This is a genomic window from Hydrogenophaga sp. L76, from assembly GCF_057654755.1.
This window is the reverse complement of record NZ_CM172807.1, coordinates 2,919,410-3,361,018: the sequence shown is the minus strand read 5'-3', so window position 1 is coordinate 3,361,018 and position 441,609 is coordinate 2,919,410. Positions and strand designations below refer to the sequence as shown.

Below are 441,609 nucleotides of genomic sequence, written 5' to 3'. Positions count from 1 at the left end.
GTTCGACGAAATCGAGCCGGTCCTGGCCCCAGAAAATTTCGCCGTCGATGACGTAGCTTGGCGCACCGAACACCCCGGCGTCAATCGCCTGCGCCGTGTGTGCGGCGAACAGCGCTTTCACGCTGTCCTGCTGCGACTGCGCCAGGCGCTGCGGGTCCAGCCCACATTCGTCCAGCAGTTCGGCCAGCACGGTGGCATCGGCGATGTCGCGCTCCTGCGCCCACACCGCCCGGGCCACCGCGCCGGTCAGCCGCATCGCGGCGGCCTCGCCGTCCTGCCCGGCCACCGCCGTGATGAGCCAGCCCGCCGGGTCGCCCGCCACCGGAAAGCAGCGTGGCTGCGGGTTGAGCGGGATGCCGAGGGCCTCGCTGAAGCGGCGCAGCTCCACCAGCCGGTAGGCCTGGCGCTGGGGCGCCCGCTGCGGCAGAGGCAGACCACCCGACACGGGGAACACCTGGCCCAAGTCCACCGGCAGCACACGCACCTGGGCACCGGTGCGCTGCAGCAGTTCGGCAAAGCGATCATGACCGAGGTACATCCAGGGGCTTTGGGGGGCAAAGTAGTAGTCGACTGTGCGACGCATGGCGGTCTCCTGACGCTGTTGTAATGAAGGGCTGTGGAGCCGGTGTTGTATGCGATGCCAGCGATTTTTGCAGGAGACAGGTTATGGGACAGGAAGAAAGCACAAGGTATCCGAAGGTGTTGCTGGTAACGGGTGGCAGCCGCGGCATCGGCGCGGCCACCGCCCTGCTCGCCGCGCAGCAAGGCTGGACCGTGGCGGTGAACTACACCGCCAACTCGCTCGCGGCCGACGAGGTGGTGCGAGCGGTCCGCGCCGAGGGTGGCGCGGCGATCACGGTGCAGGCCGATGTGGCCGACGAGGCGCAAGTGCTGCGCATGTTCGAGCAGGTGGACACCCGGCTCGGGCGGCTCACCGGACTGGTGAACAACGCGGGCGTGGTGGACGTGACGGCGCGGGTGGATCAGATGAGCGTGGCGCGCTGGAAGCGCATGTTCGACATCAACGTGATCGGTTCGATGCTGTGCGCGCGCGAAGCGGTGAGGCGCATGAGCACGCGGCACGGCGGCGCGGGCGGGTCCATCGTCAACCTCTCCAGCGCCGCGTCGCGCCTGGGTTCGCCGGGGCAGTACGTGGACTACGCGGCGGCCAAGGGCGCCATCGACGCGTTCACCATCGGCCTGGCCAAGGAGATCGCTGCCGAAGGGGTACGGGTCAACGCGGTACGCCCGGGCCTGATCGAGACCAGCATCCACGCCTCGGGCGGATTGCCCAACCGCGTGAACGAGCTCAAGCACCAGGTGCCCATGCAGCGCGGCGGCACGGCACACGAGGTGGCCCAGGCCATCGTCTGGCTGCTGTCGGACGCCGCGAGTTACACCACCATGAGCCTGCTCGACGTATCCGGAGGACGCTGAATGACCGCGACGACACCCGAACAAAGCCCGCACATCAGGATCTGGTGGGAAGACCTGGAAATCGGCCAGGTGCGCGACCTGGGCAGCCTCTCGCCGACGAAGGAAGAAATCATCGCCTTCGCCAGCCAGTTCGACCCGCAGCCCTTTCACCTGAGCGAAGAAGGTGGCAAGGCCTCGGTGTTCGGGGGCCTGAGCGCCAGCGGCTGGCACACCTGCGCCATGGCCATGCGGCTGATGGTGACCAACTTCCTGCATGAAACGTCGAGCCTCGGTTCGCCCGGGCTGGAGAGCCTGAAGTGGACCAAGCCGGTCTACCCCGGCGACGTGCTGCGGCTGCAGCACACCATCACCGAAAAGCGCGCCATGAGCAAGCGGCCCGACGTGGGCCTGGTGCGCACGGTGTGGGAAATGTTCAACCAGCACGGCGACAAGGTGCTGCACATGGAGGGCTACGGCATGTTCCGGCGCCGCGAGCCTGGGACCTCAAACCCGGCATGAATGCCCCCTGAAATCCGCTGATGCAGCGCGGGCAGACCCTTCCTGCCCCACAATGCCGGCCATGGATTTCAAGCCCCTCATCACCCTGCTCGCCATCGTCAACCCGCTGGCGATCGTGCCCTTCTTCATCCACTACACACAGGGTTTCACCTCGGCGCAGCGCCGGCGCACCATCCTGATTTCGTCGGTGAGCGCGTTCGCGGTGATCGCCACCTGCGCCATCATCGGTCTGCAGATCCTGGAATTTTTCAGTATCTCTCTGGCGAGCTTCCAGGTGGGCGGTGGCATGCTGCTGCTGACTTCGGCGCTGTCCATGCTGAACGCACAACCGGCCGAGGCCAAGACCACGCAGGGCGAGGTGGACGACGCCTCGGCGCGCGCCTCCATCGCGGTGGTGCCGCTCACCATCCCGCTGCTCACCGGCCCGGCCACCATGTCCACGGTGGTGATCTACGCCGACCAGGCCAAGACCTTTTTCCAGCACGCGGCGCTGGTGGGCTACGGCGTGGTGATCGCGCTGGCCACCGCCGTGTGTTTTTCGCTCGCCAAACCCATCGCGCGCCTGATGGGTCAGACCGGCATCAACGTGATGACCCGGCTGATGGGCCTGATCCTGGCTGCGCTCGCGGTGGAGGTGATGGCCGCCGGGCTGACCAAACTGTTCCCTGCACTGGGCGCGTGATGCACCGGGCCGGTTGACGCGCCGCAGGGCCGCCCGGTCACAAGCCCCCCGCGATCGCCGGGTCAAGGCCCGCCACGAACATTCAGACCGGCAAGGCCAGATCGGCCCGCCCGCCCGGCATGGCCTGCGGCGCATCGCCTGCGTGCTGGACCAGGATGTCACAGGTGAGCCGGATATGGGCCTCCAGCGCCAGCGCGGCACGCGCTTCCTGGCGCGCGACGGCGGCGGTGTAGATGCGGGTGTGCTCGTCGTGCACGTCGCGCTCGATGGTCTGAGTCGCGCCCATCTGGATCGCCACGTGGCGGTAGCGCTCGCCGTGGCGGTAGAGGATGCCCAGCAGGTGTTTGCTCCAGGGTGAGCGGTGCGCCGAGATCAGGGCTTCGTGAAAGCGCTTGTTGGCCGCTTCCCAGCGCAGGGGCTCCAGACCGCCCGGCTGCTGTTCGGCTTCGGTCAGTGCCGCGAATGCCTGCGCCAGATCACTTTCCCAGCGCGCGTCGCCGAGCCGGATCGACTGGCTCAGGGCTTCGGTTTCCAGCATCACACGGGTGTCGGTCAGGTCTTTCAGGTCGCCCAGCGAGATCTCGGCCACGCGGTAGCCGCGCTGGCCTTCGACCGTGACCAGGGCGTCGGACACCAGCAGGGCCAGCGCTTCGCGCAGCGTGCCGGCGCCGACGGCGTAGCGGTCTTTCAGGTGCTCGACACGCAGGCGCTCGCCCGGCGCGAGGCGCCCCTGCACAATGTCCTGCCGGACCGCGAGGTACGCGCGCTCGGACAGGGTGCGCGGCGATTCGCTGGCCGGACGCAGCAGGTGGTCGGTGAAAGTCTGGTTGGGCAGCATGGGGTTCTTCCCGGTCACTTTGTTCAAGGCGTTTCTTCGTCGATCTGCTGGCGCTTGAGCCGGTAGGCCAGCTGGGGCCGGGTCAGGCCCAGCAGGCGCGCAGCGCCCGAGAGGTTGCCGCCGCTGCGCTCGACCGCCAGCGCCAGCACCCGGGCCTCCAGCTGTTCGAGCGACAGCCCGCTGCTCACAATGCGCTCGCAGAGTTCGTTCTCTCCCGCAGGCAAGACCCGGGCCAGCCGCCCTTGGGGATCCACCCCTTCCTGGCGCGCCCCGGGCTGGTTCGGGAACAGGTGCTCCAGTTCCACCGTGCCACCCTGAGCGGCGAGGATCACGCCACGCTCGACCAGGTTTTCCAGCTCGCGCACATTGCCCGGCCAGTCGTGCCGCATCAGGGCCTGCAGGGCCCGGTCGCCCAGACCGCTGAGGCGCTTGTTGTGCAGCGCCATGAACCGCGCCAGCAGGTGGCGCGCCAGCGGCTCGATGTCGGCGCTGCGTTCGCGCAGCGGCGGGATGCAGATCGGATAGACATTGAGGCGGTACAGCAGGTCGCGCCGGAACCGGCCTTGCGCCACCGCGGCCTCCAGGTCCACGTTGGTCGCGGTGACCATGCGCACATTGACCTTGCGCGTGGCCTCGGCCCCCAGCCGTTCGATCTCGCCTTCCTGCAACACGCGCAGCAGCTTGGCCTGCGCCGCAAGCGGCAGGTCGCCGACCTCGTCGAGGAACAGCGTGCCGCCCTCGGCGCGCTCGAAGCGCCCGGCGCGCGCCGCGTGCGCCCCGGTGTAGGCCCCCTTCTCCACCCCGAACAGCTCGGCCTCGATCAGCTCGGCGGGCAGCGCCGCGCAGTTCACCGCCACAAAGGGGCCCGTGGCGCGGTCGGAATGTTCGTGCAGGGCGCGCGCAAACCGCTCCTTGCCGACCCCGGTCTCGCCGGTCAGCAGCACCGTGACCTGGGTGCATGCGGCGCGCTGCATGAGATCGTGGGCGTGCTGGAACGCCGGTGAGGCGCCGATCAGCATGCCACCCGACGTCGCGGGCTCCAGCGAGGTCTTCAGCGCCTCCACCTGCTGGCTCAGCACGTCGAGCTTGTGCAGCAGCGAATCGTCTTCGAAATACGGCCGGTAGGCCTCGCCGTCGGGCCATTCGTCGATCGGCTTGCCGACGATGTGGCAGTGGTCGTCTCCGCAGGCACCGCACTGGATCTCCTTGAACAGGATCAGCTTGCCCATGAACGCGCTGGTGTAGCCGCTGGCGTAGCCCAGCAGGATCCAGCAAGCGGGCTCGTCCACCACGCCATAGGCCAGCCGGTGGGCGTGGGCCTCCCAGGAGTCGTCCCAGCGGAACTCGCCCTCGTACAGCCCGGTGGCCGCGTCCATCTTCAGATGCAGCGGCGTCACCCGCGCTGCGCCTTCCAGCATGTGCAGCTGCGGCCCCACCATGAACATCTCTTCCAGGCTGCGGTTGCCCCGGGTCTTGTGGGCGAAGCCGGCGTCGTGCGCGCCACTGGCGTAGCCCATGCGCGTGAGCAGGCGGCGGGTGTGTTCGGTGCCGACCGAGGTGATCAGGTCGCGGCGCAGCGCACTGAGCGCCGCGGTGTGCAACAACACCATGCGGCGTTCGCCCAGCCAGATCGCGCCGCTGTCGGGCTCAAAACGCAACAGCTTCCTCAGGTCGGCGTCCGGGGGGTAGTTCAGATGGGGTTCCACGGGGTCTCCTGTACATCGGGCTGTGTTCGCCAGAATTCTCGATATTTTGACCGCACACGGCCACCGGAGCAAGCCAGCCCAGGTTCCTGGCGGATTTCACCATTTCATCAAAAACCGCCCCGGGCCTCGACGATTTCGTGAAATTGTTTTGTGTTTCCAGGTGTTGAACGGTGCTTGACAGGCCTGATGGACCCCCAACACTCGGGAAAACCCGCCCGTTGGGAATTGGGGTTTTTAGGGGTTTTCCCTTAAATATCGAGATTTTTACCGGTTCGAGTCGATTCAGGCACACCCCGTGCAAGAGCAGCCGTGTCCAACCCGCCCGACCATGACCACTGCCACCACCCTCGAAACCCAGAACCTGCCCGTCGTGGATCTGCAGCGCCGCTACGTGCGCCTGCTGGAGCGCCGCGGCGATGGCCTGGTCAGCTTCGAGTTCTCGATCGGCTGGCCCGAGCTGGCGGTGGAACTGATGCTGCCCGCGGCGGCGTTCGACGAGTTCTGCACCAGGCACCAGGTGATCTGGCGCGAAGACTGAAGACCGGCGCACAGCCCCCACAACTCCAGGAGACAAGACCCGATGAACATCGATCTGCAGGCGCGCGAGATCACACCGCTGCGCAACACCTACGCCCACGTGGCGCAGCACATGGGCGGCGACAAGGTGGCCTCGCGCTACCAGGAAGCCACCTTCGGCGCCCAGCCGATGACGAACTTCCACTACCGCCCGACCTGGGACCCGGCCCACGAACTGTTCGACGCCGCGCGCAGCCGTGTGGTGCTGGCCGACTGGTACGTGCTCAAGGACCCGCGCCAGTTCTATTACGCCACCTGGACCATGACGCGGGCGCGCCAGCAGGACGCGGTGGAGTCCAGTTTCCAGTTCGTCGAATCGCGCGGCATGGTCGCCATGATCCCGGACGCGGTGCGCGAGAAGGCCCTGCGGGTGCTGCTGCCGTTGCGGCACGCGGCCTGGGGCGCCAACATGAACAACGCGTCCATCGCCGCCTACGGCTTTGGCACGGCCTTCACCGCACCCGCCATGTTCCACGCCATGGACAACCTGGGGGTGGCGCAGTACCTCACCCGCCTCGGCCTGGCGATGGCCGAGCCGGAGGCGCTGGACGCCGGCAAGCAGGCCTGGCTGGACGACCCGCACTGGCAGGGCCTGCGCCGCTACGTGGAAGACACGCTGGTGCTGCAGGACCCGTTCGAACTGTTCGTGGCGCAAAACCTGGCGCTCGACGGCCTGCTGTACCCGCTGGTCTACACCCACTTCGTGGACGACCACATCGCCCTTCAGGGTGGCACGGCGGTGGCCATGCTGACCAGCTTCATGCCCGAGTGGCACGACGAGACGGCACGCTGGGTCGACGCGCTGGTGAAGGTGGCCGCGGCCGAGTCCGACGCCAACCGCGCCCTGATCTCGCAGTGGGTGAGCGACTGGTCGGACCGCGCACAAGCCGCGCTGACACCGGTGGCCGACCTCGCGCTGGGTGCCCAGGGACCCGCCGCGCTGGGCGAGGTGATGGACCAGTTCAGGGCGCGCTGCAAAAAAGCCGGCCTCGCCCTCTGAATCCCGCCCACAAGGAAACCCCATGTCCAACGTATTCATCGCCTTTCAGCACAACGAAGAGTCCCGCCCGGTGATCGACGCCATCGTGGCAGACAACCCTGGCGCCCAGGTCGTGCACTCGCCAGGCCTGGTCAAGATCGACGCGCCCGACAGCCTGACGATCCGCCGCTCGACCATCGAGGAACAGACCGGCCGGCCCTACGACCTGCAGCAGATCCACATCAACCTGGTGACGCTCTCGGGCCACATCGACGAAGACGACGACCAGCTCACGCTCAGCTGGAAGCATTAACCCCCACAGAGGAGACAAACATGGACACCCGCGTCACCCGAAAAAAGCTCGGTCTGAAAGACCGCTACGCCGCCATGACCCGCGGCCTCGGCTGGGAAACCACCTACCAGCCGATGGACAAGGTCTTCCCGTACGACAAATACGAAGGCATCAAGATCCACGACTGGAACAAATGGGAAGACCCGTTCCGCCTGACCATGGATGCGTACTGGAAGTACCAGGGCGAGAAGGAGAAAAAGCTCTACGCCGTGATCGAGGCGTTCGCGCAGAACAACGGCCAGCTCGGCGTGAGCGATGCGCGCTACATCAACGCACTCAAGCTGTTCATCCAGGGCGTGACGCCGCTGGAGTACTACGCCCACCGCGGCTTCGCCCACGTGGGTCGCCAGTTCACCGGCGAGGGCGCGCGGGTCGCCGCGCAGATGCAGTCGGTGGACGAGCTGCGCCACTACCAGACCGAAACCCACGCCATCAGCCACTACAACAAGTACTTCAACGGCATGCACCATTCGAACCACTGGTTCGACCGCGTCTGGTACCTGTCGGTGCCGAAGTCCTTCTTCGAAGACGCCATCACCGGTGGGCCGTTCGAGTTCCTGGTGGCCGTGAGCTTCTCGTTCGAGTACGTGCTGACCAACCTGCTGTTCGTGCCCTTCATGAGCGGCGCGGCGCACAACGGCGACATGAGCACCGTCACCTTCGGCTTCAGTGCGCAGAGCGACGAGAGCCGCCACATGACGCTGGGCATCGAGTGCATCAAGTTCCTGCTGGAACAGGACCCGGCCAACGTGCCCATCGTGCAGGGCTGGATCGACAAATGGTTCTGGCGCGGCTACCGCCTGCTCACCCTGGTGGCCATGATGCAGGACTACATGCTGCCCAAACGCGTGATGAGCTGGAAGGAAGCCTGGGAGATGTACGCCGAAGAAAACGGCGGCGCCCTGTTCAAGGACCTGGCGCGCTACGGCATCCGCGAGCCCAAGGGCTGGAAGGACGCCTGCGAAGGCAAGGACCACATCAGCCACCAGGCCTGGAACACCTTCTACAACTACAACGCGGCCGCGCCCTTCCACACCTGGGTGCCCACCGAAGAAGAGATGAGCTGGCTGTCGGAGAAATACCCCGACACCTTCGACAAGCACTACCGCCCGCGGCTGGAGCACTACCGCGAGCAGCAGCAGGCCGGCAAGCGCTTCTACAACAAGACGCTGCCCATGCTGTGCACCACCTGCCAGATCCCGATGCTGTTCACCGAACCCGGAGACGCCAGCAAGATCTGCTACCGAGAGAGCGACTACTTCGGCAACAAGTACCACTTCTGCTCGGACCACTGCAAGAGCATCTTCGACCACGAACCCGAGAAATACGTGCAGAGCTGGCTGCCGGTGCACCAGATCTACCAGGGCCACTGTTTCAAGCCCGGCACCGACCCGACCGTGGAGGGCTTCGACCCGTTGATGGCGGTGCTCGATTACTACGAGCTGAACGTTGGCCGCGACAACTTCGACTTCGAAGGCTCGGAAGACCAGAAGAACTTCGCCGCCTGGCGGGGCGACCCACCCGCGACCGCCACGGCCGCCACCACCGAACCGGGAGCCGCGAAATGAGCGTCGTCGCCATCTCTGACTACAACTTCCCGGCCAAGGATGTGCGCGAGAACTTTCCCGCGCCCCTGCTCTATATCGGCTGGGAAGACCACCTGATGTTCTGCGCGCCGTTCTGCCTGCCGCTGCCACCCGACATGCCGTTCGGTGCCCTGCCCACCGCGGTGCTGCCCGGCATCTATGGCGAGCACCCGGATTTCGCAAGCATCGACTGGTCCAGCGTCGAGTGGCTCAAGTCGGGCCAGCCCTGGCAGCCCGATCCGGCGAAGTCGCTGGCCGACAACGGCCTGCAACACAAGGACGCGATCCGTTTCCGCACGCCCGGCCTCACCGGCATCAAGGGATCCTTCAGCTGAGCTGTCCATGAGCTACCAACTGACCATTGAACCCCTGGGCGCGACCATCGAGGTCGAGGAAGGCCAGACCGTGCTCGACGCGGCGCTGCGGCAGGGCATCTACCTGCCGCACGCCTGCGGGCACGGTCTGTGCGGGTCCTGCAAGGTGCAGGTGTGCGACGGCGAGGTGGACCACGGCGCGGCCAACCCGTTCGCGCTGATGGACTTCGAGCGCGACGAAGGCAAGACGCTGGCCTGTTGCTGCACGCTGCAGAGCGACACCACCATCGAGGCCGACATCGAGGAAGAGCCCGATGCGCGCGTGATCCCGGTGCGCGACTTCGCCGCCACCGTCAGCCGCATCGAAGACCTCACGCCCACGATCAAGGCGATCCACCTGCAGATCGATAAACCCATCGACTTTCAGGCGGGGCAGTACGTGCAGGTGGAGATCCCGGGCGTGGGCAGCCGCGCCTTCTCGATCGCCAATCACCCCGCCGATGTGAACGCCACGAAGAGCATCGAGCTGAACGTGCGCAGGCTGCCCGGCGGCGCCGGCACCACCTGGCTGCACGAGCAGCTGAAGACCGGCGACCGTCTGCGTGTGGCCGGCCCCTACGGCCGCTTCTTTGTGCGCGAATCGGCGCAACAGCCCATGCTGTTCATGGCCGGCGGCTCGGGCCTGTCGAGTCCGCGCTCGATGATCACGGACCTGCTCGCGCGCGGCTGCACGCTGCCGATCACCCTGGTCTACGGACAACGTTCGCGCGAGGAGCTGTACTACGACGCCGAGTTCCGCGCGCTCGCCGCGCAGCACGCCAACTTCACGTACGTGCCGGCGCTCTCGCACGAGCCCGAGGGCTCGGACTGGGACGGCCTGCGCGGCTTCGTGCACGAGGCGGCCAAGGTGCACTTCGGCGCCAACTTTGCGGGCCACAAGGCCTATCTCTGCGGACCGCCGCCCATGATCGAAGCCTGCATCACGACCCTGATGCAGGGTCGCCTGTTCGAGCGCGACATCTACACCGAGAAGTTCCTCTCGGCGGCCGATGCACAGGCCACGCGCAGCCCTCTCTTCCAGCGGGTGTGACGGCCATGTCCATCTTCGACACCCGCCCCAAGTTCGCCGTGAACGTCGCGCAGACCGACGAGACCTTCCCCTGCGCCGCCAACGAAAGCCTGCTCACCGGCATGTTGCGCCTGGGCCGCAAGGGCAACATGCAGGCCGCCACCTGGATGAGCCGCACCACGACGCCGCACGACATCGCTTTCGTGGGCGGTCCGCGCAGCGGCCTGCACCACATCGCGTTCTTCCTGGACTCGTGGCACGACGTGCTCAAGGCGGCGGACGTGATGGCCAAGAACAAGGTGCGCATCGACGTGGCGCCCACGCGCCACGGCATCACGCGCGGCGAGACCATCTACTTCTTCGACCCCAGCGGCAACCGCAACGAGACCTTTGCGGGCCTGGGCTACCTGGCGCAGCGTGATCGTCCGGTCACCACCTGGACCGAAGACATGCTGGGCAGCGGCATCTTCTATCACACGGGTGACCTGGTGGCTTCTTTTACCGAGGTGTACACCTGACCACCCCCCTGCGCCGCTGACGCGGCTTCCCCCCTCCGTGGCGCGCCTGCGGCGCTTCGAGGGGGGACGGCACCTGAGGCCCGGCGGAGCCGGTTCCTCGGTGCCACTCGGTTGAAGTCCCCTCACGCCAACAACTTTTCCTTTCATGTCACCCGCTCTCTCCGTTCCCTCTTCGGTGATCACCGCGTCTGCGGCTTCGCTGGCCTGTCAGGCCGCGATTGCGCACGCAGAAGCATTGGGCATACGCATCAACGTGGCCGTGACCGATGCCTCGGGCATCCTCACCGCCTTCTTGCGCATGCCCCATGCGTTTCTGCATTCGATCGACATCGCGATCGACAAGGCCTACACGGCCGCGAGCTTCGGCTTCCCGACCTCGAAGTGGGGCGGCGTCATCGGCGACGACGAGCTGCTGCGCATCGGTCTGAACCAGCGCCAGCGTCTGGTCTTGTTCGGCGGCGGCCTGCCCGTCGTCGAGCACGGCACGCGCATCGGTGGCATCGGGGTCTCCGGCGGATCGGCCGAGCAGGACGAAGCCTGCGCCCGCGCCGGCCTGAAGGCCCTGGGCCTGGATTGATTTTTCATCTCCCTCACGCAACATGAAACAGTTCCACAACTTCATCAACGGCGAATTTGTCGCCACGACCAAGACCTTCGAAAACCGCAACCCGGCCACCAACGCCGTGGTCGGCATGGTCCACGAAGCCGGTCAGGCCGAGGTCGACGCCGCTGTCGACGCCGCACACGCGGCGCTCAAGGGCGACTGGGGCCGCATGAGCGTGGTCAAGCGCACCGAGCTGCTGCACGCCGTGGCCGACGAGATCAACCGCCGCTTCGACGACTTCCTCGAAGCCGAACTGGCCGACACCGGCAAGCCCCGCTCGCTGGCCAGCCACATCGACATCCCGCGCGGCGCTGCCAACTTCAAGGTCTTCGCCGACATCGTGAAAAACGTGCCGACCGAGAGCTTCCAGATGACCACGCCCGACGGCGGCACCGCCGTGAGCTACGCCATCCGCTCACCGCTGGGCGTGGTCGGCGTGATCTGCCCCTGGAACCTGCCGCTGCTGCTGATGACCTGGAAAGTCGGCCCGGCGCTGGCCTGCGGCAACACCGTGATCGTCAAGCCCTCCGAAGAAACCCCCGCCACCGCCACCTTGCTGGGCGAGGTGATGAACGCGGTCGGCGTGCCCAAGGGCGTGTACCAGGTGCTGCACGGTTTCGGTCCCGGATCAGCGGGCGAATTCATCACCAGGCACCCGCGCGTCAACGGCATCACCTTCACCGGCGAGACCCGCACCGGCGAGGCCATCATGGCCGCCGCTGCCAAGGGCGTGCGCCCGGTGTCGTTTGAACTCGGCGGCAAGAACGCCGGCATCGTGTTCGCCGACGCCGACTTCGACAAAGCCGTCGCGGGCATCACGCGCAGCGCGTTCGAGAACTGTGGCCAGGTTTGCCTGGGCACCGAACGCGTGTACGTGCAGCGTCCGATCTTCGACCGGTTCGTGGCTGCGCTGAAGGAAAAGGCTGAAGCCCTGAGGGTCGGCGGTCCCGATACACCCGGTGTCGGTCTGGGTCCGCTGATCTCGGCCGAACACAAAGCCAAGGTGCTGGGCTACTACGCAAAAGCGAAGGACGAGGGCGCGACCGTGGTCACCGGCGGCGGTGTGCCGGCCATGAAGGGCGAGTTCGCCAACGGCCATTTCGTGCAACCCACCATCTGGACCGGCCTGCCCGAGAGCGCCAGCGTGATCCGTGAAGAGATTTTTGGCCCCTGCTGCCACATCGCCCCCTTCGACACCGAAGAGGAAGCGATTGCCCTGGCCAACGCCACCGACTACGGCCTGGCCACCACCGTGTGGACGCAGAACCTCGGCACCGCGCACCGGATGGCCGCCGCGATCGAGGTGGGGCTGTGCTGGATCAACAGCTGGTTCCTGCGCGACCTGCGCACCGCATTCGGCGGCGCCAAGGCGAGCGGCATCGGCCGCGAAGGCGGCGTGCACTCACTGGAGTTCTATACCGAACTCAGAAACGTCATGGTGAAACTGTGAACGCACCCCACAACCCCGAGATCGCCCGCAGCGTTCGCACGGGCGCGTTCAACAGCAACGTGCACGACCTGGGCAGCTCGAAGCCGGGCCAGCCGCCGGTGCTGTTCATCCACGGCTCCGGTCCCGGCGTCAGCGCCTGGGCCAACTGGCGCCTGGCGATGCCGGTGATTGCACGGGACCGCCGCGTGATCGCGCCCGACATGGTGGGCTTCGGCTACACCGACCGGCCTGCGGGCATCACCTACAACATGGACACCTGGGTGCAGCAGGCGCTGGATGTCATGGACGTTATGGGCGTCGAGCAGGCCGACGTGGTCGGCAACAGCTTTGGCGGTGCGCTCTCGCTGGCGCTGGCCATCCGCGCGCCGCAGCGCGTGCGCCGCCTGGTGCTCATGGGTTCGGTCGGCGTGCCGTTCCCGATCACGCCGGGGCTCGACGCCGTGTGGGGTTACGAGCCGTCGCTGGACACCATGAAGCGTCTGCTGGACATCTTTGCCCACAGCCGCGCGCTCGTCACCGACGAGCTGGCCCAGCTGCGCTACCAGGCCAGCATCCGCCCCGGTTTCCAGGAATCGTTCTCGGCCATGTTCCCGGCCCCGCGCCAGCGCTGGGTCGACGCCATGGCCAGCCCCGAGGCGGCCGTCCGCGCGCTGCCGCACGAGACCCTGATCGTGCACGGCCGCGAGGACCAGGTGATTCCCCTGCAGACCTCGCTCACGCTGAGCCAGTGGATACCCAACAGTCAGTTGCACGTGTTCGGCCACTGCGGCCACTGGACGCAGATCGAACACGCCGCGCGCTTCGCGCAGCTGGTCGCCAACTTCCTGCAAGAAGCCGACAACTCCTCTACCTGACCAAAAACCATGATCTCCATCGAAACCCTGGGCGATGAGCTCTACACCGCGTTGCGCGACCGCCAGGTCGTCGACCCGCTGTCCACCCGCTTCCCCGACATCACCATCGAGCAGGCCTACCGCATCCAGGAGCGCATGCTGCAGCGCCGCCTACAGGACGGCGAGCGGATCGTGGGCAAGAAGATCGGCGTGACCTCGGCCGCCGTGATGAACATGCTGGGCGTTCACCAGCCCGACTTCGGCTACCTGACCGACGCGATGATCGTCAACCAGGGCGAAGCCATCGACATCTCGACGCTGATCCAGCCCAAGGCCGAGGGCGAGATCGCCTTCCTCTTGAAGCGCGACCTGATGGGCCCGGGCGTGGGCGTGGCCGATGTGCTGGCCGCGACCGAGTGCGTGATGCCCTGCTTCGAGATCGTCGACTCGCGCATCCGCGACTGGAAGATCAAGATCACCGACACCGTGGCGGACAACGCGTCGTGCGGCGTGTTCGTGCTCGGCGACCGCGCCGTCAGCCCGCTCGCGCTGGACCTGCAGACCTGCGGCATGGTGCTGGAGAAAAACGGCGAGATCGTCGCCACCGGCGCCGGCGCCGCGGCCCTGGGCTCGCCGCTCAACGCGGTGGCCTGGCTGGCCAACACCATGGGCCGCCTGGGCATTGGCCTGAAGGCCGGCGACGTGATCCTCTCGGGCGCGCTGGCGGCCATGTTCCCGGCACAGAAGGGCGACTTCTTCCGCGTGTCGATTGGCGGCCTGGGCGAGTGCTCGGTGCGTTTCAACTGACCCCGCCCCCATCCGAACACACACCACCATGAAACTCGACAAAGCCACCATCGAAGCCCTGGCCGAACACCTGGAGAACTGCCAGCTGCAGGCCCGCGACACCACCAAGATCACCGACGACCACCCGGACATGGACTGGGATGACGCCTACGCGATCCAGGCCGCCCTGCTCGCGCGCAAGCAGGCGCGCGGCTTGCGCCTCGCGGGCCTGAAAGCCGGCCTCACCTCGTTCGCCAAGATGAAGCAGATGGGCGTGAGATCGCCCGTGTTCGGCTGGATGACCGAGGACTACGCCGTGCCCCACGGCGGCGAGGTGAAGACCAGCGAACTCATCCACCCCAAGGTCGAGCCCGAGATCGCCTTTGTTCTCAAGCGCGCGCTCAGGGGCCCGGGCTGCCACATGGGCACCGTGCTGGCCGCGACCGACTTCGTGCTGCCCGGCATCGAGGTGATCGACAGCCGCTACCGCGACTTCAAGTTCGACCTCAAGAGCGTGATCGCCGACAACACCTCGGCCGCGCGCTTCGTGGTCGGCGGCCAGCCCATGAAGGTCGACGGCCAGGACCTGCGCACCGTCGGCATCGTGATGGAGAAGAACGGCCAGCCCGTGGCCTTCGGCGCCGGCGCCGCCGTGCTGGGCCACCCAGCGACTGCCATCGCCATGCTCGCCAACCACCTGGGCGCGCGCGGCGAAGAGATACCCGCCGGCACCCTGATCCTGTCCGGCGGCATCACCGAAGCCGTGTCCGTCAACGCCGGTGATGCCGTGACCCTGAAGGTGCAGGGCATGGGCAGCACCGGCCTGCGCTTCATCTGAACCCCGAGGAGAACCCCATGCCATTTGCCCAGATTTACATGATCGAAGGCCGCACCGAAGACATGAAGCGTGCCGTGATCGAAAAGGTCAGCGCCGCGCTGGTCGAAGCCACCAGCGCGCCAAAGGAAACCGTCCGCGTCTGGATCACCGAAGTGCCCAAGACAAACTGGGGCATCGCAGGCGTCACCGCCAAAGACCTGGGACGGTGAGCCGGCCCCCGCGCCGCTTCGCGTCAACCCCCAAGGGGGCAACCCGGTGCGGCCCGGCTGAGCCGGTTCCGCCGGGTTCCCGGTGAAAGCATTGCGCTCCGACTGAATGAATCACTGAAATGAAAGCCTCTGAAATGACTCAAAGAAAAATCAAATGCGCCCTCATCGGCCCAGGCAACATCGGCACCGACCTGCTGGCCAAGCTGCAGCGCAGCCCGGTGCTGGAACCCGTCTGGATGGTGGGCATCGACCCGGCCTCGGACGGCCTCAAGCGCGCCAAAGAGATGGGCATCAAGACCACAGCCGATGGCGTGGACGGATTGATTCCGCACATGAAGGCCGACGGCGTGCAGATCGTGTTCGACGCGACCAGCGCCTATGTGCACGCCGAGAACTCGCGCAAGGTCAACGCGCAGGGCGCGATGATGATCGACCTCACGCCCGCGGCCATCGGCCCCTACTGCGTACCGCCGGTCAACCTCAAGCAGCATGTCGGCCTGCGCGAGATGAACGTGAACATGGTCACCTGCGGCGGCCAGGCCACGATCCCCATGGTCTACGCGGTGTCGCGAGTTCAACCCGTGGCCTACGGCGAGATCGTCGCCACCGTGTCGTCCAAGTCGGTCGGCCCGGGCACGCGCAAGAACATCGACGAATTCACCCGCACCACGGCCGGCGCGGTCGAGAAGGTCGGTGGCGCCAAGAAAGGCAAGGCCATCATCGTGATCAACCCGGCCGAGCCGCCGCTGATCATGCGCGACACGGTGCACTGCCTGACCGAAAGCAAGCCCGACGAGGCCGCGATCACGAAGTCGATCCACGACATGATCAGGGAAGTGCAGAAGTACGTGCCGGGCTACCAGCTGGTCAACGGCCCCGTCTTCGACGGCAACCGCGTCTCGGTCTTCATGGAGGTCGAGGGCCTGGGCGACTACCTGCCCAAGTACGCCGGCAACCTGGACATCATGACCGCCGCCGCCGCACGCACCGCCGAGATGTTTGCCGAAGAGATCCTGAAGGGCGAGCTGGTGCTTGAGCCCGTCCCCGCGTGAAGGAGAAGAAGACCATGAGCCAGAAAAAAATCACCCTGCACGACATGACCCTGCGCGACGGGATGCACCCCAAGCGCCACCTGATGACGCTCGACCAGATGAGAGCAATAGCCTGCGGACTGGACGCCGCCGGTGTGCCGCTGATCGAGGTGACCCACGGCGACGGCCTGGGCGGCTCCAGCGTCAACTACGGCTTCCCGGCCCACACCGACGAGGAGTACCTGGGCACCGTGATCCCGCTGATGAAGCAGGCCAAGGTCTCGGCGCTGCTGCTGCCCGGCATTGGCACCGTGGACCACCTGAAGATGGCGCACGGCCTGGGCGTGCACACCATCCGCGTGGCGACGCACTGCACCGAAGCCGACGTCAGCGAACAGCACATCACCTACGCCCGCAAGCTGGACATGGACGTGGTCGGCTTCCTGATGATGGCCCACATGAACAGCCCAGAGGGCCTGGTGAAACAGGCCAAGCTGATGGAGGGCTACGGCGCCAACTGCATTTACGTCACCGACTCGGCCGGCTATATGTTGCCGGGCGACGTGAAGGCGCGCCTGCAGGCGGTGCGCGACGCGCTCAAGCCCGAGACCGAGATGGGCTTCCACGGCCACCACAACCTGGCCATGGGCATCGCCAACTCGGTCGCCGCGATCGAATGCGGCGCCACCCGCATCGACGCCGCGGCCGCCGGCCTGGGTGCGGGCGCGGGCAACACGCCGATGGAGGTGCTGGTCGCCGTGCTCGACCGCATGGGCGTGAGCACCGGCGTGGACGTCTGGAAGATCCAGGACGTGGCCGAGGACCTGGTGGTGCCGATCATGGACTTCCCGATCCGCATCGACCGCGATGCACTCACGCTGGGCTACGCCGGTGTCTATGGCAGCTTCCTGCTGTTCGCCAAGCGCGCGAGTGTGAAGTACGGCATTCCGGCACGCGACATCCTGGTCGAGCTGGGCCGAAGGAAGATGGTCGGCGGCCAGGAAGACATGATCGAGGACACGGCCATGACCATGGCCCGCGAGCGCGGACTGCTGCACGCCGCCGCCTGAGCGGGCGGTATGCACGCTCGGTGCGCGAGCGGGCCGAAGGGAACGGAGGCGAACATGAACAGGACGCCCACGCCGGCACAGCATGCCGACACCCTCTGGTCTGCACGCCGGGCCGGGCGCACCCTCGATGCCGAGGAGACGCTCGGTCCGATCGACCTTGCAACGGCCTACAACATCCAGAAGGCGCTCGTCGCGCTGCGCATCGCGGCGGGCGAGCGTGTCATCGGGTGGAAGCTCGGCTACACCTCGGAAGTGATGCGCCGCCAGATGGGCGTGGACAGGCCCAACTTCGGGCCGCTGACGGACTGGATGCTGCTCGAATCCGGCGACACGGTGTCTGACCGGTTCGTGCAGCCTCGGGTCGAACCCGAGATCGGCTTTCGACTTGGAACGGCCATCGATGCCCGATCGGCCCCGGTGGACCGCTGGTCGGTGGCGGCAGCGGTATCCGAAGCCCTGGCGTGCCTGGAGATCGTGCACTCGACCTGGACCGGCTACCGCTTCACGCTCGAACAGAACACCGCCGACCATTCTTCGGCAGGCCAGGTGGTCGTGGGCCCACCGCTGGCCGTCTCCAGTTTCATGGACCTCGACACCGTCGCCGTCTGCCTGTCCGACGAGCGCGAAACGCTTGGCAAGGGCGTGGGCGCCGCGGCGGATGGCCATCCTCTCGATGCGGTGGCCCGCCTCGCCCACGAGCTGGCCGGCATCGACCGGCGGCTGGAGCCCGGCGACCTGGTGATCACCGGCGGCCTCACGGCCGCGTTTCCGCTGGCGCCTGGAGGTCGTCTGAAGGCCCGTTTCTCGGCAGGCGACGCGAAGTCGGTCGAAGTGGGTGTCAGCCGCGCTGGTGGAGCCTGATATTGTCCTGTCCCGCACCCATTCACATACCTCCCATGAGCCCCCTGTTCGCGGAATCCCCTCTGTACCAGGTCGAGTCGGTGGCGCTCCACCAGACGGACACGCCGCAGGCTCAGCGCGAAAAGCTCGCGCGCATTGTGCTGGACTCGATGTACCAGTTCGTCGGTTTGCTGGATGCCCAAGGGCACACACTGGAGATCAACCGCGCAGCGCTTGAAGGCGCGGGCGTGGACCTGGCCGACATCCGTGGCAAACCGTTCTGGGAGGCACGCTGGTTCCAGGTGTCGCGCGAAATCACCGAACTGGCGCGCGACTTCATTCGCCGCGCTCGGGGCGGCGAGTTCATCCGCTGCGACCTGGAGGTCTTTGGCCAGGCGGCGGGAGACGAAACCATTGTGGTGGACTTCTCGCTGCTGCCGGTGCGGGACGACGATGGGAACGTGGTGTTCCTTCTGGCCGAGGGCCGCAACATCACCGCGAAGAAGCGCGCCGAGGACGAGATCGCGCGCAAGAACGCCGAACTCGAAAGCCTGCTCGCCCGCATCCGCCAGCTGGACCAGCAGAAAACCGACTTCTTCGCCAACGTCAGCCACGAACTGCGCACACCACTGGCCCTGATCCTGGGTCCGGCCGAAGAGTTGCTGGGCTCGGGCAGCAACCTGTCGGACCCGCAGCGGCGCCAGCTCGGCGTGATACAGCGCAACGCCACCGCCTTGCTCAAACACGTCAACGACCTGCTGGATCTGGCCAAACTGGACGCCCGGCGCATGGACCTGCACTACACGCAGCTCGACCTGGCGGCGCTGGTGCGTGAACACGCAGAACAGTTTCATGCGGTGGCGCCGCAGCTGGACCTGAGCTACGTCATTGCCACCCCCAAGACGCTGCGCGCAACCCTTGACCAAGACAAGACCGAGCGCATCTTGCAGAACCTGCTGTCCAACGCCTTCAAGTTCACGCCACCCGGCGGGCGCGTCAGCTGTGCGCTCGAGAAGACCAGTCAGGGTCGCTGCCTGATCACGGTGCAGGACTCGGGGCCCGGCGTGCCACCCGAGATGCGACAGCTGATCTTCGAGCGCTTTCGCCAGGGGCAGACCGGCACCACCCGCAACTTCGGCGGCACCGGCCTGGGTCTGGCGATCGCCAAGGAATTCACCGACCTGCTGCACGGGACCATCACGGTCACGGCCGCCGCCGGGGGCGGATCGCTGTTCCAGGTTGAACTGCCGCAGGAGCCCCCGCCCGGCGAGGCCGCGCTGCACGGCGGGATCTCGCCCGCGCGCACGCTGAAGGCGCCGGCTCTCAACCCCGCGCTGGCCGAGCTCACCCCGCCCGAAGAAGCCCCCATGAATGGCCAGGCACCCACCGACGCGCCGCGCATCCTGGTGGTGGAGGACATCCCCGAGATGAGGCGTTTCATTTGCGATGCGCTGGGCACCGAGTTCAACGTGACCTCGGCGCCCGACGGCCAGGCCGCGCTCGAAGCCGCGCTGGCCTCGGCCCCCGACCTGCTGGTGACCGACCTGATGCTGCCGCGCATGGGCGGTGACCGTCTGGTGAATGCCTTGCACGCCATTCCCCGTCTGAAAGACCTGCCCGTGCTGGTGCTGTCCGCCAAGGACGATGCCGCACTGCGCGCGCGCCTGCTCGCCAGCGCCGCGCAGGACTATGTGACCAAACCGTTTTCGGCACAAGAGCTGCGCGCGCGCGTGCGCAACCTGACCACCATGAAGCTGGCGCGCGACGGCCTGCAGCGCGAGCTGCTCTCGCAAAGCAACGACCTGGCCGAGCTGACCCGCAGCCTGATCGAGAACCGGCGCGCGCTGCAGGCCTCCGAGCACCGCTGGTGGGCGATCTACGAGCATGCGCCGGTGGGCATCGCGCTGATCGGCGCTGACGGAGGCCTCAAGGCGGCCAACCCGGCGTTCCGAAACATGGTGGCCTACAGCGAAGAAGAGCTGCTGGCGCTCCATCTGCCGAGGCTCACGCCGGTGGAAGACCGCGCGGCCACGCAGCGCCGCATCGAAGGCCTGCTGGCCGGTGAGCTCGACACCCACCACGTGCAGCGGCGCTTCCAGCGCCAGGACGGCGCCCTGGTCTGTGCCATCACCAGCATGTCCCGGGTACCCGGCGCACCCGGTGGTGAACAGCTGCTGGTGCTGGTGGCCGCGGACATCACCGAGCAGCGGCACGCCGAGCAGTCGCTGGCTCGGGCGCGCGCCGAGCTGGCCCAAGTCGCGCGCGTCAGCACGCTGGGCGAGCTCACCGCCTCGATCGCGCACGAGGTCAACCAGCCCCTGGCCGCCATCGTGGCCAACGGCCACGCCAGCCTGCGCTGGCTCGAAGCGTCCCCGCCCGACGAGCCCGAGGCCAAGGCGGCGGTGGCGCGCATCATCCGAGACGCCAACCGCGCTGGCGACGTCATCACCCGCATCCGCGGCTTCGTGCAGCGCCATGAAACCCGGTACACGGTGCTCGACATCAACGACGCGATCCGCGACGTGCTCGATCTGGTGCGCAGCGAAGCCCAGGCGCGGCGCATCGAGATCGTGCATATGGAAACGGCCTCGATGCCCGAAGTGATGGCCGACCGCATCCAGCTGCAACAAGTGATCCTGAACCTGGTGATGAACGGCCTGGAGGCCATGACGCGCGACGGCGGCGGCCACCAAGGCACGCTGCAGATCACCACCCACCTGGAAGCCATGGGGGTACAGGTGGACGTGATCGACAGCGGCACCGGCATCGCCCCGTCGATCAAGGACAAGTTGCTCGACGCCTTCCAGACCACCAAGGCCGACGGCATGGGCATGGGACTGGCCATCAGCCGCTCCATCGTCGAATCGCACGGCGGCAACCTCTGGTACACACCCAACCCCGGGCCGGGCGTGACCTTCAGCTTCAGCCTCCCCGTTGCGTTACAGGAGAGTTCGTCGTGACCCCGCGCAATGCCCTGGTGCACGTGGTCGATGACGACCTGTCGATGCGCGAGGCGGTCAGCAGCCTGCTGCGCTCGTTCGGCTTGCGCGTGGAGACGTATGCCCTCGCCACCGACTTTCTGAACCACTATGTGCGCTCGAAGGACGAGCCCGAATGCCTGGTGCTCGATGTGCGCATGCCGGGTCTGAGCGGTCTGGAGCTGCAGCGCCAGCTGCAGCCGTTGCAGCACCAGTTGCCCATCGTCTTCATCACCGCGCACGGCGACATCCCCATGACCGTGCGCGCAATGAAGGCAGGTGCGATGGAATTCCTGCCCAAACCGTTTCGCGACCAGGACCTGCTTGACGCCATCGAGGCCTCGCTCGAGCGATCACGTGCTGCGCTGCGCGAGCGCGAAACCATCCAGGTGCTCAAGGACCGCTACGGTTCGCTGACACCGCGCGAACGCGAGGTTCTCACACTGCTCGCGCAAGGTCTGCGCAACAAGCAAACGGCCGACCGCATGGGCATCAGCGAGGTCACGGTGAAGGTGCACCGCCACAACCTCATGGAGAAGATGCAGGCCGGCTCGGTACCGATGCTGATCAGCATGCTGGAACAGTTGCGCCCGGCCATTGCCGAACATCCCCGGGCCGCAGATTGAGGGAATTCCCTAGGCGCCAAATAAACCAAAGTCCAATGGTGCAAGAGCGGTGTGCTCCCTACAGTTGTTGATGTGACAGCGGCCTTCTGTCCCGCAAGCGGACCGGCCCTGAAAGCACCCACTTCAACAACGACTGGAGACAAACCATGGCCTTGCTGGAACGCAGCGAGTGGTACGACATTGCGCGCGCCACCAACTGGACGCCGACCTACGTCAGCGAATCCGAACTTTTCCCCGACCTCATGACTGGCGCGCAAGGCGTGCCCATGGAACAGTGGGAGTCCTACGACGAGCCCTATAAAACCTCGTACCCCGAGTACGTGAAGATCCAGCGAGAGAAAGACGCGGGCGCGTATTCTGTGAAGGCTGCGCTCGAGCGCAGCCGCATGTTCGAAGAAGCCGACCCGGGCTGGCTGTCGATCCTCAAGTCGCACTACGGCGCGATCGCACTGGGCGAGTATGCCGCCATGAGCGCCGAGGCCCGTATGGCGCGTTTCGGGCGCGCCCCGGGCATGCGCAACATGGCCACCTTCGGCATGATGGACGAGAACCGCCACGCGCAAATCCAGCTTTATTTCCCACACAGCTATTGCGCCAAAGACCGGCAGTTCGACTGGGCGCACAAGGCGTACCACACCAACGAATGGGGCGCCATCGCCGCTCGCCACGCCTTCGACGATCTTTTCCTCTCGCGCAGCGCCACCGACATTGCGGTGATGCTGACCTTCGCATTCGAAACCGGCTTCACCAACATGCAGTTCCTGGGCCTGGCCGCCGACGCGGCCGAGGCGGGTGATTTCACCTTCTCCAGCCTGATCTCGAGCATCCAGACCGACGAGTCGCGCCACGCACAGATCGGCGGCCCGGCGCTCCAGATCCTGATCGCCAACGGCCGCAAGGAAGAGGCGCAGAAGCTGGTCGACGTGGCGATCGCGCGCGCCTGGCGGCTGTTCAGCCTGCTCACCGGCACCGCCATGGACTACGCCACGCCGCTGCACCACCGCAAGCAGTCGTTCAAGGAGTTCATGCGCGAGTGGATCGTGGGCCAGTTCGAGCGCTCGCTGCTCGACATGGGCCTGGACCTGCCCTGGTACTGGGACCAGATGATCAACGAGTTCGACTACCAGCACCACGCCTACCAGATGGGCATCTGGTTCTGGCGCCCCACGCTGTGGTGGAACGTGGCTGCCGGCGTCACGCCCGACTGCCGTGACTGGCTCGAAGAGAAATACCCGGGCTGGAACGACAGCTTCGGCCAGGCCTGGGACGTGATCATCGACAACCTGCTGGCTGGGCGCACCGAGCTCACTTACCCCGAGACCCTGCCCATCGTCTGCAACATGAGCCAGATCCCGATCTGCGCGATTCCCGGTAACAAGTGGAACGTGAAGGACTACCCGCTCGACTACAAGGGCCGCACCTACCACTTCAACTCCGAGATTGACCGCTGGGTGTTCCAGCAGGACCCGGTGCGCTACCGCGACCACCTCTCGCTGGTTGACCGCTTCCTGGCCGGCCACATCCAGCCGCCCAACCTCATGGGCGCGCTGCAGTACATGAATCTCGCCCCGGGCGAGATCGGCGACGACGCGCACCAGTACGCCTGGGTCGCGGCCTACCGCGACAAATGGGCCGAGAAGAAGGCCGCTTGAGTTCATCGAACAAGGACACCACCATGGCACTCTTTCCCGTGATCTCCAACTTTCAGTACGACTTCGTGCTGCAGCTCGTTCCGGTCGACACCGAGAACACCATGGACGAGGTGGCCGCGGCCGCCGCCCACCACTCGGTGGGCCGGCGCGTGGCACCTCGGCCCGACAAGGTGGTGCGCGTGCGCCGCCAGGGCAGCGACAGTTTCTACCCTCGCCAGGCCAAGCTCTGCGACACCGACATCAAACCGATGGAGGCGCTCGAGTTCATCTTCTGCGACAGCTGAAGGAGCGCTGCATGACATTCCAAAAAGTCTGCACGCTCGACGACGTCTGGGAAGGCGAGATGACCGAGGTCGAGATCGGTGAGCACGAGGTGTTGCTGGTCGGCGTGGAAGGCGGTGACGTGCGCGCCTTTCAAGCGGTCTGCCCTCACCAGGACATTCCCCTGTGCGAAGGCAGGTTCGACGGCAAGGTGCTGACCTGCCGTGCCCACCAGTGGACCTTCGACGCGCGCACCGGCCAGGGACTCAACCCCGGCGACTGCAAGCTCGCCAGCTACCCGGTGCGCATCGAAGGCAACGACGTGCTGGTCCAGGTCGAGGGCGTCACACCGCTATTCGCCCATTCTTGATCCTATGAAAGACACACCATGAGCGATACCACCACCGCCGAAGCCTACCGAAACAACCGCGTCGGCCCCGTGCTGCGCGCCAGCCCGCTGACCGCGGCCGTCATTGAGGCAGCCGAAGAAGACAACCCCGACAAGACCATCCGCGTCGACGACAAGGTGGCCTATGTGCGCATCGACTGCGAAGGCGAGCTGATCCTGCGCCGAGAGACCCTGGAACGTGCATTGGGCCGGCCGTTCCGCATGTCCGAACTCGAGGTCGAACTCGGCTCGTTTGCAGGCCGTATCGAGACCACCGAAGACCACGTGCGCTTCTATTTCAACAAGACGCTCTGACCGGAGATACCCCATGACCCAACCCGACGTGCTCAAGCCACTCAAGACCTGGAGCCACCTGGCCGGCCGCCGCCGCAAGCCCAGCGAATACGAGATCGTTTCCACCAATCTGCACTACTCCACCGACAACCCGGACGCGCCGTTTGAGCTCGACCCGAACTTCGCGATGGCGCTGTGGTTCAAGCAGCACCGCAACGCCTCGCCATTGAAGCATCCCGACTGGGATGCCTTCCGCGATCCGGATGAAATGGTCTACCGCACCTACAACCTGCAACAGGACGGCCAAGAGACCTATGTCCAGGGCCTGTTCGAGCAGTTCTCCGCGCGCGGCCACGACAGCATGCTCGATCCCACCTGGGCCGGCAGCCTGGCACGGCTCTATACCCCGACACGCTACCTGTTCCACACGCTGCAGATGGCCTCTGCCTACCTGTCGCAGATGGCTCCGGCCTCGACCATCTCAAACTGCGCGACGTACCAGGCGGCTGACTCGCTGCGCTGGCTCACCCACACCGCCTACCGCACGGCCGAGTTGGCCAAGAGCTTTCCGGGCATTGGCCTGGGCAGCGGTGAGCGTGCCTACTGGGAGAATGATCCTGCTTGGCAGGGCTGGCGCCAGCTGATCGAAAAAGCCCTGGTGGCCTGGGACTGGGCCGAGAGCTTCACCGCGTTCAGCCTGGTGATCCGCCCTGCAGTGGAAGAAGGCCTGTTGCGCACCCTGGGCGATGCCGGTCGGCACAACAGCGACACCTTGCTCGGCCTGCTGGTCGATGCCCAGCTGCTGGACGCACAGCGTCAGCGCCGCTGGGCCAGCACGCTCACCCGCATGGCGCTGGAGCAGCCCGGCAACCGCGAGGTGATCCAGCGATGGGTGCAGCAGTGGGAACCGCTGGCCGACGCCGCCATCGCCGCCTACTGCGCGGCCCTTCCTGACGCTGCGGGCGCCGCCGAGCGCGCGCGGCAGGCCACCCGCGACTTCCGCAGCGGGTTGGGCCTGTGAGCGAGGTGATCGCCGCCCTGCTCCCAGCCATCCGGATCGAAGTCGACAACGGCCCGGGGTTCACCGTCGGGCCGAACGATGACACCCTGCTCAGGGCCGCGCTGCGCGCGGGCCTGGCCTTCCCCTACGAATGCAGCGTGGGGGGCTGCGGTGCCTGTCGCTTCGAATTGCTGGAGGGCGTGGTGCACACGCTGTGGGAAGGCGCGCCCGGCCTGTCCGAGCGCGACCGAAAACGCGGCAAGCGCCTGGCCTGCCAGTCGCACCCCCAGGGCGATGCGCGCATCCGGGTTCGACTGGGCAGCGAGGCAGACAAGCCGACCGTGCTGCCGCAACGCATCACGGCCACGCTGACGGAACGGCGCGCCATCACCGACGACATGGTCGAGCTGCGCCTGAAGTTGGCCAACGCGCCGACCTTTCTCGCTGGTCAGTACGCCCTGCTCTATCCGCCGGGGGTCGCCGGGGCTCGCGCCTATTCCATGTCCCATCTGGACCAGGGTAACGGTGAGTGGCGCTTCATCGTTCGCCGCACGCCCAGCGGCCGCGGCAGCACCGTGATGTGCACCGAGCTGCCCTTGGGGGCGACGTTGGACATCGACGGACCCTACGGCCACGCCTGGCTACGGCCTTCACCCCGCGACGCTGTGTGCGTGGCCGGCGGGTCGGGCCTGGGGCCCATGTTGTCAATCGCTCGCGGTGTGCTGGCGGAGAACAGCACGAGAAGGGTGCACTTTTTTCTCGGTCTGCGCCAGGAGGCCGAGCTGGGCGCCGCGGCCGAACTGCAGACCCTGATCGGCGAGCGGTTGTCGGCCACGGTGGTGTTGTCCAGCCCGGGCAACCCGTCGGATTGGTCCGGCGCCACCGGTTTCGTGCACGCCGAGGTCGAGCGCCAGCTCGCGCCCGGACTCGGCACTTTCGACCACTACATGGCCGGCCCGCCACCCATGATCGATGCCATGCAGGACCTGCTGATGGTGCGCCACCAGGTGCCTTTCGAGCAGATCCGTTTTGACCGATACGTTTGATTTTCAGCAGGAGACAAACCATGAAGAAAACCCTGATTTCCCTGGCCGCTGGCACGCTGTGCCTCACTGTCGGACAAGCGAACGCCGCCGGTACCTCCCCCTGGACGGTGCGCCTGGGTCCGGCCCACGTCGCTTTCAGCACCAGGGCCGACGTGCAGGTCGGTGGCAGCTTGGTGCCGGGCGGCGATGCATCGGCCAGCAGCAGCACCACGCTGGGCCTTGAGGTTGCCTACGACATCTCGGACCGCCTGACCGCCCGCTTCCTGGCCGGCATTCCACCCGAGACCACGCTCAGCGGCAAAGGCGCTCTGGCCAGTGCCGGCCAGCTGGGCAAGGTGACCTATGCCCCGGCCGTGTTGTCGCTCACCTGGAAACTGTTGGAAGACGGACCGGTACGCCCCTATGTGGGCGCCGGCATCAACTACACCATCGTGACCCGGAACCGCGACGCCTTCATCACCGACCTGGACACTCGCAGCGCCTGGGGGTCGGTGCTGCAGCTCGGCGTGGAGCTCCCGATCGATCCGACCTGGTCGGTGTCGCTCGATGCCCGCAAGATCTTTCTGAAAACCAAGGCCACAGGCACACTGCCCGCCTTCGGTGGTGCCTCCACACGGGCCGATGTCCGGCTCAATCCGCTGGTGGTGTTCCTCTCGGTCGGTCGTCGGTTCTGAAGCGTGCCACCCGACCCGTTCGGGTGGCGGTTGGCTTGCAGCCAGCATGGGTTGACGTTCTCTGAGCGTTTGGTCACTCATGCTTCGAGCACCTTCTCAGGTTCACGATGAATGCTCCGATGAATGAGAGACTGCAAGCAATCGCAGCACTACCCAACATCGTTGGGTAGAAAATTTCCATGTTCAACCAAGTCACCCTGCGGCAGAGGTTCTTCTTCGCCCTTTTGACGGCAAGCATGGTGATCGTTTCCACCGGCATCAGCATCCGGCTTCTCAGCAAGGCCGCCCTGTTCCATCACCTGGAGCACGACCGCCTGGGCGTCATGATGCAGGCAACGAATGCCCTGACACTGATGTTTGAAGGCGGAAGATCCGTTGGCGAGGTTCCAAAGAAGGACTTTGTGATGATGTCCGCAAGGCCTGGCAACAATATCGATTGACTCTCTCGTCATACCCGAGAGGTATCGTTTGAACGCAAGCGTGTGCGCCTGCCACTGTGGTCGCTCTCTGTTGCCCCCGGCAGCAGAAGGCGCAAGCGCGCACACTCCTGAGAAGCGTCGCGCCAACTCGGCCGCGGCCTTGACCAGCAGGCTGGTGTCCAGCCCCACCGCCACAAACAGCGCCCCAGCGACGAGTTACTACTGGGTCAGGCTATGGCAGATGCTTGCTCAAGCCTGCTCCGCATCGTCCAGCGGGTCCCCCCGCATCGCCCTCGCAACCGCGCTTTCCACCGCATCCAGCACATGGGCCTGCACCCTGTCCGCATAGCGCTTTCGCCGGTTGTTGGACAGCGTGCCACCGTTCTGGAAGATGGTGACGATCAGCGTCGCCAGATCGCTGCCCCGCAGGTCGAAGCGGTCGTTGATGTGGCGTTTGACGCGGTCGAACAGGCCTAGGAACTCCACCTCCTGGCGCATGTGGGTGTCGAGTGACGCCTCGGCCATGGCCAGAGTGAAGGTCACCGCCTCGGTGAGGTCCATGTGGCGGAACCAGGTGTCCGCCTCGGGCACCCAGTCGTAGCTGTAATGCTCGTCGCCAGCCCAGGACACCTGACAGAGTTGCCGCGCGGGTTTGCTGAAGGCGGTCAGCGCTTGCAGGTAGTCGGCCTCGTGCTTCTTCATGGCCACCGAAATCGGCAGCAGAAACTGCGGCGGCAGGCGGCCCGACTGGCCCAGGCAGTGGTGGATGAGGTAGCGCGAGAGGCGCCCGTTGCCGTCCATGAAGGGGTGGATGAAGACGAAGGCGAACGACACCACGCCGGCGTGCACCAGCGGGTCCAGCGTGGCGGGTGGCTGGTTGGCCAGTCGCATCAGGCCTTCCATCAGTTCCACGGCCAGTTCGGGCTCGGGCGGCACATAGGTCACGCCCGCGGCGCCGGGCACGTCGCGTTGCAGCCGGTTTTGCTCGGTGCGGAACTGAACGGCCTTGTCGAAGGGGTTGGAGATGGCCGCATTCTGCAGCTCCACCAGCAGGTCCTCGGTCAGGGGGCGCGGTTCGTGTGCGCGCCTGAGCAGGGCTGCGAACAGGGTGGCCTTGTCGGCAGAGGGCGACTCGCCTTCGATGGCAAATGAGCCTTCGGTTTCGCTGAGGTAGGCCCAGTTGAGGGCCCGCTCCAGCATGGCCTGGCCTACAGACTGGGCAAACGCCTGAGCCTGGCCAAGGATGTCCTTGTCGATCAGGGCATTGAGCGCCGGGGTCTTGCGCACGACCGGGCAGAAATGCATGTCCCCCAGGCCGTTGAACACGATGCGCCAGCGGGCGTCGCGATGGGCGGGCCCCACGAAGTAGTCCGCCGGGTCGAACAGCGGCGCATAGGGCGCTGTCGAGCTGAAGTCGTCCAGCCCCTGCAGGCGCTGCTGGTGCAGGCGCTCCCACAGGTGCCCGAGCTTGCGGCCGTAGAGGCTGTTGGGCGTGGCCTGCACCCAGGCCACCAGCTCGGCGGGCGGGATGCGGCGCAGGGCGCTCAGGAGCAGGTCCAGCCGGACGCCTTCGTGCTTGAGGGCGAACAGGGCGTGGTGCAGCAGGCTGGCGTCGGGCGCCTGCCGCAGGGGCACCAGCAGGGCGCCGTCTTCCAGGCGCTCGATGCGGCTGACCGGCGCCAGACGCGCTCGCTGAGCGCCCAGGAAATCCGGGGTGCCCATGGTGTCCTGGATCCAGGCGTAGCCGACGTCGCTCATGTTGGTAGGAGAGTGGTGACAGCAAAAATCTTCAGATTTCTGAAATTATCTTCAGAAATAAAGGATTCGAAGATTTTTTCTTCAGATCCCGATCAGCAACCTGCTGCTACCCAACCATCAGAAGGCACACACCGGCCAGACAAAATCTTCAGGCGACCGACTTTTTCTTCAAAAATCGGGTTGTCGAAGACTTCTTCTTCAGATTCGACATCCCGTCGCCACTCAATACCCGCCCGACGGCGCAGCCGGCGCCTTTGACGCGCCCGCACTGAACCGCTGCACCAACCCGCTCGCCGCCTTCACCAGCAGCGTCGTGTCCACCCCCACCGCCACGAACAGCGCGCCCGCGTCGAGGTACTGCTGCGCCAGCGCCGGGTCGGTGGCGAGGATGCCGGCGGCCTTGCCGGCGGCGCGCACGGTGGCGATGCCGTCGAGGATGACTTTCTGCACCTCGGGGTGGCCGGGCTGGCCGCGGTGGCCCATGCTGGCCGAGAGGTCGGCCGGGCCGAAAAACACGCCGTCCACGCCCTCGGTCTCGGCGATGGCCTTGAGGTTGTTCACCGCGGTCACGGTCTCGGCCTGCACCAGCAGGCACATCTGGTGATTGGCCTGGTTCAGGTAGTCGTCCACCTGGTTCCAGCGCGAGGCGCGCGCGAGCGCCGCGCCCATGCCGCGGATGCCTTCGGGCGGGTAGCGCATGGCCTGGACCATGAGCGCGGCCTGTTCGGCGGTGTCGATCATCGGGATCAGCAGGGTCTGCGCGCCGATGTCGAGGTACTGCTTGACCAGCGCCACGTCGGCCTGAACCGCGCGCACGACGGCGTGGGTCTTGCCGTAGGGCGCGATGGCGCGCAGCTGGTCGAGGGCGGTGCGCGGGTCGTTGGGCGCGTGTTCGCCGTCGATCAGCAGCCAGTCGAAGCCGCAGCCGGCCAGGGCCTCGGCCACGTCGGGCGAGGCGAAGCCGACCCAGCAGCCGATCTGGGGTTGGCCGGCCTTGAGGGCGTCTCGGAAGGTGTTCTGGGGGATCTTCATGGTGTCTTCGTCGGTTCGGGGTAGAGGCCGCGCATCTGGCCCATCAATCTTGTGAGGCCCATGAGCGCGTCCATGTTGGGTGTGGGCTCAATCAGGTGCTGCCCGATCTCGCGCACCGCGCCCACCAGCGCGTCGAGCTCGATGGGTCGGCCGGCTTCCACGTCCTGCAGCATCGAGGTCTTGAACGAGCCGAGCTTGCGCGTGACGGCGTGGCGGTCTTCGGGTTGCTGGTCGATGGGGATGCCGATGCGCGCGCCGATGGCCTTGGCCTCCAGCATGATCGCGCTGACAAAACCACGCACCAGCGGGTCGTCCAGGATGCGGTCGCAGGGTGCGCCGGTGATGGCCGAGATGGGGTTGATCGTCATGTTGCCCCAGAGCTTGAACCAGATGTCGCGCTGGATGCGCTCGGAGACGGTGACGCCGAAGCCGGCCTGCGTGAGCAGCTCGCTCAGCGCCTGCACGCGCGGCGACACGCCGCCGGCCGGCTCGCCGATGATGAGCTGGTTGTTCTTGATGCGCTCGATGCGGCCGGGTGTGGGCGCGGCGGCGCTGGCGTGCACCACGCAGCCGATGACCTGCGACGTGGGGATCTGCGCGGCCGTCACGCCACCGGGGTCGACTGCGTTCAGGCGCAGACCCGCAGCTTCGCCGGGCAGGCCGTCGAAGAACCACCAGGGCACGCCGTTCATGGCGACCAGCACAGTGGTTTGTGGCCCCATGAGGGCGCGCACGGCGGGCGCGACGGCGGGCATCGCCGGGCCCTTGACCGAGACGATCACCAGGTCCTGCACGCCCAGGCTGGCCGGGTCGTCGCTGGCGTTGACCGCCAGGCGGTGTTCGGCGCCGTCGGCATCCACCCACACCAGGCCCTGCTCGCGCAGCGTGCGCAGGGTCTCGCCGCGTGCGACCGCTGAGAGATGAATCTGCCCGGCCGGCAGGCGCGAGCCCAGCCAGCCGGCGAACAGGCCGCCGATGGCGCCGACGCCGACCACCGCGACTTTCTGAAATTTGGTTGCGTTCATGCGCGATACCCCGGGTCGATGCGGTCGATCAGCCGCTGCATGGCGGCAAAGGAGTCCTCACCCGCGCCGAACTTCGGGTTGAAGTTGAGCGAGTCGCGCACGCAGGCCTGCAGCGCGGCTTCGGTGATGGGCTGCAATTCACCCAGCGGCTGCGAGGCCACCTGGATTTCACAGGCGCGTTGCACCAGCCACATCAGATTGAACGCCTGCGCCAGCGAACGGCCGATGACCACCGGGCCGTGGTTGCGCAACAGCAGCACCGGTTTGCCGCCCGAAGAAGCCAGAATGCGCGCGCCCTCGTCGCGGTGCACGGTGATGCCCTCGAACTCGTGGTAGGCGACCTGGCCCCAGAGCTGCGCGGCGTAGAAGTTGGTGAACGACAGGCCGTCTTTCAGGCAACACACCGCCATGGTCGGCGTGGTGTGCACGTGCATCACGCAGTGCGCGTCGGGCAGCGTGGCGTGGATCGCGCCGTGGAAGGTGAAGCCGGCCGGGTTGATCGGCCAGTCGCTGTGGCCGATGGTGTTGCCGTCGATGTCCACCTTCACCAGGTTGGACGCGGTGACCTCGGTGTAGTGCAGGCCGAAGGGGTTGATGAGGAAGTGATCGTCCGGACCCGGCACGCGCAGCGAGATGTGGTTGTAGATCAGCTCGGCCCAGCCGAGGTGGGCAAAGATGCGGTAACAAGCGGCGAGCTGCACGCGGGCGGCCCACTCGGCTTCGCTGAAACGGGCGGGTTTGAAAAAGGCGTCAGCCATGGGTGTCTCCTCGTACGTGGAATCAGATGAACTTGAAGTGCAGACAACCCAGCGGCCCGTAATCGGCCTCGAAGAGGTCGCCCGCTTTGGCCGCCACCGGGCGCGTGAAGCTGCCGGCCAGCACGATCTCGCCGGCCTGCAGCGTTTCGCCCCAGGGCGCCAGTTTGTTGGCCAGCCAGGCGATGCCGATGGCGGGGTCGCCCTGCACGCTGGCGGCCAGGCCGGTCTCTTCGACCGCGCCGTTCTGCCGCAGGACGGCGCCACACCAGGGGCGGTTGGTGGCGCGCGGGTCAGCGCGGAACGCCGGGTCGCCTGCACCGATCACGATGCCGGCGTTGGCCGCGTTGTCGCTGATGGTGTCGTAAACCTTGCGCATGACCTTGGTGTGGCGGTCGAACTGCTCGATGCGCGCGTCGATGATCTCGATGGCGGGGGTGATGTGGTCGGTGGCAGCGAGCACATCGTCCACCGTCACGTCCGGCCCGGTGAGTGGAGCCTTGAGCACAAAGGCCAGCTCCACCTCAACACGCGGCGCGATGAAGTGCTTGACCGGGATTTCCAGCACCTCGCCGGCCTGCGCGGTGTAGAGCATGTGATCGAGCAGGGTGCCGTAGTCGGGCTCGTCGATCTGGCTGCTGATCTGCATGGCGCGGCTGGTGAGGCCGATCTTGTGGCCGATGACCTGGCGTCCTTCGGCCTTCTGCAGATTCACCCAGGCACGGCCGATGCGGTAACCGTCTTCGACGGTCATGCCGGGGTGGCGTTTGGAGAAATGTTCGACCGGCGTTCGCGTCTGTTGCGACTGCTGCAGTTCGGCGGCGAGCTGGGCGATGAGTTCGGGGCTGAACATGGTGGGGTCAGGCTTTCTTGGGTGCAAAGAGCGGGTGCAGCGAACTGTTCTTGGCGTCGAAGACCTCGTGACCTTCGTCCACCTGCACGGTGATGCCGATGGGGCGTCTGGCGAGTTGCTCGGCGAAGCGTTCTTTGACGCAGGCGTTCAGTGCATCGCCCACGCGCTGGTGCACGACAGCGCTGCGGCCTTTGGCCATGCGCACGTTCATGTAGACGAAGGCGTAGTCGCCGCCGAGCCCGGCCGCGATGCCGGCCGTACCGCCATCGGAAACCGCACTGTGCGCGGCGGGGTAGGCGAACACGCGCGTGCCGCCGTGGGGGAAGACCTGCCGGTCCTGCTCGTCGCGCACACCGAGCATGGTGTCGCACAGGGCGCGGCACAGGCCGCTCATGTCAACGCCGCCTTCGGCCGCGGGCTTGTCGAGGTTGTGGGTGTAGAGGATGACGAGGTGGGGCATGTTCAGAGTCTCGTGCTGACCAGGCTGAAGCCGTCGGCGGCCGAGGCCTGCGCCTTGGGAATGGCTTTGCCCGTGACGGGGGTGACGGGAAACACGGCGTTGATCTGGCCGGTGCCGCTGGCACCGAAATACGGCGTGATGACCTCGGCCTTGCCGTCGTATTCGCTCCAGCCCAGCACGCCCATCATCATGGCGGTGTCGTGCATGAAGCCTTCGCCGTGCCCCTTGGCCGCGTACTCGGGCAGCATGCCGCAGAAGTTGGCCCACTCGCCGTTTTCCCACATCTGCACCACGCGGTGGTCCAGGGTTTCGAGGAAGGGGCTCCAGACCTTGAAGGCGAATTCGGGCGCGAGGCCGTTCTGCGCGAAGCGGTGGCTCAAGCTGCCGCTGGCGAGGAAGGCGACGGTGCCGTCGTAGTGGTCCTCCACCGCCTTGCGCATGGCCCAGCCCAGGCGTGCGCTGTCGTTGAGGTAGTGAACCGTGCACAGCGCCGAGACCGAGATGGCCTTGAAGTGCTGGTCGGCGTTCATGTAGCGCATGGGCACGAGGGTGCCGTATTCGGGGCCAAGCGTGGTGGCGTGGTGGGCCAGGGTTTCGACGCCATGCTCGTTGGCCACCTTGGCCAGCAGTTGCCCCAGTTCGGGGTTGCCGGGGATGGAAAACGGCATGTTGCTGATGAAGTGCGGCAGCTCGTTGCTGGTGTAGGTGCCCTCAAAATGCGGCGCGCAGTTGAGGTGGTAACTGGCGTTGACGAGCCAATGGGTGTCGAACACGACGATGGTGTCCACGCCGGCTTCGCGGCAGCGGCGGGCGATTTCGATGTGGCCGTCGATGGCGTCCTGCCGCGTGCCCTTGCGCGGGCCGTCGAGCTCGCTGAGGTACATGGAGGGGACGTGAGTGATCTTTCCTACGAGTGCTACTTTGCCCATGGGTTTTGTCTCCTGTCAGATGGTGGAAATTGCTTCGTTGGCCCCGTGGGCTGACCACGCCGGGCGCCCACCTCCGCTCATGTCCCCCGGTCTGCGCTGCGCGCAGCCCTCCTCCTTTACTTCGCTGCGGTAGGCACCCGGCGCGGCCAACCCACTGCATGGCTGGTCCGTCGCCCCATGAGTGCCAACACCTCGCGTCTGATCGATCGGGTGGGGTGTTCTGCGCAGCGAAGTCAAGGAGGAGGGCCGGGCAAAGCCCGGACCGGGGGACATGAGCGGAGCAGAGCGCCCCGGCCGTTCGATCCTGCCCACCCCTTTGAGCGAAACAGCGGAGAACACATCACACCCCCCAATGAGGAATGTGATGGGAACCGAGGGAGACCGCCACGTTCTTGGGCTCCAGGAACACCTCGTAACTCCAGGTGCCGCCCTCGCGCCCCGTGCCCGAAGCCTTGGTGCCACCGAAGGGTTGCCGCAGATCCCGCACATTCTGCGAATTCACGAAACACATGCCCGCCTCCACCGCCGCGGCCACGCGGTGTGCCTTGCCCAGGTTCTCGGTCCAGACGTAGCTGGAGAGACCGTAAGCAATGTCGTTCGCCAACTCGATGGCGTGAGCCTCGTCCCGGAACGGAATCAGGCAGGCCACCGGGCCGAAGATCTCTTCCTGGGCGATCTTCATGCGGTTGTCCACATCGGCAAACACCGTCGGCCACACGAAGTTACCGGCCCGCACATGCGTCGGCAGCTCGGCCGCATAACTCGGCCGATCCAGGCCGCCGCACAACATCGTCGCACCCTCCTTCGGCCCCAGCTCGATGTAGCTGCGCACCTTGGCCAGATGGCCCTGGCTGATCATCGGGCCGATGGTGGTTTTTTCGTCCTGCGGGTCGCCCACGACGATGCGTTTGGCGCGCTCGGCGAACTTCGCGGCGAAGTCGGCGTAGATGCTCTGCTGCACCAGGATGCGCGAGCCGGCGGTGCAGCGCTCGCCGTTGTTGCTGAAGATCATGAAGAGTGCGGCGTCGAGCGCGCGGTCCAGATCGGCGTCGTCGAAGACCACGAACGGGCTCTTGCCGCCCAGCTCCATGCTGAACTTCTTCAAGCCCGCGGTCTTGACGATGCGGTTGCCGGTCGCGGTGGAGCCGGTGAAGGAAATCGCACGCACGTCGGGGTGCGCGCACAGCGGTTCACCCGCCTCCTTGCCAAACCCGTGCACCACATTCAGCACGCCGGCCGGGATGCCGGCCTCCAGCGCCAGATCGCCCAGGCGCGCGGCGGTCATGGGCGACAGCTCGCTCATCTTCAGCACCGCCGTGTTACCGAACGCGAGGCACGGTGCGACCTTCCAGGTGGCGGTCATGAAGGGCACGTTCCACGGGCTGATCAGCGCGCACACGCCCACCGGGTGGAACAGGGTGTAGTTCAGGTGCGTGGGCGTGGGGTAGGTGTGGCCGTCAACCCGGGTGCACATCTCGGCGAAGTAGCTGAAGTTGTCCGCTGCGCGCGGGATCAGCTGCTTGCCGGTCTGTGCGATCACCTGGCCGGTGTCGCTGGTCTCGGTCTGCGCAATTTCCGGGACGTGCTTAGCGATCAGCTCGCCGAGTGCACGGATCTTCTTGGCGCGCTCGGTCGCCGGCAGGCCGGCCCACTTGGGGAAAGCGTCCTTGGCGGCCTGCACCGCCGCGTTGACTTCGGCCTCGGTGCCCGAGGCCACTTCGGCCAGCACGCCCTGCGTGGCGGGGTTGATCGTTTCGAAGTAGTCGCTGCCGGCGACGGTCTTGCCGTTGATGAGGTGATCGATGCGTTGGGTCATTGGGTGTCCTGTGCGGATTCAGCGCGGCGCGCCGGTGATGGTGTTCATGAGAGCACCGATGCCCTCGATCTCGGTGACGATCACGTCCCCCGGCTGGCAATCCACCACGCCGTCGGGCGTGCCGGTGAGGATCAGGTCGCCGGGCATCAGGGTCATGAAGCTGCTGAAGTATTCGATCAGCGTGGGCACATCGAAGATCATGTCTTTCGTGTTGCCCTGCTGCGTGAGCTGACCGTTCACGGTGGTCGTGAGCGCCAGGTTCATCGGGTCGGGCACGTCCGCCGCGTCCACCAGCCAAGGCCCGATGGGCGTGCAGGTGTCGCGGTTCTTGACCTTGAGGTTGGGGCGGTACCAGTTCTCCAGGTAGTCGCGGATCGCGTAATCGTTGGCCACGGTGTAGCCGGCCACGTACTGCAATGCATCGGCCTTCTTCACGCGCTTCGCAGGCTTGCCGATCACCACCGCGAGTTCACATTCGTAATGCATGAACTGCACGTTGTCGGGTCGCACGGTGAAGGCGCGGTGACCGATCAGCGAGGACTCGCCCTTGACGAAGGCCAGCGGTTCTTCGGGCGCCTTGAAATCGAGTTCCTTGGCGTGATCGGCGTAGTTCAGACCCAGCGCGAGCACGGTGCGCGCGCGGTCAACGGGCGCCAGCGGCGGCAACCAGACCACCTCGTCGAAAGTCACGCGGCGACCTTTGAAAGCGGGGGTGAGCAGTTCGAGCTGGCCATCGGCTTTGATGGCGTCGTGGACCGCGCCGGCCCAGGCGATACGGGCTCTTTTCATGTCTGTTCTCCGACGAAGGCGTTCACCAGCGGCTTGAAGCCGGTGGCCAGGATCTCCACAACGTCGCCGGCTTTGGCGCGCGGGCGGGTGCCGTCGGGCAGGCAATCGGTGCCCAGCATCAACACGTCGCCCGGCCGCAAGGTCTGGAAGGCGTTCACGTCGGCCCAGAGCGTGGCCGCATCGCGCACCAGATCGGCCAGCGCCACGGTCTGTCGGTGCACGCCATTGATGCGCAGATCGATCACCAGCCCAGCCAGGCCGTCGAGGCCCCCCAGCGCGTCCAGCGCCACGGCATCGCGCCCCACACCGAGGAAGCCGTCCACACAGCGGAACTTCACCGACGGGCGGAAGTAGCTCTCGTGCGGAATCGCCACGTTGTTGAACAGCACGGCGCTCGCGACGCGGCCGCCCTCGCCCGCAACCAGCCCGAGCGACGCGCTCACATCGACCTCGGCGACCTGGTGGGGCAGCGCGATGGCATGGCCCGAAGGGGTGAAGGTGTTGGCGGTCTTGATGTAGAGCACCGGCGCCTGCGGCGGCGCCTTGTACGGCGCCTCGTTCATGCGCGGCGCCCACAGCGCGTGTTCGCGCCGGAAGTTCAGCAGGGTGCCGTAGACCGTGCCCTGCGGCAGGTACGGCGGGGTCCAGGGGGTGTTCATGTCGGTTCCTTCATGCGGCGTCTTCTTCGGTCCAGCCCTCGCCGGCGGTGGCATCGGGCACTTCCAGCGCGATCACGCTGTCGAGCAGGGTGTAGAGCTGCGCCAGCCGCGCCTTACCCAGTTGCGATTCCATCCAGGCGTAGTGCGCCTCGATGGTCAACGACAGCGTGCGCACCAGCTTCAGTCCGGCTGGCGTGGCGCGCACCACCGTGCGGCGCGCGTCCTGCGGGCAGCGCGCGCGGCTGATGAGCCCGTCGCGTTCCATGCGCGTCAGCACACCGGTGAGGCTGGGGCCGAGCAACAGCGCTTCGCGTGCCACACGGCCGGTCTCCACGCCCGCCGGATCGGCCGCGTGTTCACCCAGCACACGCAACACGCGCCACTGCTGGTCCGACAGGCCGTGCTCGCGCAGGCTGGGCCGGGTGTGCTGCATCACGGCCTCGCGCGCTTCGAGCAGCAGGCGCGGCAGGTTGCGGTGGACAAAAGGGGTTTCGGTGCTCATTTATTTAATATGTTAAATGATTTCCCCAGCCTCAAACCGAGGGTTTTCCCGATGAAGCCCTTGGGCAGCACACGACCGGGCGGCGCAGGGGGACAATGCGCGCCATGAAAAACCTCCCTTCCCTGCTGGGCACCGAATGGCCCTTGATCCAGGCCCCCATGGCCGGCGTGCAGGGCGCGGCCCTGGCCATTGCCGTCAGCAACGCCGGCGGCCTGGGCTCATTGCCCGGCGCCATGCTCACGCCCGAGGCCCTGCAGCGCGAGCTGGCGGCCCTGAGCACTGGCACCCAACGTCCCTGGAACGTCAACTTTTTCTGCCACACACCACCCGAACCCGATGCGACCCGCGAGGCCAGCTGGCGCACGGCGCTCGCGCCCTTCTATGCCGAGGCCGGGCTGGACCTCGCTGCGGTGCCGGCCGGCGCCGGCCGCGTCCCGTTCAGTGCCGCAACGGCCGACCTGCTGGAACCCTTTCGCCCGCGGGTGGTGAGCTTCCACTTCGGCCTGCCGGCCCCCGAGCTGGTGGCCCGCGTGAAGAGCTGGGGCAGCGTGGTGCTGTCCAGCGCCACCACGGTGGACGAAGCGCGCTGGCTCGTGGCCCACGGCGCCGATGCGGTGATCGCCCAGGGGCTGGAGGCCGGTGGCCACCGGGGCATGTTCATGACGGATGACATCAGCACGCAAACCGGCACCTTCGCGCTGCTGCCGCAGATCGTGGCCGCCGTGGACGTGCCGGTGATCGCCGCTGGCGGCATCGCCGATGCAGCGGGCGTGACCGCGGCGATGGCGCTGGGTGCGGCGGGTGTGCAGGTGGGCACGGCTTACCTCTGCAGCGCTGAAGCCACCACCAGCGAGCTGCACCGCGCCGCGCTGCAGAGCGCCGCCGCGCGCCACACCGCGCTCACCAACGTGTTCACCGGCCGGCCGGCGCGTGGCATCGTCAACCGGGTGGTGCGCGAGCTCGGTCCCCTGAGCCCGGTTGCGCCCGCCTTCCCGCTCGCCACCGCCGCCATGGCGCCGTTGCGCGCTCACTTCGAGGCGCTGGGCCGTGGCGATTTTTCACCGCTGTGGTCGGGCCAGAACGCCAGCGGCTGCCGGTCGCTGTCGGCGGCCGACATCACCCATCAGCTCACCCGGGGCTTTGAATGTTTGTCGTGATCTTCCGCGCCCAGGCGCGCGCCCTCGATGCCGACTACAGCGCCATGGCCGCGCAGATGCGTGAACTCGCGCTGACGCGGTTCGGCTGCCTGGACTTCACCGCCGCCACCGAAGGCGACCAGGAAATCGCCGTGTCGTACTGGCCCGACGAAGACAGCATCCGCGCCTGGAAGCAGCACACCGATCACCTGGTGGCACAACAACTGGGTCGCGAGCGCTGGTACGCCGCGTATTCGGTGGAGATCGCCGAAGTGAAACGCCGTTACAGCCACCCGGCGACGTGAGTCGCCAGGGGCGGTTCAGAAATAGTCGTCGGGATCGCGGTCCGCACGCGCACGACCCGGTGTTTCGCGCTGCTGGTTGAGCCAGCGCTTGAGGCCGGCCGGTTCCTGCACCCGCTCCAGATCCTGCTCGGTCTGCGCCACGGCCGACTCCAGCGCCGCCACCTGGGCCAGCAGATGCTGTTTCAGCGTGTTCGGGTTGGCCACCTGGCCCGGCGGCAGGTCGAACTCACCCGCCAGGCGCTGCTGGCGCGCGGCGCGCTCGCGCTCCAGCCCGGCCACCTGCTGCTTGAGCAACAGGGTCAGCGCGGCCAGCTTGTCTTCGGCCAGGCGCGACACGGCGGCCGGGTCGGCCAGCTCGGCGCGCAGCTGGATCTGCATCAGCGTGACCAGGTCCTTGCGGCCGTAGGCGGCGTTGGCCTCGCTCATGAGCGCGGTCTTGCGCAGGCGCTCCTGAGCGTCGGTCTCGCGGTCCGGGTGCAGGGCGCTGGCGAGCTGGCGAAACAGCGTGCGCAGCTGTGTCTCGGCGTCGGCCTGCTGCACCTGGGCCTGGGTCTGTTCCGCGCCGGGTTTCTGCCGCGCCTTGCGCGCCTTCGTCTTCGCCTGGCGGCGCGCCTGTTCTTCGCCTTGCGACTCGCGCAGCCGCGCCATGCCGGCGCGCAACAGCTCTTCCATCGACGCGTCTTCACTGGCATCAGCCAGCGGTTCGCCCAGCACCTGTTCCAGCCGCTCGCGCAGGGCGTCGGCCGCGGCCTGCTTCTTCTGCGCCAGCGTCTGCGGGCTGTGCTGGTCGTGCAGCGCGGCCATGGCGCGGTCGCCCTCCTCGGCCAGGGTCTGCGCCAGCCGGCACAGGGCTGCGGTCGCCGTCTCCTGCTGCAATCGGCTCAGGGCCTTGCCCTGCAGGCACTCCGCCAGCCACAAGGCCAGTTCGCGCATGCGCTGGCGCTGGCGCTGCTGCAGCGGCGCGACCCAGCGATGCACCTCCACGCGGTGCGACTGGCCCAGCGCGTCCAGTTCGGAGAGCTGCGCCTTGAGCTTGTCGACGCGGGTCAGCTGCAGGTTGAAGGCCCGCGCGGCGGCCGTCAGCGGCTGTTCGCCGGGCGGCAGCGCGCGCAAGGCCGCGGCGGGCGGCGGGGAGGGATGGCGGGGGTCGGGCAAAAGCGGTCCAGTGGGTGCGGGCGGGGCCGGGGCCAGCCCGGCGGGACTCGACTATATTGCCTGCCACATGGCCAAAGAAAAAACCCAATACACCTGCAACGAATGCGGCGGCAGCAGCCCCAAGTGGCTGGGCAAGTGCCCGCACTGCAACGCCTGGAACACGCTGATCGAATCGGTGGCCGAATCCACCGCTCCGGCGAAGAACCGCTTCGCCTCACTGGCGAAGACGGCCGAGGTCACGACGCTGGCCGACATCGACGCCACCGACGTGCAGCGCACGCCCACCGGTCACGACGAACTGGACCGTGTGCTGGGCGGCGGCATCGTGGAGGGCGGCGTGGTGCTGATCGGCGGCGACCCGGGCATCGGCAAGTCCACCCTGCTGCTGCAGGCGCTGGATTCGCTGCAGCGATCCGGCCAGAAGACGCTCTACGTCACGGGTGAAGAAAGTGGCGCCCAGGTGGCGCTGCGTTCGCGCCGGCTCGGGCTGGACGGTTCGCAGGTCAGCGTGCTGGCCGAGATCCAGCTGGAGAAGATCCTCGCCACGCTGGACCATGTGAGGCCCGCCATCGCCGTGATCGACTCGATCCAGACGGTGTATTCCGAGCAGCTCACCAGCGCACCGGGCTCGGTGGCGCAGGTGCGCGAGTGCGCGGCCCATCTCACGCGTGCGGCCAAGGCCAGCGGCACGGCCATCGTGCTGGTGGGCCACGTGACCAAGGAAGGCGCGCTGGCCGGACCGCGTGTGCTGGAACACATGGTGGACACGGTGCTGTATTTCGAAGGCGACACCCATTCGAGCTTCCGCCTGATCCGCGCCATCAAGAACCGCTTTGGCGCGGTGAACGAGATCGGCGTGTTCGCGATGACCGAGCGTGGACTCAAGGGCGTGAGCAACCCGAGCGCAATCTTTCTTTCGCAACATTCCGAACCCGTGCCCGGCAGCTGCGTGATGGTGACGCTGGAAGGCACGCGGCCGATGCTGGTGGAAATCCAGGCGCTGGTGGACAGCGGCGGTCCGTCGCCACGGCGCCTCTCCGTGGGTCTGGACCGCGACCGCCTGGCCATGCTGCTGGCCGTGCTGCACCGCCACGCCGGCGTGGCCTGCATGGACCAGGACGTCTTCGTCAACGCCGTCGGCGGCGTTCGCATCAGCGAACCCGCCGCCGACCTGGCCGTGATGCTGGCCATCACCAGCAGCCTGCGCGGCAAGCCCCTGCCCAAGGGCTTCATTGCCTTTGGCGAGGTGGGCCTGGCCGGCGAGGTGCGGCCCGCGCCGCGCGGCCAGGATCGGCTGAAGGAGGCCGCCAAGCTGGGCTTCAGCGTGGCCGTGGTGCCCAAGGCCAACGCGCCGAAGAAAAACGACAAGGCCTTCGAGGGCCTGACCATCCACGCCGTGGAGCGCATTGAAGAGGCGATGGAACTCGCGCGCAGCCTGGCCTGACCTGACGCGGACAGATACGCAGTGTCCGCAGCCAGCCGACCGTCGCCAGCCGCGACAATCCGGGGCATGAACTTTCAAAGACTTGTTGTGCCCCTGGCCGGCGCTGTGCTGCTGTATCTGGCGTATCGAGGCTACGGCTGGCCCGGCGTGGTTGCCGTGTCGGGCGGCCTGCTCATGTGGCTGCTGCTGCACTTCACGCGACTGATGACGGTCATGAAACGGGCCGCGAACCGGCCGATCGGCTGGGTCGACAGCGCCGTCATGCTCAACGCAAAACTCAAGACCGGCGTGACGCTGATGCATGTGATCGCCATGACGCGCGCGCTCGGAGAGCGCCTGTCCGTCGAGGGCGAGGAACCCGAGGTGTTCCGCTGGACCGACGGCAGTGCCTCGTCGGTGACCGGCACATTCCAGCGCGGCCGGCTGCAGAGCTGGACCCTGGACCGCCTGGCGACCGACCAGGCCACGGACCCGGCGCCGTAAAATTGCCGGTTGGCAGGCCTGGCCCCGGGCCGCCCCCTCATTTCCAAAGGACGAATGCATGAGCCCCGTAGTTCCCTCGATGTCCGACCGCGATGGCAAGATCTGGATGGACGGCCAGATGGTCGACTGGCGCGACGCCAAGATCCACGTGCTGACCCACACCCTGCACTACGGCTGTGGCGCCTTTGAAGGCGTGCGCGCCTACAACACGGCCAACGGCACGGCGATCTTCCGCCTGGAAGAACACACCGAGCGCCTGTTCAACAGCGCCAAAATCCTGCGCATGAAACTGCCTTTCACCAGGGAAGAAGTGAATGAAGCCCAGAAGGCTGTGGTGCGCGAAAACAAGCTGGATAGCGCCTACATCCGCCCGCTCACCTGGATCGGCGACAAGAAACTGGGTGTCAGCCCCAAGGGCAACACCATCCACCTGATGGTGGCAGCCTGGTCCTGGGGTGCCTACCTGGGCGAAGAGGGCCTGCAGCGCGGCATCCGCGTCAAGACCAGCAGCTACACCCGCCACCACGTCAACATCACCATGACGCAGGCCAAGGCGGTGAGCAACTACACCAACTCCATCCTGGCCAACATGGAAGTGACCGACGAGGGCTACGACGAAGCCCTGCTGCTCGACAGCTCGGGCTTCGTGAGCGAAGGCGCGGGCGAGAACATCTTCGTGGTGAAGAACGGCGTGATCTACACGCCCGACCTCTCGGCCGGCGCGCTCAACGGCATCACGCGCAACACCGTGTTCCACATCGCCAAGGACCTGGGCCTGGAGATCGTGCAGAAGCGCATCACCCGCGACGAGGTCTACATCGCCGACGAGGCCTTCTTCACCGGCACCGCCGCCGAAGTGACCCCGATCCGCGAGCTGGATCGCATCGAGCTCGGCGCCGGCAGCCGCGGCCCGGTCACCGAAAAGATCCAGAGCGCGTTCTTTGACATCGTCAACGGCCGCAACGACAAGTACGCCCACTGGCTGGCCAGGGTTTGACCCCCCGCGCCGCCTGCGGCGTCACCCCCCAGGGGGCGGCACCAGCGGCCGGGCAAAGCCCGTTCCGCGGTGCCACTGGACAGATCCCTGGCATTCCCACCGAACTTGAAACACCCCATGAGCACGTCATCCACCATCGAACTGGCCGCCGCGGACCTGAACCACCAAGGCGGCATCTTCTGCCCCAGCCCCAAGGCCGACATGAAGCTCTGGAACAGCCACCCCAAGGTGTACCTGGATGTGGCCAAGACCGGCGAAGCGCGCTGCCCGTATTGCGGCTCCGTCTACCGGCTCGGCGCCAACGAGCAGTTGGCGCACCGGCACTGAATCCATGGCAAGGCCAGGCAGCGTCGAGCTTGTTGTCTCAACCTACAACAACCCCCACGCGCTGGATCTGGCCTTGTGTGCCCTGCGACACCAATCCATCGCCAACTTCAAGCTCTGCATTGCCGACGACGGCTCCGGGCAAGCCACCCGGGATCTGGTGAACGCATGGGCCGAGGCGTTTGGTCCGCGGCTTCGCCACATCTGGCACGCAGACCATGGCTTCCGGAAGAACCGCATCCTGAACAAAGCCATTGCCAGCTCGACAGCGGAATACCTGATCTTTCTGGATGGCGACTGCGTGCCTGGGCGGGTGTTTGTCGAACGCCACCTCACACTGAGCAAACCGGGTCGCTTCTGTACCGGCGGCGTGATTCGCCTGGATGCACCCACGAGCAACGCCGTCGCCAGGGACCAGATCGAATCCGGCGAAGTGTTCACGCCGCAGTGGCTGTCCGCACACCAGGCCCTGGACAGTCTCAGCAACCGGCTGAAAGCCGGGCTCTACCCGGCGTGGATGTCGGGTCTGGCCGAAAGCCTGACCCCGGTCAGCAAAACCTGGAACGGCGGCAACAGCTCCACCTGGCGCATCAACCTGATCAAGGTGAACGGCTTTGACGAGAACTTCGGCTACGGCGCCGAAGACATCGAACTCGGATTCCGTCTGAACAACGCCGGCATCCGGGGCCGACACCTGCGGTACACCGCGCCGGTGCTGCACCTGGAGCACGAACGGGACTATGCCGACCCGGCCGGCAAGGAAAAGAACAAGGAGACAGCCCTGCATTCGCGCAAGGCCGGCAAGACCCTCTCGGACCAGGGCATCGACCGCCTGTAGCCACCCAACTTCCTGACACCCCCTTTGCCAGACGGGTCAGACAGACAAAAAAAAGCCACCTTGCGGTGGCTTTGAAAGTCCTTGGAAGGACGTCGTTGGGAGACCAGTTTCAAACGCTTGGAACAACGTATGGAGTTTGCCGGATCTGCTTTTTCGAAATGTTGTGACAGCAACAGGGTTTATTGTGCGCTGCCACATGGGTTTCAAACATCCCCCATTTGGGGGAGCATCGGCCCGTTTTGTTGGAAAATCGCCCACCTTTTCGCCAAAAACACGGGCCATACGGTCCTCGATGGAGCCTTGGCGCATGAAAACCCGGCTGACGCTCACAGTGGCAGTTCAACCACGAAGCGCGCGCCGCCACCTGGACGGGATTCACAACGCACCAAACCCCGGTGGCGCTCGGCGATGGACTTGACGAGTGACAGCCCCAAACCCACGCCGCCTTCTTTCTCGCTGGCGCCTGGCAGGCGGTAGAACGGCTCGAAAATGCGCGCCTGCAACTCGGTCGGCACCCCTGGACCCCGGTCGTCCACCCACAAGACCGCCACACCGGAAGCACCCGTCGTCGACGCCCGGGATCCCGAGCCGGACCGCTGCGACAGCGTCAGGCGCACCTGCGGTTCCCCCGGATCGGCATCTGCGCCAGAGACCGGGCGGCCATAGCGCCGCGCATTTTCCAGCAGGTTGCGCAACAAGCGGCGCAAAAGCCTCGGATGGCCTTGCACCAGCAGCGACGACCCACCGGGCGCGATCTCCAGATCGGCACCGGTGCGGGCGCACTCCTCGGCCGCCAGGCCCACCAGATCAACTTCCTCTGTCGGCCCCAGGGTTGAAGCATCGTTGGCATCACGCGCCTCCAGCCGGCTGGCCAGCAGGATCTCGTCGATCAGCTGGTCCAACTCCTCGATGCTGCGCGCGATCTCGGCGCGCTGACTGGACCCGGCACGGTCATGCCCCAGCAGCTCCAGCCCCATGCGGATGCGCGCCAGCGGCGAACGCAACTCGTGCGAAGCGTTGGCCAGCAAGGCTTTGTGGGAGAGCAGCAAGGTCTGCACGCGCTCGGCCGCGGCGTTGAACCGCGCCGCCAGAAACGCCACTTCGTCCTGGCCCTGCACGGGCAGGCGCGTGCTCAGGTCGCCCTGACCCCAGCGCTCCACGCCTTTTTGCAGGATTTCCAGTCGTTTGGTCAGTCGGCGCACGATGGGGTACGCCCCCAGCGCCACCGCCAGCGCCACCAGCCCCAGCAGCCAGGCGAAACCAAAGGGCGACTGCAAGCCGAACAGGCTGCGCCGTGACGGCAAGCTGCCAGGCGGGCGGTTGGCACGCGGCAGCAGGACGTACAGCGTCTGGCCGTCCTTCATCTCCACCTGGAATTCCAGCCCCTGACCCGGTATGCGCACCGCCTTGGCGGGCGACCGCCCCATCTCCTCACCGGCCCCGTTGCGCAAGATGATCTCGCGCGCCACGCGGGCATCGCGCTCCTCGCGGTCCCGATCCAGCGCCATCTGCCAGAGCCAGCCCACCACCAGCGTCAGCACCGCCACGGCCGCCACCACAGCGAGCCAGATGCGCAGGTACAGCCGCTGGCCCCAGAGGCTTTTCATGAGCGCACCTCCGCGACACGGGCTGTGCATTCAGCGGGAACACCGTGGAACCGGCTTCGCCGGGCCGCCAGCGTTGTCCCCCTGGGGAGAAGCCGCAAAGCGGCGCAGGGGGGCATCATCTAGTCCTGCTGCTTGGCAAACACATAGCCCACGCCGCGCACCGTCAGGATGCGCTTGGGGTCTTTGCTGTCGACCTCGATGGCGGTGCGGATGCGACCGATGTGCACGTCGATGCTGCGGTCGAACGCTTCGAGCTCGCGGCCACGCACGGCCTCCATGATCTGGTCGCGCGTGAGCACGCGCCCGGCGCGCTCGGCCATCGCCACCAGCAGGTCGAACTGGTAGGACGTGAGTTCACACACCTGTCCCGCGACCTGCACCGTGCGCGCATCGCGGTCGATCTCCAGTGAGCCAAAGCGCAGCGCGGGTGCACTGCGCGTGGCGGATGCAGCGCTGCCCGGCTCCCCCCGGCGGCGCAGCACGGCGCGGATGCGCGCGAGCAGTTCGCGCGGCTCGAACGGTTTGGGCAGGTAGTCGTCGGCACCCAGTTCCAGCCCGATGATGCGGTCCATCGGATCGCCTTTGGCGGTGAGCATGAGCACGGGCACGCGCGCGTTCTCGTTGGGCAAGGCGCGGATGCGGCGACAGACCTCCAGCCCGTCCATGCCGGGCATCATCAGGTCCAGGATCACCAGCTCGGGCTGCAGCAACATCAGATGTTCAAGCCCTTGCTCGCCGTCGGGCGCGTGCGTGACCGCAAAGCCCGACTGGCCCAGGTAGTCGGTGACCATCTGGGCCAGCCGGGCATCGTCTTCGATCATCAGGAGGCGGGTAGGCGTCGGGGAGGTCATGGCATTCAGTGTAGCGGTCAGGATCCGGTTGTCAGCCATCTTCGCGCGCGCGGGTCAACCGCGTGCGCCGCTCGCGTAAAGTTCGGTAAATGGCCCCGCCCGAGAACCCCCTGCCCCTGCCTGCCCGGTCACTGGACGCCCTGCTGCAGCGCCTGGCGCACGAACGCCCCGAAGCCATCGCGCTGGGCGCTCGCGATCCCGGGTCACCCGCGGGCCCCGACATCCGCTATGCGGATCTGGCGTCGTGGGTGGTCGCCGTCGCCGGGCAGTTGCAGACGCAGCAAGGTGTGCAGGCCGGTGACCGGATTGCCTGGCTGGGACTGAACCACCCGCTGCAGATCGTGCTGCTGTTGGCGCTGGCGCGACTGGGCGCGCTGCTGGTGCCGCTGAACCACCGGCTCGCACCAGCCGAGTGGGCTGCCGTGCTGGCCGACTGCCAGCCCAGGCTGCTGGTCCACGATGCCCACTTCGCACCGGCCGCAGAAGCGCTGCCGGGTCCGGCACCGGCCGGCATGTGCCGCATCCCCTCCGGGCAACTGGCCCAGGTCCCCACCCGAGCCGGCGCACCGAGCGCGAACGATTCCGGGCCTGACGACGCACACGACCAACCGGTGCTGCTGGTCTACACCTCGGGCACCACGGGCGCCCCCAAAGCCGCGGTGCATACCCAGGGCAACCTGCTGGCCAACATGGCCATCGCCGCCGAGGTCCAGGGTCTGACGGCGAGCGACACCGTGCTCACCGTGCTACCACTCTTCCATGTCGGTGGCCTGTGCCTCCAGACGCTGCCGGCGCTGTCGGTCGGCGCGCGCGTGCTGCTCTATTCGCGCTTCGACGCCGCGGCCACGCTGGAGTGCATCGCGAATGAACGCCCCACCCTCACCCTCCAGGTGCCCGCCACGCTCAAGGCCCTGACCGAACACCCGCAGTGGACCGGCACCGACCTGTCCAGCCTGCGCGCGGTCTGGGCCGGCTCCAGCCTGCTGCCGCCCGCACCGCTGGCCGCGTTTCATGCGCGCGGCGTGCCGGTCTGCAACGTCTACGGCAGCACCGAAACCGGCCCGTTCTCGATCGCCCTGCCAGCCGAAAACGCCCAGGACCATGCCGGCTCCTGCGGCTGGCCGGCCCCCGGTGTCGAGGTGGTGCTGCGCGACCCCCTGGGCGCTGTGGTGGCGCCTGGCGAAGTGGGCGAGATCTGCCTGCGCGCGCCGAACGTGGTGCAGCGCTACTGGCCCGACCGCGCCGCCTGCGACGTCCAGGGCTTCTTCCACAGCGGCGACCTGGCGCAACAGGCGGCCGACGGCAGCTTCACCGTGGTCGGCCGGTCCAAGGACATGATCATTTCCGGCGGCGAGAACATCTACCCGGCCGAGATCGAAAACCTGCTGCTGCAGCACCCGCTGGTGGTCGAATGCAGCGTGATCGGCCAGGCCGACGCGCGCTGGGGCGAGGTGGCGGTCGCGGTGCTGGTGCTGCAGCCCGGTGCGCCGGTGGGCGACGGTTGGGCCGAGCCGTTCCAGCACTTTCTCGAAGGGCGCCTGGCGCGCTACAAATGGCCACGCCGCTGGCTGCGGGTGGACGCCCTGCCCAAGACCGCTCTGGGCAAGGTGCAGAAAGCGGCGCTCAAGGCGCTGCTGAACGCTCCGGCAGCGGAATGAGGCGCGTGGCGAGCCAGACCAGCAACAACACCGGCACACCGAGAAAAGCCGTCGCCGTGAAGAAGGTCGGGTAGTCGTAGGCGTCGACGAAGGCCCCCGAATAGCCCGCCAGCCACTTGGGCGCGAGCAGCATCATGGAGCTGAACAGCGCGTACTGCGTGGCCGAGTAGGTGACGTTGGTCAGGCTGGATAGGTAGGCGATGAACGCGGCCGAGGCCACGCCCGCACTCAGGTTGTCGGCCGAGATCACGGCGATCAGCGCCGTCACGTCGTGGCCATGACCGGCGAGCCAGGCGAACAGCAGGTTGCTCGCCGCCGACAGGATGGCGCCCAGCATCAGCACCCGCATCACACCCCAGCGCAGCGACAGCGCGCCGCCGATGAAGGCCCCCACCAGGGTCATGATCACGCCGTAGATCTTGGTCACCGCCGCCACCTCGTCCTTGGTGTAGCCCATGTCCACGTAAAACGGGTTGGCCATGATGCCCATCACCACATCACTGATGCGGTAGACGCCGATCAGCGCGAGGATCAGCAGGGCCTGCTTGCCGTAGCGCTGGAGGAAGTCGGCGAACGGCTCGACGAAAGCGCCCCGAAACCACTCGGCCGCATTGCGCGAGGGCGGCACGGCGAGCTGGACCGGTTCGCGCGAAAACAGCACCGTCACGACACCCACCAGCATGCTCGCGGCCATGACGAGGTAGGCCGTGGTCCAGGCCGCGTTCTGGTACAGCGACCCCGGCGCGGGCTTGGCGGCGTCAGCCACGGCCGCCAAGGCCTGCGCCACCGGTGCCACCTCGGCCCGCGCCGCCAGCCACAACACCCCCGCCCCCGCCCAGATCATCGCCAGCCGGTAGCCCGTCTGGTACGTGGCGGCGAGCACGCCCTGGTGCCGCGTGTCGGCGGACTCGATGCGGTACGCGTCCAGCGCGATGTCCTGCGTGGCCGAGGCAAACGCCACCGCCAGCGCGCACCACACCACCACGTTCAGCCCGGTGCGCGGGTCCGAGAGCGCCATGCCCACCAGCGCCGCCATGATCGCCCCTTGCGACAGCAGCAACCAGCTGCGCCGCCGCCCAAGCCAGCGCGTGAGCAGCGGGATCGGCAACCGGTCCACCAGCGGCGACCAGCACCACTTGAACCCGTAGGCCAGACCGACCCAGCTCAGGTAACCGATGGTCGTGCGGTCCAGCCCCGCCTCGCGCAGGCGAAAGCTCAGCGTGCCCAGCACCAGCAGCAACGGCAAGCCGGCCGAGAAACCGAGCGCGAACATGCGCAGGCTGGCGGGCTCCAGGTAGGCCCGCAGGGTCTCGCCCCAGGTGGGGCGGGCTGTGGCCTCGGTGGGCGAAGGCGTGACGGCGTTCTCGGTCATTGCAGCAGGTCGGTGCGCCCGGCGGGGGCTTTGCCTATTATTGACCCATGTGTTTTCTCTGCGACCTCAAGACGCCTTCCGCCCCTGCTCCGCAGCGCGGCCCCTGGCAGGCGCGCCGCGCCTTCGTGCTCGCGGGCGCGGCAGCGGCGGCCTGGCCCGCAGCGGCGCAGGTCGATGTGGGCAAAGCGTCCAGCCTGCGCAAGCTCGTGCCCGCCGACCAGATCGAACAGGCCGGCCGCCAGCAATTCGTGCAGACCGTGCAGGAAGCGAAGCAGCAAAACGCCCTGCTGCCCGCCAACCACCCGCAGACCCGGCGGCTGCACGCCATCGCCAAGCGCATCATTCCGCACACCGCCGCCTGGAACCCGCGCGCCAGGGACTGGCGCTGGGAGGTGATCCTGATCCACAGCGACCAGATCAACGCCTTCTGCCTGCCCGGCGGCAAGATCGCCTTCTACACCGGCATCCTGAGCCAGCTCAAGCTGAGCGACGACGAAGCCGCCATGATCATGGGCCACGAAATGGCCCATGCGCTGCGCGAACACGCACGGGAACGCCTGGCCAAAAGCAGCGCCACCAACCTCGGCCTGCGCCTGGGCGCCGAGCTGCTGGGCCTGGGCAACCTGGGCTCCGTCGCCGCCGACCTGAGCGCGCAACTGCTCACGCTCAAGTTCAGCCGCGAAGATGAGACCGAGGCCGATCTGGTGGGCCTGGAACTGGCCGCCCGCGGCGCGTTTCAGCCCCAGGCCAGCGTGAGCCTCTGGCAGAAGATGGCGGCGGCCAACAAGGGTGGCGGCCCGGCCTTCCTCTCGACCCACCCGAACGGACCGAACCGCATCCGGGAGCTGCAGGCGAACGTGCCCAAGGTGCAGGCGCTGTACGAGCGGGCGCGACGAGGTTAGTGCCGGTCCGGCGTCCCGGCCGCAACGGTCTGGTGCCGCGCAGCCGCCTCGCTCAGCGCGTAGGCGGGCAGTGCCAGCGCCAGCGGCAACAGGTAGTAGGTGGCGCGGTAGGCCAGCACCGTGGCGAGCACCTCGGCCACCGGCAGGCGCGAGCCGAGCGTGGCCACGAACACCGCTTCCAGCACACCCAGGCCCGCCGGCACGTGCGTCAGCACACCGGCCAGCGCCGCCAGCAGCAGGGCACCGAGCACGGTGGGATAGTCGATGCGGCCCCCGAACAGGCTCCAGACGGTGGCGCCGATCAGCAGCCAGCTCGCGCCACCCGCCACCAGCTGCAACACCGCCATGGGGACGCTGGCCAACGCCAGCGAGCGGCCACGCCAGGCCAGCCGACGCGGGCCCGTGAAGTGGCACAGCACCGGGTAGGCCAGCGCCGCCAGCACCATCGCCAGCCCGATGGCGCGCAGGGCCGGGTCCGGCAGCGCCCAGCCGGCGCTCAGGCGGGGCGGCGCCCACAGCAGCACCGCACCGCCCACCCACAAATAACCCAGCCAGTTGGTCGCCATGCTGTGCGCAATGATCTGCGCCACCGTGGACGCGGAGAGACCCCGGCGCGTGTACAGCCGCAGCCGCAGGGCGAAGCCGCCCACCAGCGCGCCGGCGTTGAGGTTGAAGGCGTAGCTGATGGCGGCGGTGCCGAGCGTTCGCAGCGTGGACAGCCGGTGGCCCGTGAGCCGGCGCCCGATCAGGTCGAAGCTGGCGTACAGGCCATGGCTGAGCAGCGCCAGGCCGGCCGCCGCCGCCAGCCGACCAGGCGGCATCTGCTGCAGCGCCTGCCAGACCGCGGGCCAGTCCACCGTGCGGGCCTGCCGCACCACCAGTGTGAGCACCAGCGCCGCCAGCGCCCAAGGAGCCACCCGCTTGAACCACGACCAGGTGGTGCGGGCCCAGGGCTTCATGCCGAGTCGGTCCGCATGGGAACCACCTGCGGCGCGCTCATGCCGGTGAGCCGGGCCCAGGTCGGGTAGCGGCGCAGGACGTGGAACACCACCAGACTGCGCAGCGCGATCCAGGCCGAGCGCAGCCGCCCTGGTGTCGGCAGCTGCACGCGCTGGCACCCGTGCCGCATCATTTGATCAAGACGCCCGCTCAGATGCCGGGCGAACGCGGCGTCGCGCACCACCACGTTGGCCTCCAGGTTCAGGCTGAGGCTGGTCGGGTCGAGGTTGCTCGATCCGACAGTGGCCCACAGGTCATCGACCACCGCCACCTTGGCGTGCAGCGGGCGCTCAAGATACTCGTAGACATTCACCCCGGCGCGCATCAGGTGGCCATACAGCAGCGCCGAGGCCTTCTGCACCCAGGGCTGGTCGGGCCAGCCCTGCAGGATCAGGTCGACCCGAACGCCGCGGCGCGCCGCGTGGCGCAGGTCGCGCAGGAACCGGTAGCCTGGAAAAAAATAGGCGTTGGCGATCAGCACGCGTTCGTGCGCGCTGCGCACCGCAACGCGGTAGTGGCGCTCGATGTCGGTGCGGTGCTCGCGGTTGTCGCGCGTGACGAAGGCGGCCACCGCGCCGTCGCCGACTTCCTCCAGCGCACCGCCCCAGGTGCGGATCGCGCGCCAGCGCTGCAGCCAGTCATGGCGCGCGGGTTGTGGCGTGTCCAGGTTGGCGCGGCAGAAGGCCTGGATCTGACCCACCAGCGGGCCCTCGACCTCGACCGCGTAATCCTGCTTGGCCAGCGGCCCGAACTCGGCCAGGTGGTCCAGCGAGTAGTTGATGCCGCCGACAAAGGCCCACCGGCCGTCCACCACCACCAGCTTGTGGTGCATGCGCCGCAGCATGTTGATGCGCGCGCCCAGCAGGCGCTGGGCCGGCTCGAAACTGCGCAGCCGCACGCCCGCATCGAGCAGCGGCTGCGTGAACGACGGCGGCAGGTCGGGCGAGCCCCAGCCATCAACCAGCACGTGCACCACGGCGCCGCGCCCCGCCGCGCGCAGCAGCGCCTGCTGCAGTTCGCGCCCGACCTTGTCGTCGAACAGGATGAAGGTTTCGAGCAGCACCTCGTGTTCGGCCGCGGCGATGGCTTCGAACACCCGCGGGAAATAGGCCTCGCCGTTCTCCAGCAGCGTGATGCGGTTGCCCGGCACCCAGTGCGAGTTCATGGCGCCTCCTGCAGATCGATGCCGGCGGCCAGCGGCGCGTGGTCGGACAGCCGGGACCAGGGCCGAAGCGGCAGCGGCAGCGGCGTGGCCGCGGCCACGCCGCGAACGTAGATGCGGTCGAGCCGCAGCAGCGGAAAGCCCGCCGGAAAGCTGCGCGCGTGCGCACCCAGGTGGTGGCGGAACACCTCGGTGAGCCCGCAGGGATTCAGGCTGGCGTCGGCGCGCGAACGCCAGTCGTTGAAGTCGCCGGCGACGATCAGCGGCGCGTCGGCCGGCACCTCACGTTGCACCGTGTCGCACAGGCGCTCCAGCTGGTGGTGCCGGTGCGACTCCCTCAGCCCCAGGTGCACACACATCACCTGCAGATCGGGCAGGCCGTCGGGCATGGCCAGCACGCAGTGCAGCAGGCCGCGCGGCTCGACGCCGGGCAGCGAGATGTCGTGGTTGGCACTGTGCAGCACCGGGAAGCGGGAGAGCACCGCGTTGCCGTGGTCCAGTCCCTCGGCCACCGCGTTGCGACCGTAGGCGTGGTCGGACCAGATCTGGTCGGCCAGGAACTCGTATTGCGCGCTCGCGGCCCCGGACCCGCCTTCGACCTCCTGCAGGAACACCAGGTCGCTGCCCACGGCGCGCACCGCCTCGCGCAGGCCGTGCAGCACGGAGCGGCGGTTGAAGGCGCTGTAGCCCTTGTGGATGTTGACGGTCAGCACGCGCAGGTACCGCGAAGCCGGGAGGATGCTCATGTTCTCGGGCACGGGTGAATGGGGGCGGCCCGGAAGGGCCGGGCCATGCTCCATCTTGGCCGGTCGGGCACCGCACGACTGTGCGTCATCGAACAGACGTTTTCAACCCCGAAGACCTTGCGGGCACCAGTGCCTGCGCCATGACATCCAACACCCCACGACCAAAGGGGCAAACACTGTACGTGCGGGCACGACGCGGCTAGCATCCGCCCGTCGGCGCCTGCCGACGCCCACCCGTAGGAGACAACCATGAAAACCCTGGTGACCGTGTCCGCCTTGCTGTGGTGTTCGGTGGCTTTTGCCAACAGCTGCCCCGCCGAAATGAAGGCGATCGACGCCAAGCTCGGCACCAACCCGAGCCTGTCCATGTCCGACATGGAGAAGGTGAAGTCCTTGCGTGCGGAAGGCGAAAAAATGCACAAGGAAGGCAAGCACGACGAGTCCATGAAGGCGCTCGGCGACGCCAAGAAACTGCTCGGCCTTTGAGCCCGTGACCGGGCGGGCGGCTCAGCCGCCCTTCACATACGGGTTGAAGCGCCGTTCCTCGCCCAACGTGCTTTCCGGGCCATGGCCCGGAATGAACACCGTCTCGTCGCCCATGGGCCAGAGACGCTCCTGGATGCTGCTGATCAGCTGCGCGTGATTGCCCTGCGGGAAATCGGTGCGCCCGATGCTGCCGGCGAACAGCACGTCGCCCACGAAAGCGCGCTGCGCTTCAGGCGAATGAAACACCACATGGCCCGGCGTGTGGCCGGGGCAGTGGCGCACGTTGAGCGTGCACTGGCCGATCTGCACCGTGTCGCCATCGGCCAGCCAGCGCGTGGGCGTGAAATGGCCCGCCGGCGGAAAACCGAACATGGCGCTCTGCTGGGGCAGGCCGTCGATCCAGAACTGGTCGCCCGGGTGCGGGCCGATGATCGGCAGATTCAGCTGGGCGGCGAGTTCGGCCGTGCCGCCGGCGTGGTCGATGTGGGCGTGGGTGAGCCAGATGGCCTTGAGCGTGACGCCCAGGCGCTTCACCTCGGCCAGCAGGCGCTCCAGGTCACCTCCCGGGTCGATGATGGCGGCGTCCAGGGTTTCATCGCACCAGACGATGGAACAGTTCTGGGCAAAAGCAGTGACGGGAACGGTGCGGTACTGGAACATGGGTCTCGGGGTCGGCTTTGAGGGACTGGCGGTACTGTACCAATCAGGTCGCGGAAAGACTGGCATCGCCAGGCAGCAGGGTGCCACCGGGCCACTGACCCTCGGTGCAGAGCCGCTGCACCAGCGCCACCACCAGGCTGGCCACGGCCTGGGACGCCGACGACAGCGGGATGTGGACCGATCCGCAGAGCACCAGGACCCGCTCCAGAGGCGGGTCAACCACTGGCGTCGCCACCAGCAGGCCGGTGTCGATCTCCTGCCGCAGCGGCATGACGGGCAACAGGGTGCGACCCAGCCCCGCCAGCAGCGTGGTGCGCAGGATGCTGATGGAGCTGATGTCGGCAAACACCTGGGGCGGCGCAAGGCCGGCCCGGGCCGCGGCCGCTTCGATGAGGGGGCGCACGCCGTGCGGACTCGCCGGCAGGATCAGGGGCATCGCCAGTGCCCGGGCCAGCGTGACCGTCGCGGCCGGGGTGGCGCCGGGCTCGGCGGGCTCGATCAGGCACAGCTGCTCGCTCAGCAGGCGCCGGCAGGTGAAACCGCCCAGGTGGCCATCATCGAACAGCACGGCCAGGTTGATCTGCCCGGTGCGCAGCTGCCGCGTGAGGTTGCCCGTGAGTTCCTCGGTCAGTTCGAGCTCGATCCGGGGGAGGCGCTGGTGGACTTCGCGCAGCAGGGGCAGCGCCAGCGCGTTGGAAGCGCTGTGCGGGATGCCGAACACCACCTTGCCACGCGGCTCGTCGTCGGTGTGGCGCGCGCTGTGCAGCGCCTCCTCGGCCTGCCGCAGGATCGAGACCGCGTGGGGGAAGAAGCGCTGCCCGGCATCGGTCAGCTCCACGCCGCGGCGGGAGCGGTGAAAGAGGCTGACACCCAGCTCGTCTTCGAGCTGGGCCACCTGGTGGCTGAGCGCCGACTGGGCCACAAACACCCGTTCGGCCGCCTTGGAAAAGCTGCCGCTGTCGGCGATGGCCACAAAGTAGCGCAATTGGCGGAGTTCCATGGAATGCAAGGAGTGAGGTTTCAGGACGGCATCCATTATCTCGATTCAAGATGGCAAGTCTCGAAATCGGTATTGGACAGATGATTCTGGCGCCACTCTAATGCGTTCACCAACTTTGCCGACCATCTCTTCCAGCCACCCGCCGGAAGACACCCGCCGACCAGGCACCCGATGCCGGCAAAAAGCACCTCTTACCGGAAGTGCGGGGCCTTTGGCTCCCTGGCACCGAGGTTCCGATCTCGGAGCTGGACGGTTCGACGAAGGCACTGACTTGAGTCGGTTGATCGCTTCGGGCAAACTGAAGACGCTGCTGGCAGCGCGAACCGGCGCAGCGGCAGAATCCACCCGGGGTGTCATCGCAGCGAAGGACAGCAGCGCTTCAGCCAGCTGCAAGCGGCGTGCTTGAGACCTAGGGTGCGCCAGCGCACAGACCCGCTTTTTCAGCTGAACCAAGCTGTGTCCCCGGGAGTCCTGCATGAAGTACAAAGACTATTACGCCGCCCTGGGCGTGCCGCGTGACGCGGACCTCGACGCCATCAAGAAGGCCTACCGCAAGCTCGCCCGCGAGCACCACCCGGACATGTCCAAGGCACCGGGGGCCGAGGCCCGCTTCAAGGAAGTGGCCGAGGCCTACGCGACGCTGAAGGACCCCGAAAAACGCGCCGCCTACGACGAGCTGGGCAGGCACCCTGCTGGTGAGCCGTTTTCGCCGCCGCCGCAATGGGGCCGCGACCACGCCACGAGCGGCTCGGCGTTTGACGAGATGGACCTCGAAGACCTGCTCGCCGCCATGGGCCGGGGTCGCCGCGGTCCGCGCCAGGGCCCGATGCCCCGGGACGGGCGCGATCTGGAAACCACCATTCGCATCAGCCTGGAAGACGCCCACCGCGGACGCACCGTGCACCTGAGCCTGGACGACGGTGGCCAGGAGCGCACGCTGGAAGTGAGCGTGCCGCCCGGCGTGCGCGATGGCCAGAAGCTGCGATTGCGCGGCAAAGGCGGCAAGGGCCAGAACGGCGGCACCGATGGCGACATCTACCTGCACATCACGCTGGCGCCGCACCGCATTTTCCGCACCGACCACCAGGACCTGTATTTCGACCTCGTGCTCACGCCCTGGGAAGCGGCGCTGGGCACGGAAGCCGAGGTGCCCACGCTGGACGGCCCGGTGACGCTGACCGTGCCGCCCGGCACGCGCTCGGGCCGCAAGCTGCGGCTGCGCGGGCGCGGCCTGGCGAACGGTCGCAGCGCCCCGGGCGACCTCTACGCCGTGGTGCTGATCGACGTGCCCGCCACCCTCACCGAGCGCGAACGCGAGCTGTTTGAAGCGCTCGCCAAAGACTCTTCATTCCATCCGCGCACCGCGCCAACAGGAGCCACTTCATGAACACCAACATGCAAGCCGTTGAATGGGTCTGGCTCGACGAGGTGCAGAGCGTCACGCTGCCCGAGCTGGCGCGGGTCTGTGGCATCAGCACCGCCGACGTGGACGAGCTGGTGGAATACGGCGCGCTGCAGCCGCTGCAGACCGGCCCGTCGGAAGCGGACCTGCGCATGTTCAGCGCCGACTGCGTCACGCGCATGCGCACCGTCAGCAAGCTGCGGCTGGACTTCGACCTCGACCTGTTTGCCGTGGCCCTGCTGCTGGACCACATCCAGCGCATCGAAACGCTGGAGCAGCAGGTGCGCTCGCTGCAGGCGCAGCTGCCCCAGCGGCACTGAGTCCGAGCATCTCAGAGCGTGAAGTCGTATTCGATCGTGAGCGGCGCGTGGTCGCTGAACTTCTCGGCCTTGTAGATCGCTTCGGTGCGCGCGTGTTCGGCCAACGCCGGCGTGGCCAGGTGGTAGTCGAGCCGCCACCCCACGTTGTTCGCGTAGGCCTGACCGCGGTTGCTCCACCATGTGTAGCAGGTGTCGGTGGTGTCGGGCTGCAGGCGGCGGTACACGTCGACCAGGCCGCCGTCGGTCAGCAGCTGGGTCATCCAGGCGCGCTCCTCGGGCAGGAAGCCGCTGTTCTTCTGGTTGCTGCGCCAGTTCTTCAGGTCGGCGTTATGGTGGGCGATGTTGACGTCACTGCAGATGATGAAGTCGCGCTGGCCCTTGAGCGCCATCAGGTGCGGGTAGAACACATCCAGAAAGCGGTATTTGGCTTCCTGCCGCTCGGGGCCTGAAGAGCCGCTGGGGCAGTAGACGCTGATGATGGAACGTTTCGCGGTGGGCGTGTCGAAACGCAGCTCCACGTAGCGGCCTTCGGCATCGAACTCGCCGCCGTCGAAACCCACCACCACGTCGCTGGGCTCATGGCGCGTGTAGACGGCGACGCCGGAATAGCCTTTCTTCTCGGCGAAGTGAAAATGGCCCTTGAGTCCGGCGAGAGCCTCGAAGCGCCCGCTGACGTCGGGCGCCTGCGCCTTGACTTCCTGCACACAAATACAATCGGGCGCATGCTTGGCGAGCCACGCTTCCAGCCCCTTGGTGCTGGCGGAGCGGATGCCGTTGAGGTTGAGGCTGGTCAGTTTGAACAAGGATTTCCCCATGGTGTTGGAAGCGGGCTCGGCGGCTGCCGGAACAAAAGACGGTGCGCTGGCACAGGACTTCGTGCAGTTCTGCGTGGACTCGGGCGTGCTGCGCTTTGGCGAGTTCAAGACCAAGGCGGGACGGCTCTCGCCATACTTTTTCAACGCTGGCCTGTTCGATGACGGCGCCAAGCTCGGTCGGCTCGCGCAATTCTATGCAAAAGCCCTGCTGGAAAGCGGCATCGAATTCGACATGATTTTCGGCCCCGCGTACAAGGGCATTCCGCTCGGTGCGGCGGTCGCCATCGAGTTGGCGCGCCTGGGGCGCAACGTGCCGTTTGCCTACAACCGCAAGGAAGCCAAGAACCACGGCGAAGGGGGTTCGCTGGTGGGTGCGCCGCTCCAGGGCCGGGTACTGATCGTCGATGACGTGATGTCGGCCGGCACCGCCGCCCGCGAATCCATCGCCCTGATCCAGGCCGCTGGCGCCACGCCCCATGCGGTGGCGATCGCGCTGGACCGCCAGGAGAAGGCCACCGAGGTCGGCGCCGACGGCGTGCAGCGTGACGTGGAGCACAGCGCGGTGCAATACGTGCGGAACCAGCTCGGCCTGCAGGTCTGTGCCATTGCGACCTTGGCCGATTTGCTGCAGTATCTGAGGCAGAACACTGGCGACGAACTTGCCAGCCACCGCGACCGGGTGCTGGCCTACCGCCAGCGTTACGGCGTAGCCTGAGGATCCACTTTGCCCGCTTTCCTTCGCCCGCCGCTCCCGCCAACGTCCATCGCATGGGGCGTGCTGCTGCTGGTGTCGACGGTGGCGCTGGCTCAGGGCAAAGGCATCTACACCTGCATTGACAGCAAAGGACGGCGCATCACATCGGACCGCCCGATCACCGAGTGCCTGGACCGGGAACAGCGCGAACTCACGGGCTCCGGGACGGTCAAGCGGGTCGTGCCACCGAGCTACACGGCCGAAGAACGCGCCAGGATCGACGCCCAGAAGAAGGCCGAAGAAGCCCTGCAGGCCCGAATTGCCGAAGAAAAGCGCCGGGATCGGGCGCTGCTGATCCGCTACCCGAACAAGCCCGTGCACGACAAGGAGCGCGCCGACGCGCTGGCCCAGATCGACGAAGTGATCAGCGCGGTCAACAAACGCGCACAGGCCCTGCTCGATCAGCGCAAGGACATCAGCGCCGAGCTGGAGTTCTACCAGAACGACGTGAGCAAAGCGCCGCTGTGGCTGCGCCGCAAGCTGGAAGACAACGAGCAGCAGGTCGCGGTCCAGCAACGCTTCGTGGTGGAACAGACCCAGGAAAAACAGCGCCTCAACGCGCGCTTCGACGAAGAGCTGGTGAAGCTGCGCCAGCTCTGGGGGCAGAAGTAGTCCCCCCTGCGCCGCTGCGCGGCTTCCCCCCGAGGGGGACAACGCCTTTGGCCCGGCGGAGCCGGTTCTTCGGCGTTTGCTGGGTGGGGCACGTGCTCCGGAGGTAGCCCGCAGCTGGTGCCCTTGTCTTTACTGAAGCTTTTGCTTGAGCAGGTCGTTGGCCTGCTGCGGGTTGGCCTTGCCCTTGCTGGCTTTCATGACCAGGCCCACCAGCGCGTTGAAAGCCTTGTCCTTGCCGGCGCGGAACTGCTCGACCATGGGGGCGTTGGCGGCCATCACCTCGTCGATGATTTTTTCCAGCGCGCCGGAGTCGTTCATCTGCTTGAGGCCCTTGGCTTCGATGACAGCATCCACATCGCTGCCCTCTCCGCTCCACAGCGCGTCCATCACCTGCTTGGCTGCGTTGTTCGACACCGTGCCGTCGGCGATGCGCTTCAGCAGCGCGGCCAGCGTCTCGGCACCAACGGGCACCTGGGCAATGTCTTTTTCTTCGTTGTTCAGGCGGCGCGAAACCTCGCCCATGATCCAGTTGCTGGCCATCTTGGCCTGGCCACTGGCCTTGGCGGCGGTCTCGAAGTAGGCGGCCATCGCCGGGCTCTGCGTGAGCGTGGTGGCGTCGTATTCGGGCAGGCCGTAGGTCTGCACCAGTCGCTCGGCCATCTGGCGCGGCAGTTCGGGCATGTTGGCCTTCACCTGCTCCACCCAGTCGCGCGCGATCACCAGCGGTGGCAGATCCGGATCGGGGAAGTAGCGGTAGTCGGCTGCGTCTTCCTTGGTGCGCATGGCGCGTGTCTCGCCCGTGTCGGGGTCGAACAGCACCGTGGCCTGCTGGATCGCGTGGCCGTCTTCGATCTGCTCGATCTGCCAGCGCACCTCGTAGTCGATCGCCTGCTGCATGAACTTGAACGAGTTCAGGTTCTTGATCTCGCGGCGCGTGCCCAGCTCGCCGCCGGGCTTGCGCACCGAGACGTTGGCATCGCAGCGGAACGAACCTTCCTGCATGTTGCCGTCGCAGATGCCGATCCACGTCACGGTCTTGTGCAGCTCTTTCGCGTAGGCCACGGCCTCGGCGCTGGAGCGCATGTCGGGCTCGGTCACGATCTCCAGCAGCGGCGTACCGGCGCGGTTCAGGTCGATGCCCGACTGTCCGACGAAATCCTCGTGCAGGCTCTTGCCCGCGTCTTCTTCCAGGTGCGCGCGCACCAGGCGGACCGTCTTCTTTTCATCGCCGAGGAAGAAGCTCACCTCGCCGCCCTGCACCACCGGGATCTCGAACTGGCTGATCTGGTAGCCCTTGGGCAGGTCGGGGTAGAAGTAGTTCTTGCGCGCGAACACGCTCTGCTCGGCGATGTGCGAGCCCAGCGCCAGACCGAGGCGGATGGCGTGTTCCACCGCACCGCGGTTCATCACCGGCAGCGTGCCCGGCAGGGCCAGGTCCACCGCGCAGGCCTGCGTGTTGGGCTCGGCGCCAAACGCCGTGGGCGCGCGGCTGAAGATCTTGGATTGGGTCGCAAGCTGGGCGTGGGTCTCGAAGCCGATCACGACTTCGTAACCTTGCACCAGCGGGGAAGCTTGTTTCTTGTCGCTCATGTTCAGTAGCCCTCCGGCGTTTTCAGGTGCCAGTCGGTGGCTTGCTGGAAGGCGTGCGCGGTCTGCAGCAGTTCGCCTTCCTTGAAATAGTTGCCCACCAGTTGCAGGCCCACCGGCATGTGGGCTGAACCGAAACCGGCCGGCACGCTCATGCCGGGCAGGCCGGCCAGCGAGGTGGACAGCGTGTAGATGTCGGCCAGGTAGTTGGCGACCGGGTCGTCGCTCTTCTCGCCGATCTTCCAGGCCACCGTGGGCGCCACCGGGCCTGCGATCACGTCGCACTGGGTGAAGGCACTCTGGAAGTCCTGCGCGATCAGGCGGCGGATCTGTTGTGCCTTGAGGTAGTAGGCGTCGTAGTAACCGTGGCTCAGCACATAGGTGCCGATCATGATGCGGCGCTGCACCTCGGGCCCGAAGCCTTCGCTGCGCGACTTCTTGTACATGTCGGCCAGGTCGTCGAACTGGGCGGCGCGGTGACCGAACTTCACGCCGTCGAAGCGGCTGAGGTTGGACGACGCTTCGGCCGGCGCGATGATGTAGTAGACCGGGATGGACAGCTCGGTGCGCGGCAGCGAGATGTCGACCAGCGTGGCGCCCAGCTTTTCATATTCGGACAACGCAGCGCGAACGGTAGCGATCACGTCCGGCGCGCAGCCTTCGCCGAAGAACTCTTTCGGCAGGCCAATGCGCAGGCCCTTGAGCGGTTGTGCGGCGCTGGCGCCTTCCCGCGGCGCCCCCAGCAGGCGCGTGTAATCCTCGGCCGGGTGGTCCAGGCTGGTGGAATCGCGGTCGATGTCGGGGCCGGCCATGGCGGTGAGCAGCGTGGCGCAGTCGGCGGCACTGCGCGCCATCGGACCGGCCTGGTCGAGGCTGGAGGCGAAGGCCACCATGCCGTAACGCGAGCAGCGGCCGTACGTGGGCTTGATGCCGGTGATGCCGGTGAAGCTGGCGGGCTGGCGGATCGAACCACCGGTGTCGGTGCCGGTGGCGGCGGGCACCAGGCGCGCAGCCACGGCGGCGGCCGAGCCGCCCGAGGAACCGCCGGGCACGCGGGCCGTGTCCCAGGGGTTGTGCACCGGCGCGTAGGCCGAGTTGTCGTTGCCCGAGCCCATGGCGAACTCGTCGCAGTTGAGCTTGCCCAGGGTCACGGCGCCGGCGGCGGCGAGCTGGCCCACCACGGTGGCGTCGAACGGGCTCTGGTAACCGGCCAGCATCTTGCTGCCGGCGGTGGTGGGGAAGCCCTGGGTGACGAAGATGTCCTTGTGCGCCAGCGGCACGCCGAGCAGCGGGCCGCGCTCGCCAGCGGCGATGCGGGCGTCGGCGGCCCTGGCCTGCGCCAGGGTCACGTCTTCATTGAAGGCGAGGTAGGCGCCCAGGCCGGCGTGCTGCTGTGCGCGCGCCAGCAGGTGCTGGGCGGCTTCGACGCTGGAGGTCTTCTTGTGGCGAATAGCGCCGGCCAGCTCGGCCACGCCCATCTCGTGAATCTGTTTCGAACTCATTCAATCACCTTGGGCACGAGGAACAGGCCGCGCTCGACGGCGGGCGCACTTTTCTGGTTGGCTTCGCGGTTGTTGGGTTCGCTGGCCACGTCCGGGCGCAGGCGCAGGCTCACGTGGTCGATCACGGCGGTGGGGTGGGCCAGCGGCTCAATGCCGGTGGTGTCGACCGCGTTCATCTGCTCGACGATGTCGAAGAAGCCGTTGAGCTGGCTGAGCATGCGCTCACTCTGCGGATCGGACAGCTCCAGGCGCGCCAGATTGGCGATGCGCCCGATGTCGGACAGGGTCAGGGACATGGCAGGACTCGGTTCCGGTGTAAGAAAAAAGAAACCACCGGATCGGCGCCAAAAGTGCGCTGAAACGGGGTGTAAATTGAAGATTTAGCCCCTTGATGGGCGAAGTTATGCACAGGGGATGCGGTATTATCCAAGGTTTAGCGGCAAATCCCGTGCTGAAACAGTTTTTGTCGCTGAATCAAAGACTTATAGCCCCCGACTGCCCCGTACAGACACCCGGCGATGGCCGCACGAAGCGGCGGCCATGCCCCACAGGATTTTTGCACCATGTTTGAAGCCTTCCGTCGGCAGTTTTCGACCGACCTCGCCATTGACCTTGGCACCGCCAACACCCTGATCTACGTACGAGGCAAAGGCATTGTTCTTGACGAACCCTCCGTGGTCTCGATCCGCCACGAAGGTGGCCCCCAGGGCAAGAAGACGATCCAGGCGGTGGGCAAGGAAGCCAAGGCCATGCTGGGCAAGGTGCCAGGCAACATCGAAGCCATCCGCCCGATGAAAGACGGCGTGATCGCCGACTTCACCGTGACCGAGCAGATGCTCAAGCAGTTCATCAAGATGGTGCATCCGCGCTCGATGTTCAAGCCGAGCCCGCGCATCATCATCTGCGTGCCTTGCGGCTCCACCCAGGTCGAGCGCCGCGCCATCCGCGAGTCGGCGCTGGGCGCCGGCGCTTCCGAGGTCTACCTGATCGAAGAACCCATGGCCGCGGCCATCGGCGCCGGCCTGCCGGTGTCTGACGCATCCGGTTCGATGGTGGTGGACATTGGCGGCGGCACCACGGAAGTGGGCGTCATCTCGCTCGGCGGCATGGTCTACAAGGGCAGCGTGCGCGTGGGCGGAGACCGCTTCGATGAGGCCATCATTGCCTATATCCGCCGCAACTACGGCATGCTGATCGGTGAGCCCACCGCCGAAGCGATCAAGAAGAACATCGGCTCGGCCTTCCCCGGCTCGGAAGTCAAGGAAATGGAAGTCAAGGGCCGCAACCTGAGTGAAGGCGTGCCGCGCAGCTTCACGATTTCCAGCAACGAGATCCTCGAGGCCCTGACCGATCCGCTGAACAACATCGTCACCGCCGTCAAGATGGCGCTGGAACACACGCCACCCGAACTGGGCGCCGACATCGCCGAGCGCGGCATGATGCTCACCGGCGGTGGCGCGTTGCTGCGCGACCTGGACCGTCTGCTGGCCGAAGAAACCGGCCTGCCGGTGCTGGTGGCCGAGGAGCCGCTGACCTGCGTGGTGCGCGGCTGCGGCATGGCCCTGGAGCGCATGGAACGCCTGGGCACCATCTTCACCAGCGAATAAGCCCCGCGCCGGTTTCCGGCCTGACCGCACCACCGCGAGCCTTTTCCGACATGCCACTGGGCACCCTGGACCGCACCCCGCCCCCCTTTTTCAAGCAGGGGCCTTCGGCCCTGTCCAAGCTCATGGTGTTCAGCGCCGTGGCCTTGTTCCTGATGGTGGCCGACCTGCGTTTTCGCATCACCGCGCCGGTGCGCGGCGCCGTGGCGACGGTGTTGTATCCCCTGCAGTGGCTGGTGTTGCAACCGGTCCAGGCGGTGGGCCAGGCGGGCGGCTATTTCACCAGTCTGCACCAGGCACAACAAAGTGAGGGCGCAGCGATGCAACGACTCGCCGCCCAGTCCGAGCGGGCCCTGCAGGTGGAGCAACTGGCGCTGGAGAACCAGCGCCTGCGCGAGCTTCTGGCCATGCGCGAACGCATCACCACCCCTTCCATGGGCGCCCAGGTGCTGTACGACGCGGCCGACCCCTACTCGCGCCGCATCGTCATCGATCGCGGCCAGACCCACGGCATCGCGCTCGGCTCGCCGGTGATTGACGACAGCGGCGTGCTCGGCCAGGTCACCCGCATCTATCCGCTGGTGTCCGAAGTCACCCTGCTGATCGACCGCGACCAGGCCATTCCCGTGCTCAATGTCCGCACCGGCGTGCGCAGCGTGGCTTTTGGACAGCCCGGCCCCGAAGGCGATGCGCTGGAGCTGCGCTACACCCTGGCCAACGTGGACATCACCCAGGGCGATCTGCTCACCACCAGCGGTGTGGATGGCGTCTACCCGCCCGGCCTGCCGGTGGCCCGGGTGAACGCCGTGGGCCAGCGCGCCGAGTCCGCCTTCAACCGCATCAGCTGCACGCCGCTGGCACGGGTGCACGGGGCGCTGCACGTGCTGGTGCTGGCGCCGGTGGGTGAACACCTGCCGCCTTCGCCCCTGCAGGACACCCCCCCGGCTGCGAAGCCCAGGATAGGGAGCACACGCCCATGATCATGCGCCCAGGCCAGCAACTGCTGCTGCCCGCCAACCCGGCCTTCATCTGGTTCAGCCTGATCGGCGCGCTGCTGCTCAACATGCTCATGAACACCGGCCTGTGGGGGCGTGCCGCCTGGGTGCCCGACCTGCTGGCGGTCACGCTGGTGTTCTGGAGCGTGCACCAGCCGCTGCGCATCGGCGTGGGCGTGGCCTTTGTGTTCGGCCTGACCATGGACGTTCAGCAAGGCGCCCTGCTCGGTCAGCACGCGCTGGCCTACACCGTGCTCGGCTTCCTGGCCGTCTCCATGCACCGGCGCCTGCTCTGGTTCGGTGTGCCCACCCAGGCGGTCCAGGTGCTGCCGCTGCTGATGGCCGCGCATCTGCTGGAACTGCTGGTGCGCATGGTGGCGGGTGGCGCGTTTCCGGGCTGGTCGTTTTTCCTCGCCCCGGTTCTGGAGGCGGCGCTGTGGCCGGTGGTCAGCGTGGCGTTGCTGGCGCCTCAGCGGCGGGCGCCCAATCCTGACGACAACAGACCCCTGTGAGCATGACCGAGCTGCGCAACGTCGAAGCCGACCTCGCCCGGTTCCGCACCCGCGTGCTGGCGGCCGGACTGGCGGTGCTGGTCGCCTTTGGTCTGCTGGCCGCGCGCATGGTCTACCTGCAGGTCATGCGCCATGACGACCTGCTTGCGCAAGCCGAGAGCAACCGCACCGCCGTGCTGCCGGTGGTGCCCAACCGGGGCCAGATCATCGACCGCCATGGGCGTGTGCTGGCCACCAACTACTCGGCCTACACGCTGGAGATCACGCCCTCCAAGGTGGATGACATCGATGCGACGATCGAAGAACTTGGCCAGCTGGTGGACATCCAGCCGCGGGACAAGCGGCGTTTCCGCAAGCTGCGTGAAGAGTCCCGCAGCTTCGACTCGCTGCCGATCCGCACCCGGCTGACCGATGATGAGGTGGCCCGCTTCACGGTGCAGCGCTACCGCTTTCCCGGCGTCGAGGTGCGCGCGCGGCTGCTGCGCAGCTACCCCCATGGCGAAGTCGCAAGCCACGTGGTCGGTTACATCGGCCGCATCAACCAGCGCGAAAAGGAGGCCATTGAAGAATGGCCCGACGAAGAGCAGGCCAACTACCGGGGCACCGAACACATCGGCAAGCTCGGCGCCGAACAGAGCTACGAACGCGAGCTGCATGGCATCACCGGCTTTGAACGCGTGGAGACTTCGGCCGGTGGCCGCGCCGTGCGTTCGCTGGCCCACACGCCGGCCACGCCGGGCAACACCGTGGTGCTGGCGATCGACATCCAGCTGCAGAAGCTGGTCGAAGACATGTTCGGCGAGCGCCGCGGCGCGCTGGTGGCCATCGACCCTCGCAATGGCGAGGTCCTGGCCTTCGTGAGCAAGCCCACCTTCGACCCCAACCTGTTCGTCGAAGGCATCGACACCGAGAACTGGAAGGCGCTCAACGAATCGCTGGAAAAACCCCTGCTCAACCGGGCGCTGCGCGGTACCTACCCGCCGGGTTCCACCTACAAACCCTTCATGGCGCTGGGTGCGCTGGAGACGGGTACCCGCAACGCCACCACCGTCATCAACGACCCCGGCTACTGGATGTTCGGCAACCACCGCTTCCGCAGCCACGGCGACGGCGGCCTGGGCGCTGTGGACATGCACCGCAGCATCGTCAAATCGAGCAACACCTACTACTACTCGCTGGCCAATGAGATGGGTGTGGACGCCATGCACGATTTCATGAAGCCCCTGGGCTTTGGCCAGATCACCGGCCTCGACCTCAAGGGCGAGGTGCGCGGCGTGCTGCCCAGCACGGCCTGGAAGCGCAGCAACTACAAGCGGCCCGAGCAGCAGCGCTGGTACGCGGGCGAAACCATCTCGCTGGGCATCGGCCAGGGCTACAACAACTTCACCATGCTGCAGCTCGCGCACGCCATGGCCACACTGGCCAATGGCGGTATCAGGCACACGCCGCACCTCACGCTCGCCACGGAAAACGTGTTGACCCGGCAGCGCAACCCCCTGGGGAGCAGCGCACCGGTCAACCTGGGCTACAAACGGGAGAACATCGACGTGATCCTGCGGGCCATGCAGAGTGTGACCACCGAGGGCACATCAACACGTGTGTTTGCCGGTGCCGGCTACGAGAGCGGCGGCAAGACCGGCACGGCGCAGGCCGTGACCATCGGCCAGAAAGACCGTTATGACGCCCGAAAACTCGAAGAACACCAGCGTGACCACGCGCTCTACATCGCGTTCGCGCCGGTGAAAGAGCCACGGGTGGCGCTGGCGGTGGTGGTGGAGAACGCGGGTTTTGGTGCCGCACACGCCGCGCCCATCGCGCGGCGTGTGTTCGACTACCTGCTGCTCGACCAGTACCCGAATCCGGAAGACCTCAAGGCGGTGCAACGGGGTCAAGCGGCCGCCCCGATCGGCACCCCGCTCAAGGCCAGCGGCATGCCCTGGCCCCCGGAAGCGCAGCTGACCTCGCCCGCCACGGCCCCGTAGAGGCCCTCTGGCCGGTGCAAGCGCAGCAACGGATCGACATCGACTTCCGGGGACGTGCCCGCCTGGACAGACTCACATCGCCCGCTGCTGCGGTTCGTGAACAGGCGTCTGCGTCCAACCCGGTTGCATCCCGCTGCGGGGTTCCAGGCTCGCCTGCTGATCAAGCGTCGCCAGCCTTGACAGCGAGTCGGCGGCTGGCGTGTTGGCCGCCTGCCGGGCGTCGAGCACGCCGTCTTTGAGCACGCCATGCTCGTGTTGGCCGAACCGGATCTGGCCGTTGTTCACCCGCAGCAGGTTGATGCCGCTCAGGCCGTGTTCCCGCGCGCAGCGGGCCAGCGAACAGACCGTGTTGTCCAGGCCCCGGTCCCAGGGCAGGTGGTGGGTAGCAGCGAGTTGGCGCACTTCGCGCTGGCTGTCGCTCAGCAACGCCTGGGAGACGCGTGAGAGCGCCGGGCCAGTGGCCTGGGGTTGGGTCACAGAGGCCAATGGCTGGGTGGCAGGTGCATCGGCTTCGCGCTCGCGCCGGGCGGGTTCACCGGGCGGCAATGGGCCTCGCAAGGCGTCCACGGCATCCAGTGCATTGCCCACGGGCCCTCGGCCGACGGCGGTGACCACGCCGCGCATGCCCTGCACATCGCGCCGGTATTCGCCGATGCGCGTGACGTTGTCCTGTGCACGCTGCACGGTGGCCGGGTCCTCCAGCACGGAGCGGTCGGGCCGGCCGTTGGCATCCACGCTGGCGAAGTGGTGCATCTTGTGGCTGTCGGCCATGGCGATGGCGGCGGCCGTGGTGGTGGGCGGTGTGAATCCGGTGGCCAGCTGGATGGGGCCGCGACCGCGCAGGGGGTCGCTCCAGTGGGTCTTGTTGTCGTAGCCATGGGCGTCCAGGGTCTGGATTTCCTGGGCTGTGGCGTGAACCTTGACCTGGCCGTAGTGGGCGCTGGCGGCGCTGACCAGGTCGCCCGCCATGACGTGGTTGGTGACCGAGTGGCCCCCGGCGGGGATGCGCAGGCCCAGGCTGGTGGCGCCGTAGGCGTTGAAGGTCTCTCCGCGCAGGTCGAAGTGGTGGGCCGTCACCTGCGCCAGCGTGCCGCCGAGGGAGTGGCCGGTGACGGTCACGGGGGGAACAACACCGCCCTCTCCAATTGCTTTTTCTTGTGCGAGTTGCAGCGCTTTGCGGGTCAGCGCGATTGCATCGGACGCTTGCAAGTTGGAGCGGTTGAGCACCATGCCGCCGTCGGCCAGCAGCCCGTCTTTCAAGGCCTCGCGGTCGAACTCGGTACCCCGGTGAGCGACGATGATCTCGTGGGTGTCCACCCGCTGGTAGATGGTGCCCTGGTAGCCGGTACGCGGGTTGTCGTGGTGCTCAAGAATCCTGTATTTGTGGCCACCTATCGTCTCGGGCTTCTCGTCACGGCGCGTCACCGCTCGGCTAGCGTACGAGTCCAACGCCAAGTCAGCGTAGTCTTGGCTACTCATATTCATGGCTGCACCTTTTTGGGCGTCAGCGTCATCGAGAAGAGTTTGTCGCGGGCCTCCGGCGCAAATTGCTCCCGCGTGTTGTTACCCCAAGTCTTGAATCCATCGACCTTGCTTTGCGGGTAGTAGCCTTTCCAGTAAAACAACTGCACTGGCTGCTCCGCCAACAGCTGTTCGGGAGACAGATCGGTGTCAAACAAGGTTTCTGCGGGTGATCCCGTCGCCATGACCCAAGGCCCCACGCTCGTCAGCGTCCAACGGCACACCCCATTGCCGTAATAGTCCTCATCCAGCATGGCATCGAGGTAGACCGTGGCCGCGAAACTGCCATCGGGTCGTTCCGCGAAGGGCAACTTTACGGTGTGTTCCGGCTCGCCCCGCACCCCGGCGAAGTCGTTGACAACGTAGTTGCAGCCCTTGGCCTGGTACAGCGCGCTCCAGCCCATTTTCTTGAACGGTCCCGGTGCGTCCTGGAGGGTCAGCACGAGCTCGTAACCCTGCCTGGGCGTGGGATTGAGGCGGTAGAGGTGCTGTTGCGCGGACTTGTCGTTCTTGCCGGCGCCGGGACTCGCTGGGACATCGGGTGTCATCGTGGGCTCCGTGGTGGGTTGGGGTTGGCAGCCCGTGGCCCACAGCGTCAGGCTCAGGCACAGGGCGAATGGCAGTCGGTGTTTGAACAACAAGGGACCTCTTTTGAGAACTTTTGGACTCAGTCTACCTGTGTTCAGGGGCGGCACCCGGGATGGCCTGCGTTGAACAACGTCGGTGTTCACGCAACCCTGGTCCCCCGTCATACCTTGGGGAGTGGCTTCCCATGCTCAATTAGCATAACTTATGACATTGGCTTTCATGGTGAGCGTCTTTATACTTAGGGTAAACCCTAGTCTGATACATCATGAAAACCCCCACCCCATCCCTCTGGTCCCGCGTGACCCGCACCATCCGCGACTTCTTCTTCCGCGCCACCGTCGGCACATCCGACACGCTGGAGACTTACCTCGGCACGGCAACCAGCCTCTCTCAGCTGGAAGACATGCAGCGCCGTTGGGACCAAGCCCATCTTGGGCACAACAGCTCTGGTGCTTACTGAGCGAGAAATGCCATGCTGAAATTCCTCAAATCCCTGTTCGACATCGAAACACCCCGGTTTACCACCGGGGCCCGCGTCAACCGTTTCAACAAAGGCAGCATCGACCGCCTTGATGGCCGCGTCGTGGCCCAGACCGATGAAGGCGTGCTGGTCGACTGGCCGCGCTACGGTTCGGGCTGGGAGCAGCCCCACAAGCTCTGCCAGCAGGTCTGAAGACCCCCCGGGCTGGGCCTATCGTGCCCAGGCGTCGTAGCCGGTCTTCAGGATCAGTGCGGTGACCACCACGATGAAGGCGCCGCGCACGAAGCCGCTGCCGTGCTTGAGCGCCAGCCGCGTGCCGAGCAGGCTGCCGACCACGTTGGCCACGGCCATCACCAGCGCGAAATGCCACCAGACGTGGCCCTTCCAGGCGAACAGCATCAGCGCCGCCAGGTTGGAGGTGGTGTTGAGCAGCTTGGCGCTGGCGCTGGCGTGCAGGAAGTCGTAACCCAGCCAGCGCACGAACAGGAACACGAAAAAGCTGCCGGTGCCCGGTCCGAAGAAGCCGTCGTAGAAGCCGATGGTGGCGCCCAGCGTGGCAGCCGCCATCGCCTCCTGGCGGCCCGTGAAGTGCGGCGTGTGATGCCGGCCCAGGTCCTTGCGGGCCAGGGTGTAGAGCAACACACCGAGCAGCACCAGCGGCAATCCGCGGCGCAGGAAGTCGGGCGAGATCATCGTCACCGTCCAGGCGCCCAGCATCGAACCCACGAAGCACACGGCCGCCGCCGGCAGCAGCGCGCGCCAGGGCATCTGCACCCGCTGCGCGTACTGGAGCGTGGCCACCCCCGTGCCCCAGATCGACGCGCCCTTGTTGACGCCGAACAGCGTGGCCGGGTGGGTGTTGGGAAACACGGCGAACAGCGCCGGGACGAGGATCAGCCCGCCGCCACCGACGATCGAATCGACAAAACCCGCGAACAGCGAAGCAACAGAGACCAGCAACAGTTCCATGCAAGGATTGTCACCGCGCTGAAAGATGGCTCCCCCTGCGCCGCTGCGCGGCGTCCCCCGAGGGGACCACGCCCTGGGACCGGCAGAGCCGGATCCTCGGCGTGTGCTGGGCTCAGGCACGCGGTGGACGGCTCCCCCCTGCGCCGCTGCGCGGCTTCCCCCCGAGGGGGACCACGCCCTGGGACCGGCAGAGCCGGATCCTCGGCGTGTGCTGGGTTCAGGCACGCGCTCCGGTGAATGGGGCGTGCTTCACTGCGCCTTGGGCAGCTCCAGCACGAACTCGGCCCCACCGCCCTCGGCGTTGCGCGCGCTCAGGCGCCCGCCGTGCTGCTCGACGATGCCGTAGCTGATCGACAGGCCCAGGCCTGTGCCCTTGCCCACCGGCTTGGTGGTGAAGAAGGGGTCGAAGATGCGCAGCAGGTGTTCGGGCGGAATGCCCGGCCCGTTGTCGCGCACGGTCACATGCACCTGCGCACCCTCGCAAGCCATCGACACCCGGACGCAGGGCGCCACCGCGCCGGCGCCGCCCACGGCATCGAACGCGTTCTGCAGCAGGTTCATCATCACCTGCTGCAACTGCCCCGCGCTGCCCATGACGGTGCAGGGCGCGCCGGCCTGCCAGCGCACGTCCACCGGCGTCGGTCGCCCCTTTTGCACCCAGTGGATCGCGCGATCGATCACCTCGACCAGGTTCACCGGCGTGCGCTCTTCCGGGTCCATGGCCGAAAACCGCTTGAGCCCGTGCACGATGTCGGCGGTGCGCTGCGCGCCTTCGAGCGTGCCCTCGATCAGTGAAGGCAGGTCTCCTAAAAGGTGCTCGATGCGCAGCTTCTGGCGCAGCGCCTGCAGCACCGGTTCGGGCTCGTGCGCGTGCAGCGCGGCCATGTAGGTCTGCAGCCGGTCGCAGTACTTGCGCAGCGCGTGCACGTTGCCGAGCACGAAGCTGATCGGGTTGTTAAGCTCGTGCGCCACGCCGGCCACCAGCTGGCCGAGCGAGGCCATCTTTTCCGAATGCAGCAGCTGCTGCTGGGTGCGCTTCAGGGCCTCGTGCGCGGCGCGCATCTCGTGGTACGCGCGCTTGAGCTCGGCCGTGGGACGGCCCACCCACACGGTGCCGACGCGCCGGCCGTTGGGGCCGATGCGCGGCGTGCAGTTCGCGTCCACCGGCACCGGCTGGCCCGAGCGGTCGAGCAGGTTGAGTTCGATGCCCTGGCCCGCGCGCGGTGCGTCGGACCGGTCCATCGCGGCGCGCGCGGCGTCCACGCTGGCGGCGTCGGCCAGCAGGTCGGCCAGGCTGCTGCCACGCAACTGTTCTTCGGGACGGCCCACCAGCTCGCACAGGGCCGCGTTGGCCTGCTCGATCAGACCGCGCTCGTCGCACACCACCAGCACGTCCGACATGGACGTGAGCACGCTGAAGATGAACTGCTGCGACTGTTCCAGCTCGGTGTTCTTCTTCTCCAGCTCGACCTCGTCGTCGATCAGCCGCGTGTAGACCTCGTCCATCTTCTGGATCACGTCCAGCCAGGTGGACTCGTCCACACCTTCCATGGGCGCGGTGGGCAAGGGGCTGGGGGAACGGGGCTTGCTCATGTCAATGGACCGTACAGACCATGCAGGGGTCGAAGGAACGCACGATGTGCTGGACAGAGACAGGGGTTTTTTCGCCTTCCCGCACCGGTGCGTCCACCAGCGCCTGCTCCAGCGCGCCGGGCGTTCCCTGCGCATCGCGTGGCGAGAAGTTCCAGCTGGTGGGCGCAACGATCTGGTAGTTGGCGATACGGCCGCGCCGCACCACCAGCCAGTGGCCCAGGCTGCCGCGCGCGGCCTCGCTCAGGCCCATGCCACTGCCCTCGTCGGGCAGCGTCGTCGGCACGCAGAAGGCTTCGGTCGGGCGGATCGCCTGCAGCCAGTCTTCCATCAGCGGCACCACGCGCGCGAGTTCGATCAGCCGCGCCAGCACACGCGTGTAGACCGTGCCGCCGTGGCGCGCCACCGCGTCGCGCACCAAGGGCATGCCGCTGGTCAGCTGGCGGGCGATGGCCCCCGTCTCGACCACTTCGCCACCCAGGCGCGGCGCCTTGTTCCAGGTGTAGGCGCCGGGCTTGTCGGGCTCGGGGCGGGTGATGCCGTGCAGCGGGTGCAGCGGCTCACGAGCGTGGGCCAGCCAGGCGTGGGTGGCGTCTTCGGTGATGGCGTGCGGGTTCAGCGCTTCGACCGCGCCGGTCTGCGCGCGCCACACACCACCGGGCAAGGCCCAGCCACCACCCGACTGTGCATAAGCGCCATAACTCAGGTAGCGGCCCGGACCGGGGCCCAGCGTGTCGAGCTGCAGGTCGCGCACGAGGGTGAGGAAGAAGCGCAGGTCGCCGCCCAGCGGGTCCTGCGCGTGCCAGTCCCAGAGCGCGGCTTCGTTCTCCAGCGCGGCCACGGCTTCGAGCGGCGCAGCGAACAGCTGGCGCTCCAGGAAGCTGCGGAACTCGCGCACTTTCGCCAGCAGGCGCACGCGCTCGGCCGCGTCGATGGCGCGGGTGGATCCCCCCGGTTCGACCGACTGCGTGTGCGGCCACTTGCCGCCCAGCGTGCCCAGCAACGTGAGCCAGCGCTGGCGCGCCGAAGTGGCCGCACGCACCTGCTCACCGTGGTCGGGCGCGAAGCGGCGTTGCGCTTCGGCATGCCAGGGGTGACCCGCGTAAACCGGACGGGCGAAGTCCGGCATGAAGAACAGGTAGAAATGCGTCAGGTGGTCGGCCAGGTTTTCAGTCGCCAGGATCAGGTTGGTGGCGTGTTGTCCGTTGGACGGCATGGTGATGCCGCCCAGGTCGGCCAGCGCGCGCGCCGAGGCGACCGACTGCGACACCGAGCAGATGCCACAGATGCGCGGCACATAGACCAGCGCGTCGTGCGGCACCTTGCCCTGCAGGATCTGCTCGAAGCCGCGGTACATGGTCGCGTTGACCTGGGCCGAGATCACGCGGCCGTCGGCGATGTCGAGCGAGACCTCCAAGTCACCTTCGACGCGGTTGAACGGACCCACAAGAAGCCTGCTCATGCGGTGCTCATTTCAAACGTGTCTTGCGAACAGCAGGCTTCACCACCAGGTGATCGGCGACCGCGTTGTTCTTCACCCGCTTGGGCGTGGCGCTCTTGGACAACGAGGCGAGTGCAACGAACCAGGCCTTGGGCATGTCGGTGGGCAGGCCGATGGGGATGCCAGCGAGCTTGGGCGTTTCGTGGAAGGGGTGGCCGGGCTCCTGGAAGCCCGGCTCGGTGCAGGCGATGCAGGCGTAGCCGCCGCGCGTGCAGCTGCCTTCGCCGTTCCAGGGGCGGATGTTGCAGTCGGCGTGCACCTGCGTGCCCTTGCAGCCCATGTGCTCCATCATGCAGCCGAGGTCGGACGGCTTCTCGGCGCTGGCCTTGAACTCGTAGTACTCGTTGCGTGTGCAGCCGTGGTGCACCAGCTGGTCGGCGTAAAAACGCGGCCGGTTCAGCGGGTCCAGGTCGTCGGCCGAGAAGCCGTCGGCGGCCAGCGCCATCAGCGTGTCGATCACCCAGCTCGGGTGCGTCGGGCAGCCCGCGATGTTGATCACCGGCAGGCCGCTGGTGCTGCGGAAGTCCGCGCCGAGCAGGCCGCCGATGCGGTCGTCCTCGTACTGCAGGCCGCAGGCGTCGGTGGGGTTGTCGCCGCCGGCGGTGATGCCGCCCCAGGCCGCGCAGCTGCCGACGGCCAGCACGTGTTTCGCTTTCGCTGCGAGCTCGCGCACCCAGTGGATCATGGGCAGGCCGGTGCCGGCCAGCATGTGGAAGCGCCCGCTGCCGTTCGGGCCGCGCAGCAGCGAGCCTTCGACGCACAGCGCGTCGAGCCGGGTGCCACCGTCCAGCACCGCGTGCAGCAGCGCGATCACCTCCTCGCCACTCGCCATCGACAGCGAGGGATGCCAGAGCAGGTTCACGCCACCATCGCGCAGGTGACCCTGAAAATCGGTGGTGTCGGCGCACAGCAGCGACATGCTGCAGCCGCCGCAACCGCCGCTTTGAAGCCAGAGCACATTCATGCGGGGATCTCCTCAGTCAGCCCAGCCCACGCGGTCGCCCAGGCCAGCGCCAAGGTGAGATCGGCCAGGGCCTGTTCGCCCGGCGCTTCACCGAGCTCGAAGCGCTGGGCGCGGATGGCGAGCAGCGTGCACGGCGGCGGCTCGGTGCGCTCCAGGTCGCGGTAGACCTGCAGCAGCGCCTCGGGCGCCAGCGCGTGGGTGGTGAAGCCGGCCACCGGTGCGGGCACCACCCTGCGCACCTCGAACGGTGTCTGCAGGCCGATGGCGGCGTCCACGAACAGCACACGTTCGCGGCCCACGAGGTCCAGCGCGTGTTCGACCTGCAACTGGAAGTCGGTCAGGCACTCCAGCCGGCCCGATGACTTCTGTGCCACCCCGGCCAGGCGCTCGACCAGCAGCGGGCCCAGCGCGTCGTCGCCCCGGCCCGGGTTGCCCCAGCCGAACACCAGCAAAGGCGCCACTCTGGAACTCACAACGCCGCCTCCGCCGAATGTGGCCGGGTGCCGCGCACGGTGTCGCCGCGGGACGAACGGTGCACGTGGTCGAGCACCTCGCCCCGCGCGTTGCGCAGCGTCACCGCCAGCGGCATCTGGCCCAGCGCGTGCGTGGCGCAGGACAGGCAGGGGTCGTAGGCGCGGATGGCGACCTCGATGTGGTTGAGCAGGGGTTCGGTGATGGTCTGGCCGTCGAGGTACTGCAGCGCGACCGAGCGCACCGCCTCGTTCATGGCCTGGTTGTTGTGCGTGGTCGAGACGATCAGGTTGCAGCTCGTGACCAGGTCGTCGTCCCCCACCTCGTACTCGTGAATCAGCGTGCCGCGCGGCGCTTCTATGATGCCGACGCCGCTGCGCTGGCGCTCACCGGTGGCGAGCAGCGGCCCGCCGAGGATGGCCGGGTCGTCCAGCAGATCGGCCACCACCTCCACGCCGTGCAGCAGCTCGATCATGCGCGCCCAGTGGGTGGCCAGCACCGCGTGCACCGGCCGGCCACCGTGCGCGGCCACGAAGGCCTGGCGCCGCGCTTCAGCGCGTGGCGTGGGAACGAAGTCGCAGTTCTGCACCCGCGCCAGCGGGCCGACGCGGTACCAGCCGGCGTCGGGTCCTAGCGTCAGGCGGTAGGGAAACTTCATGTAGGTCCAGGGCTTGACGCCCTCACCGATCAGCTCGCGGTAGCGCTGGTCTTCGAAGCCGTCGACCGCGATGCGACCGTCGGCCTCGCGCACGCGCAACGTGCCGTCGTAGAACGCCATCGCGCCGCCGGGACCGACCAGCGACATCATGGCCGCCTGGGTTTCGGCGAAGCCGACCAGATGCGTCGGCAAGCCGGTGTGCAGGCGCTGTGCCAGATCCACCGCCGCCTCGGCCCAGGCCAGCACCTCGGGCAGTTGCGCGCGCAGCACATCGCGCTCGGCCGCGTCCACCGCGCGGTTCATGCCACCGGGCACCGAGCCGGTGCCGTGCACCCGCTTGCCGGCGGTGATGCGGATCACCTCCTGGCCGAACTTGCGCAGCATCACGCCCTGGCGCGCGGCTTCGGGGTGCGCCATCGCCACGCCGACGATGTTGCGCTGCGCGACATCGGCATCAAAACCGAACAGCAGGTCGGGCGAGGACAGGTGGAAGAAGTGCAGCGCGTGGCTCTGCACGATCTGGCCGTGGTGCATCAGGCGGCGGATTTTGTCGGCCGCTTCGGGCACCGGCCAGCCGCCGATCACGCGGTCCAGCGCCTTGGTGGCAGCGAGGTGGTGCGAGACCGGGCAGATGCCGCACAGGCGCTGCACCATCACCGGCACTTCCCAGTAAGGCCGGCCGACGATGAACTGCTCGAAGCCGCGGAACTCGACGATGTGCAGGCGCACCTGCTGGATGCGGTTGTCCTCGCCGAGCAGCAGCGTGACCTTGCCGTGGCCTTCGACGCGCGAGACCGGATCGATCACGATGCGGCGCAGGCCCTGGGGCTCGGCAGCGGTTTCAAGCGGGCGGGTGGCTTCAGTCATAACGGATCAACCCCTTGTTCAGCTCAGGTTCGCGCCCGGCGATGATGTCCTGCAAAAACTGCCAGAAGGCATCGGCCGGCGGCGGGCAGCCGGGCAGCGCGTGGTCGATGCGCACCACCTCGTGGATGGGGTGCACCTTGTTGAGCGGCAGCGGAAGTTCGGGGTCGTTGGGAACCTCGCCGTAGACGGCCTGCAGCATGTCCCCGACATCGAGGTGGTTGCGCAAGGCGGGCAGGCCGCCGGTGATGGCGCAGGCGCCGACCGCCACGAGCACGCGGCAGTTGGCGCGGAAGGCGCGCAGCACCTCCACGTTTTCTGCGTTGCACAGGCCGCCCTCGACCAGGCCGATGTCACACGGCCCCACGGTCTTGATGTCGGTCAGCGGCGAGCGGTCGAACTGAATGTGTTCGATGAGCTCGAACAGGCGCTCGTCGATGTCGAGAAAGGACATGTGGCAGCCAAAGCAGCCGGCCAGCGAGACCGTGGCCACGCGCAGTTTGCGGGGGGCAGAGGTGTCCGTGTTCATCCGCGCGTCTCCTCATCGTCGAAGGTCCGCTGGCCGATGGGCACCGCAAACCCGACCCGCTTGGGCAGCAGCGCGCCGACCGGGCAGATGTGGGCCGCGCGGTCGTCCGCCGACAGCGCGCTGTCGCCCAGCCGGCCGCTGTCGCTGTTGATCAGCAGATGGGTGGCTATGCCGTGGCCGCCGATGGCGAAGACCTGTTTGCCGTCGAGTTCGTCGCTGGCGCGCACGCAGAGCTGGCACAGGATGCAGCGGTTGGGTTCGAACAGCACATCGGGGTGGCTGGCGTCGACCGGTCGTTCGGGGTTCAGGGTCTCGAAATGCAGATCGGTCATGCCGGCGCGCTCGGCCTGTTCCTGCAGCAGGCAGTTACCGCTCTTTTCGCAGCCGGGGCAGAAGTGATTGCCCTCGACGAAGAGCATCTGCAACAGGCGCAGCCGCTGCGCGCGCAGTTCGGCGGTGTGGCAGTCCACGGATTGCCCGGCGGCCGCGGCGGTGGTGCATGCTGCCACGGGCCTGCCGTCCACGTGCACCGTGCACACCCGGCAGGAGGCACTGGCCGAGACCTCGGGGTGCCAGCACAGGTGGGGCACGTCGTGCCCGGCGCGCTGCGCGGCCTGCAGGATGGTGTCGCCGGGTTGCAGTGGGACGGGCTGACCGTCGAACTGGAACACCGAAGGCGGGTCGTTGCGCGGTCCACTCATGGAAAGTCCTCCGTGTGCAGGTGGGCACCCGGGTCGGTGCGCCCCGTGACGCGCCGGGCGGCCGAAAGTTCGGCGTCGAGATCGAACTCGGGTTCGAACTGCGGCGTGGTCGTGCGCGATGTGTACACCTCTCCAAAGTGGGTCAGCGTGTCGCGCAGCGGGTTGCAGGCCGAGGCGCCGAGGCCGCAGTGCGTGCCGCTGTGCAGCAGCTCATCCAGCTCGTGCAGGCGTTCCAGGTCGAAGGCCGAACCGCGCCCGGCACCGCGTGCCTGGGCGAGCTTGTCCAGCCGCCGCACCACCAGCTCGGTGCCCACGCGGCAGGGCGTGCACAGGCCACAGCTTTCGTGCGCAAAGAAGCGGGCAAAGTGGCGCGCCACCTCGAACAGGTCGCGCGTGGCGTTGAAGACCATGAAGGCGCCGGCGCTGGGCACGTCGTCGAAAGCGATGCGCCGATCGAAGCCCGACGCGGGCACGCAGGTGCCCGAGGGACCACCCACCTGCACCGCCTGGGCGTCGCGGGCGCCGCAATCGGCCAGGATGCGCGCGATCGGCGTGCCCAGCGGGTATTCGTACAGGCCCGGGCGCTCGCAGTCGCCCGAGACCGAATGGATCTTGGTGCCGGTAGACGACGCGAGGCCGATGCCGGACCACCAGGCGCCACCGCGCCGCGCGATGTGCGCCACGGCCACGAAGGTCTCGACGTTGTTGACCACGGTCGGTCGCCCCAGGTAGCCGCGCTCCACCGGGAACGGCGGGCGGATGCGCGGCGAGCCGCGTTTCCCTTCCAGCGATTCGATCAGGGCCGACTCTTCGCCGCACACATAAGCCCCGGCGCCGAGATGGATGCCGATGTCGAAGTGAAACCCGGCCAGGCCAGTGGCGTTGGGCCCCAGCAGCCCGCTGGCGCGGCGGCGCTCCAGCGCGGCTTGCAGATGCGGCAGCAGGTAGCGGTATTCGCCGCGCAGGTAGAGCCAGCCCTGCTGCGCGCCGATGGCGCGCGCGGCGATGGTCATGCCATCGAACACCGCGTCGGCGTGGTCGCTGAGCAGCGCGCGGTCCTTGAAGGTGCCGGGCTCGCCTTCGTCGGCGTTGCAGACCACGCATCGCAGCGGCCCGCTGGCATCGCGACAGGCCTGCCACTTGCGCGCGGTCGGGAAGCCGGCACCGCCGCGGCCGCGCAGGCCGGCGCGGGCCAGTTCGTCGATCAGGGCCTGCGGCTCGCGCGCGATCACGGTAGACAAGGCGGGTGCGTCCACCGGAAGGCCGGTCAGCAGCGGCCCCGCGCGGTGCACCGTGTTGTCCACGCGGAACCAGTCGGCGGGCCAGTGGTCCACCGGCACTTCGGCCAGCATGAGCGCGGCGAGCGCATCGATGCGGTCGGCGTCGAGGCGGGTGATGACCTGGTGGTGGTTGACCAGCAGCGCCGGGCCCTGGTCGCACAGGCCGGTGCACGAGCATCGGTCCACGCTGAAGCGTCCGGCCGCATCGGGCTGGCCCGGCGCCACGCCCAGCCGCTCGCAGAGCCGGGCCAACAAGGCCTCGCTGCCGAGCAAACGGTCGGTGATGTTGTCGGAGAACAGCACCCGCAGGCGACCCACGGGGCGGGTGTGGAAAAAGCGGTAGAACGTGGCCACGCCTTCGACCTGGGCCAGCGGCAGGCGCAGCGCCTGGGCGATGTGTGACAACAAGTCGCGCGGCAGCCAGTGGGTCTTCGCCTGCGTTTCGCGCAGCACCTGCACCAGCGCGTGCGGGTCGTGGCCCCAGCGGGCCAGCGTCTCGTTGGCAAGCGTGTGGTGGTCGGGGTTCATGGCTTGTCCAGTCCAAAACGTTGCATCTTGCCGCGCAGACCCACGCGCGACAAACCCAGCTCCTGCGCCGCCCGGGTCTTGTTCCAGCGGTGGCGCAGCAGGGTTTCGCGCAGCAGCATGGCCTCGATCACGTCCAGCCGTTCGCCCAGCGTGCCGCTCTGCGGAATGGCCGCGGTGAGGTCGTTGGCCGAGCCTGAGGCGCGGCCCTGCAGCACGCGCGGTGAAAACGCGGCGGGTGGCAACTGCGCGCCATCGTGCAAGGCCATGGCCCGCGCGATCTCGTTGCGCAGTTCGCGGATGTTGCCGGGCCAGGGATAGGCGAGCAGACAGGCGAGCGTTTCGTCCGGCAAGCTGGCCCCCGGATGGCCGAGTTCGGCCGCCACGTCCAGCGCCAGCTGGTGCGCGATCGATGGAATGTCGGCCACGCGCTCGCGCAACGGCGGCACGGTGATGGTGATGCCGGCGATGCGGTAGTACAGGTCCTCGCGGAACAGGCCGTCGCGCACGCGCTGCTCCAGCTGGCGGTGGGTGGCCGCGATCACGCGCACGTCCACCGGAACCGGGCGCGCACCGCCCACGGGCCGCACCTCGCCCTCCTGCAACACACGCAGCAGCTTGACCTGAAAGGCCGGCGAGGTCTCGCCGATCTCGTCGAGAAAAACCGTGCCGCCATCCCCACGCTGGAACAGGCCCAGGTGGTCTTCAAACGCGCCGGTGAAGGCGCCGCGCTTGTGCCCGAAGAGTTCGGATTCGAGCAGGGTGTCGGGAATCGCCGCGCAGTTCTCCACCACGAACGGACCGCTGAGCCGGGGCGAGGCGTAGTGGATGGCACGCGCCAGCAGCTCCTTGCCGGTGCCCGACTCGCCGAGCACCAGCACCGGGATGTCGTAGCGCGCCACACGCCCGGCCATGGCACACACATGATCCAACGGGCTGCCCGGTGCGCGCACGATGCGGTCAAAGCCGAAGCTGCTGCGCGCCTGCGCCATCTGCGTGGCCGTGCGCTGGCGCAGCACGCGGTTGCTGGTGCGCAGTTCCAGGTCGAGCCGGCTGGTCTGGCGCTGCAGGGTCTGCGCCTCCACCGCGTTGCGCACCGAGTCGAGCAGATGGTCGGGCGCCCAGGGCTTGAGGATGTACTGGTAGATGCCGGCCTCGTTGATGCCGGCAATGATGTCTTCGGAATCGGTGTAACCCGAGATGACGATGCGCACGGTCTCGGGCCACTGCTCGCGCACTTCCTTCAGAAAGCTCACGCCGGTCATGCCCGGCATGCGCTGGTCGCAGAGGATCACGCTCACGGGTTGCCGTTCCAGCAGGCCGCGCGCTTCCTCGGCACTGCTCGCGGTGAAAACCGTGAAGTCTTCGTCGAGCGTGCGGCGCAGCGCATCCAGTGAACGCACCTCGTCATCGACCACGAGCACGGTGGGCAGGGCTTCGGGAAGGAGTGGAGGTGTCACAGCCGGTGCACCGCCAGGTGCCTCGGTGTCCAGGCGTGCGGCTGCTTGTGCACGAAGTGGTGGCGTGCCACGTGGTAGCTGGGATCGAAGCCGTAGAAGTTGCGGTGCATGCGCGCCAGTTCCTGTTCGCGGTAGTGGGCCAGCGGACGATGGGCCTCGTCCTGCTCGCGCCGGGTCTGTTTGGCTTCCAAAACTCCACTTTGATTGTAGGAGGCGGCCAGCGCCAGTGCGCGTTGCAGACAACGTTCTTCGAAGCCTTCGCGCGGCCCCTCATCGTTGTGGTCGATCAGGCCGATCTTCAGGGCCTCGGCGGCCAGCAGCGGCAGGCGCTGAGCCATCAGCGCCTTCGCGCCCGCCTCGCCCAGGCGGCGCGGCAACAGGTAGGTCCAGTACTCGGAGCCGTAGAGGTTGCCCATGTTCTTGTAGTGCGGGTTGAGCACCACGCCGCCGTGCGCCCAGACCTGATCGGCCGCCAGCGCGAGAAAGGCGCCACCCGCGCCCGCGTTGCCGCGCAGCACGCTGACCGTGAGCCGGTCGGTGGTCTGCAGCACACCGAGCGCCACGTCGTTCATGGCATTGATGTTGCGCCACGAGGCGTCGGCCGCGCTGTCGCCCGCGCGGTGGGCCGCGGCCTCGATGCTGTTGAGGTCGATGCCGTTGCTGAAGAAACCTTCGCCGCCCAGCAGGAGCAGCACCTGTGTGGGCCGCTCGTGCACCTGCAGCAGCGCGGCACGCAGGCGCTCGCAGCGCGCGGTGGACATGGCGCCGTTGTAGAAGTCGAAACTCAGGCAGCCCACGCGCGCGCCCTCGGGGCCGTGTTCGGTGTAGCGCAGTTCGCCCCACTCGTCGGGCGCGCGCTCCAGTGGCACCGGGCGCTGCGGCAGGCTGGCCGCTTCGCAGGCGAACAGCTCGGCCGCCACCTGCTTGAAACTGCCCTGCGCAGGCGGCGTGCCGGGCGGGTCGGCACGGCGGGCCTGGCCGATCCAGACGCCGCCATCCACCGTGCGGCGCAGCAGCGCGCCGTCGCGCACCGCCAGCAGATCGCCGGGAGCGGCTTGGGGAAATTCGGCCATGGTCGCCTCACTGGCAGGATGCGCATCGCCCAGGTAACAGGGCTGGCCCCAGAGCGCGTCGAGCACGCCGGGCTGACCGTCGCCGCTGCGGAGTTTGGCGTGCACGGTGGTGGTGCTGTCGGCGGCCCAATCGATCGCGCGTTCGTTCTGGCGCAAGAGTGGTTGCCAGCGCACCAGCGGCGCCCCGTCGATCCACGCCGGGGCTTCGCGCTCGCCACCAGCGAAGCGCTGCACGGCGGCCAGCGTGGCCTGCAGCGCGGCCTGGGTGACCTCACGCCGGTACAGGCTGCCCTTGGTGGCTTCGCGCAGGGGAAATGCCGCGTGCGCCCAGACCGGGCCGGCGTCGAAATCGCCGTTGGCCTGCAGCACCGTCACACCCCAGTGCGGCTCGCCACGCCAGACCGCCCAGTCCAGCGCCGATGGCCCCTGGTCGCCCGGGGGGCCGGGGTGCACCACGAGGCAGGTCACGCGCTGCCACACCGTGGCCGGAATGCGGCGCTTGAGAAACGGCGCCAGCACCAGGTCGGGCCGGAACAGCGCCACGGCCTCTTCGGTCACGCTGTCGGCGATGTCGAGCTCCACGCTCAGGATGTGGCCCGCCGCACGCAGCTCGGCGAAGAGCCGCTGGGTCAGGCTGTTGAAGCTGTGGCAAAGCAGGAGGATGCGCAACGGATTCATCGGGCGTGGTCAGGTGGCGGGGCGCAGCGCCTGCAGCTCGCGCGCGGCCTGCTTGCGCCCCAGGTAGATGGCGAGTTGGGACTCGATGCCGTCCAGCGCCGCATTGAACTCGGCCACGCTGCGCGCGCCCAGCAGGGCCTGCGCCACCAGGGGCGTGTCGGGCCCGAAATGGTTGCCCAGGTGGGCCATGGCCTGGCGGCGCAGCGCCTCGAGGCCCGGTCCGGCAGGCGCCTCGTGTGCGGACACGGAACCCGGGGAAGAGAAGGCCCGCTCGGCATCGTTCGCTGGTAGCGCCACAGGCGCAGCACGCGCCACCACCGGCTCGATCAACCCCAGCGCCAGCAACGTTTCCAGATGCCCTTGCAACTGCGGCAGACCACGCGCCGCCAGCGCGTTCACCGAATCGCTGCCATTGACCATGATCAGCACCGTGCGCGTGGCGGGCGACAGCCCCGCCTGGCGCCGGGCGATCTCGGCCTTGCCGCTCTCGGTCTTCCGAAACACCTGACTCGACATGCCGGTCTCCTCGTCTCTTGTGATGGGCTGACGAAAACAACGGTACAGACCCAAACACCTATCCGGAGCGCGTGCAGCGCCCCACCCAGGACACCGCCGGTCCGGCTTTGCCGGACGGCTGGTGTCGCCCCCTGGGGGGTGACGCCGAAGGCGGCGCGGGGGGGGTCAACAATGCCCTGGGGATCAACAAATCCTCGGCAGTTGTTCCCCACTCAACCAGTCCACCACCCGCCGCCCGCCGAAGCGCGTGGCCATCTGCACGAAGTGGTGCAGGTCCGCCGTCACTTCGCCGATGCGCGCGGCGTCAGCACCCAGCGGGTGCGCGCGCATCGCTGCGAGCACCGCGTCGGCGAACTCCGGGGCCACCACCGCGATCAGCTTGCCTTCGTTGGCCACATACAGCGGGTCCAGACCCAGCAGCTCGCAGGCCGCGTCCACCTGCGGTTTCACCGGAATGGCCGCCTCCTGCAGCAGCATGCCCACGCCCGACTGGCGCGCCACCTCGTTGAGCGTGGTGGCGAGGCCGCCGCGCGTGGGGTCGCGCAGCACGCGCACGGCGCCCGGGGCTGCGGCCAGCATCGCGGCCACCAGGGTGTGCAGCGCGGCGGTGTCGCTCTCGATGGTGGTCTCGAAGGCCAGCGATTCGCGCTTCGAGAGCACCGCCACGCCGTGGTCACCGATGCTGCCGGAGAGCAGCAGCACGTCGCCCGGGCGCGCGTTGCGCCCGCTGATCTGCACGCCCGACGGCAGCACGCCGACGCCGGTGGTGCTGATGAAAACACCGTCGCCCTTGCCCTGCTCCACCACCTTGGTATCGCCCGTGACCACGGGCACACCGGCCTCGCGCGACGCGGCGGCCATGCTCTTCACGATGCGCTGCAGGTCGATCAGCGGAAAGCCTTCTTCGATGATGAAGCTCGCGCTCAGGTACAGCGGCTTCGCGCCCGACATCGCCACGTCGTTCACCGTGCCGTGCACCGAGAGGCAGCCGATGTCGCCACCGGGGAAGAACAGCGGCGAGATCACATGGCCGTCGGTCGCCATCACGAGCCGACCCTGCGCGGGGTCGAACGAAGGCAGCGCCAGCACCGCGCCGTCGTCGCCCTGGCGCAGGAACTCGTTGTCGAAGGCCGCGAGGAACAGCTCCTCGATCAACTGCGCCGCGGCCTTGCCGCCCGCGCCGTGGCTCATGTCGATGCGGCCGTGTTTGATGTCGAGCGGCCGGATGTAGTTTTTCTTCACCGGCTTTGGCGCGGGCGCCTCGCCGCCGGCGGGTTGCTCGATGTCGGTTCTCATGGGGTGGCCTCTTCGATGGCGGTGGCGGCGACGATGGGGATGTCTCTGAAGCGTCCGTAGGTGTAGTGCGCTGCGCAGGCGCCTTCGCTCGACACCATGCAGGAGCCGACCGGGTTCTCGGGCGTGCAGACGGTGCCGAAGATCTTGCAGTCGGTCGGCTTCTTCACACCGCGCAAGATCGCGCCGCACTCGCAGGCCTTGTTGTCGGCCACGGGCGTGTAGCTCAGGTCGAAGCGGCGCTCGGCGTCGAAGGCGGCAAAGGTCTCGCGGATCTTGAGCGCGCTGTAGGGCACCTCGCCCAGGCCGCGCCACTCGAAGCTCGGCCGCAGCTCAAACACCTCGGACACCATGGCCTGCGCCTTGAGGTTGCCCTCGGGCGTGACGGCGCGGGTGAACTCGTTTTCCACGTGGGCGCGGCCTTCGTTGACCTGGCGCACCAGCATCAGGATCGCCTGCATCACGTCCAGCGGCTCGAAGCCCGCGATCACAACCGGCTTGCGGTATTCCTCGGCGAAGTGGTCGTAGGGCGCGGAGCCGATGACGATGCTCACGTGCGCCGGGCCGATGAAGCCGTCAATGGGCACCGTGCCGAGCTGGCGCACCTCGGGCGATTCGAGGATGTGGGTGATGGCCGAAGGCGTGAGCACGTGGCAGCACAACACGCTGAAGTTGGCCAGGCCCTCGCGCGCCGCGTCGCGGATGGCGAGCGCCGTGGGCGGCGTGGTGGTCTCGAAGCCGATGGCGAAGAACACCACCTCGCGCTGCGGGTTCGCGCGTGCGAGGGCCATGGCGTCGGCGGCCGAATAGACCATGCGGATGTCGCCGCCGCGCGCCTTGGCCTTGATCAGTGACAGGCTGTCCGACGCCGGCACACGCATGGTGTCGCCGTAGGTGCAGACGATGGCACCGCGCTCCAGCGCGAGGCGGATCGCCAGGTCGATGCGGCCGATGGGCAGCACGCAGACCGGGCAGCCCGGGCCGTGAATCATGCGCACGTTGGGCGGCAGCAGCTCCAGCACGCCGTAGCGGCTGATGGCGTGTGTGTGGCCGCCGCAGAACTCCATGAAGCTGTAGCTGCGATCCGGGTGCGCTTCGGCAGCGATGCGTGCGCCGATCTGGCGGGCGAGGTCGCCGTCGCGGAATTCGTCGATGTACTTCACGTAGCTGCTCCGGTAGCGGTTTCGAGGGACTGCGCCATCTCGGCGAACAGCGCCAGCGTGCGCTCGGCCTCTTCGGGGTCGATGACACCGATGGCGTGGCCCACGTGAACGATCACGTAGTCGCCCACCTGCACGTCGGCCACCAGGGCGATGGAGATTTCCTTGCGGATGCCGCCGAGGTTCACCACAGCCTGGTCGTTGGGGCGCAACTCCACCAGGAGCGCGGGAATGGCTAGACACATGGTTCGGTTTCCTTTGACGAAATGTTCTGCGGGGTCGCCGCCCATTGCTGCGCCGCGACCCAGGCCTGGCCGAGCGCGAGGCCGGCGTCGCCGCAGCCCTTGTCGAGTGGCCGGTGCACACGCAACGTTGCCGCCTGCAGGCGCGTGGTCACGCGCTCGCGCAGGATGCGGTTGAAGAAACAGCCGCCGCCGAGGCACACGTCGCGGCTGCCGCGTTCTTGGGCGGCCTGCGTGGCCCAGTCGGTCAGCGCGTCGGCCAGCGCGAGGTGGAAGCCCGCCGCAGCGGCGTCCACGCCATCGGCGCCGGTATCGAACAGCGCGGGCATGAGGCCGCGCAGGTCGAGGCGGTTCTGGGTATCGATGACCGCGCCGGGCAGCGGCGCGGTCTGGGGGTGTTGGGCGAGCCAGCGCTTGGCGGCGGCTTCGAGTGCGATGGCGGCTTGTGCCTCGTCGCTCTGGCGAACGCTCAAGCCCAGCGCGCCGGCGGCCGCGTCGAACCAGCGGCCGGTGCTGCTGGTGGCCGGGCAGTTCAGGCTTTTTGCCAGCATCTGCTGCACGCCCGCAGCCACGGCCTCACCGACCTGCGGCGCGAAGCGTGAATGGATCTGATCGCCCTGGCCGAGCGCGTGCAGTGCGCTCGCGGCCATGCGCCAGGGCTCGCGCGCGGCACGGTCGCCACCGGGCAAGGCGAGCGTCGTCAAGTGGCCCAGGCGCTGCCAGCGCGCGCCGTCCACCCAGAGCAATTCACCGCCCCAGGCTTGCCCGTCTGTACCCAGGCCCACGCCATCGAGCGCGAGGCCGATGACGGGGCCGTCGATATGGTGTTCGGCCACCACGGCCGCGATGTGCGCGTGGTGGTGCTGCACACCGATGACGGGCACACCGAGCGCGGCGGCGAGCTGCACCGCGAGCTGGGTGCTGAAGAAGTCGGGGTGCAGGTCGTGCGCCACGGCGGCGATGGGCGCGCCGTGTCCGGCCAGCAGGGCCTCCACCGAGGCTTCGAGCGCGGCGCAGGCTGCTGGATCGCTGAGGTCGCCGTGCACCACCGACCAGACCGGTGCGCCGTCCACCAGCAGGCAGGCGGCATTTTTCAGCCAGGCGCCGCAGGCGAGCACGGTGGGCAAAGGCGCGGTGTTCATGACGGGCAGCGGGTCAGAGCGCGGTGTCGGCGGAGAGGGCCGCGCGGGCCTGGGCCAACTCGGCTTCGAGCTGCTGCACACGTTGCCGCAAGACGGCTTCGGTGTCAGGCTCTGCGTGGTGGTGATGCCCGTGTCCCAGGGCGTGGTCCAGCCAGTGCAGCCACGCGTCCATACCTTCACCGGTGGTGGCCGAAAGCTGGATGATTTCAATCGCCGGGTTCACGCGCCGCGCGAGTTCGATGCAGCGCGCCACGTCGAACTTCACGTGCGGCAGCAGGTCGGTCTTGTTGAGGATCATGAGCTGCGAGGCCGCGAACATGTCGGGGTACTTGAGCGGCTTGTCTTCGCCCTCGGTGACCGAGAGGATGGCGACCTTGGCGGCTTCGCCCAGGTCCCACACGGCGGGGCAGACCAGGTTGCCCACGTTTTCGATGAACAGCAGGCTGTGCGCATCGTCATGGTGGTGGTGATCGTGCGAGTGTCCAGGCCCGTGATCGTGGTGGTCAAGGCTGTGCAGTTGCGCGAAGGCTTCGCTCACCATGGGCGCGTCGAGGTGGCAGCCCTTGCCGGTGTTGACCTGGATCGCGGGTGCTCCGGTGGCGCGGATGCGGTCGGCGTCGAAGCTGGTCTGCTGGTCGCCTTCGATCACGGCGACGTGCAGGCCGGGCGCGTGGCTCTTGAGGGCTTCGATGGTCGCGCACAGCAGCGTGGTCTTGCCCGAGCCGGGGCTCGACACGAGGTTGAGCGCGGTCACGCCGTGCGCCTCGAAGTGCGCGCGGTTCTGCTGCGCCACGCGGTTGTTGGCGCCGAGGATGTCGGTCTCCAGCTTGATGGCGCGCGCCTGGCTCATGCCGGGCACCGAGACGCGGGCTGCGCCGGCGCCGAAGTGCAGGTCGCCGTTGCCGGGGTTCACCTGCACCACGCCGGCTTCGCCCGCATGGGTTTGTACATGCCGGGCATGGGCCGGGCTGTTGTCACTGCATCCGCAAACGACACACATGTTGGTTCTCCTTTGTTGTGTTCACCGAAGCACCGTCCGAAACGAAGGGCAGTTGCCCAGTCGCACCACGGAACCGGCTTCGCCGGGCCGCAGGTGCGGTCCCCCTCCCGCCGCAGGCGAGAGAGGGGGAAGCCGCGAAGCGGCGCAGGGGGTGCTTCCTATCCATCATCACTGACTTGCATGTCAATCACACGCAATTCCATGCCGCCCGTGGGTTGTAGCTGGTAGCTGCCGCAACTCGGGCACGCATCGCCGCGCTGGGCGATGGCCACCGTCTGGGCGCAGCCCATGCACCAGGCCTGGCCGGGCGGTTCTTCGATCTCGATCAATGCACCGTCGAGCACGGTGCCGGGCGCGAGGCTCTCCAGCGCGAAACGCAGGGCCCGCACGTCCACGCCCGCGAGCTGGCCGGCTTCGAGCCGCAGCGACAGCAGGCGCGAAAAGCGTTCGCTCACAGCCGTGTCTTCGACCAGCTGCAACACGCCACCGGCGAGGCTGGCTTCATGCATGTTGCGACTCCTTCACGGTCGACACCCCGTGCGTCACGTCAAACGGCACGCAAGGATCGAAGGCGGCCATGAGCAGGCGCACACGGCGCTCCACAGTGGCGGCGGGCTCGGTGGCGTTCAACCCGGCGATGTGTTGGGCCACCACACCCTGCGGGTGGAAATTCCATTCGGTCGGCGCGAGCACGCGGCAGGCGGCCACGCGCGCCGGCGCATCGCCGGCCGGTTGATCGATCTCTACCTGGTGCACGAGCAGGCCACGCGCCATCTCCACCCAGGCCATGCCCTGGCGCGGCCCGGTGCGGAGCGAACCAAAGGACAACCAGCCAGCGCCGCTCTGGCCCGGTGCGTCGGGTTGGCACAGTCGGATCAGCTCGGCGATGCGGCTGCCCAACAGGGCCCAGGACGTGAGCGGCAAATCGGCTGACCGATCGTTCAAGCGCGTCCAGCTACCGGTGTGGGCGCTCGCGCCGTGCCACAACGGGTGCAGCGCGAAGCCGGGCTGGAGTGCCAACGCAGCGCACAGGATGCGTTGGCCATCGGCGTCCGCGTGGGCACGCAGTGCGGTGGCCGAGTCCAGTGGTGCAGCGCTGTCGGCCGCGCGCGCAGCGCGCAGCAACGACGGCAGCCAGCCACTGTGGCGACGGCTCCAGTCGTTTTGCCAATCGGCACCGCAGGCATTCCAGGCACGTTGCCAGGTGTGGGGCGGCATCTGCAGCAGCTCGTCTTGCAACCAGGTGAGGGTGGCGGGCCAGGGGTCGGCCGGCAGCGTGGCCGCCGGCAGCAGCAGCGGGCAGCGTTGCAACGCGGCGTGTGCGGCATCGGACCAGGCGGTGGCCGCAGGACCGGGCTCGGTGGCCAGCAGGCGTGGCCAGTCCAGGCCGATGCGACGGATGTGTTCCTGCGCGGTCTCGGTGCGCAGGCGTTGCGCCACCTGCTGCGGCGCGGGCAGCAGGCCGGGCGAAGCGGCTTCGATGGCGAGCTGCGAGCACAGGCGGTGCGCGTGGCTGCAGAGGTTGAACAGGCTGGCCATCAGGCCGGGCAAGGCGCTCACCGCCTGACCACGGGCCAGGCGCGGCGCCCAGTCCTGGCGGCTGCTCTGCAGGGCCAGCGGCAGCGGCGCGCCGGGCGCCACACGCAGGCTGCCGGCCAAGTGGGACAGCGCGGTGCTCATTGGGAAACCTCCACCCTTCGGGTTGCGGTGCGAACCCCCTTCGGAACGGCCGGGCGGGGGTTCATACAGCAGCTCCCGCATCTGGCCGGCGGGCCATGAAGAACGCGCGGCGCGCTGGCAACGGCTCGGCTGCGACAGGCGCCAGCTCGGGTGCTTCGGGTGCGGGGCGGACCAGCGCCAGCGACGCCAGTGCCGTCTCGCGCGCGAGGTCCTGGCCGGTGAAGCCGTTCATGGGAGAAAACAGCGCGCAGGTCTCGTGGTAGCCGATGGCGGGGTCGTGCGCACCGATGAAGTCAAACCGCTCGCTGCCGAAGTCGCGCACGGCCTTGCGCCCCACACGGTTGCCGTGGGGCAGGTTGACCAAGGGCAGGCGCAGCAGGCTCATGAACCAGGGGGTGATCAGCACGCCTTCGGCCACCGGCTCTGAGCCCTCTTCAGCACCACCCGCCCATTTAAAACCGACCGCCTCGACCGACAGCGCCGGGTTGAGCAAGGGGATGCCCACCATGCGTTCGTTCTGCACGCGCACGAAATGCGTGACCAGCGCAGACACGCGCTGGTCCAGCCATTCGGGGGTGGGCTGAGATGGTGCAGACATGGGCTCAGCTTTCTTCGGCCTGCAGCAGCAGAAATTGATCGGACTCGCAGTCGCAGTTCGGGCAGCGCCAGTGCGCGGGCAGGTCGGCGAACGGCGTGCCGGGGGCGATCTGCCACTGCGGGTCGCCGAGCGCCGGGTCGTAGACCCACCAGCAGATCTTGCATTCGAGGCGCGAGCCGGGGCGGAGCACCTCGCGGTTGCCCAAGTACGAGCCTTCAAAACCTTCGAAGTGGTCCACGCCGGCCATGGTCACGCCCCTTCCAGATAATTCATCACGTCGGCCAGGCGCTCGTGCGAATCGCGCAGGTCTTCGGGGGCGGCCATCGCCACCTCGGGCATGTCCACCACCTCGACCGTGTTGAGGATGACCTTGTCCATCGAGTTGTAGTACACCACGCGCCAGCAGTTCGGCAAGCGCGTGTTGGAGATGCGGCAGTTGCCGTAGCCGCGCGAGAGCATGAGCACGCGGCCGGTGCCGAGGTGGTGATCGAGAAAGCCGATGTCTTCGGGGGTGACCGGCAGCAGCGTGAGGTTGACCACGTGCGAGACCTGGCCGGGTTTCCATCCCGCCACCTGGTCGCGGATCTCTTCCACCAGCAGGGGGGCGTTCTGCACGTTGGGCGGCAGCGGCCCGGCCCAGTGCGGCATGGCGCCCTGCGGCCACACGTCGTCCACCGCGATGGCGCGCAGCAGCGCCGGTACCGGGCCGACCTCGATCACGTCGTCGATCAGCGTGCGCTCGCCCTCCACGGTGCGGAAGGTGATGAGGCGCCACACGCCCGCGAGCACCGATTCCTGGATGCGCACCTCCAGCGCGCCGTCCTCTTCGCGCACCAGGGCGCTGGCCTCGCCTTCGCCCAGGATCTGGTTGACCAGCCGCAGGTCGGCCGCGGGCAATGCGGTCAGCGACACCTGCCCGCCCGGGCCGCGTTCGGCCGTGCGGTCCAGCAGCGCCAGCACCTGGTCCAGCACCGCGCGCGCGGCGTCACGCCCGGCCAGCTCTTCGGGCTCGGGCAGCACCGGCGGGCGGTAGGTGTCCATGTCCTTGGGCATGGGCAGGTAGTCCAGCGACTGATCTTCGGACTGCGTGCCCGGGCCGAGGGCGACGAGCGGAATGGGGAAGTCTTTCATGGGGTGTCCTTCGGTGTAGGTCGGTTCAATGGCAGCCACTGTCAGTGGCCGCGCCGGTCTGGCTGACCACAGGGATGCCGATGGTGGGCGGGCGCGAAGGCGGCATCGTGAGCGCAGCGGCCACACCGCTCAGGTACACGTCCCAGTCCTGCATGCCGGCGATGGCGGTGACATACTGGCCGTCGCGGAAGAACAGCAGCGTGGGCCAGCGCTGCGAGCCGTAGCGGCGCGCCACCGCGTCCTCGTTGTCGCGCGGCACCACAGCGATCTGGAAGCGGTTGGGAAAACTCTTCATGAGCTCGGGCAGCACGGCCGCGACGTCCTGGCCTTCGGGGAAACGCACCGGGTCGCCCGCGAGCAGCACGACGCGGTCACCGCCGCCCGCGCTCCACGCGGCCACGGTGGTCTCTTCGACCCAGGCGGCGCCGAAGTCGCGCGCCAGGCGCATCACCAGCGGGGGGGCGGGGTTGGTGTCGGGCACGGGCAGCGCAAAGGCGCGACTGGGGGTTTCTGTGGCGGTGTTCATGGGGTCTCCTTGTCTGTTGAATATCAATGCTGGCCGGACAGCTGCTTCAGCTGCTCGGCGGTCATCCGGGAAGGCAATACAAAGCCCGCGTCGCCGCTGGCGTCGAAGCCCTGCATGGCGCCGAGCACGAGGTCGAGCGCGCTGTTGACCTCGGCAGCGCGGGTGGCGTCGATGCGTTCGCGCGCATCGCCCAGGAACACCAGCAACCAATCGCCCGGTTCCAGCGGACCGACCAGCGCCGTGGTCACGCGGCGGCGCTCGCCGCGGCCTTCGCACCAGGCGTGGCCGGGCTCGGTGGACGTGACCTGCATGGGCATGCCGATGCACATGGTTCAGCTCTCCACCGTCGTGGGGAAAAAGCGCTCGTCGCCTTCGCGGCACGCGGCTTCGGGCGCGGGGCGCTGCGTTTCGTAGGCAGCGAGCGCAAGTTCGTCCATGGTCACGGCCTCGCGTTCGCCCAGTGGCGTGCGGCGCGGAGCGGGCTCGCCGCCCCAGCGCGCGATTTCTTCCACGCCCAGGGCCAGCGCCTCTTCCATCGCGGCCTTCACGACCGGGCGCAGGCTGCCGCCGTAGTCTTCCAGCTCCTGCGGCTGGCAGCCGATCAGCAGCACGTTCGTCGGGTACTTGCCGGTGAGCTGCGCGAGCGACAGCACCTCCTGGAAACCGGTCTGGTGCAGGCTCATCTTCTTGGCGCCCATGAAGCGTGGCACGGCGTCGTCGCGCACCTGCTTCAGCGTGCCGGGCGCCAGGCCGTAGTCGATGGCGTCGAAGATCAGCAGCGCGTCGGCCGCCTGCACGTGCTGGATCAGGTACAGGCCCTGCGTGCCGCCGTCGATGAGCGACACGTGTTCGGCGAACTCGAAGCGGTGTTGCAGCGCTTCGATGCAGCGCACGCCGAAACCTTCGTCGGCCCAGAGCAGGTTGCCGATGCCGAGCACGACGATGGTCTGCGGCTGGGCGGGGGTGTCACCACCGGGGTGACAGGTGGATTCGGACGGATGGGCGCTCATGGTGGGTGGTCCCGAAAAACTCAGTGAGAGGCGGATGGGGTGACCGAACCGGAACAGAGGCGCTTCCAGGCGTGGAAGCTGTCCCAGGCGGCCTGGTGCGCGAGCCAGAAGCCGGCGTCGATTTGAAAGTAGCGCGCGCAGCGGATGGCGGTGTCGGGCGACATCGCCCGCTGGCCGTGCACCAGCTCGTGCAGCCGGCGGCGCGACAGCCCCAGCACCCGGGCCGCCTCGCTCTGGCTCAGCCCCAGCGGCGCCAGGCAGGTACGCGCCAGCAGCCGCCCCGGGTGCATGGGCGTGCGCACCGGCACGCCCCGCGGCGGGAGGGACCAGTTGGCGGCTCCCGGCTTCATGGCATCAGTCCTTGAAGGTTCTGCGACCGGAGATCATCGTGGACACGATGCTCTGCCGCCCCATGATGTCTTCGCGGATCGCGGCGTACACGTGCAGCACGATGAAGATGATCAGCGCCCACATGCCCATGCGGTGCCAGGTGTGCACGTCCTGGCTCTGGCCGAACAGCGGGATCACCCAGCCGAACAGCTGTTCCTGCCACGAACCCATCTGCGCGCCTTCGCCGTACAGCGCAAAGCCGGTGATCACCATGAAGAGCGAGAGCATCAGGAAGCCCGCGAACATGGCCAGTCGCGCCAGCGGGTTGTGGCCCACGTAGCGGCCCGGCCGCGGGATCAGGAAGGCGTACCACTTGAACATGGTGAGCACCTCTTGCCAGTAGGCCTTCTGGAAGATGGGCACCCAGAAGATTTCGCGCGCGTGGTGGTTGCCGACGATGGCCCAGTAGGCGCGGCCGATCAGGCCCACGGCCAGCAGGTAGCCCGCCGTGAAGTGCGCGAAGCGGATGTAGCCCATGAGGTAGTGGTCGCTGGCCTCGCCCGGCATGGTGGGCAAGGGCGCACCGATGAAATAGCCGGTGAGGGCCAGCACGGTGATGGACGCCGCGTTGATCCAGTGCCAGAGGCGCACGGGCGCTTCGTACACATAGACCGACTTGGTGCTCTGGCCGTGCGAGACGGCGCTCTCGTCGATGCCGGTGACATCGGCGAGTCGTTCGGGGGACGTGGTGGACATGGTGGCCTCCAGGAATCGGTTGCCGTTGATCGGGGTGGCCGTCAGGCCGCCAGCTGACCGAAGAGCACCAGGCCCGATGCGCCCAGCACCGCGCCCAGGCCACCCAGCGCCCAGCCGCTGCGCTCATTCAGCGCGCGGCGGATGCCCAGGCCGGCGAACACGCCGCCGATGTGCAGCGCGGCCGTGGTCAAGAGGAAGCCCGCTGCGTAACCCGCGAAGCCCGTGGCCGGCGTTTCAGCGCCGTGCGCCAGGCCGTGCAGCGAAGCCGCCGCGGCCACCAGCCCCAGGCCCAAGGCGGCCGGCATCGGCTGGCGGGCCAGCACCAGCATGGCGCCGAACAACACCACCGACAGCGCCACGCCCTGCTCCAGGAACGGCAGGCTCATGCCCGCTGCGCCCAGTGCGGCGCTCGCCACCAGCGCCAGCAGGAAGGTGGCCGGGCCTTGCCAGGCCTTGCCTTGCGGCAGGGCACTGACCGACCACACACCCACGGCCACCATGGTCAGCAGGTGGTCGAGACCGAAGGGGTGAACCAGCCCCTCAAACAGGCTGTGGGTGCCGTGGCCGGTGTGGGCCTGGGCTGCGCCGGCGAGACCGGCCATCAGGGCGGCCGCGCTCAGGCGGCGGATGTTTTTCGCTTGCATGTGTTTCTCCTCGTGTGGGTTGCGTGGGCTCAGCGCACTGTGACGCGGCTCATTTCCTGGCCGTCTTCGCTCATCACGTGTGTCGAGCAGGCCAGGCAGGGGTCGAAGCTGTGCAGCGTGCGCAGGATCTCCAGCGGCTGCTCGGGGTTGACCATGGGCGTGTTCATGAGCGAGGCCTCGAAGGCGCCGATCTGGCCCTTGGTGTCGCGCGGCGAACCGTTCCAGGTGGTGGGCACCACGCACTGGTAGTTCTCGATCTTGCCGTCCTTGATCTTGATCCAGTGGCCCAGCATGCCGCGCGGTGCGGCGACCGTGCCCACGCCCTTGGCCTCTTTCGGCCAGGTGGACGGGTCCCACTTGTCGGCGTTGACGGTGCTGGTGTCGCCGGCCTTGATGTTGCCGATGAGCTGCTTGAAGTCGTCCATCATCATCTCGGCGGCGTACTGGCTTTCCAGCGCGCGGGCCAGTGTGCGGCCGATGGTGGTGGGCAGCAGCTGCTTGAGCGAGAAGTTGGTTTCCGGCAGGCCCAGGGCCTTGGGGATGGCGCTGTTGATGGCGACGGCGGACGCGTCCACCTGCTCCTTCACGCGCTGGCAGTGCTTGTTGCCCTGCATCGCGTGGGCGTAGCCCAGGATGTAGCGCGACAGCGGGCCGACCTCGACCGCGTGGCCGCGCCAGCGCGGGCTCTTGATCCACGAGTACTTGGCGCTTTCGTCGAGGTTTTCGATCTTGGTGCGCGTGCCCTTGAAGTTGGGGCCTTCGGGGGCGTAGTTGGCTTCGGTGACGCCGTCCCAGGGGTGCAGGCCCTTGGTTTCGTCGCCGTACTTGTACCAGCTGTGGCTCACGAATTCCTGCACCTGCTCGGGGTCGCGCGGGTCGATGGCGTGGATCTTGTCCCAGTTGCCGTCGAGGATCACGCCGCCGGGCAGCTGGTGCGTGCTGTGGTCATAAGGCACCTTTTCATACGTGCCGTAGTCGGCCACGTTGGTGGCGCTGAGGCCGCCGCCGTAGAGCCAGCCGGCGTTCTTGTAGATGGTGCCGATGGCGAGCACGTCCGGGATGTAGACGTTGTTGTTGAAGTCGATCATTTCCTGGATGCGGGCCTGCACGAAGTTCAGCCGCTCCATGTTGATCGGGGCACCGGCGGCGCCGTTGCCGTCGAGGTTGATGGCGCAGGGCACGCCGCCCACCAAGTAGTTGGGGTGCGGGTTCTTGCCACCGAAGATGGTGTGCACCTTGACCCACTCTTTCTGCAGGTCCAGCGCCTCCAGGTAGTGCGTCACGGCCATCAGGTTGGCCTCGGGCGGCAGCACATAGGCCTTGCTGCCCCAGTAGCCGTTGGCGAACGGCCCGAGCTGGCCGCTTTCAACGAACTTCTTCAGTCGGTTCTGCACATCGCGGAAGTAACCGGGCGAGCTCATCGGGTGCGCGGGCGACACCATCTGCTGCAGATCGCTCGTCTTCTTCGGGTCGGCCTGCAGGCAGGACACGACGTCCACCCAGTCCAGCGCGTGCAGGTGGTAGAAGTGCACCGCGTGGTCGTGCACCTGCAGCGTCTTGGCCATCATCTCGCGGATCAGGTGGGCGTTCAGCGGGATCTGGATGCCCAGCGCGTCCTCCACCGCGCGCACCGAGGTGAGCGCGTGGCAGCCGGTGCAGACGCCGCAGATGCGTTCCACAAAGGCCCAGGCGTCGCGCGGATCGCGGCCTTTCAAAATCACTTCCAGACCGCGCCACATGGTGCCGGTGGAGACCGCGTTGCGGATGACGTTGTTACTGTCGAGGTTGACCTCGCAGCGCATGTGGCCCTCGATGCGCGTGACCGGGTCGACGACGATGCGCCGGCCGGTGTTGTCCATCTTGAAGCCCTGTGTTTCGTAAGCACCCATGGTGTTCTTCCTGTTTGTTCTGGATCAGCTGTTGGAAGGCGCGGCTTTTTTCTCGACGGCCTTGTCGCGCGAGCGCTTGGCCACCGAGATGGCGGCATGCGCCGCGACCGCGGCACCCACCACACCGGCCGCCGTGCCGCCGATCTCGTCCGCATTCGCTTCGATGCCGAAGGCGTGGATGTCGGTGAGGCGGTCGTAGAACGAGCCCTTGTCCCAGAAGCCGTCTTCACTGCAGCCGATGCAGCCGTGGCCGGCCTTGATCGGGAAGCTGGTGCCCTCGTTCCACATCACCGTGGAGCAGGCGTTGTAGGTGGTCGGGCCCTTGCAGCCGACCTTGTAGAGGCAGTAGCCCTTGCGCGCCGACTCGTCGTCCCAGGTCTCGACGAACTGGCCGGCGTCGAAGTGCGGGCGGCGGTAGCACTTGTCGTGGATGCGCTGGCTGTAGAACATCTTCGGGCGGCCCTGGCGGTCCAGCTCGGGGATCTTGTCGAAGGTCAGCATGTAGGTGATCACGCCCGTCATCACCTCGGGGATGGGCGGGCAGCCCGGCACCTTGATGATGGGCTTGTCGGTGATGACCTTGTGGATCGGCGTGGCCTGCGTCGGGTTCGGCTTGGCGGCCTGCACGCAGCCCCAGCTGGCACACGAACCCCAGGCGATGATGGCCTTGGCGTCCTTCGCCACGTGCTTGAGCTTCTCGATGAAGGGCTTGCCCGACTGGATGCAGAACATGCCGTCTTCGTTCAGCGGCGGGTTGCCCTCCACGGCCAGGATGTACTGGCCCTTGTACTTGGTCATGATCTCTTCGAGGATCGCTTCGGCCTGGTGGCCGGCGGCGGCCATCAGGGTGTCGTCGTAGTCCAGCGAGATCATGGAGAGCACCACGTCCTTGGCCAGCGGGTGCGCCGATCGGATGAACGATTCGGTGCAGCAGGTGCATTCCAGCCCGTGCAGCCAGAGCACCGGGGTGCGCGGCTTGGTTTCCATGGCGTGCGCGATCATCGGCACGAACGAGGGCGCCAGCCCGAGCGAGGTGGCGGTGAGCGAGCAGTACTTCAGAAAGCTGCGGCGCGAGATGCCCTTGCGGCGCATCACCTCGTAAAAGGTTTCCATCATGGTTGTGTCTCCGTGGGCTGGTGTGGGGCGGAACCGGGCCCCGCCAATGCAGGCAGGTGTGTAACCGTTCGCAATCGCCAGGCCACGATGGACCAACCAAGGGAAAACACCGACCAACGCGTTTAACGCATTGATTTGCATCGACTTTTTCCGACCCGTTTTGTCGATTCCAAAATCAAGTGCCGACGTGATGGACGGACAACTTCCATTCGTATCAACAAAACGAAAACAAAAAAGACACTCTCGGAAACTCACCCGCCACCCACGCAGGCAAAAAAAAGCCGACCCTTGCGGGGTCGGCTTGTGATCTCTGGCATCTCTTGGGGACGCTGAAGCAATATTTTCTGGTTGGACTGGGTTGTCTCCTCGGTCCCCCGCGGTCACCAGCGGCGTGCGCTGGGTGCGAGTGGTGCCTACTGTAATGCCTTGCACCAGCGCTGTGCATCCGGGGTTTCCCTTGCTCCCTTGCAGGGTGGCACAGGATGTGCTCAGTGCCGGGGGTCGTTGGAAAAGGTAACAAGATGCACCAAAACCGTAGATCCCCCGGATCCGTGGCGGCCGGGCTGGCCCTCGCCATCCCCTCGCTGACCTGTGCGCAGACCGCACCTGCCGTGGCCACCAGCCCCGCAACCGACGCAGCGGCCACGCTGCCCGGCCCGGCGCTCGCCGCCATCAGCACCATCAGCGGGGCCGACACCGCCTGGCTCATGGTGTCCACCGCGCTCGTGCTGCTCATGACGCTGCCCGGCATCGCCCTCTTTTATGGCGGCATGGTGCGCCGCCTCAACGTGATCAACACCATGGCCAGCGTGGTCGGCATCGCGGCGGTGGTCAGCGTGTTGTGGTTTGCGCTGGCGTATTCGCTGGCGTTCACGCCCGGCGACGGCGCGCTGGCGGGCTGGATCGGCGGCGTCGAGCGCATGGGCTTTGCCGGGCTCGATTACCTGGGCGCCACCGGCCAGGTGGCGGTGAGCCACATCGCGCCGCACGTGCCCGAGTCGGTGTTCGCCATGTTCCAGCTCACCTTTGCCATCACCACCTGCGCCCTCGTGGTGGGCGCGCTGGTGGAGCGCATGCACTTCGGCGCCCTGCTGCTGTTCGCCAGCCTGTGGCTGCTGCTGGTGTACGCGCCCGTGGCCCACTGGGTCTGGGAGCCGGGCGGCTGGCTGGCCCAGCTCGGTGCGCTGGACTTTGCCGGTGGCGCCGTGGTGCACATCAACGCCGGTGCGGCCGCGCTGGTCTGCGCCTACGCCCTCGGCCCGCGCCAGGGCTACGGCCGCGAACCCTTCATCCCCTTCAACCTGGGCCTGACCATGGCCGGCACCGGCCTGCTGTGGGTCGGCTGGTTCGGCTTCAACGCCGGCTCGGCGCTCGCCGCCGACGGGCGCGCCGGGCTGGCGCTGGCCGTGACCCACATCGCCGCCGCCGCGGGCGCGCTCTCGTGGATGGCCGCCGAATGGCTGGCGCGCAAACGCGCTTCGCTGCTGGGCCTGTGCTCCGGCGTGGTGGCCGGACTCGTGGCCATCACGCCGGCCGCGGGCTTCGTCACGCTGCGCAGCGCGCTGATCATCGGGCTGGTGGCGGGTGCGGTCTGCTACTGGGGTGCCACCGGCCTGAAACGCCGCCTGCGCGCCGACGATTCGCTCGACGTGTTCGGTGTGCACGGCGTGGGTGGCCTGGTGGGCGCGCTGCTCACCGGCCTGCTGGCCGATCCGGCCATCGCCGGGGTGGAGGGCAGCGTGCTGACGCAGCTGATCGCCTGCATGGCCGTGCTGACCTACAGCCTGGTCATGACTGGCGTCGTGCTGTGGATCACCTCGCGTGTGGCGCGCCTGCGCGTGCACGAGGTGGACGAACGCGCCGGGCTCGATCTGTCGCTGCACAACGAACAGCTCGGACACTGAGCGGCTGAGGCCGCCGTGAACCACCCGACCCGCATGCCTTCGCACCAGCCTGGGGAGTGACGCCATGACATCCACCGAAATCTTCGCCACCGCCGCCCATCTGCATGTGCTGCTGCGCCGCAAGACGGGGCGCGTGACCGACACCGAGTGGATGGCCACCAACGCCGACTACGCGCGCGCCATCGTGCGCTTCGCCCGCGAAAAGGCGGCCAGCGACGGGCTGGACGAGCTGCTGCCCTGGGCCGCCAAGCTGGAAACCGCGAGCACCGGCATGGGCGCGCTCGTGCGCAAGCCCCTGCTGCAGAGCGCCGCCGAAGCGCTGCGTGCCGCGCAGACGCCGCCGCCCCAAGCCAGCCGCCCCAGCGGTTTCGCCGACCTGGTGCCGGCGAGCGGGTTCCGCGAGTCGGCGCTGCCCTCGGGGTTTGACGGCGGCAAACGAACCGATGCCGACGGGCCGGACACGCCGCGCTACGTGGGTGGCATCCGCTAGTCTGGAGTCACATCCCGGCCGCGATCCAGCGCGCCGCCTTCTCCGCGATCATCAGCGTCGGGCTGTTGGTGTTGCCGCTGGTGATGGTGGGCATGACGCCCGCGTCCACCACGCGCAAGCCGGCCACGCCGCGCACGCGCAGGTGGCTGTCGACCACGGCCATGGGGTCATCGGCGCTCCCCATCTTCGTCGTGCCCACCGGGTGGAAGATGGTGCTGGCGATGTCGCCGGCCAGGCGCGCGAGCTCGTCGTCGGTCTGGTACTGCACGCCGGGCTTGAACTCTTCGGGTTGGTATTTCGCCATCGCCGGCTGGGCCACGATGTGCCGCGTCACGCGCAGGCTGTCGGCCGCGACCTGCCGGTCCTCGGCCGTCGAGAGGTAGTTGGGCGCGATGGCGGGCGCGTCTTCGCCGCGTGCGCTGCGGATGCGCACATGGCCACGGCTGCCGGGGTTGAGGTTGCAGACGCTCGCGGTGAAGGCCGGGAAGCTGTGCAGCGGCTCGCCAAAGGCGTCGAGGCTGAGCGGCTGCACGTGGTATTCAAGGTTGGCGTGCGGCTGCGCCGGGTCGCTCTTGGTGAAGGCGCCGAGCTGGCTGGGCGACATGCTCATGGGGCCGCTGCGCTTGAGCGCGTATTCGAGGCCGATGCTGGCCTTGCCCCAGAGCGAATTGGCCAGGGTGTTGAGCGTTTTGCCGCCCTGCACCTTGTAGACCGAGCGGATCTGCAAATGGTCTTGCAGGTTCTCGCCCACGCCGGGCAGCTCGTGTTTCACCTCGACACCCGCGGCCCGCAGCACCGGCGCCGGGCCGATGCCCGAGAGCTGCAGGATCTGCACCGAACCGATGCTGCCCGCGCTGAGCACCACCTCGCGCGTGGCACACACGCTCACACGCTGGCCACCGCGCTTCAGCTCGGCGCCGGTGCAGCGCAGCGCGCCAGCCGCGTCGCGCTCCAGCCGCAGGCGCTCCACCTGGGTTTCGGTCCAGACCGTGAGGTTGGGCCGGTGCATCACCGGGCGCAGAAACGCCTTGCTCGCGTTCCAGCGCCAGCCGGCTTTCTGGTTCACCTCGAAATAGCCCACGCCCTCGTTGTCGCCGGTGTTGAAGTCGTCCGTGGCCGGGATGCCGGCCTGCTGCGCGGCCTGGGCAAACGCGTCGAGCACGTCCCAGCGCAGGCGCTGCTTTTCGATGCGCCACTCGCCCGTGCTGCCCACCGCCTTGTTGCCGTGCAGCAGCGTGAAGGCGGGGTTGCTCAGGCTCTCGTTCGCCGCGTCGAGGCGGTAATGGTCTTCGTGCGCCCGGAAGTCGGGCAGGCTGTTCTGCCAGCGCCAGTCGGCGTCGCCGGTGAGCTGTGCCCACTGGTCGTAGTCGCGCGCCTGGCCGCGCATGTAGATCATGCCGTTGATGCTGGAGCAGCCGCCCAGGCCCTTGCCGCGCGGGTAGCGCAGTTGGCGGCCGTTGAGGCCCGGGTCGGGTTCGGTCTGGTAGAGCCAGTCGGTGCGCGGGTTGCCGATGCAATACAGGTAGCCCACCGGGATGTGGATCCAGTGGTAGTCGTCCTTGCGGCCGGCTTCGATCAGCAGCACACGGCGCGACGGGTCGGCCGAGAGCCGGTTGGCCAGCAGGCAGCCGGCCGTGCCGGCGCCGATGACGATGTGGTCAAACGTGGTGGTGTCGCTCATGGTGGGTTCACTCGGGTGGCAAGCTGTCGTCGGGCAGGCTGAAGTCGCCGCGGTGGTAGGCCGCCACCACCGCCTCGGCCTCAGTGAACCGGTGCGCGGGCACCAGCACGCGCACCTGGATCGCACCGGCCAGCAGCGTGTGCGCCTGCACCAGGTGGGCGTCGGCCACCACCGCGGGCACCCCGGCGGACTGCAGGCAGCCGCGCAGCAGGTAGGCCTCGGTCGGGCTGAAGAAGGTGGCCAGCGTCTGCCAGTCGCCTTCGGCCGGGTCGTAGGGGCTGTCGCCGTGCATGGTCAGGGGCGCCAGCGAAGGCGCCGGGTATTTGAAATGCTCATGGTCTGCTCCCAGGAATGGCGCGAGTTTGTGGAACGGCCGCGCAAAAGTCCAATGAAATCGCCCGCGGCTTGGTATAAGTTCGGCAAATAACGAACACCCCCATGCCCACGCCCGTATCCCCCAACGCCCCGCCCGGCCGGCTGCCCACGGTGGACCCGCAGACCCTGCGCGCCTTCGTCGCCGTGGCGCGCGAAGGCAATGTGTCGCGCGCCGCGTTGCGCCTGCACCTGAGCCAGCCCGCCGTGAGTCTGCAGCTGAAAACCCTGGCCGAGGCCACGGGGCTGGCGCTGTTCACCCGCACGCCCCAGGGCATGGCGCTCACGCACGACGGCGCGGCCCTGCTGCCCATGGCCGAGCGCGCGCTCGCCACCCTGGCCGACTTCGGCCAGGCCGCCGCCGCCCTGCACACCACGGTGCGCGGCACGCTGCGCATCGGCACCATCCTCGACCCCGAGTTCACCCGGCTCGGCGCGTTCCTGAAACAGCTCGTCGAGTCCAGCCCGCAGGTGGGCACCGAGCTGCGCCAGGGCATGAGCGGCGACGTGCTGGCGCAGATCGCGCGCGGCGAGCTCGACGTGGGCTTCTTCCTCAACCTGCCCGACGACCCGGTGGGCGCACCCTACCGGCTGCGCGCGCTGACCCGCTTCACCTACCGCGTGCTCGCGCCCGCCGGCTGGGGCCCGCAGGTGCGCGGCAAAGACTGGAAAGCCCTGGCCGCCCTGCCCTGGCTCGCCACGCCACCGGCCAGCGCCCACCACCGGCTGCAGCGCCGCGTGTTCGGCCCCGGTTCGCTCACCGGGCTGGAGCCCCGGCGCGTGGCCCTGGTGGACCAGGAAGCGTCCATGCTCGACCTGGTGAAAAGCGGCGTCGGCCTGAGCCTGGTGCGCGACGCCATCGCCATGCGCGAAGCCCAGGCCCGCGGCCTGGTGGTGGCCGACCAGGTGGCGCTGGAATGCGACCTGAGTTTTGTTTGTCTGGCCGAACGGGCGGGGGAGCCGGTGATAACGAGTGCCTGGGGGGCGCTGGAGGCGGTTTGGGGGTAAGGGGGTGTTCGTTTGACTTGTTTCGACCGAGGCTGTGTGAAAACTCCGCCTCAGCGCATTCGGACAGAAGTACGACCTCCCAGACCGATCCGAAAGCGCCGATCTCGATTTAGGGAAGGGGGTCGAGAACCCCTGAATTTCCGTTTTCAGCGTGTTTTCAGACAGCCTCGACCCGTTGCGGACATCGACACCTCAAAAGGGACGACCGGTATGCGGCGCTCACCGCCCCTTCGGGAATCCGTTTGGCTGAGGCTGAGACAAACCACTGACCGCAATTTGCCAGTGGAGGTGCACACGCGGATTCAACTTATAGATAAGGCTCGGCTTAAGACTTTTCAGGGTCGGATCAATAGTAGTCACCGCACCTGGTAAATATCATGCGGGACTATGCTCGAATGGGAGACAGGGTGGATAACCCCGAGCTTTCAGAAGGATCAGGGCTTCTAAGAATTGAACAAAGATTGAGACGCGAATGAGATACAATAGTTGCCATTTTACTAAAATGGAGCACATAGCATCAAACATCAAGCCGCCGGAGTAATAGTTTTTTCATGAAAATATCATCCCCGATTTTCTGTCGGAGCTGGTTCAATAGTTGGCTGCTTCAACGGGGCTCGGACAGGAGCAGCAGGAGCTGGGACAGGAGGAGCAGGGGTTGCCAAAGCTTCTGGAGAACCTGGTGTCAACTCAACAAATACGATTCCTGCCAAGACCTTATCCTCTTGCCAACTAATATCACCACACTTTAATTCGGAAGTCTGCCAGTTGTAATAAACATGGTCAAATATGCCGCGAGTTATAGCTTGAAATTTATACCAGTTAGTGTTAGAAATATAGATTCTTCGAATTTCCAGAGCTTGACTGATTGGCACCCCAGAAACAAAGGTCTTCTTTCCGCCGTTTTCCCTGTGCCGTCCGGTTAAACATATATCTTTTGCTTTCTCCGCAACCAGTTGAATGATCCGTTGATTACTTTCCGAAAACCCATTCGAATCACGGACCAGATTGGATGTGGAAAGACATCCGGTCAATGTGAACGCAATCCCAATTGACGAGCACAGCTTATAAAAGGAAAAAGACATTTTTACTCCAGGTTGGAACAGGTTTTCGAGAAGACTTCAGGACCAATCGTGTCAACGGTGAGTTGCACATTGAGGTACCGCTGTATGAGCAGTTTTTCGACCGGGCGACACTTCGCTTGCGCGTCTACAAGGACAAATTGAAGGTGCAGTTGTACTAAAGCAGATCCAACCAGGGGCGAACGGACGCATGTTCTGCTGACCCGGCACAGGAACTGGGCGCTCTGTGCCTAAAGCACGGAGGCAATGGTGTTGACATCTTTTTTAATCACCCAGCAACCAAGGATGACGACAGTCTAATACCAACCAAGGGAATGGGGATTTGCTAATCGGACGTATGACCTGAAGTGTCCGACACCTGTCCACCGCAAACTCGCAGCTCAGCCAGCCCACCTCCCCTACCGCACCGCCCCAAACCGCTGCTCCATCTCGCGCCGCATGGCCTTGCGCACCTCGGCCGCCGCGTGGCGGCGGCGCTCGTCGGGCGTGAAGGGGCGCAGGGGGGCCACGGGGGTGGGTTTGCCGGCGTCGTCGACCGCGACCATGGTGAAGAAGCAGCTGTTGACGTGGCGGTTTTCCTGGGTGCGGATGTTTTCCGCGATCACCTTGATGCCCACTTCCATGGACGAGTTGCCGGTGTGGTTGACCGAGGCGAGGAAGGTGACGAGTTCGCCCACGTGGATGGGCTGGCGGAACACCACCTGGTCCACGCTGAGCGTCACCACATAGGCGGCGGCGTATCGGCTGGCGCAGGCGTAGGCCACCTGGTCGAGCAGCTTGAGGATGGAGCCGCCGTGCACGTTGCCGGAGAAGTTGGCGGTGTCGGGGGTCATCAGCACCGACATGCTGAGCTGGTGGGCGGGCAGTTCCATGGGGGTCTTCGCGGGGGGTGGGTTGAACGGGGATTCGGCCGGGCGCGGGCACGCGCAGCCGCGATGTTGCCACGCGGCGCAAAACGAATGCGGGTGGTGGTCCTGCGCCACGGTGTTCCGCGCGCAAAATGGCGCCACCGCCACCGAAGGCACCCACCGCCCGCCCCCGACTGCACCGTGAACGCACACCACCGCCCTCCCTACCGTGTTCTTTTCCTCTGCATGGGCAATATCTGCCGCAGCCCGACGGCCCACGGCGTTTTCGAAGCCCGGGTTCAGGCCGCCGGCCTGGGCGACCGGGTGCAGGTGGACTCCGCCGGCACGCACAGCTACCACGTCGGCGCCCCGCCCGATGCGCGCAGCCAGGCGCACGCGCTCCAGCGTGGCTACGACCTCTCGACCCAGCGCGCACGGCAGCTCCAGGTCAGCGACTTCGAACATTTCGACCTGATCCTGGCGATGGACGGGGACAACCTCGCACTGGCCCGGGAGCGCTGCCCGCCCCAACAGGCCCGCAAGCTGCGGCGCTTCGCCGAGTTCTTCCAGCACCATCACAGCGCCGTGGTGCCCGACCCTTACCAGGGCGGGGCCCGCGGGTTTGAAGAGGTGCTGGACCTGGTGGAAGACGGCTGCGAAGGGCTGATGCAGCACGTGCGACAGGCGCTCGACGGCGCGGGCTGAACCGTCGCTCGCCGGGGCGTTCCGGGGTACGCTCAACAGGCCTGTCCTCTGGGAATCTATGCACATCCTCTGGAAATACCTCCGTCCCCAGCGAAAGCTCGTCGCGCTGGCCTTGCTGCTGGCCGCCGTGAGCCAGATTCTGGCGCTGGTGGACCCCATCATTTTCGGCTGGCTGATCGATGGTTACGCCACACAGCGCCACACCAAGAGCGACGAAGAGCTGGTGCGCGGTGCGCTGCTGCTGCTGGCCCTGGCGGTGGTCGTGGCGCTGGCGTCACGGGCCACCAAGGCGGTGCAGGAATACGTGACCCGGCTGGTGGTGCAGCGCTTCGGCACGCAGATCTTCAACGACGGCCTGCGCCAGACCATGCGCCTGGAAATCCAGGAGTTCGAGGAGCGGCGCAGCGGCGAAACCCTGTCGTTGCTGATGCGCGTGCGCGCCGACACCGAGCGCTTTCTCAACGCCTTCATCAATGTGCTGTTTGCCGCGGTCATCGGCATGAGTTTTCTGGTCTGGTACGCCGTCACCAAGAGCTGGGCGCTGGTGCCGGTGTTCCTGATCGGCCTGCTGGTGCTGGGCGGCCTGAGTGGTTTGCTCAGCCGGCAGATCCGTGGCCAGCAGCGCTCGATCAACCGCGAGACCACGCGCAACGCCGGCTTCATCACGGAGTCGCTGCGCAATGTGGCGCTGATCAAGAGCCTGGGGCTGACCTTTCGCGAGATCCGCCGCCTGGAAGCCAAGACCGAGGCCGTCTTCGCGCTCGAAATGGCCAAGGTGCGGCACATCCGGTGGCTGACGTTCTGGCAGGGCTCCGCGCTCAGCCTGCTCAAGCTGTCGGTGCTGTTCACGCTGCTGTGGCTCATTTTTCGCGACGTGCTGAGCACCGGCGAGCTGATCGCGATGCAGTTCATTGCCGTGGCGATCCTCGCGCCGCTGCAGGAGCTGGGCACCGTCATCCTGGCGTGGCGCGAAGCCAGTGCGTCGATGAGCAACTTCGCCGAACTGATGGCCCGGCCGGTGGACCGCCGTCCGCCGCAAGCGCTGCCGATCGGTCCGATCGAGTCGCTGCGCTTTGACAACGTGGTGTTCCGCCACCGTGGCGCGCTGGGCAATGCGATCGACGGCGTGTCCTTCCAGGCGGTGCGCGGCGACACCATCGCCTTTGTCGGGCCCTCGGGTTCGGGCAAGTCCACGCTGGTCAAACTGCTGCTGGGCCTGTACCGGCCTGCCGAGGGCGAGGTCTATTACAACGAGGTGGGCAGCCGCAACCTGCGCTACAACGAGGCGCGGCGCCAGGTCGGTTATGTGACGCAGGAGACCAGCCTGTTTGCCGGCACCGTGCGCGAGAACCTGTTGTTTGTGCGCCCCGACGCGAGCGACGAGCAGATCCTGCACGCGATGGCGCAGGCTTCCTGCACCGGCCTGCTGGCGCGCATGCCGCAGGGGCTGGACACCCTGATTGGCGAGTCGGGCACCAAACTGTCCGGGGGCGAGCGCCAGCGCCTGTCGATTGCCCGGGCGCTGCTGCGCGAACCGCGCCTGCTGATTTTTGATGAAGCCACGTCGGCGCTGGACTCGATCACCGAACAGAAAATCACCGAGACCATGCGTGAGGTGTCCAGCGCGCGCACCCAGATCACGCTGCTGATCGCCCACCGCCTGTCCACCGTGCTGCACGCGGACACCATCTACGTGCTGGAAAAGGGGCGCATCACCGAGAGCGGCAGCCATGCCGATCTGGTGGAGCAAAGAGGGCTGTACTACGCCATGTGGCGCCAGCAGATCGGGGAGCGGGACCAGGCGGTCGAGATCGAGCCCGATTGAGCCAAGGGGTCACCCCATGACGCCCAAGAAAAAAGGCCTCGAAACCGAAGTTCCGAAGCCTTTTGCGCTGTGCTCAGCACAAGGCTGAGACGGCTGGACTGCAGGGCTTAGTAGCCGCCGCGGCCACCGCCGCCGCCGCCGTAGCCGCCACCGCCGGAGCGATCACCGCCACCACCGTAGCCGCCACCGCCACCGCCGTAGCCGCCGCCACCCGAACGATCACCACCACCACCGTAGCCGCCGGTGCGGGGAGGACGTGCCTCCATCGGACGGGCTTCGTTCACGGTGATGCTGCGGCCGCCGAGCGACTGGCCGTTCATGCCGGAAATGGCGGCTTGCGCTTCGGCATCGCTGCCCATTTCGACGAAACCAAAGCCTTTGGAGCGACCGGTGTCGCGTTCCATCATGACCTTGGCGCTGGAAACAGTGCCGAATTCGCTGAAAGACTGTTGCAGGTCTTCGTCGCGAACGGTGTACGGCAGGTTGCCGACGTAAAGTTTATTGCCCATGGGGACTCCTCAAAATACATAAAACAAAAGCGATGGGGGTCCCGAAAGCACAACAAACTGGAAAAGTACCGAGGTAGCGCGCGAAACTGACCGATCACCTGACTTGTGCGAGTTTTTCGACTCGCACTCGCGCATTATGCGCCTTGCACGGTGAATTTACCGAATCGGCCAGTGAACATCCCTGGTCCGACACGCCACAGGCCTCCTGCACCGACAAAGAAAAAGCCCGCAACTTCTTCAAGTTGCGGGCTTTCTGTCTGGTGCGGCTGGCAGGAATTGAACCCACGACCCCTTGGTTCGTAGCCAAGTACTCTATCCAGCTGAGCTACAGCCGCGAAGCCCTCGATTCTACACACCCATGGGCGGGGTCGAAGCCACGGCGTGGCGCTGGGCGGCTGGCTGTGCCAGGAAGAAGCGCAGCATTTCGGCCGAAGCGTCCGGGCCTTTGGCGTCGGTGTACGAGCCCGCGGCGTTGCCGCCCGACCAGGCGTGGCCCGCGCCGTGCAGGGCCCAGGCCTCGACGAGGCAACGCCCGTCCGCGCCCAGGTGCCGGGTGCGGGTGTAGCGCTGCCCGGCGTCGGTGGTGCCTTCTTCGCGGTGTTCCTTGAGACCGTTTTTGCCCGCCTGGCCCGTGAACGCTGCGAGTGCCTGGCTCACGATCTGGTCACCATTGCTCTGCTGCACCGTGTGGTCACGGTCGCCGTGGAACACGATCATGGGCACGGCCTGGGTGGCGGGGCGCCGCGGGTCTTCGGGCGTGCCCGGAAAATGCGCACGGCCCATCACGACGCGGCCTTTCATGGCGGCCATGGCGGAGGGGATGTCGTGCGCGGCCGCATAGGGCAGGCCCGAGTGGGCGCCCACCGCGGCAAACAGTTCGGGGTGGGTCTGGCCCAGGATCACCGCCATGGCCGCGCCGGCCGACAGGCCCGCCACGTAGATGCGGCGCGGGTCCACCGGCTGTTCGGCCGCCACCGCTTCGACCATGCCGGCAATCAGCGCCGGCTCGCCGCCCTCGCGGACCTGGTCGTGCGGGCTGAACCAGTTCCAGCATCGCGAGGGATTGGCGCTCGCGGCCTGCTCGGGGTAGAGCACCAGAAAGCCGTGCTGATCGGCCAGGCGGTTCATCTGCGTGCCGGCGGCAAAGTCGTCGGCCGACTGGGTGCAGCCGTGCAGCATCACGACCATCGGCAGGGCTTTGGCCTTGGCCTGTGCGGCCTGCGGCGGCAGGTACAGCTTGTAGGCACGGGTGCCGGCCGCCGAGCTGAAGCTGCGCGCAAGGAACTGGCCCTCGGCCGTCTCGGCGGGTCTGGCGGCGGCGGGCCTCCTGGCGGCAGGGGCGCGGGCGGTCGGCGTCTCGGCTTCTGCCGAACCCACCACTTCGCGCGCCACCACCTCGATGGTGTCGCTGTCCCGGGGCGCGCGTTGCCCCGGTGCTGCGCGGGGCGGCTCGGTCGCGCCACCCAGACCCGCCGATGACAGGGCCTTACGGATCGTTTCGGTCACGCCACGCATGGGCCCGCTCTCGGTGTTCAGCCCGGCGGCCTTGAGCGCACGTTCAATGGTGTCTTGGATGTTCATGGCAGTGGCTCTCGGGACGGACAAGGGGCGGTCGGGCGTGTGGAGGCGGTGTTTCAAATCGGGGCTTTGCTTTCGGCAGGCGGTGATGGATGTGCGCCGGCTGCCATGTTGAAGGGGCTTGATGTCAGGCGATGTGTCAGACCATGCGCCCGGCCAGTGCACGGCGCACTTCAGGGCTGGCCTGAAAGACCCCCAGCACCGACACGGACTCGATCGCGGCCAGCGCCAGCTCGGGGGTCACGTCGTCGGCGATGCGCGCCAGACCGACCACCTGGATGTTCAGCCGCTGACCGGCAGCCACCGCGCGCTCCAGATCGGTGCGGTTCAGGTGCTGCAGGCCCAGCATGAGCATGCGCCGTGCCACCGTCTGGCGCAGCGTGTCTGCGTGCGTGGCCAGCAGGTTGCGCACGGCGGTGCGGATCAGGTCGGAGCGGTTGGAATAAAAGCCTTCCTGCACCAGCAGGTCCACCTGCCCCAGATCCACCACGCCCAGGTTGATCGTCATCTTTTCGGTTTCGCCGATCCGGGTTCGGGGGTCGGCCAGTTTGGTGTTCGTCATCTTAATACCATCCACATGGAATCTATATGGATGGCATTTGAACATGTTTCCGCCCAGGCTGCCGACCGGCGCCGCCTGCGATGGCTCGCTGCCGGAGGCACCTGGACCCTCGCACGGCTGTTCAGCGCGCGGCGCTGCACCTATCATCCGCCTGCTTCGGCACTCTCTATCCACCACCAAGGAGCGAACATGGCAGGCAGCTACGAACTGGGTTCGAACGACAAGGGTCAGTTTTCGTTTGTCCTGAAAGCGGGCAACGGCGAAGTGATCCTGCGCAGCGAGCAGTACGACACCAAGGCGTCGGCGGAGAACGGCATCCAGTCGGTGCAGGCCAACTGCGGCAACGACGCGCGCTACGAGCGCAAGGACGCGTCCGACGGGCGCTGCTACTTCAACCTCAAGGCGGCCAACCACCAGGTGATCGGCACCAGCCAGATGTACAAGACGGCGGCGGGTCGCGACGCGGGCATCGAGTCGGTGAAGACCAACGGCACGGGCACGGCGGTCAAGGCCGTCTGAGGCATTCGCCGTTCAGGACACCCCCGCATCGAGCAGTTTCTGCACCAGCGGGTGTTGCACCTTGCGCGCGGTGCCGATGGCGTAGTAATGCTCCTGCACGCCCTCGCAGGAAGCGAACCACTGGAGGCCATAACCCTGCGAAAGCTTGGAGCGCATGCGCTCGGAGGCGGGGAACACGCCCATGCCCGAGGAGCCGAAGGTGGCGAGCAGGGCGCTGTCTTCGAACTCGCCCACCAGATGGGGCACCACACCTTGCTGCTCAAACCACTGGTCGAGGCGCAGGCGCACCGAGGCGTGTGAACTCGGCAGCAGCACCGGCACCTCGGCCAGGCTGTGCGGAAAGTCGTGGCGGGCCTGCTCCAGCCAGGCTTCGGGGGCGTACCAGCCCAGCGGCGAGGAGCCCATGGCGTGGCTGTAGAGCTTGAGGTTGGGGTTGGCGGGCGCGGGCCGGTCGGACAGCACCACGTCGAGCCGGTGCAGGGCGAGATCGGCCAGCAGGTCGTCGAAGTCGTCTTCGTGGCACACCAGGCGCAGGCGCGGCTCTTCGAGCGCCGGGGCCAGCAGCTCGCGCACGGCGAGCTTGGCCAGGCCGTCGGAAATGCCGACCATGAGGCGCACGCTGCTCTGGCTGGTGGCGTCGCGCACGGCGGCGGGCAGTTGTTCGCCGAGCTGGAAGATCTGCTCGGCCACCTGCAGGGCCGCCTGCCCGGCCTCGGTGAGCGCCAGGCCGCGCCCGGCGGGCTTGAACAGCGCGTGGCCCAGCGACTGCTCCAGCAGGCGCACCTGGGCGCTGATGGTCTGCACCGCCATGCCCAGCCGTTCGGCGGCGTGGGACATGCCGCCCTCCTTGGCCGTGACCCAGAAGTAATACAGGTGCTTGTAGTTGAGGTCCTGGCTCATGCTTCGTGGTTGGCTGAATGATTGTTCGTTATTGTCTGCTTTTTCAGAAGCGAGTGCAGCCCTATCTTCGAGGCTCCCTGTTCACCTCTGGAGAACCCTCATGGAACGCACAACACGCCACCCTTCCCTGCCCGCCCGCCCTTCGCTCGCCCTGGACCGCCCGCAGGTGGCCCGGGTGCTGCGCAACACCTACGCCCTGCTCTCGCTCACGCTGCTGTTCAGTGCCGGCGTGGCCGCGCTGGCGGTGGCCGGCAGCTGGCCCGCGCCCGGGCTGGCGATCACGCTGGTGGGCTTCTTCGGCCTGCTGTTCGCGGTACACAAGTTGCAGAACAGCGGCTGGGCGCTGCCCGCCGTGTTCGCGCTCACCGGCTTCATGGGCTACACGCTCGGGCCGCTGCTGACGCACACGCTGGCCCTGCCCGGCGGCGCCGGCACCATCGTGGCCGCGCTGGGCGCCACCGGGGCCACCTTCGTGGCGCTGTCGGCCTATGTGCTGACGACGCGTCGCGACTTCAGCTTCATGGGCGGCTTCCTGTTCGCCGGCATGGTGATCGCACTGGTGCTGGCCGTGAGCGCCTATTTCTTCCAGATGCCGGCCCTGGCGATGGCGGTGTCGGGCCTGGTGGCGCTGCTGTCGGTGGGCCTGATCCTGTTCGAGACCAGCCGCATCGTCAACGGCGGCGAGACCAACTACGTGCTGGCCACCGTGGGCCTGTTCGTCTCGGCCTTCAACCTGTTCACCAGCCTGCTGAGCCTCATGGGCATCGGCAGCAACGACTGATTCCATCCCTTCACCGAAAGGACAAGCACATGCAATCCCTTCCCGTCAACAGCCCGCAAGCCGCCGCCCGGGTCCTGGCCATGGCCCTGGTGGCCGATGGCCACTACTCGATGACCGAACTCCGGGCGCTGGACCGCCTCGACGCGCCGGCCCGCCTGGGGCTGAGCCCGGAAGCCTTCAAGGACGTGCTCGACCATTTCTGCCAGGACCTGCTCACCATCGGGAACGGCCGCTGGACCGGGACGGTCGATGCCGCCACACGCGAGCAGCTCATGGCGGAAATCACCCGGCCCGACTTGCAGGACCTGATCGCGCAGCAGTGCGAGGCCCTGACGCTGGCCGACGGACACCTGGCCGACGGTGAAGTGGATCTGCTGGACGCGCTGAACGCCGCATGGCGCCGGCCACTGGGCGTCTGACCATGAAGACACTGATCTGGAGCCTCACGGCCCTGCTGGCCGCCGTGTGGACCGGGCTGGTGGCCCTGACCCAGCAGCTCGCCGGCTGGCTGCTGGGCGCCGTGGACGCCGGTGCGCTCACGCAGGCGGGCGGCGCGGTGGGTGGCTGGTCGGTCCCGGCAGCGCCGGCCTGGCTGGCCCCATGGGTCGACACCGCAGCACTCGCCGCGCTGCAGGCCCTGGCCGCGGATGGGGTGCAATGGCTGGGCGCGGTGCTGCCCTCGGGCGATGCGCTCATGGCCTGGGTGGGACCGCTGTTGTGGGTGGGCTGGGGTTTCGGCCTGTTGACGCTGCTGGCGGTCGCCGGCCTGCTGCACTGGCTGGTGGGGCGGTTCGCGGGTCACACCAAGCTGCAGGGCACAACCGCCTGAGGCACGGTCGCATCGGCACCGCCGGGCGACCGCACCACGCCGTTCAGTTCTTCCAGAAGAACAGGGCGCTCATCACCAGCCCGGTGACGATCACGCCAAGGCGCACCCAGGCCGCGGGCAGGCGTCTGGACCAGCGGGCGCCGAAGAAGCCGCCCGCGGTGGCCGCCACCATCATCAGCAGCCCGGCTTTCCAGGCGATCGCGCCGGCGATCACGAAGGCCGCCACCGACAACCAGGACAGCACCAGCGAATTCAGGTTTTTCAGCGCGTTGACGGTGTTCAGCCGCGTCTCGCCGGCCACGGTGTAGAGCGCCATGAGCAGGATGCCCAGGCCGCCGTTGAAATAGCCCCCGTACACCGCAACCACGGCCAGCGCCGGTTCGCGCCAGCGGGCCAGGCCGTGCCCTTCGGCCGATGCCGCCTGCGCGCGCCGGGCGATCGCCGGACCGGCGGCAAACAGCGCGGTGGCAAACAGCAGCAGCCAGGGCACGATGCCCGAGAACACCTTCGCCGGCGTGACCAGCAGCAACAGGGCGCCGGCCACGCCGCCGACGGCGCTGATGAACATCTCGCGTTTCAAACGCCGCACAGGCAGTTCACGCAGCTCGGTTCTGAAGCCGAGGGTGCTGCCCAGGTAACCGGGGCTCACCGCGAGCGCGCTGGTGGCGTTGGCCACGATGGGCGGCACGCCGGTGAACACCAGGGCGGGAAAGGTGAGGAAACTGCCACCGCCAGCGATGGCATTGAGCACGCCGGCGGCGAACGCGGCAGCGGCGAGCAGGGGCGAAGCGGTGAGAAAGTCCATGCGCTGATTATTCCGGGCGACCCGTGTTCGATTGCCTGCATGGTGGACAAAACTGTCCGGCGAGAACCGTGCTCCGCACCCGGCCACGCGGGCAGCCTCCGGCGTGAAAGGCCTTCCTTGAGGGGGTCGCGCGCCGCATGGCGGGGTTGCGTGGAGCTTCCTCCGGCGAGAAATGCCCACCCCAGGATGCGGCGGAACCGGCTTTGCCGGGCCACTCGCATCGCCCCCTGGAGGGGGTCGCGCGCAGCGCGGCGGGGGTGTTTCTTCTACCGCGAACGGCCGAGTCGGGCCTGCAGGCGGTCGAGCACGTCGCTGATCGACTTGGCGTCGGCGATGTCGCCCGCCGGGTGGGCCAGCTCGTGCTCGGCCACGGACAGGTTCAGGCGCACGTAGGTGCTGTCGAGCGCGTGGCGCGTGGCCAGCAGCTGCTGGGCGATCTTGGTGCAGTCGGCGCCGTCTTCGAGCAGCTTCTGCAGACCGCGCACCTGGCCTTCGGCGCGGCGCAGGCGGTGCATGAGCTCGGCCTTGCGATCAGCGGCCAGCGGCTGTGGCGGGACGGCGGCGTCGGTCATGGCCAGGCGGCTTCAGGCCGAAACCGGAATGATGTTGGCCACCGGTTCGGGCGCCAGCAGCGAGCCTTCGCGCAGGCCGCGCACGGTGGCGAAGCTGAGCCAGAGCACGATCATGGTGGTGGACGCGAGCAGCAGCACGCCGGCGTTCTGCAGCACGCCGTGCCAGGCGCTGTCGGGCTGCAGCTCGGCCAGGCGCAGGGTGAGCGTGGTGAAGGCGGCGAACGGGAACGACAGCGCCCAGAACGGCACGCCAAAGGGCTGGCCCGCGATGCGGCGCACGACCGGCAACAGCCACAGCACGAAGAACAGCGCCACGCCCCAGAGCGCCTGCACCGCCGCCACCGGCGCCTGCATCTGGATCAGCACCAGGCCGATCACGGCGGGCGGCGCGATGGTGATGAACCAGGCCGGCAGCACGCGCTCGGGCAGCGGGCTGTGGGCGAGGCGCCGCGCCAGCACCAGCGTCAGCACCACGGGCCAGAAGAACAGGCCGATGCCCATCTGCGCGGCCGACCAGCCGTCGATGCCCAGCGGCAGACCCGCCAGCGGCGCAACCACGTTGCCCACCACCGGGATCAGCAGCACCGGCGTGACCGACGGCCACAGCCCCGTGTTGCCCGGGCCCTGGCCGGGCTGAGCCGCGGCGGCCGGCGAGATCCAGCGGCTCAGCACCCACAGCGTGGCCCAGAGCTGGGTGAGGCTGCCCGCCCACCAGAGCACGCGCCAGAGCGGTGCCAGGCCGCCCTCGGCGCCCCCCAGCGCCACACCCACGGTGGCCAGCAGCAGCAGCGACACCGGGAACGCGGCCACGAAGGCGTGGCGCACCGGGTGCTTCAGGTCGTCGGCCAGCGCGGCGGGGTAGCGCGCGATGCGCAGCAGCGAAGCGACCATCAGCGCCAGGAACACCAGCAGCGCGAGCGCGCCGATCACCAGCGCGACGCCGCTGGCCATGTCACCCAGCACGCTGTGCGCGCGGTGCCAGGCCAGGCTCAGGCCGCACAGGCCCATGACCAGTGCGAACCAGCCGGGCATGAGGAATTTCAGGGGCGTGGGGCTGCTCATGGGCGACACCTTGGGTGGTTCAACAAAAGATCAGTTGCACTTACCGCCGGAGCAGGAACCGTTGCCCTCGGGCACACCCAGCTTCTTGAACAGGATGCCGGGCGGGCAGAAGCCGGTGATGCCGGACTGGAACAGGTTGAAGCCAGCGAAGGCGGTCAGCGCGAGGAACCACTCGCTGACAAAAATCGGGCTGCCCGCGTAGCCCAGGGCCAGCGACAACATGACAACAAAACCGGCCATGATGCGGATGTAACGTTCGACGGTCATTTCAGACTCCTAAGAAAGACAGGTTGGAAAAAATCAGGTGGCAGCGGCCGCCAGCGCTTCGTATTTTCGGCGGTACACCGCGTAATACAAGACGGGGATCACGACGAGCGTGAGCAAGGTCGACACCGCGATGCCGAAGATCAGCGACACGGCCAGGCCGTTGAAGATCGGGTCGTCGAGGATGAAGAAGGCGCCCATCATCGCGGCCAGACCGGTCAGGGCGATCGGCTGCGCGCGCACCGCGGCGGACTGCACCACGGCTTCGGCAAAGGGCACGCCGCGCTTCGTTTCCAGCTCGATGAAGTCCACCAGCAGGATGGAGTTGCGCACGATGATGCCGGCCAGCGCGATCATGCCGATCATGCTGGTGGCGGTGTACTGCGCGTTCAGCAGCGCGTGGCCCGGCATCACGCCGATGATGGTGAGCGGGATCGGCGCCATGATGATCAGCGGCGTGAGGTAGCTCTTGAACTGCGCCACCACCAGCAGGTAGATCAGGATCAGGCCGACGCCATAGGCAGCGCCCATGTCGCGGAAGGTCTCAAAGGTGATCTGCCACTCGCCGTCCCACTTCACGGCGTACTGGCGGTACGGATCTTTCGGCTGGCTGATCCAGTACTCGCCCAGCTCGCCGGTGTTGGGCAGCGCGGCCTGGTCCATCGACGAACGGATGCCGAACAGGCCGTAGAGCGGTGAATCGAGCGAGCCGGCCATGTCGCCAAACACGTAGGTCACGGGCAGCATGTCCTTGGTGTAGCGCGGCTGGTCGATCACGCCGCGCTCCACCGTCACCAGCTCGGACAGCGGCACCATGGCGCCGTTGGCCGCCTTCATGGGCAGGGCCAGCAGTGCGTCGAGACCCACCTGCTGGTCCAGCGGCAGCTGCAGGCGCACCGGCACCGCGAACTTGGCGTGGCCGTCGTGCAGGTAGGCGGCGTCCGAGCCCGACAGCGCGGCGTAGACGGTCTGCGCGATCACCTGCACCGGAATGCCCAGCGACTCGGCGCGCTGGCGCTGGATGCGCAGGAAGGCGCGCGGCGCGTGTTCCTTCAGCGAGGTGTCCACGCCCACGATGTCGGGTGTGGCCTTGTAGGCCTCGGCCACCCGCAAGGCAAGTTCGGCGCGGCCTTCCTGATCGGGGCCGTAGACCTCGGCGACGATGGGCGACATGACCGGCGGGCCGGGCGGCACTTCCACCACCTTGACGCGTGCGCCATGGCTGGCCGCGATCTGCTCCAGCGCGGGGCGGTGGCGCTGCGCGATGGCGTGGCTCTGTTCGCTGCGGTCGTGCGCGTCGATCAGGTTCACCTGCAGGTCGCCGCCTTCGGCTTCGGCGCGCAGGTAGTACTGGCGCACCAGGCCGTTGAAGGTGATGGGGCTGGCGGTGCCGGCGTAACCCTGCACGTTGGCCACTTCGGGCTGCGCGGCGAGGTAGGCCGTCATGTCCTGCAGCGCGGCGGTGGTGTTTTCGAGCGGCGTGCCGGCGGGCATGTCCACCACCACCTGGTACTCGCTCTTGTTGTCAAACGGCAGCATCTTGAGCACCACACCCACGAACGAGTTGGGCACCAGCGCCAGGCTCACCGAAAGCAGCAGCGCCCCGCCGATGCCGGCGGCCAGCAGCCAGCGCTTCTTCGCGCTCTGCAGCAGCGGCGTGAGCGTGCGGGTGAAGAAATTTTGCAGCGTGCGCGTGATCTTGCCCGGGCCGTGGGCAGCGTGGCCTTCGCCCGTTTTCGTCAGCTTGAGCGCGAGCCAGGGCGTGACGGTGAAGGCGATGGCCAGCGAGATCGCCATGCCCATGCTGGCGTTGATCGGGATCGGGCTCATGTACGGGCCCATCAGGCCGCTCACGAAGGCCATGGGCAGCAGCGCGGCGATCACGGTGAAGGTGGCGAGGATGGTGGGGCCGCCCACTTCGTCGACCGCGCGCGGGATGATCACCGACAGCGGCACGTCGGGCGTGAGCATGCGGTGGCGGTGGATGTTTTCCACCACCACGATGGCGTCATCGACCAGGATACCGATGGAGAAGATGAGCGCGAACAGCGAGACGCGGTTGAGCGTGAAGCCCCAGGCCCAGCTGGCGAACAGCGTGGCCGTGAGCGTGAGGATGACGGCCGCGCCGACAATCACCGCCTCGCGCCGGCCCAGCGCCAGACCCACCAGGATGATCACGCTGCCGGTGGCGAAGATCAGCTTCTGGATCAGCTTGTTGGCCTTGGCGGCGGCGGTTTCGCCGTAGTCGCGCGTGATGGCGACTTCCACGTCGTCCGGGATCACGGTGTTCTTCAGGTTGTCCAGCCGCTCGCGCACGCCAGCGGCCACGTCCACCGCGTTTTCACCGGGCTTCTTGGTCACGGTGATGGTCACGGCCGGGTGGTTCTGGCCTTGTTGTCCGGCGTGGGCCGCATCGGCGGCGCCGGGCGTGAACCACACGTAGCGCTGCGGCAGCTGGGCACCGGCCTCCACACGCGCGACCTCGCGCAGGTAGATCGGGCGGCCGTTCGAGACACCGACCACGATGTCGCCCACGTCTTGGGCGTTCTGCAGGAACTCGCCGGTTTCCACCGACAGCATGCCGGGCTCGCCCGCCGCGGGGCTGGGGTTGATCACCGAGCCCGAAGGCATGGCCTGGTTGGCCGAAGCAATGGCGCCCTGCAACGCCTGCACGCTCACGCCGCGCTCGCGCAGCCTGGCGGGCTCCAGCCACACATGCACCGCACGACCGGGGCCGCCGATGGTGACCACCTCGCGCGTGCCGGGCACGCGCTTGAGTTCGGTCTCGACCGCGTGCGCCACCCGCTCCAGATCGAGCGCGCTCTGCGCGTCTTTGGTCCACAGCGTGGCCGCCAGCACCGGCACGTCGTCGATGCCCTTGGGCTTGACGATGGGGGTGAGCACACCCAGGCCCTGGGGCAGCCAGTCCTGGTTGGCGTTGAGCACGTCGTACAGGCGCACCAGCGCCTCGGTGCGCGGCACACCCACCTTGAACTGCACCGTGAGCACCGCGACGCCGGGGCGCGCCACCGAGTAGCTGTGTTCGATGCCCTGGATCTGCGAGAGCACGTGTTCGGCCGGAGCGGCGACCATCTTCTCCACGTCGGCGCTGGACGCGCCCGGGAAGGGGATGATCACGTTGGCCATCGTCACGTTGATCTGTGGCTCCTCCTCGCGCGGCGTGACCAGCACGGCGAACAGGCCGAGCAGCAGCGCGACCAGCGCCAGCAGCGGCGTAATGGCGTTGGACTGGAAAGCCCGCGCCACGGAGCCCGAGAAGCCGAGCTTCTCGGGTGGGGATGCATCGTTGGGGTGGCTCATGCTGGCCCCTTATTTCACGACTGGCTGTGCGCCAGACAAACCCGCGCGCACCGGGTCCAGCGCCACGCGGTCGCCAGCTTTCAGACCGGCCAGGACCTCGACGCCGGCCGCCCCGTGCGAGGCACCGGTGCGCACCGCGCGCAGCGCGAAGCCCGCGGGCTGGCCCTCGCCGCGGGTGGCCACCACGTACACGCCGGTGAGTTCGCCGCGGCGCAGCAGCGCCGACTCGGGCACCACCAGGCGCTGGTTGTCGAGCTGCCCCGTGCCGCCGACAAAGCGCACACGCACCTGGCGTCCGGGCACCTGGCTGGCGCCGTCGGCCGCGCTCAGGTCGAGCCGCCATTCAACCGTCTGCGACACCGGGTCTGCTGCGGGCAGGCTGGTCTTGCTCGCGGGCGCCACCCACTGGCTGGTCCCCGGCAGCTGCACCTCGACGCGCTGCGCCTGCTGGGCCAGCGTCTGCATCGAAGCCGGCACATGCACCACGGCGCGGATCGGCTGCGGCGCGTAGACCGTCAGCACCGGTGTGCCGGGCATGGCCAGCCCGCCGGCTTCGGCGTGCGTCTGCAGCACCCAGCCGTCGTACGGTGCGGTCAGGCGCGTGAAGCCCTGGGCCACGCTCGCCTGCGTCTGGCCGGCGCGGGCGGCCGCGGCACCGGCCTGCGCCGCCTTGTACTGGGATGACGCCGTGTCCAGCGCGGCCTGGGCCATAAAGCCCTGGGCACGCAGTTCGCGCGTGCGTTCGAAGTGTGCCTTGGCGTTGGCGAGGTTGGCATCGGCCTGGGCAAAACCCGCCTGGGCCTGCGCCACGCCCGCCTGGGTGGCTCGATCGTCGATCACGGCCAGCACCTGGCCGGCCTTGACGCGATCGCCGGCCTTGACCGACAGCGTGGCGATGCGGCCCGAAGCCTGGGCCGAAAGCACGCTCTGGCGCACGGCCTGCAGGCTGCCGTCCAGCTCCAGGCCAGCGCCCACAGCCTGCGCGCCCAGCGTCATCACCGGCACCTGGGGCCCGGCGACGGGCGTTGCCTGATCAGCCGCCCTCACCGACCCCGCCATCAGCACCGCCGCACCAGCGAGCAGGCTGAGCGACAGGGCGCCAATCACGAGTCGGCGCCGGGCAGGCTGCCACTGCGCCAGCGCGTGGGCGGTGGTTTTGAGGGGCTTTGAAACGGGTCGGGTGAAACGGGCGGGCATGGCTTTCTCCTATACGGGTCGTAGTATACACACATACCCCCTGGGGTACAAGATCTGCTCGAACCAGAAAACAGGATGTTGCGCCTTTTCTTTGACCGCCCGGCCCCTCAGCCGCCCGTGTCGATCACAGCGGGGGCGAAAACGGAACCCGCGGCGCCACCGCGCACAACAACTCATAAGCGATCGTGCCCGCCGCAGCGGCCACCTCGTCCACCGGCAGCGCCGCGCCCGTTGCCGAGCGGCCCCACAGCACCACCTCGGCCCCGATCCCGGCAGGCACGCCGGCCGCGTCCAGCGGTGACAGGTCCACCGCGAGCATGTCCATGCTGACACGGCCCAGCACCCGGGTGCGCACGCCCGCCACCAGCACCGGCGTGCCGGTGGGCGCGTGGCGCGGGTAGCCGTCGGCGTAGCCGCAGGCCACCACGCCCACCCGCATGGGGGCTTCGGCGGTGAACGCCGAGCCGTAGCCCACGGTGTCGCCCGGCTGCAGCTGCTGCGTGCCGATGAGCCGGCTGGCGAGGGTCATCGTGGGTTGCAGGTCCCAGCCCGCGGCGGTGTGCTCCGGGTAGTCGGGCGCGCAGCCGTACAGGGCGATGCCTTCGCGAACCCAGTCGCCGGCCAGCGTCGTCACACCGTCGCCACGCAGCGGGGTGCTGGCATGGCGCAGCAGGGCCGCGCTGTTGCACAGGGTGCGCTCACCCGGCAGGTCGGCGGTGGCCTGCTCGAACGCGGCCACCTGGTGGGCAATGCCGCGCGGACCGTCGGCGTCGCTGAAGTGCGTCATGAGCGAGATCTCTTCCACCTGCGGCAGCGCGTTCAGGCGCGCCCAGGCGGCGCGGAAGGCGGTGGGGGTGAAGCCGAGGCGGTTCATGCCGCTGTTGAGCTTGAGGAACACGCGGTGCGGCACCTGCGTCTTGTGGGCTGCGAGCCAGTCGATCTGTTCGATACAGTGCACCGCGTGCCACAGGTGCAGGCGCGAGCACAGTTCCAGATCGCGCGGTTCGAACACGCCTTCGAGCAGCAGGATGGGGCCGCGCCAGTCCAGCGCGCGCAGGCGTTCGGCCTCGGCCAGATCGAGCAGGGCAAAGCCGTCGGCCGAACGCAGCGCGTCAAAGCAGCGCTCGATGCCGTGGCCATAGGCATTGGCCTTGACCACCGCCCAGACCCGGGCATCGGGCGCACGCACGCGGGCCTGGTTCAGGTTGTGGCGCAAGGCTTCGGGGTGAACGGTGGCGAGGATCGGGCGGGGCATGGGCAGACAGTCAGGGGTTGAGTTGGGTTGGCCAAATGATGCTGGCCTGGGCCGGACACTGCGCGGGCGCAGACAGCGAGAATGGGTCATTCACACGCTTTTGTATTACATACTGTCACAAATGGCGTGCTATAACCGCCGACACTGGAGACCGGTCGCAAGACTTTCGCACGAAACAGCCGCACAGGACCAGGCGCACCCAAGGCCCGGCACACAAAATCACCTCCATGAAGCGCGGCATCTACACCATCATGACGGCGCAGTTTTTCAGCTCTCTGGCTGACAACGCGCTGTTTGTGGCCGCCATCGAGTTGCTGCGCACACGCGGCGCACCCGAATGGCAGAGTGCGGCACTGGTGCCGCTGTTTGCCCTGTTTTACGTGGTGCTGGCGCCTTTTGTGGGCGCGTTCGCCGACGCAAAACCCAAAGGCCAGGTGATGTTCATCAGCAACGCCATCAAGGTGGCGGGCTGTCTGCTGATGCTGGCAGGTGTGCACCCACTGCTGGCCTACACGTTGGTCGGCCTGGGTGCCGCAGCCTATTCACCCGCCAAATACGGCATCCTCACCGAACTGTTGCCACCTTCGCAACTGGTCAAGGCCAACGGCTGGATCGAGGGTCTGACCATCGCTTCCATCATCCTGGGCGTGCTGCTGGGCGGACAGCTGGTGGCGCCCTGGATTGCTGACCGCCTGCTGGCGATTGATCTGCCGCTGCTGCACACCGGCATCACGCACCCGGCCGAAGCGGCGATCGGCGCGCTGGTGTTCATCTATGCCATCGCGGCCTGGTTCAACACCCGCATCCCGCTGACCGGCGTGACACCCCGCCACATGCCCAAGAACCCGCTGGCCCTGCTGCCCGACTTCTGGCGCTGCAACAGCCGGCTCTGGCGCGACCACCTGGGCCAGATCTCGCTCTCGACCACCACGCTGTTCTGGGGCGTCTCGGGCAACCTGCGCTACATCGTGCTGGCCTGGGCCGGCGCGGCGCTGGGCTACAGCACCACGCAGGCCTCGTCGCTGGTGGGCGTGGTGGCGCTGGGCACCGCCGTGGGCGCGGTGGTGGCCTCGATGCGCATGCGGCTGGACCAGGCCACCCGCGTGATGCCGCTGGGCATCGCCATGGGCGTGCTGGTGATCCTGATGAACTTCATCGACAACGTCTGGGTCGCGGCACCCTTTCTGGTGCTGCTCGGTGGCCTGGGGGGGTTCCTGGTGGTGCCGATGAACGCCCTGCTGCAGCACCGGGGCCACAACCTGATGGGGGCGGGCCGTTCCATCGCCGTGCAGAACTTCAACGAACAGGCCTGCATCCTCGGTCTGGGCGCGCTCTACAGCTTCTCCACTGCGGCCGGCCTGTCGGCCTTCGCCGCCATCACCGCGTTTGGTCTTGTGGTCGCGGGTTTCATGTGGCTGATCATGAAGTGGCACCAGCACAACCAGCGCACGCACCCGCACGAACTCGAACGCCTGATGGAGATCGCCCGCCGCGACGATCTCCATGGGTGACGCGCCCTCAGGCGCGGCGCGGGGTTCAGTAACTGATATTGGTCTGCTCAAAGCCGTCCAGGTTGACCAGGCGGTGCTGAGCCAGCACCTTGTAGAGCTCACCCTCCCCCACCGAGCGGGAGAGGTAGGCGTCGCTGCCGGCCAGACCGGCTTTCAGGCGGTCCATGGTGCCCGCACTGGGCGCAAACATCACCACCACCGGACTCTGCCCGTTGGGCAGCCTGCGCTGCTTGGCGCTGCGACAGATCTGATAAGCGTCGGGCTCCCCATTGAGCCGGTCAATGATCACCAGCCGGTAGGGGTGGGCCTTGAGCATGGCCAGGGACTGAGCAGCCTCGCGCGACCAGTCAATGGACAGGTTGTAGCGTTTGAGGCGCTTGTGGAGGATGCGGCCTTCGACCAGGCTTTCAGCCACCAGCAGCACGTCACCCCGCCTGACCTCGGGCACGGGCGACCGGGTGTGTTCGGCCGCTGCGCGTGTGGAGCGCGAGGACGTCGAGCGGGCGCCGGCAGCGGGCGTTGGCAACACATCCAGGCCCCCAAAGTCGGTCAACCCCATCACGCCGGGCCGAGGCATGCGGGAAGGGCGCGCCTCGATCGCCGGGCGAGCAGGCGTCGCGGAGGTGGGGGTCTGGGGAACGGGCGCCTCACGGCTGCGTTCCATGCGCTGCGTGGCCGGGAACTCCGTTTCGAACGAGGGCGGCCGAAGCCGGGCAGCGGGCACCAACGGGACTTTGCGGCTGTCCGCCGGCTCGGTGGCTGCGAAACCGCGATCGGCGCCCTGACGGGGTGACACCGGAGTTGTGGCGTTGGCGCGAGCCGCGGCCGGCCGCCTCAGACCCACCAGCTCATCCATCGCCGCCAGCACCGACACCAGCCTGACGGGTTTGCGCTGCAGGGGCCAGCCAGTGTCCCCGTCGTTGTGTCCCACCAGCAGCACCTTGCCCGGCAATTCCGCATCGCACACGAGGTGAAGGGCCTGGGTGTTGTCGGCGTTGACGATCAGGATCTGGGCATCCATCACCTCGTCCTGCACGGTGTAAGCGGGTGGCCGGCGGGCGGCCAGCTGGAAAAACGACTCGAAGGTCGCCGACTCGTTCTGTGCGAAACCCACCAGGGCCACCGTATACGCAACTGCCATTCAAACGTCTCCACTGAAGACAAAGTAACTACCCGCCTGAAGAGTATGCCCGCTTCGGTGCGCCCCCGGGCAAGCCGGCACACGAATGGTTCATCGCCGCGATCCCGTTCCCCTCCCGTGCACAAGACCACCTCGATCTGCCATAGTGAGCCCTGGTTTACAGGAGCCTCCATGCCCACCATCTACGACTTCGAAGCCCAGTCCATCGACGGAAAGCCGGTCGCCCTTGAGCAGTTTCGCGGCCGTCCGATGCTCATTGTCAACACCGCCAGCGCCTGCGGTTTCACGCCGCAGTTCGGTGGCCTGGAGCAGCTGCACCAGACCTACGGCGCGCGTGGCCTGGTGGTGCTGGGCTTCCCGTGCAACCAGTTTGGCAGCCAGGACCCCGGCAGCAATGAAGACATCGCCACCTTTTGCCAGCGCAACTTCGGCGTCAGCTTCCCCATGATGAGCAAGATCGACGTCAACGGCCCCGAGGCCCACCCGCTCTACCAGTGGCTCAGCGCCGAGGCCCCCGGTCTGCTGGGCAGCAAGGCCATCAAATGGAACTTCACCAAGTTCCTGGTGGGCAAGGACGGGACGGTGATCAAGCGTTACGCGCCGCAGGACGCACCCGAGAAGCTGGCGAAAGACATTGAAGCCGCGTTGGGATAGACCCCGAGTGGGGGAGCCTATATCCAGTTCAGCAGCCAGCCCGCCACCAGCGGCAAGGCCACCGCGCTGAACAGCGCCGTGAGCCCCATGGCCAAGCCGGCGAAGGCGCCCATCTCTTCGCTCACCAGAAACGCCCGCGCGGTGCCGATGCCGTGCGCCGCGGTGCCGAGCGCGAAGCCGCGCACCGTGGGGTCCTGGATGCGCAGCGCGTCCAGCACATAGCGCGCACTGGCCGCACCGAGGATGCCGGTGCACACCACGAGCACGGCGGTGAGCGTGGGCAGGCCGCCGATCTTTTCGGCAATGCCCATGGCCACGGGCGCCGTGACCGACTTGGGCGCGAGCGAGGCGATGGTGGCCTTGGATGCGCCGAGCGCCCAGCCCACGCCGATGGCGGTGACCGTGGCGGCCAGCGTGCCCACCACCAGCGCGCCCGCCATGGGCAGCCACAGGCGCTTCACGCGCGCGAGCTGCTGGAACAGCGGCACAGCCAGCGCCACGGTGGCCGGACCGAGCAGGAAGTGCACGAACTGCGCGCCTTCGAAGTAGGTGGCGTAGGGCGTGCCCGTGGCCCAGAGCAGCGCGCCGAGCACGATGACCGACAGGGCGACCGGGTTGGCCAGCGGATGGAAGCCGCTTTTGCGGTAGGCCACGAAAGCGCCGTGGTAGACCAGCAGCGTGACCGTCAGCCCCAGCAGCGGCGAAGCGGAGAGATAGACCCAGACATCGGCCAGGCGGCCGACGGCCACACCAGCGAGTGGCAGACCTTCGTTCATGCCGTGTCGTGATCAGAGGGTGGCGACACGCGCTTCATCAACCACGCCATGGTGAGCGCCGCGCTGGCCAGGCCCACCAGCGTGCTGAGCACCAGCGCCACGCCGATGGCCAGCGCCTCGTCGCCCAGGCGCTGCAGGTGCAGCATCACACCGACACCCGCGGGCACGAAGAGCAGCGAGAGGTGTTGCAGCAGGGTCTGCGCCGTGGGCTGGATGGCGCCGAGCAGCGAGGGTCGCAGCACCAGCGCGAGCAACAGCAGCGCCATGCCCACCACCGGGCCCGGCACCGGCGCCGCCAGCGCGCGCACCAGCGCCTCGCCGATGAGCTGGAACACGAGCAGGGTGGCGAGCGCGGGGATCATCAGCCTCTCAGAGCAGCTCTTTCGGGATGTTGCCGCCGTTGGCCGCGATATGGCCCAGCACATTTTTGTGCAGCCACATGTTCATCTGGGCGGAATCGGCCATCTTGTCGTCGGGGCAGTACAGCTCCTTGGCCAGCTCCTTGCGCGCGGCCAGGCTGCTGTCCAGGCCCAGCAGCTTGAGCAGATCGACGATGGAGGTCTTCCAGTTGAGCTTCTCCGGGTGGTTGGCGGCCTTCTCCGTCAGCAGGGCAACCACGTCCACCATGGTGATGGAATTGACCACGGGCTCGGCCGGAGCCGCGGCGACCGGAGCGGGTGCTGCGGCGGGAGCCGGCGCAGCCGCAGGGGGCGGTGTGATGACGGGCGCAGCAGCGGCCTCTTTCATACCCAACTTTTCCAGGATGTTGCTGAAGAAACCCATGTCAAATCTCCAATGGCGTCGTGAACACAAAGCACGGCGCCAGACGCTGATGGCACCGCAGCCCCAGCTTATCGCTGTATGGCGACAGAGGCGTTACTTATTTGTATCGCCCTGGCAGCGGGGTGCGGGGGACAGGCCGGTGCCTGTGCGGAAATGCCCGCCGGTGTCAGGCCAGCGCCTCATCCAGCAGCTCGACCCAGTGCCGCACCGGCGTGGCCGTGCCGCTCTGCAGGTGCGTGATGCAGCCGATGTTGGCGCTGGTGATCACGTCGGGCCGCAGTTCGCTCAGGTGGCCGAGCTTGCGGTCGCGCAGCTGGTACGACAGCGTGGGGTTGAGCACCGAATACGTGCCCGCCGAGCCGCAACACAGGTGCGCCTCGTTCTTCGCCACCATCACCGTGAAACCCATCGCCGACAGGTGCTGCTCCACACCGCCCTTCAGTTGCTGACCGTGCTGCAAGGTGCAGGGCGGGTGAAAGCCGATCACCTTCTTCGCGTCGGGTTGCTTCGCCAGCTTGGGCTTCAACACCGGCACCAGCACAGGCAGCAGCTCGCTCAGGTCCTGGGTCAGCTCGCTGATGCGCGCGGCCTTGGCCGCGTAGGTCGCGTCGTACTGCAGGATGTGGCCATATTCCTTCACCGTCACGCCGCAGCCCGAGGCGTTCATCACGATGGCCTCGACACCGGCCTCGACGTGCGGCCACCAGGCGTCGATGTTGGCGCGCATCTGTGCCATGCCGCCGTCCTGGTCGTTCAGGTGGAACTTCACCGCGCCGCAGCAGCCCGCCTTGGGCGCGATCACGGTCTGGATGCCGGCCGCGTCGAGCACGCGCGCGGTCGCCGAGTTGATGTTGGGCATCATCGCCGGCTGCACGCAACCCGCGAGCATCAGCACCTTGCGCGCATGGGTCTGCGTCGGCCAGCGCCCGGCGTCCTGCTTGGCGGGCACCTTGTTCTTCAGCGAAGCCGGCAGCAGCCCGCGCACCAGTTGCCCCATCTTCATGGCCGGGCCGAACAGCGGCGAAGGCAGACCTTCCTTGAGCAGCCAGCGCACCGCTTTTTCGCCCGCCGGGCGCGGCACTTTTTCGTCCACGATCTTGCGGCCTATGTCGATCAGGTGGCCGTAGTCCACGCCGCTGGGGCAGGTGCTTTCGCAGTTGCGGCAGGTGAGGCAGCGGTCCAGGTGCAGCTGGGTCTTGCGCGTCGGCTCGGCGCCTTCGAGCACCTGCTTCATCAAATAGATGCGGCCCCGCGGACCGTCGAGCTCGTCGCCCAGCAGCTGGTAGGTCGGGCAGGTGGCGGTGCAGAAACCGCAGTGCACGCACTTGCGCAGGATGGCCTCGGCGGCGCGACCATCGGCGCGCGCCTGGTATTCGGGGGAGAGGTTGGTTTGCATGTGAGATCAGCCCTTTGAAACTGGGCGCCGGGCCGCCCCAAGCCGGGTTTGCACCCCCTTGGGGGGCAGCGACCCGCTCGGCGGCGGAGCGAGGGGGCTCATGTTCTGCCGGGGTTGAAGAGGCCTGCCGGGTCGAACTCGGCGCGCAGGCGTTGCGTGATGGTGTCGATGACGGCTGTCTGGCGGTCGAAGCGAGGCACACCGGGCGCTCCGTCGGCTCCGGCACGGAACAGCGTGGCGTGGCCGTTCACCGCCGCGGCGGCGTTGCGGATTTCAGCAGCGGCCGACGCCGGTGCCCACAGCCAGCGCTGCGCGCCATGCCATTCGATCAATTGCGCATACGGCAAGGCAAGGACGGGTGCGGTCTGCGGCACGGAGAGGCGCCACAGGCAAAGATCGGGCGCGGGGGCGTTGAAGAACGGCAAGGTCTGGTCCCGGCAGGCGGCCCAGTCGGGGCCTGTCTCGGCGTTGTCCATGCGGTTGCCGCCCGCTTCGCGCGCCAGCCGCTCGCAGGCAGCTTCCACCGCCGCCACCGCGCCGCGCAGGCGCAGGAACAGCAGCTCGGGCGCGTCGGCCTGGGTCTGATCTTTTACCCAGCAGCTGGCGTTCAACGGCAGCGGCTGGCCGCCCCAGCGGTGCAGCTGTTCCAGCGCATCGTTCTGCCCCAAAGAGAACACGAGCGTGGCTTCGGCCGGCGCCACCGGCAGCACCTTGAGCGAGATGTCGGTGAGGATGCCCAGCGTGCCCATCGAGCCGGCCAGAACACGGCTGACGTCGTAACCCGCCACGTTTTTCATCACCTGGCCACCGAAGGTGAGCCACTCGCCCCGGCCGTCGATGAACTGCACGCCGAGCACGTAGTCGCGCACACCGCCGGCGCTGGCGCGCGCCGGGCCGGCCAGCCCGGCGGCGACCGCGCCACCGATGGTGGACGCGGAGCCAAAGCGCGGAGGTTCAAACGGCAGGCACTGGCCCTGTTCGGCGAGCGCCGCTTCCAGCTCGATCAGCGGCGTGCCGGCCCGCACCGTCACCACCAGCTCGCTCGGCTCGTGGCTCACGATACCGGCCCACCCGGTGGTGGACAGGGTCTCACCCGCGACGGGCTGACCGTAAAAGGCCTTGGTGTCGCCACCGATGATGCGCAGGGACCGGCGCGCAGACGCAGCGGCGCGCACCTGGTCGATCAACTGGCGGGGGGATTCGGTGGGGCTGTAACTCATGGCCGCCATCGTAGCGGCCACACCGATGCGGGTTTTGAATTTTTTGCACGCGGCGCTGCAAATGCAGCGCAAGGGCCCGGCAGGGCGACTACCGCGTGTACCCGAGGCACATGCCCGCATTGGGCCGGCCCTTGCACTCGCGTTTGAGGCGTTTTTCCCGCGCCGCGGGTTTCTCGCTGGAGGGCGCGTCGACGAAGGTGACCTTGCTCGGGGGCTTCTGGCCACCAGAACTCCCTGGGGCCTGGCCCGTCGCGGCCATCGCGATGGGCGTGATCGCCGTCAATACAAAAACGAACGATCCGGTCGCGATCCGACCGGTCCACCCGCGTGACAGTGCCTGGGACATGGTTTCCTCCTGATGTTGTGGTGTCCTGCCACGATGATACGGAGCAAAACGAAAAAAACCCCGTGTGCCTTGCGGCAGCACGGGGTCAACATCCAAAGGAGACTCTGGGTTGCAACGCGGTGGCGACGGTCGGTGAACCTTGTCGCGCGCCGCGCTGGAACCGTTCAGCGGTTGTAGGCGGTTTCGCCGTGGGACGTGATGTCCAGACCTTCGCGTTCGGCTTCTTCCGAGACGCGCAGACCCATGATCAGGTCAACAATCTTGTAGGCGATGAAGGCCACGACGCTGGACCACACGATGGTGATGACCACGCCTTCGGCCTGGATCAGCAGCTGGCTGGCGATGGAGTAGTCGTCGCCCTTGACGCCGCCGAGCGAGCCGGCCGAGAACACGCCGGTCAGCAAGGCACCGACGATGCCGCCGACGCCGTGCACACCGAACACGTCGAGCGAGTCGTCCGCGCCCAGCATCTTCTTGAGGCCCGAGACGCCCCACAGGCACAGGAAGCCAGCCACCAGGCCGATGACGATGGCACCCATGGGGCCCACGGTTCCGCAAGCCGGGGTGATGGCGACCAGACCCGCGACCGCACCGGACGCGGCGCCCAGCATGGAGGCCTTGCCCTTGCCCAGCGTCTCACCCACACACCAGGCCAGCACGGCGGCGGCGGTGGCGAACAGGGTGTTGATGAAGGCGAGCGTGGTGCCGCCGTTGGCTTCCAGGTTGGAGCCGGCGTTGAAGCCGAACCAGCCCACCCACAGCAGCGAGGCACCGACCATGGTCAGCGTCAGGCTGTGAGGCGCCATCGATTCCTTGCCGTAGCCGATGCGCTTGCCCAGCACGTAGGCACCGACCAGACCGGCCATGGCGGCGTTGATGTGCACCACGGTGCCGCCGGCGAAGTCCAGCGCGCCCTTGTCGAACAGGTAGCCACCGGTACCCCAGACCATGTGGGCGATCGGGATGTAGCTGAACGTGAACCAGATGGCGCAGAACAGCAGCACGGCGCCGAACTTGATGCGCTCGGCGAACGAGCCCACGATCAGCGCGCAGGTGATGCCGGCGAAGGTGCACTGGAAGGCGATGAAGATGTACTCGGGGATCATCACGCCAGCGGTGAACGTGGCGGCGAGCGAGTCGGGCGTGATGCCCTTCAGGAACACCTTGTCGAGGTTGCCGAAGATCAGGCCCTCACCACCGAACGCCAGGCTGTAACCGTAGACGGCCCACAGCACGGCGATCAGCGAGAAGACGACCATCACCTGCATCAGCACCGACAGCATGTTCTTGCTGCGCACCAGGCCGCCGTAGAACAGGGCCAGGCCGGGCACGACCATCAGCAGCACGAGGATGGTGGAGATCATCATCCAGGTCACGTCGCCCTTGTCGACGGTTTCCTTGACGGCCTCTTCAGCGGGTGCCGCTTCAGCAGCAGCAGCAGGGGCTTCAACAGCCGGCGCGTCGGCCGCGGGTGCCGCATCGGCAGCCGGTGCTGCGACAGCGGCCGGCGCTTCGGTCGTGGTCTGGGCCACGGCGTTCAGGCCACCAAAAGCCAGTCCAACGCCCAACAACAGGGTTGCAAGTAGTTTTTTCATGTTGATGATCTTTCTTGTGCAGGGCGTTGATCAGAGCGCTTCTTTGCCGGTTTCACCGGTGCGGATGCGAACCACCTGTTCGAGGTCGGTGACGAAAATCTTGCCGTCGCCGATCTTGCCGGTGCGTGCGGCGCCTTCGATGGCTTCGATCACGCGGTCCACGAGGCCGTCGTCCACGGCGGCTTCGATCTTCACTTTGGGCAGAAAGTCGACCACGTACTCCGCGCCGCGGTACAGCTCGGTGTGGCCCTTCTGGCGGCCGAAGCCCTTGACTTCGGTGACGGTGATGCCTTGCACGCCCATGCTGGAAAGCGCTTCGCGCACTTCGTCCAGCTTGAACGGCTTGATGATGGCTGAAACCATTTTCATGCTGTGATTCCTCTTCTAGTACGTGGTGCTCACGCCGTGAGGCATGCACCGGGGCTGACACGGGCAGTGCTGGCCACGAGGGCTGACACCACTTTGGATGCGGACTGTTTCATGGCAGCGCCATGGTCTTGATTCAATCGCTTACACCCCCAAGCACGGACCGTGCCAACCGCGTTCCGATCGGATCGTGCCGCGGCGTACCGCGCTGTCGTGAAAACACCGCGCAACGCCAGCGGGGTGGCCGGCGGATCGGCGGCCTGTGCCATGATGGGCGCGCTCGTGCCGACTGGGGTGGCGGTCACCACCGAACCCAGGCACCAAATTTGTGCATCGAAGTTCCAACGCCCGGAGAGGCGCTTCAGGACTGCCGTGCACCGAAACAGGGAGGAAATTCAGATGAGTCTGTCATTGGTGCACAGCCGTGCGCTGCTGGGCCTGGAAGCCCGTCCGGTGCAGGTGGAAGTCCACCTCGCCAACGGCCTGCCCAGCTTCACGCTGGTGGGTCTGGCCGACACGGAGGTCAAGGAAGCGCGCGAGCGCGTGCGTTCGGCCATCGCCAACGCCGGGCTCGAATTCCCCAGCAACAAGCGCATCACCGTCAACCTCGCCCCGGCCGATCTGCCCAAGGACTCGGGCCGCTTCGACCTGCCGATCGCGCTCGGCATCCTCGCCGCCAACGGGCAGATCAATGCCTCCCGGCTGGCAGGTTGGGAGTTTGCGGGCGAACTCTCGCTGGGCGGCGAGCTGCGCCCGGTGCGCGGCGCCCTGGCCATGAGCCTGGCGCTGCACCGGGACGCCAACGCCGCGACGGCGGCACAGTCCAGATTGGTGCTGCCGCCCGGCAGCGCCGAAGAAGCCGCGCTGGTGCCGCAGGCGAAGGTGTACCGCGCCCGCCACCTGCTGGACGTGGTGGCGCAGTTCCTGCCCGAAGGCGCCGCGGGCGGCGAGGCGCCTCCCGACGACGGCGGCTGGACGCGCTTGGCGCCGACGCAGATCGGCCAGACCGTGGCCTACGCCGATCTCGCCGAAGTGAAAGGCCAGGCCGCGGCCAAACGCGCGCTGGAGATCGCGGCGGCCGGCGGACACAGCGTCCTGATGGTCGGGCCGCCCGGCTCGGGCAAGAGCATGCTGGCCCAGCGCTTCGCCGGCCTGCTGCCGCCGATGAGCGCGTCGGAAGCGCTCGAATCCGCCGCGGTGGCCTCGCTCGCCGGGCGCTTTCGTCTGGACCACTGGGGGCAGCGCCCCACCTGCGCACCGCACCACACGGCGAGCGCCGTGGCGCTGGTGGGCGGGGGTTCGCCACCGCGGCCGGGTGAAATCTCGCTCGCGCACCACGGGGTGCTCTTCCTCGATGAACTGCCCGAATACCCCAGGGCCGCCCTGGAGGCTCTGCGCGAACCGCTGGAGAGTGGCCACATCCGCATCTCGCGCGCGGCCATGCAGAGCGAGTTTCCGGCGCGCTTCCAGCTGGTCGCCGCCATGAACCCGTGTCCCTGCGGCTTTCTGGGCCACCCCACCCGCGCCTGCCGCGACACGCCCGACCAGATCTCGCGCTACCAGGGCAAGCTCAGCGGCCCGTTGCTGGACCGCATCGATCTGCACGTCGAGGTGCCCGCCCTGCCGCCGAACGATCTCCTGCACGGCGTGGCCGGTGAACCGAGCGACGCGGTGCGCGAGCGTGTGGTGGCTGCGCGCGAGCGCGCCCAGGTCCGGCAGGGTTGCACCAACCAGGCGCTGGCCGGCCAGGCATTGGACCAGCACATCCTGGCCGATGCCGCGGCCCTCAAGTTTCTCAACACCGCCGCTGCCCGCCTGGGCTGGAGCGCGCGCAGCACCCACCGCGCGTTGCGCGTGGCGCGCACCATCGCCGACCTCGCCGAGGCGGACACGGTGGGTGTGGGGCATGTCGCCGAGGCGGTGCAATACCGGCGGGCACTGCGGCAGGGAAGCTGAGCCGCCGGTGGCCGGATGGCCGACTGGCGACATCAGTGGCGCCGTGGAGCCGGAGGCGCCCTCCCTTCACACGCGTCAGGCACTGCGCGGCAGCACCGTCAGCACGCGCACGATGAAGGCGTGCAGGTCGGTCATGTCGTCCTGCAGGAACTGCTTCGTGCCCTCGTCGGTAACCTCGCCATCGGCCGTGATGAGAGCGGGCTTGAACTGGACGACTTCGGCAATCGCCTGTTTGAAGGCGCGTGCCACCGGCGGGCAGTCGGCGTCGTAGTCCGATCTGTAGAGCGGCAGATCCTTGATCGCAATCTCGCTCAGCACCAGCTCGGGCGGAGCGACCTTCACCAGCGCATTGGCGAGCAGGCGGTTGATCGACTTCGATGCAAGGCTGCCGAGAAGTATCCGACCTTGTAGGTGGCCATGGGGCGCTCCTGTGAAGTGGGGGTGGAGCCTGCTTGCACACCGAGGCCGGCCTGCCTCCAAGGCGCGACAGCGGCAGGCCACCGGTCAGCGATCTGTCAGCACCGGCATCGTGGAATGCGTCAGCACCTTCTGGGTTTCACCCTGAAGCAGGTTGCACCACTTCAGCCACAGTGCTGAGGCTGGCGCACCATGCAAAACGGCGCCCGAAGGCGCCGCGGCTTCGCTGAGACCGACAGCGACTCACTCGATCTTGAGCCCGGTCTGTGCGATCAGGTTCTTGAAGAATGCCGTTTCCTCACGGATGCCGCGCCCAAAGGCTTCGGCTCCCTTGTAATCCGGGTACTGGCTGAACTGGGCCATCAGGGCACGGGCGTCCGGTGCATTGACCGCCTTGCCGACTTCGGCGTCCATGCGGGCAATGATCGCCGGCGGCGTGCCACGCGGGGCAAAAACGCCGAACCAGGTGCCTCCGGGTATGTCCAGTTTCTGCTCGCGCAGCGTGGGAACGGCCGGCAGCTCGGGGTGGCGCTCGGGGCTGGTCACGGCCAGCGCCTTGAGGTTGCCCGACTTGATCTGGGCCAGCGCCACCGGGTCGTAGATCACGTCGATGCGCCCGCCCAGCAGGTCGGCCAGCGACTCGGCAGATCCTTTGTACGGCACATGGGTGAGCTGGATGCCGGTCTTGAGGTGCACGATCTCGCCGTTGATGTGCGTGGCCGTGCCCGCCCCGACCGAGCCGAAGTTCAGCTTGCCGGGGTCCTTCTTCGCCAACGCAATGAATTCGGCCATGGTGTTGGCCGGTAGATCCTTGCGTGCGGCCACCAGACCGTAGCTGCTGGACATCATGGCGACCGGCAGCAGGTCCTCCAGGGGGTCATAGGGCACCTTGCGCAACAGGGGGGTCAGGTTGACCACGGCATTGGGCGTCATCAGGAAGGTATAGCCATCGCCGGGACTTCGTGCGGCCTGCTGGGCGCCGATCGCGCCACCGGCGCCGGCCTTGTTCTCGATCACCAGGCTCTGGCCCAGGCTTGCCGCGACCTTGCTGCTGATAAGCCGTGCGATGGCATCGGCGTTGCCACCGGCCGGGTACGGCACGATGACCTTGATGGGCTGGGCTGGCCAGGCGGCCTGAGCCTGGGCTCCGGCGGCGGCCAGCGCGGCCGTCAGGCCCACGGCCGTCAGCATGCCCAGACGGGTGAAGCGGGAAGTGACTTGCAGCAGTTTCATGGTTCGGGATCTTTCTTTGGTTCGATAACGTCGGTGCCAGGCTTTCGGCCTCTCAGTCCTCGGCATTCAGGCCGATGGCGGGCAGCAGTTCGCCGTAGAAGCGGAAGTCGTTGTCTACCCCGCGCATCAGTTCGGCCGGCGAGCCCCAGGCGGGCATGGCGCTGATGCGCTGCATGCGTGCCTGCGTGTCCGGCTCGGCCAGGGCGCGCTCCAGCGCCTTTTCCAGCTTGTCGGCAATGGCCTTGGGTGTGCCGGCGGGTGCAAACAGCCCCCACGACGCGCCGGTGGGCCGCTTCACCTGCAGCCCGGTCTCGGGCAGGCTGGGCACGTTGGGCAGCTCGGGATGGCGCTTGTCGGAGAAAGCAAACAGCGCCACGGCCCGCGCGCCCTTGGCCAGTTGCACGGTGGTGCCGTCGATCAGGAAGTCGATCTGCCCGCCCGTCAGCGCCGCCGCCGCGTCGGCCGAGCCCTTGAAGGGAACGTGCAGCATGTCGATGCCGGCATCGCGCTTGATGATTTCACCAGCGATATGCCCGAAGGACGACAGGCCGGCCGATCCATACGTCAGCTTGCCCGGGTTGGCCTTGGCGACGCGGACCAGATCCGCCAGCGTGGCCACGCCCAGGTCCTTTCGCGCAGCCGCCACCGCCACGTAGTCGGCAATCGCGCCCAGCGGTTCGAAGCTGCGCTTGGGATCAAAAGGCAACTTCTTGCGCAGGTGCGGCAGCACGGTGAAGGCCGTGATCGCGCCGAGTAGCAGCGTGTAGCCATCAGGGGCGGCGCGTGCCACCAGTTCGGTGCCGATCTGGGTCGTGCCGCCGGGTTTGTTGTCCACGATGATGGTAGCGTTGAGCTGGGCAGCGACCCGCTCGGCCACGATGCGGCCCAGGTTGTCGCTGTTACCGCCCGGTGGGTAAGGCACCACCAGCTTGATCGGCCGGCTGGGCCAGTTGTCCTGCGCGAAGGCCAGGCGTGTTGCGGGCAGGGCCAGCAGCAGGGCGGTGGCGTGGCGGCGTGAAATGGAAAGGGTCATGGTGCGGGTTCTTTCTTTCAGGTGGAGGTTCATCGGCCCTGGAAACTGGGGCGGCGCTTTTCCTTGAAGGCCCGCAGCGATTCCTCGGCGTCGGCGCTGTCGCGCACGATGGCGAGGTCGCGGTTGGCCCGGGCCATGCGCTCGGACGGGCCCTGCGGCAACACGCCCTCGTTCACAAAACGCTTGAGCGTCCTGAGCACCAGGGGCGAGAAGGTGGCAATCTCGCGCGCCATGGCCAGCGCACGCTCCACCTGCTGCCCGGTGGGAACGATTTCGTTGGCCAGGCCCACGTGGTAGGCACGCTGTGCGTCCAGCGTCTTGCACAGCAGGATCATCTCCATGGCCACCTTGTGCGGGATGCGCGCGGCCAGACCGGCGATCATCCCGCCGGTGAACCCCACGGCCGCCTCGGGGTAGGAGAACTTCGCGTTGTCGGCGGCGACCAGCAGGTCGCACATCATCACCAGCACCAGGGCCCCGCCGACGCAGTGCCCGCCCACGGCGGCAATCACGGGCTTTTCAGTGGTGATACCCACCGTGGGAATGCAGCGCCAGAGCTCGGGAATGTTGGTGAGGTCAGCGCCACCGGAAAAAGCAGCGTCACCGGTGCCCGTGACGACGGCCACACGCTGGCTGTCGGTGGCGTCAAAGGCGGCGAAGGCCTGTTGCAGTTCGATGGCCGTGGTGGCGCAGATGGCGTTGCGCTTTTCCGGGCGGTTGATGGCGATCAGCGTGGTGCCGTCGGGGAAATCGGTGACGGAGACTTTTTCCATGAAGGATTCCTTGCGTCGTGAATGGGCAGTGGAAGGGTGAAGGTTCAGACGACGCCGACCTGGTGCAGGCGGGCCACCTCGGCCTCGGGGTAACCGAGTTCGGACAGGATCTCGTCGGTGTTGGCGCCCGGCAGCACGGCCGGCCGGTCGATGCCGCCGCTGCCATGCGCCAGGGTGAAGGCGGGCCCGACCAGTTGCACCGGGCCGTGGGGGGTTGCGGTCTCGCGCAGCAGGCCGCGATGCACCACCTGCGGATGCGCCAGGATCTCCGGCAGGGTGTACACGGTGGCGCAGGGCACGTCGGCGGCGGTCAGGCGTTGTTCCCAGACCTTGGGGTCGCCGCCATCCATCGCGCTTTCGATGATCTCGCGCAACACCTGGGCGTTCTCGGTACGGGTGAACCAGTCGGCAAAGCGCGCGTCGTCCAGCAGGTCGGCACGCCCCAGGGCTTCCAGCATCTTGTTGAACTGCTTGTCGGTCAGCACCGCCAGCACGATGAAGCCATCGCCGCAGCGGAAGCGGTCCGCGGTAGGCTTGCGGCTCACCGAGCGGTTGCCGAACTGGGTGTGCCGGAAACCATCCACCGTGTACTCGGCCACAGGCAGGCTGAGAAAGTTCAGCATCGAGTCCAGCATGGACACGTCCACGAACTGCCCTTCGCCGGTGTGCGTGCGCTGGTAGAGCGCCGTGGCCACGGCGAACGCTGCCATCATGCCGGCCGTCACGTCGGCGGCGGCAAAGCCAGCGCGCATGGGACCGCCCTCGGGGTCTCCCGTAAGCGACATCAGTCCGGACATGGCCTGGATCTTGCCGTCGAAGCTGGCCGTGCCCCGCTCGGGCCCGGTGCTGCCGAAGCCGGAGATGGCGCAGTAGATCAGGCGCGGGTTGAGTGCGCTGAGCTGCTGGTAGCCCATGCCCAGGCGCTCCAGCACGCCGGGGCGGAAGTTCTCGCAGACCACGTCGGCCTCGGCCGCCAGTTTGTGGATGATCTCCACGGCCTCGGGCTTGGACAGGTCCAGCACCATGCTGCGCTTGTTGGCATTGACGGCCATCCAGCCGGGTGACAGACCGCGATCCGACCAGGTCTTGGACACCGGTGACAGGCGCATGCCGTCCCCGCCCTGCGGCTCGATCTTGATCACATCGGCGCCCTGCAGCGCGAGCTGGAACGTGCCAAAGGGGCCGGCCAGGTAGTGGGTGAAGTCCAGGATGCGGACGTTGGAGAAGGCTTTGGCGTTGTTCATGGGTCGGGCTTTCAGGCGCGCAGTGCGGCCAAGTAATCGGTCATGCGTTGTTTCAGTCCGGGCCGCGCAGCGGAGGCCACCAGTTCGTCCATGTCACGCCCGGCGGCATCGGCCCGGGTGAGTCGCCGGATGGCGCCGGCGGTGGTGCGGTCGATGGGTCCGGGCAGGTGCTCGCGCCATGCCTCGGCGAGGTGCTCCGCCTCCACGAGGTCCGTGGCCAGCCCCGCCGCGCAGGCGGCCCCGGCATCGACGTGGGCGCTGTCGAGCACCCAGCGGCGCGCGGCGTCGCCACCGACTCGCTCGGCCAGCCGCCGCGTGCCCAGCACGATGCCGAAGCGCGCGCCGGGAAAACGGAAGCTGGCTCCTGGCGTGGCCAGGCGCAGCTCGCAGGCGGCAAACAGGTCGGCGCCCGCGCCCCAAGTGCGACCCTGCGCCAGCGCGATGGTGCGGATGGGCGCCTGCCAGACGGCCTGCAGCAGTTGCTCCACTCGCACGAAGCGCTGCAGCAGGTCGGCCTCGCTGCTGGTGGCCAAGTCGGAGAGATCGAAGCCGGTGCAGAAATGCGCGCCGCTGGCCTGGAACACCAGGCTGTCGACGCCGGGGTCGCTGCTGAGTTGCAGCACCTGTTCCAGCAACGCGTCCACCAGCTCGACCGACAGCGCGTTGCCTCGCGCGGGACGGTCCAGCGTCAGCACCGCCGTGCGGTCATGCCGTTCGTGCCGCAGCATCAGGACACCGCCTTGCGGGCTTCGGCCGAACGGTCCCACAGGTTGGGCACCACGGTGGACGAGTAGCCCGAGACGAAAGGCCGTTCCACGCCATCGGCGTCGAGCAGGCTGCGGTGGATCGCGCCAATGTTGCCGCCATAGACGTGGATGCTGATCGAGGACTGGCCCTCCAGCGCATTGCCCACGCGGTGCCAGTCGCCCACCGTGGGCGAGACGGCCTCGATGGCCCCGGCCTTCAGCGCGTGGGTCAGGCCCGTGGAGCGCACGCCGTCGGCCGTGGGCTCGAACTCGTCGCAGGTCTCCTGCCCGCGCAGCACGCCGACCACGCCCCAGACGGTGTGGTTGTGGACCGGCGTGCGCTGCCCCGGCCCCCAGACAAAGCTCACCACGGAGAAACGCTCCAGCGGATCGCAATGCAGCAGGTGCTGGGCGTAGGTGCCCTGGCCGGGCTGGGCAAAGGCCTCGGGCAGCCAGCGGTCACTGGCGATCAGTTGGGCCATCAGCGTTCGGACCTGCGGCAGCAGCGCGCCCTCGGGCAGGTCCTGCCCGACCAGCGCGGTCATGCCAGCCACGAACTCGCGCAGCGGGCGGATGGTGTCGGTCTCGGTGTCCGTCGGGTTCGTCATGGCTCAGTCTTTCCGGAGCAAGGCCTTGAGGGCCTCGGTGTCTTCGCCCAGGGCGGGCGGACGGGTTTCGTGCGGGATGGGTTCGCCGTTGATGCGGATCGGCGAACCCACGGTACGCGTGGCGCGGCCATTGGGCAGCGTCATGTCGCGCACCAGCTGCAGGTGCACGGTCTGCGGATCGGCCAGGGCCTCGGCATAACCGTTGATCGGCGCGCTGGGCACGCCGGCCGCGGCGAAGTGTTCGAGCCAGTGGGCCACGGGCCGCGCCGCGAAGGGACCGTCGAGCAGCGCCTTCAGGGCCGCCTGGTTGGCGGCGCGCAGCGTGGGGGTGGTGAAGCGCGGGTCGTCGAGCAGTTCGGCCGTGCCGACGACATCGCACACCGAACGCCACAGCTTGTTGTTGCCCGCGGCGATCGCGAACCAGCCGTCGCTGGCCTGGTAGGCCTGGTAAGGCGCGTTGCGCGGATGGGCCGACCCCAGCTTGCGGGGGTTCTGGCCGGTGCCGAAATACTCGCTGGTCTGCAACGCCGAGATGGCGATGGTCGCGCCGACCATCGGCACGTCGATCCAGCCGCCCGGACCACCGGCGCGCACCCGGCTGAGCATGGCGCTGATCGCATAGGCCGCATACAGCCCGGAAGCAAAGTCGGCGATCGGCACGCCAGCCTTGACCGGTGCGCCGTCGGGCTCGCCCGTGACGCTCATGACGCCGGCACCGGCCTGGATGGTCAGGTCGAACCCGCCTTCGGCTCCGCGCGGGCCGTCCTGCCCGTAGGCCGAGATCGAGCAGTAGATCAGCGACGGCTTGCGCGAAGCAAACCAGTCCCAGTCCAGCCCCAGGCGCCGCATCACGCCGGGGCGCGTGTTCTCGACCAGCACGTCGGACCGCAGCACCAGGTCGCGCGCCAGGTCGCGGTCCACGGGATTCTTCAGGTCCAGCACCACCGATTTCTTCCCCCGGTTGATGGAGGCGAAGTTCTCGCTGTAGCCCTGGGTCAGCGGTGGCCACTGGCGCATGGCATCGCCCTCGGGCGGCTCGACCTTGGTGACCGAGGCGCCGAAGTCGGCCAGCAACATGCCGCAGAAGGGCCCCGCGGCAACCTGGCAGAACTCGACCACCTGGACACCTTGCAGAAGTGGGAGTGCACCGGTCATCGGGACACCTGCCTGCGCGCCACATCGGGTTGGCGCATCCGGATTGAGATTGGAGGATTCATGCCGAAAATTTACGGCGTTCCCAAATAAGGGACAAATGTTCCGTTTTGTAGAACTTTATAGAATTTGCATATGCACCGAACATCTGAACGAACCACCGGATCTGCCACCGGGAGGGTGGGGCCATGAACAACACGCTGATCAAGGGCCTGGCACTGCTGGAGGTCGTGGCCCGCGCGCAAAGGCCCCTGGGCGTCACGGAGCTGGCAGCACAGCTGGGCATCGCCAAGAGCCATGCGCACCGCCTGCTGCAGGGGCTGGTCGAGCTGAAATACGTACAGCACGACCCGGCCACCCGGGGTTACGCCGCGTCGGTGCGGCTGTGGGAACTGGGCAGCTCGGTGCTGGAGGGGCTGGACCTGCGGCGGATTGCTCAGCCGTACATGGAGGCCCTGCTGGAGCAGACGCGTGAGACCGTCCACCTGTCGGTGCTGGATGGCGCCGAAGTCGTGTACGTGCACAAGATCGAGAGCCACGAACCGGTGCGCGCCTACAGCCAGATCGGCGGCCGCGCGCCAGCGCATTGCGTGGCCACGGGCAAGGCCCTGCTCGCCTGGCTGGGCGCGGCGCGCTTGGCCGATCTGGCGAGCGGCATCGAGCGCTACACGCCCCGCACCATCGTTGAAGAAGCGGCCTTCCTGCGCGAGATGGATCGGGTGCGCAAGCAGGGCTACGCCGTCAACCGCGGCGAGTGGCGCGAGAGCGTGGGCGGAATTGGCGCACCGATCCGCGACATCCAGGGCCATGTGATCGCCGCCGTCGGCATCTCGGGCCCCATCGCGCGCATCAAGCCGTCCATGTTCAAGGCCCTCGCAGGCCCGGTGGTGGCGGCGGCACAGTGCATTTCCGTGGGCCTGGGGGCCAACCCCCTGGCCAACCAGCAGCTCTGGAACACCTGAGCATGTGGCGCGCCCCCTGGAACCGTGCCCGGCGCCTCGCCCCGGGCCTGCTGCTGTGCGCCGTGGTGGCGCTGTCGGCCACCTTCGTGGCCGAGCACTACGGTGGCCCTCAGCTGCTCTATGCCCTGCTCATCGGCCTGGCCTTTCACTTCCTCTCGCGCGACCCCAAAATCCGGCCTGGCATCGATTTCTGCGGGCGCACCCTGTTGCGCGCCGGCGTCGCCCTGCTGGGCCTGCGCATCACGTTCACCCAGATCTCCGCCCTGGGCTGGGGCACCGGCGCACTCACCGCCCTGGGTGTGGTCTCCACCATCGCCCTGGGCCTGTTGCTGGCCCACCTGCTGCGCCGCCCGGTGGCCGAGGGTCTGGTCTCAGGCTGCGCCGTGGGCATCTGCGGCGCCTCCGCCGCGCTGGCCGTCTCCTCCGTGCTGCCCCAGACCCGCGAGAACGAGCGCTTCACGCTGCTGGCCGTGGTCGGCGTGACGCTGTTGTCCACCCTTGCCATGGTGCTGTATCCCCTGGCTTCCTCCCTGATGGGCCTGACACCCGCACAAGCCGGCGTGTTCTTCGGCGCCACCATCCATGACGTGGCCCAGGTGGTGGCCGCCGGCATGATGCTGTCGAATGCGGGCGACACGGCCGCAGCCGACAGTGCCACCGTGATCAAGGTGTTCCGCGTGATGCTGCTGATGCCCGTGGTGCTGCTCGTGGCCATGGCGATGCGCCCGCCCGCCAGCGCCGCCGGTGCCGTCGACAAGGCGTCCGAAGACCTGTCGGTACCGCTGGTACCGGGTTTTCTGCTGGCGTTCATCGTGTGCATGCTGCTCGCCACTTCGGGTCTGGTACCTGCGGCGGTTTCCAGCACGGCCAGCCAGGCTTCACGCTGGCTGCTGGTGGTGGCGATTGCCGCGGCCGGGGTGAAGACCAGTTTCGAGGACCTGTTCCGGCTTGGCTGGATGCCCGTGGCCATGCTGGTCACCGAGACCCTGTGGATCGCGCTCTTCGCCGGTGCCGGGCTGTTGTTGATGGCGCGCCTGGGCTGAGCGCCGGCAGCTCGCGGGACCGGTGTCAGCGAAGCGCAGGTCGACCGCACCGCCACCCCCCGCAGAGACATTGCCTTCGATGTTCACGCCCTCTGGCAGGACAACGTGTTCGACTTCCGCCCCCCGACCTCGCCGAAACATCCGCTCGACACGCCCAGCACCCATGCCAGCACAAGGCCACCCACCATGACCATCGAACTCTCCAAAGAAGCCCGCCAGCAGGCGATCAGCTCCATCGAACGCTATTTCCGCGAACACATGGACGAGCCCATCGGCAACGTGGCCGCGGGTGGCTTGCTGAACTTCTTCCTGGAAGAGATTGGCCCCTGCGTCTACAACCGGGCGGTGGCCGATGCCCAGGAGCGCATGCTGGCCCGTACGCAAGAGCTGGACATTGACGTGCACGAGGACGAGTTCGGTTATTGGAAGGCCGCCGTCCGCCCCACGGGCCGCCGCACCTGAGGCGGCACCGGCCCCGCCCGCTACAGTCGGGGCCATGGACGCACCTGACACCGCCCTTCTCGACACCCTGAACGCCCGCCACGGGCTGCCCGGCCAGCTGCGGTTTGTCGCCGGGCCTGGTGGCCTGCCTTTCGCACACATCCACAACGCGCACGCCGAAGCACAGGTGTCGGTCTATGGCGGCCAGGTGTTGCGGTTCCGGCCGCGCGATGCCGTCAGCGACCTGCTGTTCGTGAGCGAACAAGCCACGTACCAGACCGGCAAGGCGATCCGGGGCGGCGTGCCGGTGTGCTGGCCCTGGTTCGGCGCCGACCCGCAAGCGCTGGGTCGGCCCAACCACGGTCTGGCGCGCACGCGCCTGTGGTCGGTGGCCAGCACGGCGGCCCTGCCGGATGGCGCCACCCGCCTCACCCTGGCGCTGACGGACACACCCGACACGCGTGCCATCTGGCCCCACGCCTTTGAGCTGACACTGGAGATCACGGTGGGCGCCGCGCTGCGGCTATTGCTGAGCACGCGCAACTCGGGCGAGGCACCCTTCGCCATCACGCAGGCGCTGCACACCTACCTCGCCGTGAGCGATGTGGCGCAAACCACCGTGAACGGGCTCGACGGCTGCCGCTACCTGGACAAGGCCGCCGGCGCCCACGGCGCGATCACACAGCAGCAAGGCGCGGTGCGCTTCGCGGGCGAAGTGGACCGCATCTACACCGGTGCACCCGCTGAACTGGACATCGTGGATGGCGCTTCAGGCCACACGCTGCGCATCAGCGCCGAGGGCAGCCGCACCGCCGTGGTGTGGAACCCGGGGGCGGCGCTGGCGGCCGGCATGGTCGACCTGGCGGACGGCGACTACCGGCGCTTTGTCTGCGTGGAAACCGCCAACGCGGCGGACGAGGTGGTGACGCTGCCGCCCGGCGGCGAGCACCGGCTGGTGGCCCAAATGTTCACTGTGCCGACGCGCTTCGGCGAGCCTCTTCCATCTCACGGAACCTGACGCAGGTCGGGTCGCGGGCAAACGACGCTTTGCCACACTCGCGCAGGCGGCACAGGTCCCGGGTGAAAAAGTTGCTGCTGCCGGCGCAGGCGAGTTCCACCGTGGCGGCCGGCGCCGCGGGCGGCGCGGCGGTTCCGCTTGTTGCCACCGCTGGCGTCGCCGCCGAGGGCTGTGGCGGCGATGCCGCTGTGGGTGCCGCCGGGGCTGCCGCTGCTGTTGCCGCCGCTGTGGCTTCGGCGCGGCGCCTGGCCAGCTCGGCGCGCCGGTGCTGCTCCGCCGCCGCGGCCGCGCGCTGTTGCTCCAGCGCGGCGGTGTGTGCCCGGTCCTCGCGCTCCAGGCGTTCCAGCGACAGCCGCAGGCGCTCGGCCTCCGAGAGGTGCGCCGCGTCGCCGGGCGCCGGTGAGGTTCCGGCGAGGTCCACCGTGACGAACCCTCCGGGGGCTGCCTGGGTCTGTGCCGGGGCCAGCGCCGCAGGTCCGTTCGCAGGCGCGGGTGCGGTGGCCTCGGGCGTGGCGGCCCGCGATGCCGACCCGCTGGTGTGGTTCAGCTTCCACCAGGTCCCGGCGCCCGCGAGCACCAGCACCAGCCCCCAGAGCACCACCTTTCGTTTCGCGGCACCCGCCGCCGGCAACGCCGGCATCGAGCGGTGCGACGCAGAAGCGGGCAACAGGGGCACGCCGCAGGCCTGGCAAAACCGGGCGTCAGCCGGGTTGTTCGTCTGACAGGCCGGACAGACGGGCTTCGAGGACCGGGCGCGCCTGCGCGCCGCGTGGGGCACGGCAACCGGTGCCAAGGGCGCAGTGCATCCCCGGCAAAACCTTGCCCTGTCCCGGTTCTCCGCACCGCACGCCTGACACACCACCATGGTTCATCCACCCACTGAAGCTCTTGGCGCTTTCTAGCATGGCGTGCGACAGGGGCACAACACGCCAGCGCGCCAGCGGGTGAATCACTGGCGTGGGCGGTTGGTCGGCGCCCGGAACGGGCGCCTGGGCGGGGTGCTCAGAGGTTGGTGCCGAGCCAGCGCTTGAGTTCGCCCTCGGCCACGCCGCTGCGTTGCGCCAGGTCCCGCACCTGGTCTTCGCCCAGCTTGCCGACGTTGAAGTAGGTGCTGTCGGGGTGGCTCAGGTAGAAGCCGCTCACGCTGGCGGCCGGCGTCATGGCCAGGCTTTCGGTCAGGGCCATGCCGATCTCGTCGGCCTGCAGCAGTGCGAACATCGCGCGCTTGACGCTGTGGTCCGGACAGGCCGGGTAACCGGGCGCGGGACGGATGCCCTGGTACTGCTCCTTGATCAGCGCTTCGCTGCTCAGCGCCTCGTCGGCCGCGTAGCCCCAGAGGTCGGTGCGCACGCGGTGGTGCAGGCACTCGGCAAAGGACTCGGCCAGCCGGTCGGCCAGCGCCTTGAACAGGATGGCGTTGTAGTCGTCGTGCGCGTCGAGGAACTGCTTTTCCTTCTTCTCTGCGCCCAGGCCGGCGGTGACGGCGAACAGGCCCACGTAGTCATCGGCCACACCCTTGGGCGCCACGAAATCGGCCAGGCAGCGGCTCGGGCGCATCACGCCGTCCACTTCCTGCTTCTCTGTCTGCTGGCGCAGGCCGTGCCAGGTGAGCGCGACCTGGCTGCGGGTCTCGTCGGTGTAGAGCTCTATGTCGTCGTCGTGGACCGTGTTCGCCGGGTAGAGCCCGATCACGCCGTTGGCGCTGAGCCAGCGGCCTTCGATGATCTTCTTCAACATGGCCTGCGCGTCGGCAAACACCTTGCGCGCCTGCTCGCCCACGACCTCGTCCTGCAGGATGGCGGGGTACGGGCCGGCGAGGTCCCAGGTCTGGAAGAACGGCGCCCAGTCGATGTACTTCGCGATCTCGGCGAGGTCGAAGTTCTTGAACTGGCGCTTGCCGATGAACTTGGGTTGGGTGGGTTTGAAGCTGGCCCAGTCGATCGGCGTCTTGTTGGCGCGCGCCTGGGCCAGCGGCCACAGCGTGACCTGCTTCTTGTTGGCGTGTTGTGTGCGCACCTTGTTGTAATCGGCGTTGAGTTCGGCGATGTAGGTCGCGGCCTGGTCGCTCAGCAGGCCCTGCGCCACGCTCACGCTGCGCGAGGCGTCGGGCACGTAGACAACCGGGCCGCTGTAGTGCGGCGCGATCTTCACGGCGGTGTGCACGCGGCTGCAGGTGGCGCCGCCGATCAGCAGCGGGATCTGCTTCTCGCGGAAGTGGGCGTCCTTCTCCATCTCGCTGGCCACGTACTGCATCTCCTCCAGGCTGGGCGTGATCAGGCCCGAGAGGCCCACGATGTCGGCGCCCTCTTCCTTGGCCTTGGCCAGCACCTCGTGGCAGGGCACCATCACGCCCATGTTCACGACCTCGAAGTTGTTGCACTGGAGCACCACGGTGACGATGTTCTTGCCGATGTCGTGCACGTCGCCCTTCACCGTGGCGATCACGATCTTGCCCTTGGTCTTCACGTCCTGCCCGGCGGCGGCCTGGGCCAGCTTTTCGGCTTCGATGTAGGGCAGCAGGTGGGCCACGGCCTGCTTCATCACGCGCGCGCTCTTCACCACCTGGGGCAGGAACATCTTGCCCTGGCCGAACAGGTCGCCCACCACGTTCATGCCGTCCATCAGCGGGCCTTCGATCACGTTGAGAGGACGGCCGCCCTCGGCTTCGATCTGGCGCCACATCTCTTCGGTGTCTTCGCTGATGAACTCGTTCATGCCGCGCACCAGCGCGTGGCTCAGGCGCTCGCGGATCGGCAGCGCGCGCCACTCGTTCTTCTTGCTGTCGTCCTTGGCCGCGCCCTTGGCATTTTCGGCCACTTCAACGAGCCGCTCGCCCGCATCGGGCCGGCGGTTCAAGACCACGTCTTCCACCCGCTCGCGCAGCTCGGGCTCCAGCTCGTCGTACACACCCACCATGCCGGCGTTGACGATGCCCATGTCCATGCCGGCTTTGATGGCGTGGTACAGGAACACGGTGTGGATGGCTTCACGCACCGGGTCGTTGCCGCGGAAGCTGAACGACACGTTGGACACGCCGCCGCTCACCTTGGCGCCCGGCAGGTGCTGCTTGATCCAGCGCGTGGCGTTGATGAAGTCGACCGCGTAGTTGTTGTGCTCTTCGATGCCGGTGGCGATGGCGAAGATGTTGGGGTCGAAGATGATGTCTTCGGGCGGGAAACCCACTTCGTCCACCAGGATGCGGTAAGCGCGCTCGCAGATCTCGATCTTGCGTTCGTAGGTGTCGGCCTGGCCCTTTTCGTCGAAGGCCATCACCACCGCGGCGGCGCCGTAGCGCTTGACCAGACCGGCCTGGCGCTTGAACTCGTCCACACCCTCTTTCATGCTGATCGAGTTGACCACGCCCTTGCCTTGCACGCAGCGCAGGCCGGCCTCGATCACCTCCCACTTCGAGCTGTCCACCATCACCGGCACGCGCGCGATGTCGGGCTCGCCGGCGATCAGGTTCAGGAACTTCACCATCGCGGCCTTGCTGTCGAGCATGGCCTCGTCCATGTTGATGTCGATCACCTGCGCGCCGTTTTCCACCTGCTGGCGCGCCACGGCCAGCGCCTGCTCGTACTCGCCGTTCAGGATCATGCGGGCGAAGGCCTTGGAGCCGGTCACGTTGGTGCGCTCGCCCACGTTGACGAACAGGCTGTCTTCGCCGATGCGCAGCGGCTCCAGGCCGGACAGCAGCATGGGAGGAACGGGTACGGAAGAAATCACGTCGGACATGGGGCTCACCAGAAAGGGTTCTGAAACTGGTGAGCGCCGTTGGGGCCGGTCTGGCCGGCAGGGCGATGAAAGCCCGGACTCTCAAGCCTGACACCGGCCCCGACACAAGCGCGTCGGGGTGGCGCTGCAGCGCTCCTTGAGAGCCGCTGATTTTAGCCGCCAACCGCCTGCGCACGCATCTGGTGCGATGTTTGCTAGTACCCGATGCATGGCCCCTCACCGCAACGACCCCGACAACGCCGGCACCGACTGGCACGCCCAGGAGCTGCTGCTCATGCGCGAGGTCATGAAGCTCGTGGGCCGCAGCCTGGCGCCGGCTTTCGTGTTGCGCGAGATGCTGCACCTCATGAGCGAGCTGCTGGGCCTGAACCGCGGCCGCATGGTGCTGGCCGACGACGCCGTGCCGGGCGCGGAGCGCACAGCCTCGGTCCGCCACGCCTACGGCCTCACCGCCGAGGAAGCGGCGCGCGGCGTGTTCCGCTGGGGCGAGGGCATCACCGGCCGCGTGCTGGCCAGCGGCTTGCCCGCCATCGTGCAGGACGTGGACGCCGAGCCCTTGTTCCTCTTTCGCACCGTGGCGCGCGCCCGGTTGCCGCCGCAGACCGTGGCCTTCATCGCGCTGCCGATCGATGTGAACGGTGCCACCGTCGGCGTGCTCGCCTGCCACCGCATCCGCAGCCGCCAGCGGCACCTGAACGACGACCTGGCGCTGCTGCGCATCCTGGCCACGCTGGCCGGCCAGCTGCTGCAGCTGGAACAGCTGGTGGCCGAAGAGCGGCGCCAGCTGGCCGCACGCAACGAAGCGCTGGAGCACGCGCTCGACGTGGGCAGCGCGCGCTACGGGCTGATCGGCCGCTCGCCCGCGCTGCTGCAGGCGCTGGGCGAGCTGGAGCGCGTGTCGCAGTCGCAGGCCACGGTGCTGCTGCTGGGCGAGTCGGGCACGGGCAAGGAGCTGTTTGCGCGCGCGGTGCACTTGGCCAGCGGCCGGCGCGACCAGCCCTTCATCAAGGTCAACTGCTCGGCGATTCCCGACACGCTGTTCGAATCTGAACTGTTCGGCTACGAGCGCGGCGCCTTCACCGGCGCCAGCACGGCGCGCGCCGGCTGGTTCGAGCAGGCCAACCGCGGCACGATTTTTCTGGACGAGATCGGCGAGCTGCCGCTGGCCATGCAGAGCAAGCTGCTGCGCACCCTGCAGGAAGGCACCCTGGTGCGCCTGGGCGGCACGCGCGAGATCCGCATCGACGTGCGGCTGGTCGCAGCCACCAACCGCGACCTGGCGCGCGAGGTACAGGCCGGCGGCTTTCGGCAGGACCTGTATTACCGCCTCAACGTGATCCCGATTCGCCTGCCCAGCCTGCGCGAGCGGCGCGAAGACGTGCGCGCGCTGGCCCTGCATTTTGTGAGCCGAGCCAACCAGGCGCACCAGCGCAACGTGAACCTCGCGCCCGACGCGCTGGCGCGGCTGGAAGCGCACGACTGGCCCGGCAACATCCGCGAGCTGGGCAACCTGATCGAACGCCTGGTTCTGCTGGCCGACCACACGCTGGTGACGGCGGCTGCGCTGGAGCGCTTCATGCCCACCGCACTGGACCGCGCGCCCCCGGCGCCGGCATCGGCCCCGATCCCGCCGGCCCTTCCCGCTGCTGGTGGTGGTCTGGTGCGCGACTACCAGAGCGCCACGTCTCACGACGCACAGACCCTGCAGGACGCGCTGACCCGCCACCAGGGCAATCAGTCGCGCGCGGCGCAAAGCCTCGGGCTCACGCTGCGGCAGTTCAGTTACCGGCTGCGCAAGGCGGGGTTGCGATGAAGGGTAGGTTTGAAGGGCTGGACTGAAAGCTGGCGCAACGGATGTGTGACAGCATCAGTGCCATTGACCATGACTTGTGAGAAGCCGACATGAAAACAATCGACGAGATGCTGAACCTGGCCTTGCTGACCCCCGATCAGCACCAACAAATCAGCAGCTGGATTGCGCAGGCCGACTCGCCCGACGAGATTCTGAAGATGCCGCCGTTGCTGTGGCGGGCCGTCGAACGGGCCAGCGCGGTCATGGGCATCGACGAAGACCTGATGCGCCCGCCTGCGCTGGATGCTGACGACCTGGTTTGCCGATAGACCAAGCGCCGAACAGGTGGCTTGCCGATGCATCTGCGAGGACGGTCGGGGTGTTCGTTTCGCTGATCGGCCACAAGCGGCCGTTGGTCAAACGGGAAAGTAGTCGTTCAACGTTTGAGTTCTGCCGACGAGCAAAAGCCCTGCCTTTGGCCCGTGGCGCTGCAGAACTCTCAGGGAAACCAATCGCGTGCGGCGCAAAGCCTGGGGCTGACGTTGCGGCAGTTCGGGTACCGGTTGAGGAAGGCGGGTGCGGTGAGTATTTGGTTTTGAGTAGCAAGGCTCTCCCCACTACCCGCAAATGCTTACTGCCATTTACCGACTGACCTCGATATGGCGGTGCAACTACTTCGCCGTCTGACGAAACGCTTCTACACGCCAAATTAGACTGTGTAAATCTTCTGGAACTTCATTAGGTCTGAATTCATCAATGATCTGCACGTCTGTCAAGTTCACCCCCAAATCAGTTTGCACTGCATCACGGAGAGATTTTAGTACTGTCTTTCCAGGAACAATGTGAAGCCGTGTCGATAGATCCTTCCAACGATCCTCGAATTGCTCCAGCGTTTGCCTGCTAAGCGTGCTGTGATCAATGCCAGAACCTTTGTGAAAGGCGATCTTCTTTGCAAGGTATTGCGATTGCGCATCCAGTCGTTCTTTTCCAGTGATTTCAAGAAGATATTGCTCAACGCTCTTTGATGGATCGACGCTTATTCCGAGACGCTTACTACGTTGTTCAACTTGCTTGTCTAGCACACGCTGCAAGACATCGACCTGCAGAAGGTAGTTCTCCATCTCCTTTTGCATAAGAATTGCCGCATCGGTTAGTTCTTTGGCCAGCTCACCAGAAATCTGAGCAATCTCTTCGTCGCAGTAGTAGTCGCGGTCATATATCGCAAACATCAGGATTCCCGCATCGATGGTTCGCTTGACTCCCCAAGCAAATGAGCGGATTCGCTCCCAAGATGAGAAGCCACCGGATTCAAAGGCTGTAAGGTCAGTGCCCGCCGAGAGTTCATGAAAGCCTAGGAGCTTCGCGAAACGTCGAAGCGTTCGAAAGTCACTGATTCCTTCAACGAACAGAATCTTTTTCGTGCGCGCCAACTGAGCCAATGCAACGTTGTGAGCCGATCCAATCGATTGAAGTGCTACTTGTATCCCCTCAACATCACGAAGACGTTGCGCTGATTGCTTACCCTTCTGCACCAATAGCAGTTCAACAGGATCAGCTTCACTGATTATCTCAACAGAGTGAGTAGCAATAAGAACGTCTGTTTGGAGACCTCGGAGAATTGCCAACAATTGACGCTGAACGTCTGGGTGCAGGTAAATTTCAGGTTCGTCAATGGCCAAAAGTGTAGCCGAGTTTGCACGCGAGATATGCGTCAGCAACTGACACCATATTTGAAATCCGAATCCCGACCAATAGATTTCACGATCAATCCGCTCCTCCGAAACAAACATGCTGAGTTGCTTAGTAGAAAAATCTAGCTCTGGGCGCTGGATCTTCATCCCAGGCCACGTAGTCTCAATCATGTCTGCAAACACTTCCCAACCGTCCGGATTGAAACGCCAGTAGTTACGAAAATGACGACTCGCGCGATGGGTGCTTAATGACTCGCGTACCGTATCCTCAGTTACATAGACTTCTTTGTGCTCTAGCGGCCCTAGGACTGGGATCACTTGAACAGATATTGGAAATGCAGCACTGAATTTCCCAGCCGTCCTAACGGTCGCACCATCAGTTTCCCAATACAGGGTGCACCCTCCATCATTTGGAAAGTAGAGATTCAACTTATTCCTATTGGACAGACGAAACTCGATACGACTGTCTTCGGAGTTGTAGTCGGTCGTAACATTCTCCAGGGAAACACTTAATTGATTGAGTGACAAATGATGCCCATAGCCATTCATTCCACTTGGAAGACGCACTGGCTCAGCATTTTTGGACTTTGCACGTCGCAATGCAACCTCAAGAATACGGAGAGCACTTATGATCGTCGATTTTCCCGAATTATTCGGACCAACAAGAATGTTCATGTCCTGCAAGGAAACGGTGTAGTTCCGCAATGACTTGAAGTTTGAGAAACGAATCGAAGTTATGCTGACACTCATGACTTGTTTTGGTTGTAATGGTGAATTGCCATCCGACACGCCGAACATCCGTCAATCAATTAGCTCGCCGATCGAAGGCTTTGCGTCGATATAAATCGTCACACTCATCGCTCTATGGATTCGACACACTCAATGACGCGCATCCAAAAACTCACAATCAATATCAGCCAAAACTGAAAGATCAAGACTGCAAGGCGTAGGGCAGTCTACAGGCGAAAATTTCATCTAGGGAAGGTCTGCACAACACCCGCCGCAGCGTGAGTTGAAGCATCCGATTTCAGATGATGGTGATTGCAGGCTCGCAAGGTCGGTTTGAAAGGCGATTTCGCCCCGTTTTGCGGTCCTCTGGCCATCTGCAGGCGCACTCATCCCCGCATCTCCTGAAGCAACGTGCGCCGCACCATCCACAGGTTGGACAGCGCGAACAGCGTGTGCAGTTGCGCCGTGTTCTTGGCCAGTCCCCGGTAGCGCACCTTCACATGCCCGAACTGGCGCTTGATCACCCGAAACGGATGTTCGACCTTGGCCCGGATGCGCGCCTTGGCCTGCTCCAACTGGTCCATGATCGAGCCCATCGGCGTGCTCTTGTCCAGTACCTTGCGCTTGCCCGGTCGCATGGCCACATGCCAGTTGACCGTAATGCCTTGCGTCTCTTCCCGTTTGCCCACGCCTTGGTAGCCCGCGTCGGCAAAGACGTCCGTCTCTTCCCCGTGCACCAGTGCGTGCGCCTGCGTCACGTCATTGACGTTGGCCGCTGTGCCCACCACCGTGTGCACCAAGCCCGATTCCGCATCGACACCAATGTGCGCCTTCATCCCGAAGTGCCACTGATTGCCCTTCTTGGTCTGGTGCATCTCGGGGTCACGTTCACCGCTGCTGTTCTTGGTCGAGCTCGGCGCGGCGATCAGCGTGGCATCGACTACCGTGCCGCTTTTGAGCAGCAACCCCTTGGCTGCCAGCGTGGCGTTGACGGTGGCCAGGATCTGCAAGCTCAGGTTGTGCGCTTCGAGCAGGTGGCGAAATCGAAGAATCGTGCTCTCGTCGGGCAGGTTGTCTTCACCCGCATCCAGGCCCACGAACTCGCGGAACAGTGCCATGTCGTACAGCGCCTCTTCCATAGCCGGGTCTGAGAGGTTGAACCACTGTTGGATGAAGTGGATGCGCAGCATGGTCTCAACGGCGAACGGTGGGCGTCCGCCCTTGGCGCCAGGGGCGGGTGCGAGTGGCGTGATCAGCGAAACCAGTTCGGCCCAAGGCACCACCAGGTTCATCTCGTCGAGGAACTCGCGTTTGCGCGTCCTCTTGGTCTTGCGCTCGAATCCGCTCTCGCCCAGGCTCATTTGCTTCATGACGTCACTGTCTCACATCGGGCAAGGGGCGCCGAGGTTTTGCAGACCTTCCTTAGGCTACATCCTTTGCCAATCACTGCAATTCAGGCAATGCTGAACATATGGTTCACGGGTCAAATTTCAGCTCCTTCGTTGTCTCAAAGCTCGCCAAAAGGCCAACCCCAGACGACCTTGGTTCGGGACCCAGGTCACACCAATATGTCGACATTGTGTTAACTCAATGTCAAACCATTGCGGCTGCGCCCTCCGGCGCCGGCCCACGTCAAACTCCAATAAACCCAATCAAATCAACAACCTCTATGCACTGACCTCTCCCTGTGCCGCCCTGGCACGACCGTTGCAAAAGAGCACCCAGGCCATCCTGCCTTTGCCCTTTTCAAGAGGTCCCCATGAGCATTGAAGCCACCCTGATCGCACCCGATCAACTCGCCACCCTGCAAGCCGCCGAACCGGTGGTGATCATCGACACGCGCGACGCCGACACCTTTGCCGCTGGCCACATTCCCGGCGCGGTGAACCTGCGCGAGGTGTTCACCTTTCTCGCCACCTCCACGCCCGAAGGCCTGCAGGCCCTCAAGACCACCTTCGCCGACGCGCTGGGCAAGGCCGGTCTCTCGGGCAAAGAGACCGCCGTGTTCTACGAAGACGCGATGAACAGCGGCTACGGCCAGTCGTGCCGCGGTTACTACCTGCTCACCTGGATGGGCTACCCCAAGATCAAGGTGCTCAACGGTGGCTTCAGCGCCTGGAAGGCCGCTGGTCTGCCGGTGTCCACCACCGCGGCCACGCCCACGCCCGCCACCTTCCCCGAGCTGCCGATGAGCGACGTGATGCTCACGCAGGCCGATGTGCAGGCCGCGCTGGGCACCGACACGGTGTTGCTCGACGTGCGCGATGTGGACGAGTGGATCGGCGACAGCTCCAGCCCCTACGGCAAGGACTTCGCGCCGCGCAAGGGCCGACTGCCGGGCGCGAAATGGATCGAGTGGTACCGCTTCATGAAGCCTTCGGCCCAGGGCCCGGTGTTCAAGACGCCCGACGAGGTGAAGGCCGAGTGCGCCACCGCCGGCATCGCGCCCGACGACACGGTCTACCTCTATTGCTTCAAGGGCGCGCGCGCGTCCAACACCTTCCTCGCGCTGAAGCAGGCCGGCTTCTCCGACGTGCGCATGTACTTCGGCTCGTGGAACGAGTGGTCGCGCGACGACAGCCTGCCGATCGAGACCGGCCTGCCGGTCGCCAAGGCCAGCAAGCCAGCCAGCCTGGCGATGGCGGCCTGAACCGTTTTTTTCAACCCCGTTTTTCAATCCCTCAGGAAACCCCATGTCCTCCACCGACACCCTCGAACCCACCGCCCCCGTGACCACCATCAAGACCTACCTGCGCCCGATTGACGGCAAGGGCCTCGCCGAATTCGCCGCCGGCGGCAAAGCCAACCCGGCCCGGCGCGGCACCAACAAGGTCCACACCGTGATGGAGGGGCAGTACCGCTCGCTGTCGCACGTGGGCGAGAAGCACGTGGTGGTGGTGGACGAGCCGCTGCACCTGTTTGGCGAAGACACGGCGCCCGCGCCCGGCGAGATCGTGCTCTCGGGCCTGGGCGGCTGCATCGCCGTGGGCGTGACCGCGGTGGCCACCTGGAAGGGCGTGAAGCTGAGCAAGCTCGAAGTGTTTCTGGAAGGCGACATCGGCAACCCGGCCGCCTGGGGCGCGGGCGGTGCGCTGGAGAAGACCCCGCCCGAGATGGGCTTTCAGGCGATCCGCGTGAAGGTGCTGGTGGAAGGCGACGCGAGCCGCGAAGTGCTGGACGAGATCGTGCAGCACGCCAACTTCTATTCGCCCGTGGCCAACACCATGCGCAACCCGATCCCGTTTGAGATCTCGATGGCTTGAGGACACTGTCATGAACCCCGCCGACCTGCCCCCCGAACTCGCTGCCCAGCCCGCCAACCTCATCGACGCCGTGCGCGCCATCGCCCAGGGCCCGCTGGCCGAACAGGCTTACGCCATCGACCGCGGGGCCTACCCGGTGGAAGTGATGAAACAGCTGGCGGCGGCCGGCGCCATGAGCGCGCACCTGCCGCAGGCCGACGGCACGCCCGGCGACTACGGCCAGGCGATCCTGGCCATGGCCGAGGCGGCCAAGGTCTGCGGCGCCACCGGCTTCATGATGTGGTGCCAGTGCGTGGCCGGGCTGTACATGCAGGCCTCGGACAACCCGGCGCTGATGGGTGAACGGCTGGCACGCCACGTGGGCGGCGAGACGCTGGGCGGCACGGGCCTCTCCAACCCCATGAAGAGCTTCGCGCAGATCGAAAGCCTGCTGCTCAAGGCCACGCCGGTGGAGGGCGGTTACCTCGTCAACGGCACCCTGCCCTGGGTCAGCAACCTCGGGCCTGACCACTACTTTGGCGCCATCGCGTCGGTGCAGGTGGACGGCGCCTGCGCGGGCCGCGAGATGATGTTCATGCTGCGCTGCGACGCGCCGGGCGTCACGCTCAAGACCTGCCCCGAGTTCTCGGGCATGGAAGGCACGGGCACCTACAGCGTGCACTGCAAAGACCTGTTCGTCGGCACCGACGACGTGGTGGCCGACCCGGCCAAGCCTTACATCGCGCGCATCCGTGGCGGCTTCGTGCTGCTGCAGTGCGGCATCGCGGCCGGCATCATCCAGGGCGCGATCGACAGCATGTGGGCGGTGGAAGGCCAGCTGGGCCATGTGAACCAATATCTCGAAGACCGGCCCGCCGAGCTGCAGGCCGAATTCGACGCGCTGGTGGCCCGCATCATGAAGCTGGCCGAGACGCCGTTCGACACGTCCACCGACTACTTCATCGACGTGCTCGACGCGCGCGCCCACGGCGCCGAGCTCTGCCTGCGCGCCGCCAACTCCGCGCTGATGCACCAGGGCGCGCGCGGCTACCTCATGAGCTCCGAGGTACAGCGCCGCGTGCGCGAAGCGCAGTTCGTCGCCATCGTCACGCCGGCCATCAAGCACCTGCGCAAAGAGATTGCGCGGCTGAGCGCCGAGGAGATGCCGGCATGACCCCCGCCATCCAACCCAACCCGGTGGCCCAGGTCGTCGCAGCCCTGGGGGCACCCGCCTTCAACAAGTACATCTGCCACGCCTGCGGCTACATCTACGACGAGGCCGAAGGCGACCCCGACAGCGGCCTGGCCGCGGGCACGCGCTTCGAAGACATCCCCGACGACTGGGCCTGCCCGCTCTGCGGCGTGACCAAGAGCGACTTCGAGCCCTACAGCGCACCGAGCCTCGACGAACTGCGCGCGCGCGCTGGCGGCGCAGCCCCGGTGGCGAAACGCGGCGGCACGCCGGGCGTGCTCATCGTCGGTGGTGGCCGCGCTGGCTGGCAGATGGCTGAAGCCCTGCGCGCGCTCGACTCCAACCTGCCCATCACCCTGGTGAGCGCCTGCGCCGCCGACGTGTACGACAAGCCGCTGCTCTCGGTGGCCGTGGCGCGCCAGATGGACCCCGGCAAGCTGGTGAAAGAAACCGGCGCCGACGCCGCGAAGCGCCTGGGCGTGCGCCTGCTCGCCCACACCGACGCCGTGCGCATCTGCCCCGACACGCGAAGCCTGCGCACCACGCGCGGCACGCTGCGCTACGACCAGCTGGTGCTGGCCCACGGCGCGCAGGCTGCGCTGCCGCCCGCCCTGCCCGCGGCTTACTGCTGGCGCATCAACCACCTGGGCGCGTACCAGCGCCTGCGCGGGGCGCTCGGCACCGTGGAGCAGTCCGGGGCGAAAGACGTGGTCATCGTCGGCGCCGGCCTGATCGGCAGCGAGCTCGCCAACGACCTCGCGCTCGGCGGCCACCGCATCACCCTGCTCGACGTGATGGCCGAACCGCTCGCGCGCTGGCAGGCACAACAGGCCGGCACGCAACTGCTCGGCGCCTGGCAGGATCTGCCCATCCGCTTCGTCGGTGGTGTGCAGGTGGCCAGCGTGGAAAAGCTGGGCGACAGCTACCGCATCACCACCGCCTGCGGTCAGCAGTTCGTCGCCAACCAGGTGATCGCCGCCGCCGGCCTGATGACCCCGCCGCGCCTGGCGCAAAGCGCCGCGCTGGACTGGAACAACGGCATCGCCGTGGACACGGCCACGCTGCGCACCAGCGACGAACGCATCCACGCCCTGGGCGACTGCATCACCATCAACGGCCAGGCCAGCCGCTTCATCGAGCCCATTGCGCGGCAGGCGCGGGCGATTGCGGCGCACATCTGCGGGGGTGATCCGGTGCCCTACGAAGCGAAGCCTGCGGTGGTGCGGGTGAAGACCACCTCGCACCCGATGACGCTGCACTGAACGGGCTCACCGCACGCTCAGCGGCTGAGCAGGTCGATGTACGTCTGGTAGCTGAAGCTGCGGTTCTTCTTCTGCCCGGTGACTTCGGTCACGATGCCCAGTTCCTGCAGCAGCTTGATGGCCGCGCTGGCGGTGGGGAAGGTGGTGCTCAAAGCTGCCCGAGCCCTTTCCACGCTGAAGCGTGGCATGGTGGGCAGCAGCTCGAACAGGCGGTAGCTGGCCGGGCCCGCCTTGGCGTGCTGCAGCAGGCGGCGGCGATCGGCGGCCACCAGGCTGGCCAGCGCCACCACGTCTTTTTCAGCCTCGGCAGCGGCCACCTCGACCCCCTCCAGAAAGAAGCCGACCCAGCCCTCCCAGTCGCCCTCGGTGTGGACAGCCGACAGGTGCCGGTAGTAGGTGCTCTGGTGCCGTTTGAGGTACCCGCTCAAGTACATCAACGGTTCGGGCAGCAGGCCCCAATGCTCCAGCAAGGCCGCAATCAGCAGACGGCCCATGCGCCCGTTGCCGTCCAGAAACGGGTGGATCGTCTCGAACTGCGCATGCACCAGGGCCACCTTGACCAAGGGCGGCAAATCGCCGTCGGGCGCGTGGATGAAACGCTCCAGATCGGCCAGCAGACGTGGCACCTGCTCGGCCGGCGGCGGCACGAACACCGCGTTGCCCGGTCGCGTGCCGCCGATCCAGTTTTGCGAGCGGCGCAGCTCGCCCGGTTGTTTGCCCGTGCCGCGCACGCCGTTGAGCAGCAAGCGGTGCGCGTCGCACAGCAGGCGCACGCTGATGGGCAGGCCCGCCGCATCGCGCAGGTTGTCCTGCACCAGCCGGAAGGCCCGCAGGTAGTTGGTGACCTCTTCCACATCGTCGGTGTTGCTCACGGCCAGACCGGCTTCTTCGTCGAACAGGTCGGTCAGCGTGGCCTGTGTGCCCTCGATCTGGGAGGTCATCAGGGCCTCCTTGCGGATGGCGCTGTAGAGCAGCCAGTCCACCGAGGGCACCAGCCCCGCCACGGCAGCCAGCCGCGCCAGTGCCATCTGGGCCGCGCGGTTGCGATCAGCCCAAGCAGATTCGGCCAGACCCGGTGCGGACGGCGGCAAGGGATGAGGAATGAAAGCCTTGACCGGCTCCCCAAGGGTGGTTGTGGTGGCGTAGGTGCCTGTGGTGCGCGCCATATGCAAGCCTTCTTGACACGAAGTCTTGCATATTAAAGTAAGTTTTAATTTGAAGCCAGCGTTTTAAAGCGGGTTTTCACACAGACGCTCAAGACTCCGGCGCCGCATGCGCCTTCGCGAACGCCAGGATCACCTCGCGCACGATCTTGCGTTGCGGGGCCGGCAGCTTCAGGTAGGTATCGATGACTTCACGCTCGACAAAACCGACCCCTTCGTCCCAACGCTTCTGGTATTCCCGCACCTGACGCCGTACTGCATCACCAAACCGCAGAACCTCAGGTTCCAACTTGAGCCACTCGGCCAGCACCTGCAGCTTGTCCTGTGTAGGAATGGAACGGCTGTTGAGCCAGCCCCAAGCCGCCTGGTTACTGATGGAGCGGCCGTGCCAACGCAGATTGAATTCGTGCTCCAGCACCGACGGACTGACGACGTAGCCCATACGGGCCATCGCGTCTCGCAGGCGCTGGGAGAACTCCATCTTTTCGTTCATGCCCCCAAGCTACGGGGTGCTTGAAAAATTTCTCTATTTTCTGTTGTATAAGATACCAACAATTACTTGATTTTTGCTTCAACAACGATTGATGCTCACGCTGCCTTTGCCCTTCCCCATTCCATCTGCTCTGATCGCTGTCGCGCTGGCGCTGTTGGCAGGCTGCTCCACCACGCAAGAGATCACGCTGGGCGCCCAGGTGCCTACCAAGGTCATAGTTACAGTCGCGCAGGTCCAAAACGATGGCAACTCGTCGCAGATGACCAGCCTGCTGGAGGAAGCGCTGCTCAAAGAGAAACTGGCAGTCGTTGGAGCCCTTCCCTCGGGCACCCGAACCGCGCCCGGTCTCGACGCGCTTGTGAGCTATACGGACGTCTGGCGTTGGGACCTCATGATGTACCTCAAGCACCTCACTGTTCAGCTGTACGACGCCGAAACGGGGCAACTGGTCGCCTTGGGCCGATGGTCCGATTCGCCCTTACACGGCTTCAGGGACCCAAAGACCGTCATGGATGGCCTGATCTCGGATCTCGTCGCCCGGGTACGCGGGGCCAAGCCCAGCGCCGCGATCTCCGTCAGCGCCCCTTAACGTCATTCACATGAACTCAACGGGAAACGTGGCCCGCCAACCACTTACTCAACTGGAGGAGCCTCGTCATGAAACACATCGCCAAAAAAATCTTCGCCGCCTCAGCCATCGCGCTACTGACCGCCTGCGGCGGTGGTAGCGATGAACCAAGCAAGGATCTGTTCAGCATCTGGACCCGGGATGGGACGGGCGCAACGATGGACATTCGCGGCGCAAGCTTTGGCTCCCCGCACTATCTGTATGCGTTTGCCCAAGACGGCACAAAGTGCATCTGTCAATTGACCGTTATCGGTGAACAGGACAAGGGTAGCTTTGCATTGTCCAGTTGCATCTCGACCCCGTACAACAGTGCCAAGAATCCCCAATGCGAAGCCATGAACGTGGCCGGCAACTACACGAACGTGAGCGCCATTCTCACGTTGAGCACACAAAGAGGAACCGCCACCTATCGGTGATCAACTTCCGGCCCTATGAAGCAATGTGGCCTCCTGCGTTCAGGGCCGCACCGAGATGGGTATCGTCTTGCGCGCCGGCCTCTCCGCTCGCGCCCTCAGCTGCCCACAGCCGCCATCCACGTCCTGCCCGGCGGACTGGCGCAGTTTGGTCAGGATGCCGCGGCGGTGCAGGCGGCGGGCGATGTCGGCCGCCTTCTCCCAGCTCGGGCGCTGGTAGGGCAAACCTTCGACGCTGTTGAACGGGATCATGTTCAGGATCGCGTACTTGCCCGTGAGCAGGCGCACGATGCCGTCGAGTTCTTCATCCGTATCGTTGATGCCGTCGAGCAGCGTCCACTGGTATTGGATCGGGTAGTCGGTGGCGCGGGCGTAGAGCTCGCCCGCCTCCACCAGTTCTTCCGGTGACAGACGCGGCGCGCGCGGCAGCAGCTGCTCGCGCAGATCGGCCCGGGTGGTGTGCAGCGAGAGCGCGAGGGCCGGCTTCACGCGGCCCCGCGGCAGCGCCTCGAACACGCGCGGGTCTCCGACGGTGGAGAACACCAGGTTCTTGTGGCCGATGTTGCCCACCGTGCCCAGCAGGTCGATCGCTTCGAGCACGTTGTCGAGGTTGTGCGCGGGCTCGCCCATGCCCATGAACACCACTTTCTTGACCGGGCGCATGCTGCGCGCCAGCGCCACCTGCGCCACGATCTCGGCGCTGCCCACCTGGCGGATCAGGCCGGTGGTGCCGGTCATGCAGAACACGCAGCCCACCGCACAACCGATCTGGGTGGAGACGCAGACGCCGTCGCGCGGCAGCAGCACGGTTTCGACCATCTGGCCGTCACCCAGCTTCACCAGCAGGCGCGCCGAGCCGTCTTCGCCCGGGTGTTGTGATTCGAGTCGCGCCAGCGCGGCCAGCTCGTCGGCGATGGCGGGCAGCTCGGCCACCAGCGCGGACGGCAGGAAATGTTCGACCTGGCGCCGGCCACTGGTCTGAGGCAGGGCCAGGCTCCACAGGCGCAGTACGCGCTGCTGATGGCGGGAGTTGGCGCCGAGCGCGTGCAGGCGCTCGCGCAATTGTTCGATGCGCATGGGGTGGATTGTCCCAGCAAGTACCACAAGCACCATGCCCACGTCGGTGGAAGAATCCGCCGCAGCGGCGGACAATGCGCTTCCTCAGGAGACCCCACGATGAAATCCGTGTCCCACATCCAGCGCAACCCGCACGGCCATTGGGTCGGCGACGGCTTTCCGGTGCGCAGCATCTTTTCGTACGACGACAACCCTGCGGCGTTCTCGCCCTTCCTGCTGCTCGACTTCGGCGGCCCCACCACCTTCGACCCGACGACGAAACGCCGGGGCGTGGGTGCCCACCCGCACCGGGGTTTCGAGACCGTGACCATCGTCTACGACGGTGAGGTCTCGCACCGCGACTCGACCGGCGCGGGCGGCACCATCGGCCCCGGCGACGTGCAGTGGATGACGGCTGCCGCCGGCATCGTGCACGAGGAGTTCCACAGCGAAGCCTTCGGCCGCAGTGGCGGCCCGTTCCAGATGGTGCAGCTGTGGGTGAACCTGCCGGCGCGCGACAAGATGGCGCCGCCCGGCTACCAGGGCATCACCGCCGCGATGACGCCCACCGTGGACCTGCCCGATGGGGCCGGCACGGCGCGCCTGATCGCGGGCTCGTTGCTTGGCGCGCAAGGCCCGGCGCACACCTTCACCCCCATGCAGGTGTGGGATGTGCAGATCAAGGCCGGCCACACCGTGACCCTGCCCGCACCCGAAGGCCACACCACCGTGCCGCTGGTGCTCAAAGGCCGGGTGAAGACGCAGGGCGGCGCCGAAGCCACCGACGCCGAGATGATCGTCTACGAGCGTGAGGGCGAGGGTGTGACGCTCACCGCGGTGACCGACACCACCCTGCTCTGGCTGGCGGGTGAACCGATCGACGAACCGGTGGTGGGTTATGGGCCGTTCGTGATGAACAGCGAGGCGGAGATCCACCAGGCGTTCGCTGATTTTCAGAGCGGCCGCATGGGACGGCTTTGAAACACCTGAAAAAAAGGAGAACACGATGCTCGACATGGTGATCAACGCCCGCGCCGCCGACCTCGGCCACGGCCTGACGGTGCGGCGCGTGCTGCCCTTTGCGAAGCGCCGCAACGTCGGCCCCTTCGTGTTCCTGGACCACGCCGGCCCGGTGCCGCTGCCGCCGCAGTACGACCGCGCCGCCGACGTGCGCCCGCACCCGCACATCGGCCTCTCGACCGTGAGCTACCTGCTCAGCGGCCAGATCACGCACCGCGACAGCCTGGGCACGCTGCAGGTCATCCGACCCGGCGAGGTGAACTGGATGACGGCCGGGCGCGGCATCTCGCACAGCGAACGCTTCACCCACCCCGATTCGTATGCCGACGGCGGACTGGAGCTGATGCAGCTCTGGGTGGCGCTGCCCGAGGCCGACGAAGAGTGCGAACCCGCCTTCACCCACTATCCCGCCAGCGACCTGCCGGTGATCGAATCGGACGGCGTGTGGATGCGCCTGGTGGCGGGGAGCGCCTACGGCGAGAGCAGCCCGGTGCGCACCCACTCTCCCCTGTTCTACCTGCACACCGAGTGGCAGGCAGGCGCCAGCAAGGCCCTGCCCGGTGGCCACAAGGAGCAGGCGGTGTACGTGGCCAAAGGCGAGATTCAACACGCGGGCGAGGTCTACCAGCCCGGCCAGCTGCTGGTGTTCGGCGACGACGTGGACGCGGTGATCACCGCCCGCACGCCCGCCACGCTGATGCTCTTTGGCGGCGAGCCGCTGGGCGAGCGCCACATCTTCTGGAACTTCGTGTCGTCTCGCAAAGAGCGCATTGAGCAGGCCAAGGCCGACTGGGCGGCTGGCCGCATCCCAATGCCCCCGGACGACAAGGACGAGTGGATTCCGCTGCCGGGTTGAGACCGCTCAGAGCCCCAGCTCGGTCAACCCGGGATGGTCGTCGGGGCGGCGCCCCAGCGGCCAGTGGAACAGGCGCTCGCTCTCATGGATCGGCCGGTCGTTGATGCTGGCGTGGCGCTGCTCCATGTAGCCCAGCGGATTGAACTGCCAGTTCTCGTTGCCGTGCGAACGGAACCACTGCCCTGAATCGTCGCACCACTCGTAGACGAAGCGCACGGCGATGCGGTTGCCGTCAAACGCCCACAGCTCCTTGATGAGCCGGTAGTCCAGTTCCTTGGCCCATTTGCGCACCAGGAAGGCGTGTACCTCGGCCCGGCCCACCGGGAACTCCGCGCGGTTGCGCCAGCGCGTGTCCTCGGTGTAGACCTTGACCACCCGGTCCGGGTCCCGCGAATTCCACGCATCCTCGGCCCCGCGCACCTTCTGCGCGGCGGTCTCGGCGGTGAAAGGCGGCAGCGGTGGGCGCGGTTCCATCAGTACTGCTTGTAGGGGAGAAATTTGCCCGACATCACGATGTTCACGCGGTCGCCGTTCGGGTCGGCCTGGCGCTGCATGTCCATCTTGAAATCGATCGCGCTCATGATGCCGTCGCCGAACTCTTCGTGGATCAGTTCCTTGAAGGTGGTGCCGTACACGCTCACCAGTTCGTAGAAGCGGTAGATCAGCGGATCGGTCGGCACGCTGGTGGGCAGCGAGCCCTTGTAGGGCACGACCATCAGCCACTTCTGCTCGTCGGCAGAGAGGCCGAATATCTTGCCCAGCACCTTGGCCTGCGCCGGTGTGGCGGTCATCTGGCCCAGGCACAGTGCTGTCGTCCATTCCTTGGACTGGCCCACCTTCTTGGCCACATCGGCCCAGCTCAGGCCTTTGCTGACTTTGGTGGAGATGATTTTTTCGGTGACGTCGAGTCGGCTCATGGTGTTGCCTCTTGGTGTTGATGAAGAAAAGGAAAGGGGAGTTCGTCAATGCGCTTTCGCGCGGCTGACCAGAAAATCAACGATGTGATTTCTGAGGTCGTAGTAGCCATCGAGGTGGTGCAGCTGCGCGCGCGTACGGCTGCGTGGCAGCGGGTTGACCACCACCTCGGCCATGCCGCCGGGGCGGTAGCCCTGGTCGGTCTCCTGGCCGTTCGTCATGAGCAGGATGCGGTCGGCCAGCAGGATGGCTTCGTCCACGTCGTGCGTGATCATGAAGACGGTCTGGTGCGTCTCGCGCACGATGCCCATCAGCTCGTCCTGGATGGTGCCGCGCGTGAGCGCGTCGAGCGCGCCGAAGGGCTCGTCGAGCAGCAGCATCTTGGGGCTGATCGCAAACGCGCGCGCAATGCCCACGCGCTGCTTCATGCCGCCCGAAAGCTGGCTGGGCTTCTTGTCGATGGCGGGCAGCAGGCCGACCATGCCCACGTGTTTTTCGACCTGCTGGTGAATCTGCGCCTTGCTCCAGTCGGGCCAGCGCGATTTGACGGCGAACGCGATGTTCTGCCGCACCGTGAGCCACGGCATGAGCGCGTGGCTCTGGAACACCACGCCGCGCTCCAGGCTCGGGCCGCTGATCTCGCGGCCGTCCATGAAGCAGTGGCCGCTGGTCGCGGTGTCGAGCCCCGCGAGCACGTTGAGGATGGTGGTCTTGCCACAGCCGCTGTGACCGATGATGCAGACGAATTCGCCCTTGTCGATGGCGAACGAGACGTCGGCAAACACCGGCTTGTCGGCCTGGTAAGCCTTGGCGAGCTGTTCGACTTTGAGGAAACCGGACATCGGGGAAACCTTTTCGGTTGGGGTGGTCACCGGGACCACACGGGCTGCGCTTTCACGCACGCTGGACTCACTCCACATAGGTCACCGCCTTCTGCAGTTGGGCAAACATCAGGTCGAGCAGCATGCCGACCACGCCGATCACCAGCACGGCAAAGATCACGTTGGTGAGCGAGAGGTTGTTCCACTCGTTCCACACGAAGTAGCCGATGCCTGTGCCGCCCACCAGCATCTCGGCCGCCACGATCACCAGCCAGGCGATGCCCATGCTGATGCGCATACCGGTCAGGATGGTGGGCGCCGCGGCCGGCAGGATCACCTGGAAGGCCTTGCGCAGCGGGCTCACCTCCAGCGTGCTGGCCACGTTGAGCCAGTCGCGCTTGACCGCCGCCACGCCGAACGCGGTGTTGATCAGCATCGGCCAGATCGAGCAGATGAAGATGACGAAGATGCCGCTCACATCGGAGTCTTTCAGCGCGTAGAGCGCCAGCGGCATCCAGGCCAGCGGGCTGATGGGCTTCAACACCTGCACGAAGGGATCGAGCGCCTTGCGCATCAGCGGCGACATGCCGATGAGAAAGCCCAGCGGGATCGCCACCACCATGGCCAGCAGGTAGCCCGCCGCCACGCGCGCCAGCGAATGCCCGAGCTGGATGCCGATGCCCTTGTCGTTCGGACCCTTGTCGTAGAACGGGTCGGACAGGTGCACCCAGCTCGCCTGCGCCACGGCCAGCGGCCCGGGCACGCCGGCGGTCTTTTCGGCACCCGGGTCCTTGCCCATCATCTGCTGGTATTCGATCTCTTCGGCCGTCAGGCCGGCCGACGAACCGCCGACCGACGCAGCATCGGTGGCGAGTTCCCAGATGCCGAGAAAGCAGACCAGCAGCAGCAGCGAGACCACCGCTGCGCGTGCGTTGAGGCTGATGCGTTTCATGTCAGGCTTTCGAGATGGCGAAGCTCTTGGCGTAGGCGGCGGCCTTGGCCGGATCGAACTCCTTGCCCATGATCTGGTGCTTGGTGTAGGTCGGGCCGGCCTTGAACTCCTGCCCCAGGTCCTTCATGTGCTTGCGCGCGTCGGTGATCAGGAACACCTTCTCGGCGATCGCCTTGTAGTCGACATCGCCTTTCACATAGCCCCAGCGCTGCATCTGCGTGAGCATCCACACCGCCATGCTCTGCCAGGGCATGGGGTCGAAGTCGGCGCGGTCGGGCACTTTCTGGATCTTGCCCAGGCCGTCGGCGTAGGTGCCGGTGAGCACCTGCCTGACCACGATCTCGGGCTGGTTCAGGTACTGCGACGGCGCGATCACCTTGGCGATGAGCTCGCGGTTTTTCGGCTGGCGCGCCATGGCCGCAGCGGTGAGCACGGCGCGGTAGAGCGCGGCGAACGTGTTCGGGTTCTTCTGGATGAACTCGGTGGTGGTGCCGAAGGCGCAGCAGGGGTGGCCGTGCCACAGGTCTTTGGTGAGCGTGTGCAGGTAGCCCACCTCTTCGTAGACCGCGCGCTGGTTGAAGGGATCGGGGCCGAGGAAGCCGTCGATGTTGCCGGCGCGCAGGTTGGCCACCATCTCGGGCGGCGCGATCACGCGCAGCTGCACGTCGGTGTCGGGGTTGATGCCGTGCTCGGCCAGGAAGTAGCGCAGCAGGAAGTTGTGCATCGAGTAGTCGAACGGGATGCCGAACTTCATGCCCTTCCAGTTCTTCGGGTCGCGGTTGTCCTTGTGGCGGATCGACATCGTGATGGCCTGGCCATTGATGTTCTGGATCGTCGCCACGTTGGTGGGCACGGCGTTGGAGCCCAGGCCCATGCTCATGGCCAGCGGCATGGGGCTGAGGAAGTGCGAAGCGTCGTATTCCTTGTTGATCACCTTGTCGCGGATCAGCGCCCAGCCGGCCGTCTTGGTGACTTCGACCTTGAGGCCCTGCTTCTCGTAGAAGCCCAGCGGGTGCGCCATGATCAGCGGCGTGGCGCAGGTGATCGGGATGAAGCCGATCTTGAGGTTGGTTTTTTCCAGCGCGCCCTTGTCCTGCGCCATGGCCTGCATGGTGCCCACCGGCAGCACGCTGGCGATGGCCGCCATCGCCGTGCCCTTGCCGACCGCGCGCAGAAACAGGCGGCGCTGCTCGTCGTGCGGGAACAGCGCTTTCACGAGCGTGGCTTCGATGAATTCGTTGCTGTAGGCCTCGAACTCGCTGCTCTCGCTGCGGCGACGCAGCTCGATGGCCGCGCTGTCGGCCGACACCTCGGCGTGGTGGTCGGCCACGGTGTGGTCGCGCCCACAGCTGCACTTCATCATGAGCGGACGGTCGGCGTTGTAGGGATCGAAGAATTCGGACATGGCACACCTCGTGAGTTGATGACGGGGTGTGCATTGCAAGCGTCGGGCCAGCAGCGTGCCTGATCGGCAGATTTCGGGGCGCTGGCCGCATTTCGCAGACACCCCACCGACCCGATGTAGGGCTGGCCCTACACGGGCGGCCGTTTCAGGGCGTTTTGGGCGCGCGCGCGTGGCGCTCGGCGTACAGCGCGAGCTCCACGTCGTTCTTGGTGCCGGTCTTTTCCAGGATGCGCGCACGGTAGGTGCTCACCGTGTTGGGGGCCAGCCCGAGCTGCGCACCAATTTCGCTCACGGTCTGGCCCTGCGTGAGCAGGCGGTAGACCTGGTGCTCGCGGTGCGAGAGCGCTTCGGGCCCGGCCTGCGCACCGCTCTGGCCCACCGCGGCGGCGAGCGCTTCCGCGGTGGTGGGCGTGAGGAACACCCCGCCCGCCGCCACCTTGCGCACCGCGGCCAGCATGTCGTCCGGGTCGGCGCTCTTGTTCAGGTAGCCGCTGGCGCCGAGCTTGATGCAGCGCACGGCGTACTGCTTCTCGGGGTAGGTGCTGAGCATGAGCACCGGCAGCTTCGGGTGCTCGCGCTTGAGCGCCTGCAGCACGTCGAGCCCGTCGATGCCGGGCAGCGCGATGTCGAGCAGCACCAGGTCCAGCCCGGTGCGGCCCTGCAACGCAGCCACCTGCTCCAGCACCTCGGGACCGCTCTGCGCCTCGGCCACCACCATCACGTCGGGCGCATCGGCCAGGATCTGCTTGAGCCCTTCGCGCACGATGCGGTGGTCGTCGCCGATCAGCACGCGGAGGGTGTCGGTGGTGACAGCGGCGTTCATGTGCCTCCCCGCGGCAAGGCGATGGTGAGGCACATGCGCGTGCCCTCGCCCGGTGCGCTGGTGATGTCGATGCGGCCACCGAAGTGGCGCGCGCGCTCGCGCATGCCCATCACACCGTAAGCGTCCGCTGCCTCGAAGGCCTGGGCCGCCGCACCCACGCCGTCGTCCTGCACCAGCAGGGAGAGTTCGCCACCGGTCACCTGGATCGCCACCCGCAGGTGCTGCGCGCGCGCATGCCGGCCCACGTTGCTGAGCATCTCCTGGAAGATGCGGAACACCGCCATGGCCAGCGGCTCGGGCGGGTCGGGCGCATCGTCCACGTCCATGCACCATTCCAGTGCGAGCTCGGCCGATGCCACGAACTCCTGCGCCTGCCACTCCAGCGCTGCCCACAGGCCCTGGTGGTCGAGGATGCTGGGGCGCAGGTCGGTGATGATGCGGCCCACGTTGTCGACCGCGTTCTCGATCAGACGGCTCATGTTCTGGCACTTGCAGCGCATGCGCGTGCGCATGTCTTCGGCCGCGTCGGCGCTGCGCTGCGCCTGCTCGGCCAGGCGCTTGTCCATCCAGTTCACGTCCATCTTCAGCGCCACCAGCAGGCTGCCGAGCTCGTCGTGCACCTCGCGGGCGATGCGCGTGCGCTCGTCCTCGCGCACGGATTCCGACCAGGCGGCCAGCTCGCGCACCTGTTTTAACGCGGTAGCCAGCGCGAGCGTGCGTTCACTTACTTTTTCTTCCAGCTGGTCTTTGGCGCGCTGCAGCGCGTCGGCGGCGCGGCGGCGCTCGGTGATGTCCACGAAGGTGATCACCGCGCCGAGCACCTGGCCGTGTTCCACGATGGGGTGGCTGGAATACTCGACCGGAAAGGCCGTGCCGTCGCGGCGCCAGAACACCTCGCTGTCGATCCGGCAGGGCAGGCCCTGGCGGAAGGCGTTGAAGATCGGGCACTCCGCCTCCGGGTAGGCGCTGCCGTCGGGGCGGGAGTGGTGCGTGAGATCGTGCATGTTGAGCCCGATCAGCTCTTCGGGCTCGAAGCCGATCAGGCGCGCGCCGGCCGGGTTGATGAAGACACAAGCCCCGTCGAGGTCGACGCCGTAGATGCCTTCGCCCGTGGATCCGAGCAGCAGCGCCAGCGGGTCGCGCCAGGCCTCGGCCGGCGGGGCCTGCGGGTGGCGGAACTGCGCATGGGTGTCGACGTGCATGCCCAACACAAGCAATCGATGTGCCAAAGCAGCCATGAAAGTCCATCCTCGGCGCCTCCCACGACAACACCCGCTTATCCCCCCGGTGTGCTGCACACGGCACCGGACACGCTTGACTGCACCGGGCGGCACCCAGGATCCGCCCACGCCCGGAAGCTTCAGGTGTTCGGCGCCGTCTTCGCACTCCAGACCATGGTGATCGCCAGGATGCCGATCACCACACCCAGTGACACCGCCACCGGGATCTTGAAGATGTCGATCAGCACCATCTTGCTGCCGATGAACACCAGGATCACGGCCAGGCCGTAGTTCAGCAGGTGGAAGCGGCTGGCCGCGGCCTGCAGCAGGAAGAACATGGCGCGCAGGCCCAGGATGGCGAACACGTTGCTGGTCAGCACGATGAACGGGTCCTTGGTGATGGCGAAGATGGCGGGGATCGAGTCCACGGCAAAGATCACATCCGTCAGGCCCACCATGGCGATCACCATCAGCAGCGGGGTGGCGATCTTCTTGCCGTTCTCCATCGTCCAGAACTTCTCACCGTCGTAGTGCTTGCTGACGGGCAGCAGCCTGCGCAGCAGCTTCAGGGCCGGGTTGTCGTTCAGCGCCGGCTCATCGCCCGCCCCGCGCCACATCTTCACGCCGGTGAGGATCAGGAAGGCGCCGAACACATACAGGATCCAGTGGAACTGGGCCAGTAGCCAGCCGCCCACCAGGATCATCACCGTGCGCAGCACGATGGCGCCGATGATGCCGATCATCAGCACCCGCTTCTGGTAGGTCGGCGGCACCGCGAAGTAGCTGAAGATCAGCAGGAAGACAAAGATGTTGTCCACCGCCAGGCTCTTCTCGATCAGGTAGCCGGTCAGGAACTCCAGCGACTTCTGGTTCGCCAGGTCGGTGGAGCCCGTGCTGTCCTTCACCGCCCACCACAGCAGGCCGTTGAACAGAAAACTCAGACCCACCCAGATCAGCGACCAGTTGACCGCCTCCTTCACGCCCACCGCGTGGGCGCCCTGCTTCTTGAGCACGACGAAATCGACAAACAGCGCCGCCAGCACGAAGCCGACGAACACCAGCCAGAGCCACAGGGGCGCGATGGTTTCCATGAATGACAAGACCTTTTCTGAACGGACGGTGTTGATGGACAAACACCCTCCAAGGTCTGGCCGGAACCGGGCATGGCGCCCGACCCGGGGTTTCCGGCGGCCTTTTCCTGAAGGATCGGGCCGCGTACTGACGGAAACCCCACCCGCCGGAGGCCGGCAATGTGGCCGGTGGCGGGATGGTTACTCCCCTTGATGGGAGCCGCGATTGTCGGGGAGGACGCCCAGCCCCACAAACTGAAAGACCTTCAGGATTTTCCTGAAGATCGTGCTCAGGCCGCTTCCCTGTAGAACACCCCGCGCTGGAGACCACGCGGCGCCTGGCTCGCCACCGCGTCGTGAATCGCCCCGATGTGCTGCGGCGTCGTGCCACAGCAGCCACCCACGATGTTCACCAGCCCCTCGGCGGCGAACTCGCGCAGCAGGCGGCTGGTGACGTCGGGCGTTTCGTCGAAGCCGGTGTCGCTCATGGGGTTGGGCAGGCCGGCGTTGGGGTAGCAGCTGATGAAGGTGTCGCCCGCGACCTTGGCCAGTTCCTGGATGTAGGGGCGCATCAGCGTGGCGCCGAGTGCGCAGTTCAGGCCCACGGCCAGCGGCTGGATGTGGCGCACGCTGGCCCAGAAGGCGGTGACGGTCTGGCCGCTGAGGATGCGGCCCGAGGCGTCGGTCACGGTGCCGCTGATGATGACGGGCAGGCGCTCGCCGCTGGCCTCGAAATACTCGTCGATGGCAAACAGCGCGGCCTTGGCGTTGAGCGTGTCGAAGATGGTTTCGACCAGCAGCACGTCGGCCCCGCCCTCGACCAGCGCTTCCACCTGTTCGTAGTAGGCGGCGCGCAGTTGCTCGAAGGTCACGTTGCGGGCACCGGCGTCGTTGACGTCGGGGCTGATGCTGGCGGTCTTGGGCGTCGGGCCCAGGGCGCCGGCGACGAAGCGCGGCTTGTCGGGCGTGCTGAACTTGTCGCAGGCGGCACGGGCGAGGCGGGCCGAGGCCAGGTTCATCTCGCGCGCCAGGTGGGCCATGTCGTAGTCCTCCTGCGCGATCGAGGTAGCGCCGAAGGTGTTGGTCTCGATCAGGTCGGCACCTGCGGCGAGGTAGCTCTCGTGGATGTCGGTGATCACGTCCGGCCGCGTGAGGCTCAGCAGCTCGTTGTTGCCCTTGACATCCTTGTGGAAGTCCTTGAACCGCTCGCCCCGGTACTGCGCCTCGTCGAGTTTGAAGCGCTGGATCATGGTGCCCATGGCGCCATCGAGGATGGCGATGCGTTGCGAGAGGATGACGGGCAGCGCCTGGGCGCGGGTGTAGGCGGTCGATTTCATGCCCCGATTGTAGGAAGCCCCCTCGCCACAAGCCGCCTGCCCGCCGGGAGCCCCGCCCGTATCCCCGACAATAGCCGCCATGAAACACCTGCTCCCAAAGGAAGCCTGGGCCTGGCTGCAGGCCGAAACCGAGCGCCGCGCGGCGCTGGGCCAGGACGCACCCTTGTTTGTCGACGTTCGCATGGAGATCGAATCGCTCTATGTCGGCCGTCCGCCCGGCGTGGAGAACATCCCCTGGTACGAATACCCCGACCTCACGCCCGACCCGGACCGCTTTGCTTCGGTCGTGGCCACGGAAGCGGGCGCGAAGGACCGCCCGGTGCTGCTGATCTGCCGCAGTGGCAAGCGCACGCTGGACGCCGGAGCGGCGCTGGAGGCGGCCGGTTTCGCCGAAGTGGCGCACGTGGTGCACGGCTTTGAGGGCGACCTGAACGAGGCGTTCAAGCGCTCCAGCCTGAACGGCTGGCGGCACGACGGTTTGCCGTGGGAGCAGATGTAGCTTGATGAGCAACGCCATCGACATCTCCAGCGCGGGAGAAACCCTGGAAGCCTGCGCCGGTGTTCTGCAGGAAGTGTTCGGCTACGACGCCTTCCGCGGCCCGCAGGCCGACATCGTGCGCCACGTGAGCGAAGGCGGCGACGCGCTGGTGCTCATGCCCACGGGCGGCGGCAAGTCGCTCTGTTTCCAGATCCCGGCCATCGTGCGCGAGCGCGCCGGCCACGGGCTGACCGTGGTGGTCTCGCCGCTGATCGCGCTGATGCACGACCAGGTGGGCGCGTTGCTCGAAGCGGGTGTGGCGGCGGCCTTCCTGAACTCCAGCCTCAGCAGCGAGGAAGCGCAGGCGATCGAGAAGCAGATGCTGCGCGGCGAGATCACCCTGCTCTACGCGGCGCCCGAGCGCCTGACCACGCCGCGTTTCCTGGCGCTGCTGGACGCGCTGCACGAGCGCGGCAAACTCTCGATGTTTGCCATCGACGAAGCGCACTGCGTGAGCCAGTGGGGCCACGACTTCCGGCCCGAGTACCGCGCACTGGTGGTGTTGCATGAGCGCTTTGCCGGCGTGCCGCGCGTGGCGCTCACCGCCACCGCCGACGACCTGACGCGCGAAGACATCGTGAACCACCTGCAGCTGCAGGACGCGCGGCGCTTCATCAGCAGTTTCGACCGGCCGAACATCCGCTACACCATCGTCGAGAAGAAGGACGGCTCGACCCAGTTGCTGCGCTTCATCCGCGACGAGCACATGGGCGCGAGCGGCCACGACGCCGGCATCGTCTACTGCCAGTCGCGCAAGCGGGTGGAAGAAGTGGCCAGCATGTTGTGCGACGCCGGCCTCAACGCGCTGCCCTACCACGCCGGCCTGGACGCGGCCGTGCGGCAGCGGCACCAGGACCGCTTCCTGCGTGAAGAAGGCGTGATCATGGTCGCGACCATCGCCTTCGGCATGGGCATCGACAAGCCCGACGTGCGCTTCGTGGCCCACCTGGACATGCCCAAGAACATCGAGGGCTACTACCAGGAAACCGGCCGCGCCGGGCGCGACGGCGAGCCCGCCACCGCGTGGATGGTCTACGGCCTGCAGGACGTGGTGAACCAGCGCCGCATGATCGACGAAAGCCCGGCGGCCGACGAGTTCAAGCAGGTGCTGCGCGGCAAGCTCGACGCCCTGCTCACGCTGGCCGAAGCGAGCGACTGCCGGCGTGTGCGCCTTCTGTCCTACTTTGGTGAGGCCAGCCAGCCTTGCGGGAACTGCGACAACTGCATCAGCCCGCCCGCGCTGGACGACGGCACCGAGTCCGCGCGCAAGCTGCTCTCGTGCATCTACCGCGTGCAGCAGTCCAGCGGCATGGCCTTCGGCGCCGGCCACATCATGGACATCCTGCGTGGCAAGGTGACCGAGAAGGTGACGCAGTACGGCCACGACAAGCTCAGCACCTTCGGCATCGGCGCCGACCTGGGCGAAACGCAGTGGCGCGCGCTGATGCGCCAGCTGGTCGCGCGCGAAGCGATTCACGTCGATTCGGCCCACTTCAACACCCTGCACCTGGCCGACGCGGCGCGTGCCATCCTCAAGGGCGAAGCCCAGGTCTGGCTGCGGCCACTGAGCGAGAAGAAGAAAGCCGCGTCGCGCAGCAAGAGCGGCCGCAGCAGCCAGGCGGCGCTGGCGCCCGACGGCCAGCCGCTCTCGCTGGCCGAACGCGAATGCCTGGACGCGCTCAAGGCCTGGCGTGCCGAAGTGGCGCGTGAACACAACCTGCCGGCGTTCGTGATCTTTCACGACGCCACCCTGCGCGCGATCGCCGCTCAGAAACCACGCTCAATGGCCGATCTGGATGGTGTGGCCGGCATCGGCCAGAAAAAGCGCGAGGCCTATGGCGCCGAGGTGCTGCGGGTCGTGGGTGCTTTTTCCGGGTAAGCCCGGGCACACCCCTCCTGCGACCGGCCTGCGCGATGGCGGCGATCAAAAACCGATTTTTCTCGCCTCGCGCACGCCCGGTTTGATGCGGTGCTCGGCCTCCAGCTGGGCCAGGAATTCGGTCGGCTCGATGGACTCTCCCAGGATCTCCACCTGGCGCTTCACCGCGGCAAAGTCACCCGGACACAGCTGATCGAGCTTGCCCAGCCGCTCGCGCAGCGCGGGCTCCAGCGCCGCCGCGTCGCCGCCCAGCGCCTCCACGACAAACATGGTTTCGCGCTGCGGGGCGGTCAGCGGCTTGAAGTGGATCTTGAAGGTGAAGCGCCTCAGCGCCGCCTGGTCGATGCTGTCCATCAGGTTGGTGGTGCAGATGAAGATGCCGTCGTAGCGCTCCATGCCTTGCAGCATCTCGTTGACCTCGGTCACTTCGTAGGTGCGCTGGGCACCACGCCGGTCCTGCAGAAAACTGTCGGCTTCGTCGAGCAGCAAGACCGCTTTTTCGGCCTGCGCCTCGCGGAACATGGCGGCCATCTGCTGCTCGGTTTCACCCACGAACTTGCTCACCAGATCGCTGGCACGTCGGATCATGAGCGGGCGCTCCAGCTGCTGGGCGATGTGCTCGGCCAGCGCGGTCTTGCCGGTGCCGGGCGCACCGTGAAAACACAGGCAGCCATGCCCGCGCGCCTTGAGCGCGGTGACGATGCGCGGCAGCTCGTAACGCGATTCGACGTTGAGCATGTCCAGGCTGTACTGCGTCACGCTCGGGCGCAGCGCGAGGTCGGGCTGCCGCCCGAGGGCCTGGTCGGCGTTCTTCAGCTGGCGTTCGATCAGGTCGTCCAGCATCGGGGCATCGGCCGCAAGGCGCTTGGCGCCCCGGCGCGCCGCGGGTTTGGCCGGATGGGCCGCGAGCTGCGCAAAGCGCAAGGCGGTGCGGATCTGCGCTGGTGTGAGCCCTTTGCGCTCGGTGAGGCGCGCGACCAGGGCGTCGGACACCGCAGCGCCTTCGAGTGTCTTGCGCACCAGCTGCTCGCGCGCGCCGGGCGGCGGGCTCTTGAGTTCGAGGTGGTAGGCAAAACGGCGGCGGAAGGCCGGGTCGATCTGTTCGATGCGGTTGGTGACCCAGAGCGTGGGCACGGCGTTGGATTCGAGGATCTGGTTGACCCAGGCCTTGCCACTGACGCTGCCCGTGTGGGGCGCGGCGACGTGTTCGGCGCGCGCAATGATCTGCGCCGCTTCGCTGGAGATGGGCGGGAAGACGTCTTCCACCTCGTCGAACAGCAGCGCGGACTGCGCCGTGCCCTTGAGGAACACCTGCGCGATCTGCAGCGAGCGGTAGCGGTCACGACCGCTGAGCGCGTTGCCATCGCGGTCGGCGTATTCCACCTCGAACAGCTCCAGCCCCGCCGCCTGCGCCACCACGCGCGCGAGCTCGGTCTTGCCGGTGCCGGGCGGGCCGTAGAGCAGCACGTTGACGCCGGGCTCCTTGCGCGCCACCGCTTCGCGCAACAGAGCGCAGAGCAGGCGCACGTCTTCGCCCACGTATTCAAAGTCCTTGCTGGTGAGCGCGGAGCGCGCGGCCGGGCGGGTGAACACCGCCATCAGCTCGCTCTGGTTGCGGTACTCGCGCATCAGCACGGGTGGCAGCTTTTCGCTGACCTTCATGAGGTCGGCGAGGTCGGTGATGTTGTGCTCGGAGATCAGGTTCTCCACCATGCCGATGCGCTCCAGCCGCGAGCCGGCGCGCAGCGCCTCGCCCACCTCGCTGGCCTTGACGCCGGCCACGTCGGCGATCGCCGCATAGGCCTCGGGTGCGTTGTTGACCTTGAACTCCACCAGGATGGAGCGCAGGTCGCGCTGGTAGCGCGCCAGCGTGCCGTAGAGCAGCAGGGCGCGTTCGGCGCGGTTGAGCTGCAGCAGGCCGGCGAGCGCGTCAATGTTCTTCTCCACCAGGGTGGACTGCTTCTTGAGCGACTGGCTCAGCCAGTCACCGGTCACGGCGAGCACGGCGAGCAGGTCCTTCGGCGACTCCTTGGCGTATTCGTCAAGGTAGAAGAACAGCGTGCCTTCCTCATAGGGTCCACGCCAGACGCCGTAGCGCTCCATGAACGCCGCGGTGGACAGTTTCTCGAAACCGCTCCAGAGTTCGTTGCCCTTGCAGCGGCGCTCCAGAAAGTCCCGCAGGCGGTGCAACACCGTCAGCGGCCAGATGAGGTGGCGACCGGCGAGCGCGAGCAGGGTGTTGAGGTCGCGCCGCACATTGAAACGCGGCCCCTGGCGCGCCGCCAGGCTGAGCACGAAGTGCGAACACATGAGGTCCAGCACCGGCGCCTGGCGCAGTCCGTGCGGCACGAACACGCGAGCATCCGGCGACACCGCGTGGCGCGGCTCGGCACCCGCGCGCGGCTCGGACACCGTGCGTGTCACAGGCCCGACAGGCTGCAACAGGCGTTTGCTCATTCGGACTTCCTCCAGTCGTGACAACAGGGGACGGCGGACCAGATGCCGGCTTTGAAGCGGACCATAACCCAGCTTGATCCATCATGGAAGTGAATGATGGAGCATGTGTGACGAATTTGTGGGGCTATTCCCGGGGGCCGATTCCGGGCTTGCCGGTCCACAATCGCGCCATGCTGGAACTCAAAGACATTGAAGCCGCCGCGTTGCGGATCGCGGGCCAGGTGCTCGACACACCCTGCGTGGAATCGCGCACCCTCTCCCAGCTGCTCGGCTGCCAGGTGTACCTGAAGTTCGAGAACCTGCAGTACACCGCCTCGTTCAAGGAGCGCGGCGCCTGCAACAAGCTCTCGCAGCTCGGCGCCGACGAACGGGCCCGTGGCGTGGTGGCCATGAGCGCCGGCAACCATGCCCAGGGCGTGGCGTACCACGCCCAGCGCCTGGGCATTCGTGCGGTGATCGTGATGCCGCGCTTCACGCCGGGCGTGAAGGTTGAACGCACACGCGGCTTTGGCGCCGAAGTGGTGCTGCACGGCGACACGCTGGACGAGGCGCGGACCCACGCGCGCGAGCTGTCGGCGCGCGACGGCCTGGTGTTTGTGCACCCTTACGACGACGAAGCCATCGTGGCCGGGCAAGGCACGGTGGCGCTGGAGATGCTGCGCGTCCAGCCCGATCTGGACACGCTGGTGGTCGCGGTCGGCGGCGGCGGCCTGATCGCTGGCATGGCCACCGCAGCGCGTGCGATCCGGCCAGACATTGAAATCGTGGGCGTGCAGACCGAGCGCTTCCCGGCCATGTACAACGCCATCAAGGGCACGCACCTGCCCCAGGGCAACAGCACCATTGCCGAAGGCATCGCCGTCGGCACACCCGGCACGATCACCGAAGCCATCATCCGGGACAAGGTGGACGACCTGGTGCTGGTCGATGAGGGCGACGTCGAGCAGGCCATCGTGATGCTGCTGGAGATCGAGAAGACCCTGGTGGAAGGCGCTGGCGCGGCGGGGCTCGCGGCCCTGATCAAACACCCGCAGCGCTTTGCCGGCAAGAAGGTCGGGCTGGTGCTCTGCGGCGGCAACATCGACCCGCTGCTGCTGGCCTCTATCATCGAGCGCGGCATGGTGCGCGCCGGGCGGCTGGCGCGCATCCTCGTCAACGCACGCGATGTGCCGGGCAACCTGGCCCGCATCACGGCCATCGTGGCCGACGCCGGCGCCAACGTCGACGAGGTGCACCACCAGCGTGCCTTCACACTGCTGGCGGCGCAGAACGTGGCGATCGAACTGGTGCTGCAGACGCGCGGCCGGGAACACCTGGCGCTGGTGATCAAGCACCTGCAAGACGCTGGCTTCGACGCGGCCGTGGTCTGAACAGCTGCGCGTCTTTCGTCCGGGCCGAATCACGCTCGGCCACTGAAACACCCAGCTTCGCTGACGCCGGAACGCCCGGTGCGCGGCACATCTGCCGACTACGGCTGACATCTTCTCGCGTTCCGGCTTCAACCCCGGAGAAAACCACCGGCATGCCAATCAAAGGTTGACGTGTCATCCCCCTGCTTGCATCATGGTCCGGTGTTTGACCGCTGACAGGAGAACGACCATGAACATGAACGCCTTGTGGGAATCCTTGCAGAACAGCCTGGGCGGCCACATTCCCCAGTTGCTCGGCGCCATGGCCATTTTCGTGCTGGGCTGGTTTGTCGCCGTGCTGGTGCGCGCCGCCGTGCGCAAGAGCCTGGGCTTCGCCGGCGTCAACCAGCGTTTCAGCCGCCTCACCGGCAACGGCGTGGACATCGAGGGCGCAGTGGCCCTGGGCCTGTTCTGGGCCGTGATCCTGGTCACGCTGATGGCGGTCTTCAATTCGCTCGACCTGGCCATGGTGTCCGGCCCCTTCAGCGCGCTGATCACCAAGGTGTTCGAATACGCGCCGCGCCTGCTCGCGGGCCTGGTGCTGGCGCTGGTCGCCTGGCTGGTGGCCAGCCTGGTGCGCACGATGACGCAGAAGCTGCTGGACCGCACCTCACTCGACGAAAAGCTGTCTGAACACGCCGACATGTCACCCATCAGCGAAAGCCTGTCCGGTGCCCTGTTCTGGCTGGTCATCCTGCTGTTTGTGCCCGCCATCCTGGGCGCGCTGGAGATGCAGGGCCTGCTGGATCCGCTGCGCGACATGGTGGCCAAGACACTGGACATGCTGCCCAACGCGGTGGCCGCTTTCGTGATCGGCGGTGTGGGCTGGATCGTGGCCACCGTGCTGCGCAACCTCACCACCAACCTCACGCGCACCGCGGGCATCGACAAGGTTGGCAGCCGGGCCGGACTGGCCAGCTCGGTGCAACTCTCGGGCGTGATCGGCCTGCTGGTGTTCGTCGCGGTGTTCCTGCCGTCGCTGATTGCCGCACTGGACGCGCTCAAGATCGAAGCCATCTCGCAGCCTGCCACGCAGATGCTGGCCATGATCCTGGCCGCCGTGCCGCACATCATTGCCGCCGCGCTGATCCTGGTGATCACCTGGCTGGTGGCGTCGTTCGCCAGCAAGCTGCTCGCCAGCCTGCTGGCCACCGTGGGCTTCGACACCCTGCCCGCGCGCATCGGCATGGCCCACGCCTTCGAGAAGACCAGCGCCTCCAGCTTCGTCGGCCATGTCGCGCTGTTTTTCGCCATGTTGTTCGCCACCGTCGAAGCCGCCGGCCAGCTGGGCTTCAGCCAGGTCAGTGGCGTCGTCACCACCTTCATCACCTTTGGCGGTGACGTGCTGCTCGGATCGGCCATCCTGGTCATCGGCTTCTGGCTCGCCAACGTGGCCTATACCGCCATCGACCGCGCCAGCGGCCCGAACACCAAGGGGCTGGCCCGCATCGCGCGCTTCGCCATCCTGGCGCTGGTGCTGGCGATGGGCCTGCGCGCCATGGGCATCGCCGACGACATCGTCAACCTGGCCTTTGGTCTCACGCTCGGTGCCGTGGCGGTGGCCGTGGCCCTGTCCTTCGGCCTGGGTGGGCGCGAGGCGGCTGGCCAGCTGATGGCGCACTGGCTGGCCCGGTTCCGCAAGGAGGATGAGGCATGAGCGCCGCTCGGCCGTTCCGAAGGCGCTCAGCCCCGCAGTGCGCAGCACGGAGGGTAGTCCAGTGAGCACGCTGGCACCCGACATCGGCGTCGACACGCTGCACCTGGCGCTGGGTGACTGGTTTGCTCCCTGGGTGCAGGCCCTGGGCCTGCGCGTCGAGTCTTTTGCCGCCGGTGAGGTCACCCTGCGCCTGCCGCAGAACCCCGAACTCAGCCGCATCGGCGGCATGGTGTGTGGCCAGGCGCTGATGGCGGCGGCCGACACCGCCATGGTGCTGGCCATCGTGACGCAGCTGGGCAACCAGCGCCCCATGACCACCGTGCAGCTCAACACCAGCTTCCTGAAACCGCTGGTCAACCAGGACGCGCTGGTCACGGCCCGCGTGGTCCGTGCGGGCAAGAACCTGGTGTTCGGCGAGATCGACATCGTGGCCGCGAGCGACAACAAGAGTGTCTGCCGGGCGAGCACCACCTATGCGCTGCTGTAGTCAGGGTATGTCACAAGTCCCGGGTCTGTACCCCGTCGGCACGCTGCCCTTAAAATCAGATTGATATTTGTCAAATACCCTGGAGAAACCATGTCCCACCACGAACACGACAGCCACAGCGACCAGCCTCAGGACGTGGTGGAGTCCATCGTTCCGCTCATGCCCATCGTGCTGCCTGTGGCCGGTGCCGTGCTGATTTTCCTGCTGGCCTTCATCGCCGTCTTCATGGCCTGAAGCCTCGGCAGCCCCCCAAGGCCGAACGCCCGGCAGGGCCATCGGCCTTTTTTCTTGCCTGCAGCGTTGGGGTCACGGCTCTTCCGGAACCGCCACGGACCAATTGGTGCATCAGGTTATGCATGTTTTGCATGTAACTTGCCGGTAACTGACCGTCGACTTTCATAAAATTGGTGTTTTGGCCGACACACGGAGCAAAACCCGGGTCCATCCACCCGCCTTTTGCCCATCTGGCTGCACCTGCCATCCGCACCGCAGCACCGAGCGCCGACCGCCCTTATTTGCCCAGGGGATCTCGACCAGCCGCCCGCCCACCTGTTTGTGGCCAGCGGCTGTTGGTGTCTCTTGGGCTTGCCGCTTTACAAACTTCTGGAGCCATTTCCATGAATTCACCCGTGATGCAGGGCCTCAACCTCAACACACCCGTCTACGTGAAAAATGCCCGGCTGATCGCCTGGGTGGCCGACATGGTTGCCCTGTGCAAGCCGGCCGACGTGGTCTGGTGCGATGGCAGCGAGGAGGAATACAACCGCCTGTGCCAGCAGCTGGTGGACGCCGGTACCTTCAAGAAACTCAACCCCGCCAAGCGCCCGGGCAGCTTCCTGGCCTGCTCCGACCCGTCGGACGTGGCGCGCGTGGAAGACCGCACCTTCATCTGCTCCGAGAAGAAGGAAAACGCCGGCCCGACCAACAACTGGATGGACCCGGCCGAGATGCGCCAGACCCTGCAGCCGCTGTTTGACGGCTGCATGAAGGGCCGCACGATGTACGTGGTGCCCTTCTCCATGGGCCCGCTGGGTTCGCACATTGCCCACATCGGCATCGAGCTGACCGACAGCGCCTACGTGGCCGTGAACCAGAAACTGATGACCCGCATGGGCAAGGCCGTGTACGACGTGCTCGGCACCGACGGCGCCTTCGTGCCCTGCATGCACACCGTCGGCGCACCGCTGGCCGAAGGCCAGAAGGACAGCAGCACCTGGCCCTGCAACCCGACCACCAAGTACATCGTGCACTTCCCCGAGACGCGCGAAATCTGGAGCTACGGTTCGGGCTACGGCGGCAACGCCCTGCTGGGCAAGAAGTGTTTTGCACTGCGCATCGCCTCCAACATGGGCCGCGACCAGGGCTGGCTGGCCGAACACATGCTGATCCTCGGCGTGACCAATCCCGAAGGCAAGAAGTACCACGTCGCCGCAGCGTTCCCCAGCGCCTGCGGCAAGACCAACTTCTCCATGCTGGTGCCGCCGGAAGCCGGTTTCGCCGGCTGGAAGGTCACCACCATCGGCGACGACATCGCCTGGATCAAGCCGCACGCCGACGGCAAGCTCTACGCCATCAACCCCGAAGCGGGTTACTTCGGCGTCGCCCCCGGCACCAACATGCACACCAACCCGAACTGCATGCGCTCGCTGGACAAGAACGTGATCTTCACCAACGTGGCGCTGACCGATGACGGCGACGTCTGGTGGGAAGGCATGGAGAAAGACGGTGGCGGCGTGCCTGCGCACCTGATCGACTGGCAAGGCAAGGACTGGACGCCCGAGATCGCCAAGGCCACCGGCGCCAAGGCCGCGCACCCGAACTCGCGCTTCACCGTGGCCGCCACCAACAACCCCGCACTCGATCCGCAGTGGGACGACGCCAACGGCGTGGCGATCGATGCCTTCATGTTCGGCGGCCGCCGCAGCACCACCGTGCCGCTGGTGACCGAAGCCCGCAGCTGGACCGAAGGCGTGTACATGGCCGCGACCATGGGCAGCGAAACCACCGCCGCCGCCTTTGGCGCCCAGGGTGTGGTGCGCCGCGACCCGTTCGCCATGCTGCCCTTCTGCGGCTACAACATGAGCGACTACTTCCAGCACTGGCTCGACATGGGCAACCAGCTGCAGACCCAGGGCCATGCGCTGCCCAGGATGTTCTGCGTGAACTGGTTCCGCAAGGGTGCCGATGGCAAGTTCGTCTGGCCCGGCTACGGCGACAACATGCGCGTGCTCAAGTGGATGATCGACCGCATCGAAGGCCAGGCCCAGGGCGAAACCACGATGTTCGGCATCGCCCCGACCTACGCCGAAATCAACTGGACCGGCCTGGACTTCAGTGCCGAGCAGTTCAAGACCGTGACCAGCATCGACAAGGCCGCCTGGGTGGACGAACTCAAGCTGCACGACGCCCACTTCGAGCAACTGGCGTACCACCTGCCCCAGGAACTGGTGGCCACCAAGGCCGAGCTGGAAAAGCGTCTGGCGGCCTGCTGACTGCGCCCCACACCGTCTGTGATTCGCTGGACGGCACGATCTGCCGGCCAGCGCCACGCCCCCGGATGAACGGTCCGGGCCAAAAAAAAGCCACCTGACCCGGTGGCTTTTTTGCTGTGGCGCGGGTCTTTCCGACCCGCGGTGGCGCCGATGGCGTCAGATGTAATAGAGGTGGATGTTGCGGGCACGGCTTTCGGCGAGCCGCTCCGGGAAACGACCCCAGCCGCTGACCGGCTTCTGCACCGCACCGGATTCCAGCCCCATGGGCGCCAGCGCGGTTTCAAAGTCGCCGTCGTCCGTGTCACGCATGCGGGCCTGCATCAGCTCCGCCATGAGGCGCGGGTCGCGGCGGGCCAGTTCCCACAGGCGCATCTCGGCACGGGCTTCAGCCAGCGTGGCCGACCAGCTGTCCAGCGAACGCAGGGTGCGCTGCGCCAGGTTGCGGGCGGTGCCGGCGAACAGGGCCGAGCCGGCAAAAATCACCACCCAGAGGATCACCCAGCCCAGGAACAGGTGGCTGTCGGCCCAGGTGCTCACCAACTGGTCGGCCAGCACCACCAGCGCGGCCACAGCGGCGGCCAGCAACATCGCGGCCAGCCCGCGGGAACCGTCCAGGCTGCTGCGCAGGTGGTCAGAACCCTGAGACGCGTTGGCCGTGGCGGTGTTCAGGCCCAACGAGGCGGGAGAAGGTGAAAAGGCGGTGCTCATGGCGGACTCCTTGGAAAACAAATGTCTTTTGGACAGGCGAATACTAGGGTTAACCCGCATGTCACGCCAATTTATTTTTGTGATGAATTACATTCACAGAACGCATGAATGAATTGAACTTTCGCACCCTCGACCTGAACCTGCTGCGCGTCTTCGACGAAGTCATGGTCGAACGCAACCTCACACGCGCGGCCCACAACCTGGCCATGACCCAGCCGGCCGTGAGCAATGCCCTCAAGCGGCTGCGCGAGAAGCTGGGCGACGAGCTGGTGCGGCGCTCGGGCTACGGCGTGGAACCCACGCCCATGGCGCTGACGCTGTGGCCCACGGTGCGCGACGCGCTGCAGCAGCTGCGCGAGTCGCTGGCGCCGGGCGGGTTTGACCCGGCCAAGGCCCACAACGCCTTCGTGCTCGCCATGGCCGATGCCACCGCCGCCAAGCTGGTGCCGGGCATGATGGACATCCTGGAGAACGAGGCCCCCGGGGTGAACCTGCGGGTGCTGCCGCTGACCACGCGCGACCCGCGCGACCTGCTCGAATCCGGATTGGCGGATCTGGCGATTGGCCATTTCCCCGGCGTGCTGGCCGAACTTGGCGCCTCCCACCTGCAGGAGCACAGCCCCCGCTTCCTGAACCAGCGCCTGTACGACGGCGAGTACGTGGTCGTGATGCGCCGAGGCCACCCGCTGGCCGGGCGCCCCATGGATCTGGACAGCTATTGCGACGCACGCCACCTGCTGGTGAGTTTCTCCGGCCGACCGTTCGGCTTTGTGGACGAGGCGCTGGCCGCCCTCTCGCGCCAGCGGCGCGTGGTGCTGACCGTGAACCAGTTTTTCACCGCCGGGCGCGTCGTCGCCACCACCGACCTGCTGACGGTGCTGCCGCGCCATTTCGTGGGCGCCACGGGCATGGAAGATGAACTGGCCCTGAGCGATCTGCCCCTGCCGGTGCCGGCGGTGCATGTGGACACGCTGTGGCACCGCCAGACCTCCCACAGCAGTGCCCACAGCTGGTTGAGGCACACGGTGGTGCGGGCTTCGGTCCAGGGATTTCGTGCCGGCAAGGGATGAAAACGGGACGGCGTGGTGGCCAGGCAGTTCCAGCGCCACCTGCCCGCCATGGGCTGCCGCGACCCATCGGCGATCGCAAGCATCAGGATGGGCCCGGTCACCGCCGAGGTGCTGGCCCGCTCACACGTCCCGTGTGCTGATCGTGCGCTGCAAACCCCGTCCCGTTGTAGGGTCGACAATCCGGGCATGAACATCCAGCTTCTGAGCGATCTCCACCTCGAAGCCAACCCCGACTTTGCCGCCATCCCTGCCCCGGGTGCCGACCTGCTGGTGCTCGCTGGCGACATCGGCTCCTACCAGACCCGGCGCGACGGCAGCGTGATGGCCGAACCCGACTGGTGCCTGCAGCGCTTCTCGCCCCTGCCGCAATACGCGGCCTGGCCGGCGCCGGTGGTCTATGTGCCCGGCAACCACGAATACGATGCGCTGGATGTGGACGAGGCGCACGCCGGGTTGCGCGCCAGTTGCGACCGGCTGGGCATCCAGTGGCTGGAGCGCGAGACTCTGTCGCTGGACGGCGTGCGGCTGATCGGCACCACGCTGTGGAGCGACTACGACGCCCTGGCCACGCAGCCCCAGACCAAAGGCCGCACCCGCGATCCGCTCACCCACCGCCTGCACCAGCGCCAGAAAGCCTGCCGCGCGGCCAACTTCTACCTGAGCAAGATGAACGGGCAGCGCCACGGGCGCCTGTTCGATGCCGCGGCCATGCGCGAGCTCGGGCTTGAATGCCAGCACTGGCTGCGGCAGGCGCTGGCCCAGCCGTTCGAGGGCGCCACGGTGGTGGTCACCCACTTTGCCCCGACCCTGCACAGCGCCGACCCGCGCTACGGCCTGAGCCCGGGCACCGCCGGGTTCTGCAATGCGCTGGACGACCTGCTGCCGCTGGCCGATCTGTGGCTGCACGGTCATCTGCACTGCCCCACCGATCAGCGGGTGGGCCGTTGCCGCATCGTGGCCAATCCGCTCGGCTACGCCAGCAAGGGCGAGCAGGCGTTGTTCAGGCCCACGCTGACGATCGATGTGGAAAACCGGTAGAGACATTGCAGGGCCACGGCGTACACTGCCACGTTGACCCGTCAATCAGGAGATGAACCGTGAAAATCTTGCTCGCAGTGGATGGCAGCACCTACACCAAAAAAATGCTCGCCTACGTGACCACCCACGAAGAGGTGTTCGGCACACACAACGACCTCACCCTGTTCACCGTGCAACTTCCCTTGCCGGCACGTGCGCGCGCTGCGGTGGGCGCCGAGGTGGCCAATGGCTATTACGCCGATGAAGCCGAGAAGGTCACGGCCCCCGTTGTCAAGTTTTTCAAGCGCCACGGCATCGAACCCAAGGTGGTGCACAAGGTCGGGCAGCCCGGCGAACAGATCGCCAAGGCCGCCAACGCCGGCAAGTTCGACATGGTGGTGATGGGCTCACACGGCCACAGCGCCCTGGGCAATCTCGTCATGGGCTCGGTGGCCACCCAGGTGCTGGCGCACTGCGAAGTGCCGGTGCTGCTGGTGAGGTAAGGAGCCCCCTGCGCCGCAGGATTTGACTCCCCCGCGCCGCCTGCGGCGCGGGGCGGTCACCGTTTCCGCAATCCGTCGAAGCAGGTGCTGAGCACCATCTCGATGATCTGCTCGTTGCTGTAGAGCTCCGCCCCCTTGAGGAACCCCAGCACCGGATCGCAGGCGCGCGCATACAGGGTGTAGAGCACCGCGATCGGCGGCAGCGCGGTGTTCAGGCTGCCATTGGCCTGGGCGGCGGTGATCCACGCGCCCAGGCGATCACTCACATCCATCAGGCCATCGACGTAGGCCTTGTTGGTGGTCAGCGCCGCGCGCAGGCTGGAGTTTTCGCTCGGCAGCGAAGGCATTTCGCCCGCCAGTTGCACCGCCATCGTCCAGCGGGCCACCTCGCGCAGCAGCTCCAGCGGCGGGCGCTGGGTATCCAGCGTGTCCAGGAACGCACGCGCCCGGTCCATCACACGCACCATGGCCGCGGCCGCCAGGTCTTCCTTGCTCGGGAAGTGCTTGTACAGGCTGGCCTTGGCGATGCCGACTTCGGCCGCCACTTCGTCCACCGTCATCGCCTCAAAGCCCTTTTCGGCCAGCAACCGGTTCACGGCCGACACGATCGCGTCCTCGCGCGCGATGTGCATCTGTTCCCGGAAGCTGCGTTTGGGCGGGACGGGCGGAGACGACTTGAGGGCAACACTGACCATGGACAACCTTTGAATACGAGCCCGGATTCTGCCTGAAATTGACGACAAGGTCGACAACAACACCAATAAGTCTTGTTACATACTGATTAGTATCTTTTTATCCGAATCAGTGTAATATCCAGCCTGACGGCCGACTTTGCCGGGGTGAGCCAGCTTGGCAAGCCACCCGGTGACGCTGTTGTTCCGAAGCCTGGCCAGCGCGAAAGCGTCAGCGGCAACCCCGCTGTCCCGCTCTGCCGGCCACCATCCCTGTTGTCCAACCTCACTGGAGTTCCGTATGAAAAAGACCCTCATCGCCGCCACGCTCGCCTTCGGCGCCTTCACCGCGCAAGCCGCCGACATCGTGGACACGGCCGTCGCAGCCGGTTCGTTCAAGACCCTGGCCACGGCCCTGCAGGCCGCCGGCCTGGTGGACACGCTCAAGGGCAAGGGCCCGTTCACCGTGTTCGCCCCCACCGATGAAGCCTTCGCCAAGGTGCCCAAGGCGGATCTGGACGCCTTGCTGAAAGACAAGGCCAAGCTCACCGCTGTGCTGACCTACCACGTGGTCGCGGGCAAGGTGATGGCGGCCGACGTGAAGGCCGGCAAAGTGAAAACGGTGCAGGGCAGCGAGCTGACCGTGAGCACCATGGGCGGCGTCAAGGTGGACGCGGCCAACGTGGTGAAGACCGACATCGTGGCCGACAACGGTGTGATCCACGTGATCGACAGCGTGGTCATGCCCAAGTAACCCCGCGGGCGCGCAGGGAAGCCCCGCCCGTCGGGGCTTTTTTACGCCTGCGCTTTCCCCAGGTTCTGCGCCGCGGCGCTGCGCAGTGCGCTGCTCAGCGCATCCAGCACATCCGAACTCAGGTTCCAGCAGTGCCAGTACAGGGCCACCGACAGCCGGTGCCGCGGTGCGAGGTTGACCAGCTCGCCGCTGGCAATGAACTCGCGCACGCTCAGCTCGGGCAACACGCTCACGCCCCAGCCCGCCCGCACCGCGCGCACCTGGCCTTCGCTGGAGGGCACGAAGAGCTGTTTGAGCATGACGCGCGGCAGCTCGAAGGCCTGCTCCACGAAGCCGTGCTGGAGGTGGTCCTTGCGGTTGAAGGCGATGAAGGGCAGTTTGTGGAAATTGTGTGCGTTCAGGCCCTTGGGGCAATGCGCTGCGGCGTAGGCAGCCTGCGCCACCACCACGTAGTCCATGGTGCCCAGCGCTTCCATCTTGCAGCCGCGCAACGCCTGGCCGAGCGAGGTGACACAGCCCAGCACCTGGCCTTCGCGCAGCCACTCGTGGGTGAACTCCTGGTCGTCGGTGATGATCTCGATCGGCAGGCCGCCCTGGGCCAGCGCGTTGAGCGCGGGCAGGGCCCAGGTGGCGATGCTGTCGGCGTTGATGGCCACCGAGATGCGTTCTTCTTCGCGGCCGTTGCCGGTGGAACTCGGCGCGAGTTCCTTGAGGTCCTTCTCCAGGTCGGCGCGCAACAGCCGCTGCATCTTGGCGTGCTTGAGCATGAGCTGTCCGGCCGGCGTGGGCTTGAGCGGCCGGCTGCGCACGATCAGCACCGTGCCCACCTGGGCTTCCAGCGCGCGCAGGCGCTGCGAGACGGCCGACTGGGTGATGGACAGGCGCTGCGCGGCGCGCTCGAAACCGCCCTCTTCAATGATGGCCGCCAGGCATTCCAGGGCGTCGGGATCGAAAGTGCTCATGGCTTGTTGGAAAAAAATAAGCGACCAGACTTCATTAGCTGATCTGATGCCAAAAATTTTAAGTTAATTTCACTTCACTTGCAGGCGGGTTTTTCCCATACTCGCGCCCGGTTGTCTCATTTTTTTGCTGGAGCGGATCATGCAAGTCGTCGTACTGGGTGCCGGGATCATCGGGGTGAGCACGGCGTGGCATCTGCTGCAGCGGGGTCACGAGGTCACGCTGGTCGACCGGCAGGCAGACGCCGCGCTGGAGACCAGTTTCGGCAACGCGGCGCAGATTTCGGTCAGCTACTGCGAGCCCTGGGCCAACCGCGAGGCGCCGCTGAAGGCGCTGAAGTGGCTGTTCGACCCGGAAGGTCCGCTCAAATTCCGCCCCCAGCTCGACCCGGCCCAGTGGCTCTGGGGCGTGCAATTCCTGGGCCAGTGCAACGACGCCGCCTTCGAGCGCAACGTCGCGCAACTCGTCGCGCTGGGCAGCTACAGCCACGCGGCACTGAAGGAAGTGGTGGCCAGCACCGGCCTGCAATACAACCGGCTCACCAAAGGCATCGCGCACTACTACACCAGCCAGAAGTCGTTCGACGAAGCGGGCAGCGCGGCCGAACTGATGCGCCGCCACGGCGTGAACCGCAAGGTGGTGAGCAAGGACGAACTGCTGAAGATCGAACCGGCCCTGCGCAGTTTTGCCGACCGCATCGTGGGTGGCACCTACACCGAGAGCGACGAGTCCGGCGACTGCCTGGCCTTCACCCAGAAGCTCGCCCAACTGTGCCGCGACAAGGGCATGTTGTCCCTGATGGGCCACGACATCCAGCGCATCCGGTCCAGCGGCGGTCAGGTGGCATCGGTCAGCGTGCGCGACCGCGCCACCGGCCAGACGCGGGAACTCCAGGCTGACGCCTTCGTGGTCGCCGCCGGCTCCTACTCCACAGCGCTGCTGCAGCAGGTGGGTGTGCGCGTGCCGATCTACCCCGGCAAGGGCTACAGCGCCACGCTCAAATTGCTCAAGCCGGAAGCTGCGTCGCAGGTCAGCCTGCTGGACGACCAGCTCAAGATCGCGATCTCGCGCCTGGGCGACCAGCTGCGCGTGGCCGGCACCATCGAGCTCGGCGGCTTCGACCTGTCGCTGGACACGCCGCTGGCGCGCACCCGCGCGCAGATGCTGGTGCGCCGCATCGAGCAGGTGTTCCCCGGCGTGGCCGACACCCGCACGCCCGAAGAAGGCGGCGACCCGCAGTTCTGGTGTGGCCTGCGCCCGGCCACGCCGACCAACATCCCGCTGATCGGCCGCACCAAGGTGGGCAAGCTCTGGATCAACGCCGGCCACGGCACCCTGGGCTGGACGCACGGCGCCGGCTCGGGCAAGGCCCTGGCCGAGCTCATCAGCGGCGAGGTACCGGAGATGAACTTCGGCTTCCATGGCCAGCCCCTGGCGCCACGCGCCACCTCAGCCGGAAAGAGCCGGCTGCGCCACGCCGCACCACCGCAGCAAGTCTGAGAGGCTTCCCCCAACAGCCGGGAGCGAATGCACTCAGCTGGTGGCTTTCCTGGCCTTCACCGACACCACCAGCGGGTCCGGCTGCTCGGGCACGATGCGTTCGCTCATCCAGCGCAGCAGGTCGAGCCACATCTGGCGCATCTCGGCGTCCAGCGGCGTTCGAAAAGCACTCGGCAATTCGATGGTGACCACTGGCATACCCTTGTGCACGCCGCCGAAATTGCCCAGGCTGCCGGGGAAGATGCCGACCTGGTCGAGGTAGAGGCGCCCGAGGCGGGCCGGCGGCACGCTCGGGCCGTCGAAATCCAGCACGCCATAGGGCGCGTGGATGCTGACGATCAGGTCGGGCTGGAAGCGCTCCATCTCGTCGTACAGGTACTGCGACTCGGGTTCGGACAGTGGCTTCGGGCCGGGCCAGCGGCGCGGGTCCTTGCGCGTGCGCTCTTCCCAGTAGATCTTGGCGTCGCGCCGCCAGTTGGGTGTGGGGAAGTTGCGGTTCAGGTCCACGCCGTTGGCGTTCACGCGCTTGGCCGGACGCACCATCAGGCCGTCCGGGTTGAGTGCGGGAATGAAGCGCCAGTGCGCGTTGGAGGGGGTTTGCAGGGCGAACTGGATCCAGTGCAGGGCCACCGAGGCCGACGACAGTTCGTCACCGTGCATGGCCCCGACCACCAGCACCCGGATGCGGGCTTCGGGTGCGACCACGTCGCGCTGGTACAGAGTGCGCCCCTGGACCGAACGGCCCACCGTGGGTTTGAGCCGGGCCGCCGCGCACACCGGCGCTTTGACGTTGGGCAGGCGCGCCACGAATTCCCGGCAAGGATCGCTGCCCTGGATATCGGCGAGCGGATGGCCCGGGCCGCGGGCCTTGCTGGCCACGCCGCCCCTACTCGTCCTTTTCACCCGGCTCGTACAGCGTCTCGCGGCCCATGCGATCCAGGATCAGCTCGGCCGTCCAGGGCAGCATGAGCGCGCCGCAGCGGCTGTCGCGGTACAGGCGCTCCAGCGGCAGGTGTTTGAGCATGCTCTGGCCGCCGCAGGTGCGGATCGCCAGGCGCGCAATGTCGTTGGCGCCTTCCATCACGCTGTAGTGCGCGGCGTACAGGCGCATCTTCTCGTCCTTGCTCGGGTTGGGTTTGGCCTCGGCGATGGCGCGCGCGAAGAGGCTCTTCATGTTCTCCAGCTGGATGCGCATCTGAGCCACCGCAATCTGCTTGGTGGGGAACTGCCGCCGCTTGATGGGTGGTTCGCCCGGCACCTCGCCGCGCAGGTACTGAACCGTGAAGTCGTAGGCCGCGTTGGCCACGCCCAGGTAGGTGGGCGAGAGCGTGAAGAACATGGCCGGCCAGGTCTGCGCGCCCTTGAAGTAGATGCCGCGCGGCATGAGCTGCTCGGCATCGCTCACGAACACGTCCTTGAATGCCAGGTTTCGGCTGACCGTGCCGCGCATGCCCAGCGGGTCCCAGTCGCCGCTGATGCTGAAGCCTTCGGACGTGGCGGGCACGCTGATGTAGAGCGTGTCGCGCGCGTCGGGGTGCTGGTCGCCCTTGTCTTCGGTGCAGAGCACGCCGTAGTAGTCGGCCGCGCCGGAGAGGCTGGCCCAGATCTTCCGGCCGTTGATGAGCCAGCCGCCGTCGACCTTCTTGGCCGTGGTGCCAAACGGCGCGCGGCCGGCCGCGGCGGCCGTGCCTTCGCTGAAGGGCTGGGCGTAGAGCGCGCCGTCGTTGACGATGCGGCCGAAGTGCAGCTCGCGCCGCGCCGCGTGTTCGCGGCGCTCGTCGTCGCTCATCGGAATGCCGTCGGCCAGCACGCCGGTCCACATGGTGCTGCAGATGTGCATGTTCCAGGTGAGCGCGGTGGCGCCGCAGAAACGCCCGATCTCGGCCGCGACCATCATGTAGGTGGTGTAGTCCGCGCCCAGGCCGCCGTGCGACGTGGGCACGCAGAGCTTGAGGAAACCGGCCTCGCGCAGGTCGTCGTAGTTGGCGAACGGGAAGCTGGCTTCGGTGTCCCACTGCTGGGCTCGCGCAGCGAACTTGTCGCGGCCCAGCGCGTGGGCTTTGGCCAGCAGTTCGCGCTGCAGCAGCGTGAAGGCCATGTCGCCGACAGCGGGGGTGAAGTCGAGCCCGGTGTGGGGGTTGACGGGGTTGTTCATGGGTCTTGTCTCCGGCTGTTTTTCGGTGCGGGTCAGTGGATATCGGGCAAAGGCTGGGGCTCGGGCTCGCGCAGGAAAGCGAGCAGCAACGCATCGAATTCGTCGGGTGCTTCGAGGTTCATGAGGTGGCCGATGCCGGCGAGTTCGGCGTAGCGGGCGCGCGGAATGGCGCCCGCCATCTGCTTCATCACCGCCGGCGCGGCCACGCGGTCGAACTCGCCGCCGAGCAGCAGCGTGGGCACGCGGATGTGTGCGAGTGCGGCCTGGCGGTCAAAGGTGACCAGGCATTCGAGCGCCCGCCGGTAGGTGGCGGCGGGCACGCCGGCCATGCAGTGTTCGGCCAGGCGCGCCCCTTCGGGCAAGGCGCCCGGGCCGACCATCTGCGGCACCAGCGTGGCCGCCATATCGGCCATGGTCTTGCCGGCGTCGAGCGGCGCGGTGCGCTGGCCGATGAACTGCTGCGCCCAGGCTTCGGCCGAGCGACCGTCCGTGCGCTTGCCGAAGGCGGCCGAGGTGCCGCAGAGGATGAGCTTTTTCACTTTGTCGGGCCGGCGCGCGATCACCTCCTGCGCCACCATGCCGCCCATGCTGTGGCCCAACAACACCACGCTCTCACACCGCAGCGCGTCGATCAGGTCGATGCAGCTCTGCGCCAGCGCCTTGAAGGTGTAGGGCTCGATGGGTGCGCTGCGGCCGTAGCCCGGCATGTCCCAGGCCACCGCGCGGTAACCGGCCTGCGCCAGGGTTTCCACCTGCGGCGCGAACGCGAGGTGACCGCCGCCGATGCCGTGCAGCATCAAGACCGTCGGGCCACTGCCCAAAGTGGTGAATTGCGGAAGCGGCATCAGTCGTTCACCTTTCCAGCGCTGACCACCACCGAGTCGTCCAGGGCCACGGTGCAGTTGCGCATCGGCCAGTCGAAATGGCCCCGCGTGTAGCGCCCGGCGGTTTCGTTGGCGCCGGTGCTGTAGAGGAAGTTGCCGGCGAAAGCGCGCAGCTCGGTGCCGTTGAAATCGCGTTTGTCGTAGAGCGCCATGCTGTCCCAGCGCGCGGCGTCGTTCAGGCCATAGCCCACGTGGCTCACGGCGTACGCCTCTTTCTCCTGCCAGGCTTCAAAGTACGAACGCAGCAGCTCGGCATCGACCCCCGTGCCTTCGATGCGGATCACGTAGTCGTTCTCGATCGTCAGCGCGATCGGCCGCTCGATGTAGCGCTTGAAGGTCAGGTTCACGTCGCCCTCGGCCAGCACCAGCGTGCCGTTGACGCTGCCCGCGGCGGGAAACGCCAGCACCAGACCACCGGGCCAGTGGGTCAGCGTGCCGGGGCGGGTGGTGCTGCCCCAGTTGCCGCCGGCCACCGCGCCCTGCAGCGCGATGCTGAGGTCGGTGCCCGCGGGCGAGGTGACGCGCATGGCCTTCGCGCCACGCAGGCGTTTCACATGGTTTTTCACGCGCGCTTCGGTCGCGTCGTCGGGCAACAGGCGTGCCAGCGCTTCGGGGTGCTCGTTGCTCACGTAGACGATGCGCGGCTGCGTCGTGCCGTTGCCCTGCAGGATGGCCGGCAGTTCGGGCGCGTGCATCAGGCCCTCGACCGTACAGTCCACCACCAGGGTGCAGGCCTGCAGCGCCGCGATCACCGGGCCCAGCTGCTGGATGGCCGGTGTGGCGCCGGTGGAGCGCGTGACCGGCTCGCCGCGCGCGAACACCGACGGCAGGGTGAGCGTGAAGGCATCGGCCCCGACGCGCGCGACCGCGAGCCGCGCGAGCTCCATGAGCACCGGGCGGCTCTGGGTTTCACCGAGAATGGCAACCGTATCGCCCGGCTGCAGCGCACAGCGCTTCAAGACCAACTCAAAGGCGTCGATCCAGACGGGTTCGATCCGCTCCTGCAACATCGCTTGTCTCCTGTTTTGGGTCGGCTGCCATCAGGGGAATGGCACCAGCGGACACATTATTCATGAATTTTCATATAAATTGCAGCCATGTCCCCAGCCCGTAACGCCGGCCATCAGGCCCGCCCCCCCGATTTCTCACCGCGCGAATTCCGTGCCTCGCTGGGCATGTTCGCCACCGGCGTGACCATCGTCACCGCGCGCACCGCGTCCGGTGAACTGGCGGGCTTGACGGCCAGCTCGTTCAACTCGGTATCGCTCGACCCACCGCTGGTGCTCTGGAGCCTGGCCCAGGCGGCCGGCTCGATGGCGGCGTTTGCCAACGGCCAGCACTACGCCATCAACGTGCTCGCGGCCGACCAGCAGGCCCTGGCCGAACGCTTTGCCGCGCGCGATGTGGACCGCTGGCAGGGTGTGGAATTTGTGGAAGGTGTCAGCGGTGCACCGCTGCTCACCGGCTGCGTTGCCACGTTCGAGTGCTTCAACCGCAGCCAGTACACCGAAGGCGATCACGTGATCTTCGTCGGCGAGGTCGAGCGCTGCAGCCGCCGCGCCTCCGCCTCGCCGCTGCTCTACCACGGCGGCCGCTTCTACACCGAGCACCCCTTGCAGGGCTCACAGGCCGACCCGAGCGCGCCGCAGGCACCCGACGACCGCTTCGTCGGCAGCTACCTGGGCTACCTGCTCGGGCAGGCCAACCACGCCGTGTACCGCGACTTTGAAAACGCGATCACGGCGCAGGGCCTGACGCACATCGCCTGGCGCGTGCTCGCCGTGCTGCACGACGCGGCGCTGTCCTCCGACGAGCCGGCCGGCGTCGCCATCGGTCAGCTCGCCCACGACGTGCTCGCCAAACAGCCCACCGTGACCAAGCTGGTGCAGCGCATGGCCGAAGAGGGCCTGGTGGCCCTGCACGCCGACGCGGCCGACCAGCGGCGCACGCTGGTGCTCGCCACCGACACCGGACAGCGCATCGCCGCCGCGCTGATCGCCCAGGCGCGCGAGCAGGAAACCACCCTGCTCGCGCGCTGGTCGCCCCGCGAAGCCGAGACACTCAAGCGGCACCTTCAGCGCCTGGCCCAAGGGCGCTGAGCGCCCCTTTCCTTGGCGACAGCGCCGGCACGGTGCGCGCCCTACCATCCCTTTCCATGACCGCCGTCCAACGCAAAGACCACCTCGACACCCTGGCCATCACCCTGCTGGTGGCCTGCTGCGCCTTCTGGGGTTTCCAGCAGATCCTGATCAAGTTCGCCAGCCGGGAGATCCCGCCGCTGTGGCAGGCCTCGATCCGCATGGCCGGCGCCACCGCGCTGCTCTGGCTGTGGTGCCAGGTCCGCGGCGTCAAGCTGTTCCAGCGCGACGGTTCGCTGCACGGCGGGCTGCTGGTGGGCCTGCTGTTCGCGGCCGAGTTCTGCCTGATCTACCTCGGTCTGCAGCACACCAGCGCCTCGCGCCTGACCGTGTTCCTCTACACCAGCCCGTTCTGGGTCGCGGTGCTGCTGCCGCGTTTCGTGCCGGCAGAGTCGCTGCGCAGGACCCAGTGGATCGGCCTGGTGATCGCCTTCAGCGCGGTCGGCATCGCGTTCAGCGAAGCCTTCACGCACAGCTCGATGCCCGGCCAGTGGAAAGGCGACGCCATGGGCCTGGCCGCCGGCATGTTCTGGGGCCTGACCACCATCGCCATCCGCACCACGAAAGTGGCCACCGTGCAGGCCGAGAAGTCGCTGTTCTACCAGCTGGGCGTCACCGCCGTGGTCTGCCCGCTGATGTCGCTGGCGCTTGGCGAAACCTGGTCCTTCGACTACTCCGCACTGGCCTGGGGCTCGGTGTTCCTGCAGACCGCCGTGGGCGCCTTCGCCAGCTACCTGGCCTGGATGTGGATGCTGCGCCACTACCCCGCCACGCAGATGTCCACCTTCACCTTCCTCACGCCGCTGTTCGCGCTGGTCTTCGGCGTGGTGTTGCTGGGCGAGCCGCTGACGCTGCAGCTGGTGCTGGCGCTGGTGGGCGTGGCGGCCGGGATCGTGCTGGTCAGTCGCAAGGGCTGACCAGCACATCCGGGGGATTTCAGCGCAGGTGGTGCACCGCCGCCTGCCCGTAGACCGGCGTGTCCAGCCCTTCGTAGCGCGCCTTCAGCTGCAGCGACAGGAACTGCGAGTAGTGGCGGCTCTGGTGCAGGTTGCCGCCGTGGATCCAGAGCTGCTTCTGGTTGGTCGGCTTCCACATGTTGCGCAGCTCGCCCTCCCACGGCCCAGGGTCTTTCGTCGTGGACGAGCCCAGCCCCCAGACCTTGCCCACGCGGTCTGCGACTTCAGGTGACACGAGATCGGCGAGCCAGTGGTTCATCGAGCCATAGCCGGTGGCGTAGACCAGCAGGTCGGCCGGCAGTTCGGTGCCGTCGGTCAGCGTCACGCTTTTCGGGTTGATGCGCTCGATGTTGTTGTGGCTCTTGAGCTTGATGCTGCCGTTGGCCACCAGCTCGCTCGCGCCCACGTCGATGTAGTAGCCCGAGCCGCGGCGCAGGTACTTCATGAACAGGCCCGAGCCGTCGTCGCCGAAGTCGAGCATGAAGCCCGCCTTCTCCAGCCGGCCGTACAGGTCGGCGTCGCGCTTCTTCATCTCGTCGTACACGGGGATGTGGAAGCTGTGCATGATCTTGTAGGGCACGCTGGCGAACACCAGGTCGGCCTTGTGGTGGTCGATGCCGTTCTTCAGCGCTTCCTCGCTGTACAGCCCGCCCAGCGCCAGCTCCATCAGCGAATCCGACGGCGCGATGTGCGTGCTGGTGCGCTGGACCATGGTCACGTCGGCGCCGTTTTCCCACAGTGCGGCGCAGATGTCGTGCGCCGAGTTGTTGGAGCCGAGCACCACCGCCCTCTTGCCCTTGTACTGCTCGGGGCCGGGGTGTTTGCTGGAGTGGTGCTGGTCGCCCTCGAAGCTCTCGGCACCCGCGATCTTGGGCACGTTGGCGTAGCCCGACACGCCGAGCGCAAACACCAGCTGCTTCGGTTTCAGCGTCACCTCTTCGCCGTTGCGGTCCACCACCACTTCCCACTCGCCCTTGGCTTCGTTGAAGGTCGCCTTCTTCGCCGTGGTCGAGCCCCAGTAGTTGATCTCCATCACCTTGGTGTACATCTCCAGCCAGTCGCCCACCTTGTCTTTCGGCGCGAACACCGGCCAGTCGTCCGGGAAGGGCATGTAGGGCAGGTGGTCGTACCAGACCGGGTCGTGCAGGCACAGGGTCTTGTAGCGGTTGCGCCAGCTGTCGCCCGCGCGCGGGTTCTTCTCGATCACGATGGTCGGCACGCCCAGGCGGCGCAGCCGCGCGGCGAGGATGATGCCGCCCTGGCCGCCGCCGATGATCACCGTGTACGGCTGCTCGTCGTAGCCCAGGCGCGCCTCTTCTTCCTCGCGCCGCTCCAGCCAACTCTTGCGCCCCTGCTGCGCACCGTGCTCCGCACCCTTGATGCGGCGCGTGCCCTTCTTCTCTTCAAACCCTTTCAGCTCGACCATGGTGGTCAGCAGCGTCCAGGCCTTGTCACCTTTCAGGCGCAGGTGGCCGCGCCCGCGCGAGACTTTGGTCTCGAAGGTGAACCAGGCGTCGGTCACGCCGTCGGCTTCGATGGCCTCGCCGTCGAGCTGGAAGTTGGACGCGCCGGTCTCGGCCTGCCGTGCGGCGAGCATGTCGCGCACGGCCTCGTGGCCTTCCTGCGTGCGGATGTTCCAGGTGAACGAAACGAGGTCGCGCCAGTAGCAGTCGGCGTCGAACAGCGGCAATACGGACTCGGGTTGTCCGGAAGCCAGGGCGGCGCCAAAAGCGTCCAGCCAGCGTTGGGCCCGCACTGAGGGCGTGGTGTCGGTCATGGGTCTTGTCTCCTGTGGATGCCGGCCTCGATGTGGGCCGGTACCGCTTCTTCACTCAAGACCCGTGCCATGCCTTGGGCGTGATCAAGCAATTGATTTCAAAGGAGATTTTTTTGAGGGCCGGGTGTCACACCCCGTGCACCTGTCACCCATCGAAGTGACAGGTGTCACAGCCCTTCGAGCAGGCGTTCAGTGGAGCGAGGGATCGTCCTGCCTGTTCGGGGGAACGATGCCGCCGCGCTTCATCCGCCGGTACAAGGTCATGCGAGAAAGCCCCATGTCCCGCGCCACCGCGCTCACGTTCCAGTGCGCCGCACGCAGCGCCTGCAGCAAGGCTTCCGGCCCGTCGTCGTGCGCCGCTTCAACGGCGGCGTTGGCACGCACCGCCAACCGACCCGCCTGCAACTCCGGCAGATCGTCCAGGTCGATCGCTCCATCTGCGCACAGGCTGCCCGCGTAGTCCAGCACGTTGCGCAGTTCGCGCAGGTTGCCCGGCCAAGGGTGGCTCAGCAGCCGCTGCAGCGCGGCGGGCGTGAGCGAGCGCCCGCCCAGCAGGCGCGTGATCATGGCGCCCAGGTCGCTGCGCTCGCGCAGCGGCGGCAGCTGGATGTGCGCGCCCTTCAGGCGGTAATACAGGTCGTCGCGGAAGCGCCCGGCCAGCACCAGCGATTCCAGCGGCGCGTGCGTCGCCGCGATCACGCGGATGTTCACCGGCACCGGCCGCGTCGCGCCCACCGGCAGCACCTCACGTTCGGAGAGCACGCGCAGCAGCCGCGCCTGCAGCGCCAGCGGCATGTCGCCGATCTCGTCCAGAAACAGCGTGCCGCCGTCGGCCTCGGCGATCAGGCCGCGCTTGCCCTTGGGCGAGGCGCCCGAGAAACTGCCCGGCAGGTAGCCGAACAGCTCGCTCTCGATCAGGTGCTCGGGAATCGCCGCGCAGTTCACCGCCACAAAAGGCCGCGCACGCCGCTCGCTGCTGCTGTGCACCGCCTTCGCAAAAAACTCCTTGCCCGATCCCGTCTCGCCCGTGATCAGCAGGCTGATGGGCGTGTTCACCAGCCGCGCCACGCGCTCCACCTGCCGGTCCAGCGCGGCATCGCCCGCCGACAGCGCGGCCAGCGGCGCCGGCACAGCGCGCTCGCGCTGCGCGGCGGCCACCGGGCGCGGCGGCGGCGGCACGGCCGAGAGAAACAGCAGCTGCCGCCCGCCCGCGAGCATCACCGCGCGCTGGTCTGAGGGCTGCGTCAGCACGAAGCGGCCGATCTGGCTGAACGGCAGTTCAAACAGCGCTTCGAAGCTGCGGCCCACCAGCGGCGGCGCGTGCACCGCGCGGCCCTGCAAAGCCAGCTGCGCGCGCCGGTTGTGGCCCACCACGCGGCCGTTCGCGTCCAGGGCCAGCAGGTACTCGGGCTGCACGTCCAGGAACTGCGGCGCCGCCGAGAGCCGCAAGATCCAGTCGTGGCGGTGGCGGTGCAGAAAGGCCGCGTGCTCGATGTCGTGCGCCGTCATCTTCACCAGCTGCAGCGCCAGGTGCTGGCTGCTCTTGGGCTGGCTCGAACTGAGCTGCGAAATGTCCAGCACCGCGCTCAGCTCGCCCGCGCTGTCGTACACCGGCGCGGTGGTGCAGGTGAGCGGGATGTGGGTCGCGTCGAAGTGGTCGTCCAGGTGCACGGTGAGCGCCTCGCCGGTGCTGATGCAGGTGCCCACGCCGCAGGTGCCCGCATGGTGCTCGCTCCAGTCCGCACCGAGGTAGAGGCCCGCCTTGCGCAGGCTGGGCTCGAACACCAGGTCGCCCAGAAAGTCCACCGTCACGCCGCGCGCGTCCGTCAGCAGCACCACATAACCCAGCCCCGCCACCTTGCTGTAAAGCGCCTCCAGCCCGTGGCGCGCGATCTGCAGCAGCGCCTCCATCTGGTCCTGGTGCTCGCGCAGCCGCGCCTGCGGCAGGATCACGGCCTCCTGCATGCGGGTCGGGTCCAGCCGGTGCTGCTGCACACAGCGCAGCCACGAATCGCGGATCACCTGCTCATGCCCCGCCGCAGCCTGCGCGTCTGCGCCGTCGGCGGCCACCTGCATCACGGTGGCGATGTGCTGGTGCGGGGTGGTGGGCATGGCGCGACTCCGGGTGAAAGGCTGGCGGGCGGGCCTTGCACCTTCGGGGGAGCGCGGGGTGGTGTCAATGGAGGGTTTACCCGCGTATGGGTGGACGGCACTCATCGGCCACTTCCAGTCATCCTATAGACCCGACTATTTCCATGCCGATGACCTGTTCCAGAGCACAGCCGCCATGGGCCGATGGCGGCTCCAAGAGGCTCATCCCTCCAAAGCAGTCGCTGACCTTACATCTCCTTTCGACGGCCCAATGCGGCCGGCAGATCTGCAGCCCAACGCGACTGGCCGAACTGGGGGTTCCCGACCCAATATATCGCCCGTGAGTTTGCGGGTTTTCAGGATCGTGGCTGCGTCACCGCGACCAACCTGAGACCCGTGCCGTGACTGAAGTAGTACTCACCTTTCGGACTAATGACGACGGCGCGATCCCCTGCAGGGTGCGAGAAGTAAAGCCACCCGTCACCCGGTTGGCCTGGGCCGGCAGTTTTGGGGACGGCCTGCATCCCGTGGTCGACCCCGGCATCCGGACGCGTGCCCTTGGTCGGTTCGCGGTTGTCGCTGGCTTCATCGCGGCCCGCATGCTCATCGCGTTTGCGTGAGTCCCATGCCAGTTGCATGTGGACTTTGTCATAACCGGACAGAACCCCCACCCCTAGGTCTGCACGGTATTCGCGGACATCGGCCAGCGACAAGGTGCTGGTAGCCACTGCCAACATGCCAATCGACGCAAAAAGCAAGGTCTTGTTCATGATGAAGTCCTCTGTGTGAACCCCCAGTCGACATTGACTGTGATTTCAGTCTGCACCTGCCTCGATGTACAGACACTGAGGAACTCGTTCACCCGCCATTCAGCTGGCGCTCACCCATTACCTGCTCGTAGCGTGCACGGATCGTCGCTTCAGAGCCCCGCTGGCACACCGAGAGATCCTTCTATCCAGACTCCACGTTGTCAAGACAGAAACAACAAGGTAGCGCTACGGCTGCACAGCAGCAAAGGACCATAGACCTACCTTTGCCTTTCGGCGATGAACAGAAGATGAATCCGCCATTCAGCATGCATACATGGTGGTTTTTTCACAATGCCATTCAACAAGAAAGCAATAGCCGCCTCATTCGTATCAAAGTTGCCACTCAAAATGGGCTGATGGGCGCCAGCCTTGGCATGAGCGGTGGGCGCGCCGCCCGATCTGGGATGGCTTGTCAATGCCGCGATCAGTGGCAGGTTGGGTCGGACCCTCACGCAGCCATGCGGAGCCTGCACCACGAACCGTTTGTCGTGCGTTAACCCGAAATAAAGGAGCCTCCCATGAAATACCACCCCTCTTTGGGGCACGGCCTGCTGGTTCTGTCTCTGGCAGTGGCCGCCCAGCCCACATGGGCCGATGACGATTGCGACGCGCCGCTGAATCGCTGGCAGACGCGTGAGGCCGTGCGACAGATGGCCGCCGCACAGGGCTGGCAGATCCAGCGGCTGAAGATCGACGACGGCTGCTATGAAATTCGCGGCACCGATGCCCAAGGACGCAGCTTCAAAGCCAAGATCGACCCGGAAACCCTGAAGGTGTTGAAGATGAACCAAGACAGGCGCCAGCGTGCCCGGGAACGCGATCGTGGTGAGGACGGTGCTGCGCGGCAGACCCGACCGCCGCAACCGGACGACACCGCCGTGCCATCGCCTTTGTTGACCCCTGACGCTGCGCCGCGCGGCCAGATCGAATAACCCCCTTCCCACAGGAGCATCACCATGTCCAAACCCCTTATGACCATTCTGGCCACCGCCTGCGCGCTGGCCCTTCCCGCCCTGGCCCACAGCCGCCCGCTCACGCTGACCGCCCAGCTCAAGAACTACGGCGGCGACGGCGCCTACCTGGCGGCGTACCTGACCGATGCGAAAGGCGCCTATGTGCGCACGCTGTGGGTGGCCGGTGGCAAGGCCAAGTACCACAAGCACCTGTCCGACTGGAGCCGTCTCTCGGCGGGTGATGCCAAGCGCCTGGATGGCGTGACCGGCGCCAGTGTGGGCGCGGGGCGCACGCTCAAGGTCACCGCCGATCTGGCGGATGCACTGATGGACGCGGGCTATGAAATCCGCATCGACGCCGCTGTGGAAGACATGCGGGACAGCCCGTCGGAGGTCCGCATCCCGCTGACCAAAGCGAACGTCGGCAAGCCGCAGGCCGGCAAGCAGTACATCCAGTCGGTGACCTTCCAACTTCAGTGAAGGGACTCGCATGAGCTGGAAAGTCATCCACCGCTGGCTGGGCCTGACCGTTGGCACCCTGGCTGTGGTGCTGGGCATCACCGGCTCTGTTTTGGCGATCGACCCGGTGCAGCAGGCGTGGCAGGCCCCCGCCGCACCGGGCGATCTGCCCGTGGCCACGCTGGTGGAGCGCGTGACGCGCACCGTTCCGGGTGCGGAAGAGATTCGCCACCTGCCCTCGGGTGCCATCGTGGTGTTCAGCTTTGCCAGCGACCAGCCGCAGGCGCAGTACGTGGACCCGGCCGATGGCCGGGTGCTGGGTGCGTGGCAAGCCTCGGCGCTGCCGCGCTGGGTGAAGAACCTGCACCGCTCGCTGCTGCTCGGCGACGCCGGGCGCTGGGGTGCAGCGGGCATTGCACTGACCATGGGTTTGCTGTGCGTCTCTGCCCTGGTGCTTTTGCTGCGGCGCATGGGCGGCTGGCGGCAGTTGGCGGCGCGGGTGCGTGGCTCGCTGGCGCAGCGCATCCACGTGGTCGCGGGCCGCGTGGTGCTCGCCGTGCTTTGCTTGACATCGCTCACGGCGCTGACCATGAGCGCCTCGACCCTGGGACTGGTGGAACTGGACACCCGGGCCGAGCCTGAAGTGCTCTCGGTGCTCACCGGCCAGCCAGCCTTGCCCGGCGCGCAGCTGGCCACGCTGCAAACCCTTGCGGTGCAGGATTTGCGCAAACTGAATTTTCCCGGCCCCACCGACCCGGAAGACACTTGGAACGTGGTCACCGCCCAGGGTCAGGGGTGGATCGACCGGTACTCGGGCCAGATGCTGGCCTGGCAGGACGCCACCCTGGCGCAGCGCATTTACGACTTGGCCGTGGTGCTGCACACGGGCGAAGCGGCCTGGCCCTGGGCCGTGGTGCTCGGGCTCGTGGGCGCCAGCGTGCTGCTGTTCTGGCTGTCGGGCGTTGTCATCTGGTGGCAAGCACGCCGCCAGGCGCACCACATCACCGGCAACACCCCGCTGGCGCAGGCCGACGTGCTCATCTTCGTGGCCAGCGAAGGCGGCAGCACCTGGGGTTTTGCCCAGACGCTGCAAGACGCGCTGAGCCAGGGCGGCCACCGCGTTCACACCAGCGCGCTGGAGAACTTTCGAACCACGGCCGCCACGCGGCAGGTGTTTGTGCTTGCAGCAACCTATGGCGAAGGCCAGGCCCCGGCCCACGCCAGCGGCGCCCTGGAGCACATCGCCGGGCTCAGCGCCAGCGCTGTGCCAGTAACGGTGCTGGGCTTTGGCGACCGGCAGTTTCCGGCCTTCTGCGCCTTTGCCGTGGCGCTGGATCAGAAGCTGCGCGCACAGGGCTGGCCCACGTTGCTGCCGCTGGAGTGCATCCACCAGCAATCGGGCCAGCAGTTCGCGCGCTGGGGCGTTGCCCTGGCGCAGGCGCTCGGCGAACCCCTGGTCCTGGAGCATGTCCCGCGCGTGCCACCCACCGAGGCGCTCACGCTCATGGCGCGCCAGGACTTTCCCGGTGTCACCGGGCAGGCCACGGCGATCCTGCGCTTTGGTTGGCCGGCACAGGGACCGGGCGCACGCCTGCGCGGGCACGGTCTGGCACGGTTTGCAGCCGGCGATCTCTTGGGCATCGTGCCGCCGGGCTCGACCGTGCCGCGCTACTACTCGCTGGCCTCGGGCTGGGAAGACGGGTTTGTGGAAATCTGCGTGCGCCAGATGCCCGGCGGTCTGTGCTCGACGCACCTGCTGGGCCTGCAGATGGGGGACAGCATCACCGCCTTTGTCCGGCCCAACCCCGGCTTTGCACTGCCGCGCACGCGGCGGCCTGTGCTGCTGATCGGGGCGGGCACAGGTGTGGCGCCGCTGGCCGGCTTCATCCGCCGCAACGACAGACGCAGCCCGATGCACCTGTACTTTGGTGGGCGCGACCCGGCGCGGGACTTTTACTTCGGCCCCGAAATTCAGCGCTGGCTCGGCGAAGGACGCCTGGCAACACTGCACACGGTCTTCTCCCGCGTGCCCGACGGCGGTGGCTATGTGCAGGACGCCCTGCGCCGAGACGCCGAACGCGTGCGCGGCCTGGTGGCTCAGGGCTCCATCGTGCGCGTCTGCGGCAGCCGTGCCATGGCGCAGGGCGTGGCCGAGACGCTGGACATGGTGCTGGCGCCACTGCAGTTGAGCGTATCGACGCTGAAAGCCAAGGAGCGCTATGCCGAAGATGTCTTCTGAGCCCGCTGTGCCCTGCCAGCGCACCACCCTGCACGGTCCGACCATGGGCACACGCTGGTCGGTCACTGTCGACGTCGACAACACCATGGACCTGGCGGCCTTGCGCCAGGACCTCGCCGCTGCGGTGGAGCAGGTGGACATGCAGATGTCGCCCTGGAAACCGGACAGCGACCTCATGCGCCTCAACCGCGCGCCCGTGGACGAGTGGGTGGACCTGCCCGCTGACATCCTGGAGGTGCTGGACTGTGCGCTCGATGTGCACCGCCTCAGCGCGGGTGCATTCGATCCGTGCGTGGGGGCGCTGGTGGATGCCTGGGGGTTTGGCGCGGTGCGCGATGCACCCGACGCGCAAGCGATCCGTGCCGCACGCCAGTCCACGCCTCTCATTGCGCACGGCCGCCTGGAGCTGGACAGGCCCTCTGGCCGCGCCCGCAAGCGTGCCACCCTGCAACTCGACCTGTGCGGCATTGCCAAGGGCTACGCGGTGGACCGCATGGCCCATGTGCTGCAACAGCACGGCGTGCGGCATGCGCTGGCAGCGCTGGATGGCGAGCTGCGCGCTGTGGGCACTCAAGCCAGCGGCGTGCCCTGGGCTGTGGCGCTCGAACGCCCAGAGCCTGGGCGCCGCGTGGTGCACGGGGTCATCGAGCTGGAGGATCTGGCGGTGGCCACCTCGGGCGACTACCGCCGCTATCTGGACGTGGGCGATGCGCGCCTCGCGCACACCATGGACGCGCGCCGCTGCGCACCCGTGAACAACGCCGTGGCATCGGTCACCGTGCTGGCGCGCACCTGCATGCACGCGGACGCCTGGGCCACGGCCCTGCTGGTGGCAGGCCCCGACGAGGGTCTGGCCATGGCACAGCGCATGGGCTTGGATGTGCTGTTCCTGCTTCGCCGTACTGAATGTTTGATGGAGGTGGGGCTGGGTCGTTTTGGCAGACCCAGTGGTACCACTCCTTCGGAGCGTCCCATCCCCGGATAGATTCTCAGGCCACGCCTCGGGCGGGCTCGACAACACTTGGTCCACCGGGCTCAAGTGGCTTGCTTGCCCTTAGCCGGGCCCACTTGATGCCTTCGAACCAAAGCACGCTCAACAAGCCCAGACCGCAGCCGGCGGCCAACTCGTGGGCCGACAGGGGCGCGAACCGCAGCACCCTGGAGTTGCCTGCCGAACTGGTCTGCAAGCTCGCACGATGGCCCGCCGTTGTAGCGCCCATGGATAGCGGATCATAGGGAGCGTTGCGTCACTGCTTGACGGTCAACTCATTGTGGATGGTATGGGCGCCCTCGGCGGCTCGTGCGGCGCCGAGCGCGGTGTCGATCTGCGCCTGACTTGCCACCACACCCGTCAGCCGAACGTCGCCCTTGGTGGTGACGACTGTGATGTCCAGCCCAGCCAAACCGGGTTCGTTGTTCAGTGCAGATTTGACATGAGTCGTGATGTCGGCGTCTGATACGTTGGCATCTGCTCTGGTAGCCGCAGCTTGAGTCGGACTCGCGATATCTGCCTTGTTGCATGCGGTCAGCATGATCGTGCAGCAGGCGGTCAACAGAAACACTTGGTTGAAAAGTTTCATGGAATTCTTTTGTGAAATGTAGGCAGAAAAAGCGCTTTGCTCTGCTGCATTACTCGGTGTCCGCTCTGGCTGCCGAGCCCAAAGCGATACCGAAGGGTTCAAGTCATGTGACGCAGGTCGGCCTGATACGACGGCAACAGGAGATCACCCGGGTGCTGCTGAAGCACGTAGGGCACTGAAAAAAATGCCACGGTAAACACCACAAACAGTGTGGCGGCGACAGCCTGTGCAATGGGTTGGAGAAAGTTCTTGAGATCGGCGTTCATGATGGATCCTGTGAAGGCTGGAGGTTTAGGGGGGGGTGAGGGCCAGATGTCTGCTCTGGACCTTGGGGACATGTTGCATGCGTGAGGCTGAACACATGCTGAACGGCCGTTTCTGGGTACGTTCACATTCCCCGATCCACCCCAGGCGGCGGCCCATGACCTAACTGGTTCTCAACTGTCTGGTTGCGAACCACCGTCACGGTGCAATCAGGTCATATGCTCGACGGGAGCATTCGGATGGTGTTGATAAAGCAACCCACAGCTTGCTGATGCCGAACGAGCACGTATGAGGGTGACCAGGCAACATACCTGCGACCGAGCGGGCGTTTCAGTAGTTCGAGACTCGTTGTATGTCAGCTCCTCAGTCTCGAATCCGCAATAGCTGTGGACAGGTCTGTGTCGCCTGGATCAGCTCCCTACTTTCGAGGGCTGTCGTTCGGCCGCCCGCGATCTTGTCTCTGCCGACGGGTGCAACCTGCGAACGACTGCTGTTGCAAAGCGCGAGTTTCTCGACAGGTTCGGCGAACGACCGCTGCGAAATATGGACCGTTCGTGCGACTCGAAAAGTGTCACTGGCGCTTTTGGGTCGACAAATGCCGATGGCCCCAACCCCACCTCAAGGCATCGCCCCCGCCAACCCCCAATTCCCCGCCGCCAGCACCACCAGCCCGACGACCCCACCAAAACCGCCGTGCCGGGTGCACATCCACTCGCCCTGTCGCTCCTCTGGGAAAAGACCCAGCGTCAGCACCCGCAACACGCCGAGCACGATGCCTTTGGGATGTCAAACCCGTCGGCGGGGTCGATCAATCGGATTTCCCGGGTTGCACGGTCCGCTCCAACCGCGTCAGGTCGAAGCCTTTTTCGCGCAGGCGGCCCAACAGGGCCTGGTAGGTGTCCGCCTCCACCGTCGGCGTGCGCGACAGGATCCACAGGTATTCACGCTCCGGCTCGCTCACGGCGACGAGCCGGTATCTCGGGTCGAGGTCGATGACCCAGTAGTTGCCCCAGACCATGGGCAGCCACGACAGCCAGGCGGGGGCGAAGCGCACTTTCAGCTTGGGCGAATCGGCGGGGCCGTCCTGGCGCGCGCGGCCCACGGCTTCGGCCACTTCGCCGTTGGCCTGGCGGCAGCGGTTGACGACGTCGAGCTGACCGTCGTCGCGCAGCCGGTACAACGCGCTCGTGTCGGCCACGCACTGGCGCTGGAAGCGGTTGGGGTATTTCGCGATTTCGTACCAGGTGCCCAGATAGCGGTCGACGTCGAGCCGGGCTATGGTCTGGAGCGGCTCGGGTGGCGCGGAGGTCTGCGCCGATGCGGCGAGCGGCGACAGCAGGGCCAGCGCGAAGGCCAGCTGCCGCAGCGTGGGCGATGGGGTGAACGAAGGGGCGGTGGTGGGCGTGGTCATGGCATCGGGTGGGTTGGGCTCAGTGTGCCCGGTTCCCACACGGCGCGATGTCTGCCACCGCACCCAGGCCGCCTCAGCTTTTCTTCGCCAGCCCCAGCCGCTCGATCGTCGCCTTCTCGGTCTTGAAGGTGCGCTCGCCGTAGGCCGTGTAGTCGGCCGTGCTCATGTAGACCGTGGGCATGAAGAACCTGTCCAGCGTCTCCTGCACCTTGGCGTCGTCCAGGGTCTTCCTGAACGCGTCGTGCAGCACCTTGACCACGGCCGGGTCCATGCCCTTGGGGCCGCCGATGCCGAAGGGCGATTCGGTGATGGTGTCCCAGCCGCTTTCCTTGACCGTGGGCACGTCGGGGAAGGCCTTGTTGCGGTTGCTGCCCAGCGTGGCGAGCAGGCGCAGTTTGCCGCTCTGCACATGCGGCGCGAACTCGGTGGTGCCGCTCATCATGCGGATGTGGCCGCCCAGGATGGCCTGCATGATTTCAGCCGAACCCTTGAACGGGATCGGGTTGAGCTGGATGCCGGCTTTCTCGCTGAACTCTTCGATCGCGAGGTGCGGCGTGGTGCCCGTTCCCGTGTGGCCGTATTCGAGTTTGCCGGGGTTGGCCTTGGCGTAGGCCACCATCTCCTTGAGGGTCTTGAACGGCGCGTCCGCCGTGCAGGCGATGCCGAAGGTGTAGCCGGTGAGGCAGACGATGTGGCTGATGTCCTGCACCGGGTCGAACGGCATTTTCTGCATGTGCGGCAGGCGGTAGATGCCCAGCGGCAGCTGCGTGAGCGTGTAGCCGTCGGGAGCGGCGCTCACCATGGCGGCCGCGCCCAGCGTGCCGCCCACGCCGGGTTTGTTCTCGATGATCACGGGCACGCCCAGCGTCTTGCTGGCGCTTTCCGCGAAGGCGCGCATGACACCGTCGCTGCTGCCACCGGCGGGCCAGGGCGCGATCAGCTTGATGGGGCGGCTGGGGAACTTGTCCTGTGCGAACGCGTGCGTCGGCAGGAGCGCCGGAGCGGCCACGGCGGCAGCGGCCGACAGGATCTGACGGCGGTTGAAGTGGGCGGGGCGGCTGGACGGGTGGCTCATGCGGTGTCTCCTGTTGCGATGAAGTGAGACACGCAACATAGAACCAGCGGGCCCAACCGTGAATGGGGTAGGCCCGGTGCTCCCCCCGGAATCCGTCACCCGCGCGACGCAGGCTCAGGTCTTCAAGCGGCGGTCTGCTCGCCCAGCAGGTCGTCGGCCTTGCCGAGCGGCTCGCCGTCGTCCAGGGTCTGCCAGTCGCTGGTGAGCAGCTCCATCAGCGCCTGGTCCAGGGTGTCGATATCAATGTCCAGAGGCTCGACCAAGCCCTCAGGCTGCAAACGGGAAGGTCCACGGTTCATCTGGGTCCTCCGATCTGATCGACAGCTCGCGCCGGACACGGCGAACGACGGTGCGATCACCACCCGAGTGTTCTGCAAAGCGGGCGCCTTGACCAGTATCAAACCGTTTCAACATGTGAAGGGCCCGACCGGCCTTGCACGCTGAGGACTTCAGATGCGGGTGGCATCGGCCCGCCGGCGCGCGAAGTCCACGAACCAGTCGAGGCAACCCGGGTTGGCCATGGCTTCCTTGTTGATCACCTTGTCCAGCGGCTGGCCGAGCAGCAGTTTCTTGATCGGCAGCTCCTGCTTCTTGCCTGAGAGCGTGCGCGGGATCTCGGCCACCTGCAGGACTTCGTTGGGCAGGAAGCGCGGTGACAGCGCGGTGCGGATGGCGCCGTTGATCCTGGCCGTCATCGGATCGTCCAGCGTGAGCCCCGGGCGCAGCACCACGAACAGCGGCATGTAGCTTTCGCGGCCCAGGTATTCGAGGTCCACGACCATCGAGTCCAGCACCTCGGGCAGCGCCTCGACGGCGCTGTAGAGCTCGCTCGTGCCCATGCGCAGGCCGTGGCGGTTGATGGTGGCGTCGGAGCGGCCGTAGATGACGCAGGAGCCGTCGGGGTGGATGCGCAGCCAGTCGCCGTGGCGCCAGACGGCGCCGGCGTCTGCGGCGAGATCACCACCACCCGGTTTGCGGCCGTGGCCGGGCGGGTACATGTCGAAGTAGCTGCCGAGCAGGCGCTGGTTGTCGGTGTCGCCGACGAAGTACAGCGGCATGGACGGGATGGGTTGCGCGCAGACCAGTTCGCCCACTTCGTCGATGACGGGCTGACCCTGTTCGTTCCACGACTCGACCGCGCAACCCATGAGGCGGCACTGCATGCGGCCGGGCGTTTGAGGCAGTTCGCGGTTGCCGCCGATGAAGGCGCCGGCGAAGTCCGTTCCACCCGAAATGTTGCACCACCAGATGTCGCGCTGCGCATCGTTTGCAGCGATGGCCGCGAACTGCGCCGTGCCCCAGCGCTGAGCGTCCTCCGACAGCGGTGAACCGGTCGTGCCCAGTGCGCGCACCTGCGACAGATCGCCGCAGGTCGACAGGTCCACGCCCGCCTTCAGGCAGTTCGCAAAAAACGCCGCGCCGGCGCCGAAGAAGGTCACGCCGAGTTCGGATGCAAAGCGCCAGAGCGTGGTCCAGTCGGGCTGGTCTCTGGGGCCACCGGGGTTGCCGTCGTAGAGCACGCAGGTGGTGCCGTTGAGCAGGCCGCTGGTCTGTGCGTTCCACATCACCCAGCCGGTCGAGCTGTACCAGTGGTAACGCTCGCCCCAGCTGTTGGGCGCGTAGCTGCAGCCCACGTCGTTGTGGATGATCTTCAGTGCCATCGCCACGATGACCGTGCCGCCGTGGCCGTGCACGATGGGCTTGGGCAGGCCGGTGGTGCCGCTGCTGTAGACGATCCACAGCGGGTGGTCGAACGGCAGCCACAGCGGCTCGAAAGCGGCGGTGGCCGCGTCGTAGCGCGCGGTGGCGGTGCTGAAGGCGGTGCAGGGTTGGGCGGCTTCGAGCGCGCGGTCCACCGCGGCCGGGTCTTCGGCCAGGTTGGTGTGCAGGATCACGTGGCGCACCGTGGGCAGCGCCGCGCGCAGTTCGGCCACCACGCCCAGGCGGTCGAAATCCTTCATGCCGTAGGTCACGCCGTCGCAGGCGATCAGCGCCACCGGCTCGATCTGTCTGAAGCGGTCGAGCACTGCGTTCGTGCCCATGTCGGGCGCGCACACGCTCCACACCGCGCCGATGCTCACCACCGCGAGAAAGGCGACCATGGTCTCGGGGATGTTGGGCAGGTAGGCGGCCACGCGGTCGCCGGGTTTCACGCCCTGGGCCTGCAGGTGCAGCGCGAGCGACGCGACCTGGCGCCGCAATTGGGGCCAGCTCAGTTCGACATGGCGCCCCTTTTCGTTGCGACTGACGATGGCCGGGAAGCCCGCGGCATGGGCCGGCATCACATGGCGCAAGACCTGCTGCGCGTAGTTGAACTGTGCGCCCGGGAACCACTTCGCCCCCGGCATCACGTTGCGCTCCAGCACCGCCGTGTGCGGCGTGGGCGACTGCATCTCGAAGTAGTCCCAGATGCTTTGCCAGAAGGCGTCGAGATCGGTGGTGGACCAGCGCCAGAGGGCGTCGTAGTCGGCAAAGTGCAGACCGCGGTGCTCCGCGAGCCATTGCTGGTAGAGGCGTATCTGGGGGATGTGGGGCGCGGGGATGCCCGGCGTGGTGCTCATGGTGGCTCGCTCTTGGTTCGGGCCCTGGGGGCCTGTTGTCTCCGTCTGCCGCGAGGGTAGCAGCGCACCCCTGACCGCGCCACTGCCGAGGTGACAGGGCCCCCTGCGGTATAACCCGCGCATGCTTCTGCCCGCCCCCACACTCGAACCCGCTCTGGACCTCACGGTCTTCGTCGCCGCGCCCATCGAGGCGGGCGAGATCACCGGGCTCAACAGCCGCGGCAAACGCCGCATCATCCCCATCACCGGGGGCTCGGTCAGCGGCGCCATCCACGGCCGGGTGCTGCCCGGCGGGGCCGATTTCCAGCTCGTGGTGAGCGACACCTGCGCTGACCTTGACGCGCGTTACCTGCTGCAGCTGGACGACCCCGACTGGGCGGGCGCGCATGTGTTCGTGCAGAACCGCGCGCTGCGCCGCGGCTCGCCGGAAAACATCGCCAAGCTGGTGCGCGGCGAGCCGGTGGACCCGGCCGCCATCTACTTCCGCTGCGCGCCGACCTTCGAGGTCTCGCACCCGGCGCTGGCCTGGATGACACAGAGCCTCTTCATCGGCACCGGTGCGCGTTTCCCCGACCGGGTCGAGATGCGATTCTTCCGCGTGGCCTGACGCGTATCAAGGCGCGTGCACCGGCCGCGACGCCAAGATTGCAGCGGCCCTGTCCCGCCCGCGTCGCGCCTGCTGCAACGCAGCATGCGTGCCCTCAGACCACCCGGCAGAATCGCCGCCACCCGACACCCGCTTTCCACAACCACAACAAGGAGTTTTCATGGGCATGTTCAGCTGGACAGAAAAGTCATCGGCCACGCTCGACGGCGGTGGCGTCATCGCCCCCGACGAGCGCCTGCCATGGCCGCAGACCATGGTCATGGGTGTGCAGCATGTCATTGCCATGTTCGGCGCCACCGTGCTCGCGCCCCTCCTGATGGGCTTCGATCCCAACGTCGCCATCCTCATGAGCGGCATCGGCACGCTCATCTTCTTCTTGATCACCGGCGGCAAGGTGCCGAGCTACCTGGGGTCGAGCTTCGCCTTCATCGGCGTGGTGATCGCGGCCAGCGGCTACGCCGGCCCCGGCCCCAACGCCAACCTGGGCGTGGCGCTGGGCGGTATCGTCATCTGCGGTCTGGTGTACACCGTCATTGGCTTCATCGTGCACGCCACCAATGTCCGTCACACCAGGTCCACGCCCATGGCCGGCATGGAAGTGGAAGAAGTGGAAGAAGGCGTGGCCGTGCACTGGATCGAGCGCCTCATGCCGCCGGTGGTGACCGGCACGGTGGTGGCCGTCATCGGCCTGAACCTCGCCGCCATCCCGATCAAGAACATGGCACCCACCGGCTTCGACGCCTGGATGCAGGCCGTCACCTTCATCAGTGTCGGCCTGGTGGCCGTGTACACGCGCGGCATGACGCAGCGCCTGCTGGTCCTGGTCGGTCTGATCGTGGCCAGCGTGATCTACGCCGTGCTGACCAACGGCCTGGGCCTGGGCAAGGCGATCGACCTCTCGGGCATTGCCAGCGCGGCCTGGTTCGGTTTGCCGACGTTTGCCGCGCCGGTGTTCGAGGCCCAGGCGATCCTGCTGATCGCACCGGTGGCGCTGATCCTGGTGGCCGAGAACCTGGGCCACATCAAGGCCGTGAGCGCCATGACCGGGCGCGACCTCAACCCCTACCTGGGCAAGGCCTTCATCGGCGACGGCGTGGCCACCATGGTCAGCGGCGCCTCGGGTGGCACCGGGGTGACCACCTACGCCGAGAACATCGGCGTCATGGCCGCGACCAAGATCTACTCTACCGCCATCTTTTTCGTCGCCGGCATCATGGCCATCGTGCTCGGTTTCAGCCCCAAGTTCGGCGCGCTGATCCAGGCCATTCCGCTGGCCGTGATGGGCGGTGTGTCCATCGTGGTGTTCGGCCTGATCGCCATCGCAGGCGCCAAGATCTGGGTCGACAACAAGGTTGATTTCTCCAACAACAAGAACCTGCTGGTGGCGGCGATCCCCCTGGTGCTGGGCACGGGAGACTACACGCTGCGTTTCGGCGAATTTGCGCTCGGCGGCATCGGTACCGCCACCTTCGGCGCGATCGGGCTCTACGCCCTGCTCAACCGCAAGGGCTGAGCGGCAGAGCACGGAGCACCACCCCGGGGCATGGAACGGTGCCGCCCCCTGGAGCGGGCACCGGCGCCACCACCAGCTGGCCATTCACCACGCGCGCGACGTCGTGGGTGGCGTCCTGCCGTTCGTGGTCGTCACCGGTGAGTCTGGCTTCGTTGAAGCGGCCCTTCAGGCCCGACGAGAACGACTCGGCGGCGTTGCTGGAGATCCCGGAGCCAAACAGGTCGCGCGTCACGCTCATGTGGAAACTGGCCTTGCGCAGCAGCTGGCGGTCGCTGGACAGGTCCACGTTGTTGGGGATGTTCAGATCGCCGCCTGGCCCCCCGGCGCCGATCAGGGCAAACCCCCATGCCTGCAGCAGCGGGCTGTTACCCCCGCCACCGGCCGCGCTCCAACAATCGTCTCCACCCCCAACCACCAGGAGACGAGCATGGGCAAAAAACTGTTGATGATCTGCGGCGACTACTGCGAAGACTACGAAACCATGGTGCCGTTCCAGGCGCTGCAGGCGGTGGGCCACACGGTGCACGCCGTCGCACCCGACAAGAAGGCCGGCGACTTCATCCACACCGCCATCCACGATTTCGAGGGCGCGCAGACCTACAGCGAAAAGCCCGGCCACCGCTTCACGCTCAACGCCACGTTCGCCGACGTGAAGCCCGAGAGCTACGACGGCCTGGTGATTCCCGGCGGGCGCGGCCCCGAGTACCTGCGCATGCACGCCAGCGTGATGGCGCTGGTCAAACACTTCACCAGCAGTGGCAAACCGGTGGCCGCCGTCTGCCACGGTGCGCAGCTGCTGGCCGCCACGGGCGACATCCAGGGCCGCACCATCTCGGCCTACCCGGCCTGCCAGGTGGAGGTGGAACTCGCGGGCGCCACCTACGCGAACATCGCGGTGGACGAAGCCGTGACCGACGGCCCCTTTGTCACCGCGCCCGCCTGGCCGGCGCACCCGGCGTGGATCGCGCAGTTCCTGGTGGTGCTGGGCACGAAGATCACGCATTGATGTGAATCACCCGCGCCTGAAGCCGCCGACAATGCGGCTTCGTCCGCCAACGCAGGAGTGCTGCCATGTGTGAAGTCTTCATCAGCGCCGACCCCGAGAGCTACGCCAGCCGCACCCGCTCGGTGCGGCTGCACGGCGTGGTGACCAGCATCCGGCTGGAGAACCTCTACTGGGACGTGCTGACCGAGATCGGCGAACGCGACGGCATGGCGGTGGTCGCGCTGATCGAGAAGCTCTACGACGAGCTGGTGGCCGCGCGCGGCGAGGTCGGCAACTTCGCGTCTTTCCTGCGCGTGAGCGCGCTGCGCTACATGGCGCTGCAGGCCCACGACCGCATCCCCATGGACAACGCGGTGCCGATCCGCTCGCTCGACGCGCGCGCCGTGCTGCACGCGCTGCCGGCGCACTGGGCGCTGCCGTCCCCGGCGGTGTCGGGCACGGTGGTGGCGCTGCGCCGCAAGGGTTGAGCGGCGGGCACAGGTGACACCCGGCGCTGTGCGCGCCGGTGGTGGGCCGCTACAGTGTGGCGATTCCTCCCCCAACCCGCAGCCTGTTCAGCCCCATGACCCTCTGGAAAAAACCGATCTCCGTCGAAGAACTCACCGCCATCCACCTGGGCACCGCCGTGCAGCACCTGGGCATCGAATTCCTGGCCGTCGGCGACGACTTCATCCGCGCGCGGGTGCCGGTGGACAGCCGCACGAAACAGCCCTACGGCCTGCTGCACGGCGGCGTGAGCGTGGTGCTGGCCGAAACCCTGGGCTCGTGCGGCGCGGCCTACAGCTGCCCCGAAGGCCACCGCGCCGTGGGCCTGGACATCAACGCCAACCACCTCAAGGGCGCCACCAGCGGCTGGGTCACCGGCGTCACGCGGCCGGTGCACATCGGCCGCACCACCCAGGTCTGGCAGATCGACCTCACGAACGAGGCCGGCGAGCTGACCTGCGTCTCGCGCATCACCATGGCGGTGCTGGCGCCGCGTTAGGGACGGATTGCAGGGGTTGACGTTTTTTGTTACAAAACCGATAGGCAAGGCGTACAGTCCAGTTCACTCCTCTGATACCACCATGGACTCCATCCTGCCTTCCAACGACGACATCGGCCACTACCTTTCGCTGATGGTCGCGCATGGAGCCTCGGACTTGTTTCTCTCCAGTGGCAGCTCGGCGGCGCTCAAGGTCCAGGGCGTGGTCCGGCGCTTGCCAGAGCCTCCGCTGGACCCGGCGCGCACACAGCGCCTGGCCTATTCGGTGATGCGCGAATCACAGATCCGCGACTTTGAAGCCACGCTGGAAAGCGACCTGGCCATCGCCCTGCCCGGCCTGGGTCGTTTCCGTGTCAACGTCTACCGCCAGCGCGGCGACGTGGCCGTGGTGGTGCGCCACATCAACGCCAAGATTCCCTCGCTGGACGGGCTGAAGCTGCCGCCGGTGCTGAAAAAGCTGGCCCAGCTCAAGCGCGGTCTGGTGCTGGTGGTGGGCGCAGCGGGTTCGGGCAAGTCGACCACGCTGGCGGCCATGCTGGACCACCGCAACCGCAACCTGAGCGGCCACATCCTCACCGTCGAAGACCCGATGGAGTTCGAGCACAGCCACGGCCTGTCCATCGTGGACCAGCGTGAGGTGGGTCTGGACACGCAGTCGTTCGACGAGGCCCTTCGCCACGCCATGCGAGAGGCGCCCGACGTGATCATGATCGGCGAGATCCGCGACCGCGAAACCATGCAGCACGCCATGGCCTACGCCGAAACCGGCCACCTGTGCGTCTCGACACTGCACGCGAACAACGCCAACCAGGCGATCCAGCGCATCCTGAACTTCTTCCCCGAGACCGCGCACAGGCAGATCCTGATGGACCTGTCGCTCAACCTCAAGGGCGTCGTGGGCCAGAGGCTGATCCGCGGCGCGGAGGGCAATCTGGTGCCAGCGGTGGAGGTGATGCTGCTTTCGCCCTACATCGCCGACCTGATCCAGAAGGGCCAGACAGACGACATCAAGGAGGTGATGGCCAAGAGCAATGATCTGGGCATGGCCACGTTTGACCAGTCGCTCTACGAGCTCTACGAGCGCGGCGAACTCACGGCCGAGCAGGCGGTGGACAACGCCGACTCGCGCACCGACCTCTCGCTGCGCATCCGGCTGCACCACGGGCAACGGCCGCAAGCCGGCGGCCTGCGCATGGTCCCGAAATGAGCCGGCCGGCCCCGGCGCTCAACCGGTTGACGCGGCGCCAGCGACGGGCCTGGGCTGGCCACGTTCGCAGCGCCCGTGTGCACTGGCCACACCGCGGAAATCGCTGCTCCAGGACTGGGCGGCGGTATTGATCTGGATGCGCTCGTTGTCCAGCGACGTGAGGATCACCGTGCCACGGATCGCAAAGGTGTACACCGGCACACCATCGATCAGCACCGAGCGCACACGCTGCTGGTCGTATTCAATCGCGACCGTGCGCGTCCAGACGGTGCGGGCTGGCAGGTAGGCGGCCTCGCACACCAGCACCACCTGGCTCGTTGCCGGCGGTGTCTGGCTGTGGGCGACCGCGCTGAACGTCAGCGCCAGCACCGCGGCCATCCGCACAGGTTTCATTCGGCGCCGCCCTGCGCCATGCGTTCGCTCTTCCAGTAGACGTCGTCGCCACCGTTCATGCGGTTGAGCACGCGCGCGAGCACGAACATCAGGTCCGAGAGGCGGTTCAGGTACTGGCGCGGGGCTTCCTTGATCGCTTCTTCATTGCCCAGCGCCACCACGACGCGCTCGGCACGCCGCGCCACGGTGCGGCACACGTGTGCCTGGGCCGCAGCGCGGTTGCCCGCGGGCAGGATGAATTCCTGCAGGCGCGGCAGCTTTTCGTTGTAGGTGGCCAGGGCCTCGTCGAGCGCGAGCACGGCCTCGGGCTTGAGCAGCTCAAAACCCGGGATGGACAGTTCGCCGCCCAGGTTGAACAGCTGGTGCTGGATCTCCACCAGCAGCGTGCGCACATCGGTGGCCATGTCTTCGCACAGCAGCACGCCGATGTGCGAGTTGAGTTCGTCCACGTCGCCCATGGCGTGCACGCGCAGGCTGTTCTTGGAGACGCGGGTGTTGTCGCCGAGGCCGGTGGTGCCGGCGTCGCCGGTGCGGGTGGCGATCTGGGTGAGTCGGTTGCCCATGGCGGATTCCTTGGTGTCGGCTGTGCGGGGAAGCTTGCATTGTGCGGGATTCGGCGCGCGTTACACCGGGCAGGGAAATGTGTCTGCGGCAAGCGGAATGTCATGCAGGCAACAGCCGGCAAAACCATTGGCGCTGCTCGGTGTGCTGCTATGAAATAACAGAACCCCGCGCTTCAGGGCACGGGGTTCTGTTCAATCTCAAGGAGCCAAGAACCATGTTTGATCGACAACACCACACCCTGTTCGAAGTCCGCAGCGTCCTGCTGTTCGCCGCCCTGACCATGGGCTCGACCAGCGCCCTGATGGCCCAAAGCACCGCCCTGCCCGCGTTGGCTTCCAGCGACCAGGCCATCAGCGCCGCCTTCACCAGGGCCGACAAGAACGGTGACCAGGCCCTGAGTGCCGAAGAGGCCAAGACCTTGCCCGCGGTGTCGCAGCAGTTCACCCAGATCGACGCCAACGGCGACGGCACCCTTTCGCTGGCGGAGTTCAGGGCGGCCATGAAGGATCCCAAGTCCTGATCGCCTGAACAAAGCGTGAACCCGACAGGGGCATTGCGCAACGCTTCTCCCGGCGGGGGGCTGGCAGTAAACTGGGCCGTTTTTCGCTCGGCCCAGTTTGGAGACTGCCATGAACGCCCCCGCCCAACTCGCCCATCTGGTGCCCGACATCCAGCAGCGCCCCGTGCCTGCGGAACTGTTGGCGGCGCTGCAATCCCGTTTTGGCGCACAGTGTTCCACCGCGCTGGCGGTGCGCGAGCAACACGGCCGCGACGAGTCGGTATACGACGTGCCGCCGCCCGCCGCCGTGGTGTTTGCGCTGAACACACAGGACGTGTCGGACGCGGTGAAACTCGCGGCGTTGTACAAGGTCCCCGTGATCCCGTTCGGTGTCGGCTCCTCGCTTGAAGGCCACCTGCTGGCCGTGCAGGGCGGCATCAGCATCGACGTCAGCCGCATGGACCAGGTCTTGTCGATCAACGCCGAAGACCTGACCGTGACGGTGCAGCCCGGCGTGACGCGCAAGGCCGTGAACGAAGCGGTCAAAAGCGAAGGCCTGTTCTTCCCCATCGACCCGGGTGCCGACGCCTCCATCGGCGGCATGGCGGCCACGCGCGCCAGCGGCACCAACGCCGTGCGCTACGGCACCATGCGCGAGAACGTGCTGGCACTGGAGGTGGTGACCGCGCAAGGCGAGGTGATCCGCACAGGCACCCGCGCCAAGAAGAGCAGCGCCGGCTACGACCTCACGCGCCTGATGGTGGGCAGCGAAGGCACGCTGGGCGTGATCACCGAAGTCACGCTCAAGCTCTACCCGCTGCCCGAAGCGATCTCGGCCGCGACCTGCTCCTTCCCCACCATCGAAGCCGCGGTGCGCACCGTGATCCAGGTGATCCAGCTCGGCGTGCCGATCGCGCGCTGCGAGCTGATCGACGCCAACACCGTGCGCATGGTCAACGCCCACAGCAAGCTGGGCCTGCGCGAAGAACACATGCTGCTGATGGAATTCCACGGTTCGCCCGCGAGCGTGAAGGAACAGGCCGAGACGGTGCAGGAGATTGCCAGCGAATTCGAGGGCAACGCCTTCCAGTGGGCCACCACGCCCGAAGAGCGCACCCGCCTGTGGACCGCGCGGCACAACGCCTACTTCGCCGCGATCCAGAGCAAGCCCGGCTGCCGCGCCATTTCCACCGACACCTGCGTGCCCATCAGCCGCCTGGCCGACTGCCTGCTCGATTCCGTGGCCGAGGCCGACGCCAGCGGCATCCCCTACTTCCTGGTCGGCCACGTCGGTGACGGCAATTTTCACTTCGGTTACCTGATTGACCCGGCGATCCCGGAAGAGCGCGAACGCGCCGAGGTGCTGAACAACCAGCTGGTGGCCCGCGCGCTGCGCCTCGAAGGCACCTGCACCGGCGAACACGGTGTGGGCCTGCACAAGATGGACTTCCTGCTCACCGAAGCCGGCACGGGCGCGGTGGACATGATGCGCAGCATCAAGCGCGCGCTTGACCCCGACAACATCCTGAACCCAGGCAAGATCTTTGCGCTCTGAGCCACCGCCTGGCGGTACGCTGTGAAAGCCCTGCCCTGCACCGAGACTCCCCAAAAAGAGGGACGGCTGGCGACCCTGCGTGCGCGGTGGTGACCGCTGGGTGTGACCGAATGCCGTTGAAGATGTAAACTTTACGACTCAAAATTACCCGGTTGTGGAGGTGTCACATGAACAGACTGCTGCTCCCCCTGCTGTTGGCGTCGTCCGCCGTGTTCGCACAGGACGCCGTGCCCACCGTTCGCATCTGCGACAGCAGCGGGTGCTCGGATCGCCCACGCGACAGTGCCACCTTCCAGCCCGAAGCCACCGACCCGGTGGCCGAGCAGCGCCTGCTGCAGCTGACCGAAGTCGCCCGTGACGACCCCCGTGCCGCCTACGACCTGGGCCTGCGCTACTTCCGTGGCGACGGGGTTCCCAAAGACAGCTACCTGGCGATCAAGTGGATGCGCGAAGCCGGCGAACGCGGCGTGGTGCCTGCCCAGTTGGCGCTCGGGCGCTTCTACCTGATGGGTCTGGAGGAAATGGGACCGGATCCTGCCGAGGCCGAAAACTGGCTGTCCATGGCCGCCGCCAAGGGCAACAAGGAAGCTCAAAAATGGCTGCCCCAGGCCCGGGCCGCGAAGAAGGACGAAAAGAGCGCCTACGAATGGCGCGAGTCCCAGCGCAAGACCTGGTATGGCGGGTGGAATGCTGCCTATCCTTATTACGGATACTGGGGTCCGAACGGCTGGAAATACCGTTAAACACCCCCCAGCTGTTCTTTTTTTCTGATCACTTTTTTCCTACATCAACAGAGAGTTCATCCATGAGCAAAACCACCTCCTCCCTCCGCTGGGCCGCTTTGGCTGCCTCCCTCGCACTGGCCGGCTGCGGCGGCGGTGGCGGCGGCCTCCTCACCACCGGTACCAGCAACACCGCCACCACCGGTGCGGCCGCTGGAGGCACCAGCATGAACGCCAGCAGCGGCCTGCAGCGCTGCGATTCGCCGCTGGGCACACTGGCCGTGGACGACGGCCGCGGCAAGGAGTGGTACGCCAGCTTCGGACGCGAAACCCAGGTCACCACCATCGAGCCGCTGATCCGCCTGGCGGTGCAGCAGTCCAACTGTTTTGTCATCACCGCGATCGGCAACACCCGCACCGAAAGCAAGATTTCCGCGATCACCGACAAGCAGCGCAACTCGGGCGAGTTCCGTGCCGGCTCCAAACAGCAAAAGGGCCAGCGTGTGGCTGCCGACTACTACCTGGAGCCCGCCGTGATCATCGACAACGAATCCACCGGCCAGATCGCCGGCGCGCTCGGCGGCCTGTTGGGCGGGCGTAACCGCAACCTGGGTGTGCTGGCCGGCTCGCTGGAAAGCAAGGCCTCCGTGGTCACCATGACCCTGCTGGACATCCGCTCGGGCGTGCAGATCGCCATCTCCGAAGGCAACGCCACGGCCACCAACTACGGTGCCGCGCTCGGTGCCTTCGGCCCCAGCGCCGGCGGGGCCCTCAGCGGCTTCTCACGCACCCCGGCCGGCAAAGCCACCGTAGCTGCGTTCACCGACGCCTACAACAACATGGTCATCTCGCTGCGCAACTACAAGGCGCAGGAAGTCAAGGGCGGCCTGGGCCGCGGTGGTCAGCTCAAAGTCGGGAACTGAGCCCCCACGCTCCGCCGCTGTGCGGGTCGCTGCCCCCCGAGGGGGCTGATCCGCCTTGGGGCGGCCCGGCGGCGGATCGTCGCCCCCCTGCGCCGCTGCGCGGCGTCCCCCCGGGGGGACGATGCCTTTGGGCCGGCGGAGCCGGACCTTCGGCATCTGCTGGTGGGGCTTCCCTCCTTCGAACAAGGCCTCCTTCGGGAGGTCTTTTCTATTGGGCGTGCGCCCTGGGCTGACTTGGATCTGTCGCCGGAGGATGGATCTCTTTGCCCAATGACAGGCAGCGCAATCGGCGCGCAATGTCTTGCACAGGGGCGCCGACGATCCGGCTTCGCCGGTCAAAGGGCGCCGTCCCCCTTGGGGGGAGCCGCGAAGCGGCGCAGGGGGTTACTTCCTCAACTTATCGATCAGCCCATTGAGCTCGTCCAGCGAACCGAACTGGATCGCCAGTTCGCCCAGCTCCTCCACCCGACCATGGCGCTTCACGCGCTTTTTCACCCGGACCTCCACCTCGGCGGTCAGCAGGTCCGACAGCTCTTCTTCGACGCGCTTGATGTCGCGCGACTTTTCTTTTTTCAGCTTCTGCGGTGCCAGCGCGAACTCCGCGGTCAGTTTTTTCACCAGGCTCTCGGCCTCGCGCACCGACATTTTTTTGGCCGCGATCTGGTTGCCGGCCGTGATCTGGGTCGCCTTGTCCAGCGTCAGCAGCGCACGCGCGTGGCCCATGTCCAGGTCGCCCGCCATCAGCATGGTCTGCACCGGCTCGGCCAGCTGCAGCAGGCGCAACAGGTTGCTGGCCGCGCTGCGCGAGCGGCCCACCGCCTGTGCCGCCTGTTCGTGAGTGAGCCCAAACTCCTTCACCAGACGTTGCAGGCCCTGGGCTTCTTCCAGCGGGTTCAGGTCTTCGCGCTGGATGTTTTCGATCAGCGCCATGGCGGCGGCCGATTCGTTGGGCACATCGCGCACCAGCACCGGCACGCTGTCCAGACCCGCCAGCCGGGAAGCACGGAAACGCCGCTCACCGGCAATGATTTCGTACTTACCGGCGTTCGGGCCGTCGGCGAGCTTGCGCACCAGGATCGGCTGCATGATGCCCTGCGCCTTGATCGACTCGGCCAGCTCGTAGAGCGCGCCCTCGTCCATGCGCGTGCGCGGCTGGTAGACGCCCGGCACCAGCTCGGTCAGCAGCAGACTGCTCGGCGTCTGGTTGCGCGCGTTGTCCTGCGCGTCGGGCGAAGCGGCTTCCGCCACTTTGGGGCCCAGCAGGGCTTCGAGTCCGCGGCCCAGGCCTTTGGGTTTTTTGGTGACCATGTCAGATGTCTCTTTCGGTGTAGCCAGACTGGCGCTGATGGCGAATGCGCAGCACGCGCACAGCCTCCAAGTGGGACAGATAACGGTATTTGACGAGGTAGCCGCTTTTGCCCCGGTGGAGGATCAGTTCGCGCAGGCCGTCTTCCATCGGTCGTCCGATACCGGGTTGATGGGTCAGCACCTGCAAGCCGTCCAGCACAAACGCCAGCAGCTCGGGGGCCGTCGGGTCATCTTGGGCCAGCAGGAAGTCCACCAGTTCTTCAAGATCGATCCAGGCATCTTCGGCCAGCTGTACGGTGATGGGCATCAGCGAACCACCGGGCGCAGCGGCGGCCGCTCAGGGCGTTCGCCTCGCGCACGCGCTTCGAAATAGGCCTTCACGTCTGCCAGGTCATAACCACCGCGTGCCAGCATGTCCTGCTCGGCCGCCAGTGCGTCCTGCGTAAACTGCTCGCGCAACCGTGCCCGTTCGGACGCATCGGCCAGGGTCCGCACCATGTAGGCGTGGCTGGAGAGGCCTTGCTTGCGCGCGTCCTCGTCGATGGCCGCCTTGAGTTCGGCGGGCAATTTCAAACTGGTGGCGATGGTGGGGGGCATGGCGAATCTCCAACGAGTAGTCAGACTTGACTACTTGTGCAGTCTAGCAGCAGCCGATGCCCTTCGGGCCAGTCGCCCAGACCCGATTCGGCGTTGATGTGGCCGCGTTCGCCGAGGTCGACGAAGCGCGAGCCCCAGCTCTCGGCCAGGCCCTGCGCGCGCTCGAAGCTGCAATACGGGTCGTTGCGGCTACCCACCAGCATGCTGGGGAACGGCAGGCGCTGGCGCACGATGGGTGACCAGCTGGGCAGCACCGGGCGCATTTCTTCGCGCTCGGCGTCACCGGGTGCGACCAGCAGCGCGCCCTGTACGCGGTGCGTGCTGCGCGACACCTGGGCCCAGGCAGCGGTGAGGATGCAACCCAGGCTGTGGGCAACCAGAACCACCGGGCCTTCACAGCCGAGGATGACGTCTTCCAGCCGTGCGATCCAGTCGCCGCGGCGCGGGGTCATCCAGTCGTGCTGGTCCACGCGGCGGTAGCCGTACAGAGTTTCCCAGCGGCTTTGCCAGTGGTCCGGCCCGCTGTTCTGCCAGCCGGGCAGGATGAGCACGTTGTGGGGTTTCACGTGAAACACAGCCGCGCTCACATCTTGTCGATGCGTGCCACCATTTCGGTGGCGAAGGTCACAAAGGCCTGGCTGCCCTTGGCCCCCGGATCGAACACCACGCCCGGCAGGCCGTAGCTGGGCGCTTCGGCCAGGCGCACGTTGCGCGGGATCACGGTGTCGAACACCTTGTCGCCAAAGTGCGCCTTGAGCTGGTCGCTCACCTGCTGCTGCAACGTGATGCGCGGGTCGAACATGACGCGCAGCAGGCCGATGATCTGCAGATCCTTGTTGAGGTTGGCGTGCACCTGCTTGATGGTGTTGACCAGATCGGTCAGGCCTTCGAGCGCGAAGTACTCGCACTGCATGGGCACGATCACGCCGTGCGCCGCGCACAGGCCGTTGAGCGTGAGCATGCTCAAGCTCGGCGGGCAGTCGATCAGCACGAAGTCGTAGTCGGCTTCCGCCGCGGCCAGCGCGGTCTTGAGGCGCTTTTCACGCCGCTCCACGTCCACCAGCTCCACCTCGGCGCCGGCCAGTTCCCGGTTGGCACCGAGCACGTGGTAACCGCACTTCTCCGAAAAGATGGCGGCCTCCTTGACGGTGGCCGACTCCAGCAGCACGTCGTAGACGGACAGCTCCATGCTGCGCTTGTCCACGCCCGAGCCCATGGTGGCATTGCCCTGCGGGTCGAGGTCGACCATGAGCACCCGCTGCCCCACCTTGGCCAGGCCGGCGGCCAGGTTGACGGTGGTGGTGGTCTTGCCGACACCGCCCTTCTGGTTGGCCACACAAAAGATCTTCGCCATCTGGTGTCCCGGTGCTTATTTGGAGATGGCCAGCTTGATGCCGAAGCCGATGAGGAAGACGCCCGCGAGCTTTTCCAGCGTGCGGGCAATGACCGGGTTGGCGCGCATGCGCTCTGCCAGAAAGTGCGTGAGCAGCACGGCGGTCAGGCCATAGAAAAAGGTCAGCACCGCGACGGTGGCGGCCATGGCACCGAAGGTGATCAGGCCCTGGTGCTTCGCAGGGTCCACAAACAGCGGGAAGAAGGCCATGTAGAAGACGATGGCCTTGGGGTTGAGCAGGGTGATGGTGAGCGCCTGCTGGAAATACTGGCGCGGGCGGATATTGAGCACGGGTTTGGCGCCGGGCTTGGCGGTGAGCATCTTCCAGCCCAGCCAGGCGAGGTAGGCAGCGCCCAGCCACTGCACCGCGGCGAAGGCCGCCGGGTACGCCGCGAGCAGCGCCGCCACCCCTGCCACGGCCATCCACATCAGCACCTGGTCGCCTGCGATCACGCCGAAGGTGGCGGCCAGTCCGCCGCGCATGCCCCCCTTGCTGGTCGAGGTGATCAGCGCGAGATTGCCCGGGCCCGGAATGGCCAGAAACAGGACGATGGCGGCGACGAACGCGCCGTAATCAGCGATGCCGAACATGTGAAAACCCCGGGAGTTGAGGGACTGAGTTTACGTGACCCTCCCTCTTCGTTTGGCGTTGCTTTGGGTTGTGTTGCGTTTTGCGTTTTGCGTTCGTAGCGTGCGTTCAAAGGACGTCCACATCCGCCACTCCCCGGACGGAGGCGGCATGCGCTGGCGCGAGGTCTTCGCGATGAGCGGGGATGCGAGAAAGCTCAGACCGAAGGCGACGGGCGCAACCAGACGATGCAACGCTCCGCATCCAGCCCCGGCACCACCAACTGTTCCACGTGAAACACCGACACCGAAGCAGGCAGCGCAGCGATCTCGTCCGCCGGGTGTTTGCCCTTCATCGCCATCCATACCGCGCCCGGCTTCAAGGCCGATGAAGACCAGGTCGTGAAATCCACCAATGAGGCAAATGCCCGCGAGCAGATCACATCAAAGCCGCCCTCTTCCGCTTTCAGCGCCTCCACCCGGGCGTGCACGCCGCGCAGGTTCGGCAACTTCAGCGCGGCCGACGCCTGCTGGATGAAGGCCGCCTTTTTGCCCACCGTGTCCACACAGCTCACCTGAATCTGCGGACAGGTGATGGCGATCACCACGCCCGGCAACCCGCCACCCGAGCCCACGTCCAGCAGCTTGATGGGCTGGCCACCGGTCTGGCGCAGCAGCGGGCCGACGGCCGCCAGACTGTCCAGCAGGTGGTGCGTCATCATCTCCGCCGGATCGCGCACGGCGGTCAGGTTGTAAACCTTGTTCCACTTCTGCAGCAGCGCCAGGTAGTCCAGCAGCAGACTCACCTGTTCGTCGCTCAGTTGCAAGCCCAAAGCTTGAAGACCAGAAGTCAGCACATCCCGGCTCATGCCTCGGCGCCTTCCACCGCCACAGTGGCAAAACCCTTGAAGCCGCCCTTCTTCAGGTGGATCAGCAGCAGCGAGATGCTGGCCGGCGTGATGCCCGAGATGCGCGAGGCCTGACCGAGCGTTTCGGGCCGGTGCTTGGCCAGCTTCTGCCGGGCCTCGAACGAGAGCGCGGCCACCTGCAGGTAGTCCAGATCGGCGGGCAGCTTCAGCCCCTCGTAGTGCGACGCCCGCTCCACCTCGCTCTTCTGGCGGTCGATGTAGCCCGAGTATTTCGCGGCGATCTCCACCTGCTCCACCACCGGCTCCAGCAAGTCACCCAGCGTTTCACGTGAAACATCGGGGTTCACATACTTGCCCGCGTCCATGCCCACCAGATCGGCGTAGCCCACGGCCGGTCGGCGCAGCAGGTCGAACAGGTTGTGCTCGTGTTCGATGGCCTTCCCCAGCACCCGTTCGCTCTCGGCCGCCGGCAGGTTGCGCGGGTTCACCCAGGTGGATTTGAGGCGCTCGGTTTCCCGCGCCACCGCGTCGCGCTTGCGGCTGAAGGCATCCCAGCGGGCGTCGTCCACCAGACCCAGCTGGCGGCCGGCTTCGGTCAGGCGCATGTCGGCGTTGTCCTCGCGCAGCTGCAGGCGGAACTCGGCGCGGCTGGTGAACATGCGGTAGGGCTCGGTCACGCCCTGGGTCACGAGGTCGTCCACCAGCACACCGAGGTAGGCCTCGTCGCGGCGCGGCAGCCAGGCGTCTTTGCCCTGGCACTGCAGCGCGGCGTTGAGCCCGGCGAACAGGCCCTGGGCCGCCGCCTCTTCGTAGCCGGTGGTGCCGTTGATCTGGCCGGCGAAGAACAGGCCCTGGATCTGTTTGGTCTCGAAGCTGTTCTTCAGCGAGCGCGGGTCGAAGTAGTCGTATTCGATGGCGTAGCCCGGGCGCAGGATGTGGGCGTTTTCCAGCCCCGGCATGCTGCGCACCAGCGCGTACTGGATGTCGAACGGCAGGCTGGTGCTGATGCCGTTGGGGTAGACCTCGTGGGTCGTCAGGCCCTCGGGCTCCAGGAAAATCTGGTGGCTGTCCTTGTCGGCGAAGCGGTTGATCTTGTCTTCCACACTCGGGCAGTAGCGCGGGCCCACGCCTTCAATCTTGCCGGTGAACATGGGGCTGCGGTCGAAACCGCTGCGGATGATCTCGTGCGTGAGCAGGTTGGTGTGGGTAATCCAGCACGGCACCTGCTTGGGGTGCGGCACGGATTGCCCCATGAAGCTGAACACCGGCACAGGCTGGTCGGGGTTCATGCCGCCGGGCACGCCGTCGCCGGGCTGTTCCTGGCACTTGGAATAGTCGATGCTGCGGCCGTCCAGGCGCGGCGGCGTGCCGGTTTTCAGGCGCGCCTGGGGCAGTTTCAGCTCCTTGAGCCGGGCCGAGAGGCTGATCGCCGGCGGATCGCCCGCGCGGCCAGCGGCGTAGTTGTTCAGGCCGACATGGATCTTGCCGTCGAGAAACGTGCCCGCCGTCAGCACCACCGTGCGGCTGCGGAAACGGATGCCCACCTGTGTGACGGCGCCGACCACCCGGTCGCCCTCCACCATCAGGTCGTCCACCGCCTGCTGGAACAGCCACAGGTTGGGCTGGTTTTCCAGCATGCGGCGGATCGCGGCCTTGTACAAAATGCGGTCGGCCTGGGCGCGGGTGGCGCGAACCGCCGGGCCTTTGGAACTGTTGAGGATGCGGAACTGGATGCCGCCCTCGTCCGTGGCCAGCGCCATCGCCCCGCCCAGCGCGTCCACCTCTTTCACCAGGTGGCCCTTGCCGATGCCGCCGATGCTGGGGTTGCAGCTCATCTGCCCCAGCGTCTCGATGTTGTGCGTGAGCAGCAGCGTGGTGCAGCCCATGCGCGCGGCGGCGAGCGCGGCCTCGGTGCCGGCGTGGCCACCGCCGACGACGATGACATCAAACTCTTGTGGGTACAACATGGTGAAAGCTCCAGGGCACGGCGGCTGGCGCGCTGCCCGACAATGCGGATGCGGTGTGTTTCACGTGAAACACCCGCCGCCCGGCCGGCGTCTGGCTCGGGCAACCCGCAATTGTCCCATCAATGCCCCTTCGCCGCCCACCCGTGCCCGGCACCACCCCACGCGCAACCGGCGAACCGGCCCTGGCCACCCTGCCCGGCCTCGGCCCCAAATCGCAGGCCATGCTGGCGGCAGCGGGTATTCCCGATCTGGCCACGCTGCGGCGGCTGGGCTCCGTGGCCGCCTACGCCCGGGTGAAGCGCAACGACCCACGCGCCAGCCTCAACCTGCTCTGGGGGCTCGAAGCGGCGCTCACCGGCCTGCCCTGGCAGACCGTGGCACGCGAACACCGCACCAGCCTGCTGCTGGCGCTGGACGCGCTCAGCGATCCGAAGTCCCCATGTCAATGAGGTTGGCAGCGCCAGCCTCACAATCAAAGGCCACCACACCAAGGCCCGCATGACCGCACCCATCCCCCTCCTCGTTTTCGCCGGCAGCAGCCGCGCCCAGTCCTGGAACCGCAAGCTCGCCAGCGTCGCGGCCGACACCGCTCGCGCCGCTGGCGCCCAGGTCACCCACCTGGAGTTGGGCGACTTCGACCTGCCGCTCTACAACGGCGACCTGGAAGCGCGTGGCATCCCGAGCGACGTGCTCCGGCTGAAGGAGATCTTCCACGCCCACCCGGCCTGGCTGGTGGTTTCGCCCGAGTACAACGGCAGCTACACCGGCCTGCTGAAAAACACCATCGACTGGGTCTCGCGCCCCGTCAAAGACGATCCGCTGTGGGCGAATGGCGGCAAGCCCTTTGCAGGCAAGGTGGTGGGCATGCTCTCGGCTTCGCCCGGCGCGCTCGGCGGCCTGCGCAGCCTGAGCCACCTGGCACCGTTGCTGATGAACCTGCAGTGCTGGGTCTCGCCCAAGCAGTTCGCACTGTCCAGGGCGGCCGATGCCTTCGATGCGGAAGGCGGCCTCACCACCGACGCCAGCCGCGCCGGCGTGCAGGCGGTGATCGACCAGGTGCTCTGGGCCGCCGGCAAATTCCAGGCATGAACTGCCGCCCCGGCTGCGCCGCCTGCTGCATCGCGCCTTCGATCAGCAGCCCGATGCCGGGCCTGCCCCATGGCAAGCCCGCGGGCATGCCCTGCCCGCATCTGGACGAGGCCCTGCGTTGCCGGTTGTTTGGTCTGCCGGAACGACCCGCCGTGTGCGGGTCGCTGCCCCCGGGCGCCGAGATGTGCGGCAACTCACGCGAACAAGCGCTGCATTTTTTAGAGCAACTGGAACTGGCTACCCAACCTGCGGTGCGCCCATGAACGCCGCCACCTGAGCACCAGCCGGGGCGGCCAGGGCCTCCGGCAGCAGGTGCCCCATGTCCAGCACGGTCAACCGCGCACCGGGGATGAGGCGAGCAAGCGCCTGTCCGTGTGGCAAAGGCAGACACGGATCTTCGGCACCGTGCAGCACCAGGGTGGGCACCGTGAGGGAAGGCAACCAGTCGGTTCGCGGTGGTGCGAGATCCACGGCCAGGCCATGGCGCATCGCGGCCAGTGGCTGGTGGCCAGACGCCAGCGCCGCCCGCACCTGGGCCCGCACCATGTCGGCCGGAAACGGATGCGAACCCGCATGGAAGGCACTCCAGCCTTGCACCGCCACATCCTCCGGCGAGCCATTGCGTTCGGCCGCCATGCGCAGCAAGGCCTGCAGAAAAGCAGGTGTCGGCCCCGGCAGGCCCACGGCGGGCACTGCCCGCCCCAGCGTGGCGGCCATGTAGGGCCGGTGGTCGGGCGATGTCGCCAGCAGCACCAGATGGCTCACACGATCCGGGTGTTCGTGGGCCAGGCACTGCGCGATGTAACCGCCCATGGACCACCCCACCACCGCCACGCGAGGCAGCGCCCAGGCATCCAGCACCCGCAACGCATCGCCCACCAGATCACCCAGCGCATACGGCGGTGCGGTTGATGGCATGACGAAGGAGCGACCGGTGTCGCGGTGGTCGTAGCGCAGCACCCGGCAGCCCGCGCGCACCAGCGCCCCCACAAAGGCCGGCGGCCAGAACAGGCCGGGGTTCATCGCGCCCATCACCAGCAGCACCGGAGGGCCGTCCACCGGGCCACAGGCCTCGCTCCAGAGCTCACCCAGCCCCGGCACCGCTACGGGCCGCCCCACCCAGTTGATGGTGTCCATGGGACCTTTGTACCGCACGCACGCCAGGACTTCCACCCCCAAAACAACAAAGGCCCGCACAAGCGGGCCTTTGGGAACAAGCAAACAACTCCGGAGCGCGTGCATGCATCCAGCACACGCCGAGGATCCGGCTTTGCCGGTCCAAGGGCGTGGTCCCCCCTTCCAGGGGGAAGCCGCGAAGCCGGCGCAGGGGGGTTACTGTTTCACGCCTTCAACCTGAACCACCAGGCGCACGTTCTTCGGGAAACCCCAGTCCACGCCGTAGTTCACGCCGAACGCCGTGCGGTCGATGGTGGTTTCGAAGTCGCCGCCGCAGACCTCGCGCTTGAGCATGGGGCTCTCGTAGCAGGCGAACTGGTTGGCCTTGAGGGTCACGGGCTGGGTCTTGCCCAGCAGCGTCAGGTTGCCCTCGACCGCGCTGACCTTGTCACCGCTGAACTGGAACTTGGTCGACACGAAGCGGGCCTTGGGGAATTTTTCAGCGCTCAGGATCTCGGCGCTCTGCAGGTGCTTGTCGAAGTTCGGCGTGCCGGTGTTGACCGAAGCCACATCGAAAGACACATCCACCGAGCCGGTCTTGGCGGCCTTGTCGAAGCTGATCGTGCCTTCCTTCTTGTCGAAACGGCCGCGGTTCACGCTGGCGCCGAAGTGGCCGATCTCGAAGGTGGCGAAGGTGTGCGTCGGGTCGATCGCGTAGTTGGCGGCGAAAGCGCCGGTGGACAGGGTGGCGGCCGCGGCCAGCAAGGTCAGGGATTTGCGCATGGTGTGTGTGACTCCAGTTAAAAAATCAAGGTATCGAAAAACGAACGTGAAAAAGAGAAAACGGACGATCAGAGCTTGCCCACGCCGGTCAGGGCGAGCTTGAACTTGACCTGCACCTCGTCGGCGACCGTCGAGGTGTCGGCCCACTCCTTCTCGCCAATGCGGAAAGACAGGCGCTTGATCGGAAAGGCGCCGGTGGCCGTGGTGGTGGCGCCGCTCTGGGCCAGCGTGACGGGCACGACCACGTCGCTGCTCACGCCCTTGATGCTCAGCTTGCCGGCAACTTCGAATTTGTTGGCGTCGATGCGCTTGATGGCGCTGGACTGGAACGTGGCCTTGGGAAAGGCCGCCACGTTGAACCACAGGGGTTTGACCAGCTCCGAGTTGGCTTCGCGGCTGATGTCGGCGCTGCCGGTGTCGACCGTGAAGGCGATCTTGCTGGTGGCCAGCCTGGCCGGGTCGAACGCCACCTGGGCACTGAAGGTCTTGAACTTGCCCTCCACCGGCACGCCCATCTGGCGGCTCACAAACAGGACCTCGCTCTGCGCCGGCACGAGCTGCTGCTGGGCCTGGGCGGCCAGGGGCAACAGGCTGGTCAGGGCCAGGGCGAACGCAACGGGTGTCAGGCGGAAGGTCATGTCGGCAACTTTCGGAACAGGAACAAGGGTGGGGAGAGGAGCGCGCTCAGCGGCCGGCCAGGGCCATGCGGCGCAGCAGGCCGTCACGGTCCACAAAATGGTGTTTCAGTGCGCCGGCCACGTGCAGCAGAACCAGCGCGGCCATGGCCAGGGCCGAGAACTTGTGCAGCGGCTTGAGCACGTCGGCCAGGCCTTCGCTCACCGGCACAAAGTCCGGCAGCGGCAGCACGCCAAACAGCACCAGGGGGAAGCCGGCGGCCGAGCTGTAGGCCCAGCCCAGCAAGGGCACCGCGAAAAACAGCGCGTACAGACCGGCGTGCGTGGCATGGTGGGCCCGTCGCTGCCAGGCCGGCATGGCGGCCTCGACGGCCACCGGCAAGGCAGGCGGACGGGCCAGCAAGCGAGTCAGCAGGCGGGCCATGGAGAATGTGAGCACCAGCACACCAGCCCACTTGTGCCAGCTGTAGTACTGCAGACGGGCGGGCGAAAACGGCAGGTCGGCCATGTACAGGCCGAGGGCAAAGTTGCCGATCAGGGCCAGGCCCAGCAGCCAGTGCAGGGCCACGGCCACGGGGTGGTAGCGGACGACGGTCGGTTCGGTCATGGGGGCAGTTTAGGTAACCGATGACGCGTCCGGTGTGAAACCGCTTGAAGCTTACATTCAAAAAATTCGAATGAACTACAGCGGCCGATTCGAATCACGCAAGGCCTGCGTCGCTCCTACAATGCGCCCATGCCCGACACCGATGCCCAGAACCTGCTGACGCTCTACCCCGCCATGGGCTCGCTCAAGGAGATGCTGCCGCGGTTGCAGACGATGCAGGTGCCGGCGGGCACACAACTGTTCCGGGAACTCGAAACCTGCCAGGGTTTCCCCATGGTGCTCAGCGGCGAGGTGCGCGTTTCGCGCAGCGCCGCCAACGGCCGGGAGCTCGAACTCTACCGGGTGCTGCCCGGCGAAATGTGCCTGGTCTCGTCCGCCAGCCTGTTTGCCGGCCAGCCGCTCACGGCGCATGGCGTGACCACCTGCGAAACCACGCTCACCCTGCTCTCGCCACCCGACTTCCAGCGCGCCCTGACCGACGAAGCTTTCCGGTCTTTCGTGCTCGGCCTGTTCGCCTCGCGCATGGCCGACCTGACCGCGCTGATCGAAGCCATCGCGTTCCAGCGCCTCGACAGCCGGCTCGCCAGCACCCTGCTCGGCCACGGTCAGCAGGTGCGCGCCACCCACCAGGCGCTCGCCGACGAGCTGGGCACGGTGCGCGAAATCATCACGCGCCTGCTGCACCGCTTCGAGCGCGACGGTCTGGTGGAGCTTTCGCGCGAATGCATCACCATCCGCGACAGCGCCGCCTTGCGCGCCATCGCCGCCATCTCGGCGAGATAAAACGCCCCCCGCAGCGGTTCGCGCTCGGAGGAGCCTCTTGGTCAGGAACACGGCGCCCGAAGCCGCGCTGTGTGACACAGGTCACATACCCGGGCCCGCCGCTGCGCTTCAATACGCTCCACGTTCCGCCGCAAGACGAACCCCCGCAGGGTTCACGGCAGCGGCTCAACCACCGTCAACAGGAGTATTCACATGACCAAGAACGTCGGCGGCATCGACCGCATCCTTCGCATCGTCGTCGGCCTCGCCCTCATCGCCGCAGCCGCCACCGGCAACATCGGCGTCTGGGGCTACATCGGCGTGGTGCCTCTGCTGACCGGCCTGATGGGCTGGTGCCCGCCCTACGCGATGCTCGGGTTCAACACCTGCAGCATGAAGAAGTAACCCCCCGCGCCGCGAAGTTCACCCTCCCCCCGCGCCGCCTGCGGCGTCACCCCCCCCGGGGGGGGGCATCACGAGCGGCCCGGCGGAGCCGGTTCTGCCGTGATCCGGGTTCAGGCACCCGCTCCGGAGAGGTCGCTTGTCCCCTTCTGCATCTCCGGTTTGTCCGACCTGCGACAGCCCGCCAGCCATCTCCGCGCGACCATGTCGCCCACAGCCGCGCACCCCGACGCGGCGCAGGAGACACGGCATGCTCAACATCCCCTCGCTCAAAGAATCCGTCAGCGCCGAAGAATGGGCGCTGCGCTGCGACCTCGCGGCCTGCTACCGGCTCGTGGCCGCCTACGGTTGGTCAGACCTCGTGTTCACCCACATCAGCGCCAAGCTGCCCGACAGCGTCACCGGCGGTGAACACCAGTTCCTCATCAACCCCTACGGCCTGATGTTCGACGAGATCACGGCGAGCAGCCTGGTCAAGGTCGACATGGCCTGCAACAAGCTGATCGATTCGCCCTTCCCGGTCAACCCCGCCGGCTTCGTGATCCACAGCGCGGTGCACGAGGCGCGGCCCGAAGTGCAGTGCGTGCTGCACACCCACACGCGCGCCGGCGTGGGCGTGAGCGCTCAGAAGGCCGGCATCCTGCCCATCAGCCAGCAAAGCACCTTTGTGCTGGCGTCGCTGGCGTACCACGACTACGAAGGCGTGGCCTTCCGGCCGGACGAGAAGCCGCGCCTGCAGGCCGACCTGGGTCGGGCGAACTTCCTCATGCTGCGCAACCACGGCCTGCTCACCGTAGGCAGCAGCATCGCAGACGCCTTTTTGTCGATGTACACCTTCGAGAACACCTGCCGCATCCAGATCGATGCGCTGGCCGGTGGCGGTGAGCTCACGCAGGTGGACCCGCGCATCCTCGCCGGCATGGCGGAGGTGATGAAGATCGCGACCGCCGGCCAGGGCGCACAGCTCGCCTGGCCGGCGCTGCTGCGCAAGGTCGAGCGGCTGGACCCGGGCTACAGGACCTGATCAGAACCCGTCGGCGTAGCGGGCCAGCTCCCAGTCGCTCACCTGCTGCGCGTAGGTATCCCACTCGGCCTGCTTGAGCTTCAGGAACTGCTCGCAGAACGCCGTGCCAATGTCGTCGCACAGGATCGCGTCGCTGCGCAGCGCCGCCAGGGCATCGTGCAGATCACGCGGCAGGCGCGGCGGCATGGGCTGGCCGCTGGCCTGGCGCTGGTACAGGTCTTCGTCGCAGGCGTCGGGCGCGGGCAGTTCGCGGTGAATGCCGTCCAGCCCGGCGGCCAGCGTGGCCGCGAGGGCTGCGTACACGTTGCACGACGGGTCGGGCAGGCGCCACTCGATGCGCCCGGCCACGGTGCGCACGAGGCAGGTGCGGTTGTTGTCGCCCACCGTCTTCCACACCGGCGACCAGGTCGTGCCCGAGGCGCTGGCGCTGCTGGCGAGGCGCTTGTAGCTGTTGACCGTGGGCGCGCAGAGCGCGGCCAGCGCGTCGGCGTGGTGGATCAGGCCGGCGGCGAACCGGTGGCCCGCCGTGCTCAGGCCGAGCGCGCCCGCCGGGTCTGCCATCACCGCCCTGCTCTGTGCATCCGTGAGGCTGACGTGGAAATGCAGGCCACTGCCCGGCGCGCCCGCCAGCGGCTTGGGCATGCAGCTGAAGGTGGCACCATGCTGCTGCGCCACCGCATGCGCGGTGAGCTTGAACAGCTGGTAACGGTCGGCGGCGGCCAGGGCCTCGTCGTGCCGGTAGTTGATCTCGTACTGGCCGATGGCGTCTTCGTGGTCCATCTGCTGCAGCTCGAAACCCAGCGCCGTGAGGTGGCGGCGCATGTCGTCGAGGAAGCCGAAGTTGCGGTGGATCGCCTTCAGGTCGTAGGACGGCTTGTCGAGCCGATCTTCGCCATCGGCCACGCCCCAGCGGCCCTGGGCGTCCTGCTTCAACAGAAAGAACTCGGGCTCGATGCCGACGTGCAAGGTCCAGCCGCGTTCGCTCAGGCGCGCGAGCTGGTGCTTCAAGACCTGCCGCGAGCAGGTGTCCAGCGGCTCGCCACCCGCAAAGCCGTCGCACACCGCGTGCGCCACACCGGACATGAAGGGCAATGGCCGCAGCGACTCGGGCACCACGCGCCCGAAATACTCGCCGCGCGCCCCCATGCGCGGCAGGCCCGTGCCCCAGATGCTGGGGCCGGCGAACCCGGCCCCGGTGGCCACCGCGTCGGGCAGCGCCTCCAGCGGCACCAGCTTGCCCTTGGACACGCCGTGCAGGTCGGTGAAGGTGGTCATCACCGAGTGGATGCCCTGCTCGCGCAGGCTGTTGATGCGTTGATCGAGGCTGGGCTGACCCATGCGGAGTCCAGACACAAAAAAGCCGGGCAAGCCCGGCGGGTGAATGAGCGGGGTCAGGCCAGCGTTTCGGCCATGGCGGCGTCCAGCACGCCCAGCGCTTCGGCGAACACGCTGTCTTCAATCGTCAACGGGAACAGGTAGCGGATCACGTTGCCGTACACGCCGCAGGTCAGCAGCAGCAGGCCGCGCTTCAAGGCGGCGGCCTGCACCTTCTTGGTCGTATCGGCGTCGGGCTCCCCGGCCGCGTTCACGAACTCGTTGGCCACCATCGCGCCCAGGCCGCGCACGTCGCCCATGCGCGGGTACTTGGCCTTGGCCGCGTTCAGGTGCTTGACCAAACGCTCGCCCAAGACCTGCGCGCGCTCGGGCAGCTTCTCTTCGGCCATCACGTCGAGCACCGCGTGCGACGCCGCAATCGCGAGCGGGTTGCCCGCGTACGTGCCACCCAGGCCGCCCGGCGCCGGGCCGTCCATGATCGCGGCCTTGCCGCTCACGGCCGACAGCGTGGTGCCGCCGGCCATGCTTTTTGCCATCGTCATCAGGTCGGGCGACACGCCGTAGTGCTCCATCGCAAACATCTTGCCGGTGCGCGCGAAACCGGTCTGCACCTCGTCGGCGATCAGCAAAATGCCGTGCTGGTCGCACAGCTCGCGCAGCCACTTCACGGCAGCCGGCTGGATGGGGTTGAAGCCACCCTCGCCCTGCACCGGCTCGAACACGATGGCCGCCACGCGGCTGGGTTCGATGTCGCACTTGAACACCTGCTCCATCGCCTTCTGCGTGTCGGCCAGCGAGCTGCAGTGGCACGGGAAGGGCACGTGGTAAATCTCGGGCGGGAACGGGCCGAAGCCCGCCTTGTAGGGCTGGACCTTGCCGGTGAGCGCCACAGAGAACATGCTGCGGCCGTGGAACGCGCCGCCAAAGGCGATCACCCCGCTGCGCCCGGTGGACGAGCGCGCGATCTTCACCGCGTTTTCAATCGCCTCCGCGCCGGTGGAGAAAAACGCGGTCTTGACCTTGCCTTCAATCGGCACGATGGCGTTGATGCGCTCGGCCAGCGCCACATATTCAGCGTAAGGCACGACCTGGTAACAGCTGTGCGTGAAGCGCTGCAGCTGCGCCGCGATGGCCGCCTGCACCTTGGGGTGCACGTGGCCGGTGTTGAGCACCGCAATGCCGCCGGCGAAATCGATGAAACGCCGGCCCTCGATGTCCCAGAACTCGGCGTTCTTGGCGCGGTCGATGAAGAAGTCACCCATCACGCCCACGCCACGCGGCGTGGCATCGAGTCGACGCTGGTGCCAGGCGGCGTTGGTGTGGGGCGCGTTCAGGTTTTCAGGTTTCTGCGGTGCGTTCATGGGGGGTCTCCTTCAAAAGCGCACACAGCGGTGCGAGGTGTCTGGTCCAAGGGCTCCGCGGAACCGGCATTGCCGGGCCGCCAGTGCCGTCCCCCCTCTGGGGGGAAGCCGCGTCAGCGGCGCAGGGGGGCGCCGGTCACACCGGCGAATCGATCCGTATCCAAGTTGTCTTCGTCTCGGTGTATTTGTCGAACGCGTGCAGCGACTTGTCGCGCCCCACGCCGCTCTGCTTGAAGCCGCCAAAGGGCACGGTGATGTCGTCTTCGTCATAAGAGTTCACGTGCACCGTGCCGGCACGCAGCGCGCGCGCCACGCCGTGCGCCTTGTTGATGTCACGCGTCCACACGCCCGCCTGCAGCCCGTACACGCTGTTGTTCGCCTGCTTCACCACATCGGCCGCGTCGGTGAAGCTCTGCACGGCCAGCACCGGGCCGAAGATCTCTTCGCGCGCGATCGTCATCTGCGGCGTCACGCCGTCGAAGATGGTCGGCATCACATAACAACCGCCCGCCACCGGCGACGCCAGCGCGCCGCCCGCGATCAGGTTCGCGCCCTCGCTCTGGCCCAGGCCGATGTAGCGCATCACGTTGTCGAGCTGCACCTGGTCGACGATGGCGCCCATCACCGTGCCCTTGTCCAGCGGGTTGCCCGGCTGGTAGTTCGGCACCAGCTTCAAAGCCTTCTCCAGGAACGCGTCCTTGATCGAGGCCTCGACGAACAGGCGCGAGGGCGCGTTGCAGCTCTCGCCCTGGTTGAAGAAGATGCTGCCCACGGCGGCCTCCACCGCGCGGTCGAGGTCCGGGCAGTCGGCGAACACGATGTTGGGCGACTTGCCGCCCAGCTCCGTCCACGCGCGTTTCAGGTTGCTCTGCCCGGCCATCACGTGGATCTGCTTGCCCACGCGCGTGCTGCCGGTGAAGGCGATACAGTCCACGTCCATGTGCAGCGCCAGCGGCGAGCCGGCTTCGGTGCCGAAACCCGGCACCACGTTGAACACGCCGGGCGGGATGCCCGCGGCCAGCGCCAGCTCGGCCAGCCGCAGGGCGGTCAGCGGGCTTTTCTCCGAGGGTTTCAACACCACCGAGTTGCCCGCGGCCAGCGCTGGGGCGATCTTCCAGGCCGCCATGATCATGGGGTAGTTCCAGGGCACGATGATGCCCACCACGCCCACCGGCTCGCGCGTGATCAGCGCCAGCGAGTTGCTCGGTGTGGGCGCGATCTCGTCGTACACCTTGTCCACCGCCTCGCCGTACCAGCGGATGCAGTTGGCAGCGCTGTTCACGTCCACGCCCTTGGCGTACTTGATGGGCTTGCCCATGTCCAGCGTTTCCATCAGCGCCAGCTCGTCGGCGTGCGCCAGCAGCTGGTCGGCAAACTTGATCATCACGCGCTTGCGCTGCGCGGGCGCCATGCCGCTCCAGCGGCGGTCTTCAAAAGCGGCACGGCCGGCGGCCACGGCGGCGTCGATGTCGGCCTGGCCACCGCGTGCCACCTGCGTGAGCACGCGGCCATCCACCGGGGAAATGCAGTCAAAAGTCTGGCCATCGCGGGCGGCCATCCGCTCGCCGTTGATGACGGCGCGGCCGTCGAACTTCAAGGGGGTGGAGGTGTCGGTCATGGGCTCGGGTCCTGCGGATCGGGGAAAACAATTGGCACCATGCTACGCCGAACAAGGCACGTTGGTGCCATCCACTTCCGAGCGGCCGCAACCATCCAGTGGTCCTGGAAAAGCCAGCGGCCCCGGCATCCAGAGACACCGAGGCCGCGACGAGGACCGGAAACAGATCAGGTCGTCGTGACGAGGGTCGCAACCTCCGCGCGGGTCGCGGCCGCAATCTCGCGCTCGCGCTTGCGCGTCTGCCTGGCCACCCAGACCGAGTAGCTCACGATCACGATCGTCACGGTGGTGATCAGCAGCGTGGCCGCGGCGTAGATGGTCGGGTTGATGCCGCGCCGCGCGTAACCGAAGATCACCTGCGGCAGCGTGTTCACACCCGGACCGGAGAGGAATTCGGCGATCACCACATCGTCGAACGAGAGCGTGAACGCCAGCAGGAAGGCGGCCAGGATGCCCTGGAAGATGTTGGGCAGGGTGATCAGGAAGAACACCTGGAACGGCCGCGCGCCGAGGTCCATGGCGGCCTCTTCGATGCTGCGGTTCACCTCCAGCAGACGGCTCTGGATCACCACCATGCCGTAGGCCATGCCCAGCAGGGTGTGGCCCAGGATGATGGTCAGCATGCCGCGTTGCGGCCAGCCAAAGGCGTTCTGCGCGCCCACCATCAGCAGCAGCAGCGACAGGCCGATCACCACCTCGGGCATCACCAGCGGCGCGTTGACCATGCCCGAGAAGATGGTGCGGCCGAGGAAGCGCCGGTAGCGCACCAGCACAAAGGCGGCGAAGGTGGCCAGCACGGCCGACAGCACACCCGTGACCAGCGCCACCTTGAGCGAGAGCCAGAAGCCTTCGACGATCTTGGTGTCGCGCGTGAGCGCCTCGTACCAGCGCAGCGAGAAGCCGGTGAAATTGGCGTCCTGGCGCGTGCTGTTGAAGCTGAACACGATCATGAAGAACAGCGGCACGTACAGGAACAGGTACACCGCCGCCAGCCAGAACTTGCCGAAGTGTTTTTCGAGGAACTGTTTCATGGAGAGTGCCCCTTCATTTCTTCCCATCGGCGGGATCACCGGTGAAGTGGTAGTAGATCGCCAAGGGCACGATGATCAGCGCGATCATCACCACCGCCAGCGCCGTGGCGCGTGGCCAGTTGTTGCTGGTGAACATCTCGTCCCAGACCACGCGGCCGATCATGATGTTTTCCGGCCCGCCCAGCAGCGAGGGAATCACGAACTCGCCCACCGCAGGGATGAACACCAGCATGAAGCCCGCGACGATGCCGGCCTTGGACAGCGGCACCGTCACCAGCCAGAACGCCTTGAACGGCGAGGTGCCCAGGTCGTAGGCGGCTTCGAGCAGGCGGAAGTCCATCTTCACCAGGTTGGCGTAGAGCGGCAGGATCATGAAGGGCAAATACACATAGGTCATGCCGACCAGCATGGACACGTCGGTGTAGAGCATCTGGATCGGCTCGTCGATGATGCCCACACCCATCAGCAACTGGTTGATGACGCCCTGGTCGGCCAGGATGCCTTTCCACGCGTACACCCGCAGCAGGAACGAGGTCCAGAACGGCAGCATCACCATCATCAGCAGCGCGGGCCGCACGCTGGGCGCCGAGCGCGCGATGAAGTAGGCAAACGGGTAGCCGATCAGCAGACACAGCACCGCCGTCATCAGGGCGTACCAGATCGATCGCAGGTAGGCCTCGATGTAGATCGTCTTGAACAGCTCGCCACTCTCGGCATCGCGAAAGATGGTCCCGTAGTTCTCGTACTTCAGGCTCAGGATGCCCGTCACCGGGTCCCAGATCGGCTTGAACGGATGGATGCTCTCGCCCATGTCCACGAAGCTGATGTACAGCAGGATCAGGAAGGGCAGCAGGAAAAAGACAAACAGCCAGACATACGGCACGCCGATGACGAAGCGCTTGCCGGGCATGGGGAGCGATGAAGTGGCCATCCAGAACCTCCAGAAACGTACAACCTAAGAGCGCAGCTGCAACCTAAACCCAGAACGCCGCGGAACCGGCTTCGCCGGGCCGCCAGCGTTGCCCCCTCCGGGGGTGACGCGAAGCGGCGCGGGGGGAGACTGACCCGTGTCAGTCCCTCAAGACCACGGCGGCGTTGTCGTCCCACCAAAAGTAGACGTCGTCTTCCCAGGTGATGTCCGTCAGGTCCTGGCGCGTGGTGTTGGCCTCGGTGACCCGCACCTTGGAGCCATCACCGGCCTGCAGGATGTAGGTGGTGTACGAACCCAGGTAACCGATTTCCTTGACCTTGCCCTGGAACAGGTTGAACGATGCGTGCTCGGGCCGGGTCTTGCTGATCTCGATCTTCTCGGGCCTCACGGCGATGGACACGGGCATGTTCAGCGTGCCGCTCACCCCGTGACCCACGTGGACTTCGCCGATGGCGGTGGTGGCCGCGCAGCGGTCGGGCTCGTCCACCGTGAGCTTGCCGGCGAACAGGTTCACGTTGCCGATGAAGTCGGCCACGAACTTGTTGCGCGGGTGTTCGTAGATCTCTTCCGGCGTGCCCACCTGCAGCACACGGCCCTTGCTCATGATGGCGATGCGGCTGGCCATGGTCATGGCCTCTTCCTGGTCGTGCGTCACCATCACCACGGTCACACCCACGCTTTCGATGATGTTGACCAGCTCGAACTGCGTCTGCTCGCGCAACTTCTTGTCCAGCGCGCCCAGCGGCTCGTCCAGCAGCAGCAGCTTGGGCTTCTTGGCCAGGCTGCGCGCGAGCGCCACGCGCTGCTGCTGCCCGCCCGAGAGCTGGTGCGGCTTGCGCTGGGCGTAGGGCGTGAGCTGCACCAGGCTGAGCATCTCGTCGGTGCGTTGCTTCACCTCGGCCTTGGGCAGGCCTTCTCGCTTCAGGCCGAAGGCCACGTTTTCCCAGATGTTCAGGTGCGGGAACAGCGCGTAGCTCTGGAACATCATGTTCACCGGCCGGTCGTAGGGTGGCATGTTGGCCACATCCTGGCCGCCCAGCATGATGCGGCCCGAGGTCGGCTTCTCGAAGCCGGCCAGCATGCGCAGCAGGGTGGACTTGCCGCAGCCGGAGCTGCCGAGCAGGGCGAAGATTTCACCCTTGCCGATGGAGAGCGACACCTCGTCCACGGCCACCGCTTCGTCGAAGCGCTTGACCAGTTTCTCTGTGACCAGGTAACCCGCTTGTGTGCCCGCATCTGCCATGGGTGAACCTCACTGTGCTGTTGTGTGGGGGAGTGGACAAGAAAAAGGGCTGTTCATACGGTGCGTACAAACAGCCCTGGTGTCAGGCGCGAAGCAGAATGCTTACTTGCCTTTTTTGAAGCCGTTGTAGACGTTGGCCATGGCTTCGCGGGCTTCGTTGGTGAAGCTGCTCGGCGGGATCATCTTGGCGAAGTAGTCGGCCTCGACAAAGATGGTCTTGTTGCTGGCGATCTCGGGCTTGACCTGGGCCAGACCCGCCTTGTTGCCCGTGGGGTAACCCATTTCGTTGGCCATCGCGGCGGCGTTTTCGGGGCGCAGGAAGAAGTCGATGAAGGCCGCGGCGTTGTTCGGGTGCTTGGCGTCCTTGGTCACGGCCATGGTGTCGGCAAACAGCAGCGCGCCCGAGATCGGCAGCAGGGCTTCGATCTCGTCCTTGGAACCGTTTTCCTTGGCGCGGCCGGCGGCGATGTTGATGTCACCCGACCAGCCGATCACCGCGCAGGCCTTGCCGCCGGCGATGTCGTCGATCATGGTCGAGCTGAACAGGCGCACGTCCTTGCGCACCTGGCCCAGCATCTCGCCCGCGGCCTTGTAGTCGGCCGGGTCGTTGGAATACGCGTCCTTGCCGATGTAGTGCAGCGCCACCGGGATGATCTCGGTCGGCGAGTCCAGGTAGGCGATGCCACAGGACTTCAGCTTGCTCGTGTACTCGGGCTTGAACACCAGGTCCCAGGCGTTTTCCGGCATGGCCATGCCGCCCAGTGCCTTCTCGACCTTGGTCTTGTTGATGCCCACGGTGGTGAAGCCCCAGCCCCACGGCACGAGGTGGTTGTTGCCCGGGTCGGCCGTGACCAGGGTTTGCATGAACCCGGGGTCGAGGTTGGCCAGGTTGGGCATCTGTTCCTTCTTCAGCGGCTGCAGCAGCCCGCCTTCGATCTGGCCCTTGGCGAACACGGTGCCCGGCACCACGATGTCGTAGCCGGTGTTGCCCGCCACCAGTTTGGCGTGCAGGGCTTCGTTGGTCTCGAAGGTGTCGTAGTTGACCTTGATGCCGGACTCTTTCTCGAAGGCGGCGATCATGCCCTCGGGCACGTAGTCGGGCCAGTTGTAGATGTTGAGGACCTTCTCGTCGTCGTACACCGGGCCGGCAGGTGCGGCCGGGGCAGCGGGCGCGGCCGCCACGGGAGCGGGTTCCGCGGGGGCGGCCACCGGCTCTTCTTTTTTACCGCAAGCGGCCAGCAGCATGGCCGAGATGGCCAGAACCAGAACGTGCTTTTTCATGGTGAGGGACACTCCAGAGTGATGAAACGAAAATCGACGGGTGACACGGCACAGGCCGGTCGGCATCGCAATGCCCTGCGGGCATGCAATTTACAGACCAGCTTTGTCCCCGGTTTGGGGCACGAAACACTGTAACAAAGAATCCCTCAGGCGAGCTGTCCGGCGGCGCGCAAATCGTCCAGCGTGGCGTCCAGGCAGCGCACGATCAGCGCCATCATTTCGTCGATCTGGGCGCGCGTCATCACCAGCGGCGGCGCGATGATCATGCGGTCGCCCACCGCGCGCATGATCAGCCCGTTCCTGAAACAGTGGCCGCGGCAGATCATGCCCACGCCAAGGTCTGCGTCGAACATCTGCCGGGTCGTCTTGTTTTTCACGATCACCAGACCGGCCACGAAGCCGCAGGTCTCGGCATCACCCACCAGCGGGTGGTCCTTGAGCTCGGCGAAGCGCTGCGCCAGATAGGGGCCGGTATCGTTCTTGACGCGATCCACCAGGCCCTCACGCTCCATCAGCTCCAGGTTGGCCAGCGCCACCGCGCAGGCCACCGGGTGGCCGCTGTAGGTGTAGCCGTGGTTGAACTCGCCGCCCTGCTCGATCAGCACCTTGGCCACGCGGTCGCCCACCATCACGCCGCCCAGCGGGATGTAGCCGCTGGTCACGCCTTTGGCAAAGGTCACCAGGTCGGGCCGGTAGCCGAACTTCTCGTAGGCGAACCAGTGGCCCAGGCGGCCGAAGGCGCAGATCACCTCGTCGGAGATCAGCAGGATGCCGTACTGGTCGACGATGCGCTGGATCTCGGGCCAGTAGGTCTCGGGCGGGATGATCACGCCGCCCGCGCCCTGCACCGGCTCGGCGATGAAGGCGGCCACCTTGTGTGCGCCAATGGCCAGGATCTCGGCCTCCAGCCAGCCCGCGGCGCGACGGCCGAAATCGGCCCGGCTTTCACCCGGCAGCGCGTTTTCCCAGAAGTGCGGCTGCTCGATGTGCGTGATGTTCGGGATCGGCAGGTCGCCCTGCGCATGCATGCCGCTCATGCCGCCGAGCGAGGCACCGGCCATGGTGCTGCCGTGGTAGGCGTTGTGGCGGCTGATGATCACCTTGCGCTGCGGCTGGCCCAGCAGGTCCCAGTAGCGGCGCACCATGCGCACGTTGGTGTCGTTGCTTTCGCTGCCGCTGCTGCTGAAGAACACGTGCTCGAACTTGCGGCCACCCACCACCGGCGCCAGCGCCGCCAGCTTGGTGGCCAGCTGCACCGCCGGCACGTTGGTGGTGTTGAAGAAGCTGTTGTAGAACGGCAGCGTCATCATCTGCTGGTAGGCCGCGTCGGCCAGCTCCTTGCGGCCGTAACCCGCGTTCACGCACCACAGGCCGCTCATCGCGTCCAGTATCTTGGCGCCTTCGGAGTCCCACACGTAGATGTTGTCGGCCTGCGTGATCACCCGCGCGCCGCGCGAGGCCAGGCCGGCGTGGTCGGTGAAGGGGTGGATGAAGTGCGCACTGTCCAGCGCCTGGATGGCTTTCGTGTCCTGCTGCTCGGCGCGGCGTACCAGGGCGGGCGGGGCGATGAGGGTTGAGGGGTTCATACGGATCTCACTTTCTTGCAGTGCATTCATCGGGAACGCCGCGGAACCGGCTTCGCCGGGCCGCCAGCGTTGCCCCCTTGAGGGGGTGACGCACCGCAGGTGCGGCGCGGGGGTGGGTCATCAACTGCGGCGCGGGGGGTCAAACATGAAGCAACAAATGTTCGCGTTCCCACGGCGAAATCACCTTCATGAACTCGTCGAACTCCAGCTCCTTGATCTCGGTGTAGATGGTGATGAACTCCTTGCCCAGCACCTCGTGCAGGTCGGGTTCGCGGCGCAGCCAGTCCAGCGCTTCGCCCAGCGAGCGCGGCAGCGAGTACGGCGCCAGGTAGGCGTCGCCCTTCATCTCGGGCTTGGGCTTGATCTTGTTTTTCATGCCCAAGTAGCCGCAGGCCAGCGTCATGGCCATCGCCACATACGGGTTGGCGTCGGCGCCGATGACGCGGTTTTCCACCCGGCGCGCGGCCGGACTGGAAATCGGTGAGCGGATGCCCACCGTGCGGTTGTCGTGGCCCCACTCGATGTTGATCGGCGCGGCGGTGTGGCGCGAGAGGCGGCGGTAGCTGTTCACGTAGGGCGCTACCAGCACCATGGCAGCCGGGATGTAGCGCTGCAGGCCACCGATGTAGTGAAAGAAGGCGTCGGAGGCCGTGCCGTCTTCGTTGCTGAAGATGTTCTGGCCGGTGGCCTTGTCCAGAATGCTCTGGTGCACGTGCATGGCGCTGCCGGGCTCGCCGGCGATGGGCTTGGCCATGAAAGTGGCGTACATGTCGTGGCGCAGCGCGGCCTCGCGCACCGTGCGCTTGAAGAAAAACACCTCGTCGGCCAGGCCCAGCGGGTGGGCGTGGAAGAAGTTGATCTCCATCTGCCCAGCGCCCACCTCGTGGATCAGCGTGTCCACGTTGAGCTCCATCTTGTCGCAGTAGTCGTAGATCTCCTCGAACAACGGGTCGAACTCGTTCACCGCGTCGATGCTGTAGGCCTGGCGCGAGGTTTCGGCGCGGCCACTGCGGCCGATCGGCGGCTTGAGCAGGGTGTTCGGGTCGGTGTTGCGCGCGGTCAGGTAGAACTCCAGCTCGGGCGCCACCACCGGCTCCCAGCCCTCGGCGGCATAGAGGTCGCAGATGCGGCGCAGCACACTGCGCGGCGCAAACGGCACCAGCTTGCCTTCGTGGTCAAAACAGTCGTGGATCACCTGCGCGGTCGGGTCGGTGGCCCAGGGCACGATGCGCACCGTAGAAGGATCCGGGCGCAGCTGCATGTCCTTGTCGGTCGGGTCCACCACGTCGTAGTACGGCCCGCTCTCGGGGAACTCGCCCGTCACCCCCATGCCCACGATGGCCTGCGGCAGGCGCATGCCGCGGTCTTCGGTGAACTTGCCACGCGGCAGGATCTTGCCGCGCGCCACACCGGTCAGGTCGGGCACCAGGCATTCCACCTCGGTGACGCGGCGCTCGTTGAGCCAGTTCTCCAGGTCGTTGAAGGTTGTTACGGTCTTGGGGGCTGTCATGGGCCGGTTCCTTGTCTGTCGTTGTGTGCGGTGGTGTCGGGTCGGAAAACTCAGGAGTTGATCGTGACACGGCTGCGGTTCAGGTCAGCGGCCTGCATGCGCAAGCTCATGCGCTGGCGGCAGGCCTTGCCGAAGGCCTCGAAGATCGCGGCATAAAACGGTGTTTCCCAGCAGCGCCATTCGGGGTGGAACTGCACGGCGTAGGCAAAGGTGTGGGCGCCCTTGACGCCGAACGCCTCCACCAGGCCATCGGGCGCATGGCCCAGCGCCTCCAGCCCGGGTGCGAGCTGGTTGATGCCCTGGCCGTGCAGCGAATTCACCATCGCCTCCGCGCCACCGGCCCAGGTCTCGAACACGCTGCCCGGCGCCAGGCGGATCGGGTGGCTGGGCGCGTACTGCTCTTCAAACGGGGCTGTCTTGGGTTCGCGGTGGTCCGTCAGGCCCGGCACTTCGTGCACCCGCTGGTGCAGCGTGCCGCCTAGCGCCACGTTGATCTCCTGAAAGCCCCGGCACACGCCCAGCAGCGGCACGCCTTCGTGCACGCAGGCCTTCACCAGCGCCAGCGTCAGCAAGTCGCGCGCGGGGTCCAGCGGCAGGCTGGGGTCGGCCACGTCTTCAGCGAAATGCGAGGGGTGCACGTTGGAGGGTGATCCGGTCAGCATCACGCCATCCACCATCGCCAGCAGGTCGCTGATGTCGCCCGTCTCGGCCAGCGGGAACATCACCGGCTGGGCCTGGGCGCCCACCTTGACGGCGCGGGCGTATTTGTCACCCAGCAGCAGAAACGGCATCAGATGCCCGTGGTCGCCCATGAGGCGGTGGTCGGCGGGCAGCCAAACCATGCATGGCGGCGGCTTGTTCATGACATCTCCAAACAGGTGGTTGATTCTGACGGGTCAATTGGATCACAATCAGAGCCAGTTGAAGCCACTCCATGGTGCCATTTGACGGTCATCATGGTCACCGATCGCTCCCTTTCCCCCGCCTGTCCACCCATGCTGTCCGAGTTCCTGCTCAGTGAAATGAACCGCCTGGGTGCGCAAGACGCCCTGCCCTTACACCGCCAGCTCTACGAGGCACTGCGCCGCGCCATGCTCGACGGCAAGCTCGGCGCTGGCGAGCGCCTGTCCTCCAGCCGCGACCTGGCGTTGGACCTGGGTCTCTCGCGCAACACCGTGGTCGCGGCCCTCAACCAGCTCAGCGTTGAAGGCTATCTGGTCAGCCGTGTGGGCAGCGGCACCTTCGTCAACGACAACGTGCCACGGGTCAACCCGGCCTCCGCCGCCCGGCCCCACCAGCGCGGCGCCCCGACGGTGGCGCCCGCGCGCCTGTCGGCCCGCGGTCTGGCCCTGTCGACCACCTTCTGCGCCACCGAACTCGAAGTCCAGCCCTTCACGCCCGGCATCGCCGACTTCAGCGCCTTCCCGCTCACGCTCTGGCAGCGGCTGCAGAACAAACACTGGCGCATGACCTACCCGGACATGCTGGACTACAACGACTCCGGCGGCTACGCGCCGCTGCGCCGGGCCATCGCCGACTACCTGCGCGTCTTCCGCAGCGTGCAGCTCGACGCCGACCAGGTCATCGTCACCACCGGCACCCAGCAGTCGCTCGAACTCTGCGCCCGCCTGCTGGCCGACCACGGCGACACCGTGTGGGTCGAAGACCCGGCCTACTGGGGCGCGGTCAAGGCCTTCATGGCCACCGGTCTGGCGATCCATCCGGTGCGGGTGGACGACGAAGGCATCTGCCCCGGCGCCGCCGACAACGCCCGGCCGCCGCGCCTGATCTACGTCACGCCCTCGCACCAGTACCCCACCGGAGCGGTGATGTCGCTGCCGCGGCGCCACCAGCTGCTCTCCACCGCGCGTGCCCACGGCGCCTGGGTGCTGGAAGACGACTACGACAGCGAATACCGCTTCAGCGGCCCGCCGATCTCCAGCCTCGAAGGCCTGGACACCGATGGCCGCGTGCTCTACATGGGCACCTTCTCCAAGGTGCTCTACCCCGGCATCAAGCTGGGCTACCTGGTCGTTCCCAAGCCGCTCGTCACCGCCTTCAAGCAAGCGCATTACGACCTCAACCGCCCGGGCCAGATGCCGCTGCAGGCCGCGCTCGCCGAGTTCATCGAGATGGGCCATTTCAGCAGCGCGCTGCGCCGCGCGCGCCAGAGTTACGGCGAACGGCGCGCTGCCCTGCTCGAAGCACTCAAACCCGTGCTCGCGGCCGACACCGATGGTCCGTTCATCAGCGGCGCCGAACAGGGCCTGCACCTGTGCCTGCGCCTGCCCTCGCACGCGGACGACAAGGCCCTCGCCCAGCGCCTCGCGCAACAAGGGCTCACCGTGCGCCCGCTCTCGGCCTATTGCCTCGCCCGCAACGACCTCAAAGGTCTGGTGATCGGTTACGGCTATGCGCCGCTGACCGACATCCAGCGCTGCGGTCCTGTGCTCAGTGCAGCCGTCAAGAGCCTGATGAGCACCTGAAACGGCAGCGCTGGTCCAGCCGCCGGCGCGGCAGGTGTGCGCCAACGCACAGACACGGGCAGCCCCGGAGGTCATCCTGACCAGCGATACCCATTCAGGAGACACCCACATGACTTCCCTCTCAAGAACCCTGCTGGCCGTGGCCGGCATCGTCTTCAGTGCCCAGGTGGCCGCCCAGGCCACCTTCTACGAAAACCCGGGCTTCACCGGCCGAACTGTGCGTGCCAACCAGGAAATCCCCCGCTTCGACCGCTACAGCTTCAACGACCGCACCTCGTCCGTGGTGATCGTCGGCAACCGCTGGGAGCTTTGTGAGCACAGCGGTTTCCAGGGCCGCTGCGTGGTGTTGCGCCCAGGCAAATACCCCTCGCTCGCCGACATGGGCCTGAACGACGAGGTCTCCTCGGCGCGCGCCATCGCCCGCAACGCTCGCGTGGACGACGACCGCTATGCGCCGGGTCCGGTCGTGGTCGCGCCCCAGGTCACGTTCTATGAGCGCGAACGCTTCGACGGCCGTTCCTTCACCACGACCGGCGCCATCCCCAACTTCCGCCGCTACGGCTTCAACGACCGCGCCTCGTCGGCGGTCGTGGTCGGTGAACGCTGGGAGGTCTGCGACGACAACCGCTACCGCGGGCGCTGCGTCGTGCTGCGCCCCGGACGTTACCCGTCGCTGGAAGCGATGGGCCTGGACAACGAGGTCACCTCGGTACGCACCGTCGCGGGCAACGCGCGCATCGCCGACAACCGCTACGCTCCCGCACCCGGAGCTGCCCGGGCGGATGGTCAGGTCACCTTCTTCGAGCGCGCAGGCTTCCAGGGCCGCTCCTTCACCACCGAAGAAAACATTGCCAACCTCGAACGGGCCGGTTTCAACGACCGCGCCACCTCGGCGGTGGTGATCGGCGAGCGCTGGGAGGTTTGCAACGACACCCGGTTCAATGGCCGCTGCGTCGTGCTGCGCCCCGGCCGCTACCCGTCACTGGAAGCGATGGGCATGAACGACCGCATCTCGTCCGTGCGCACCGTCGAAGGCAACGGCCGCATCGACAACAACCGCTACGCGCCACAACCGGTGGCGGTCTACGACAGCCGCCGCCGCAACAACGAACGGCTCTTCGAAGCCCCGGTCACATCCGTGCGGGCCGTGCTCGCCACTTCCGGACAACGCTGCTGGGTCGAGCGTGAACAGGTCCAGGGCCAGGGCGGCAACGCCAACGTGCCCGGTGCGCTGGCCGGCGCCCTGATCGGCGGCATCCTGGGTCACCAGGTGGGCGGCGGCAGTGGCAAGGACATCGCCACCGTGGGTGGCGTGATCGCCGGTGCCGCGCTCGGCGCCAACGTCGGCCGCGACGGGCAGGCAGCCACGCAGGATGTGCGGCGCTGCGAAAACACCCCCGGCGGCGCGCAGCCCGCGTTCTGGGACGTGTCCTACAGCTTCCGCGGCCAGGACCACCGCGTCCAGATGGCAGCGGACCCGGGCAGGACCATCACGGTGAACGAACAGGGCGAGCCGCGCCAGCAACAGTGATGCGGCTGGGGGCACCGGCCCTCAGAACGCGTCGCGCAAGCGGTACCAGAGCATGCCCAGCGCCAGGCTGGGCGTGCGCAGCAGGGAGCCGCCGGGAAACGGGCGGTGCTGCAGGCGGCTGAAGACATCAAAACGGCCCGCCTGCCCGGCCACCGCCTCGGCCACGAGCTGGCCCGCCAGCCCGGTGAGCGCCACGCCGTGGCCGCTGAAGCCCTGCAGGTAATAGAGGTTGTCGCCGAGTCGGCCAAAGTCGGGCGCGCGGTTCATGCTGATGTCCACGAAGCCGCCCCAGACGTATTCGATCGGGACGCCCTTCAAGGCCGGGAACATGGCGCACAGGCGCCGCGCCATCACGCCCTTCAGGTCGTGCGGCGTCATGGTCGTGTAGCTCACGCGCCCGCCGAACAGCAGTCGGTGGTCGGCGCTGAAGCGGAAATAGTCGAGCACGAAGTTGTTGTCGCAGACCGCCGCGTTGTGCGCAATCAGGCGCTCGCACAGGGCCGGGTCCAGCGGCGCGGTGCCCACCATGTAGGTGCCCACCGGCATCACGCGCGGCGTGATCTCGGGCGCCACCTGCGGGCCGTACTCGGGCAGCATGCAGTTGCCCGCCAGCACACCAAAGCGCGCCGTCACGTGCCCGTGCGCGGTCGTGGCCACCAGCGCCGGGCCGCGGCGCAGGGCGGTCACCGGCGTGTTCTCGAACAGGCGCACGCCCGCCGCCTGCGCCACCCGCGCCAGACCGAGCGCGTACTTCAGCGGGTGCAGATGACCGGAGCGCCGTTCGTACGCCGCGGCCACATAACGCGGGCTGTCGATGAGACGGCGCACATCGTCGCCGGTCGCCACATCACAGGCCACGCCGCGCCGCCGCAGATCGTCCACCTCGGCCTGCAGCGCGCGCGCCTTTCGGGCCGATTCGGCCACATAGGTGTAGCCGCGCTGCCAGTCGCAGTCGATGCCGAGTGCCAGGGACCGCTGCTCGATCAGGTCCACCGCCTCGACCGACATGTCCCAGGCACACTGCGCATCGGCCTCACCCAGCTGCGCTTCAAACGGACCCTGACCGCTGGCATAACCCACGATGGCCTGACCGCCGTTGCGCCCGCTCGCGCCGCTGCCCACGCGGTCGGCCTCCAGCACCACCACGTTCAGGCCCTGCTGCGCCAGCTCCAGCGCCGCGCTCAGGCCCGCAAAGCCCGCGCCCACCACCACCACGTCGGCCTGCACCGCACCGTGCAAGGGCGCATTCGGCAAGGGCCGGACCACGCTGGCTTCGTAATAACTCTGCTGGTTGAGCTGGGTGTCGGAGCCCAGCAAGGAGCGTGAGAACATCATGGGCTTCGGAGTGGTGAGTCGGTCAGTTCCCGGCGCGTCGGGAGGGAGCGCACGCCCTGCAGCACACACCGCAGAACCGGCTTTGCCGGGCTGCTGGTGTGGTCCCCCTGGAGGGGGAAGACGCGAAGCGGCGCAGGGGGTGCTTCATTTCTTCGCGATCTGGCCACACAGGTAGGTCCAGACAAAGTTCGCCGCGGCGTTGCTGGTGAGCTCGGCGTGGTCGTAGGCCGGGGCCACCTCCACGCAGTCCATGGCGATCCAGTTCAGCCCGGCCAGCTCCTCGATGAAGCTCAGCACCTGCGAACTGGTCAGCCCGCCGGGCTCGGGTGTGCCGGTGCCGGGCGCAAACGCCGGGTCCAGCACGTCAATGTCCAGCGTCAGGTAACAGGGTCGCTGGCCGATGCGGGCGCGGATCGCGTCGATGGCGGGCCGCAGCCCCGCACCGTCGAGCCCGCGCAGCGCGCGCGCCGTGAAGATCTGCCCGCCCTGGTCGGCCACATACTCGCGCGCCGCGCGCTCGCCGCTGGAGCGGATGCCGATCTGCACCGTGTGCGCCGGGCTGATCAGCCCCTCCTGCAGCGCTTCATAGGTCCAGGTGCCGTGGCCCGAGGGTTCGCCGAAGTGGTCGCTCCAGGTGTCGCAGTGCGCGTCGAAATGCACACAGGCCAGCGGCTCGCCGCCGCCGTATTGCGCCTTCGCCGCGCGCAGCAGCGGGAGCGTGACCGAGTGGTCGCCGCCGAGGAAAACGCTGTGGTGCTTCGCCATCAGCGCCGCGGCCTGCGCCTCGATGGCGCGGCGCACCTCGGGCAGCGGCGAGGCGTTCGGCAGGCGCATGTCCAGCGCATCGCCCAGCTGGCCCAGCGGCGACACGTCAAACACCGGGTGGATGCCGTCGCACAGCATCAGGCTCGCCGCGCGGATCGCCTGCGGGCCGAAACGCGCCCCCGGCCGGTTCGTCACCACGCCGTCGTACGGCACACCGGCCACGGCAAACGGCTGTGCGCCCAGTTCGGGCGCGGCCAGAAAGCGGTTGGTGTTGTTGGCGTAGGCAAACTGTCCCGTGGCCATGGCGGTCCTTGGTGTGGCAAAGCTCGAAATTGGAACCTCAAGATACCAACAACTTAACAGCCTCATGAGTCCAATTGACGCACCGACCCACCGTCCACCGGGCCACACAGCGCCAAAGCCCTCGCGCCCAGCAGAAAACCGGCCCGTCCGCTAGCATCCCGCCACCCGGTGCCCCGCTCCGGGCCGGCCACCACACCAGAAACATCCGAGGCAACCACCCCATGAAGCTCTATTACTCGCCCGGCGCCTGCTCGCTGTCGCCCCACATCGCCCTGCACGAAGCCGGCCTCGCCTTCGAAGCCGTTGCTGCGCCCACCAAGACCCACAAGCTGCCCGACGGCAGCGACTACTACCTCGTCAACCCGCTGGGCTACGTGCCCTTCCTCGCGCTCGACAGCGGCGAGACCCTGCGCGAAGGCCCGGCCATCGTGCAGTACATCGCCGACCAGGCGCCCGAGAAAAACCTCGCTCCCGCCAACGGCACCCTGGCCCGCTACCAGCTGCAGTCATGGCTCAACTTCATCGGCACCGAACTGCACAAAGGCGGCTTCAGCCCCCTGTTCAACCCCGCCCAGCCCGCCGAGGCCAAGCAGATATTCAAAGACCGCCTGCTGCAGCGCCTGACCTGGGTGGATGGCCAACTCGCCGGCCAGCAGTACCTGATGGGTGACCAGTTCACCGTGGCCGACGGCTACCTTTTCACCGTCACCAACTGGGCCAAGCCGCTGGGCCTGGACGTGAGCGGCCTGGCCCACCTCGCGGCCTACCGCGAGCGCGTGGCGGCCCGCCCGGGTGTGCAGGCGGCGATGAAAGCCGAAGGCCTGATCCCGTAATCCCATCGGACAAATGCCACCCCAAAAAACCCCGAAACCATCTGGGTCAAGGCGCACCGCTTGAACACAGGGTGACCACGTCCTAAGCTTGCGCCCGCCAGCCGGCTGGCGCAGTGCTGCCCGTTGTTGGTGTGCTTTGACGGAGGTCGGTCATGTCCAGAGTTTCAGGCTCCTGTCTGTGTGGTGCGGTGCGCTACGAAAGCGCGGCCGAACCGGTGCTGGTGGGTGTGTGCCACTGCAAGCATTGCCAGAAACAATCCGGGTCCGCGTTTTCGATGATGGTCGCCGTGCCCAAGGGCACGCTCAAGCTCACGGGTGAGCCGCTGGCCGAGTTCCACGACGTGGGCGAATCCGGCCAGCCGGTGGTCCGGCGCTTCTGTCCGAAATGCGGTTCACCCATCACATCGGATGCGGCCATCACCCCGATGTTCGACTGGATCAAGGCCGGCACCCTGGACGACACTTCGTGGTTCAAGCCGCAGTTCCACATGTTCTGCGACCACGCGCAGGCCTGGGCCAGGTTGGAAGACGGCGTGCCCCACATGCCGCGCAATCCGCCGCCGGGCTCTGCCTCCGCGACCAACCGCTGAACGCGCTCACAGCGCCCGCTGCCGCAGCGCCAGCGCCGCCCCCACCCACAGCGCCAGCGCTGAAAACACCAGCCCGCGCGCCAAGCCGCCCGGGCCGTCGGCGATGAGGCCGACCACCGTGGGGCCGACGATCTGGCCGGCGGCGAAGATGACGGTGAAGGCGCTGATGCCAGCGGCCCATTGCGCGGGTGGCAGGTTGTGCCGCACCAGCGCCGTGGTGGACGCGACCACCGAGAGGAACACGCCACCAAACAACACGCCCGAGGCGATCACGAGCGGCCAGGCGGTGGTGAGCGCGGGCAGGATGGCGGCCACGCCGAGCAGGGCGTTGAGCCGCGCCAGCGCCTGGCCGCTTTGGTGGCGGTCGAGCAGGCCGGCCCAGATGCGCGACGAGGCCACCACCGCCACCCCGAGCAGCGCATAAAACAGGGTGATCGCACCCGGGCTGCTGCCCTGCTCGCGCAGCAGCGCGATCACGAAGGTCATGTAACCGATGTAGCCGACGCCAAAGCCGGCGTAGCCCGCCAGCGCGAAGGCGAAGTCGCGCATGCGGAACACGCGGCTGGCGGGTGGGCCTGCGGCTTGACCGGTGGACGTGGCCACGGCCGCAGCCGCGGCCGGGCGGGCAGCTTCGCTGGCCGCAAGCGCGCGCGCGGGCCAGGCCAGCAGCGCCGTCGCCAGCGCGCACACCAACGACAGGCCCCACCATGCCCAGGCCCAGCCGTGGGGCTGGCCGGCCGCGCGCTCCAGCAGCCAGGGCACGCCGAGCGCGGAGACCACGATGCCCAGGCCGGTGCCGCCGTAATACAGCCCGAGCAGGAAACCACTCCGGTGCGGTTGGCGCGCGCCCAGCCGCGCGGCCAGCAGCCCACCGGTGCTGAACACCAGGGCGCTGGCCACGCCCGCCAGGCCACGCTGCAGCAGCAGCGCCGTGGCGCTGGTGAAAAACCCGCTGGCGGCCATGAACAGCGTGGCCAGCACCGAGCCCGCCAGCAGCACACGCATGGGCGACAGGCGTTTGAGCAGCCACGACATGGCCAGCGCACCGATGAGGTAGCCGACCGCGTTGGCGGTGTTCATGGCGCCAGCCAGGGTGTAGCTCCAGCCCAGGTCGTCGCGCATGGGCGGCAGCAGCAGGCCGTAGGCGAAGCGCGTGATGCCCAGCGACACGGCCGCGCCCAGCGAGAGCGCGAGCGCCAGGCGCAGATAGGGCGTGCGGTCGGGCGCGTCAGACGCCAGGGAAGCGGGCAAGGGGTGGCGGGACATGGCCGGCCATTGTGGGCCAAAGCCCGCCCACGCTGGCGGGTGGCCGACGCGCCGGTTCAGGCAGCGGGGGGCATGGCGGGTTCAGCGCCATCTGACCGCTGGTTCGGGTAGGCATCGGGCTCGTTGGCCGCAGCCCAGTGTTCCGCGCCAACCTGCCCCAGCCGCAGCGTCCAGAACCGGTTGAGTGGGTTGATATCGACCGCGGCGACTCGCTGGCTGCGCGCCGTTGCGACGGCCAGCACGGGCACATCCGACACCTGCCAGAACAGGCGCAGGTGCCGGTCCAACAGACGCCGCAGCGTCGCCGTCAGCTGGGTGCGACGCTCGCCGTCCAGAAAGCCGTGGGCCCGCAGCAATGGCAGCAGATCGGAGACCAGTGGATCGTTTTGCAGGGGCTGGCGCTCCAGTTGGGCAACGGCCAGCATGACCAAGGCATCGGCACCCGGCCGCTGCTCGGGGATCGCGGCACAGACGTCGACCAGCCCCGCCCGCAGGACGTCGAAAAAAGCGGCGTGCCCACCCTGTCCCCGGGTGTCGGGCACCCGCTGAAACCATTGCACCAGGGTGTGCAACTGCCGTGAGAGCTCATGGGATTCGTCGAAGCGAGGAAGCAGGACAGGATGTGACATGGCGAGCCCGCATCTGGCGGGAACTGGTACTGGACAGTTCCCAGCATCCCCGATCGGACCGCGGCGGGCATTGACCCTGGTCACGCAAACACCACTCTGGTGTTCATCCTCAGCCGTCAAACCACCGCCCTCGCACACCACGTTACGCTGTTTCACCGGTGGCTGTACCGCCACCACGCCCCGGAGAACGGCGATCAGCCCTGACCCAGGCCCACCGGCGCGGGTGCGCGCATCACGATGCGGGTGAACAGGCGGTCGAACTGCGGGTCGCGCGGTACGCGGCTGTTCAGGGGGTCCTGGTTGGTGGCGAACGCGGCGTTGAGCGCGTGCCAGTCGGCGTCGGTCAGGCTCTTTTCGGCTTCCGGCAGGATCACCGACTCTTCCAGCCGCATGTGCTCCAGGTAGAAATCCACATAGCGGGTCACCTCGTCCTCGAACGCCTGGCGCCGGGTTTCGCCCAGCAGTTCCCAGGCCATCAGCAAATGCATGAGTTCGCGCACACGCAATTCACCCTGCATGTGGTCGCGCTCGAGCTGGTCAATGGCGGCCATGGTGTGCGGCGCCACGCGCGCCACGCGGGGAAACAGCAGGTCCGATTCCTTGGGGTGGTGGTGCTTCTCGGGAAACTCGTCGATGTAGAACAGCATCGCCCGCAACACGTCAAAAAACAGCTCGGTCTGGCCGGTGCCTTCGGGATCGGGACCGCGCCGGACCATCTGCATCAGCGATTGCAGCATCGCCGCCAGCGAGGCGTGTTCGTCGCGGATGACCCGCAGGGCTTCGTGATTCATGGTGTTTGTCTCCTCAGGGATCAAAACCAACCCAGCGGTCGGTTAACTCGCCCCAAGACTATCACCGAACACGGCGCGAACCAGATTGACGCAAATCAACCCTGACCACCAAGTAGCAGCGCCCGGACGGCAGGCGACGCACAGCCGCCCACCCCACGGCGTTTCACCGCTGCACTGGCGGCTTCCAGCGCTTGAGCAACAGGGCGTTGCTGACCACGCTCACCGAACTCATCGCCATCGCCGCACCCGCCAGCACCGGGCTCAGGTAACCCAGCGCGGCCAGCGGAATGCCGGCGGCGTTGTAAGCGAAGGCCCAGAACAGGTTCTGCCGGATCTTGCTCACGGTGCGGCGCGAGATGTCGAGCGCGGCGGCCACCAGCATCGGGTCGCCGCGCATCAGCGTGATGCCCGCAGCGTGCATCGCCACGTCGGAACTGCCACCCTGGCTGTGGCTCATGGCCATGCCGACATCGGCCGCTGCGAGCGCCGGCGCGTCGTTCACGCCATCGCCGACCATCGCCACGGTGTGAAGGCCCCCACGCTCCACCGCTGGCGCGGGTCGCTGCCCCCCGAGGGGGCTGACCCCGCCTTGGGGCGGCCCGGCGGCGGGGTCGCCGCTTTCCCTCGCCAACAATGCGGGCGGCGTGCCTCCCTCCACCGCCGCCAGCGCCACCAGGCCCGGCGGCGGTTCGCGTTCGCCCAGCTTCAGGCGCTGAACCACCGCCGCCTTGTCGCCCGGCAGCACCTCGGCGATCACCTCGCCTTCGTCGGCCCGCAGGCCCAGCGTGTGGGCCATGGCCAGCGCGGCGCCGCGGTTGTCGCCCGAGACCATGAAGAGCCGCAGACCCTGGGCCCGCAGCCCGGCCAGCGCAGCGGCCGCGCCGGGCTTGGCTTCGTCGGCGAAGGCCAGCAGGGCCAGCGGTGCCCATTGAATCAGCCGTTCGCCGGGCCGCCCCAAGTACGGCTGCACCCCCTCGGGGGGCCTGGCGGAGCCAGGGTCGGGGGCACTGCTCTCGCCCTGCGCCGCCAGCACCGACACCGTGGCACCTTCGTCCTGCAGCGTCTGCGCACGCGCCGCCAGCGGGCCCATGGCCGCGCCCAGTTCGTCCATCCAGCGCAGGCTGCCCAGCGCCAGCTTTGCGCCCTGCACCGTGCCCAGGCTGCCGCGGCCCGACACCGCCTGCACATCCTGCGCTGCATCGGCGGCCACCGTCAGTCCACGCGTGGCCGCAGCCTCCAGCACGGCGCGCGCCAGTGGGTGCGCGCTCTGCGCCTGCAGCGCGCTCGCCGCCTGCAACACCGCCACCTCGTCCACGCCGGCAGCGGCCTCGATCAGCCGCAGCCGCGGATGGCCGACGGTCAGCGTGCCGGTCTTGTCGAACGCCACGGTGTCCACCCGGTGCGCGATCTCCAGCGCCTGCGCGTCCTTGATCAAAATGCCGTGTTGCGCCGCCACGCCCGTGCCGGCCATGATCGCCGCGGGCGTGGCCAAGCCGAGCGCGCAGGGGCAAGCGATCACCAGCACCGACACCGCGTGCAGCAAAGCCTCTTCCCCCGGCGCGCCCACGTACAACCAACCGCCCAGCGTGAACAGCGCAATCACCAGCACCACCGGCACGAACACCGAAGCCACCTTGTCCACCAGACGCTGCACCGGCGCCTTGCCCGCCTGCGCGTCCTGTACCAGCGCGATGATGTGCGCCAGCACGCTCTGCGCGCCCACCGCGCGCACGCTGACCTGCACCGCGCCCTCGCCGTTGAGCGCACCGCCCGTCACGCCATCGCCCACCGCCTTGGCCACCGGCATGGCTTCACCGGTGAGCATGGATTCATCGGCCTGCGTGCTGCCCTGCGCCACCGTGCCATCGGCCGGAAAACGCTCACCCGGTCGCACGGTGATCAGGTCGCCCGGCAGCAGCTCGTCGACCGGCACGTCGGTCTCCTCGGTGCGTTTGATGCCATCGGGCAGCAGGTGCGCCCACTCGGGTCGCAGCGCATGCAATGCGCGGATGGCGCTGGTGGTCTGGCGCTTGGCGCGCGCCTCCAGCCACTTGCCCAGCAGCACCAGCGTGATCACCACCGCAGAGCCTTCGTAATACAGGTGCACCATCTCGCCCGGCTCGGCGCGCCACCAGAGCCAGGTGGACAGCATCCAGCCGGCGGTCGTGCCGATGGCCACCAGCAGCTCCATGTTGCCGGTGAGCGCCTTCAGCGCATGCCAGCCGGCCTTGTAAAAACGCACGCCAAGCCAGAACTGCACCGGCGTGGCGAGCATGAACTGTGTCCACGAAGGCAGCATCCAGTGTTGGCCGAACAGGTCGCCCACCATGGGCAGGGCCAGCGGGGCCGAGAGCAGCAGGCCCGCGAGCACGGGCAGGAAGTCGGTGGGGATGCCGTGCCAGCGTTCGTTGCTGTCCTCGTCCATGGCGGCCATGGACCGTGGTTCGTAGCCGGCGTCGCGCACCGCGCGCTTGATGCGCGCCAGGGTTTCGGCGTCGTCGGGGCCGGAGAGCATGACGCGCGCCGACTCGGTGGCCAGGTTCACGCTCGCACCGCTCACGCCAGGCTGCTTCTTCAGCACCTTTTCCACGCGCGACACACACGACGCACAGGTCATGCCGCCGATACCCAGGTCGATCTGGCTGGCGGTGGTGGAAAGGTTCGAAGCTTCTAAGGTTGCTGTGTTCATGATGTCTGTTTCAGTACACGCCGTGGAACCGGCTCCGCCGGGCCACAAGCGTGGTCCCCCTGGGGGAAGCCGCAAAGCGGCGCAGGGGGGAGCCTAGGTTATAAGCTTTACCCCCATGGGAAGGTCAAGCGACAAGGTGTATCGTTCATCGCCTGGGGACTTGACCTTGACACCGTGTCAAGGCTGAAGATGCAAGCTTTCAACTTGAGGAACCACCATGAGCCAACAAACCTTCACTGTCCAGGGCATGACCTGCGGCCACTGCGAAAAAGCCGTCACCACCGCCATCAAGACCCTGGACCCGCAGGCCGAGGTTCGCATTGACCGCAGCCAGAACCTGGTGGAAGTCAAAACCGAACAGCCGCGCGAGGCGGTGGCCGCGGCCATCAGCGAAGAAGGTTACACCGTCGCTGCATGAGACACACCGGCGGTACCGCGCAGCCCAACGAAGCAGTCGAGGCCCCATTGGATGCCGCGGGCGCCTGGCCGGTCAACATCGGTACCGCCGCCAGCCTGAGCGGGATTTCGCCCAAGATGCTGCGCCACTACGAAGCGCTCGGCCTGCTGGGCGCGGTGGCGCGCACCGACAGCAATTACCGCCAGTACAGCCTGGCCGACGTGCACACCCTGCGCTTCATCCGCCGCTCGCGCGACATGGGCTTCGGCCTCGACGCCATCACCGAACTGGTGAGCCTTTGGCACAACCGGCGCCGCAGCAGCGCCAGCGTCAAGCGCATCGCGCAGAAGCACCGCGACGAACTCGGCCAGCGCATCGAAGCGCTGCAGGCCATGCAGCGCACCCTGGACGAACTGCTGTGCCATTGCCCCGGCAACGACCGGCCCGACTGCCCGATCCTCGACGACCTGGGAAGTCTCTGACCCCCCACGCTCCACCGCTGCGCGGGTCGCTGCCCCCAGGGGGGCTGATCCACCTTGGGGCGGCCCGGCGGTGGATCCTTGATCTGACGCAAGCCATCCAGGCGTTAGCGGAACAAATCTTTACAAACCGGCATCACTCCGGCACAGAGCAGATACAGCCGCTGCTCACACTGAAGCCATTCCAGAAACAGAAACCTCTGAGACATCTGGAAAGCTTTTCATCAACCGTTCAGGAGTGATTCATGAAACTGTTCAGCCAACGCACCCTCATCGCCGCTGCCCTCGCCACCGCTTTCGTCGGCGTTTCTGCCACCGCTATTGCCCAGGGCATGGGTCCAGGCGCCCTGTCGCAAGACATGCGGGCACAACACATGGCCCAGCGTGTTCAGGCCGGCACCGAAGCCGGTCCGGGCTCGGCAGAGATGTCGAAGAAGCAGGCCTGGCGCATGGAACGCATGCAAAAGCGCATGGCCGAACGCCAGGCCCAACTCAAGGAAACCCTGAAAATCACACCGGCCCAGGAAGCCGCGTGGAACGCCTTCGTGGCCCGCACCGCACCCGAACCGCGCATGGCCCGCAGCCAGAGCCGGGAAGACTGGGCGAAGCTGACCACGCCGCAGCGTCTCGACAAGATGCAGGCCCTGAAAGCCGAGCGCAACGCCCGGATGGACAAGCGCATCGACGCCACCAAGAGCTTCTACGCCGCACTCACGCCCGAACAGCAGAAGGTGTTTGACACCCAGCGCCACGGCGGCTTCCAGCGCGCCGGCATGAAGGGTGAACGCGGCATGCACGGCGAGCGCGGCATGATGGGCAAACACGGTCATGGCGGCCATGGTGGTCACCACCGCATGGGCGGCATGGGCGGCATGGGTGGCGGTGCCGGCTGCGATGCCCCGGCGCAGCCCCGCAGCTGAGCCTGACTCGCACACTTTCCAAAGCCCCGCCTGTCGGGGCTTTTTCATGGGCTTGACCTGAGTCAAGCCCCGCCAGCCAGCCACCCGATAAGCTGCCCCGCCATGGACTTCGACCTCATCATCATCGGCGCCGGCCCCGCCGGCCTGAGCCTGGCCCGGGCGCTGCGCGGCAGCGGACTGCACATCGGCCTGATCGAACAGCAGACACGGGAGTCGTTGCAAAACCCCGCTTTCGACGGCCGCGAAATCGCCCTCACCCAGCACAGCGCCGAACGGCTGCGCCAGTTCGGCATCTGGCCCCTGCTGGGCGACGCCAACATCGCTCCGCTGCGCGATGCGCTCGTGCTCGACGGCGGCGCCGGCCCCGGCCAGCAGCGCATGCTCATCAGCCACCAGCTCAGCCACAAAACCGAGCTCGGCTTCCTCGTCGCCAACCACCATATCCGCCGCGCCGTCTTCGAAGCCGCCATGGCTCCTGACGACGCCAGCGGCACCGCCCCCAGCCTGGTTTGCGGCGAACAGGTGAGCCAGATCCAAACCGACGCCAGCGGCGCCCACCTCACGCTCGCCAGCGGCCAGCGCCTGAGCGCCCAGCTCGTGGTGGCCGCCGACAGCCGCCATTCCAGCACCCGCCGCGCCATGGGCATCCCGGCGGATATGCACGACTACGGTCGCACCATGCTCGTTTGCAACATGACGCACGAGCAGCCGCACTTTGAAACCGCCTGGGAGTGGTTCGACCACGGCCAGACGCTCGCCCTGCTGCCCATGAACCCCTGTCCGCAGACCGGCCTGCCGCGCTCCTCGATCGTGCTCACCCTGCCCAGCCAGGAATTGCAGCCCCTGATGGACCTGCCGGAAGACGCGTTCAACGCCACCATGGCGCAACGCTTCGGCCACCAGCTCGGCACCATGCGGCTCAGCAGCACACGCCACGCCTACCCATTGGTGGGCGTGTGGTCGCGCCGCCTGGTGGCGCAACGCTTCGCCGTGGTGGGCGATGCCGCCGTGGGCATGCACCCGGTCACCGCACACGGCTTCAACCTCGGCCTGCGCAGCATCGACACGCTGTCCCAAGCGCTGATCCAGGCGCATCAAAAAGGGCAGGACATCGCCTCGCCCGTCCTGCTGCAGCGCTACCAGCGCACCCACCAGGGCGCCAGCCGCGGCCTCTACATGGCCACCCACGCCCTGGCCACGCTCTACACCCGCGAAGAGACGCCGGCCCGCCTGCTGCGCCAGGCCATGGTCGGCCTGGGTGAACGTTTCACGCCCTTCAAGCGCGCGGTGGCGGCGTCCCTGACGGGACTTCATTGAGGGTCCCCCCGCGCCGCTTCACGTGCCTTGCAGGCCGCAGCTTCGTCAGAGCCGAAGCTTCTTCGGGCTGTCCGAGCCTGCGCAGGCAGGCTTGGAGCCGCAGCCCTCAGCCCCCCAAGGGGCAACGCGAGTGGCCCGGCACAGCCGGTTCCACCGCATCCTGGGTGGCAGGCACGCGCTCCTGAGAGAAGCCGGGAATTCGCTCCGGCAAGGTCATATTGCGATGCGTCAAGACGCTTGTCAGGATTCGGGTCTAGATTGATGCATGTCAACCGGTACGGGTGCACAGTTGCCTGGCCGTTCATCACCGCCCGAGGAGACCCAAAAACATGCTGTCCGCCTACATCACGCACGCCGACTGTGCCCGCCACGACATGGGTGCCCACCACCCCGAATGCCCCGAGCGCCTGGGCGCCATCAACGACCACCTGCTGGTCAAGGGTCTGCTGGACTACATGATCCCGTACGACGCGCCGCTGGCCACCGAGGAACAGCTCGGCCGCGCGCACGCCTCTCTCTATGTGCGCGAAATCTTCGAAGCCTCGCCCAAGGATGGCCTGCACGCGGTGGACCCGGACACCAACATGTGTCCCCACACGCTCAGCGCCGCGCTGCGCGCCGCGGGCGCCGCGGTGCAGGCGACCGACCTGGTGCTGGCGGGCAGCACCACCACCGCCTTCTGCAGCGTGCGCCCGCCCGGTCACCACGCCGAGCGTTCGGCCGCCATGGGCTTCTGCTTCTTCAACAACATCGCCGTGGGCATGCGCCACGCGCTCGACGTGCACGGTCTGGAGCGCGTGGCCCTGATCGACTTCGACGTGCACCACGGCAACGGCAGCGAAGACATCTTCCGCGGCGACGAGCGCGTGCTGATGTGCTCCATCTTCGAAAAGGGCCTCTACCCCTTCAACGGCGAAAACGCCGTCGGCCCGAACATGGTCAACGTCGGCCTGCCCAGCCGCAGCGGCAGCGACGCCTTCCGTGCCGCCGTCACCGACCACTGGCTGCCCGCGCTCGACGCCTTTGCACCGCAACTCATCTACATCTCGGCCGGCTTCGATGCCCACCGCGAAGACGACATGGGCAACCTCGGCCTCGTGGAGGCCGACTACGCCTGGGTCACCCAACAGCTCGTGAAGATGGCCGAAAAGCACTGCCAGGGCCGCATCGTTTCCTGCCTGGAGGGCGGCTACGTTTTGAGCCCCCTCGCCCGCAGCGTCGCGGCCCATGTGCGCGTGCTGATCGGCGCCGACTGAACACGAACAATCCCAATTTTCAGCAACCTGAGTCCCTCATGGACAAACATTACCTCACCCCGCTTTTCCTGCCCGAAACCATCGCCGTCTTTGCCGGCAGAACCGACGACCCCGACAGCCAGATACCGCAAGCCCGGGCGCTGGTCAACGCGCTGACCGCCCAGCGTTTCACCGGCAACCTGGTGTTCCTCGACATCCACACCACCGGCACCCTGGCCGACCTGGCCCAGACCCGGGCCGATCTGGCCATCATCGCCCTGCCACCGACCGAAGCCCTTGCGGCGCTCGAAGTCGCTGGTCGCATCAAGTGCAAGGCCGCGCTGGTGGTCGGCAGCGGCACCTCGGCGGACATGGCCGGCGACATGCACCGCGTCGCGCGCCGCCACGGCATGCACCTGCTCGGCCCCAACAGCCTGGGCTTCCAGCGTCCGCGTGCCGGCCTCAACGCCAGCGTGGTCGGTCCGCTCGCGGCCGTCGGTCCGCTCGCGCTGGTTTCGCAATCGGGTGCGCTCACCGCGTCCATCCTGGATTGGGCGAGCCAGAACGCCGTGGGCTTTTCCACCGTGGTTTCGCTCGGACCCAACACCTCGGTCGACATCGCCCAGGTGCTCGATTTCCTCGCTTCCGATGCCCAGACCCACAGCATCGTCGTCTATATGGAAGGCATCTCCAGCGCTCGCCGCTTCATGAGCGCGCTGCGCGCCGCCGCCAACGCCAAGCCGGTGGTCGTTCTCAAGGCCGGGCGCAAGACCGCGGGCAACATGGCCGCGCAGACGCACTCCGGCACCATCGTCGGCAGCGACGACGTGTTCGATGCCGCCCTGCGCCGCGCCGGCGCGGTGCGCGTGCGCTCTTTTGTCGAGCTGTTTTCAGCCGCCAAATGCCTGGCCTCACGCTACCGCCCGGTGGGCAAGCGCCTGTCCATCGTCACCAACGGTGGCGGCCCCGGCGTGCTGGCGGCCGACTGGGTGAGTGAAATCGGGCTCGAACTGGGCCAGATCTCTCCCGAAACCGCTGCCGGGCTCAAACCCCGGCTGCCTGCCCTGGCTTCGCTCACCGACCTGATCGATTTGTCCGAAGAAGCCACGGCCGAACACTACCGTGCCGCCATCGACGCCGCCGGCCACGAAAAAACGGTGGACGGCATCCTGGTGGTGCATTCGCCCAAGTCCGGCATCAACGCGGCCGACGTGGCGCGCGCCATGGCCGAGCTCAAACCCCGCCTGGGCAAACCGCTGCTCTGCTGCTGGATGGGCGATGCCTCAGTGGGTGAAGCGCGCGCTGTATTGGCCACGACCAACATCCCCAGCTTCCGCACGCCCGAAGCCGCCGTGGGCGCCTTCGGCAACATTGCCAGCTTCTACCAGAACCAGCAGCTCTTGCAGCAGACCCCGCCGCCGCTGTCCACACTGGCCAAGCCCGACATCGAGGGCGCGCGCCTGCTGATCGAAAACGTGCTCACCGAGCGGCGCAAGATCCTCACCGAAATGGAGTCCAAGGCCCTGCTGTCGGCCTTCCACATCCCGGTCACGCAGACCATCCTGGCGCGCAGCGCCAACGAGGCCATGCTGATCGCCACCCAGCTGGGCTACCCGGTGGCGCTGAAGATCGACTCGCCCGACATCAGCCACAAGAGCGACGTCAACGGCGTGGCGCTCAACGTGCTCAACGCGGTCGGCGTGCGCGATATCTACAACACCATGATCCAGGCGGTGGCAAAAGCCCAGCCCGGCGCACGCATCAACGGCGTCACGATCCAGAAGATGGCGCGCAACAAGCGTGGGCGCGAGCTCTACATCGGTCTCGTGACCGACGACCCCTTCGGCCCGGTGATCGCTTTCGGTGCCGGCGGCACCATGATCGAGCTCATCAACGACCGCGCGATGGAGCTGCCCCCGCTCAACCAGTTCCTGGCGCGACGGCTCATCGAGCGCTCGCGCGTCGCCGAAACCCTGGTCAAGTGGCGCGGCGCCAGCGCGGTGGACATGGACGCGCTGGAACACGTGCTGTTGCGCGTCTCGGAAATGGTCTGCGAGCTGCCGCAGCTGCGCGAGATGGACATCAACCCCATCATCGTGGACGAATCGGGCGCGGTGGCGGTCGACGCCCGCATCGTGATCGACAGCGCCCCCGCCACGGCCCGCAACTACGCTCACCTGGCCATCCTGCCCTACCCGGCGCGCTACGAGCAGATCTGGCCGTTGCGCGGCGGTGGTGAGTACACCATCCGCCCGATCCACCCCGACGACGCCCAGATGCTGCAGGACCTGGTGCAGAACCTCTCGCCCGAGAGCCGCTATTTCCGTTTCGTGTCGTCGCTCAAGGAACTGCCGCCGTCGATGCTGTCGCGCCTGACCCTGATCGACTACGACCGCGAAATGGCGCTGGTGGCGATCCACCGCACCCGCAAGACCGGTGCCGATGGCGAGATCGTGGAAACCGAGCGCATCGTGGGTGTGTCGCGCTACATCACCAACCCCGACAAGGCCAGTTGCGAGTTTTCGCTGGTAGTGGCCGACGACTTCAACGGCAAGGGCCTGGGCTCGCGTCTCATGCTCAGCATCATGGAAGAAGCGCGCGACAAGGGCCTGGCCGAGATCGAAGGCCTGGTGCTGGCCAACAACCCGGGCATGTTGCGCCTGATGAAGGGCCTGGGCTACAGCGTCAAACCGTTCCCGGAAGACCCGGACTTCAAACTCGTCACACACACGCTCTGAAACGCTGCGCGTCTTCAGCGCCGCGTTTTTTGCCACCACCGCCCGGTCCCCCGGGCGGTTTTTTTTGGCTTTCTTATTCTTCTATATCTTTATTTCAAATTAGTAGGAGTAGTAGAGCGGGCGCTTTTGTGTGGACAAGCATTTTTTCCCCAATGCCATCAAGGACTTGATGACCGTACAAGCCTGTGAAGGCGCCCCTGTTGCCATCGGACAGAAAAGGGGATAACCCGGCACCTGACCACAATGCTGTGGATAACATGAAACTTGTTCAAAAGTTACACACAGGCTTGTGAGCAACAGGCGCCGACAGCCGATCTTCGGCCGCAGTTCCCGCGTGTTTCGCTGGTGGAACACCTTCTGGACCCAAAACAACCAGAACCTGTTTCCAACACCGACCGGTGTCACTTTTTTTGGACTTGTCTATCCGGGCGCCGGACGGGATTTCCCCGGTTGTTCTTACTCTTCTATATCTTTATTTCAAATTAGTAGGAGTAGTAGAGCAGGCGCTTTTGTGTGGACAAGCGGCTTTTTTACTGGCCAATCAAGGACTTGGCGCCAGTACAAGCGTGTGAAGACGGCCCTGTTGCTGCTGAACCGAAACGGGGATAACCCCGCGCTGGAGCAGCATCCTGTGGATAAAGTGGTGTTTATTAAAAAGTTACACACAGGGTTGTGCAAAACATCCCTGTGCAACCGCCAAAAACCGGGGGTTCAGTGCAGGCCCGCCATCTGGGCAAAGCCCCAGGCCATGCCCAGACCGTGCAACAGCGTGGCCGCCACGGTGAGGACCAGGGCGGGCTTCAGCTGCTGTGGCCGGTGCAGATGGGTCAGCAGCCAGACCAGGGCCGCCAGCGAGAAGGGCAGCGAAACCAGTCCCCAGAGCGCCGGCATCGGCGGAATCAGCAGCCACACACTGGCCGCCAGCCACGCATGGGCACCCAGCACCAGCGCGCCGTACAGCGCGCCCGCGGCCACAGGACCCAGCCGCACCACCAGAGTGCGTTTGCCCACCCGGGCATCGGCCGCGGCGTCCGGAAAGCCGTTGATCAGCAGCAAGGCCCCCACCATTAGCGCAAAACCCGCCGCGGCGCTGGCCGGGATCACGAAGAACTGGCGCCGTTGCACATAGTCCGCGCCCACCACCACCAGGAACCAGACCAGCGCCACCGTCAGCTCGCCCAGCCCGCGGGACATCAGCTTGAGCGGTGGCGCGGAATACGCCCAGGCCAGCAGCAGTCCGGCCATGCCCAGCAGCAACACACCACCGCCGGCCTTCACCGCCAGCAACAGGCCGGCAGGCACCAGGAACACCAGCAGCGCCCTGGCCAGCTCGGCCGTCTGCTGCTCGCTCACCGCGCCGGTCTGGATCAGCCTCGAACCGCCGGTGAAGGGGGATATGGCGTCCGTGTTGGCGGCGTCGGCGCCGTTGCGGGCGTCGTGCAGGTCGTTCAACACATTGCCGGCCGCGTGCGCCAGCACCGCCAGCGCCATCGCGCCCAGCGCCAGCGGCAGATCCAGGCCACAGCCGCAGGCGGACGCCGTGGCGGTGCCCAGCACGCAGGCCACCACGGTCAGCAGCAGGAAAGCCGGCCGCGTCATGCGCCACACCAGCGACACACGGGTCCACGCAGAAACCGGCGTACCGGAGGCCGGTTTTTCAGGGGAAATGGGGGTGCTTTTCATACGGGTTTCAGTATGCCCAGACCCGCTGCATCCTGCATTGCCATCGCGCAAGCCGACGAACGGCGCGCCACGGGGCTTACAGCCCTTCACACCGGCACACACCTGGGCACAAACGCGCACCCCCCGGCTGGTAAGATGCGCGGCGCGCAGTGGGCCCGGGTCTTGCTGTGCGGCTTCGCCCTTTGCACATCCGCTGGGACCTCGTTTTTCCCTCCAGCCACCGAGCCTGCCCTTCATGTCCGTTGCCCTCGCTGCCAACGCGCCCGCCACCTTCGAGATCAAGAGCGCCAACCTGCCCCTGGTGGCCTTGCTGCTCAAGTCCGCCGACCTCGTCCGCCTGAGCGAAGAACTGGCCCAGCGATTCGGCGACATGCCCGATTTTTTTGACCAGGACCCACTGGTCATTGACCTCTCGCCCCTGCAGGGCGCCGAAGCGGCCGGTCTCGAATCCGAGGCCGACTTCGCCGCACTCGCCGACCTCCTGTGCCAGTACCGGCTGCAGCCCATCGCCGTGCGCGGCGGCAGCGATGCCCAGACCGCCGCCGCCCTGGCCGCGGGCCTGATCCTCGCGGCCGACGCCACCGTCCAGCGCAGCCCTGCGCCCCAGCCCGCGCCGAGTCGTGCGCCGGCCCGGACCGAGGCACCCGCCCCGGTGGTCGCGGTGCCTCCCCCGGTGGCGCCGGGCGCGATGGTGATCGACAAACCGCTGCGCTCCGGCCAGCAGGTCTACGCCCGCGGGCGCGATCTGGTCGTCATGGCCATGGTCAACCCCGGCGCCGAAGTCATCGCCGACGGCCACATCCACGTCTACGCACCGCTGCGCGGCAAGGCCATCGCCGGTGCCCGCGGCAACGCCGACGCGCGCATCTTCGCGCTCGTCATGGACCCCGAACTCATCTCCATCGCCGGCATCTACCGCACCAGCGAAACCGATCTGCCGCCCGAAGTGCGGGGCAAGGTCGCCCAGGTGCGGCTCATGCCCGGCCCGGATGGCGAAGACAAACTGGTTATCGATCCCCTGTCTGCCTGACGGCTGCCAGCAGCCTTTCAGCCATTTCCCACCTTCACAGGAACCTCCACATGACCCAAATCGTTGTCATCACTTCAGGCAAGGGCGGCGTGGGCAAGACCACCACCAGCGCCAGCTTCGCCTCCGGCCTCGCCCTGCGCGGCCACAAGACCGCCGTCATCGACTTCGACGTTGGCCTGCGCAACCTCGACCTGATCATGGGCTGCGAGCGGCGCGTGGTCTACGACCTGATCAACGTCATCCACGGCGAAGCCAACCTCAACCAGGCGCTGATCAAGGACAAGCAGTGCGACAACCTGTTCGTTCTCGCTGCCAGCCAGACGCGCGACAAGGACGCGCTCTCGCAGGACGGCGTGGAGAAGGTGCTGAACGACCTGTCGGCCATGGGTTTTGAATACATCGTCTGCGACTCGCCCGCCGGCATCGAAACCGGCGCGCTCATGGCCATGCACTTCGCCGACGAAGCGCTGATTGTGACCAACCCCGAAGTCTCCAGCGTGCGCGATTCCGACCGCATCCTCGGCATGCTCGGCAGCAAGACCAAACGCGCCATCGAAGGCAAGGACCCGATCAAGGAACACCTGCTGATCACGCGTTACAACCCCACGCGCGTGGCCGACGGCCAGATGCTCAGCCTGGAGGACATCCAGGACATCCTGCGCATCAAGCTGATCGGCGTGATCCCCGAGAGTGAAAACGTGCTCACCGCATCCAACCAGGGCATGCCCGCGATCCACCTCAAGGGTACCGACGTGGCCGAGGCCTACAGCGACGTGATCGACCGTTTTCTCGGTGCCGAGAAACCGCTTCGTTTCGTCGAAGCCGAAAAGGCGGGTTTCTTCAAGCGCGTGTTCGGAAGGAAGTGAGCATGTCCTTTCTTTCCTTCTTTCTGGGCGAAAACAAGAAGACCGCCAGCGTCGCCAAGGAGCGGCTGCAGATCATCCTGGCGCACGAACGCAGCGGTCGCAACGCCGCCGAACCCGACTACCTGCCCGCGCTGCAGCGCGAGCTGGTGGCCGTGATCGGCAAGTACATCAAGATCAATCCGGACGACATCAAGGTCATGCTGGAGCGCCAGGACAACCTGGAGGTGCTCGAAGTCAAGATCGAGCTGCCTGACCGCAAGTAAGGCATCGCCCCCCCTTCAGGGGGACGCGCGCAGCGCGGCGGCGGGTCTTTATGATCCACGCATGCTGATCGAAACCCTGGGCGCCGCCCGAGACATGGGCCGCCTGAACACCATTCTGGGCGTGCTCATCCGCCATGGCTTTGGCGACAGCGTGCGCCGCCTGGGCCTGGCCGACCGGCTGGAACGTGCCGGCCACGCTCTCAAATGGGACAACGCGGCCGAGCTGGCGCGGCTCGAACCCCCGGTGCAGCTGCGCCTCACGCTGGAAGAACTCGGCCCCACTTTCGTCAAGCTCGGTCAGATCCTGGCCGGCCGCGCCGACCTGTTCGGCCCCGACTACATCGCCGAGTTCGAGAAGCTGCACAGCCAGGTGCCCGCCGTGCCGCTGGAATCGCTGCGTTCGCAGCTGCGCGAAGACCTCGGCGGCGAGCCCGAAACCATTTTTGCCCGTTTCGATACCGAACCGCTCGCCGCCGCCTCCATCGCCCAGGTTCACCGCGCCCGGCTGCACGACGGTACCGAAGTGGTCGTCAAGATCCGCCGTCCCGGGATCACCGACACCATCGAAGCCGACCTGCGCCTGCTCGGCCGCCTGGCCGCCATCGCCGAGGCCGAAATCCCCGCCCTCAAACCCTACCGCCCGCAGCAGCTGGTGCGTGAGCTCGCGCGCTCGCTCAGGCGCGAACTCGACCTCGCCAGCGAATGCCGCAACGCCGAACGCATCGCCGCCAACCTGGTCAGCCTGCCCTGGATCGTGGTGCCGAAGGTGCACTGGATGCACACCAAGGAACGCGTCAATGTGCAGGACTTCGTGGATGGCATCGCCGGCAATCAACTCGACCAGCTTGACACCCAGGGTCTGGACCGCAGTCTGCTGGCGAAACGCGGCGCACAGGCCGTGCTCAAACAGATCGTCGAAGACGGGCTCTTCCACGCCGACCCGCACCCAGGCAACGTCATCTACCTTGAAGGCAACCGCATCGCCTTCATCGACTTCGGCATGGTCGGCCGCCTCTCGGTGCGTCGACGCGAAGAACTCCTGAACCTGTTGCTGGGCCTGGTGGAACGCAATCCGCAGACCGTGGCCGACGTGCTGCTCGACTGGACCGGCGACGAGCACGGCGTCAACCTCAGCCTGCTCGAAACCGAGATCGAAACCTTCGTCGACCAGTACCACGGAACCCCGCTGGCCCAGCTGAACCTGGGCGAAATGCTCGCCGACGTCACCACCATCCTGCGCGAACACCACCTCGGCCTGCCGTCCGACATGGCCCTGCTCATCAAGGCCTTCATCACGCTCGAAGGCATGGGCCGCAGCCTGGACCCCGATTTCCACATGACGACCGAGGCCCTGCCGCTGCTCAAGCAGGTGGTGCGCGCGCGCTACCAGCCCAAGGTGGTGGCCAACCGCGCCTGGCAGACCTTGCGCCGCACGCTCGCCGTGGCCGAACAGCTGCCGCACGACGTCTCGCGCCTGCTGCGCAACGCGCGCCGCGGCAAGGTGCACGTGGGCATCGAGCTCGCGCACCTCAAGCGCGTGGGCGACCAGATCGACCGCGCCGCCAACCGCCTCACCATGGCGCTGGTGATCGCCGCGCTCATCATCGGCTCGTCCATCGTCATGACCGTCCAGGGCGGCCCCACCCTGTTTGGCCTGCCCGCCTTCGGTTTCCTCGGCTTTGCCAGCGCGTTCGTCGGTGGGCTGTGGCTGGTGCGCGCGATCTGGCGCAGCAGCAAGGGGCGGGATGTGGGGGAGGATTGAATGAGCAGTGACTGGATGCGCGAAGGTGTTCAAAGCGATGCCCCTTTCAGGCCACCGGAACCCGGAAAACTGGGGACTGTGCTGTCCGTCGCCGCCATCGCCGTGCTGGTCGCTTTCTATGTGGGCTATGGCTGGTGGGATGCCCGTAGAGTCGTTGCATCCCGGTCTGACGGCGCTCAACCTTTCAGTGTTCAGTTGCCGACAGCCGCCCGCACCGTCGCAGCGCCCGGTTCTGCGTCAGCGCCTCCAACGCAGAGGACCGGTGTGACGCCGGTGGTCCCATCCAGGATGGCTTCGCCAGGCATGCACAAGTGCGTCGTGCAAGGCCAGGTGCTCTACACCGATGACCATTGCCCTCCCGGTGCCGAGGCCTCCACCGTGGCGCACGCGTCCGCTCCGTCGCGTCCCAGCACGATCACCCTCTACCTGTGCAAAGCGACCGACGGGGGCTTGTTCTGGACGCGTCAACACTGTCACCAGCGCAGCGCGTTGGTTGATCGAACGGTGACCGTGCCTGCGGACCGTTCGTTTGACGAACAAGTGGCCTGGGCGCGCGCACGTCGCGCCGAGTTGGCTGTTCCCGTCACCTCGAACCCTGCTCCGGTGTTTCAGGAACAACGTGACACCCGCGCTGCCTGGAACAAAGCCTCGCGATGCAAATACCTGAATGAACGGGTCGCGGTGCTGGATTCAGAGGCGCGACAACCCCTGTCCGCGTTGAGGCAAGACCGTATCCGGGTGGAGAAAAAAGAGGCCCGCGACGAGCAGTTCAGGCTGCGCTGCTGAAGTCGCACGGCTTGTTCGCTGGCGATGCTTCACCCGTGCACGTTTTTCCACATCGTGGTACATTAACTGGTTCGCCTTGGGCGACCAGCCGCGTCCGGGTTTTCCGACCCTGATGCACCGCCCCCGGCAGAGGGGCCGCCGGTCCAGCCCCTCCATCGCGAGCCGCGCCAGCCCCGCACCCTTTCCAGGTCGGCGCCGTCGCAATATTCTCCCTGCTGTTGCCGATGCCCCTGCCGTGGCGCGTGCACCGGTTCTGGCGTGGTGTTCCCGACACCGCGTCGGCGCCGGCTGATTCAGTCGGGCACCCCGGCGCCTGGGGCTGCCAATGTGTTTTTCGGGCGTTTTCCTGCTGTGCGGTCCATGAGACCGCAGCGTTTCGCCCTTTGATGTTTTTGATGATTCATACGATTTCCACGACCACAACAACGAAGAGACTGTCGCCTCTCACTCTGGACAAGTACCGCATCGCGGCTTGCCCCCGGCCGCTGCCGTGCGGCCGTTTTGCCGCGCAGGTGTCCATCGCCAGCGGCTCCGGCAGCGCCTGCACCGACCGTGTCATGCGCTTCCACGATGATTTCCCCACACACGACGCAGCGGCGCATTTCGCCGTGGCGCAAGGCATCGACTGGGTGAACGACGCGTTGCGCGCCCGCGTCCGCCCGGCCACCGTGGCAGCGACGGTGCCTTCTCCCCAGATTTGTATTTGAAGCAAAGGAGCCTCACATGGCCAAGGAAGAACTGATCGACATGATGGGCATCGTCAACGAGGTGCTGCCCGACACGCGCTTTCGCGTGACGCTGGACAACGGTCACCAGCTGATTGCCTACTCCGCCGGCAAGATGAAGAAGAACCACATCCGCATCCTCGCGGGTGACCGGGTTTCCCTGGAACTCTCGCCCTACGACCTGACCAAGGGCCGCATCAATTTCCGCCACATCGAGGGCCGCGGCCCGATGGTGCCGCGCAAGCCGCGCTGAGCACCTGAGAGCCACCGCGCGCTGACCAGCGCGCGGGGTTTGTCTTCTGGTGGAGGCGGACTCCGGGGGCGCTCAGGTGCCCATGCCACCGTCCACCGGCAGGCCCGCGCCGGTGATGAACCGCGATGCGTCGGAGCACAGAAAGACCACGGCATCGGCCATGTCGCTGATGGTGCCGAGGCGCCCCAGCGGCGTCTGTTCCACGATGGCCATCACGGCCGCATCGGGCGAGGCGAACAGGCCCGCGCTCACCACGTCACTGGCGAGCTTCAATCCCATGTTGGTGGGCACAAGCCCGGGATAGACGCAGTTCACCCGCACGCCATATCCGAGCTTGCCCGATTCCGCGGCTGCCACGCGCGTGAGCCGGTCCACGGCGGACTTGGTCGCCGAATACCCGGCGATCGCCGGAAATGCGATGGTCGCCGCCACCGACGAAATGTTGACCACGGTACCGCCCTGTCCGGCCAGTCCACCCGGGCGCATGGCGCGAAAGGCGTGCTTGATGCCCAGCGCGGTGCCCACGATGTTGACGTCGAGCATGCGGCGCAGTTCGTCGGGGTCGATGTCGGTCACCAGCGCCGTGACTTCCACGCCGGCGTTGTTGATCAGGATGTCGAAGCCGCCCAGTGCGTAGTGGGTGGCGCTGATGGCGGCAAGCCAGTGGGCTTCGTCGGTCACGTCCATGTGCACAAACGCGGCACGGGCACCGGTGGCGGCGAGCGCCCGCGCAGTTTCGCGGCCCTGCTCTTCAAGCACGTCACCAATCATCACCGCGGCCCCGGCCGCGGCCAGCGCCACGGCCATGCCGGCGCCCAGGCCCCGGGCGCCGCCGGTCACCAGGGCCTTGCGCCCGGTCAGATGGAATGGGGACATGGAAACCTCCTGAATGCTGTTTATGGGTGTAAGAGGCGCCAGCCAAAGCCAGCGACTGGCGCACTCTAGACACTCCGCGCAGGAGCGGGATCAAATCCCTGTAAAAGTTGACAGTGTCGTCAACGGCGAGCCAGTCTGGACGGGCCCGTTCGTCGGGCACCGGGGATCAGCGGCCGGTTTTCGAGCGCCGCGCCCGCACCGCTTCGGCCAGCCCCTGCAGCACCGGCACGGTCTGTTCGAAGCTGATGCAGGCGTCGGTCACGCTCACGCCGTGCTGCAGCGGCTGGCCGGGCACGATGTCCTGGCGGCCTTCGTTCAGGTGGCTTTCGATCATCACGCCGGTGATGCGCACGTCGCCGGCGGCGATCTGCTGCGCCACATCGGCCGACACCTCGATCTGCCGGTGGTGCTGCTTGCTGCTGTTGGCGTGCGAGACGTCGATCATCACCTGCTCGCGCAGGCCCGCGGCTTTCAGCAGCGCGCAGGCGGCGTCCACATCGGCCGCGCTGTAGTTGGTCGCCTTGCCACCACGCAGGATGACGTGGCAATCCGCGTTGCCACGCGTTTCGAAGATCGCGGCCTGGCCCATCTTGGTCATACCCATGAAGGCGTGTGGCGCCTGCGCCGCCTGGATGGCGTCGCTCGCCACCTTGATGCCGCCGTCGGTGCCGTTCTTGAAGCCCACCGGGCAGGAGAGGCCGCTGGCGAGCTGGCGGTGGCTCTGGCTCTCCGTCGTGCGCGCGCCGATGGCGCCCCAGCTCACCAGATCGCTGATGAACTGCGGGCTCAGCAGGTCGAGAAATTCGGTGCCCACCGGCAGGCCCAGCGCCAGCACGTCCAGCAGCAGCTGGCGCGCCAGTTCCAGCCCTTCGTTGATGGCGAAACTGCCGTCCAGGTGCGGGTCGTTGATGTAGCCCTTCCAGCCCACGGTGGTGCGCGGCTTCTCGAAGTACACCCGCATCACCACGAGCAGGTCTTGTGACAGCGCATCGGCCTGTTCCTTGAGCAGCCGCGCGTAGGCCATGGCCTGCCCGTGGTCGTGGATGGAGCACGGCCCGACCACGACGATGAGGCGGTCGTCCTGACCGTGCAGCACGCGCGAGAGCGCGCCGCGGCTGCTCTCGACCAGCGCCAGCGCCTCGGGCGGCGTGGGCAGCCATTCCTGCAGCAGGGCGGGCGTGATGAGCGGGCGCACCGCGCCGATGCGCAGGTCGTCGATGCGGGTCGTGTCCTGGGTGGACAGCGGGGTGGATGTGCGGTGGGCGTGGGTCATAGCCCGGTATTGTCGCGCGGCCACCATGGGCCGCCCTTCAGGGGCGGCGGAAGGCGGTGTGCTGGCGTGCCCAGTAGCGGTTGTTCAGGCGGTCCAGCCGCACCGTGCCGCCGGTGGACGGCGCGTGCACGAAGCGGCCTTCGCCCACGTAGATGCCCGCGTGGAACGGTCGCCCCGAACCAAAGATCACCAGGTCGCCGGTGCGCAGCTCGCGGGTGCTCACCGGCTGGCCGAAGCCCGACAGCTGCGCCACTGTGCGCGGCGGGGCCACGCCGGCGCGGCTCTTGTACACGTAGCCGATCAGGCCGCTGCAGTCGAAGCCGCTCTCGGGTGTGTTGCCGCCGTAGCGGTAGGGCGTGCCCACCAGGCCCAGCGCGTGGATGGCGATGTCGCTCGACTGCTCGGCCGACAACGCGCGGTACGCTGGCCCGCGCGACGGGGGTGCGCTGCCGCAGCCGGCGATCAGCAAGGGGATGGTCAGGGCAAGGATGGGCAGGAAACGGCGCATGGGTGCAAAGCGTAACGGATGCGGCACCCAATCCGGCCCGGTTTCAGACCGTTACGGAAGGTCTGGCGACCGTGGCGCGCGCCAGAAAGAACTTCGGCAGCGCCGCGCGCGTGCAGGCCTGCAGCGCACAGAGGAAGGCGTGGTCCGGTTCGGCCACACCGTGGCGCGTGCGCAGGTCGTGCTGGATGCGTTGCAGCAGCTCGGCCGCCATCTCGGCGTCGGCCAGTGCGCGGTGGGCGCGGCCGGTGCGCGGCAGCTGGAACCAGTCCACCAGGTTGCCGAGCTTGTGGCTCGGCGCTTCGGGGTAGAGCCGGCGCGAGAGCAGCACGGTGCAGGCAAAAGGCTGCGGTGCCGGCACACCGGCGCGTGCGAGCTCGGCGATCCAGTAGCGGCGGTCGAAAGACGCGTTGTGCGCCACCATCGGCAGCTCGCCGACGAAGCGCGCGGCGTCCGCCATCACGGCCTCGGCCGGCGGCGCGCTGGCCACCATGGCGTTGGTGATGCCGGTGAGCTGGGTGATGAAGGCCGGGATGTGCACGCCCGCGTTCATCAGGCTCTGGAAGCGGTCCACCACCTGGCCGCGCTCCAGCAGCACGATCGCCACCTCGGTGGCGCGGTCGCCCTGGCCGGGCGAGATACCAGTGGTTTCGAAGTCGATGACGGCGATGCGGTTCACGGTCAGGCTCATAGGACCACCCTCCGTGCTGCGCACTGCGGGGCTGAGCGCCTTCGGAGCGGCCGTGCGGCGCTCATGCCTTCTTCAGGAACTCCGACTTCAGCAGCATGGGCCCCAGCTCGGTCTTGCAGTCCACGTTGTGGCCGTCGTTGCCATCGACCAGGCGGATGCCCTTGATCTTGCTGCCCTTCTTGAGCACGGTGGACGAACCCTTGACCTTCAGGTCCTTGATGAGGATCACCGAGTCGCCGTCGGCCAGCGGGTTGCCGTTGGCGTCTTTCACGCTGCCGTCGCCGGCGGCTTCGTCTTCGGCACCTGCGGCCGCTTGCGGCCACTCGAAGGCGCAGTCCGGGCAGACAAAGTGGTCGCCGTCGGGGTAGGTGTTTTCAAGGCCGCATTGCGGGCAGGCGGGGATGGTGTGGGGCATGGTGAGCACGGGTATGCGGTGGTGCAGGGGATTCTAGGGAAGGTCTGCACAACACCCGCCGCAGCGTGAGTTGAAGCATCCGATTTCAGATGATGGTGATTGCAGGCTCGCAAGGTCGGTTTGAAAGGCGATTTCGCCCCGTTTTGCGGTCCTCTGGCCATCTGCAGGCGCACTCATCCCCGCATCTCCTGAAGCAACGTGCGCCGCACCATCCACAGGTTGGACAGCGCGAACAGCGTGTGCAGTTGCGCCGTGTTCTTGGCCAGTCCCCGGTAGCGCACCTTCACATGCCCGAACTGGCGCTTGATCACCCGAAACGGATGTTCGACCTTGGCCCGGATGCGCGCCTTGGCCTGCTCCAACTGGTCCATGATCGAGCCCATCGGCGTGCTCTTGTCCAGTACCTTGCGCTTGCCCGGTCGCATGGCCACATGCCAGTTGACCGTAATGCCTTGCGTCTCTTCCCGTTTGCCCACGCCTTGGTAGCCCGCGTCGGCAAAGACGTCCGTCTCTTCCCCGTGCACCAGTGCGTGCGCCTGCGTCACGTCATTGACGTTGGCCGCTGTGCCCACCACCGTGTGCACCAAGCCCGATTCCGCATCGACACCAATGTGCGCCTTCATCCCGAAGTGCCACTGATTGCCCTTCTTGGTCTGGTGCATCTCGGGGTCACGTTCACCGCTGCTGTTCTTGGTCGAGCTCGGCGCGGCGATCAGCGTGGCATCGACTACCGTGCCGCTTTTGAGCAGCAACCCCTTGGCTGCCAGCGTGGCGTTGACGGTGGCCAGGATCTGCAAGCTCAGGTTGTGCGCTTCGAGCAGGTGGCGAAATCGAAGAATCGTGCTCTCGTCGGGCAGGTTGTCTTCACCCGCATCCAGGCCCACGAACTCGCGGAACAGTGCCATGTCGTACAGCGCCTCTTCCATAGCCGGGTCTGAGAGGTTGAACCACTGTTGGATGAAGTGGATGCGCAGCATGGTCTCAACGGCGAACGGTGGGCGTCCGCCCTTGGCGCCAGGGGCGGGTGCGAGTGGCGTGATCAGCGAAACCAGTTCGGCCCAAGGCACCACCAGGTTCATCTCGTCGAGGAACTCGCGTTTGCGCGTCCTCTTGGTCTTGCGCTCGAATCCGCTCTCGCCCAGGCTCATTTGCTTCATGACGTCACTGTCTCACATCGGGCAAGGGGCGCCGAGGTTTTGCAGACCTTCCCTAGGCCCCGGCCCATGCACCAAATTCAGCGCTGAGGCCGGTGTGTGGGGTGCGGTGTGCCGCGATTTGGTGCAAAAACGGTGCAGAGGTGCTGGCACGATCCATGCTTCCGGGGGTATCAGCATGGAGAGCGGTCTGCACACAGGGGCAGCGGCTTGTGCGTAGGTCCACTAGGGTTCCGTCCGCTTCACCGCGGGGTCTGGTCCGAGAGTGGACCGGCCTCATCGCAGGCTCCACGGAGGGACAAAAGCCCGGGAGAACGACGTCAGATCGGTTCTCCTGCGCCCATCCCTCATCAAACGGAGCTTCATCATGAAACTGGCTGGTCTCTTCTCCTCTCCCGCAGGTTCCACCACGTCCTCTTCCGTGCTCGGCAGGCTGTTCAAGCCGGCGCTGGGTGCCGCGCTCGCGCTGGCCACCGCCACGGCGATGGCCGCGCCCGCCAACATGAAACTGGCCACCGTGGTCTGGATCGGCTACGGGCCCTTCTATGTGGCCGAATCGCTGGACCTGTTCAAGAAATACAACCTCAAAGTCTCGCTGCAGGTCTTCAACGACCCGGCGCTGATCCCCGCGGCCATCGCATCGGGCGCGGTCGACGGCGGCATGCTGACCTACGACCAGGTGGTCGGCCAGGTGGCGGCGGGCCGCGCCATGAAGGTGGTGATGCCCATCGACTACTCCAACGGCGGCGACGCCATCGTGGCCGACAGCAGCATCGCCAAGGTGGCGGACTTCAAGGGCAAGAAGATCGGCTACAACCCGCTCTCGCCGAGCGACTTTTTGCTCTCCTACGCCCTCAAGACGGTGAACCTGAGCGAGAAGGACATCAGCCCCGTGAGCATGACGCCCGAAGCGGTGCCCGCGGCCATGGCCTCGGGCGCACTGCCCATCGGCGTGACCTACGAGCCCAGCCTGTCGCAGATCCTGAGCCAGGGCGGCGGCAAAAAATTCAAGGTGATCTTCTCCTCCAAGGACGCGCCCGGCCTGATCGCTGACGTGCTGGTGTTCGACGACAAGGTCATCAAGGCCAAGCCCACCGAGATCACCGGCGTCATGAAGGCCTACCTGGACGGCATGGCCTACATGAAAGCCAAGCCCGACGAGGCCGCCAAGATCATTGGCAAGTTCATGGGTGTCTCGGCCAAGGAAGCCAAGGAACAGATGAGCGGTGTCTACAACATCCCGCTGGCCGAAATGCCCAAGGCCTTCCTGCCCGCCAAGGAAACCACGTCCTACTACGCCAGCGGCGACATCATTGGCCAGCTGCTCAAGGCCAAGGGCCAGATCACCAAGATCCCGGCGACCGAAGCCACCTTCAACGCCTCGCTCGTCAAGGCGCTGGCCAAGTAAATCCGCTCAGAGATCTCCGCCGCCCGTGCCGATGGCACCGGCGTGCGGAGCGCTGGCCACCCCGCGTTTTCCGCATGGAGTTCCCGCCATGAAGCAAGCCCTTTTCCGCCACGCCGACGGCGTCTGGCCCAACACCGCCGCCCTGGCCTTCACCGTGCTCGGCTGGCCGCTGGGTATCGCCCTGCTGGGCCAGAGCCACTGGGCGCTCAACGCGCTGGGCGTGCTGCTGGTCGCGCTCACGCTCACCTGGTCGGCCTACTTCATCCACGAGTTCGCCCACCACGCCATCTTCCGCACGCCACAGGCCAACGAGCGCTGGGGCCAGTTCATGAGCTGGATCAACGGCAGCGCCTACGCCAGCTTCGCCGACCTGCGCCGCAAGCACATGCGCCACCATGTCGAACGCGCCGACGTCATCACCTTCGACCTGCAGGGTTTTCTGCGCGCTCACCCGCTGGTGCGGCGGATGGTGCTGGCGCTGGAGTGGCTGTACATCCCCGCGGTGGAGTTCGTCATGCGCGGCTTCGTGATCGCGCTGCCCTTCCTGGGCGATCGGAAAAAGGCCGCGCGCGGCCGCGTGATCGGTGTCGCCATCGTCCGGATCACGGCCTGGGCGCTGCTGGCCTGGTGGTCGCTCAAGGCCGTGGCCCTCTACGCGCTGGCCTACCTGCTGTTCGTGCACCTGCTGCGTTTTGCCGACTGCTTCCAGCACACCTACGACGCCTACCCCATCCTCGACGAAACGCCGATCCCCAAAGACAAGCTGCGTGATCGCGCCTACGAACAGGCCAACACCTTCAGCGACGTGGTGGGCCTGGACGCCAAGTGGCTCAACCTGGTCTGGCTCAACTTCGGTTTCCACAACGCACACCACGAGCGCCCGGTGGCACCCTGGTACCAGTTGCCCCGGCTGCATCGCGAGCTGTACCCCGCGGGCAATGCCCAGGTGGTCACGGTGGGCGAGCTGCTGCGCGCCTACCACCGCCACCGCGTGACCCGCGTGCTCGCCAGCGACTACGGCGCGGTGTTGCCGCCCGGCGTGCCGCACCGCGCCGACGGGTTCATCGGGGCTGTCGGCGTCTCCTTTTTGACGGCGGTGTGACCGTGAACTACGGCCTGCAGGGAAAAACCGTTCTCATCACCGGCGCGGCCGGCGGCATCGGCAGCGCGCTGTCGCGCGCCTTTCTCGCACAGGGTGCGCGGCTGATGCTGCTGGACCGCGCGGCCGCGCCGCTGGACGCGCTGGTGGGATCGCTGCACAGCAGCCAGGTGCACAGCGCGGTGTGCGATCTCGGCAGCGATGCCCAGGTGGCGGCGGTGGGGGCCCAAGTGCAGGAGCGCTTTGGCCAGCTCGACGTGCTGGTGAACAACGCCGGCATCGAATACCCCACGCCGCTGGCCGATGCCGAAGCGGGTTTCATGGCGTGCTGGACCGGTCTGCTCGACAACAACGTGAGCAGCATGGTGCGGCTCACGCAAGCGCTGCTGCCCCTGCTGCCGCGCGGCGCGAGCGTGATCAACCAGTCATCCATCTGGGGCCGCATCGGCGTGGCCGGTTTCTCGGCCTACAGCGCGAGCAAACACGCGGTCGTGGGCCTCACGCGCTCGCTCGCGCTGGAGCTGGGCCCGCGCGGCATCCGCGTCAACGCGGTCTGCCCCGGCTGGGTGCGCACCGACGCGGCGATGCGTTCGCTGACCGCGATGGCCGCAGAGAGCGGTCGCAGCGAGGCCGAGGTCGAGCGTGAGATCCTCGCGCGCCAGGCCGTGCCGACGATGCTCACGCCCGATCAACTCGCGGGCGTGTTCCTCTTTCTCGCCAGCGATGGCGCCGCCCCGCTCACCGGCCAGTGCCTGGTGGCCAGCCACGGCGAGGTGATGGCATGAGCTTTTCTGTGTCTTTGCAGGGCCAGACCGCGCTGATCACCGGCGCCGCCACCGGCATCGGCCGCGCCACCGCGCTGCTGTTCGCGCAGGCCGGCGCGCGCGTGGTGGTCAACCACCGGGGGCAGGACGCCGAAGCCGATTCGCTGGTGCAAGCCATCGAGGCCGCAGGCGGCCAGGCCACAGCCCTCGATGCCGACGTGAGCGATGCCACCACCGTGCAGCGCCTGGTGGACGAGGCCATTGCCGCCTGCGGCGACCTCCACATCCTGGTCAACAACGCCGGCATCATCCAGGAGAAGGCCTTCCTCGACACCACCGAAGCCGACTGGGACCGCATGCTCGGCACCGACCTCAAGTCGGTCTTCCTGATGTGCCGCGCGGTGCTGCCCGGCATGGTGGCGCGCGGCAGCGGCGCCATCGTCAACATCGCCTCCGACCTCGGCATCCTCGGGCGCGAGCGCTACGCGCCCTACTGCACCGCCAAGGCCGGCGTGATCGGCCTCACACGCTCATTGGCGCGCGAGTTCGCGCCGCACCAGATCCGCGTCAACGCCATCGCGCCCGGGCCGGTGGCCACCGCCATGGTCTCGCTCGAACACATGAGCGCCGAGTGGGTGGAAAAAGAACTCGCCATCCCTCAGCATCGTCTGGGTGCGCCGGAAGAGATCGCGGCCACGGCGCTGTTCCTCGCGTCCGACCTGTCGCGTTTCTACTGCGGCCAAATACTCGGCCCGAACGGCGGCTCGGTGATGCCATGAGGATGAAACACCCCTCCGACCGCACCGCCACCGGCGTGCTGCTGTTCTCCGCCTCGCTCTGGGGCCTGTCGTGGGTGCCGCTCAAGTGGTTCATCGCGCAGGGCCTGAGCGGGCCGGTGGTGTCGCTGCTGTCCTATGGCCTGGTGGGCCTGTGCGCGCTGCCCTTCATCTGGCGCGACCGCGCGGCCTGGCGCTCGCAGTGGGGCTATGTGCTCGCGCTGGCGCTGGTGGGCGGCTGGGCCAACACCTCGTTCGTCAACGCGCTGATGATGGGCGACGTGGTGCGGGTGATGTTCCTGTTCTACCTCTCGCCCGTGTGGTCGGTGCTGGGCGGCTGGCTTTTCCTGAAGGAGCGCATTCCGCCCCTGCGCTGGGCCGCGGTGGTGGCCGCCATCGTGGGCCTGTGGATGGTGCTCGGCGGGCCGGGCGCGCTGAGCCTTTCGCTCAGCTTCGTGGACTTTCTCGCGCTCTCGGCCGGCTTCGCCTTCGCGGCCAACAACATCCTCGCGCGCGCCGCGCAGGCCGTGCCCATGCGCACCAAGACGCTGTCCGTGTTCGTCGGCTGCGGCGTGATTTCGCTCGCCGCCACCAGCGCACTGGGCCACAGCGTGCCGGCCATGGGCGCGGGCGTGTGGCTCGGCATCCTGGCCTACGGCTTCGGCTGGCTGCTGCTGGCCACCGCCACCTGGCAGTTCGGCGTGACGCACCTGGAGAGCAGCCGCGCCGGCGTGATCCTGCTGGCCGAGCTGGTGGTGGCCGTGCTCACCGCGCTCTGGTTCGGTGGCGAAAGCCTCACGCCCATGGGCTGGGCGGGTGGTGCGCTCATTGCGACTGCGGCCCTGGTGGAAGCGCTGGGCAGCAGCGGCACCGATTCACCCGCGCCCGGCAACGACCCAAGCCATGCAACAACCGGAGTCTGAGATGACAAGCCCCAACACCGTTTGGATGAACCAGCTCTCATGGCTGGACTACCAGGCCCGCGTGCAGCGCGAGCACCCGCCCGTGCTGCTGCCCGTGGGCGCGCTTGAACAGCACGGTCCGCACCTGCCACTGGGCACCGACGGCCTGCTCGCGAGCGCCGTGGCGGCCGACACCGCCGCGCGTGTGGGCGGCCTGGTGGCGCCCACCCTGAGCTACGGCTACAAGTCGCAGCCCAAGTGCGGCGGCGGCCAACATTTCTGCGGCACCACCAGCGTGGACGCCGCCACACTCATCGGCCAGGTGCGCGACGCGGTGCGCGAGTTCGCGCGCCACGGCCTGAACAAACTCGTGATCGTGAACGGCCACTACGAGAACCAGTGGTTCCTGATCGAAGGCATCGACCTCGGCCTTCGCGACGCCAGGGCCGCCGACCCGGCCTGCGCGCTGCAGGTGATGCGCCTGGAGTACTGGGATTTCATGACGCCCGAGACCCTGGGCGACGTGTTCCCCGACGGCTTCCCCGGCTTCGCACTGGAGCACGCCGCGGTGCTGGAAACGTCCATGATGCTGCACCACCACCCCAGCCTGGTGCGCATGGACCTGCTGCCCGATGACGGCCCGGCCGACTTCCCGCCCTACGACATGTACCCGCCCCGCACCGACTGGGTGCCGCCCTCGGGCGTGCTGTCTTCGGCCAAAGGCTCCGACGCCGCCAAGGGCAAGCTGCTGGCCGACGAGGTGGCGCGCCGCATGGCCGAAGCCATCACCACCGGGTTCACCCGCCCCGCGCCATGAACGCCCCGACCACCTTCGACCCCGCCACCACCGCGCTGATCGTCATCGACATGCAGCGCGACTTCTGCAGCCCCGGTGGCTACGCCCACCAGGCCGGCATCGACATCGCGCCCATGCAGGCCGTGGTGCCGCAGGTGCAGCGCCTGCTGGCCGCCGCGCGCGCAGCGGGCCTGCTGGTGGTGCACACACGCGAAGGGCATCTGCCCGACCTCTCGGACTGCCCGCCCGCCAAGCTGGCGCGCAGCGTGGCGGCCGGCGCACCCATCGGCAGCCACGGCCCGCTGGGCCGCCTGCTGGTGCGCGGTGAACAGGGCCACGACTTCGTGCCCGCGCTGCGCCCGCTGGTCAGCGAGCATGTGATCGACAAACCGGGCTACGGCGCCTTCCACCAGACCACGCTGGGCTCACTGCTGGCCGCCTTCGGCATCGGTCAGCTCATCCTCTGCGGCGTGACCACCGAGGTTTGCGTGCACTCCACGCTGCGCGAGGCGGTGGACCGCGGCTACACCTGCACCACCGTGGGCGATGCCACCGCCGCCAGCCAGCCCGAGCTGCACGCGCCCGCACTCGCCATGATCGGCGTCGAAGGCGGCATCTTCGGTTCGGTGCTGGGCACCGATGATTGTGTGCGGGCGATGCAAGCTCTCCACGCGAAAATCACCGCATGAACACCCCCGACCACCCCGGTGTGCCCGCCGCGTACCACGGCGTGTGGGCGCGCACCCTGCTCGAAACGCCCGAGGGCCGCGACACCAGCACCTGGGTGCGCTGGCTGCAGACCGGCCTGTGGCATGGGGATTTGCGCGTGCCGCCCGATGCGCCGCGTGACACCCCCGAAGGCCGCGCCCAGACACAAGGCTTTGCCGGCACCACCGCCATCACCCGGCCCGACGCGGCATTGCCCGAGGTCTGCTCCTGGCAGCGCACCATCGACTTCCAGCCCCCGCGCAGCACGCCCGACGCTGGCCACATGGTGTTCGAGACGCCTGCGCGCGTGATCGAAACCGGCATCCACGGCCGCTACCTTGAAGTGTGGGAACGCCTGCCCGACTCGATCGGCCGGCGCATCGCGCTCGCGCGGCTTGATGCAGACGGCCAGCCCACCGCCGAGCGCCTGCTGGTGGCGGGCGTGTACTGCATGCACCTGCGCCCGCGCACGGCCGCCTGGCCGGCCGATCTGGTGCCCGGTGAAACCCTGGGCGATCTGATCCGGCGCCACCCGACGCAAGCCGGTGCCCTGCTCGATTTCGAGATCGCGTTCGGCAAGAAGGAGCACGGCGTGTGGACGGTGGAGCGCGCGACCCAGCCCGCGCTGGAAGGCCAGGCACTGCCCTGTGCCTTGCACCGCGTGGACGCCGCGCGCGCCCGCGTGGAGGGTGGCCCGCTGGCGGGCGACTGGCAGGTGCTGGAGTGGGTGGACGACACCCGGGACGAGCAGGCGCCGTGAGGCCCATCGTCAAAATGCAGGAACGCCCATGACCACCCCACTCAAGCCCATTGACGGCGACTGGTTCCAGTTCCGCAGCCTCGGCGAGGGCATCACCCTCATCACCGAGCCGCACGTCATTCCCTTTCTCCGCTGCAACATCTGGCACATCCGCGGGCGCGGGCTCGACCTCATGGTCGACACCGGCCTGGGCGTCAGCAGCCTGCACGCCGCCTCGCGCCACCTCTTCGGCCAGCGCGTGGCCGCCCTCGCCACCCATGTGCACCTGGACCACGTGGGCAGCCACCACGAGTTCGCCGAATGCTGGTGCCACCGGCTCGAAGCCGATGCGCTCGCCCACGCCGACCCCGACGGCACGCTGGCCGACTTCGACCTCAACGAAGTCAACATCGCCGTGCCCGGCTATCAAACCGGCGGCCCCGCCCTCACCGCCCTGCCCACGCCCGATTACGACCTTTCGGCCTGGCAGATCAAGCAAGCCACCGTCACGCGCCGGCTCGACGAAGGCGACACCATCGACCTCGGCAACCGCCATTTCGAGGTGCTGCACCTGCCCGGCCACTCGCCCGGCAGCATCGGCCTGTGGGAAGCCAGGAGCGGCACGCTGTTTTCGGGCGACGCCATCTACGACGGCCCGCTCATCGATGACTTGCACCACTCCGACCGCGTGGCCTACGCGCGCACCATGGAACGCCTGCTGACCCTGCCGGTGAGCGTGGTGCACGCGGGCCACGACCCGAGCTTCGGGCGCGAGCGGCTGCGCGAGCTGGTGCGGGCGTATCTCGAGCGGGTGGGAGACCAGGCCGGTCGCTGAGGCCTTACAAACCCGCTTCTTTCACCCAGCGTCTGATCCGGCTCTTCACCCGATCGATGTCTTGCGCGGAGCGCGGTAGATCGTTCGCTCGGGTCAGTGCCTCCGCTGGCGCCACCAGCCCGGCCCGCAGCAGAGCCTTGTTGAATGGGCCGTCTTTCTCGCGGTTGGCCACACTCTTGGCAAGGAACAGGTCGGTCGGGTCGATGCACCATGCCACCCGCCCGTCGGTGCCCTCGTTCTGAAGTGCCGTCAGCCGCTTCTCCCATCCGGCGGGCAGCACCGCGGTGTGCGAATCGACCCCTTGCGCATAGACGCCGAACCGGACGTGAAAGGCCGAGCCTTCGCCGATGCTTCCGTCGATCTTGTCGAGCAGGTGCTGAATGTCGCCATCCACGTTGTAGGGGTAGATGTCGGCCTCCATCGACATCAGGCATTCCGGCGGCGGGTACCTCACCGCGCCCAGGATGGACTGGCTCCCGATGACGATGAAGTCGTACTGGTTCGTGATGAACCCGGCATCACGGATGATGTGTTCAAGCTGTTCGCGTTGCATGCCCGTGCCCCTCCGCCGAAGGCTGCGCAGTGTCGTCCCGCAGCGCCCGGACCTGCTGCAGGATCTGCATGCGGTCTTCAGCGGCCAGCAAGCCCGGCAGCGGCGACGCCTGACGCAACTGCTGGGCCTTCTGCGACCGGCTCAGCGCCTTCTTCCAGTCGCTGCTCAGCAAGATCCTTTGCCATTCATCGAGCAGCGGCTGGGCGTTGAGGTCGTTGTGGGTGCGCCAGCTGTCGAGAATGTCCAGCGCGCGGGCCCGCAGCGCGGGGTCGTTCTTGATCAGCGAAACGGCCTTTTCATGCATGAGCAGGCTCTGCAGATCCTGCAAGGCGTGGGGCTGCGGCTCACGGCGCGCCGGGCTGACAGCGTAGGCGGGCGTGTTCTGTCGGGCTTCAAGCGCCTGCGGCGCGGTGGGGTTGCCCAGCGAAGGCAGGTTGGCGCCCACGCCCAGCTCCGTCATGACCCGCAGGTATGAACCCATGGTCACCGATGGATCACCCAGCTCGATCGCATACAGCGTCGTGCGTGAAATGCCCGCATCGCGCGCCAGCGACTGGGCCGACACCCTGCGCGCCGTGCGGGTGGCGCGCAGGTTCTCCCCGAGGCGCATGAGCAGGTCGCGCTCGCTGGCGGTGGGGAGCTGGATATGGGCGGGCATGTCCAGCATTTTATACAGATGGACCGCGATTTGTCCAATATGCTGGACATTCATGATGGGGTACAGAGCCTTTCTGCACGCGCGCCATCACGGCACGCCCCATGCTTGTTCCCCCGCATGGACTCCGCCACCCCCATCGCCCCCGCCCCCGCCACCCACTCCTGGTTCGACGACACCCACGCGCTCATCGCCGGCTCGCTCTTCGTTGCACTCGGCATGACCATGTTCGGCCACGCCGGCCTGCTCACCGGCGGCGTGGCTGGCGTGGCTTTTCTGGCGAGCTACGCCACCGGTCTCCCCTTCGGCCTGTTCTTCTTCCTGTTCAGCCTGCCGTTTTTCGTGCTCTCCTGGTACCGGCTCGGCCCGGCGTTCACCTTCAAGAGCTTCGGCGCCGTCGCCCTCGTGTCCGCCTGCACCACGCTGGCGCCCAAGGTGGTGCGTTTCGAGCTGCTCAACCCCTGGGTCGCCTCGGTGCTCGGCGGCTTTCTGATCGGCTTCGGGCTGCTCGCCCTGCTGCGCCACCAGGCCAGCGTGGGCGGCGTCAACATCCTCGCGCAATGGCTGCAGCAGGCCAAAGGCTTCAGCGCCGGCAAGGTGCAGATGTCTGTGGATCTGGTCGTCGTGCTCGCGGCGTTCGGGGTGCTGCCGCCCATCCAGGTGGCGCAATCGGTGGTGGGGGCGGTGGCCATCGGCGCCATCCTCGCTCTCAACCACCGGCCGGGGAGGTACCTCGGGGTGTGAGCGGTGCCATCAGGCGGCTGAGCACGGGCCGCCAAGTCCTGTGCCCGACACTGGCACCAAACCTGCTTATACCTACACACAGAGAGGCGAGTGCACCAAAACGGTGATTCGCTGCCTTGAAGACCGCTAGGGTTCCGGGCTCAGACCACTTCACCAAAGAAGTCTGAGCCGTCTGGTCCGAGAGCAGTCGGCCACGATCGTGTGGCTCCACGGAGGGACAAAAGCCCGGGAGACGCTTCGCTGCTTGCGCACGAGCCTCTCTCGCCGTTTGTCCCCCGACAGGAGCCCCGCATGTCCCGCCTTCCTCCGCCTGCATCGATTCCGCCACCGGCCCGCGCCGGTGCGCCCATCGCCGTTGCGTCTGTGCGCCCGCCGCGGCGCAATGGCTTCTGGACGGTGCGCACCGGCATCTCGCGCCGCGCCTACTGGGTGTTTGCGCTCACCGGCCTGATCACCCCGCTGCTGATGTGGGCCGCGCTGGCCGCCTGGGGTGGCATGGACCCGACCTTCCTGCCTTCACCCACGGCGGTGCTGGCCAAGACCTGGACCTGGGCCACCGAGACCGGCCTGCTCGAAGACATGGGCATCAGCGTCTACCGCGTGGTGGCGGGCTTCGTGCTCTCGGCGGTGATCGCGCTGCCGCTGGGGCTGCTGATCGGTTCGTTCCGTTCGGTGCAGGCGCTGCTGGAGCCGCTGACGGATCTGATCCGCTACATGCCGGCGGTGGCCTTCATTCCGCTGGTGATGCTGTGGGTGGGCATCGACGAGGGATCGAAGATTTCCATCATCTTCATCGGCACCTTTTTCCAGATGGTGCTGATGGTGGCGGAAGACGTGCGCCGCGTGCCGGCCGCGCAGGTGGAGGCGGCACAGACCATGGGCGCGAACCGCCGCGAGCTGATTGAAAAGGTGATCCTGCCCAGCGCCAAGCCGGCGCTGCTCGACACGCTGCGCATCACCATGGGCTGGGCCTGGACCTACCTGGTCGTCGCCGAGCTGGTGGCCGCGAACTCGGGTCTGGGCTACGCCATCCTGCGCGCGCAGCGATTCCTGCAGACCGACACCATCTTCGCCGGGATCATCGTCATCGGCCTCATCGGGCTGGTGACCGACCAGCTGTTCCGCTGGCTGCACCGCCGCGCTTTCCCCTGGCTTTACCTGAAAGGCTGATGCGATGAGCACCCTTCCCAAGATCTCCATCCGCGGCCTCACCAAGCACTTTGACGGCGCGCCCACCAACGCGCTGGAGAACGTGGACCTGGACATCGGCGCCAACGAGTTCGTCACCTTCGTGGGCGCTTCGGGCTGCGGCAAGAGCACGCTGCTGCGCACCATCGGCGGGCTGGAGGTGCAGACCGCTGGCGAGCTGCTGGTGGACAACCGGCCCGTCACCGGCCCGGGCATCGACCGCGCCATGGTGTTCCAGCACTACAGCCTCTACCCCTGGATGACGGTGATGGAGAACATCAAGTTCTGCCGCCAGCTCGCCGCGCACACGCAGAACCGCAGCTCCAGCGACGTGGAAGCCGCCTCGGGCCGGGCCGACGCGCTGCTGCGCCTGATGGGCCTGCAGGCTTCGGCCGGCGCCTGGCCCAACCAGCTTTCGGGCGGCATGCAGCAGCGCGTGGCGATCGCGCGCGCGCTCATGGGCCGGCCCGACATCGTGCTGATGGACGAGCCCTTCGGCGCGCTGGACGCGCAGACGCGTGAGGTGATGCACGACCTGATCCGCTATGTGCACCGGCTGGAGAAAGCCACCATCGTCTTCGTGACGCACGACGTGGAAGAAGCGCTTTATCTGGGCAGCCGCGTGGTGCTGATGGCGCCGCGCCCGGGGCGCATCGACACCATCTACGAGGTGCCCTTCGGCGACCAGCGCACGCAAGACCTCAAGTTCGCGCCCGAGTTCGTGCGCTTGAAGCGCGACATCCTGGAACGCATCCGCGAGACCTCGGGCATGAAGACCGATCTGGAACAGCTGCAGCGCCTGAGCGGCGCGGTGACTGAAGCCGCCTGAACCCTGGAGACCCCCATGAACCTCAACGACATCCCCGATCCGCTGACCACCGTGTTGCCCAACCCGCCACTGGCCGCGCCGGTGGACGCGCCCGCGTTCTGGCAACGCTTCCCTGCGCCCGCGCTGGCCGGCGTGGACACCAACCAAGTGATGTGGAGCGAGGTGGTGCCCGGCGGCAGCCACTGGAGCTGGCGCATGCCGCGCGGCAGCGCGATCCGCTTCGTGGCGCTGGACGCGGGCGCCAACCTGAGCCTGGTGCTCTACAGCGCGCAAGAGAAGCTGGAGCGCTACAACATGCCCGACAGCCTGAAGGCGCAGCACACCGCGCACTACACCAAGGGCCATGTGCTCATGAGCGACATGGGCCGCAGCATGGCCAGCGTCACGGCCGACAGCCTGGGCTGGCACGACCCGCTGGGCGCCCTGCTCGGCAACGAGCTCATGGCCACGAAGTACGGCGAGCAGCGCTACGAGCAGGCGCGCAACGCCATGTACCGCTCGGGCAAGGACGGCCTGCTGATCGAGATCGGCAAATACGGCCTGACGCGGCGCGACCTGATCGCGCCGGTGAACCTGTTCAGCAAGGTGAGCGTGGATGCGCAGGGCCGCTTTGGCTTTTCGGAAAACCACGCGAAGGCGGGCGATTTCGTGGAACTGCGTTTTGACATGGACGTGATCCTCGCCGTGTCCAGCGCACCGCACGCGCTCGACCCGTCGCCGGTCTACGCGCCGAAGAAAGTGGGCCTGCTGGCCTGGCGCTGCGGCGCTGCGCCGGCACAAGACTTCTGCCGCGCCTTCCGCCCTGAAAACGCGCGCGCGCTGCACAACAGCGACATGTTGTACCTGTGAGGAGAACCGAGATGACCACCACCGCCACCGACATCCGCATCCTCGAAAGCACGCTCGACCCGGCCAACGCCGTGATGGACCAGCGCCACCCCGCAGGCGAGCCCATCCTGTTCGCCGTCAACAAGGGCCAGACGCTGCGCATCGTCGACCTCGAAGGCAACCAGGCCGCCGACGTGATCTTCTACAACCGCGACGACCTGGCCGAGCACTACAGCGCGACCGACACCATGGTGCACCAGGGCGGCATCTACCTGACCACCGGCTCCGTGATTCGCAGCAACGACGGCCGGCCCATGCTCACCATCGTGGCCGACACCTGCGGCCGCCACGACACCCTCGGCGGCGCCTGCGCGGCCGAGAGCAACACCGTGCGCTACGCGCTGCAGAAGAAGTACATGCACAGCTGCCGCGATAACTATTTGATCGCCCTGCAGCGCGCCGACATGGGTCTCACCAAACGCGACCTGGTGCCCAACATCAACTTCTTCATGAACGTGCCCGTCACCGACGGCGGCGATCTGAAGTTCGACGACGGCGTGTCCGGCCCGGGCAAGTACGTGGAGATGCGCGCCGAGATGGACGTGTGGGTGCTGATCAGCAACTGCCCGCAGCTGAACAACCCGTGCAATGCGTACAACCCGACGCCCATCCAGCTCATCGTCTGGGACCCGGTCTGAACGATCTTGTTTGAACCGCTGCTGCGGGACGGCCCGCAGCTGCACAACCCCTACGCAGGACGGCCTGCCCTTTTGTTTCCAAGGTTGACCCATGTTCAGCAAGGTCCTGATTGCCAACCGCGGCGCCATCGCCTGCCGCATCATCCGCACGCTCAAAGCACTGGGCGTGCAGAGCGTGGCCGTGTATTCCGAAGCCGACGCGCAGGCGCGCCACGTGCGCGAGGCGGACGAGGCCTACCTGCTCGGCCCCGCGCCCGCCGCCGAGAGCTACCTGCGCGCCGACCCCATCCTGCAGATCGCACAAGACTGCGGCGCGCAGGCCATCCACCCAGGCTACGGTTTCCTGTCAGAAAACCCCGGTTTCGCCGAAGCCTGCGAAGCCGCGGGCATCGCCTTCATCGGCCCCACGCCGGCACAGATGCGCGCCTTTGGCCTGAAGCACACGGCGCGTGATCTGGCGCAGGCGCGTGGCGTGCCGCTGCTGCCGGGCTCGGGCCTGCTCGGCGACCTGACGCAGGCGCAAACCGAGGCACAACGCATCGGCTTCCCGGTGATGCTCAAGAGCACGGCGGGCGGCGGCGGCATCGGCATGCGGCTGGTGTGGAATCCGGCCGAACTCGCCGATGCGTTCGAGAACGTGGGCCGCCTCGCGCAGGCGAACTTCAAGGACGCGGGCCTGTTCCTGGAAAAGTACGTGGAGCAGGCGCGCCACATCGAGGTGCAGGTATTTGGCGACGGCGTGGGCGGCGTGATCGCGCTGGGCGAGCGCGACTGCTCGGTGCAGCGGCGCAACCAGAAGGTGATCGAAGAAACCCCGGCGCCGGGCCTGAGCGACGCGCAGCGCAGCGAGCTGCACGCCACCGCCGTGCGGCTGGCGCAGGCGGTGGACTACCGCTCGGCCGGCACGGTGGAGTTCGTCTACGACGCGGCCACCGGCGCCTTCTACTTTCTGGAGGTGAACACGCGCCTGCAGGTGGAGCACGGCGTGACCGAGCAGGTGAGCGGTGTGGACCTGGTGGCCTGGATGCTGCAGCTCGCCGCGGGCGACCTGCCGCCGCTGGCCACGTTGCAACCGGTGCAACGCGGTGCGTCGATCCAGGTGCGGCTCTACGCCGAGGACCCGGCGCGCAACTTCCAGCCCTGTGCGGGCCTGCTCACCGAGGTGGTGTTCCCTGCCGATGCCCGTGTGGACGGCTGGGTCGAGCGCGGCACCGAGGTGCCCGCCTGGTACGACCCCATGCTGGCCAAGCTCATCGTCACCGCCGACACCCGCGAACAGGCGCTGCTGAAGATGGAAGCCGCGCTGGACGCCACGCGCCTGGCCGGCATCGAAACCAACCTGGGCTACCTGCGCCAGGTGGTGCGCAGCGCGGTGTTCCGCGAAGGCCGGCAGGTCACGCGCTTCCTCAACAGCTTTGACTACCGGCCCGCGACCATCGAGGTGCTGGAGCCCGGCGTGCAGACCAGCGTGCAAGACTGGCCGGGCCGCACCGGCTACTGGGACGTGGGCGTGCCGCCCAGCGGCCCGATGGACGCCTACGCGCACCGCCTGGCGAACCGGCTGGTGGGCAATGCGCCCGACGCCGCCGCGCTGGAGATCACGCTCGCCGGCCCCACGCTGCGCTTCAACACCGACACCGTGGTGGCCGTGACCGGCGCACCCGCGAAGCTCACGCTCGACGGCCAGCCGGTGGCGATGTGGCAGGCGCTGCCAGTGAGCGCGGGCAGCACCCTGGCCGTGGGCCGCACCGAAGCGGGCGTGCGCCTGGCGTTGGCCGTGGCCGGCGGGCTGGACGTGCCGGCCTACCTGGGCAGCCGCAGCACCTTCACGCTCGGCCAGTTCGGCGGCCACGCGGGGCGGCACCTGCGCGCGGGCGATGTGCTGCACCTCGCGGGCACGGCCACGCCGGTGGCGGCGGCCACACCCGCCGCGCTGATCCCCACGTACGGCCACCACTGGGACGTGGGCGTGCTCTACGGCCCGCACGGCGCACCCGATTTCTTCCAGCCCGACGACATCGCCACCTTCTTCGCCACCGACTGGAAGGTGCACCACAACAGCAGCCGCACGGGCGTGCGCCTGATCGGCCCCCGGCCGCAGTGGGCGCGGGCCGACGGCGGCGAGGCGGGCTTGCACCCGTCGAACATCCACGACAACGCCTATGCCATCGGCGCGATCGACTTCACCGGCGACATGCCCGTGATCCTCGGGCCCGACGGCCCCAGCCTCGGCGGCTTCGTCTGCCCGGCCGTGGTGGTGAACGCCGAGCTGTGGAAACTGGGCCAGCTGCGTCCGGGCGACACGGTGCGCTTCCACCGGCTCTCGCTGGCGCAGGCGGGTGAACGCGAAGCGGCGGTGGAAGCCGCATTGTCTTCCCTGGCCGGCGCGTTGCCCGCGACGCCGAGCGACGACGCAGAGGCCCACACCACACCCGTCATCTACGAAGACCCAGCGCGCGAAGACGTGCCCGCCATGCTGGTGCGCCAGGCCGGAGACCGCTACGTGCTGCTGGAGTTCGGCCCGCTGGTGCTGGACATCGAGCTGCGCCTGCGCGTGCACGTGCTGATGACCGCGCTGAAGGACCTGCAGGCCCAAGGCCAGTTGCCCGGCATCATCGACATGACGCCCGGCATCCGCTCGCTGCAGGTGCACTTCAACCCGGCGCTGATCGCCCGCGATGCGCTGCTGAAAACGCTGATCGCGACCGAGGCCGCGCTGCCGCCGGTGGACGACATGGTGGTGCCCAGCCGCACGGTGCACCTGCCGCTGTCGTGGGACGACCCGCAGACCAAGCTGGCGATCGAGAAGTACATGCAGTCGGTGCGGCCCGACGCGCCCTGGTGCCCGAGCAACATCGAGTTCATCCGCCGCATCAACGGGCTGGACAGCATCGACGACGTGTTCAAGATCGTGTTCGAGGCGCCCTACCTCGTGCTCGGCCTGGGCGACGTCTACCTGGGCGCGCCGGTGGCCACGCCGCTGGACCCGCGCCAGCGCCTCGTGACCACCAAGTACAACCCGGCGCGCACCTGGACGCCGGAGAACGCGGTGGGCATCGGCGGCGCCTACCTCTGCGTCTACGGCATGGAAGGCCCCGGCGGCTACCAGTTCGTGGGCCGCACGCTGCAGATGTGGAACCGCTGGCGCCACGGCGAGGCGGGCACCGTGTTCGAACAGCCCTGGCTGCTGCGCTTCTTCGACCAGATCCGCTTTTATCCCGTGAGCCAGGACGAGCTGCTGCGCATCCGCGCCGACTTCCCGCACGGCGGCTACGCGCTGCGCACCGAAGAAGGCAGCTTCAGCCTGAAGGACCACCGCCGTTTCCTCGGCGAAAACGCGGCCAGCATCGCGGCCTTCAAGGCCACGCAGCAAGTGGCGTTTGAAGCCGAGCGCGAGCGCTGGGCCGCCGCCGGCCTGGCCGAGGTGGCGAGCGAGGCCGACGTGGAAGCGGCCGGGCCCGACAGCGAGATCGACCTGCCCGAAGGCGGCCGACTGATCGCGACCAGCGTGCCCGGCAACGTGTGGAAGGTGGCGGTGAGCGAGGGCCAGCAGGTGCAGGCCGGCGACGTGCTGATGGTGATCGAGTCCATGAAGATGGAGTTCAACCTGCTCGCCCCCGCCAGCGCCACCGTGCACCGGCTCATGTGTGCCCAGGGCGGCTCGGTGGCCGCCGGGCAGAACGTGCTCGTGCTGATCGACGAACCGGTCTGACCTTCATTCCAAAAAACATTCAAGGAGCCCAACATGAACCTGAGCACCCTCTCTTTCGACATCGCCAACCTGCAGGCCGCCTACGCCAGCGGCGTCACCGTGCGCGCCGTGATCGCCGAAGCCATGCGCCGCTGCGCCAGCGACACCCACCACGCCTTCATCCACCGCCTCACCGATGCAGAGATCGAACCCTTCGTCGCGCGGCTCGACGGCGTGGACCCGGCGAGCCTGCCGCTCTACGGCGTGCCCTTTGCGCTCAAGGACAACATCGACCTCGCGCACATCCCCACCACCGCCGGCTGCCCCGAATTCGCATACACCCCCGGCGAGAGCGCCTTCCTGATCCAGCAGCTGCTGGCGGCCGGCGCCGTGCCGCTGGGCAAGACCAACCTCGACCAGTTCGCCACCGGCCTCAACGGCACGCGCTCGCCCTACGGCGCGTGCCAGAATGCCTTCAACCCCGAGTTCGTTTCGGGCGGCTCCAGCTCCGGCTCGGCGGTGAGCGTGGCCAAGGGCTGGGTCACGTTTTCATTGGGCACCGACACGGCCGGTTCGGGCCGCGTGCCCGCCAGCTTCAACAACCTCGTGGGCCTCAAGCCCAGCATCGGCCTGCTGTCCGGCACTGGTGTGGTGCCGGCCTGCCGGTCGGTCGACACGGTGTCGATCTTCGCGCTCACCGCCGCCGACGCGCAGGCGGTGCTCGCCGTGGCCGCGGCGTACGACGAGGCCGACGCTTTCAGCCGAAAGGCCGAGCCCTTCGGCGTGGACTTCTCGGCCGGCCCGTTCCGCTTCGGCGTGCCGCGCCCGCAGGACCTCAACTTCTTCGGCAACACCGCCGCGCACGGATTGTTCGAAGCATCGATCGAACGCCTGAAAGCCCTGGGCGGCACGCCAGTGACCGTGGACCTCACGCCCTTCCTCGAAGCCGCGCGCCTGCTCTACGAAGGCCCCTGGGTGGCCGAGCGCTACGTGGCCATCAAGGACTTCATCGACGCCCAACCCGAAGCCGTGTTCCCGCCCGTGCGCACCATCATCGAAGGCGGGCGCGGCAAAACCGCGGCCGATGCGTTTGCGGCCAGCTACCGGCTGAAGGCGCTCAAGCGCGTGTGCGACGCGGTGTGGAAAGACGTGGACTGCCTGCTCACGCCCACGGCCGGCACCATCTACCGCATCGCCGACATGCAGGCCGACCCGATCCGCCTCAACAGCAACCTGGGCTACTACACCAACTTCATGAACCTGCTGGACTACGCTGCCGTCGCGGTGCCAGCCGGCTTCCAGGCCAGCGGCGACGCGCAAGGCCTGCCCTGGGGCGTGACCCTGGCCGCGCCCGCGTTCAAGGACGTGCCCCTGCTGCGCCTGGCCGACCGCTTCCACCGCGCGCAGGCGGCGCTCTCACTCGGCGCCACCACCGCGCAGCTGGCCGACACCCCCGCCATCGGCACCACCGGGCTGCCCAAAGGCAGCAACACCGCCGGCACCGTCAAGGTCGCGGTCTGCGGCGCGCACCTCAGCGGCCTGCCGCTCAACTGGCAGCTCACCCAGCGCGGCGCGCGCCTGCTCGGCGCAGTCCAGTCCGCACCCGAATACAAGTTCTACGCCCTCGCCGGCGGCCCGGTCCAGCGGCCCGGCATGGTGCGCGTCAACGAAGGCGGCGCAGCCGTCGACATGGAAGTCTGGGAGATGCCGGCCCAACACTTCGGCAGCTTCGTCGACGGCATCCCGGCGCCGCTGGGCATCGGCAAGGTGAAGTTGGCGGATGGGACGTGGGTGAGCGGGTTTGTGTGCGAAGCGATCGGTGTGGGGGGTGGGACCGAGATCACGCAGTTGGGGAGCTGGCGGGCTTGGTTGGAGCGACGGGGTTGACGTGCAGTTCACCATCTTGGCAGTCTGCGACTGCAGAGAAGAGATGCGTTTTTCTCGCAAATGACCGTTGGACTGCCGATTGCGATCTGCTCCACTGAACGGCAAGAGGTCGCTGTCATGGTGTGCTACTTATAGTCTGTAGACGCAAAGAATTCATGTTTGCATAGTTCGTTGCGTGAAAAATGAACTAATTGCAAAGACGCTCGGTGCGAATATCCGCCGATATCGCACTTCTTTGGGGATTTCCCAAGAAGAGTTGGCCGATCAATGTGGCCTGCATCGCACTTATGTTGGTTCGGTCGAAAGAGGCGAGCGCAACGTGAGTCTTGAGAATATCGTTCTTCTTGCTCGCGCGCTCAACGAAAGCCCGTCCTCGCTATTGGAAGGGCTGAAATGATCAGTCCCTATGTAGGCATTCACAGCGACAAGTGGGCCGAGAAAACGGATGAGCTGATTGGGAGATATCCACTTGGAATGAATGAACTGGTGGAGGTTGTCCTAGCGAGTTGGGAAGGCGTATTTGCTTCGAAGATTGGACGGGGCGGGTTTCAGATCGGGGAGCATATTTTTCCGAAGCCGCAGATCATTGCGTTCTTCCTCCATGAGTTGATTCCCTTGGAGCTAGCAAGTCGGCATCCCGGAGTTTGGCGAGGTGAAGAGGTTGCTTCGGACAAAGATGTCGTATACGTCCCGGATGCCGCGTTCTCAATGGAAATCAAGACTTCTTCACATCCATCCCAAATATTTGGGAATCGAAGTTACGCACAGCAGGGGTCAACTGGGAAAAAGAGCAAGTCAGGTTATTACCTTGCGGTAAACTTCGAAAAATCCCTGAAAGGCGCCAAAGCAGCGCGCCTGCGAAAAATTCGCTTCGGTTGGTTGGATCATGCAGATTGGCAAGGCCAGACTGCTGCAACGGGGCAGCAAGCCCGTTTGTTAAATGAGGTCGAGCGAGGTAAGCTGCGACTCCTGTTCGAAAATCGCTAATGGACGTTGAGCCGCAACGCCTTTTTCCCAAGCTTTGAAGTTGTGAAGGCGTTTGGCAGTTATGTCTATGTACTTGGGTTCTAGTTCGAATCCAAGTACAAAGCGGCCGGTGCTCATTGCAACTTCCGCAGTGGTACCCGATCCCATGAACGGGTCAAGAATAACTTCGCCAGGGTTGCTACATGCACGGACGATTCTGTCGATTACCGCAACAGGAAATTGGGCCGGGTGCGCTGTGCGTTCTGGTGAGGCTCGTTGGCTGCCCGAAGTTATTTTTGGAAACTCCCATACGTCTGTGGGATTTTTTCCCAGCGGATTGCATTTGAGTCTTCCATTCTTCTTCTGATTTGGGTACTTTACGTTGGGGTCGCGTACCTCGTCTAAATTGAATGTATAGCGGCTCTGATTCTTAATGAACCAAAGAAACTTTTCATTGCGCGGGGAAAAATAATTCCGCGCTGCTACTCCCGCTGCATAGTTCCAGACAACCTCTTGCTGAAGAAAGAAAGGGACTTTGTCCCAAAGAAGATACGAGATGGGAAGGCACCTCGCCTTTTCAGGTAATGCAAGGTATCCGAGATTTAGCCAGAAAGCAGAATCCTCTTTCGACACTCTATTGATGCCTTGAATCCATTCTTCACACCAAGCCACATAGCTCTCAACTTCAACCCTTGTTTCATACTCTTTTCCGATGTTGTATGGGGGTGATGTTACGGTCAGGTCGATCAAGTTTGACGGCAGGCGTTTTAACGCCTCAACGCAATCCATTTGGTAGATCATCACGCCGGCATGATGGATAGCTGGGGCTCCAAGTGATTCAAGGAGGGTCTGCTCAAGACGCGAATAGTTGGGGAGAGACAGGTTCATGCGACTTATAGTAGGCAAAACGATGCTCCTAGTCTAGGGAAAGTTTGCATAACATCTGCGGCAGCGTGGATGGATGCACCCGATTCAGATGACCGGCGTTGTTCGGCACAGGCGGTTCGCTTCGGAACCAAATGCCGCCTGTCAGCGGAACAGTGGCGGTGGGCCGCTTCCAGCCCTGATCTCGGGAAAGACTAAGCGAACTGCTTGCCTCTGTGAACGGCTGTCAGTTTCCGCGTAAATCTGGTGTCGGGAGCAAGCCAGACGCGTTCACCCGCTTCAGTCAGCTGAATGCCTTGAACTTCCTTTGAGTTGAATGGGGGGTGCCCGTTCTGCAGGGCACTGAGGTGTGCCGGGGGGGGGGCGTGCCTGCTTTGGCCGTGGCATGGCGGGCATGAGTCAGCGCAGGGGTATGGCGCAGCGCTGGTGTTTTGCGTTACATATCGCCTACCCGTGTAAGAAGCAGGCGCGACAGTGACAGTCACTTTCCGGTAAACCCACTGTCGCGCCCCGAGACCCACCGCTTTGGAGGGCGCCGTTGCCGCTGTCAGTATTTCACGAAGCGGGCGTGGCTGTCCATAGCATGGGCTCACGCATGGGAATGGAGCGCCCATGCCCACTGCCCAGCCCGCGCCGTCACCACCGCCCAGACGCTTTGTGTGCGCCCTGTGCCGCTGCCCTGTGCTCATCTGCAGCCACTGCGACCGCGGCCAGCGCTACTGCAGCGCGGCCTGCTCGCACCAGGCCAGAAGTGGCGCCCAGCGCGCAGCCGGCAAACGCTACCAGGACAGCCGCAAGGGCCGTCACGCTCACGCCAGACGCCAGGGGCAATGGAGGGCGCGCCAGCAAACAGTGACGCATCAGGGTAGCCCACCACCGCCCTGCACTGATGTACTCCCACCCGGCGAAACAACCGCTCTGATCCCAGACGCAAGTCAACGCTGCAAGTGCCAGTTTTGCGGCCGTTCGGTCTCGAATTTTGTACGCCTGGACTATTTGCGTTGCCGCTTTCGTCGCCCATCGAAACCATCCGTATGGAGTACCGACTCACATGGCCATTTCACCTGAACTCACGGCGCAGATCCTGCGCTACCACCACGCCGAGCACTGGCCGGTGGGAACGATCTCGTCCCAGCTGGGCGTGCACCGCGAGACCGTCATGCGCGTGCTCACCCAGGCCGGCGCCGCCCCCATAGTGCCCGCACAACGCACCTCGGGCGTGAGCCCCTACCTGCCCTTTATTGAAGAGACCCTGAAGCAGTTCCCCAACCTCACGGCCAGCCGGTTGCACACCATGGTCGCCGAGCGCGGTTACGAGGGACGCCCCGACCACTTTCGCCACATCGTCGCCAGGCACCGTCCACGCCCCCCAGCACAGGCCTACTTGCGCCTGCGCACCTTGCCCGGTGAACAGGGGCAATGCGACTGGGGCCACTTCGGCCACATCCAGATCGGGCAAGCCAGGCGACCCCTGATGGCCTTTGTGATGGTCCTGTCCTGGTCCAGACGCATCTTCCTGCGCTTCTTCCTGGGCGCGCACATGGAGAACTTCCTGCGCGGCCACGTCCAGGCCTTTGAATCCTGGGAGTCCGTTCCCAGGGTCGTCTTGTACGACAACCTCAAGAGCGCGGTGCTCGAACGCAGGGGGCAGGCCATCCGCTTCAATCCCACCTTGCTGGCACTCTCGGCGCACTACCGCTTCGAGGCCAGGCCCGTGGCCCCGGCCCGGGGCAATGAGAAGGGCCGCGTGGAGCGGGCCATCCGCTACATCCGCACGGCCTTCTTCGAGGGACGCACCTTTGACGGCCTCGACGATCTCAATGCCCAGGCCGATGCCTGGGTGAACGGGGCAGCCAGCGCTCGGCGCTGCCCCGAGGACTCCCAGCTGTCGGTGCAGCAGGCCTTTGACCAAGAGAAGGCGCACCTGATGGACATCCCGGTCACACCGTTTTGTTGCGATGAGATCCGCGGCGTGACAGCGGCCAAGACACCCTATGTTCGCTTTGACCTGAACGACTATTCCATCCCCCACACCCACGTACAGCGCAGCCTGAGCGTGCACGCCAGCCTGCATGAGGTGCGTATTCTGGACGGCCAGCAGGCACTGGCCACGCACCCGCGTTGCTGGGACAAGGCTCAGCAGATCGAGATCGAGGCCCATGTGCAGGAACTGGTGCAGCACAAGCGAGCCGCGCGAGCCCATCGCGACACGGACCGCCTGGTGCACGCGCTGCCTCAGGTGCAGGATTTGCTGACAGAGGCGGCCAAGCGGGGTGAGCCGCTGGGACGCATCGCCCGTGAGTTGCAGGAACTCCTGGATGTGCATGGACGCACGCAGATGACGGCCGCCGTCGCCGATGCCATGAGCCGCGGTGTGCCGCACCCCCATGCGGTTCGTCTGGCGCTGCAACACCAACGCCAACGCCAGCGCCAGCAGCAAACCCCGCCCCCGCTGGGCGTGGCCCTGTCCGCGCAGGTGCGCGCGCGCGACATCGCCGTGCGCCCCCACAGCCTGGACAGCTATGACCGTCTCACGCAGGAGAGTGACGATGCCAGCAACTGATTCGGCCACACTCAAACACCGCGCCCAGGCGTTGCAACTGCACGGGGTGCTGGCCAACTGGAGTACCTGCTGCACCGAACCCTGGGTGGGCACATTGCTGGACTGGGAAGAGCAGGAGAGAACCCGCCGATCCATGGAGCGGCGCCTGCACAGTGCGCGCATCGGGCGCTTCAAGCCCTTGGTGGATTACGACTGGCGCTGGCCCGAGCAGATTGACCAGGCCAGCGTGAGCGAGCTGATGACGCTGCAGTTCCTGCAAAACGCCAGCAACGCCATCCTGGTGGGGCCCTCCGGGGTCGGCAAGACCACGATCGCGCAGAACATTGCGCACCAGGCGGTGTTGCAGGGACACACCGTCCTGTTCACCACCGCCGGCAAGCTGCTGGGCGAGCTGGCCAGTCTGGACAGCGATTCGGCACTGCGCACCCGGCTGCGCCACTACGCCAGGCCAGAGCTCCTGGCCATTGATGAGGTCGGGTATCTGTCGTATTCCAGCCGCTATGCCGATCTGCTGTTCGAGTTGATCAGCCGGCGCCACGAGCACAAGAGCACGCTGATCACCACGAACAAATCGTTTGCCGAGTGGGGTGAAGTGTTCCCCAACGCGGCCTGCGTGGTCGCACTCGTGGACCGCCTGGTCCACCACGCCGAAATTGTCGGTATCAAGGGCCAGTCGTACCGGCACAAGGAGGCACAAGAACGCGCCCGGGCGCGCACCGCAAAGCGCAAACCGTCGAAGGAAACAGCATGAAGCCGTGGCACCCGCCTTCAGGACTGCACCATGGGCTGCCCTTCACGGTGGACGACACCTGGACACCAGAGCAGGCCTTGGCGGTGATGGAGTTGCTTGATGATCTGCGCGATCGCGTCTGGACCCATTACGGCCGGGTCATCCAGAACCTGCTGCGCGAGCAGCGCGTGACACAGTGAATCGCTGGACGACTTTGACCCGGAGTTGCCGTTCTGAACAACGACGAATCTCCCACGCCAACAGCAAGGGCCCCTGACGGGGCCCTTGCTGTTGGTGGCGCACTCAGCACCGAAAGCCGCCACCAGAATCCGCCGCCACAAATGACCACCGGATTCCGTCACCATTTACCGCCGCCAGATTTACGCGGGTTTAGATCGCCGCTAACAGCCTCGAAACCCAGTAGCAGTAGTCGCGCACGGCCGCTGTGGGTGAGCCCTCAGCCGCCGCTTACCGACAGCAGTCCGTTGGCCGCATCAGGCCACCGCCCTCTTCTTTTCCTCACCATCACCCGCCACCCCGCGCCAAACTCCGCCCCACCCGCTCACTCGCCCGGCGCAGCCGCTCCTTCAGCGCGGGTGGCTCCAGCACATCAAATTCCACGTCCAGCGCCATGAGCCAGTAGACCAGCGAGTCCAGCTGGCCCGCGCCGCAGAGCATGAGGCAGTGTGCGTCGTCGATGGCCTCCAGCGTGGCGGCGGATGGGGGAATGGTGCGCAGCATCACCTCGCGCGATTGGTGCAGCACCACGCGCGCCTGGTCGCCCTGGTGCACGCCGGCCATCGCGCCGGTGACGTAGGCGCGCAGGTCGCCCGCTGGCGCCGGGCGCGGTGCGAAGTGCGTGCCGCTGCGGGGGGTGCCCTGCACGCGGTCGATGCGGAAGGTGCGCCAGTCATCGCGCGCCGGGTCCCAGGCCACGAGGTACCAGTGGTGGCCGGTGTGCACCAGCCCGTGCGGCTGCACCTGGCGCACGCTGGCCTGGCCGCGCAGGTCCCGGTAGCTGAAACCCACCTGCAGCTGATCGCGGCAGGCCGTGGCCAACGTGGCGAGCACGCTGGCGTCGATGGTGGGCCCCATGCGCTGCACCGGCACGATGGCCGAGCGCAGCGCGTGTGTGCGGCGGCGCAGGCGGGTGGGCATCACCTGTTCCAGCTTCACCAGCGCACGCAGCGAGCTTTCTTCCACACCGCTCACGGTGCCGGCAGCGGCGATCTGCAGGGCAATGGCCACCGCCAGCGCCTCTTCGTCGTCCAGCAGCAGCGGCGGCAGCGACTGCCCCGCGCGAAACGCGTAGCCGCCCGCCACGCCGCTGCTGGCGTGGATGGGGTAGCCGAGCTGGCGCAGCCGGTCGATGTCGCGCCGCAGCGTGCGCGGGTGCACCTCCAGCCGCTCGGCCAGCTCGGGGCCGGCCCAGTGGCTGCGGGTCTGCAGCAGCGAGAGGACGCGCAGCAGGCGCGAGGACGATGAAAGCATGGTCGCACTCTAGCGTTTATTGAGGGCCGTAACTGTCCGCAATGGGCGCGACATTGCAGCCACGGGTTCGGCGCGGTGTCGGGCCCGCCATTCACACCACCAAGGAGCCCCTCATGTCCAAGATCGTTCTCTACTGGCACCCCATGTCCAGCGCCACCCCGGTCGCCTGCGCCCTCGCCGAACTCGGCGTGCCGCACGAGCGCGTCAAGGTCGACATCACAACCGGTGAGCAGCGCCGGCCCGACTTCCTCGCCCTGAACCCCAACGGCAAGGTGCCCACCCTCACGGTGGACGGCGCACCGATGTTCGAGGCGCTGGCGATCGAGCTGTGGCTGGGCCACACCTATGGCGTGAAAAGCGGCCTGTGGCCGGCCGGCGGCACGCCGGAACACCTTCAGGCCATGTCATGGAGCACCTGGGCCTATGTCACCTACGGCGCGCAGTTGGTGCGGTTGCAGGCCGCGAAGGACATGGGCACGCCCGACGACGCCCACGGAACCGCAGCGCACAAAGCCCTGGACGAACTGCTCACCGTGCTCGATGGGCGCCTGAACCAGAAGCCCTGGTTGCTCGGCGATGCGTACACGCTGGCCGACCTGATCGTGGCTTCGGTGATCGGCTACAGCGTCTACCTGGGTGCACCGGTGGCCGGGCACCCGACCACGCACGCCTGGCTGCAGAAGGTGCAGGCGCGTCCGTCGATGCAGATCGACGCCTGACCACATCGGAGCGCCCTGCCGTTTTCACTAGGTCGGGCGGAGCGTGTGCGGGGTGAGAATGGTCCGATGAGCACCTCAACCTCCTCCTTCATCTCCGACGCCGACCGAACCCCGATCGCGACCTACACCTGGGACGACGTGGACGGCCCGCCCACCGGCGTGGTGCAGATCGCCCACGGGCTGGCCGAGCACGGTGAGCGCTACGACCGCTTTGCCCGGGCGCTCAATGCGGCCGGCTTCGTGGTCCACGCGGTTGACCACCGCGGGCACGGGCGCACCGCCAACGGGCGGCTGGGTGACTTCGGTGCGGCCGGGTTCGGCGGCCTGATTGCCGATGTGGCCCAGTTCGGCACCGCGCTGCGCGCGCGGCACGGCGGCCTGCCGGTGTTTCTGTTCGCGCATTCGATGGGGTCGTTTGCCGCACAGGCGGCCATGCTCGATCACGCATCGACATGGTCGGGCGTGGTGCTGTCCGGCTCGACCGCGCTGGACACGTTCGCCGCGGCCATGGCCAACGCGCCCGCAGACGCACCCGCCGGGCTCGAAGCCTTCAATGCGGGCTTTGAGCACCGCACGGGCTACGAATGGCTGTCCCGCGACGCCGCCGAGGTGGATGCCTACGTTGCAGATCCCTGGTGCGGCTGGGACGTGCCGGCCGATGTGATTCCCGCCTTGTTCTCGCCCGCGGCCCGGGTGGCCGATCCCGCGCTGCTGGCGGGCATCCGCAGCGACCTGCCGGTGCTGATCGCGTCAGGCGATGCCGACCCGCTGGCGGGTGGCGGCGCGCTGATCCAGTTGCTGGGCCAGCGCTACCGTGATGCGGGTCTGGTCGACGTGACGGTCAAGCTGTACCCGGGCGCCCGCCACGAAATCCTGAATGAGAGCAACCGTGAGGAAGTGACCGCCGACATCGTGGCGTGGCTGCGCGCCCACGCGGCCTAGGCGCCGCCGTACACGCCTTGAGCAGGCAGGACCATCCCGGTACCCGTTACCTCAGCGCAGCACCCCGGCAAAGAAGCGCGACAGCTCGTCAAACCCGTCCAGCGGCAACACATTCGCGATGTACTGGTCCGGACGCACGACGATCAGGCAACCGCGTTCGCGGTCAATCCCCCGCATGTCATAGATGTCGCCCGCGCCCTTGTGGTCGACGCAGAAGATCTTCTCGTGGTCCTGCAGGCCGAGCTGGCCGGTCCTGGGCTTGAGCAGCGAGGGCATGTGCTCGTAGGCGAGCTGGTCGAAGGTCTGCTGGAACACGGCGCGCACGTCGATCACCGCGTCGATGTCTTCGCCCTTTCGGGTGTGCTTGACCACCGGGGACTTCCGGTCGGTCTCCAGCCAGTCCGCGAGTTTGTGGATCGCCGAACCCGGGTTGGAGCTGTCGGCCTGGCCGGCGAAGGCGTAGATGCGCCAGCGCGCGTCGGCCTCGGCGGCGTGGCCGAGCTGCATCTGCTTCGCGTCCGACAGGCGCACCACGGGGGCCGAGTGGAAGCGGCGGCCGATCTCTTCGCCTTGGGCGAGCGCCTGGTGCGTCGGCGGCGCGAACAGGGTGGAGGTGTCGTACTTCACCGCGGTGCCGCCGGTGAATTCGAGGTTGGCCTTGAACTGGCGGATGATGCGCGGCTCCTCGGTGCCGTCGCGCTCGGCCTGGGTGGTGGGCGCCGACATGATGCGCGACCACTCGTGGTCGGTCTCGACCAGCCGCTTGGCTTCGGTCAACCGCTCTTTGGAGTAGCTGCGCAGCAGGCTGGCGTCGGCCCGGCCCTGCAGCACGTGCACCAGCTTCCAGCCGAGGTTGAAGGTGTCCTGCATCGAGACGTTCATGCCCTGGCCGGCCTTGGGCGAGTGGGTGTGGCAGGCGTCGCCGGCGGTGAAAACGCGCGGGCAACGGTCCGAGCCTTCGGGCACATCGTCGAACTTGTCGGTGAGGCTGTGGCCGATGTCGTAGATCGACCACCAGACCACTTCCTTCACGTCGATCGAGTAGGGTTGGATGATGCGGTTGGCCGCCGCGATCATGTCGTCCTGCGTGAACTTGCGGCTCGCGGCTTTCTCGCCGTCCTTGAGCTTGTCGAGCTCCACGTACATGCGGAACACGTAGCCGCCCTCGCGCGGCAGGATCAGCACGTTGCCCTCGTTCGCCGACGAGATCAGGCACTTCTGGCGCACGTCGGGGAAGTCGGTGTTGGCCAGGATGTCCATCACGCCCCAGGCCTGGTGCGCGGCGTCGCCGTGCAGTTCGCCGCCGATGGCCTTGCGCACGGCCGAGTGCGCGCCGTCGCAGCCGACCACGTAGTTCGCCCGCACCGTGCGCGTGGCCCACCAGTTCACGCCGCTGGCGTCCTTGAGCGTCACGGTCACCGGGTGGTCGTCGGTGTCGGGGTCCACCGTCAGGCTCACGATCTCCCAGCTGTAGTCGGGCGCCAGGCGCGAGGCCGAGTTCGCCATGACTTCGAGAAACAGCTCGTGCAGCCGCGCCTGGTTGATCAGGATGTGCGGCATTTCCGAGCTGTCGTCGGCCACGTCCTGCACCCGTCCGACGCGCTTGATGTGCTGCGGGTTGACGGGGTCGGGCATCCAGAAGTTGGTCTGGTTCACCCAGTAGGTTTCGCGCTTGACCTTGTCGGCAAAACCGAAGGCCTGGAACATTTCCATGGTGCGCGTGTTGATGCCGTCGGCCTTGCCCTTGATGATGTTGGTGGGCATGCGCTCGACGATCATCGTCTCGATATCCGGGAACTGCGCGAGCTGGGCGGCCAGGCACAGGCCGGCGGGGCCGGTGCCGGCGATCAGCACGTCGACCTTTTCCGGGAGGGGTTCGTTGACGCCGCGGTTGCGGCGGTTGGGCGCGGCCTGCTTGACGTCGGGGTTGCCGCCGCGGAAGCCATCTTTGTAGAACTGCATGGGTTGTCTCCTGGGTTGAATCGCACCGTGAACGCTGGGTGTGTGGGCAAATGATATCTATGCTTACTATTATTTGTCAAGACGGTACGTATACTTATCAAAACGGCATCGCTGAGGCACGCCGGTGTGCACATGAACCTTGATATGGAGCGCGTGGATGGACTCACTCGACATGGCCGGGCATCTGATCCGCCGCTTGCACCAGCAGTCCACCCTGGTCTTCGTGCAGCGCACGCAGGCCGCGGGTTTTGATCTGACGCCGGTGCAGTTTGCGGCGCTCGACGCGATCCACAACCAGCCTGGCACGGACCAGGCGCGGGTGGCCGAAATGATCGCCTACGACCGCGCCACCATCGGCGGCGTCATCGAGCGTCTGGAACAGAAGGGGTGGGTGCGCCGCGTCGTCAGCGAGCGGGACCGCCGGGCGCGCGAGCTGTCGCTGACCCCCGAAGGGCAACGCACCTTCAACGCGCTGGTCCCGGTCGTGCGGAGCCTGCAGGATCACATCCTGCCGTCGCTGGGCGACGCCGACCGCGCGCGTTTTCTCAAGCTGGCCCGGCAGGCCGTGGGGCAGTAGCCGTACCGGATCAGCCGCGACCGCCCTTTGCCCGCCGGGTGCGGTCGATGCGAGGCGGTTTACAGGCGCGGCGCTTCGTCGGCGACGCGCACCATCGTGATCGCGTCGAACGGGCACTTCAGCACGCACTTCGCGCAACCGGTGCAGCCCGCGGCGTCGTGCAGCGTGCTCTTTTTCTGCCAGTTCGGGGCCGTCTCCAGCGAGAGCACATGCGGCGGGCAGACGCCCACGCACCAGCCGCAGCCAGTGCAGCGCGTCGGGTTGATGACAGGCAGGGCCTTGCGTTCGGTCGCCATGCCGTTATTGTGTGGGCACCATGCAAGACGACATCCCCACCCTGCGCCGCATCCTCGCGCGCGACCGCACCATCGCCGTGGTCGGCCTCTCGGCCGAATGGCACCGCCCCAGCCACTTCGCCGCCAAGTACCTGCAGGAGCACGGCTACCGCATCGTGCCGGTGAACCCGCGCTACCCGGAAATCCTGGGTGAAAAGAGCTATCCGCGGCTGGAAGACATTCCTTTCCCGGTCGACATGGTCGACGTGTTTCGCAAGGCCGAAGAAATCCCGGCCGTGGCACGCAGCGCCGTCGCCATCGGCGCCAAAACCCTGTGGCAACAACTCGGCCTGATGAGCGAAGAAGCCGACCGCATTGCCACCGAAGCGGGCATGGACTCGATCTGGGACCGCTGCGTGAAGATCGAACACGCGCGCCTCTTCGGCGGACTCAACTGGGCCGGGGTGAACACCCAGGTCATCTCGGCCCACCGGCCGAAGCAGGGCTGACACCATGGCCGACCGCAGCTTCCAGCCCGAAACCCTGGCCATCCACGCCGGCCAGATCCCCGACGCCGCCACCGGCGCGCGCGCCCTGCCGATCTACCAGACGACCAGCTTCGTTTTCGACAGCGCCGAACACGCCGCCAGCCTGTTCAACCTGCAGACCTTCGGCAACGTCTACTCGCGCCTCTCCAACCCCACCGTCGCCGCGCTCGAAGAACGCGTGGCCGCGCTGGAGGGCGGGCGCGCCGCCGTGGCCACCGCCAGCGGCATGGCGGCCGAAGCGCTGGCGCTCACCACGCTGCTGCAGGCCGGCGACCACGTCGTCGCGGCCGGTGCGTTGTATGGCGGCAGCGTCACCATGCTCGCCGTCAACCTCAAGAAATTCGGCATCGAGACCAGCTTCGTCGACGCCACCAACCCCGACGCCTTCGCCGCCGCCATCCGCCCCAACACGCGCGCCGTGTTCGCCGAAACGCTGGGCAACCCCAGCATGGTGGTGCTCGACATCGCGGCTGTGGCCGACGTGGCGCACGCGCACGGCCTGCCGCTGATCGTGGACAACACGGTGCCCAGCCCCTTCCTCTGCAACCCGCTGAAACACGGCGCCGACATCGTGGTGCACAGCGCCACCAAATACCTCGCCGGCCACGGCACCACGCTCGGCGGCGTGGTGGTCGAGAGCGGCAAATTCCCGTGGGACAACGGCAAGTTCCCCGGCATGACCGAGCCCAGCCCCGGCTACCACGGCGTGAAGTTCTACGAAACCTTTGGCGATTTCGGCTTCACCATGCGCTGCCGCATGGAAGGCCTGCGCGTCTTCGGCGCCGCACTCTCGCCCACCAGCGCCTGGCAGATCCTGCAAGGCGTGGAGACGCTGCCGCTGCGCATGGAGCGCCACTGCAGCAACGCGCTTGCCGTCGCGCAGTACCTGAAAGACGACCCGCGCGTGGGCTGGGTCAACTACCCCGGCCTGCCCGACCACCCGCAACACGACCTCATGAAAAAGCAGATGCGCGGCGCCTCCGGCCTGCTGGCCTTTGGTGTCAAAGGCGGGCTCGAACAAGGCGTGAAGTTCATCGAAAGCGCGCAGTTCATGAGCCACCTCGTCAACATCGGCGACACGCGCACCCTCATCAGCCACCCCGCCAGCACCACCCACCGCCAGCTCGACGCGGCCCAGCAGCTCGCGGCCGGCGTGCCGCCCGACATGGTGCGCATCTCCGTCGGGCTGGAGCACATCGACGACATCCTGTGGGACATCGACCAGGCGCTGGAGCGGGCCGTGGCCTGACCGGAAAAAACAGCAGACGAAAAAAAACCGGCCCAAAGGCCGGTTTTCTGAACTGAAGCGCGAGCGCTCAGTAGCCGCCGCGTCCACCGCGGTCACCACCGCCGTAGCCGCCGGTGCTCGGCTCTTTCGGGCGCGAGATGTTCACCACGATCGAGCGGCCGTCAACCGACATGCCGTTGAGGCTCTGGATCGCGGCCTCGGCCTGTTCGCTGGTGGACATTTCCACAAAGCCGAAGCCCTTGGAACGACCGGTGTCGCGGTCCATCATGACCTTGGCCGACGTCACGCCACCAAACTCGGTGAAGTTGTTGCGCAGGATGGCGTCGTCGATGGAATAGGGCAGGTTGCCCACGTAAAGTTTCGTGCTCATGTCAGAGCCTTTCAGAGAAATTGCGCCACAGCCAGGCCGAGCCCGACAGCGCATGAAAAATGCAGCGTCCGATGGATACCGCAGGAACGGTTGTTTGCGAAGATGCACACGGCCTGAACCGAAGCGAATCTGCGCCAAGCTGAATAGGGGAGCGTGGTGTCTGCAGCTCAACAGAACATCAAGACCGAATGGCGTCGGAGCTGACCGGGGCCCGGGATGCCGCCGGCTGGGCCGCGTGGGTTGGCGGATGCCACCGAACTCGGCTCAAGTTGGTATTATATTTAATTGGAAATATAAATGCAAATTTATATTGCGACCAGTTAGAAAGTAGCACCCATGCCCGAAACCCGCTTCCACATCCCCGACCTGCTCACGCAGGAAGACGCCGACGCCGTCATGTTCGAGCTGCAAGACCTGCCCTGCGTCAACCAGGCCGAAGTCAACCTCGCCGAACACACCGCCTGGGTCAGCCACACCGCCATGATTTCGGCCGACGACATCGCAGCCAGGCTGCAGGAAGCCGGCTACGAGGCGCAGGTGCAGGCGTGACTCAAGGCATGAACCTGCAAGGCATCCGCCGCAAGATCGTCTACGTCAGCCTGTTTGAGGTGGTGGCCGTTGCCATCACCAGCACCGGTCTCGCCGCCGGCTCGGACAGCAGCCTGCAGCACGCCAGCGTGATCGCCGTGGCCACCTCCGTCATCGCGGTGGTCTGGAACCTGGTCTACAACACGTTCTTCGAGCGCTGGGAAGCGCGCCAGACCGTGCGCGGACGCAGCTTCAAACGCCGCGCTGCCCACGCCATCGGTTTCGAGCTGGGCTTCATCGTCTCGCTCGTGCCGCTGTTTGCGTGGTGGCTGGACATCGGCTTCTGGCACGCGCTGGTGCTCGACCTGGGCCTGTCGCTCTTCTTCCTCGTCTACACCTTCGCCTTCAACCTCGGGTTCGACAAGGTGTTCGGCCTGCCGGCTTCGGCCGCCTGACGCGCGGCCGCCGGGGCGCTCACCTCCGGTGGTGCCGCACCCTCCACGCCCAGCCACGGCCCCGGGGCCGCAGTATCGTCGGTCTGCATAACCCGCCCTCCCCGGAGACCTCCATGAACGACGCCAACCCCCTGACCAAGGTCATCACCCGCCACCTGCGCATCACCGGCCGCGTGCAGGGTGTGGGCTACCGCTGGAACATGGCGCAGCAGGCGCAAGCGCTGGGCGTGAGTGGCTGGGTGCGCAACCGTCTCGACGGCAGCGTGGAAGCCGTGGCCTGCGGGCCTGTGGACGCGGTGCAGGCGCTCGTCGACTGGGCGCAGAGTGGGCCGATGGGGGCTCGGGTGGACGGGGTGGTGGTGAGCGAGGCTGAGGGTGGAGAGTTGCCCAGCGGCTTTGAGCAGCAGGAGACGGTGTAGGTCGGTGAGAGGCGTTCCGCCTCTCCATCCTGGCGCACGATCCATCCCACGTCATCCCAGGCAAAGCCCTGGGTGTCAGGCAAGATCCTTTTGAATAGTCTCTGTTCCTCACCACATGAGGAACGCTATGAGCCCAACAGAACCGACCCCACAACGCCTTCAGTACGGCGAGCGACCGACACAGCCCGGTATGTATCTTGGCCTTTTCCATGGTCGGAACAGCCGCAAAGAAGACATGGATGATTGGGGGTTTGCTGGACCTGTGCTCGGCCCGTTGAACTATTGCCACACCACGTACATGGCGTACGTCCACGTGCAATTTGTGAATGGGCAAGACGCGCGCATCTGCTGCAACTCCGGCCATCTTGATGTGGACTTGGAAGTGGTGGAGGACATGATCCAATTTGAGGGCGCTTACTATGGCGATTGGACGGTGTTCTTTGTGGCGCCAGAGGAGTGCCGGCGTCCTGATGACGCTTTCCGTAACAAGCCCCGCATCAACGCGTACCAGTGGCACAACCACTTGAAGAATGCCCAACATTCGGATGGCCCTTAGGGAGAATCAATGCCGAGACCGAACGACTGGACCCGCGAACAGACGCTCGCCGCGCTTCACGTTTATTTCCAGTTGCCATTTGGGCAACTGCATCAGCGCAATCCGTTGATTCGGAACTTGGCCGAATGGATCGGTCGGACACCGGGCTCGGTCGCACTCAAGTTGGTCAACTTCGCGAGTCTCGATCCTCAAGTGCGCGCAAGCGGTCGTGCGGGGATGAGCAACGCTTCACAACTCGACAAGCGGATCTGGGACGAACTGAACGGTGAATGGGATCTTGTTGCCGATGAGGCCGCTCGCGCGTACGAGAACTACGGTATTGAACGGGGTGTGGCACCCGGTTCGGACGTGTTGGATGATGTGCCTGAGATTGCCGAAGGCAAGACAGTGACCGCGATGGTCAAGGTACGTGTCAATCAGGCACGCTTTCGGCGAGCGGTTCTGGCAAGCTACAACGCCCGTTGCTGCATCAGCGGACTCTCAGTGCCGCAACTGTTGATTGCCAGTCACATCGTGCCTTGGAGCATGGACGCAAAGAACCGGTTGAATCCGCAGAACGGTCTCTGCTTGTCAGCACTGCACGACAAGGCCTACGACATTGGCTTGATTTCCATCCTGCCGGACTTCACTGTTCGCGTTTCGAAGCGCTTGCAGGATGTTGAACTTGACGCATTCACCAAAGTGACCTTGGCGAAATACAGCGGTCAGAGGATTGCGCTACCGGAGCGGTTCAAGCCGAATCCCAGTTTTCTCCAGGCACACGCCGCACGGTTCGACTTTATTTGAAAAGAAAAAGGCCCGGAGGTTTCAACCACCTTCGGGCCTTTTCACTGGGTCATAGCGATCAAACGTCGATGTTGCCCGCCCGCAGCGCGTTCGTCTCAATGAAATCGCGCCGCGGTTCCACTTCATCCCCCATCAGCATCGTGAACACGCGGTCGGCTTCGATCGCGTCGTCGATCTGTACGCGCAGCAGGCGGCGCACGGTGGGGTCCATGGTGGTTTCCCAGAGCTGGGCGGGGTTCATTTCGCCCAGGCCTTTGTAGCGCTGGCGGCTGGTGGTGCGTTCGGCTTCGCTGATGAGCCACTGCATGGCCTGTCGGAAGTCGCTGGCCTTTTCTTCCTTCTGCTTGTCGCCTTCGCCGCGTTGCACTTTGGCGCCTTCGCCGAGCAGGCCGCGGAAGGTGTCGGCAGCGGTGGCCAGGGCCGCGTAATCGGCGCCGTGCACGAAGTCCTGCGTGATGGTGCTGCTCTTGACGTTGCCGTGGTGGCGGCGGCTGATGCGCAGGATGGGTTTGTCGGTGCGCACGTCGAACTCGCTCGCCACTTCGGCCGGCACGCCGGTGGTGCTGAGTTCGCGCAGCTTGGCCTGCAGCGCCACGGCGCTGGCTTCGGCTTCTTCCACCGTGTCGAGCTTGATCGACACGCCGTCGGCCATGGCGCGCAGCGCTTCGGCGTCCATGAAGTTGGTCAGGCGCGCAATCACGCGTTCGGCCACCTGGTGCTTGCGCGCGAGTTCGCCCAGGGTGTCGCCTTCGATCTCGGTGTTGGTCGCGCCGCCGGTGGATACCTTGGCGTCTTTCAGCGCGATGCGCAGCAAAAAGCCGTCCAGCGCGGGGCCGTCTTTCAGGTACAGCTCTTCCTTGCCGGCCTTCACCTTGTAGAGCGGCGGCTGGGCGATGTAGATGTGACCGCGCTCGACCAGCTCGGGCATCTGGCGGTAGAAGAAGGTGAGCAGCAGGGTGCGGATGTGGGCGCCGTCGACGTCGGCATCGGTCATGATGATGATGCGGTGGTAGCGCAGCTTGGCGACGTTGAAGTCGTCGGCGCCGGTGCCGCCCGAGCCGCCGTTGCCATTGCCGTCACCGCCGGCCTTGCCGATGCCGGTACCCAGCGCGGTGATGAGCGTCAGGATTTCGTTGGAGGTGAGCAGCTTTTCGTAGCGCGCCTTTTCCACGTTCAGGATCTTGCCGCGCAGCGGCAGGATCGCCTGGAACTTGCGGTCGCGGCCCTGCTTGGCGGAGCCGCCGGCGGAGTCGCCCTCGACGATGTAGATCTCGCACAGCGCCGGGTCTTTTTCCTGGCAGTCGGCGAGCTTGCCGGGCAGGCCCATGCCGTCGAGCACGCCCTTGCGGCGTGTCATTTCGCGCGCCTTGCGCGCGGCTTCGCGGGCGCGGGCGGCTTCGACGATCTTGCCGCAGATGATCTTGGCGTCGTTCGGGCGCTCCTGCAGGTAGTCGCTCAGCAGGCGGCTGACGATGTCTTCCACCGGGCCGCGCACTTCGCTGGACACCAGTTTGTCTTTGGTCTGGCTGCTGAACTTGGGCTCGGGCACCTTGACGCTCAGCACGCAGCACAGGCCTTCGCGCATGTCGTCGCCAGTGACTTCGACCTTGGCCTTCTTGGCGAACTCGTTTTCTTCGATGTACTTGTTGATGACGCGCGTCATCGCGGCGCGCAGGCCGGTCAGGTGGGTGCCGCCGTCGCGCTGCGGGATGTTGTTGGTGAAGCAGAGCACCTGCTCGTTGTAGCCGCTGTTCCACTGCATGGCCACTTCAACGCCGATGTTGGTGCCCTGGTCGCTCGCGCGGTCGCCCAGCGCGTGGAACACGTTGGGGTGCAGGACGGTCTTGCCCTTGTTGATGAAGTCGACAAAGCCCTTGACGCCACCGGCGCCGGAGAAGTCGTCTTCCTTGCCGCTGCGTTCGTCCTTCAGGCGGATGCGCACGCCGTTGTTCAGGAACGAGAGTTCGCGCAGGCGCTTGGACAGGATCTCGTAGTGGAAGTCGGCGTTCTCTTTGAAGATGTCGTAGTCGGGCAGGAAGTGCACTTCGGTGCCGCGCTTCTCGGTCGCGCCCGAAGTTCGCATGGGCGAGATCTCGATGCCGTTCGGGGTGGTTTCGAGCAGGCGGTTCTGCACGAAGCCGCGTGCAAATTCGATCTGGTGCACCAGGCCTTCACGGCGCACGGTCAGGCGCAGCCACTGGCTCAGCGCATTCACGCAGCTCACGCCCACGCCGTGCAGGCCGCCCGAGACCTTGTAGCTGTTCTGGTTGAACTTGCCGCCGGCGTGCAGTTCGGTCAGCGCGATTTCGGCGGCCGAGCGCTTGGGCTCGTGCTTGTCGTCCATCTTCACCCCGGTCGGGATGCCGCGGCCGTTGTCGACCACGCTGATGGAGTTGTCGCTGTGGATGGTGACGACGATGTCATCGCAGTGACCGGCCAGCGCTTCGTCGATCGAGTTGTCCACCACCTCGAACACCAGGTGGTGCAGGCCGGTGCCGTCTGACGTGTCGCCGATGTACATGCCCGGTCGCTTGCGCACCGCTTCCAGCCCTTCCAGGATCTGGATGGCACCTTCGCCATAGCCCTCGCTCGCGCCGGCCTGGTGGGCGTCGATGGTGGGCTGGAAATTGGAGCTGGCGGACCCTGCTTCACCGGTGTTGACGGCAACGGAGTCGGGTTCTGCGGGCTTGTTGGCTTCGGACATGGTGGACTTTTCAGAAACGCTAGAAAGGCCAAACCCGCTGTGCAGCGGGTCGGGCTTTGGGGGGACCTGGATCGGGAACGATCAGATCCGCATCGGCATGACAACGTATTTGAAGGCGTTGTCGTCGGGGTTGGTGAGCAGCGCCGAGCTGTTGCCGTCGGACAGTTCGATGCGAACCATTTCCTGCGACATGTTCTGCAGCGCGTCGATCAGGTAGGTGACGTTGAAGCCGATCTCGATGGTGTCACCGCCGTAGTCGATGTCGAGTTCGTCCACGGCCTCTTCCTGCTCGGCGTTGCTCGACGCCACACGCAGCACGCCGGGCTCGATGTTCAGGCGCACGCCCTTGAACTTCTCGCTCGTCATGATGGCGGTGCGTTGCAGCGAGGCCAGCAGCGGTGCGCGGCCCAGCGTGATGATGTTCTTGTGGTTGCGCGGGATGACGCGGTTGTAGTCGGGGAATTTGCCCTCGACCAGCTTGGTGACGAACTCCATGCCGTCAAAGCTGAACTTGGCCTGGTTGGCGGCGAACTGCATTTCGATCGCGCCTTCCTTGTCGGACAGCAGGCGCTGCAGCTCGATCACCGTCTTGCGCGGCAGGATCACTTCCTGTTTCGGCACTTCCACGTCCAGCGTGGCGCTGGCAAACGCGAGGCGGTGGCCGTCGGTGGCGACCAGGCTGAGCTGCTGCCCTTCGGCCACGAACAGGATGCCGTTGAGGTAGTAGCGGATGTCGTGCACGGCCATGGCGAACGACACCTGGCCGAGCAGGCTTTTCAGCGTCTTCTGCGGCACGGCAAACACCGGGCCGAAGCTGGCCGATTCCTGCACCAGCGGGAAGTCCTCGGGCGCCATGCTCTGCAGCGTGAAGCGGCTCTTGCCGCCTTTCAGGATCAGTTTGCCGGCGCTCGATTCGAGGCTGACCGTCTGGTCGCCGGGCATGGTCCGCAGGATGTCGATCAGCTTGCGCGCACCCAGGGTGGTGGCGAAGTTGCCGTCGTCGCCGTCGAGCTGGGCCGTGGTGCGGATCTGGATCTCCAGGTCGCTGGTGGTCAGCTGCACGGCCGAGCCGGTCTTGCGCACCAGCACGTTGGCCAGGATGGGCAGTGTGTGGCGGCGTTCAACGATGCCCGCGACCGACTGCAGCGCAGCCAACACCTTGTCCTGGGTCGATTTCAAAACGATCATGTCAGACTCTTTCGTCTCTGGTTGCCGGTTGGCGGGTGGGACTTCCCTTGCCCCAAGCAGGGCTTTCTGTCAGCCAAATACCGCCTATTTTCGCCTTTTTGAAGCGCGATTCCTGAAAACACCTGCCCCGTCAGATGCCGGCTGTGCCGGCTGTGGCGAGCGGGTGCGCACGGCCTCACGCCGGTCAGCCCTTGAGCGTCTGTTCCAGCACGTGCAGCTGCTGGTTGAGCTCGGTGTTCTGCTGGCGTTCGGCGCCGATCTTGCGCACCGCGTGCAGCACCGTGGTGTGGTCGCGGCCACCGAACAGCTCGCCGATCTCGGGCAGGCTTTTCTGCGTCAGCTCCTTGGCGATGAACATGGCGATCTGGCGCGGCCGGGCGATGCTGGCCGGGCGCTTCTTGCTGTACATGTCCGCGACCTTGATCTTGTAATAGTCGGCCACGGTCTTCTGGATGTTCTCGACGCTGATCTGCCGGTTCTGGATCGACAGCAGGTCTTTCAGCGCATCGCGCGCCAGCTGGATCGAGATCTCTTTCTGGTTGAAACGCGAATAGGCCAGGATCTTGCGCAACGCGCCTTCGAGTTCGCGCACGTTGGAGCGCACGTTCTTCGCCACAAAAAACGCCACTTCTTCGGGCATGACGGCGTTTTCCACCGCCGCCTTGTTGATCAGGATCGCCACGCGCATTTCCAGCTCGGGCGGCTCGATCGCCACCGTGAGGCCCGAATCGAAACGCGAAACCAGGCGCTCGTGGATGTCCGGCAGGCCCTTGGGATAGGTGTCGCTGGTCAGCACGATGTGCGACTTTTTGGCCAGCAGGGCCTCGAAGGCGTTGAAAAACTCTTCCTGCGTGCGTTCCTTGTTGGCGAGGAACTGCACATCGTCGATCAGCAGCAGGTCCAGCGAGTGGTATTGGGCCTTGAACTCGTCAAAAGTCTTGCGCTGGTAAGCCTTGACCACATCCGAGACAAACTGTTCGGCGTGGATGTAGAGAACTTTGGCCTGAGGATGGTCGGACAGCAGGTGGTTGCCGATCGCGTGCATCAAGTGGGTCTTGCCCAGACCGACGCCGCCGTAGATGAACAGCGGGTTGTAAAGCTGGCCGAGGCTGCCCGCCACGTGCATCGCCGCGGCGCGCGCCATGCGGTTGGCCGAACCTTCCACCAGGGTGGAGAAAGTCAGCGCCGGGTTGAGTCGGGACTTGGGCGCGCGCGGGCTCGTGATCTCTGCGGGTGCCAGATCGGGCAGTTCGGCCAGCACCTGGTCCTGCACTGTCCGGGGCGCAGGCGACGTCCTGCTGGGGCCTTCGCGCGGAGCGAGCGCCAACTCCAGTGTCACCGGTGTGCCCTGGATGGCCTCCAGCAACAAGGCAATGCGGGACGCGTACTGGGCCCGGATCCAGTCCAGCTTGAAGCGGTTGGCCACCGACACCACGACCTTGGAGGCATCGGCGGACACGCTGGCCGAGAGCGGCCGGATCCAGGTGTTGAACTGCTGTTCGGGGATTTCTTGCGCGAGTTTGTCGACGCAGGCCAGCCAGAGGGACTGGGCGTCGGTGGATGGGGTGTCTGGGGGGGTGCCCTCGATCATGCTGGGAATGGCGGACGCTGTATTTTTGTGGACAAATGACTCGGGGCAGACCGGCCATTGTAGTGTGGCAGGCGACTTATCCACAAGGCGGTTCTCCCTCTGTGCTGCCCGACCCCGGCACGGGCCTGCTGAAGCAATGCAGACAGAAAAGCAGCCAAGTGCTTGCCGTGCCTTGAGTTTATTTGCGATAATTGCGGGTTTCCCCGACATTTACTGAGCATCATGAAACGCACTTACCAGCCTTCCAAAGTCCGCCGCGCCCGCACCCACGGCTTTCTCGTCCGCATGAAGACCCGTGGCGGCCGTGCCGTGATCAACGCTCGCCGCGCCAAGGGCCGCAAGCGTCTGGCTCTCTGAGCCTGAACGTGCTCCGCCGGTATTGGCCGGTCCCAGCTTCCGTTGCCGGCTTCCGGTGACCGACAGGGAGGCGCAACGGGCCATGCAGCGCATCCGGTCCCGGCAGCAGTTCCAGGCCGTCATGGCGGGAGCCCCTGTGGCCAAAACCCCCCACTTCGCTTTGCACCGGGCCTCGCTCGTGAGCGAGCATTTGGGCCGTCCCTTGTTTCCTGTGGCCGATGTCTGGCTGGGTGTGCTCCTGCCCAAGCGCTGGGCGCGCCGCGCGGTCACGCGCAATGCGATCCGTCGCCAGATCTACGAAGCCGCCCGCCACGTCGCGACCGGTTTGCCGCAGGCTGCGCTGGTGGTTCGCCTGCGCAGCGAGTTCAGTCGCAAGCTGTTTGTGAGTGCGACCTCTGATGTGCTCAAGCGCGCGGTTCGGGCCGAGCTGGATCAGTTGCTGGGGCGTGTGCTCAGTCCCGCTCCGGTCGAGCCGGCTGGTCCGCTGCCCCGGAAGGAGGCTCCTCATGGTGTCTGACTGGCCGCGCCAGGTGCTGGTGGGCCTGGTCAAGGGCTACCGTTTGCTGCTCAGTCCCTGGCTGGGCAGCAGTTGCCGTTTTGAGCCCACCTGTTCCGTCTATGCGATCGGCTCGCTGGAGCGGCACGGTGCACTGGCCGGTGGCTACCTCATGCTCAGGCGCCTGGGTCGCTGCGGACCCTGGTGCGAGGGTGGCCACGATCCCGTGCCCGAAGTGGCGCCCAGCCTGTTTTCCCATCTGCTTTCCCCTTCCTCAGAAAAGAAGAACCCGTCATGAATGACATCCGTCGATCCATCCTGTGGGTGGTTTTTGGTTTCTCGATGGTCCTGATCTGGGACAAGTGGCAGATCCACAACGGCAACGCGCCGACGTTTTTCCCTTCGGCCGCCGTGACCGCGCCCGCCGCTCCGGATGCCCAGCCGGCACCCCGCGCCGACGCGTCCGTTCCCGGCAGCACCGCGGCGGCCACGACGGCTGGTGCTGAAGCGGCTCCACAGGGCTCGACAGCCCCGGCGCCCGCAGCGGCCCGGCATGAGGTCACGACCGACGTGTTGAAGCTGGTCTTCAACACCGAAGGTGGCTCGCTCATCGGCGCCGATCTGCTCAAGCACGCGAGCACCTCGCTGGGCACACAGCCCTTTGCGCTGCTGGTCCAGAACGACACGCAAACCTACCTCGCCCAGACCGGCCTGATCGGCGGCAGTTTCCCCACCCACAAGACGCCCATGACCGTGGCGCCCGGCCCGACCGCGCTGGCCGACGGCCAGAACGAGCTGCAGGTGCGTTTCGAGTCGGACGAGGTGGGCGGCGTCAAGCTGGTCAAGACCTACACCCTGACCCGCGGCAGCTACGACATCGCCGTGCAGCACGAAGTCCTGAACAACAGCGGCCAGCCGGTGAGCCCGCAGCTCTACGTGCAGCTGGTGCGCGACGGCAACAAGACCAGCAGCGAAACGCCGTTCTACTCCACCTTCACCGGTCCGGCCGTTTACACCGAAGCCCAGAAATACCAGAAGGTCGAATTCGCCGACATCGACAAGAACAAGGCCGACTTTGAAAAGAGCGCCACCAATGGCTATGTGGCCATGGTGCAGCACTACTTTGCGTCGGCCTGGGTGCTGGCTGATGGCATCGCACGCGACAACTTCGCGCGCAAGGTGGACAACAACCTGTACGCGGTCGGCTCCATCACCACCCTGCCGGCCATCGAGCCGGGCCAGCGCAAGGCGGTCGAGGCACGCCTGTTCGTCGGTCCGCAGGAAGAAAAGGTCCTGGAGGTCATCACCCCGGGGCTGGAACTGGTCAAGGACTATGGCTGGCTGACCATTCTGGCCAAACCGCTGTACTGGCTGCTGGAAAAGATCCACGGCTTCGTGCAGAACTGGGGATGGGCCATCGTGCTGCTGGTGGTGCTGATCAAGGCGGCCTTCTACTGGCTCAATGCCAGCGCCTACAAGAGCATGGCCAAGATGAAGGCGGTCAACCCGCGCATCATGGAAATGCGCGAACGCCTGAAGAGCAACCCGCAGCAGATGCAGCAGGAAATGATGAAGATCTACCGGGAGGAAAAAGTCAACCCGCTGGGTGGCTGCTTCCCGATCCTGATCCAGATTCCGGTGTTCATTGCGCTCTACTGGGTGCTGCTGTCATCGGTCGAAATGCGCAACGCGCCCTGGATGGCCTGGATCCACGATCTGTCATCGCCCGATCCGTTCTTCGTGCTGCCCGTCGTGATGGCCGTGACCACCATGATCCAGACCGCGCTCAACCCGCTGCCGCCGGACCCGCTGCAGGCCAAGCTGATGTGGATGATGCCGCTGATGTTCTCGGTGATGTTCTTCTTCTTCCCGGCCGGTCTGGTGCTGTACTGGATCACCAACAACGTGTTGACCATCGCGCAGCAGTCCTTCATCAACAAGCGCATGGGCGTGCCGCTGAAGTTCACGTTGCCGTTTGACCTGTTCAAAGGCAAGCCCGCGGCCAAGTAAGAGCGGGTATTTTCCCAACGAGGGCCGCGCGAGCGGCCTTCGTTGTTTCAGATCCGCAGCCTGCCAGAATCCCCACCATGCTCAGCGCCCAACAAGACCCCATCGTCGCCATCGCCACCGCGCCCGGTCGCGGCGCGGTGGGCATCGTGCGGGTGTCGGGCAAGGGGCTGGCGGCGTTTGTGCAGGCCTTGCTGGGGCGAGCGCTGAAACCCCGCGAAGCCACCTATCTGCCCTTTCCTGACGCAGCAGGCCAGCCCATCGACCACGGCCTGGCGCTGTGGTTTCCGGCGCCACATTCCTACACCGGTGAAGACGTGCTGGAACTCCAGGGCCACGGCGGCCCGGTGGTGTTGCAGCTGCTGCTGGCGCGCTGCCTGCAGGTGGCGCAGACCGCGGTCGATGCGGACAAGGCTTTGCTGCCCGGGCTGCGCCCGGCGCGCGCGGGTGAATTCACCGAGCGCGCATTCCTCAACGACAAGCTTGACCTGGCCCAGGCCGAGGCGGTGGCCGACCTGATCGATGCCAGCACCGAAGCCGCTGCGCGCAGCGCCAGCCGCTCGCTCGCGGGGGTGTTTTCCGAACGCATCCACGCACTGCGCGATGCGCTGATCAACCTGCGCATGCTGGTCGAAGCGACACTGGATTTCCCGGAAGAGGAGATCGACTTCCTGCAGAAGGCCGATGCCACGGGCCAGCTGCAGCGTCTGCGCACCGCGCTGGCCGATGTGCAGGCACAGGCCCGGCAGGGAGCCCTGCTGCGGGACGGGCTCACGGTGGTGATCGCCGGGCAGCCCAATGCGGGAAAAAGCTCGCTGCTCAACGCACTGGCCGGCGCCGAGCTGGCGATCGTGACCCCGGTGGCCGGCACCACGCGCGACGTGGTGCAGCAGACGATCCAGATCGACGGGGTGCCGCTGCACGTGATCGACACCGCGGGCCTGCGCGACAGCCCGGACGTGGACGAGGTGGAAAAAATCGGCATCGAACGCGCGTGGGGCCAGATCCACAAGGCCGACGCGGTGTTGTTCCTGCACGATCTCACGCGCAGCGACAGCCTGGTCTACCAGGCCGCCGATGAGGTCATTGCCGCCGCCCTGCCCGGCGGCGTGACCGTGTTGCAGGTGTGGAACAAGCTCGATCAGTGCCCCGACAGCGCCCGTGCGCGGCTGGCGGAACGGGCGGGTGCGGGTGAGCTGGCGATCTCGGCCAAAAGCGGCGATGGACTGGAGGCTCTGCGCCAGCGACTGCTGGACCTGGCCGGGTGGGAGCACGCGGGCGACGGCCTGTTCATGGCGCGCGAACGCCACCTGCAGGCGCTGGCGCGCGTGGGCTCGCACCTCGACGGCGCGCACACGCTGCTGGCCGCGCAAGCCGAACACCTGGACTTGTTGGCCGAAGAATTGCGCCTGGCCCAGCAGGCGCTGGGTGAAATCACCGGCGAGTTCAGTGCCGATGACCTGCTGGGCGAGATTTTTTCGCGTTTTTGCATCGGCAAATAGGCTGCAGCGCACCGTCTGGCGTTTTGTCACCACCGTCTGGAGCGCAAACGTAAGGAGCCGTAAATGCCGATGACCCGGGCTTGCATGCGCGGGCGTCCCACGGTTAACGTCAACCAATGAATGCCAGTCTCCCCGTGCCGATACGTGCCGACATCATGGCCCTGGCCCAAGCGATGAGGCAGAGCAGCGCGCTGGACGCTGTGCCGCTGAACCTGACCGAGGTGCAGTGGCAGAGCCTGGCCGACTTCCTGCAACCGATGACCTTGCCGCAGGGACAGGTGCTGATCGAGCAGGGGGTGAAGGACCGAATGGTCTATTTTGTCGAGAGCGGCAGCCTGACAGTGCACTATGAAGATGCGAAGGAGCGTGTGCGCATCGCGTCGGTGGGGCCTGGTTCGCTGCTGGGTGAAGGCGCGTTTTTCAGCCATATGCCGCGCAGTGCGACCGTGCAGGCGGGTGCGCCCAGCCGGCTCTGGAGCCTCACACCCTTGCGCTTTCGCGAGCTTTCCATGCGATTTCCGCCGATTGCGCTGGAGTTGACGTTGGCCATGGCCGCGGTCTTGGCTTGCCGCATGTACAACAGGCCCAAACGCGTGGCTGTGACCTGAATCAAGGGGTGCGCGCGCCACTTGCCTGACAATAATTCCGCTCTTATTCTCATACCGCGATGCACCCGGCAACGCATATTTAAACCATGTCTCTATTGCGTTGGCTTCAAGCCAGAAAATCGGATCAGGGTACCAGCGGTGGGCGTGCGAAACCTCGCCGCTCGTTCGGCCAGACCACCTTGCCCCTGATCTCGCCGCGCCGTGGCCGGCGCATTCTGCGCCGGGAACAGCTGTTCTCGGTGGTGCGCGAGTCCCTGATCCGCGCTGGGGTGCTGTCGACCAGCTACGAATTCAAGGTGCTCACGCTGGACGCCAACGGCGACGGCTTTCTGGTGCTGATCGATCTGGCCCTGCCCGCCGACATGATGCCCGACGAATACCTGCTGGAGGTCGAGCGCTGGATCCAGAGCAGCGCGCAGAAGCGCCACGCCATGGTGGTACAGGGGGTCTACTGGCGGCGCAAGGCGGTCCACGACCAGCGCGGCATTGCGCTCAAGGCGGCGGTGGCTGCGCAGACGCAGCGCCTGGCCACCTTGGACAACCCCACGGCGATCCCGGTCCCGGTGCTCACGCCATCCGGCGGTCTCGCGCAGCCCGTGGCCCGCGATGAGTTGGATGCGTTTCGCCGTGCGTTGCAGACACCCGCGATCCCGGCGCACCGCCTCGACACCGAGGCGGACGTTCCACCGCCCGAGTCGCACAGCGATTTTTCGGCGTTGAGCGATACACAGTACGGAAAGCTGTAAGGATGAAGCCCCCACACCCCGCCGCTGATCGGGTCGCTGCCCACCGAGAGGGCTGATCCGCCTTGGACCCGGCGGCGGATCGCCGTGGCCCCCAAGCTCCCGTGCCTCGGTCGGCACGGACCGGGGCGCCGCTGCGACACGGGTGATTTGCGTCAGTGGCCCGCGAAATCCACCAGCGTGAACAGTGGCAGCCCGCTCTCTCGCAGCCGGGCCGAGCCACCCAGCTCGGGCAGGTCCACGATGGCGGCGCCTTCCATCACCTCGGCGCCGAGCTTCTCCAGCAGCCGCGCCCCGGCCATCATGGTGCCGCCGGTGGCGATGAGATCGTCGATCAGCAGGACCCGGTCGCCGGGTTTGACCGCGTCGGTGTGCAGTTCGACCGTGGCGCTGCCGTACTCCAGCTCGTAGGTTTCTTCCACCGTGGTGAAGGGCAGTTTGCCCTTCTTGCGGATCGGCACGAAGCCCAGGCCCAGTTCGTAGGCCACCACCGATCCGATGATGAAGCCCCGCGCGTCAAGACCGGCCACCACGGTGGGACGCAGCGAGGGCGCCATGTAGCGGTGCACAAAGGAGTCGATCAGCACGCGGAAGACCCGTGGATCCTGCAGCAGGGGTGTGATGTCGCGGAACATCACGCCGGGCGCAGGCCAGTCGGGCACGGTCCGGATGTGGGATTTGAGGAAGTCGGAGCTGTCCATGGTGTGACCCGGGTTGATGGGTGCCGGTGGCTGAGGGTTGAGGGGACTGCAGAAGGGGTCCGGCGCGTCAGCCCGACAGCAGCCGGTCTTCGGCCAGCGCCAGTGCGGGCGCCTTGCCGCTGAGCACCAGGGTGTCGCCGCCTTCGAGCACGGTGCTGTCGTCAAAGGGCACGCCGTGGCCGCTGGACCGGCGCAGGTTGGCGACGCGCACGCCCACGGTTTCAAGTGCCAGGCTGCCGAGCGTCCGGCCCACCGTTCGACCACCCGACGGCAGCGTCACAGTGTTCAGGCGCTCGTGTTCGGCTTCTTCCACGCCATCATCGTCGGCGCCGTGGAAGTAACCCTTGAGCAGGTTGTAGCGTGCGTCGCGCTGGTCCTGCACGACACGGATCACGCGCCGCATCGGCACACCCACCAGCGCCAGCGCGTGGCTGGCCAGCATCAGGCTGGCCTCGATGGCTTCAGGCACCACCTCGGTGGCGCCAGCGCTGCGCAGTTTCTCCAGGTCCGCATCGTCGATGGTGCGCACCACCACCGGAACCTGGGGCGCCTGTTCGTGGGTGTGGTGCAGTACCTTGAGCGCGCTGGCCGTCTCGATGTAGGTGATCACCACCGCACTGGCCCGGTGCAGGCCGGCGGCGATCAGGGCCTGCAGGCGCGCGGCGTCGCCGAAGACGACCGAATCCCCGGCCGCAGCGGCCTGGCGCACACGGTCGGGGTCCAGATCGAGGGCCATGTAGGGAATGCCTTCGGCCTCCAGCAGCCGCGCCAGGTTCTGGCCGCAGCGACCGTAGCCGCAGATGATCACGTGCTTGTCGGCGTTGATCGACTTGCGCGCGATGCTGGTCATCTGCACCGACTGCATCAGCCAGTCGCTGCCGACCACGCGGGTGACGATGTCGTTGGTGTACATGATCACGAACGGCGTGGCCAGCATGGACAGCACCATCGAAGCCAGGATGGGGTTGAACAGCTGCGGCGGGACCAGGTTGTTCTGCCCAGCCAGCGTGAGCAGGACCAGCCCGAACTCGCCGGCCTGCGCGAGGTACAGGCCCACGCGCAAGGACACACCCATGCTCGCACCCCAGGCCCGCGTCAACCCGGTGATCAGGGCCAGCTTGAACACCACTGACAGCGACAGCAGCAGCAGCACCAGCTGCCAACGCTCCAGCACCAGCCGCCAGTCGAGCATCATGCCGATGGTGATGAAGAACAAGCCAAGCAACACATCGTGGAACGGCCGGATGTCGGTCTCCACCTGGTGCTTGAATTCGGTCTCCGAAATCAGCATGCCGGCCACGAACGCGCCCAGCGCGAGCGAGAGGCCAGCGTGTTCGGTGAGCCAGGCCAGGCCCAGCGTGATCAGCAGCAGGTTGAGCATGAACAGCTCGTCGCTCTTCTGCCGCACCACCAGCGTGAGCCACCAGCGCATGACCTTCTGGCCGCCGGTGAGCAGTACGCCCAGCAGCACCACCGCCTTGACCAAGGCCAGGCCCAGGGCGGGCAACAGGTCTTCCGGCGCGGCGGCCAGGGCCGGGATCAGCACCAGCAGCGGCACCACGGCCAGATCCTGGAACAGCAGGATGCCCATCACACGCTTGCCGTGTTCCGACTCCAGTTCCAGCCGTTCGGCCATCATCTTGATCACGATGGCCGTGCTGCTCATCGCCATGATGCCGCCCAGCGCGACCGCGATCTGCCACGACACCTTCCACCAGGTGGGCAGCAGCAGCGCCAGAGCCAGCGAAGCGGCGGTGGTGATCAGCACGGTGAGCACCACCTGGGACAGGCCGAGACCGAACACGTGGCGCCGCATCGCGCGCAGCTTGGGCAGGCTGAACTCCAGCCCGATCACGAACATCAGGAACACCACGCCGAATTCCGCCAGGTAGCGCACGCCGCTGGAGTTCTGCGCCAGCGCCAGCGCGTTGGGACCGATCACCACGCCCACCACCAGATAGCCCAGCATGGGCGGCAGCTTGAACTGGCGGCAGGCCACCACACCCAGCACAGCGGCCAGCAGGTAGAGCAGGGTGATGTCCAGCGAATTCATGCGGCAATGGTAAGGGCTGGCCACGACCGTCCGGACCGGGCCCTGCGGCGATAATCCGGCCATGAGCCTGCCTTCCACGTTCGACCCGGTCCGCGCCCTGACCCTGGCTCGCGAAACCCTCAGCATCGAGGCCACGGCCGTCAATGCCATGGCCGAACGCATGGATGACAGCTTCTCCCGCGCGGTGGCCCTCGTGCTGGGCAGCAGCGGACGCGTGGTCGTCATGGGCATGGGCAAGAGCGGCCATGTGGGTCGCAAGATCGCCGCCACCCTCGCTTCGACCGGCACGCCCGCGATGTTCGTGCACCCGGCCGAAGCCAGCCACGGCGACCTGGGCATGATCACGGCGGCCGATGTGGTGCTGGGCATCAGCAACAGCGGCGAGAGCGAAGAGCTCACGGCCATCCTGCCGCTGATCAAGCGCATGGGGGTGCCCCTGGTGGCACTCACCGGTCGCGTGCAGTCCACCCTGGGCCGGCACGCCAGCGTGGTGCTCGACGCCTCGGTCGAGAAGGAAGCCTGTCCCCACAACCTGGCCCCCACCGCCAGCACCACGGCCCAGCTGGCCATGGGCGATGCACTGGCCGTGGCGCTGCTCGACGCGCGGGGCTTCAAGGCCGACGATTTCGCCCGTTCGCACCCGGGTGGCGCCCTGGGCCGCAAGCTGCTGACCCATGTGAGCGACGTGATGCGCAGCGGTGACGATGTGCCGCGCGTGCGCCTGGACGCCGATCTGATGACGCTGATGCGCGAGATCAGCGCCAAAGGCCTGGGCATGAGCGCCATCGTCGATGGCGAAGGCCGTGTGCTGGGTGTGTTCACCGATGGCGATCTGCGCCGCCTGATCGAAAAATCCGGCAGCAGCGTGGACCTGCGGGCACTCACAGCGCGCGAGGTCATGCACCCCCACCCGCGCACCGTGCGGGCCGATGCGCTGGCGGTGGAAGCCGCGGACCTGATGGAGTCGAGCCGCGTCACCAGCCTGCTGGTGGTGGATGATGCGGGCAGCTTGACCGGCGCGCTCAACAGCAACGATCTCATGCGGGCAAAGGTGATATGACCCCCCGCGCCGCCTGCGGCGTCACCCCCCAGGGGGCGGCGCTGGCGGCCCGGCAAAGCCGGTTCCGCGGCGCCCTGACGGAAGGCACTTCACTCGAACGCATCCTCTCCAGTTAGCATTGCCCCATGTCTTCTGATCTGCCGCCGCTGCGTCCCACGCTGAACTTCCCGCCCGAGCTGTTGTTGCGCGCGCAGCCGGTGCGTGTGGTGTTCTTTGACGTGGACGGTGTGCTGACGGATGGCGGTCTGTACTTCAGCGAGTCGGGTGAAAACCTCAAGCGCTTCCACACGCTCGACGGCCACGGCATCAAGCTCTTGCAGCGCGCGGGCATCACGCCGGCCGTGGTGAGCGGGCGCGATTCGCTGGCACTGCGCGCGCGCCTGAACGCGCTGGGCGTGAACCACACGCGTTTCGGCACCGAAGACAAGCGGCCGGCGGCCGAGGCCATCCTGGCCGAACTCGGGCTGGACTGGTCGGCCGCGGCGGCCATGGGTGACGACTGGCCCGACCTGCCCATGCTGCGCCGCGCCGCTCTGGCCTGCACGCCGCCCACGGCCCATCCCGAGCTGCAGGCAGTCGCCCACCATGTCACGCAGCGCCTGCCGGGGGCAGGGGCCGTGCGCGAGCTGTGCGACCTCCTGCTGGTGGCCAGCGGTCACTACGCGCGTGAGCTGGAGGCGGCTGGATCGTGAACACGCCTGCACCCGTCGCTCTCCAGGTGAAGACGCACCGCGGGGACATGAGCCGGGTCTGGGACCAGCTCTCCCTGTACCTGCCGGTGCTGATGATGATGCTGCTGGCGCTGGTGTCCTACCTCCTGCTGCAGGCCACGCCCCTGCCCCTGGAGCCCGAGCCCGAAAGACTGGTCACCAACGAGCCAGACTTTTTCATGCGCCGGTTTTCTGTCAAGGTGTTTGCGCCCGACGGGGTACTGCAAACCGAGGTCTACGGCGCCGAGGCCCGTCACCATCCCGACACGGACCTCACGGTGATCGATACGGCACGCATCCGCACCTTCAGTGCGCAACGCCAGCTCTCCACGGCCACGGCGCGCGAGATCGTCAGCAACGGCGAGGGCACGGTGTACGAGCTCAAGGGCGACGCGGTGGTGGTGCGCCAGGCAGGACGCAACGCCGCTGGCGCGCGCTTGCCGCGGATGGAGTTTCATGGCGAATTCCTGCGGGTGAGCACCGACCCGGAACGCATCGAGTCGGATCTCCCGGTGCTGATGATCCGTGACAAGGACCAGATCACGGCGGACTCGCTCGACTACCGCGGCGGCGATGCCCGTGTTGCCGAACTCACCGGCCGGGTTCGCGCCCGGCTCGCACCGCGCTGAGGCGGTTGCTTTCTCCGCACTCGGCGCCCGCCCATGTCGAACGACCTGCTGCACACCCGCCTGGTGTTCATCACCGGGGCATCCAGTGGCATTGGCCAGGCGCTGGCGCTGCGGTATGCGAAGGCGGGCTGCCGGCTGGCGCTGGTTGGCCGTCGCAGCAGCGAGCTGCAAACCTGGGCGCAGGCCCAAGGCTGGAACGACGATACCTGCCGGATCTACAGCGCCGATGTGGCCGACCCCGCGAGCATCGTGGCCGCCGGCACCGATTGCCTGGCGGCACAGGGGCTGCCCGATGTGGTGATCGCCAGCGCCGGGATCAGCATCGGCATGGACACCACCGAACGCGACGACATCGACGTGATGGCGCGCACCTTTGCCACCAACAACACCGGCATGGCCGCCACCTTCCAGCCCTTTGTGGCCGCCATGGTCCGGCGCGGCAGTGGCACGCTGGTGGGCATCGCCAGTGTGGCGGCCATTCGCGGCCTGCCCGGGCACGGTGCCTACTGCGCCAGCAAGGCCGCGGTCGTGGCCTATTGCGAGAGCCTGCGCGGCGAGCTTCGCAGCAGCGGGGTGGCGGTGGTCACGCTCTTGCCAGGTTATGTGGACACACCGCTCACGCGCAAGAACCGCTACGCCATGCCTTTTCTGATGAGCCCGCAGGCCTTCGCGGCGCAGGCGTTCGACGCCATCGCCGCACAAACCAGCTACCGGGTGATCCCCTGGCAGATGGGGGTGGTGGCCAAGTTGCTGCGCCTGCTGCCGAACGGCCTTTTCGACCGCTTGCTGGCCGGCCGGCCACGCAAGCACCGGCAGGACCAGGACGTGGCAGCCTGAAACCGGGGGCTGTCCGATGCGGCAGCGCGATCGCGTCATACGCAGGAACCGGGAAAGAATGCAAAAGCAATATGGCGCAAATTTCAGAATCGCTGCCGACGGGCGTTCGGGGCAGCACACGCAACAAGTTGTGTAAAAAGTCACAGCACAATACCCGGTTTTCCGCCAAAGTTGCTGAAATGACATGCACCACCCACGCCCCACCCACACCGTCCCTGGCCCGGAAGAGCTCCCTGTCCCACAGTTTTTGGGCCGTGTGTTGCCTGGGGTTGGGAATGGGGGTGACTGCGCACGCCCAGCCCAAAGACCCTGCCGTTTTCCAGGCCGAGGTCTGGGCGGCGAGCTGCATGGCGTGCCACGGACCAGACGGTCGGGCCGAAGGCACGGGCCTGGCCATCGGCGGGCGTCCCGCCAAGGATTTGCTGGGCAAGCTGCTGGCCTACAAGAGTGGCCAGCTCAAGGGCACCATCATGCACCAGCACGCCAAAGGCTACAGCGACGAGGAACTCGCCCGCATCGCCGACCATTTTTCCGCACTCAAATGAGAACCCCCGGCATGACCCAGCGACGTGCATTTCTCCAGGCCGGCCTGGCCGCTGCGTCGACTCTGGCGGCGCCCTATGTGGCTGCGCAAACCGGCGAAAGGGTGGTCATCATCGGGGGTGGTTTCGGGGGCGCCACAGCCGCGCGCTACCTGCGCCGTTTCAACCCCGCCCTGCAGATCACGCTGGTCGAGCCGGCCAGCGAGTTCGTCATGTGCCCGATGAGCAACCGCGTGATCCATGGCGGCCTGAGTCTGCGGGACATCTCTCGGCCCTACACCCGCCTCGTCGCCCAGAACGGGCTGCGCTGGGTGAAGGCCCGTGCCGACGCTATCGACACCAGCCTGCGCGAGGTGCGCGTGGGGTCCGAGAAGATTCCCTATGACCGGTTGATCGTGGCGCCAGGGGTCGACTACCTGTACGACGGTATCGAGGGTCTGCAGACCGCGGCCCAGCAGGCGCGCGTGCCCCACGCCTGGAAGGCGGGCGAGCAGACCCAGCAGCTGCGCCAGATGCTGCAGGCGCTGCCCGACGGCGGTGTGGTGGCCATGACGGTGCCCAAGGTGCCCTACCGGTGCCCGCCCGGTCCGTATGAACGGGCCAGCCTGATCGCCCATTTCCTGCAGATGCGCAAACCCGGTGCCAAATTGCTGGTGTTTGATGCCAACCCGGAAATTCAGGCCAAGAAGGGCCTGTTTGAAGCGGTCTGGAAAGGCCGCTACGGCGCACAGATCGAGTACGTACCCAATGCCGATCTGAAAGCGGTGGACACCCAGAGCGGTACGCTCAGCTTCGATCTGCAGGGCAAGGTCAAGGCGCAGGTGATCAACGTGATCCCGCCACAGCGCGCCGGCGCCATTGCCCGCAACAGTGGCCTGGCCAATGTGGGGGACCGCTGGTGCGGCGTGGACTTCCTGAGCTACGAGTCGACCGCCGCCAAGGGCGTTTACGTGCTTGGGGATTCGATCTCGGGAGCCCCTGGCATGCCCAAGTCGGCGCACATGGCCAATCAGGAGGCCAAGGTGTGCGCCGGGGCGATCGCAGCACAGACGCTCGGCATGCCTGTTCCGTCCATGCCCATCATCGCCAACACTTGCTACAGCTTCGTCTCGCAGTCGGAGGTGATTCACGTGGCCGCGGTGTACCGCTACGACAGCGCCAAGAAAACCATGGTGCCGGCCAAAGACGCGGGCGGACTGTCCGACCGCCCGACCGCCACGGAAGCGCTCTTCGCCATGGCATGGGCGACCAACATTCTCAATGACACGCTGGGTTGACGTGGACCGGATCGATGGTGCGTTGATACCCCACCATGGCTGAAGTGCCGCTGACGGATACCGGCCTCAGACCACCCTGACACAAGGCACGGTCTTCAATTTCTGCAGACGAAAAAAAAGCCATTCGGGCAAACCGAAGGGCTTTTTTGAGCAACCCGGTCACAACAACCGGGTTGGCAGGGGGAGCGATCAGTAACCGCCGCGACCACCACCGCCGCCGCCATCACGACGACCGCCGCCGCCGTAGGGGCTGCGGAAGCCGCCTTCACCGCCGCCGCCACCACCACCGAAGCCGCCGCCACCACCGCGGGGGCCGCCAAAGCCGCCGCCGCCGGTGCGGGGAGGACGGGCTTCCATCGGACGGGCTTCGTTGACCACCAGGCTGCGACCGCCCAGGGACTGGCCGTTCATGCCTTCAACAGCGGCTTGCGCTTCTGCGTCGTTGCCCATTTCGACAAAGCCGAAGCCCTTCGAACGACCGGTGTCACGTTCCATCATGACCTTGGCGCTGTTGACAGAGCCGTAGGCGCTGAAAGCTTGCTGCAGGTCTTCGTCGCGCACGGTGTAGGGCAGGTTGCCCACGTACAGTTTGTTGCCCATGGTTGGGACTCCTAATAACACTGAGAAAAATAGCGATGGAGCCCCGTTAGCAAACAAACCTGTAGCACGCGAAACCAACCGATCACTTGTCAAGCGAGGCCTCAAGGCGCTCGCGGAAAGATTATGCTCTGAATGCCGCATGGATAGTGACAATTTTTCGGACCCACAAAAGCCCCCAATTCTGAGATGCGGAATAACAACATTTCTTTGGGAAACTTGTGCACCGGGGGGTTGCCGCCGTTTGGTGGGGTGGCTGCGCGACCGCAGCGCTTCAATTTATACTTGTTGCCAGCGCCGATTTGATCCAGATTGCGGGCGCTTAAGAAATGCCGCTAAAGGGGGGATTCCCGGTCTCGCTCTTGGCGGCACCGGGTTTTTGTTTTTGGACCCTGCCCGGCAGGGGAAACCGCTGTGATCGTCACGCCCCAAACGTTCCGGTTCACCGAACCGCTGCCGCTAAAGAGTGGCGCCGTGCTGCCCGCCTACGAGCTGGTGGTGGAAACCTATGGCGCGCTCAACGCAGACCGCTCCAACGCGGTGCTGGTCTGCCACGCCCTCAACGCCTCGCACCACGTCGCTGGCTGGCACGCCGACGCCAACGGCCAGCCGCTGCCGCGCAGCGAGGGCTGGTGGCACAGCATGATCGGCCCAGGCAAGGCGGTGGACACGGACAAGTGGTTCGTGATCGGCGTCAACAACCTCGGCTCCTGCTTCGGCTCCACCGGCCCCACCCACACCAACCCCGCCACCGGCCAGCCCTGGGGCGCGGACTTTCCCGTGGTCACGGTGGAAGACTGGGTCAGCGCGCAGGCCCGCCTGCTCGACGTCATGGGTATCGAGCAACTGGCCGCCGTCATGGGCGGCAGCCTGGGCGGCATGCAGACGCTGAGCTGGACGCTTCAGTACCCCGAGCGCGTGCGCCACGCCATCGTGGTCGCCAGCGCGCCCAACCTCACGGCCGAGAACATTGCCTTCAACGAGGTGGCGCGCCGCGCCATCGTCACCGACCCCGATTTCCATGGCGGCCACTACCTGCGCGAAGGCACCCTGCCGCGGCGCGGCCTGCGCATCGCCCGCATGATCGGCCATATCACGTACCTGAGCGACGACGTGATGAACGAGAAGTTCGGGCGCAGCCTGCGCACCGCGAACGGGGAAGACCCGGCCGACACCGCCGAGCTGGCCTACCGCTACACCACGCAGGATGTGGAGTTCCAGATTGAGAGCTACCTGCGCTACCAGGGTGACAAGTTCAGCGAGTACTTCGATGCCAACACCTACCTGCTGATCACCCGGGCGCTTGATTATTTTGACCCCGCGCGCGAACACGGTGGCAGCCTGAGCGCCGCGCTGGCGCGCGCGAAAGCCCGGTTCCTGCTGGTGAGCTTCACCACCGACTGGCGCTTCTCGCCCGCGCGCAGCCGCGAGATGGTTCAGGCCCTGCTGGAAAACGGGCGTGACGTGAGCTACGCCGAGATCGACGCGCCGCACGGCCACGACGCCTTCCTGCTCGACGACCCGCGTTATCACCAGGCGGTGCGGGCCTACTTCGAGCACACGGTGGGTCAGGCTTCGGGAGGATCGAAATGAGCGAAAAAGCCATTCTGGAATCGATCGCCCGGCTGGTGCCGCCGGGCTCGCGCGTGCTCGATCTGGGCTGTGGCGACGGCGCCCTGCTGGCCCACCTGCAGGCCACGCGCGGCTGCAGCGGCTACGGCGTGGAGATCGACGACGCCAAGGTGCTCGCCTGCGTCAAACGCGGCGTCAACGTGCTGCAGCTCAACCTCGAAGGCGGGCTCACCATGTTCAACGACGACGCCTTCGACGTGGTGCTGCAGATCGACACCCTGCAACACCTGCGCAATGCGCAGACCATGCTGCTGGAGACCGCGCGCGTGGGCCGCCTGGGCATCGTGGCCTTCCCCAACTTTGCCCACTGGCCCAACCGGCTGGCGGTGCTGCAGGGCCACATGCCGGTGACCAAGCGCCTGCCCTACCAGTGGTACGACACGCCCAACATCCGCGTCGGCACCTACCGCGACTTCGAGGTGCTCGCGCGCCGCAACGGCCTCACCATCGAAGACAGCTTCGGCCTGCACGAAGGCCACGAAGTCCGCACCCTGCCCAACCTGCTGGCCAGCACGGCGGTGTTCCGCTTCTCCAGCTGACGGCTGCGGTTAAAATCGCGGCTCACCCGTCACGGGGGAGTAGCCGCCCTGCAACCTGCAGGGGTCTGCGTCAACACACTTGGCCCTCACGGCCATGGCGCAGACAGCCCGCCAGCCTGGCCAGACCTTTGACCACAATGCCTCCGGTTGGGCCGGGGTCGCGTTGTGGTTTCTCTATTGGTCTGGCCCTGGGATCACCATCTTGGAAGCACTTCTGGTCTCCGCCGGCGTCGTCGCGCTCGGTGAAATGGGCGACAAGACGCAACTGCTGGCCATGTTGCTGGCTGCGCGCTTTCGCAAACCCATCCCCATCGTGCTCGGCATCCTGGTGGCCACGCTGGCCAATCACGCGCTGGCCGGCGCCGTGGGACAGTGGGTGGCCGACGCAATCGGCCCGGCGTGGCTGCGCTGGATCATCGGCGCCTCGTTCCTCGCCATGGCGGTGTGGATGATGATCCCCGACCATATCGACGACGACGAGGCCGCTACCAAGGGTCTGCGTCTGGGCGTTTTCGGCACCACCGTGGTCGCGTTCTTTCTGGCCGAGATGGGCGACAAGACGCAGATCGCCACCGTGGCCCTGGCCGCGCGCTACGACGCCTTTGTGGCTGTGGTGGCCGGGACCACGCTGGGCATGATGATCGCTAACGTGCCCGCGGTGTTCCTGGGCGACCAGATTGCGAAAAAGGTGTCCATGACGCTGGTGCACGGCATTTCGGCGCTGATCTTCGCCGTGCTGGGTGTTCTGACGCTGTTCAACGTCGGCCGCTTTTTCTAATGGCCAGCCTCGCGCGCGGCGTCGGCCGCGAAGTCGCCGCCCGTGTTTCCGAGCAGGCCCGGGTAGATCTGTTCAAAGGTGGCCGTGATCTGCGCCAGCGGCAGGTCGTCGAAGCTGCCGCGCTGGTTCACGTATTCCATGTGCTGCTGCCCCGCACGGTCGAACGGGTGGTAGAGCGAATCGTGCACGCCGTCGAATTCCAGTGGCAGCAGCCCGAATTTTTCGCACAGCGAGAGGTTGAAGGCTGGCGTCGCCTTGCGCCAGGCGCCGTCCAGCCACAGCTCGGTGTAGCCATGCCAGACGAACACATCGGTCTGCATGGTCTCGCGCAGCTTCTGGGTGGAGAGGTGGTTGCGCACGTCGGCAAAGCCCAACCGCGCCGGGATGCCGGCCGCCCGCGCCACGGCCGCCAGCACCACCGCCTTGGGCACGCACCAGCCCAACCCCTGCGCCAGCGCCGTGCTGGCTTTCATGCCGTGTTCGGACAGGTCGATGCGGTAAGGGTCATAGCGCAGGCCGTCGCGCACCGCGTTGTACAGCGCCACGGCGCGGTCCCGTTCGGTGGCGCCCTGCGCATGGGTGCGCGCGAAGGCCATCACCGCGGGGTGTGCACTGTCGATGCAGGGCGTCGGGGCCAGGTGGGGGTTCAGTGCTTGCATGCTGCGAAATTACCAGAGTGCCATACGGCCGGACGACACCTGCGGGACGCCCGACCGGCACCCGATCTGTGAGGGCAAGGCAGCAAGTGCCTGTTTTCTTCATTTCATGTATTCGGGTTCGCGCCGTCATTCATCCGGACAAGCCTCCATCCGTTCAGGTGCTGAACGTGATGGACAACACCGCCGCGCACCGCTTCGCATATTTGTGCGGGCACGGTGTAACGCCGCCGTGTGGCCGCCACGCAAGCCGTGGCCGGTCCAAGGCGGCGCGGCCCTGCCTATACTGGCGTTTTGTCCGCGCGGCCCGCGCCGCCAGCCGAAAGACCACGCCATGAATGCCCGACTGCCCCAACCGCTGCCCCCGCTGGATGCTTCGGCCTTGCAGGCCCATGTCGACACCGCATGGGCGCAACGCATCGTGCCCGAGCTGGTGCGCTACATCGAGGTGCCCGCCAAGTCGCCCATGTTTGACCCCGACTGGGCGGCGAACGGCCTGCTGGAGCGCGTGTTGCAGAGCGCGGCCGACTGGGTGCGCGCGCAGTCCGTCGATGGCCTCACACTGGAGATCGTGCGGCTCAACGATGCCAACGGCGTGCCGCGCACGCCGGTGCTGTTCTTCGAAGTGCCGGCCAGCGCCGGGAAAGACGGCACGCCAGTGCCCGCATCCGGCCAGACCGTGCTGATGTACGGCCACCTCGACAAACAGCCCGAGTTCACCGGCTGGCGCAGCGACCTCGGCCCCTGGACGCCGAAGATCGATGACGGCCGCCTCTACGGCCGAGGCGGCGCCGACGACGGTTACGCGGTCTATGCCAGCATCGCCGCGGTGCAGGCGCTCAAGGCCCAGGGCGTGGCGCATCCGCGCATCGTCGGCCTGATCGAGACCTGCGAAGAAAGCGGCTCGGCCGACCTGCTGCCGTATGTGGACGCGCTGCGCACCCGGCTGGGTGACGTGGGCCTGGTGATCTGCGTCGACAGCGGCGCCGGCAACTACGACCAGCTTTGGCTCACCACCAGCCTGCGCGGCATGGCCAGCGGCGTGCTGAAGGTGGAGATCCTCACCGAAGGCATCCATTCCGGCGATGCCTCGGGCCTGGTGCCGTCGAGCTTTCGCATCATGCGGCAGGTGCTGGACCGACTCGAAGACAGCGCCACCGGTCGGCTGTTGCCCGCGAGCTTTCATTGCGAAGTGCCGGCCGAGCGGCTGGCGCAGGCGCAGGCCACCGCGACCATCCTGGGCGAGGAGCTCTACAAACGTTTCCCCTGGGCGCACCACGACTGCGGGGGCTCCAGCGTGTTCGCCCTGCCCACCACCACCGACCCGGTGGAGGCCCTGCTCAACCGCACCTGGCGGCCCACGCTCAGCGTGACCGGCGCCGACGGTTTTCCCACGCTGCAGAACGCCGGCAACGTGTTGCGGCCCTACACCGCGTTCAAGCTCAGCCTGCGCCTGCCGCCGCTGGTGGACGCACCCGCCGCCGTGCAGCAGCTCAAGGCCCTGCTCGAAGACAACGCGCCCTACCAGGCCCGCGTCACTTTCGAGGGCGAAGGCGCGGCCACCGGCTGGAACGCGCCCAGCACCGCGCCCTGGTTTGAAGACGCGCTGCAGGGCGCTTCGCAGGCCCACTTCGGCGCCGCCTGCGGCACCATCGGACAAGGGGGCACCATCCCGCTGATGAACATGCTCAGCCAGGGCTTCCCGAAGGCCCAGATGATGGTCTGCGGCGTGCTCGGTCCCAAGAGCAATGCCCACGGCCCCAACGAATTCCTGCACCTCGACTACGCGCGCCGCCTCACCGCCTCAGTGGCGCAGGTCATGGCGCGCATGCCCTGAGTCTGTCCAGTCCCCGAGTTGCCGGCGACATGTCCGACACCACCCAAGCCCCCTTCACCCTGCGCGACGGCCTGAACCTGGCGCTGTACGACTGGCCATTGCCTTTGCGCATGCGGCCACGCGGGGTGGTGCTCATCGTGCACGGGTTGGGAGAACACGCCTGGCGCTATGACCCGCTGGCCCAGCGCCTGAACGAATGGGGCTTCTGCGTGCGCGCCTACGACCAGCGCGGCCATGGCGAGTCGGGCGGCGATCGCGGGGTGCTGCCGGACGACGATGCCCTGCTCGACGATCTGCTGGAGGTGGTTGAAGACACGCGCAGACACCTTGCACAGCCCTGGGCTTGTCCGCTGATCCTGCTGGGGCACAGCATGGGCGGTCTGGTGGCCTCGACCTTCGTGTTGCGCCAGCGGGCGCCGGTGGACGCGCTGGTGCTGTCTTCTCCGGCGCTGGACGCAGGGATCGGGCCGCTGCAAAAAGGGCTCATCCGTGTGCTGTACCGCTGGGCACCTAACCTGGCCCTGTCCAACGGGCTGGATGCGCGCTGGATATCGCACGACCCCGAGATTGTGCAGGCCTACCAGCGGGACCGTCTGGTGCACGACCGGATCTCTGCACGGCTGGCGAACGTTATCGACAGCGGTGGACCGCATGTGGTGGCGGGAGCGCCCCACTGGACCGTGCCCACCTTGCTGATGTACGCCGGCGCCGACCACCTGGTGCGCGCGGAGGGGAGCCGTGCCTTTGCCGCCGGGGCCCCACGGGAGCGTGTGACCAGCCATTGCCTGGAGGGCCAGTTCCACGAGATTTTCAACGAGCAGGATCCATCAGCGGCCTACGCCCTGCTCAAGGGCTGGCTCGACCAGCTGGTGTCGGTGGTCTGAAGGGCAAACCCCCGCAGCGCTTCGCGGGGCTCAGCGTTTCATCAGGCCGCCGAGCATGCCCATCAGATCGCCCGCATCCAGCTTGCCGTCGCCACCGCCGAGCAGTGCGCCCAGGCCACCCAGGCCGTTGTCCGCCGGCAGCTGGCCTCGGGGCGTGAGCTGGTCGATCAGGCCGGGCAGCAGGTCGGCCAGGGTGCTGGCGGCCTGTTGCTGGTTGCCGCCGAGCTGCCTGGCGATCATGCCCATCAGGTCCGGACCCAGCGCGCCGCCCAGTGCGTCGGGCGAAACCGGCTGGTTGGCGCCCGTGCCCACCCACGATTGCGCAGCGTCACCCAGACCGCCTTGCTGCAGCTTGGCCAGGATGCCTGAAAGGCCACCGGCGTTGTTCATCAGCGCAGCGACGATGCCCATGAGCACCTGCGGATCGATGCCCCCCGAGGCCTGTACCTGGTCAGCTTGCTGGCCACCCAGCGCGGCGCCCATCAGTGAATCCAACAGTCCCATGTGACATCTCCCGTCAAAACGATGACCGGCGCCGCCCGGTGCCGGTTCAGGCTGCATTCTGGACTTGGCGCCGAAGCCACGCAAGCCACGCCAGAGCCAGTCCCGTGAGGGCCACGGGCACCAGTGAACCCACGTTCAGCCACTGCCAGCCCTGGGTGGTGACCAGGGCGCCAGAGGCGAAAGACGTGACCGCCATGGTGGCAAAAACAAAAAAGTTGATGGCGGCCTGTGCGCGGTCTTTTTCCTCAGGCCGGTAGGCTTGCAGCGCCAGGGTGGTGCTGCCGGTGAACAGGAAATTCCAGCCCACGCCGAGCAAAAAAAGCGCAATCAGGAACTGGTGCAGGTCCACGCCCGAGAGCGCGATCGCAATGCAGGCGATGTTGAGCACCACGCCCACGCCCATGATGGTGAGCGTGCCGAAGCGCTTGATCAGGTGCCCGGTGAAGAAGCCCGGCGCAAACATGCCGATCACATGCCATTCGAGCACCAGCGCGGCGTCGTCAAATTCAAAGCCGCACACCTGCATGGCCAGCGGCGTGGCCGCCATCAGCAGGTTCATCACACCGTAGCCCAGCGCCGCCCCGGCGGTGGCCACGATGAAAACCGGCTGACGCATGATGACCGAGAGCGGGCGCCCCGGGTCGGCGTTGGCCTTCTTGGGCGGCAGCGGTGGAAATTTCAGAAACGACATGATGGCCATCGACAGCAGCGCCACCACGGCCAGCGCCAGGTAGGCACCGGCAAACGGCACCTCGAACAGGCTGCGCGTGCGGCTGGCCAGATTGGGTCCCAGCACCGCGCCCACCAGACCGCCGGCCAACACCAGCGACACCGCTTTTTCTCGAAAATCGGGCGCGCTCAACTCGGCAGCGGCAAACCGGTACAACTGGCCGTTGGCGCTGTAGTAGCCGGCGATCACGGTGGCCGTCACGAGCAGCCAGAAGTTTTTGTCGATCGCTGCCCAGAAGCACAGCAGCGCCGAAGCCAACGCCACCAGCAGCCCGATCTGGAACGAGCCCTTGCGGCCGAACGCGCTCTGGGTGCGCGCCACCAGCGGCGTGGACAGCGCCCCGCCCACCACGTAGCCCATCACGGGCAGGGTGGCCATCCAGCCCAGTGGCGCGAGCGACAGCCCGACCAGCCCGTTGATGGCGATGAAGACCACGTTGTTGGTCAGGAACAGGCCTTGCGCGGCGGCCAGGAGCCAGAGATTCTTGTTCATAAGTGGTTGTTTATACAAGGCGTTGGGCGCTTCTGGGGTCGCGGACCCGACGGTATAGTGGGCCAAGTCGGCCAGCCGGCCGTTTGCACCATCTGTAAAGACGCAGATTCCAGGAGGACTCATGAACGCAAGCGCTGAAACGAAGACCGACGACGCCAACAAGACCCTCACGACGGTGATCTACGCGCTGTACGCCTCGTCGCTGCTGCTCGGCATCACCTGCCTGGTGGCCATCGTCATGAACTATGTGAAGAAGGACGACGTGGCCGGCACCTACCTGGAAAGCCATTTCCGCTGGCAGATCCGCACCTTCTGGTTCGCGCTGCTCTGGAGCGTGATCGGTGTGCTCACCCTGTTTCTGGTGGTGGGCGCCTTCGTCCTGCTGGGCAACCTGGTCTGGTTCATCTACCGCATTGTCAAGGGCTGGCTCTACCTCAACGATGGCAAGCCGATGTACGCCACGACCGCCTGAGGTGGTCCGGCGCGGCTTCAGGGCTGCGAGGCGATGACCAGCGCCGCCAGCGCGGCGGTTTCTGCGCGCAGCACGCGTGGGCCCAGGGTCACCGGGATGAAGCCCGCCGTTCGGGCCTGGGCATCCTCGGACGGGCTGAGCCCCCCCTCCGGGCCACTCAGGAACAGCAGCGGTGCCTGGGCCGGCATGTCGCGCAGCACGTCGGCCAGGGGGCGGGTGTCGGGCGCGAGCGAGAGCAGACAGCGCAGGGGGCGGGGGGCCTCTGGATCGGCCTCTTGCGCGGCGCCTGATTTCAGCCAGGCCAGCAGTTCCTGAACCGGCGACACGGCCGGCACGCGGTTGCCGCCACATTGTTCGCAGGCCGCGATGGCCACCGACTGCCAATGCGCCTGTTTCTTGGTGGCGCGCTCGCCGCTCAGGCGCAGCACGCTGTGTGCGGTGTGCAGGGGCTGGATGCCGGCCACGCCGAGTTCGGCGGCTTTTTCCACCAGCCAGTCCATGCGGTCGTTGGCGGGCATGCCCAGCGCCAGGTGCACACGGCGGCTGGCTTCGCGCTCCAGGGCCTCGTGGCTGTCCACGCGCACCGCCACGTCGCTGCGGCCCATGCGCAGGATGGTGGCGCTGTATTCGCCGCCTTCGCCGTTGAACAGCGTGATGACGCCGCCCGGTTGCAGGCGCAGCACCTGCACGTGGCGCGCAGCGGCAGCGGGCAGTTCCAGCTCGGCGCCGAGGGTCATCGGGACGGGGCAGTGAAAGCGCGGCATGTGGGGATCAGACCCGCCCGAAGGCGTAGCCCGACGCGGCCTCGAAACCTTCGATCTTGTCGATGAGCTGGAGGAACGGGCCGAGTTCGCGGTAGCGGTGCGTGGTGTGGCGGATGTAGTGGATGAAGCGCGGCGCGTCGGCCAGGTACTTGGGCTTGCCGTCGCGCAGCGTGAGGCGCGCGAAGATGCCTGCCACCTTCAGGTGGCGTTGCAGGCCCATCCACTCCACCGCACGGTAGAAGGCACCGAAGTCGCTGTGCCAGTCCTCGAAGTCCATCAGGCCGGCCTGGCGGGCTTTCTCCCAATAGCGGATGGTGACGTCGATGACGAAGTCCTCTTCCCAGGTCAGGAAGGCGTCGCGCATCAGGCTGGCCACGTCGTAGGTGATGGGGCCGTAGACCGCGTCCTGGAAATCGAGCACACCAAGCTGCTGGGCCGGTGTGGTGCCAGGCTGGCGGGGGATCATCAGATTCCGGGGCATGAAGTCGCGGTGCACGTAGACGCTGGGTGTGGCGAGGTTGCGCCGGACGATGCTGTCAAAGGCCTTCTTCAGTGTCGTGGCCTCCTTGGCATCCAGCGTCACCTGACGGTGCTGCGTGAGGTACCAGTCAGGGAACAACTGCAGTTCGCGCCGCAGCAGGGTCTCATCGTAGGGCGGCAGCACGCCGGGCTTCGAGGCGAGCTGCCAGGCCAGCAGGCTGTCGAGCGCGGCCATGTAGTGGGCGTGGCTGGCCTGCGGCCGTTCCGGGTTGATCACGTCCAGCAGGGTCTGGTGACCCAGGTCGCTCAGGAGCATGAAACCCTGTGGCTCGTCCCAGGCCAGCACATCGGGCACCAGCAACCCCGCATCGCGCATCAGCGCGGCCACCTGCACAAAGGGCTGGCAGTTTTCGTGTGCCGGTGGCGCATCCATGATGATGAGGCTGCCGCCGCTCAGGCGGTCCAGCCGCAGGTAGCGCCGAAAGCTGGCATCGGCAGAAGCCGGTCGCAGCGAGGTCGCCAGCAGGCCGTGCTGCCGGGCGAGAGGCGCCAGCCAGGCCAGGAAAGCGGCTTCGCGCTGCGGGTCCGTCCACGCGACGGCGTTCGTATTGGGGGGCATGTCTGGGGCGGGGGTTGGGGGGTGTCAGCGACCGTCGCCGTGAAGCGGCAACAGGCATAGGATAATCGCCGCAGATTCGAAAAATCCATTGCGCCGCTGACCTGGTTCCGGGCGGGCGTTTCGTGGTCCCGCCGACCTGTTGCAGCGGGACCGAGTTCCTACAGCATTCAGAGTCGGCCGTTTTGCCACACACCGCCTTGAAACCTGCTTCCAGACCCATCCCCGCTTTTTCCCGCAGCGCTCGTGCAGCGAGCGGCGCCTGTCCCGAACCGACCCGCCTGTCCCGGGCCGTCCAGGGTGCCATTGCGGTGCTGGCGCTGGGTGCCGGGGCTGTGCCGGTGTGGGCGCAGGATGCCGATGCCGGAGAATCGGTCCGACTCAAACCGGGCGCCCTGTTGCAGGAGACGCTGCCGCCAGAAACGCGCAAGCAGTTGCCGACCTTTGTGTGGGGTGAGCGCATGGAAGGCAAGACCGACGACCTCACCGTGATCGACGGCGAGGTGGAGCTCCGGCGCCACGACACGGTCATTCGCGCGGATCGGGTCGAATTCGACCAGCGCACCAACGAGGCGCTCGCCACGGGCCATGTCCTGATCAACCGCAGTGGCGACCGCTTCGAGGGTCCCGAGTTGCAGATGAACGTGGAGACCTACAAAGGCCATTTTTCGGAACCCACCTACCGGTTGTTGAAGAACCAGGCCAACGGCGACGCCAGCCGCATCGACTTCCTGAGCCAGGACAAGATGGTGGTGCACGACGGGCGCTACTCCACCTGCGAGCGGCCGCCGGGCAGCACCTGGATGCCGGACTGGCTGGTCCGCGCCACCACCATCGAGCTGGACACCGAGGAAGACGTGGGCACGGCCAAGGGCGGTGTGCTGGAGTTCAAGGGTGTGCCGATCCTGGCGGCGCCCTATTTCACTTTCCCGTTGTCCGACAAGCGCAAATCGGGGGTCCTGCCGCCGAGCATGGCCATCGACAATCAAAGTGGCGTGCAGCTGACAGCCCCGTATTACCTGAACCTGGCGCCGAACATGGACGCCACGCTCACGCCGACGCTGATGACCAAGCGGGGGGTGGACCTGGCGGGCGAGTTCCGCTATCTGCAGCCCAGCTACACCGGCCGTCTGAGGGCGTCCTTTTTGCCGTCGGACCGGCTCCGTGATGACGATCGCTGGGCTTATTCGCTGCAGCACAATCAGCGTCTGACCAGCAACCTAGGTGAGGGGGGACCCATTGGTCTGAACCTGAATCTGAACCGGGTAGGTGACGATAATTACTGGCGCGATTTCCCGCGTTCCCTGACCTCCCTGACCTCACGCCTGCTGCGAAGCGACGCAGTCGCCACGTGGGCGGGAGGACCCTGGTGGGTCCGAGGGGCTGCGTATCAGTGGCAGTCCTTGCAGGATCCCAATGCGCCATTCACACCCCCCTACGATCGATTGCCCTCATTGGCAGTGAGCTACCAGCAGCTTGATCGGTATTTGTTGGGTATCCCAGGTTGGGATGTGACCGTCCAGACCGATGTCACGCGCTTTCAGCGCTCCGTTCTGGTCTCGGGTTCCGAGCTGAAGTCGGGCGGAGACCGCGCACTGGCCGTGTCCGAGATCACACGGCGTTGGCAGGCGCCGGGTTGGTTTCTCCAGCCCCGCGCCCGTCTGCATGCCACCCAGTACCGGTATGACGGCGAAGGTGGTGTTTCCACCTCGGCCTCGCGCGTTGTTCCTACCCTGAGCCTGGACAGCGGGCTGTTGTTTGAGCGGCCGGTGGCCTTTTTTGGCCGCGCCTACACACAGACGCTGGAGCCCAGAGCCTTTTTCACCTGGACGCCTTACCGCGACCAGGCCGATTTGCCCAACTTCGATTCGGGCACCCGGGATTTCAACCTGGCCAGCATGTTCTCCGAATACGCATTCAACGGGAACGACCGCATTTCGGACACCCGGGCAGTGACCCTGGGTGTGAATTCCCGGTTGCTGAATCCCGACAGTGGGGTGGAGGTGATCCGGCTGGGCTTGGCTCAACGCATGTTGCTGGCCGACCAGAACGTCACCTTGCCGGGCAGAGCACCGGTGACGGAACGCCTGAGCGACATGTTTCTGTCGGCCCGCGTGCAGTGGGACCCCCTGTGGGCGTTCGACTCCAACCTGCAATACAACCCCAAGAGTCGGGAGAGTGTCCGCACGACATTGGGCGGGCGCTACACGCCAGGTCCTTACCGTGTCCTGAGCGCGGCCTACCGTATTCAGCGAGACGTCAGCGAGCAGATTGATCTGGGCTGGCAGTGGCCACTCGCCGCTTTGTGGGGAAATGCGCCGGCGCGTGTGCCGGGTCGTGCCCTGGGGCCGGGCCAGTGGTACTCTGTCGGACGCTTGAACTACAGCATGCCCGATCGCAAGATCATCGATCTTGTGGCCGGATTTGAATACGATGCCGGGTGCTGGCTGGGGCGCGTGGTGGTGTCCCGTCTGCAGCAGAGCACGACCGCAGCCAACCAGAGCATTTTGTTCCAGCTTGAGTTTTCCGGCTTCTCTCGTGTCGGCGCAAGCTCGCTTCAGACCCTGCAGGGCAACGTACCGAAATACCAGTACCTGCGTGAAGAGATTGCCCCGCCAAGCCGTTTCCAGCAGTACGACTGACCCACACAGATCCACATGACCGACATTGCCCGCTTGCGCCCTTTGCCCGCTTTGTTGTGCGGCCTGGCACTGTTCGCGCTGAATCCCGTTTCCGCCTCCGCCCAGTCCTTGCGCTTGAGCAGCGAGCTTGAACGGGCAGGCAGTACACAGCCGTCCGTGGCCACGCGCACGGTGGACTACATCGTTGCGCTGGTCAATTCCGAGCCGGTCACCAACAGCGAAGTGCGGCAACGCCTGCTGCGTGTCGAACAGCAGTACGCCCAGCGAGGCGTCGCGCTGCCTCCCCGGGAGGAACTGGCGCGCCTCGTGCTGGAACAACTGGTGGCCGAACGTGCTCAGCAACAGGAGGCGAATGAGCTGGGGCTGCGTGTGGACGAGGCGTCCCTCGCTCAGGCCGAACAGGCGATCGCGGCCCAGAACCAGCTCACCCCGGAAGAGTTTCGCCGGCGTGTGGCTGCCGAAGGCATGGACATCAACCGGATGCGCAACGAACTGCGCGGTCAGATCCTGCTGCAACGCGTGCGCGAGCGCGAAGTGGAACTGCGGGTGAAGGTGAACGAATCCGAAATCGACGCGTTCATCCGGGAGCAAGGCGCCAACAACCCCGACAGCCTGGAGTTGAGTCTGGCTCATGTGCTGGTGCAGGTGCCCGATTCGGCCAGCGCTGCGCGCATCAGCGAGTTGCAGGCCAAAGCCCAGAGCGTGGCCGATCGCGCGCGCGCGGGGGGCGACTTTGCTGCGCTGGCGCGAGAGTTTTCCGATGCGCCAGAGGGCGCGACGGGCGGTGAGTTTGGCTGGCGTCCGATCGCCCGGCTGCCGGAGTTGTTCGTTGACGCGACACGTTCACTGGTCGCCGGGGGTGTCGCGGGGCCGTTGCGCAGTGAAGCGGGCTTCCACGTGCTCAAGCTGATCGACAAGCGCCAGACCAGTACATCACCCGAGTTCACCGTCACCCAGACCCGCGCGCGCCATATCCTGCTGCGCACAGGACCCCAGCTCAGCCAGGCCGATGCGGTCGCCCGGCTCAATCGGTACCGCCAGCAGGTGGCCAGCGGGCAGGGCAGTTTTGAAGAGCTGGCGCGAGAGCACAGTCAGGACGGTTCGGCGGGCCAGGGGGGTGATCTGGGCTGGAGCGTTCCGGGGCAGTTTGTCCCCGAGTTTGAAGAGGTGATGGACAGGCTGCAACCCGGCGAGATGTCGCAGCCGCTGGTGTCGCGCTTTGGTGTGCACCTCATCCGGGTCGATGAGCGCCGCAATACCGCCATGAGCGAACGTGAACAGCGCGAAGTGGCCCGCGCCCGGCTGCGGGATCAGAAAGCCCAGGCGGTGCTGTTGAACTGGTCACAAGACGTGCGCGCGCGCGCCTTCGTGGAATACCGCGAAGACCCCCGGCCCTGATCGCGGACCGTACGCCGCGCACATGAAACACATCGCGCGCAAGCGCTTTGGTCAGCACTTCCTGACCGACCAGGGCATCATCGAAGCCATCGTGCGCGAGATCGCTCCGTCGCCGGCCGATCACATGGTCGAGATCGGCCCCGGGCTTGCCGCGCTCACGCAACCCCTGGTTGAGCGACTGGGATACTTGACGGTCATCGAGCTGGATCGTGATCTGGCCGTTCGCTTGCGTGCCCATCCTCGGTTGCGGGTGGTCGAGTCCGATGTGCTGAAGGTGGACTTCACGGCGTTGGCGCATGAACTGCATTCGGTTCAGCGCCCTCCGGCCCCGGGGGGCGCACCGGACCCCCAGCGGGCGGAGCGCATCGGGATCCGGGTGGTGGGCAACCTGCCCTACAACATCTCCACACCCATCCTGTTCCACCTGCTGGACCATGTGGCGGTGATTCAGGACCAGCATTTCATGCTGCAGAAAGAAGTGATCGACCGCATGGTGGCCCGACCGGCCTCAGCGGACTACAGCCGCCTGTCCGTCATGCTGCAGTGGCGCTACGCCATGGAAAACGTGTTGTTCGTGCCACCTGAGAGCTTCGATCCGCCACCGCGCGTGGACAGCGCCATCGTGCGCATGGTTCCGCTGGCGCAGCCACCGGCCATTGACCTGAAGCTCTACGGCGAACTCGTGCAGACCGCCTTCAGCCAGCGCCGCAAGATCCTGCGCAACACACTCGGGAAATGGCTGGAAGCCCGCAACTTTGCCGGCACTTTTGATCTGCAGCGCCGCGCCGAAGAGGTACCGGTGCACGAGTACGTGGCGCTCGCCCAGGCTGTTCAATAGAAAACACGCAGGCATAAAAAAGCCGCTGCATCGCAGCGGCTTTTTTCCTTCCAGGGCACCGCGGAACCGGCTTTGCCGGGCCGCCAGTGCCGCCCCCTTGAGGGGGAGACGCCGAAGGCGGCGCGGGGGTGGGTCAAGTCAGGTCAGGCCGCAGCCAGCCAGTACCCGGCGTTGAACGGGCTGCTCATGCGAAGCGCCATCGGACTCACGTCCAGGAGCTTGTCCGTCGGCATCGGCTCTTCGTTTTCCACCTCGATCGGTGCTTCGCCTTTGGATGCGCGCGCGACCGAGAAGGAGTAGAAGCAACGGAACGGGATCTTGCGATCGCTCCAGTAGTCGGCGGTGTCGCGGAAGATGTCGAGCAGTTGCTCGCGCGCTTCCTTGTCGAACTTGGCGTGGGCCGGGATGTGCTCCAGCACGACGATGAAACCGGTCTGCGGACCCGACTTGTGGACCAGATCGGTCATGCAGTCGTAGAGCGCATCGAAGTTCTTGCCGAAGTGCGACGGCAGCGTGTACTGCGCCGCGATCAACTCCAGCACATCCTGCTTGCTCTGGGCCTTGGCCAGGTTGGCGTACAGAAAGTGGTGACCCAACTGCTCGGCCGCAGCCTGCAGGTCTTTCACGCCATAGGCGCGAATCGACTGAACGATATTGGGTTTTACGTTACGAAGTGGCGTGTCCATCTCCGCGTCTCTTTCTAAAGTCAAAGTTAAAAATCTGCTCACTGCGCTCCGGATCACTGCACGATCAGCCTGAAGCTGCTGTAGTGATCCTCGGTGTAATAACAATCATCAGGCGCCCGGGGCCTCTGTCCTCCACACACGATCCGTCGTGCACCCCGGTGGTTCAAACCCGGTGTGGGCACGGTGTATTCCCGGTAGTAACCTCGCTTCTGACCCGGCAGCAACCGCTCTCTGTTGCCAAAAACGGTGCCATCTTTCTCGTACCGGAAAGGACCACCCTGCCGTATCTGCGACATCACCTCCCGGCCCTGCACGGGCAAGCCCGAGTAAGCCACGGAGGCGACGGCCGAACCCGGAAGGGTGCTGCTGTCGGGCGATCGGGCTTGCACCAAAAAGGTGCCGATTGCCACCAACAGGACGGCTGCTGCCGCCCATGCACCTGACCACCGGATCCGTTTCAGATCCATGAAATCCCTGCTCCTGATGCGATCAACCCGCCTCCGGCACCCCGACAAGATGTGTCTTGCGGCGGTGTTGACGGGGCGGGTTAACCCTGTGATTCAAGGTCGGTAGTGTGCCCGAAGCGTTACAGAATTGCAAGCGATTGCTGAATAAACAGGCAACTTGCAGTGGCAAAAATGTTTGGAAAAGTTAGCGCTTGCTTTTTCCCAAGGGATTACCGGGAAACGTTGGCCTCGGCCACGGTGAGGGCTGTCATGTTCACGATGCGGCGCACGGTGGCGCTGGCTGTGAGAATGTGCACGGGTTTGGCCACGCCAAGCAACATGGGGCCGATGGCAATGTTGCCGCCGGCCGCCGTCTTGAGCAGGTTGTAGGCGATGTTGGCGGCGTCGATGTTGGGGCAGATCAGCAGGTTGGCGTCGCCTTTGAGGGCCGAGCGCGGCATGATCGAAAGCCGTGCATCCGCGTCCAGTGCCACATCGCCGTGCATCTCGCCGTCCACCTCGAGCCACGGTGCATGGGTTTGCAGCAATGCCAGCGTGTCGCGCATCTTGATCGCGCTGGGCTGATTGGACGAGCCGAAGTTGGAGTGCGACAGCAGCGCGGCCTTGGGCGTGATGCCGAAGCGCATCATCTTGCGTGCGGCCATCTTGGTGATTTCGGCCAGCTGTTCGGCGGTGGGGTCGTAGTTGATATGGGTGTCCACCAGGAACACCTGGCGACCCGGCAGCATGAGCGCGTTCATGGCCGCGTAGCAGTTCGCGCCCTCGCGTTTGCCGATCACCTGGTCGATGTAGTCCAGGTGCAATTGGGTGTTGCCCCAGGTGCCGCAGATCACGCCGTCCACGTCGCCCTTGCGCAGCAGCATGGAACTGATGAGGGTGAGGCGGCGGCGCATCTCGATCTTGGCCAGCTGCTCGGTCACGCCGCGGCGCTCCATGAGCTGGTGGTAGGTCTGCCAGAGATCGCGGTAGCGGTGGTCCTGTTCGACGTTGACCACGTCGTAATCCAGTTCCTGCTTCAGGCGCAGGCCGAACTTCTCGATGCGCTCGGCGATGATGGCGGGGCGGCCGATCAGCGTCGGGCGGGCCAGGCCATCATCCACCACGATCTGGCACGCGCGCAGCACGCGCTCTTCCTCGCCCTCGGCGTAGGCCACGCGCTTCTTGAGCGCCGTCTTGGCCGCCGCGTAGATCGGCTTCATGATCGTGCCCGAGGCGAACACGAAGCTCTGCAGGCGCTGCTTGTAGGCCTCCATGTCGGTGATCGGGCGCAGCGCCACGCCGCTGTCGGCGGCGGCCTGGGCCACGGCCGGCGCGATTTTCATCATCAGCCGCGGATCGAACGGTTTCGGGATCAGGTATTCGGGACCAAAGGCCAGCTTCTCGCCCGCATAGGCCGCCGCAACGACGTCACTCTGCTCGGCCTGGGCCAGTTCGGCGATCGCGTGCACCGCGGCGATCTCCATCTCGTCGGTGATGGTGGAGGCGCCAGCGTCGAGCGCACCGCGGAAGATGTAGGGAAAGCACAGGACGTTGTTGACCTGGTTCGGGTAGTCGGAGCGGCCAGTGGCCATGATGGCGTCGTCGCGCACCGTTTTCACGTCCTCGGGCGTGATCTCGGGGTTCGGGTTCGCCAGTGCAAAGACCAGCGGATTCACCGCCATCTGGGCCACCATGTCCTTCTTCAGCACGCCGCCGGCCGACAGGCCGAGGAACACGTCGGCACCGACGATGGCTTCCGACAGGGTGCGCTGGGTGGTCTTCTGCGCGAACTGGACCTTGTCCTCGTCCATCAACTCGGTGCGGCCCTCGTACACCACGCCGGCCAGGTCGGTCACCCAGATGTTTTCACGCGGGATGCCGAGCTTCACCAGCAGGCCCAGACAGGCGAGCGCCGCAGCGCCAGCGCCCGAGGTCACGAGCTTGATCTTTTTCGGGTCTTTGCCAGCGACCTTCAGGCCGTTGAAGATGGCGGCACCGACCACGATGGCCGTGCCGTGCTGGTCGTCGTGGAAGACCGGAATCTTCATGCGCTCGCGCAGCTTGCGCTCGATGTAGAAACAGTCCGGCGCCTTGATGTCTTCGAGGTTGATGCCGCCGAAGGTGGGCTCGAGCGAGGCGATGATTTCGACCAGCTTGTCCGGATCTCTTTCGTTGATCTCGATGTCGAACACGTCGATGCCCGAGAACTTCTTGAACAGAACACCCTTGCCTTCCATCACCGGCTTGGCGGCGAGCGGACCGATGTCGCCCAGGCCCAGCACGGCTGTGCCATTGGTGATGACGGCCACCAGGTTGCCGCGGCTGGTGTATTTGAAGGCGTTGTTCGGGTCGGCGACGATTTCTTCGCAGGGGGCCGCCACGCCGGGCGAATACGCCAGCGCCAGATCGCGCTGGTTGGTCAGCTGCTTGGTGGCGGCAATGGCCACCTTGCCGGGCGTCGGGAACTCGTGGTACTCGAGCGCGGCGCGTTTGAGTTCGGCGCGTTTGTCTTCCTGGCTGTTGTTCGGGGTCATGGCCTTGTCTCCTGGCGGGTTTCCATCTTGCAATGTGAAAGTCAATTGCGCATTCTAAATGCGCAGCCCAAAAAAGCCCAGTGCGCAAAAGTGCGTAGTGGGAGAGTTTGAAATGACATTTTCGGATGGAATGACCCCGCGCGGGGCCGATCCGGGCGGCTGAACGGGCCAGCGGTGGCGGGACGGACGCGTGGTGACGTGCGGGGTTGCGGGCCGTGAGGCCGCCAGGGCGCCGACTTCAGACCGGCGACAGTTGCAGCGTCCCGCGGGACAGGTGCTGCCTCAGTTCGTCAATCTTGAGGTGCGCGGTGGGTTGACCTGAGCGGCATTCGGACCACACCGCACGCGCGCAGCTCTCGCACTTGCCGCACTGCGTGGCCACCCCGAGCTCCAGCTGGATGTCGTCAAAGTCCATGCCCGAACGTGCAGCACGGGCAATGGTCTGGTCACTGACGCGGTGGCAAACACAAACGATCATGGCAGGCGGTTCCGGGAGAGGATAGGCCTACAAATGATAATTGATCGTATTCAATTTGTGGAGTAACCAGCGATTGTGGAGGGGTATCCCGGCCCGCACCGGGGTACCGCATGCCCTCGTGAGGTGCAGAGGGGTGTGGCCTGCTCAGGCGGGCTCGCCCATCTGGCTTTGCAGGTAGTTGGGAAGACCGACCTTGTCGACCAGCTCCAGCTGGGTTTCCAGGAAGTCGATGTGCTCTTCGGTGTCGTCCAGGATCTTCTGTAGCAGATCGCGCGACACGTAGTCGCGCACCGACTCGCAGTAGGCGATGCCATCCTTGATGGTGGCCTGGGCGCCGCGCTCAAGTGCCAGATCGCTGGCCAGCATCTCGGGCACGTTTTCCGCAATGTTCAGCTTGCCGAGGTCCTGCAGGTTGGGCAGGCCGTCGAGCACAAAGATGCGGTCCATGAGCCAGTCGGCGTGTTTCATCTCGCCGATGGACTCCGAATATTCCTTCTTGGCCAGCTTGTCAAAGCCCCAGTGCTTGAGCATGCGGTAGTGCACGAAGTACTGGTTGATGGCGGTGAGTTCGTTCTTCAGCTGCGCCTGCAGGTGGCCAATGGCCTTCTTGTCGCCTTTCATGAGCGGGTTCCTTTCTTGATGGGTTTTGAGGCTGTGGCTCGGATCATTGTCGTCATTCACAGGCACCCGCGGTGGAGGTCATCAGGGGCGCTTTACAAATACGAATCATTCTCATATGATTTGATTTTATGCCAACCGATCGTGGATTGCCGACACGATCTTCATCTGCCGGAGACCCTCATGCGCCACCCCCACTGTGAAGCCAGCGACCCGGACGATGACTGCGTCCGCCTGCCCTCCGTCGAGGCCTTGACAGCCGGTACGCTGGCGCTCATGACCTGTTACGCCCAGGCCCCGGCGGACGGCCCGAACCGCAGCCTGATGGCGCGAAAACTGGTCTCCAACCTGTTCTTCCTGTCCGGGCATCCCCACGTCTCGCCGCCCATGCGCGCCATGGCGGCGAACCTGCGCAAACGCTGGCAGCTTTCGCTGGAAGATGCGCTGGTGCAGGAAGTTCCTCCAGAACCCACACCGCTGTGGCACCGCGTGGCTGGGGGTGTGCATTGAGATGACCGGTGGAACGCCTGTCGCGCACCCTCGCCGGCCACACCGGCGTGTCCGGTTTCACCTGCCGCCAGCACCTTCCTGGCGCACGTGGCGCACGGGCCACTGCAGTTGCAGCTGTGGGCCTGTGGCGCCAAGCCCGGGCGCCGGGAAAAGCCCGACCCGCGCGAGCCCGTTTGGGCGCCGGCCCAGCACCGCGTGGTGGTGCTGCACCCGTCACCAGGCAGAGCCATTGCCTGTCCACGCCCAGGGAGATCCACATGATCCCAAGCCACAGCCCCGCACGGCAGCCGGAGAACCGCGATGAAGGGCCCTTGACGCCGGGACTGGCGCACGAACACGGGGTCCTGATGCGCCAGATGGGGGGGCTGCAGAGCCGTTGCACCGAGCTGCTGCGGTCCTCGGCCGTCCATGTGGCTGCGCTGGAAGGCGACAACCTGCGGCTGCGCGCCGAACTGGTGCTGCTGCGCACCAGCGTGTTCTGGGGTTTGGGTGCAGCCACCGTGCTGCGCCGTGATCGACCGCTGGCGATGAAGCCGCGGCCTCCGGTGGCGTCCGGCACCCGCGAAGCCCAGGTCGTGATCTGCCAGACCGCTTGTGTGGGCCATGCCCATCCCTGGCTGGAAGAGGATGGTCAATGCCGGCTCAACGGTCAGGCCTGCGACCGGGTCAGCGACGATCCCGAAGCCCACCGTTCCTGAGCCGCCGGCGCATCGACCCGCCCCACCCGCACCCAGTGGTTGTCGAACTGCAGGGCCTGCGCGTTCACCCCCGGGACCAAAGGCCGCAGGGGCGCTGCGCCATCGGTGCCCCGTGCAGCAACCCGGCCGGGCCCCGGCTGCTGGCCAGCCATCAGGCGCACGAGGAAGTGGAAGCGGGCCACACCGACCATGCAGACGCTTGCCTGGCGGCGCAGCCCTTGGCGGTCAGCCCGCCGGCTGGAGTTGCACCTGCGGCAGCAGGCGCTGCACATCTTCTCGGCTGCACAGACCGGTGCCGATCGAGAGCAGCGTGGCGGAGCCGGCGGCGACCCCGAGCGCAAAGGCGTCCTGCAGGCGGCGATGCTGCTGCAGCGCAAGCACCATGCCGCCCACGAAGCTGTCGCCCGCCCCCACCGCGCTGGCCACGGGGATGTCCAGCGGTGGGGCGCGCCAGCTCGCATCGCGCGTGACGAGCAGGGCACCCAGATGGCCCAGCGTCAGCGCCACGACTTCGGTCATGCCGCGTTGAATCAGCTGCCGGGCAGCACCCAGCCAATGTTCGGGGGTCTCCAGCGTCTCGCCACTGAGCTCGGCGAGTTCGCGCAGGTTGGGCTTGAAGAGGTACACGCCCTCGGCCAGCGCCGCGGCCAGTGCCGGCCCCGAGGTATCGAGCACCATGCGTGCGCCGCGTTCGCGGCACAGTCGTGCCAGCCGGGCGTAGAAGTCCACCGGCACACCCGGCGGCAGGCTGCCGCTGGCGACCAGCAGGTCGGGGAATTCGGGCAGCTGTTCCAGCTGGCTCAGACAGGCCTGCCATTCGGGTTCGGTCAGGTGCGGACCCGGCATGACGAAGCGGAATTCGGCGCCGGTGCTGTGTTCGTGCACCGTGAAACTCACGCGGGTTTCGTCGGCGATCGGCAGGAAGACACTGTGCAGCCCCTCGTCGCGCATGCGCTTCTCCAGCCAGTGGCCGGCCGAGCCGCCGGTGGGGCACAGGGCGGTGCATGTGCCCCCCAGGCGCGTGATCACGCGCGCCACGTTGATGCCGCCGCCGCCCGCGTCGTGCAGCGTGTCGCCGCAACGCAGCTTGTGCGTGGGCACCACGCGCTCGGTTTCGGTCGCCAGGTCGACCGAGGGGTTCATCGTCAGGCAGAGGACGCGCAGATGGGCTTGTTGTGTGTTCATGCTGGGGTTCTACCCGAAAACCATGACGCCCGATCGGCGGATCAACGCAGGTGTTTCAGGCGTTTGGCGGCGAATGCCTCGCTGACCCGCAGGCCACGGGTGCCCGGCACCAGCAGGAAGGCCTCACCCGCTTCGATGGTGCCGGTCCGCACCACGGCAAGGTAAAAGCCGGAACACAGCCGCTCCATCATGAGCCGACCCGCCTGGTTCAGCCCCATGACGGCGTTGAACTTGAAGCAGGGCTCGCGCGGCGCGGTCACGCGCAGCACGCAGCCGGGAAAGTGCAGTTCGTCGCCGATCCAGACCTCGTGCTCCAGCAGGCCTTCGATGCTGAGGTTCTCGCCCATGAAGCCGGGCGGCAGCGCTTCGTCGAAGAGGCTCACGCCAGCTTCGCGGCGCTGCGCCTGCCAGAACGGGAGGTGTTCCACCGGATAGGCGTAGACCGCCTTGTCCAGCCCGCCGTGCACCGTGGGGTCGGCCTGCTCGTCGCTCTGCAGACCGAGCCGCCCGACCGACACCGGGCCAGCGACGGTTGACTTGCCGATGGCCGAAAGCACGCTGCGAGTGCCGATCCGCAAAGCGCGGGCGCTGCCGGTGTTGACGCTCAGGACGCGCACGGTGGGAGAAGCCTCCGGAACGATCACGCGCGCATCAGCGCTTCGATCTCCTCGGGCTGCACCGGCACGCCGCGCGAGATGAGTTCGCAGCCGGACTCGGTGACGAAGGCGTCGTCTTCGATGCGGATGCCGATGTTCCAGAACTCGCGTGGCACGCCGTCGCTGGGCCGCACGTACAGGCCGGGCTCGATGGTCAGCGCCATGCCGGGGCGCAGGATGCGGCTCGGGCGGTCTTTGATGGTCTCGCCGCTCAGCGGGTCCTGGCGTTCGCTCACGGTGTCCACCTCGGACGGCTCCACGTAGCTGCCGCAGTCGTGCACGTCCATGCCCAGCCAGTGGCCGGTGCGGTGCATGTAGTGGGCGAAGTAGTGGCGGTGCTGGATCGCGTCTTCCAGCGTGCCGACCTGGTTCTTGTCGAGCAGGCCAAGGTCCAGCATGCCTTGCGTGAGCACCTGCACCGCCGCTTCGTGGGGCGCCACGAAACGCGCGCCGGGCCGGGTGGCTTCGATCGCGGCCACCTGGCTCGCCAGCACCAGCTCGTACAGCGCGCGCTGCGGGCCGGTGAAGCGGCCGTTGGCCGGGAAAGTGCGCGTGATGTCCGAGGCATAACCGTGGAGCTCGCAGCCGGCGTCGATCAGCACCAGCTCGCCGTCGCGGATCGGCGCGTTGTCGGCCCGGTAATGCAGCACGCAGGCGTTGGCCCCGGCGGCCACGATGCTGCCGTAGGCCGGGTACTGCGAGCCATGCTGGCGGAATTCGTGCAGCAGTTCGGCGTCGAGGTGGTATTCGCGCACGTCCTGTCCGGCGCGCAGCATGGCGGCGCTGCGCTGCATGGCGCGGATGTGGGCGCCGGCGCTGATCTGCGCGGCGCGGCGCATGGTGTCGCGCTCGAACGGGTCCTTGAAGAGCCGCATCTCGTCGAGCACGCCGCACAGGTCGCGCTGCGACTCGGGGCACAGCGCGCCAAAACGCACCCGCGCGCGCACCGACTGCAGCCAGCCGTCGATCCGGCCTTCGAGGCCCTTGTGCGTGGCGAAGGGGAACCACACCGTGTGGCGGTTCTCCAGCAGCCGGGGCAGGCGCTGGTCGAGCTCGGCCACGGAAAAGGCCGCGCTCACGCCCAGGTGCTCGGGCGCAGCCTCGGGGCCCAAGCGGATGCCGTCCCAGATTTCGCGCTCCAGGTCCTTGGGCTGGCAGAACAGCGTGGTTTCGCCCTCGGCGGTGATCACCAGCCAGGCGTTGGGTTCGGAGAACCCGGTCAGGTAATAGAAGTAGCTGTCGTGGCGGAACAGGAAGTCGCTGTCGCGGTTGCGCTGGCGCTCCAGCGCGGTCGGCACGATGGCGATGCCGCCGGGGCCCAGCTGGGCGGCCACGCGGGCGCGGCGTTCGGCGTAGAGGGCGTGAGAGGTGTGTGCGTCCATGGACGCATTCTCCGTGTTTTGCAACGACCCCGCAGTGCCACTGCCCGGCGCGCAGTTCAACCAAGGATGCGGTGGAACCGGCTTCGCCGGGCCACTCGCATCGCCGCCCCCCTTGGGGGGCTGAGGACCGCGGCTCCGAGCCTGCCTGCGCAGGCTTGGACGGGACGAAGAGGCATCGGCTCCGACGATGACGCGGCCTGCAAGGCACGCCGCAGGCGGCGCGGGGGGAGCCGATTGCTTCAGCCCAGTTCTTTCAAACGTTCGGGCGTGCCCACATCGGTCCAGGGGCCGGTGTAGAGCTCGGCGCTGACCAGCCCCGCGTCCATGGCTTTGCGCAGCAGCGGTGCCAGCGCAGCTGCCGTGCCCTGCGGGTTGCCGGGGATGGTGTCGCACCAAGGGGCTTCGAACAGGGCGCGGCGGTACAGGCCGATGGTGCTGTAGGTGTGTTTCAGGTCGGCCTGGTTGAGCGCCAGGCCCCCGGCGCTCAGGCCGAAGTCGCCACCGGGGTTGTGCGCCGGGTTCGGCACCAGCCAGAGGTGCGCCAGCAGGCCGCTGGCGGCGAAGCGGTCCACCCGGGCCTGCGTGAAGGAAAAGCCGGGCACGTACACGTCGCCCGCCAGCACCCAGAACACCTCGCCCAGCAGGGGCAGCGCCCGCGAGATGCCACCCGCGGTTTCGAGCGCATAGCCGAAGTCCTGGCCCTCGTGCGAAAACACGATCTGCGCGCCCGGGTGCTGTTGTGGCCAGTCGGCGAACCGCTGCTCGATCTGCTCACCCAGCCAGGCGGTGTTGACCACCAAGCGGGAGAAACCGCCCTGGTACAAGGCTTCCATCGGCCACTGCATCAGCGGCTGGCCTTGCACCAGCAGCAAAGGTTTGGGCGTCGCGTCGGTCAGCGGGCGCATGCGCATGCCGCGTCCGGCGGCCAGGATCATGGCGGGAACAGGGGCCTTCGCGGTGGTGTGGGTCGGGGTCACGTCCTCATTATTCACGAGCGGCCGGGGCGGCCCGATAAAATCCCGGGTTTGGCGCTCTTGCGCCGCCATCCCCCACCCTCCGGTTCCCCCCATGCTCGAAGCCGCCAACACCCCCACCAGCCCCGCCCCCGCCGCCATCCCCGGCGTGTCGCCCCAGACCCAGGCCAACGCGATCCGTGCGCTCGCCATGGACGCGGTGCAGGCCGCCAACTCCGGCCACCCCGGCGCGCCCATGGGCATGGCCGACATGGCCGTCGCCCTGTGGGGGCGCCACCTGCGCCACAACCCCACCAACCCCGCCTGGGCCAACCGCGACCGCTTCGTGCTGTCCAACGGCCACGGCTCCATGCTGATCTACGCGCTGCTGCACCTGACCGGCTACAAGCTGCCCATCGGCGAACTGAAGAACTTCCGCCAGCTCGGCAGCAAGACCGCGGGCCACCCCGAAGTCGGCCACACGCCCGGCGTGGAAACCACCACCGGCCCGCTGGGCCAGGGCCTCACCAACGCCGTCGGCATGGCGCTGGCCGAGAAGCTGCTGGCCGCCGAGTTCAACCGCGACGGCCACGCCATCGTGGACCACAACACCTATGTCTTCCTGGGCGACGGTTGCCTGATGGAAGGCATCAGCCACGAAGCCATCGCGCTGGCCGGCGCCTGGAAGCTCAACAAGCTGGTCGCCCTGTACGACGACAACGGCATTTCCATCGACGGCCAGGTCGCGCCCTGGTTCATCGACGACACGCCCAAGCGTTTTGAAGCCTGCGGCTGGAACGTGATCCGCGCGGTCGACGGCCACGATGCCGACGCCGTGGACAAAGCCATCGCCGCCGCCAGGAACAGCGCCGACAAGCCCACGCTGATCTGCTGCAAGACCAGCATCGGCAAGGGCAGCCCGAACCGCGCCAACACCGCCAAGGCCCACGGCGAGCCGCTGGGTGCCGAAGAGATCAAGCTCACCCGCGAAGCCCTGGGCTGGCCCCACGCGCCGTTCGCGGTCCCGAAAGACGTGTATGCCGCCTGGGACGCCAAGGCCGCCGGCAAGACCGCCGAGGCCGCCTGGAACGCGCAGTTCGCCGCCTACAAGGCGGCCTTCCCCGAGCTGGCCAAGGAATTCACCCGCCGCATGAAGGGCGAGCTGCCCAAGCAGTTCCACCAGGTCGCCGTGGACGCCGTGCTCGCGGCCCACACCCAGGCCGAGACCGTGGCCAGCCGCAAGGCCAGCCAGATCGCGCTGGAAGCCTTCACGGCCGCCCTGCCTGAGATGCTGGGTGGCAGCGCCGACCTGACCGGCTCCAACCTCACCAACACCAAGTCCACCCCCAACCTGCGCTTCGATCTGGCCGGCAACGTGGTCAAGAACGAGGCCGGCCAGGGTGGCCGCCACATCAACTACGGCGTGCGCGAATTCGGCATGGCCGCGGTCATGAACGGCGTCGCGCTGCACGGTGGCTTCATCCCTTACGGCGGCACCTTCCTCACCTTCTCCGACTACAGCCGCAACGCCATCCGCATGGCCGCGCTGATGAAGCAGCGCGTGATCCATGTGTTCACGCACGACTCCATCGGCCTCGGTGAAGACGGCCCGACCCACCAGTCGGTCGAACACGCCGCCAGCCTGCGCCTGATCCCCAACCTGGACGTCTGGCGTCCGGGTGACACGGCCGAAACCGCCGTGGCCTGGGCCGTTGCGTTGCAGAACGCCCACAAGCCGACCGCGCTGCTGCTGAGCCGACAGAACCTGCCCTACGCGCCCAAGCACGACCTCGGCGACATCAGCCGCGGTGCCTACGTGCTGGCCGAGCCCAGCGAAGTGGGCCTGAAGAAAAAGGCCCAGGCGGTGATCATCGCCACCGGCTCCGAAGTGCAGCTCGCGCTCAAGGCGCAGGACCTGCTGGCCCGCGCCTACAACATCGCGGTGCGTGTGGTCTCCATGCCCAGCACCACGACCTTTGACCGCCAGGATCCGGCCTACAAGGCGGACGTGCTGCCCAAAGGCCTGCCGCGCATCGCGGTGGAAATGGGCTCCACCGACGGCTGGTGGAAATACGGCGTGGCCGCGGTGATCGGCCTCGACACCTATGGCGAGTCGGCCCCGGCGCCAGTGCTGTTCGAGCACTTCGGCTTCACCGCCCAGAACGTGGCCGACACGGTGCGCACCGTTCTCGCCAAATAAGCAGTTTCGTTTTTGCTTTTCATCCATCCAACAGGAGTACAGGACATGACCATCAAGATCGGTATCAACGGCTTCGGCCGCATCGGTCGCAACGTGTTGCGCAGCGCGATCCAGAACTTTGCCGACATCGAAGTCGTTGCCATCAACGACCTGCTCGAACCCGACTACCTGGCCTACATGCTGCAGTACGACAGCGTGCACGGCCGCTTCAAGGGCACCGTCAAGGTCGAAGGCGGCAACATCGTCGTCAACGGCAAGACCATCCGCCTGACGCAAGAGCGCGACCCGGCCAACCTGAAGTGGGCCGATGTCGGTGCCGACATCGTGATCGAATCCACCGGCCTGTTCCTCGACAAGGTCACGGCCCAGAAGCACCTGGACGCCGGCGCCAAGAAAGTCATCCTGTCCGCGCCTTCCAAGGACGACACCCCCATGTTCGTCTACGGCGTGAACCACACCACCTACGCCGGCCAGGCCATCATCTCCAACGCCTCGTGCACCACCAACTGCCTGGCCCCCGTGGCCAAGGTGCTGAACGACAAGTGGGGCATCAAGCGCGGCCTGATGACGACGGTGCACGCTGCAACCGCGACGCAGAAGACCGTGGACGGCCCGTCCAACAAAGACTGGCGCGGTGGCCGCGGCATCCTGGAAAACATCATCCCGTCGAGCACGGGCGCTGCCAAGGCTGTGGGCGTGGTGATTCCCGAGCTGAACAAGAAGCTGACCGGCATGAGCTTCCGCGTGCCCACCTCCGACGTGTCGGTGGTCGACCTGACCGTGGAACTGAGCAAGGAAGCCAGCTACGCCGAGATCTGCGCCGAGATGAAGGCGCAGAGCGAAGGCGCGCTCAAGGGCGTGCTGGGCTACACGACCGACAAGGTCGTGGCGACCGACTTCCGTGGCGAGACCTGCACCAGCGTGTTCGACGCCGACGCCGGCATCGCGCTGGACAGCACCTTCGTCAAGGTCGTGGCCTGGTACGACAACGAGTGGGGCTATTCCAACAAGTGCCTGGAGATGGCGCGCGTCGTCGCTGGTGGATAAGGCATCCCCCCTGCGTCGCTTCGCGCCTTCCCCCGGAGGGGGATGCACCCTGTGGCCCGGCTGAGCCGGTTCCACGGGTGCTCTGGGGGAAAAAAGCCGCTGTTTTGACAGCGGCTTTTTTCATTCGCAGGGCTGGAGTCTTTTGCCCGCGAGAGCTGCGCCGAGGCCACTAACGGCGTTGCGCTGCGCTTCGGTGACGGCGGGCAGGCGCAAGGCAAAGCTGGTGCCTTCGGGCCGCTCCAGCGCCACGCGCGCGGTGCGCACGCCCTTTTTGCTCAGGTCCTTCAGGGCCTGTTCGGCCGAGGCTTCGCTGGAAAACGTGCCCAGCGCCAGCCCCCGGCCCAGCGTCGGCACCGACACCTCGCGGAATTCGATCTTGATGTCGCGCAGCTCGGTCTTCTTGCGGGCCATCTGCTCGTCGTTGTAGCGTCCCATGTAGACCACCCAGCGCCCGCCACTGCGCACCTCGTTCAGCTGCCAACTGCCACCGGGCAAGTCCAGCTGCTGCAGCGCCGAGCGCAACACGTCGGCCTGCTCGGATGAAAAGCCCGAGGCCAGCCAGCAGGCCGAAGCGGGCGGTTCCGCCACAACCGGGGCCTCCGTGGTGTCTGCCACGGCCACGACGGTCGCTTCTGGTGGCGCGGCTGGTGTGGCTGGTGTGGCGGGCGCTGCGGCGGGGGCTGGTGCGGAGGCCGGTCGGGGGGCGTTGAGCAGGCGCAAGCCCTCGGGCCTGATCTGGGACTGCAAGCGCTCCGGTTCGGACTGCACCACCGGCTTCAGACCCAGGGCGCCCAGGTAGCCCTGGGTCCAGGCGAAATAGCCCGTGTTGGCCAGTACCAGCAGCCAGATCACCACCCTCAACATGGCCGCACACCCACTTCCGAACTGGTGACCGCCTGCATGCCCTGGGCGGTCTGAACGAGCAAGGCCCCTTGCGGGTCCACGCCACAGGCGGTTCCCAGGGTGCCGTCGGACAGTCGCACGCTGCGCCCCTGCAGTGCATCGCGCCGGGCGAATCGCTCGGCAAAGGCGGCGAAGCTTTGGGATTCAAAGGCCAGGAGGTCGCGCACCAGCGTGGGCACCACGCGTTCCAGCACCTCGCCCGCGGTCAGGCCGACCAGCACCTCGGACAAGCCGGCGGGCGCCATGGCGGGTAGCACCGCATCGGGGCTGTCCAGGGCGCTCACGGCCGCGGTTTCGGGGCGGGCGATGTTGATGCCCACGCCCACCACCACCAGGCGCTGGTGCGCCGTGGCATCACCGGCCAGCAGGCCGTTGCTGGCGGTTTCCACCAGGATGCCACCGAGCTTGCGCTGGTGCAGCCAGAGATCGTTGGGCCACTTGAGCTGCACGTCCGGGTGCAGGCTCTCGGCCAGGCTCACGCCGACGGCCAGCGACAGGCCCGACCAGTCGGCCGGCGCCAGCGGCAGCGCGAGCGAAAACGTCAGCGACTGGCCTGCCTTGCTGTGCCAGCCCTTGCCCAGGCGCCCGCGCCCGGCGGTCTGTTCCTCGGCCGCCAGCAGCACCGGCTCCATGAGCCCCGCGCGCGCGCGGCGCATGAGTTCGCTGTTGGTGGAGTCGATGCTGGGCAGCACCTCGACGGTGAAACCCGGCAGATCGGCGACGACCGCCTGCCAGACCGATTCGACATGGGCCAGCAGATCAGACATGGTCTGCAAGAGACAGGGACGGGCACGTCTCTGCGCCGGAGCGCGTGAAGCCGCCCAGGGCACCCGTGGAACCGGCTTTGCCGGGCCACAGGGTGCGTCCCCCCTTCAGGGGGGAAGACGCGAAGCGGCGCAGGGGGGTCATCCTAGCTTCGACGCTTTGCCGGCGCGCTTGGGCGCGAGCAGCGTGCCGCGGCAGTTTTTGGCGCCGCACCAGCAGGGGTACTCGGCCTTGAGCTTGGGCGTGTAAGGCTCGTCGATCACCAGCCCGTAGTCGTAGAACAGCTCTTCGCCCGCGGCGATGTTGCGCATGGCGCGGATGAAGACCCGGCCGTCGTCCACCTCGGCTTCGCAGTTGGGCTTGCAGCTGTGGTTGATCCAGCGCGAGGAATTGCCACCCACCTTGGCGTCGATGACGTGCGCTTCGTCGATGTGGAAATAGAAGGTGTGGTTCGGGTCGCTGGGATCGTGCGGGTGGCGCCTGAGCGCCTCGTCCCAGCTGATGATCTCGCCCACGTATTCGATCAGGGTCTCGCCTTCGGCCAGATCGACCACCGCATACACCCCCTTGCCGTGCACGCCGGAGCGCCGTGTCTGGATGCGCCGGCTCGCGCGGGCCTGGGCCTTGGGAGCGGGGTCATCGGGGCGCGGCCGGGTCTGGCGGAGGCTTTTCTTCACGGCCGGAATTTTTGGTAAGGTTGATTCATGCAGGTGCGCGCGTGTGTGTGCGTACCCATGTGTGCGCGTGCATGCGCGCGTGAAAGTTGATTGTAGAGATGAAAACAGACGGTTTCGCCAAAACATTGGTCATTGCCGAGAAGCCATCCGTGGCCCAGGACATCGTGCGAGCGCTCACCCCGGTGGCGGGCAAGTTCGAGAAGCACGATGACCACTTCGAGAGTGACGGCTACGTCGTCACCTCCGCCGTGGGCCACCTGGTGGAGATCGCCGCGCCCGAAGAATTCGACGTCAAGCGCGGCAAGTGGAGCTTTGCCCACCTGCCGGTGCTGCCGCCCTACTTTGAGCTCAAGCCGATCGACAAGACCAAGTCGCGTCTGTCGGCCGTGGTCCGGCTGGCCAAGCGCAAGGACGTGACCCAGCTCATCAACGCCTGTGATGCGGGCCGCGAGGGCGAACTGATCTTCCGCCTGATCGAACAGTACGCTGGCGGCTTCAAAGGGGGTGCCTACCAGACGCTGGGCAAGCCGGTGCAGCGCCTGTGGCTGCAGTCCATGACGCCCGCCGCCATCCGCGACGGCTTCGAACACCTGCGCAGCGATGCGCAGATGCAGGGACTGGCCGACGCCGCGCGCAGCCGTTCCGAGGCCGACTGGATGGTCGGCATCAACGGCACGCGCGCCATGACCGCCTTCAACTCGCGCGACGGGGGCTTCTTCCTCACCACCGTGGGCCGGGTGCAGACGCCCACGCTGTCCATCGTGGTCGAGCGCGAGGAAAAGATCCGCGCCCACCGCAGCCGCGACTACTGGGAAATCCACGGCGCCTTCCTGGCCGAAGCAGGCGAGTACCCGGGCAAGTGGTTCGATCCCGCGTTCAAGAAACCCACCGGCGACGACGCCGACCTGGAGCAGCGCGCCGACCGCGTCTGGAGCCAGCGCGAGGCGCTGGCGATTGCCGATGCGGTGCGCGGCAAGGCCGCCAGCGTCACCGAAGAAAGCAAACCCACCACGCAGGCCAGCGGCCTGCTGTACGACCTGACCAGCCTGCAGCGAGAGGCCAACGGCCGCTTTGGTTTTTCTGCCAAGACCACGCTGCAGCTCGCGCAAAGCCTGTACGAGCGCCACAAGGCCCTGACCTACCCGCGTACCGATTCGCGCGCGCTGCCCGAGGACTACCTGCCCACGGTGAAGCAGACTTTCGAGATGCTGGCCGGCAGCGGCATGAAGCACCTGGCGCCGCACGCGCTGATCGCGCTCAACAACGGCTACATCCGCCCGAGCAAACGCATCTTCGACAACAGCAAGGTCAGCGATCACTTTGCCATCATCCCCACGCTGCAGGCACCGAGCGGCCTGAGCGAAGCCGAGCAGAAGCTGTACGACCTGGTGGTGCGCCGCTTCCTCGCTGTGTTCTTCCCCAGCGCCGAGTTCATGGTGACCACGCGCATTTCTAAAGTTCTGAATCATCATTTCAAGACCGAAGGCAAGGTGCTGGTCAAGCCGGGCTGGATGGCGGTCTACGGCAAGGAAGCCGCCGAAGACGTGGTCGATGCCAAGGAGGGCGACAAGGGGCAGAACCTGGTGCCGGTGCGCGAAGGCGAGACCGTGCGCACCGAATCGGTGGAAACCAGGGGCCTGAAAACCAAGCCGCCCGCGCGCTATTCGGAAGCCACGCTGCTGGGTGCCATGGAAGGCGCGGGCAAGCTGGTGGATGACGACGAACTGCGCGAAGCCATGCAGGAAAAAGGCCTGGGCACGCCCGCCACGCGCGCGGCCATCATCGAAGGCCTGCTGACCGAGAAATACATGTTCCGCGAAGGCCGCGAGATCATCCCCACGGCCAAAGCCTTCCAGCTCATGACGCTGCTGCGAGGCCTGGGCGTGGAAGAGCTCTCCAAGCCCGAACTCACCGGCGAGTGGGAATACAAGCTGTCGCAGATGGAGCACGGCAAACTGAGCCGCGCCGCCTTCATGGGCGAGATCGCCGCCATGACCGAGCGCATGGTGAAGAAGGCCAAGGAATACGACCGCGACACCATCCCGGGCAACTACGCCACGTTGTCCACGCCCTGTCCGAACTGCGGCGGCGTGGTGAAGGAAAACTACCGCCGCTACGCCTGCACCGGCGCCGACGGCAACAGCGAAGGCTGTGGCTTCTCGTTCGGCAAGTCGCCGGCCGGTCGCACCTTCGAGCCCGAAGAAGCCGAACAGCTGCTGGCGACCAAGAAGATCGGCCCGCTCGAAGGCTTCCGCTCCAAGGCGGGCTGGCCCTTCGTGGCCGAGATCGTCATCAAGTTCAACGAAGAAGACAAGAACTGGAAGCTGGAATTCGACTTCGGCGACGACAAGAAGGGCGAAGAAACCGGCGAACTGGTGGACTTCAGCGGCAGCGAATCACTCGGCGCCTGCCCCAAGTGCGGCAGTGCGGTGTTTGAGCACGGCGCCAACTACGTGTGCGAAAAATCGGTGCCCACCCTGGCGCAGGCCACGCCGAGCTGCGACTTCAAGAGCGGCAAGATCATCCTGCAGCAGCCGGTGGCGCGCGAGCAGATGAGCAAGCTGCTGGAAACCGGCAAGACCGACCTGCTCGACAAGTTCGTCTCCATGCGCACGCGCCGCGCCTTCAAGGCCTTCCTCGCCTGGGACAAAGAGGCGGGCAAGGTGAACTTCGAGTTCGCGCCATCCAAGTTCCCGCCGCGCAAGACCGCGGCCGGCGCACCCGTGCGCGCGGCCGCCAGCAAAGCCGCACCGGCCAAGAAGGCGGCGCCCGCGAAGAAAGCCGCAGCCAAAAAGACGCCCGCGGTGAAAGCCCCCAAGGCACCGCGCAAGACCACCGCCGCCAGCGGCAAGCAGCCCAGCGCTGCATTGGCCGCGGTGATCGGTGCAGACGCCGTGTCGCGCCCGGAAGCGGTCAAGAAGCTGTGGGACTACATCAAGGCCAACGGCCTGCAGGACGCGGCCAACAAGCGCAACATCAACGCCGACGCCAAGCTGGAACCGGTGTTCGGCAAGCCGCAGGTGACGATGTTTGAAATCGCCGGCGTGCTGGGCAAACACCTCAGCTGATTCTGGAGACAACACACCATGAGCCTCAAACTCTATTTCGCCCCGGGCGCCTGCTCGTTCGTGCCGCACAGCATGCTGGAACTTTCGGGCGCGGCGTTCGAGCCCGTCAGCGTGAAGCTGCACAAGGGCGAACAGCGCTCGGCAGACTACCTCGCCATGAACCCGCGCGGCCAGGTGCCGGTGCTGGTGGACGGCGGCGAGGTGATCACCCAGATCGTGGCCATCCTGCTGCACCTGGACGCGAAGTTTCCACAGGCCGGCATCCTGCCCGCCTCGGGTCTTGCGCGCACGCGTGCGCTGTCCACGCTGGCCTGGATGAACAACACCGTGCACCCCACCTTCACCCATGTGTTCATGCCGCAGAAGTTCACCGACGACGAAGGTGCGCAAAAGGTCATTCGTGCGTTCGCCGCGAACAGCTACCGAGGGCTGCTGGGCGAGATCGAGGTGCTCGCGGCCCAGGCGGCGCCCTGGCTCACGGGCGAGAAGCCTGGTGCGCTCGACGCTTATGCGCTGACCCTGTTGCGCTGGGGCGGCTATGCCGGCATCGACCCCACCACCTTCCCCGCCACCTGGGATCTGGCCCAGCGTTTTGCGGCGCTGCCGGCCGTGGCGCGGGCGGTCGAACGCGAGAAGCTGCAGCTCAACGTGTACCAGCCGGCGACAACGGCCTGATTTTCCGCGACCGCGTCGCCTGGCTTCAGTCCTTGTCCGGGGACTTGCGGGGCGCAAAACGCACCGACGCGCGCAGACCCCGGTGGGCACGTTCTGGCTGGGCGTCCTCCATGGACACCACGGCGCCGTGTTGCTGCGCGATCTCGTGCACGATGGCCAGGCCCAGGCCCGAGCCGTCGACGTTGGTGCCCAGCGCGCGGTAGAACGGCTGCAGCACGAGTTCGCGCTCGTTTTCCGGGATGCCGGGGCCGTTGTCTTCCACCTGCAGGATCATCACGCCGCTGAAGCGATCCAGCAGCACGCGCGCCGTGACCACGCCACCGCGACCGGAATAGTTGATGGCGTTGTCCACCAGGTTGCGCGTCATCTCCTGCAGCAGGGTCGGGTTGCCGTCCATCAGGCAATCCGCAGGCATCTCCTCAGGCCCTTCGTAACCCAGGTCGATGCCGTGCTCCAGCGCCCGAGGCACGGAGTCCTGCACGACGCCCGTCACGAGCTTGGCGAGGTCGATGCGCGCGGTCGGCAGCGTGCGGCCGGTGGTCTCGGCGCGGGCGAGTGACAACAGCTGGTTGACCGTGTGGGTGGCGCGGGTGCTGGAGCGCGCGATCTGCTGCAGCGAGCCGCGGATTTCCTGCGGATCGCTCTCGCGCTGCGCCAGCTCGGCCTGCATGCGCAGCCCCGCCAGCGGTGTCTTGAGCTGGTGGGCCGCGTCGGCCAGGAAGCGTTTCTGCGTGCTCAGCGAGGTCTTCAGCCGCGTGAGCAGGTCGTTGATGGACGAGACCAGGGGCGCCACTTCCTGCGGAATGAAAGACTCCTCGATCGGACTCAGGTCGTCGGGCTTGCGCGCGCGGATGCGCTGTTCCAGTTCGTTGAGCGGGCGGATGCCGCGCACCAGCGCCATCCACACCAGCAGCACCGCCAGCGGCAGGATCACGAACTGCGGCACCATCACGCCCTTGATGATTTCGGTGGCCAGCGTGGAGCGTTTTCCCTTGGTTTCGGCCACCTGCATCAGCACCAGGCGTTTGGGATCCTGGTTGCGCGAGAGCCAGGCGTAGGCCACACGCACTTCGTCACCGCGCACGATGTCATCGCGCAGCATCACCCGCCCGGGTTCGGGGGTCTCGTTGTCCTGCGGCAGTGGGAAGTCGCCCTCGCCGCTGATGAGTGTGCCGCGGGGGTCCAGCACCTGGTAGTAGACGAGATCGCTGTCGTCGGCGCGCAGCAGGTCGCGTGCCTGCGGTGTCAGGTTGAAGCTCACCTGGTCGTTCTGGTTCACCACGAACTGCGTCAGCGCCTGCAGGTTGAACTCCAGCGCCCGGTCAAACGGCTTGCTCGCAATGCCCTGCGCGACAAACCAGGTCAGTGCCAGCGACAGCGGCCACAGCAGCAGCAGCGGCGTGAGCATCCAGTCCAGGATCTCGCCAAACAGGCTGCGCTGCTCGCGCTGGAACAGCCCGAACGACATCTGGCCGTTGTCGTGTTTTTTGGGATCGGACATGTCAGCTGCGGCGGTTTATCGCAAACTTGTCCGGAGCGAAGGGTTCCAACCCAGAGCACCGTGGAGCCGGCTTTGCCGGGCCACCAGTGCTGCCCCCTGGGGGGTGACGGGCAACAAGCCCGGCGCGGGGGGGGGCCTTCATCCAGGGATTTTTTCAAGGCAATAACCCAGCCCCCGCACCGTCGCGATGCGGATCGGTCCCTTCTCGATCTTCTTGCGCAGGCGGTGGATGTAGACCTCGATGGCGTTGTTGCTCACCTCTTCGCCCCACTCGCACAGGCGCTCGACCAGCTGGTCCTTGCTCACCAGGCGCCCGGCGCGCTGCAGCAGCACTTCGAGCAGGCCCAGTTCACGCGCCGAGAGCTCGACCATCTTGCCGTCGATGGTCGCCACACGTCCGGCCTGGTCGTATTCCAGCGGGCCGTGCTTGATGGTGTTGGTGCTGCCACCCATGCCGCGGCGCGTGAGCGCGCGCACCCGCGCTTCGAGCTCCTGCAGCGAAAAAGGTTTGGCCATGTAGTCGTCGGCGCCATAGTCCAGGCCCTTGACGCGTTCCTCGATGCTGTCGGCCGCCGTCAGGATCAGCACCGGCAGCGCCGAACCGCGTGACCGCAGGCGTTTGAGCACCTCCAGGCCATGCATCCGGGGCAAACCCAGGTCCAGGATCAGCAGGTCGAACTCGTTGTTGGTCATCAGTGCGGCGTCGGCTTCGCTGCCGCTGGCCACATGGTCCACAGCCGCGCCGGCCGCGCGAAGACTGCGCAGCAGACCATCGGCCAGAACCTGGTCGTCTTCGGCAATCAGGATGCGCATGCGGGTTTCCTTTGTGGCCGGTCGGACGGCCTGTTGTGGGGGCTCGGTCAGCCGCACAACCGGCTGGTGGCGGCAGGGTCTCCGCGGCCATTTTAGGCTTCGCCGAAGGGGTCGGTTCCGGGATAAACCCCCGGCGCGCGGGCCGCCTGGGCGCGTGCCGCGCGGCCATTCAGGTGCCGTACGCCTCCAGCCCGAGCGCGACCACGGTGGCCACCTCGGCGCCGACCTGGGCGCGAAATTCCGCCTCGGCCTGCGCCACCGCCTGGCGAAACGCCTCCAGCCAGAGCAGGCCGGTGTCGGTGAACACGATGCGCCTTGCGCGCGCATCCAGCGGATCGGGTTCGCGCCGCACCAGGCCCCAGGCTTCGCACTGTGTCACCAGATCGCCCATGGCCTGCTTGCTCATGCCCGCCTGGTGGGCGAGTTCGGTCAGGCGCGAGCCCTTGAGCGCCAGGTGGCGCGTGATGTGGATGTGGGCCGCGCCCACCTGCGCCCGTGCGGCGAGGTTGGACAAGCCCAGCGGCACGTTGGCATCGTGCGCCATCAGGTGCAGCACGCGCTCGTCAAAACGTCGCAAAGCCAGACCCATCAGACGGCCCAGATGTCCGGAGCGCCAGCGGTCGTCGGGGGTGGCAACGTGCCGTTCAGCATTCATGGGTTCAGTCGGAAGAAGTGCATCCCGCCCAGGGCGCCGCGGAACCGGCTTCGCCGGGCCGCCAGCGCCGTCCCCCTGGGGGGAAGTCGCGCAGCGGCGCAGGGGGGATGTAAATAGTAAGGCAAATTGACCAAATAATGGCTTGTTTGAGATATACAAAGCGGTAAACTGCTGTTCAAGCATCCAGCCTGTACACAAAAACACCTGTTGGAAGCGAACACCCACTCACCCGCTCAGGAGCATCACATGGACGCAACCGTCAAGAACAACCCCGTCAACAGCGAAAAGGCCAAGGCCCTGCAGGTCGCGCTGGCCCAGATCGAAAAGCAGTTCGGCAAAGGCACGATCATGCGGCTGGGCGAGGGCGAGGTGATCGAAGACATCCAGGTGGTGTCCACCGGCTCGCTGGGGCTGGACATCGCGCTGGGCGTCGGCGGCCTGCCGCGGGGTCGCGTGATCGAGATCTACGGCCCGGAATCCTCGGGCAAGACCACGCTCACCCTGCAGGCCATCGCCGAAATGCAGAAGGTGGGCGGCCAGTGTGCCTTCGTTGACGCCGAACACGCGCTGGACATCCAGTACGCGCAGAAGCTCGGCGTCAACCTGCAAGATTTGCTGATTTCCCAGCCCGACACCGGCGAACAGGCGCTCGAAATCGTCGACAGCCTGGTGCGTTCCGGCGCGGTTGACCTGATCGTGGTCGACTCGGTGGCCGCGCTCACGCCCAAGGCCGAACTCGAAGGCGAGATGGGCGACAGCCTGCCCGGCCTGCAGGCCCGCCTGATGAGCCAGGCGCTGCGCAAGCTCACCGCCCACATCAAGAAGACCAACTGCATGGTCATCTTCATCAACCAGATCCGCATGAAGATTGGCGTCATGTTCGGGTCACCTGAAACCACCACCGGCGGCAACGCGCTCAAGTTCTACGCCTCGGTGCGCCTGGACATCCGCCGCACCGGCACGATCAAGAAAGGCGAGGACTCGATCGGCAACGAAACCAGGGTCAAGGTGGTGAAGAACAAGGTGGCGTCCCCGTTCAAGACGGCCGAGTTCGACATCCTGTTTGGCGAAGGCATCAGCCGCGAAGGCGAAATCCTGGACCTGGGCGTGCTGCACAAGGTGATCGAAAAATCCGGTGCCTGGTACGCCTACAACGGCGAGAAGATCGGCCAGGGTCGCGACAACTCGCGCGAATTCCTGCGCGAGAACCCCGATCTGCGCGTCGAGATCGAGAACAAGGTGCGCACCGAACTCGGCGTGCCGCTGCTGCCCACCGACGAAGCCGCTGCGCCGGCCAAAGGTGGCAAGGCCGCCAAGGCGGAGAAAGCCGCCGTCGCCGAATAAGCGGTCCGGTGGATCGCACGCACCAATCGACAGCGGCAGGCTGAAATGGGCTTTGATCAGCCGTCACTCAAGGGCCGCGCCCTGCGTCTGCTGGCCGGCCGTGAGCATTCGCGTGCCGAGCTGGAGCGCAAGCTCAAGCCCCACGAAACCGAGCCCGGTGAACTGGCCCGCGCACTCGATGATCTGCAGGCGAAGGGCTTCATCGATGAGCGGCGCGTGGTGGCGTCGGTGCTGCACCGCCGTGCCAGCCGGCTCGGCGCGTCGCGCGTGAAGCACGAGCTGCAGGCCAAGGGCGTGAGCGCCGAAGCCGTGGCCACGGCCGTGGCCGGTCTGCAGGGTTCCGAGTTCGAGCGCGCGCGCGAGATCTGGCGCCGCAAGTTCGGTGAGCCGGCCGCCGATGCCGCGGGACAGGCCAAGCAGATGCGCTTCCTGGCCACTCGCGGCTTTGGCGGGGATGTCATCCGAAAAGTGGTGGGCGGGCGCCACGAGAACTGAGCGGCTGGGAGCCTGGCGTTCGCATTACCATCCGGGGTATTCAAAAGCACGCCACAATGCGTGTCCCTGGAGACAAACCATGGCTTTATTCCGGCGGTTCTTTGGCGCTGAAGGGGCGGTGCACGACCACCAGCTCCAGGCGGAGGCCGCGGGCGCCGCGCAGGGCCTGGACATCGACGCCGCCGTGGCCGCTCACCAGCAGTGGAAGCAGCACGTGCTGGCGCATCTGGCCGGCCACCCCGAAGCCGGACTGGACGTCGAACAGATTTGCCGCGACGACCGTTGCGATCTGGGTCGCTGGATCCATGGTCAGGCCCGGGCCCGCCTGGGCACCTTCCCGGGGTTCACCGCCTTGCTTTCGCACCACCGCATGTTCCACCACGTGGCGTGCAATGTGCTCGCGCTGGAGCAGGCGGGCAAGCGGGCCGACGCCCGACGCATGGTGGCCGACCAGTTCGAGGCCTACTCGGACCGGGTGACGGAAGACCTGCGCTTGTTGCAGCAGGTGGTGAACCAACCCCGCAGCGAACCCGGTCGGTCGAACTGAGCGGAAGTTCCGCTCAGAGACCGAGCATGAGCTGGAGGTTTTGCACCGCGGCGCCGCTGGCGCCCTTGCCCAGGTTGTCCAGGCGCGCGATCAGCACGGCTTGACGATGGGCTTCATGGGCAAACACCCGAAGCTCCAGCTGGTTGGTGTCGTTGAGGGCGGTGGCGTCGAGCTTGCCGCTCTCCGGTGCGGGCTCCACGCTGACCCAGCCGCCGGCCGAGACGCTGGCCGCGTAGTGGGCGACCAGCGCATCGTGCAGGTCGCTGGCTTTCGGCGCGCCAGGCAGGTCGTCCAGGTGCAGTGGCAGTTGTACCAGCATGCCCTGGCGGAAATTGCCCACGGCGGGCATGAAGATGGGCCGGCGGCTCAGGCCGGTGTAACGCAGGACTTCGGGAATGTGTTTGTGCGTCAGGCCGAGCGCATAAGCCTCGTGCAGCGGGGCTTCGCCTTTTTCATAGGCTTCGATCATGCTGCGGCCGCCGCCCGAGTAACCGCTGACCGCAGGCAGCGAGACCGGGAAGTCTTTCGGCAGCAGCCCGGCATCGACCAGCGGACGCAGCAAAGCGATGGCGCCAGTGGCGTAGCAGCCGGGGTTGGCCACACGATCCGCTTTCATCACGGCCTCGCGCTGGTCGGCACAGAGTTCGGGGAAGCCATAGGCCCAGCCGGGCGCGCAGCGGTGGGCGGTGGAGGCGTCGATGATCCGGGGTTTCCGGCCCGGCAGGCCCTCGATCATGGCCACCGATTCGATGGCCGCATCGTCGTGCAGACAGAGGATCACCAGATCGGCCTGCGCCATCAGATCGCGCTTGGCTTCGGGGTCCTTGCGCCGCTCCGGCGCGATGCTCAGCAGCTCGATGGCCGGCATCGTTTGCAGGCGTTCGCGAATCTGCAGGCCGGTGGTGCCGGCTTCGCCGTCGATGAAGATCTTGGCCATGGCGTCTCCTGTGGGTGTCAGTCAGGGTTCAGCGTCGGCCTTTATAATTATGCATTACGTAAGCCGCTGCTTATATAGATTGGTGCGTTGCACCATGATACAGTCGCCGGCTGCCGTGTTCATTGCCCGTGCGCCGGCTGCGCCTTTTTGGCCGGATCGAACAACCCCCCCAGTCCGAGAGAGACCTCATGAAGATTCACGAGTACCAAGGCAAGGAAATCTTGCGTCAATTTGGTGTGCCGGTGCCCCGCGGTATCGCGGCATTCACGGTGCAGGAAGCGGTGGAAGCCGCGCAAAAACTGGGTGGCCCGGTCTGGGTGGTGAAAGCCCAGATCCACGCCGGTGGCCGCGGCAAGGGCGGCGGCGTGAAGGTTGCCAAGACCATTGAAGACGTCAAGCGCATCGCGGGCGAAATCCTGGGCATGCAGCTCAAGACCCACCAGACCGGCCCCGAAGGCCAGAAGGTGCGTCGCCTCTACATCGAAGACGGCGCCGACATCAAGAACGAGCTGTACGTGTCGCTCGTCACCGACCGCGCGACCCAGAAAGTGGCGTTGATCGCATCGAGCGAAGGCGGCATGGACATCGAGGAAGTGGCCCACGCCACGCCCGAGAAGATCATCACCGAGATGATCGACCCCCTCACCGGCATCACGGCTGAGCAGAGCAAGAAGGTGGCCGCAGCCATCGGACTGAGCGGCGCCTCCGTCGACCAGGCCGTGGACATCTTCGCCAAGATCTACAAGTGCTACATGGACACCGACGCGTCCCTGGTGGAGATCAACCCCCTGAACTGCGACTCCAAGGGCAACCTGATGGCCCTGGACGCGAAGTTCAACTTCGACGCCAACGCGCTGTTCCGCCACCCCGAGATCGTGGCCTACCGCGATCTGGACGAAGAAGATCCGGCCGAAATCGAAGCCTCGAAGTTTGACCTGGCCTACATCAGCCTGGACGGCAACATCGGCTGCCTGGTCAACGGTGCCGGTCTGGCCATGGCCACCATGGACACCATCAAGCTGTTCGGCGGCGAACCGGCCAACTTCCTGGACGTGGGCGGCGGTGCCACCCCCGAGAAGGTCACCGAAGCCTTCAAGATCATGCTCAAGAACCCCAAGGTTGAGGGCATCCTGGTCAACATCTTTGGCGGCATCATGAAGTGCGACACCATCGCCACCGGCGTGATCACCGCCTGCAAGGCCGTGAACCTGTCCGTGCCGCTGGTGGTGCGCATGAAGGGCACCAACGAAGAGCTGGGCAAGAAGATGCTGGCCGAATCGGGCCTGCCGATCATTGCGGCCGACACCATGGCCGAAGCCGCGACCAAGATCGTCGCTGCCGTCAAATAAGCCCGGAGAAGAAACACCATGTCGATCTACATCAACAAAGACACCAAGGTCATCACCCAGGGCATCACGGGCAAGACCGGTCAGTTCCACACCGAAAAGTGCCAGGAATACGCGAACGGCAAGAACTGTTTCGTGGCCGGTGTGAACCCCAAGAAGGCCGGCGAGTCGATCTTCAACATCCCGATCTACGCCTCCGTCAAGGAAGCCGCGGCGCAGACCGGCGCCACCGTGTCGGTGATCTACGTGCCGCCCGCAGGCGCTGCCGCCGCGATCTGGGAAGCCGTCGAGGCCGACCTCGACCTGGCGGTCTGCATCACCGAAGGCATCCCGGTCAAGGACATGCTGGAAGTGCGCAACCGCATGAAGGCCAAGGAAGCCGCCGGCGGCAAGAAGACCCTGCTGCTGGGCCCCAACTGCCCCGGCCTGATCACGCCCGAAGAAATCAAGATCGGCATCATGCCCGGTCACATCCACCGCAAGGGCCGCATCGGCGTGGTCTCGCGTTCGGGCACGCTGACCTATGAAGCCGTGGCCATGCTGACCGAAGTGGGCCTGGGCCAGTCCAGCGCTGTGGGCATCGGTGGCGACCCGATCAACGGCCTGAAGCACATCGACGTGATGCGCGCCTTCAACGACGATCCCGACACCGATGCCGTGATCATGATCGGCGAGATCGGTGGCCCCGATGAAGCCGAAGCCGCCATGTGGTGCAAGGCGAACATGAAGAAGCCCATCGTCGGCTTCATCGCCGGTGTGACGGCCCCTCCCGGCAAGCGCATGGGCCACGCCGGTGCGCTGATCTCCGGTGGTGCCGACACGGCCGATGCCAAGCTCGCCATCATGGAAGAGTCCGGCTTCATCATCACGCGCAACCCGTCCGAGCTGGGCAAGCTGCTCAAGGCGCAGCTGTGAAACGGCTCCCAGGCTGACGTGACAAAGGCAACGCTTGCGTTGCCTTTTTTTCTTGGGCGCTGCAGAAACAAGTCCGGGAGCTCCCTCTGGCGCTTGATGTGGCACGGTGATTGCAACAAAATGCAACGATCATGCGCACGGCGGTAGTGCCGATACCGTGAGATACCTTCGCACCGTTTGCGGCTTTGTTCACCCCAACGGTCTCCTCACGCCAACAAGGTCGGAAATTGCCCCGCACCCCTGAACGCCGCCAAGCCATGCCGCCGAGCGCCCGCCGCCGGGGCTGGCGCCCGGACGCGCTGCTGGGCCTGGCGGTGGTGGCCGGTGTGCTGGCCTTGCACGCGGCCACCGATCTCTTCAGCGGTTTCGAGCGCCGCTTCTACGACTTCGCCAGCAGCCACAGCGGGCGCGCACCCAGCGACCGCATCGCCATCATCGCCATCGACGACCAGAGCATCGCCAACATCGGGCGCTGGCCCTGGCCGCGCGAGGTGCATGCGCAGCTGATCGACCAGCTCAAGGCCGCTGGTGCCAGAACGGTGGCGCACACGGCGCTGTTTTTTGAACCCCAGACCGCGCGTGGACTGGACAGCCTGCGTGAGCTGCGCACCCAGATCGAGGGCGGCACGCTGCCGGACCTGGGGCCGCTGTCGCGCGAGAGCCTGGTCCGCACCCTCATCAAGGCGGAAGAAAAGCTCGACGCCGATGGCCGTCTGGTCGCGAGCATGGCTCGCGCGGGCAACGTGATCGTGCCTTCGGTGTTCGAACTCGGTGAGCCTCTGGGCCGGCCCGACCAGCCGCTGCCCGCCTTTGCACGGAAAAGCGCGCTGGTGGATGCCACCGGTTTTGGCTTCCCGGCATCGCAGTCGCAGCAGCCCATTGCCGCCATCGGTGAGGCCGCCGTGGCCGTGGCCCACCTCAACCAGTTGCAGGACCGTGATGGCGCGGTGCGCCAGGAACCCTTGTTGCTGAACTTTGACGGCCACGCCGTGCCCAGCATGGGGCTGGCGGTGGCTGCGCACAGCCTGAACCTGGGCGTGCAGGACCTGCGCCTGTTGCCCGGCGAGGGGGTGCAGCTCGGGCGCTTGCGCATACCGACCGACGAACTGGCGCGCGTGCTGCCGCAGTTTTATCCGGACCCAGACGGCCGCCCCGCGTTTGCGGTGGACAGTTTCTACGACGTGGTCTCGGGCAAGATCCCCGCCGCCAAGTACGCCGGCAAGATCGTGATCGTGGGCGCGACCGCGACCGGGGTTGGCAACGTGTTCACCACGCCGGTGGCGGCCGCCATGTCGCCCGCCGTGATCCTGGCACACATCACCTCCAGCATCCTGCAGGGCCATTTCATCGCCCGGCCGCTGTGGAGCGGTATCGCCGTGGCGGCGCTGGTGCTGGCGGTGGCGGTCTATCTGCTGCTGGCCCTGCCGCGGCTGTCAGCGGTGCGCGGTGCCTGGGTCTCGGGCGCACTGTTCGTGCTGATGCTGGGTGCGGAATACGGCCTGCTGTCCGCGTCCGCGCTGTGGCTGCCGCTGGTGTTCCCGGCCGCGCTGCTGTTGATCGGCCACCTGGCCCTCGTCACGCGGCGCTTCGGGGTCACCGAGGCGCGCAAGGTCCAGACCGATGCCGAGTCGGCCGAAACCAACCGCATGATGGGCCTGGCGCTGCAGGGCCAGGGCCAGCTGGACATGGCCTTTGACCGCCTGCGCCGCGTGCCGCACAGCGAGGCGCTGATGGACAACCTCCAGCAGCTGGCGCTGGATTTCGAGCGCAAGCGCCAGTTCAACAAGGCGCAGTCGGTGTACGAACACATGGCCCGGCTGGACCGTGCCGATGCCGATGTGCAGGCCCGTCTGAAACGCGCCAGAAACCTGTCGGAAACCATGGTGTTGGGCGGTGGCGCATTGCACCCGGGCGGCACCCTGCTGCTCACGGGTGGCGGCATCGAGAAGCCCATGCTCGGGCGCTACCAGGTCGAAAAGGAGCTGGGCAAGGGCGCCATGGGCGTGGTCTACCAGGGTCGAGATCCGAAGATCGGCCGCTGGGTGGCCATCAAGACCCTGGCGCTGAGCGCCGAATTCGAGGGCAGCGAACTGCAGGACGCGCGAGAGCGCTTCTTCCGCGAGGCCGAGACCGCCGGGCGCCTGCAGCATCCGCACATCGTCACCATCTTCGACGCCGGTGAAGAACACGACCTGGCCTACATCGCCATGGAATTCCTGCCGGGCCGGGACCTGGTGGCACACACCCGCGCGGACCACCTGCTGCCCGTGGCCACGGTGCTGGACATCGGCGAGCGGGTCGCCCTGGCGCTGGATTACGCGCACCGCCAAAACGTGGTGCACCGCGACATCAAGCCGGCCAACGTCATGTATGCGCCGGATGCCGACAGCGTGAAAGTCACCGACTTCGGCATCGCGCGCATCACCGATTCCAGTCGCACCAAGACCGGCATGGTGCTGGGCACACCCAGCTTCATGTCGCCCGAGCAACTGGCCGGGCAGCACATCGATGGCCGCTCCGACCTCTATTCGCTGGGGGTGATGCTGTTCCAGCTGCTCACGGGCACGCTGCCGTTCCGGGGCGACTCCATGGCCGCGCTGATGTACCAGATCGCCAACCAGAGCCCCCCCGATGTGCGCGCCCTGCGACCCGGATTGCCCGCCGGGATCGCCGACATGCTCACCCGGAGTCTGGCCAAGTTACCCGCTCAGCGCTACCAGACCGGCGCTGATCTGGCGGCCGAACTGAAGCGGTTGCGAGCGGAAGTCGATACCCTGGCTGGTACCGATATGCCATTGCGCGACAATGCCAGTAGCGCGGCCGGCCCGTCCGACCACTTTGAAACCACACAGGTCAGCCCCCAACGTCCGTCAACCACCAGGGTCGCAGCCCCTGATATCGCGGAATATGTGACAAATAGTCGAAATCAAGAACGATGACGAATCACATGTTTGGTTATAAACCTGCTCAACATGAACTTTGAGTACGCCGCCCTCACGGACCCAGGCCTGGTCCGCGACAACAACGAAGACACGGTTGCCGTGGATGCCGAGAACCAGGTGGTGGTGCTGGCCGATGGCATGGGCGGCTACAACGCGGGCGAAGTGGCCAGCGCCATGGCCACCACGTTCATCAAGGAAGAGCTGGGCCGCTGGCTGGTCGATGGCGGGCACGAGGCCAACCCCCGCGAACTCAAGCGGGCGATGGAAATCTGCATCGACAACGCCAACCGCTCGATCTTCAACGCCGCCAACTCCAACCCCATGTACGCGGGCATGGGCACCACCATGGTCATGGGGGTGTTCATGGGAACGCGAGCGATGATCGGCCATGTGGGCGATTCACGCTGCTACCGCCTGCGGGGCACCACTCTGCAGCAGATCACGCGCGACCACTCTCTGCTGCAGGAGCAGATCGACGCCGGCCTGATCTCGCAGGAACAGGCCCAGTTCGCCACCCACAAGAACCTCGTCACCCGCGCCCTGGGGGTCGAGGACACGGTGTTGCTGGAAGTCAACGAATACCGGGTTGAAGACAGTGACCTGTACCTCTTTTGTTCCGATGGCCTGAGCGACATGGTGCTCGATGAACAGCTTGCCGCGATACTGATGGCGACAGGCGGTTTGCAGGGGAAATGCCGCACCTTGGTCGATGCGGCCAACGGGTACGGGGGTCGGGATAATATTTCGGTGATACTGGTGCTGGCACGCGCCAAACAGGTCCGCAGGGGTTTGCTGTCGCGTATGCTTGGCGGCGCTAGTTCTTAAGAATTAATTCATCAGGTTCCACAGGAGTCGGCCATGCCGAAAATGATCGTTTCCATCGATGGCGTCGTCATCAAGGAAGTGCAGCTCACCAAAGACCGCACCACGCTCGGTCGTCGTCCCTACAACGACATCGTGATCGACAACCTCGCGGTCAGCGGGGAGCATGCGGTCATGCAGATGTCTGGCGCCGAGGTGTTTCTTGAAGACCTCAACAGCACCAACGGCACCTATGTGAATGGCAAGGCCATCAAGAAACAGAAGCTGAAGAACGGTGACACGGTCGAGATCGGCAAGTACAAGATCAAGTTCGTGCACGACGGTGTGGTCGAGAACTTTGAAAAAACCACGGTCATCAACGCCGGTGCCGTGGTGGGGGCCGCCGAGCCAGCCGCCCCGGTGGGCAATGGCTCGATCCGCGTCATGTCGGGTGCTGCTGCGGGCCGTGAAGTGCCGCTGGTCAAGGTGGTCACCACCATCGGCAAACCGGGTGTGGCGGTGGCGGCCATCACGCGCCGTCCCCATGGTTATGTGGTTGCGCTGGTCGAAGGCGCCATCAAGCCCACCGTGAACGGCAGCGCCATCGGCACCGAGGCGGTCAACCTGCACAACGGTGACCTGATCGAGCTCGCGGGCACGCAGATGCAGTTCGTGCAGTCCTGAGGCCCAGCGGCCAGCGGCCCGGTCCGCAGGCCATGAACGGCCTGCATCTTCCATTCTGGCGCCTCCCATGCAGGCCTTGAGCAGACACGGCCCGCGCATCGCTGTCACCTTGCTGCCGCTGCTGCTGGCCGTGCTGCACGCCGTGGGGGTGCTGCCCATGGGCGTGCTGCAGCGGCTCGACGACATCATTTACGACGCTCGCCTGCGCGCCACCCTGCCGGCCACGCGCGACGAGCGGGTGGTGATCGTCGACATCGATGAAAAGAGCCTGGCCGAAGTCGGGCGCTGGCCCTGGGCCCGGCACGACGTGGCCCGGCTGGTCGACACCCTGTTTGAAGACCAGCGCATCGCCCTGCTCGGGTTTGACACGGTGTTTGCCGAAGCCGACAACAGCTCGGGCCTGCAACAGCTGCAGCAACTGGCCAGCGGTGCGCTCGCCGACCAGCCCGGTTTTGCCGAACGCCTCCGGCAACTCGAACCCGAGCTGAACCGCGACGCCCGGCTGGCGCGGGCGCTCAAGAACCGCCCGGTGGTCTTGGGCTACTACTTCACCAGCGACCGCGACGGGCGCACCAGCGGTGTGTTGCCCGCTCCGGTGATGCCGCCCGAAGCGCTGGGCGGCCGGCCCATCCTGGCCACGCGCTGGGACGGCTACGGCGCCAACATCCCACCGCTGGCCGAAGCGGCCCCGCGCGCCGGTTTTTTCAACGCCATCACCAGCCCGGACGGCGTGGTGCGCTCACTCCCCCTGCTGGCCGAGCACGGGGGGCGCTACTACGAATCGCTGTCACTGGCCATGTTTCGTCTGCTGCTCGGCTCGCCCGGCGTCGAACCGGGTTTTCCCTCCGAGCGGCTGGTGGGTCGCCAGTACCAGGCGATGGAGAGCGTGCGCCTGCGCCAGGGGGCGTCCACGCTCGCCATCCCGGTGGATCACCGGGTCGCCACGCTGGTGCCCTTCCGCGGCCCCGGTGGCCCGCAGGGCGGGTCGTTCACCTATGTCAGCGCCGCCGACCTGCTCGCCGGACGGGTGGCGCCCGGGCAACTGGCAGGCAAGATCGTGCTCATCGGCACCACCGCGCCGGGGCTGCTGGACCTGCGGATCACGCCGGTGGGCGAAACCTACCCCGGCGTCGAAACCCACGCCAGCCTCATCGCCGGCCTGCTCGATGGCCAGCTGCTCGTCAAGCCCGACTACGCGCTGGGCTACGAACTGGTCGTGCTGGTGGTCGCCGGCCTGGTTCTGGCGCTGGCGCTGCCCCTGTTGGGCGCGGCGCGCGCGGTGCTGCTGAGCCTGGCGGTGGTGCTGGCGGTGATCGGGCTCAACACCTGGCTGTACCTGGGTCATGGGCTGGTGCTGCCGCTGGCCAGCACGCTGGTGATGGCGGGCCTGGCCTTTGCGCTCAACATGAGCTACGGCTATTTCGTTGAAAGCCGGGCCAAACGCGAACTCGCCCAGCTCTTCGGCACCTATGTGCCGCCCGAGCTGGTCGACGAGATGGTCAAGGACCCCGACCGCTACAGCATGACCGCCACCACCCGCGAACTCACCGTGATGTTCTGCGACATGCGCGGCTTCACGCAGATCGCCGAGAACATGGCGCCGACCGAGCTCCAGGCCCTGCTCAACACCGTGTTCAGCCGCCTGACCCGGCTCATCCGCCAGCAGCGCGGCACCATCGACAAATACATGGGCGACTGCGTCATGGCCTTCTGGGGCGCCCCGGTCGAAACGCCCAGCCACGCCAGCCTCGCCGTGCAGACCGCGCTGGCGATGGCGCAGGCCATCCGCGAGATCAACGCCGAGCGGGCACAGGGCGCCCTGCCCGCCATCCACCTCGGCATCGGCCTGAACACCGGCGACATGTGTGTGGGCGACATGGGCTCCGACGTGCGCCGCAGCTACACCGTGATCGGCGACGCGGTCAACCTCGGCGCGCGGCTCGAAGGGCTCTCGCGGATCTATGGCGTCGACATCGTCGCCAGCGAAGCCACCCAGGCCCAGGCGCCGGGCTTCGCCTGGCAGGTGCTCGACCGGGTGCGCGTCAAGGGCAAGGCCCAGGCCGTCACCATCGTCACCCCGCTGGGGCGCCGCGAGCAGCTCACCGCCGAACAGACCGCGGAGCTGGCGCAGTGGAAGCTCGCGCTCCAGGCCTGGCAGGCCCGGGACTGGGACGCCTGCGACGTGCACCTGCTCAACCTGCAGCGCCAGAATGCCAAAAAAGTCCTTTACCGCCTGTATGCCGAACGGGTAGCCTCCATGAGGCGGTTGCCGCCCGACGCCCCCTGGGACGGGACCACCAGCTTTGAGTCCAAATAACCCGGCCCGCTGGGCCACCAACCTGCGACAAGACCGATGAGGGTACGCGTTCTGGGCTGCTCCGGCGCCATCGCGCAAGGCTGCCGCACCACCTCCTTTTTGCTCGACGATGACGTCCTGATCGACGCCGGCACCGGCGTGGGCGATCTCAGCCTGGACGAAATGGCCCGGGTCAACCACGTCCTGCTGACCCATTCGCACCTGGATCACGTGGCCAGCCTGCCGCTCATGCTCGATGCCGTGGCCGCGCGCCGCCTGGCCGCGGGCGCCGAACCGCTGCAGGTGCGTGCCCTGCAGAGCACCATCGACGCCCTCAAGGCCCACATCTTCAACAACCTCATCTGGCCCGATTTTTCCACCATCCCCAGTGCCGCCACACCGCTCATGCGCTGCGTGCCCATCACCGTGGGCGAGGTGCTGCAGGTGGGCGGCAAGGCCATCGAGGTGCTGCCCGCCGTGCACACCGTGCCCGCCTGCGGCTACGCCGCCGCCACCGCCTCGGGCCACTGGGTCTTCAGCGGCGACACCGAGCGCAACCCCGCCTTCTGGCAGCGCGTCAACCAATTGTCCGTGGCCCTGCTCATCATCGAAACCGCCTTCAGCGACCGCGAAAAAGCGCTCGCCCGGCGCAGCCTGCACCTCGCGCCCGGCACGCTGGCACAAGAGCTCGACCAGATCGACCGCCGCCAGCGCTACCCGATCTACATCACCCACACCAAGCCCGCCGAAACCGGGCTCATCATGGACGAGATCCAGCGCTTCGACCAGATCCCCAGCCGGGAGGGCGACGTGCGCCACGACATCCGCTGGCTCAGCGCCGGGCAGACTTTCGAGCTCTGACTCCACCTCAGTCGGTGGCTCGGTGCGGGTCAAAACAGATGCACCGCCTACCCCAGGTGCCAAGTAAAATGAAGCGTCGTTTCACCCACTGAGGCCTCATCTGTGAAAACGCCCAGCTTGCAAGCCAAAGCGGCCTACTGCGCGAAATCCCGCCAGTCCAACTATGTGGCCAGCCTCCGCCTGGAGGGGTTTATCGTCAAACCAGCTGATGCCAAGCGTCAGCTGCCCACCCGGGCAGCGGTCTTGTCAAGCTACCAGCAAACTCGCACTTGACCTCGGGAAAGTACGGAACTGGGCAAGACCCGTACTGTTATCCGGGCTCATCTACCCGTTGATATTGCAAAGGGCGCAACCCGCTTCTGCAACCTTCATCGCATCGTGCCCGAGGCGTCAAAGCTTTTCGAAGGGCTGAAGCAGGCTCAGTGGTTTGAACATCACGAGCGGTCTGAACTTGTGAGCAGCACGGCGCAACTGTTCGGTGACCTCAACGTTATCCACCCCTTTCGTGAAGGCAATGGGCGCGCCCAGCGCATTCTCTTCGAACACATCATCATCAACGCGGGCTACCAGATCAGCTGGTGGGCGGCAGAGCCCGGTGAATGGGTTCAAGCCAACATCGATGCCGTGGTTTGTGACTACAGCGCGCTGGAATCGATTTTTGAGCGATGTATCGGCAAGGGCATTGAGGAGTGATCGACCACAGCCGGAGCCGCGATGGCCGATGCTCAACCGGGCTCATCATGGACGAGATCCAGCGCTTCGACCAGATCCCCAGCCGGGAGGGCGACGTGCGCCACGACATCCGCTGGCTCAGCGCAGGGCAGACTTTCGAGCTGTGAGTGGCTCTGGAAGAAGTTGGCGCCGTGCCCCGAGAAACCCATCGACATCATTGACACCCCTGTCGTGGTGGCCGGCCTGATCAGCCCGCAACCCGACTCGCCAGACCCGGGCGATCCGTTCTTGTGGGACCTCTTGGCGCTCAGGCCCGATCTCATCCTGGTCACGGGCGACCAGCGTTTGTTGCCAGACGCCGGCATGGGGCAGCGGGTCATCACGCCGCTGGCGCTGGCATCACGCCTGCAACACTGAACACAAAGACCTTGCCGCCGCAGGTGACAATTTCTGCCTGCTCAGACCGAGGTGACAAAAATTGTCAGTAGCAAAAAGCACCACATGACACAAATCGTCACGTGCACCGACTGCAGCGTGAAAAAGACCGCAGAAACCCGGCCCTGTCGGGTTGGCACGGACCCTGCTCAGTAAAGCGCATCTTTGTCCCGCAACCCCTAAGGAGTTTTTCTCATGAAGCGTTCCATGCAAAAAGGTTTCACCCTCATCGAATTGATGATCGTGGTGGCCATCATCGGTATTCTGGCTGCCGTGGCCCTGCCGGCTTATCAGGACTACAGCATCCGTGCCAAGGTGTCGGAAGCCGTGATCGCAGGCTCCGCAGCCAAGGGTGTACTCAGCGAGGCCTTCCAGTCTGATGGCATTGCTGGTTTGAGTGCTGCTTCTACCTCCATCAACGCTACGCCGTTCGCCCAGAAGGCTTCCAAGTACGTCGTCAACTACTGCGTGGGTGCCACCGTTACGACGCCTGGCGCAGCCGACTGCACTGCCACCACTGCCTTGACTAACTGGGTGGTCTCCGTGGCAATTGCAGCTACCTCCGGCAATGGTATTCCCACCACACTGAACGGCCAAACTATCACTTTGTCCCCCAACGTGGCGGGTGTTACGCCTGTGGCCACTTCGGTTGGCGCGATTGACTGGGCTTGCGGTTCTGTAACCACCCAGGCCGCTACTGGTCGCGGCTTGACCAACGTTGTGGCTGGTACCCTGCCTGCCAAGTACGCTCCGTCTGAGTGCCGCTGATTTCTGCAGGGCTTGCCTGAGCAAGCTCTGGCAGTGATCAAACCGAAAAGGGTGCCCAAGGGCACCCTTTTTTATTGAATATCTGGCGCTCTTCCAATTGATGTGATCTCGGGATGTCATATTTTTGGCCAATGAGACGAAAATTGGCAGTGGCGGGACGTCATGTGTCCAATGATTGACCCGGCATTTAATTGGATGTGAATTACTTCACGACAAAAGGGCATTTTGTGGATGGCACACCATTTGCAACGTTTCCGGTAGCAAGTTTTCCGTTGTCTGGAGTCGTCATCATGGGTTTGCAGCACAGCCGGGGGTTCACACTGATCGAATTGATGATTGTGGTGGCGATCATCGGCATTTTGGCCGCCGTGGCCTTGCCGGCCTATCAGGAGTATTCAGTCCGTGCCAAGCTGAGCGAAGGGCTGGCGGCAGCATCGGTGGCCAAGACCCTGTTGGCAGAAGGCTATACCCAGGATCGGGTGACTGGGCTGAACGCCGCAGCGACTGCGGTCAATGACACGCCTGTGGCCGACAAGGCGTCCAAATACATCGCCAACATTTGCGTGGGGGCGGCGGGCGTTGCCGGCGCCAATTGCACACCTTATGCACCCGATGACGCTTGGCCCATTTTTGTGACCATTGTGGCCCATGCTGCCAATGGGATTCCTGCCGGGCTGAATGGTGCGACATTTACTTTGTCGCCGAATGTCAATAATGCCGCGCCAACGGCGGCATCCACCGAATCGATAGACTGGGCTTGTGCCAGCGAAACGTCAATGACCGCTACCGGGCGTGGCATGACCAACATCGCCTTGGGCACTTTGCCGGCCAGATATCTGCCGACAGAGTGCCGATAAACTCGGCACATGTCTTTTCATCTGCGCATGAGGTCCGCCAGCAAAGCGGCCCTCTTTCATTTTCTGGGCTCGGTGCTGGTGGCGGCCATGGCGGCCGTGCTGGTGTTTCTGGTCTGGTACCCGCATCCTTATGGCCTGCTCTCGGGTGGTTCCAGGCTTTTCCTGATTCTGGTGGCGGTGGATGTGGTCTGTGGCCCTTTGCTGACCCTGGTGCTGTTCAGTCCGAAGAAGCCCAGACGCGAGATTTTTACGGACATGGCGTTGGTGGTCCTTATCCAGCTGGGGGCGCTGGCCTATGGCATGCACACGGTGTATCAGGCGAGGCCCCTCTTTCTGGTTCACGAGGTGGACCGGTTCCGGGTGATCAGCTTGCCGGATTTCAATGGCGACGATGTGAGCGCTGCGCTGGGGCAACTGGACCGCGCACTCAAGCCACGACTATTGGGGGGCCCCGTGACGGTGGGCATTCGCGACCCGCTCAGTCGTGGGGAGCGACAAGACGTGATGTTGGAGTCCATTGCAGGCGGCCGCGATTACGCCCAGCGGCCCGAGTTCTACCGGCCCTACGATGCGGCCTATCAGGCCAAAGTATTGGCCCGTGCGAAGCCCCTGCAGTCTTTTGTGCAGCACTTTCCGGAAGTCGCCCAGGAGGCCGCCAATCTGGTCAAGACCAAAGGGGTGTCGCTGGAGAACGCCCTGTTCTTGCCGGTGCTGCACAAGCAGGAATGGGTGGCGGTGATGGACGGGCAGGCACGCATCCTCGGCTTTCTGCCGGGTGACGGCTTTGCGGTGCCATGAGCACCTGATCACGCAGGTACATCACGTACTGGCAACAAAGTGCCCGCTCTTCCCGCCGCGCTTCTCCATCAACCGCACCCCATCCACCGTCATCCCCCGGTCCACCGCCTTGCACATGTCGTAGATCGTGAGCAGGGCCACGCTGCAGGCGGTGAGGGCTTCCATTTCCACGCCGGTCTGGCCGGTGCATTCGGCGGTGGTGCGGCACAGCACGCTGTTCGCCGCGGATTCCACCTCAAACTCGACCGCCACGCGCGTGAGCGCGATCGGGTGGCACAGGGGGATCAGGTCGCTGGTCTTTTTGGCGCCCTGGATGCCGGCGATGCGGGCGATGCCGAGCACGTCGCCTTTTTTGGCGCTGCCGCTCTGGATCAGCGCCAGCGTGGCGGGCTCCATGCGGATGCGGCCTTCGGCCACGGCCACGCGGTGCGTGCTGGCTTTGGCGGCCACGTCGACCATGTGGGCCTGGCCCTCGGCGTCGAAATGGGTGAGCGGGCTGGGGGTCGGGGTGGTGGGGTGGTTCATGGCGGGCTTTTGCGCTGTCTTTACAGAAACCTGGGGGCGTTGGCGGCATCATACGGGGATGCGCCTGCTGACGACCCCCCGATTCCCGCCGCCCCGCCGCCTCTTTTCCGTGCCCGTGCTGCTGGCCGCGCTGGTCGCGGTGCCGGTGTCGTTGACGAACGCCCAGACGAACCCCGCGGCCGGTGGCGCGCCGGGAGCGGCTGCAGCGCGCGGCGGGCTGCCCAGCCTGGGGGACGAGCAGGGCATGTCGATCGCGGCCGAGCGCCGCCTGGGCGACCGCATCGCGCGCGACATCTACCGCGACCCGGATTACCTGGACGACCCCGTGCTGGGCGACTACCTGGCGGCGATCTGGCAGCCGCTGCTGGGCGCGGCGCGCGCGCGCGGCGATGTGCCGCCCGAGCTGTCGGAGCGGCTGGCCTGGGAGCTGATGATTTCGCGCGACCGGCGGGTGAATGCCTTCGCCTTGCCGGGGGGTTACCTGGGGGTGAACCTGGGCCTGCTGGCGGTGACCGAGCGGCCGGAGGAGCTGGCCTCGGTGATGGCGCACGAACTCAGCCATGTGTCGCAGCGCCACATTGCGCGCCTGGTGTCGAACCAGGACCGCATGGCGCCCTGGATGCTGGGCGCCCTGATCCTGGGCGCGCTGGCCGCGCGCGCCAACACCGAGGTGGCCAACGCCGCCATCATGGGCAGCCATGCGGTGGCGATGCAGACCCAGCTGAATTTTTCGCGCGACATGGAGCGCGAGGCCGACCGCGTGGGCTTTGGCGTGCTGACCGGTGCGGGCTTCGAGGGGCAGGGTTTTGTCGACATGTTCGACCGCCTGCAGCAGGCGGCGCGCCTGAACGACGACGGTTCCTTTCCCTACCTGCGCAGCCACCCGCTGACCAGCGAGCGCATCGCCGACATGCGCGCGCGCCTGCCGCTGGCGACGGCGAGCGCCCGGCCGGGCGTGGGGCCGCTCCGGTCCGCGGTGCCCGGCGCTGCTGCCGGAACGCCCGCGGCCGGTGGGTCAACCGGCCTGCGGCTGGACCTGCCGGCGCTGGCCAGCGCCGCACCGGGCCCTTCCGGGCGGGTGGCGAGCCTTGCCAGTTCTCCCGTCGTCAGCGTCGAGCGGCATGCCCTCATGGCGGCGCGTGCCCGCGTGCTGGCCGAAAACGGGCCGGACCGGCTGCGCGCCTGGCTGCAGATTGGCCAGGGCGCCAGCGCCACGCCCGGTGTGCGTTATGCGGCCGCCCTGTCGGCGCAGCGCCTGGGGCAGCGCGATCTGGCGCTGGAGCTGGCGCAGCGCCTGCGGGGCGCGGTGGCGGCGAGCGCCCGGCCAGCCGCCGACGCGCTGATGCTGGAGCTGCTGCTGAGCGCACCCGCCGCGGGCGGCCAGAGCAACAGCCGCGTGGACCCCAGCGGTGCCTTGCTGGCGGCCCTGCGCGACCAGGCCCTGGCGGGCGATTCGCGGGCAGACCTCTTGCTGGGTGCGCAGGCCGCGCTGGCGACCGGCGTCCCGGAGCGCGCGGTGGCGCGCCTGCAGGCCTGGGTGGTGCAGCGCCCGCGCGACGCCATGGCCTGGCAGGTGCTGGCGCGGGCACACCAGGCGCAGGGGCACACGCTGCGGTCGATCCGCGCCGAAGCCGAATCGCGCGCCGCGCACCTGGACTTCGAGGGGGCCGCGGACCGCTTCCGGGCCGCGCAGGCCTTGCCGGCGGCGCAGCGCGCAGCGGACCCGATGGAACTCGCCATCGTGGACAGCCGGCGCCGCGAGGTGGAGCGCCTGCAGCGCGAGCTGGCGCTGGAACTGGAGAGCGAGAAGCGTTAGGGCCTTACCCGGTCGCCAGGACCGGACAAGCCGCTCATACGGGCTCGCCTTCAAACGTATAACTGCGTTGGTTCGCCTTGCCGTGCTACAGCACTGTCTGCGGCTCCCGCCTTGTTCTACGCTTGAATGCGAACCCGTATCAGCCCCGCGATACCGTCTTGAGCGCGGCGTCCACCACCAGCATCAGCGCCGAGTAGATCAGCGAGCCCAGCAGCGCGGCCCAGAAGCCGTTGACACCGAAGCCATTGAGCAGGCTGGCGGCGGCCCAGAACAGCAGGGCGTTGATGACGAACAGGAACAGGCCCAGCGTGATCACCGTCACTGGCAGGGTGAGGATCACCAGCACGGGGCGCAGGACGATGTTGAAGAGGCCGATCACGGCCGCCGCGATGAGGGCCGAGGTGAAGCTCTGGATCTGCACGCCGGGGTAGAGGTAGGCCACCAGCAACAGGGCGCAGGCCGCGAGCAGCCATTTGAGGATGAGTTTCATGCGGGCAGCATAGCATCGGGCGCTTGGCTTATGCCTCGGCCGGCTTCTGGCGCGAGGCCACGATCTTGCCGATGGCCAGCACCAGCAGCGCGCCGGCCACGGCGGCGGCGTAGTGGAAGGTGGCGCTCTGGGACAGCTTGGGCATCCAGCTCATGTTGGCCGGGTCGGCCAGGGCCGGGTCGGACACCAGCATGCCGCCCGCGATCCAGCCCAGCAGCATGCCGCCCGCGACGATGATGGAGGGGAAACGCGCCATCAGCTTGATGACCAGCGTGCTGCCCCAGACGATGATCGGGATGGAGATCAGCAGGCCGAGCACCACCAGCAGCATCGAGTGTTCGCCCGCGTTCTGCGCGGCACCGGCGATGGCGATCACGTTGTCCACGCTCATCACCAGGTCGGCCACGATGATGGTCTTGATGGCCGCGAACAGCTTGTCGCTGCCCTGGATGTCGCCGTGGCCGTCTTCGTCGGGCGCGATCAGCTTCACGCCGATCCACACCAGCAGCACCGCGCCCACCAGCTTGAGGAAAGGCACGTTGAGCAGCGTCATCGCGAAGGCGATCAGGATCACGCGCAGGACGATGGCGCCCGCGGTGCCCCAGAGGATGCCCTTGGTGCGCTGCGCGGGCGGCAGCTTGCGGCAGGCCAGCGCGATCACGACCGCGTTGTCGCCGCCGAGCAGGATGTCGATGATGATGATCTGTCCCAGGGCGACCCAGAACTGGGGTGATGTCAGGAAATCCATGTGGTCCTCTTGGTGTTGGGGAATGAGGCCCAGACCTCGGCCGATCGACGGGCGCCGACCGGTCGCTTGGCGCACGCTGCGAACGCACCGTGGCAAGGGCAGGCAGGCCTTGATCGGCCTGGGCGGGCCTATCAAAGGTCTTGCTCAGGCCGGTGACGGATCACCGGGCTCGGATCGCCGGAAGCAGATGCTTCGTCCTGACGACGGTCCGAACGGTCATGATCGGCGGGCCGGCTGGCCGCCACCCTGACCGGAGAGCTACTCCCCTTCGAGTGCCGCGATTGTATAGAGGCGTGGCTGTCAGCGGCTGTCAGGGGCATACGGACTTTCCACAAACCTGCAGCGGGGGGCTGGCTATCATCCATTCCCCATGGCCAGCATCCACATCTCCGATCTCGAAGCCGCGATCAACTATTGGCGTGAGCGCTCACCCTCGTCGGATGGGCTGGCGCTGGCAGAGCCCACGCGCGCGCTGGCCGAGCTGTATGCCGGCATGGCGTACCGTCAGGAAACCGAGGTCGAGGAAGCCAGCCTGTTGCCGCCGGTGCGCGAGGCGTGGCTGGCCTGGTTCCAGACCATGCCGGACACCCCCTGCATCGCGATCTGCTCCACCAGCCAGGGGGATGCCGTGTGCAAGGGCTGCGGCCGCACCTTTGACGAAGTGCAGCGCTGGACCGGGATGACGCCGGGCGAAAAGCGCGCGAGCTGGCGGCGCATCACGCTCGACGGCACCGCCTGGCGTTTCAACCGCTACGCCGAGCGGGCGATGGAACAGCCTTCAGGCTGGTAGGGTGTAGTTCGCCTGCGTCATGTTGTCGACGCCGCAGTTCACCGTGACGATCCAGTCGAGGAACTCCTGCACCGCGGCGCCCGCGATGGGTGCGCCGTGCTGCGGCACGATCATGTGGATCGGCAGCGTGCGTGCCATGTTGGCCCACAGGCGCAGCACCTTGTTGCAGACCATGTAGCGGCGGTGGAAGCCCTCCATGCGGGGCAGGTGGGGGGCCAGCGAGGTGATGGGTTGGGAGGCGTCGGCCGAGGTGCCCAGCGACACACCGAGGTCGCCCGAGAAGAGGATGCGGCTCACCGGATCCCAGAACTGGAAATTGCCCTCGGCGTGCATGAAGTGCGCCGGCAACGCCACCAGCTCGGACCGGCCGAGCGGAATGCGCATGCCCGGGTCGGGGATGCCGATGATGCGCCCCGCGGTCTTGCCCGGCTTGCAGAAATGCGGCGCGAAACGTTCCCACAGGGTCGAGATGTAGAGCGTGGCCTGGGTGCTGGTCATCCAGCGGTCGAGCGAGGCGATGATGTCCGGGTCGGCGTGCGACGCCAGAATCTCGGTCAGTTTGCTGGGTTGGAAGTAGCGCCCGATGGTCAGCAGCAGCTCGTTGTAGGCCATGTTGCCACCCGGGTCGATGATGGCGCCCTGCTGGCCATCGATCACCAGGAACTGGTTGGCCTGCACCGCTTCACCGCCCTCGTCGCTCAGGTGCGCGAACATCAGGCACACATGGCCGTCTTGGTTGAACAATTCAATGGCCATGGGGATTGTTGTGGGTTCTTCTGAAGGCGCGATGCATGCGCGGGACGGTGGGCGCTGCCATCATGAATGCTGGTTGCGCCTCATCAACTGTTCGGTGCACTTTGCCAGCAAAGCCGCACGTTCAAGCCGACAGGCCACACAAACAGGCCACAAAAACAGAACAGTCCGAGAATTATGTCACGCCATTCCGGGCAGCCAGGGCTGCCCGGGCGGGGCGCTGGGATCAGACGCGCTGCGCCAGTTCCGTGGCCTTGCCGACGTAGCTGCCCGGTGTCATGGCCAGCAGGCGGTCCTTCTCGGCCTGCGGGATGTCCAGGCTGCGGATCAGCGCGTGCAGGGCCTCGGCGGTCACGGTCTTGCCGCGCGTGACTTCCTTGAGCTTTTCATAGGCGCCAGACACCCCGAAACGCCGCATCACGGTCTGGATCGGCTCGGCCAGCACTTCCCACGACGCGTCGAGATCGGCGGCCAGCGCCTCTTCGTTGAGCTCCAGCTTGCCCAGGCCCACGCCCATCGAGTGGTAGGCCAGCACGGCGTAGCCCAGCGCCACGCCCATGTTGCGCAGCACGGTGGAGTCGGTCAGGTCGCGCTGCCAGCGCGAGACGGGCAGTTTCTCGCTCAGGTGTTTGAGCAGGGCGTTGGCCAGGCCCAGGTTGCCTTCGGCGTTCTCGAAGTCAATCGGGTTGACCTTGTGCGGCATCGTGGACGAGCCGATTTCGCCCGCCTTCAGGCGCTGCTTGAAGTAGCCCACGCTCACATAACCCCAGATGTCGCGCGCCAGGTCGATCAGGATGGTGTTGGTGCGCGCGACCGCGTCGAACAGCTCGGCCATGTAGTCGTGGGGTTCGATCTGGATCGAATACGGCTGGAAGCTCAGGCCCAGGCCCAGCGGCTCGGGCGACTCGATCACCTTGCGGCTGAAGGCTTCCCAGTCGAAATCGGGCCAGGCCGAGAGGTGCGCGTTGTAGTTGCCCACGGCGCCGTTCATCTTGCCCATGAGCTTGACGCTGGCGATCTTCTCGCGCGCGGCGGTCAGGCGCACCACCACGTTGGCGATCTCCTTGCCCACGGTGGTGGGGCTGGCAGTCTGGCCGTGGGTGCGGCTGAGCATGGGCACGTCGGCAAAGGCGTGGGCCATGTCGCGCAGTTTGGCGATCACGCCGTCCAGCGCGGGCAGCAGCACCGCGTCGCGCCCGCCCTTGAGCTGCAGCGCGTGGCTGGTGTTGTTGATGTCTTCGCTGGTGCAGGCGAAATGCACGAACTCGGCGGCTTTTTCCAGCTCGGGGCGGGCGTCGAATTTCGACTTGATCCAGTACTCGACGGCTTTCACGTCGTGGTTGGTGACTTTCTCGATGTCCTTGATGGCCACCGCATCGGCTTCGTTGAAGTTTTTGACCAGGCCCATCAGGTAGGTGCGGGCGCCGGGCGAGAGCGCGGGAAATTCGGCAAAGCCGGCGTCGGACAGGGCGATGAACCAGGCGATTTCCACCTGCACGCGGCGGTGCATGTAGCCCTGTTCGCTCATGAAAGGGCGCAGCTGGGCCAGACGCCCGGCGTAGCGGCCATCCAGCGGCGAGAGGGCGGAAATCGGCGACAGGGCCGAGGTGGCGGGGGTGGACGAGGCAGAGGGGGAAGGAGAGGTCGGGCGCATCCCGCCATTGTAGGAGGCGGTCCCGTGAGCGGGCCACCGCCGGGCGGCTGGGTCGCGCGGAGCGCCCGCAGCGGCCGGGTGTTTTCCCTGTCATGCGTGTCAGCCGCGGGCCGGGAATCGCTCGCTAAAATGGCCGATCCGCGGTCTACCGTGCAACATGCCTGCTTCATGAAACTCATCGGCGCCATCACCAGCCCTTACGTGCGCAAGGTGCGCATCGTCATGGCCGAGAAGAAGCTGGACTACCAGTTCCTGCCGGAAGACGTGTGGTCCGCTGACACCACCATCGCCGCGTCCAACCCGCTGGGCAAGGTGCCCTGCCTGGTCATGGAAGGCGGCGAAACGGTGTTTGACTCGCGCGTGATCGTCGAATACCTGGACACGCTGTCGCCGGTGGGCAAGCTGATTCCGACCCAGGGGCGCGAACGCGCCGAGGTGAAAACCTGGGAAGCGCTGGCCGATGGCGTGCTCGACGCCGCCATCCTTGCGCGGCTGGAAGCCACCTGGCCCGGCCGCACCGATGCGCAGCGCTGCGATGCCTGGATCGAGCGCCAGATCGGCAAGATCCACGCCGCCCTGGCCTCCATGAGCCAGGGCCTGGGTGACAAACCCTTCTGCTCGGGCATCCACATGAGCCTGTCCGACGTGGCCGTGGGTTGCGCCCTGGGGTACCTGGGCTTCCGCTTTCCCGACATCGAGTGGCGCACCACCTACCCGAACCTGGCCCGCCTGGCCGACAAGCTGGCGCTGCGCCAGAGTTTCTCGGACACCCGGCCGGAGTAGCCACAGCCGCGCCGCGCGCGACCCCCTGGGTGCAACGTCCCTTCCTAGGTGTTGGCGCGTCGTTTCAGCCAGCGCATGAGAACGCCCAACCCGGGCAGCTTTTCATACAGCTCTTCGGCCGCGTCCCAGTAGTCGCGGTGTTCATGGATGCGGCCGTCTTCGGCCAGCGTGAGGTGTGAGCCGCCGCGGATGACCTGCTCGGTCACGGTGTCGAAGCGTTTGAAGCGGAAGCGGAATTCCCACACCAGAAAAGCCTGTGCACCATCGACGATCTGCTGCGTCACGACGAAGCGCGGTTCGTGCAGCGCCACGAACATGTGTTCGAAGAGGCGTGTGATCGCCGGGATGCCTTGCACCTCGTTGAACGGGTCCTTGAAGCGGGCGTCCGGTGTGTAGAAGTCGCCGATCTGCGCCACGTTCTGCGGCGTGAGCGCTTCAAAGTACGCGGTGATGCGGGCCACGGCGGCGCGGGAATCGGTGGTGTTCATGCCGCCTTATAGCCCGGTGAAGCGGCGCACGGCCGGGAAGTAGACGCGGTAGGGCAGCAGGCGCAGCAGCTTCATCCAGCGCGTGAAACGCTTGGGGTAGTGGATGTCGAAGGCGCCGCGCGCCCAGCCGTCGAGCATGGCCGCGGCGGCCTGTTCGGGTGTGATGAGCGAGGGCATGCTGAAGTCGTTTTGCGCTGTCAGGGGCGTCTGCACGAAACCCGGGTGCACCACGCTCACGCCCAGGCCGAGCGGCTCCAGGTCGAGGTAGAGCGTTTCGGCCAGGTTGGTGAGCGCGGCCTTGGTCGGGCCGTAGGCCAGGCTCTTGGGCAGGCCGCGAAAACCCGCCACGCTGCTGATGAGGCTGATGTGGCCGCTGCCGCGCGCGATGAGCGCGGGCAGCACGGCGTCGAGCACGTTCAGGGCACCGCTGTAGTTGATCGCCAGGTGTTGCTGCAGCTCGCCCAGGTCGAACTCGGTGGCGCGCATTTCGCGGTAGTGGCCGGCGCAATAGAGCACCAGATTCAGCGGACCCTGCGCCAGCATCGCGCGAGCGGTGGCCGCCACGGCGGCGGTGTCGGTCACGTCCAGCGGCCAGGCCTGCACCGGAGGCGGCTCGCCGGTGCGGGTGTGTTGCGCCACCAGGCGCGCCAGCGCCGCCGCACCGCGCGCCGACACCATCACGCTGGCACCGCGCGCGATCAGCGCTTCGGCCGTGGCCAGGCCGATCCCGCTGGACGCGCCGATCACCCAGACCCGTTGCCCCCCCCAGTCGGTGATGGGCGGGTTGAACGGGCGCAGCAGCGACCAGCCGCGCCGCTGCTGCGCGGGGTGGTCCGTGCGCGCGGCGCCGGGTTCGACAAAACTGCGTTGGGGTGTCATGGGGGTGGCCGGTGGGACAAAGGCTTCATCTCTTGACGAAGGAGAGCGTGACCTCGCCCAGGTGGATGCCGAACTTGCTCATGCGGGCCTTGTTGAGCATCACGTGGTCGTTCATGAGGTACATCCAGTCGTCGAACTCGACGTTCCAGACCTTGCCGTCCACCGGCAGCGCCAGCGTGTAGCCCCAGCGGAAGGCGTTGCCGCGCGCCTCGCCCTGGGCCGTGCCGACCACGTCGTCGGCCGTGCCGGTGTAGCGGCCGTTGCCCAGGTGCTTGAGGCGCCAGATGCGTTTCTGCGTCGTGCCGTCGGAATAGGTGAAGTCTTCGTCGAGCACGCCGTCGTCGCCGGTCCAGCTGCAGCGCATCACCACGGTGAATCGTTTGACCACCTGGCCCGAGCGGTCGGTGAAGACACCATAGGCATCGAGCATGCCGTTGAAGTAGCTGCGCAGGTCGAGTGTGGGGCGGTCGTTCGCGTAGTCCGCGATCTGCGGGCCGGCACAGCCGGTCAGCACGGCCAGCGAGGCCACGCCGGTGGTGAGCAGGAGGCGACGTTTCATGGGTGGGCTTTCAACGGGTTGGTCGTGGGGGCGGCCGCGGCCGCGGTTTCCGGGCGGATGAGCAGGGTGTAGAGCAGAGCACCCGCGGCGAGCTTGAGCGCGCACGGCAGCAGGCAGTAGGCAGCGGTGAGGGTCTGCAGGGCTTCGGGCGAGCGCGCGCCCGGCGTGTAGCCGAACCAGGCCAGCAGCGGCAGGGCGAGTCCGGCGGCGAGCGCCAGATTCAGCTTGGTGGCAAAGCTCCACCAGCCGAAATAGGCGCCCTCGCGCTGGCCGCGTTCGCCCAGCTGCCCGATCACGCCGGCGAGCATGGCGCCCGGCAGCGCCAGGTCGGTGCCCAGCGCAACGCCCGAGAGCGCGCAGACGATCAGGAACGGCACGGCATCGCCCGCGCCCAGCGTGGCGGCCCAGATGAACACCGCGACCGCCAGCGCCATGCCGGCCAGCCAGGTGCGCGCCAGTCCGAATCGGGCCACCACGCGCACCCACAGCGGCAGGGAGAGCGCGGCAAACAGGAAGTAGGTGGCCAGAAAGGCCGGCTCCAGCGCGGGCGGCGCCTGCAGCCGGTCCTGCACGAAGAACAGCACCAGCGTGGCCGGGATGGCGCTCGCCGTGCCGTTGAGCACGAACACCGCCAGCAGTTTCCGGAACGCGGGCTGGCGCAGCGGTGAGCGGCCTGGCTGCAGCGTGGCAGCGGGCGCCGCACCTTGATCGGTGGCTGATGCGACGGGCGCGACGGAGCGGCTCCAGACCCAGCAGCCCAGCGCCAGCAACACGGCGAAGCTGGTCACCGTGGCGCCCAGGCCCAGCGTGCCGGGCAGCACCGCGGCGAGCAGCACGCCCAGCAGCGCCAGCCCCTCGCGCCAGGCCACCACGCGGCTGCGCTGCGCTTCGTTGCCGCCGAGCCGTGCGCCCCAGGCCTGGTGGGCCACGCTCACGATGCTGAACGCGGTGTAGGTGATCGCCATCACGCCGCCGGCCCAGCCCAGCAGGGCCGCCATGCCGTGGTCGAGCACGGCGGCGGGCGGAAACAGCAGGCCCCACAGCCCGAGCGCCAGCACCACCGCGGCCAGCGCCGCAGCGCCCAGCACCGCGCCGGTGGAGCGCGCAAAGAGGCGGTCGCACCAGCGGCCGATCCAGGGGTCGAGCACGGCGTCGATCAGGCGCGCGCCGAGCAGCACCGCGCCCAGCGCCGCCAGCGGCGCGGCGAACTCGCGGGCGTAGTGGTTGGGCAGGATGACGTACAGCGGCAGCGCCACGAACGCCAGCGGCAGGCCCAGCAGCCCGTAGCCCAGGCCGTGTTGCCAGCCACCGGGCGCGGTGAAGCGTGCAGCGGGCTCGGCGGCTGGCGTTGGGAAGTTCACTCGACTGCCCTCCGTGCTGCGCACTGCGGGGCTGAGCGCCTTCGGAACGGCCGGGCGGCGCTCATGGCTGGCGCGCCTGGGCCAGCGGCTGCAGCAGGTTGTCGCGCATGCGCGGCTGCGAGGTCCTGGGCGAGAGCCAGATGCCGAAGAACAGGCGGGCGAAGCCGGCGTCGGCGATCTCGCCGCGCCACTGGCCGTTCAGGTAGAAGCGGGCCCCGCTGCCCGGCACGTGCACGCCGGTGATGCGGTCGCCGCGCTGCACATCGGGAAACAGCGCGCTCATGGCCGCCAGCCACTGCGCGGCCTGCTGCGGGCTGACGCTGGCGAGGCCGCGCATTTCGTCGATCGATCGCTCGGCGATGTCGCGCCCCTTGAAGGGGCGCAGGTAGTTCAGCTCCAGGCCGAAGCGGTGCTCGGCGTAGCGCTGTGCGTCAAAGCCCGGCGCGGTCCACAGGCTGGCGTCGTAGACCTCGAAGCCCCACACCCGCAGCCGCGCCTGGCCCACGGCCTGGTGGTCCTTGAGCGCGGTGTCCAGCGTGGGCTCCGGCGTGTTGGCGTGCAGCGCTGCGCCGGGCGCACCGGCCAGTGCGAGTGCCAGCCAGAGGGCTCGGGTGTTCGGGCGGCGGGGCCGCAGGCGATGGGTGTTCATGGCGGTCAGGCGGGTTTGCGCAGCGTGAACTGCACGACGTCGACGTTGCCCTCGGCGAAGGCCGCTTCGCAGTAGGCGAGGTAGAACTCCCAGATGCGCAGGAAACGCTGGTCGAAACCGAGCTGCAGCACGCGCTCCTGCTGGTGCAGGAAGGCGTCGCGCCAGAGGCGCAGCGTGTGTGCGTAGTCGGGACCGAAGGCGAACTGGTCCACCACTTCCAGCCCGGCGCGCTGGGCCTCGGCGCGGAACGCGCGCGGGCACGGCAGGCAGCCGCCGGGAAAGATGTACTGCTGGATGAAGTCGGTGCCCTGGATGTAGCGGTCGAAGTGCTCGTCGGCGATGACGATGCTCTGGATGCAGGCGCGGCCGCCGGGTTTGAGCAGGCGCGCGACCGACTGGAAGTAGGTCGGCCAGTACTCGCGGCCCACGGCCTCGACCATTTCGATCGAGCAGATGGCATCAAAGGGCTCGTCGTTGATGTCGCGGTAGTCCTGCAAGCGCAGATCGGCATGGGACGACGTGCCCAGCTTCTCCATGCGCTGCTGCGCAAACGCCAGCTGCTCGGTGGACAGGGTCACGCCGGTGATCGAGGCGTCGAACTCGGCGGTCGCCATCTCGGCCAGCGCGCCCCAGCCGCAGCCGATCTCCAGCACGCGGTCGCCGCTCTGCACGCCGGCCATGCTCAGCGCGCGGCGCACCTTGGCGTGTTGCGCGGACACCATGTCCTGGTCCGGCGTTTCGAACAGGGCCGACGAGTAGTTCATCGTGCCGTCGAGCCAGAGTTGATAGAAGGCGTTGCCCAGGTCGTAGTGGGCGTGGATGTTCTTGCGGCTGTTGGTCTTGGAATTGCGGTTGAGCTTGTGGCGGATCCAGTAGGCGAGCCGCCCGAACCAGGAGCCGTAGATCACGTCTTCGATGTCGCGCCGGTTGGCGATGAAGAGGCGCAGCAGGTCGGTCAGGTGGGGCGTGTGCCAGTCGCCCGCGAGGTAACTTTCGGCGAAGCCGATGTCGCCCGATTTGAGGGCCGCTCCGAACACGTTCCAGTTGTGAAGGGACAGGCTGGCGTGGATGCCTTCGCCATGGCCGAAGCGCTGCAGGGAGCCATCGGGCAGTTGCAGCGTGAGGCTGCCGTGGCGCAGGCGCTGCAGCAGTTGCAGCGTGCTGCGGGCGGCGGCGGGCGCGTTGCGGGGCAGGGCGAAACCGGCGTTGGGGGCGGTGGTGCTGTTCATGGCGGCGGTGGGCAGCGGTGAAGGATCAGAGGGCAGGCGGTGGGGCGTCGCCCGCGGTGACGAAGTCGCGCGGTGGCTCGGGCTGGCGGAAGAAGGGCGCGCGCTTGATCCACAGGCGCAGCGCCTGCCAGTGGATGCGCGCGATCACGCCGAAGGTCATGGCGGGGTAGCGCCAGAGCGCGCGGCGCACGCTCTGCGCATCCAGCGGCTGCAGCTGGCCGCTGACGCTGGTGTTGATCAGCACCGCTTCGCCGGGTGCGTCGAAGTAGTCGATGCGCGCCACGGTGCGGTCCTGCCCGTCGACGGTGCTGCGCATGAAGACGAAGCGGTACTGGCCACGCACCGGGCAGAAGGGCGAGACGTGGAACACCTTGTCCGCCGTGCAGGGCACGCCGTAGACCGGGTGCTCCAGCAGGTAGCAGTGGCGCTCGCCGAAGGTGTTGTTGACCTCGGCCACCACGGCGCGCAGCGAACCATTGGCGCGGTGGGCGTACCAGAAGCTCACCGGTTTGAAGCTGTAGCCGAAGACGCGCGGGTAGGTGTGCAGCCAGACCTCGCCGGCGGCGTCGGTGATGCCGTGTTGCTGCAGCAGTTCGTCGAGCCAGGCCAGGCTGTCGCTGCGGCCGTCGCCGTGGTCGGTGTCGTGGAAGGCGAGCGCGGCGCGGCGGTTGCGCGCCAGCGTGCCGTTGCCGTGCGCGCGCAGGCTGCGCATCGGCAGCATCAGGAAGTAGGTCGGGTAGGCGAAGGCGTGGCGCTGCGGCCGGTGGCGCGTGTGGCGCACCTGGCCGAAGCCGATCTGTGGCGGCTCGAAGGGCGTGCTGCGCACGGCATTCACGCGAACACCCCCGGCAGCGCGGCGCGGCGGGCCGCGGCTTCGCTGCGCGCGGGCACGAGGCCGTGTGCGTCGATCAGCGCGCGCGCCGCGTGCAGGCCGGCTTTCAGGCCGTCTTCGTGGAAGCCGTAGCCCATCCAGGCGCCAGCGAAATACGTGTGTTGCCGGCCCTGCAGCGCCGGTACCTGGGCCTGCGCGCGGATGGCAGCGAGGTCGAACACCGGGTGGGCGTATTCAAATTCGCCGTGCACCAGCGCCGGGTCAATGGGGTTTTGCGGGTTGAGCGACACCACCACCGGCTGCTGCACCGGCAGCGGCTGCAGCTGGTTGAGCCAGTAGTGCAGGCAGACCCGGGCGGATTCCTGGTGGGCGCTGGGCGCGCGCTCGTAGTTCCAGGCCGCCCAGGCCTTGCGTTCGCCGGGCAGCACCGAAGCATCGGTGTGCAGCACGGCGCGGTTGGGCTGGTAGCGGATGGCGCCGAGCACGGCGCGTTCTTCGGCCGTGGCGGCATCGCCCAGGATGGCCAGCGCCTGGTCGCTGTGGCAGGCCATCACGACGGCGTCGAAGCGTTCGACCCGGCCTTCGGTCACCACGCGCACGCCCTCGGCATCGCGCAGCACCTGCTGCACCGGCGTGTTCAGCCGCTTGTCGGCGATGCCGGCCACGATCTTCTCCACGTACTGCCGCGCGCCGTCGGCCACGGTGTACCACTGCGGGCGGTTGGTGATCTGGATCAGGCCGTGGTTGTGGCAGAAGCGCACCATGGTCGCCACCGGGAACCGCAGCATCTGGTCCGTCGGGCAGCTCCAGATGCAGCCCATCATGGGCAGGAAGTACCAGTCGCGGAATTCGTCGGAGAATTTCTGTGCGCGCAGGAAATCGCCCAGCGGCTGCAGCAGCAGGCTGCCGGGCGCCAGGTCTTCACCGCGCTGTGCCAGCCTGGTGGTGATGCGGTTGAAGCGCACGATGTCGCGCAACATGCGCCAGAAACGCGGGTTGCCGAGGTTGCGCCGCTGCGCGAACACGGTCGCCAGGCTGGAGCCGCTCCATTCCAGCGCCGAGCCGTCGGGCGCAGCCCCGGGCGCCTGCACGGAGAACGACATGTCCGACTTCGCGACCTGCACGCCGAGCTGGGCGAACAGCGCCAGCAGGTTGAGGTAGGTGCGCTCGTTGAGCACCAGGAAGCCGGTGTCCACGCCGAAGGTAACCGGCAGGCCCTGGGGGTCGGGCAGGGTCATGTCGACCGTGTGGGTGTGTCCGCCGAAATAAGCGCCTGCTTCAAGCAGGGTGATGTCGGCCAGGCCTTGAAGCGTGTGGGCCGCTGCCAGGCCCGAGATGCCCGAGCCGATGATGGCGATGCGGGGGCGCCGGGGGGCTTTGCCACCGATGGGCTGGGGGTGGTGGTCGGAGCGCATGACTCAGACCCCACAGCCCGGTGGGCTGGAATACAAAGGCCTGCGAAGCGCCCCGAGACGAAGGAGGGAGGGAGGGAGGAGGAGGAGTTCCGCCTCGGGATTGCATCCGGACACATGTCCGGAAGGCTTCGCAGTGCAAAAACGTGGGCTGTCTGTCGCGCACCATGACGCGCAGCCGTTGGTGTATGGAGGGCCGGCGGTTGAAAAAAGTTCCGTAACCGTGTGTTCATGGGTTTTCCGGCGTGTGATCGGTGGTCAGAGAAGTCGTCGAGTTCTTGTTTTGAACTTCAACGTTTCTATTGTGACTGATCAGTCACTATTTGTCCGAAAGATTTTTGTCCATGACCATGCCGTGAGCATGGTTTCAGCCGGTGCCTCTGCCCCCAAGGGCGACCGGCGGCGGCGGGATCAGCGGCCCGCGGTGTGTGGTGGCCTGGGCGGCAGGCCGCTGAAGCGCCAGATCGGGCCCCAGGTCGCGATCAGACCCAGCAGCAGCCCCCAGGCCGCGGCGCTCAGGTGACCCGCCTGCACCACCGACATGTCATGGGCGCCGTCCCACACCACCGGGTACGCCCAGCCGCGCTCCAGCAGCAGCTTGCCCAGCAGCACCAGCGCCAGCAGACCGCCCCAGCGCTGCGCTTTCGGGATCGCTATGCGCTGGCGCAGCAACTGCACCGCCAGCACCGCGATGCCCGCGTGCAGCACGCCCGACAGACCCACCGCATAGCCGATCTGTGGCCACCACAACAGGCTCAGCTGCCCCAGCGGCCAGGCCAGCAGCCAGGCCAGCGTGCAGGTCCAGTTGGGCCGGATCACCCAGGCGAAGGCGGTCAGCGCGCCCAGCGCGATCTGGTTGAAGATCAGTTGCGGGGTGTTCAGGTGCACCCAGGCGCTGGTCCACAGCGTCCAGGGCTGGGCGGTCCAGCCATCGGCGCGCCAGATGAAGGCGTCCAGCGTGCCCTCGCGCGTCCACCACAACAACATGCTGGCCACCGCGTGCAGCGCACACAGCAGCAGCCAGCTGCCCGACCGTTTCATGCGCCGGGGGGCGTGCCCAGCACGTGTTGCCAGAGCGCCTGCACCGCCGCCGCCTCCGATGCCACCAGCGCGGCGTCCACCTGCGTGGGCGCCTCGTCCAGCCGGGCGCGGTGCTGGATCTGGCGCAGCACGCGGTAGGCGTCCGACGCGGCCTGGCCCATGCCCGGCCGCAGCAGCCCCGCCGCTTCGGCGCGCTGCAGGAGATTGATGTTGCCGGTGTTGAGGCGCAACTCGGGGTGCTCGCGCGACTGCGAGAGCACCAGGAACTGCACCACGAACTCCACATCCACCATGCCGCCATGGCTGTGCTTGACGTCGAACATGTCGCCGCGCACCGGGTGCGCCGCACGCACCTTTTCGCGCATCGCCACGATCTCGGCCGCCAGCGCAGTGCTGTCGCGTTCGGCGGTGATCACCGATTCGCGGATCGCGTCGAAGCGCGCAAACATCGCCGGACTGCCCAGCACCGCGCGTGCCCGCGTCATCGCCTGGTGTTCCCAGGTCCAGGCGGTGTTGCTGCCGCGCTGCTGCTGGTAGTTGGCGTAGGCGGTGAAGCTGGTCACGAGCATGCCGGAGTTGCCGTTCGGGCGCAGCGCGGTGTCGATCTCGAACAGGTCGCCCTCGCCGGTCTTGACCGTCATCCAGTTGATCATCTTGCGCACGAAGGCGGCGTAGATTTCACCGGCGTTCTCGTCTTCGTCTTCGTAGACGAACACGATGTCGAGGTCGCTGCCGTAGCCCAGCTCCTTGCCGCCGAGCTTGCCGTAGCCAATGATGGCAAAGGCCGGTTCTTCGCGATGGCGGTTCTTCAGGCGGCCCCAGCACCAGCGCGCCGTCACGCGCAGCATCGTGTCGGCCAGGGCCGAGAGGTCGTCGGCCACCTGCTCGACGCTGAGCACCCCTTCCAGGTCGCGCGCCAGCGTGCGGAACACCTCGGCGTGGTGCGCGCGGCGCAGCAGGTTGAGCAGGGTCTCTTCGTCGTCTTCGTCGGTGGACCGCAGCGCGTCGCGGCGGTTTTCCAGTTCGACCTCGAACTGCAGCGCATCGAAACGGTCGGTCAGCAGCTGCTGGCTCGCCAGTTCGTCGATCACCCCCGGGTGTTTCAGCAGGTAGCGCGCCGGCCATTTGGCCGCGCCCAGCAGGCGCAGCAGCCGCTCGTGCACCGAAGGCCGCTCCTGCAGCAACGCCAGATAACTCTCGCGGCGCAGCAGCGGCTCGATCCAGTCCGCCAGGCGCAGCGCCGCCTGCTCGTTGACGCGGCCTTCTTCCAGCCAGGCGCCGGTGCGCTCCACCAGCCGCACCAGGCGCAGGCGGGCGTCTTCGCGCAGCGCCAGCACGCGCGGGTGTTCGCACCACTGCGCCACCTTGGCGGCAAAGGCCTCGGGCAGCTGCGGCAACACACCCTGCAGGCTGTCGACCGCGCTGCGGGTGGCGCCGTTCTTGCCGTTGCAGCCCGCGCCGTTGCAGCCGCCGCCGGACGTGCCACCGAGCAGGATGTCGAACTCCTGCGCCACGGTTTCGCGGTGCGCGTCCAGCGCGCGCAGGAACTCGCACACCGTGGCGCAGCCCATGGTGGCGGCGAGCCAGGCCAGGTCGTCGTCGCGCGTGGGCATCACGTGAGTCTGCTGGTCGTCCAGGTACTGGATGCGGTGTTCCACCCGGCGCAGGAAGTCGTAGGCGGTGGCCAGCGCCTCGGCCGTGGCCGGGGGCATCAGGTTGGCTTTGCACAGGCGCTGCAGCGCGTCCAGCGTCGGGCGCGTGCGCAGCTCGGGGAACTGGCCACCCCGCACCACCTGCAGCAGCTGCACGGTGAATTCGATCTCGCGGATGCCGCCGCGCGAGAGCTTGACGTCGTTGGCCCGGCCCGGGTTGCCCGCGGCGCGCTTGGACGCGTGCTCGCGGATCTGGCGGTGCAGGCTGCGCAGCGAATCGAAGACGTTGTAGTCCAGGTACTTGCGGAACACGAAGGGCAGCACCGCGCCGCGCAAACCGTTCGCGCTCTTGTCGCGCACGCAGGCGGCCGGCGCGATCAGCCGGCTCTTGAGCCAGGCAAACCGCTCCCACTCGCGCCCCTGCACCAGGAAATACTCTTCCAGCGCACCCAGCGACACCGCGCTCGGTCCCGAGTTGCCGTTGGGCCGAAGGGCCAGGTCAACACGGAACACATTGCCGTGTTCGGTGGTCTCACCCACCGTGTTGTAGATGTGTTTGACGGCCTTGCCGAAATACTCATGGTTGCTGATGCGGTTGCGTCCCTGCGCGTTCCCGGCGGTCTCGCCGTCGGCGTCGTAGACATAGATCAGGTCGATGTCGCTCGACACGTTGAGCTCGCGCGCGCCGAGCTTGCCCATGCCGATCACCCACAGCTGAGCCCGGGTGCCGCCCTCGGCCAGCGGCGCGCCGTACAGGTCGTCCAGCTCGGCAAAGGCCAGGGTGCAGGCGGCGTCGAGCGCGAGTTCGGCCAGCTCGGTGACCGCCCGCGTCACCGCCTGCAGCGGGGCGTCCTGCTCGCAGTCGAGCACCACTAGGCGCTCCAGCACCAGCTGGCGCAACACGCGCAGCGCCGCGGGCATGGCCAGGCTGCGGGCGAGCAATTGCGCCAGACAGGCCTGCATGCTGGCGTGCACCGGCGCCCCCGGCGGCAGGCAGTCCAGTTCGCTGGCGTAGCGCCGTCGCACGCGCTGCACGAAACGGGAGTAGGCGGCCTCGCGGTGGGCCAGTGTCAGGGCATCCAGGCAGGGTGCGACCGGCGGCACATGGGTTGACAGGGCGGAATCGAGTGCTGGGGAACCGATGTTGGGGCTGGCCGTCATAATTTGCAGTGGATATGAATCAAAGCCCGGCACCTCTCGCGTCTGCCACGAGAACCCCCAGAACCCTTTCCGTGACCGCGCGGCTCTTGTTGTGGATGGTGCTGGCCGCCTGGGGCCTGTTTGCGCTCACCTTCGGCGCCTTGCATGGGTGGATTGTGCCGCGAATCAACGACTGGCGCCCCGAGCTGGAAAGCTGGGCCACCCGGGCTGTGGGGGTACCCGTGAAGGTCGGCGCCATCCGTGCGCAGACGGCGGTATCGGGCGATGGCGCAAGCGCCGGTTTCCTGCCCAGCCTGGTGCCGGCCTTCGAGCTCGCCGATGTCCGGCTCTTCGACCCTGCGGGGCGCGAGGCCCTGCACCTGCCCAGCGTGCAGGCCTCGGTGTCCGTCCCCTCGTTGTGGCGGCTGGGCTTCGAGCAACTGGTGATTGCCTCACCCGTGCTCGACGTGCGGCGCACCGCCGAAGGCCGCATCGAAGTGGCGGGCCTGGACTTCTCCGGCCCCAGGCCCGAGGACAACGCCGCCGCCGACTGGTTCTTTGCCCAGACCGAGTTCGTGATCCAGAACGGCGTCGTGCGCTGGACCGACGACCTGCGCGCGCAGCCGCCGATCATCCTGACGGACCTCGACTTCGTGGCCCGCAACAGCGCGCGCCGCCACCAGTTCCGTCTCGATGCCACCCCGAGCACCGAATGGGGCGACCGCTTCAGCCTGCGCGGCCGCTTGCGCGAGCCGCTGCTCGATCTCGTGCGGGGGTCCAGCGAACAGACCCCCTGGCACAGCTGGAGCGGCGAGCTCTACGCCGATTTCCCCAAGGCCGACGTCTCGCGCCTGCGCGGCTACCTCGACCTGTCCGCCTGGCAGGTCGACGTGCGTTCCGGCCAGGGTGCCGTGCGCGCCTGGGCCGACGTCGCCAAAGGCCGCATCACCGGCGTCGTCACCGACCTGGCGCTGCAGGACGTGGCCACCCGGCTCGGGCCGAAGCTGCCCGAACTCACGCTGGCCGGGCTGCAGGGCCGCCTGAGTGCCCAGTGGAGCGCCGCCGGTTTCGAGATCGCCAGCGACAACCTGCGCTTTCGCACCCAGGGTGGTGAAGACTGGCCGGGCGGACAACTGCGGCTGCGGCACCAGGCCGCGCGTGGCAACAACCCGGCCAGCACCAGCCTGAACGCCGACCGCATCGAACTCGCCGCGCTGGCCGCCGTGGCCACGCGCCTGCCCCTGCCCGGGGCCAGCCGCGCGCTGCTGACCAGCCTGCAGCCCGCCGGCCGCCTCGAAGGCTTTGACGCCAGCTGGCAGGGCGTGGCCCCGGCCAGCGCCGAAGCGCAGGCCAGCGACGCGCCCGCGCCCGCCGCCTGGCGCCCCGAGCGCTACCGCGCCAAAGGCCGCGTGTCCGGTCTCGCGCTGGCGGCGCAGGCGCGCGCCGCCGTGAACGGTCAGCGTCCGCTGCCCGGGCGCCCCGGTGTGCAGGCCGCCAGCGCCGACTTCGACCTCAACCAGGACGGCGGCCATGCGCGACTCCAGATCGCCGACGGTTCGGTCGACCTGCCCGGTGTGTTCGAAGACGTGCGCGTGCCGCTCACCCGGTTCGAAGCCGACGCGCGCTGGCGCATCCAGGGCGAGCGCATCGACGCCTGGCTGGACAAGGTGCGCCTGGCCAACGCCGACGCCGAAGGCACGGCCAGCGCCCACTGGCACACCAGCGACCCCGCCACCAGCCCCTCGGACGCGCGCTTCCCCGGCGTGCTCGACCTGACCGCGCGCCTGACCCGCGGCGAGGCCACCCGCGTGCACCGCTACCTGCCGCTCGCCGTCGGTCCGGACGCGCTGCGCTACGTGCGCGATGCCGTCCAGGGTGGGTCGGTGGGTCCGGTCGATTTCCGCATCCAGGGCGATCTCTGGGACATCCCGTTCAACCAGCCCGGTGCGCGCGGCGAATTCCGCATCACCGCCCAGCTCAAAGAGGTTGATTTCGCCTATGTGCCGCCCTTCCTGCAGGACGAGGGCGATGCCGCCTGGCCGGCCCTCAAGGGCGTCAACGGCCAGCTCGTGCTCGACCGCGCCGCCCTGCGCCTGAGCCGGCTCGACGCCGGGCTCGACGGCGCGCCCGGCGTGCGCCTGAGCCAGGCCGAGGTGGCCATCGCCGATCTGGTCCGCGCCCCCGTGCTCAGCGTGAGCGCCAGCGCCCAGGGGCCGGCCACCGAGGTGCTGGGCTTCGTGCGCAGCTCGCCGGTCAACTTCTTCACCGGCCGGGTGCTGGAGCGCGCCACCGTCAACGGCCCCGCCCAGGTGCAGTTCAAGCTCCAGCTGCCGCTGGAGCAGATCGACAAGACCACCGTGCAGGGCAGCGTCCAGTTCAGCGGCAACGACCTGCAGCTCACGCCCGATGCCCCCCTGCTCGGGCGCACCGTCGGCCGCCTGAGCTTCAGCGAGACCGGCTTCACCGTCGCCGATGCCCAGGCCCGCCTCTACGGCGGCGAGCTGCGCTTCGACGGCGGCATGGTGCCCGTGCCCCGGGGCACGCCGCGCATCCAGTTCCGTGGCCAGGGCAGCGCCAGCGCCCAGGGCCTGAGCGACGGCGGGCTGGGCTTCGTCTCGCGCCTGTTCGGCCAGGCCAGCGGTACCGCCAGCTACAGCGCCGAACTCGGCTTCCGCGCCGGCGTGCCCGAACTCGTGGTCACCAGCACCCTGCAGGGGCTCGCCATCAACCTGCCCGCGCCGCTGGCCAAGGCCGCCGCCGACAGCCTGCCCCTGCGCTACGAGAACCGCGTGCTCTCGGTGCTGGCCGATCCCTCGGGCGAAATCGCGCGCACCGACAGCCTGGCCGTCACCCTCGGCCCGCCGGGCCAGCCGCTGGCCGAGCTGCGCTACGAGCGCGACATCACCACCAGCGAGCCGCGCGTGCTGCGCGGCAGCATGGCCGCCGGGCTCGACGCCGGCGAAACCGTCACCCAGCCGGCCAACGGCGTGCAGGCCAACATCCGTTTCCAGCGGGTCGACGCCGACGCCTGGGAGCGTGTCTTCACCGCCACCACCGGCACCGACGTGCGCGCCAGCGTGCAGGCGCCCGACGCCACCGACAACGCCAGCCTGGGCTACCTGCCGTCGAGCCTGGCGGTGCGCGCCGGCCAGCTCATCGTCAGCGGGCGCAGCTTCACCAACGTGGTGGTCGGCGGCTCGCGCGAAGGCAACCACTGGCGCGCCAACGTCGACGCCGAGGAACTCAACGGCTACGTCGAATACCGCCAGCCCGCCGGCAACACCGCCGGCAACATCTACGCGCGCCTGGCCCACCTCAACCTCGCGCCGGCCGCCGCCGCCGACGTCGAGCAGCTGCTGCAGCAGCCCACCAGTATGCCCGCGCTGGACATCGCGATCGAAGACCTCGTGCTCTCCAACCGGCGGCTCTCGCGCGTGGAGATCGTGGCGCAGAACCGCGGCACCGCCGCGCGCACCCGCGAATGGCAGCTCACCAGGCTCAACATCGACACCCCCGAAGCGCAGCTTTTCGCCTCCGGCAGCTGGGCCGTGCCCGACAACAGCGCGGGTGCCGTGCGGCGCACCGCGCTCAACTTCAAGCTCGACATCCAGGACGCCGGCCTGCTGCTCACGCGCTTTGGCCGCCCCGGCGTCGTGCGCGGCGCCAAGGGCCAGATCAGCGGCCACATCGCCTGGGTCGGTTCGCCCATGACGCTGGACTACCCCAGCCTCTCCGGCCAGCTCAAGGCCGACGTGCAGAGCGGCCAGTTCCTCAAGGTCGAACCCGGTGCCGCCAAGCTGCTCGGCGTGCTCAGCCTGCAGGCGCTGCCGCGCCGCCTGGTGCTCGATTTCCGCGACGTGTTTTCCGAGGGCTTCACCTTCGACTTCGTGCGCGGCGACGCCACCATCATCCAGGGCGTGGCCCGCACCAACAACCTGCAGATGAAGGGCATCAACGCCGCCGTGCTGATGGAAGGCAGCGCCGACATCGCGCGCGAACAGCAGGACCTCAAGGTCGTCGTCGTGCCCGAGATCAACGCCGGCACCGCGGCCCTGATCGCCACCGCCATCAACCCCGCCATCGGGCTGGGCACCTTTCTGGCCCAGTTCCTGCTGCGCCAACCGCTGCAAAGCGCCACAACGCAGCAGTTCCACATCACCGGCAGCTGGGCCGACCCGCAAGTAGACAAGGTTGAACGCCAGGCCGCACCGGCAGCGGGCGCCGGGCTGCGTTAAGCTTTTCAGAAAACCCGGGGGCGCCATGCCACCAAAGAAGGAGTTCTCATGAAAGTCGCCGCCATCCAGATGGTCTCGGGCATCAGCCTCGACGCCAACCTCAGCGCAGCGCGCGCCCTGCTCGACCAGGCCGCCCACTGCGGTGCCGAGCTGGCCGTGTTGCCCGAGTACTTCTGCTTCATGGGCCAGAGCGACGCCGACAAGCTGCTGCTGGCCGAAACCCCGGGCCTGGGCACGGTGCAGGACTTTCTGTCCGACACCGCGCGCGAGCTCAAGCTCTGGATCGTCGGCGGCACCCTGCCCATGGCCACCGACGACCCCCACCACGCCGCCAACGCCTCGCTGGTCTATTCGCCCAAGGGCGAATGCGTCAGCCGCTACGACAAGATCCACCTCTTCCGCTACGACAACGGCCGCGAGAGCTACGACGAGGCCAGCGTGCTGCGCGCGGGCGAAACCCCCACCGTCTTCGACTGTCCCTCGCGCCAGGGCCAGAGCTGGCGCGTCGGCATGAGCGTCTGCTATGACCTGCGCTTCGGCGAGCTCTACCGCATGCTCGCCGCTGACCTGCTGCTCGTGCCCGCCGCCTTCACCCACACCACCGGCCAGGCCCACTGGGAGGTGCTGCTGCGCGCGCGCGCCATCGAAAACCAGGCCTACGTCATCGCCAGCGCCCAGGGCGGCAACCACGACAACGGCCGCCGCACCTGGGGCCACAGCATGGTCATCGATCCCTGGGGCCAGGTCATGGCGATGCAGGCCGAAGGCCCCGGTGTCGTGCTCGCCGAGCTCGACATGGCGCGCCTGCACAGCGTGCGCGAACAACTGCCCGCCCTCCAGCACCGCAGGCTCTGATGCTCGCGGCCGCTCCCGGCGACCCACCGCGTGGCGGCCTGCGCCCGCGCCGGCGGCTGCTGTGGGGCGCGCTGCTGCTGCTGGTGTTGGCCCTGCTGGGCGTGCTGGCCTACCTGGCCGCTGAATACGAAGAAGTGCGCGACCAGAGCGCGCTCGAAGCCGATGCCGAAGCCCTCGCCAGCGACCTTCGCAGCGCCCTGGTGCGCAACGTGCAGACCCTGCAGTCGCTCTACAGCATCGCGGCCAGCCCCGGCGCCTGGTCCGCGCCGGCCGGCGAGGTGCTGGCCGAACACCGCGAGATCGTGCGCCTGGAGTGGCGCGACAACAGCCGCGCGCTCATCGCCCACCGCGACACGCCCTACCTCGCCGACCTCTTCAGCTACCTCGACCGCTCCCAGGCCCTGCCCGACATGCGCCAGGCCTGCGACAACGCGCAACGCAGCTCCGGTCCCTCGTACTCCCCGAGCTACTTCTGGCCCATGAACGGCGGCCTCGGTCTGGAGCTCATGGACATGTGCCTGCCCGTCGTGCGCAACGGCAAGCCCGCCGGCTTCCTCGTCGCCACCTACTCGCTGCCCGGCCTGCTTGCCGAGCTGGGCAACAAGAACCTGCTGCGCGGGCGCGGCCTGGCCTTCATCGACACCGACGGCACCCGCCTCGCGCTCTACAGCAGCGTCAGCGGCAGCCGCCGCACCCAGGTCGCGCGCGCCCTGCTCGACCTGCCCGGCCACACCATTCTGCTGCGCCTGGAGAGCCCGCGCCTGGGCACCGGCGCGGCCTTCGGCCTGCTGCCCAACGTGCTCACCGCCGTCGTCGGCGCGCTCTCGCTGGCCCTGCTCGCCGTGTTGGGCCTGCTCGGGCGCGACATGCGCCTGCGCCAGCGCGCCGAACACGAACTCGGCGACGCCCTGGCCTTTCGCAAGGCGATGGAAAACTCCCTCGTCACCGGCCTGCGCGCGCGCGACATGAGCGGGCGCATCACCTACGTCAACCCCGCCTTCTGCCAGATGGTCGGCCTGCCGCCCGAGCAACTCATCGGCACCGGCCTGCCCGCACCCTGGTGGCCGCCCGAGCTGGTCGACGAATACCAGCAGCGCCAGGCCGTGCGCCTGGCCGGGCAGACCCTGCCACGCGAGGGCTACGAATCCGTCTTCCAGCGCAGCGACGGCACCCGCTTCCCGGTGCTCATCATCGAAGCCCCGCTGATCGACGCCCAGGGCACGCAGACCGGCTTCATGAGCGCCATCCTCGACCTGAGCGAACAGCGCCGCATCGAAGACCTCAACCGCGCCTCGCAGGAGCGCCTGCAGGCCACCGCCCGCCTCGCCACCGTGGGCGAAATGGCTTCGCTGCTCAGCCACGAACTCAACCAGCCGCTCGCGGCCATCGCCAGCTACGCCAGCGGCACGCTCAACCTGCTCGACGAGCCGCCCGGCTCCAGCGGGCCCGCCCTGCCCCAGGGCGAGCTGCGCCAGGCCATGCAGCGCATCGGCGAACAGGCCGAGCGCGCCGGGCGCGTCATCAAGAGCGTGGCCGACTTCGTGCGCCGCCGCGAACAGGTGCGCGAAGCCGTCGCGCCCGCCAGCCTGATCGACGCCATCCTGCCCCTGCTCGGCCTGCAGGCCAAGAAGCAGGGCATCCGCGTGCAGACCCAGATCGCGCCCGGCTGTCCGCCCGTGCTGTGCGACCGCACCATGGTCGAGCAGGTGCTGCTCAACCTCGCGCGCAACGGCGTTCAGGCCATGCCCGCCAACGACCCGCCGGCCGCCTCCGGCCTGCGCGTGCTCACGCTGGCGGTCAGCCGCACGCGCCTGCACGCCAGTGACGACGACGAAGCCGCCGCCCGCGGCAGCCCGCCGCGCAAGGTCTGGGTCGAATTCGCCGTCACCGACCACGGCCACGGCCTGAGCGAAGCGGTGCGCCAGCAGCTCTTCACGCCTTTTTTCACCACCAAGGCCGAAGGCATGGGCCTCGGCCTCAGCCTGTGCCGCACCGTGATCGAGCAGCACGGCGGCGCGCTCACCTACGAACCGGCGCTGCCCCGGGGCACGGTGTTCCGGTTCACGCTGCCGGGCGCCTGAAGTTGTGCAGATCATGCCGGAAAACAGGTGTTTCTGATCTCTGTAACCAATTGAATTTAAAGACAAAAATGCCTTTTCATGAGAAAATATGCTTCTGTTCTGGAGCACCCCTGCCGTGAAGATCGAAAACCGCATTCTTTTGTCCATCAGGCGCCGTCCTGGTGTGGTGCTCCTGAGGCGTGATGTGGCCCACTTCGGCAGTGCTTCCCAAGTGTCCGAAGCGCTCAAGGCCTTGCTGGCCCGGGGTGAGCTGATGCGGGTGGGGGCTGGCATCTACGCCAAATCGGCCCGCAACGCCGACACCGGCAAAGTGAGCCTGGTGGCGTCCGCCGAAGCCATCGCGGTCGAAATCTTTCAGAAACTCGGTGTGAAAGCGCGCATCGATCGCAACCTTGCTCCGGGCCAGTCCAGCGCCAACACCCTGCCACTGGACATCGGGTCACACCGCATCCATCGGCGTTTGTCGATTGCGGGTCAGCCGGTGGTTTATGTGCGCCCTGCGGAGCGCTCGCGTGCCCCCTCGCTGCACCTGCCTCTGCGCGAACTGCCCACGGAAAAGGTGAGCCAGTTTGTCGCCCGTCTGGCGCAGGCGCACCAGGTTGCCTACGTTCGAACCGCTGCCGACGAGTGGGCCGACACCGCGACGCGACTGTCCGGTGACGAGGTCCGTTCTGATTCGACTGGCGATCTGCTCGTGGCCCTGAAACGCGCCCACAAGCTCACCGACCGCGAGATGGCCACCTTGCTGATCAACCATCTCCGGGAACAGCAGCGTGTTCGATCCGTTTAAGGACTTCGACACCGCAGGCTACCTGCGCAATTTCGCGGCCGAGAAGGACCTTGACATCGTCAAGGCGGCCGAACACGAACTCTTCCGGGCCAACCTCCCGGAGGTCGTGCACCACCTCGCCACGTTGACCCAAATCACCTACGCGGATTTCTGCCAGGTTCACAAAATCCTCTTCCAGGGCCTCTACCCCTGGGCCGGGCAGGACCGCAGCCTCACGGCGCCCGACAGCGCGGTCCACAAGGGCGAGCCTTTGTCGGTCCACCCCAGTCGGAGCAGGCCTGGGTCGATACCGTGGCCGCACTCCCTGGTCTGGATGGGGCAGGGCAGCTTGATGAAGTCCACGGCAGTTTCAGCGATCCTCAGGTGAGCGCCCAATACCGACAGTTCGAACGGCACCGCGGCTATGAAATCAAAGGTTGATCGCCCGTGTTCACTATCATCCCGCCATGACCCAGCACCCCGACGCCCGGATCTTTCTCGTCGATGACGACGCCGGCGTGCGCGACGCGCTGGCCTGGCTGCTGCGCACGCGCCGCCTGCTCAGCGAAGGCTTCGACAGCGCCGACGCTTTCCTGACCGAGATCGCGCGCTGGCACAGCGAACCCCATTCACCCTGCTGCCTGCTGCTCGACGTGCGCATGCCCGGCACCAGCGGCCTCGCGCTGTTCGAACACCTGCTCACCCTGCCCTGGCAGGCCGTCATGCCGGTGATCTTTCTCTCCGGCCATGCCGACGTGCCCACCGCCGTCGACGCCGTCAAGCGCGGGGCTTTCGACTTCTGCGAAAAGCCGTTCTCCGACAACGCCCTGGTCGACCGCGTCGAGCAGGCGCTCAACCAGTCCGCCCAGGTGCTCGCCGCGCGCCGCGCGCAGCGCGAGATGCAGCAGCGGCTGGACTCGCTCACCGAGCGCGAGCGCGACGTCATGAACCTCGTCATCGCCGGCCTGCCCAACAAGCTCGTCGCCGACCAGCTCAACATCAGCGTGCGCACGGTCGAAGTGCACCGCTCGCGCGTGTTCGACAAGATGGGGGTGAAATCGGCGGTGGAGCTGGCCAACGCCCTGCGGCTCGCGTGAGTGAACGAGCGGCCGCGCCGTCTCAGGGCATGGGCGGACCGTCCTGGTCCCGCTCGCGCTGCACATCCTCGGGCAGCTCGCCCTTCTTGCGCCCGGAAAACATGGTCCACCACACAATGAACACCAGCAACACCAGCGCGCCCAGCGCTTCAAGCAACAGCAAAGTCATGGCAGGTCGTTTCGGTGGGGGAAGTGGGTGGAGAGTGTGGCTGGCGGCCTGCATTGTAGGCAGCCTGCTCGCGGCGTGCTCTTCCGTTCCCATGCCCCCGCGCGCGCCGGTGGACGTGCCCCGCGTGGTCGACACCGGCCCGCTGCCGCCCGCCCTGCAGCGCGGCAAGAGCCTCTGGACCCCCGTGCGCTGGAGCGAACTGCCCGGCTGGGGACAAGACAGCCTGCACGAAGCCTGGAACGCCTGGCTGCGCGGCTGTGAACGGCCTGTCGCCGGGCATGCCGTGCTCTGCAACGAAGCGCGCCCGCTCGCCATCGCCACGCCCGCCGAACAGCGCGCCTGGGTCGAGCGCCGCTTCCAGCCCTACCGCGTCATGGAGCGCGACGGCAGCCTGCCCCAGGGCCTGCTCACCGGCTACTACGAACCCATCCTCGGCGCCCGCCGCCTGCCCAGCGCCAGCCACCGCACGCCGCTCTACGCGCTACCCGCCGGCTTTCGCCCGGGTCAGCCCTGGTACAGCCGCAAGGACATCGACACCCTGCCCGTCGCCCAGGCCGCGCTGCAAGGCAAAGCCATCGCCTGGCTCGCCGACCCCATCGACGCGCTCATCCTGCAGATCCAGGGCTCCGGCCGGCTCGACATCACCGAACCCGACGGCCGCCAGCGCCAGGTGCGCGTCGCCTTCGCCGGCCACAACGGCCATCCCTACCAGAGCGCCATTCGATGGTTGCTTGATCAGCGTGCCATCCGCGATGGATCCTGGGAGGCCACTAAAACATGGGCCGCGCAGAATCCGGGCCGCGTCAACGAGATGCTCTGGAGCAACCCGCGCACCGTCTTCTTCCGCGAAGAAGCCCTGAATCAACTCGACGCCCGCTTCGGACCGCGCGGTGCCCAGGGCGTGCCGCTCACGCCCGGGCGCTCCATCGCTGTCGATCCACAAAGCATCCCCTACGGCACCCCGGTCTGGCTCGCCACGCAGGGCAGCGCGCTCAACCAGCAGAAACTCGTGCTCGCGCAGGACACCGGCGGCGCCATCGTCGGCGCCGTGCGCGCCGACCTCTTCACCGGCTGGGGCGGCTGGACCGACCCCGCCTACCAGCTCGCCGGGAAGCTCAAGCAGCCGCTGCAACTGTGGGCGCTGTGGCCGCGGTAGGCCGCAGTCAGGTGCCGAGCAGGCGTCGAGACAACACCGACTGCATGTCCCTGCGGCCATCGACGATCAGGTAGATGACAACCTGGTTGCCGCCGACCCGGTAGATCACCCGGTAGGGCTTGAACGCCGTTTGGCGATATGCCTTGATGCCCAGAGCCACCAACTCCTTGGGGTAGCTGCCTCGCTCGGGAAACCGGGCCAGACTCTGCACAACCTCCATCAACTGATCGAGAACGTGGTTGGCGTTGGCCAGGCTGTCGAACTCGGCGATGTACTCGTGGATGGATTCCAGGTCCTGCTCAGCACCATGGGTGAGCAGGACCTCGTAGCGTTTCGGTTTGCCGGCCATCAGGCCATCGCCCGTTTCGCGCGCAGGCGCTCCACGACGTCAGCCACTGGTTTGACCCGGCCGGCTTCAACCTCCTGGCTGCCGAGTGCCAGGATCTTCAACAAGGCGAGAGTCGCCTGGGTTTCTTCGAACGATGCGACATCCTGAAGCACTGCTTTGGCCTCACCGTTCTGAGTGATGACCAAGGGTTCACGCTGCTCGGACAGCTGAGCCAGCACCTCCGCGGCGTTGGCCTTCAGATAGCTGATGGGCTTGACTTGAGACGAGTAGCGCATGGTTTTGCCTTTGGGATTCAAATAAGACTAAATATAGTCTTTTTATGGTCTTATCACCACCGCCTTCAACTCCCAAGCCCAGGCGTGCCCGATCAGCGTCTCCAGCGCCGCAAACTGCGGCTTCCAGCCCAGCTGCGCCGTCGCCGCGCGCGAATCGGCCACCAGGCGCGCCGGGTCGCCGGCGCGGCGCTCGGCGTACACCACCGGGATCTCGCGGCCCGTCACCTGGCGCGCCGTGTCGATCACCTGCTGCACCGAAAACCCGCTGCCGTTGCCCAGGTTGTAAGCCTGGCTGCCCGCGCCGCCCATCAGGCTCTGCAGCGCCAGCCCGTGCGCCTGGCACAGGTCGTTGATGTGCACGTAATCGCGGATGCAGGTGCCGTCGGGCGTGTCGTAGTCGCGGCCGAACACGCTGATGTGCGGCCGCCGCCCCGAAGCCGCCTGCAACACCAGCGGGATCAGGTGCGTCTCCGGGTCGTGGCGCTCGCCCAGTTCGCCCGCCGGGTCGGCGCCCGCCGCGTTGAAATAGCGCAGGCAGACCGACTTCAGCCCATACGCCCGGTCGTAGTCCGCCAGCGCCTGCTCCACCATCAGCTTCGTGCGGCCATACGGGTTGATCGGCTGCTGCCGGTGCGCCTCGTCGATGGTGTCGCTCTGCGGCTCGCCAAAGATCGCCGCCGTGGACGAAAAGATGAACCGCTTCACGCCCGCTGCCACCATCGCGTCCAGCAGGTTCAGCGTGTTCACCACGTTGTTCTGGTAATACTTCGCCGGCGCCACCACCGACTCGCCCACCTGGATGAACGAGGCGAAATGCATCACCGCGTCAAACCGCCCCTCGGCCAGCAGCCGGTCGAGCAGCGCGCGGTCGGCAATGTCGCCCTGCACGAACCTGCCGTGCAACACCGCGTCGGCGTGCCCGCCCGAGAGGTTGTCCAGCGTCGTCACCGCGTTGCCCGCCAGGCCCAGGTGTTTCACCATGTGCGAGCCGATATAGCCCGCGCCGCCCACCACCAGAATGTTCAAGTTGTTCTCCACAAAATTAGAAAGCTTCAAAGCGAAGCGTTGACCACTTGCTTGGACCTACCCCTGGCCCTGCATCAGCTGCGCGCCCTCCAGCCTGGCCGCGCCCCGGTCAAAGGTGAGCAGCGGCCCTTGGCGTGCCTGGTCGGCCAGCGCCACATGCAGGCAATCGGCATAGTCTGGAGCACCCACCCGCCGGTATCGCCACAGCGACTGCTCGAGCGCCGCTTCTTCCTGAAACGCCAGTTCCGAAGCACTCATCAAGCCGTCCAGAGCCGCCAGGACAGAAGCCTTTTCAAAGCGGTAGCGAGACCGGAGCACCCATTCCAGCTCCAGCATGACGGTGAGCGGAACGTACAAACGTTCATTGCGCTCGGCGCACGACGCCAGCAAGCCTGCAACGACCTCAGCTTGCACCTCGTCGTCAACGACCAGCCAGCGCACCAAAACGTTGGTATCCAGGGCTGCCATCAGGCTTTGCCCAAACCCATGTCTTCGGCGGCCACGCTCAGGCCCGCCGCAGGGGTGAGCAGACCTCGCAACTCATTGATGGATTTGTTCTTGGCTCTCAGCACCACAGTGCCGTCGGGCATCGGGGTGAACGTGAGCCGATCTTGAGCGTTGATTCCCAATGACCGCCGGATATCGACGGGGATGGTGATCTGTCCCTTGCTGGTCACTGTGGCTTCTGACATGGTGTTCCTTACTTTTAAATACAGTGTAAGGATTTTAGGTACCCGGGTCAATCTCTTGGCCGCCGCCGCCCAGACGCAAAAAAAGCCCCGAAGGGCTTTTTTTTTGGCTGCTGACCGGGGATCAGCTTGGGCTGATCGGGTTGTTGGGCTTGCGGTTTTCTTTCACCTTGTACGCCACGGCCAAGCCCCCGGCGATGCCACCACCGATCAGCAGGTTGCTGTTGCCGGCGAGGTTGGTGCCTTGCCCTGCGCGGGCGGCCACGTTTGCCTGGCAGGCCGCTTCGGTGGCGGGCATCGACTGACCGGCGGTCAGCACGGCCACGCAGCCGCTGGCGAAGGTCACGGTGGCGGAGCCCGTGGCGACCAGGTTGGCGCCGGTGGGCACGGCCATGCCGGGGGTGACGCTGACCATCTGGTTGCCGGTCGACTGGCCGCCGGGCCATACCCCATCGGGGGGATGGGTCGGGCGGGTTTCTGCCGCCGATCACGCATTCCAGGGGTTGACCAGCGCGACCCCCGTACCGACAAAGTCCGATACGTTGCGTGTCACGACTGCAAAACCATGCTCAATGGCCGTTGCCGCGATCATGGCGTCTCGCTCTGAGCGAGGGTCCGGAACATGCAGTGAAGCACACACGGGCGCGGTGTTTTCGGTGAATGGCAGGATTCGGCCGGCGAACGCCAAACGCACGCCCGAAAGCCAGGCGCGCAATGCGCTGCCCTGAGGCGGCATGCGGCGCTCCAGTGCCCGGATGCCAATTTCCAGTTCCAGGATGGAAATGGCGGACAGGAAAAGTCGGCTGCTGGGTTGAGCTGCGGCCCAGGCCCGCACCTGCTCTGATGGATGGGGTTTGCCTTGGCGCAGCTCGGAAATGACGTTGGTATCCAGAACGAACATGGAGCGTCCTCAGTCAAGCGGTGCGGCTGTGAGCTGGAGATTCAAGCGTGGTGGATCGAATTCGATGCCGTCCCCGCCCGGGATGCCGTCCATGACATCGAGCAGCGACCGCTCGCCCTGACCGGCGATGCGGTAGTAGTCGTCGATTTTGAGCAGCGCAAAGGCAGGGCGACCACGGTCGGTGATGAACACGGGGCCATCGGCAGCCGCGCGTTTGGCCGCTGACACATCGCGGGTGAAGTCCCGGCTGGAAAACGTGTGGATGCCCATGTCGATCTCCTGAATGCACGCAATGTTTGTATGTTACGACATGATGGATTGAGATGTCCATGCATCCTTCCCAAGAAGCTGAAGTGCGGGGGCGCTGTCAATCCGTGCGCTGCACCGGCAGGCTGAGCTGGGTGGTTTCGCGCAGGCGCACGTCAACCCTGGCCTGGCCTTCGTCGACCACGCTCCAGGGCAGGGGCAGGGTTTCGTTGCGCACGCTGACGGTGCGCGGGCCGCTGGCGACGAAGGGAAATTCGAACCGGCCCTGGGCGTCGGTGCGCACGGCGTAGCGGTTGTCAAGGTAGATGGTGACGCCGGGGGCGCCGGTTTCGCTGGCTTCCTGGGTGCCGCTGCGGTTGGCGTCGAAATAGACCACGCCTTCGATGCGGCCGCCGCCTTCGCTGGGGAGGCCGCCGAGGGGCACGCGGCGGCTGCCGGCCTGCAGTTCGTAGCGCAGCACGGCGTAGAAGCTGCGGTCGCTGTCGGTCGGGGTGTCGGTGACGATGGGGGCGAGAGGGTCGAGCGGGCGCACGGTGCGGCGCTGGCCGAGGCTGCGGGTGTATTGGCCTTCGAGGCTCCAGCGGGGGTTGATGCGCCAGGCGCTGCCGAGGTTGACGCCGTGGCGGCGGGCGCCGTGGTGGCTTTGTTCGGTTTGCAGGGTGCCGCGCAGGGTGGCGTTGTCGCCGAGGGGGGCGGTGATGGCGAGGGCGGCGGACCAGCGGGTTTCGTCGGCCGCGTTGCCGCTGTGGGGGCTGTCGTCGGGGTCGGTGCTGGCGCGGTCGCGGATGAGGCCGAGGCTGGTGGAGACGCTCCAGCCCTGGGGCACGGCCCAGTCCTGGTCGTAGCTGATGGCTTGTGAGCGGTTCTGGCTGGCGGCGCCGCTGCCGCCGCTGAGGGTGAGGCGCAGGCCGCTGGTGCCGAGCGGGTTTTGCCAGCGCCAGTCGCCGTAGCTGCTCCAGGCGTCGCCGTCGAAGTGGCGCACGGAGGCGCCGGCGCCGAGGGTGCTGGCGCGGCTGAGGCGCCAGCGCGCGCTGCCCGAGGCGTAGCTGCCGGCGCGGGTGCGCCCGCTGATGGAGCGCAGCCAGTCGATGGAGCCTTCGGCGGACCACTGGCGGGTGCGCCATTCGCTGCGCAGGGTGGCGCCCTGCACGTCGGCGGGCATGGCCTGGCCGGCCCAGCTGAGCCCGGGGTCGAGGTGGTAGAGGCCGATGCCGTGCTGGCGGGGGCCGTCGTCCCATTCGCTGTCGATCCAGAAGCCCTGGGCGCTGCGGCCCGGGCGGGTGGGCGCGGTCGGGTCGGCGGTTGTGGCGGGTGTGGCGGCGTCGCGGCTGAACAGGAGCTGGCCCTGGGTGTGGCGGTTGTCGCCTTCGTGGCGCAGGGCGATCAGGGTGGCGCTGGCGTTGACGGGGGTGCCGGTGTCCAGAGTCTGGCCGAGGGCGGTGACGCGGTGGGCGTCTTCGTGTTGCAGGGCCAGGGTCCAGCCGGGCAGGCCGAGCGGGTCGGTGCTGTCGGGGCGGGGGTCGAGCTGCCATTGGGCGCCGAGCGTGGTGCGCCGACCGCCGAGGCCGCGGAAGCCGCTGGCGGGCACGCTTTCGAGCTGGCCGGGTTCGCCGCTGCCGGCTTGCAGGGCGAGGCCGCTGGCGGGGTTGAGCCATTCGCCGGCCAGGCCGCGCAGGGTGGCCGAGGGCAGGAACACGCGTGAGGGCCGGCGGGTGATGGCGGGCGCGGGCGCGACCATGAGGCCGGCTTCGTGGTTGCCGATCCAGCCGCCAGCAAGGGGCAGGCCGCGCTGGCGCAGGGAGAGCGTGCCGCGGCTTTCGCGCGGGCTGAGGCTGCCGTCGATGGAGAGCGCACCGTGGTTGGGGGTGTCGAGCAGGCCGTAGACGGCGAAGGCGGTCTGGGTCTGGCGCTCGGTGTCGAAGGGCTGGGTGCCGAGGCGGGTTTCGAGGCGCAGGAAGCGCGGCCAGCCGGCGCGGTTGTATTCGAAGGCGCTGCCGTCGTCGTCGTCGAGCGGTGCGAGGCCTTCGATGACGCGGTCCTGGTAGCCGGTGGGTGCGGGGGCTTCAGCGGCGGCGGGTGTTTGCGCGTGCAGGCCCGGCGCGAACGCGCCGAAGAGGGCCAGCAGGCCGCAGGCCACGCACCCTCCTGAGGTCATGGGGCGAAGCGCGCGTCCAGCGGCAGGCGGTTGGCGCCCCATTCGAGGCTGCCTTTGACCTGGAGCGGGAAACGGATGTCGGGCACGGTCTGGCCGTTTTCGGCCACGGGGATGAGCGCGATGCGGCGGGTTTCGCCGGGCAGGATGGGCAGGTCGGCGGGGGCCATTTCGAAGCGGGCGCCAGCGGCGTCGGTGCCGTTGACGAAGCCTTCGAGGCGGCCGTGGGCGTTGCCGGTGTTGCGCACGTCGAGCGTGGCGGTGGGTTGGCCGTTGACCGGGCTGACCTGCAGGGTGCTGATGGCGAGCTGGGGCGCGGCGCCACCGATGGCGGCGTAGACGATGACGCCGATGCGCCCGCCGACGGGGAAGCTGATGGCGCCCTGCACCTTGGCAGGGTCGAGGCCTTCGACCATGAGGGCGAAGCGGCATTCGCGCGGCGGGGTGCCGGCGGGCGGACTGATCTCGAAGCGGAAGCGGTAGCGCGCGCCGGGTTCGATGCTGAGTTCGCGCCGTTCGAGGGCGACCCAGGGGCGGCAGCTGTCGGGGGCGAGTTCGGTGCTGAAGCTGACGGCGTTGTCGGCGTTGAAGGTCCAGTCGGCGGTGTAGACGCGGTAGTTGCCTTTTTGCTGGCCGACGTGCTGGATTTCGAGCACCTGGCGCAGGGGCTTGCCGGCGTCGGCCTGCACTTCAAAGCGCGGCGGCGAGATGTAGGCGGCGAAGCCCTGGGCAAACGCGGTGCCGGGCAGCAGGGCAGCGAGTCCCAGGGCGGCGGTCAGGAGCGCCGCGGTCAGGCGGGAGGCGGGCAGGCGGGAGGCGGGCAGGAGGTTCATGGGCGCTGGGTGCCGGGGGTCGAGTCGGTGTCGATCTCGAAATGGAAGTGGAGGCGGCGGCTGGCGCTTTGCCAGTCGGGGCCGGAGCGCAGGCGCACGAGCATCTGGTCGCTCAGGGTGCCGGCGCTGATGGGGCCGGCGTAGACCAGGGCGCGTTCACCCGAGACGAGGCGCCCGGCGAGCAGCTGGCCGTCGGTGGTCCAGACGGCTTCGAGGGTGGCGCTTTCGTCGCGCGGCAGCACCATGTAGACGCGGCCGCTGCGGCCGATCCAGGCCTGGGTGTCGATGCGGATGTTGACGCGCACCCAGGCTTCCATGCCACCGTCGACGTCGCTGCGGGTCTGCGGCCGCCACTGCATCTGGGCGGTGGGCGGCACGGTGTGGCTGAGCGAGTCGTCGAGCCGGTGGGTTTCGGCGCTGGCCGCGCCGGCGGCGAGGGCCAGCAGCAGGGCGGCGGCGGTGCGGCGGGCGGTGGGCGTCATGGGGTGGTCAGGGTGTAGGTGACCTGGCCGGTGTAGGTGCCGGCGGCCCGGATGGCGCTGTTGGCGTAGCGGAAGGTGTGGCAGTTTTCGATGTAGCGGTTGGCCGGGATGGTGGCCAGGTTCTGCGTGCCGCCGTTGAAGGTGCCCGCGGGTATGACGCCGGGCACGCTGCTGCCGGGCGCGGAGACGGTCCAGCTGATCTGGCTGAAGGGGATGGTGTCGCCGGCGGCGTTGGTCAGGTTGGCGGGCGATGTCACGCGCAGGGTGGCGCTCGCGGGTTGGTTGTTGCGGTCGCGGCGGTAGGACGCGCCGATCATGACCTGCGTGCCCGGGTTGGGGCAGGTGGCGTAGTTGTCGCCATAGAGGCTGCGTGACTGGGTGCTGTCGCTCGTCATGGCCTGGGGCGTGCCGCTGAGCAACTGGGCGGTATCGAGGCTGACGGTGACCAGGTTGACGGTGCCGATGTCGCCATCGTACGTGCCGTTGCCGACGTGCAGGAAGACGCGGCGCGGCGCGGCGGCGATGGTGAGCGACCAGGCGTGGGCCATGGCCGTTTCAGCACCCCACAGCACGAGCAGCGCCAGGGCGGTGAGCTGGCGGGCGGTGGGCGGGCGCTGGACGGTCGGCTTCATGGGCGCGTTGTGATCGGCAGGGGGTTGGCGGTTCCGCACGGGACGGCGCTCAAAAAACAAACGGAGGGCTGCTGCGCGCTGGCCCTCCGCTGGTTGGTTGGTGGCCGGTCGGGGTGCCCGGCCGGCCTGCGCTTGCCGCTGAATCAGGGAGCGACGGCGGTGTAGGTGACTTGCGTGGTGTAGGTGCCGGCACCCACGGGAGCGGTGGCGCCCTGGTGGTTGTAGCTGAAAGCCCAGGTGCCACTGCGGTTGACGATGCCCGCCGAGGTCGCTGGCACCGTGATGGCGGTAGCGTTGAAGGCCGGGTGGGCCAGGTTGCCGGTCGGGGTGGTCACGGCAATTTGCGACAACGGGATGGAGTTGGGGCCGTTGCTCAGGTTGGCGCCGGTGGATCCGAATTCCACGCTGCCCGCGTTGGACAGCAGGGCGACCTGCACCGGGCTGCCGGTGGAGGGGTTGATCGTGCCGTCCACGCTGGCCTGCGGATCGGTCAGCACGAAGGCCACTTCATTGACCGTGTTGTCGTTCGAGAGGATGTCACCGGTGCCGACCTTGAGGGCGATGAAAGCGGGGATCTCGATGCGGAAGTTCAGACGCGCTTGCGCACCGGGGCCGGCGGTTGCGGTATCGGTCACCAGTTGGGATTCGGCCGAAGCCAGCAGGGGGGCGGCCAGCGCCAGGGCCACTGCGGTTTTGACGAACAGAGAATTTTTCACGACGTTTCCTTGGATTTGAGAGAGATCAGCTTGGACACTTTCTGGTTAATGAACCGCAGTGTTCTGGGGTGCATGTTACAAAAAGCGACAGTCTCAGGCAACCGGGTACGTATGAAAAAATGCACAAATTCAATGGTTTACGACAGATATGTCAACCAACGGTGGAATTTTCAGGACGGGCGGTATCCAAAAGGTTCAAGTTTTGCGTCCGCCGGTCGTGGCTAGTGATTTAGTCAACAAATGCGAGAGCGGCAAAGCGCCCGCGGCCTTCACTTCGCCGAGCGAAAAGCTGGTGTGCAGGTCTTTGACGTTGGGCAGGTTGATCAGCACTTCGCGCGCGAAACGGCTGAATTCGCCCAGGTCGGGGCAGACGACCTGCAGCTCGAAGGTGCCGGAGCCGCTGATGTAGTGGCAGGAGACGATTTCGGGGATGTCGCGGATGGCCGCTTCCATCTGGCGCAGGGCATCGCCGCTGTTGCGTTCGGCGTCGATGCGCACGAAGGCCAGCACGCCCAGGCCGATCTTGCTGCGGTTGATCTCGGCGCGGTAACCGAGGATGAACCCGGCCTCTTCCAGCGCCCGCACGCGCCGCCAGCACGGCGCCGCCGACAGGCCCACGCGGCTGGCCAGCTCGGCGTTGGTGAGCCGGCCATCGGTCTGCAATTCGTTCAGGATGGCGGTGTCAAACTTGTCGAGTGTTTCCATGATGGATGGTGTTCGCGTTGGCGTTGGGCGGGATCGTCTGGGTGACGTGTCCACCGGGGGTCAATGCGCGGACGGCGATGTCCTGCGCGGTGAGCGGGCCGGATTTTCGGATGCGGATTTCGAAGCCGCTGCGCAGTGGGGCCGGGGGGTAGTGCTGCAGGACGTCGGGCCGCTCGACGGCCTGCCAGCTTTCGATGGGGACGGCGCTGCCCTGGACCGTGACGATGAATCCGGCGGCGGGCTGGGCTTTCCAGAGCAGGGCCCAGCCGGTGATCTTGAGGCATCCGGCCTGCTCTTCCAGGATGTCGACACTGCCCACCACGGGCAGCTGGAGGCTGGCGCCGTCGGCCTCGGGTGGGGCTGCGGATTTCGCCATCAGGCCGGCAGGGTCGGCCAGGCCGAGGTGCCCGGCGATGGCCTGGTACCGGGCGGTCAGGTCGGCGATGTGCTGCGGGCACGGCGGGGCGGGCACTTCGTTGTTGTCGTGGTGGAGAAAGAACTGGTCGTCGAGCTGGTGGTCCTCCTGGAAGGCCCTGCCGCGCGGGGCTTTGCGGAGCATGAACTCGGCATAGGACTTGACGACATAGTGGTTGATGCGAAACCGCGTCCAGCAGACATCACCGGACTGGCTCGGGTTGCGCTGGCCGGCGTAAAAGTAGTCGCGCTTTTCGGTGCCATCGGTGTGCAGGTAACGGTAGCCAGGCTTCAGCTGGCAGCTGTGCGGGCAGACGAATCCGGCAAAGGCGTCCATCCGGATGATGGACTTGAAGTGGTGGTTCAGGTGGTCCTGCTGCGGTACATGGTGCAGGAAGCGCTCCGTCACGAGCCCGCTTTCTTCGGCCAGTTGCATGGATGAGCCGTAGGTGGCCCAGTTCAGCGCCAGTGCCCCGACATCGGGGTGGGCCTGGAGGGTGTCTTGCAGGAGCCCGGACACCGTGTCCAGGTACTGGCCGGGCCAGAGAAACTCGTCGGCGTCCTGGAAGGCCATCCAGTCGACTTCATGGCCATGGCGGCGGACGATTTCTTCGTAGACGGCCAGCTGCGGGTTGGTGTCCGGCATCGTGGCATAGGTGAAGCAGGTGATGGGCAGTGTCTGGCTCAGCGCCTGAAGCAGGGGCCAGGTGTGGTCGCTGCTGTCGTTGCTGACGATATAGACATGGTCGAACCCCATCAGGAGGTGGTGCGCCAGCCACTCGATCAGGTACCGGCCTTCGTTTTTCACGATGGCGGCCAGGCCGACACGGGGTTTGTGTGTGTTCATGGGTATCAAGCCGGACGGGCACCGGGACGGGGGGCGCGGTGGGGGGAGGCAAACGTAACAAGTTGATTCTATGGTTGGTGAAAAAGCATGAAATGCCTGTTGCACATGAGCGCCAGAACAGGCCGGGTGGTGGGCGCCCGCGGTCACGTTGCTGCAGTGCGGTGCGACCAGGCGTGTTCAATCTTCCAATAACAGGATACAGAAGGAAAGAATCTTTCTTGAATGGGGCAAACACGGACATGGAAAGCAAACACCTGTCAGCGCCCGGGTCATACACTGTGCGGCACACTGAAAGCGGCTGACAGAGCCGGTTGCCGGTGTTCCACGCCGCTCACGAGGCGGCTCCCAGACTTGCCAGGAGACAACAAGATGAACGCCCCACTGCCCGAACACATCCGCCGCGCGCTCGAAACCGTCACGCTCGACGACAAATATTCCCTCGACCACGGCCGCGCCTTCATGAGCGGCGTGCAGGCGCTGGTGAAGCTGCCGATGCTGCAGCGCCAGCGCGATGCGCTGCAGGGCAAGAACACGGCGGGTTTCGTCAGCGGTTACCGCGGTTCGCCGCTCGGCGGCTACGACCAGGCGCTGCAGAAGGCCGCGCCCTACCTGAAGGCACAGAACATCGTGTTCCAGCCGGGCGTGAACGAAGAGCTGGCGGCGACCGCGCTCTGGGGCACGCAGCAGCTGGGTTTTGCCCCGCCCGGCTCCAACAAGTTCGACGGCGTGTTCGGCATCTGGTACGGCAAGGGCCCGGGCGTGGACCGTTGTTCCGATGTGTTCAAGCACGCCAACATGGCGGGCACCACGCCCTGGGGCGGCGTGATCGCGGTGGCCGGTGACGACCACGTGGCCAAGAGCAGCACCGCCGCGCACCAGAGCGACCACATCTTCAAGGCCTGTGGCCTGCCGGTGTTTTTCCCGTCCACGGTGCAGGACATCCTGGACCTGGGCGTGCACGCCATCGCCATGAGCCGTTTCAGTGGCGTCTGGGCGGGCATGAAGACGATCCAGGAAATCGTCGAATCCAGCGCCACGGCCATGATCGACCCCGAGCGGGTCGAGATCGTGATTCCCGAGTTCGACATGCCGCCCGGCGGCCTGCACATCCGCTGGCCGGACGCCGCGCTGGAGCAGGAGGCGCGCCTGTTTGACTACAAGTGGTACGCGGCGCTGGCCTACATCCGCGCCAACAAGCTCAACCACAACGTGATCGCCGGCCCGAACGACCGCTTCGGCATCATCGCCAGCGGCAAGGCGTTCAACGACACGCGCCAGGCGCTGCTGGACCTGGGCCTGGACGATGCCACCTGCCAGCGCATCGGCCTGCGCCTGCACAAGGTGAACGTGGTCTGGCCGCTGGAGGCGCAGACCACGCGCGAATTCGCCACCGGCCTGCGCGAGATCCTGGTGGTGGAAGAGAAGCGCCAGGTCATCGAATACCAGCTGAAGGAAGAGCTCTACAACTGGCGCGGCGACGTGCGGCCCAACGTGCTGGGCAAGTTCGACGAGGTCGAAGGCGATTTTTCGGGCGGCGAATGGAGCATGCCCAACCCGAGTGCCCACACCCTGCTGCGGGCGAATGCCGACCTCACGCCGTCCATCATCGCGCGCGCCGTGGCCCGCCGCCTGCGCAAGCTGGGTGTGCCAGACGACGTGATGGCGCGCATCGACGCGCAGCTCGCCATCTACACGGCGCAGGAGCAGTCGATGCAGACGCTGCTGACCCAGGGCGTGGAAGGCGCCGAGCGCCAGCCCTGGTTCTGCTCGGGCTGCCCGCACAACACCAGCACCCGCGTGCCCGAGGGCTCGCGCGCCATGGCCGGCATCGGCTGCCATTTCATGACCATCTGGATGGACCGCGCCACCGTGGGCTTCACCCAGATGGGTGGCGAGGGCGTGCCGTGGATCGGGCAGCAGCCGTTCAGCCACGACCAGCACATGTTCGCCAACCTGGGCGACGGCACCTACTTCCACAGCGGCATCCTGGCGATCCGCCAGAGCATCGCCGCCGGCGTGAACATCACCTACAAGATCCTCTACAACGACGCCGTCGCCATGACCGGTGGCCAGCAGGTGGGCGAACGCCCCGAGGGGCACTCGGTCGTGCAGATCGCGCAGAGCATGCGCGCCGAGGGCGCGGTGAAGATCACCATCGTGACCGACGAGCCGGAGAAATACGCGTCGGTGCAGGGCCTGCCGAGTGGCATCGCGATCCAGCACCGCGACACGCTGGACGCGGTGCAGCGCGAGTTCCGCGAGATCCAGGGCACCACGGTCATCATCTACGACCAGACCTGCGCCACCGAAAAGCGCCGCCGCCGCAAGCGCGGCACCCTGGTGGACCCGGCCGAGCGCGTGGTGATCAATGAGCTGGTGTGCGAAGGCTGTGGCGACTGCAGCGTGCAGAGCAACTGCCTCTCGGTGGAGCCGCTGGAGACCGAGTTCGGCCGCAAGCGCACCATCAACCAGAGCAGCTGCAACAAGGACTTCTCCTGCGTCAAGGGCTTCTGCCCGAGCTTTGTGTCCGTCGAAGGCGGCCAGCTGCGCAAGAAGGACCAGAAGGCCGGCGCGGCGCAATGGACCGGTGGCGCGGTGCCCGTCCCTGCCCTGCCCGCGCTGGGCGACGAGGCCTGGGGCATCATCGTCGCCGGCGTCGGTGGCACCGGTGTCATCACCATCGGCCAGCTGCTGGGCATGGCGGCGCACATCGAGGGCAAGGGCATCGTCACGCAGGACGCGGCGGGCCTGGCCCAGAAGGGCGGCGCGACCTGGAGCCACGTGCTGATCGGCGCGCACCAGGACGCCATCCGCACCACGCGGGTGTCGGCCGCCTCGGCCGACCTGGTGATCGGCTGCGACCCGATCGTGGCCGCACACAAGGAAACCTGGCAGCGCCTGCGCGAAGGCCGCAGCCACGTGGCGCTCAACGCCAGCGCCACGCCGACGGCCGCCTTCGTGACCAACCCGGACTGGCAGAACCCGGCGCAGGCCTGTGTGGACGCACTGACCCGCAGCCTGGGCGCGGACGAGGTGGGCGTGTTCGATGCCGAAGCCGCTTCGACCCGGCTGATGGGCGACAGCATCTACACCAACCCCATGATGCTGGGCTACGCCTGGCAGCGCGGCTGGGTGCCGCTGGGGCACGATGCGCTGATGCGCGCCATCGAGCTGAATGCGGTGCAGGTGGACAAGAACAAGGCTGCGTTTGAATGGGGCCGCCGCGCCGCCTTCAACCCGCAGGCCGTGGCCGCGCTGCTGGCGCCGGCCGGTGCCGGGGCGCAGGTGATCCAGTTCAAGAAACGCGAGAGCGTGGCCGAGCTGATCGCGCGCCGGGTCGAGTTCCTCACCGGCTACCAGAACGCGGCCTACGCGGCCGACTACCAGCACTTCGTGGAGAAGGTGCGGGCGGTGGAAGCGCCGCTGGGCAAGTCCACGCTGACGGCGGCCGTGGCGCGTTACCTCTTCAAGCTGATGGCCTACAAGGACGAGTACGAGGTGGCGCGGCTGCACAGCGACCCGGCGTTCCACGCCCGGCTGGCGAGCCAGTTCGAGGGCGACTTCAAGCTGCGGGTGCACCTGGCGCCGCCGATCCTGGGCAAGAAGAACGAGAAGGGCGAACCGGTGAAGCAGAAGTTCGGACCCTACATGTTCACCGCCTTCCGCTGGCTGGCGAAGTTCAAGGGCCTGCGTGGCACGGCGCTGGACATCTTCGGCCGCACCGAAGAGCGCCGCGCCGAGCGCGCCCTGATCGGTGAATACCGCAGCGCGATCGAGGAGCTGCTGGACACGCTGGACGCGGGCAACCACGCGCTGGCGCTGGAGATCGCCAGCGTGCCCGAGCAGATCAAGGGCTACGGCCACGTGAAGGCGCGCAACCTGGCGGCGGCGAGCAGCCGCTGGGCGGGGCTGCGCGAACAGTGGCGCCGTGGCGAACAGGCCGAAGTGCGCGTGGCCTGACCGTCGCACCCGCCACCACGGGGCCTCTGGTGGCGGCCGCACCGGCCTGCGGGGGGCCGCATACAATCCAAGGCTGATTCCGGATCGCCCGGGTGACCTGTGCGCAGGCTGCCCGGGCATTGGCGTTTTTTGAACTGATTTTTGTTGGAGACCTCTGTGTTCATTTCTTCTGCTTACGCCCAGGCCGCCGCTGGCGGCGACACCCAGTCCACCATCATGGGCCTGCTGCCCCTGGTGCTGATGTTCGTGGTGCTCTATTTCGTGATGATCCGCCCGCAGATGAAGCGCCAGAAAGAGCACAAGGCCATGGTCGAAGCACTGGCCAAGGGTGATGAAGTCGTGACCGCCGGTGGTTTCCTGGGCAAGGTGTCCAAAATCGGCGAAACCTACATCGGTGTGGAACTCGCCAGCGGCGTGGAAGTCCAGATGCAACGTTCTGCCGTGACGCAGGTGCTGCCCAAGGGCACTATTAAGTAAGCCCACCCCTGCGCCGGGCTCACTGCGTGGCCCGTCACCCCCTCAAGGGGGCAGTGCCTGCAGCCCGGCAAAGCCGGTTCTGCGGCACTCTGGATTGAAGACTCCCCTGCGCTGCCGCACTCGAAGCGATTCAACATGAATAGATATCCGCTCTGGAAGTACCTGATCATCGCGGTGGCGCTGGTGATCGGCTTGCTGTATGCCCTGCCCAACCTGTTTGGCGAGTCGCCTGCGGTGCAGGTGTCGGCCGCCCGGACCGCAGTGAAGGTGGATCTCTCCACCGTCACGCGGGTGGAGCAGGCGCTGAGCGCGCAGGGCCTGGTGGCTTCGACGGTGCAGTTCGAGGGCACGTCGGTGCGGGCGCGTTTTGAAGACACCGACACCCAGCTGAAGGCGCGTGACGCCATCGAGCGGGCGCTCAACCCGGATCCGGCCGACCCGAGCCATGTGGTGGCGCTGAGCCTGCTGCCGCGCACGCCCGCCTGGCTGGCGGCGCTGGGCGCTTCGCCCATGTACCTGGGCCTGGACCTGCGCGGCGGCGTGCACTTCATGCTGCAGGTGGACATGCCGGCTGCGCTGCAGCGCCGCGCGGATGTGTTCGCGGGCGATCTGCGCACCGCCCTGCGCGAGAAGAACGTGCGCCACGGCGGCGTCAACCGCAACGGGGTGACCATCGAGGTGCGTGCGCGCGATGCCGCCACGCTGGAAGCGGCGCGTGCCGTGATCCAGGACCAGTTCCCGGACCTGGTGTCCAGCGACACGCCCGACGGCAGCGGGTTCCGGCTGGTGGCCACGATCAAGCCGGAAGCGGCGCGCGCGGTGCAGGACCAGGCGCTCAAGCAGAACATCACCACGTTGCACAACCGCATCAACGAGCTGGGCGTGGCCGAGCCGGTGATCCAGCAGCAGGGGGCGGACCGCATCGTGGTGCAGCTGCCGGGCGTGCAGGACACGGCCAAGGCCAAGGACATCCTGGGCCGCACCGCGACGCTGGAGATGCGCCTGGTGGACGAGAGCGCCGAAGGGCGCGCCGCCGCCGACGGCACGGGGCCGGTGCCGTTCGGCGCCGACCGCTTCCCGATGCGTGACGGGCGCCCGGCGATCGTCAAGAAGCAGGTGCTGGCCACGGGCGAGAACCTGACCGATGCGCAGGCGGGCTTTGACTCGCAGCAGCAGGAACCGAGCGTGACGCTCTACATGGACGCCAAGGGCGGGCGTGTCATGCGCGACGTCAGCCGCGAGAACATCGGCAAGGGCATGGCGATCATCCTGTTCGAAAAGGGCAAGGGCGAGGCGATTTCCGTGGCCACCATCCGCGGTGAACTGGGCAACCGCTTCCAGATATCGGGCAGCATGAACATCGTCGAGGCCAACGACCTGGCGCTGCTGCTGCGCGCGGGTTCGCTGGCCGCCCCGATGGAGATCATCGAGGAGCGCACCATCGGCCCGAGCCTGGGCGCCGAAAACATCGCCAAGGGCTTCAACAGCGTGATGTGGGGCTTTGCGGTGATCGTGTTGTTCATGTGCGCCTACTACATGCTGTTCGGCGTGTTCTCCAGCCTGGCACTGGGTTTCAACCTGGTGTTGCTGGTGGCTGTGCTGTCGATGCTGCAGGCCACGCTGACGCTGCCCGGCATTGCCGCCATGGCGCTGGCGCTGGGCATGGCCATCGACTCCAACGTGCTGATCAACGAGCGCGTGCGCGAGGAACTGCGCAACGGCGCGGCGCCGCAGTCGGCCATCAACGCGGGCTACGAACACGCCTGGGGCACCATCCTGGACTCCAACGTCACGACCCTGATTGCGGGTGTGGCGCTGCTGATTTTCGGCTCGGGCCCGGTGCGCGGGTTTGCGGTGGTGCACTGCATCGGCATCCTGACCAGCATGTTCTCGTCGGTGGTGTTTTCCCGCGGACTGGTCAACCTCTGGTATGGCCGTCAGAAGAAGCTCAAGACCGTGTCGATCGGCACCGTGTGGCGGGCCGGCGGTAAGCCGCCCGCGATCAAGGCCGACTGAGCGGCACACCTTCAAGGAACCAGCATGGAGTTTTTCCGCATCCAGAAGGACATCCCGTTCATGAAGCACGCCATCGTGCTGAACGCGATTTCCGCCATCACCTTTGTCCTCGCGGTCGCGTTCCTTGTGCTCCGCGGGCTCAACCTGTCGGTGGAGTTCACCGGTGGCACGGTCATGGAGGTGGCCTACGAGCAGCCGGCCGACCTGGCCGCCGTGCGCCACGTGGTCGAATCCCTGGGCTACGCCGATGTGCCGGTGCAGAACTTCGGCACGTCGCGCGATGTGTTGCTGCGCCTGCCGGTGCTGGCGGGCAAGAGCTCGGGTGAGCAGAGCGAGGCTGCACTGGCCGCGCTCAAGGCGCAGAACCCCACGGTGGAGCTGCGCCGTTCCGAGTTTGTGGGCCCGCAGGTGGGCCAGGAGCTGGTGGAGGACGGCCTCAAGGCGCTGGCGCTGGTGATCGTCGGCATCATGATCTATCTGGCGGTGCGCTTCGAGTGGAAGTACGCCGTCTCGGCCATCATCGCCAACCTGCACGACGTGGTCATCATCCTGGGCTTCTTTGCGTTCTTCCAGTGGGAGTTTTCGCTCGCGGTGCTGGCGGCGGTGCTGGCGGTGCTGGGTTATTCGGTCAACGAATCCGTGGTGATTTTTGACCGCATCCGCGAGAGTTTCCGCCGCCACCGCAAGAAGACGACGCCGCAGATCATCGACAACGCGATCACCTCCACGATCAGCCGGACCATCATCACCCACGGTTCGACCCAGATCATGGTGCTGTCGATGCTGTTGTTTGGTGGTCCGACGCTGTACTACTTCGCGCTGGCCCTGACCATCGGCATCCTGTTCGGCATCTATTCGTCGGTGTTTGTGGCCGCGGCCATCGCCATGTGGCTGGGCATCAAGCGCGAAGACCTGATCAAGCCGGGCAACAAGGCGTCCGAGGTCGATCCCGGCGACCCCAACGGGGGGGCCGTGGTCTAAGCACAAACACCCGGACTCAGCCCACCTGTTCGTCGAAAGCTCTGAGTCCATTCGTGTCATACTGAAACCATCGTGTCCCTACCTGATCAGCACGTCTCCTCTCTGGCCAAGCAGGCGCGTGAACTCTTTGTGGTTCATGTGGGGCGTGCGCTTCCCGACGTGGTCAAGGCCTGTGACACACGGCTGGCCACCATCCTCGATCAGGCCGGTCCGGCGCGCGAGATGCAGGAGCGCCGCGACGCCTGGCTGGCGTTCCAGAAAAACCAGACCACCTGGCTGAACCAGTCCCGCAAGGTCCTGCAGCGCACCCTGCTGCCGCAAGCGGCTTCGGACAGCCTGGCCAGGAACGAGCCGGGGCGGCTGGAGTTGATGGCCGAAGGCGCCATGGACGACCAGATCCTCGCTTCGCGACTGGCGATGCGTGTGCTGGACCAGGCTTCCACCGAACTCAACGAACTGCGCCTGCGCATCCAGCACCTGGAAAAGCGCCAGGAGCTGCCGCGCGGTGACGTGCTGTTGCCCGACGTCGTGACCCGCATCCTGGTGGACCAGTGGCTGGATGCGCAGATGACCCGCGAGGGCTGGTTGCTGGTGCAGGACGCCCTGGCGCCGATGTTGGCCAAGCGAATGCACGAGGCCTACCAGGCGGCCAACGAACTCCTGGTCTCCAGCGGGGTGATGGAAAAGATCGACCTGCAGGCACTGGTCAGGCGCGCACCCGGGAGCCGTTCGAACGCGCCGGCCGGAGGCGATGCGGCTGCGCAGGGTGCGGATGGCGAAAGCCGTGGCGGTGCGACCGACCCATACGGTCCCGGGTCGGGTGCGGCACCGGCTTCGGGTGGCGTTCAGGGCAGCCCGGGCAGCAGGGACGCACAGCGCAGCGGCATGTCCTCCTCGGCCATGGGTGTGCACGAAGAAACCCGCATGATGACCAGCACTTCGCCGCTGGCCAGGGCCCGCATGCGGGCTCAGGGCGTGGTCGGTCGTCTCAAGCGCATGCTGATCGACCGCGTGGGTGGTGATTTTGAAGCGACGCAGTTGCTGCCACCCTCGCCCCACCTGGTGCAGGCGATGCAGCGCCTTGCCCCCGTGGTCAGTGTCGACGCCGGCTTGCCGCAGACCGGCAGCACCGGTTCGGGCGCGGTGTATGCGGACGCCTCCCATGTCGAGCGTGCGGCCACGGCCCTGCGCCAGCGCACCGTTGAACTCAAGCAGGCCGCCGAGACGCCCACCGAAAGGGCCACCATCGAGGTGGTGGCTCTGATGTTCCAGAGCATCCTGGCCGAGGAGCGCATTCCGGCCACCGTGCGGGTCTGGTTTGCCCGTTTGCAGATCCCGGTGCTGCGGGTGGCGCTGACCGAACCCGAGTTTTTCAGTGCCCTGCAACACCCGGCGCGTCGCCTGATCGATCGCATGGGTTCCTGTGTCATGGGCTTCGAGTCCAATGTCACCTCGACCGCGCTGGAGATGGAAATCAAACGCGTGGTGCAGGTGATCGAACAGTACCCGGAAACCGGACGCCGGGTGTTCCAGCTGGTGTTCGACGAATTCCAGAAGTTCCTGTCCACCTACCTCAGCGAACAGGGCAGCGCCAGCCGGTTCGTCTCGGTGGCCCAGCAGGTGGAGCAGAAGGAAACGCTGTCGGTGCAATACACCATCGAGCTGCGCAAGCTGCTCGACGACCTGCCGGTGCGCGACGAGGTGCGCCAGTTTCTGTTCAAGGTCTGGGTCGAGGTGCTGGCGGTGGCCAGTGTCAAGTTTGGGCTCAAGCACGAAGAAACCACGTCGCTCAAGCGGGTCGCCTCCGATCTGTTGTGGGCAGCGAGTGCCAAACCCAACCGCAACGACCGGGCCCGGGTGATCCAGCAACTGCCCAGCATCCTGCAACGCCTGCGCCAGGGCATGGGCTTGCTCGGCTACCCGGCCGGCCTCCAGGACCAGCACATCAAGTCGGTCAGCGACACCCTGGCCGATGCGTTCATGTCGCGCACGGAGCCGATCTCGCAGGAAAGCCTGGACAAGCTCTCCGAGCGCCTGGCCAACCTGGAAGACTTCCTGCCGGAAAGCGGTACGGACGATCTGGACCTGGACAACGAGAGCATCGAGATGATCACTGGCGTGGACTCCAGCAACATCGAGGTGATCAGGCACGGTGGCAGTCAGCCCAACGAGGCGATGCGGGCCTGGGCGGTGGAGCTGCAGATCGGCTCGTGGTTCGGTCTGGACCACAATGGCAAGCTCAACAGCGTGCAGCTGGCCTGGCGCAGCGACCGTGGCCAGCTCTACATGTTTGTGACCAACAGCGGGCGCTGTTTCCTCGTGCAGGCCAGTCGCGTGGCGGCCTATCTTCAGGCGGGCTTGCTGGTGCCGAGCGAAGACGAGGCGCTGACCGTGCGCGCCACGCGCGATGCGCTCGCCAAGCTGGACGCGAACCCCGAACGGCTGTTGAGCTGATCCCCCCGCGCCGCACCTGCGGTGCGTCACCCCCCAGGGGGAGGAGTTGGCCCACCCCCGTCGCTTGCCCACTTCGTGTGGCCGCTCCGCCCCTCATGGGGCGATGCGAGTGGCCCGGCAAAGGTTCTATGGATCGATGTCAAGCGGGAGAGACAAAGCGCTGGGGATCAAACGGCTGGCCGCTGCGCCAGACGGCAAAGGCGATACGCAGCAGCTTGCGAGCCAACACCACCAGAGCCTCGGTTGTCTTCAGCCCCCGCAGTCGCAACGCCTTGTACGTGCCTTCAAACGTCTTCGTATGACAGGCCGACATCGCAGCCAGGTACATCTGGCGTCGCAGCGCCGGTTGTCCCCGCTTGGAGAGCCTTCTCCTGCCACGGCTGCTGCCCGAATCACAGGCGCGCGGGTCCAGCCCGCTGTAGGCCACCAACGCATCGCCGCTGGCAAAGCCCGCCTGCGCCAGCACACTGGCGAGCAACGCACTGCTCTGTGGCCCCACGCCCACGATGCTCTGCAGCAGCTTGCGCTGCGCGCGCAACGGCGCATCGTCATCGAACAACTGCATGATGCGTGCATCGATGGCTTGGAGCAACGCGGCGAAGGCCGCATCCAGGGCCTGGACCTGGCAGGCGATGGCCCCATCACAGCCTTGCAGCGACTGGCGCAGTGCCGTGCGCTTGCTCACCGCCGTCCAGCGCTGGCCCAGCAGGCACTGCACCTGAGACAGCAGGACATGGGGTACCTGCCACAGGCGCAGGCGGGTGTGCTGCTCGGCCACGTAGCGGGCGATCACGTGGGCATCGACCCGATCGGTCTTGGCGCGAGCCCCCAGGGCCTTGGCGTAGAAGTACACGTCGCGGGCGTTGAGCACGAACACCTGCAGACCTGCGGCACTGGCCAGGGTGGCGAGCAGCTGGTGGTAACGCCCAGTGGACTCCACGGCCAGCGCCGCACCGTCTGGCAGCTCACGCAGCCAGGCACTGATGGCGTCGGCCTCGTTGGCGATGCTGCGGCATCCTGCTTGATCATGGACCGCGGTCACCAGCTCGGCCTTGGCCACATCCACCCCGATAAACACGTTGACCTCTTGCATGGCGCTCTCCTGAGAGAAACAATGACAAGTGTTGGGGTGGACATTCCCGCCAGCCGCGTTGGCTTGCTCAAAGATCGGCGCTACTGGGTGCCGCTCAGTTCCTTATCGACGCTGGAAGGCGGGGTGGGGGCAATCTTTGCCAGTCGGTCTGAGCCGATAGCCGGAAGTTCAGGCCCTCCACCCCAACACCTCAACCATACAAGCCGGTTCCACCGCATCCTCGGTTGGGACACTTCGCTCCGGTGCCGATGCCGTGCAATCCCTGGATTGCTCAGCCTTGGCCGAGTCGCTGCAACAAGCCACCCGGCAGTCGCCCCACCCAGCCGTCCAGTTCGAGTTCCAGCAGGCGCGCCTGCAGGGTCGCGGTGTCGAGTCCGGTGCGCGCCTGCAGGGCGTCCAGGCTCACCGGGTCGTGGCCCAGGGCGTCGAGCAGCTCGTCGGCGGGTGGCTCCGTGGGGGAAGCTTCCTCCGGAACAGCCGGTGTACCCATTTGAAGGTCTTCCAGGATGTCCTGGGCCGATTCGACCAGTTTGGCGCCTTGGCGGATGAGTGCATGGCAGCCGCGCGACTGGGGTGCATGGATGGAGCCGGGAATGGCAAACACCTCGCGACCCTGTTCCGCGGCCAGCCGGGCGGTGATGAGCGAGCCCGATTGCAGCGCTGCTTCGACCACCAGGGTGCCCTGGGCCAGGCCGGCAATGATGCGGTTGCGCTGTGGGAAGTTGGCGGGCAACGGGGATGTGCCGAGTGGGAATTCGCTGACGATGGCCCCGTGTTCGGCAATGCGGTGCGCCAGGTTGAGGTGCTGCCTGGGATAAACGCGGTCCAGTCCGGTGCCCACCACCGCGATGGTGCTGGCGCCGGCTGCGAGCGCGCCTTCGTGCGCTGCGCCATCGACCCCGAGCGCCAGGCCCGACACCACGCACAGGCCGGCCTGGCCCAGGGCCTGGGCGAACTGGTGGGCGTTGGCGGCGCCCTGGTGGGTGGGGTTGCGGCTGCCGACGATGGCGAGTTTGCGCGGGTGGCTCAGAGCCTGCAGGTCCCCCAGCACGTACAGCAGCAGGGGCGGGTCGGCCATCTGCAGGAGTTCGGGCGGGAAGCGCGCGTCGCCCAGACTCAGCAGGTGGTGACGGTCGGATTCGGCCAGCCAGCTGTGCAGGCGCTCCAGCGCCGGTTCCAGTTCGTCAGGGATCTGCTGCAGGGCCTGAGCGGTGCGGGCGCCGACCACCGTCTGCAGCGCCGCCGGGCTTTGCGCGAAAACGGCCTGTGGCAGGCCAAACGCGGCGAGCAGCTTGCGCGCCGTCTCGTTCCCGACACCGGGGGTCAGCAGCAGCCTCAGCCAGGCGGCCAGCTCGTCTCTGGCCATGGGGTGTCAGGGGTTGACGAAGCGGTCGCCCACCTTGACCCCATCGTTGATCTGCAGGACCAGCGCGTAGGACACTTTGTCGAAGGTGCGGAACACCATCATCAGGCCGTTGCGTTCGCCGGGCAG

443 protein-coding genes, 1 tRNA gene, 5 pseudogenes and 4 riboswitches (2 of these 453 only partly in view) are annotated in these 441,609 nt (G+C 66.9%); of the genes and pseudogenes, 217 read left to right on the top strand and 232 right to left on the bottom strand.

The genetic code is table 11. The features are described 5' to 3' along the window. Positions 1–583, bottom strand: partial view of a 2-hydroxychromene-2-carboxylate isomerase gene (locus tag AC23D4_RS16310; protein ID WP_472888166.1) — the 5' portion only. The gene continues 17 nt to the left of window position 1, outside the view; only the first 583 of its 600 coding nucleotides appear in the window; its start codon is at positions 581–583; the stop codon falls past the left edge of the window. Positions 584–666: 83 nt separating this feature from the next. On the opposite strand from AC23D4_RS16310, the gene AC23D4_RS16305 reads away from it, so the two are divergent. The 3 genes from AC23D4_RS16305 to AC23D4_RS16295 all read left to right on the top strand — a co-directional run bounded on the left by AC23D4_RS16305 (position 667) and on the right by AC23D4_RS16295 (position 2,617). After that, positions 667–1,437, top strand: coding sequence for an SDR family oxidoreductase (locus tag AC23D4_RS16305; RefSeq protein WP_472888167.1), 771 nt, complete (start codon positions 667–669; stop codon positions 1,435–1,437). Further along, a complete protein-coding gene (locus AC23D4_RS16300; RefSeq protein WP_472888168.1) occupies positions 1,438–1,935 on the top strand; it encodes a MaoC family dehydratase in 498 nt (165 codons plus the stop codon). Between the two features lie 61 nt (positions 1,936–1,996). After that, positions 1,997–2,617, top strand: coding sequence for a MarC family protein (locus AC23D4_RS16295; protein ID WP_472888169.1), 621 nt, complete (start codon positions 1,997–1,999; stop codon positions 2,615–2,617). An 82-nt stretch (positions 2,618–2,699) separates the two neighbouring features. On the opposite strand, the gene AC23D4_RS16290 is transcribed toward AC23D4_RS16295, so the two are convergent. Both AC23D4_RS16290 and AC23D4_RS16285 read right to left on the bottom strand, forming a co-directional pair. Next, entirely contained in the window at positions 2,700–3,455 is a 756-nt protein-coding gene (locus AC23D4_RS16290; RefSeq protein ID WP_472888306.1) for a GntR family transcriptional regulator, read from the bottom strand. 23 nt (positions 3,456–3,478) lie between these two features. After that, positions 3,479–5,161 carry a sigma 54-interacting transcriptional regulator gene (locus tag AC23D4_RS16285; RefSeq protein ID WP_472888170.1) on the bottom strand — a complete coding sequence of 561 codons (1,683 nt, stop codon included), beginning with the start codon at positions 5,159–5,161 and terminating at the stop codon, positions 3,479–3,481. Between the two features lie 328 nt (positions 5,162–5,489). Between AC23D4_RS16285 and AC23D4_RS16280 the strand changes: the two genes are divergently transcribed. From AC23D4_RS16280 to AC23D4_RS16155, 26 genes and pseudogenes are all read left to right on the top strand, one after another. Continuing rightward, the gene (locus AC23D4_RS16280) at positions 5,490–5,699 is read left to right on the top strand and encodes a phenol hydroxylase subunit (protein WP_472888171.1); all 210 of its coding nucleotides are present in this window, start codon (positions 5,490–5,492) and stop codon (positions 5,697–5,699) included. 42 nt (positions 5,700–5,741) lie between these two features. Then, on the top strand, positions 5,742–6,737 hold the full coding sequence (locus AC23D4_RS16275) for an aromatic/alkene monooxygenase hydroxylase subunit beta (RefSeq protein ID WP_210829585.1): 996 nt from the start codon (positions 5,742–5,744) through the stop codon (positions 6,735–6,737). Between the two features lie 22 nt (positions 6,738–6,759). Next, positions 6,760–7,029, top strand: coding sequence for an MmoB/DmpM family protein (locus AC23D4_RS16270; RefSeq protein ID WP_472888172.1), 270 nt, complete (start codon positions 6,760–6,762; stop codon positions 7,027–7,029). A gap of 20 nt (positions 7,030–7,049) precedes the next feature. Continuing rightward, on the top strand, positions 7,050–8,636 hold the full coding sequence (locus AC23D4_RS16265; RefSeq protein WP_472888173.1) for an aromatic/alkene/methane monooxygenase hydroxylase/oxygenase subunit alpha: 1,587 nt from the start codon (positions 7,050–7,052) through the stop codon (positions 8,634–8,636). Beyond that, a complete protein-coding gene (locus AC23D4_RS16260; RefSeq protein ID WP_210829590.1) occupies positions 8,633–8,989 on the top strand; it encodes a phenol hydroxylase subunit P4 in 357 nt (118 codons plus the stop codon). The genes AC23D4_RS16265 and AC23D4_RS16260 overlap by 4 nt, the downstream gene beginning before the upstream one ends. A 7-nt stretch (positions 8,990–8,996) precedes the next feature. Next, positions 8,997–10,058: an NADH:ubiquinone reductase (Na(+)-transporting) subunit F gene (locus tag AC23D4_RS16255; RefSeq protein ID WP_472888174.1), complete on the top strand. Its 1,062-nt coding sequence runs from the start codon at positions 8,997–8,999 to the stop codon at positions 10,056–10,058. 122 nt (positions 10,059–10,180) lie between these two features. Continuing rightward, positions 10,181–10,555, top strand: a pseudogene (locus AC23D4_RS16250) (VOC family protein); the annotation flags it as partial. 145 nt (positions 10,556–10,700) lie between these two features. Then, a complete protein-coding gene (locus AC23D4_RS16245) occupies positions 10,701–11,132 on the top strand; it encodes a GlcG/HbpS family heme-binding protein (protein ID WP_210829599.1) in 432 nt (143 codons plus the stop codon). A 22-nt stretch (positions 11,133–11,154) separates the two neighbouring features. Next, positions 11,155–12,609, top strand: a complete 1,455-nt coding sequence (locus tag AC23D4_RS16240) for a 2-hydroxymuconic semialdehyde dehydrogenase (protein WP_472888175.1) — start codon at positions 11,155–11,157, stop codon at positions 12,607–12,609. Then, positions 12,606–13,463, top strand: a complete 858-nt coding sequence (locus AC23D4_RS16235; protein ID WP_472888176.1) for an alpha/beta fold hydrolase — start codon at positions 12,606–12,608, stop codon at positions 13,461–13,463. Before AC23D4_RS16240 ends, AC23D4_RS16235 begins: the two co-directional genes overlap by 4 nt. A gap of 9 nt (positions 13,464–13,472) precedes the next feature. Further along, positions 13,473–14,249, top strand: coding sequence for a 2-oxopent-4-enoate hydratase (gene dmpE, locus AC23D4_RS16230; protein WP_210829605.1), 777 nt, complete (start codon positions 13,473–13,475; stop codon positions 14,247–14,249). Between the two features lie 28 nt (positions 14,250–14,277). Continuing rightward, on the top strand, positions 14,278–15,066 hold the full coding sequence (gene dmpH, locus AC23D4_RS16225) for a 2-oxo-3-hexenedioate decarboxylase (RefSeq protein WP_472888177.1): 789 nt from the start codon (positions 14,278–14,280) through the stop codon (positions 15,064–15,066). 17 nt (positions 15,067–15,083) lie between these two features. Further along, on the top strand, positions 15,084–15,275 hold the full coding sequence (gene thmT, locus AC23D4_RS16220) for a 2-hydroxymuconate tautomerase (protein ID WP_226464554.1): 192 nt from the start codon (positions 15,084–15,086) through the stop codon (positions 15,273–15,275). A 134-nt stretch (positions 15,276–15,409) separates the two neighbouring features. Continuing rightward, positions 15,410–16,327: an acetaldehyde dehydrogenase (acetylating) gene (locus AC23D4_RS16215; protein WP_472888178.1), complete on the top strand. Its 918-nt coding sequence runs from the start codon at positions 15,410–15,412 to the stop codon at positions 16,325–16,327. Positions 16,328–16,341: 14 nt separating this feature from the next. Beyond that, positions 16,342–17,376 carry a 4-hydroxy-2-oxovalerate aldolase gene (dmpG, locus tag AC23D4_RS16210; protein WP_472888179.1) on the top strand — a complete coding sequence of 345 codons (1,035 nt, stop codon included), beginning with the start codon at positions 16,342–16,344 and terminating at the stop codon, positions 17,374–17,376. A gap of 54 nt (positions 17,377–17,430) precedes the next feature. Further along, on the top strand, positions 17,431–18,237 hold the full coding sequence (locus AC23D4_RS16205) for a 2-keto-4-pentenoate hydratase (protein WP_472888180.1): 807 nt from the start codon (positions 17,431–17,433) through the stop codon (positions 18,235–18,237). 35 nt (positions 18,238–18,272) lie between these two features. Next, positions 18,273–21,176 carry an ATP-binding protein gene (locus tag AC23D4_RS16200; protein WP_472888181.1) on the top strand — a complete coding sequence of 968 codons (2,904 nt, stop codon included), beginning with the start codon at positions 18,273–18,275 and terminating at the stop codon, positions 21,174–21,176. After that, the gene (locus AC23D4_RS16195) at positions 21,173–21,820 is read left to right on the top strand and encodes a response regulator transcription factor (RefSeq protein WP_472888182.1); all 648 of its coding nucleotides are present in this window, start codon (positions 21,173–21,175) and stop codon (positions 21,818–21,820) included. Before AC23D4_RS16200 ends, AC23D4_RS16195 begins: the two co-directional genes overlap by 4 nt. 146 nt (positions 21,821–21,966) lie before the next feature. Next, positions 21,967–23,472 carry a ferritin family protein gene (locus AC23D4_RS16190; RefSeq protein ID WP_472888183.1) on the top strand — a complete coding sequence of 502 codons (1,506 nt, stop codon included), beginning with the start codon at positions 21,967–21,969 and terminating at the stop codon, positions 23,470–23,472. 23 nt (positions 23,473–23,495) lie between these two features. Next, a complete protein-coding gene (locus tag AC23D4_RS16185) occupies positions 23,496–23,756 on the top strand; it encodes a toluene-4-monooxygenase system B family protein (RefSeq protein WP_226464548.1) in 261 nt (86 codons plus the stop codon). A gap of 11 nt (positions 23,757–23,767) precedes the next feature. Beyond that, the gene (locus tag AC23D4_RS16180) at positions 23,768–24,103 is read left to right on the top strand and encodes a monooxygenase system ferredoxin subunit (protein WP_304921008.1); all 336 of its coding nucleotides are present in this window, start codon (positions 23,768–23,770) and stop codon (positions 24,101–24,103) included. Positions 24,104–24,121: 18 nt separating this feature from the next. After that, positions 24,122–24,436 (top strand): MmoB/DmpM family protein, encoded by a 315-nt coding sequence (locus AC23D4_RS16175; RefSeq protein ID WP_226464546.1) that lies wholly within the window; start codon positions 24,122–24,124, stop codon positions 24,434–24,436. 13 nt (positions 24,437–24,449) lie between these two features. Further along, positions 24,450–25,436: an aromatic/alkene monooxygenase hydroxylase subunit beta gene (locus AC23D4_RS16170; RefSeq protein WP_472888184.1), complete on the top strand. Its 987-nt coding sequence runs from the start codon at positions 24,450–24,452 to the stop codon at positions 25,434–25,436. Continuing rightward, positions 25,433–26,461: a 2Fe-2S iron-sulfur cluster-binding protein gene (locus AC23D4_RS16165; RefSeq protein ID WP_472888185.1), complete on the top strand. Its 1,029-nt coding sequence runs from the start codon at positions 25,433–25,435 to the stop codon at positions 26,459–26,461. The genes AC23D4_RS16170 and AC23D4_RS16165 overlap by 4 nt, the downstream gene beginning before the upstream one ends. A gap of 20 nt (positions 26,462–26,481) precedes the next feature. Beyond that, positions 26,482–27,135: an OmpW/AlkL family protein gene (locus AC23D4_RS16160; RefSeq protein WP_472888186.1), complete on the top strand. Its 654-nt coding sequence runs from the start codon at positions 26,482–26,484 to the stop codon at positions 27,133–27,135. A gap of 179 nt (positions 27,136–27,314) precedes the next feature. Next, positions 27,315–27,575 (top strand): hypothetical protein, encoded by a 261-nt coding sequence (locus AC23D4_RS16155; RefSeq protein WP_472888187.1) that lies wholly within the window; start codon positions 27,315–27,317, stop codon positions 27,573–27,575. Positions 27,576–27,803: 228 nt separating this feature from the next. Here AC23D4_RS16155 and AC23D4_RS16150 read toward each other — a convergent pair whose 3' ends face one another. The 11 genes from AC23D4_RS16150 to hpaR form a co-directional block, all read right to left on the bottom strand. Next, positions 27,804–29,312: a Fic family protein gene (locus AC23D4_RS16150; protein WP_472888188.1), complete on the bottom strand. Its 1,509-nt coding sequence runs from the start codon at positions 29,310–29,312 to the stop codon at positions 27,804–27,806. 222 nt (positions 29,313–29,534) lie between these two features. After that, positions 29,535–30,344: a 4-hydroxy-2-oxoheptanedioate aldolase gene (gene hpaI, locus AC23D4_RS16145; RefSeq protein ID WP_472888189.1), complete on the bottom strand. Its 810-nt coding sequence runs from the start codon at positions 30,342–30,344 to the stop codon at positions 29,535–29,537. Continuing rightward, positions 30,341–31,369: a 2-dehydropantoate 2-reductase gene (locus AC23D4_RS16140; RefSeq protein WP_472888190.1), complete on the bottom strand. Its 1,029-nt coding sequence runs from the start codon at positions 31,367–31,369 to the stop codon at positions 30,341–30,343. The genes hpaI and AC23D4_RS16140 overlap by 4 nt, the downstream gene beginning before the upstream one ends. Continuing rightward, positions 31,366–32,127, bottom strand: a complete 762-nt coding sequence (locus AC23D4_RS16135) for a class II aldolase/adducin family protein (RefSeq protein WP_472888191.1) — start codon at positions 32,125–32,127, stop codon at positions 31,366–31,368. The genes AC23D4_RS16140 and AC23D4_RS16135 overlap by 4 nt, the downstream gene beginning before the upstream one ends. Positions 32,128–32,149: 22 nt before the next feature. Continuing rightward, entirely contained in the window at positions 32,150–32,977 is an 828-nt protein-coding gene (hpaH, locus tag AC23D4_RS16130; RefSeq protein WP_472888192.1) for a 2-oxo-hept-4-ene-1,7-dioate hydratase, read from the bottom strand. 7 nt (positions 32,978–32,984) lie between these two features. Continuing rightward, positions 32,985–33,437, bottom strand: a complete 453-nt coding sequence (locus AC23D4_RS16125) for a 5-carboxymethyl-2-hydroxymuconate isomerase (RefSeq protein ID WP_472888193.1) — start codon at positions 33,435–33,437, stop codon at positions 32,985–32,987. Between the two features lie 2 nt (positions 33,438–33,439). Beyond that, positions 33,440–34,366 carry a 3,4-dihydroxyphenylacetate 2,3-dioxygenase gene (gene hpaD / locus AC23D4_RS16120; protein ID WP_472888194.1) on the bottom strand — a complete coding sequence of 309 codons (927 nt, stop codon included), beginning with the start codon at positions 34,364–34,366 and terminating at the stop codon, positions 33,440–33,442. A gap of 340 nt (positions 34,367–34,706) precedes the next feature. Next, positions 34,707–36,182, bottom strand: coding sequence for a 5-carboxymethyl-2-hydroxymuconate semialdehyde dehydrogenase (hpaE, locus tag AC23D4_RS16115; protein WP_472888195.1), 1,476 nt, complete (start codon positions 36,180–36,182; stop codon positions 34,707–34,709). Positions 36,183–36,200: 18 nt separating this feature from the next. Continuing rightward, positions 36,201–36,971, bottom strand: coding sequence for a fumarylacetoacetate hydrolase family protein (locus tag AC23D4_RS16110; protein ID WP_472888196.1), 771 nt, complete (start codon positions 36,969–36,971; stop codon positions 36,201–36,203). Then, complete coding sequence (locus tag AC23D4_RS16105) at positions 36,968–37,630, bottom strand: fumarylacetoacetate hydrolase family protein (RefSeq protein WP_472888197.1); 663 nt, start codon at positions 37,628–37,630, stop codon at positions 36,968–36,970. Before AC23D4_RS16105 ends, AC23D4_RS16110 begins: the two co-directional genes overlap by 4 nt. A gap of 10 nt (positions 37,631–37,640) precedes the next feature. Then, on the bottom strand, positions 37,641–38,132 hold the full coding sequence (gene hpaR / locus AC23D4_RS16100) for a homoprotocatechuate degradation operon regulator HpaR (protein WP_472888198.1): 492 nt from the start codon (positions 38,130–38,132) through the stop codon (positions 37,641–37,643). A gap of 104 nt (positions 38,133–38,236) precedes the next feature. Between hpaR and AC23D4_RS16095 the strand changes: the two genes are divergently transcribed. Together AC23D4_RS16095 and AC23D4_RS16090 are read left to right on the top strand one after the other, a co-directional pair. Then, entirely contained in the window at positions 38,237–39,289 is a 1,053-nt protein-coding gene (locus AC23D4_RS16095) for an NAD(P)H-dependent flavin oxidoreductase (RefSeq protein WP_472888199.1), read from the top strand. Further along, the gene (locus AC23D4_RS16090; protein WP_472888200.1) at positions 39,277–39,573 is read left to right on the top strand and encodes an antibiotic biosynthesis monooxygenase family protein; all 297 of its coding nucleotides are present in this window, start codon (positions 39,277–39,279) and stop codon (positions 39,571–39,573) included. The genes AC23D4_RS16095 and AC23D4_RS16090 overlap by 13 nt, the downstream gene beginning before the upstream one ends. A gap of 15 nt (positions 39,574–39,588) precedes the next feature. Here the strand turns inward: AC23D4_RS16090 and AC23D4_RS16085 are convergent, their stop codons facing one another. After that, the gene (locus AC23D4_RS16085; RefSeq protein WP_472888201.1) at positions 39,589–40,728 is read right to left on the bottom strand and encodes a hypothetical protein; all 1,140 of its coding nucleotides are present in this window, start codon (positions 40,726–40,728) and stop codon (positions 39,589–39,591) included. 67 nt (positions 40,729–40,795) lie between these two features. Here AC23D4_RS16085 and radA point away from each other — a divergent pair, with 67 nt between their 5' ends. The 5 genes from radA (at position 40,796) to AC23D4_RS16060 (ending at position 44,814) form a co-directional block, all read left to right on the top strand. Continuing rightward, entirely contained in the window at positions 40,796–42,172 is a 1,377-nt protein-coding gene (radA, locus tag AC23D4_RS16080) for a DNA repair protein RadA (protein ID WP_472888202.1), read from the top strand. Between the two features lie 66 nt (positions 42,173–42,238). After that, complete coding sequence (locus AC23D4_RS16075) at positions 42,239–42,655, top strand: glycerate kinase (RefSeq protein WP_472888203.1); 417 nt, start codon at positions 42,239–42,241, stop codon at positions 42,653–42,655. 58 nt (positions 42,656–42,713) lie between these two features. Then, positions 42,714–43,652: a branched-chain amino acid transaminase gene (locus AC23D4_RS16070; protein ID WP_472888204.1), complete on the top strand. Its 939-nt coding sequence runs from the start codon at positions 42,714–42,716 to the stop codon at positions 43,650–43,652. Between the two features lie 117 nt (positions 43,653–43,769). Then, the gene (locus AC23D4_RS16065; RefSeq protein ID WP_472888205.1) at positions 43,770–43,979 is read left to right on the top strand and encodes a zinc-finger domain-containing protein; all 210 of its coding nucleotides are present in this window, start codon (positions 43,770–43,772) and stop codon (positions 43,977–43,979) included. 4 nt (positions 43,980–43,983) lie between these two features. Beyond that, on the top strand, positions 43,984–44,814 hold the full coding sequence (locus tag AC23D4_RS16060) for a glycosyltransferase (protein ID WP_472888206.1): 831 nt from the start codon (positions 43,984–43,986) through the stop codon (positions 44,812–44,814). A 326-nt stretch (positions 44,815–45,140) separates the two neighbouring features. On the opposite strand, the gene AC23D4_RS16055 is transcribed toward AC23D4_RS16060, so the two are convergent. Then, positions 45,141–46,421 carry a sensor histidine kinase gene (locus AC23D4_RS16055; RefSeq protein ID WP_472888207.1) on the bottom strand — a complete coding sequence of 427 codons (1,281 nt, stop codon included), beginning with the start codon at positions 46,419–46,421 and terminating at the stop codon, positions 45,141–45,143. Between the two features lie 119 nt (positions 46,422–46,540). Beyond that, positions 46,541–47,272 (bottom strand): response regulator, encoded by a 732-nt coding sequence (locus AC23D4_RS16050; RefSeq protein WP_472888208.1) that lies wholly within the window; start codon positions 47,270–47,272, stop codon positions 46,541–46,543. A gap of 89 nt (positions 47,273–47,361) precedes the next feature. On the opposite strand from AC23D4_RS16050, the gene AC23D4_RS16045 reads away from it, so the two are divergent. Continuing rightward, positions 47,362–48,930 carry a class I adenylate-forming enzyme family protein gene (locus AC23D4_RS16045; RefSeq protein ID WP_472888209.1) on the top strand — a complete coding sequence of 523 codons (1,569 nt, stop codon included), beginning with the start codon at positions 47,362–47,364 and terminating at the stop codon, positions 48,928–48,930. Here AC23D4_RS16045 and AC23D4_RS16040 read toward each other — a convergent pair. Then, the gene (locus tag AC23D4_RS16040) at positions 48,896–50,302 is read right to left on the bottom strand and encodes an AmpG family muropeptide MFS transporter (protein ID WP_472888210.1); all 1,407 of its coding nucleotides are present in this window, start codon (positions 50,300–50,302) and stop codon (positions 48,896–48,898) included. The two genes, AC23D4_RS16045 and AC23D4_RS16040, sit on opposite strands and share 35 nt — an antisense overlap. Positions 50,303–50,349: 47 nt before the next feature. Between AC23D4_RS16040 and AC23D4_RS16035 the strand changes: the two genes are divergently transcribed. Next, entirely contained in the window at positions 50,350–51,204 is an 855-nt protein-coding gene (locus tag AC23D4_RS16035; RefSeq protein ID WP_472888211.1) for a M48 family metallopeptidase, read from the top strand. Here AC23D4_RS16035 and AC23D4_RS16030 read toward each other — a convergent pair. From AC23D4_RS16030 to AC23D4_RS16020, 3 genes are read right to left on the bottom strand one after another with little or no spacing between them, the layout of a single operon-like run. Continuing rightward, entirely contained in the window at positions 51,201–52,163 is a 963-nt protein-coding gene (locus AC23D4_RS16030; protein WP_472888212.1) for a lysylphosphatidylglycerol synthase domain-containing protein, read from the bottom strand. The genes AC23D4_RS16035 and AC23D4_RS16030 overlap by 4 nt on opposite strands. Beyond that, positions 52,160–53,368 (bottom strand): cardiolipin synthase ClsB, encoded by a 1,209-nt coding sequence (clsB, locus tag AC23D4_RS16025; protein WP_472888213.1) that lies wholly within the window; start codon positions 53,366–53,368, stop codon positions 52,160–52,162. The genes AC23D4_RS16030 and clsB overlap by 4 nt, the downstream gene beginning before the upstream one ends. Then, positions 53,365–54,105, bottom strand: a complete 741-nt coding sequence (locus AC23D4_RS16020) for an endonuclease/exonuclease/phosphatase family protein (RefSeq protein ID WP_472888307.1) — start codon at positions 54,103–54,105, stop codon at positions 53,365–53,367. The genes clsB and AC23D4_RS16020 overlap by 4 nt, the downstream gene beginning before the upstream one ends. Positions 54,106–54,360: 255 nt before the next feature. Here AC23D4_RS16020 and AC23D4_RS16015 point away from each other — a divergent pair, with 255 nt between their 5' ends. Then, positions 54,361–54,597: a hypothetical protein gene (locus tag AC23D4_RS16015; RefSeq protein WP_472888214.1), complete on the top strand. Its 237-nt coding sequence runs from the start codon at positions 54,361–54,363 to the stop codon at positions 54,595–54,597. Between the two features lie 21 nt (positions 54,598–54,618). Here the strand turns inward: AC23D4_RS16015 and AC23D4_RS16010 are convergent, their stop codons facing one another. Both AC23D4_RS16010 and AC23D4_RS16005 read right to left on the bottom strand, forming a co-directional pair. After that, positions 54,619–55,257, bottom strand: coding sequence for an MBL fold metallo-hydrolase (locus tag AC23D4_RS16010; protein WP_472888215.1), 639 nt, complete (start codon positions 55,255–55,257; stop codon positions 54,619–54,621). Between the two features lie 43 nt (positions 55,258–55,300). Then, positions 55,301–56,257, bottom strand: a complete 957-nt coding sequence (locus AC23D4_RS16005; protein ID WP_472888216.1) for a LysR family transcriptional regulator — start codon at positions 56,255–56,257, stop codon at positions 55,301–55,303. 475 nt (positions 56,258–56,732) lie between these two features. Here AC23D4_RS16005 and AC23D4_RS16000 point away from each other — a divergent pair, with 475 nt between their 5' ends. Together AC23D4_RS16000 and AC23D4_RS15995 are read left to right on the top strand one after the other, a co-directional pair. Then, positions 56,733–57,644: a DnaJ C-terminal domain-containing protein gene (locus tag AC23D4_RS16000; protein WP_210828130.1), complete on the top strand. Its 912-nt coding sequence runs from the start codon at positions 56,733–56,735 to the stop codon at positions 57,642–57,644. Next, positions 57,641–57,979, top strand: a complete 339-nt coding sequence (locus AC23D4_RS15995) for a chaperone modulator CbpM (RefSeq protein ID WP_246309567.1) — start codon at positions 57,641–57,643, stop codon at positions 57,977–57,979. Before AC23D4_RS16000 ends, AC23D4_RS15995 begins: the two co-directional genes overlap by 4 nt. Positions 57,980–57,990: 11 nt before the next feature. On the opposite strand, the gene AC23D4_RS15990 is transcribed toward AC23D4_RS15995, so the two are convergent. Next, positions 57,991–58,794, bottom strand: coding sequence for an exodeoxyribonuclease III (locus tag AC23D4_RS15990; protein WP_472888217.1), 804 nt, complete (start codon positions 58,792–58,794; stop codon positions 57,991–57,993). On the opposite strand from AC23D4_RS15990, the gene pyrE reads away from it, so the two are divergent. Together pyrE and AC23D4_RS15980 are read left to right on the top strand one after the other, a co-directional pair. Continuing rightward, complete coding sequence (gene pyrE, locus AC23D4_RS15985) at positions 58,793–59,509, top strand: orotate phosphoribosyltransferase (RefSeq protein ID WP_472888218.1); 717 nt, start codon at positions 58,793–58,795, stop codon at positions 59,507–59,509. The two genes, AC23D4_RS15990 and pyrE, sit on opposite strands and share 2 nt — an antisense overlap. 9 nt (positions 59,510–59,518) lie before the next feature. After that, the gene (locus AC23D4_RS15980) at positions 59,519–60,160 is read left to right on the top strand and encodes a DUF4124 domain-containing protein (protein WP_177136903.1); all 642 of its coding nucleotides are present in this window, start codon (positions 59,519–59,521) and stop codon (positions 60,158–60,160) included. Positions 60,161–60,289: 129 nt separating this feature from the next. On the opposite strand, the gene gatB is transcribed toward AC23D4_RS15980, so the two are convergent. The 3 genes from gatB to gatC are packed head-to-tail and all read right to left on the bottom strand — an operon-like array spanning position 60,290 to position 63,545. Then, on the bottom strand, positions 60,290–61,750 hold the full coding sequence (gene gatB, locus AC23D4_RS15975) for an Asp-tRNA(Asn)/Glu-tRNA(Gln) amidotransferase subunit GatB (protein ID WP_472888219.1): 1,461 nt from the start codon (positions 61,748–61,750) through the stop codon (positions 60,290–60,292). A gap of 2 nt (positions 61,751–61,752) precedes the next feature. After that, on the bottom strand, positions 61,753–63,249 hold the full coding sequence (gene gatA / locus AC23D4_RS15970) for an Asp-tRNA(Asn)/Glu-tRNA(Gln) amidotransferase subunit GatA (protein WP_472888220.1): 1,497 nt from the start codon (positions 63,247–63,249) through the stop codon (positions 61,753–61,755). Further along, entirely contained in the window at positions 63,246–63,545 is a 300-nt protein-coding gene (gene gatC / locus AC23D4_RS15965) for an Asp-tRNA(Asn)/Glu-tRNA(Gln) amidotransferase subunit GatC (protein WP_472888221.1), read from the bottom strand. Before gatC ends, gatA begins: the two co-directional genes overlap by 4 nt. A gap of 267 nt (positions 63,546–63,812) precedes the next feature. Here gatC and AC23D4_RS15960 point away from each other — a divergent pair, with 267 nt between their 5' ends. The 4 genes from AC23D4_RS15960 to mrdA are packed head-to-tail and all read left to right on the top strand — an operon-like array spanning position 63,813 to position 68,342. Continuing rightward, positions 63,813–64,856 (top strand): rod shape-determining protein, encoded by a 1,044-nt coding sequence (locus AC23D4_RS15960; protein ID WP_472888222.1) that lies wholly within the window; start codon positions 63,813–63,815, stop codon positions 64,854–64,856. 50 nt (positions 64,857–64,906) lie between these two features. Then, on the top strand, positions 64,907–65,833 hold the full coding sequence (gene mreC, locus AC23D4_RS15955; protein ID WP_472888223.1) for a rod shape-determining protein MreC: 927 nt from the start codon (positions 64,907–64,909) through the stop codon (positions 65,831–65,833). Beyond that, positions 65,830–66,360 (top strand): rod shape-determining protein MreD, encoded by a 531-nt coding sequence (gene mreD / locus AC23D4_RS15950; RefSeq protein ID WP_472888224.1) that lies wholly within the window; start codon positions 65,830–65,832, stop codon positions 66,358–66,360. Before mreC ends, mreD begins: the two co-directional genes overlap by 4 nt. A 2-nt stretch (positions 66,361–66,362) precedes the next feature. Further along, on the top strand, positions 66,363–68,342 hold the full coding sequence (gene mrdA / locus AC23D4_RS15945) for a penicillin-binding protein 2 (protein ID WP_472888225.1): 1,980 nt from the start codon (positions 66,363–66,365) through the stop codon (positions 68,340–68,342). Positions 68,343–68,414: 72 nt separating this feature from the next. Here mrdA and AC23D4_RS15940 read toward each other — a convergent pair whose 3' ends face one another. Beyond that, a complete protein-coding gene (locus AC23D4_RS15940) occupies positions 68,415–69,767 on the bottom strand; it encodes an alpha/beta hydrolase family protein (protein WP_472888226.1) in 1,353 nt (450 codons plus the stop codon). Between the two features lie 56 nt (positions 69,768–69,823). Further along, on the bottom strand, positions 69,824–70,411 hold the full coding sequence (locus AC23D4_RS15935; RefSeq protein ID WP_472888227.1) for a hypothetical protein: 588 nt from the start codon (positions 70,409–70,411) through the stop codon (positions 69,824–69,826). Between the two features lie 305 nt (positions 70,412–70,716). Between AC23D4_RS15935 and AC23D4_RS15930 the strand changes: the two genes are divergently transcribed. Both AC23D4_RS15930 and AC23D4_RS15925 read left to right on the top strand, forming a co-directional pair. Further along, positions 70,717–70,911, top strand: a complete 195-nt coding sequence (locus tag AC23D4_RS15930; RefSeq protein ID WP_472888228.1) for a hypothetical protein — start codon at positions 70,717–70,719, stop codon at positions 70,909–70,911. A 12-nt stretch (positions 70,912–70,923) separates the two neighbouring features. Continuing rightward, on the top strand, positions 70,924–71,124 hold the full coding sequence (locus tag AC23D4_RS15925) for a hypothetical protein (RefSeq protein ID WP_472888229.1): 201 nt from the start codon (positions 70,924–70,926) through the stop codon (positions 71,122–71,124). An 18-nt stretch (positions 71,125–71,142) separates the two neighbouring features. Here AC23D4_RS15925 and AC23D4_RS15920 read toward each other — a convergent pair whose 3' ends face one another. From AC23D4_RS15920 to AC23D4_RS15775, 30 genes are all read right to left on the bottom strand, one after another. After that, complete coding sequence (locus tag AC23D4_RS15920; RefSeq protein ID WP_472888230.1) at positions 71,143–71,901, bottom strand: sulfite exporter TauE/SafE family protein; 759 nt, start codon at positions 71,899–71,901, stop codon at positions 71,143–71,145. A 249-nt stretch (positions 71,902–72,150) separates the two neighbouring features. After that, positions 72,151–73,494 (bottom strand): PAS domain-containing sensor histidine kinase, encoded by a 1,344-nt coding sequence (locus tag AC23D4_RS15915; protein ID WP_472888231.1) that lies wholly within the window; start codon positions 73,492–73,494, stop codon positions 72,151–72,153. A 1-nt stretch (position 73,495) separates the two neighbouring features. Continuing rightward, positions 73,496–74,953 (bottom strand): nickel-dependent hydrogenase large subunit, encoded by a 1,458-nt coding sequence (locus AC23D4_RS15910; RefSeq protein ID WP_472888232.1) that lies wholly within the window; start codon positions 74,951–74,953, stop codon positions 73,496–73,498. A 7-nt stretch (positions 74,954–74,960) separates the two neighbouring features. Then, the gene (locus tag AC23D4_RS15905) at positions 74,961–75,956 is read right to left on the bottom strand and encodes an NADH-quinone oxidoreductase subunit B family protein (protein WP_472888233.1); all 996 of its coding nucleotides are present in this window, start codon (positions 75,954–75,956) and stop codon (positions 74,961–74,963) included. Beyond that, on the bottom strand, positions 75,953–76,429 hold the full coding sequence (locus tag AC23D4_RS15900; protein ID WP_472888234.1) for a hydrogenase maturation protease: 477 nt from the start codon (positions 76,427–76,429) through the stop codon (positions 75,953–75,955). Before AC23D4_RS15900 ends, AC23D4_RS15905 begins: the two co-directional genes overlap by 4 nt. After that, positions 76,426–77,952, bottom strand: a complete 1,527-nt coding sequence (locus tag AC23D4_RS15895) for a Ni/Fe hydrogenase subunit alpha (RefSeq protein WP_472888235.1) — start codon at positions 77,950–77,952, stop codon at positions 76,426–76,428. Before AC23D4_RS15895 ends, AC23D4_RS15900 begins: the two co-directional genes overlap by 4 nt. After that, positions 77,945–78,478, bottom strand: a complete 534-nt coding sequence (locus AC23D4_RS15890) for an NADH-quinone oxidoreductase subunit B family protein (RefSeq protein WP_472888236.1) — start codon at positions 78,476–78,478, stop codon at positions 77,945–77,947. Before AC23D4_RS15890 ends, AC23D4_RS15895 begins: the two co-directional genes overlap by 8 nt. Continuing rightward, positions 78,475–79,179 carry a 2Fe-2S iron-sulfur cluster-binding protein gene (locus AC23D4_RS15885; RefSeq protein WP_472888237.1) on the bottom strand — a complete coding sequence of 235 codons (705 nt, stop codon included), beginning with the start codon at positions 79,177–79,179 and terminating at the stop codon, positions 78,475–78,477. The genes AC23D4_RS15890 and AC23D4_RS15885 overlap by 4 nt, the downstream gene beginning before the upstream one ends. Beyond that, complete coding sequence (locus tag AC23D4_RS15880; RefSeq protein ID WP_472888238.1) at positions 79,176–80,987, bottom strand: NAD(P)H-dependent oxidoreductase subunit E; 1,812 nt, start codon at positions 80,985–80,987, stop codon at positions 79,176–79,178. The genes AC23D4_RS15885 and AC23D4_RS15880 overlap by 4 nt, the downstream gene beginning before the upstream one ends. Further along, positions 80,984–82,444: a sigma-54-dependent transcriptional regulator gene (locus AC23D4_RS15875; protein ID WP_472888239.1), complete on the bottom strand. Its 1,461-nt coding sequence runs from the start codon at positions 82,442–82,444 to the stop codon at positions 80,984–80,986. The genes AC23D4_RS15880 and AC23D4_RS15875 overlap by 4 nt, the downstream gene beginning before the upstream one ends. Further along, positions 82,441–84,195 (bottom strand): enoyl-CoA hydratase-related protein, encoded by a 1,755-nt coding sequence (locus AC23D4_RS15870; protein WP_472888240.1) that lies wholly within the window; start codon positions 84,193–84,195, stop codon positions 82,441–82,443. Before AC23D4_RS15870 ends, AC23D4_RS15875 begins: the two co-directional genes overlap by 4 nt. 9 nt (positions 84,196–84,204) lie before the next feature. Further along, the gene (locus tag AC23D4_RS15865; RefSeq protein ID WP_472888241.1) at positions 84,205–84,711 is read right to left on the bottom strand and encodes a hypothetical protein; all 507 of its coding nucleotides are present in this window, start codon (positions 84,709–84,711) and stop codon (positions 84,205–84,207) included. Positions 84,712–84,894: 183 nt separating this feature from the next. After that, positions 84,895–86,007 (bottom strand): hydrogenase expression/formation protein HypE, encoded by a 1,113-nt coding sequence (hypE, locus tag AC23D4_RS15860; RefSeq protein ID WP_472888242.1) that lies wholly within the window; start codon positions 86,005–86,007, stop codon positions 84,895–84,897. After that, positions 86,004–87,167 (bottom strand): hydrogenase formation protein HypD, encoded by a 1,164-nt coding sequence (gene hypD, locus AC23D4_RS15855; RefSeq protein WP_472888243.1) that lies wholly within the window; start codon positions 87,165–87,167, stop codon positions 86,004–86,006. Before hypD ends, hypE begins: the two co-directional genes overlap by 4 nt. Beyond that, complete coding sequence (locus tag AC23D4_RS15850; RefSeq protein ID WP_472888244.1) at positions 87,164–87,409, bottom strand: HypC/HybG/HupF family hydrogenase formation chaperone; 246 nt, start codon at positions 87,407–87,409, stop codon at positions 87,164–87,166. The genes hypD and AC23D4_RS15850 overlap by 4 nt, the downstream gene beginning before the upstream one ends. Further along, positions 87,400–88,548: a Kae1-like domain-containing protein gene (locus tag AC23D4_RS15845; protein ID WP_472888245.1), complete on the bottom strand. Its 1,149-nt coding sequence runs from the start codon at positions 88,546–88,548 to the stop codon at positions 87,400–87,402. The genes AC23D4_RS15850 and AC23D4_RS15845 overlap by 10 nt, the downstream gene beginning before the upstream one ends. A 13-nt stretch (positions 88,549–88,561) precedes the next feature. After that, complete coding sequence (hypB, locus tag AC23D4_RS15840; RefSeq protein ID WP_472888246.1) at positions 88,562–89,548, bottom strand: hydrogenase nickel incorporation protein HypB; 987 nt, start codon at positions 89,546–89,548, stop codon at positions 88,562–88,564. Between the two features lie 158 nt (positions 89,549–89,706). Beyond that, a complete protein-coding gene (locus tag AC23D4_RS15835) occupies positions 89,707–90,057 on the bottom strand; it encodes a hydrogenase maturation nickel metallochaperone HypA/HybF (RefSeq protein ID WP_472888247.1) in 351 nt (116 codons plus the stop codon). Further along, positions 90,050–91,228, bottom strand: a complete 1,179-nt coding sequence (locus tag AC23D4_RS15830) for a hypothetical protein (RefSeq protein WP_472888248.1) — start codon at positions 91,226–91,228, stop codon at positions 90,050–90,052. Before AC23D4_RS15830 ends, AC23D4_RS15835 begins: the two co-directional genes overlap by 8 nt. Before the next feature lie 61 nt (positions 91,229–91,289). Further along, complete coding sequence (gene hybE / locus AC23D4_RS15825; protein ID WP_472888249.1) at positions 91,290–91,826, bottom strand: [NiFe]-hydrogenase assembly chaperone HybE; 537 nt, start codon at positions 91,824–91,826, stop codon at positions 91,290–91,292. 4 nt (positions 91,827–91,830) lie between these two features. Beyond that, positions 91,831–92,073, bottom strand: coding sequence for a rubredoxin (locus AC23D4_RS15820; protein WP_472888308.1), 243 nt, complete (start codon positions 92,071–92,073; stop codon positions 91,831–91,833). Positions 92,074–92,075: 2 nt separating this feature from the next. Further along, positions 92,076–92,957, bottom strand: a complete 882-nt coding sequence (locus AC23D4_RS15815) for a hydrogenase expression/formation protein (RefSeq protein ID WP_472888250.1) — start codon at positions 92,955–92,957, stop codon at positions 92,076–92,078. Between the two features lie 25 nt (positions 92,958–92,982). Then, positions 92,983–93,483, bottom strand: coding sequence for a thioredoxin domain-containing protein (locus AC23D4_RS15810; protein ID WP_472888251.1), 501 nt, complete (start codon positions 93,481–93,483; stop codon positions 92,983–92,985). A gap of 23 nt (positions 93,484–93,506) precedes the next feature. Next, on the bottom strand, positions 93,507–93,812 hold the full coding sequence (locus AC23D4_RS15805; protein WP_472888252.1) for a HypC/HybG/HupF family hydrogenase formation chaperone: 306 nt from the start codon (positions 93,810–93,812) through the stop codon (positions 93,507–93,509). Positions 93,813–93,815: 3 nt separating this feature from the next. Further along, a complete protein-coding gene (locus AC23D4_RS15800; RefSeq protein WP_472888253.1) occupies positions 93,816–94,493 on the bottom strand; it encodes a HyaD/HybD family hydrogenase maturation endopeptidase in 678 nt (225 codons plus the stop codon). 20 nt (positions 94,494–94,513) lie between these two features. Continuing rightward, positions 94,514–94,843 (bottom strand): HigA family addiction module antitoxin, encoded by a 330-nt coding sequence (locus AC23D4_RS15795; RefSeq protein WP_472888254.1) that lies wholly within the window; start codon positions 94,841–94,843, stop codon positions 94,514–94,516. 4 nt (positions 94,844–94,847) lie between these two features. Beyond that, positions 94,848–95,579, bottom strand: coding sequence for a Ni/Fe-hydrogenase, b-type cytochrome subunit (gene cybH, locus AC23D4_RS15790; protein ID WP_472888255.1), 732 nt, complete (start codon positions 95,577–95,579; stop codon positions 94,848–94,850). Between the two features lie 41 nt (positions 95,580–95,620). Next, entirely contained in the window at positions 95,621–96,223 is a 603-nt protein-coding gene (locus tag AC23D4_RS15785) for a HupE/UreJ family protein (RefSeq protein ID WP_472888256.1), read from the bottom strand. A 29-nt stretch (positions 96,224–96,252) separates the two neighbouring features. Beyond that, a complete protein-coding gene (locus tag AC23D4_RS15780; protein WP_472888257.1) occupies positions 96,253–98,112 on the bottom strand; it encodes a nickel-dependent hydrogenase large subunit in 1,860 nt (619 codons plus the stop codon). A gap of 24 nt (positions 98,113–98,136) precedes the next feature. Further along, positions 98,137–99,225, bottom strand: coding sequence for a hydrogenase small subunit (locus AC23D4_RS15775; protein ID WP_472888309.1), 1,089 nt, complete (start codon positions 99,223–99,225; stop codon positions 98,137–98,139). Positions 99,226–99,749: 524 nt separating this feature from the next. On the opposite strand from AC23D4_RS15775, the gene AC23D4_RS15770 reads away from it, so the two are divergent. Together AC23D4_RS15770 and AC23D4_RS15765 are read left to right on the top strand one after the other, a co-directional pair. Continuing rightward, positions 99,750–101,132: an ammonium transporter gene (locus AC23D4_RS15770; protein WP_472888258.1), complete on the top strand. Its 1,383-nt coding sequence runs from the start codon at positions 99,750–99,752 to the stop codon at positions 101,130–101,132. A 64-nt stretch (positions 101,133–101,196) separates the two neighbouring features. After that, a complete protein-coding gene (locus tag AC23D4_RS15765) occupies positions 101,197–101,622 on the top strand; it encodes a hypothetical protein (RefSeq protein WP_472888259.1) in 426 nt (141 codons plus the stop codon). Between the two features lie 7 nt (positions 101,623–101,629). Here the strand turns inward: AC23D4_RS15765 and AC23D4_RS15760 are convergent, their stop codons facing one another. Beyond that, on the bottom strand, positions 101,630–103,303 hold the full coding sequence (locus AC23D4_RS15760) for a GMC family oxidoreductase (RefSeq protein ID WP_472888260.1): 1,674 nt from the start codon (positions 103,301–103,303) through the stop codon (positions 101,630–101,632). Between the two features lie 7 nt (positions 103,304–103,310). Next, complete coding sequence (locus AC23D4_RS15755) at positions 103,311–103,595, bottom strand: putative signal transducing protein (RefSeq protein WP_472888261.1); 285 nt, start codon at positions 103,593–103,595, stop codon at positions 103,311–103,313. A 146-nt stretch (positions 103,596–103,741) separates the two neighbouring features. Between AC23D4_RS15755 and AC23D4_RS15750 the strand changes: the two genes are divergently transcribed. Then, positions 103,742–104,683 carry a LysR family transcriptional regulator gene (locus tag AC23D4_RS15750; RefSeq protein WP_472888262.1) on the top strand — a complete coding sequence of 314 codons (942 nt, stop codon included), beginning with the start codon at positions 103,742–103,744 and terminating at the stop codon, positions 104,681–104,683. A gap of 560 nt (positions 104,684–105,243) precedes the next feature. On the opposite strand, the gene AC23D4_RS15745 is transcribed toward AC23D4_RS15750, so the two are convergent. Both AC23D4_RS15745 and AC23D4_RS15740 read right to left on the bottom strand, forming a co-directional pair. Further along, positions 105,244–105,765, bottom strand: coding sequence for a hypothetical protein (locus tag AC23D4_RS15745; protein ID WP_472888263.1), 522 nt, complete (start codon positions 105,763–105,765; stop codon positions 105,244–105,246). Between the two features lie 395 nt (positions 105,766–106,160). Continuing rightward, positions 106,161–106,634 (bottom strand): acyl-CoA thioesterase, encoded by a 474-nt coding sequence (locus tag AC23D4_RS15740; protein WP_472888264.1) that lies wholly within the window; start codon positions 106,632–106,634, stop codon positions 106,161–106,163. Between the two features lie 222 nt (positions 106,635–106,856). Here AC23D4_RS15740 and AC23D4_RS15735 point away from each other — a divergent pair, with 222 nt between their 5' ends. Together AC23D4_RS15735 and AC23D4_RS15730 are read left to right on the top strand one after the other, a co-directional pair. After that, positions 106,857–107,315, top strand: coding sequence for a low molecular weight protein-tyrosine-phosphatase (locus AC23D4_RS15735; RefSeq protein WP_487623744.1), 459 nt, complete (start codon positions 106,857–106,859; stop codon positions 107,313–107,315). A gap of 58 nt (positions 107,316–107,373) precedes the next feature. Further along, complete coding sequence (locus tag AC23D4_RS15730; protein ID WP_472888266.1) at positions 107,374–109,140, top strand: ABC transporter ATP-binding protein; 1,767 nt, start codon at positions 107,374–107,376, stop codon at positions 109,138–109,140. Positions 109,141–109,247: 107 nt separating this feature from the next. Here the strand turns inward: AC23D4_RS15730 and rbp (AC23D4_RS15725) are convergent, their stop codons facing one another. From rbp (AC23D4_RS15725) to AC23D4_RS15710, 4 genes are all read right to left on the bottom strand, one after another. Further along, positions 109,248–109,649 carry an RNA-binding regulator gene (rbp, locus tag AC23D4_RS15725; RefSeq protein WP_305362069.1) on the bottom strand — a complete coding sequence of 134 codons (402 nt, stop codon included), beginning with the start codon at positions 109,647–109,649 and terminating at the stop codon, positions 109,248–109,250. Positions 109,650–109,907: 258 nt separating this feature from the next. Beyond that, positions 109,908–109,984 (bottom strand) — tRNA-Arg (locus tag AC23D4_RS15720). Positions 109,985–109,997: 13 nt separating this feature from the next. Then, positions 109,998–111,230, bottom strand: a complete 1,233-nt coding sequence (locus AC23D4_RS15715) for an extracellular catalytic domain type 1 short-chain-length polyhydroxyalkanoate depolymerase (protein ID WP_472888267.1) — start codon at positions 111,228–111,230, stop codon at positions 109,998–110,000. A 136-nt stretch (positions 111,231–111,366) separates the two neighbouring features. Then, positions 111,367–111,789, bottom strand: a complete 423-nt coding sequence (locus AC23D4_RS15710) for a CopG family transcriptional regulator (protein ID WP_472888268.1) — start codon at positions 111,787–111,789, stop codon at positions 111,367–111,369. 189 nt (positions 111,790–111,978) lie between these two features. Between AC23D4_RS15710 and AC23D4_RS15705 the strand changes: the two genes are divergently transcribed. Beyond that, a complete protein-coding gene (locus tag AC23D4_RS15705; RefSeq protein WP_472888269.1) occupies positions 111,979–112,308 on the top strand; it encodes a YegP family protein in 330 nt (109 codons plus the stop codon). A gap of 12 nt (positions 112,309–112,320) precedes the next feature. On the opposite strand, the gene AC23D4_RS15700 is transcribed toward AC23D4_RS15705, so the two are convergent. Further along, positions 112,321–113,208 (bottom strand): LysR substrate-binding domain-containing protein, encoded by an 888-nt coding sequence (locus tag AC23D4_RS15700; protein WP_472888270.1) that lies wholly within the window; start codon positions 113,206–113,208, stop codon positions 112,321–112,323. A gap of 100 nt (positions 113,209–113,308) precedes the next feature. Here AC23D4_RS15700 and AC23D4_RS15695 point away from each other — a divergent pair, with 100 nt between their 5' ends. The 3 genes from AC23D4_RS15695 to AC23D4_RS15685 are packed head-to-tail and all read left to right on the top strand — an operon-like array spanning position 113,309 to position 114,818. After that, positions 113,309–113,989 (top strand): Bax inhibitor-1/YccA family protein, encoded by a 681-nt coding sequence (locus AC23D4_RS15695; protein ID WP_472888271.1) that lies wholly within the window; start codon positions 113,309–113,311, stop codon positions 113,987–113,989. A gap of 29 nt (positions 113,990–114,018) precedes the next feature. Then, positions 114,019–114,408, top strand: coding sequence for a TerB family tellurite resistance protein (locus AC23D4_RS15690; RefSeq protein WP_472888272.1), 390 nt, complete (start codon positions 114,019–114,021; stop codon positions 114,406–114,408). Positions 114,409–114,410: 2 nt separating this feature from the next. Beyond that, positions 114,411–114,818, top strand: a complete 408-nt coding sequence (locus AC23D4_RS15685; RefSeq protein ID WP_472888273.1) for a hypothetical protein — start codon at positions 114,411–114,413, stop codon at positions 114,816–114,818. Positions 114,819–114,861: 43 nt separating this feature from the next. On the opposite strand, the gene AC23D4_RS15680 is transcribed toward AC23D4_RS15685, so the two are convergent. The 7 genes from AC23D4_RS15680 to alr all read right to left on the bottom strand — a co-directional run bounded on the left by AC23D4_RS15680 (position 114,862) and on the right by alr (position 123,294). Beyond that, positions 114,862–115,623 carry a sulfite exporter TauE/SafE family protein gene (locus AC23D4_RS15680; RefSeq protein WP_472888274.1) on the bottom strand — a complete coding sequence of 254 codons (762 nt, stop codon included), beginning with the start codon at positions 115,621–115,623 and terminating at the stop codon, positions 114,862–114,864. Between the two features lie 266 nt (positions 115,624–115,889). Beyond that, positions 115,890–116,195, bottom strand: a complete 306-nt coding sequence (locus AC23D4_RS15675; protein WP_290972829.1) for a metal-sensitive transcriptional regulator — start codon at positions 116,193–116,195, stop codon at positions 115,890–115,892. A gap of 12 nt (positions 116,196–116,207) precedes the next feature. Further along, the gene (locus AC23D4_RS15670; protein WP_472888275.1) at positions 116,208–117,257 is read right to left on the bottom strand and encodes an SLAC1 anion channel family protein; all 1,050 of its coding nucleotides are present in this window, start codon (positions 117,255–117,257) and stop codon (positions 116,208–116,210) included. Between the two features lie 30 nt (positions 117,258–117,287). After that, positions 117,288–117,524 (bottom strand): YgaP family membrane protein, encoded by a 237-nt coding sequence (locus tag AC23D4_RS15665; RefSeq protein ID WP_177136818.1) that lies wholly within the window; start codon positions 117,522–117,524, stop codon positions 117,288–117,290. A gap of 33 nt (positions 117,525–117,557) precedes the next feature. Continuing rightward, the gene (locus AC23D4_RS15660) at positions 117,558–120,842 is read right to left on the bottom strand and encodes an efflux RND transporter permease subunit (RefSeq protein WP_472888276.1); all 3,285 of its coding nucleotides are present in this window, start codon (positions 120,840–120,842) and stop codon (positions 117,558–117,560) included. Positions 120,843–120,851: 9 nt separating this feature from the next. Beyond that, positions 120,852–122,039 (bottom strand): efflux RND transporter periplasmic adaptor subunit, encoded by a 1,188-nt coding sequence (locus AC23D4_RS15655; RefSeq protein WP_472888277.1) that lies wholly within the window; start codon positions 122,037–122,039, stop codon positions 120,852–120,854. Positions 122,040–122,163: 124 nt separating this feature from the next. Further along, the gene (gene alr / locus AC23D4_RS15650) at positions 122,164–123,294 is read right to left on the bottom strand and encodes an alanine racemase (protein WP_472888278.1); all 1,131 of its coding nucleotides are present in this window, start codon (positions 123,292–123,294) and stop codon (positions 122,164–122,166) included. Positions 123,295–123,521: 227 nt separating this feature from the next. On the opposite strand from alr, the gene lplT reads away from it, so the two are divergent. Next, positions 123,522–124,805 (top strand): lysophospholipid transporter LplT, encoded by a 1,284-nt coding sequence (lplT, locus tag AC23D4_RS15645; RefSeq protein ID WP_472888279.1) that lies wholly within the window; start codon positions 123,522–123,524, stop codon positions 124,803–124,805. 25 nt (positions 124,806–124,830) lie between these two features. Here the strand turns inward: lplT and AC23D4_RS15640 are convergent, their stop codons facing one another. Further along, positions 124,831–125,946: a PleD family two-component system response regulator gene (locus tag AC23D4_RS15640; protein ID WP_472888280.1), complete on the bottom strand. Its 1,116-nt coding sequence runs from the start codon at positions 125,944–125,946 to the stop codon at positions 124,831–124,833. 171 nt (positions 125,947–126,117) lie between these two features. Here AC23D4_RS15640 and AC23D4_RS15635 point away from each other — a divergent pair, with 171 nt between their 5' ends. After that, complete coding sequence (locus tag AC23D4_RS15635; RefSeq protein WP_472888281.1) at positions 126,118–126,600, top strand: glutathione peroxidase; 483 nt, start codon at positions 126,118–126,120, stop codon at positions 126,598–126,600. A 17-nt stretch (positions 126,601–126,617) separates the two neighbouring features. Here the strand turns inward: AC23D4_RS15635 and AC23D4_RS15630 are convergent, their stop codons facing one another. The 8 genes from AC23D4_RS15630 to AC23D4_RS15595 form a co-directional block, all read right to left on the bottom strand. Next, the gene (locus AC23D4_RS15630) at positions 126,618–127,376 is read right to left on the bottom strand and encodes an LrgB family protein (protein ID WP_472888282.1); all 759 of its coding nucleotides are present in this window, start codon (positions 127,374–127,376) and stop codon (positions 126,618–126,620) included. Beyond that, a complete protein-coding gene (locus AC23D4_RS15625) occupies positions 127,373–127,738 on the bottom strand; it encodes a CidA/LrgA family protein (RefSeq protein WP_472888283.1) in 366 nt (121 codons plus the stop codon). The genes AC23D4_RS15630 and AC23D4_RS15625 overlap by 4 nt, the downstream gene beginning before the upstream one ends. 7 nt (positions 127,739–127,745) lie before the next feature. Continuing rightward, positions 127,746–128,159: a DUF3597 domain-containing protein gene (locus AC23D4_RS15620; RefSeq protein ID WP_472888284.1), complete on the bottom strand. Its 414-nt coding sequence runs from the start codon at positions 128,157–128,159 to the stop codon at positions 127,746–127,748. Between the two features lie 166 nt (positions 128,160–128,325). Next, entirely contained in the window at positions 128,326–129,555 is a 1,230-nt protein-coding gene (gene glcF, locus AC23D4_RS15615; RefSeq protein WP_472888285.1) for a glycolate oxidase subunit GlcF, read from the bottom strand. Between the two features lie 98 nt (positions 129,556–129,653). After that, positions 129,654–130,775 carry a glycolate oxidase subunit GlcE gene (glcE, locus tag AC23D4_RS15610; protein ID WP_472888286.1) on the bottom strand — a complete coding sequence of 374 codons (1,122 nt, stop codon included), beginning with the start codon at positions 130,773–130,775 and terminating at the stop codon, positions 129,654–129,656. Between the two features lie 88 nt (positions 130,776–130,863). Further along, complete coding sequence (locus tag AC23D4_RS15605) at positions 130,864–131,121, bottom strand: hypothetical protein (protein WP_472888287.1); 258 nt, start codon at positions 131,119–131,121, stop codon at positions 130,864–130,866. Between the two features lie 164 nt (positions 131,122–131,285). Continuing rightward, positions 131,286–132,716, bottom strand: coding sequence for an ammonium transporter (locus AC23D4_RS15600; RefSeq protein WP_472888288.1), 1,431 nt, complete (start codon positions 132,714–132,716; stop codon positions 131,286–131,288). A 30-nt stretch (positions 132,717–132,746) separates the two neighbouring features. Continuing rightward, complete coding sequence (locus AC23D4_RS15595; RefSeq protein WP_177136805.1) at positions 132,747–133,085, bottom strand: P-II family nitrogen regulator; 339 nt, start codon at positions 133,083–133,085, stop codon at positions 132,747–132,749. 396 nt (positions 133,086–133,481) lie between these two features. Here AC23D4_RS15595 and AC23D4_RS15590 point away from each other — a divergent pair, with 396 nt between their 5' ends. After that, the gene (locus AC23D4_RS15590; protein ID WP_472888289.1) at positions 133,482–135,038 is read left to right on the top strand and encodes a YifB family Mg chelatase-like AAA ATPase; all 1,557 of its coding nucleotides are present in this window, start codon (positions 133,482–133,484) and stop codon (positions 135,036–135,038) included. A 75-nt stretch (positions 135,039–135,113) separates the two neighbouring features. Here AC23D4_RS15590 and AC23D4_RS15585 read toward each other — a convergent pair whose 3' ends face one another. From AC23D4_RS15585 to AC23D4_RS15550, 8 genes are all read right to left on the bottom strand, one after another. Then, on the bottom strand, positions 135,114–135,380 hold the full coding sequence (locus AC23D4_RS15585) for a hypothetical protein (protein ID WP_472888290.1): 267 nt from the start codon (positions 135,378–135,380) through the stop codon (positions 135,114–135,116). 318 nt (positions 135,381–135,698) lie between these two features. Further along, a complete protein-coding gene (locus tag AC23D4_RS15580) occupies positions 135,699–136,688 on the bottom strand; it encodes a tripartite tricarboxylate transporter substrate binding protein (RefSeq protein ID WP_472888291.1) in 990 nt (329 codons plus the stop codon). Between the two features lie 52 nt (positions 136,689–136,740). Next, complete coding sequence (locus AC23D4_RS15575) at positions 136,741–137,721, bottom strand: Bug family tripartite tricarboxylate transporter substrate binding protein (RefSeq protein WP_472888292.1); 981 nt, start codon at positions 137,719–137,721, stop codon at positions 136,741–136,743. Between the two features lie 29 nt (positions 137,722–137,750). Next, on the bottom strand, positions 137,751–138,494 hold the full coding sequence (locus AC23D4_RS15570) for an enoyl-CoA hydratase/isomerase family protein (RefSeq protein WP_472888293.1): 744 nt from the start codon (positions 138,492–138,494) through the stop codon (positions 137,751–137,753). Positions 138,495–138,538: 44 nt separating this feature from the next. Then, entirely contained in the window at positions 138,539–139,738 is a 1,200-nt protein-coding gene (locus AC23D4_RS15565; protein ID WP_472888294.1) for a CaiB/BaiF CoA transferase family protein, read from the bottom strand. 11 nt (positions 139,739–139,749) lie between these two features. Further along, positions 139,750–140,466 (bottom strand): enoyl-CoA hydratase/isomerase family protein, encoded by a 717-nt coding sequence (locus AC23D4_RS15560; protein WP_177134183.1) that lies wholly within the window; start codon positions 140,464–140,466, stop codon positions 139,750–139,752. After that, positions 140,466–141,092 carry a cysteine dioxygenase family protein gene (locus AC23D4_RS15555; protein ID WP_472888295.1) on the bottom strand — a complete coding sequence of 209 codons (627 nt, stop codon included), beginning with the start codon at positions 141,090–141,092 and terminating at the stop codon, positions 140,466–140,468. Before AC23D4_RS15555 ends, AC23D4_RS15560 begins: the two co-directional genes overlap by 1 nt. A 3-nt stretch (positions 141,093–141,095) precedes the next feature. Further along, the gene (locus tag AC23D4_RS15550) at positions 141,096–142,247 is read right to left on the bottom strand and encodes a CaiB/BaiF CoA transferase family protein (RefSeq protein ID WP_472888296.1); all 1,152 of its coding nucleotides are present in this window, start codon (positions 142,245–142,247) and stop codon (positions 141,096–141,098) included. 185 nt (positions 142,248–142,432) lie between these two features. Between AC23D4_RS15550 and AC23D4_RS15545 the strand changes: the two genes are divergently transcribed. The 4 genes from AC23D4_RS15545 to AC23D4_RS15530 all read left to right on the top strand — a co-directional run bounded on the left by AC23D4_RS15545 (position 142,433) and on the right by AC23D4_RS15530 (position 145,708). Next, positions 142,433–143,206: an IclR family transcriptional regulator gene (locus AC23D4_RS15545; protein ID WP_472888297.1), complete on the top strand. Its 774-nt coding sequence runs from the start codon at positions 142,433–142,435 to the stop codon at positions 143,204–143,206. A 2-nt stretch (positions 143,207–143,208) separates the two neighbouring features. After that, complete coding sequence (locus AC23D4_RS15540; RefSeq protein WP_472888298.1) at positions 143,209–144,249, top strand: YeiH family protein; 1,041 nt, start codon at positions 143,209–143,211, stop codon at positions 144,247–144,249. Positions 144,250–144,435: 186 nt separating this feature from the next. Next, entirely contained in the window at positions 144,436–144,711 is a 276-nt protein-coding gene (locus AC23D4_RS15535) for a DUF2164 domain-containing protein (RefSeq protein ID WP_472888299.1), read from the top strand. Positions 144,712–144,745: 34 nt separating this feature from the next. Then, the gene (locus AC23D4_RS15530) at positions 144,746–145,708 is read left to right on the top strand and encodes a D-hexose-6-phosphate mutarotase (RefSeq protein WP_472888300.1); all 963 of its coding nucleotides are present in this window, start codon (positions 144,746–144,748) and stop codon (positions 145,706–145,708) included. Here the strand turns inward: AC23D4_RS15530 and AC23D4_RS15525 are convergent. The 3 genes and pseudogenes from AC23D4_RS15525 to metH all read right to left on the bottom strand — a co-directional run bounded on the left by AC23D4_RS15525 (position 145,659) and on the right by metH (position 149,443). After that, positions 145,659–146,384: a hypothetical protein gene (locus AC23D4_RS15525; protein WP_472888311.1), complete on the bottom strand. Its 726-nt coding sequence runs from the start codon at positions 146,382–146,384 to the stop codon at positions 145,659–145,661. The two genes, AC23D4_RS15530 and AC23D4_RS15525, sit on opposite strands and share 50 nt — an antisense overlap. Before the next feature lie 60 nt (positions 146,385–146,444). Next, positions 146,445–146,573: pseudogene (locus AC23D4_RS15520) on the bottom strand (DUF7577 domain-containing protein); the annotation flags it as partial. A gap of 137 nt (positions 146,574–146,710) precedes the next feature. Beyond that, positions 146,711–149,443: a methionine synthase gene (gene metH, locus AC23D4_RS15515; RefSeq protein ID WP_472888301.1), complete on the bottom strand. Its 2,733-nt coding sequence runs from the start codon at positions 149,441–149,443 to the stop codon at positions 146,711–146,713. A 24-nt stretch (positions 149,444–149,467) separates the two neighbouring features. Then, positions 149,468–149,587: riboswitch (S-adenosyl-L-homocysteine riboswitch) on the bottom strand. A gap of 64 nt (positions 149,588–149,651) precedes the next feature. On the opposite strand from metH, the gene AC23D4_RS15510 reads away from it, so the two are divergent. The 3 genes and pseudogenes from AC23D4_RS15510 to AC23D4_RS15500 all read left to right on the top strand — a co-directional run. Further along, positions 149,652–151,256 (top strand): sigma-54-dependent Fis family transcriptional regulator, encoded by a 1,605-nt coding sequence (locus AC23D4_RS15510; protein WP_472888302.1) that lies wholly within the window; start codon positions 149,652–149,654, stop codon positions 151,254–151,256. A gap of 89 nt (positions 151,257–151,345) precedes the next feature. After that, positions 151,346–151,564, top strand: a complete 219-nt coding sequence (locus tag AC23D4_RS15505; RefSeq protein ID WP_472888303.1) for a hypothetical protein — start codon at positions 151,346–151,348, stop codon at positions 151,562–151,564. Positions 151,565–151,720: 156 nt separating this feature from the next. Continuing rightward, positions 151,721–151,834 (top strand): annotated as a pseudogene (locus AC23D4_RS15500) (helix-turn-helix domain-containing protein); the annotation flags it as partial. Positions 151,835–151,906: 72 nt separating this feature from the next. Here AC23D4_RS15500 and AC23D4_RS15495 read toward each other — a convergent pair. Then, positions 151,907–153,724, bottom strand: a complete 1,818-nt coding sequence (locus AC23D4_RS15495; RefSeq protein WP_487623633.1) for an ATP-dependent nuclease — start codon at positions 153,722–153,724, stop codon at positions 151,907–151,909. A 317-nt stretch (positions 153,725–154,041) separates the two neighbouring features. Next, complete coding sequence (locus AC23D4_RS15490) at positions 154,042–155,025, bottom strand: IS5 family transposase (protein ID WP_472887108.1); 984 nt, start codon at positions 155,023–155,025, stop codon at positions 154,042–154,044. 389 nt (positions 155,026–155,414) lie between these two features. On the opposite strand from AC23D4_RS15490, the gene AC23D4_RS15485 reads away from it, so the two are divergent. From AC23D4_RS15485 to rd, 4 genes are read left to right on the top strand one after another with little or no spacing between them, the layout of a single operon-like run. After that, positions 155,415–156,305, top strand: coding sequence for a sulfurtransferase (locus AC23D4_RS15485; RefSeq protein ID WP_472889025.1), 891 nt, complete (start codon positions 155,415–155,417; stop codon positions 156,303–156,305). A gap of 43 nt (positions 156,306–156,348) precedes the next feature. After that, positions 156,349–156,918 (top strand): OsmC family protein, encoded by a 570-nt coding sequence (locus tag AC23D4_RS15480; protein ID WP_472889024.1) that lies wholly within the window; start codon positions 156,349–156,351, stop codon positions 156,916–156,918. A 10-nt stretch (positions 156,919–156,928) separates the two neighbouring features. Further along, positions 156,929–158,071: an acyl-CoA dehydrogenase family protein gene (locus AC23D4_RS15475; RefSeq protein WP_472889023.1), complete on the top strand. Its 1,143-nt coding sequence runs from the start codon at positions 156,929–156,931 to the stop codon at positions 158,069–158,071. Then, complete coding sequence (gene rd, locus AC23D4_RS15470) at positions 158,068–159,351, top strand: rubredoxin (RefSeq protein ID WP_472889022.1); 1,284 nt, start codon at positions 158,068–158,070, stop codon at positions 159,349–159,351. The genes AC23D4_RS15475 and rd overlap by 4 nt, the downstream gene beginning before the upstream one ends. A 17-nt stretch (positions 159,352–159,368) precedes the next feature. Here the strand turns inward: rd and AC23D4_RS15465 are convergent, their stop codons facing one another. Together AC23D4_RS15465 and AC23D4_RS15460 are read right to left on the bottom strand one after the other, a co-directional pair. Beyond that, positions 159,369–160,517 carry a Fic family protein gene (locus AC23D4_RS15465; protein WP_472889021.1) on the bottom strand — a complete coding sequence of 383 codons (1,149 nt, stop codon included), beginning with the start codon at positions 160,515–160,517 and terminating at the stop codon, positions 159,369–159,371. Positions 160,518–160,605: 88 nt separating this feature from the next. Next, on the bottom strand, positions 160,606–161,007 hold the full coding sequence (locus tag AC23D4_RS15460; RefSeq protein ID WP_472889020.1) for a transcriptional regulator: 402 nt from the start codon (positions 161,005–161,007) through the stop codon (positions 160,606–160,608). Positions 161,008–161,098: 91 nt separating this feature from the next. On the opposite strand from AC23D4_RS15460, the gene AC23D4_RS15455 reads away from it, so the two are divergent. Together AC23D4_RS15455 and AC23D4_RS15450 are read left to right on the top strand one after the other, a co-directional pair. Beyond that, a complete protein-coding gene (locus AC23D4_RS15455; RefSeq protein WP_472889019.1) occupies positions 161,099–161,596 on the top strand; it encodes a hypothetical protein in 498 nt (165 codons plus the stop codon). A 68-nt stretch (positions 161,597–161,664) separates the two neighbouring features. After that, positions 161,665–162,051 carry a hypothetical protein gene (locus AC23D4_RS15450; protein ID WP_472889018.1) on the top strand — a complete coding sequence of 129 codons (387 nt, stop codon included), beginning with the start codon at positions 161,665–161,667 and terminating at the stop codon, positions 162,049–162,051. Positions 162,052–162,090: 39 nt separating this feature from the next. On the opposite strand, the gene AC23D4_RS15445 is transcribed toward AC23D4_RS15450, so the two are convergent. Then, complete coding sequence (locus AC23D4_RS15445) at positions 162,091–163,125, bottom strand: RNA methyltransferase (protein ID WP_472889017.1); 1,035 nt, start codon at positions 163,123–163,125, stop codon at positions 162,091–162,093. A gap of 99 nt (positions 163,126–163,224) precedes the next feature. Here AC23D4_RS15445 and AC23D4_RS15440 point away from each other — a divergent pair, with 99 nt between their 5' ends. Continuing rightward, a complete protein-coding gene (locus AC23D4_RS15440) occupies positions 163,225–164,085 on the top strand; it encodes a pirin family protein (protein ID WP_472889016.1) in 861 nt (286 codons plus the stop codon). Between the two features lie 25 nt (positions 164,086–164,110). Then, a complete protein-coding gene (locus tag AC23D4_RS15435) occupies positions 164,111–164,980 on the top strand; it encodes a pirin family protein (protein ID WP_472889015.1) in 870 nt (289 codons plus the stop codon). A 6-nt stretch (positions 164,981–164,986) separates the two neighbouring features. Here AC23D4_RS15435 and AC23D4_RS15430 read toward each other — a convergent pair whose 3' ends face one another. The 9 genes from AC23D4_RS15430 to AC23D4_RS15390 form a co-directional block, all read right to left on the bottom strand. Continuing rightward, positions 164,987–165,454 (bottom strand): nuclear transport factor 2 family protein, encoded by a 468-nt coding sequence (locus tag AC23D4_RS15430; RefSeq protein WP_472889014.1) that lies wholly within the window; start codon positions 165,452–165,454, stop codon positions 164,987–164,989. Continuing rightward, positions 165,454–165,897, bottom strand: a complete 444-nt coding sequence (gene cynS / locus AC23D4_RS15425; protein WP_177136509.1) for a cyanase — start codon at positions 165,895–165,897, stop codon at positions 165,454–165,456. The genes AC23D4_RS15430 and cynS overlap by 1 nt, the downstream gene beginning before the upstream one ends. A 45-nt stretch (positions 165,898–165,942) precedes the next feature. Then, positions 165,943–166,737: an ABC transporter ATP-binding protein gene (locus AC23D4_RS15420; RefSeq protein ID WP_472889013.1), complete on the bottom strand. Its 795-nt coding sequence runs from the start codon at positions 166,735–166,737 to the stop codon at positions 165,943–165,945. A 67-nt stretch (positions 166,738–166,804) separates the two neighbouring features. Further along, positions 166,805–167,668 carry a nitrate ABC transporter permease gene (gene ntrB, locus AC23D4_RS15415; protein WP_472889012.1) on the bottom strand — a complete coding sequence of 288 codons (864 nt, stop codon included), beginning with the start codon at positions 167,666–167,668 and terminating at the stop codon, positions 166,805–166,807. Position 167,669: 1 nt separating this feature from the next. Continuing rightward, complete coding sequence (locus AC23D4_RS15410; protein ID WP_472889011.1) at positions 167,670–169,073, bottom strand: CmpA/NrtA family ABC transporter substrate-binding protein; 1,404 nt, start codon at positions 169,071–169,073, stop codon at positions 167,670–167,672. A 145-nt stretch (positions 169,074–169,218) separates the two neighbouring features. Beyond that, positions 169,219–169,896, bottom strand: a complete 678-nt coding sequence (locus AC23D4_RS15405; protein ID WP_472889010.1) for a response regulator — start codon at positions 169,894–169,896, stop codon at positions 169,219–169,221. Next, positions 169,893–171,098, bottom strand: coding sequence for a sensor histidine kinase (locus AC23D4_RS15400; protein WP_472889009.1), 1,206 nt, complete (start codon positions 171,096–171,098; stop codon positions 169,893–169,895). Before AC23D4_RS15400 ends, AC23D4_RS15405 begins: the two co-directional genes overlap by 4 nt. A gap of 158 nt (positions 171,099–171,256) precedes the next feature. Further along, on the bottom strand, positions 171,257–172,207 hold the full coding sequence (locus AC23D4_RS15395; protein WP_472889008.1) for a TerC family protein: 951 nt from the start codon (positions 172,205–172,207) through the stop codon (positions 171,257–171,259). A gap of 269 nt (positions 172,208–172,476) precedes the next feature. Next, a complete protein-coding gene (locus AC23D4_RS15390) occupies positions 172,477–173,523 on the bottom strand; it encodes a homocysteine S-methyltransferase family protein (RefSeq protein WP_472889007.1) in 1,047 nt (348 codons plus the stop codon). Positions 173,524–173,602: 79 nt separating this feature from the next. On the opposite strand from AC23D4_RS15390, the gene AC23D4_RS15385 reads away from it, so the two are divergent. Together AC23D4_RS15385 and recQ are read left to right on the top strand one after the other, a co-directional pair. Continuing rightward, complete coding sequence (locus AC23D4_RS15385; protein WP_472889006.1) at positions 173,603–174,022, top strand: rhodanese-like domain-containing protein; 420 nt, start codon at positions 173,603–173,605, stop codon at positions 174,020–174,022. A gap of 4 nt (positions 174,023–174,026) precedes the next feature. Then, positions 174,027–175,940, top strand: coding sequence for a DNA helicase RecQ (recQ, locus tag AC23D4_RS15380; protein ID WP_472889005.1), 1,914 nt, complete (start codon positions 174,027–174,029; stop codon positions 175,938–175,940). Between the two features lie 45 nt (positions 175,941–175,985). Here recQ and AC23D4_RS15375 read toward each other — a convergent pair whose 3' ends face one another. Then, positions 175,986–178,250: an ATP-binding protein gene (locus tag AC23D4_RS15375; protein ID WP_472889028.1), complete on the bottom strand. Its 2,265-nt coding sequence runs from the start codon at positions 178,248–178,250 to the stop codon at positions 175,986–175,988. A gap of 317 nt (positions 178,251–178,567) precedes the next feature. Between AC23D4_RS15375 and AC23D4_RS15370 the strand changes: the two genes are divergently transcribed. The 5 genes from AC23D4_RS15370 (at position 178,568) to AC23D4_RS15350 (ending at position 184,442) form a co-directional block, all read left to right on the top strand. Continuing rightward, positions 178,568–179,767 (top strand): threonine ammonia-lyase, encoded by a 1,200-nt coding sequence (locus AC23D4_RS15370; protein ID WP_472889004.1) that lies wholly within the window; start codon positions 178,568–178,570, stop codon positions 179,765–179,767. A 229-nt stretch (positions 179,768–179,996) separates the two neighbouring features. Beyond that, positions 179,997–181,463, top strand: coding sequence for a mechanosensitive ion channel (locus tag AC23D4_RS15365; RefSeq protein ID WP_472889003.1), 1,467 nt, complete (start codon positions 179,997–179,999; stop codon positions 181,461–181,463). Between the two features lie 61 nt (positions 181,464–181,524). Then, a complete protein-coding gene (locus tag AC23D4_RS15360; RefSeq protein ID WP_472889002.1) occupies positions 181,525–181,950 on the top strand; it encodes a PaaI family thioesterase in 426 nt (141 codons plus the stop codon). Positions 181,951–182,040: 90 nt separating this feature from the next. Beyond that, positions 182,041–182,184 (top strand): hypothetical protein, encoded by a 144-nt coding sequence (locus tag AC23D4_RS15355; protein ID WP_472889001.1) that lies wholly within the window; start codon positions 182,041–182,043, stop codon positions 182,182–182,184. A 383-nt stretch (positions 182,185–182,567) separates the two neighbouring features. After that, positions 182,568–184,442, top strand: coding sequence for a phosphoenolpyruvate carboxykinase (GTP) (locus AC23D4_RS15350; protein ID WP_472889000.1), 1,875 nt, complete (start codon positions 182,568–182,570; stop codon positions 184,440–184,442). 156 nt (positions 184,443–184,598) lie between these two features. Here AC23D4_RS15350 and AC23D4_RS15345 read toward each other — a convergent pair whose 3' ends face one another. Continuing rightward, positions 184,599–185,150, bottom strand: coding sequence for a hypothetical protein (locus tag AC23D4_RS15345; RefSeq protein WP_472888999.1), 552 nt, complete (start codon positions 185,148–185,150; stop codon positions 184,599–184,601). Between the two features lie 104 nt (positions 185,151–185,254). On the opposite strand from AC23D4_RS15345, the gene AC23D4_RS15340 reads away from it, so the two are divergent. The 3 genes from AC23D4_RS15340 (at position 185,255) to AC23D4_RS15330 (ending at position 187,740) form a co-directional block, all read left to right on the top strand. Further along, positions 185,255–186,220 (top strand): LysR family transcriptional regulator, encoded by a 966-nt coding sequence (locus tag AC23D4_RS15340; RefSeq protein ID WP_472888998.1) that lies wholly within the window; start codon positions 185,255–185,257, stop codon positions 186,218–186,220. A 186-nt stretch (positions 186,221–186,406) separates the two neighbouring features. After that, positions 186,407–187,258, top strand: a complete 852-nt coding sequence (locus tag AC23D4_RS15335; RefSeq protein WP_472888997.1) for a metallophosphoesterase — start codon at positions 186,407–186,409, stop codon at positions 187,256–187,258. Between the two features lie 59 nt (positions 187,259–187,317). Then, on the top strand, positions 187,318–187,740 hold the full coding sequence (locus AC23D4_RS15330) for a universal stress protein (protein WP_305361991.1): 423 nt from the start codon (positions 187,318–187,320) through the stop codon (positions 187,738–187,740). A gap of 56 nt (positions 187,741–187,796) precedes the next feature. Here the strand turns inward: AC23D4_RS15330 and AC23D4_RS15325 are convergent, their stop codons facing one another. Then, complete coding sequence (locus AC23D4_RS15325; protein ID WP_472888996.1) at positions 187,797–188,435, bottom strand: TetR/AcrR family transcriptional regulator; 639 nt, start codon at positions 188,433–188,435, stop codon at positions 187,797–187,799. A gap of 277 nt (positions 188,436–188,712) precedes the next feature. On the opposite strand from AC23D4_RS15325, the gene AC23D4_RS15320 reads away from it, so the two are divergent. Then, positions 188,713–189,165, top strand: a complete 453-nt coding sequence (locus tag AC23D4_RS15320; RefSeq protein ID WP_177136539.1) for a fasciclin domain-containing protein — start codon at positions 188,713–188,715, stop codon at positions 189,163–189,165. Between the two features lie 41 nt (positions 189,166–189,206). Here the strand turns inward: AC23D4_RS15320 and AC23D4_RS15315 are convergent, their stop codons facing one another. Next, entirely contained in the window at positions 189,207–190,127 is a 921-nt protein-coding gene (locus AC23D4_RS15315; RefSeq protein ID WP_472888995.1) for a LysR family transcriptional regulator ArgP, read from the bottom strand. A gap of 139 nt (positions 190,128–190,266) precedes the next feature. Between AC23D4_RS15315 and AC23D4_RS15310 the strand changes: the two genes are divergently transcribed. Beyond that, positions 190,267–191,625, top strand: coding sequence for a D-amino acid dehydrogenase (locus AC23D4_RS15310; protein WP_472888994.1), 1,359 nt, complete (start codon positions 190,267–190,269; stop codon positions 191,623–191,625). Positions 191,626–191,658: 33 nt separating this feature from the next. Here AC23D4_RS15310 and AC23D4_RS15305 read toward each other — a convergent pair whose 3' ends face one another. The 4 genes from AC23D4_RS15305 to AC23D4_RS15290 are packed head-to-tail and all read right to left on the bottom strand — an operon-like array spanning position 191,659 to position 195,674. Next, positions 191,659–192,504 (bottom strand): M14 family murein peptide amidase A, encoded by an 846-nt coding sequence (locus tag AC23D4_RS15305; protein ID WP_472888993.1) that lies wholly within the window; start codon positions 192,502–192,504, stop codon positions 191,659–191,661. Between the two features lie 7 nt (positions 192,505–192,511). After that, entirely contained in the window at positions 192,512–193,780 is a 1,269-nt protein-coding gene (locus AC23D4_RS15300) for an acyl-CoA dehydrogenase family protein (protein WP_472888992.1), read from the bottom strand. Between the two features lie 32 nt (positions 193,781–193,812). Next, entirely contained in the window at positions 193,813–194,628 is an 816-nt protein-coding gene (locus tag AC23D4_RS15295) for an alpha/beta fold hydrolase (protein WP_472889027.1), read from the bottom strand. Beyond that, positions 194,625–195,674: a 2,5-dihydroxypyridine 5,6-dioxygenase NicX family protein gene (locus AC23D4_RS15290; protein WP_472888991.1), complete on the bottom strand. Its 1,050-nt coding sequence runs from the start codon at positions 195,672–195,674 to the stop codon at positions 194,625–194,627. Before AC23D4_RS15290 ends, AC23D4_RS15295 begins: the two co-directional genes overlap by 4 nt. Positions 195,675–195,761: 87 nt before the next feature. Here AC23D4_RS15290 and AC23D4_RS15285 point away from each other — a divergent pair. Then, positions 195,762–196,280 (top strand): annotated as a pseudogene (locus AC23D4_RS15285) (flavin reductase family protein); the annotation flags it as partial. Between the two features lie 539 nt (positions 196,281–196,819). Continuing rightward, positions 196,820–197,719, top strand: coding sequence for a DMT family transporter (locus AC23D4_RS15280; RefSeq protein ID WP_472888990.1), 900 nt, complete (start codon positions 196,820–196,822; stop codon positions 197,717–197,719). Between the two features lie 19 nt (positions 197,720–197,738). Here AC23D4_RS15280 and AC23D4_RS15275 read toward each other — a convergent pair whose 3' ends face one another. The 3 genes from AC23D4_RS15275 to AC23D4_RS15265 all read right to left on the bottom strand — a co-directional run bounded on the left by AC23D4_RS15275 (position 197,739) and on the right by AC23D4_RS15265 (position 202,396). Beyond that, on the bottom strand, positions 197,739–199,535 hold the full coding sequence (locus AC23D4_RS15275) for an NAD(P)/FAD-dependent oxidoreductase (RefSeq protein ID WP_472888989.1): 1,797 nt from the start codon (positions 199,533–199,535) through the stop codon (positions 197,739–197,741). 189 nt (positions 199,536–199,724) lie between these two features. Then, a complete protein-coding gene (locus AC23D4_RS15270) occupies positions 199,725–201,647 on the bottom strand; it encodes a sigma-54-dependent Fis family transcriptional regulator (protein ID WP_472888988.1) in 1,923 nt (640 codons plus the stop codon). A 335-nt stretch (positions 201,648–201,982) separates the two neighbouring features. Beyond that, positions 201,983–202,396: a hypothetical protein gene (locus tag AC23D4_RS15265; RefSeq protein ID WP_472888987.1), complete on the bottom strand. Its 414-nt coding sequence runs from the start codon at positions 202,394–202,396 to the stop codon at positions 201,983–201,985. A 557-nt stretch (positions 202,397–202,953) separates the two neighbouring features. On the opposite strand from AC23D4_RS15265, the gene AC23D4_RS15260 reads away from it, so the two are divergent. From AC23D4_RS15260 to AC23D4_RS15245, 4 genes are read left to right on the top strand one after another with little or no spacing between them, the layout of a single operon-like run. Further along, positions 202,954–203,367, top strand: a complete 414-nt coding sequence (locus AC23D4_RS15260) for a PepSY domain-containing protein (RefSeq protein WP_472888986.1) — start codon at positions 202,954–202,956, stop codon at positions 203,365–203,367. Positions 203,368–203,391: 24 nt separating this feature from the next. Next, the gene (locus AC23D4_RS15255; protein WP_236961344.1) at positions 203,392–203,868 is read left to right on the top strand and encodes a DUF2271 domain-containing protein; all 477 of its coding nucleotides are present in this window, start codon (positions 203,392–203,394) and stop codon (positions 203,866–203,868) included. Positions 203,869–203,878: 10 nt separating this feature from the next. After that, positions 203,879–206,086: a PepSY domain-containing protein gene (locus tag AC23D4_RS15250; RefSeq protein ID WP_472888985.1), complete on the top strand. Its 2,208-nt coding sequence runs from the start codon at positions 203,879–203,881 to the stop codon at positions 206,084–206,086. Then, the gene (locus AC23D4_RS15245; RefSeq protein WP_472888984.1) at positions 206,067–207,071 is read left to right on the top strand and encodes an FAD:protein FMN transferase; all 1,005 of its coding nucleotides are present in this window, start codon (positions 206,067–206,069) and stop codon (positions 207,069–207,071) included. Before AC23D4_RS15250 ends, AC23D4_RS15245 begins: the two co-directional genes overlap by 20 nt. A gap of 262 nt (positions 207,072–207,333) precedes the next feature. Here the strand turns inward: AC23D4_RS15245 and AC23D4_RS15240 are convergent, their stop codons facing one another. The 6 genes from AC23D4_RS15240 to AC23D4_RS15215 form a co-directional block, all read right to left on the bottom strand. Next, entirely contained in the window at positions 207,334–207,666 is a 333-nt protein-coding gene (locus AC23D4_RS15240) for a BON domain-containing protein (RefSeq protein ID WP_472888983.1), read from the bottom strand. A gap of 98 nt (positions 207,667–207,764) precedes the next feature. Beyond that, complete coding sequence (locus AC23D4_RS15235; protein ID WP_472888982.1) at positions 207,765–207,932, bottom strand: hypothetical protein; 168 nt, start codon at positions 207,930–207,932, stop codon at positions 207,765–207,767. 806 nt (positions 207,933–208,738) lie between these two features. Continuing rightward, positions 208,739–209,341 carry a lipocalin family protein gene (locus AC23D4_RS15230; protein ID WP_472888981.1) on the bottom strand — a complete coding sequence of 201 codons (603 nt, stop codon included), beginning with the start codon at positions 209,339–209,341 and terminating at the stop codon, positions 208,739–208,741. Positions 209,342–209,414: 73 nt separating this feature from the next. Then, positions 209,415–210,416 carry a tripartite tricarboxylate transporter substrate binding protein gene (locus AC23D4_RS15225; protein WP_472888980.1) on the bottom strand — a complete coding sequence of 334 codons (1,002 nt, stop codon included), beginning with the start codon at positions 210,414–210,416 and terminating at the stop codon, positions 209,415–209,417. Positions 210,417–210,538: 122 nt separating this feature from the next. After that, positions 210,539–210,715 carry a hypothetical protein gene (locus tag AC23D4_RS15220; RefSeq protein WP_472888979.1) on the bottom strand — a complete coding sequence of 59 codons (177 nt, stop codon included), beginning with the start codon at positions 210,713–210,715 and terminating at the stop codon, positions 210,539–210,541. 150 nt (positions 210,716–210,865) lie between these two features. Further along, positions 210,866–212,977, bottom strand: a complete 2,112-nt coding sequence (locus tag AC23D4_RS15215; RefSeq protein ID WP_472888978.1) for an acetoacetate--CoA ligase — start codon at positions 212,975–212,977, stop codon at positions 210,866–210,868. Between the two features lie 121 nt (positions 212,978–213,098). On the opposite strand from AC23D4_RS15215, the gene AC23D4_RS15210 reads away from it, so the two are divergent. Together AC23D4_RS15210 and AC23D4_RS15205 are read left to right on the top strand one after the other, a co-directional pair. After that, the gene (locus AC23D4_RS15210) at positions 213,099–213,584 is read left to right on the top strand and encodes a DUF3237 domain-containing protein (RefSeq protein ID WP_472888977.1); all 486 of its coding nucleotides are present in this window, start codon (positions 213,099–213,101) and stop codon (positions 213,582–213,584) included. A 160-nt stretch (positions 213,585–213,744) separates the two neighbouring features. Further along, positions 213,745–215,097, top strand: coding sequence for a solute carrier family 23 protein (locus tag AC23D4_RS15205; protein WP_472888976.1), 1,353 nt, complete (start codon positions 213,745–213,747; stop codon positions 215,095–215,097). Here AC23D4_RS15205 and AC23D4_RS15200 read toward each other — a convergent pair. Continuing rightward, positions 215,081–215,512 (bottom strand): hypothetical protein, encoded by a 432-nt coding sequence (locus tag AC23D4_RS15200; RefSeq protein WP_472888975.1) that lies wholly within the window; start codon positions 215,510–215,512, stop codon positions 215,081–215,083. The two genes, AC23D4_RS15205 and AC23D4_RS15200, sit on opposite strands and share 17 nt — an antisense overlap. A 12-nt stretch (positions 215,513–215,524) precedes the next feature. Between AC23D4_RS15200 and AC23D4_RS15195 the strand changes: the two genes are divergently transcribed. The 4 genes from AC23D4_RS15195 to AC23D4_RS15180 all read left to right on the top strand — a co-directional run bounded on the left by AC23D4_RS15195 (position 215,525) and on the right by AC23D4_RS15180 (position 218,295). Further along, on the top strand, positions 215,525–216,103 hold the full coding sequence (locus AC23D4_RS15195) for a DJ-1/PfpI family protein (protein ID WP_472888974.1): 579 nt from the start codon (positions 215,525–215,527) through the stop codon (positions 216,101–216,103). Positions 216,104–216,168: 65 nt separating this feature from the next. Further along, positions 216,169–216,570 carry a ribbon-helix-helix domain-containing protein gene (locus AC23D4_RS15190; RefSeq protein ID WP_472888973.1) on the top strand — a complete coding sequence of 134 codons (402 nt, stop codon included), beginning with the start codon at positions 216,169–216,171 and terminating at the stop codon, positions 216,568–216,570. A gap of 95 nt (positions 216,571–216,665) precedes the next feature. Then, positions 216,666–217,088, top strand: a complete 423-nt coding sequence (locus AC23D4_RS15185) for a hotdog fold thioesterase (protein ID WP_472888972.1) — start codon at positions 216,666–216,668, stop codon at positions 217,086–217,088. Positions 217,089–217,170: 82 nt separating this feature from the next. Beyond that, positions 217,171–218,295: a PilT/PilU family type 4a pilus ATPase gene (locus AC23D4_RS15180; RefSeq protein WP_472888971.1), complete on the top strand. Its 1,125-nt coding sequence runs from the start codon at positions 217,171–217,173 to the stop codon at positions 218,293–218,295. Positions 218,296–218,313: 18 nt separating this feature from the next. On the opposite strand, the gene AC23D4_RS15175 is transcribed toward AC23D4_RS15180, so the two are convergent. Both AC23D4_RS15175 and AC23D4_RS15170 read right to left on the bottom strand, forming a co-directional pair. Continuing rightward, entirely contained in the window at positions 218,314–218,688 is a 375-nt protein-coding gene (locus AC23D4_RS15175) for a hypothetical protein (protein ID WP_472888970.1), read from the bottom strand. Further along, the gene (locus AC23D4_RS15170; RefSeq protein ID WP_472888969.1) at positions 218,685–219,251 is read right to left on the bottom strand and encodes a cob(I)yrinic acid a,c-diamide adenosyltransferase; all 567 of its coding nucleotides are present in this window, start codon (positions 219,249–219,251) and stop codon (positions 218,685–218,687) included. The genes AC23D4_RS15175 and AC23D4_RS15170 overlap by 4 nt, the downstream gene beginning before the upstream one ends. A 215-nt stretch (positions 219,252–219,466) precedes the next feature. Here AC23D4_RS15170 and AC23D4_RS15165 point away from each other — a divergent pair, with 215 nt between their 5' ends. From AC23D4_RS15165 to AC23D4_RS15150, 4 genes are all read left to right on the top strand, one after another. After that, positions 219,467–219,772: an EF-hand domain-containing protein gene (locus tag AC23D4_RS15165; RefSeq protein ID WP_472888968.1), complete on the top strand. Its 306-nt coding sequence runs from the start codon at positions 219,467–219,469 to the stop codon at positions 219,770–219,772. A gap of 109 nt (positions 219,773–219,881) precedes the next feature. Then, the gene (locus tag AC23D4_RS15160; RefSeq protein WP_472888967.1) at positions 219,882–221,306 is read left to right on the top strand and encodes an FAD-binding oxidoreductase; all 1,425 of its coding nucleotides are present in this window, start codon (positions 219,882–219,884) and stop codon (positions 221,304–221,306) included. A 167-nt stretch (positions 221,307–221,473) separates the two neighbouring features. Beyond that, on the top strand, positions 221,474–222,049 hold the full coding sequence (locus tag AC23D4_RS15155) for a tetratricopeptide repeat protein (RefSeq protein ID WP_472888966.1): 576 nt from the start codon (positions 221,474–221,476) through the stop codon (positions 222,047–222,049). Positions 222,050–222,111: 62 nt separating this feature from the next. Continuing rightward, the gene (locus tag AC23D4_RS15150) at positions 222,112–222,951 is read left to right on the top strand and encodes a hypothetical protein (protein WP_472888965.1); all 840 of its coding nucleotides are present in this window, start codon (positions 222,112–222,114) and stop codon (positions 222,949–222,951) included. A 384-nt stretch (positions 222,952–223,335) separates the two neighbouring features. On the opposite strand, the gene AC23D4_RS15145 is transcribed toward AC23D4_RS15150, so the two are convergent. The 8 genes from AC23D4_RS15145 to mnmG all read right to left on the bottom strand — a co-directional run bounded on the left by AC23D4_RS15145 (position 223,336) and on the right by mnmG (position 229,652). Beyond that, complete coding sequence (locus AC23D4_RS15145) at positions 223,336–224,259, bottom strand: ParB/RepB/Spo0J family partition protein (RefSeq protein WP_472888964.1); 924 nt, start codon at positions 224,257–224,259, stop codon at positions 223,336–223,338. Position 224,260: 1 nt separating this feature from the next. Further along, positions 224,261–224,566 carry a type II toxin-antitoxin system RelE/ParE family toxin gene (locus AC23D4_RS15140; RefSeq protein WP_472888963.1) on the bottom strand — a complete coding sequence of 102 codons (306 nt, stop codon included), beginning with the start codon at positions 224,564–224,566 and terminating at the stop codon, positions 224,261–224,263. Beyond that, positions 224,566–224,856, bottom strand: a complete 291-nt coding sequence (locus AC23D4_RS15135; RefSeq protein WP_472888962.1) for a ribbon-helix-helix protein, CopG family — start codon at positions 224,854–224,856, stop codon at positions 224,566–224,568. The genes AC23D4_RS15140 and AC23D4_RS15135 overlap by 1 nt, the downstream gene beginning before the upstream one ends. A gap of 20 nt (positions 224,857–224,876) precedes the next feature. After that, the gene (locus tag AC23D4_RS15130) at positions 224,877–225,422 is read right to left on the bottom strand and encodes an RBBP9/YdeN family alpha/beta hydrolase (RefSeq protein WP_472888961.1); all 546 of its coding nucleotides are present in this window, start codon (positions 225,420–225,422) and stop codon (positions 224,877–224,879) included. Between the two features lie 17 nt (positions 225,423–225,439). Then, positions 225,440–226,210 carry a ParA family protein gene (locus tag AC23D4_RS15125; RefSeq protein WP_472888960.1) on the bottom strand — a complete coding sequence of 257 codons (771 nt, stop codon included), beginning with the start codon at positions 226,208–226,210 and terminating at the stop codon, positions 225,440–225,442. Positions 226,211–226,225: 15 nt separating this feature from the next. Then, entirely contained in the window at positions 226,226–226,840 is a 615-nt protein-coding gene (locus tag AC23D4_RS15120) for a LysE family transporter (protein WP_472888959.1), read from the bottom strand. Positions 226,841–227,034: 194 nt separating this feature from the next. Next, a complete protein-coding gene (gene rsmG / locus AC23D4_RS15115) occupies positions 227,035–227,685 on the bottom strand; it encodes a 16S rRNA (guanine(527)-N(7))-methyltransferase RsmG (RefSeq protein ID WP_472888958.1) in 651 nt (216 codons plus the stop codon). Continuing rightward, positions 227,682–229,652: a tRNA uridine-5-carboxymethylaminomethyl(34) synthesis enzyme MnmG gene (gene mnmG, locus AC23D4_RS15110; RefSeq protein ID WP_472888957.1), complete on the bottom strand. Its 1,971-nt coding sequence runs from the start codon at positions 229,650–229,652 to the stop codon at positions 227,682–227,684. The genes rsmG and mnmG overlap by 4 nt, the downstream gene beginning before the upstream one ends. Before the next feature lie 122 nt (positions 229,653–229,774). On the opposite strand from mnmG, the gene AC23D4_RS15105 reads away from it, so the two are divergent. The 3 genes from AC23D4_RS15105 to AC23D4_RS15095 are packed head-to-tail and all read left to right on the top strand — an operon-like array spanning position 229,775 to position 231,004. Further along, on the top strand, positions 229,775–230,101 hold the full coding sequence (locus tag AC23D4_RS15105) for a TfoX/Sxy family protein (RefSeq protein ID WP_472888956.1): 327 nt from the start codon (positions 229,775–229,777) through the stop codon (positions 230,099–230,101). Positions 230,102–230,150: 49 nt separating this feature from the next. Beyond that, complete coding sequence (locus AC23D4_RS15100; protein WP_472888955.1) at positions 230,151–230,741, top strand: NADPH-dependent FMN reductase; 591 nt, start codon at positions 230,151–230,153, stop codon at positions 230,739–230,741. After that, positions 230,738–231,004 carry a YkgJ family cysteine cluster protein gene (locus AC23D4_RS15095; protein ID WP_472888954.1) on the top strand — a complete coding sequence of 89 codons (267 nt, stop codon included), beginning with the start codon at positions 230,738–230,740 and terminating at the stop codon, positions 231,002–231,004. Before AC23D4_RS15100 ends, AC23D4_RS15095 begins: the two co-directional genes overlap by 4 nt. On the opposite strand, the gene AC23D4_RS15090 is transcribed toward AC23D4_RS15095, so the two are convergent. The 4 genes from AC23D4_RS15090 to AC23D4_RS15075 form a co-directional block, all read right to left on the bottom strand. Beyond that, complete coding sequence (locus AC23D4_RS15090) at positions 230,979–231,878, bottom strand: alpha/beta fold hydrolase (RefSeq protein ID WP_472888953.1); 900 nt, start codon at positions 231,876–231,878, stop codon at positions 230,979–230,981. The two genes, AC23D4_RS15095 and AC23D4_RS15090, sit on opposite strands and share 26 nt — an antisense overlap. Positions 231,879–232,073: 195 nt before the next feature. Beyond that, positions 232,074–232,640, bottom strand: a complete 567-nt coding sequence (locus tag AC23D4_RS15085) for a YceI family protein (RefSeq protein ID WP_472888952.1) — start codon at positions 232,638–232,640, stop codon at positions 232,074–232,076. A 68-nt stretch (positions 232,641–232,708) separates the two neighbouring features. After that, the gene (locus tag AC23D4_RS15080) at positions 232,709–233,278 is read right to left on the bottom strand and encodes a YceI family protein (protein WP_472888951.1); all 570 of its coding nucleotides are present in this window, start codon (positions 233,276–233,278) and stop codon (positions 232,709–232,711) included. Between the two features lie 46 nt (positions 233,279–233,324). Further along, positions 233,325–233,882: a cytochrome b gene (locus tag AC23D4_RS15075; RefSeq protein WP_472888950.1), complete on the bottom strand. Its 558-nt coding sequence runs from the start codon at positions 233,880–233,882 to the stop codon at positions 233,325–233,327. A gap of 129 nt (positions 233,883–234,011) precedes the next feature. Here AC23D4_RS15075 and AC23D4_RS15070 point away from each other — a divergent pair, with 129 nt between their 5' ends. From AC23D4_RS15070 to AC23D4_RS15060, 3 genes are all read left to right on the top strand, one after another. Beyond that, positions 234,012–234,665: a Crp/Fnr family transcriptional regulator gene (locus AC23D4_RS15070; RefSeq protein WP_472888949.1), complete on the top strand. Its 654-nt coding sequence runs from the start codon at positions 234,012–234,014 to the stop codon at positions 234,663–234,665. A gap of 192 nt (positions 234,666–234,857) precedes the next feature. Then, positions 234,858–235,049: a YgaP family membrane protein gene (locus AC23D4_RS15065; protein ID WP_472888948.1), complete on the top strand. Its 192-nt coding sequence runs from the start codon at positions 234,858–234,860 to the stop codon at positions 235,047–235,049. A gap of 247 nt (positions 235,050–235,296) precedes the next feature. Further along, positions 235,297–236,070 (top strand): class II aldolase/adducin family protein, encoded by a 774-nt coding sequence (locus AC23D4_RS15060; RefSeq protein ID WP_472888947.1) that lies wholly within the window; start codon positions 235,297–235,299, stop codon positions 236,068–236,070. Here AC23D4_RS15060 and AC23D4_RS15055 read toward each other — a convergent pair whose 3' ends face one another. The 10 genes from AC23D4_RS15055 to AC23D4_RS15010 form a co-directional block, all read right to left on the bottom strand. Further along, positions 236,071–237,408, bottom strand: coding sequence for a type III glutamate--ammonia ligase (locus AC23D4_RS15055; protein ID WP_472888946.1), 1,338 nt, complete (start codon positions 237,406–237,408; stop codon positions 236,071–236,073). Between the two features lie 53 nt (positions 237,409–237,461). Further along, entirely contained in the window at positions 237,462–238,766 is a 1,305-nt protein-coding gene (gene gabT, locus AC23D4_RS15050; RefSeq protein ID WP_472888945.1) for a 4-aminobutyrate--2-oxoglutarate transaminase, read from the bottom strand. Positions 238,767–238,902: 136 nt separating this feature from the next. After that, positions 238,903–240,384, bottom strand: a complete 1,482-nt coding sequence (locus AC23D4_RS15045; RefSeq protein ID WP_472888944.1) for an aldehyde dehydrogenase — start codon at positions 240,382–240,384, stop codon at positions 238,903–238,905. 167 nt (positions 240,385–240,551) lie between these two features. Then, positions 240,552–241,415: an ABC transporter permease gene (locus AC23D4_RS15040; RefSeq protein WP_472888943.1), complete on the bottom strand. Its 864-nt coding sequence runs from the start codon at positions 241,413–241,415 to the stop codon at positions 240,552–240,554. Positions 241,416–241,428: 13 nt separating this feature from the next. Next, positions 241,429–242,346: an ABC transporter permease gene (locus AC23D4_RS15035; RefSeq protein ID WP_472888942.1), complete on the bottom strand. Its 918-nt coding sequence runs from the start codon at positions 242,344–242,346 to the stop codon at positions 241,429–241,431. Positions 242,347–242,485: 139 nt separating this feature from the next. Next, entirely contained in the window at positions 242,486–243,589 is a 1,104-nt protein-coding gene (locus AC23D4_RS15030) for an ABC transporter ATP-binding protein (RefSeq protein WP_472888941.1), read from the bottom strand. A 102-nt stretch (positions 243,590–243,691) separates the two neighbouring features. Next, a complete protein-coding gene (locus AC23D4_RS15025; protein WP_472888940.1) occupies positions 243,692–244,870 on the bottom strand; it encodes an extracellular solute-binding protein in 1,179 nt (392 codons plus the stop codon). A gap of 146 nt (positions 244,871–245,016) precedes the next feature. Then, positions 245,017–246,456: an aspartate aminotransferase family protein gene (locus AC23D4_RS15020; RefSeq protein ID WP_472888939.1), complete on the bottom strand. Its 1,440-nt coding sequence runs from the start codon at positions 246,454–246,456 to the stop codon at positions 245,017–245,019. Between the two features lie 139 nt (positions 246,457–246,595). Continuing rightward, positions 246,596–247,966: a glutamine synthetase family protein gene (locus AC23D4_RS15015; protein ID WP_472888938.1), complete on the bottom strand. Its 1,371-nt coding sequence runs from the start codon at positions 247,964–247,966 to the stop codon at positions 246,596–246,598. Between the two features lie 50 nt (positions 247,967–248,016). Further along, positions 248,017–248,829, bottom strand: a complete 813-nt coding sequence (locus tag AC23D4_RS15010) for a gamma-glutamyl-gamma-aminobutyrate hydrolase family protein (RefSeq protein WP_472888937.1) — start codon at positions 248,827–248,829, stop codon at positions 248,017–248,019. 132 nt (positions 248,830–248,961) lie between these two features. Here AC23D4_RS15010 and pdxR point away from each other — a divergent pair, with 132 nt between their 5' ends. Next, the gene (gene pdxR, locus AC23D4_RS15005; RefSeq protein WP_472889026.1) at positions 248,962–250,452 is read left to right on the top strand and encodes a MocR-like pyridoxine biosynthesis transcription factor PdxR; all 1,491 of its coding nucleotides are present in this window, start codon (positions 248,962–248,964) and stop codon (positions 250,450–250,452) included. 109 nt (positions 250,453–250,561) lie between these two features. Continuing rightward, positions 250,562–251,983 carry a beta/gamma crystallin-related protein gene (locus AC23D4_RS15000; RefSeq protein WP_472888936.1) on the top strand — a complete coding sequence of 474 codons (1,422 nt, stop codon included), beginning with the start codon at positions 250,562–250,564 and terminating at the stop codon, positions 251,981–251,983. Between the two features lie 21 nt (positions 251,984–252,004). Here AC23D4_RS15000 and AC23D4_RS14995 read toward each other — a convergent pair whose 3' ends face one another. Together AC23D4_RS14995 and speB are read right to left on the bottom strand one after the other, a co-directional pair. Next, positions 252,005–253,315 (bottom strand): NAD(P)/FAD-dependent oxidoreductase, encoded by a 1,311-nt coding sequence (locus tag AC23D4_RS14995; protein WP_472888935.1) that lies wholly within the window; start codon positions 253,313–253,315, stop codon positions 252,005–252,007. Positions 253,316–253,462: 147 nt separating this feature from the next. Continuing rightward, entirely contained in the window at positions 253,463–254,386 is a 924-nt protein-coding gene (speB, locus tag AC23D4_RS14990; protein WP_472888934.1) for an agmatinase, read from the bottom strand. A gap of 221 nt (positions 254,387–254,607) precedes the next feature. Between speB and gstA the strand changes: the two genes are divergently transcribed. Further along, positions 254,608–255,219: a glutathione transferase GstA gene (gene gstA, locus AC23D4_RS14985; protein WP_472888933.1), complete on the top strand. Its 612-nt coding sequence runs from the start codon at positions 254,608–254,610 to the stop codon at positions 255,217–255,219. Positions 255,220–255,371: 152 nt separating this feature from the next. Next, positions 255,372–255,809, top strand: a complete 438-nt coding sequence (locus tag AC23D4_RS14980) for a GFA family protein (RefSeq protein ID WP_472888932.1) — start codon at positions 255,372–255,374, stop codon at positions 255,807–255,809. A 6-nt stretch (positions 255,810–255,815) separates the two neighbouring features. Here AC23D4_RS14980 and AC23D4_RS14975 read toward each other — a convergent pair whose 3' ends face one another. From AC23D4_RS14975 to AC23D4_RS14960, 4 genes are all read right to left on the bottom strand, one after another. Further along, the gene (locus AC23D4_RS14975; protein WP_472888931.1) at positions 255,816–257,075 is read right to left on the bottom strand and encodes a YbfB/YjiJ family MFS transporter; all 1,260 of its coding nucleotides are present in this window, start codon (positions 257,073–257,075) and stop codon (positions 255,816–255,818) included. 56 nt (positions 257,076–257,131) lie between these two features. Further along, complete coding sequence (locus AC23D4_RS14970) at positions 257,132–257,704, bottom strand: hypothetical protein (RefSeq protein ID WP_472888930.1); 573 nt, start codon at positions 257,702–257,704, stop codon at positions 257,132–257,134. 194 nt (positions 257,705–257,898) lie between these two features. Then, complete coding sequence (locus AC23D4_RS14965; RefSeq protein WP_472888929.1) at positions 257,899–258,495, bottom strand: hemerythrin domain-containing protein; 597 nt, start codon at positions 258,493–258,495, stop codon at positions 257,899–257,901. A gap of 163 nt (positions 258,496–258,658) precedes the next feature. After that, entirely contained in the window at positions 258,659–261,184 is a 2,526-nt protein-coding gene (locus tag AC23D4_RS14960) for a heavy metal translocating P-type ATPase (RefSeq protein ID WP_472888928.1), read from the bottom strand. Between the two features lie 217 nt (positions 261,185–261,401). On the opposite strand from AC23D4_RS14960, the gene AC23D4_RS14955 reads away from it, so the two are divergent. From AC23D4_RS14955 to AC23D4_RS14930, 6 genes are all read left to right on the top strand, one after another. Further along, positions 261,402–261,602 carry a heavy-metal-associated domain-containing protein gene (locus AC23D4_RS14955; RefSeq protein WP_472888927.1) on the top strand — a complete coding sequence of 67 codons (201 nt, stop codon included), beginning with the start codon at positions 261,402–261,404 and terminating at the stop codon, positions 261,600–261,602. Then, on the top strand, positions 261,599–262,063 hold the full coding sequence (gene cueR / locus AC23D4_RS14950; RefSeq protein WP_472888926.1) for a Cu(I)-responsive transcriptional regulator: 465 nt from the start codon (positions 261,599–261,601) through the stop codon (positions 262,061–262,063). The genes AC23D4_RS14955 and cueR overlap by 4 nt, the downstream gene beginning before the upstream one ends. A 242-nt stretch (positions 262,064–262,305) precedes the next feature. Next, positions 262,306–262,980 carry a Spy/CpxP family protein refolding chaperone gene (locus AC23D4_RS14945; RefSeq protein WP_472888925.1) on the top strand — a complete coding sequence of 225 codons (675 nt, stop codon included), beginning with the start codon at positions 262,306–262,308 and terminating at the stop codon, positions 262,978–262,980. A gap of 102 nt (positions 262,981–263,082) precedes the next feature. After that, complete coding sequence (gene ubiM, locus AC23D4_RS14940; protein WP_472888924.1) at positions 263,083–264,297, top strand: 5-demethoxyubiquinol-8 5-hydroxylase UbiM; 1,215 nt, start codon at positions 263,083–263,085, stop codon at positions 264,295–264,297. Positions 264,298–264,626: 329 nt separating this feature from the next. Continuing rightward, positions 264,627–265,553 carry a histone deacetylase family protein gene (locus AC23D4_RS14935; RefSeq protein ID WP_472888923.1) on the top strand — a complete coding sequence of 309 codons (927 nt, stop codon included), beginning with the start codon at positions 264,627–264,629 and terminating at the stop codon, positions 265,551–265,553. Positions 265,554–265,591: 38 nt separating this feature from the next. Continuing rightward, positions 265,592–268,270: a bifunctional acetate--CoA ligase family protein/GNAT family N-acetyltransferase gene (locus tag AC23D4_RS14930; RefSeq protein WP_472888922.1), complete on the top strand. Its 2,679-nt coding sequence runs from the start codon at positions 265,592–265,594 to the stop codon at positions 268,268–268,270. Positions 268,271–268,981: 711 nt separating this feature from the next. On the opposite strand, the gene AC23D4_RS14925 is transcribed toward AC23D4_RS14930, so the two are convergent. Continuing rightward, positions 268,982–269,953, bottom strand: a complete 972-nt coding sequence (locus AC23D4_RS14925; RefSeq protein WP_472888921.1) for a prenyltransferase — start codon at positions 269,951–269,953, stop codon at positions 268,982–268,984. A 235-nt stretch (positions 269,954–270,188) separates the two neighbouring features. Here AC23D4_RS14925 and minC point away from each other — a divergent pair, with 235 nt between their 5' ends. The 7 genes from minC to infA all read left to right on the top strand — a co-directional run bounded on the left by minC (position 270,189) and on the right by infA (position 275,638). After that, on the top strand, positions 270,189–270,983 hold the full coding sequence (minC, locus tag AC23D4_RS14920) for a septum site-determining protein MinC (protein ID WP_472888920.1): 795 nt from the start codon (positions 270,189–270,191) through the stop codon (positions 270,981–270,983). A 50-nt stretch (positions 270,984–271,033) separates the two neighbouring features. Continuing rightward, the gene (gene minD / locus AC23D4_RS14915) at positions 271,034–271,849 is read left to right on the top strand and encodes a septum site-determining protein MinD (protein ID WP_305361873.1); all 816 of its coding nucleotides are present in this window, start codon (positions 271,034–271,036) and stop codon (positions 271,847–271,849) included. Between the two features lie 2 nt (positions 271,850–271,851). Then, a complete protein-coding gene (gene minE / locus AC23D4_RS14910) occupies positions 271,852–272,112 on the top strand; it encodes a cell division topological specificity factor MinE (protein ID WP_472888919.1) in 261 nt (86 codons plus the stop codon). A gap of 61 nt (positions 272,113–272,173) precedes the next feature. Continuing rightward, the gene (locus AC23D4_RS14905) at positions 272,174–273,874 is read left to right on the top strand and encodes an ABC1 kinase family protein (protein WP_472888918.1); all 1,701 of its coding nucleotides are present in this window, start codon (positions 272,174–272,176) and stop codon (positions 273,872–273,874) included. 330 nt (positions 273,875–274,204) lie between these two features. Continuing rightward, complete coding sequence (locus AC23D4_RS14900) at positions 274,205–274,660, top strand: hypothetical protein (RefSeq protein WP_472904524.1); 456 nt, start codon at positions 274,205–274,207, stop codon at positions 274,658–274,660. A 395-nt stretch (positions 274,661–275,055) separates the two neighbouring features. Beyond that, positions 275,056–275,367, top strand: coding sequence for a hypothetical protein (locus tag AC23D4_RS14895; protein WP_472888916.1), 312 nt, complete (start codon positions 275,056–275,058; stop codon positions 275,365–275,367). A 16-nt stretch (positions 275,368–275,383) separates the two neighbouring features. After that, a complete protein-coding gene (infA, locus tag AC23D4_RS14890; protein WP_056265133.1) occupies positions 275,384–275,638 on the top strand; it encodes a translation initiation factor IF-1 in 255 nt (84 codons plus the stop codon). 72 nt (positions 275,639–275,710) lie between these two features. On the opposite strand, the gene AC23D4_RS14885 is transcribed toward infA, so the two are convergent. The 6 genes from AC23D4_RS14885 to AC23D4_RS14860 form a co-directional block, all read right to left on the bottom strand. After that, positions 275,711–276,514, bottom strand: coding sequence for an SDR family NAD(P)-dependent oxidoreductase (locus AC23D4_RS14885; protein WP_472888915.1), 804 nt, complete (start codon positions 276,512–276,514; stop codon positions 275,711–275,713). A 166-nt stretch (positions 276,515–276,680) separates the two neighbouring features. Then, positions 276,681–277,787 carry a 3-deoxy-7-phosphoheptulonate synthase gene (locus AC23D4_RS14880; protein WP_472888914.1) on the bottom strand — a complete coding sequence of 369 codons (1,107 nt, stop codon included), beginning with the start codon at positions 277,785–277,787 and terminating at the stop codon, positions 276,681–276,683. A gap of 37 nt (positions 277,788–277,824) precedes the next feature. Next, entirely contained in the window at positions 277,825–278,295 is a 471-nt protein-coding gene (locus tag AC23D4_RS14875) for a C40 family peptidase (protein WP_472888913.1), read from the bottom strand. A 43-nt stretch (positions 278,296–278,338) separates the two neighbouring features. Then, the gene (locus tag AC23D4_RS14870; protein WP_472888912.1) at positions 278,339–278,983 is read right to left on the bottom strand and encodes a 3'-5' exonuclease; all 645 of its coding nucleotides are present in this window, start codon (positions 278,981–278,983) and stop codon (positions 278,339–278,341) included. 61 nt (positions 278,984–279,044) lie between these two features. Continuing rightward, on the bottom strand, positions 279,045–279,398 hold the full coding sequence (locus AC23D4_RS14865) for a zinc ribbon domain-containing protein YjdM (protein ID WP_472888911.1): 354 nt from the start codon (positions 279,396–279,398) through the stop codon (positions 279,045–279,047). Positions 279,399–279,571: 173 nt separating this feature from the next. Next, entirely contained in the window at positions 279,572–280,555 is a 984-nt protein-coding gene (locus AC23D4_RS14860; protein WP_472887108.1) for an IS5 family transposase, read from the bottom strand. A gap of 211 nt (positions 280,556–280,766) precedes the next feature. Next, positions 280,767–280,867, top strand: a riboswitch (guanidine-I (ykkC/yxkD leader). 52 nt (positions 280,868–280,919) lie between these two features. On the opposite strand from AC23D4_RS14860, the gene AC23D4_RS14855 reads away from it, so the two are divergent. The 9 genes from AC23D4_RS14855 (at position 280,920) to AC23D4_RS14815 (ending at position 288,579) form a co-directional block, all read left to right on the top strand. Then, entirely contained in the window at positions 280,920–281,960 is a 1,041-nt protein-coding gene (locus tag AC23D4_RS14855) for an ABC transporter substrate-binding protein (protein ID WP_472890417.1), read from the top strand. 88 nt (positions 281,961–282,048) lie between these two features. Further along, positions 282,049–283,062 (top strand): fatty acid desaturase family protein, encoded by a 1,014-nt coding sequence (locus AC23D4_RS14850; protein ID WP_472890416.1) that lies wholly within the window; start codon positions 282,049–282,051, stop codon positions 283,060–283,062. A 2-nt stretch (positions 283,063–283,064) separates the two neighbouring features. Next, the gene (locus tag AC23D4_RS14845; protein WP_472890415.1) at positions 283,065–283,844 is read left to right on the top strand and encodes an SDR family NAD(P)-dependent oxidoreductase; all 780 of its coding nucleotides are present in this window, start codon (positions 283,065–283,067) and stop codon (positions 283,842–283,844) included. Continuing rightward, positions 283,841–284,602: an SDR family NAD(P)-dependent oxidoreductase gene (locus AC23D4_RS14840; RefSeq protein ID WP_472890414.1), complete on the top strand. Its 762-nt coding sequence runs from the start codon at positions 283,841–283,843 to the stop codon at positions 284,600–284,602. Before AC23D4_RS14845 ends, AC23D4_RS14840 begins: the two co-directional genes overlap by 4 nt. Before the next feature lie 2 nt (positions 284,603–284,604). Further along, positions 284,605–285,522 (top strand): DMT family transporter, encoded by a 918-nt coding sequence (locus AC23D4_RS14835; protein ID WP_472890413.1) that lies wholly within the window; start codon positions 284,605–284,607, stop codon positions 285,520–285,522. 1 nt (position 285,523) lies between these two features. Then, entirely contained in the window at positions 285,524–286,318 is a 795-nt protein-coding gene (locus tag AC23D4_RS14830) for a creatininase (protein WP_487623632.1), read from the top strand. Next, a complete protein-coding gene (locus AC23D4_RS14825) occupies positions 286,315–286,986 on the top strand; it encodes a cysteine hydrolase family protein (protein WP_472890411.1) in 672 nt (223 codons plus the stop codon). The genes AC23D4_RS14830 and AC23D4_RS14825 overlap by 4 nt, the downstream gene beginning before the upstream one ends. Next, positions 286,983–287,765: a hypothetical protein gene (locus AC23D4_RS14820; protein WP_472890410.1), complete on the top strand. Its 783-nt coding sequence runs from the start codon at positions 286,983–286,985 to the stop codon at positions 287,763–287,765. The genes AC23D4_RS14825 and AC23D4_RS14820 overlap by 4 nt, the downstream gene beginning before the upstream one ends. A 28-nt stretch (positions 287,766–287,793) precedes the next feature. Beyond that, complete coding sequence (locus tag AC23D4_RS14815; protein ID WP_472890409.1) at positions 287,794–288,579, top strand: MBL fold metallo-hydrolase; 786 nt, start codon at positions 287,794–287,796, stop codon at positions 288,577–288,579. Positions 288,580–288,583: 4 nt separating this feature from the next. Here AC23D4_RS14815 and AC23D4_RS14810 read toward each other — a convergent pair whose 3' ends face one another. Beyond that, on the bottom strand, positions 288,584–289,132 hold the full coding sequence (locus AC23D4_RS14810; RefSeq protein ID WP_472890408.1) for a DUF6036 family nucleotidyltransferase: 549 nt from the start codon (positions 289,130–289,132) through the stop codon (positions 288,584–288,586). Further along, a complete protein-coding gene (locus AC23D4_RS14805) occupies positions 289,113–289,790 on the bottom strand; it encodes a helix-turn-helix domain-containing protein (RefSeq protein WP_472890407.1) in 678 nt (225 codons plus the stop codon). Before AC23D4_RS14805 ends, AC23D4_RS14810 begins: the two co-directional genes overlap by 20 nt. Before the next feature lie 117 nt (positions 289,791–289,907). Here AC23D4_RS14805 and AC23D4_RS14800 point away from each other — a divergent pair, with 117 nt between their 5' ends. The 9 genes from AC23D4_RS14800 to AC23D4_RS14760 all read left to right on the top strand — a co-directional run bounded on the left by AC23D4_RS14800 (position 289,908) and on the right by AC23D4_RS14760 (position 300,639). After that, the gene (locus tag AC23D4_RS14800; protein ID WP_472890406.1) at positions 289,908–290,531 is read left to right on the top strand and encodes a DUF6198 family protein; all 624 of its coding nucleotides are present in this window, start codon (positions 289,908–289,910) and stop codon (positions 290,529–290,531) included. Between the two features lie 115 nt (positions 290,532–290,646). Next, a riboswitch (guanidine-I (ykkC/yxkD leader) is annotated at positions 290,647–290,765 on the top strand. A 57-nt stretch (positions 290,766–290,822) separates the two neighbouring features. Beyond that, the gene (locus AC23D4_RS14795) at positions 290,823–291,701 is read left to right on the top strand and encodes an ABC transporter permease (protein WP_472890405.1); all 879 of its coding nucleotides are present in this window, start codon (positions 290,823–290,825) and stop codon (positions 291,699–291,701) included. A gap of 4 nt (positions 291,702–291,705) precedes the next feature. Further along, on the top strand, positions 291,706–292,548 hold the full coding sequence (locus AC23D4_RS14790) for an ABC transporter ATP-binding protein (RefSeq protein WP_472890404.1): 843 nt from the start codon (positions 291,706–291,708) through the stop codon (positions 292,546–292,548). Between the two features lie 150 nt (positions 292,549–292,698). Further along, a complete protein-coding gene (locus AC23D4_RS14785) occupies positions 292,699–293,397 on the top strand; it encodes an urea amidolyase associated protein UAAP1 (protein ID WP_472890418.1) in 699 nt (232 codons plus the stop codon). 11 nt (positions 293,398–293,408) lie between these two features. After that, positions 293,409–294,074, top strand: coding sequence for an urea amidolyase associated protein UAAP2 (locus tag AC23D4_RS14780; protein ID WP_472890403.1), 666 nt, complete (start codon positions 293,409–293,411; stop codon positions 294,072–294,074). A gap of 91 nt (positions 294,075–294,165) precedes the next feature. After that, a complete protein-coding gene (gene uca / locus AC23D4_RS14775; protein WP_472890402.1) occupies positions 294,166–297,786 on the top strand; it encodes an urea carboxylase in 3,621 nt (1,206 codons plus the stop codon). 33 nt (positions 297,787–297,819) lie between these two features. Further along, on the top strand, positions 297,820–299,652 hold the full coding sequence (atzF, locus tag AC23D4_RS14770) for an allophanate hydrolase (RefSeq protein WP_472890401.1): 1,833 nt from the start codon (positions 297,820–297,822) through the stop codon (positions 299,650–299,652). Between the two features lie 175 nt (positions 299,653–299,827). Beyond that, positions 299,828–300,049: a helix-turn-helix domain-containing protein gene (locus tag AC23D4_RS14765; RefSeq protein ID WP_472890400.1), complete on the top strand. Its 222-nt coding sequence runs from the start codon at positions 299,828–299,830 to the stop codon at positions 300,047–300,049. Then, positions 300,046–300,639, top strand: a complete 594-nt coding sequence (locus AC23D4_RS14760; protein WP_472890399.1) for a ScaI family restriction endonuclease — start codon at positions 300,046–300,048, stop codon at positions 300,637–300,639. The genes AC23D4_RS14765 and AC23D4_RS14760 overlap by 4 nt, the downstream gene beginning before the upstream one ends. Here the strand turns inward: AC23D4_RS14760 and AC23D4_RS14755 are convergent. Then, positions 300,589–301,506 carry a DNA-methyltransferase gene (locus AC23D4_RS14755; RefSeq protein WP_472890398.1) on the bottom strand — a complete coding sequence of 306 codons (918 nt, stop codon included), beginning with the start codon at positions 301,504–301,506 and terminating at the stop codon, positions 300,589–300,591. The genes AC23D4_RS14760 and AC23D4_RS14755 overlap by 51 nt on opposite strands. Before the next feature lie 1,048 nt (positions 301,507–302,554). Between AC23D4_RS14755 and istA the strand changes: the two genes are divergently transcribed. From istA to AC23D4_RS14740, 3 genes are read left to right on the top strand one after another with little or no spacing between them, the layout of a single operon-like run. Then, positions 302,555–304,066: an IS21 family transposase gene (istA, locus tag AC23D4_RS14750; protein ID WP_472890610.1), complete on the top strand. Its 1,512-nt coding sequence runs from the start codon at positions 302,555–302,557 to the stop codon at positions 304,064–304,066. After that, positions 304,053–304,817 (top strand): IS21-like element helper ATPase IstB, encoded by a 765-nt coding sequence (gene istB / locus AC23D4_RS14745; RefSeq protein ID WP_472888557.1) that lies wholly within the window; start codon positions 304,053–304,055, stop codon positions 304,815–304,817. The genes istA and istB overlap by 14 nt, the downstream gene beginning before the upstream one ends. Next, the gene (locus AC23D4_RS14740; RefSeq protein ID WP_305335885.1) at positions 304,814–304,996 is read left to right on the top strand and encodes a hypothetical protein; all 183 of its coding nucleotides are present in this window, start codon (positions 304,814–304,816) and stop codon (positions 304,994–304,996) included. The genes istB and AC23D4_RS14740 overlap by 4 nt, the downstream gene beginning before the upstream one ends. Positions 304,997–305,321: 325 nt before the next feature. Here AC23D4_RS14740 and AC23D4_RS14735 read toward each other — a convergent pair whose 3' ends face one another. Next, positions 305,322–306,287 carry a helix-turn-helix transcriptional regulator gene (locus tag AC23D4_RS14735; protein WP_472888558.1) on the bottom strand — a complete coding sequence of 322 codons (966 nt, stop codon included), beginning with the start codon at positions 306,285–306,287 and terminating at the stop codon, positions 305,322–305,324. 113 nt (positions 306,288–306,400) lie between these two features. Between AC23D4_RS14735 and AC23D4_RS14730 the strand changes: the two genes are divergently transcribed. Together AC23D4_RS14730 and AC23D4_RS14725 are read left to right on the top strand one after the other, a co-directional pair. Next, on the top strand, positions 306,401–307,006 hold the full coding sequence (locus tag AC23D4_RS14730; protein WP_472888559.1) for a glutathione S-transferase family protein: 606 nt from the start codon (positions 306,401–306,403) through the stop codon (positions 307,004–307,006). Between the two features lie 66 nt (positions 307,007–307,072). Continuing rightward, positions 307,073–307,948, top strand: a complete 876-nt coding sequence (locus AC23D4_RS14725; RefSeq protein ID WP_472888560.1) for an alpha/beta fold hydrolase — start codon at positions 307,073–307,075, stop codon at positions 307,946–307,948. A 51-nt stretch (positions 307,949–307,999) separates the two neighbouring features. On the opposite strand, the gene AC23D4_RS14720 is transcribed toward AC23D4_RS14725, so the two are convergent. Beyond that, a complete protein-coding gene (locus AC23D4_RS14720; RefSeq protein ID WP_472888561.1) occupies positions 308,000–309,910 on the bottom strand; it encodes an FAD-dependent monooxygenase in 1,911 nt (636 codons plus the stop codon). A gap of 157 nt (positions 309,911–310,067) precedes the next feature. On the opposite strand from AC23D4_RS14720, the gene AC23D4_RS14715 reads away from it, so the two are divergent. Continuing rightward, on the top strand, positions 310,068–310,487 hold the full coding sequence (locus AC23D4_RS14715) for a MarR family winged helix-turn-helix transcriptional regulator (protein ID WP_472888562.1): 420 nt from the start codon (positions 310,068–310,070) through the stop codon (positions 310,485–310,487). A gap of 59 nt (positions 310,488–310,546) precedes the next feature. On the opposite strand, the gene AC23D4_RS14710 is transcribed toward AC23D4_RS14715, so the two are convergent. Continuing rightward, positions 310,547–310,783, bottom strand: a complete 237-nt coding sequence (locus AC23D4_RS14710) for an ATP-binding protein (protein WP_472888563.1) — start codon at positions 310,781–310,783, stop codon at positions 310,547–310,549. A gap of 20 nt (positions 310,784–310,803) precedes the next feature. Between AC23D4_RS14710 and AC23D4_RS14705 the strand changes: the two genes are divergently transcribed. Together AC23D4_RS14705 and AC23D4_RS14700 are read left to right on the top strand one after the other, a co-directional pair. Further along, on the top strand, positions 310,804–311,271 hold the full coding sequence (locus AC23D4_RS14705; RefSeq protein ID WP_472888564.1) for a CoA-binding protein: 468 nt from the start codon (positions 310,804–310,806) through the stop codon (positions 311,269–311,271). Positions 311,272–311,275: 4 nt separating this feature from the next. Beyond that, positions 311,276–312,559, top strand: coding sequence for an O-acetylhomoserine aminocarboxypropyltransferase/cysteine synthase family protein (locus AC23D4_RS14700; protein WP_472888565.1), 1,284 nt, complete (start codon positions 311,276–311,278; stop codon positions 312,557–312,559). Between the two features lie 67 nt (positions 312,560–312,626). Here AC23D4_RS14700 and rbp (AC23D4_RS14695) read toward each other — a convergent pair whose 3' ends face one another. Next, complete coding sequence (gene rbp, locus AC23D4_RS14695) at positions 312,627–312,929, bottom strand: RNA-binding regulator (protein ID WP_305361837.1); 303 nt, start codon at positions 312,927–312,929, stop codon at positions 312,627–312,629. Positions 312,930–313,265: 336 nt separating this feature from the next. Between rbp (AC23D4_RS14695) and AC23D4_RS14690 the strand changes: the two genes are divergently transcribed. The 5 genes from AC23D4_RS14690 (at position 313,266) to AC23D4_RS14670 (ending at position 315,673) form a co-directional block, all read left to right on the top strand. Then, positions 313,266–313,478, top strand: a complete 213-nt coding sequence (locus AC23D4_RS14690; RefSeq protein WP_472888566.1) for a heavy-metal-associated domain-containing protein — start codon at positions 313,266–313,268, stop codon at positions 313,476–313,478. A 14-nt stretch (positions 313,479–313,492) separates the two neighbouring features. Then, positions 313,493–313,912, top strand: coding sequence for a PACE efflux transporter (locus AC23D4_RS14685; protein ID WP_472888678.1), 420 nt, complete (start codon positions 313,493–313,495; stop codon positions 313,910–313,912). Between the two features lie 113 nt (positions 313,913–314,025). Next, positions 314,026–314,331: an acylphosphatase gene (locus AC23D4_RS14680; RefSeq protein ID WP_472888567.1), complete on the top strand. Its 306-nt coding sequence runs from the start codon at positions 314,026–314,028 to the stop codon at positions 314,329–314,331. A gap of 127 nt (positions 314,332–314,458) precedes the next feature. Then, positions 314,459–314,887, top strand: a complete 429-nt coding sequence (locus AC23D4_RS14675) for a hypothetical protein (RefSeq protein WP_472888568.1) — start codon at positions 314,459–314,461, stop codon at positions 314,885–314,887. Positions 314,888–314,896: 9 nt separating this feature from the next. Continuing rightward, entirely contained in the window at positions 314,897–315,673 is a 777-nt protein-coding gene (locus tag AC23D4_RS14670) for an HNH endonuclease (protein WP_472888569.1), read from the top strand. Positions 315,674–315,731: 58 nt separating this feature from the next. On the opposite strand, the gene gyrB is transcribed toward AC23D4_RS14670, so the two are convergent. The 3 genes from gyrB to dnaA all read right to left on the bottom strand — a co-directional run bounded on the left by gyrB (position 315,732) and on the right by dnaA (position 321,156). After that, on the bottom strand, positions 315,732–318,377 hold the full coding sequence (gene gyrB, locus AC23D4_RS14665) for a DNA topoisomerase (ATP-hydrolyzing) subunit B (RefSeq protein ID WP_472888570.1): 2,646 nt from the start codon (positions 318,375–318,377) through the stop codon (positions 315,732–315,734). An 81-nt stretch (positions 318,378–318,458) separates the two neighbouring features. Further along, a complete protein-coding gene (dnaN, locus tag AC23D4_RS14660) occupies positions 318,459–319,565 on the bottom strand; it encodes a DNA polymerase III subunit beta (protein ID WP_472888571.1) in 1,107 nt (368 codons plus the stop codon). Positions 319,566–319,749: 184 nt separating this feature from the next. After that, positions 319,750–321,156, bottom strand: coding sequence for a chromosomal replication initiator protein DnaA (gene dnaA, locus AC23D4_RS14655; RefSeq protein ID WP_420049636.1), 1,407 nt, complete (start codon positions 321,154–321,156; stop codon positions 319,750–319,752). Between the two features lie 222 nt (positions 321,157–321,378). On the opposite strand from dnaA, the gene rpmH reads away from it, so the two are divergent. The 7 genes from rpmH to AC23D4_RS14620 all read left to right on the top strand — a co-directional run bounded on the left by rpmH (position 321,379) and on the right by AC23D4_RS14620 (position 326,872). Then, positions 321,379–321,513: a 50S ribosomal protein L34 gene (rpmH, locus tag AC23D4_RS14650; RefSeq protein WP_177136703.1), complete on the top strand. Its 135-nt coding sequence runs from the start codon at positions 321,379–321,381 to the stop codon at positions 321,511–321,513. A gap of 82 nt (positions 321,514–321,595) precedes the next feature. Next, positions 321,596–322,030: a ribonuclease P protein component gene (locus AC23D4_RS14645; RefSeq protein WP_472888572.1), complete on the top strand. Its 435-nt coding sequence runs from the start codon at positions 321,596–321,598 to the stop codon at positions 322,028–322,030. Then, entirely contained in the window at positions 322,020–322,307 is a 288-nt protein-coding gene (gene yidD, locus AC23D4_RS14640) for a membrane protein insertion efficiency factor YidD (RefSeq protein WP_472888573.1), read from the top strand. The genes AC23D4_RS14645 and yidD overlap by 11 nt, the downstream gene beginning before the upstream one ends. Continuing rightward, positions 322,304–324,019 carry a membrane protein insertase YidC gene (gene yidC, locus AC23D4_RS14635; protein WP_472888574.1) on the top strand — a complete coding sequence of 572 codons (1,716 nt, stop codon included), beginning with the start codon at positions 322,304–322,306 and terminating at the stop codon, positions 324,017–324,019. The genes yidD and yidC overlap by 4 nt, the downstream gene beginning before the upstream one ends. 77 nt (positions 324,020–324,096) lie before the next feature. Beyond that, positions 324,097–325,518, top strand: coding sequence for a tRNA uridine-5-carboxymethylaminomethyl(34) synthesis GTPase MnmE (mnmE, locus tag AC23D4_RS14630; RefSeq protein WP_472888575.1), 1,422 nt, complete (start codon positions 324,097–324,099; stop codon positions 325,516–325,518). A gap of 116 nt (positions 325,519–325,634) precedes the next feature. Further along, a complete protein-coding gene (locus AC23D4_RS14625) occupies positions 325,635–326,126 on the top strand; it encodes a Crp/Fnr family transcriptional regulator (protein ID WP_472888576.1) in 492 nt (163 codons plus the stop codon). A 179-nt stretch (positions 326,127–326,305) separates the two neighbouring features. Beyond that, entirely contained in the window at positions 326,306–326,872 is a 567-nt protein-coding gene (locus AC23D4_RS14620) for a hypothetical protein (protein ID WP_472888577.1), read from the top strand. Positions 326,873–327,024: 152 nt separating this feature from the next. On the opposite strand, the gene AC23D4_RS14615 is transcribed toward AC23D4_RS14620, so the two are convergent. Further along, positions 327,025–327,570, bottom strand: a complete 546-nt coding sequence (locus AC23D4_RS14615) for an adenine phosphoribosyltransferase (RefSeq protein WP_472888578.1) — start codon at positions 327,568–327,570, stop codon at positions 327,025–327,027. Between the two features lie 67 nt (positions 327,571–327,637). Then, positions 327,638–329,623 (bottom strand): cation:proton antiporter domain-containing protein, encoded by a 1,986-nt coding sequence (locus AC23D4_RS14610; RefSeq protein WP_472888579.1) that lies wholly within the window; start codon positions 329,621–329,623, stop codon positions 327,638–327,640. Positions 329,624–329,684: 61 nt separating this feature from the next. On the opposite strand from AC23D4_RS14610, the gene AC23D4_RS14605 reads away from it, so the two are divergent. From AC23D4_RS14605 to AC23D4_RS14580, 6 genes are all read left to right on the top strand, one after another. Continuing rightward, entirely contained in the window at positions 329,685–330,683 is a 999-nt protein-coding gene (locus AC23D4_RS14605; RefSeq protein ID WP_472888580.1) for a KpsF/GutQ family sugar-phosphate isomerase, read from the top strand. Positions 330,684–330,808: 125 nt separating this feature from the next. Further along, positions 330,809–331,375: a KdsC family phosphatase gene (locus tag AC23D4_RS14600; protein WP_472888581.1), complete on the top strand. Its 567-nt coding sequence runs from the start codon at positions 330,809–330,811 to the stop codon at positions 331,373–331,375. Next, positions 331,372–332,022: an LPS export ABC transporter periplasmic protein LptC gene (gene lptC / locus AC23D4_RS14595; protein WP_472888582.1), complete on the top strand. Its 651-nt coding sequence runs from the start codon at positions 331,372–331,374 to the stop codon at positions 332,020–332,022. Before AC23D4_RS14600 ends, lptC begins: the two co-directional genes overlap by 4 nt. 33 nt (positions 332,023–332,055) lie before the next feature. Next, on the top strand, positions 332,056–332,859 hold the full coding sequence (locus tag AC23D4_RS14590; RefSeq protein ID WP_472888583.1) for an SDR family oxidoreductase: 804 nt from the start codon (positions 332,056–332,058) through the stop codon (positions 332,857–332,859). A gap of 275 nt (positions 332,860–333,134) precedes the next feature. Continuing rightward, positions 333,135–333,404, top strand: a complete 270-nt coding sequence (locus AC23D4_RS14585; RefSeq protein ID WP_472888584.1) for a c-type cytochrome — start codon at positions 333,135–333,137, stop codon at positions 333,402–333,404. An 11-nt stretch (positions 333,405–333,415) separates the two neighbouring features. After that, a complete protein-coding gene (locus tag AC23D4_RS14580; RefSeq protein ID WP_472888585.1) occupies positions 333,416–334,678 on the top strand; it encodes an FCSD flavin-binding domain-containing protein in 1,263 nt (420 codons plus the stop codon). Between the two features lie 189 nt (positions 334,679–334,867). Here the strand turns inward: AC23D4_RS14580 and rbp (AC23D4_RS14575) are convergent, their stop codons facing one another. After that, positions 334,868–335,278 (bottom strand): RNA-binding regulator, encoded by a 411-nt coding sequence (gene rbp / locus AC23D4_RS14575; protein WP_472888586.1) that lies wholly within the window; start codon positions 335,276–335,278, stop codon positions 334,868–334,870. A 411-nt stretch (positions 335,279–335,689) separates the two neighbouring features. On the opposite strand from rbp (AC23D4_RS14575), the gene metX reads away from it, so the two are divergent. The 3 genes from metX (at position 335,690) to AC23D4_RS14560 (ending at position 338,224) form a co-directional block, all read left to right on the top strand. Further along, positions 335,690–336,868, top strand: coding sequence for a homoserine O-succinyltransferase MetX (metX, locus tag AC23D4_RS14570; RefSeq protein ID WP_472888587.1), 1,179 nt, complete (start codon positions 335,690–335,692; stop codon positions 336,866–336,868). After that, positions 336,865–337,446, top strand: coding sequence for a methionine biosynthesis protein MetW (gene metW, locus AC23D4_RS14565; RefSeq protein WP_177136720.1), 582 nt, complete (start codon positions 336,865–336,867; stop codon positions 337,444–337,446). Before metX ends, metW begins: the two co-directional genes overlap by 4 nt. 22 nt (positions 337,447–337,468) lie before the next feature. Then, positions 337,469–337,638, top strand: a riboswitch (yybP-ykoY riboswitch). 10 nt (positions 337,639–337,648) lie between these two features. After that, positions 337,649–338,224 carry a TMEM165/GDT1 family protein gene (locus tag AC23D4_RS14560; RefSeq protein ID WP_472888588.1) on the top strand — a complete coding sequence of 192 codons (576 nt, stop codon included), beginning with the start codon at positions 337,649–337,651 and terminating at the stop codon, positions 338,222–338,224. Here AC23D4_RS14560 and AC23D4_RS14555 read toward each other — a convergent pair. After that, positions 338,221–338,883, bottom strand: a complete 663-nt coding sequence (locus AC23D4_RS14555; protein WP_472888589.1) for a transglutaminase-like domain-containing protein — start codon at positions 338,881–338,883, stop codon at positions 338,221–338,223. The two genes, AC23D4_RS14560 and AC23D4_RS14555, sit on opposite strands and share 4 nt — an antisense overlap. A 331-nt stretch (positions 338,884–339,214) precedes the next feature. Here AC23D4_RS14555 and AC23D4_RS14550 point away from each other — a divergent pair, with 331 nt between their 5' ends. After that, positions 339,215–340,717 carry a M20 family metallopeptidase gene (locus AC23D4_RS14550; protein ID WP_472888590.1) on the top strand — a complete coding sequence of 501 codons (1,503 nt, stop codon included), beginning with the start codon at positions 339,215–339,217 and terminating at the stop codon, positions 340,715–340,717. Positions 340,718–340,746: 29 nt separating this feature from the next. Next, a complete protein-coding gene (locus tag AC23D4_RS14545; RefSeq protein WP_472888591.1) occupies positions 340,747–341,601 on the top strand; it encodes an alpha/beta hydrolase in 855 nt (284 codons plus the stop codon). Positions 341,602–341,631: 30 nt separating this feature from the next. Here the strand turns inward: AC23D4_RS14545 and AC23D4_RS14540 are convergent, their stop codons facing one another. Both AC23D4_RS14540 and AC23D4_RS14535 read right to left on the bottom strand, forming a co-directional pair. Then, complete coding sequence (locus tag AC23D4_RS14540) at positions 341,632–342,105, bottom strand: YidB family protein (protein ID WP_472888592.1); 474 nt, start codon at positions 342,103–342,105, stop codon at positions 341,632–341,634. 46 nt (positions 342,106–342,151) lie between these two features. Continuing rightward, positions 342,152–343,327 (bottom strand): MFS transporter, encoded by a 1,176-nt coding sequence (locus AC23D4_RS14535; protein WP_472888593.1) that lies wholly within the window; start codon positions 343,325–343,327, stop codon positions 342,152–342,154. A gap of 121 nt (positions 343,328–343,448) precedes the next feature. On the opposite strand from AC23D4_RS14535, the gene AC23D4_RS14530 reads away from it, so the two are divergent. Further along, a complete protein-coding gene (locus tag AC23D4_RS14530; protein WP_472888594.1) occupies positions 343,449–343,799 on the top strand; it encodes a DUF4870 family protein in 351 nt (116 codons plus the stop codon). 17 nt (positions 343,800–343,816) lie between these two features. Here the strand turns inward: AC23D4_RS14530 and AC23D4_RS14525 are convergent, their stop codons facing one another. Next, positions 343,817–344,563 (bottom strand): 16S rRNA (uracil(1498)-N(3))-methyltransferase, encoded by a 747-nt coding sequence (locus AC23D4_RS14525; RefSeq protein ID WP_472888595.1) that lies wholly within the window; start codon positions 344,561–344,563, stop codon positions 343,817–343,819. 7 nt (positions 344,564–344,570) lie between these two features. After that, a complete protein-coding gene (locus tag AC23D4_RS14520; protein WP_472888596.1) occupies positions 344,571–345,662 on the bottom strand; it encodes an aminoglycoside phosphotransferase family protein in 1,092 nt (363 codons plus the stop codon). A gap of 197 nt (positions 345,663–345,859) precedes the next feature. Here AC23D4_RS14520 and AC23D4_RS14515 point away from each other — a divergent pair, with 197 nt between their 5' ends. From AC23D4_RS14515 to rsmA, 3 genes are read left to right on the top strand one after another with little or no spacing between them, the layout of a single operon-like run. Beyond that, positions 345,860–348,301, top strand: coding sequence for an LPS-assembly protein LptD (locus tag AC23D4_RS14515; protein WP_472888597.1), 2,442 nt, complete (start codon positions 345,860–345,862; stop codon positions 348,299–348,301). 15 nt (positions 348,302–348,316) lie between these two features. Continuing rightward, positions 348,317–349,699, top strand: coding sequence for a peptidylprolyl isomerase (locus AC23D4_RS14510; RefSeq protein ID WP_472888598.1), 1,383 nt, complete (start codon positions 348,317–348,319; stop codon positions 349,697–349,699). Between the two features lie 22 nt (positions 349,700–349,721). Further along, positions 349,722–350,537, top strand: a complete 816-nt coding sequence (gene rsmA / locus AC23D4_RS14505; protein WP_472888599.1) for a 16S rRNA (adenine(1518)-N(6)/adenine(1519)-N(6))-dimethyltransferase RsmA — start codon at positions 349,722–349,724, stop codon at positions 350,535–350,537. Positions 350,538–350,827: 290 nt separating this feature from the next. Here rsmA and AC23D4_RS14500 read toward each other — a convergent pair. From AC23D4_RS14500 to bfr, 5 genes and pseudogenes are all read right to left on the bottom strand, one after another. Beyond that, positions 350,828–351,223: pseudogene (locus AC23D4_RS14500) on the bottom strand (barstar family protein); the annotation flags it as partial. Between the two features lie 53 nt (positions 351,224–351,276). Beyond that, positions 351,277–351,690, bottom strand: a complete 414-nt coding sequence (locus AC23D4_RS14495; RefSeq protein ID WP_472888600.1) for a guanyl-specific ribonuclease — start codon at positions 351,688–351,690, stop codon at positions 351,277–351,279. A gap of 209 nt (positions 351,691–351,899) precedes the next feature. After that, positions 351,900–354,203: an NADP-dependent malic enzyme gene (locus AC23D4_RS14490; RefSeq protein ID WP_472888601.1), complete on the bottom strand. Its 2,304-nt coding sequence runs from the start codon at positions 354,201–354,203 to the stop codon at positions 351,900–351,902. Positions 354,204–354,441: 238 nt separating this feature from the next. Next, entirely contained in the window at positions 354,442–354,681 is a 240-nt protein-coding gene (locus tag AC23D4_RS14485; RefSeq protein ID WP_472888602.1) for a (2Fe-2S)-binding protein, read from the bottom strand. 144 nt (positions 354,682–354,825) lie between these two features. Next, a complete protein-coding gene (bfr, locus tag AC23D4_RS14480) occupies positions 354,826–355,302 on the bottom strand; it encodes a bacterioferritin (RefSeq protein WP_472888603.1) in 477 nt (158 codons plus the stop codon). A gap of 180 nt (positions 355,303–355,482) precedes the next feature. On the opposite strand from bfr, the gene AC23D4_RS14475 reads away from it, so the two are divergent. Both AC23D4_RS14475 and AC23D4_RS14470 read left to right on the top strand, forming a co-directional pair. Beyond that, positions 355,483–355,809, top strand: coding sequence for a hypothetical protein (locus AC23D4_RS14475; RefSeq protein WP_472888604.1), 327 nt, complete (start codon positions 355,483–355,485; stop codon positions 355,807–355,809). Between the two features lie 257 nt (positions 355,810–356,066). After that, positions 356,067–356,507: a hypothetical protein gene (locus tag AC23D4_RS14470; RefSeq protein WP_472888605.1), complete on the top strand. Its 441-nt coding sequence runs from the start codon at positions 356,067–356,069 to the stop codon at positions 356,505–356,507. 225 nt (positions 356,508–356,732) lie between these two features. Here AC23D4_RS14470 and AC23D4_RS14465 read toward each other — a convergent pair whose 3' ends face one another. The 4 genes from AC23D4_RS14465 to AC23D4_RS14450 form a co-directional block, all read right to left on the bottom strand. Beyond that, positions 356,733–357,692, bottom strand: a complete 960-nt coding sequence (locus tag AC23D4_RS14465) for a 1-phosphofructokinase family hexose kinase (RefSeq protein WP_472888606.1) — start codon at positions 357,690–357,692, stop codon at positions 356,733–356,735. A 41-nt stretch (positions 357,693–357,733) separates the two neighbouring features. After that, positions 357,734–358,336 carry an MOSC domain-containing protein gene (locus AC23D4_RS14460; RefSeq protein ID WP_472888607.1) on the bottom strand — a complete coding sequence of 201 codons (603 nt, stop codon included), beginning with the start codon at positions 358,334–358,336 and terminating at the stop codon, positions 357,734–357,736. Further along, entirely contained in the window at positions 358,333–359,730 is a 1,398-nt protein-coding gene (locus AC23D4_RS14455; protein WP_472888608.1) for an aminopeptidase P N-terminal domain-containing protein, read from the bottom strand. Before AC23D4_RS14455 ends, AC23D4_RS14460 begins: the two co-directional genes overlap by 4 nt. Before the next feature lie 239 nt (positions 359,731–359,969). Beyond that, complete coding sequence (locus tag AC23D4_RS14450) at positions 359,970–360,665, bottom strand: nucleotidyltransferase family protein (protein WP_472888679.1); 696 nt, start codon at positions 360,663–360,665, stop codon at positions 359,970–359,972. 229 nt (positions 360,666–360,894) lie between these two features. Here AC23D4_RS14450 and tkt point away from each other — a divergent pair, with 229 nt between their 5' ends. Together tkt and gap are read left to right on the top strand one after the other, a co-directional pair. Then, the gene (gene tkt, locus AC23D4_RS14445; RefSeq protein WP_487623743.1) at positions 360,895–362,883 is read left to right on the top strand and encodes a transketolase; all 1,989 of its coding nucleotides are present in this window, start codon (positions 360,895–360,897) and stop codon (positions 362,881–362,883) included. Positions 362,884–362,928: 45 nt separating this feature from the next. Next, complete coding sequence (gene gap, locus AC23D4_RS14440; protein WP_472888610.1) at positions 362,929–363,930, top strand: type I glyceraldehyde-3-phosphate dehydrogenase; 1,002 nt, start codon at positions 362,929–362,931, stop codon at positions 363,928–363,930. A 120-nt stretch (positions 363,931–364,050) separates the two neighbouring features. On the opposite strand, the gene AC23D4_RS14435 is transcribed toward gap, so the two are convergent. From AC23D4_RS14435 to AC23D4_RS14425, 3 genes are all read right to left on the bottom strand, one after another. Beyond that, positions 364,051–364,794, bottom strand: a complete 744-nt coding sequence (locus tag AC23D4_RS14435; RefSeq protein WP_472888611.1) for an SPOR domain-containing protein — start codon at positions 364,792–364,794, stop codon at positions 364,051–364,053. After that, positions 364,788–365,600 (bottom strand): biotin--[acetyl-CoA-carboxylase] ligase, encoded by an 813-nt coding sequence (locus AC23D4_RS14430; RefSeq protein WP_472888612.1) that lies wholly within the window; start codon positions 365,598–365,600, stop codon positions 364,788–364,790. Before AC23D4_RS14430 ends, AC23D4_RS14435 begins: the two co-directional genes overlap by 7 nt. Positions 365,601–365,738: 138 nt before the next feature. After that, positions 365,739–366,197 carry an SET domain-containing protein gene (locus tag AC23D4_RS14425; RefSeq protein ID WP_472888680.1) on the bottom strand — a complete coding sequence of 153 codons (459 nt, stop codon included), beginning with the start codon at positions 366,195–366,197 and terminating at the stop codon, positions 365,739–365,741. A gap of 176 nt (positions 366,198–366,373) precedes the next feature. Here AC23D4_RS14425 and AC23D4_RS14420 point away from each other — a divergent pair, with 176 nt between their 5' ends. Both AC23D4_RS14420 and AC23D4_RS14415 read left to right on the top strand, forming a co-directional pair. Beyond that, positions 366,374–369,343, top strand: coding sequence for a DNA topoisomerase III (locus tag AC23D4_RS14420; RefSeq protein ID WP_472888613.1), 2,970 nt, complete (start codon positions 366,374–366,376; stop codon positions 369,341–369,343). Between the two features lie 18 nt (positions 369,344–369,361). Further along, on the top strand, positions 369,362–370,018 hold the full coding sequence (locus AC23D4_RS14415) for a glutathione S-transferase family protein (RefSeq protein ID WP_472888614.1): 657 nt from the start codon (positions 369,362–369,364) through the stop codon (positions 370,016–370,018). Positions 370,019–370,043: 25 nt separating this feature from the next. On the opposite strand, the gene AC23D4_RS14410 is transcribed toward AC23D4_RS14415, so the two are convergent. From AC23D4_RS14410 to AC23D4_RS14400, 3 genes are all read right to left on the bottom strand, one after another. Further along, positions 370,044–371,519, bottom strand: a complete 1,476-nt coding sequence (locus tag AC23D4_RS14410; protein WP_472888615.1) for a sensor histidine kinase N-terminal domain-containing protein — start codon at positions 371,517–371,519, stop codon at positions 370,044–370,046. A gap of 138 nt (positions 371,520–371,657) precedes the next feature. Then, positions 371,658–372,332: a response regulator gene (locus tag AC23D4_RS14405; RefSeq protein ID WP_305359989.1), complete on the bottom strand. Its 675-nt coding sequence runs from the start codon at positions 372,330–372,332 to the stop codon at positions 371,658–371,660. Between the two features lie 169 nt (positions 372,333–372,501). Further along, complete coding sequence (locus AC23D4_RS14400) at positions 372,502–372,987, bottom strand: MarR family winged helix-turn-helix transcriptional regulator (protein WP_472888616.1); 486 nt, start codon at positions 372,985–372,987, stop codon at positions 372,502–372,504. Between the two features lie 246 nt (positions 372,988–373,233). Here AC23D4_RS14400 and recA point away from each other — a divergent pair, with 246 nt between their 5' ends. The 3 genes from recA (at position 373,234) to AC23D4_RS14385 (ending at position 375,373) form a co-directional block, all read left to right on the top strand. After that, on the top strand, positions 373,234–374,331 hold the full coding sequence (recA, locus tag AC23D4_RS14395; protein ID WP_472888617.1) for a recombinase RecA: 1,098 nt from the start codon (positions 373,234–373,236) through the stop codon (positions 374,329–374,331). A 45-nt stretch (positions 374,332–374,376) separates the two neighbouring features. Beyond that, positions 374,377–374,826: a recombination regulator RecX gene (gene recX, locus AC23D4_RS14390; RefSeq protein WP_472888618.1), complete on the top strand. Its 450-nt coding sequence runs from the start codon at positions 374,377–374,379 to the stop codon at positions 374,824–374,826. A gap of 79 nt (positions 374,827–374,905) precedes the next feature. After that, complete coding sequence (locus AC23D4_RS14385; protein ID WP_472888619.1) at positions 374,906–375,373, top strand: CZB domain-containing protein; 468 nt, start codon at positions 374,906–374,908, stop codon at positions 375,371–375,373. Positions 375,374–375,386: 13 nt separating this feature from the next. On the opposite strand, the gene argC is transcribed toward AC23D4_RS14385, so the two are convergent. Next, a complete protein-coding gene (gene argC, locus AC23D4_RS14380; RefSeq protein WP_472888620.1) occupies positions 375,387–376,310 on the bottom strand; it encodes an N-acetyl-gamma-glutamyl-phosphate reductase in 924 nt (307 codons plus the stop codon). Between the two features lie 188 nt (positions 376,311–376,498). Between argC and sucC the strand changes: the two genes are divergently transcribed. The 13 genes from sucC to AC23D4_RS14315 all read left to right on the top strand — a co-directional run bounded on the left by sucC (position 376,499) and on the right by AC23D4_RS14315 (position 389,685). Beyond that, positions 376,499–377,659 (top strand): ADP-forming succinate--CoA ligase subunit beta, encoded by a 1,161-nt coding sequence (gene sucC, locus AC23D4_RS14375; protein ID WP_472888621.1) that lies wholly within the window; start codon positions 376,499–376,501, stop codon positions 377,657–377,659. A gap of 18 nt (positions 377,660–377,677) precedes the next feature. Then, on the top strand, positions 377,678–378,571 hold the full coding sequence (gene sucD / locus AC23D4_RS14370) for a succinate--CoA ligase subunit alpha (RefSeq protein WP_472888622.1): 894 nt from the start codon (positions 377,678–377,680) through the stop codon (positions 378,569–378,571). Positions 378,572–378,828: 257 nt separating this feature from the next. Next, positions 378,829–381,510, top strand: coding sequence for a CHASE2 domain-containing serine/threonine-protein kinase (locus AC23D4_RS14365; RefSeq protein WP_487623631.1), 2,682 nt, complete (start codon positions 378,829–378,831; stop codon positions 381,508–381,510). A 33-nt stretch (positions 381,511–381,543) separates the two neighbouring features. Next, positions 381,544–382,338: a Stp1/IreP family PP2C-type Ser/Thr phosphatase gene (locus AC23D4_RS14360; RefSeq protein WP_472888624.1), complete on the top strand. Its 795-nt coding sequence runs from the start codon at positions 381,544–381,546 to the stop codon at positions 382,336–382,338. 33 nt (positions 382,339–382,371) lie between these two features. Then, on the top strand, positions 382,372–382,998 hold the full coding sequence (locus tag AC23D4_RS14355; protein WP_472888625.1) for an FHA domain-containing protein: 627 nt from the start codon (positions 382,372–382,374) through the stop codon (positions 382,996–382,998). A 67-nt stretch (positions 382,999–383,065) separates the two neighbouring features. Continuing rightward, positions 383,066–385,315: a CHASE2 domain-containing protein gene (locus tag AC23D4_RS14350; RefSeq protein WP_472888626.1), complete on the top strand. Its 2,250-nt coding sequence runs from the start codon at positions 383,066–383,068 to the stop codon at positions 385,313–385,315. A gap of 36 nt (positions 385,316–385,351) precedes the next feature. Next, complete coding sequence (locus AC23D4_RS14345) at positions 385,352–386,155, top strand: 3',5'-cyclic-nucleotide phosphodiesterase (RefSeq protein ID WP_472888627.1); 804 nt, start codon at positions 385,352–385,354, stop codon at positions 386,153–386,155. A 102-nt stretch (positions 386,156–386,257) separates the two neighbouring features. Beyond that, positions 386,258–386,428 (top strand): YhfG family protein, encoded by a 171-nt coding sequence (locus tag AC23D4_RS14340; RefSeq protein WP_472888628.1) that lies wholly within the window; start codon positions 386,258–386,260, stop codon positions 386,426–386,428. Positions 386,429–386,446: 18 nt separating this feature from the next. Continuing rightward, positions 386,447–386,848, top strand: a complete 402-nt coding sequence (locus AC23D4_RS14335; RefSeq protein ID WP_487623742.1) for a Fic/DOC family protein — start codon at positions 386,447–386,449, stop codon at positions 386,846–386,848. A gap of 162 nt (positions 386,849–387,010) precedes the next feature. Then, positions 387,011–387,244: a hypothetical protein gene (locus AC23D4_RS14330; protein WP_472888629.1), complete on the top strand. Its 234-nt coding sequence runs from the start codon at positions 387,011–387,013 to the stop codon at positions 387,242–387,244. Between the two features lie 213 nt (positions 387,245–387,457). Further along, positions 387,458–388,030: a pilin gene (locus AC23D4_RS14325; RefSeq protein ID WP_472888630.1), complete on the top strand. Its 573-nt coding sequence runs from the start codon at positions 387,458–387,460 to the stop codon at positions 388,028–388,030. Between the two features lie 197 nt (positions 388,031–388,227). Further along, on the top strand, positions 388,228–388,887 hold the full coding sequence (locus AC23D4_RS14320) for a pilin (protein ID WP_472888631.1): 660 nt from the start codon (positions 388,228–388,230) through the stop codon (positions 388,885–388,887). A gap of 9 nt (positions 388,888–388,896) precedes the next feature. Further along, complete coding sequence (locus AC23D4_RS14315) at positions 388,897–389,685, top strand: pilus assembly protein (protein WP_472888632.1); 789 nt, start codon at positions 388,897–388,899, stop codon at positions 389,683–389,685. Positions 389,686–389,706: 21 nt separating this feature from the next. On the opposite strand, the gene moaC is transcribed toward AC23D4_RS14315, so the two are convergent. Continuing rightward, the gene (moaC, locus tag AC23D4_RS14310; protein WP_472888633.1) at positions 389,707–390,210 is read right to left on the bottom strand and encodes a cyclic pyranopterin monophosphate synthase MoaC; all 504 of its coding nucleotides are present in this window, start codon (positions 390,208–390,210) and stop codon (positions 389,707–389,709) included. Positions 390,211–390,268: 58 nt separating this feature from the next. Between moaC and AC23D4_RS14305 the strand changes: the two genes are divergently transcribed. Continuing rightward, positions 390,269–392,026: a M48 family metalloprotease gene (locus AC23D4_RS14305; RefSeq protein ID WP_472888634.1), complete on the top strand. Its 1,758-nt coding sequence runs from the start codon at positions 390,269–390,271 to the stop codon at positions 392,024–392,026. Positions 392,027–392,165: 139 nt separating this feature from the next. On the opposite strand, the gene AC23D4_RS14300 is transcribed toward AC23D4_RS14305, so the two are convergent. Both AC23D4_RS14300 and AC23D4_RS14295 read right to left on the bottom strand, forming a co-directional pair. Next, positions 392,166–392,516: a phage holin family protein gene (locus tag AC23D4_RS14300; RefSeq protein ID WP_472888635.1), complete on the bottom strand. Its 351-nt coding sequence runs from the start codon at positions 392,514–392,516 to the stop codon at positions 392,166–392,168. A 28-nt stretch (positions 392,517–392,544) separates the two neighbouring features. Beyond that, positions 392,545–393,264: a TerC family protein gene (locus tag AC23D4_RS14295; protein WP_472888636.1), complete on the bottom strand. Its 720-nt coding sequence runs from the start codon at positions 393,262–393,264 to the stop codon at positions 392,545–392,547. Between the two features lie 370 nt (positions 393,265–393,634). Between AC23D4_RS14295 and AC23D4_RS14290 the strand changes: the two genes are divergently transcribed. Then, on the top strand, positions 393,635–394,054 hold the full coding sequence (locus AC23D4_RS14290; protein ID WP_472888637.1) for a DUF3717 domain-containing protein: 420 nt from the start codon (positions 393,635–393,637) through the stop codon (positions 394,052–394,054). Here AC23D4_RS14290 and AC23D4_RS14285 read toward each other — a convergent pair. Both AC23D4_RS14285 and purB read right to left on the bottom strand, forming a co-directional pair. Beyond that, positions 394,043–394,810 (bottom strand): oxygen-binding di-iron domain-containing protein, encoded by a 768-nt coding sequence (locus tag AC23D4_RS14285; protein ID WP_472888638.1) that lies wholly within the window; start codon positions 394,808–394,810, stop codon positions 394,043–394,045. The genes AC23D4_RS14290 and AC23D4_RS14285 overlap by 12 nt on opposite strands. A gap of 223 nt (positions 394,811–395,033) precedes the next feature. Further along, positions 395,034–396,461 (bottom strand): adenylosuccinate lyase, encoded by a 1,428-nt coding sequence (gene purB, locus AC23D4_RS14280; protein WP_472888639.1) that lies wholly within the window; start codon positions 396,459–396,461, stop codon positions 395,034–395,036. Between the two features lie 168 nt (positions 396,462–396,629). Here purB and AC23D4_RS14275 point away from each other — a divergent pair, with 168 nt between their 5' ends. Next, positions 396,630–397,244, top strand: coding sequence for a glutathione S-transferase N-terminal domain-containing protein (locus AC23D4_RS14275; RefSeq protein ID WP_472888640.1), 615 nt, complete (start codon positions 396,630–396,632; stop codon positions 397,242–397,244). A 44-nt stretch (positions 397,245–397,288) separates the two neighbouring features. Here the strand turns inward: AC23D4_RS14275 and AC23D4_RS14270 are convergent, their stop codons facing one another. The 10 genes from AC23D4_RS14270 to glnE form a co-directional block, all read right to left on the bottom strand. Next, positions 397,289–397,732, bottom strand: a complete 444-nt coding sequence (locus tag AC23D4_RS14270; RefSeq protein WP_472888641.1) for a nuclear transport factor 2 family protein — start codon at positions 397,730–397,732, stop codon at positions 397,289–397,291. 6 nt (positions 397,733–397,738) lie between these two features. Beyond that, positions 397,739–398,611, bottom strand: a complete 873-nt coding sequence (locus tag AC23D4_RS14265) for an SDR family NAD(P)-dependent oxidoreductase (protein ID WP_472888642.1) — start codon at positions 398,609–398,611, stop codon at positions 397,739–397,741. A 25-nt stretch (positions 398,612–398,636) separates the two neighbouring features. Continuing rightward, complete coding sequence (locus AC23D4_RS14260; protein ID WP_472888643.1) at positions 398,637–399,170, bottom strand: DUF3833 domain-containing protein; 534 nt, start codon at positions 399,168–399,170, stop codon at positions 398,637–398,639. Continuing rightward, entirely contained in the window at positions 399,167–400,531 is a 1,365-nt protein-coding gene (locus AC23D4_RS14255) for an MFS transporter (protein WP_472888644.1), read from the bottom strand. The genes AC23D4_RS14260 and AC23D4_RS14255 overlap by 4 nt, the downstream gene beginning before the upstream one ends. A gap of 61 nt (positions 400,532–400,592) precedes the next feature. Beyond that, on the bottom strand, positions 400,593–401,180 hold the full coding sequence (locus tag AC23D4_RS14250) for a chalcone isomerase family protein (protein WP_472888645.1): 588 nt from the start codon (positions 401,178–401,180) through the stop codon (positions 400,593–400,595). Between the two features lie 5 nt (positions 401,181–401,185). Continuing rightward, complete coding sequence (locus AC23D4_RS14245; RefSeq protein ID WP_472888646.1) at positions 401,186–402,409, bottom strand: class I SAM-dependent methyltransferase; 1,224 nt, start codon at positions 402,407–402,409, stop codon at positions 401,186–401,188. 25 nt (positions 402,410–402,434) lie between these two features. Then, a complete protein-coding gene (locus AC23D4_RS14240; RefSeq protein WP_472888647.1) occupies positions 402,435–403,244 on the bottom strand; it encodes a DUF1365 domain-containing protein in 810 nt (269 codons plus the stop codon). Next, positions 403,241–404,656: an NAD(P)/FAD-dependent oxidoreductase gene (locus AC23D4_RS14235; RefSeq protein WP_472888648.1), complete on the bottom strand. Its 1,416-nt coding sequence runs from the start codon at positions 404,654–404,656 to the stop codon at positions 403,241–403,243. Before AC23D4_RS14235 ends, AC23D4_RS14240 begins: the two co-directional genes overlap by 4 nt. A gap of 408 nt (positions 404,657–405,064) precedes the next feature. Beyond that, entirely contained in the window at positions 405,065–405,694 is a 630-nt protein-coding gene (locus AC23D4_RS14230; RefSeq protein ID WP_472888649.1) for a rhomboid family intramembrane serine protease, read from the bottom strand. Further along, positions 405,691–408,507 (bottom strand): bifunctional [glutamate--ammonia ligase]-adenylyl-L-tyrosine phosphorylase/[glutamate--ammonia-ligase] adenylyltransferase, encoded by a 2,817-nt coding sequence (gene glnE, locus AC23D4_RS14225; RefSeq protein ID WP_472888650.1) that lies wholly within the window; start codon positions 408,505–408,507, stop codon positions 405,691–405,693. The genes AC23D4_RS14230 and glnE overlap by 4 nt, the downstream gene beginning before the upstream one ends. Before the next feature lie 71 nt (positions 408,508–408,578). Between glnE and AC23D4_RS14220 the strand changes: the two genes are divergently transcribed. The 6 genes from AC23D4_RS14220 to AC23D4_RS14195 all read left to right on the top strand — a co-directional run bounded on the left by AC23D4_RS14220 (position 408,579) and on the right by AC23D4_RS14195 (position 417,523). Next, entirely contained in the window at positions 408,579–412,721 is a 4,143-nt protein-coding gene (locus AC23D4_RS14220; protein ID WP_472888651.1) for a YhdP family protein, read from the top strand. 48 nt (positions 412,722–412,769) lie between these two features. After that, positions 412,770–413,576 (top strand): carbon-nitrogen hydrolase family protein, encoded by an 807-nt coding sequence (locus AC23D4_RS14215; RefSeq protein WP_472888652.1) that lies wholly within the window; start codon positions 412,770–412,772, stop codon positions 413,574–413,576. Continuing rightward, positions 413,576–415,657 (top strand): two-component system sensor histidine kinase NtrB, encoded by a 2,082-nt coding sequence (locus AC23D4_RS14210; RefSeq protein ID WP_472888653.1) that lies wholly within the window; start codon positions 413,576–413,578, stop codon positions 415,655–415,657. The genes AC23D4_RS14215 and AC23D4_RS14210 overlap by 1 nt, the downstream gene beginning before the upstream one ends. A gap of 115 nt (positions 415,658–415,772) precedes the next feature. Next, entirely contained in the window at positions 415,773–416,447 is a 675-nt protein-coding gene (locus tag AC23D4_RS14205) for a DUF6088 family protein (protein WP_487623630.1), read from the top strand. Further along, the gene (locus tag AC23D4_RS14200) at positions 416,431–416,814 is read left to right on the top strand and encodes a hypothetical protein (RefSeq protein ID WP_472888655.1); all 384 of its coding nucleotides are present in this window, start codon (positions 416,431–416,433) and stop codon (positions 416,812–416,814) included. Before AC23D4_RS14205 ends, AC23D4_RS14200 begins: the two co-directional genes overlap by 17 nt. A 79-nt stretch (positions 416,815–416,893) precedes the next feature. After that, entirely contained in the window at positions 416,894–417,523 is a 630-nt protein-coding gene (locus AC23D4_RS14195; protein WP_472888656.1) for a response regulator transcription factor, read from the top strand. Between the two features lie 22 nt (positions 417,524–417,545). On the opposite strand, the gene AC23D4_RS14190 is transcribed toward AC23D4_RS14195, so the two are convergent. After that, positions 417,546–417,692, bottom strand: a complete 147-nt coding sequence (locus AC23D4_RS14190; RefSeq protein WP_472888657.1) for a hypothetical protein — start codon at positions 417,690–417,692, stop codon at positions 417,546–417,548. Here AC23D4_RS14190 and mltA point away from each other — a divergent pair. Beyond that, positions 417,625–418,848, top strand: coding sequence for a murein transglycosylase A (gene mltA / locus AC23D4_RS14185; protein ID WP_472888658.1), 1,224 nt, complete (start codon positions 417,625–417,627; stop codon positions 418,846–418,848). The two genes, AC23D4_RS14190 and mltA, sit on opposite strands and share 68 nt — an antisense overlap. Positions 418,849–418,855: 7 nt before the next feature. Here mltA and AC23D4_RS14180 read toward each other — a convergent pair whose 3' ends face one another. The 15 genes from AC23D4_RS14180 to AC23D4_RS14110 form a co-directional block, all read right to left on the bottom strand. Then, a complete protein-coding gene (locus AC23D4_RS14180; RefSeq protein ID WP_472888659.1) occupies positions 418,856–419,197 on the bottom strand; it encodes a type II toxin-antitoxin system RelE/ParE family toxin in 342 nt (113 codons plus the stop codon). After that, positions 419,197–419,472 (bottom strand): type II toxin-antitoxin system Phd/YefM family antitoxin, encoded by a 276-nt coding sequence (locus AC23D4_RS14175; protein ID WP_472888660.1) that lies wholly within the window; start codon positions 419,470–419,472, stop codon positions 419,197–419,199. Before AC23D4_RS14175 ends, AC23D4_RS14180 begins: the two co-directional genes overlap by 1 nt. A gap of 42 nt (positions 419,473–419,514) precedes the next feature. Further along, entirely contained in the window at positions 419,515–420,498 is a 984-nt protein-coding gene (gene galE / locus AC23D4_RS14170) for a UDP-glucose 4-epimerase GalE (protein WP_472888661.1), read from the bottom strand. A 57-nt stretch (positions 420,499–420,555) separates the two neighbouring features. Next, complete coding sequence (locus tag AC23D4_RS14165) at positions 420,556–420,966, bottom strand: type II toxin-antitoxin system VapC family toxin (RefSeq protein WP_472888662.1); 411 nt, start codon at positions 420,964–420,966, stop codon at positions 420,556–420,558. Then, positions 420,966–421,190 (bottom strand): AbrB/MazE/SpoVT family DNA-binding domain-containing protein, encoded by a 225-nt coding sequence (locus AC23D4_RS14160; protein ID WP_472888663.1) that lies wholly within the window; start codon positions 421,188–421,190, stop codon positions 420,966–420,968. The genes AC23D4_RS14165 and AC23D4_RS14160 overlap by 1 nt, the downstream gene beginning before the upstream one ends. A gap of 121 nt (positions 421,191–421,311) precedes the next feature. Continuing rightward, a complete protein-coding gene (locus AC23D4_RS14155) occupies positions 421,312–421,602 on the bottom strand; it encodes a hypothetical protein (RefSeq protein ID WP_472888664.1) in 291 nt (96 codons plus the stop codon). Between the two features lie 72 nt (positions 421,603–421,674). Continuing rightward, positions 421,675–422,088: a type II toxin-antitoxin system VapC family toxin gene (locus tag AC23D4_RS14150; RefSeq protein WP_472888665.1), complete on the bottom strand. Its 414-nt coding sequence runs from the start codon at positions 422,086–422,088 to the stop codon at positions 421,675–421,677. A 9-nt stretch (positions 422,089–422,097) separates the two neighbouring features. Beyond that, positions 422,098–422,358 (bottom strand): type II toxin-antitoxin system prevent-host-death family antitoxin, encoded by a 261-nt coding sequence (locus AC23D4_RS14145; RefSeq protein ID WP_472888666.1) that lies wholly within the window; start codon positions 422,356–422,358, stop codon positions 422,098–422,100. 97 nt (positions 422,359–422,455) lie between these two features. Then, entirely contained in the window at positions 422,456–424,510 is a 2,055-nt protein-coding gene (locus AC23D4_RS14140; protein ID WP_487623629.1) for a carboxypeptidase-like regulatory domain-containing protein, read from the bottom strand. After that, on the bottom strand, positions 424,507–425,340 hold the full coding sequence (locus AC23D4_RS14135) for a fimbrial biogenesis chaperone (protein WP_472888668.1): 834 nt from the start codon (positions 425,338–425,340) through the stop codon (positions 424,507–424,509). Before AC23D4_RS14135 ends, AC23D4_RS14140 begins: the two co-directional genes overlap by 4 nt. Then, positions 425,337–425,822 carry a hypothetical protein gene (locus tag AC23D4_RS14130; RefSeq protein WP_472888669.1) on the bottom strand — a complete coding sequence of 162 codons (486 nt, stop codon included), beginning with the start codon at positions 425,820–425,822 and terminating at the stop codon, positions 425,337–425,339. The genes AC23D4_RS14135 and AC23D4_RS14130 overlap by 4 nt, the downstream gene beginning before the upstream one ends. Further along, a complete protein-coding gene (locus AC23D4_RS14125; protein ID WP_472888670.1) occupies positions 425,819–426,454 on the bottom strand; it encodes a hypothetical protein in 636 nt (211 codons plus the stop codon). Before AC23D4_RS14125 ends, AC23D4_RS14130 begins: the two co-directional genes overlap by 4 nt. 143 nt (positions 426,455–426,597) lie before the next feature. After that, complete coding sequence (locus AC23D4_RS14120) at positions 426,598–427,170, bottom strand: hypothetical protein (RefSeq protein WP_472888671.1); 573 nt, start codon at positions 427,168–427,170, stop codon at positions 426,598–426,600. Positions 427,171–427,365: 195 nt separating this feature from the next. Further along, entirely contained in the window at positions 427,366–427,875 is a 510-nt protein-coding gene (locus AC23D4_RS14115) for an Lrp/AsnC family transcriptional regulator (RefSeq protein ID WP_472888672.1), read from the bottom strand. Further along, positions 427,853–429,136 (bottom strand): glycosyltransferase family 2 protein, encoded by a 1,284-nt coding sequence (locus AC23D4_RS14110; RefSeq protein ID WP_472888673.1) that lies wholly within the window; start codon positions 429,134–429,136, stop codon positions 427,853–427,855. The genes AC23D4_RS14115 and AC23D4_RS14110 overlap by 23 nt, the downstream gene beginning before the upstream one ends. Positions 429,137–429,505: 369 nt before the next feature. Here AC23D4_RS14110 and AC23D4_RS14105 point away from each other — a divergent pair, with 369 nt between their 5' ends. From AC23D4_RS14105 to AC23D4_RS14085, 5 genes are all read left to right on the top strand, one after another. Continuing rightward, a complete protein-coding gene (locus AC23D4_RS14105) occupies positions 429,506–433,096 on the top strand; it encodes an indolepyruvate ferredoxin oxidoreductase family protein (RefSeq protein ID WP_472888674.1) in 3,591 nt (1,196 codons plus the stop codon). A gap of 156 nt (positions 433,097–433,252) precedes the next feature. Then, positions 433,253–433,573 (top strand): preprotein translocase subunit YajC, encoded by a 321-nt coding sequence (gene yajC, locus AC23D4_RS14100; RefSeq protein ID WP_305361787.1) that lies wholly within the window; start codon positions 433,253–433,255, stop codon positions 433,571–433,573. Positions 433,574–433,708: 135 nt separating this feature from the next. Then, positions 433,709–435,589, top strand: coding sequence for a protein translocase subunit SecD (gene secD, locus AC23D4_RS14095; protein ID WP_472888675.1), 1,881 nt, complete (start codon positions 433,709–433,711; stop codon positions 435,587–435,589). Between the two features lie 24 nt (positions 435,590–435,613). Further along, a complete protein-coding gene (gene secF / locus AC23D4_RS14090) occupies positions 435,614–436,570 on the top strand; it encodes a protein translocase subunit SecF (protein ID WP_472888676.1) in 957 nt (318 codons plus the stop codon). 72 nt (positions 436,571–436,642) lie between these two features. Continuing rightward, a complete protein-coding gene (locus tag AC23D4_RS14085; RefSeq protein WP_472888677.1) occupies positions 436,643–439,024 on the top strand; it encodes a DUF1631 family protein in 2,382 nt (793 codons plus the stop codon). A gap of 139 nt (positions 439,025–439,163) precedes the next feature. Here AC23D4_RS14085 and AC23D4_RS14080 read toward each other — a convergent pair whose 3' ends face one another. The 3 genes from AC23D4_RS14080 to AC23D4_RS14070 all read right to left on the bottom strand — a co-directional run. Next, positions 439,164–440,117 carry an IS110 family RNA-guided transposase gene (locus AC23D4_RS14080; RefSeq protein WP_472887523.1) on the bottom strand — a complete coding sequence of 318 codons (954 nt, stop codon included), beginning with the start codon at positions 440,115–440,117 and terminating at the stop codon, positions 439,164–439,166. Positions 440,118–440,388: 271 nt separating this feature from the next. Beyond that, the gene (gene dprA, locus AC23D4_RS14075) at positions 440,389–441,483 is read right to left on the bottom strand and encodes a DNA-processing protein DprA (RefSeq protein ID WP_472889826.1); all 1,095 of its coding nucleotides are present in this window, start codon (positions 441,481–441,483) and stop codon (positions 440,389–440,391) included. Between the two features lie 6 nt (positions 441,484–441,489). Then, on the bottom strand, positions 441,490–441,609 hold the end of the coding sequence (locus AC23D4_RS14070) for a LysM peptidoglycan-binding domain-containing protein (RefSeq protein WP_472889827.1). Its footprint extends 1,137 nt past the window's final position; the window shows 120 of its 1,257 coding nt (coding positions 1,138–1,257); its start codon lies beyond the right edge, outside the window — the gene reads right to left on this strand; it ends in the stop codon at positions 441,490–441,492.

Excerpts from the sequence above, each read along its gene's own strand:
- AC23D4_RS16305 (WP_472888167.1), top strand. The coding sequence starts at position 667 with ATGGGACAGGAAGAAAGCACAAGGTATCCGAAGGTGTTGCTGGTAACG.
- AC23D4_RS16300 (WP_472888168.1), top strand. The coding sequence starts at position 1,438 with ATGACCGCGACGACACCCGAACAAAGCCCGCACATCAGGATCTGGTGG.
- AC23D4_RS16295 (WP_472888169.1), top strand. The coding sequence starts at position 1,997 with ATGGATTTCAAGCCCCTCATCACCCTGCTCGCCATCGTCAACCCGCTG.
- AC23D4_RS16290 (WP_472888306.1), bottom strand. The coding sequence starts at position 3,455 with ATGCTGCCCAACCAGACTTTCACCGACCACCTGCTGCGTCCGGCCAGC.
- AC23D4_RS16280 (WP_472888171.1), top strand. The coding sequence starts at position 5,490 with ATGACCACTGCCACCACCCTCGAAACCCAGAACCTGCCCGTCGTGGAT.
- AC23D4_RS16275 (WP_210829585.1), top strand. The coding sequence starts at position 5,742 with ATGAACATCGATCTGCAGGCGCGCGAGATCACACCGCTGCGCAACACC.
- AC23D4_RS16270 (WP_472888172.1), top strand. The coding sequence starts at position 6,760 with ATGTCCAACGTATTCATCGCCTTTCAGCACAACGAAGAGTCCCGCCCG.
- AC23D4_RS16265 (WP_472888173.1), top strand. The coding sequence starts at position 7,050 with ATGGACACCCGCGTCACCCGAAAAAAGCTCGGTCTGAAAGACCGCTAC.
- AC23D4_RS16260 (WP_210829590.1), top strand. The coding sequence starts at position 8,633 with ATGAGCGTCGTCGCCATCTCTGACTACAACTTCCCGGCCAAGGATGTG.
- AC23D4_RS16255 (WP_472888174.1), top strand. The coding sequence starts at position 8,997 with ATGAGCTACCAACTGACCATTGAACCCCTGGGCGCGACCATCGAGGTC.
- AC23D4_RS16245 (WP_210829599.1), top strand. The coding sequence starts at position 10,701 with ATGTCACCCGCTCTCTCCGTTCCCTCTTCGGTGATCACCGCGTCTGCG.
- AC23D4_RS16240 (WP_472888175.1), top strand. The coding sequence starts at position 11,155 with ATGAAACAGTTCCACAACTTCATCAACGGCGAATTTGTCGCCACGACC.
- dmpE (WP_210829605.1), top strand. The coding sequence starts at position 13,473 with ATGATCTCCATCGAAACCCTGGGCGATGAGCTCTACACCGCGTTGCGC.
- dmpH (WP_472888177.1), top strand. The coding sequence starts at position 14,278 with ATGAAACTCGACAAAGCCACCATCGAAGCCCTGGCCGAACACCTGGAG.
- thmT (WP_226464554.1), top strand. The coding sequence starts at position 15,084 with ATGCCATTTGCCCAGATTTACATGATCGAAGGCCGCACCGAAGACATG.
- AC23D4_RS16215 (WP_472888178.1), top strand. The coding sequence starts at position 15,410 with ATGACTCAAAGAAAAATCAAATGCGCCCTCATCGGCCCAGGCAACATC.
- dmpG (WP_472888179.1), top strand. The coding sequence starts at position 16,342 with ATGAGCCAGAAAAAAATCACCCTGCACGACATGACCCTGCGCGACGGG.
- AC23D4_RS16205 (WP_472888180.1), top strand. The coding sequence starts at position 17,431 with ATGAACAGGACGCCCACGCCGGCACAGCATGCCGACACCCTCTGGTCT.
- AC23D4_RS16200 (WP_472888181.1), top strand. The coding sequence starts at position 18,273 with ATGAGCCCCCTGTTCGCGGAATCCCCTCTGTACCAGGTCGAGTCGGTG.
- AC23D4_RS16190 (WP_472888183.1), top strand. The coding sequence starts at position 21,967 with ATGGCCTTGCTGGAACGCAGCGAGTGGTACGACATTGCGCGCGCCACC.
- AC23D4_RS16185 (WP_226464548.1), top strand. The coding sequence starts at position 23,496 with ATGGCACTCTTTCCCGTGATCTCCAACTTTCAGTACGACTTCGTGCTG.
- AC23D4_RS16180 (WP_304921008.1), top strand. The coding sequence starts at position 23,768 with ATGACATTCCAAAAAGTCTGCACGCTCGACGACGTCTGGGAAGGCGAG.
- AC23D4_RS16175 (WP_226464546.1), top strand. The coding sequence starts at position 24,122 with ATGAGCGATACCACCACCGCCGAAGCCTACCGAAACAACCGCGTCGGC.
- AC23D4_RS16170 (WP_472888184.1), top strand. The coding sequence starts at position 24,450 with ATGACCCAACCCGACGTGCTCAAGCCACTCAAGACCTGGAGCCACCTG.
- AC23D4_RS16160 (WP_472888186.1), top strand. The coding sequence starts at position 26,482 with ATGAAGAAAACCCTGATTTCCCTGGCCGCTGGCACGCTGTGCCTCACT.
- AC23D4_RS16155 (WP_472888187.1), top strand. The coding sequence starts at position 27,315 with ATGTTCAACCAAGTCACCCTGCGGCAGAGGTTCTTCTTCGCCCTTTTG.
- AC23D4_RS16150 (WP_472888188.1), bottom strand. The coding sequence starts at position 29,312 with ATGAGCGACGTCGGCTACGCCTGGATCCAGGACACCATGGGCACCCCG.
- hpaI (WP_472888189.1), bottom strand. The coding sequence starts at position 30,344 with ATGAAGATCCCCCAGAACACCTTCCGAGACGCCCTCAAGGCCGGCCAA.
- AC23D4_RS16140 (WP_472888190.1), bottom strand. The coding sequence starts at position 31,369 with ATGAACGCAACCAAATTTCAGAAAGTCGCGGTGGTCGGCGTCGGCGCC.
- AC23D4_RS16135 (WP_472888191.1), bottom strand. The coding sequence starts at position 32,127 with ATGGCTGACGCCTTTTTCAAACCCGCCCGTTTCAGCGAAGCCGAGTGG.
- hpaH (WP_472888192.1), bottom strand. The coding sequence starts at position 32,977 with ATGTTCAGCCCCGAACTCATCGCCCAGCTCGCCGCCGAACTGCAGCAG.
- AC23D4_RS16125 (WP_472888193.1), bottom strand. The coding sequence starts at position 33,437 with ATGCCCCACCTCGTCATCCTCTACACCCACAACCTCGACAAGCCCGCG.
- hpaD (WP_472888194.1), bottom strand. The coding sequence starts at position 34,366 with ATGGGCAAAGTAGCACTCGTAGGAAAGATCACTCACGTCCCCTCCATG.
- hpaE (WP_472888195.1), bottom strand. The coding sequence starts at position 36,182 with ATGACCCAACGCATCGATCACCTCATCAACGGCAAGACCGTCGCCGGC.
- AC23D4_RS16110 (WP_472888196.1), bottom strand. The coding sequence starts at position 36,971 with ATGAAAAGAGCCCGTATCGCCTGGGCCGGCGCGGTCCACGACGCCATC.
- AC23D4_RS16105 (WP_472888197.1), bottom strand. The coding sequence starts at position 37,630 with ATGAACACCCCCTGGACCCCGCCGTACCTGCCGCAGGGCACGGTCTAC.
- hpaR (WP_472888198.1), bottom strand. The coding sequence starts at position 38,132 with ATGAGCACCGAAACCCCTTTTGTCCACCGCAACCTGCCGCGCCTGCTG.
- AC23D4_RS16095 (WP_472888199.1), top strand. The coding sequence starts at position 38,237 with ATGAAAAACCTCCCTTCCCTGCTGGGCACCGAATGGCCCTTGATCCAG.
- AC23D4_RS16090 (WP_472888200.1), top strand. The coding sequence starts at position 39,277 with ATGTTTGTCGTGATCTTCCGCGCCCAGGCGCGCGCCCTCGATGCCGAC.
- radA (WP_472888202.1), top strand. The coding sequence starts at position 40,796 with ATGGCCAAAGAAAAAACCCAATACACCTGCAACGAATGCGGCGGCAGC.
- AC23D4_RS16075 (WP_472888203.1), top strand. The coding sequence starts at position 42,239 with ATGAACTTTCAAAGACTTGTTGTGCCCCTGGCCGGCGCTGTGCTGCTG.
- AC23D4_RS16070 (WP_472888204.1), top strand. The coding sequence starts at position 42,714 with ATGAGCCCCGTAGTTCCCTCGATGTCCGACCGCGATGGCAAGATCTGG.
- AC23D4_RS16065 (WP_472888205.1), top strand. The coding sequence starts at position 43,770 with ATGAGCACGTCATCCACCATCGAACTGGCCGCCGCGGACCTGAACCAC.
- AC23D4_RS16060 (WP_472888206.1), top strand. The coding sequence starts at position 43,984 with ATGGCAAGGCCAGGCAGCGTCGAGCTTGTTGTCTCAACCTACAACAAC.
- AC23D4_RS16055 (WP_472888207.1), bottom strand. The coding sequence starts at position 46,421 with ATGAAAAGCCTCTGGGGCCAGCGGCTGTACCTGCGCATCTGGCTCGCT.
- AC23D4_RS16050 (WP_472888208.1), bottom strand. The coding sequence starts at position 47,272 with ATGACCTCCCCGACGCCTACCCGCCTCCTGATGATCGAAGACGATGCC.
- AC23D4_RS16045 (WP_472888209.1), top strand. The coding sequence starts at position 47,362 with ATGGCCCCGCCCGAGAACCCCCTGCCCCTGCCTGCCCGGTCACTGGAC.
- AC23D4_RS16040 (WP_472888210.1), bottom strand. The coding sequence starts at position 50,302 with ATGACCGAGAACGCCGTCACGCCTTCGCCCACCGAGGCCACAGCCCGC.
- AC23D4_RS16035 (WP_472888211.1), top strand. The coding sequence starts at position 50,350 with ATGTGTTTTCTCTGCGACCTCAAGACGCCTTCCGCCCCTGCTCCGCAG.
- AC23D4_RS16030 (WP_472888212.1), bottom strand. The coding sequence starts at position 52,163 with ATGAAGCCCTGGGCCCGCACCACCTGGTCGTGGTTCAAGCGGGTGGCT.
- clsB (WP_472888213.1), bottom strand. The coding sequence starts at position 53,368 with ATGAACTCGCACTGGGTGCCGGGCAACCGCATCACGCTGCTGGAGAAC.
- AC23D4_RS16015 (WP_472888214.1), top strand. The coding sequence starts at position 54,361 with ATGAAAACCCTGGTGACCGTGTCCGCCTTGCTGTGGTGTTCGGTGGCT.
- AC23D4_RS16010 (WP_472888215.1), bottom strand. The coding sequence starts at position 55,257 with ATGTTCCAGTACCGCACCGTTCCCGTCACTGCTTTTGCCCAGAACTGT.
- AC23D4_RS16005 (WP_472888216.1), bottom strand. The coding sequence starts at position 56,257 with ATGGAACTCCGCCAATTGCGCTACTTTGTGGCCATCGCCGACAGCGGC.
- AC23D4_RS16000 (WP_210828130.1), top strand. The coding sequence starts at position 56,733 with ATGAAGTACAAAGACTATTACGCCGCCCTGGGCGTGCCGCGTGACGCG.
- AC23D4_RS15995 (WP_246309567.1), top strand. The coding sequence starts at position 57,641 with ATGAACACCAACATGCAAGCCGTTGAATGGGTCTGGCTCGACGAGGTG.
- pyrE (WP_472888218.1), top strand. The coding sequence starts at position 58,793 with ATGGTGTTGGAAGCGGGCTCGGCGGCTGCCGGAACAAAAGACGGTGCG.
- AC23D4_RS15990 (WP_472888217.1), bottom strand. The coding sequence starts at position 58,794 with ATGGGGAAATCCTTGTTCAAACTGACCAGCCTCAACCTCAACGGCATC.
- gatB (WP_472888219.1), bottom strand. The coding sequence starts at position 61,750 with ATGAGCGACAAGAAACAAGCTTCCCCGCTGGTGCAAGGTTACGAAGTC.
- gatA (WP_472888220.1), bottom strand. The coding sequence starts at position 63,249 with ATGAGTTCGAAACAGATTCACGAGATGGGCGTGGCCGAGCTGGCCGGC.
- gatC (WP_472888221.1), bottom strand. The coding sequence starts at position 63,545 with ATGTCCCTGACCCTGTCCGACATCGGGCGCATCGCCAATCTGGCGCGC.
- AC23D4_RS15960 (WP_472888222.1), top strand. The coding sequence starts at position 63,813 with ATGTTTGAAGCCTTCCGTCGGCAGTTTTCGACCGACCTCGCCATTGAC.
- mreC (WP_472888223.1), top strand. The coding sequence starts at position 64,907 with ATGCCACTGGGCACCCTGGACCGCACCCCGCCCCCCTTTTTCAAGCAG.
- mreD (WP_472888224.1), top strand. The coding sequence starts at position 65,830 with ATGATCATGCGCCCAGGCCAGCAACTGCTGCTGCCCGCCAACCCGGCC.
- mrdA (WP_472888225.1), top strand. The coding sequence starts at position 66,363 with ATGACCGAGCTGCGCAACGTCGAAGCCGACCTCGCCCGGTTCCGCACC.
- AC23D4_RS15935 (WP_472888227.1), bottom strand. The coding sequence starts at position 70,411 with ATGACACCCGATGTCCCAGCGAGTCCCGGCGCCGGCAAGAACGACAAG.
- AC23D4_RS15930 (WP_472888228.1), top strand. The coding sequence starts at position 70,717 with ATGAAAACCCCCACCCCATCCCTCTGGTCCCGCGTGACCCGCACCATC.
- AC23D4_RS15925 (WP_472888229.1), top strand. The coding sequence starts at position 70,924 with ATGCTGAAATTCCTCAAATCCCTGTTCGACATCGAAACACCCCGGTTT.
- AC23D4_RS15920 (WP_472888230.1), bottom strand. The coding sequence starts at position 71,901 with ATGGAACTGTTGCTGGTCTCTGTTGCTTCGCTGTTCGCGGGTTTTGTC.
- AC23D4_RS15915 (WP_472888231.1), bottom strand. The coding sequence starts at position 73,494 with ATGAGCAAGCCCCGTTCCCCCAGCCCCTTGCCCACCGCGCCCATGGAA.
- AC23D4_RS15910 (WP_472888232.1), bottom strand. The coding sequence starts at position 74,953 with ATGAGCAGGCTTCTTGTGGGTCCGTTCAACCGCGTCGAAGGTGACTTG.
- AC23D4_RS15905 (WP_472888233.1), bottom strand. The coding sequence starts at position 75,956 with ATGAATGTGCTCTGGCTTCAAAGCGGCGGTTGCGGCGGCTGCAGCATG.
- AC23D4_RS15895 (WP_472888235.1), bottom strand. The coding sequence starts at position 77,952 with ATGACTGAAGCCACCCGCCCGCTTGAAACCGCTGCCGAGCCCCAGGGC.
- AC23D4_RS15890 (WP_472888236.1), bottom strand. The coding sequence starts at position 78,478 with ATGAACACGGACACCTCTGCCCCCCGCAAACTGCGCGTGGCCACGGTC.
- AC23D4_RS15885 (WP_472888237.1), bottom strand. The coding sequence starts at position 79,179 with ATGAGTGGACCGCGCAACGACCCGCCTTCGGTGTTCCAGTTCGACGGT.
- AC23D4_RS15880 (WP_472888238.1), bottom strand. The coding sequence starts at position 80,987 with ATGAACCCCGACCACCACACGCTTGCCAACGAGACGCTGGCCCGCTGG.
- AC23D4_RS15870 (WP_472888240.1), bottom strand. The coding sequence starts at position 84,195 with ATGAATCCGTTGCGCATCCTCCTGCTTTGCCACAGCTTCAACAGCCTG.
- AC23D4_RS15865 (WP_472888241.1), bottom strand. The coding sequence starts at position 84,711 with ATGTCGAGTCAGGTGTTTCGGAAGACCGAGAGCGGCAAGGCCGAGATC.
- hypE (WP_472888242.1), bottom strand. The coding sequence starts at position 86,007 with ATGAGAACCGACATCGAGCAACCCGCCGGCGGCGAGGCGCCCGCGCCA.
- AC23D4_RS15850 (WP_472888244.1), bottom strand. The coding sequence starts at position 87,409 with ATGTGTCTAGCCATTCCCGCGCTCCTGGTGGAGTTGCGCCCCAACGAC.
- AC23D4_RS15845 (WP_472888245.1), bottom strand. The coding sequence starts at position 88,548 with ATGAACACCGCGCCTTTGCCCACCGTGCTCGCCTGCGGCGCCTGGCTG.
- hypB (WP_472888246.1), bottom strand. The coding sequence starts at position 89,548 with ATGTGTGTCGTTTGCGGATGCAGTGACAACAGCCCGGCCCATGCCCGG.
- AC23D4_RS15835 (WP_472888247.1), bottom strand. The coding sequence starts at position 90,057 with ATGCATGAAGCCAGCCTCGCCGGTGGCGTGTTGCAGCTGGTCGAAGAC.
- AC23D4_RS15830 (WP_472888248.1), bottom strand. The coding sequence starts at position 91,228 with ATGAGCACCGCGCTGTCCCACTTGGCCGGCAGCCTGCGTGTGGCGCCC.
- hybE (WP_472888249.1), bottom strand. The coding sequence starts at position 91,826 with ATGTCTGCACCATCTCAGCCCACCCCCGAATGGCTGGACCAGCGCGTG.
- AC23D4_RS15820 (WP_472888308.1), bottom strand. The coding sequence starts at position 92,073 with ATGGCCGGCGTGGACCACTTCGAAGGTTTTGAAGGCTCGTACTTGGGC.
- AC23D4_RS15815 (WP_472888250.1), bottom strand. The coding sequence starts at position 92,957 with ATGAAAGACTTCCCCATTCCGCTCGTCGCCCTCGGCCCGGGCACGCAG.
- AC23D4_RS15810 (WP_472888251.1), bottom strand. The coding sequence starts at position 93,483 with ATGAACACCGCCACAGAAACCCCCAGTCGCGCCTTTGCGCTGCCCGTG.
- AC23D4_RS15805 (WP_472888252.1), bottom strand. The coding sequence starts at position 93,812 with ATGTGCATCGGCATGCCCATGCAGGTCACGTCCACCGAGCCCGGCCAC.
- AC23D4_RS15800 (WP_472888253.1), bottom strand. The coding sequence starts at position 94,493 with ATGAGCGCCCATCCGTCCGAATCCACCTGTCACCCCGGTGGTGACACC.
- AC23D4_RS15795 (WP_472888254.1), bottom strand. The coding sequence starts at position 94,843 with ATGAAGCCGGGAGCCGCCAACTGGTCCCTCCCGCCGCGGGGCGTGCCG.
- cybH (WP_472888255.1), bottom strand. The coding sequence starts at position 95,579 with ATGTCCACCACGTCCCCCGAACGACTCGCCGATGTCACCGGCATCGAC.
- AC23D4_RS15785 (WP_472888256.1), bottom strand. The coding sequence starts at position 96,223 with ATGCAAGCGAAAAACATCCGCCGCCTGAGCGCGGCCGCCCTGATGGCC.
- AC23D4_RS15780 (WP_472888257.1), bottom strand. The coding sequence starts at position 98,112 with ATGGGTGCTTACGAAACACAGGGCTTCAAGATGGACAACACCGGCCGG.
- AC23D4_RS15775 (WP_472888309.1), bottom strand. The coding sequence starts at position 99,225 with ATGGAAACCTTTTACGAGGTGATGCGCCGCAAGGGCATCTCGCGCCGC.
- AC23D4_RS15770 (WP_472888258.1), top strand. The coding sequence starts at position 99,750 with ATGCACCAAAACCGTAGATCCCCCGGATCCGTGGCGGCCGGGCTGGCC.
- AC23D4_RS15765 (WP_472888259.1), top strand. The coding sequence starts at position 101,197 with ATGACATCCACCGAAATCTTCGCCACCGCCGCCCATCTGCATGTGCTG.
- AC23D4_RS15760 (WP_472888260.1), bottom strand. The coding sequence starts at position 103,303 with ATGAGCGACACCACCACGTTTGACCACATCGTCATCGGCGCCGGCACG.
- AC23D4_RS15755 (WP_472888261.1), bottom strand. The coding sequence starts at position 103,595 with ATGCACGGCGACAGCCCCTACGACCCGGCCGAAGGCGACTGGCAGACG.
- AC23D4_RS15750 (WP_472888262.1), top strand. The coding sequence starts at position 103,742 with ATGCCCACGCCCGTATCCCCCAACGCCCCGCCCGGCCGGCTGCCCACG.
- AC23D4_RS15745 (WP_472888263.1), bottom strand. The coding sequence starts at position 105,765 with ATGTCTTTTTCCTTTTATAAGCTGTGCTCGTCAATTGGGATTGCGTTC.
- AC23D4_RS15740 (WP_472888264.1), bottom strand. The coding sequence starts at position 106,634 with ATGGAACTGCCCGCCCACCAGCTCAGCATGTCGGTGCTGATGACCCCC.
- AC23D4_RS15735 (WP_487623744.1), top strand. The coding sequence starts at position 106,857 with ATGGGCAATATCTGCCGCAGCCCGACGGCCCACGGCGTTTTCGAAGCC.
- AC23D4_RS15730 (WP_472888266.1), top strand. The coding sequence starts at position 107,374 with ATGCACATCCTCTGGAAATACCTCCGTCCCCAGCGAAAGCTCGTCGCG.
- rbp (WP_305362069.1), bottom strand. The coding sequence starts at position 109,649 with ATGGGCAATAAACTTTACGTCGGCAACCTGCCGTACACCGTTCGCGAC.
- AC23D4_RS15715 (WP_472888267.1), bottom strand. The coding sequence starts at position 111,230 with ATGAACATCCAAGACACCATTGAACGTGCGCTCAAGGCCGCCGGGCTG.
- AC23D4_RS15710 (WP_472888268.1), bottom strand. The coding sequence starts at position 111,789 with ATGACGAACACCAAACTGGCCGACCCCCGAACCCGGATCGGCGAAACC.
- AC23D4_RS15705 (WP_472888269.1), top strand. The coding sequence starts at position 111,979 with ATGGCAGGCAGCTACGAACTGGGTTCGAACGACAAGGGTCAGTTTTCG.
- AC23D4_RS15700 (WP_472888270.1), bottom strand. The coding sequence starts at position 113,208 with ATGAGCCAGGACCTCAACTACAAGCACCTGTATTACTTCTGGGTCACG.
- AC23D4_RS15695 (WP_472888271.1), top strand. The coding sequence starts at position 113,309 with ATGGAACGCACAACACGCCACCCTTCCCTGCCCGCCCGCCCTTCGCTC.
- AC23D4_RS15690 (WP_472888272.1), top strand. The coding sequence starts at position 114,019 with ATGCAATCCCTTCCCGTCAACAGCCCGCAAGCCGCCGCCCGGGTCCTG.
- AC23D4_RS15685 (WP_472888273.1), top strand. The coding sequence starts at position 114,411 with ATGAAGACACTGATCTGGAGCCTCACGGCCCTGCTGGCCGCCGTGTGG.
- AC23D4_RS15680 (WP_472888274.1), bottom strand. The coding sequence starts at position 115,623 with ATGGACTTTCTCACCGCTTCGCCCCTGCTCGCCGCTGCCGCGTTCGCC.
- AC23D4_RS15675 (WP_290972829.1), bottom strand. The coding sequence starts at position 116,195 with ATGACCGACGCCGCCGTCCCGCCACAGCCGCTGGCCGCTGATCGCAAG.
- AC23D4_RS15670 (WP_472888275.1), bottom strand. The coding sequence starts at position 117,257 with ATGAGCAGCCCCACGCCCCTGAAATTCCTCATGCCCGGCTGGTTCGCA.
- AC23D4_RS15665 (WP_177136818.1), bottom strand. The coding sequence starts at position 117,524 with ATGACCGTCGAACGTTACATCCGCATCATGGCCGGTTTTGTTGTCATG.
- AC23D4_RS15660 (WP_472888276.1), bottom strand. The coding sequence starts at position 120,842 with ATGAGCCACCCCAACGATGCATCCCCACCCGAGAAGCTCGGCTTCTCG.
- AC23D4_RS15655 (WP_472888277.1), bottom strand. The coding sequence starts at position 122,039 with ATGCCCGCCCGTTTCACCCGACCCGTTTCAAAGCCCCTCAAAACCACC.
- alr (WP_472888278.1), bottom strand. The coding sequence starts at position 123,294 with ATGCCCCGCCCGATCCTCGCCACCGTTCACCCCGAAGCCTTGCGCCAC.
- lplT (WP_472888279.1), top strand. The coding sequence starts at position 123,522 with ATGAAGCGCGGCATCTACACCATCATGACGGCGCAGTTTTTCAGCTCT.
- AC23D4_RS15640 (WP_472888280.1), bottom strand. The coding sequence starts at position 125,946 with ATGGCAGTTGCGTATACGGTGGCCCTGGTGGGTTTCGCACAGAACGAG.
- AC23D4_RS15635 (WP_472888281.1), top strand. The coding sequence starts at position 126,118 with ATGCCCACCATCTACGACTTCGAAGCCCAGTCCATCGACGGAAAGCCG.
- AC23D4_RS15630 (WP_472888282.1), bottom strand. The coding sequence starts at position 127,376 with ATGAACGAAGGTCTGCCACTCGCTGGTGTGGCCGTCGGCCGCCTGGCC.
- AC23D4_RS15625 (WP_472888283.1), bottom strand. The coding sequence starts at position 127,738 with ATGATCCCCGCGCTCGCCACCCTGCTCGTGTTCCAGCTCATCGGCGAG.
- AC23D4_RS15620 (WP_472888284.1), bottom strand. The coding sequence starts at position 128,159 with ATGGGTTTCTTCAGCAACATCCTGGAAAAGTTGGGTATGAAAGAGGCC.
- glcF (WP_472888285.1), bottom strand. The coding sequence starts at position 129,555 with ATGCAAACCAACCTCTCCCCCGAATACCAGGCGCGCGCCGATGGTCGC.
- glcE (WP_472888286.1), bottom strand. The coding sequence starts at position 130,775 with ATGAGTTACAGCCCCACCGAATCCCCCCGCCAGTTGATCGACCAGGTG.
- AC23D4_RS15605 (WP_472888287.1), bottom strand. The coding sequence starts at position 131,121 with ATGTCCCAGGCACTGTCACGCGGGTGGACCGGTCGGATCGCGACCGGA.
- AC23D4_RS15600 (WP_472888288.1), bottom strand. The coding sequence starts at position 132,716 with ATGAAAAAACTACTTGCAACCCTGTTGTTGGGCGTTGGACTGGCTTTT.
- AC23D4_RS15595 (WP_177136805.1), bottom strand. The coding sequence starts at position 133,085 with ATGAAAATGGTTTCAGCCATCATCAAGCCGTTCAAGCTGGACGAAGTG.
- AC23D4_RS15590 (WP_472888289.1), top strand. The coding sequence starts at position 133,482 with ATGAGTCTGTCATTGGTGCACAGCCGTGCGCTGCTGGGCCTGGAAGCC.
- AC23D4_RS15580 (WP_472888291.1), bottom strand. The coding sequence starts at position 136,688 with ATGAAACTGCTGCAAGTCACTTCCCGCTTCACCCGTCTGGGCATGCTG.
- AC23D4_RS15575 (WP_472888292.1), bottom strand. The coding sequence starts at position 137,721 with ATGACCCTTTCCATTTCACGCCGCCACGCCACCGCCCTGCTGCTGGCC.
- AC23D4_RS15570 (WP_472888293.1), bottom strand. The coding sequence starts at position 138,494 with ATGGAAAAAGTCTCCGTCACCGATTTCCCCGACGGCACCACGCTGATC.
- AC23D4_RS15565 (WP_472888294.1), bottom strand. The coding sequence starts at position 139,738 with ATGAACAACGCCAAAGCCTTCTCCAACGTCCGCATCCTGGACTTCACC.
- AC23D4_RS15560 (WP_177134183.1), bottom strand. The coding sequence starts at position 140,466 with ATGCTGCGGCACGAACGGCATGACCGCACGGCGGTGCTGACGCTGGAC.
- AC23D4_RS15555 (WP_472888295.1), bottom strand. The coding sequence starts at position 141,092 with ATGACGAACCCGACGGACACCGAGACCGACACCATCCGCCCGCTGCGC.
- AC23D4_RS15550 (WP_472888296.1), bottom strand. The coding sequence starts at position 142,247 with ATGACCGGTGCACTCCCACTTCTGCAAGGTGTCCAGGTGGTCGAGTTC.
- AC23D4_RS15545 (WP_472888297.1), top strand. The coding sequence starts at position 142,433 with ATGAACAACACGCTGATCAAGGGCCTGGCACTGCTGGAGGTCGTGGCC.
- AC23D4_RS15540 (WP_472888298.1), top strand. The coding sequence starts at position 143,209 with ATGTGGCGCGCCCCCTGGAACCGTGCCCGGCGCCTCGCCCCGGGCCTG.
- AC23D4_RS15535 (WP_472888299.1), top strand. The coding sequence starts at position 144,436 with ATGACCATCGAACTCTCCAAAGAAGCCCGCCAGCAGGCGATCAGCTCC.
- AC23D4_RS15530 (WP_472888300.1), top strand. The coding sequence starts at position 144,746 with ATGGACGCACCTGACACCGCCCTTCTCGACACCCTGAACGCCCGCCAC.
- metH (WP_472888301.1), bottom strand. The coding sequence starts at position 149,443 with ATGTCCGACGTGATTTCTTCCGTACCCGTTCCTCCCATGCTGCTGTCC.
- AC23D4_RS15510 (WP_472888302.1), top strand. The coding sequence starts at position 149,652 with ATGGCCCCTCACCGCAACGACCCCGACAACGCCGGCACCGACTGGCAC.
- AC23D4_RS15505 (WP_472888303.1), top strand. The coding sequence starts at position 151,346 with ATGAAAACAATCGACGAGATGCTGAACCTGGCCTTGCTGACCCCCGAT.
- AC23D4_RS15495 (WP_487623633.1), bottom strand. The coding sequence starts at position 153,724 with ATGTTCGGCGTGTCGGATGGCAATTCACCATTACAACCAAAACAAGTC.
- AC23D4_RS15490 (WP_472887108.1), bottom strand. The coding sequence starts at position 155,025 with ATGAAGCAAATGAGCCTGGGCGAGAGCGGATTCGAGCGCAAGACCAAG.
- AC23D4_RS15485 (WP_472889025.1), top strand. The coding sequence starts at position 155,415 with ATGAGCATTGAAGCCACCCTGATCGCACCCGATCAACTCGCCACCCTG.
- AC23D4_RS15480 (WP_472889024.1), top strand. The coding sequence starts at position 156,349 with ATGTCCTCCACCGACACCCTCGAACCCACCGCCCCCGTGACCACCATC.
- AC23D4_RS15475 (WP_472889023.1), top strand. The coding sequence starts at position 156,929 with ATGAACCCCGCCGACCTGCCCCCCGAACTCGCTGCCCAGCCCGCCAAC.
- rd (WP_472889022.1), top strand. The coding sequence starts at position 158,068 with ATGACCCCCGCCATCCAACCCAACCCGGTGGCCCAGGTCGTCGCAGCC.
- AC23D4_RS15465 (WP_472889021.1), bottom strand. The coding sequence starts at position 160,517 with ATGGCGCGCACCACAGGCACCTACGCCACCACAACCACCCTTGGGGAG.
- AC23D4_RS15460 (WP_472889020.1), bottom strand. The coding sequence starts at position 161,007 with ATGAACGAAAAGATGGAGTTCTCCCAGCGCCTGCGAGACGCGATGGCC.
- AC23D4_RS15455 (WP_472889019.1), top strand. The coding sequence starts at position 161,099 with ATGCTCACGCTGCCTTTGCCCTTCCCCATTCCATCTGCTCTGATCGCT.
- AC23D4_RS15450 (WP_472889018.1), top strand. The coding sequence starts at position 161,665 with ATGAAACACATCGCCAAAAAAATCTTCGCCGCCTCAGCCATCGCGCTA.
- AC23D4_RS15445 (WP_472889017.1), bottom strand. The coding sequence starts at position 163,125 with ATGCGCATCGAACAATTGCGCGAGCGCCTGCACGCGCTCGGCGCCAAC.
- AC23D4_RS15440 (WP_472889016.1), top strand. The coding sequence starts at position 163,225 with ATGAAATCCGTGTCCCACATCCAGCGCAACCCGCACGGCCATTGGGTC.
- AC23D4_RS15435 (WP_472889015.1), top strand. The coding sequence starts at position 164,111 with ATGCTCGACATGGTGATCAACGCCCGCGCCGCCGACCTCGGCCACGGC.
- AC23D4_RS15430 (WP_472889014.1), bottom strand. The coding sequence starts at position 165,454 with ATGGAACCGCGCCCACCGCTGCCGCCTTTCACCGCCGAGACCGCCGCG.
- cynS (WP_177136509.1), bottom strand. The coding sequence starts at position 165,897 with ATGAGCCGACTCGACGTCACCGAAAAAATCATCTCCACCAAAGTCAGC.
- AC23D4_RS15420 (WP_472889013.1), bottom strand. The coding sequence starts at position 166,737 with ATGTCCGGTTTCCTCAAAGTCGAACAGCTCGCCAAGGCTTACCAGGCC.
- ntrB (WP_472889012.1), bottom strand. The coding sequence starts at position 167,668 with ATGAAACGCATCAGCCTCAACGCACGCGCAGCGGTGGTCTCGCTGCTG.
- AC23D4_RS15410 (WP_472889011.1), bottom strand. The coding sequence starts at position 169,073 with ATGTCCGAATTCTTCGATCCCTACAACGCCGACCGTCCGCTCATGATG.
- AC23D4_RS15405 (WP_472889010.1), bottom strand. The coding sequence starts at position 169,896 with ATGAACGCCGCTGTCACCACCGACACCCTCCGCGTGCTGATCGGCGAC.
- AC23D4_RS15400 (WP_472889009.1), bottom strand. The coding sequence starts at position 171,098 with ATGCACGTCGACACCCATGCGCAGTTCCGCCACCCGCAGGCCCCGCCG.
- AC23D4_RS15395 (WP_472889008.1), bottom strand. The coding sequence starts at position 172,207 with ATGGAAACCATCGCGCCCCTGTGGCTCTGGCTGGTGTTCGTCGGCTTC.
- AC23D4_RS15390 (WP_472889007.1), bottom strand. The coding sequence starts at position 173,523 with ATGAAATCGACCGCCTACACCCGCGCCCAGGCGCTGCCCGTCATCCTC.
- AC23D4_RS15385 (WP_472889006.1), top strand. The coding sequence starts at position 173,603 with ATGAAACACCTGCTCCCAAAGGAAGCCTGGGCCTGGCTGCAGGCCGAA.
- recQ (WP_472889005.1), top strand. The coding sequence starts at position 174,027 with ATGAGCAACGCCATCGACATCTCCAGCGCGGGAGAAACCCTGGAAGCC.
- AC23D4_RS15375 (WP_472889028.1), bottom strand. The coding sequence starts at position 178,250 with ATGTGTTCGCACTTCGTGCTCAGCCTGGCGGCGCGCCAGGGGCCGCGT.
- AC23D4_RS15370 (WP_472889004.1), top strand. The coding sequence starts at position 178,568 with ATGCTGGAACTCAAAGACATTGAAGCCGCCGCGTTGCGGATCGCGGGC.
- AC23D4_RS15365 (WP_472889003.1), top strand. The coding sequence starts at position 179,997 with ATGAACATGAACGCCTTGTGGGAATCCTTGCAGAACAGCCTGGGCGGC.
- AC23D4_RS15355 (WP_472889001.1), top strand. The coding sequence starts at position 182,041 with ATGTCCCACCACGAACACGACAGCCACAGCGACCAGCCTCAGGACGTG.
- AC23D4_RS15350 (WP_472889000.1), top strand. The coding sequence starts at position 182,568 with ATGAATTCACCCGTGATGCAGGGCCTCAACCTCAACACACCCGTCTAC.
- AC23D4_RS15345 (WP_472888999.1), bottom strand. The coding sequence starts at position 185,150 with ATGAGCACCGCCTTTTCACCTTCTCCCGCCTCGTTGGGCCTGAACACC.
- AC23D4_RS15340 (WP_472888998.1), top strand. The coding sequence starts at position 185,255 with ATGAATGAATTGAACTTTCGCACCCTCGACCTGAACCTGCTGCGCGTC.
- AC23D4_RS15335 (WP_472888997.1), top strand. The coding sequence starts at position 186,407 with ATGAACATCCAGCTTCTGAGCGATCTCCACCTCGAAGCCAACCCCGAC.
- AC23D4_RS15325 (WP_472888996.1), bottom strand. The coding sequence starts at position 188,435 with ATGGTCAGTGTTGCCCTCAAGTCGTCTCCGCCCGTCCCGCCCAAACGC.
- AC23D4_RS15320 (WP_177136539.1), top strand. The coding sequence starts at position 188,713 with ATGAAAAAGACCCTCATCGCCGCCACGCTCGCCTTCGGCGCCTTCACC.
- AC23D4_RS15315 (WP_472888995.1), bottom strand. The coding sequence starts at position 190,127 with ATGAGCACTTTCGATCCCGACGCCCTGGAATGCCTGGCGGCCATCATT.
- AC23D4_RS15310 (WP_472888994.1), top strand. The coding sequence starts at position 190,267 with ATGCAAGTCGTCGTACTGGGTGCCGGGATCATCGGGGTGAGCACGGCG.
- AC23D4_RS15300 (WP_472888992.1), bottom strand. The coding sequence starts at position 193,780 with ATGAACAACCCCGTCAACCCCCACACCGGGCTCGACTTCACCCCCGCT.
- AC23D4_RS15290 (WP_472888991.1), bottom strand. The coding sequence starts at position 195,674 with ATGTTGCAGGAGCGGATCGAACCCGTCTGGATCGACGCCTTTGAGTTG.
- AC23D4_RS15280 (WP_472888990.1), top strand. The coding sequence starts at position 196,820 with ATGACCGCCGTCCAACGCAAAGACCACCTCGACACCCTGGCCATCACC.
- AC23D4_RS15275 (WP_472888989.1), bottom strand. The coding sequence starts at position 199,535 with ATGACCGACACCACGCCCTCAGTGCGGGCCCAACGCTGGCTGGACGCT.
- AC23D4_RS15270 (WP_472888988.1), bottom strand. The coding sequence starts at position 201,647 with ATGCCCACCACCCCGCACCAGCACATCGCCACCGTGATGCAGGTGGCC.
- AC23D4_RS15265 (WP_472888987.1), bottom strand. The coding sequence starts at position 202,396 with ATGAACAAGACCTTGCTTTTTGCGTCGATTGGCATGTTGGCAGTGGCT.
- AC23D4_RS15260 (WP_472888986.1), top strand. The coding sequence starts at position 202,954 with ATGAAATACCACCCCTCTTTGGGGCACGGCCTGCTGGTTCTGTCTCTG.
- AC23D4_RS15255 (WP_236961344.1), top strand. The coding sequence starts at position 203,392 with ATGTCCAAACCCCTTATGACCATTCTGGCCACCGCCTGCGCGCTGGCC.
- AC23D4_RS15250 (WP_472888985.1), top strand. The coding sequence starts at position 203,879 with ATGAGCTGGAAAGTCATCCACCGCTGGCTGGGCCTGACCGTTGGCACC.
- AC23D4_RS15245 (WP_472888984.1), top strand. The coding sequence starts at position 206,067 with ATGCCGAAGATGTCTTCTGAGCCCGCTGTGCCCTGCCAGCGCACCACC.
- AC23D4_RS15240 (WP_472888983.1), bottom strand. The coding sequence starts at position 207,666 with ATGAAACTTTTCAACCAAGTGTTTCTGTTGACCGCCTGCTGCACGATC.
- AC23D4_RS15235 (WP_472888982.1), bottom strand. The coding sequence starts at position 207,932 with ATGAACGCCGATCTCAAGAACTTTCTCCAACCCATTGCACAGGCTGTC.
- AC23D4_RS15230 (WP_472888981.1), bottom strand. The coding sequence starts at position 209,341 with ATGACCACGCCCACCACCGCCCCTTCGTTCACCCCATCGCCCACGCTG.
- AC23D4_RS15225 (WP_472888980.1), bottom strand. The coding sequence starts at position 210,416 with ATGAGCCACCCGTCCAGCCGCCCCGCCCACTTCAACCGCCGTCAGATC.
- AC23D4_RS15220 (WP_472888979.1), bottom strand. The coding sequence starts at position 210,715 with ATGAACCGTGGACCTTCCCGTTTGCAGCCTGAGGGCTTGGTCGAGCCT.
- AC23D4_RS15215 (WP_472888978.1), bottom strand. The coding sequence starts at position 212,977 with ATGAGCACCACGCCGGGCATCCCCGCGCCCCACATCCCCCAGATACGC.
- AC23D4_RS15210 (WP_472888977.1), top strand. The coding sequence starts at position 213,099 with ATGCTTCTGCCCGCCCCCACACTCGAACCCGCTCTGGACCTCACGGTC.
- AC23D4_RS15205 (WP_472888976.1), top strand. The coding sequence starts at position 213,745 with ATGGGCATGTTCAGCTGGACAGAAAAGTCATCGGCCACGCTCGACGGC.
- AC23D4_RS15195 (WP_472888974.1), top strand. The coding sequence starts at position 215,525 with ATGGGCAAAAAACTGTTGATGATCTGCGGCGACTACTGCGAAGACTAC.
- AC23D4_RS15190 (WP_472888973.1), top strand. The coding sequence starts at position 216,169 with ATGTGTGAAGTCTTCATCAGCGCCGACCCCGAGAGCTACGCCAGCCGC.
- AC23D4_RS15185 (WP_472888972.1), top strand. The coding sequence starts at position 216,666 with ATGACCCTCTGGAAAAAACCGATCTCCGTCGAAGAACTCACCGCCATC.
- AC23D4_RS15180 (WP_472888971.1), top strand. The coding sequence starts at position 217,171 with ATGGACTCCATCCTGCCTTCCAACGACGACATCGGCCACTACCTTTCG.
- AC23D4_RS15175 (WP_472888970.1), bottom strand. The coding sequence starts at position 218,688 with ATGAAACCTGTGCGGATGGCCGCGGTGCTGGCGCTGACGTTCAGCGCG.
- AC23D4_RS15170 (WP_472888969.1), bottom strand. The coding sequence starts at position 219,251 with ATGGGCAACCGACTCACCCAGATCGCCACCCGCACCGGCGACGCCGGC.
- AC23D4_RS15165 (WP_472888968.1), top strand. The coding sequence starts at position 219,467 with ATGTTTGATCGACAACACCACACCCTGTTCGAAGTCCGCAGCGTCCTG.
- AC23D4_RS15160 (WP_472888967.1), top strand. The coding sequence starts at position 219,882 with ATGAACGCCCCCGCCCAACTCGCCCATCTGGTGCCCGACATCCAGCAG.
- AC23D4_RS15155 (WP_472888966.1), top strand. The coding sequence starts at position 221,474 with ATGAACAGACTGCTGCTCCCCCTGCTGTTGGCGTCGTCCGCCGTGTTC.
- AC23D4_RS15150 (WP_472888965.1), top strand. The coding sequence starts at position 222,112 with ATGAGCAAAACCACCTCCTCCCTCCGCTGGGCCGCTTTGGCTGCCTCC.
- AC23D4_RS15145 (WP_472888964.1), bottom strand. The coding sequence starts at position 224,259 with ATGGTCACCAAAAAACCCAAAGGCCTGGGCCGCGGACTCGAAGCCCTG.
- AC23D4_RS15140 (WP_472888963.1), bottom strand. The coding sequence starts at position 224,566 with ATGCCCATCACCGTACAGCTGGCCGAAGATGCCTGGATCGATCTTGAA.
- AC23D4_RS15135 (WP_472888962.1), bottom strand. The coding sequence starts at position 224,856 with ATGCCCCCCACCATCGCCACCAGTTTGAAATTGCCCGCCGAACTCAAG.
- AC23D4_RS15125 (WP_472888960.1), bottom strand. The coding sequence starts at position 226,210 with ATGGCGAAGATCTTTTGTGTGGCCAACCAGAAGGGCGGTGTCGGCAAG.
- AC23D4_RS15120 (WP_472888959.1), bottom strand. The coding sequence starts at position 226,840 with ATGTTCGGCATCGCTGATTACGGCGCGTTCGTCGCCGCCATCGTCCTG.
- rsmG (WP_472888958.1), bottom strand. The coding sequence starts at position 227,685 with ATGAGCCGGGATGTGCTGACTTCTGGTCTTCAAGCTTTGGGCTTGCAA.
- mnmG (WP_472888957.1), bottom strand. The coding sequence starts at position 229,652 with ATGTTGTACCCACAAGAGTTTGATGTCATCGTCGTCGGCGGTGGCCAC.
- AC23D4_RS15105 (WP_472888956.1), top strand. The coding sequence starts at position 229,775 with ATGCCCCTTCGCCGCCCACCCGTGCCCGGCACCACCCCACGCGCAACC.
- AC23D4_RS15100 (WP_472888955.1), top strand. The coding sequence starts at position 230,151 with ATGACCGCACCCATCCCCCTCCTCGTTTTCGCCGGCAGCAGCCGCGCC.
- AC23D4_RS15095 (WP_472888954.1), top strand. The coding sequence starts at position 230,738 with ATGAACTGCCGCCCCGGCTGCGCCGCCTGCTGCATCGCGCCTTCGATC.
- AC23D4_RS15090 (WP_472888953.1), bottom strand. The coding sequence starts at position 231,878 with ATGGACACCATCAACTGGGTGGGGCGGCCCGTAGCGGTGCCGGGGCTG.
- AC23D4_RS15085 (WP_472888952.1), bottom strand. The coding sequence starts at position 232,640 with ATGCGCAAATCCCTGACCTTGCTGGCCGCGGCCGCCACCCTGTCCACC.
- AC23D4_RS15080 (WP_472888951.1), bottom strand. The coding sequence starts at position 233,278 with ATGACCTTCCGCCTGACACCCGTTGCGTTCGCCCTGGCCCTGACCAGC.
- AC23D4_RS15075 (WP_472888950.1), bottom strand. The coding sequence starts at position 233,882 with ATGACCGAACCGACCGTCGTCCGCTACCACCCCGTGGCCGTGGCCCTG.
- AC23D4_RS15070 (WP_472888949.1), top strand. The coding sequence starts at position 234,012 with ATGCCCGACACCGATGCCCAGAACCTGCTGACGCTCTACCCCGCCATG.
- AC23D4_RS15065 (WP_472888948.1), top strand. The coding sequence starts at position 234,858 with ATGACCAAGAACGTCGGCGGCATCGACCGCATCCTTCGCATCGTCGTC.
- AC23D4_RS15060 (WP_472888947.1), top strand. The coding sequence starts at position 235,297 with ATGCTCAACATCCCCTCGCTCAAAGAATCCGTCAGCGCCGAAGAATGG.
- AC23D4_RS15055 (WP_472888946.1), bottom strand. The coding sequence starts at position 237,408 with ATGGGTCAGCCCAGCCTCGATCAACGCATCAACAGCCTGCGCGAGCAG.
- gabT (WP_472888945.1), bottom strand. The coding sequence starts at position 238,766 with ATGAACGCACCGCAGAAACCTGAAAACCTGAACGCGCCCCACACCAAC.
- AC23D4_RS15045 (WP_472888944.1), bottom strand. The coding sequence starts at position 240,384 with ATGACCGACACCTCCACCCCCTTGAAGTTCGACGGCCGCGCCGTCATC.
- AC23D4_RS15040 (WP_472888943.1), bottom strand. The coding sequence starts at position 241,415 with ATGAAACAGTTCCTCGAAAAACACTTCGGCAAGTTCTGGCTGGCGGCG.
- AC23D4_RS15035 (WP_472888942.1), bottom strand. The coding sequence starts at position 242,346 with ATGGCCACTTCATCGCTCCCCATGCCCGGCAAGCGCTTCGTCATCGGC.
- AC23D4_RS15030 (WP_472888941.1), bottom strand. The coding sequence starts at position 243,589 with ATGGCAGATGCGGGCACACAAGCGGGTTACCTGGTCACAGAGAAACTG.
- AC23D4_RS15025 (WP_472888940.1), bottom strand. The coding sequence starts at position 244,870 with ATGAAAAAGCACGTTCTGGTTCTGGCCATCTCGGCCATGCTGCTGGCC.
- AC23D4_RS15020 (WP_472888939.1), bottom strand. The coding sequence starts at position 246,456 with ATGAACCCCTCAACCCTCATCGCCCCGCCCGCCCTGGTACGCCGCGCC.
- AC23D4_RS15015 (WP_472888938.1), bottom strand. The coding sequence starts at position 247,966 with ATGACAGCCCCCAAGACCGTAACAACCTTCAACGACCTGGAGAACTGG.
- AC23D4_RS15010 (WP_472888937.1), bottom strand. The coding sequence starts at position 248,829 with ATGAACAAGCCGCCGCCATGCATGGTTTGGCTGCCCGCCGACCACCGC.
- pdxR (WP_472889026.1), top strand. The coding sequence starts at position 248,962 with ATGCTGTCCGAGTTCCTGCTCAGTGAAATGAACCGCCTGGGTGCGCAA.
- AC23D4_RS15000 (WP_472888936.1), top strand. The coding sequence starts at position 250,562 with ATGACTTCCCTCTCAAGAACCCTGCTGGCCGTGGCCGGCATCGTCTTC.
- AC23D4_RS14995 (WP_472888935.1), bottom strand. The coding sequence starts at position 253,315 with ATGTTCTCACGCTCCTTGCTGGGCTCCGACACCCAGCTCAACCAGCAG.
- speB (WP_472888934.1), bottom strand. The coding sequence starts at position 254,386 with ATGGCCACGGGACAGTTTGCCTACGCCAACAACACCAACCGCTTTCTG.
- gstA (WP_472888933.1), top strand. The coding sequence starts at position 254,608 with ATGAAGCTCTATTACTCGCCCGGCGCCTGCTCGCTGTCGCCCCACATC.
- AC23D4_RS14980 (WP_472888932.1), top strand. The coding sequence starts at position 255,372 with ATGTCCAGAGTTTCAGGCTCCTGTCTGTGTGGTGCGGTGCGCTACGAA.
- AC23D4_RS14975 (WP_472888931.1), bottom strand. The coding sequence starts at position 257,075 with ATGTCCCGCCACCCCTTGCCCGCTTCCCTGGCGTCTGACGCGCCCGAC.
- AC23D4_RS14970 (WP_472888930.1), bottom strand. The coding sequence starts at position 257,704 with ATGTCACATCCTGTCCTGCTTCCTCGCTTCGACGAATCCCATGAGCTC.
- AC23D4_RS14965 (WP_472888929.1), bottom strand. The coding sequence starts at position 258,495 with ATGAATCACGAAGCCCTGCGGGTCATCCGCGACGAACACGCCTCGCTG.
- AC23D4_RS14960 (WP_472888928.1), bottom strand. The coding sequence starts at position 261,184 with ATGAACACAGCAACCTTAGAAGCTTCGAACCTTTCCACCACCGCCAGC.
- AC23D4_RS14955 (WP_472888927.1), top strand. The coding sequence starts at position 261,402 with ATGAGCCAACAAACCTTCACTGTCCAGGGCATGACCTGCGGCCACTGC.
- cueR (WP_472888926.1), top strand. The coding sequence starts at position 261,599 with ATGAGACACACCGGCGGTACCGCGCAGCCCAACGAAGCAGTCGAGGCC.
- AC23D4_RS14945 (WP_472888925.1), top strand. The coding sequence starts at position 262,306 with ATGAAACTGTTCAGCCAACGCACCCTCATCGCCGCTGCCCTCGCCACC.
- ubiM (WP_472888924.1), top strand. The coding sequence starts at position 263,083 with ATGGACTTCGACCTCATCATCATCGGCGCCGGCCCCGCCGGCCTGAGC.
- AC23D4_RS14935 (WP_472888923.1), top strand. The coding sequence starts at position 264,627 with ATGCTGTCCGCCTACATCACGCACGCCGACTGTGCCCGCCACGACATG.
- AC23D4_RS14930 (WP_472888922.1), top strand. The coding sequence starts at position 265,592 with ATGGACAAACATTACCTCACCCCGCTTTTCCTGCCCGAAACCATCGCC.
- AC23D4_RS14925 (WP_472888921.1), bottom strand. The coding sequence starts at position 269,953 with ATGAAAAGCACCCCCATTTCCCCTGAAAAACCGGCCTCCGGTACGCCG.
- minC (WP_472888920.1), top strand. The coding sequence starts at position 270,189 with ATGTCCGTTGCCCTCGCTGCCAACGCGCCCGCCACCTTCGAGATCAAG.
- minD (WP_305361873.1), top strand. The coding sequence starts at position 271,034 with ATGACCCAAATCGTTGTCATCACTTCAGGCAAGGGCGGCGTGGGCAAG.
- minE (WP_472888919.1), top strand. The coding sequence starts at position 271,852 with ATGTCCTTTCTTTCCTTCTTTCTGGGCGAAAACAAGAAGACCGCCAGC.
- AC23D4_RS14905 (WP_472888918.1), top strand. The coding sequence starts at position 272,174 with ATGCTGATCGAAACCCTGGGCGCCGCCCGAGACATGGGCCGCCTGAAC.
- AC23D4_RS14895 (WP_472888916.1), top strand. The coding sequence starts at position 275,056 with ATGATTCATACGATTTCCACGACCACAACAACGAAGAGACTGTCGCCT.
- infA (WP_056265133.1), top strand. The coding sequence starts at position 275,384 with ATGGCCAAGGAAGAACTGATCGACATGATGGGCATCGTCAACGAGGTG.
- AC23D4_RS14885 (WP_472888915.1), bottom strand. The coding sequence starts at position 276,514 with ATGTCCCCATTCCATCTGACCGGGCGCAAGGCCCTGGTGACCGGCGGC.
- AC23D4_RS14880 (WP_472888914.1), bottom strand. The coding sequence starts at position 277,787 with ATGACCCACGCCCACCGCACATCCACCCCGCTGTCCACCCAGGACACG.
- AC23D4_RS14875 (WP_472888913.1), bottom strand. The coding sequence starts at position 278,295 with ATGCGCCGTTTCCTGCCCATCCTTGCCCTGACCATCCCCTTGCTGATC.
- AC23D4_RS14870 (WP_472888912.1), bottom strand. The coding sequence starts at position 278,983 with ATGAGCCTGACCGTGAACCGCATCGCCGTCATCGACTTCGAAACCACT.
- AC23D4_RS14865 (WP_472888911.1), bottom strand. The coding sequence starts at position 279,398 with ATGCCCCACACCATCCCCGCCTGCCCGCAATGCGGCCTTGAAAACACC.
- AC23D4_RS14860 (WP_472887108.1), bottom strand. The coding sequence starts at position 280,555 with ATGAAGCAAATGAGCCTGGGCGAGAGCGGATTCGAGCGCAAGACCAAG.
- AC23D4_RS14855 (WP_472890417.1), top strand. The coding sequence starts at position 280,920 with ATGAAACTGGCTGGTCTCTTCTCCTCTCCCGCAGGTTCCACCACGTCC.
- AC23D4_RS14850 (WP_472890416.1), top strand. The coding sequence starts at position 282,049 with ATGAAGCAAGCCCTTTTCCGCCACGCCGACGGCGTCTGGCCCAACACC.
- AC23D4_RS14840 (WP_472890414.1), top strand. The coding sequence starts at position 283,841 with ATGAGCTTTTCTGTGTCTTTGCAGGGCCAGACCGCGCTGATCACCGGC.
- AC23D4_RS14835 (WP_472890413.1), top strand. The coding sequence starts at position 284,605 with ATGAAACACCCCTCCGACCGCACCGCCACCGGCGTGCTGCTGTTCTCC.
- AC23D4_RS14830 (WP_487623632.1), top strand. The coding sequence starts at position 285,524 with ATGACAAGCCCCAACACCGTTTGGATGAACCAGCTCTCATGGCTGGAC.
- AC23D4_RS14825 (WP_472890411.1), top strand. The coding sequence starts at position 286,315 with ATGAACGCCCCGACCACCTTCGACCCCGCCACCACCGCGCTGATCGTC.
- AC23D4_RS14820 (WP_472890410.1), top strand. The coding sequence starts at position 286,983 with ATGAACACCCCCGACCACCCCGGTGTGCCCGCCGCGTACCACGGCGTG.
- AC23D4_RS14815 (WP_472890409.1), top strand. The coding sequence starts at position 287,794 with ATGACCACCCCACTCAAGCCCATTGACGGCGACTGGTTCCAGTTCCGC.
- AC23D4_RS14810 (WP_472890408.1), bottom strand. The coding sequence starts at position 289,132 with ATGCAACGCGAACAGCTTGAACACATCATCCGTGATGCCGGGTTCATC.
- AC23D4_RS14805 (WP_472890407.1), bottom strand. The coding sequence starts at position 289,790 with ATGCCCGCCCATATCCAGCTCCCCACCGCCAGCGAGCGCGACCTGCTC.
- AC23D4_RS14800 (WP_472890406.1), top strand. The coding sequence starts at position 289,908 with ATGGACTCCGCCACCCCCATCGCCCCCGCCCCCGCCACCCACTCCTGG.
- AC23D4_RS14795 (WP_472890405.1), top strand. The coding sequence starts at position 290,823 with ATGTCCCGCCTTCCTCCGCCTGCATCGATTCCGCCACCGGCCCGCGCC.
- AC23D4_RS14790 (WP_472890404.1), top strand. The coding sequence starts at position 291,706 with ATGAGCACCCTTCCCAAGATCTCCATCCGCGGCCTCACCAAGCACTTT.
- AC23D4_RS14785 (WP_472890418.1), top strand. The coding sequence starts at position 292,699 with ATGTGGAGCGAGGTGGTGCCCGGCGGCAGCCACTGGAGCTGGCGCATG.
- AC23D4_RS14780 (WP_472890403.1), top strand. The coding sequence starts at position 293,409 with ATGACCACCACCGCCACCGACATCCGCATCCTCGAAAGCACGCTCGAC.
- uca (WP_472890402.1), top strand. The coding sequence starts at position 294,166 with ATGTTCAGCAAGGTCCTGATTGCCAACCGCGGCGCCATCGCCTGCCGC.
- atzF (WP_472890401.1), top strand. The coding sequence starts at position 297,820 with ATGAACCTGAGCACCCTCTCTTTCGACATCGCCAACCTGCAGGCCGCC.
- AC23D4_RS14760 (WP_472890399.1), top strand. The coding sequence starts at position 300,046 with ATGATCAGTCCCTATGTAGGCATTCACAGCGACAAGTGGGCCGAGAAA.
- AC23D4_RS14755 (WP_472890398.1), bottom strand. The coding sequence starts at position 301,506 with ATGAACCTGTCTCTCCCCAACTATTCGCGTCTTGAGCAGACCCTCCTT.
- istA (WP_472890610.1), top strand. The coding sequence starts at position 302,555 with ATGGCCATTTCACCTGAACTCACGGCGCAGATCCTGCGCTACCACCAC.
- istB (WP_472888557.1), top strand. The coding sequence starts at position 304,053 with ATGCCAGCAACTGATTCGGCCACACTCAAACACCGCGCCCAGGCGTTG.
- AC23D4_RS14740 (WP_305335885.1), top strand. The coding sequence starts at position 304,814 with ATGAAGCCGTGGCACCCGCCTTCAGGACTGCACCATGGGCTGCCCTTC.
- AC23D4_RS14735 (WP_472888558.1), bottom strand. The coding sequence starts at position 306,287 with ATGCTTTCATCGTCCTCGCGCCTGCTGCGCGTCCTCTCGCTGCTGCAG.
- AC23D4_RS14730 (WP_472888559.1), top strand. The coding sequence starts at position 306,401 with ATGTCCAAGATCGTTCTCTACTGGCACCCCATGTCCAGCGCCACCCCG.
- AC23D4_RS14725 (WP_472888560.1), top strand. The coding sequence starts at position 307,073 with ATGAGCACCTCAACCTCCTCCTTCATCTCCGACGCCGACCGAACCCCG.
- AC23D4_RS14720 (WP_472888561.1), bottom strand. The coding sequence starts at position 309,910 with ATGCAGTTCTACAAAGATGGCTTCCGCGGCGGCAACCCCGACGTCAAG.
- AC23D4_RS14715 (WP_472888562.1), top strand. The coding sequence starts at position 310,068 with ATGGACTCACTCGACATGGCCGGGCATCTGATCCGCCGCTTGCACCAG.
- AC23D4_RS14710 (WP_472888563.1), bottom strand. The coding sequence starts at position 310,783 with ATGGCGACCGAACGCAAGGCCCTGCCTGTCATCAACCCGACGCGCTGC.
- AC23D4_RS14705 (WP_472888564.1), top strand. The coding sequence starts at position 310,804 with ATGCAAGACGACATCCCCACCCTGCGCCGCATCCTCGCGCGCGACCGC.
- AC23D4_RS14700 (WP_472888565.1), top strand. The coding sequence starts at position 311,276 with ATGGCCGACCGCAGCTTCCAGCCCGAAACCCTGGCCATCCACGCCGGC.
- rbp (WP_305361837.1), bottom strand. The coding sequence starts at position 312,929 with ATGAGCACGAAACTTTACGTGGGCAACCTGCCCTATTCCATCGACGAC.
- AC23D4_RS14690 (WP_472888566.1), top strand. The coding sequence starts at position 313,266 with ATGCCCGAAACCCGCTTCCACATCCCCGACCTGCTCACGCAGGAAGAC.
- AC23D4_RS14680 (WP_472888567.1), top strand. The coding sequence starts at position 314,026 with ATGAACGACGCCAACCCCCTGACCAAGGTCATCACCCGCCACCTGCGC.
- AC23D4_RS14675 (WP_472888568.1), top strand. The coding sequence starts at position 314,459 with ATGAGCCCAACAGAACCGACCCCACAACGCCTTCAGTACGGCGAGCGA.
- AC23D4_RS14670 (WP_472888569.1), top strand. The coding sequence starts at position 314,897 with ATGCCGAGACCGAACGACTGGACCCGCGAACAGACGCTCGCCGCGCTT.
- gyrB (WP_472888570.1), bottom strand. The coding sequence starts at position 318,377 with ATGTCCGAAGCCAACAAGCCCGCAGAACCCGACTCCGTTGCCGTCAAC.
- dnaN (WP_472888571.1), bottom strand. The coding sequence starts at position 319,565 with ATGATCGTTTTGAAATCGACCCAGGACAAGGTGTTGGCTGCGCTGCAG.
- dnaA (WP_420049636.1), bottom strand. The coding sequence starts at position 321,156 with ATGATCGAGGGCACCCCCCCAGACACCCCATCCACCGACGCCCAGTCC.
- rpmH (WP_177136703.1), top strand. The coding sequence starts at position 321,379 with ATGAAACGCACTTACCAGCCTTCCAAAGTCCGCCGCGCCCGCACCCAC.
- AC23D4_RS14645 (WP_472888572.1), top strand. The coding sequence starts at position 321,596 with ATGCAGCGCATCCGGTCCCGGCAGCAGTTCCAGGCCGTCATGGCGGGA.
- yidD (WP_472888573.1), top strand. The coding sequence starts at position 322,020 with ATGGTGTCTGACTGGCCGCGCCAGGTGCTGGTGGGCCTGGTCAAGGGC.
- yidC (WP_472888574.1), top strand. The coding sequence starts at position 322,304 with ATGAATGACATCCGTCGATCCATCCTGTGGGTGGTTTTTGGTTTCTCG.
- mnmE (WP_472888575.1), top strand. The coding sequence starts at position 324,097 with ATGCTCAGCGCCCAACAAGACCCCATCGTCGCCATCGCCACCGCGCCC.
- AC23D4_RS14625 (WP_472888576.1), top strand. The coding sequence starts at position 325,635 with ATGAATGCCAGTCTCCCCGTGCCGATACGTGCCGACATCATGGCCCTG.
- AC23D4_RS14615 (WP_472888578.1), bottom strand. The coding sequence starts at position 327,570 with ATGGACAGCTCCGACTTCCTCAAATCCCACATCCGGACCGTGCCCGAC.
- AC23D4_RS14610 (WP_472888579.1), bottom strand. The coding sequence starts at position 329,623 with ATGAATTCGCTGGACATCACCCTGCTCTACCTGCTGGCCGCTGTGCTG.
- AC23D4_RS14605 (WP_472888580.1), top strand. The coding sequence starts at position 329,685 with ATGAGCCTGCCTTCCACGTTCGACCCGGTCCGCGCCCTGACCCTGGCT.
- AC23D4_RS14600 (WP_472888581.1), top strand. The coding sequence starts at position 330,809 with ATGTCTTCTGATCTGCCGCCGCTGCGTCCCACGCTGAACTTCCCGCCC.
- AC23D4_RS14590 (WP_472888583.1), top strand. The coding sequence starts at position 332,056 with ATGTCGAACGACCTGCTGCACACCCGCCTGGTGTTCATCACCGGGGCA.
- AC23D4_RS14585 (WP_472888584.1), top strand. The coding sequence starts at position 333,135 with ATGGGGGTGACTGCGCACGCCCAGCCCAAAGACCCTGCCGTTTTCCAG.
- AC23D4_RS14580 (WP_472888585.1), top strand. The coding sequence starts at position 333,416 with ATGACCCAGCGACGTGCATTTCTCCAGGCCGGCCTGGCCGCTGCGTCG.
- rbp (WP_472888586.1), bottom strand. The coding sequence starts at position 335,278 with ATGGGCAACAAACTGTACGTGGGCAACCTGCCCTACACCGTGCGCGAC.
- metW (WP_177136720.1), top strand. The coding sequence starts at position 336,865 with ATGAGCGAAAAAGCCATTCTGGAATCGATCGCCCGGCTGGTGCCGCCG.
- AC23D4_RS14555 (WP_472888589.1), bottom strand. The coding sequence starts at position 338,883 with ATGCAAGCACTGAACCCCCACCTGGCCCCGACGCCCTGCATCGACAGT.
- AC23D4_RS14550 (WP_472888590.1), top strand. The coding sequence starts at position 339,215 with ATGAATGCCCGACTGCCCCAACCGCTGCCCCCGCTGGATGCTTCGGCC.
- AC23D4_RS14545 (WP_472888591.1), top strand. The coding sequence starts at position 340,747 with ATGTCCGACACCACCCAAGCCCCCTTCACCCTGCGCGACGGCCTGAAC.
- AC23D4_RS14540 (WP_472888592.1), bottom strand. The coding sequence starts at position 342,105 with ATGGGACTGTTGGATTCACTGATGGGCGCCGCGCTGGGTGGCCAGCAA.
- AC23D4_RS14535 (WP_472888593.1), bottom strand. The coding sequence starts at position 343,327 with ATGAACAAGAATCTCTGGCTCCTGGCCGCCGCGCAAGGCCTGTTCCTG.
- AC23D4_RS14530 (WP_472888594.1), top strand. The coding sequence starts at position 343,449 with ATGAACGCAAGCGCTGAAACGAAGACCGACGACGCCAACAAGACCCTC.
- AC23D4_RS14525 (WP_472888595.1), bottom strand. The coding sequence starts at position 344,563 with ATGCCGCGCTTTCACTGCCCCGTCCCGATGACCCTCGGCGCCGAGCTG.
- AC23D4_RS14520 (WP_472888596.1), bottom strand. The coding sequence starts at position 345,662 with ATGCCCCCCAATACGAACGCCGTCGCGTGGACGGACCCGCAGCGCGAA.
- AC23D4_RS14510 (WP_472888598.1), top strand. The coding sequence starts at position 348,317 with ATGACCGACATTGCCCGCTTGCGCCCTTTGCCCGCTTTGTTGTGCGGC.
- rsmA (WP_472888599.1), top strand. The coding sequence starts at position 349,722 with ATGAAACACATCGCGCGCAAGCGCTTTGGTCAGCACTTCCTGACCGAC.
- AC23D4_RS14495 (WP_472888600.1), bottom strand. The coding sequence starts at position 351,690 with ATGGATCTGAAACGGATCCGGTGGTCAGGTGCATGGGCGGCAGCAGCC.
- AC23D4_RS14490 (WP_472888601.1), bottom strand. The coding sequence starts at position 354,203 with ATGACCCCGAACAACAGCCAGGAAGACAAACGCGCCGAACTCAAACGC.
- AC23D4_RS14485 (WP_472888602.1), bottom strand. The coding sequence starts at position 354,681 with ATGATCGTTTGTGTTTGCCACCGCGTCAGTGACCAGACCATTGCCCGT.
- bfr (WP_472888603.1), bottom strand. The coding sequence starts at position 355,302 with ATGAAAGGCGACAAGAAGGCCATTGGCCACCTGCAGGCGCAGCTGAAG.
- AC23D4_RS14475 (WP_472888604.1), top strand. The coding sequence starts at position 355,483 with ATGCGCCACCCCCACTGTGAAGCCAGCGACCCGGACGATGACTGCGTC.
- AC23D4_RS14470 (WP_472888605.1), top strand. The coding sequence starts at position 356,067 with ATGATCCCAAGCCACAGCCCCGCACGGCAGCCGGAGAACCGCGATGAA.
- AC23D4_RS14465 (WP_472888606.1), bottom strand. The coding sequence starts at position 357,692 with ATGAACACACAACAAGCCCATCTGCGCGTCCTCTGCCTGACGATGAAC.
- AC23D4_RS14455 (WP_472888608.1), bottom strand. The coding sequence starts at position 359,730 with ATGGACGCACACACCTCTCACGCCCTCTACGCCGAACGCCGCGCCCGC.
- AC23D4_RS14450 (WP_472888679.1), bottom strand. The coding sequence starts at position 360,665 with ATGATCCTGGCCGCCGGACGCGGCATGCGCATGCGCCCGCTGACCGAC.
- tkt (WP_487623743.1), top strand. The coding sequence starts at position 360,895 with ATGGACGCGGTGCAGGCCGCCAACTCCGGCCACCCCGGCGCGCCCATG.
- gap (WP_472888610.1), top strand. The coding sequence starts at position 362,929 with ATGACCATCAAGATCGGTATCAACGGCTTCGGCCGCATCGGTCGCAAC.
- AC23D4_RS14435 (WP_472888611.1), bottom strand. The coding sequence starts at position 364,794 with ATGTTGAGGGTGGTGATCTGGCTGCTGGTACTGGCCAACACGGGCTAT.
- AC23D4_RS14430 (WP_472888612.1), bottom strand. The coding sequence starts at position 365,600 with ATGTCTGATCTGCTGGCCCATGTCGAATCGGTCTGGCAGGCGGTCGTC.
- AC23D4_RS14420 (WP_472888613.1), top strand. The coding sequence starts at position 366,374 with ATGAAAACAGACGGTTTCGCCAAAACATTGGTCATTGCCGAGAAGCCA.
- AC23D4_RS14415 (WP_472888614.1), top strand. The coding sequence starts at position 369,362 with ATGAGCCTCAAACTCTATTTCGCCCCGGGCGCCTGCTCGTTCGTGCCG.
- AC23D4_RS14410 (WP_472888615.1), bottom strand. The coding sequence starts at position 371,519 with ATGTCCGATCCCAAAAAACACGACAACGGCCAGATGTCGTTCGGGCTG.
- AC23D4_RS14405 (WP_305359989.1), bottom strand. The coding sequence starts at position 372,332 with ATGCGCATCCTGATTGCCGAAGACGACCAGGTTCTGGCCGATGGTCTG.
- AC23D4_RS14400 (WP_472888616.1), bottom strand. The coding sequence starts at position 372,987 with ATGAATGCTGAACGGCACGTTGCCACCCCCGACGACCGCTGGCGCTCC.
- recA (WP_472888617.1), top strand. The coding sequence starts at position 373,234 with ATGGACGCAACCGTCAAGAACAACCCCGTCAACAGCGAAAAGGCCAAG.
- recX (WP_472888618.1), top strand. The coding sequence starts at position 374,377 with ATGGGCTTTGATCAGCCGTCACTCAAGGGCCGCGCCCTGCGTCTGCTG.
- AC23D4_RS14385 (WP_472888619.1), top strand. The coding sequence starts at position 374,906 with ATGGCTTTATTCCGGCGGTTCTTTGGCGCTGAAGGGGCGGTGCACGAC.
- argC (WP_472888620.1), bottom strand. The coding sequence starts at position 376,310 with ATGGCCAAGATCTTCATCGACGGCGAAGCCGGCACCACCGGCCTGCAG.
- sucC (WP_472888621.1), top strand. The coding sequence starts at position 376,499 with ATGAAGATTCACGAGTACCAAGGCAAGGAAATCTTGCGTCAATTTGGT.
- sucD (WP_472888622.1), top strand. The coding sequence starts at position 377,678 with ATGTCGATCTACATCAACAAAGACACCAAGGTCATCACCCAGGGCATC.
- AC23D4_RS14365 (WP_487623631.1), top strand. The coding sequence starts at position 378,829 with ATGCCGCCGAGCGCCCGCCGCCGGGGCTGGCGCCCGGACGCGCTGCTG.
- AC23D4_RS14360 (WP_472888624.1), top strand. The coding sequence starts at position 381,544 with ATGAACTTTGAGTACGCCGCCCTCACGGACCCAGGCCTGGTCCGCGAC.
- AC23D4_RS14355 (WP_472888625.1), top strand. The coding sequence starts at position 382,372 with ATGCCGAAAATGATCGTTTCCATCGATGGCGTCGTCATCAAGGAAGTG.
- AC23D4_RS14350 (WP_472888626.1), top strand. The coding sequence starts at position 383,066 with ATGCAGGCCTTGAGCAGACACGGCCCGCGCATCGCTGTCACCTTGCTG.
- AC23D4_RS14345 (WP_472888627.1), top strand. The coding sequence starts at position 385,352 with ATGAGGGTACGCGTTCTGGGCTGCTCCGGCGCCATCGCGCAAGGCTGC.
- AC23D4_RS14325 (WP_472888630.1), top strand. The coding sequence starts at position 387,458 with ATGAAGCGTTCCATGCAAAAAGGTTTCACCCTCATCGAATTGATGATC.
- AC23D4_RS14315 (WP_472888632.1), top strand. The coding sequence starts at position 388,897 with ATGTCTTTTCATCTGCGCATGAGGTCCGCCAGCAAAGCGGCCCTCTTT.
- moaC (WP_472888633.1), bottom strand. The coding sequence starts at position 390,210 with ATGAACCACCCCACCACCCCGACCCCCAGCCCGCTCACCCATTTCGAC.
- AC23D4_RS14305 (WP_472888634.1), top strand. The coding sequence starts at position 390,269 with ATGCGCCTGCTGACGACCCCCCGATTCCCGCCGCCCCGCCGCCTCTTT.
- AC23D4_RS14300 (WP_472888635.1), bottom strand. The coding sequence starts at position 392,516 with ATGAAACTCATCCTCAAATGGCTGCTCGCGGCCTGCGCCCTGTTGCTG.
- AC23D4_RS14295 (WP_472888636.1), bottom strand. The coding sequence starts at position 393,264 with ATGGATTTCCTGACATCACCCCAGTTCTGGGTCGCCCTGGGACAGATC.
- AC23D4_RS14290 (WP_472888637.1), top strand. The coding sequence starts at position 393,635 with ATGGCCAGCATCCACATCTCCGATCTCGAAGCCGCGATCAACTATTGG.
- AC23D4_RS14285 (WP_472888638.1), bottom strand. The coding sequence starts at position 394,810 with ATGGCCATTGAATTGTTCAACCAAGACGGCCATGTGTGCCTGATGTTC.
- purB (WP_472888639.1), bottom strand. The coding sequence starts at position 396,461 with ATGCGCCCGACCTCTCCTTCCCCCTCTGCCTCGTCCACCCCCGCCACC.
- AC23D4_RS14275 (WP_472888640.1), top strand. The coding sequence starts at position 396,630 with ATGAAACTCATCGGCGCCATCACCAGCCCTTACGTGCGCAAGGTGCGC.
- AC23D4_RS14270 (WP_472888641.1), bottom strand. The coding sequence starts at position 397,732 with ATGAACACCACCGATTCCCGCGCCGCCGTGGCCCGCATCACCGCGTAC.
- AC23D4_RS14265 (WP_472888642.1), bottom strand. The coding sequence starts at position 398,611 with ATGACACCCCAACGCAGTTTTGTCGAACCCGGCGCCGCGCGCACGGAC.
- AC23D4_RS14260 (WP_472888643.1), bottom strand. The coding sequence starts at position 399,170 with ATGAAACGTCGCCTCCTGCTCACCACCGGCGTGGCCTCGCTGGCCGTG.
- AC23D4_RS14250 (WP_472888645.1), bottom strand. The coding sequence starts at position 401,180 with ATGAACACCCATCGCCTGCGGCCCCGCCGCCCGAACACCCGAGCCCTC.
- AC23D4_RS14245 (WP_472888646.1), bottom strand. The coding sequence starts at position 402,409 with ATGAACAGCACCACCGCCCCCAACGCCGGTTTCGCCCTGCCCCGCAAC.
- AC23D4_RS14235 (WP_472888648.1), bottom strand. The coding sequence starts at position 404,656 with ATGCGCTCCGACCACCACCCCCAGCCCATCGGTGGCAAAGCCCCCCGG.
- AC23D4_RS14230 (WP_472888649.1), bottom strand. The coding sequence starts at position 405,694 with ATGAAACGGTCGGGCAGCTGGCTGCTGCTGTGTGCGCTGCACGCGGTG.
- glnE (WP_472888650.1), bottom strand. The coding sequence starts at position 408,507 with ATGACGGCCAGCCCCAACATCGGTTCCCCAGCACTCGATTCCGCCCTG.
- AC23D4_RS14215 (WP_472888652.1), top strand. The coding sequence starts at position 412,770 with ATGAAAGTCGCCGCCATCCAGATGGTCTCGGGCATCAGCCTCGACGCC.
- AC23D4_RS14210 (WP_472888653.1), top strand. The coding sequence starts at position 413,576 with ATGCTCGCGGCCGCTCCCGGCGACCCACCGCGTGGCGGCCTGCGCCCG.
- AC23D4_RS14195 (WP_472888656.1), top strand. The coding sequence starts at position 416,894 with ATGACCCAGCACCCCGACGCCCGGATCTTTCTCGTCGATGACGACGCC.
- mltA (WP_472888658.1), top strand. The coding sequence starts at position 417,625 with ATGGTCCACCACACAATGAACACCAGCAACACCAGCGCGCCCAGCGCT.
- AC23D4_RS14190 (WP_472888657.1), bottom strand. The coding sequence starts at position 417,692 with ATGACTTTGCTGTTGCTTGAAGCGCTGGGCGCGCTGGTGTTGCTGGTG.
- AC23D4_RS14180 (WP_472888659.1), bottom strand. The coding sequence starts at position 419,197 with ATGGCCGGCAAACCGAAACGCTACGAGGTCCTGCTCACCCATGGTGCT.
- AC23D4_RS14175 (WP_472888660.1), bottom strand. The coding sequence starts at position 419,472 with ATGCGCTACTCGTCTCAAGTCAAGCCCATCAGCTATCTGAAGGCCAAC.
- AC23D4_RS14165 (WP_472888662.1), bottom strand. The coding sequence starts at position 420,966 with ATGGCAGCCCTGGATACCAACGTTTTGGTGCGCTGGCTGGTCGTTGAC.
- AC23D4_RS14160 (WP_472888663.1), bottom strand. The coding sequence starts at position 421,190 with ATGTCAGAAGCCACAGTGACCAGCAAGGGACAGATCACCATCCCCGTC.
- AC23D4_RS14155 (WP_472888664.1), bottom strand. The coding sequence starts at position 421,602 with ATGGTCAGCGTCACCCCCGGCATGGCCGTGCCCACCGGCGCCAACCTG.
- AC23D4_RS14150 (WP_472888665.1), bottom strand. The coding sequence starts at position 422,088 with ATGTTCGTTCTGGATACCAACGTCATTTCCGAGCTGCGCCAAGGCAAA.
- AC23D4_RS14145 (WP_472888666.1), bottom strand. The coding sequence starts at position 422,358 with ATGGGCATCCACACGTTTTCCAGCCGGGACTTCACCCGCGATGTGTCA.
- AC23D4_RS14140 (WP_487623629.1), bottom strand. The coding sequence starts at position 424,510 with ATGACCTCAGGAGGGTGCGTGGCCTGCGGCCTGCTGGCCCTCTTCGGC.
- AC23D4_RS14135 (WP_472888668.1), bottom strand. The coding sequence starts at position 425,340 with ATGAACCTCCTGCCCGCCTCCCGCCTGCCCGCCTCCCGCCTGACCGCG.
- AC23D4_RS14130 (WP_472888669.1), bottom strand. The coding sequence starts at position 425,822 with ATGACGCCCACCGCCCGCCGCACCGCCGCCGCCCTGCTGCTGGCCCTC.
- AC23D4_RS14125 (WP_472888670.1), bottom strand. The coding sequence starts at position 426,454 with ATGAAGCCGACCGTCCAGCGCCCGCCCACCGCCCGCCAGCTCACCGCC.
- AC23D4_RS14115 (WP_472888672.1), bottom strand. The coding sequence starts at position 427,875 with ATGGAAACACTCGACAAGTTTGACACCGCCATCCTGAACGAATTGCAG.
- AC23D4_RS14110 (WP_472888673.1), bottom strand. The coding sequence starts at position 429,136 with ATGAACACACACAAACCCCGTGTCGGCCTGGCCGCCATCGTGAAAAAC.
- AC23D4_RS14105 (WP_472888674.1), top strand. The coding sequence starts at position 429,506 with ATGAACGCCCCACTGCCCGAACACATCCGCCGCGCGCTCGAAACCGTC.
- secD (WP_472888675.1), top strand. The coding sequence starts at position 433,709 with ATGAATAGATATCCGCTCTGGAAGTACCTGATCATCGCGGTGGCGCTG.
- secF (WP_472888676.1), top strand. The coding sequence starts at position 435,614 with ATGGAGTTTTTCCGCATCCAGAAGGACATCCCGTTCATGAAGCACGCC.
- AC23D4_RS14080 (WP_472887523.1), bottom strand. The coding sequence starts at position 440,117 with ATGCAAGAGGTCAACGTGTTTATCGGGGTGGATGTGGCCAAGGCCGAG.
- dprA (WP_472889826.1), bottom strand. The coding sequence starts at position 441,483 with ATGGCCAGAGACGAGCTGGCCGCCTGGCTGAGGCTGCTGCTGACCCCC.